403 protein-coding genes, 2 tRNA genes and 6 pseudogenes (1 of these 411 cut by a window edge) are annotated in these 416781 nt (G+C 59.6%); 218 read left to right on the top strand and 193 right to left on the bottom strand.

Features of this window, described 5'->3' with window-relative positions; all coding sequences use genetic code 11:
* Positions 1-233 precede the first annotated feature (233 nt).
* Positions 234-1298 (top strand): AI-2E family transporter, encoded by a 1065-nt coding sequence (locus ACCD02_RS04615; protein ID WP_413298834.1) that lies wholly within the window; start codon positions 234-236, stop codon positions 1296-1298.
* A gap of 59 nt (positions 1299-1357) precedes the next feature.
* On the opposite strand, the gene nuoN is transcribed toward ACCD02_RS04615, so the two are convergent.
* From nuoN to cspD, 23 genes are all read right to left on the bottom strand, one after another.
* Positions 1358-2815, bottom strand: a complete 1458-nt coding sequence (gene nuoN, locus ACCD02_RS04610; protein ID WP_413298832.1) for an NADH-quinone oxidoreductase subunit NuoN — start codon at positions 2813-2815, stop codon at positions 1358-1360.
* A 7-nt stretch (positions 2816-2822) separates the two neighbouring features.
* Complete coding sequence (gene nuoM, locus ACCD02_RS04605) at positions 2823-4355, bottom strand: NADH-quinone oxidoreductase subunit M (protein ID WP_413298830.1); 1533 nt, start codon at positions 4353-4355, stop codon at positions 2823-2825.
* Between the two features lie 39 nt (positions 4356-4394).
* Entirely contained in the window at positions 4395-6248 is a 1854-nt protein-coding gene (gene nuoL, locus ACCD02_RS04600; RefSeq protein WP_413298828.1) for an NADH-quinone oxidoreductase subunit L, read from the bottom strand.
* On the bottom strand, positions 6245-6553 hold the full coding sequence (nuoK, locus tag ACCD02_RS04595; protein ID WP_259106031.1) for an NADH-quinone oxidoreductase subunit NuoK: 309 nt from the start codon (positions 6551-6553) through the stop codon (positions 6245-6247). The genes nuoL and nuoK overlap by 4 nt, the downstream gene beginning before the upstream one ends.
* 3 nt (positions 6554-6556) lie before the next feature.
* Entirely contained in the window at positions 6557-7057 is a 501-nt protein-coding gene (gene nuoJ, locus ACCD02_RS04590) for an NADH-quinone oxidoreductase subunit J (RefSeq protein WP_413298826.1), read from the bottom strand.
* 9 nt (positions 7058-7066) lie between these two features.
* Entirely contained in the window at positions 7067-7615 is a 549-nt protein-coding gene (gene nuoI / locus ACCD02_RS04585; protein ID WP_413298824.1) for an NADH-quinone oxidoreductase subunit NuoI, read from the bottom strand.
* 10 nt (positions 7616-7625) lie between these two features.
* Complete coding sequence (gene nuoH, locus ACCD02_RS04580) at positions 7626-8633, bottom strand: NADH-quinone oxidoreductase subunit NuoH (RefSeq protein WP_413298822.1); 1008 nt, start codon at positions 8631-8633, stop codon at positions 7626-7628.
* Complete coding sequence (gene nuoG, locus ACCD02_RS04575; RefSeq protein ID WP_413298820.1) at positions 8630-11344, bottom strand: NADH-quinone oxidoreductase subunit NuoG; 2715 nt, start codon at positions 11342-11344, stop codon at positions 8630-8632. The genes nuoH and nuoG overlap by 4 nt, the downstream gene beginning before the upstream one ends.
* 135 nt (positions 11345-11479) lie before the next feature.
* Entirely contained in the window at positions 11480-12838 is a 1359-nt protein-coding gene (gene nuoF, locus ACCD02_RS04570; protein ID WP_413298818.1) for an NADH-quinone oxidoreductase subunit NuoF, read from the bottom strand.
* A complete protein-coding gene (gene nuoE, locus ACCD02_RS04565; RefSeq protein ID WP_413298816.1) occupies positions 12835-13332 on the bottom strand; it encodes an NADH-quinone oxidoreductase subunit NuoE in 498 nt (165 codons plus the stop codon). The genes nuoF and nuoE overlap by 4 nt, the downstream gene beginning before the upstream one ends.
* Before the next feature lie 2 nt (positions 13333-13334).
* Positions 13335-15116, bottom strand: coding sequence for an NADH-quinone oxidoreductase subunit C/D (gene nuoC, locus ACCD02_RS04560; RefSeq protein ID WP_413298814.1), 1782 nt, complete (start codon positions 15114-15116; stop codon positions 13335-13337).
* Between the two features lie 75 nt (positions 15117-15191).
* Positions 15192-15866, bottom strand: coding sequence for a NuoB/complex I 20 kDa subunit family protein (locus ACCD02_RS04555; RefSeq protein WP_259106039.1), 675 nt, complete (start codon positions 15864-15866; stop codon positions 15192-15194).
* 10 nt (positions 15867-15876) lie between these two features.
* Positions 15877-16290, bottom strand: a complete 414-nt coding sequence (locus ACCD02_RS04550) for an NADH-quinone oxidoreductase subunit A (protein WP_413298812.1) — start codon at positions 16288-16290, stop codon at positions 15877-15879.
* 449 nt (positions 16291-16739) lie between these two features.
* Positions 16740-18065 carry an isocitrate lyase gene (aceA, locus tag ACCD02_RS04545; RefSeq protein WP_259106041.1) on the bottom strand — a complete coding sequence of 442 codons (1326 nt, stop codon included), beginning with the start codon at positions 18063-18065 and terminating at the stop codon, positions 16740-16742.
* A 532-nt stretch (positions 18066-18597) separates the two neighbouring features.
* On the bottom strand, positions 18598-19344 hold the full coding sequence (locus tag ACCD02_RS04540; RefSeq protein WP_413298809.1) for a secretin N-terminal domain-containing protein: 747 nt from the start codon (positions 19342-19344) through the stop codon (positions 18598-18600).
* Between the two features lie 166 nt (positions 19345-19510).
* Positions 19511-19936: a GNAT family N-acetyltransferase gene (locus ACCD02_RS04535; protein ID WP_413298807.1), complete on the bottom strand. Its 426-nt coding sequence runs from the start codon at positions 19934-19936 to the stop codon at positions 19511-19513.
* Positions 19929-21098, bottom strand: a complete 1170-nt coding sequence (locus ACCD02_RS04530) for a JmjC domain-containing protein (protein WP_413298805.1) — start codon at positions 21096-21098, stop codon at positions 19929-19931. The genes ACCD02_RS04535 and ACCD02_RS04530 overlap by 8 nt, the downstream gene beginning before the upstream one ends.
* Positions 21099-21182: 84 nt before the next feature.
* Positions 21183-22553 (bottom strand): adenylosuccinate lyase, encoded by a 1371-nt coding sequence (purB, locus tag ACCD02_RS04525; RefSeq protein ID WP_413298803.1) that lies wholly within the window; start codon positions 22551-22553, stop codon positions 21183-21185.
* A gap of 130 nt (positions 22554-22683) precedes the next feature.
* Entirely contained in the window at positions 22684-23304 is a 621-nt protein-coding gene (gene hflD, locus ACCD02_RS04520; RefSeq protein WP_413298801.1) for a high frequency lysogenization protein HflD, read from the bottom strand.
* Positions 23304-24434 carry a tRNA 2-thiouridine(34) synthase MnmA gene (mnmA, locus tag ACCD02_RS04515; protein WP_413298799.1) on the bottom strand — a complete coding sequence of 377 codons (1131 nt, stop codon included), beginning with the start codon at positions 24432-24434 and terminating at the stop codon, positions 23304-23306. Before mnmA ends, hflD begins: the two co-directional genes overlap by 1 nt.
* A gap of 60 nt (positions 24435-24494) precedes the next feature.
* On the bottom strand, positions 24495-24941 hold the full coding sequence (locus ACCD02_RS04510) for an NUDIX hydrolase (RefSeq protein ID WP_413298797.1): 447 nt from the start codon (positions 24939-24941) through the stop codon (positions 24495-24497).
* A 204-nt stretch (positions 24942-25145) separates the two neighbouring features.
* A complete protein-coding gene (locus ACCD02_RS04505) occupies positions 25146-27374 on the bottom strand; it encodes an NADP-dependent isocitrate dehydrogenase (protein ID WP_413298795.1) in 2229 nt (742 codons plus the stop codon).
* Between the two features lie 469 nt (positions 27375-27843).
* The gene (gene cspD / locus ACCD02_RS04500; protein WP_413298793.1) at positions 27844-28131 is read right to left on the bottom strand and encodes a cold shock domain-containing protein CspD; all 288 of its coding nucleotides are present in this window, start codon (positions 28129-28131) and stop codon (positions 27844-27846) included.
* 216 nt (positions 28132-28347) lie between these two features.
* Between cspD and clpS the strand changes: the two genes are divergently transcribed.
* Together clpS and clpA are read left to right on the top strand one after the other, a co-directional pair.
* Positions 28348-28710: an ATP-dependent Clp protease adapter ClpS gene (gene clpS, locus ACCD02_RS04495; protein ID WP_413298791.1), complete on the top strand. Its 363-nt coding sequence runs from the start codon at positions 28348-28350 to the stop codon at positions 28708-28710.
* Positions 28711-28740: 30 nt separating this feature from the next.
* Positions 28741-31011, top strand: coding sequence for an ATP-dependent Clp protease ATP-binding subunit ClpA (clpA, locus tag ACCD02_RS04490; protein WP_259106051.1), 2271 nt, complete (start codon positions 28741-28743; stop codon positions 31009-31011).
* A 131-nt stretch (positions 31012-31142) separates the two neighbouring features.
* Here clpA and infA read toward each other — a convergent pair whose 3' ends face one another.
* The 3 genes from infA to aat all read right to left on the bottom strand — a co-directional run bounded on the left by infA (position 31143) and on the right by aat (position 32905).
* A complete protein-coding gene (gene infA / locus ACCD02_RS04485) occupies positions 31143-31361 on the bottom strand; it encodes a translation initiation factor IF-1 (protein WP_002553999.1) in 219 nt (72 codons plus the stop codon).
* A 100-nt stretch (positions 31362-31461) separates the two neighbouring features.
* Positions 31462-32169, bottom strand: coding sequence for an arginyltransferase (locus tag ACCD02_RS04480; RefSeq protein ID WP_413298779.1), 708 nt, complete (start codon positions 32167-32169; stop codon positions 31462-31464).
* 43 nt (positions 32170-32212) lie between these two features.
* Positions 32213-32905: a leucyl/phenylalanyl-tRNA--protein transferase gene (gene aat / locus ACCD02_RS04475; protein WP_413298777.1), complete on the bottom strand. Its 693-nt coding sequence runs from the start codon at positions 32903-32905 to the stop codon at positions 32213-32215.
* Between the two features lie 301 nt (positions 32906-33206).
* Here aat and ftsK point away from each other — a divergent pair, with 301 nt between their 5' ends.
* The 6 genes from ftsK to cysG all read left to right on the top strand — a co-directional run bounded on the left by ftsK (position 33207) and on the right by cysG (position 40717).
* Positions 33207-35609: a DNA translocase FtsK gene (ftsK, locus tag ACCD02_RS04470; protein WP_413298775.1), complete on the top strand. Its 2403-nt coding sequence runs from the start codon at positions 33207-33209 to the stop codon at positions 35607-35609.
* A 75-nt stretch (positions 35610-35684) separates the two neighbouring features.
* Entirely contained in the window at positions 35685-36308 is a 624-nt protein-coding gene (gene lolA / locus ACCD02_RS04465) for an outer membrane lipoprotein chaperone LolA (RefSeq protein WP_413298773.1), read from the top strand.
* A gap of 19 nt (positions 36309-36327) precedes the next feature.
* Positions 36328-37650 carry a replication-associated recombination protein A gene (locus tag ACCD02_RS04460; protein ID WP_413298771.1) on the top strand — a complete coding sequence of 441 codons (1323 nt, stop codon included), beginning with the start codon at positions 36328-36330 and terminating at the stop codon, positions 37648-37650.
* The gene (crcB, locus tag ACCD02_RS04455; RefSeq protein WP_413298769.1) at positions 37651-38025 is read left to right on the top strand and encodes a fluoride efflux transporter CrcB; all 375 of its coding nucleotides are present in this window, start codon (positions 37651-37653) and stop codon (positions 38023-38025) included.
* Positions 38026-38041: 16 nt separating this feature from the next.
* On the top strand, positions 38042-39322 hold the full coding sequence (gene serS, locus ACCD02_RS04450) for a serine--tRNA ligase (RefSeq protein ID WP_413298767.1): 1281 nt from the start codon (positions 38042-38044) through the stop codon (positions 39320-39322).
* Positions 39323-40717, top strand: coding sequence for a siroheme synthase CysG (gene cysG / locus ACCD02_RS04445; RefSeq protein ID WP_413298765.1), 1395 nt, complete (start codon positions 39323-39325; stop codon positions 40715-40717).
* Positions 40718-40853: 136 nt separating this feature from the next.
* Here cysG and ACCD02_RS04440 read toward each other — a convergent pair whose 3' ends face one another.
* The 7 genes from ACCD02_RS04440 to ACCD02_RS04410 all read right to left on the bottom strand — a co-directional run bounded on the left by ACCD02_RS04440 (position 40854) and on the right by ACCD02_RS04410 (position 45105).
* Complete coding sequence (locus tag ACCD02_RS04440) at positions 40854-41849, bottom strand: glutathione S-transferase family protein (RefSeq protein WP_413298763.1); 996 nt, start codon at positions 41847-41849, stop codon at positions 40854-40856.
* A 94-nt stretch (positions 41850-41943) separates the two neighbouring features.
* Positions 41944-42945 (bottom strand): glycosyl transferase family protein, encoded by a 1002-nt coding sequence (locus tag ACCD02_RS04435; RefSeq protein WP_413298761.1) that lies wholly within the window; start codon positions 42943-42945, stop codon positions 41944-41946.
* Positions 42942-43277 (bottom strand): TusE/DsrC/DsvC family sulfur relay protein, encoded by a 336-nt coding sequence (locus ACCD02_RS04430; protein WP_413298759.1) that lies wholly within the window; start codon positions 43275-43277, stop codon positions 42942-42944. The genes ACCD02_RS04435 and ACCD02_RS04430 overlap by 4 nt, the downstream gene beginning before the upstream one ends.
* Positions 43274-43573 carry a sulfurtransferase complex subunit TusB gene (tusB, locus tag ACCD02_RS04425; RefSeq protein WP_413298757.1) on the bottom strand — a complete coding sequence of 100 codons (300 nt, stop codon included), beginning with the start codon at positions 43571-43573 and terminating at the stop codon, positions 43274-43276. The genes ACCD02_RS04430 and tusB overlap by 4 nt, the downstream gene beginning before the upstream one ends.
* On the bottom strand, positions 43573-43935 hold the full coding sequence (tusC, locus tag ACCD02_RS04420) for a sulfurtransferase complex subunit TusC (RefSeq protein WP_413298755.1): 363 nt from the start codon (positions 43933-43935) through the stop codon (positions 43573-43575). Before tusC ends, tusB begins: the two co-directional genes overlap by 1 nt.
* Before the next feature lie 3 nt (positions 43936-43938).
* Entirely contained in the window at positions 43939-44331 is a 393-nt protein-coding gene (tusD, locus tag ACCD02_RS04415; RefSeq protein ID WP_413298754.1) for a sulfurtransferase complex subunit TusD, read from the bottom strand.
* A 102-nt stretch (positions 44332-44433) separates the two neighbouring features.
* Positions 44434-45105, bottom strand: a complete 672-nt coding sequence (locus tag ACCD02_RS04410; protein WP_413298753.1) for a Bax inhibitor-1/YccA family protein — start codon at positions 45103-45105, stop codon at positions 44434-44436.
* A gap of 122 nt (positions 45106-45227) precedes the next feature.
* Here ACCD02_RS04410 and ACCD02_RS04405 point away from each other — a divergent pair.
* A tRNA-Ser gene (locus ACCD02_RS04405) sits at positions 45228-45315 on the top strand.
* Between the two features lie 130 nt (positions 45316-45445).
* On the opposite strand, the pseudogene ACCD02_RS04400 reads toward ACCD02_RS04405, so the two are convergent.
* A pseudogene (locus ACCD02_RS04400) lies at positions 45446-45595 on the bottom strand (integrase); the annotation flags it as partial.
* A gap of 90 nt (positions 45596-45685) precedes the next feature.
* Between ACCD02_RS04400 and ACCD02_RS04395 the strand changes: the two are divergent.
* The 3 genes and pseudogenes from ACCD02_RS04395 to ACCD02_RS04385 form a co-directional block, all read left to right on the top strand.
* Positions 45686-46153 (top strand): annotated as a pseudogene (locus ACCD02_RS04395) (transposase); the annotation flags it as partial.
* 434 nt (positions 46154-46587) lie between these two features.
* Positions 46588-47865 (top strand): antiviral reverse transcriptase Drt2, encoded by a 1278-nt coding sequence (drt2, locus tag ACCD02_RS04390; protein WP_413298752.1) that lies wholly within the window; start codon positions 46588-46590, stop codon positions 47863-47865.
* A gap of 499 nt (positions 47866-48364) precedes the next feature.
* Positions 48365-49723, top strand: coding sequence for a GrpB family protein (locus ACCD02_RS04385; protein ID WP_413298751.1), 1359 nt, complete (start codon positions 48365-48367; stop codon positions 49721-49723).
* A gap of 471 nt (positions 49724-50194) precedes the next feature.
* Here the strand turns inward: ACCD02_RS04385 and ACCD02_RS04380 are convergent, their stop codons facing one another.
* Positions 50195-50470: a type II toxin-antitoxin system RelE/ParE family toxin gene (locus ACCD02_RS04380; RefSeq protein ID WP_413298749.1), complete on the bottom strand. Its 276-nt coding sequence runs from the start codon at positions 50468-50470 to the stop codon at positions 50195-50197.
* Positions 50471-50672: 202 nt separating this feature from the next.
* On the bottom strand, positions 50673-51599 hold the full coding sequence (locus ACCD02_RS04375) for a LysR family transcriptional regulator (RefSeq protein WP_413298748.1): 927 nt from the start codon (positions 51597-51599) through the stop codon (positions 50673-50675).
* A 112-nt stretch (positions 51600-51711) separates the two neighbouring features.
* Here ACCD02_RS04375 and ACCD02_RS04370 point away from each other — a divergent pair, with 112 nt between their 5' ends.
* From ACCD02_RS04370 to ACCD02_RS04350, 5 genes are read left to right on the top strand one after another with little or no spacing between them, the layout of a single operon-like run.
* A complete protein-coding gene (locus ACCD02_RS04370; RefSeq protein WP_413298747.1) occupies positions 51712-52902 on the top strand; it encodes a CaiB/BaiF CoA transferase family protein in 1191 nt (396 codons plus the stop codon).
* A gap of 16 nt (positions 52903-52918) precedes the next feature.
* Positions 52919-53884 carry a hydroxymethylglutaryl-CoA lyase gene (locus ACCD02_RS04365; RefSeq protein WP_413298746.1) on the top strand — a complete coding sequence of 322 codons (966 nt, stop codon included), beginning with the start codon at positions 52919-52921 and terminating at the stop codon, positions 53882-53884.
* The gene (locus ACCD02_RS04360) at positions 53881-54273 is read left to right on the top strand and encodes a VOC family protein (protein WP_413298745.1); all 393 of its coding nucleotides are present in this window, start codon (positions 53881-53883) and stop codon (positions 54271-54273) included. Before ACCD02_RS04365 ends, ACCD02_RS04360 begins: the two co-directional genes overlap by 4 nt.
* Before the next feature lie 13 nt (positions 54274-54286).
* Positions 54287-55228, top strand: a complete 942-nt coding sequence (locus ACCD02_RS04355) for a D-2-hydroxyacid dehydrogenase (RefSeq protein ID WP_413298744.1) — start codon at positions 54287-54289, stop codon at positions 55226-55228.
* 39 nt (positions 55229-55267) lie between these two features.
* On the top strand, positions 55268-56566 hold the full coding sequence (locus ACCD02_RS04350; protein ID WP_413298743.1) for a dicarboxylate/amino acid:cation symporter: 1299 nt from the start codon (positions 55268-55270) through the stop codon (positions 56564-56566).
* Positions 56567-56710: 144 nt separating this feature from the next.
* On the opposite strand, the gene ACCD02_RS04345 is transcribed toward ACCD02_RS04350, so the two are convergent.
* From ACCD02_RS04345 to ACCD02_RS04335, 3 genes are all read right to left on the bottom strand, one after another.
* Entirely contained in the window at positions 56711-57928 is a 1218-nt protein-coding gene (locus ACCD02_RS04345; RefSeq protein ID WP_413298742.1) for an MFS transporter, read from the bottom strand.
* Positions 57929-57966: 38 nt separating this feature from the next.
* Entirely contained in the window at positions 57967-59085 is a 1119-nt protein-coding gene (locus tag ACCD02_RS04340) for a sensor histidine kinase (protein ID WP_413298741.1), read from the bottom strand.
* A 62-nt stretch (positions 59086-59147) separates the two neighbouring features.
* The gene (locus tag ACCD02_RS04335; RefSeq protein WP_413298740.1) at positions 59148-59837 is read right to left on the bottom strand and encodes a response regulator transcription factor; all 690 of its coding nucleotides are present in this window, start codon (positions 59835-59837) and stop codon (positions 59148-59150) included.
* A gap of 96 nt (positions 59838-59933) precedes the next feature.
* Between ACCD02_RS04335 and ACCD02_RS04330 the strand changes: the two genes are divergently transcribed.
* Genes ACCD02_RS04330 through ACCD02_RS04315 form a run of 4 tightly spaced genes read left to right on the top strand, consistent with a single transcriptional unit; the run spans position 59934 to position 66462 of the window.
* Positions 59934-61418: an efflux transporter outer membrane subunit gene (locus ACCD02_RS04330; protein WP_413298739.1), complete on the top strand. Its 1485-nt coding sequence runs from the start codon at positions 59934-59936 to the stop codon at positions 61416-61418.
* On the top strand, positions 61415-62254 hold the full coding sequence (locus ACCD02_RS04325) for a MipA/OmpV family protein (RefSeq protein ID WP_413298738.1): 840 nt from the start codon (positions 61415-61417) through the stop codon (positions 62252-62254). The genes ACCD02_RS04330 and ACCD02_RS04325 overlap by 4 nt, the downstream gene beginning before the upstream one ends.
* A gap of 17 nt (positions 62255-62271) precedes the next feature.
* Positions 62272-63402, top strand: a complete 1131-nt coding sequence (locus ACCD02_RS04320) for an efflux RND transporter periplasmic adaptor subunit (RefSeq protein WP_413298737.1) — start codon at positions 62272-62274, stop codon at positions 63400-63402.
* 3 nt (positions 63403-63405) lie between these two features.
* Positions 63406-66462 carry an efflux RND transporter permease subunit gene (locus tag ACCD02_RS04315; protein ID WP_413298736.1) on the top strand — a complete coding sequence of 1019 codons (3057 nt, stop codon included), beginning with the start codon at positions 63406-63408 and terminating at the stop codon, positions 66460-66462.
* On the opposite strand, the gene ACCD02_RS04310 is transcribed toward ACCD02_RS04315, so the two are convergent.
* The 4 genes from ACCD02_RS04310 to ACCD02_RS04295 are packed head-to-tail and all read right to left on the bottom strand — an operon-like array spanning position 66438 to position 68642.
* A complete protein-coding gene (locus ACCD02_RS04310) occupies positions 66438-67199 on the bottom strand; it encodes a hypothetical protein (protein WP_413298735.1) in 762 nt (253 codons plus the stop codon). The genes ACCD02_RS04315 and ACCD02_RS04310 overlap by 25 nt on opposite strands.
* Positions 67200-67215: 16 nt before the next feature.
* The gene (locus tag ACCD02_RS04305) at positions 67216-67650 is read right to left on the bottom strand and encodes a hypothetical protein (RefSeq protein WP_413298733.1); all 435 of its coding nucleotides are present in this window, start codon (positions 67648-67650) and stop codon (positions 67216-67218) included.
* Positions 67647-68036 (bottom strand): hypothetical protein, encoded by a 390-nt coding sequence (locus ACCD02_RS04300; protein WP_413298732.1) that lies wholly within the window; start codon positions 68034-68036, stop codon positions 67647-67649. The genes ACCD02_RS04305 and ACCD02_RS04300 overlap by 4 nt, the downstream gene beginning before the upstream one ends.
* 33 nt (positions 68037-68069) lie before the next feature.
* Complete coding sequence (locus ACCD02_RS04295; protein WP_413298731.1) at positions 68070-68642, bottom strand: hypothetical protein; 573 nt, start codon at positions 68640-68642, stop codon at positions 68070-68072.
* A 237-nt stretch (positions 68643-68879) separates the two neighbouring features.
* On the opposite strand from ACCD02_RS04295, the gene ACCD02_RS04290 reads away from it, so the two are divergent.
* Positions 68880-69692 (top strand): lysozyme inhibitor LprI family protein, encoded by an 813-nt coding sequence (locus ACCD02_RS04290; protein WP_413298730.1) that lies wholly within the window; start codon positions 68880-68882, stop codon positions 69690-69692.
* 13 nt (positions 69693-69705) lie between these two features.
* Here ACCD02_RS04290 and ACCD02_RS04285 read toward each other — a convergent pair whose 3' ends face one another.
* From ACCD02_RS04285 to ACCD02_RS04230, 12 genes and pseudogenes are all read right to left on the bottom strand, one after another.
* Positions 69706-70029 carry a hypothetical protein gene (locus ACCD02_RS04285; protein ID WP_413298729.1) on the bottom strand — a complete coding sequence of 108 codons (324 nt, stop codon included), beginning with the start codon at positions 70027-70029 and terminating at the stop codon, positions 69706-69708.
* Between the two features lie 89 nt (positions 70030-70118).
* On the bottom strand, positions 70119-70724 hold the full coding sequence (locus tag ACCD02_RS04280; protein ID WP_413298728.1) for a hypothetical protein: 606 nt from the start codon (positions 70722-70724) through the stop codon (positions 70119-70121).
* Positions 70725-70754: 30 nt separating this feature from the next.
* Positions 70755-71363, bottom strand: a complete 609-nt coding sequence (locus tag ACCD02_RS04275; RefSeq protein ID WP_413298727.1) for a hypothetical protein — start codon at positions 71361-71363, stop codon at positions 70755-70757.
* A 17-nt stretch (positions 71364-71380) separates the two neighbouring features.
* Positions 71381-73228: a DUF4344 domain-containing metallopeptidase gene (locus ACCD02_RS04270; RefSeq protein WP_413298726.1), complete on the bottom strand. Its 1848-nt coding sequence runs from the start codon at positions 73226-73228 to the stop codon at positions 71381-71383.
* Between the two features lie 375 nt (positions 73229-73603).
* On the bottom strand, positions 73604-74119 hold the full coding sequence (locus ACCD02_RS04265; RefSeq protein ID WP_413298725.1) for an RNA polymerase factor sigma-70: 516 nt from the start codon (positions 74117-74119) through the stop codon (positions 73604-73606).
* A 324-nt stretch (positions 74120-74443) separates the two neighbouring features.
* A pseudogene (locus ACCD02_RS04260) lies at positions 74444-75016 on the bottom strand (GNAT family N-acetyltransferase); the annotation flags it as partial.
* Positions 75017-75090: 74 nt separating this feature from the next.
* A complete protein-coding gene (locus tag ACCD02_RS04255) occupies positions 75091-76434 on the bottom strand; it encodes a lysine N(6)-hydroxylase/L-ornithine N(5)-oxygenase family protein (protein WP_413298724.1) in 1344 nt (447 codons plus the stop codon).
* Between the two features lie 275 nt (positions 76435-76709).
* Positions 76710-78797 carry a TonB-dependent siderophore receptor gene (locus ACCD02_RS04250; RefSeq protein WP_413298723.1) on the bottom strand — a complete coding sequence of 696 codons (2088 nt, stop codon included), beginning with the start codon at positions 78795-78797 and terminating at the stop codon, positions 76710-76712.
* A 181-nt stretch (positions 78798-78978) separates the two neighbouring features.
* A complete protein-coding gene (locus ACCD02_RS04245) occupies positions 78979-81387 on the bottom strand; it encodes a TonB-dependent siderophore receptor (protein WP_413298722.1) in 2409 nt (802 codons plus the stop codon).
* 67 nt (positions 81388-81454) lie between these two features.
* Positions 81455-82465, bottom strand: coding sequence for a FecR family protein (locus ACCD02_RS04240; RefSeq protein ID WP_413298721.1), 1011 nt, complete (start codon positions 82463-82465; stop codon positions 81455-81457).
* Positions 82466-82467: 2 nt separating this feature from the next.
* Positions 82468-83025: an RNA polymerase sigma factor gene (locus tag ACCD02_RS04235; protein ID WP_413298720.1), complete on the bottom strand. Its 558-nt coding sequence runs from the start codon at positions 83023-83025 to the stop codon at positions 82468-82470.
* A gap of 197 nt (positions 83026-83222) precedes the next feature.
* Positions 83223-85034, bottom strand: a complete 1812-nt coding sequence (locus ACCD02_RS04230; RefSeq protein ID WP_413298719.1) for a monovalent cation:proton antiporter-2 (CPA2) family protein — start codon at positions 85032-85034, stop codon at positions 83223-83225.
* Between the two features lie 252 nt (positions 85035-85286).
* Between ACCD02_RS04230 and ACCD02_RS04225 the strand changes: the two genes are divergently transcribed.
* Positions 85287-85475, top strand: coding sequence for a hypothetical protein (locus ACCD02_RS04225; protein ID WP_413298718.1), 189 nt, complete (start codon positions 85287-85289; stop codon positions 85473-85475).
* A gap of 29 nt (positions 85476-85504) precedes the next feature.
* Here the strand turns inward: ACCD02_RS04225 and ACCD02_RS04220 are convergent, their stop codons facing one another.
* On the bottom strand, positions 85505-85855 hold the full coding sequence (locus ACCD02_RS04220) for a Fe2+/Zn2+ uptake regulation protein (protein WP_413298863.1): 351 nt from the start codon (positions 85853-85855) through the stop codon (positions 85505-85507).
* A gap of 282 nt (positions 85856-86137) precedes the next feature.
* On the opposite strand from ACCD02_RS04220, the gene ACCD02_RS04215 reads away from it, so the two are divergent.
* From ACCD02_RS04215 to map, 6 genes are all read left to right on the top strand, one after another.
* Entirely contained in the window at positions 86138-86566 is a 429-nt protein-coding gene (locus tag ACCD02_RS04215; protein WP_413298717.1) for a GNAT family N-acetyltransferase, read from the top strand.
* 247 nt (positions 86567-86813) lie between these two features.
* Entirely contained in the window at positions 86814-87845 is a 1032-nt protein-coding gene (locus tag ACCD02_RS04210) for an Ldh family oxidoreductase (RefSeq protein WP_413298716.1), read from the top strand.
* A gap of 116 nt (positions 87846-87961) precedes the next feature.
* On the top strand, positions 87962-88162 hold the full coding sequence (locus ACCD02_RS04205) for a hypothetical protein (protein WP_413298715.1): 201 nt from the start codon (positions 87962-87964) through the stop codon (positions 88160-88162).
* Between the two features lie 80 nt (positions 88163-88242).
* Positions 88243-88587: a helix-turn-helix domain-containing protein gene (locus tag ACCD02_RS04200; RefSeq protein WP_413298714.1), complete on the top strand. Its 345-nt coding sequence runs from the start codon at positions 88243-88245 to the stop codon at positions 88585-88587.
* A gap of 60 nt (positions 88588-88647) precedes the next feature.
* Positions 88648-88899 carry a ParD-like family protein gene (locus ACCD02_RS04195; RefSeq protein ID WP_413298713.1) on the top strand — a complete coding sequence of 84 codons (252 nt, stop codon included), beginning with the start codon at positions 88648-88650 and terminating at the stop codon, positions 88897-88899.
* Entirely contained in the window at positions 88899-89690 is a 792-nt protein-coding gene (gene map / locus ACCD02_RS04190) for a type I methionyl aminopeptidase (protein ID WP_413298712.1), read from the top strand. The genes ACCD02_RS04195 and map overlap by 1 nt, the downstream gene beginning before the upstream one ends.
* 37 nt (positions 89691-89727) lie before the next feature.
* Here the strand turns inward: map and ACCD02_RS04185 are convergent, their stop codons facing one another.
* From ACCD02_RS04185 to ACCD02_RS04175, 3 genes are all read right to left on the bottom strand, one after another.
* Positions 89728-89970: a DUF6555 family protein gene (locus ACCD02_RS04185; protein WP_413298711.1), complete on the bottom strand. Its 243-nt coding sequence runs from the start codon at positions 89968-89970 to the stop codon at positions 89728-89730.
* Positions 89971-90345: 375 nt separating this feature from the next.
* A complete protein-coding gene (locus tag ACCD02_RS04180; RefSeq protein ID WP_413298710.1) occupies positions 90346-91041 on the bottom strand; it encodes an endonuclease in 696 nt (231 codons plus the stop codon).
* Between the two features lie 4 nt (positions 91042-91045).
* Positions 91046-91294, bottom strand: a complete 249-nt coding sequence (locus tag ACCD02_RS04175; RefSeq protein ID WP_413298709.1) for a DUF1654 domain-containing protein — start codon at positions 91292-91294, stop codon at positions 91046-91048.
* A gap of 146 nt (positions 91295-91440) precedes the next feature.
* Here ACCD02_RS04175 and ACCD02_RS04170 point away from each other — a divergent pair, with 146 nt between their 5' ends.
* The 8 genes from ACCD02_RS04170 to ACCD02_RS04135 all read left to right on the top strand — a co-directional run bounded on the left by ACCD02_RS04170 (position 91441) and on the right by ACCD02_RS04135 (position 98929).
* The gene (locus tag ACCD02_RS04170; protein WP_413298708.1) at positions 91441-91665 is read left to right on the top strand and encodes a YgdI/YgdR family lipoprotein; all 225 of its coding nucleotides are present in this window, start codon (positions 91441-91443) and stop codon (positions 91663-91665) included.
* A 273-nt stretch (positions 91666-91938) separates the two neighbouring features.
* Complete coding sequence (locus ACCD02_RS04165) at positions 91939-92892, top strand: sugar ABC transporter substrate-binding protein (RefSeq protein ID WP_413298707.1); 954 nt, start codon at positions 91939-91941, stop codon at positions 92890-92892.
* Between the two features lie 54 nt (positions 92893-92946).
* Positions 92947-94500, top strand: a complete 1554-nt coding sequence (locus tag ACCD02_RS04160; protein ID WP_413298706.1) for a sugar ABC transporter ATP-binding protein — start codon at positions 92947-92949, stop codon at positions 94498-94500.
* Positions 94497-95492 carry an ABC transporter permease gene (locus ACCD02_RS04155; protein WP_413298705.1) on the top strand — a complete coding sequence of 332 codons (996 nt, stop codon included), beginning with the start codon at positions 94497-94499 and terminating at the stop codon, positions 95490-95492. The genes ACCD02_RS04160 and ACCD02_RS04155 overlap by 4 nt, the downstream gene beginning before the upstream one ends.
* A gap of 1 nt (position 95493) precedes the next feature.
* The gene (locus ACCD02_RS04150) at positions 95494-96519 is read left to right on the top strand and encodes a LacI family DNA-binding transcriptional regulator (RefSeq protein ID WP_413298704.1); all 1026 of its coding nucleotides are present in this window, start codon (positions 95494-95496) and stop codon (positions 96517-96519) included.
* A gap of 36 nt (positions 96520-96555) precedes the next feature.
* Positions 96556-97470, top strand: a complete 915-nt coding sequence (gene rbsK, locus ACCD02_RS04145; protein ID WP_413298703.1) for a ribokinase — start codon at positions 96556-96558, stop codon at positions 97468-97470.
* Between the two features lie 2 nt (positions 97471-97472).
* A complete protein-coding gene (gene rbsD / locus ACCD02_RS04140) occupies positions 97473-97877 on the top strand; it encodes a D-ribose pyranase (protein WP_413298702.1) in 405 nt (134 codons plus the stop codon).
* 35 nt (positions 97878-97912) lie between these two features.
* Positions 97913-98929, top strand: a complete 1017-nt coding sequence (locus tag ACCD02_RS04135; protein ID WP_413298701.1) for a nucleoside hydrolase — start codon at positions 97913-97915, stop codon at positions 98927-98929.
* A 4-nt stretch (positions 98930-98933) separates the two neighbouring features.
* Here ACCD02_RS04135 and ACCD02_RS04130 read toward each other — a convergent pair whose 3' ends face one another.
* The gene (locus tag ACCD02_RS04130; protein ID WP_413298700.1) at positions 98934-99134 is read right to left on the bottom strand and encodes a hypothetical protein; all 201 of its coding nucleotides are present in this window, start codon (positions 99132-99134) and stop codon (positions 98934-98936) included.
* Between the two features lie 261 nt (positions 99135-99395).
* Here ACCD02_RS04130 and ACCD02_RS04125 point away from each other — a divergent pair, with 261 nt between their 5' ends.
* Positions 99396-99725 (top strand): I78 family peptidase inhibitor, encoded by a 330-nt coding sequence (locus ACCD02_RS04125; protein ID WP_413298699.1) that lies wholly within the window; start codon positions 99396-99398, stop codon positions 99723-99725.
* 71 nt (positions 99726-99796) lie between these two features.
* On the opposite strand, the gene ACCD02_RS04120 is transcribed toward ACCD02_RS04125, so the two are convergent.
* Entirely contained in the window at positions 99797-100009 is a 213-nt protein-coding gene (locus ACCD02_RS04120; protein WP_259106108.1) for a cold-shock protein, read from the bottom strand.
* A 282-nt stretch (positions 100010-100291) separates the two neighbouring features.
* Positions 100292-100591 carry a hypothetical protein gene (locus ACCD02_RS04115; RefSeq protein WP_413298698.1) on the bottom strand — a complete coding sequence of 100 codons (300 nt, stop codon included), beginning with the start codon at positions 100589-100591 and terminating at the stop codon, positions 100292-100294.
* A gap of 355 nt (positions 100592-100946) precedes the next feature.
* On the opposite strand from ACCD02_RS04115, the gene thrS reads away from it, so the two are divergent.
* From thrS to ACCD02_RS04070, 9 genes are all read left to right on the top strand, one after another.
* Positions 100947-102869 carry a threonine--tRNA ligase gene (thrS, locus tag ACCD02_RS04110; RefSeq protein WP_413298696.1) on the top strand — a complete coding sequence of 641 codons (1923 nt, stop codon included), beginning with the start codon at positions 100947-100949 and terminating at the stop codon, positions 102867-102869.
* Positions 102869-103420, top strand: a complete 552-nt coding sequence (gene infC / locus ACCD02_RS04105) for a translation initiation factor IF-3 (RefSeq protein WP_259106282.1) — start codon at positions 102869-102871, stop codon at positions 103418-103420. The genes thrS and infC overlap by 1 nt, the downstream gene beginning before the upstream one ends.
* 60 nt (positions 103421-103480) lie before the next feature.
* The gene (gene rpmI / locus ACCD02_RS04100; RefSeq protein ID WP_002553160.1) at positions 103481-103675 is read left to right on the top strand and encodes a 50S ribosomal protein L35; all 195 of its coding nucleotides are present in this window, start codon (positions 103481-103483) and stop codon (positions 103673-103675) included.
* Between the two features lie 28 nt (positions 103676-103703).
* Entirely contained in the window at positions 103704-104060 is a 357-nt protein-coding gene (gene rplT, locus ACCD02_RS04095; RefSeq protein ID WP_007905879.1) for a 50S ribosomal protein L20, read from the top strand.
* Positions 104061-104162: 102 nt separating this feature from the next.
* Entirely contained in the window at positions 104163-105179 is a 1017-nt protein-coding gene (gene pheS, locus ACCD02_RS04090; RefSeq protein WP_413298695.1) for a phenylalanine--tRNA ligase subunit alpha, read from the top strand.
* Positions 105180-105215: 36 nt separating this feature from the next.
* On the top strand, positions 105216-107594 hold the full coding sequence (gene pheT / locus ACCD02_RS04085; RefSeq protein ID WP_413298694.1) for a phenylalanine--tRNA ligase subunit beta: 2379 nt from the start codon (positions 105216-105218) through the stop codon (positions 107592-107594).
* A 3-nt stretch (positions 107595-107597) separates the two neighbouring features.
* Positions 107598-107900, top strand: coding sequence for an integration host factor subunit alpha (gene ihfA / locus ACCD02_RS04080; RefSeq protein ID WP_002553164.1), 303 nt, complete (start codon positions 107598-107600; stop codon positions 107898-107900).
* Entirely contained in the window at positions 107881-108237 is a 357-nt protein-coding gene (locus ACCD02_RS04075; RefSeq protein ID WP_413298693.1) for a MerR family transcriptional regulator, read from the top strand. The genes ihfA and ACCD02_RS04075 overlap by 20 nt, the downstream gene beginning before the upstream one ends.
* A 91-nt stretch (positions 108238-108328) precedes the next feature.
* Positions 108329-108405: transfer RNA gene (locus ACCD02_RS04070), tRNA-Pro, on the top strand.
* 240 nt (positions 108406-108645) lie between these two features.
* On the opposite strand, the gene hpaI is transcribed toward ACCD02_RS04070, so the two are convergent.
* From hpaI to ACCD02_RS04050, 4 genes are all read right to left on the bottom strand, one after another.
* Complete coding sequence (gene hpaI / locus ACCD02_RS04065; protein ID WP_413298692.1) at positions 108646-109446, bottom strand: 4-hydroxy-2-oxoheptanedioate aldolase; 801 nt, start codon at positions 109444-109446, stop codon at positions 108646-108648.
* 34 nt (positions 109447-109480) lie between these two features.
* Complete coding sequence (locus ACCD02_RS04060) at positions 109481-110962, bottom strand: NAD-dependent succinate-semialdehyde dehydrogenase (protein WP_413298691.1); 1482 nt, start codon at positions 110960-110962, stop codon at positions 109481-109483.
* A 35-nt stretch (positions 110963-110997) separates the two neighbouring features.
* Positions 110998-112539, bottom strand: a complete 1542-nt coding sequence (locus ACCD02_RS04055; RefSeq protein ID WP_177091717.1) for a UxaA family hydrolase — start codon at positions 112537-112539, stop codon at positions 110998-111000.
* 78 nt (positions 112540-112617) lie between these two features.
* Positions 112618-114000 carry an MFS transporter gene (locus ACCD02_RS04050; protein ID WP_413298690.1) on the bottom strand — a complete coding sequence of 461 codons (1383 nt, stop codon included), beginning with the start codon at positions 113998-114000 and terminating at the stop codon, positions 112618-112620.
* A 127-nt stretch (positions 114001-114127) separates the two neighbouring features.
* Between ACCD02_RS04050 and ACCD02_RS04045 the strand changes: the two genes are divergently transcribed.
* Entirely contained in the window at positions 114128-115081 is a 954-nt protein-coding gene (locus tag ACCD02_RS04045; RefSeq protein WP_413298689.1) for a LysR substrate-binding domain-containing protein, read from the top strand.
* Between the two features lie 115 nt (positions 115082-115196).
* On the opposite strand, the gene ACCD02_RS04040 is transcribed toward ACCD02_RS04045, so the two are convergent.
* A complete protein-coding gene (locus ACCD02_RS04040; protein WP_413298688.1) occupies positions 115197-116276 on the bottom strand; it encodes a tartrate dehydrogenase in 1080 nt (359 codons plus the stop codon).
* Positions 116277-116384: 108 nt separating this feature from the next.
* Here ACCD02_RS04040 and ACCD02_RS04035 point away from each other — a divergent pair, with 108 nt between their 5' ends.
* Positions 116385-117296 carry a LysR substrate-binding domain-containing protein gene (locus ACCD02_RS04035; RefSeq protein WP_413298687.1) on the top strand — a complete coding sequence of 304 codons (912 nt, stop codon included), beginning with the start codon at positions 116385-116387 and terminating at the stop codon, positions 117294-117296.
* Positions 117297-117335: 39 nt separating this feature from the next.
* Here the strand turns inward: ACCD02_RS04035 and kdgR are convergent, their stop codons facing one another.
* Positions 117336-118118, bottom strand: a complete 783-nt coding sequence (kdgR, locus tag ACCD02_RS04030; protein ID WP_413298686.1) for a DNA-binding transcriptional regulator KdgR — start codon at positions 118116-118118, stop codon at positions 117336-117338.
* A 152-nt stretch (positions 118119-118270) separates the two neighbouring features.
* Between kdgR and ACCD02_RS04025 the strand changes: the two genes are divergently transcribed.
* The 6 genes from ACCD02_RS04025 (at position 118271) to uxuA (ending at position 125624) form a co-directional block, all read left to right on the top strand.
* Positions 118271-119272, top strand: coding sequence for a sugar kinase (locus ACCD02_RS04025; RefSeq protein WP_413298685.1), 1002 nt, complete (start codon positions 118271-118273; stop codon positions 119270-119272).
* 4 nt (positions 119273-119276) lie between these two features.
* Positions 119277-120488 carry a D-mannonate dehydratase ManD gene (gene manD, locus ACCD02_RS04020; RefSeq protein WP_413298684.1) on the top strand — a complete coding sequence of 404 codons (1212 nt, stop codon included), beginning with the start codon at positions 119277-119279 and terminating at the stop codon, positions 120486-120488.
* 66 nt (positions 120489-120554) lie between these two features.
* Positions 120555-121586: a Zn-dependent oxidoreductase gene (locus ACCD02_RS04015; RefSeq protein ID WP_413298683.1), complete on the top strand. Its 1032-nt coding sequence runs from the start codon at positions 120555-120557 to the stop codon at positions 121584-121586.
* A 67-nt stretch (positions 121587-121653) separates the two neighbouring features.
* Positions 121654-122946: an MFS transporter gene (locus ACCD02_RS04010; protein ID WP_413298682.1), complete on the top strand. Its 1293-nt coding sequence runs from the start codon at positions 121654-121656 to the stop codon at positions 122944-122946.
* Between the two features lie 27 nt (positions 122947-122973).
* On the top strand, positions 122974-124434 hold the full coding sequence (locus tag ACCD02_RS04005; protein WP_413298681.1) for a mannitol dehydrogenase family protein: 1461 nt from the start codon (positions 122974-122976) through the stop codon (positions 124432-124434).
* 14 nt (positions 124435-124448) lie between these two features.
* Positions 124449-125624 (top strand): mannonate dehydratase, encoded by a 1176-nt coding sequence (gene uxuA, locus ACCD02_RS04000; RefSeq protein ID WP_413298680.1) that lies wholly within the window; start codon positions 124449-124451, stop codon positions 125622-125624.
* A gap of 116 nt (positions 125625-125740) precedes the next feature.
* Here the strand turns inward: uxuA and ACCD02_RS03995 are convergent, their stop codons facing one another.
* From ACCD02_RS03995 to ACCD02_RS03985, 3 genes are all read right to left on the bottom strand, one after another.
* Positions 125741-126985 (bottom strand): M20/M25/M40 family metallo-hydrolase, encoded by a 1245-nt coding sequence (locus ACCD02_RS03995; protein ID WP_413298679.1) that lies wholly within the window; start codon positions 126983-126985, stop codon positions 125741-125743.
* Between the two features lie 122 nt (positions 126986-127107).
* Positions 127108-128175, bottom strand: coding sequence for an alpha/beta fold hydrolase (locus tag ACCD02_RS03990; protein WP_413298678.1), 1068 nt, complete (start codon positions 128173-128175; stop codon positions 127108-127110).
* Between the two features lie 481 nt (positions 128176-128656).
* Positions 128657-128905, bottom strand: coding sequence for an acyl carrier protein (locus tag ACCD02_RS03985; RefSeq protein WP_413298677.1), 249 nt, complete (start codon positions 128903-128905; stop codon positions 128657-128659).
* A 193-nt stretch (positions 128906-129098) separates the two neighbouring features.
* On the opposite strand from ACCD02_RS03985, the gene ACCD02_RS03980 reads away from it, so the two are divergent.
* The 9 genes from ACCD02_RS03980 (at position 129099) to ACCD02_RS03940 (ending at position 138576) form a co-directional block, all read left to right on the top strand.
* A complete protein-coding gene (locus ACCD02_RS03980; RefSeq protein WP_413298676.1) occupies positions 129099-129836 on the top strand; it encodes a hypothetical protein in 738 nt (245 codons plus the stop codon).
* Between the two features lie 108 nt (positions 129837-129944).
* Positions 129945-130961 (top strand): M10 family metallopeptidase C-terminal domain-containing protein, encoded by a 1017-nt coding sequence (locus ACCD02_RS03975; protein ID WP_413298675.1) that lies wholly within the window; start codon positions 129945-129947, stop codon positions 130959-130961.
* 439 nt (positions 130962-131400) lie between these two features.
* On the top strand, positions 131401-132756 hold the full coding sequence (locus ACCD02_RS03970) for an MFS transporter (protein ID WP_413298674.1): 1356 nt from the start codon (positions 131401-131403) through the stop codon (positions 132754-132756).
* A gap of 3 nt (positions 132757-132759) precedes the next feature.
* A complete protein-coding gene (locus ACCD02_RS03965) occupies positions 132760-134523 on the top strand; it encodes a dihydroxyacetone kinase family protein (protein WP_413298673.1) in 1764 nt (587 codons plus the stop codon).
* The gene (locus ACCD02_RS03960) at positions 134516-134986 is read left to right on the top strand and encodes a ribose-5-phosphate isomerase (protein WP_413298671.1); all 471 of its coding nucleotides are present in this window, start codon (positions 134516-134518) and stop codon (positions 134984-134986) included. Before ACCD02_RS03965 ends, ACCD02_RS03960 begins: the two co-directional genes overlap by 8 nt.
* Complete coding sequence (locus tag ACCD02_RS03955) at positions 134983-135786, top strand: triose-phosphate isomerase family protein (RefSeq protein ID WP_413298670.1); 804 nt, start codon at positions 134983-134985, stop codon at positions 135784-135786. Before ACCD02_RS03960 ends, ACCD02_RS03955 begins: the two co-directional genes overlap by 4 nt.
* A complete protein-coding gene (locus tag ACCD02_RS03950) occupies positions 135771-136577 on the top strand; it encodes a sugar phosphate isomerase/epimerase family protein (RefSeq protein ID WP_413298669.1) in 807 nt (268 codons plus the stop codon). Before ACCD02_RS03955 ends, ACCD02_RS03950 begins: the two co-directional genes overlap by 16 nt.
* A 4-nt stretch (positions 136578-136581) precedes the next feature.
* Entirely contained in the window at positions 136582-137451 is an 870-nt protein-coding gene (locus ACCD02_RS03945; RefSeq protein ID WP_413298668.1) for a phosphogluconate dehydrogenase C-terminal domain-containing protein, read from the top strand.
* A gap of 87 nt (positions 137452-137538) precedes the next feature.
* Positions 137539-138576: a Gfo/Idh/MocA family protein gene (locus ACCD02_RS03940; protein WP_413298667.1), complete on the top strand. Its 1038-nt coding sequence runs from the start codon at positions 137539-137541 to the stop codon at positions 138574-138576.
* A gap of 175 nt (positions 138577-138751) precedes the next feature.
* Here ACCD02_RS03940 and ACCD02_RS03935 read toward each other — a convergent pair whose 3' ends face one another.
* Genes ACCD02_RS03935 through ACCD02_RS03920 form a run of 4 tightly spaced genes read right to left on the bottom strand, consistent with a single transcriptional unit; the run spans position 138752 to position 143180 of the window.
* Positions 138752-139717 (bottom strand): D-ribose ABC transporter substrate-binding protein, encoded by a 966-nt coding sequence (locus ACCD02_RS03935; protein WP_413298666.1) that lies wholly within the window; start codon positions 139715-139717, stop codon positions 138752-138754.
* Positions 139718-139748: 31 nt separating this feature from the next.
* Positions 139749-140852, bottom strand: a complete 1104-nt coding sequence (locus tag ACCD02_RS03930) for an ABC transporter permease (protein WP_413298665.1) — start codon at positions 140850-140852, stop codon at positions 139749-139751.
* The gene (locus ACCD02_RS03925; RefSeq protein WP_413298664.1) at positions 140849-142429 is read right to left on the bottom strand and encodes a sugar ABC transporter ATP-binding protein; all 1581 of its coding nucleotides are present in this window, start codon (positions 142427-142429) and stop codon (positions 140849-140851) included. Before ACCD02_RS03925 ends, ACCD02_RS03930 begins: the two co-directional genes overlap by 4 nt.
* 4 nt (positions 142430-142433) lie before the next feature.
* The gene (locus ACCD02_RS03920; RefSeq protein ID WP_413298663.1) at positions 142434-143180 is read right to left on the bottom strand and encodes a DUF2291 family protein; all 747 of its coding nucleotides are present in this window, start codon (positions 143178-143180) and stop codon (positions 142434-142436) included.
* 161 nt (positions 143181-143341) lie between these two features.
* On the opposite strand from ACCD02_RS03920, the gene ACCD02_RS03915 reads away from it, so the two are divergent.
* From ACCD02_RS03915 to ACCD02_RS03895, 5 genes are all read left to right on the top strand, one after another.
* Complete coding sequence (locus ACCD02_RS03915; protein ID WP_413298662.1) at positions 143342-144070, top strand: hypothetical protein; 729 nt, start codon at positions 143342-143344, stop codon at positions 144068-144070.
* The gene (locus ACCD02_RS03910; protein ID WP_413298661.1) at positions 144067-145263 is read left to right on the top strand and encodes a hypothetical protein; all 1197 of its coding nucleotides are present in this window, start codon (positions 144067-144069) and stop codon (positions 145261-145263) included. Before ACCD02_RS03915 ends, ACCD02_RS03910 begins: the two co-directional genes overlap by 4 nt.
* A gap of 50 nt (positions 145264-145313) precedes the next feature.
* Entirely contained in the window at positions 145314-146006 is a 693-nt protein-coding gene (nanR, locus tag ACCD02_RS03905) for a transcriptional regulator NanR (RefSeq protein WP_413298660.1), read from the top strand.
* Positions 146007-146334: 328 nt separating this feature from the next.
* The gene (locus ACCD02_RS03900) at positions 146335-146799 is read left to right on the top strand and encodes a cell division protein (protein WP_413298659.1); all 465 of its coding nucleotides are present in this window, start codon (positions 146335-146337) and stop codon (positions 146797-146799) included.
* The gene (locus ACCD02_RS03895; protein ID WP_413298658.1) at positions 146796-149231 is read left to right on the top strand and encodes an alpha/beta hydrolase; all 2436 of its coding nucleotides are present in this window, start codon (positions 146796-146798) and stop codon (positions 149229-149231) included. Before ACCD02_RS03900 ends, ACCD02_RS03895 begins: the two co-directional genes overlap by 4 nt.
* 12 nt (positions 149232-149243) lie before the next feature.
* On the opposite strand, the gene rutR is transcribed toward ACCD02_RS03895, so the two are convergent.
* Positions 149244-149906 carry an HTH-type transcriptional regulator RutR gene (rutR, locus tag ACCD02_RS03890; protein WP_413298657.1) on the bottom strand — a complete coding sequence of 221 codons (663 nt, stop codon included), beginning with the start codon at positions 149904-149906 and terminating at the stop codon, positions 149244-149246.
* Positions 149907-150451: 545 nt separating this feature from the next.
* On the opposite strand from rutR, the gene rutA reads away from it, so the two are divergent.
* From rutA to ACCD02_RS03860, 6 genes are all read left to right on the top strand, one after another.
* On the top strand, positions 150452-151576 hold the full coding sequence (rutA, locus tag ACCD02_RS03885) for a pyrimidine utilization protein A (protein ID WP_413298656.1): 1125 nt from the start codon (positions 150452-150454) through the stop codon (positions 151574-151576).
* Positions 151573-152331 carry a pyrimidine utilization protein B gene (gene rutB, locus ACCD02_RS03880; RefSeq protein ID WP_413298655.1) on the top strand — a complete coding sequence of 253 codons (759 nt, stop codon included), beginning with the start codon at positions 151573-151575 and terminating at the stop codon, positions 152329-152331. Before rutA ends, rutB begins: the two co-directional genes overlap by 4 nt.
* A 107-nt stretch (positions 152332-152438) precedes the next feature.
* Positions 152439-152831, top strand: coding sequence for a pyrimidine utilization protein C (gene rutC / locus ACCD02_RS03875; protein ID WP_413298654.1), 393 nt, complete (start codon positions 152439-152441; stop codon positions 152829-152831).
* Between the two features lie 2 nt (positions 152832-152833).
* Positions 152834-153613: a pyrimidine utilization protein D gene (rutD, locus tag ACCD02_RS03870; RefSeq protein WP_413298653.1), complete on the top strand. Its 780-nt coding sequence runs from the start codon at positions 152834-152836 to the stop codon at positions 153611-153613.
* A 15-nt stretch (positions 153614-153628) separates the two neighbouring features.
* Positions 153629-154156 carry an NADH-dependent FMN reductase RutF gene (gene rutF, locus ACCD02_RS03865; protein ID WP_413298652.1) on the top strand — a complete coding sequence of 176 codons (528 nt, stop codon included), beginning with the start codon at positions 153629-153631 and terminating at the stop codon, positions 154154-154156.
* A gap of 57 nt (positions 154157-154213) precedes the next feature.
* Entirely contained in the window at positions 154214-155518 is a 1305-nt protein-coding gene (locus ACCD02_RS03860) for a solute carrier family 23 protein (RefSeq protein ID WP_413298651.1), read from the top strand.
* Positions 155519-155698: 180 nt separating this feature from the next.
* Here ACCD02_RS03860 and ACCD02_RS03855 read toward each other — a convergent pair whose 3' ends face one another.
* The 4 genes from ACCD02_RS03855 to ACCD02_RS03840 all read right to left on the bottom strand — a co-directional run bounded on the left by ACCD02_RS03855 (position 155699) and on the right by ACCD02_RS03840 (position 159022).
* Complete coding sequence (locus ACCD02_RS03855) at positions 155699-156670, bottom strand: methyltransferase (RefSeq protein WP_413298860.1); 972 nt, start codon at positions 156668-156670, stop codon at positions 155699-155701.
* Between the two features lie 11 nt (positions 156671-156681).
* Positions 156682-158046 carry an iron-containing redox enzyme family protein gene (locus ACCD02_RS03850; RefSeq protein ID WP_413298650.1) on the bottom strand — a complete coding sequence of 455 codons (1365 nt, stop codon included), beginning with the start codon at positions 158044-158046 and terminating at the stop codon, positions 156682-156684.
* A gap of 286 nt (positions 158047-158332) precedes the next feature.
* A complete protein-coding gene (locus tag ACCD02_RS03845) occupies positions 158333-158620 on the bottom strand; it encodes a hypothetical protein (protein ID WP_413298649.1) in 288 nt (95 codons plus the stop codon).
* Positions 158621-158749: 129 nt separating this feature from the next.
* On the bottom strand, positions 158750-159022 hold the full coding sequence (locus ACCD02_RS03840) for a hypothetical protein (protein ID WP_413298648.1): 273 nt from the start codon (positions 159020-159022) through the stop codon (positions 158750-158752).
* On the opposite strand from ACCD02_RS03840, the gene ACCD02_RS03835 reads away from it, so the two are divergent.
* From ACCD02_RS03835 to ACCD02_RS03805, 7 genes are all read left to right on the top strand, one after another.
* Positions 159021-159944, top strand: a complete 924-nt coding sequence (locus ACCD02_RS03835; RefSeq protein WP_413298647.1) for a substrate-binding domain-containing protein — start codon at positions 159021-159023, stop codon at positions 159942-159944. The genes ACCD02_RS03840 and ACCD02_RS03835 overlap by 2 nt on opposite strands.
* 73 nt (positions 159945-160017) lie before the next feature.
* Entirely contained in the window at positions 160018-161523 is a 1506-nt protein-coding gene (locus ACCD02_RS03830; protein ID WP_413298646.1) for a sugar ABC transporter ATP-binding protein, read from the top strand.
* Entirely contained in the window at positions 161489-162481 is a 993-nt protein-coding gene (locus ACCD02_RS03825) for an ABC transporter permease (protein ID WP_413298645.1), read from the top strand. Before ACCD02_RS03830 ends, ACCD02_RS03825 begins: the two co-directional genes overlap by 35 nt.
* 78 nt (positions 162482-162559) lie before the next feature.
* A complete protein-coding gene (locus ACCD02_RS03820) occupies positions 162560-163645 on the top strand; it encodes an alcohol dehydrogenase catalytic domain-containing protein (RefSeq protein WP_413298644.1) in 1086 nt (361 codons plus the stop codon).
* A gap of 14 nt (positions 163646-163659) precedes the next feature.
* Entirely contained in the window at positions 163660-165192 is a 1533-nt protein-coding gene (locus ACCD02_RS03815; RefSeq protein WP_413298643.1) for an FGGY-family carbohydrate kinase, read from the top strand.
* Positions 165193-165210: 18 nt separating this feature from the next.
* A complete protein-coding gene (locus ACCD02_RS03810; RefSeq protein ID WP_413298642.1) occupies positions 165211-165948 on the top strand; it encodes an SDR family oxidoreductase in 738 nt (245 codons plus the stop codon).
* A 101-nt stretch (positions 165949-166049) separates the two neighbouring features.
* Complete coding sequence (locus ACCD02_RS03805; protein WP_413298641.1) at positions 166050-167060, top strand: LacI family DNA-binding transcriptional regulator; 1011 nt, start codon at positions 166050-166052, stop codon at positions 167058-167060.
* A gap of 156 nt (positions 167061-167216) precedes the next feature.
* On the opposite strand, the gene ACCD02_RS03800 is transcribed toward ACCD02_RS03805, so the two are convergent.
* The 11 genes from ACCD02_RS03800 to antA all read right to left on the bottom strand — a co-directional run bounded on the left by ACCD02_RS03800 (position 167217) and on the right by antA (position 178707).
* Positions 167217-167990 carry an ABC transporter permease gene (locus ACCD02_RS03800; RefSeq protein ID WP_413298858.1) on the bottom strand — a complete coding sequence of 258 codons (774 nt, stop codon included), beginning with the start codon at positions 167988-167990 and terminating at the stop codon, positions 167217-167219.
* A 39-nt stretch (positions 167991-168029) separates the two neighbouring features.
* Positions 168030-169259, bottom strand: coding sequence for an ABC transporter permease (locus tag ACCD02_RS03795; protein ID WP_413298856.1), 1230 nt, complete (start codon positions 169257-169259; stop codon positions 168030-168032).
* Positions 169260-169344: 85 nt separating this feature from the next.
* Positions 169345-170373, bottom strand: coding sequence for an ABC transporter substrate-binding protein (locus tag ACCD02_RS03790; protein WP_413298640.1), 1029 nt, complete (start codon positions 170371-170373; stop codon positions 169345-169347).
* Between the two features lie 41 nt (positions 170374-170414).
* On the bottom strand, positions 170415-171515 hold the full coding sequence (locus tag ACCD02_RS03785; protein ID WP_413298639.1) for an ABC transporter ATP-binding protein: 1101 nt from the start codon (positions 171513-171515) through the stop codon (positions 170415-170417).
* Between the two features lie 203 nt (positions 171516-171718).
* On the bottom strand, positions 171719-172984 hold the full coding sequence (locus tag ACCD02_RS03780; RefSeq protein WP_413298638.1) for an aspartate aminotransferase family protein: 1266 nt from the start codon (positions 172982-172984) through the stop codon (positions 171719-171721).
* Complete coding sequence (locus ACCD02_RS03775; protein ID WP_413298637.1) at positions 172981-174045, bottom strand: phosphotransferase; 1065 nt, start codon at positions 174043-174045, stop codon at positions 172981-172983. The genes ACCD02_RS03780 and ACCD02_RS03775 overlap by 4 nt, the downstream gene beginning before the upstream one ends.
* Positions 174038-174772 carry an SDR family NAD(P)-dependent oxidoreductase gene (locus ACCD02_RS03770; protein ID WP_413298636.1) on the bottom strand — a complete coding sequence of 245 codons (735 nt, stop codon included), beginning with the start codon at positions 174770-174772 and terminating at the stop codon, positions 174038-174040. Before ACCD02_RS03770 ends, ACCD02_RS03775 begins: the two co-directional genes overlap by 8 nt.
* 80 nt (positions 174773-174852) lie before the next feature.
* Positions 174853-175533 carry a GntR family transcriptional regulator gene (locus ACCD02_RS03765; protein ID WP_413298635.1) on the bottom strand — a complete coding sequence of 227 codons (681 nt, stop codon included), beginning with the start codon at positions 175531-175533 and terminating at the stop codon, positions 174853-174855.
* Between the two features lie 226 nt (positions 175534-175759).
* Positions 175760-176791, bottom strand: coding sequence for an anthranilate 1,2-dioxygenase electron transfer component AntC (antC, locus tag ACCD02_RS03760; RefSeq protein WP_413298634.1), 1032 nt, complete (start codon positions 176789-176791; stop codon positions 175760-175762).
* A gap of 18 nt (positions 176792-176809) precedes the next feature.
* Complete coding sequence (antB, locus tag ACCD02_RS03755; protein ID WP_413298633.1) at positions 176810-177301, bottom strand: anthranilate 1,2-dioxygenase small subunit; 492 nt, start codon at positions 177299-177301, stop codon at positions 176810-176812.
* Between the two features lie 2 nt (positions 177302-177303).
* Positions 177304-178707 (bottom strand): anthranilate 1,2-dioxygenase large subunit, encoded by a 1404-nt coding sequence (gene antA, locus ACCD02_RS03750; RefSeq protein ID WP_413298632.1) that lies wholly within the window; start codon positions 178705-178707, stop codon positions 177304-177306.
* Positions 178708-178887: 180 nt separating this feature from the next.
* On the opposite strand from antA, the gene ACCD02_RS03745 reads away from it, so the two are divergent.
* Positions 178888-179886 (top strand): helix-turn-helix domain-containing protein, encoded by a 999-nt coding sequence (locus ACCD02_RS03745; RefSeq protein WP_413298631.1) that lies wholly within the window; start codon positions 178888-178890, stop codon positions 179884-179886.
* Positions 179887-179889: 3 nt separating this feature from the next.
* On the opposite strand, the gene ACCD02_RS03740 is transcribed toward ACCD02_RS03745, so the two are convergent.
* The gene (locus tag ACCD02_RS03740) at positions 179890-180699 is read right to left on the bottom strand and encodes a helix-turn-helix transcriptional regulator (RefSeq protein ID WP_413298630.1); all 810 of its coding nucleotides are present in this window, start codon (positions 180697-180699) and stop codon (positions 179890-179892) included.
* Between the two features lie 196 nt (positions 180700-180895).
* Here ACCD02_RS03740 and ACCD02_RS03735 point away from each other — a divergent pair, with 196 nt between their 5' ends.
* A complete protein-coding gene (locus ACCD02_RS03735; protein WP_413298629.1) occupies positions 180896-181852 on the top strand; it encodes a threonine dehydratase in 957 nt (318 codons plus the stop codon).
* 72 nt (positions 181853-181924) lie between these two features.
* Here the strand turns inward: ACCD02_RS03735 and ACCD02_RS03730 are convergent, their stop codons facing one another.
* Positions 181925-182866, bottom strand: a complete 942-nt coding sequence (locus ACCD02_RS03730) for a LysR substrate-binding domain-containing protein (RefSeq protein ID WP_413298628.1) — start codon at positions 182864-182866, stop codon at positions 181925-181927.
* A gap of 131 nt (positions 182867-182997) precedes the next feature.
* Here ACCD02_RS03730 and ACCD02_RS03725 point away from each other — a divergent pair, with 131 nt between their 5' ends.
* Positions 182998-184224: a cation:dicarboxylate symporter family transporter gene (locus ACCD02_RS03725; protein WP_413298627.1), complete on the top strand. Its 1227-nt coding sequence runs from the start codon at positions 182998-183000 to the stop codon at positions 184222-184224.
* Positions 184225-184371: 147 nt separating this feature from the next.
* On the opposite strand, the gene ACCD02_RS03720 is transcribed toward ACCD02_RS03725, so the two are convergent.
* The 3 genes from ACCD02_RS03720 to ACCD02_RS03710 all read right to left on the bottom strand — a co-directional run bounded on the left by ACCD02_RS03720 (position 184372) and on the right by ACCD02_RS03710 (position 188596).
* Positions 184372-185973 (bottom strand): argininosuccinate lyase, encoded by a 1602-nt coding sequence (locus tag ACCD02_RS03720; protein ID WP_413298626.1) that lies wholly within the window; start codon positions 185971-185973, stop codon positions 184372-184374.
* Positions 185974-186000: 27 nt separating this feature from the next.
* Complete coding sequence (locus ACCD02_RS03715) at positions 186001-187242, bottom strand: OprD family porin (RefSeq protein ID WP_413298625.1); 1242 nt, start codon at positions 187240-187242, stop codon at positions 186001-186003.
* Positions 187243-187591: 349 nt separating this feature from the next.
* Entirely contained in the window at positions 187592-188596 is a 1005-nt protein-coding gene (locus ACCD02_RS03710) for a FecR family protein (RefSeq protein WP_413298624.1), read from the bottom strand.
* 557 nt (positions 188597-189153) lie between these two features.
* On the opposite strand from ACCD02_RS03710, the gene ACCD02_RS03705 reads away from it, so the two are divergent.
* From ACCD02_RS03705 to ACCD02_RS03675, 7 genes are all read left to right on the top strand, one after another.
* On the top strand, positions 189154-190002 hold the full coding sequence (locus ACCD02_RS03705) for a transporter substrate-binding domain-containing protein (protein WP_413298623.1): 849 nt from the start codon (positions 189154-189156) through the stop codon (positions 190000-190002).
* An 11-nt stretch (positions 190003-190013) separates the two neighbouring features.
* A complete protein-coding gene (locus tag ACCD02_RS03700) occupies positions 190014-190670 on the top strand; it encodes an amino acid ABC transporter permease (protein ID WP_413298622.1) in 657 nt (218 codons plus the stop codon).
* Positions 190670-191317 (top strand): amino acid ABC transporter permease, encoded by a 648-nt coding sequence (locus ACCD02_RS03695; RefSeq protein ID WP_413298621.1) that lies wholly within the window; start codon positions 190670-190672, stop codon positions 191315-191317. Before ACCD02_RS03700 ends, ACCD02_RS03695 begins: the two co-directional genes overlap by 1 nt.
* Positions 191318-191321: 4 nt before the next feature.
* Entirely contained in the window at positions 191322-192128 is an 807-nt protein-coding gene (locus ACCD02_RS03690) for an amino acid ABC transporter ATP-binding protein (RefSeq protein WP_413298620.1), read from the top strand.
* On the top strand, positions 192125-193357 hold the full coding sequence (locus ACCD02_RS03685; protein ID WP_413298619.1) for a M20 family metallo-hydrolase: 1233 nt from the start codon (positions 192125-192127) through the stop codon (positions 193355-193357). The genes ACCD02_RS03690 and ACCD02_RS03685 overlap by 4 nt, the downstream gene beginning before the upstream one ends.
* A gap of 16 nt (positions 193358-193373) precedes the next feature.
* On the top strand, positions 193374-194084 hold the full coding sequence (locus ACCD02_RS03680) for a DUF1989 domain-containing protein (RefSeq protein ID WP_413298618.1): 711 nt from the start codon (positions 193374-193376) through the stop codon (positions 194082-194084).
* A gap of 175 nt (positions 194085-194259) precedes the next feature.
* The gene (locus ACCD02_RS03675) at positions 194260-194862 is read left to right on the top strand and encodes a cupin domain-containing protein (protein WP_413298617.1); all 603 of its coding nucleotides are present in this window, start codon (positions 194260-194262) and stop codon (positions 194860-194862) included.
* Positions 194863-195140: 278 nt separating this feature from the next.
* On the opposite strand, the gene ACCD02_RS03670 is transcribed toward ACCD02_RS03675, so the two are convergent.
* From ACCD02_RS03670 to ACCD02_RS03640, 7 genes are all read right to left on the bottom strand, one after another.
* On the bottom strand, positions 195141-195377 hold the full coding sequence (locus ACCD02_RS03670) for a hypothetical protein (RefSeq protein WP_413298616.1): 237 nt from the start codon (positions 195375-195377) through the stop codon (positions 195141-195143).
* 333 nt (positions 195378-195710) lie between these two features.
* Positions 195711-197129 carry an NAD(P)-binding domain-containing protein gene (locus tag ACCD02_RS03665; RefSeq protein ID WP_413298615.1) on the bottom strand — a complete coding sequence of 473 codons (1419 nt, stop codon included), beginning with the start codon at positions 197127-197129 and terminating at the stop codon, positions 195711-195713.
* Entirely contained in the window at positions 197126-197830 is a 705-nt protein-coding gene (locus ACCD02_RS03660; RefSeq protein ID WP_413298614.1) for an ABC transporter ATP-binding protein, read from the bottom strand. The genes ACCD02_RS03665 and ACCD02_RS03660 overlap by 4 nt, the downstream gene beginning before the upstream one ends.
* A complete protein-coding gene (locus ACCD02_RS03655; RefSeq protein WP_413298613.1) occupies positions 197827-198582 on the bottom strand; it encodes an ABC transporter ATP-binding protein in 756 nt (251 codons plus the stop codon). Before ACCD02_RS03655 ends, ACCD02_RS03660 begins: the two co-directional genes overlap by 4 nt.
* Positions 198579-199580, bottom strand: coding sequence for a branched-chain amino acid ABC transporter permease (locus ACCD02_RS03650; RefSeq protein WP_413298612.1), 1002 nt, complete (start codon positions 199578-199580; stop codon positions 198579-198581). The genes ACCD02_RS03655 and ACCD02_RS03650 overlap by 4 nt, the downstream gene beginning before the upstream one ends.
* Positions 199573-200484 carry a branched-chain amino acid ABC transporter permease gene (locus ACCD02_RS03645; protein ID WP_413298611.1) on the bottom strand — a complete coding sequence of 304 codons (912 nt, stop codon included), beginning with the start codon at positions 200482-200484 and terminating at the stop codon, positions 199573-199575. The genes ACCD02_RS03650 and ACCD02_RS03645 overlap by 8 nt, the downstream gene beginning before the upstream one ends.
* Before the next feature lie 114 nt (positions 200485-200598).
* The gene (locus tag ACCD02_RS03640) at positions 200599-201723 is read right to left on the bottom strand and encodes an ABC transporter substrate-binding protein (protein ID WP_413298610.1); all 1125 of its coding nucleotides are present in this window, start codon (positions 201721-201723) and stop codon (positions 200599-200601) included.
* 425 nt (positions 201724-202148) lie between these two features.
* On the opposite strand from ACCD02_RS03640, the gene ACCD02_RS03635 reads away from it, so the two are divergent.
* Together ACCD02_RS03635 and ACCD02_RS03630 are read left to right on the top strand one after the other, a co-directional pair.
* On the top strand, positions 202149-203357 hold the full coding sequence (locus ACCD02_RS03635; protein WP_413298609.1) for an MFS transporter: 1209 nt from the start codon (positions 202149-202151) through the stop codon (positions 203355-203357).
* Positions 203354-203476 (top strand): hypothetical protein, encoded by a 123-nt coding sequence (locus ACCD02_RS03630; RefSeq protein ID WP_413298608.1) that lies wholly within the window; start codon positions 203354-203356, stop codon positions 203474-203476. The genes ACCD02_RS03635 and ACCD02_RS03630 overlap by 4 nt, the downstream gene beginning before the upstream one ends.
* A 264-nt stretch (positions 203477-203740) precedes the next feature.
* On the opposite strand, the gene ACCD02_RS03625 is transcribed toward ACCD02_RS03630, so the two are convergent.
* Together ACCD02_RS03625 and ACCD02_RS03620 are read right to left on the bottom strand one after the other, a co-directional pair.
* The gene (locus ACCD02_RS03625; RefSeq protein WP_413298607.1) at positions 203741-204232 is read right to left on the bottom strand and encodes a GNAT family N-acetyltransferase; all 492 of its coding nucleotides are present in this window, start codon (positions 204230-204232) and stop codon (positions 203741-203743) included.
* A gap of 150 nt (positions 204233-204382) precedes the next feature.
* Positions 204383-205444: an alkene reductase gene (locus ACCD02_RS03620; protein WP_413298606.1), complete on the bottom strand. Its 1062-nt coding sequence runs from the start codon at positions 205442-205444 to the stop codon at positions 204383-204385.
* Between the two features lie 104 nt (positions 205445-205548).
* Here ACCD02_RS03620 and ACCD02_RS03615 point away from each other — a divergent pair, with 104 nt between their 5' ends.
* From ACCD02_RS03615 to ACCD02_RS03600, 4 genes are all read left to right on the top strand, one after another.
* Positions 205549-206418, top strand: a complete 870-nt coding sequence (locus ACCD02_RS03615; RefSeq protein WP_413298605.1) for a LysR substrate-binding domain-containing protein — start codon at positions 205549-205551, stop codon at positions 206416-206418.
* Between the two features lie 179 nt (positions 206419-206597).
* The gene (locus ACCD02_RS03610) at positions 206598-207107 is read left to right on the top strand and encodes a sigma-70 family RNA polymerase sigma factor (RefSeq protein ID WP_413298604.1); all 510 of its coding nucleotides are present in this window, start codon (positions 206598-206600) and stop codon (positions 207105-207107) included.
* Complete coding sequence (locus ACCD02_RS03605) at positions 207104-208066, top strand: FecR domain-containing protein (protein WP_413298603.1); 963 nt, start codon at positions 207104-207106, stop codon at positions 208064-208066. Before ACCD02_RS03610 ends, ACCD02_RS03605 begins: the two co-directional genes overlap by 4 nt.
* A 68-nt stretch (positions 208067-208134) precedes the next feature.
* Positions 208135-210537, top strand: coding sequence for a TonB-dependent siderophore receptor (locus ACCD02_RS03600; protein ID WP_413298602.1), 2403 nt, complete (start codon positions 208135-208137; stop codon positions 210535-210537).
* A gap of 163 nt (positions 210538-210700) precedes the next feature.
* On the opposite strand, the gene ACCD02_RS03595 is transcribed toward ACCD02_RS03600, so the two are convergent.
* The 3 genes from ACCD02_RS03595 to ACCD02_RS03585 form a co-directional block, all read right to left on the bottom strand.
* Positions 210701-210856 carry a hypothetical protein gene (locus tag ACCD02_RS03595; protein WP_413298865.1) on the bottom strand — a complete coding sequence of 52 codons (156 nt, stop codon included), beginning with the start codon at positions 210854-210856 and terminating at the stop codon, positions 210701-210703.
* A complete protein-coding gene (locus ACCD02_RS03590) occupies positions 210853-211041 on the bottom strand; it encodes a hypothetical protein (RefSeq protein ID WP_413298601.1) in 189 nt (62 codons plus the stop codon). Before ACCD02_RS03590 ends, ACCD02_RS03595 begins: the two co-directional genes overlap by 4 nt.
* Before the next feature lie 130 nt (positions 211042-211171).
* Positions 211172-211627, bottom strand: a complete 456-nt coding sequence (locus ACCD02_RS03585; RefSeq protein WP_413298600.1) for a GNAT family N-acetyltransferase — start codon at positions 211625-211627, stop codon at positions 211172-211174.
* 328 nt (positions 211628-211955) lie between these two features.
* On the opposite strand from ACCD02_RS03585, the gene ACCD02_RS03580 reads away from it, so the two are divergent.
* Positions 211956-212636, top strand: coding sequence for a GntR family transcriptional regulator (locus ACCD02_RS03580; RefSeq protein ID WP_413298599.1), 681 nt, complete (start codon positions 211956-211958; stop codon positions 212634-212636).
* Positions 212637-212760: 124 nt separating this feature from the next.
* Here ACCD02_RS03580 and ACCD02_RS03575 read toward each other — a convergent pair whose 3' ends face one another.
* Positions 212761-213087 (bottom strand): NIPSNAP family protein, encoded by a 327-nt coding sequence (locus ACCD02_RS03575; protein WP_413298598.1) that lies wholly within the window; start codon positions 213085-213087, stop codon positions 212761-212763.
* Between the two features lie 162 nt (positions 213088-213249).
* Between ACCD02_RS03575 and ACCD02_RS03570 the strand changes: the two genes are divergently transcribed.
* The 11 genes from ACCD02_RS03570 to ACCD02_RS03520 all read left to right on the top strand — a co-directional run bounded on the left by ACCD02_RS03570 (position 213250) and on the right by ACCD02_RS03520 (position 223835).
* On the top strand, positions 213250-214140 hold the full coding sequence (locus ACCD02_RS03570; protein ID WP_413298597.1) for an NAD(P)-dependent oxidoreductase: 891 nt from the start codon (positions 213250-213252) through the stop codon (positions 214138-214140).
* 40 nt (positions 214141-214180) lie between these two features.
* Entirely contained in the window at positions 214181-215608 is a 1428-nt protein-coding gene (locus ACCD02_RS03565; RefSeq protein WP_413298596.1) for an aldehyde dehydrogenase family protein, read from the top strand.
* A gap of 83 nt (positions 215609-215691) precedes the next feature.
* Positions 215692-216087: a carboxymuconolactone decarboxylase family protein gene (locus ACCD02_RS03560; RefSeq protein ID WP_413298595.1), complete on the top strand. Its 396-nt coding sequence runs from the start codon at positions 215692-215694 to the stop codon at positions 216085-216087.
* A 53-nt stretch (positions 216088-216140) separates the two neighbouring features.
* Positions 216141-217493 (top strand): MFS transporter, encoded by a 1353-nt coding sequence (locus ACCD02_RS03555; protein ID WP_413298594.1) that lies wholly within the window; start codon positions 216141-216143, stop codon positions 217491-217493.
* Positions 217494-217518: 25 nt separating this feature from the next.
* Positions 217519-218430 (top strand): NAD(P)-dependent oxidoreductase, encoded by a 912-nt coding sequence (locus tag ACCD02_RS03550; RefSeq protein WP_413298593.1) that lies wholly within the window; start codon positions 217519-217521, stop codon positions 218428-218430.
* Positions 218427-218816 (top strand): cupin domain-containing protein, encoded by a 390-nt coding sequence (locus tag ACCD02_RS03545; protein WP_413298592.1) that lies wholly within the window; start codon positions 218427-218429, stop codon positions 218814-218816. The genes ACCD02_RS03550 and ACCD02_RS03545 overlap by 4 nt, the downstream gene beginning before the upstream one ends.
* Before the next feature lie 115 nt (positions 218817-218931).
* Entirely contained in the window at positions 218932-219693 is a 762-nt protein-coding gene (locus tag ACCD02_RS03540) for a carboxymuconolactone decarboxylase family protein (RefSeq protein WP_413298591.1), read from the top strand.
* 38 nt (positions 219694-219731) lie between these two features.
* Entirely contained in the window at positions 219732-220556 is an 825-nt protein-coding gene (locus tag ACCD02_RS03535) for an N-acyl homoserine lactonase family protein (protein WP_413298590.1), read from the top strand.
* Positions 220553-221320: an SDR family NAD(P)-dependent oxidoreductase gene (locus ACCD02_RS03530; protein ID WP_413298589.1), complete on the top strand. Its 768-nt coding sequence runs from the start codon at positions 220553-220555 to the stop codon at positions 221318-221320. Before ACCD02_RS03535 ends, ACCD02_RS03530 begins: the two co-directional genes overlap by 4 nt.
* A gap of 266 nt (positions 221321-221586) precedes the next feature.
* Positions 221587-222930 carry an MmgE/PrpD family protein gene (locus tag ACCD02_RS03525; RefSeq protein WP_413298588.1) on the top strand — a complete coding sequence of 448 codons (1344 nt, stop codon included), beginning with the start codon at positions 221587-221589 and terminating at the stop codon, positions 222928-222930.
* A 23-nt stretch (positions 222931-222953) separates the two neighbouring features.
* Complete coding sequence (locus ACCD02_RS03520; RefSeq protein ID WP_413298587.1) at positions 222954-223835, top strand: NAD(P)-dependent oxidoreductase; 882 nt, start codon at positions 222954-222956, stop codon at positions 223833-223835.
* Positions 223836-223847: 12 nt separating this feature from the next.
* On the opposite strand, the gene ACCD02_RS03515 is transcribed toward ACCD02_RS03520, so the two are convergent.
* Both ACCD02_RS03515 and ACCD02_RS03510 read right to left on the bottom strand, forming a co-directional pair.
* Positions 223848-225020, bottom strand: a complete 1173-nt coding sequence (locus ACCD02_RS03515; RefSeq protein WP_413298586.1) for an HPP family protein — start codon at positions 225018-225020, stop codon at positions 223848-223850.
* 251 nt (positions 225021-225271) lie between these two features.
* Positions 225272-226474 carry a diguanylate cyclase gene (locus tag ACCD02_RS03510; protein WP_413298585.1) on the bottom strand — a complete coding sequence of 401 codons (1203 nt, stop codon included), beginning with the start codon at positions 226472-226474 and terminating at the stop codon, positions 225272-225274.
* Between the two features lie 198 nt (positions 226475-226672).
* Here ACCD02_RS03510 and ACCD02_RS03505 point away from each other — a divergent pair, with 198 nt between their 5' ends.
* The 6 genes from ACCD02_RS03505 to ACCD02_RS03480 all read left to right on the top strand — a co-directional run bounded on the left by ACCD02_RS03505 (position 226673) and on the right by ACCD02_RS03480 (position 231224).
* Entirely contained in the window at positions 226673-227029 is a 357-nt protein-coding gene (locus ACCD02_RS03505) for a metalloregulator ArsR/SmtB family transcription factor (RefSeq protein WP_413298584.1), read from the top strand.
* A 44-nt stretch (positions 227030-227073) separates the two neighbouring features.
* Positions 227074-227544, top strand: a complete 471-nt coding sequence (locus ACCD02_RS03500; RefSeq protein WP_413298583.1) for an arsenate reductase ArsC — start codon at positions 227074-227076, stop codon at positions 227542-227544.
* 19 nt (positions 227545-227563) lie between these two features.
* On the top strand, positions 227564-228277 hold the full coding sequence (gene arsH / locus ACCD02_RS03495; protein ID WP_413298582.1) for an arsenical resistance protein ArsH: 714 nt from the start codon (positions 227564-227566) through the stop codon (positions 228275-228277).
* A gap of 139 nt (positions 228278-228416) precedes the next feature.
* Entirely contained in the window at positions 228417-229574 is a 1158-nt protein-coding gene (locus ACCD02_RS03490; RefSeq protein WP_413298581.1) for a GGDEF domain-containing protein, read from the top strand.
* Between the two features lie 190 nt (positions 229575-229764).
* A complete protein-coding gene (locus ACCD02_RS03485; protein ID WP_413298580.1) occupies positions 229765-230535 on the top strand; it encodes an SDR family oxidoreductase in 771 nt (256 codons plus the stop codon).
* A gap of 146 nt (positions 230536-230681) precedes the next feature.
* The gene (locus ACCD02_RS03480; protein ID WP_413298579.1) at positions 230682-231224 is read left to right on the top strand and encodes a TetR/AcrR family transcriptional regulator; all 543 of its coding nucleotides are present in this window, start codon (positions 230682-230684) and stop codon (positions 231222-231224) included.
* Between the two features lie 171 nt (positions 231225-231395).
* Here the strand turns inward: ACCD02_RS03480 and ACCD02_RS03475 are convergent, their stop codons facing one another.
* The gene (locus ACCD02_RS03475; RefSeq protein ID WP_413298578.1) at positions 231396-231827 is read right to left on the bottom strand and encodes a GFA family protein; all 432 of its coding nucleotides are present in this window, start codon (positions 231825-231827) and stop codon (positions 231396-231398) included.
* Between the two features lie 170 nt (positions 231828-231997).
* On the opposite strand from ACCD02_RS03475, the gene ACCD02_RS03470 reads away from it, so the two are divergent.
* Positions 231998-232693 carry a DUF4214 domain-containing protein gene (locus ACCD02_RS03470; protein ID WP_413298577.1) on the top strand — a complete coding sequence of 232 codons (696 nt, stop codon included), beginning with the start codon at positions 231998-232000 and terminating at the stop codon, positions 232691-232693.
* A gap of 294 nt (positions 232694-232987) precedes the next feature.
* Here the strand turns inward: ACCD02_RS03470 and ACCD02_RS03465 are convergent, their stop codons facing one another.
* Both ACCD02_RS03465 and ACCD02_RS03460 read right to left on the bottom strand, forming a co-directional pair.
* The gene (locus ACCD02_RS03465; protein WP_413298576.1) at positions 232988-233701 is read right to left on the bottom strand and encodes a cupin domain-containing protein; all 714 of its coding nucleotides are present in this window, start codon (positions 233699-233701) and stop codon (positions 232988-232990) included.
* Between the two features lie 21 nt (positions 233702-233722).
* Positions 233723-234580 carry a GNAT family N-acetyltransferase gene (locus ACCD02_RS03460; protein ID WP_413298575.1) on the bottom strand — a complete coding sequence of 286 codons (858 nt, stop codon included), beginning with the start codon at positions 234578-234580 and terminating at the stop codon, positions 233723-233725.
* 228 nt (positions 234581-234808) lie between these two features.
* Here ACCD02_RS03460 and ACCD02_RS03455 point away from each other — a divergent pair, with 228 nt between their 5' ends.
* From ACCD02_RS03455 to ACCD02_RS03395, 13 genes and pseudogenes are all read left to right on the top strand, one after another.
* Positions 234809-236281, top strand: a complete 1473-nt coding sequence (locus ACCD02_RS03455) for an aldehyde dehydrogenase family protein (protein ID WP_413298574.1) — start codon at positions 234809-234811, stop codon at positions 236279-236281.
* Positions 236282-236723: 442 nt separating this feature from the next.
* Positions 236724-237392 carry a haloacid dehalogenase type II gene (locus tag ACCD02_RS03450; RefSeq protein WP_413298573.1) on the top strand — a complete coding sequence of 223 codons (669 nt, stop codon included), beginning with the start codon at positions 236724-236726 and terminating at the stop codon, positions 237390-237392.
* A 55-nt stretch (positions 237393-237447) separates the two neighbouring features.
* Positions 237448-238722: an NAD(P)/FAD-dependent oxidoreductase gene (locus ACCD02_RS03445; RefSeq protein ID WP_413298572.1), complete on the top strand. Its 1275-nt coding sequence runs from the start codon at positions 237448-237450 to the stop codon at positions 238720-238722.
* A gap of 82 nt (positions 238723-238804) precedes the next feature.
* Complete coding sequence (locus ACCD02_RS03440; RefSeq protein WP_259109137.1) at positions 238805-240442, top strand: ABC transporter substrate-binding protein; 1638 nt, start codon at positions 238805-238807, stop codon at positions 240440-240442.
* Between the two features lie 34 nt (positions 240443-240476).
* Positions 240477-241433 (top strand): ABC transporter permease, encoded by a 957-nt coding sequence (locus ACCD02_RS03435; RefSeq protein WP_413298571.1) that lies wholly within the window; start codon positions 240477-240479, stop codon positions 241431-241433.
* Positions 241430-242305, top strand: a complete 876-nt coding sequence (locus ACCD02_RS03430) for an ABC transporter permease (RefSeq protein ID WP_413298570.1) — start codon at positions 241430-241432, stop codon at positions 242303-242305. The genes ACCD02_RS03435 and ACCD02_RS03430 overlap by 4 nt, the downstream gene beginning before the upstream one ends.
* A 1-nt stretch (position 242306) precedes the next feature.
* Positions 242307-244148, top strand: coding sequence for an ABC transporter ATP-binding protein (locus ACCD02_RS03425; RefSeq protein WP_413298569.1), 1842 nt, complete (start codon positions 242307-242309; stop codon positions 244146-244148).
* Positions 244145-244453 carry a (2Fe-2S)-binding protein gene (locus ACCD02_RS03420; protein ID WP_413298568.1) on the top strand — a complete coding sequence of 103 codons (309 nt, stop codon included), beginning with the start codon at positions 244145-244147 and terminating at the stop codon, positions 244451-244453. Before ACCD02_RS03425 ends, ACCD02_RS03420 begins: the two co-directional genes overlap by 4 nt.
* On the top strand, positions 244435-245811 hold the full coding sequence (locus ACCD02_RS03415) for an FAD-dependent oxidoreductase (RefSeq protein ID WP_413298567.1): 1377 nt from the start codon (positions 244435-244437) through the stop codon (positions 245809-245811). Before ACCD02_RS03420 ends, ACCD02_RS03415 begins: the two co-directional genes overlap by 19 nt.
* Complete coding sequence (locus ACCD02_RS03410) at positions 245808-246992, top strand: NAD(P)/FAD-dependent oxidoreductase (RefSeq protein WP_413298566.1); 1185 nt, start codon at positions 245808-245810, stop codon at positions 246990-246992. Before ACCD02_RS03415 ends, ACCD02_RS03410 begins: the two co-directional genes overlap by 4 nt.
* Complete coding sequence (gene argE, locus ACCD02_RS03405; RefSeq protein WP_413298565.1) at positions 246989-248146, top strand: acetylornithine deacetylase; 1158 nt, start codon at positions 246989-246991, stop codon at positions 248144-248146. Before ACCD02_RS03410 ends, argE begins: the two co-directional genes overlap by 4 nt.
* A 121-nt stretch (positions 248147-248267) precedes the next feature.
* Positions 248268-249725 carry an NAD-dependent succinate-semialdehyde dehydrogenase gene (locus ACCD02_RS03400; RefSeq protein WP_413298564.1) on the top strand — a complete coding sequence of 486 codons (1458 nt, stop codon included), beginning with the start codon at positions 248268-248270 and terminating at the stop codon, positions 249723-249725.
* Between the two features lie 41 nt (positions 249726-249766).
* Positions 249767-249883, top strand: a pseudogene (locus ACCD02_RS03395) (tartrate dehydrogenase); the annotation flags it as partial.
* 154 nt (positions 249884-250037) lie between these two features.
* Here the strand turns inward: ACCD02_RS03395 and ACCD02_RS03390 are convergent.
* On the bottom strand, positions 250038-250964 hold the full coding sequence (locus ACCD02_RS03390) for a 2-hydroxyacid dehydrogenase (RefSeq protein ID WP_413298563.1): 927 nt from the start codon (positions 250962-250964) through the stop codon (positions 250038-250040).
* A 210-nt stretch (positions 250965-251174) separates the two neighbouring features.
* Between ACCD02_RS03390 and gabT the strand changes: the two genes are divergently transcribed.
* The 5 genes from gabT (at position 251175) to ACCD02_RS03365 (ending at position 255751) form a co-directional block, all read left to right on the top strand.
* The gene (gene gabT / locus ACCD02_RS03385) at positions 251175-252470 is read left to right on the top strand and encodes a 4-aminobutyrate--2-oxoglutarate transaminase (RefSeq protein ID WP_413298562.1); all 1296 of its coding nucleotides are present in this window, start codon (positions 251175-251177) and stop codon (positions 252468-252470) included.
* 75 nt (positions 252471-252545) lie between these two features.
* A complete protein-coding gene (locus tag ACCD02_RS03380; protein ID WP_413298561.1) occupies positions 252546-253202 on the top strand; it encodes an HAD family hydrolase in 657 nt (218 codons plus the stop codon).
* 52 nt (positions 253203-253254) lie between these two features.
* Positions 253255-253743, top strand: a complete 489-nt coding sequence (locus ACCD02_RS03375) for an Lrp/AsnC family transcriptional regulator (RefSeq protein WP_259109110.1) — start codon at positions 253255-253257, stop codon at positions 253741-253743.
* 184 nt (positions 253744-253927) lie between these two features.
* The gene (gene glsB / locus ACCD02_RS03370) at positions 253928-254836 is read left to right on the top strand and encodes a glutaminase B (protein WP_413298560.1); all 909 of its coding nucleotides are present in this window, start codon (positions 253928-253930) and stop codon (positions 254834-254836) included.
* Between the two features lie 63 nt (positions 254837-254899).
* Positions 254900-255751, top strand: coding sequence for a LysR family transcriptional regulator (locus ACCD02_RS03365; protein WP_413298559.1), 852 nt, complete (start codon positions 254900-254902; stop codon positions 255749-255751).
* 84 nt (positions 255752-255835) lie between these two features.
* Here ACCD02_RS03365 and ACCD02_RS03360 read toward each other — a convergent pair whose 3' ends face one another.
* Positions 255836-256402 carry a DUF4865 family protein gene (locus tag ACCD02_RS03360; protein ID WP_413298558.1) on the bottom strand — a complete coding sequence of 189 codons (567 nt, stop codon included), beginning with the start codon at positions 256400-256402 and terminating at the stop codon, positions 255836-255838.
* 274 nt (positions 256403-256676) lie between these two features.
* Here ACCD02_RS03360 and ACCD02_RS03355 point away from each other — a divergent pair, with 274 nt between their 5' ends.
* Positions 256677-257498: an alpha/beta fold hydrolase gene (locus ACCD02_RS03355; protein ID WP_413298557.1), complete on the top strand. Its 822-nt coding sequence runs from the start codon at positions 256677-256679 to the stop codon at positions 257496-257498.
* 134 nt (positions 257499-257632) lie between these two features.
* On the opposite strand, the gene ACCD02_RS03350 is transcribed toward ACCD02_RS03355, so the two are convergent.
* The 4 genes from ACCD02_RS03350 to ACCD02_RS03335 form a co-directional block, all read right to left on the bottom strand.
* Entirely contained in the window at positions 257633-259096 is a 1464-nt protein-coding gene (locus ACCD02_RS03350; protein WP_413298556.1) for an efflux transporter outer membrane subunit, read from the bottom strand.
* A gap of 107 nt (positions 259097-259203) precedes the next feature.
* Positions 259204-260808 carry a DHA2 family efflux MFS transporter permease subunit gene (locus ACCD02_RS03345; protein WP_413298555.1) on the bottom strand — a complete coding sequence of 535 codons (1605 nt, stop codon included), beginning with the start codon at positions 260806-260808 and terminating at the stop codon, positions 259204-259206.
* Positions 260805-261947 carry an HlyD family secretion protein gene (locus tag ACCD02_RS03340; protein WP_413298554.1) on the bottom strand — a complete coding sequence of 381 codons (1143 nt, stop codon included), beginning with the start codon at positions 261945-261947 and terminating at the stop codon, positions 260805-260807. Before ACCD02_RS03340 ends, ACCD02_RS03345 begins: the two co-directional genes overlap by 4 nt.
* Positions 261947-262495: a winged helix-turn-helix transcriptional regulator gene (locus ACCD02_RS03335; RefSeq protein ID WP_413298553.1), complete on the bottom strand. Its 549-nt coding sequence runs from the start codon at positions 262493-262495 to the stop codon at positions 261947-261949. The genes ACCD02_RS03340 and ACCD02_RS03335 overlap by 1 nt, the downstream gene beginning before the upstream one ends.
* A 146-nt stretch (positions 262496-262641) precedes the next feature.
* Here ACCD02_RS03335 and ACCD02_RS03330 point away from each other — a divergent pair, with 146 nt between their 5' ends.
* Positions 262642-262983, top strand: a complete 342-nt coding sequence (locus ACCD02_RS03330) for a thioredoxin family protein (protein ID WP_413298552.1) — start codon at positions 262642-262644, stop codon at positions 262981-262983.
* 117 nt (positions 262984-263100) lie between these two features.
* Here the strand turns inward: ACCD02_RS03330 and ACCD02_RS03325 are convergent, their stop codons facing one another.
* Entirely contained in the window at positions 263101-263766 is a 666-nt protein-coding gene (locus tag ACCD02_RS03325; protein ID WP_413298551.1) for a response regulator, read from the bottom strand.
* Positions 263767-263962: 196 nt separating this feature from the next.
* Here ACCD02_RS03325 and ercA point away from each other — a divergent pair, with 196 nt between their 5' ends.
* Together ercA and ACCD02_RS03315 are read left to right on the top strand one after the other, a co-directional pair.
* Positions 263963-265114 carry an alcohol dehydrogenase-like regulatory protein ErcA gene (gene ercA / locus ACCD02_RS03320; protein WP_413298550.1) on the top strand — a complete coding sequence of 384 codons (1152 nt, stop codon included), beginning with the start codon at positions 263963-263965 and terminating at the stop codon, positions 265112-265114.
* Positions 265098-266468 (top strand): hybrid sensor histidine kinase/response regulator, encoded by a 1371-nt coding sequence (locus tag ACCD02_RS03315; RefSeq protein WP_413298549.1) that lies wholly within the window; start codon positions 265098-265100, stop codon positions 266466-266468. The genes ercA and ACCD02_RS03315 overlap by 17 nt, the downstream gene beginning before the upstream one ends.
* 142 nt (positions 266469-266610) lie before the next feature.
* Here ACCD02_RS03315 and moaA read toward each other — a convergent pair whose 3' ends face one another.
* Both moaA and ACCD02_RS03305 read right to left on the bottom strand, forming a co-directional pair.
* Complete coding sequence (gene moaA / locus ACCD02_RS03310; protein ID WP_413298548.1) at positions 266611-267609, bottom strand: GTP 3',8-cyclase MoaA; 999 nt, start codon at positions 267607-267609, stop codon at positions 266611-266613.
* A 22-nt stretch (positions 267610-267631) separates the two neighbouring features.
* The gene (locus ACCD02_RS03305) at positions 267632-268444 is read right to left on the bottom strand and encodes a formate/nitrite transporter family protein (RefSeq protein ID WP_413298854.1); all 813 of its coding nucleotides are present in this window, start codon (positions 268442-268444) and stop codon (positions 267632-267634) included.
* Positions 268445-269031: 587 nt separating this feature from the next.
* Between ACCD02_RS03305 and ACCD02_RS03300 the strand changes: the two genes are divergently transcribed.
* The 6 genes from ACCD02_RS03300 to ACCD02_RS03275 all read left to right on the top strand — a co-directional run bounded on the left by ACCD02_RS03300 (position 269032) and on the right by ACCD02_RS03275 (position 276356).
* Positions 269032-270102, top strand: a complete 1071-nt coding sequence (locus ACCD02_RS03300) for a DUF1615 domain-containing protein (RefSeq protein ID WP_413298852.1) — start codon at positions 269032-269034, stop codon at positions 270100-270102.
* Between the two features lie 318 nt (positions 270103-270420).
* Positions 270421-272166 carry an ABC transporter permease gene (locus tag ACCD02_RS03295; protein ID WP_413298547.1) on the top strand — a complete coding sequence of 582 codons (1746 nt, stop codon included), beginning with the start codon at positions 270421-270423 and terminating at the stop codon, positions 272164-272166.
* A gap of 24 nt (positions 272167-272190) precedes the next feature.
* Positions 272191-273495, top strand: coding sequence for an AAA-associated domain-containing protein (locus tag ACCD02_RS03290; protein ID WP_413298546.1), 1305 nt, complete (start codon positions 272191-272193; stop codon positions 273493-273495).
* Between the two features lie 208 nt (positions 273496-273703).
* The gene (locus tag ACCD02_RS03285; protein ID WP_413298545.1) at positions 273704-274786 is read left to right on the top strand and encodes a sensor histidine kinase; all 1083 of its coding nucleotides are present in this window, start codon (positions 273704-273706) and stop codon (positions 274784-274786) included.
* The gene (locus tag ACCD02_RS03280) at positions 274783-275403 is read left to right on the top strand and encodes a response regulator transcription factor (protein WP_413298544.1); all 621 of its coding nucleotides are present in this window, start codon (positions 274783-274785) and stop codon (positions 275401-275403) included. The genes ACCD02_RS03285 and ACCD02_RS03280 overlap by 4 nt, the downstream gene beginning before the upstream one ends.
* A gap of 242 nt (positions 275404-275645) precedes the next feature.
* Entirely contained in the window at positions 275646-276356 is a 711-nt protein-coding gene (locus ACCD02_RS03275; protein ID WP_413298543.1) for an alpha/beta fold hydrolase, read from the top strand.
* Between the two features lie 150 nt (positions 276357-276506).
* Here the strand turns inward: ACCD02_RS03275 and ACCD02_RS03270 are convergent, their stop codons facing one another.
* Entirely contained in the window at positions 276507-276734 is a 228-nt protein-coding gene (locus tag ACCD02_RS03270) for a DUF6124 family protein (RefSeq protein WP_413298542.1), read from the bottom strand.
* 486 nt (positions 276735-277220) lie between these two features.
* Here ACCD02_RS03270 and ACCD02_RS03265 point away from each other — a divergent pair, with 486 nt between their 5' ends.
* Positions 277221-278135, top strand: a complete 915-nt coding sequence (locus tag ACCD02_RS03265; RefSeq protein WP_413298541.1) for a LysR family transcriptional regulator — start codon at positions 277221-277223, stop codon at positions 278133-278135.
* Positions 278136-278147: 12 nt separating this feature from the next.
* Here ACCD02_RS03265 and ACCD02_RS03260 read toward each other — a convergent pair whose 3' ends face one another.
* Complete coding sequence (locus ACCD02_RS03260) at positions 278148-279527, bottom strand: NAD-dependent succinate-semialdehyde dehydrogenase (RefSeq protein WP_413298540.1); 1380 nt, start codon at positions 279525-279527, stop codon at positions 278148-278150.
* 512 nt (positions 279528-280039) lie between these two features.
* Positions 280040-280768 (bottom strand): cysteine hydrolase family protein, encoded by a 729-nt coding sequence (locus ACCD02_RS03255; protein WP_413298539.1) that lies wholly within the window; start codon positions 280766-280768, stop codon positions 280040-280042.
* A gap of 124 nt (positions 280769-280892) precedes the next feature.
* Between ACCD02_RS03255 and ACCD02_RS03250 the strand changes: the two genes are divergently transcribed.
* Positions 280893-281714, top strand: a complete 822-nt coding sequence (locus tag ACCD02_RS03250) for a helix-turn-helix domain-containing protein (RefSeq protein WP_413298538.1) — start codon at positions 280893-280895, stop codon at positions 281712-281714.
* A gap of 112 nt (positions 281715-281826) precedes the next feature.
* Here the strand turns inward: ACCD02_RS03250 and ACCD02_RS03245 are convergent, their stop codons facing one another.
* A complete protein-coding gene (locus ACCD02_RS03245; protein ID WP_413298537.1) occupies positions 281827-283050 on the bottom strand; it encodes an MFS transporter in 1224 nt (407 codons plus the stop codon).
* A 108-nt stretch (positions 283051-283158) separates the two neighbouring features.
* On the opposite strand from ACCD02_RS03245, the gene ACCD02_RS03240 reads away from it, so the two are divergent.
* The gene (locus ACCD02_RS03240; protein WP_413298536.1) at positions 283159-283602 is read left to right on the top strand and encodes a winged helix-turn-helix transcriptional regulator; all 444 of its coding nucleotides are present in this window, start codon (positions 283159-283161) and stop codon (positions 283600-283602) included.
* Between the two features lie 91 nt (positions 283603-283693).
* Here the strand turns inward: ACCD02_RS03240 and ACCD02_RS03235 are convergent, their stop codons facing one another.
* On the bottom strand, positions 283694-283954 hold the full coding sequence (locus ACCD02_RS03235) for a hypothetical protein (protein ID WP_413298535.1): 261 nt from the start codon (positions 283952-283954) through the stop codon (positions 283694-283696).
* A 491-nt stretch (positions 283955-284445) separates the two neighbouring features.
* Here ACCD02_RS03235 and ACCD02_RS03230 point away from each other — a divergent pair, with 491 nt between their 5' ends.
* Entirely contained in the window at positions 284446-285867 is a 1422-nt protein-coding gene (locus ACCD02_RS03230; RefSeq protein WP_413298534.1) for an MFS transporter, read from the top strand.
* A gap of 109 nt (positions 285868-285976) precedes the next feature.
* On the opposite strand, the gene ACCD02_RS03225 is transcribed toward ACCD02_RS03230, so the two are convergent.
* Positions 285977-286303, bottom strand: coding sequence for an AzlD domain-containing protein (locus ACCD02_RS03225; protein WP_413298533.1), 327 nt, complete (start codon positions 286301-286303; stop codon positions 285977-285979).
* Positions 286300-287040, bottom strand: coding sequence for an AzlC family ABC transporter permease (locus tag ACCD02_RS03220; RefSeq protein WP_413298532.1), 741 nt, complete (start codon positions 287038-287040; stop codon positions 286300-286302). Before ACCD02_RS03220 ends, ACCD02_RS03225 begins: the two co-directional genes overlap by 4 nt.
* Positions 287041-287173: 133 nt before the next feature.
* Here ACCD02_RS03220 and ACCD02_RS03215 point away from each other — a divergent pair, with 133 nt between their 5' ends.
* The 4 genes from ACCD02_RS03215 (at position 287174) to ACCD02_RS03200 (ending at position 290032) form a co-directional block, all read left to right on the top strand.
* Positions 287174-288136, top strand: coding sequence for a LysR family transcriptional regulator (locus ACCD02_RS03215; protein ID WP_413298531.1), 963 nt, complete (start codon positions 287174-287176; stop codon positions 288134-288136).
* A gap of 64 nt (positions 288137-288200) precedes the next feature.
* The gene (locus tag ACCD02_RS03210; protein WP_413298530.1) at positions 288201-289262 is read left to right on the top strand and encodes a M4 family metallopeptidase; all 1062 of its coding nucleotides are present in this window, start codon (positions 288201-288203) and stop codon (positions 289260-289262) included.
* 27 nt (positions 289263-289289) lie between these two features.
* Positions 289290-289595: a protealysin inhibitor emfourin gene (locus ACCD02_RS03205; RefSeq protein ID WP_413298529.1), complete on the top strand. Its 306-nt coding sequence runs from the start codon at positions 289290-289292 to the stop codon at positions 289593-289595.
* Positions 289596-289627: 32 nt separating this feature from the next.
* Positions 289628-290032, top strand: coding sequence for a VOC family protein (locus tag ACCD02_RS03200; RefSeq protein WP_413298528.1), 405 nt, complete (start codon positions 289628-289630; stop codon positions 290030-290032).
* Between the two features lie 10 nt (positions 290033-290042).
* Here the strand turns inward: ACCD02_RS03200 and ACCD02_RS03195 are convergent, their stop codons facing one another.
* Positions 290043-290798 (bottom strand): SDR family NAD(P)-dependent oxidoreductase, encoded by a 756-nt coding sequence (locus tag ACCD02_RS03195; RefSeq protein ID WP_413298527.1) that lies wholly within the window; start codon positions 290796-290798, stop codon positions 290043-290045.
* A 163-nt stretch (positions 290799-290961) separates the two neighbouring features.
* On the opposite strand from ACCD02_RS03195, the gene ACCD02_RS03190 reads away from it, so the two are divergent.
* Positions 290962-291882: a helix-turn-helix domain-containing protein gene (locus tag ACCD02_RS03190; RefSeq protein ID WP_413298526.1), complete on the top strand. Its 921-nt coding sequence runs from the start codon at positions 290962-290964 to the stop codon at positions 291880-291882.
* Between the two features lie 93 nt (positions 291883-291975).
* Entirely contained in the window at positions 291976-292404 is a 429-nt protein-coding gene (locus ACCD02_RS03185) for a MarR family winged helix-turn-helix transcriptional regulator (RefSeq protein ID WP_413298525.1), read from the top strand.
* Here ACCD02_RS03185 and ACCD02_RS03180 read toward each other — a convergent pair.
* Both ACCD02_RS03180 and ACCD02_RS03175 read right to left on the bottom strand, forming a co-directional pair.
* Positions 292401-293414 (bottom strand): zinc-dependent alcohol dehydrogenase, encoded by a 1014-nt coding sequence (locus tag ACCD02_RS03180; RefSeq protein WP_413298524.1) that lies wholly within the window; start codon positions 293412-293414, stop codon positions 292401-292403. The genes ACCD02_RS03185 and ACCD02_RS03180 overlap by 4 nt on opposite strands.
* 184 nt (positions 293415-293598) lie before the next feature.
* Positions 293599-294918, bottom strand: coding sequence for an MFS transporter (locus tag ACCD02_RS03175; RefSeq protein WP_413298523.1), 1320 nt, complete (start codon positions 294916-294918; stop codon positions 293599-293601).
* Positions 294919-295289: 371 nt separating this feature from the next.
* On the opposite strand from ACCD02_RS03175, the gene ACCD02_RS03170 reads away from it, so the two are divergent.
* Positions 295290-295832, top strand: coding sequence for a cysteine hydrolase family protein (locus ACCD02_RS03170; RefSeq protein ID WP_413298522.1), 543 nt, complete (start codon positions 295290-295292; stop codon positions 295830-295832).
* A gap of 5 nt (positions 295833-295837) precedes the next feature.
* Complete coding sequence (locus ACCD02_RS03165) at positions 295838-296812, top strand: GlxA family transcriptional regulator (protein ID WP_413298521.1); 975 nt, start codon at positions 295838-295840, stop codon at positions 296810-296812.
* 2 nt (positions 296813-296814) lie between these two features.
* On the opposite strand, the gene ACCD02_RS03160 is transcribed toward ACCD02_RS03165, so the two are convergent.
* From ACCD02_RS03160 to ACCD02_RS03135, 6 genes are all read right to left on the bottom strand, one after another.
* Positions 296815-298092, bottom strand: coding sequence for a CynX/NimT family MFS transporter (locus tag ACCD02_RS03160; RefSeq protein WP_413298520.1), 1278 nt, complete (start codon positions 298090-298092; stop codon positions 296815-296817).
* Between the two features lie 195 nt (positions 298093-298287).
* Positions 298288-299028 carry an SDR family oxidoreductase gene (locus ACCD02_RS03155; RefSeq protein ID WP_413298519.1) on the bottom strand — a complete coding sequence of 247 codons (741 nt, stop codon included), beginning with the start codon at positions 299026-299028 and terminating at the stop codon, positions 298288-298290.
* Positions 299029-299111: 83 nt separating this feature from the next.
* On the bottom strand, positions 299112-299795 hold the full coding sequence (locus tag ACCD02_RS03150; protein WP_413298518.1) for a type 1 glutamine amidotransferase domain-containing protein: 684 nt from the start codon (positions 299793-299795) through the stop codon (positions 299112-299114).
* A 109-nt stretch (positions 299796-299904) separates the two neighbouring features.
* The gene (locus tag ACCD02_RS03145; protein ID WP_413298517.1) at positions 299905-300675 is read right to left on the bottom strand and encodes an alpha/beta fold hydrolase; all 771 of its coding nucleotides are present in this window, start codon (positions 300673-300675) and stop codon (positions 299905-299907) included.
* Between the two features lie 302 nt (positions 300676-300977).
* Positions 300978-301580 (bottom strand): TetR/AcrR family transcriptional regulator, encoded by a 603-nt coding sequence (locus tag ACCD02_RS03140; RefSeq protein WP_413298516.1) that lies wholly within the window; start codon positions 301578-301580, stop codon positions 300978-300980.
* Between the two features lie 62 nt (positions 301581-301642).
* The gene (locus ACCD02_RS03135; RefSeq protein ID WP_413298515.1) at positions 301643-302002 is read right to left on the bottom strand and encodes a hypothetical protein; all 360 of its coding nucleotides are present in this window, start codon (positions 302000-302002) and stop codon (positions 301643-301645) included.
* Between ACCD02_RS03135 and ACCD02_RS03130 the strand changes: the two are divergent.
* Positions 301960-302955 (top strand): annotated as a pseudogene (locus tag ACCD02_RS03130) (MCP four helix bundle domain-containing protein); the annotation flags it as partial. The gene ACCD02_RS03135 and the pseudogene ACCD02_RS03130 sit on opposite strands and share 43 nt — an antisense overlap.
* Positions 302950-303813, top strand: coding sequence for a methyl-accepting chemotaxis protein (locus tag ACCD02_RS03125; RefSeq protein WP_413298850.1), 864 nt, complete (start codon positions 302950-302952; stop codon positions 303811-303813). The pseudogene ACCD02_RS03130 and the gene ACCD02_RS03125, both read left to right, overlap by 6 nt.
* A 122-nt stretch (positions 303814-303935) precedes the next feature.
* Here ACCD02_RS03125 and ACCD02_RS03120 read toward each other — a convergent pair whose 3' ends face one another.
* Together ACCD02_RS03120 and ACCD02_RS03115 are read right to left on the bottom strand one after the other, a co-directional pair.
* The gene (locus ACCD02_RS03120; RefSeq protein WP_413298514.1) at positions 303936-304673 is read right to left on the bottom strand and encodes a substrate-binding periplasmic protein; all 738 of its coding nucleotides are present in this window, start codon (positions 304671-304673) and stop codon (positions 303936-303938) included.
* A 120-nt stretch (positions 304674-304793) separates the two neighbouring features.
* On the bottom strand, positions 304794-305171 hold the full coding sequence (locus ACCD02_RS03115; RefSeq protein ID WP_413298513.1) for a hypothetical protein: 378 nt from the start codon (positions 305169-305171) through the stop codon (positions 304794-304796).
* A gap of 193 nt (positions 305172-305364) precedes the next feature.
* Here ACCD02_RS03115 and ACCD02_RS03110 point away from each other — a divergent pair, with 193 nt between their 5' ends.
* Positions 305365-305991 (top strand): transcriptional regulator, encoded by a 627-nt coding sequence (locus tag ACCD02_RS03110; RefSeq protein WP_413298512.1) that lies wholly within the window; start codon positions 305365-305367, stop codon positions 305989-305991.
* Between the two features lie 191 nt (positions 305992-306182).
* Here the strand turns inward: ACCD02_RS03110 and ACCD02_RS03105 are convergent, their stop codons facing one another.
* Both ACCD02_RS03105 and ACCD02_RS03100 read right to left on the bottom strand, forming a co-directional pair.
* A complete protein-coding gene (locus ACCD02_RS03105; RefSeq protein ID WP_413298511.1) occupies positions 306183-306578 on the bottom strand; it encodes a nuclear transport factor 2 family protein in 396 nt (131 codons plus the stop codon).
* Between the two features lie 154 nt (positions 306579-306732).
* Positions 306733-307650: a LysR family transcriptional regulator gene (locus tag ACCD02_RS03100; RefSeq protein ID WP_413298510.1), complete on the bottom strand. Its 918-nt coding sequence runs from the start codon at positions 307648-307650 to the stop codon at positions 306733-306735.
* 110 nt (positions 307651-307760) lie between these two features.
* Here ACCD02_RS03100 and ACCD02_RS03095 point away from each other — a divergent pair, with 110 nt between their 5' ends.
* The 8 genes from ACCD02_RS03095 (at position 307761) to ACCD02_RS03060 (ending at position 315784) form a co-directional block, all read left to right on the top strand.
* Positions 307761-308513: an SDR family NAD(P)-dependent oxidoreductase gene (locus ACCD02_RS03095; RefSeq protein WP_413298509.1), complete on the top strand. Its 753-nt coding sequence runs from the start codon at positions 307761-307763 to the stop codon at positions 308511-308513.
* 57 nt (positions 308514-308570) lie between these two features.
* The gene (locus ACCD02_RS03090) at positions 308571-309116 is read left to right on the top strand and encodes a VOC family protein (protein WP_413298508.1); all 546 of its coding nucleotides are present in this window, start codon (positions 308571-308573) and stop codon (positions 309114-309116) included.
* 86 nt (positions 309117-309202) lie between these two features.
* Positions 309203-309727 (top strand): hypothetical protein, encoded by a 525-nt coding sequence (locus ACCD02_RS03085; RefSeq protein WP_413298507.1) that lies wholly within the window; start codon positions 309203-309205, stop codon positions 309725-309727.
* Between the two features lie 147 nt (positions 309728-309874).
* Positions 309875-310567, top strand: a complete 693-nt coding sequence (locus ACCD02_RS03080) for a GntR family transcriptional regulator (RefSeq protein WP_413298506.1) — start codon at positions 309875-309877, stop codon at positions 310565-310567.
* Between the two features lie 105 nt (positions 310568-310672).
* The gene (locus tag ACCD02_RS03075) at positions 310673-312067 is read left to right on the top strand and encodes an MFS transporter (RefSeq protein ID WP_413298505.1); all 1395 of its coding nucleotides are present in this window, start codon (positions 310673-310675) and stop codon (positions 312065-312067) included.
* Positions 312068-312081: 14 nt separating this feature from the next.
* On the top strand, positions 312082-312951 hold the full coding sequence (locus ACCD02_RS03070) for an isocitrate lyase/PEP mutase family protein (RefSeq protein ID WP_413298503.1): 870 nt from the start codon (positions 312082-312084) through the stop codon (positions 312949-312951).
* Between the two features lie 107 nt (positions 312952-313058).
* Complete coding sequence (locus ACCD02_RS03065) at positions 313059-314672, top strand: acyl-CoA synthetase (RefSeq protein WP_413298502.1); 1614 nt, start codon at positions 313059-313061, stop codon at positions 314670-314672.
* Between the two features lie 203 nt (positions 314673-314875).
* Positions 314876-315784: a LysR family transcriptional regulator gene (locus ACCD02_RS03060; protein ID WP_413298501.1), complete on the top strand. Its 909-nt coding sequence runs from the start codon at positions 314876-314878 to the stop codon at positions 315782-315784.
* Here ACCD02_RS03060 and ACCD02_RS03055 read toward each other — a convergent pair.
* The 6 genes from ACCD02_RS03055 to ACCD02_RS03030 form a co-directional block, all read right to left on the bottom strand.
* Positions 315770-316549: an extracellular solute-binding protein gene (locus ACCD02_RS03055; RefSeq protein WP_413298500.1), complete on the bottom strand. Its 780-nt coding sequence runs from the start codon at positions 316547-316549 to the stop codon at positions 315770-315772. The two genes, ACCD02_RS03060 and ACCD02_RS03055, sit on opposite strands and share 15 nt — an antisense overlap.
* Before the next feature lie 16 nt (positions 316550-316565).
* Positions 316566-317867, bottom strand: a complete 1302-nt coding sequence (locus tag ACCD02_RS03050) for an MFS transporter (protein WP_413298499.1) — start codon at positions 317865-317867, stop codon at positions 316566-316568.
* Positions 317868-318151: 284 nt separating this feature from the next.
* Positions 318152-319267 (bottom strand): alkene reductase, encoded by a 1116-nt coding sequence (locus tag ACCD02_RS03045; protein WP_413298498.1) that lies wholly within the window; start codon positions 319265-319267, stop codon positions 318152-318154.
* A gap of 18 nt (positions 319268-319285) precedes the next feature.
* The gene (locus ACCD02_RS03040; protein WP_413298497.1) at positions 319286-319924 is read right to left on the bottom strand and encodes a glutathione S-transferase family protein; all 639 of its coding nucleotides are present in this window, start codon (positions 319922-319924) and stop codon (positions 319286-319288) included.
* A 50-nt stretch (positions 319925-319974) separates the two neighbouring features.
* Positions 319975-320697: an SDR family oxidoreductase gene (locus ACCD02_RS03035; protein ID WP_413298496.1), complete on the bottom strand. Its 723-nt coding sequence runs from the start codon at positions 320695-320697 to the stop codon at positions 319975-319977.
* 60 nt (positions 320698-320757) lie between these two features.
* On the bottom strand, positions 320758-321312 hold the full coding sequence (locus tag ACCD02_RS03030) for a carboxymuconolactone decarboxylase family protein (RefSeq protein ID WP_413298495.1): 555 nt from the start codon (positions 321310-321312) through the stop codon (positions 320758-320760).
* 296 nt (positions 321313-321608) lie between these two features.
* On the opposite strand from ACCD02_RS03030, the gene ACCD02_RS03025 reads away from it, so the two are divergent.
* The gene (locus ACCD02_RS03025; RefSeq protein WP_413298494.1) at positions 321609-321848 is read left to right on the top strand and encodes a hypothetical protein; all 240 of its coding nucleotides are present in this window, start codon (positions 321609-321611) and stop codon (positions 321846-321848) included.
* A 241-nt stretch (positions 321849-322089) separates the two neighbouring features.
* Entirely contained in the window at positions 322090-323049 is a 960-nt protein-coding gene (locus ACCD02_RS03020) for a hypothetical protein (RefSeq protein WP_413298493.1), read from the top strand.
* 33 nt (positions 323050-323082) lie between these two features.
* On the opposite strand, the gene ACCD02_RS03015 is transcribed toward ACCD02_RS03020, so the two are convergent.
* Positions 323083-324048: an oxidoreductase gene (locus ACCD02_RS03015; RefSeq protein WP_413298492.1), complete on the bottom strand. Its 966-nt coding sequence runs from the start codon at positions 324046-324048 to the stop codon at positions 323083-323085.
* An 85-nt stretch (positions 324049-324133) separates the two neighbouring features.
* Between ACCD02_RS03015 and ACCD02_RS03010 the strand changes: the two genes are divergently transcribed.
* The 3 genes from ACCD02_RS03010 (at position 324134) to ACCD02_RS03000 (ending at position 325716) form a co-directional block, all read left to right on the top strand.
* Positions 324134-325054 (top strand): AraC family transcriptional regulator, encoded by a 921-nt coding sequence (locus ACCD02_RS03010; RefSeq protein WP_413298491.1) that lies wholly within the window; start codon positions 324134-324136, stop codon positions 325052-325054.
* Between the two features lie 111 nt (positions 325055-325165).
* Positions 325166-325519, top strand: a complete 354-nt coding sequence (locus tag ACCD02_RS03005; RefSeq protein ID WP_413298490.1) for a hypothetical protein — start codon at positions 325166-325168, stop codon at positions 325517-325519.
* Between the two features lie 5 nt (positions 325520-325524).
* A complete protein-coding gene (locus ACCD02_RS03000) occupies positions 325525-325716 on the top strand; it encodes a DUF1289 domain-containing protein (RefSeq protein ID WP_413298848.1) in 192 nt (63 codons plus the stop codon).
* 90 nt (positions 325717-325806) lie between these two features.
* Here the strand turns inward: ACCD02_RS03000 and ACCD02_RS02995 are convergent, their stop codons facing one another.
* From ACCD02_RS02995 to ACCD02_RS02975, 5 genes are all read right to left on the bottom strand, one after another.
* On the bottom strand, positions 325807-326820 hold the full coding sequence (locus tag ACCD02_RS02995; protein ID WP_413298489.1) for a membrane dipeptidase: 1014 nt from the start codon (positions 326818-326820) through the stop codon (positions 325807-325809).
* 80 nt (positions 326821-326900) lie between these two features.
* On the bottom strand, positions 326901-327662 hold the full coding sequence (locus ACCD02_RS02990; RefSeq protein ID WP_413298488.1) for an SDR family oxidoreductase: 762 nt from the start codon (positions 327660-327662) through the stop codon (positions 326901-326903).
* Positions 327663-327955: 293 nt separating this feature from the next.
* Positions 327956-328957, bottom strand: coding sequence for an NAD(P)H-quinone oxidoreductase (locus ACCD02_RS02985; RefSeq protein WP_413298487.1), 1002 nt, complete (start codon positions 328955-328957; stop codon positions 327956-327958).
* Positions 328958-328959: 2 nt separating this feature from the next.
* Positions 328960-329292, bottom strand: coding sequence for a carboxymuconolactone decarboxylase family protein (locus ACCD02_RS02980; RefSeq protein WP_413298486.1), 333 nt, complete (start codon positions 329290-329292; stop codon positions 328960-328962).
* Positions 329293-329302: 10 nt separating this feature from the next.
* Positions 329303-330739 carry an NAD-dependent succinate-semialdehyde dehydrogenase gene (locus ACCD02_RS02975; RefSeq protein WP_413298485.1) on the bottom strand — a complete coding sequence of 479 codons (1437 nt, stop codon included), beginning with the start codon at positions 330737-330739 and terminating at the stop codon, positions 329303-329305.
* 235 nt (positions 330740-330974) lie between these two features.
* On the opposite strand from ACCD02_RS02975, the gene ACCD02_RS02970 reads away from it, so the two are divergent.
* Positions 330975-331904, top strand: a complete 930-nt coding sequence (locus ACCD02_RS02970) for a LysR family transcriptional regulator (RefSeq protein ID WP_413298484.1) — start codon at positions 330975-330977, stop codon at positions 331902-331904.
* Positions 331905-331942: 38 nt separating this feature from the next.
* On the opposite strand, the gene ACCD02_RS02965 is transcribed toward ACCD02_RS02970, so the two are convergent.
* From ACCD02_RS02965 to ACCD02_RS02950, 4 genes are all read right to left on the bottom strand, one after another.
* Positions 331943-332104, bottom strand: coding sequence for a DUF2986 domain-containing protein (locus ACCD02_RS02965; RefSeq protein WP_413298846.1), 162 nt, complete (start codon positions 332102-332104; stop codon positions 331943-331945).
* A 211-nt stretch (positions 332105-332315) separates the two neighbouring features.
* Positions 332316-332468 carry a hypothetical protein gene (locus tag ACCD02_RS02960; RefSeq protein ID WP_413298483.1) on the bottom strand — a complete coding sequence of 51 codons (153 nt, stop codon included), beginning with the start codon at positions 332466-332468 and terminating at the stop codon, positions 332316-332318.
* Positions 332469-332528: 60 nt separating this feature from the next.
* Positions 332529-332822 carry a hypothetical protein gene (locus tag ACCD02_RS02955; protein ID WP_413298482.1) on the bottom strand — a complete coding sequence of 98 codons (294 nt, stop codon included), beginning with the start codon at positions 332820-332822 and terminating at the stop codon, positions 332529-332531.
* Positions 332815-334836 carry a DKNYY domain-containing protein gene (locus ACCD02_RS02950; RefSeq protein WP_413298481.1) on the bottom strand — a complete coding sequence of 674 codons (2022 nt, stop codon included), beginning with the start codon at positions 334834-334836 and terminating at the stop codon, positions 332815-332817. Before ACCD02_RS02950 ends, ACCD02_RS02955 begins: the two co-directional genes overlap by 8 nt.
* Before the next feature lie 142 nt (positions 334837-334978).
* Between ACCD02_RS02950 and ACCD02_RS02945 the strand changes: the two genes are divergently transcribed.
* Together ACCD02_RS02945 and ACCD02_RS02940 are read left to right on the top strand one after the other, a co-directional pair.
* Positions 334979-335620, top strand: a complete 642-nt coding sequence (locus ACCD02_RS02945; protein ID WP_413298480.1) for a TetR/AcrR family transcriptional regulator — start codon at positions 334979-334981, stop codon at positions 335618-335620.
* A gap of 46 nt (positions 335621-335666) precedes the next feature.
* The gene (locus ACCD02_RS02940; RefSeq protein WP_413298479.1) at positions 335667-336611 is read left to right on the top strand and encodes an alpha/beta fold hydrolase; all 945 of its coding nucleotides are present in this window, start codon (positions 335667-335669) and stop codon (positions 336609-336611) included.
* Positions 336612-336654: 43 nt separating this feature from the next.
* Here ACCD02_RS02940 and ACCD02_RS02935 read toward each other — a convergent pair whose 3' ends face one another.
* From ACCD02_RS02935 to ACCD02_RS02905, 7 genes are read right to left on the bottom strand one after another with little or no spacing between them, the layout of a single operon-like run.
* The gene (locus tag ACCD02_RS02935) at positions 336655-337734 is read right to left on the bottom strand and encodes an ABC transporter ATP-binding protein (RefSeq protein ID WP_413298478.1); all 1080 of its coding nucleotides are present in this window, start codon (positions 337732-337734) and stop codon (positions 336655-336657) included.
* A 33-nt stretch (positions 337735-337767) separates the two neighbouring features.
* Entirely contained in the window at positions 337768-338721 is a 954-nt protein-coding gene (locus ACCD02_RS02930; RefSeq protein WP_413298477.1) for an SIS domain-containing protein, read from the bottom strand.
* A gap of 19 nt (positions 338722-338740) precedes the next feature.
* Complete coding sequence (locus tag ACCD02_RS02925) at positions 338741-339616, bottom strand: carbohydrate ABC transporter permease (RefSeq protein WP_413298476.1); 876 nt, start codon at positions 339614-339616, stop codon at positions 338741-338743.
* Positions 339616-340521 carry a carbohydrate ABC transporter permease gene (locus tag ACCD02_RS02920; RefSeq protein WP_413298475.1) on the bottom strand — a complete coding sequence of 302 codons (906 nt, stop codon included), beginning with the start codon at positions 340519-340521 and terminating at the stop codon, positions 339616-339618. Before ACCD02_RS02920 ends, ACCD02_RS02925 begins: the two co-directional genes overlap by 1 nt.
* Positions 340521-341780 carry an extracellular solute-binding protein gene (locus tag ACCD02_RS02915; RefSeq protein WP_413298474.1) on the bottom strand — a complete coding sequence of 420 codons (1260 nt, stop codon included), beginning with the start codon at positions 341778-341780 and terminating at the stop codon, positions 340521-340523. Before ACCD02_RS02915 ends, ACCD02_RS02920 begins: the two co-directional genes overlap by 1 nt.
* A 10-nt stretch (positions 341781-341790) precedes the next feature.
* Positions 341791-342762, bottom strand: a complete 972-nt coding sequence (locus ACCD02_RS02910; protein WP_413298472.1) for an N-acetylglucosamine kinase — start codon at positions 342760-342762, stop codon at positions 341791-341793.
* On the bottom strand, positions 342759-343559 hold the full coding sequence (locus tag ACCD02_RS02905) for a DeoR/GlpR family DNA-binding transcription regulator (RefSeq protein ID WP_413298471.1): 801 nt from the start codon (positions 343557-343559) through the stop codon (positions 342759-342761). Before ACCD02_RS02905 ends, ACCD02_RS02910 begins: the two co-directional genes overlap by 4 nt.
* Positions 343560-343692: 133 nt before the next feature.
* Here ACCD02_RS02905 and ACCD02_RS02900 point away from each other — a divergent pair, with 133 nt between their 5' ends.
* The 3 genes from ACCD02_RS02900 to ACCD02_RS02890 all read left to right on the top strand — a co-directional run bounded on the left by ACCD02_RS02900 (position 343693) and on the right by ACCD02_RS02890 (position 347261).
* Positions 343693-344982 (top strand): D-tagatose-bisphosphate aldolase, class II, non-catalytic subunit, encoded by a 1290-nt coding sequence (locus ACCD02_RS02900; protein WP_413298469.1) that lies wholly within the window; start codon positions 343693-343695, stop codon positions 344980-344982.
* A 269-nt stretch (positions 344983-345251) separates the two neighbouring features.
* Positions 345252-346250: an NAD(P)H-quinone oxidoreductase gene (locus tag ACCD02_RS02895; protein ID WP_413298468.1), complete on the top strand. Its 999-nt coding sequence runs from the start codon at positions 345252-345254 to the stop codon at positions 346248-346250.
* 138 nt (positions 346251-346388) lie between these two features.
* Positions 346389-347261, top strand: a complete 873-nt coding sequence (locus ACCD02_RS02890) for an esterase/lipase family protein (protein WP_413298466.1) — start codon at positions 346389-346391, stop codon at positions 347259-347261.
* Between the two features lie 293 nt (positions 347262-347554).
* On the opposite strand, the gene ACCD02_RS02885 is transcribed toward ACCD02_RS02890, so the two are convergent.
* Positions 347555-349186 (bottom strand): methyl-accepting chemotaxis protein, encoded by a 1632-nt coding sequence (locus tag ACCD02_RS02885; RefSeq protein ID WP_413298465.1) that lies wholly within the window; start codon positions 349184-349186, stop codon positions 347555-347557.
* Between the two features lie 850 nt (positions 349187-350036).
* Between ACCD02_RS02885 and ACCD02_RS02880 the strand changes: the two genes are divergently transcribed.
* Entirely contained in the window at positions 350037-351242 is a 1206-nt protein-coding gene (locus ACCD02_RS02880; protein ID WP_413298464.1) for an HD-GYP domain-containing protein, read from the top strand.
* A gap of 114 nt (positions 351243-351356) precedes the next feature.
* A pseudogene (locus ACCD02_RS02875) lies at positions 351357-351662 on the top strand (PAS domain-containing protein); the annotation flags it as partial.
* A gap of 5 nt (positions 351663-351667) precedes the next feature.
* Here the strand turns inward: ACCD02_RS02875 and ACCD02_RS02870 are convergent.
* Entirely contained in the window at positions 351668-352564 is an 897-nt protein-coding gene (locus ACCD02_RS02870) for a LysR family transcriptional regulator (RefSeq protein ID WP_413298463.1), read from the bottom strand.
* A 232-nt stretch (positions 352565-352796) separates the two neighbouring features.
* On the opposite strand from ACCD02_RS02870, the gene ACCD02_RS02865 reads away from it, so the two are divergent.
* From ACCD02_RS02865 to ACCD02_RS02855, 3 genes are all read left to right on the top strand, one after another.
* Complete coding sequence (locus ACCD02_RS02865; RefSeq protein ID WP_413298462.1) at positions 352797-353423, top strand: hydrolase; 627 nt, start codon at positions 352797-352799, stop codon at positions 353421-353423.
* Between the two features lie 534 nt (positions 353424-353957).
* A complete protein-coding gene (locus ACCD02_RS02860; protein ID WP_413298461.1) occupies positions 353958-354773 on the top strand; it encodes a substrate-binding periplasmic protein in 816 nt (271 codons plus the stop codon).
* Positions 354766-355005: a helix-turn-helix domain-containing protein gene (locus ACCD02_RS02855; RefSeq protein ID WP_413298844.1), complete on the top strand. Its 240-nt coding sequence runs from the start codon at positions 354766-354768 to the stop codon at positions 355003-355005. Before ACCD02_RS02860 ends, ACCD02_RS02855 begins: the two co-directional genes overlap by 8 nt.
* Here ACCD02_RS02855 and ACCD02_RS02850 read toward each other — a convergent pair.
* Together ACCD02_RS02850 and ACCD02_RS02845 are read right to left on the bottom strand one after the other, a co-directional pair.
* On the bottom strand, positions 354987-355730 hold the full coding sequence (locus ACCD02_RS02850; RefSeq protein WP_413298460.1) for a hypothetical protein: 744 nt from the start codon (positions 355728-355730) through the stop codon (positions 354987-354989). The two genes, ACCD02_RS02855 and ACCD02_RS02850, sit on opposite strands and share 19 nt — an antisense overlap.
* A 126-nt stretch (positions 355731-355856) precedes the next feature.
* Positions 355857-356309 (bottom strand): thiol-disulfide oxidoreductase DCC family protein, encoded by a 453-nt coding sequence (locus ACCD02_RS02845; protein ID WP_413298458.1) that lies wholly within the window; start codon positions 356307-356309, stop codon positions 355857-355859.
* A gap of 303 nt (positions 356310-356612) precedes the next feature.
* On the opposite strand from ACCD02_RS02845, the gene ACCD02_RS02840 reads away from it, so the two are divergent.
* The 3 genes from ACCD02_RS02840 (at position 356613) to ACCD02_RS02830 (ending at position 358180) form a co-directional block, all read left to right on the top strand.
* Complete coding sequence (locus ACCD02_RS02840; RefSeq protein ID WP_413298456.1) at positions 356613-357077, top strand: hypothetical protein; 465 nt, start codon at positions 356613-356615, stop codon at positions 357075-357077.
* A gap of 120 nt (positions 357078-357197) precedes the next feature.
* Entirely contained in the window at positions 357198-357584 is a 387-nt protein-coding gene (locus ACCD02_RS02835) for a hypothetical protein (RefSeq protein WP_413298455.1), read from the top strand.
* Between the two features lie 200 nt (positions 357585-357784).
* Entirely contained in the window at positions 357785-358180 is a 396-nt protein-coding gene (locus tag ACCD02_RS02830; RefSeq protein ID WP_413298454.1) for a hypothetical protein, read from the top strand.
* Positions 358181-358283: 103 nt separating this feature from the next.
* Here the strand turns inward: ACCD02_RS02830 and ACCD02_RS02825 are convergent, their stop codons facing one another.
* A complete protein-coding gene (locus ACCD02_RS02825) occupies positions 358284-360137 on the bottom strand; it encodes an ABC transporter ATP-binding protein (RefSeq protein WP_413298453.1) in 1854 nt (617 codons plus the stop codon).
* A 419-nt stretch (positions 360138-360556) separates the two neighbouring features.
* Positions 360557-361177 carry an NADPH-dependent F420 reductase gene (locus ACCD02_RS02820; RefSeq protein ID WP_413298451.1) on the bottom strand — a complete coding sequence of 207 codons (621 nt, stop codon included), beginning with the start codon at positions 361175-361177 and terminating at the stop codon, positions 360557-360559.
* 151 nt (positions 361178-361328) lie between these two features.
* Here ACCD02_RS02820 and ACCD02_RS02815 point away from each other — a divergent pair, with 151 nt between their 5' ends.
* From ACCD02_RS02815 to ACCD02_RS02790, 6 genes are all read left to right on the top strand, one after another.
* Complete coding sequence (locus ACCD02_RS02815; protein ID WP_413298450.1) at positions 361329-361781, top strand: winged helix-turn-helix transcriptional regulator; 453 nt, start codon at positions 361329-361331, stop codon at positions 361779-361781.
* An 83-nt stretch (positions 361782-361864) separates the two neighbouring features.
* Positions 361865-362779 (top strand): LysR family transcriptional regulator, encoded by a 915-nt coding sequence (locus ACCD02_RS02810; RefSeq protein ID WP_413298449.1) that lies wholly within the window; start codon positions 361865-361867, stop codon positions 362777-362779.
* A 3-nt stretch (positions 362780-362782) separates the two neighbouring features.
* Complete coding sequence (locus ACCD02_RS02805; protein ID WP_413298448.1) at positions 362783-363685, top strand: LysR substrate-binding domain-containing protein; 903 nt, start codon at positions 362783-362785, stop codon at positions 363683-363685.
* A 174-nt stretch (positions 363686-363859) separates the two neighbouring features.
* Positions 363860-364489, top strand: a complete 630-nt coding sequence (locus tag ACCD02_RS02800) for a glutathione S-transferase family protein (protein WP_413298446.1) — start codon at positions 363860-363862, stop codon at positions 364487-364489.
* A 50-nt stretch (positions 364490-364539) separates the two neighbouring features.
* On the top strand, positions 364540-366600 hold the full coding sequence (locus ACCD02_RS02795) for a pyridoxamine 5'-phosphate oxidase family protein (RefSeq protein ID WP_413298444.1): 2061 nt from the start codon (positions 364540-364542) through the stop codon (positions 366598-366600).
* Positions 366601-366646: 46 nt separating this feature from the next.
* Positions 366647-367123 carry a DUF1348 family protein gene (locus ACCD02_RS02790; RefSeq protein ID WP_413298443.1) on the top strand — a complete coding sequence of 159 codons (477 nt, stop codon included), beginning with the start codon at positions 366647-366649 and terminating at the stop codon, positions 367121-367123.
* A gap of 113 nt (positions 367124-367236) precedes the next feature.
* On the opposite strand, the gene ACCD02_RS02785 is transcribed toward ACCD02_RS02790, so the two are convergent.
* Together ACCD02_RS02785 and ACCD02_RS02780 are read right to left on the bottom strand one after the other, a co-directional pair.
* A complete protein-coding gene (locus ACCD02_RS02785; protein WP_413298441.1) occupies positions 367237-368154 on the bottom strand; it encodes a GNAT family N-acetyltransferase in 918 nt (305 codons plus the stop codon).
* 145 nt (positions 368155-368299) lie between these two features.
* Positions 368300-368755 carry a VOC family protein gene (locus tag ACCD02_RS02780; RefSeq protein WP_413298439.1) on the bottom strand — a complete coding sequence of 152 codons (456 nt, stop codon included), beginning with the start codon at positions 368753-368755 and terminating at the stop codon, positions 368300-368302.
* Between the two features lie 183 nt (positions 368756-368938).
* Here ACCD02_RS02780 and ACCD02_RS02775 point away from each other — a divergent pair, with 183 nt between their 5' ends.
* Positions 368939-369373 carry a hypothetical protein gene (locus ACCD02_RS02775; protein WP_413298437.1) on the top strand — a complete coding sequence of 145 codons (435 nt, stop codon included), beginning with the start codon at positions 368939-368941 and terminating at the stop codon, positions 369371-369373.
* On the opposite strand, the gene ACCD02_RS02770 is transcribed toward ACCD02_RS02775, so the two are convergent.
* On the bottom strand, positions 369370-370263 hold the full coding sequence (locus tag ACCD02_RS02770) for an AraC family transcriptional regulator N-terminal domain-containing protein (protein WP_413298842.1): 894 nt from the start codon (positions 370261-370263) through the stop codon (positions 369370-369372). The two genes, ACCD02_RS02775 and ACCD02_RS02770, sit on opposite strands and share 4 nt — an antisense overlap.
* A gap of 139 nt (positions 370264-370402) precedes the next feature.
* Here ACCD02_RS02770 and ACCD02_RS02765 point away from each other — a divergent pair, with 139 nt between their 5' ends.
* Both ACCD02_RS02765 and ACCD02_RS02760 read left to right on the top strand, forming a co-directional pair.
* Positions 370403-371146: an SDR family NAD(P)-dependent oxidoreductase gene (locus ACCD02_RS02765; protein WP_413298436.1), complete on the top strand. Its 744-nt coding sequence runs from the start codon at positions 370403-370405 to the stop codon at positions 371144-371146.
* An 18-nt stretch (positions 371147-371164) separates the two neighbouring features.
* Entirely contained in the window at positions 371165-371566 is a 402-nt protein-coding gene (locus ACCD02_RS02760; RefSeq protein WP_413298435.1) for a VOC family protein, read from the top strand.
* 58 nt (positions 371567-371624) lie between these two features.
* Here ACCD02_RS02760 and ACCD02_RS02755 read toward each other — a convergent pair whose 3' ends face one another.
* Positions 371625-372518 carry an AraC family transcriptional regulator N-terminal domain-containing protein gene (locus ACCD02_RS02755; RefSeq protein ID WP_413298840.1) on the bottom strand — a complete coding sequence of 298 codons (894 nt, stop codon included), beginning with the start codon at positions 372516-372518 and terminating at the stop codon, positions 371625-371627.
* A 196-nt stretch (positions 372519-372714) separates the two neighbouring features.
* Between ACCD02_RS02755 and ACCD02_RS02750 the strand changes: the two genes are divergently transcribed.
* Complete coding sequence (locus tag ACCD02_RS02750; protein WP_413298434.1) at positions 372715-373464, top strand: SDR family NAD(P)-dependent oxidoreductase; 750 nt, start codon at positions 372715-372717, stop codon at positions 373462-373464.
* Positions 373465-373541: 77 nt separating this feature from the next.
* On the opposite strand, the gene ACCD02_RS02745 is transcribed toward ACCD02_RS02750, so the two are convergent.
* A complete protein-coding gene (locus tag ACCD02_RS02745; RefSeq protein WP_413298432.1) occupies positions 373542-374078 on the bottom strand; it encodes a cytochrome b in 537 nt (178 codons plus the stop codon).
* Positions 374079-374249: 171 nt separating this feature from the next.
* On the opposite strand from ACCD02_RS02745, the gene ACCD02_RS02740 reads away from it, so the two are divergent.
* Genes ACCD02_RS02740 through ACCD02_RS02710 form a run of 7 tightly spaced genes read left to right on the top strand, consistent with a single transcriptional unit; the run spans position 374250 to position 380552 of the window.
* Positions 374250-374927: a thermostable hemolysin gene (locus tag ACCD02_RS02740; RefSeq protein WP_413298431.1), complete on the top strand. Its 678-nt coding sequence runs from the start codon at positions 374250-374252 to the stop codon at positions 374925-374927.
* Positions 374917-376398, top strand: coding sequence for an AMP-binding protein (locus ACCD02_RS02735; RefSeq protein ID WP_413298429.1), 1482 nt, complete (start codon positions 374917-374919; stop codon positions 376396-376398). The genes ACCD02_RS02740 and ACCD02_RS02735 overlap by 11 nt, the downstream gene beginning before the upstream one ends.
* Positions 376395-377084: a TenA family transcriptional regulator gene (locus tag ACCD02_RS02730; RefSeq protein ID WP_413298428.1), complete on the top strand. Its 690-nt coding sequence runs from the start codon at positions 376395-376397 to the stop codon at positions 377082-377084. Before ACCD02_RS02735 ends, ACCD02_RS02730 begins: the two co-directional genes overlap by 4 nt.
* Complete coding sequence (locus tag ACCD02_RS02725; RefSeq protein WP_413298427.1) at positions 377071-377880, top strand: SDR family oxidoreductase; 810 nt, start codon at positions 377071-377073, stop codon at positions 377878-377880. The genes ACCD02_RS02730 and ACCD02_RS02725 overlap by 14 nt, the downstream gene beginning before the upstream one ends.
* Positions 377877-378518: a tetratricopeptide repeat protein gene (locus ACCD02_RS02720; RefSeq protein WP_413298425.1), complete on the top strand. Its 642-nt coding sequence runs from the start codon at positions 377877-377879 to the stop codon at positions 378516-378518. The genes ACCD02_RS02725 and ACCD02_RS02720 overlap by 4 nt, the downstream gene beginning before the upstream one ends.
* Before the next feature lie 10 nt (positions 378519-378528).
* Positions 378529-379191 (top strand): response regulator, encoded by a 663-nt coding sequence (locus ACCD02_RS02715; protein ID WP_413298424.1) that lies wholly within the window; start codon positions 378529-378531, stop codon positions 379189-379191.
* Complete coding sequence (locus tag ACCD02_RS02710; RefSeq protein ID WP_413298423.1) at positions 379188-380552, top strand: ATP-binding protein; 1365 nt, start codon at positions 379188-379190, stop codon at positions 380550-380552. Before ACCD02_RS02715 ends, ACCD02_RS02710 begins: the two co-directional genes overlap by 4 nt.
* 164 nt (positions 380553-380716) lie before the next feature.
* On the opposite strand, the gene ACCD02_RS02705 is transcribed toward ACCD02_RS02710, so the two are convergent.
* Both ACCD02_RS02705 and ACCD02_RS02700 read right to left on the bottom strand, forming a co-directional pair.
* Positions 380717-381607 carry a bestrophin family protein gene (locus tag ACCD02_RS02705; protein WP_413298422.1) on the bottom strand — a complete coding sequence of 297 codons (891 nt, stop codon included), beginning with the start codon at positions 381605-381607 and terminating at the stop codon, positions 380717-380719.
* Positions 381608-381717: 110 nt separating this feature from the next.
* Complete coding sequence (locus ACCD02_RS02700; protein WP_413298421.1) at positions 381718-383400, bottom strand: HAD-IIB family hydrolase; 1683 nt, start codon at positions 383398-383400, stop codon at positions 381718-381720.
* 442 nt (positions 383401-383842) lie between these two features.
* On the opposite strand from ACCD02_RS02700, the gene ACCD02_RS02695 reads away from it, so the two are divergent.
* The gene (locus ACCD02_RS02695; protein ID WP_413298419.1) at positions 383843-386641 is read left to right on the top strand and encodes a cation-translocating P-type ATPase; all 2799 of its coding nucleotides are present in this window, start codon (positions 383843-383845) and stop codon (positions 386639-386641) included.
* Between the two features lie 31 nt (positions 386642-386672).
* On the opposite strand, the gene ACCD02_RS02690 is transcribed toward ACCD02_RS02695, so the two are convergent.
* Complete coding sequence (locus ACCD02_RS02690; protein ID WP_413298418.1) at positions 386673-387596, bottom strand: universal stress protein; 924 nt, start codon at positions 387594-387596, stop codon at positions 386673-386675.
* Between the two features lie 254 nt (positions 387597-387850).
* Here ACCD02_RS02690 and ACCD02_RS02685 point away from each other — a divergent pair, with 254 nt between their 5' ends.
* Complete coding sequence (locus tag ACCD02_RS02685) at positions 387851-388924, top strand: NAD(P)-dependent alcohol dehydrogenase (RefSeq protein ID WP_413298417.1); 1074 nt, start codon at positions 387851-387853, stop codon at positions 388922-388924.
* 129 nt (positions 388925-389053) lie between these two features.
* Here ACCD02_RS02685 and ACCD02_RS02680 read toward each other — a convergent pair whose 3' ends face one another.
* The gene (locus ACCD02_RS02680) at positions 389054-389515 is read right to left on the bottom strand and encodes a potassium channel family protein (protein ID WP_413298415.1); all 462 of its coding nucleotides are present in this window, start codon (positions 389513-389515) and stop codon (positions 389054-389056) included.
* 212 nt (positions 389516-389727) lie between these two features.
* Here ACCD02_RS02680 and ACCD02_RS02675 point away from each other — a divergent pair, with 212 nt between their 5' ends.
* The 7 genes from ACCD02_RS02675 (at position 389728) to ACCD02_RS02645 (ending at position 398175) form a co-directional block, all read left to right on the top strand.
* Positions 389728-390726 carry a universal stress protein gene (locus ACCD02_RS02675; RefSeq protein WP_413298414.1) on the top strand — a complete coding sequence of 333 codons (999 nt, stop codon included), beginning with the start codon at positions 389728-389730 and terminating at the stop codon, positions 390724-390726.
* Position 390727: 1 nt separating this feature from the next.
* The gene (locus ACCD02_RS02670) at positions 390728-391645 is read left to right on the top strand and encodes a universal stress protein (RefSeq protein WP_413298412.1); all 918 of its coding nucleotides are present in this window, start codon (positions 390728-390730) and stop codon (positions 391643-391645) included.
* 282 nt (positions 391646-391927) lie between these two features.
* The gene (locus ACCD02_RS02665) at positions 391928-392974 is read left to right on the top strand and encodes a class I SAM-dependent methyltransferase (protein WP_413298411.1); all 1047 of its coding nucleotides are present in this window, start codon (positions 391928-391930) and stop codon (positions 392972-392974) included.
* Between the two features lie 210 nt (positions 392975-393184).
* On the top strand, positions 393185-393973 hold the full coding sequence (locus ACCD02_RS02660) for a hypothetical protein (protein WP_413298409.1): 789 nt from the start codon (positions 393185-393187) through the stop codon (positions 393971-393973).
* Positions 393974-394146: 173 nt separating this feature from the next.
* The gene (locus tag ACCD02_RS02655; protein ID WP_413298408.1) at positions 394147-394947 is read left to right on the top strand and encodes a glucose 1-dehydrogenase; all 801 of its coding nucleotides are present in this window, start codon (positions 394147-394149) and stop codon (positions 394945-394947) included.
* Positions 394940-396763, top strand: a complete 1824-nt coding sequence (locus tag ACCD02_RS02650) for a glycoside hydrolase family 15 protein (protein ID WP_413298407.1) — start codon at positions 394940-394942, stop codon at positions 396761-396763. The genes ACCD02_RS02655 and ACCD02_RS02650 overlap by 8 nt, the downstream gene beginning before the upstream one ends.
* Before the next feature lie 275 nt (positions 396764-397038).
* A complete protein-coding gene (locus tag ACCD02_RS02645) occupies positions 397039-398175 on the top strand; it encodes a saccharopine dehydrogenase family protein (RefSeq protein WP_413298405.1) in 1137 nt (378 codons plus the stop codon).
* A 5-nt stretch (positions 398176-398180) separates the two neighbouring features.
* On the opposite strand, the gene ACCD02_RS02640 is transcribed toward ACCD02_RS02645, so the two are convergent.
* The 4 genes from ACCD02_RS02640 to ACCD02_RS02625 form a co-directional block, all read right to left on the bottom strand.
* Positions 398181-398474: a metal-sensing transcriptional repressor gene (locus ACCD02_RS02640; RefSeq protein WP_413298404.1), complete on the bottom strand. Its 294-nt coding sequence runs from the start codon at positions 398472-398474 to the stop codon at positions 398181-398183.
* 84 nt (positions 398475-398558) lie between these two features.
* Positions 398559-399872 (bottom strand): MFS transporter, encoded by a 1314-nt coding sequence (locus tag ACCD02_RS02635; protein WP_413298402.1) that lies wholly within the window; start codon positions 399870-399872, stop codon positions 398559-398561.
* Between the two features lie 283 nt (positions 399873-400155).
* Positions 400156-401487, bottom strand: a complete 1332-nt coding sequence (locus tag ACCD02_RS02630; protein ID WP_413298401.1) for an MFS transporter — start codon at positions 401485-401487, stop codon at positions 400156-400158.
* A gap of 170 nt (positions 401488-401657) precedes the next feature.
* Positions 401658-402500 carry an EamA family transporter gene (locus ACCD02_RS02625; protein ID WP_413298399.1) on the bottom strand — a complete coding sequence of 281 codons (843 nt, stop codon included), beginning with the start codon at positions 402498-402500 and terminating at the stop codon, positions 401658-401660.
* A 100-nt stretch (positions 402501-402600) separates the two neighbouring features.
* On the opposite strand from ACCD02_RS02625, the gene gcvA reads away from it, so the two are divergent.
* Positions 402601-403527, top strand: coding sequence for a transcriptional regulator GcvA (gene gcvA, locus ACCD02_RS02620; RefSeq protein ID WP_413298397.1), 927 nt, complete (start codon positions 402601-402603; stop codon positions 403525-403527).
* 144 nt (positions 403528-403671) lie between these two features.
* Here gcvA and ACCD02_RS02615 read toward each other — a convergent pair whose 3' ends face one another.
* On the bottom strand, positions 403672-404628 hold the full coding sequence (locus ACCD02_RS02615; protein WP_413298396.1) for a LysR family transcriptional regulator: 957 nt from the start codon (positions 404626-404628) through the stop codon (positions 403672-403674).
* Positions 404629-404746: 118 nt separating this feature from the next.
* Between ACCD02_RS02615 and ACCD02_RS02610 the strand changes: the two genes are divergently transcribed.
* Positions 404747-405487, top strand: a complete 741-nt coding sequence (locus ACCD02_RS02610) for an SDR family oxidoreductase (protein WP_413298393.1) — start codon at positions 404747-404749, stop codon at positions 405485-405487.
* A 182-nt stretch (positions 405488-405669) separates the two neighbouring features.
* On the opposite strand, the gene ACCD02_RS02605 is transcribed toward ACCD02_RS02610, so the two are convergent.
* The 7 genes from ACCD02_RS02605 to ACCD02_RS02575 form a co-directional block, all read right to left on the bottom strand.
* Positions 405670-406899: an MFS transporter gene (locus tag ACCD02_RS02605; protein ID WP_413298392.1), complete on the bottom strand. Its 1230-nt coding sequence runs from the start codon at positions 406897-406899 to the stop codon at positions 405670-405672.
* 61 nt (positions 406900-406960) lie between these two features.
* Entirely contained in the window at positions 406961-407863 is a 903-nt protein-coding gene (locus ACCD02_RS02600; protein WP_413298390.1) for an amidohydrolase family protein, read from the bottom strand.
* Between the two features lie 87 nt (positions 407864-407950).
* Complete coding sequence (gene lhgO, locus ACCD02_RS02595) at positions 407951-409144, bottom strand: L-2-hydroxyglutarate oxidase (protein WP_413298389.1); 1194 nt, start codon at positions 409142-409144, stop codon at positions 407951-407953.
* 88 nt (positions 409145-409232) lie between these two features.
* Positions 409233-409952 carry a FadR/GntR family transcriptional regulator gene (locus ACCD02_RS02590; protein WP_413298388.1) on the bottom strand — a complete coding sequence of 240 codons (720 nt, stop codon included), beginning with the start codon at positions 409950-409952 and terminating at the stop codon, positions 409233-409235.
* Between the two features lie 234 nt (positions 409953-410186).
* The gene (locus tag ACCD02_RS02585) at positions 410187-412571 is read right to left on the bottom strand and encodes a response regulator (protein ID WP_413298387.1); all 2385 of its coding nucleotides are present in this window, start codon (positions 412569-412571) and stop codon (positions 410187-410189) included.
* 26 nt (positions 412572-412597) lie between these two features.
* Complete coding sequence (locus ACCD02_RS02580; RefSeq protein WP_413298386.1) at positions 412598-413059, bottom strand: response regulator; 462 nt, start codon at positions 413057-413059, stop codon at positions 412598-412600.
* The gene (locus ACCD02_RS02575) at positions 413028-415334 is read right to left on the bottom strand and encodes an ATP-binding protein (protein WP_413298385.1); all 2307 of its coding nucleotides are present in this window, start codon (positions 415332-415334) and stop codon (positions 413028-413030) included. The genes ACCD02_RS02580 and ACCD02_RS02575 overlap by 32 nt, the downstream gene beginning before the upstream one ends.
* Before the next feature lie 514 nt (positions 415335-415848).
* On the opposite strand from ACCD02_RS02575, the gene ACCD02_RS02570 reads away from it, so the two are divergent.
* On the top strand, positions 415849-416742 hold the full coding sequence (locus ACCD02_RS02570) for an amidohydrolase family protein (protein WP_413298384.1): 894 nt from the start codon (positions 415849-415851) through the stop codon (positions 416740-416742).
* Positions 416743-416777: 35 nt separating this feature from the next.
* A protein-coding gene (locus tag ACCD02_RS02565) for an alpha/beta hydrolase (RefSeq protein WP_413298383.1) crosses the window boundary here: on the top strand, positions 416778-416781 show its start. It continues 971 nt past the right edge of the window; only the first 4 of its 975 coding nucleotides appear in the window; it begins with the start codon at positions 416778-416780; its stop codon lies off the right edge, out of view.

The raw sequence follows: 416781 nt of genomic DNA, 5'->3' as shown, positions 1-416781 counted from the left end.
GGGCCGGGGTTTGGGCCTTTGTCCTGCCTTTTCTGGTTTTTTTTTTTTTTTACGGGTTTTTTGTGGGGCCCGGGTTTTCGCGGTAAATCCGCCTCCCCGCAAAACCCCGCTCCCATATTAATCCCGCGTTGCCATGCCACCGTAGCTCGTCTCTCATTCCTGCGGCACTCGTTCAACGCGCTGTGGACTAAGCATTAGGTCGTGCGCTCGGCACGCCTGCTCAGGGACTGGCCATGAACGAAAATCCGCTGCATTACAAAACCTTTATGATTCTGTTGGTACTGGTCACGCTCGCCTTTATCTGGATTCTGCTGCCGTTCTACGGCGCGATGTTCTGGGCGGTGATGCTCGGTATTGTCTTTATTCCGCTGCAACGGCGCTTGCTGTTGCGTTTCAGCGGGCGACGCAACCTGGCTGCGCTGTGCACGCTGATGGTCTGCCTGGTGGTGGCCATCTTGCCGGTGATCGTGATCAGTGCCTTGCTGGTCCAGGAGGGCGCTACGCTCTACAAGAACGTTGAGAGCGGTCAACTGGATATCGGCACCTATCTGGCCGAATTCAAACGCCTGCTGCCGCGTTATACGCAGCATTGGCTCGATCGCCTGGGCATGGGTGATCTAAATGGTCTGCGCGACAAGATTGCCAAGTGGGCCATGCAGGGCAGCCAGGTGCTGGCGACCCAGGCGTTCAGTGTCGGTCAGGTGACCTTCGACTTCGTGGTGAGCTTTTTCATCATGCTGTACCTGCTGTTCTTCTGCCTGCGCGATGGCCAGGAGCTGGTACGCAAGGTTCGTCTGGCCATTCCTCTGGCCGAGCCGCAGAAGCGGCGCCTGCAACTCAAGTTTAACCGGGTGGTGCGCGCGACCATCAAGGGCAATGTAGTGGTCGCTATCACTCAGGGCGCGCTGGGCGGCTTGATCTTCTGGGCCTTGAGCATTCCCAGCGCCTTGCTCTGGGCTGTGGTCATGGGTTTTCTGTCGCTGTTGCCGGCGGTAGGGGCGGGGATCGTCTGGGCGCCGGTGGCCCTGTACTTCCTGCTGAGCGGGATGATCTGGCAGGGCGTGGTGCTGTCGCTGTTCGGGGTATTTGTCATCGGCCTGGTGGATAACGTGCTGCGGCCAATCCTGGTCGGCAAGGATACCCAGATGCCGGACTACCTGATCCTGATTTCCACTTTGGGCGGCATGGCCGTGTTCGGCCTCAATGGCTTCGTCATCGGACCCATGGTGGCGGCGCTGTTCATGTCCACCTGGGGCCTGTTCAGCAGCGCGAAGAAGACGGTGCGCCTGCCGGGCTGACTTCGCATCAGGCAAAAAAAAGCCCTGCATATGCAGGGCTTTCCTTTGCCAGCTGACCTTTACAGGCCGGCGTGCATGACCAGGTTCAGCAACGGTTGCGGGTACACACCGATGACGAAGGTCAGGATCGCGATCGCCAGCAGCATCACGCCACCGGTACGCTGTGCCCAGTTGAAGGCAGCATCGTGGCGCGGCATCTTGTTGTCTACCAGGTACATGGTGACCATCACCCGCAGATAGTAGAAAACACCGATGGCGCTACCGATGATCAGCGAACCGATCAGCCACCACAGCTGCGACTCGACGCCCGTGGCGATCATGTAGAACTTGCCGATAAAGCCGGCCGTCAGCGGGATGCCCGCCAGGGACAGCATCATCAGGGTCATGACCGCAGTCAGGTACGGACGCCGCCAGAACAGGCCGCGGTACTCGAACATGGCGTCAGCGTCGCGGCCGCTGTACGGCGACGACATCATGGTGACCACACCGAAGCTGCCCAGGGTGGTCAGCACGTAGGTCACCAGGTACACGCCGATGGCTTCCACGGCCATGCCGTTGCTGGCAACCAGGGCAATCATCAGGTAGCCGAAGTGGGCGATGGACGAGTAACCGAGCAGACGCTTGAGGTTGTTCTGCACCAGTGCCAGCAGGTTACCGACCAGGATCGAAGCAACGGCAATCACCGCCAGGACGTTATGCAGCACGCCGCTGTTGGCCACCGGAGAGATCTGGAACAGGCGCACCAGCACGGCGAACACCGCCACCTTGCTCGCCGTTGCCAGGAACGCAGCAACCGGAGCCGGAGCGCCTTCGTAGACGTCCGGGGTCCACAGGTGGAAGGGTACCAGCGACAGTTTGAACGCCAGGCCAACCACCATCATTGCCAGACCGACCTGGGAGATCGGGCCGGGCAGACCAGTGGCCGCCAGGGCCTTGCCGATACCTTCGAAGCTCAGGCTGCCGGCTTCGGCGTAGAGCAGGGCCATACCGAACAGCAGGAACGCCGAGCCTGCGGCCGACAGCACCATGTACTTGATGCCACCTTCCAGAGAGCGCTTGTTGAAGAAGGCGTAGGCCACCAGACCATAGACCGGCACCGACAACAGCTCCAGACCAATGAACAGGCCCGCCAGATGTTGGGCGCTGACCAGTACCATGGCGCCTGCTGCTGCCAGCAGGATCAACAGGTACAACTCTTCGCGGTTGCCCGGGTAGCCGACCTTGCCATCGCCGAGGTAGGCGTGGGCCATGGTCACACAAGCCAGGGTCGAAGCGAGGATCAACGCCATGTACAGGCAGGCGAAGTTATCGATGTGCAGCAGTGGAGTGACTACCAATGGGGCGACTTTCAGCGCCGGGTAGACCGACAGCAGGGCCAGATTGAGCCCGGCTACGGTCAGAAGGAACGTTTGCGAGTGATTGCGGCGCCAGGCGATTGCCAGCATCACCACGACAATCGTGGCGCTGACAATCAGCAGTGGCGCAAGCGCAATAAAGTGTTGAGTCGTCAGGTCCATAGCGCTCTTACCGGGCCGAAGCGAGTTGAGTGAAGGCAGTGCCGAGCCATTGCTGCACGCCATGCATGGTAGCCGCCGAGGTATCGAGGACCGGCTGCGGGTAAACCCCGAGCAGGACCAGCAACACCGCCAGGCCGAGCACCATGATCAATTCACGACCATCCATGCCCTTGAGGACCGCGTCCGATTTGGACGGGCCAAAGTAGGCGCGGTGGATCATGATCAACGAGTAGACGGAGCCGAACACCAGACCGGAAGTCGCGATGGAGGTGATCCATGGCGAGCTGACGAAGGTGCCGAGCAGGATCAGGAACTCACCGACGAAGTTGCCGGTGCCCGGCAGACCCAGAGAGGCGGCTGCGAAGAACAGGCTGATCGCCGGCAGGTAAGCGATGCGCGACCACAGGCCACCCATCTCACGCATGTCACGGGTATGCAGACGCTCGTACAGCTGGCCGCTGAGGATAAACAGTGCCGCCGCCGACAGACCGTGGGCAATCATCTGCCCGACCACGCCTTGCAGCGCTTGCTGGCTGCCGGAGTAGATGCCGATCAGCACGAAACCCATGTGCGAGACGCTGGAGAAGGCGATCAGGCGCTTGATGTCGGTCTGGGCAAACGCCAGGAAGGCACCGTAGAAGATCCCGATCAGGCCGAGCACCATGGCGATCGGCGCGAACTCGGCCGAAGCGTTGGGGAACATCGGCAGGGCGAAGCGCAGCAGGCCATAGGCAGCGGTTTTCAACAGGATACCGGCCAGGTCCACCGAACCCGCTGTAGGCGCCTGGGCGTGGGCATCCGGCAGCCAGGAGTGGAATGGCACCACCGGCAGCTTGACCGCGAAGGCAATGAAGAAGCCCAGCATCAGGATGTATTCGGTGCCGTGGGACAGCTTGGTCTTCAGCAGGTGGGCATAATCGAAGGAGATTGTGCCGGTCTGGTTGAAGTTGACCAGCACGAGACCCAGGATCGCCACCAACATGATCAGGCCGCTGGCCTGAGTGAAGATGAAGAACTTGGTCGCTGCGTAGATTCGTGTCTTCTTGCCGTCCGCCGAGCTGTGACCCCAGAGCGCGATGAGGAAATACATCGGCACCAGCATCATTTCCCAGAAGAAGAAGAACATGAACAGGTCGATGGCCAGGAATACCCCGACCACGCCGCCCAGGATCCACATCAGGTTGAGGTGGAAGAACCCAACGTTACGCTGGATCTCTTTCCACGAACACAACACCGACAGCACGCCGAGCAGGCCGGTCAGCAGGATCATCAGCAGCGACAGACCATCCAGCGCCAGGTGCACGCTGATACCGAAGCGCTGAATCCACTGATGCTGGAATTCAACGACCCAGGTCGGATCCGCGCCAGGAGTCGGCGCATAGCTGTAGTTGCCGGTACCCCACAGCCACAGGCCCAGGGCCAGTTCGAGGGACATGGTCAGCAGCGCGATCCAGCGCGGCAGGGTGTGGCCGAAGCGCTCACCCTGCCAGCACAGCAGGCCACCGATAAAAGGGATCAGGATTAGCCAAGGCAGAATCATGACGGGCTCAATTCCTTTCGCAAATTCGCAAGGTTCATGTCAGACCGCAACCAGAACGACGGCACCGAGTACCAGAACGGCACCGGCGGCGATCGAGGCGGCATACCAACGCAGCTGGCCTGTCTCGCTACGGGCCATCAGGGAGTTGCCACCCTTGACCAGACGCGGGATCAGACCAATGGTGCGGTCGAGCGGGTCACTGCGCAGTACATGGCTGAGGGCCAGATAAGGCTTCACGAACAGCTTGTCGTAAATCCAATCGAAGCCCCAGGCCGCGAACCACCAGGCCGAGAGGAAACGGCCCGGACCGCTGTTGGCAATGGCGCTGACGAAGCGACGCTTGCCCAGGAACAGCACGGCTGCCAGCAGGATACCGGCCAGGGCAATGGCGCCCGAGGCGATTTCCAGACTGTGCTTGGCTTCGCCACCGGCATGACCTGCGCTTTGCGGCAATACACCAGCCAGTGGCGGGTGAATCCAGGCGCCGATGAAGGTCGACAGCACGATCAGTACGCTCAGCGGCAGCCAATGGGAAATCCCGTGGCCGGCGTGGGCTTCGGTCTTGGCTTCACCGTGGAAGGTGATGAAGATCAGGCGGAAGGTGTAGAGCGAGGTCATGAACGCACCGACCAGACCGGCGTACAGCAGACCGTTGTGACCGCTGGCGAAGGCTTCCCAGAGGATCTCGTCCTTGGAGTAGAAGCCGGCCGTGACCAGAGGCAGGGCGGCCAGTGCAGCGCCACCGACGATGAAGCTGGCGTAGGCCAGTGGCAGTTTCTTCCACAGACCGCCCATCTTGAAGATGTTCTGCTCGTGGTGGCAGGCAACGATCACCGCACCGGAAGCAAGGAACAGCAGGGCCTTGAAGAAGGCGTGGGTCATCAGGTGGAAGATCGCGCCTTCCCAGGCGCCAACGCCCAGGGCCAGGAACATGTAGCCGATCTGGCTCATGGTCGAGTAGGCGAGGATACGCTTGATGTCGGTCTGTACCAATGCGGCAAAACCGGCCAGCACCAGGGTCACGCCACCGACGATACCGACCAGATGCAGGATGTCCGGGGCCAGGGTGAACAGGCCGTGGGTCCGGGCAATCAGGTAGACACCGGCGGTCACCATGGTTGCGGCGTGGATCAGTGCCGAAACCGGGGTAGGACCGGCCATCGCATCCGCCAGCCAGGTTTGCAATGGCAACTGCGCGGATTTACCGACAGCGCCGCCCAGCAGCATCAGGGTCGCCAGCACGATCCACGGGTCACCGACCTGGAAGTGCTGAGGCGCACGCACCAGCAGTTCCTGGACGTTCAGCGTACCCAGTTGCTGGAACAGAATGAACAGGCCGATGGCCATGAACACGTCGCCGATGCGGGTAACGATGAAAGCCTTGAGTGCGGCGTTGCCGTTGGCGCGGTTGCTGAAGTAGAAACCGATCAACAGGTACGAGCACAGGCCCACGCCTTCCCAACCGAAGTACAGGAACAACAGGTTATCGCCCAGGACCAGGAACAGCATGCTGGCGATAAACAGGTTGGTGTAGGCGAAGAAACGCGAGTAGCCGTCTTCACCGCGCATGTACCAGGAGGCGAACAGGTGGATCAGGAAACCGACACCCACCACCACGCCCAGCATGGTGATGGACAGGCCGTCCAGATACAGCGCGAAGTTCGGCTCGAAGCCATCTACCGAGATCCAGCGCCACAGCACCAGGGTGTAGTGACCACCCTCGGGCGGTGCGACGTTAAACTGCCAGATAACCCAGGCGGCAACAATGGCCGACAGGCCGATGGAGCCGACGCCGATCAGGGCCGCGAGGTTTTCGGAGATTTTCCCGCGCGAGAACGACAGCAACAGGAAACCGATCAGGGGGAATACGAAAGTCAGAAAGATAAGGTTCATCCGCGCATCTCGCTGGCAGCATCGATATCGAGAGTGTGGAAGCGGCGATACAACTGCAGCAGGATCGCCAGGCCGATACTGGCCTCGGCGGCTGCCAGGCTGATCACCAGGATGAACATGATCTGTCCATCCGGCTGCGCCCAACGGCTGCCCGCCACGATGAACGCCAGGGCGGCGGAGTTCATCATGATTTCCAGGCTCATCAATACGAAGAGAATGTTACGGCGCGCAAGCAGGCCCGCGAGGCCAAGGCAGAACAGGATCCCGGCAACCGCCAGGCCATGTTCGAGAGGGATAGCATTCATGAGTTACTCCTTCGCCTCGTTGCGGCCGAGGTGGAAAGCGGTCACGACAGCTGCCAGCAGCAGCATCGAGGCCAGTTCCACCACCAGCAGGTAAGGACCGAACAGACTGATACCGACAGCCTTGGCGTCAACCGTGGTGTGGCCGATGCCGGCACCGTTCGAATAGGTGAACAGCACGTAGATCAGCTCGGCCAGCAGCAGGCCGCAGAGCAGGATCGGGCCAAGCCAGATACCGGGCTTGAGCCAGGTACGTTCCTGTTCGACCGAAGCCGGACCCAGGTTGAGCATCATCACCACGAACACGAACAGCACCATGATGGCGCCAGCGTAGGCGATCACTTCCAGGACACCGGCGAACGGTGCGCCGAGGCTGAAGAAAGTCATGGCCACGGCAATCAGCGAGATGATCAGGTAGAGCAGGGCGTGCACCGGGTTCTTGTTGGTGATCACCCGCAGGGTGGACACAACAGCGATACCGGATGCGAAATAGAAAGCGAATTCCATCTTTCTTCCTTAAGGCAGCAAGCTCTTGACGTTGATCGGTTCGGCTTCATTCTGCGCGGAGCCCTTAGGCTTACCGGCGATGGCCATACCGGCGACGCGATAGAAGTTGTAGTCGGGGTTCTTGCCAGGGCCGGAGATCAACAGATCTTCCTTCTCGTAGACCAGATCCTGACGCTTGAACTCGGCCATTTCGAAATCCGGTGTCAGCTGGATGGCGGTGGTCGGGCAGGCTTCTTCGCACAGGCCGCAGAAGATGCAGCGCGAGAAGTTGATGCGGAAGAACTCCGGGTACCAGCGACCGTCGTCGGTTTCGGCTTTCTGCAGCGAGATGCAGCCGACCGGGCAGGCCACGGCGCACAGGTTGCAGGCAACGCAACGCTCTTCGCCGTCAGGATCGCGGGTCAGGACAATACGACCACGGTAGCGCGGCGGCAGGTACACCGGCTCTTCCGGGTACTGCAAGGTGTCGCGCTTGCGGAATGCATGCGAGAACACCATCACCAGGCTGCGAAACTGGGTGTAGGTGCCATGCACGATATTGAAAATGTACTTGAGCATGGTTATGTCCTCACTGAGCCACGCCGGCGGGCGTGTTCAACAACACGATCGCGGCGGTTACCAGCAGATTGATCAGGGTCAGCGGCAGGCAGAATTTCCAGCTGAAATCCATCACCTGGTCATACCGTGGGCGCGGGATCGAAGCGCGCAGCAGGATGAACAGCATGATGAAGAACGCGGTCTTCAGGGCGAACCAGACGAAGGCCAGCTGCGGCAGGATATTGAACGGGCCATGCCAGCCGCCGAAGAACAGGGTCACCAGCAGTGCCGAGATCAACACGATGCCGATGTACTCGCCGACGAAGAACATGCCCCATTTCATACCGGCGTATTCAATATGGTAGCCGTCAGCCAGTTCCTGTTCCGCTTCCGGCTGGTCGAAGGGGTGACGGTGAGTCACGGCTACGCCCGCGATGAAGAAGGTCAGGAAACCGAAGATCTGCGGAATGATGAACCACAGGTGTTCGGCCTGGTACTTGACGATATCGCTCATGTTGAACGAACCGACCTGAACCACCACGCCCATAAGCGACAGGCCCATGAACACTTCGTACGACACGGTCTGGGCCGAAGCCCGCAGGCTGCCGAGCAGGGCGAACTTGTTGTTACTCGACCAGCCGGCGAACAACACCGCGTAGACCGACAGACCGGCCATGGCGAAGAAGAACAGCAGGCCGATGTTCAGGTCCGCCACCAGCCAGGTCTCGGTGACCGGGATGATACTGAAGGCGATCAGCAGGGCGCTCATGGCGACCACCGGGGCCAGGGTGAAAATCACCTTGTCGGCGAACGGTGGAGTCCAGTCTTCCTTGAAGAACATCTTCAGCATGTCGGCCGCAATCTGGAACGCACCGAACGGACCGACCCGGTTAGGGCCGTAACGGTCCTGCCAGAGGGCGAGCAAACGACGCTCGACCCAGCTGAGCAGCGCGCCGCAGATCACCACGGCGAGCAGGATCACTACCGCCTTGAGTACGGCGATGATCGAATCGATTACGACAGGAGTGAACCAGGTCATTGCGCTGCCTCCTGCAAGCCATCGACGGTTTTACCGAACACTGCAGGCGGGATACCGGCCAGACCGGCTGGCAGGGCCACCAGGCCAGCACCCAGCTCTTCGTTGATACGCAGCGGCAGACGCAGGGTCTGGCCAGCAACGTTCAGGCTGAGCAGGGCGCCATCGTTGACACCCAGGCGATCGGCTTCGGACTTGGCCAGGGCCACGTAGGCTTCTGGAATGCGTTCCTGTACCGGTGCGGCCTTGGACGAAGTCTCGTCGCTGCCGAACAGATGGTAGAACGGTACGACCTGCCAGGTGCCACGGGCCGGTGCGAAAGCACCCGGTACGTTGGCGAACCAGGACAGGTTGTCACCCTTGCTTTCAATCAGGCGGGTGCCCGGATCACCGGCACGCAAATGACCACCGACTTCGTCCTGGAACTTGTTCCAGGCCTGTGGCGAGTTCCATCCCGGCGACCAGGCGAACGGCACTTGCTGACGCGGTTCGGCCGAGCCCGAGTAGCCTTCCATGGAGAAGGAGAACGCGGTGTCCTGGTCTTGCGACGTACGTGGTTCATGCACGCTGATATTGGCGCGCATGGCGGTACGGCCGCTGTAACGCAGCGGTTCGCGAGCCAGTTTCAGACCCTTGATGCGGAACGCAGCGGACGGCGCGGCATCAATGATCCCGGCCAGTTGCGCGGAGCTTGCGGCGCAGGCTGCGGTGACGTGGTCGAGTTGGGTCCAGTCCACCGGCTTGTTCAGCAGGGTGGCGCGCAGGGCATGCAGCCAGCGCCAGCCTTCGTGAACCAGGATGCTGGCGTCCAGGTAGGTTGGGTCGAACACCTGGAAGAAGCGCTGGGCGCGGCCTTCCTGGCTGACCAGAGTACCGTCGCCTTCGGCGAAGCTGGCCGCTGGCAGAACCAGGTGAGCCTTGTCGCTGGTCGGGGTCTTCTGATGGTCGGCCACGATCACCACTTTCGCGGCGGCGAAAGCGGCATCGACAGTGGCGGCATCGACACGGCGATACAGATCGTTTTCCAGCACGACGATGGCGTCGGCCTTGCCCGAGATCACCGCTTGCAGGGCGGCGTCAACGGACTCACCACCGAACATCGCCAGACCCATGCTGTTGGCTTCCGGCACGATCAGGCTCAGGGAGCCTTGCTTGTCGCGCAGTTTCAGCGCCTTGGCGATGTTGGCCGCGGCTTCGATCAGCGCGGTCGAGCCCAGGGAACTGCCGGAGATGATCAGTGGACGCTTGGCCGCGAGCAGGGCGGCGGCGATGCGCTGGGCCAGCTCGAGGGCTTCGCTGTCCAGGCCTTCCACGGCAGGGGCGCTGGCGTCTATGGCGTGGGCCACGGCGAAACCGATGCGCGCCAGGTCGTCGGGAGCGGCGTGGACGCACTCTTCGGCGATATCGTCGAGACGGGTTTCAGCCAGGCTGGCAATGAACAGCGGGTTCAGCTCGTGCTGGCCGATGTTCTTCACTGCAGCATCAAGCCACGGCTGGACCTTCATCGCCGCCGCCATGTCTTCGGCTTTGTTCTTCACCAGCTGACGCAGGCCCAGGGCCATGCGCGCAGCAGTCTGGGTCAGGTCTTCGCCGAGGACGAACACGGCGTCGTGATCTTCGATGTCGCGCAGGGTCGGAACCGGCAACGGGCTGTCGTTCAGCACCTTGAGAATCAGGCGCAGACGCTCCAGTTCACCAGCTTCGATACCCGAGTAGAAGTGCTCGGCACCGACCAGCTCACGCAGGGCGTAGTTGCTTTCCAGGCTGGCGCGGGGCGAGCCGATACCGACGATGTTGCGGCCACGCAGCAGATCGGCGGCCTTGTCCAGTGCGCCGTCAAGGCTGAGCTTCTCGCCATTGGCCAGCAGTGGCTGGCGCGGGCGGTCTTCGCGGTTGACGTAGCCATAGCCGAAGCGACCACGGTCGCACAGGAAGTACTGGTTGACCGAACCGTTGAAGCGGTTCTCGATACGGCGGATTTCACCGTAGCGCTCACCGGGGCTGATGTTGCAACCGCTGGAGCAGCCGTGGCAGATGCTCGGCGAGAACTGCATGTCCCATTTGCGGTTGTAACGCTCGGAGTGAGTCTTGTCGGTGAATACACCGGTCGGGCAGACCTCGGTGAGGTTGCCGGAGAACTCGCTTTCCAGGGTGCCGCTTTCAACGCGACCGAAGTACACGTTGTCATGAGCGCCGAACACGCCCAGGTCAGTGCCACCGGCATAGTCTTTATAGAAGCGTACGCAGCGATAGCAGGCGATGCAGCGGTTCATCTCGTGAGCGATGAACGGGCCGAGTTCCTGGTTCTGGTGAGTACGCTTGGTGAAGCGATAACGGCGCTCGTTGTGGCCGGTCATCACGGTCATGTCTTGCAGGTGACAGTGGCCGCCTTCCTCACACACCGGGCAGTCGTGCGGGTGGTTGGTCATCAGCCATTCGACAACACTGGCGCGGAAGGCCTTGGATTCATCGTCATCGATGGAGATCCAGGTGTTGTCGGTGGCCGGGGTCATACAGGACATGACGATGCGACCACGGGTGTCGTTCTCGTCGTTGTACTGCTTGACCGCGCACTGGCGACAGGCGCCGACGCTACCAAGAGCGGGGTGCCAGCAGAAATAAGGGATGTCGAGTCCGAGGGACAGACAGGCCTGTAACAGGTTGTCTGCACCATCGACTTCGAGCGCTTTGCCGTCTACGTGGATAGTAGCCATGGTTCAAAGTTCTTCGTTGGCCCGGTGTCAGCGGGCGTGGCTAATGGAATCTCGGTGCTACCCGTATCAAACAGCCGTGAGGCGTCATCGGGTACGAGATCGGCAGCCTGTTGGCTGCCGATCCTTTCTGTCTTGTTATGCGCCAACCACAATCGGACGTTGGAAGGCCGCCGGGCTGGTATCGCTCACGGGGGCGATACCGGCTTCGAACTCCGACCTGAAGTATTTGATTGCGGCGCCCAGCGGCTCCACTGCGCCCGGTGCGTGGGCACAGAAAGTGCGGCCCGGGCCGAGGAAACCGACCAACCCTTGCAGGGTCTCGATGTCGCCCGGCTGGCCCTGGCCTTTTTCCAGGGCGCGCAGGATCTTCACGCTCCATGGCAGGCCGTCGCGGCAAGGCGTGCAGAAACCACACGACTCCTGGGCGAAGAACTCTTCCATGTTGCGCAGCAGGGAGACCATGTTGACGCTGTCGTCGACGGCCATTGCCAGGCCCGTACCCATCCGGGTGCCGACCTTGGCCACGCCACCGGCGTAGAACTGGCAGTCCAGGTGCTCAGGGAGCAGGAAGCCGGTACCGGCGCCGCCTGGCTGCCAGCACTTGAGCTTGAAGCCATCGCGCATGCCGCCGGCGTAGTCTTCGAACAATTCGCGGGCAGGCAGGCCGAATGGCAGCTCCCACAGGCCGGGGTTCTTGACCTTGCCGGAGAAGCCCATGAGCTTGGTGCCCATGTCTTCACTGCCCGGGCGGGCCAGGGATTTGTACCAGTCGTTGCCATTGGCGACGATGCCGGGCACGTTGCACAGGGTCTCGACGTTGTTCACGCAAGTCGGTTTGCCCCACACGCCCACGGCGGCAGGGAAGGGCGGCTTGGAGCGCGGGTTGGCGCGACGGCCTTCCAGGGAGTTGATCAGTGCCGTTTCTTCGCCGCAGATGTAACGCCCGGCACCAGTGTGGACAAACAGCTCGAAGTCGAAGCCGCTGCCCAGGATGTTCTTGCCCAACAGGCCTGCCGCTTCGGCTTCTTTCACCGCGCGACGCAGGTTCTTCGCCGCCGTGGTGTACTCGCCACGCAGGAAGATATAGCCACGGTAGGCTTTCAGTGCGCGGGCACTGATCAGCATGCCTTCGATCAGCAGATGGGGCTGCTGCTCCATCAGCATGCGGTCTTTCCAGGTGTTGGGTTCCATCTCATCCGCGTTGCACAGCAGGTAGCGGATGTTCATGGATTCGTCTTTGGGCATCAGGCCCCATTTGACGCCAGTGGGGAAGCCCGCACCGCCACGACCCTTGAGGCCGGAATCCTTGACGGCCTGGACGATGTCGTCAGCCGACATGTCGGCGAACGCTTTGCGCGCAGCGGCATAGCCGTTCTTCTGCTGGTATTCGTCGAGCCAGATCGGCTCGCCGTCGTCACGCAGGCGCCAGGTCAGCGGATGGGTTTCCGCAGCACGGGCGATGGTGTTGGCCGGACCGAAAGAAGTGATGGTCATGGGTAAGCCTCCAACATCTTGGCGACGCCACCTGGCTGCACATCGCCGAAGGTGTCGTCATCGACCATCACGGCCGGGGCCTTGTCGCAGTTGCCCAGGCAGCACACCGGCAGCAAGGTGAAGCGGTTGTCGGCAGTGGTCTGGCCCAGGCCGATACCCAGCGAGCGCTGGATTTCGCTGACCACGTTCTCGTGGCCGCCGATGTAGCAGACCATACTGTTGCAGACGCGAATGATGTGGCGCCCCACCGGCTGACGGAAGATCTGGCTATAGAACGTCGCCACCCCTTCTACGTCGCTGGCCGGTATGCCGAGGACTTCGCTGATGGCGTAGATGGCGCCGTCTGGCACCCACCCGCGCTCACCCTGAACGATCTTCAGGGCTTCGATAGACGCCGCGCGCGGGTCTTCGTAGTGATGCATCTCGTGCTCGATGGCCGAGCGCTCGGTTTCGCTCAGCGCGAAACGGTCTGTCTGGATAAGCGTGTTATTCATGCTTAGCGGTCCACGTCAGCCATAACGAAGTCGATACTACCCAGGTACGCGATCAAGTCCGCGACCATGCTGCCTCTGATCACCGAAGGGATCTGTTGCAGGTGCGGGTAACTTGGGGTGCGGATCCGGGTACGGTAGCTCATGGTGCCGCCGTCGCTCGTCAGGTAGTAACTGTTGATGCCCTTGGTCGCTTCGATCATCTGGAAGGACTCGTTGGCCGGCATGACCGGACCCCACGAAACCTGCAGGAAGTGCGTGATCAGGGTCTCGATGTGTTGCAGGGTGCGCTCTTTCGGCGGCGGCGTAGTCAGCGGGTGATCCGCCTTGTACGGGCCTTCCGGCATGTTGCGCATGCACTGCTCGATGATCTTGAGACTCTGGCGCATCTCTTCCACGCGGACGATGCAGCGGTCATAGGCGTCGCCGTTGGCAGCCAGCGGTACTTCGAACTCGAAATTCTCGTAACCCGAATAAGGACGGGCCTTGCGCAGGTCGAAATCGCAGCCGGTGGAACGCAGGCCGGCGCCGGTGACACCCCAGGACAACGCTTCCTTGGTGTTGTAGGCGGCGACACCGATGGTCCGGCCCTTGAGGATGCTGTTGTCCAGTGCGGCCTTCTGGTATTCGTCCAGACGCTTGGGCATCCACTCGATGAAGTCCTTGACCAGCTTTTCCCAGCCACGCGGCAGGTCGTGGGCGACGCCACCGATGCGGTACCAGGCCGGGTGCAGACGGAAACCGGTGATCGCTTCGATCACGGTGTAGGCGCGCTGACGATCGGTGAAGGTGAAGAACACCGGGGTCATGGCGCCGACGTCCTGGATGTAGGTACCCAGGAACAGCAGGTGGCTGGTGATACGGAAGAACTCGGCCATCATGATGCGGATGGTGTCGACCTTCTCCGGCACCTTGATACCGGCCAGCTTCTCGACCGAGAGCACGTACGGCAGGTTGTTCATCACCCCGCCGAGGTAGTCGATACGGTCGGTGTAGGGGATGAAGCTGTGCCAGGACTGGCGCTCGGCCATTTTTTCGGCACCACGGTGGTGGTAGCCGATGTCCGGGACGCAGTCGACGATTTCTTCGCCGTCCAGCTGCAGGATGATGCGGAACGCACCGTGAGCCGAAGGGTGGTTCGGGCCCAGGTTGAGGAACATGTAGTCCTCGTTGGTGCCCGAACGCTTCATGCCCCAGTCTTCCGGCCGGAAGCGCGCGGCTTCTTCTTCAAGCTGCTGCTTGGCCAGGGTCAGGCTGTACGGGTCGAACTCGGTGGCGCGTGCCGGGAAGTCCTTGCGCAGCGGGTGACCTTCCCAGGTCGGCGGCATCATGATGCGGCTCAGGTGCGGGTGACCCGGGAAGTCGATCCCGAACATGTCCCACACTTCACGCTCATACCAGTTGGCGTTCGGCCAGATGCTGGTCACGGTAGGCACGCTGAGGTCGCCTTCGGACAAGGCCACCTTGATCATTACGTCACTATTACGCTCTACCGACAGCAGGTGGTAGAACACCGTGAAGTCGGCGCCAGGCAGGCCGCGACGATGGGTGCGCAGGCGCTCGTCGACACCATGCAGGTCGTAGAGCATGGAGTAGGGCTTGGGCAGCTGGCGCAGGAACGACAGCACTTCGAACAGTCGGGCACGCTCGACCCACAGTACCGGCATGCCGGTACGGGTGGCCTGGGCGGTGAACGCCTCGGCGCCAAAGCGATTGTTCAGTTCAACGACGACGTCTTGGTCGTCAGCCTTGTAAGGCGGGATATACAGAGCGGTGCCTGTAGTCATAGGTCTCGATCACTATCGGTCAACGTACAGAATGAACCCGGTTTCTTGTCTTTTTTGTAAAAAGAGAGAGCTGGATCAGACTTCGTCGGGGCTGCGCAGGTTGGTGACCTGAATACGCTGTTCGCGGCGCTGTTCCTTTTGCGACGGCATCTCGGCGCGATATACGCCTTGTTCACCGACGACCCAGGACAGAGGGCGACGCTCCTGGCCGATGGATTCCTGCAGCAGCATCAAGCCTTGCAGGAACGCTTCGGGGCGGGGCGGGCAGCCAGGCACGTAGACATCCACGGGGAGGAACTTGTCCACGCCCTGGACTACGGAATAGATGTCGTACATGCCACCGGAGTTGGCACACGAACCCATGGAGATGACCCACTTGGGTTCGAGCATTTGCTCGTAGAGGCGCTGGATGATCGGCGCCATCTTGATGAAGCAGGTACCTGCAATGACCATGAAGTCGGCCTGGCGCGGTGATGCCCGGATGACTTCGGCGCCGAAGCGGGCGATGTCGTGGGGCGCCGTGAAGGCGGTGGTCATTTCCACATAGCAGCACGAAAGGCCGAAGTTGTACGGCCAAAGGGAGTTCTTGCGACCCCAGTTGACTGCACCACTCAGCACGTCTTCGAGCTTGCCCATGTAGATGTTTTTGTGGACTTGATCTTCTAACGGATCGGAAACGGTTTCCCGTTGGCCGATCGGGTACTGATCGTTAGGAGCATCCGGGTCGATCCTGGTGAGATTGTATTGCATCGCCAAAGCCTCATTGTTTTAGCTTCGCCTGCCGAGTACGACGACCTTCGGGAGCCCAGTCAAGGGCCCCGACGCGCCATAGGTAGACAAGACCTGCCAACAGAATTGCTATGAAAACGAGTGCTTCGACGAATCCGGTCCAGCCGCTTTCGCGGACGGACACAGACCAGGCAAAGAGAAAGAGGGCTTCGATGTCGAAGATCACGAAGAGCATCGCGACCAGATAGAATTTTGCCGAGAGGCGCAGGCGTGCACTGCCGGTAGGCAGCATGCCGGACTCGAACGGTTCGTTTTTGCTGCGACCCCAGGCTTTGCTGCCCAGGAGGCTTGAGAGACCGAGCATGAAGGCACAGAGGCCGACAACACCCAAGAGGAAAATGGCGAAGCCCCAGTTGTGGGCAATCAATCCTGTTGAATCTTGCATACTGGCAGTCCTTAACAGAGAGCAAAGGTCTCTGGGCTTGGTGAAGAGAATAGCTGAGTGACGATATGTCGCAGGGAATCAATCCATTGATTTTATGGCTAAACAGTTGGCAAGTAAATTTACTACATCAAAATTATTGAATGAATTAATCGTCGAGGTTCGGCGCTCCGGGCTGCAGGGCAGGCGGGGCGGGCATTACGTGGCATTTTGTTAATTATGTTTCTTGGTGGGCGCAACGAAATTTAACCGCTACATTAAATGATAATTAATATCATTTGGAGGCTCTTCCCATAGTGTAGTCCTGATATTGTCCGACTACCGCGCTTTATTAGCCGACGCACAGTTTTAACAATGAAATGAGAAGGCCGCCGCAAAACGCGATTCCGGCTGTCACGCAAACAAACAGGCCGCTTTGAGGGCGGCCTGTTTGCGTACGACGAGGGGGAGGATCAGTGGAACTGTTCTTCCTCGGTGGAACCGGTCAGCGCGGTCACCGAAGACGCGCCACCCTGGATCACGGTGGTCATGTCGTCGAAGTAGCCGGTGCCTACTTCCTGCTGGTGCGCCACAAAGGTGTACCCCTTGTTGGCGTCAGCGAATTCCTGTTCCTGCAGCTTCACGTAGGCGGTCATGTCGTTGCGGGCGTAGTCGTGCGCCAGGTTGAACATGCTGTGCCACATGTTGTGGATGCCTGCCAGGGTGATGAACTGGTGCTTGTAGCCCATGGCCGACAGTTCGCGCTGGAACTTGGCGATGGTCGCGTCGTCCAGGTTCTTCTTCCAGTTGAAGGAAGGCGAGCAGTTGTAGGACAGCAGCTGGTCCGGGTATTCCTTCTTGATCGCCTCGGCGAAGCGACGGGCTTCGTCCAGGTCTGGCTTGGCGGTTTCGCACCAGATCAGGTCGGCATATGGCGCGTAGGCCAGGCCACGGGAGATGGCCTGGTCGAGTCCGGCGCGGACCTTGTAGAAGCCTTCCGGCGTACGGGTACCGGTTACGAACGGCTGATCGTACGGGTCGCAGTCGGAGGTCAGCAGGTCGGCAGCGTTGGCGTCGGTACGGGCCAGGATGATGGTCGGTACACCGGCCACGTCAGCGGCCAGGCGGGCGGCGACCAGCTTCTGCACGGCTTCCTGGGTCGGCACCAGAACCTTGCCGCCCATGTGACCGCATTTCTTCACCGAGGCCAGTTGGTCTTCGAAGTGCACGCCGGCGGCGCCTGCTTCGATCATGTTCTTCATCAGTTCGTAGGCGTTGAGTACGCCGCCGAAACCGGCTTCGGCGTCAGCCACGATTGGCGCGAAGTAGTCGATATAGCCTTCATCGCCCGGGTTCTTGCCGGCTTTCCACTGGATCTGGTCGGCGCGACGGAACGAGTTGTTGATGCGCTTGACCACGGTTGGAACCGAGTCCACCGGGTACAGCGACTGGTCCGGGTACATCGACTCGGCCGAGTTATTGTCGGCGGCAACCTGCCAGCCGGACAGGTAGATGGCCTGGATACCGGCCTTGACCTGTTGTACTGCCTGGCCGCCGGTCAGGGCGCCCATGCAGTTGACGAAGTCCTTGTCGGGACGGAACGAAGGCTTGGCACCTTGGGTGACCAGGTTCCAGAGCTTCTCGGCGCCCAGCTTGGCAAACGTGTGTTCAGGTTGAACCGAGCCACGCAGGCGGACGACGTCAGCAGCGGAATAAGTACGGGTCACGTTTTTCCAGCGCGGATTTTCGGCCCAGTCTTTTTCGATAGCCGCTATTTGTTGTTCGCGTGTCAGTGCCATGGAGATAAACCTCGTCGCATATCTTGGTTGAAAGTCCCTGCTCCGCCAGGCTGCACCTTGAAGGCGCAGGAAAGGCTGCTCGCTGACCAGACGCTGGCTGCAAGGCCATTGTTCGGGCGAGGAAAACGACGGTTACGAATGTTGACACTGAGGGGTAGAAGGCCGGGCGACATGGGGTATCCGTAGTGGGCAAGTTGGCTCGTGGATGCCGTGTTGCGATCACTGCGGGAAAACCTGGCTGCGTACTGCGCTTCCGTCCCTCGGGACAACTTCGTTCCAGTCGCAACCTCGTCAAACTGCCTTGTGGGCGTACTAACACGAATCGACTCGATGGGGTGCTTTGAGTGGCGATCCGGAGGCTTTGCAGAGCCTCTGATTAGCGGGAGCGGGGTCATCATGCAACGGCATTTTTCACCCGTCAAACGTTTTGTAGTGTTTTTTTGGTGGCACTACATCTTTGGTCTAATACGACTAATCAGTCAGTTCAGGGCTGATTAGTATCGATTTTCCGGGGCGCTCCGGCAGTCATTGCTCAATCCAGGGTTTCCACCTTCACACGCAGGGTCATGTCGTCGCGACCCTGGGTGGCGTAGCGTTTGGCGACGCCCTGCTGATCGGCGGTGGACTGGTTGCTGACGCCCGCCAGAGTGATCCATTCGCCCAGGCGGCCGCTGACCTGGCTGTCGGTACTCTGCACCTTGATCGCATCGGCCTGTTCCTGGCTCATGCGGTCACGGTTGGTACTGATGTTCAGGTGCACGATATCGCCGGTGATGCTGGCGGTGACGTAGAAGCCCTGGGTAACGTTGCGGTACTGGGTATCGGTGCGCGAGTAGCCGTAGCTGTCGGTCTGGCTGGTGGTCAGGGGCACGCTCTGGCCGACCTGGATCAGAGCGGGCGTACCTTCGCTTGCCTGGACCTGCTGGCTGCCGCCTTCGCGGCTGGCGGTGCCGTAGCTGATGACCCGGCCCTGATTGTTGCCGGAGATGTTCTGGTTGGCGGTATCGCTGGTGTCGACGGTGATCAACAGGCGTTTGGGCGCGGTGTCCAGTTGCTTGAGCAAGCCACGTAACTCGTCGATCTTGCCGGGGTCGGCATTGACGATCAATTGGTTGCCGTAGGCGCTGACGGTGCCGTCCTTGCCGATGAAGGATTTGGCCACCGGTAGCAGGTCATCGCTGGTGCGATAGCTCAATGGCAGCACTTCGGTAGCGGCCATGGCGCAGACGCTACATGTGAGCAGCAGGGTGGTAAGCAGGGTGCGTAAAGACATGTCCATTTCTCCGCGAACGGCGCGTTAGAGCCTGATTGTTGCCAGTTTGCCAGTTTGTCGGCCCGCAGGGAGGCAAATTGAATCGGACATGGCAAAACGCCCCGGCATCTGCACTTCAGCATAGTCAGACTGAAGTGAGATGACAGGGCGTTCAGGGTGTTACAGATGTGGATCAGTTGCCGCTGCGCACCATGTCGACATGGGGCAGGCCGGCTTCGAGGAACTCGTCACTGACCACGGTAAAGCCGAAGCGCTCGTAGAATCCGGTGGCCTGGACCTGGGCACTGAGTTTCTGCCGTTGCAGCCCGCGACGTTCGGCTTCGCCGATCACCGTTTGCAGCAGTGCTTCGCCGACTTTCAGGCCGCGCCAATCCTTGAGTACCGACAGGCGACCTATTTCGCCATCAGGGAGCAGGCGGGCGGTGCCGATCGGGTAGTCACCCTCGAAGGCGAGGAAGTGAATCGCGTCGGCGTCTTCAGCGTCCCATTCCAGTTCTGGCGGCACCGACTGTTCGGCGATGAATACCGCTTCGCGGATACGGCGGATAGCGGCGTTGTCCTTGTGCCAGTCAGCAACACTTACGTGGAGTCTATTCATCGGCAAATCCCAGGCTTCCTTGTTTGACCAGCTCGCAGAGCAGGTTGCGTCCTTCTTCGTCGCTCAGCCACTGCTCGAGGTTTTCGCTGTGCAGGGCATCGGCCGCACACACCAGCTTGAGCAGCTCGCGCAGATGGCCTGGCAGCAGGCGGCTCTGGCCGCTGGCGAATAGTAGCAAATCGTCATCCACTTCAGACCAGGCCAGGCGCGCGCTCGGGTTACGAATGAGTACTGCGCCCTGTTCCAGGCTGGCGAGCAGGTCTTCTTCCTGCAGATCTTCGCTCCCTGCAACCAGTTCCGGGTAGCGCGGCTCAGTCATGAACTGGCCGAACCAGGTCAGCAGCAGACGTTCGTCGCTCATGTGCTCAGCGAGCAGGCTTTTGAGGCGGTCCAGAGCGTCGTGCTGGATCTGGTGCGGATCGCTGACCGGCTGTGCATCGGCATCGCTGTAACGGTCTTCATCCGGCAGGAACTGACTGAGGAAATCGGTGAAATGGGTTAATACTTCTGCGGCGCTCGGCGCGCGGAAACCCACCGAATAGGTCACGCACTCATCCACGGCCACACCCCAATGTGCCAGGCGCGGCGGCAGGTAGAGCATGTCGCCGGGTTCCAGAGTCCATTCTTCGCTGTCCTGGAATTCGGCGAGGATGCGCAGGTCCGCATGCTCGATCAGCGGGCTCTGGGAGTCGCACATCTGGCCGACTTTCCAGTGACGCTTGCCGTGGCCCTGCAGCAGGAACACGTCGTAGTTGTCGAAATGCGGACCGACGCTGCCGCCTGGTGCGGCGTAGCTGATCATGATGTCATCGATGCGCCAGCTCGGCAGGAAACGGAAGTTTTCCAGCAGCTCGCCGACTTCCGGGACGAACTGGTCGACGGACTGCACCAGCAGGGTCCAGTCGCGCTCCGGCAGCTCGCTGAAAGCGTCTTCGGCGAACGGGCCGCGACGCATTTCCCATGGACGGTCGCCGTTTTCGATCACCAGACGCGATTCGACTTCTTCTTCCAGGGCCAGACCAGCCAGTTCGTCCGGGTCGATCGGGCTCTGGAAGTCCGGGATTGCCTGACGGATCAGCAGGGGCTTTTTCTGCCAGTAGTCACGCAGGAAGACGCGTGCCGAGATGCCGCCAAGCAGCTGAAGAGGAATATCAGGATTCATGTGTAACCTATTGAAAAAACGAATTTTTACGACTGGAATAAAAACGCCCGGCTCAGCCGGGCGCTTAGAGCGTTTTGTTGCAGGTCAGATGCGCATGGCCTGGGCCACGGCATTGCCAATGTAGTTGCCTGGCGTGAGCTTTTTCAGCTCGGCACGGGCTTCGGCAGGCATGTCCAGACCGTCGATGAAAGTCTGCAATGCTTCAGGGCTGATGCCTTTGCCGCGAGTCAGCTCTTTGAGCTTTTCGTATGGGTTTTCGATGTTGTAGCGACGCATGACTGTCTGGATCGGCTCGGCCAGGACTTCCCAGCAGGCGTCCAGGTCGGCGGCGATCTTCTGTTCGTTCAGCTCCAGCTTGCCGATGCCTTTGAGGCTGGCTTCGTAGGCGATGACACTATGGGCAAAGCCCACGCCCAGGTTGCGCAGTACGGTGGAGTCGGTCAGGTCGCGCTGCCAGCGGGAGATCGGCAGTTTGCTCGCCAGGTGCTGGAACAGCGCGTTGGCGATACCCAGGTTGCCTTCGGAGTTTTCGAAGTCGATCGGGTTGACCTTGTGCGGCATGGTCGAGGAACCGATTTCGCCAGCGATGGTGCGCTGCTTGAAATAGCCCAGGGAGATATAGCCCCAGATATCGCGATCGAAGTCGATCAGGATGGTGTTGAAGCGGGCGATGGCGTCGAACAGCTCGGCGATATAGTCATGCGGCTCGATCTGGGTGGTGTAGGGGTTGAAGCCCAGGCCCAGTTCGTCTTCGATGAAGGCACGGGCGTTTTCTTCCCAGTCGACGTCCGGGTAGGCCGACAGGTGAGCGTTGTAGTTGCCCACCGCGCCGTTGATCTTGCCCAGCAGGGGTACGGCGGCGAATTGAGCGATCTGGCGCTCAAGACGGTAGACCACGTTGGCCAGTTCCTTGCCCAGGGTGGTCGGCGATGCCGGCTGACCGTGGGTGCGCGACAGCATTGGCACGTTGGCGAAGCGGATGGCCAGTTCACGGATGGAACCGGCGATTTCGCGCATCAGTGGCAGCAACACGTTGTCACGACCTTCGCGCAGCATCAGGGCGTGGGACAGGTTGTTGATGTCCTCGCTGGTGCAGGCGAAGTGGATGAACTCGCTGACTTTGTTCAGCTCAGGCAGCTTGGCAGCCTGTTCCTTGAGCAGGTACTCCACGGCTTTTACGTCGTGGTTGGTGGTGCGTTCGATCTCTTTGACGCGCTCGGCGTGGACCAGGGAGAAGTCCTCGGCCAGGGTGTCGAGAATGGCATTGGCTTCGGCGGAGAACGCCGGCACTTCGGTGATTGCCGGGTGAGCGGCCAGGCGCTGGAGCCAGCGTACTTCAACCATGACGCGGAAACGGATCAGACCGTATTCGCTGAAAATAGGGCGCAGGGCCTGGGTTTTGCCGGCGTAGCGGCCGTCAACAGGGGAAACCGCAGTGAGCGAAGAGAGCTGCATGGGGTGTTCTCGGACAGTCGGTCAACGAAATTGGGCGCATATCATACATGAAATCTCGGGTCTTACCGGTTCCGGCTGACCAACGTAGATCGCCCAGCGTGTGGAGCAAGCGTGTCGATGGCAGGCGGTGTCAGCCGTGCATCAACGGGTACAGTTCTTTCAACAACTTGCGTCGGCTGATTACCAGTTGCCAGCGGTGACCGCCAACTTGTCGCCAAAGGCGGGCGCAGCGGATACCGGCAAGGAGCAGGGCGCGGATCTTCGAGGCGTTGTTGGGTTGTTGCAGATTGCGCATGTCGCCATGCACCTGGATGCGTTGGCGCAAGGTGCTCAGGGTGTCCTGGTACAACGCGCCGGTCGCGGCAATGACGTTTTCGTGGGTCACGCCAAAATGTTCAACCTGGGACTTGATCTGCGGCAAACGCTTGCCGATGGTGTCCAGCATGTCGTCGCGCTTGGCCAGTTGACGTTCCAGGCCGAGCATCGACAGGGCATAGCGCAGCGGCTCGCGTTGCAAGGTCTGCGGATCCCGCTCCAGGGCGCTGGCCAGGGCGCGATAACCCTCGCGCAGATTCAGGTCGTCACCACCGAAGACGTCCAGGGTGTCCTTGGGGTCCAGGACCAGCAGGGTGCCGAGCATGCAGTTGAGCGCAGCGTCGTTGACCTGGCCGGTCTTGGCGATACGATCGACCAGCACGGCGGCCTGAAACACGGCCCCCAGGGCGGTGAGTTGCTCCTGAATCGGGCTCATCAACGTTTGTCCTTGCTGTACCAGGGTTCGGCGACTTCGATGACGCCGCCACCCAGGCAGATCTCACCGTCGTAAAACACTACGGATTGTCCAGGTGTCACGGCGCGCTGTGGCTCGTCGAACACGGCGCGGTAGCCATCGGCGGTCTGCTCCAGTGTGCAGGCCTGGTCGCCCTGGCGATAGCGGACCTTGGCGGTCAGGCGACGCGGGCTGCTCAGGTCCACCGGATTGACCCAGTAGATCTGCGAGGCAATCAGGGCCTGGGAAAACAGCCACGGATGGTCGTTACCCTGGCCGACGATCAGCTCGTTGTGCTCCAGGTCCTTGACCAGTACGTACCACGGCTCGTCACCGGCGTCCTTGAGGCCGCCGATGCCCAGGCCCTGGCGCTGGCCGATGGTGTGGTACATCAGGCCTGCGTGACGACCGATGACTTCGCCTTCAGTGGTCTTGATTATGCCCGGCTGGGCAGGCAGGTACTGGCGCAGGAAGTCCGTAAAACGGCGTTCGCCGATAAAACAGATGCCGGTGGAGTCTTTCTTCTTTGCCGTGGCCAGGCCATGTTTCTCGGCGATGGCGCGTACTTCCGGCTTTTCCAGCTCGCCAACCGGGAACAGGGTCTTGGCGATCTGTTCGCCGCCGACGGCATGCAGGAAGTAACTCTGGTCCTTGTTCGGGTCCAGGCCCTTGAGCAGTTCAGTGCGGCCGTCAACGTCACGGCGGCGCACGTAGTGGCCGGTAGCAATGAGGTCGGCACCCAGGCTCATGGCGTAGTCGAGGAACGCCTTGAACTTGATTTCGCGGTTACACAGGATGTCCGGGTTGGGCGTGCGCCCGGCCTTGTACTCTTCGAGGAAGTGCTCGAAGACATTGTCCCAGTATTCCGCAGCGAAGTTGGCGGTGTGCAGCTTGATGCCGATGCGGTCACAGACGGCCTGGGCGTCGGCGAGGTCTTCGCGGGCGGTGCAGTATTCCGTTCCATCGTCTTCTTCCCAGTTCTTCATGAACAGGCCTTCCACCTGATAACCCTGCTCCATGAGCAGGACGGCGGATACGGAAGAGTCTACGCCGCCGGACATGCCGACGATGACGCGCGTCTTTTCTGGTGAGGAAAGGGCTGGATCAGACATAGGAGTTCAACGGGCAGCTTTAAAAAAGACGCGATTCTAGCAGGCTCGCGTCCCTGAGTCTCATACCGTGTCGCGCAGCAGATTGAGGCTGAAGCGTTCGCCGCCCAGGTAGTCCTCGACACAGCGCATTACCAGCTCGCTGCGCCAGCGCTGCTGTTCGGCGGCCAGTTCATCGCGGCTCAGCCATAACGGGCCGATGATGCCATCATCCAGGTCCAGCTCGGGGTGGTGGCGCAATGGCTTGGCGGCGAAGCAGATGCGTTGGTAGGTCACGCCGTTGCTGGGCGCGGTGTAGAGATAGATGCCGACCACGCTGGTCAGTTCGACGTCCCAGCCGGTTTCTTCCAGGGTTTCGCGGAGGGCGGCCTGTTGCAGGGTTTCGTTGGCCTCCAGATGCCCGGCAGGCTGATTAAGTACGGCACGACCACCCTTGAGTTCTTCGACGAAGAGGAAGCGACCCTGATCTTCGACGATGGTGGCGACGGTGACGTGGGCAAGCCATTGCATATAAACGGATGCTCCGTGGTAGTGAGGGTTGTGTCGCAATCTTCGTGGGACCGGCTTTGGCCGGGAAGGCATTTGTGAAGATAAAGCAAATGTAGTGGATGTACCGGACCATTCCCGGCTAAAGCCAGACCCGCATGTTTCATTGATCGTGCGCAGAAACAACAACCCCGGCACATGGCCGGGGCTGTTGAATGCAGGACTGGCTTAGTTCAGCGCGGCGATAGCGGCGTTGAAGGTAGGGCTAGGACGCATGGCTTTGCTGGTCTGCTCGGCATTTGGGTGGTAGTAGCCACCGATGTCCACCGGCTTGCCTTGAACGGCGTTGAGCTCGGCAACGATAGTTGCTTCGTTGTCGGTCAAGGTCTTGGCCAGAGGTGCGAATTGCGCTTGCAGGGCGGCATCGTCGGTTTGCGCGGCCAGTGCCTGTGCCCAGTACAGGGCCAGGTAGAAGTGGCTGCCGCGGTTGTCGATGTTGCCGACTTTACGCGAAGGCGACTTGTTGCGGTCCAGGAACTCGCCAGTAGCCTGGTCGAGAGTCTTGGACAGAACCAGTGCTTTAGGGTTGTTGTAGGCGTGACCCAAGTGCTCCAGGGAAGCCGCCAGCGCGAGGAATTCGCCCAGGGAGTCCCAGCGCAGGAAGTTTTCTTCGACGAATTGCTGTACGTGTTTCGGGGCCGAACCACCGGCGCCGGTTTCGAACAGGCCGCCACCGCTCATCAGTGGCACGATGGACAGCATCTTGGCGCTGGTGCCCAGTTCCATGATCGGGAACAGGTCGGTCAGGTAGTCACGCAGTACGTTACCGGTCACCGAGATGGTGTCCTTGCCGGCACGGGTGCGGTCCAGGGTGAACTTCATTGCGTCGACCGGAGACATGATCTGGATGTCCAGGCCCGAAGTATCGTGGTCGCCCAGGTACTTCTGCACTTTGGCGATCATGGCGCTGTCGTGGGCGCGTGCCGGGTCCAGCCAGAAAACGGCCGGGGTGTTGCTGGCGCGGGCGCGGTTGACGGCAAGCTTGACCCAGTCCTGGATCGGTGCGTCCTTGGCCTGGCACATGCGCCAGATATCGCCGGCTTCGACGGTCTGTTCCATCAGGACCTTGCCCTGGCCGTCGGTCACGCGGACAACGCCAGGTGCCTTGATCTGGAAGGTCTTGTCGTGGGAGCCGTACTCTTCGGCTTTCTGTGCCATCAGGCCGACGTTTGGCACGCTGCCCATGGTCACAGGGTCGAAGGCGCCGTGTTTCTTGCAGTCTTCGATCACAGCCTGGTAGATGGTGGCGTAGCAGCGATCCGGGATCACTGCCTTGGTATCGTGCAGTTGACCGTCGGTGCCCCACATCTTGCCGGAATCACGGATCATTGCAGGCATCGAGGCGTCGACAATGACGTCGCTTGGTACGTGCAGGTTGGTGATGCCCTTGTCGGAGTTAACCATGGCCAGGGATGGGCGCACGGCGTAGACCGCTTCGATGTCAGCCTTGATTTCGGCTTGCTTGTCCGCCGGCAGTGCGCCGATGCGATCGTACAGGTCGCCGATACCGTTGTTCAGGTTGAAACCGATTTCCTTGAGGATGTCGGCGTGCTTGGTCAGCGCGTCGTTATAGAACTCGGCAACGATCAGGCCGAACATGATCGGATCGGAGATCTTCATCATGGTGGCTTTCAAGTGTACCGAGAACAGTACGCCCTTGGCCTTGGCGTCGGCGATCTCGGCAGCCACGAAGCTGCGCAGTGCCTTGGCACTCATTACCGAGCTGTCGATGATTTCGCCAGCCTTGACGGCGGTTTTCTCTTTCAGGACGGTGGTGCTGCCGTCCTGGGCGATCAGTTCAATCTTGACAGTGTCAGCGGCCGGAATCAGAGCGGCCTTTTCGCTGCCGTAGAAATCGCCATTGCTCATATAGGCAACGTGGGATTTCGAGTCGGCTGCCCAGGCGCCCATCTTGTGTGGGTGCTTGCGCGCGTAGTTCTTGACCGACAGCGGCGCGCGACGATCGGAGTTGCCTTCACGCAGAACCGGGTTCACGGCGCTGCCTTTGATCTTGTCATAGCGTGCGCGAGTTTCTTTCTCGGCGTCACTGGCAGGGGCTTCCGGGTAATCCGGGATCTTGAAGCCCTTGTCTTGCAGTTCTTTGATGGTGGCGACCAGCTGAGGAACGGAAGCGCTGATGTTCGGCAGCTTGATGATGTTGGCTTCAGGCGTGTTGGCCAGTTCGCCGAGCTCGGCCAGATGGTCAGCCACTTGTTGATCGGCACCAAGCGACTCTGGGAAGCTTGCGAGAACACGGCCTGCCAGGGAGATATCGCGGGTTTCGACGGCGATATCGGAAGAAGCGGTGTAAGCCTCGATGATAGGCAGCAACGAATAGGTGGCGAGGGCAGGGGCTTCGTCGGTGAAGGTATAGATGATCTTCGAGCGGTTAGACATTTGGTATGAACTCTCTGTTTTGCTGAGCATGCACAAAATCTCGATCTGCGCAGGGTATGCGCGCGTGCTCACAAGTCCCTTTTGAGCCGAAAGTCGAGCTTTATTCGCGGTGATGGTGGGTGCATCAGTCGAGCGAGCGCGTGCGCCGGGTCTGGCGCTACGTACCTTAAAGGCTGAAAGTCTCGTTCCAGACTGTTAAGCCCCTATGACTCATAAGTCACGGCGCGGAGTATATCAAACGATTGCGCTCTAGCATTAATGCTATGCGTACTATCGAATGAGAGATATTCGCCGTTGGTCGAGGTCACTGGTCAGAGAGGTGCAGGCAAGAGCTGGTGCGCCCGGGCTGGGTGCGGCGAGGCGTGGCGGCCTGGGGAGTTTTGTCGAGGTGCAGGCGAGCCTGCGCAACCGGCCTGTTCCAACTGCATGAGCGGACCGGTTTCTGAGCGGAGCTGTAAGGACGGCTGTCCTATTCGGCTGTGGCGTGCTCGGGCTTGTGAGCGGCAGCTAAAGAACCGGCATGTGCTGAAGGGGCGGTTTCGGGAGTCTTGAGGCTCTCGATCTTCACGGCATGCAGACCCTTGGGCCCCTGAATGATCTCGAAGCTGACCGGTTGGCCTGCCTTGAGGGTTTTATAACCTTCCATTTGGATGGCGGAGTAATGGACGAACAGGTCGTCATTCTTGCCGTCCTCAACAATGAAGCCATAGCCTTTAGCATTATTGAACCACTTGACCTTACCACTGAGCATAGTCATATCCCTCTGCAAAGGACTCCGTCTGGAGTATCATCCACCTCACTCCGCCTGACCGAAAAAAATTTTGGTTGACTACGCGGACCCTTTTTACCCAATGTGGGTTCTATTGTTTGTAACACCGTTTAGCCGATAGTCAAGGTCATGCGGCGGTCCATTTGAAAACCGGTCAGACTGCGACTAATTATTCAATCCGCCCCCCTACGAACCTTTCTTTCCATGCATGCAATCAGCAAGATTCGACTAACATTCAATCAGGATGGTCAGCAGCCCCACGAGGATGACGCGGCCGGGATCGCGGTACAGGACGCCAAGCCGGCATTGCAGGCGCCACCGATGTACAAGGTGGTTTTATTTAACGATGATTACACCCCGATGGATTTCGTCGTCGAAGTGCTCGAGGTGTTCTTTAACCTGAATCGTGAGCTGGCGACCAAGGTCATGCTGGCCGTCCATACAGAGGGACGGGCAGTCTGCGGATTGTTTACCCGCGACATCGCCGAGACCAAGGCAATGCAGGTCAACCAATACGCCAGGGAAAGCCAGCATCCGCTACTCTGTGAGATCGAGAAGGACGGTTAAACGCCGACCACTTGGGTATGAGGTGAAGCTATGTTAAACCGTGAGCTCGAAGTCACCCTCAATCTGGCCTTCAAGGAGGCACGTTCGAAGCGTCATGAGTTCATGACCGTCGAACATCTCCTGCTGGCTCTATTGGATAATGAGGCTGCCGCCACTGTTCTGCGTGCCTGCGGCGCAAACCTCGATAAACTCAAACATGATCTGCAAGAGTTCATCGATTCCACTACCCCCCTCATCCCCGTGCATGACGAGGATCGAGAAACCCAACCTACCCTTGGCTTCCAGCGCGTATTGCAGCGCGCGGTTTTCCATGTGCAGAGCTCCGGCAAGCGTGAAGTCACCGGCGCTAACGTACTGGTCGCGATTTTCAGCGAACAGGAAAGCCAGGCAGTGTTCCTGCTCAAGCAGCAGAGCGTTGCCCGCATCGATGTCGTCAACTATATCGCCCACGGTATCTCCAAGGTCCCTGGGCACGGCGATCATTCTGAAGGTGAGCAAGATATGCAGGACGACGAGGGCGGTGAGTCTTCTTCCTCAGGCAATCCTCTGGATGCCTATGCCAGCAACCTGAATGAATTGGCGCGCCAGGGTCGTATCGATCCGTTGGTCGGCCGTGAGGTTGAAGTCGAGCGCGTCGCCCAGATTCTGGCGCGTCGGCGCAAGAACAACCCATTGCTGGTAGGTGAGGCCGGCGTGGGCAAAACCGCCATCGCCGAAGGCCTGGCCAAGCGCATCGTCGACAATCAGGTGCCTGATCTGCTCGCCAGCAGTGTCGTCTACTCTCTCGACCTGGGCGCCTTGCTGGCCGGGACCAAATACCGCGGCGATTTCGAGAAGCGCTTCAAGGCGCTGCTCAATGAGCTGAAAAAACGTCCCCATGCCATTCTGTTCATCGATGAAATCCACACAATCATTGGTGCCGGTGCGGCGTCCGGTGGCGTCATGGATGCTTCCAATCTGCTCAAGCCGTTGCTCTCGTCCGGGGATATTCGGTGCATCGGTTCGACCACCTTCCAGGAATTCCGCGGGATTTTCGAGAAGGATCGGGCCCTGGCGCGGCGTTTCCAGAAGGTCGATGTGTCGGAGCCTTCGGTGGATGACACCATCGGCATCCTGCGCGGCCTGAAAGGGCGCTTCGAGCAGCATCACGGTATCGAATACAGTGATGAGGCCCTGCGTGCCGCCGCCGAGCTGGCTTCGCGCTACATCAACGATCGTCATATGCCCGACAAGGCCATCGACGTCATCGACGAAGCGGGTGCCTACCAGCGCCTGCAACCGGCCGACAAGCGTGTCAAACGCATTGAAGTGCCGCAGGTCGAGGACATCGTCGCCAAGATTGCGCGGATCCCGCCAAAACACGTCAACAGTTCCGACAAGGAACTGCTGCGTAACCTGGAGCGTGATCTCAAGCTCACCGTATTCGGTCAGGATGCGGCCATCGACTCGCTGTCGACGGCTATCAAGCTGTCCCGGGCCGGCCTGAAGTCGCCTGACAAGCCAGTCGGTTCCTTCCTGTTCGCCGGCCCTACCGGTGTCGGCAAGACCGAAGCCGCACGTCAGCTGGCCAAGGCGCTGGGTATCGAGCTGGTGCGCTTCGACATGTCCGAGTACATGGAACGGCATACCGTCTCGCGCCTGATCGGTGCTCCGCCGGGTTACGTCGGTTTTGACCAGGGCGGTCTGTTGACCGAAGCGATCACCAAGCAGCCGCATTGCGTGTTGTTGCTCGATGAAATCGAGAAGGCTCACCCGGAGGTCTTCAACCTGCTGCTGCAGGTCATGGACCACGGCACCCTGACCGATAACAACGGGCGCAAGGCGGACTTCCGCAATGTTATTGTCATCATGACTACCAACGCTGGTGCCGAAACTGCTGCGCGGGCTTCGATTGGCTTCACGCATCAGGACCATTCGTCAGATGCCATGGAAGTCATCAAGAAGAGCTTCACGCCGGAATTCCGCAACCGCCTGGACACCATCATCCAATTCGGTCGCCTCAGCCATGAGGTTATCAAGAGCGTGGTGGACAAGTTCCTTACCGAGCTGCAGGCGCAACTGGAAGACAAGCGTGTCCTGCTGGAAGTCTCGGACGCGGCCAGAAGCTGGCTGGCGCAGGGTGGCTACGATGCGGCGATGGGCGCGCGGCCGATGGCTCGCCTGATCCAGGACAAGATCAAGCGTCCGCTGGCCGAGGAAATTCTCTTCGGCGAGTTGTCCGAACATGGCGGCGTGGTACACGTCGACATCAAGGATGGCGAAATCACCTTCGAGTTCGAAACCACCGCTGAAATGGCTTAAGTCTCAAGCCTCAAAAAAGCCCCGCATCTCGAAAGAGGTGCGGGGCTTTTTTTGCGCGGCTGACAGTCAGGTCAAAATCCGGGCACACAAAAACGCCCGGCAGATGCCAGGCGTTTTCATTCAAGCTTGAGTTAGCGGGCGCGGTAGGTAATGCGCCCTTTGCTCAAGTCGTAGGGCGTCAGTTCAACACGCACCTTGTCACCGGTCAAAATACGGATGTAGTTCTTGCGCATCTTGCCGGAGATGTGCGCGGTTACGACGTGCCCGTTTTCCAACTCCACACGAAACATGGTGTTGGGCAGGGTGTCGACGACAGTGCCTTCCATTTCGAAGCTGTCTTCTTTCGACATGCAGTAAAGCCCTCGGAATCTGATGAGTGGCCCGGTGCAAGTGGCGCCAGGCAAAAGCGGCGTGCATTGTGCCCGAAAAATGCGCTTTTAGCCAAGGGCTTCAATAAAGAGTCACCCACCTCTGATTCGTCAGCAGCTCGATTGGTCGATATTGGGTCTTGTAGTTCATCTTTTTGCAGTTCTTTATCCAGTAGCCCAGGTACACCGCATGCAGCTGCAGGCGTGTCGCTTCGGCGATCTGCCAGAGAATCGCGTAGCGCCCCAGGCTGCGCCGTTCTTCATCCGGTTCGTAGAAGGTATAAACCGCCGAAAGGCCATTGGGCAGCAGGTCGGTGACGGCAACGGCGAGCAGACGCTCACCGGCGCGGAACTCGTAGAAGCGGGAAAATGGCAGGTCACGCACCAGAAAGGTGGAAAACTGATCGCGGCTGGGCGGAAACATGTCGCCGTCAGCGTGACGTTGCTCGATGTAGCGCTGGTAGAGATCGAAATATTCTTCGGTGAAGCGCGGCTTGGTGCTGTGCACCTGGATATCGGCATTGCGTTTGACGATGCGTTTCTGCTGGCGGTCCGGGACGAAAATGTCCACCGGGATACGTGCCGGTACGCAGGCGCTGCAATTCTGGCAGTGGGGGCGGTAGAGATGATCGCCGCTGCGACGAAAGCCCATGTCGGAAAGATCGGCATACACCTGCACATCCATCGGCTGACTGGGGTCGAGGAATAGCGTGGTCGCCTGTTCCTCCGGCAGGTAGCTGCAGGAATGGGGTTGAGTGGCATAAAACTTCAGCCGCGCCAGCTCTGTCATATCAGCCCCCTGAGAAAAAACACTAGTAAGAGTGTAAGCCAGCCTACCCGACTCGCCTAGGCAGCCAGTCGGCGTTATTTGCCAGATCCAGATGCCTGCTCAGGTAGTCGGCAAAGTCGCTTCGGGGAATTGGCCGGGCGCCGAAGCTGTGCAGGTGTTCGGTAGGCATCTGGCAGTCGATCAGCACAAAACCCCAGGCGTGCAGGCGTTCGACCAGCGTGGCGAAACCTACTTTGGAGGCGTTATCGGTGCGACTGAACATGGATTCGCCGAAAAACAGCTGGCCCATTGCCAGTCCGTAGAGCCCGCCAACCAATTGACCCTGTTCCCAGACTTCGACACTGTGGGCGTGTCCGCGCCGATGCAGCTCCAGATAGGCGGTCTGCATGGCGCCAGTGATCCAGGTGCCGTCAACGTAGTCCCGAGGTCCTGCGCAACCCTGGATGACTGCCGCGAAGTCGCGGTCGAAGGTCACCTCAAAGCGGCCCTGACGCATGACCTTGGCAAGGCTGCGGGAGATATGTATCTCTTCGGGGAAGAGCACGGTGCGCGGGTCCGGCGACCACCAGAGGATTGGTTGGCCTTCCATGAACCACGGAAAGCAGCCATGGCGATAGGCGCTGACCAATCGGTCCGGCGACAGATCGCCGCCTGCTGCCAGCAGGCCGTCAGGATCGCGCAAGGCCTTGGCCAGGGGCGGGAAGTCGAACGTGTTGCGTTGTAACCAGGTCAGCATAGATTCAGGGCTTGGCAGGGGAGGGGAGGGCGGCGGCCGGAGTGCAACTCCAGGCCCCAAGTGTGGTCACAGTTCGTCGCCATTTTGAAGTCTCCGTTTACACTTTTGTACCACGGGCTGTTCCCGGCTCGGGTCGATGGTCAGGAATACGACATAACCCTTTGTCACGCAAGGCAATGCATGCTCAAATTGAGCGTTGTGGCTGGGCCTTGAAGATATGCGTGGCGCACGCCAGACTAGATGTTTGCAAAATGAATGATCAACTACAGATGTTCGCGCCCGGCGCAGGAAAACAAGCGTTTTGAAGAAGTCCACCTTAGCACCCAGCCCTGTTCCACTCTGGCGGCAACAGTTGCACTACCGACTCAAGGAAGGTGCGCTGATTGCCTTCGGGGCGCTGTGTCTTTACCTGATGATGGCCTTGTTGAGCTACGACCCCAACGATCCGGGCTGGAGCCACACCAGCAGTGCCGTGCAGGTTCAGAACGCTGCGGGCCGTGCAGGGGCCTTCAGTGCCGATATCCTGTTCATGGTCCTGGGCTATTTCGCCTACATTTTCCCTCTGCTGCTGGCGGTCAAGGCCTGGCAGGTCTTTCGCCAGCGTCATGAGCCCTGGCAATGGAGCGGCTGGCTGTTCTCCTGGCGCCTGATCGGCCTGGTGTTCCTGGTCCTGGCGGGTGCCGCCCTGGCCCATATCCATTTCCATTACTCAGCCGGTTTCCCTGGCTCGGCGGGCGGTGTGCTGGGCGAAGTCCTCGGTGATCTCGCGCAGAAAGCCCTCAATGTCCAGGGCAGCACCTTGCTGTTCATTGCCCTGTTCCTGTTCGGCCTTACCGTATTCACCGATCTGTCCTGGTTCAAGGTCATGGACCTGACCGGCAAGATAACCCTTGATCTGCTCGAACTGTTCCAGGGTGCCGCCAATCGCTGGTGGATGGCCCGTAGCGATCGCAAGCAGATGGTCGCGCAATTGCGCGAAGTCGATGTCCGGATCAAGGACGTGGTGGCGCCAGTGGCGTCGGATCGTCGTGAGCAGGCCAAGGCCAAGGAGCGCCTGATCGAGCGCGAACAGTCCCTCAGTACTCACATGACTGAGCGCGAGAAGCACGTTCCGGCTGTTATCGCCCCTGCACCGGCCCGTCCGCCGGAGCCGAGCAAGCGTGTACAGAAGGAAAAACAGGTATCGTTGTTCGTCGACAGCGCCGTGGAAGGCACCTTGCCGCCGATCTCGATCCTTGATCCGGCCGAGAAGAAAAAGCTCAATTATTCTCCCGAATCCCTGGCGGCGGTGGGGCATCTGCTGGAAATCAAACTCAAGGAGTTCGGTGTCGAAGTGACGGTGGACTCGATCCACCCCGGCCCCGTCATCACCCGTTACGAAATTCAGCCGGCGGCAGGCGTGAAGGTCAGCCGCATCGCCAACCTGGCCAAGGACCTGGCGCGCTCCCTGGCGGTGACCAGTGTGCGCGTGGTCGAGGTGATTCCCGGCAAGACCACCGTAGGCATCGAGATTCCCAACGAAGACCGGCAGATCGTGCGCTTCTCCGAAGTACTGTCGTCGCCGGAATACGATGATGCCAAGTCGCCGGTCACCATGGCTCTGGGCCATGACATTGGCGGCAAGCCGATCATCGTTGACCTGGCGAAGATGCCGCACCTGCTGGTAGCTGGTACCACCGGTTCCGGTAAGTCGGTGGGGGTCAACGCGATGATCCTGTCGATACTGTTCAAGTCGGGGCCGGAAGATGCACGCCTGATCATGATCGACCCGAAAATGCTCGAGCTGTCGATCTACGAGGGTATTCCGCATCTGCTCTGCCCGGTAGTCACCGACATGAAGGATGCGGCCAACGCCCTGCGCTGGAGCGTCGCCGAGATGGAGCGTCGCTACAAGCTGATGGCGGCCATGGGCGTGCGAAACCTCGCTGGCTTCAACCGCAAGGTCAAGGACGCCGAGGAAGAGGGCACGCCGCTGTCCGATCCGACGTATCGCCGTGAAAGCATTCATGACGAAGCGCCGCTGCTCAAGACCCTGCCGACCATTGTGGTGGTGGTCGATGAATTCGCCGACATGATGATGATCGTCGGCAAGAAGGTCGAAGAACTCATCGCCCGTATCGCCCAGAAGGCCCGGGCAGCCGGTATCCACTTGATCCTGGCTACTCAACGTCCGTCCGTGGACGTGATCACCGGTCTGATCAAGGCCAACATCCCGACACGCATGGCGTTCCAGGTATCGAGTAAGATCGACTCCCGGACCATCATCGACCAGGGCGGTGCCGAACAACTGCTCGGCCACGGTGACATGCTGTACATGCCACCGGGCACCAGCTTGCCGATTCGCGTGCATGGCGCCTTCGTCTCGGACGATGAGGTCCATCGCGTGGTGGAAGCCTGGAAGCTGCGCGGCGTGCCGGACTACAACGAGGATATTCTCGCCGGCGTCGAAGAAGCGGGCAGCGGGTTCGATGGTGGCGGTGGCGAAGGCGCCGAGGACAGCGAGAGCGATGCGCTGTACGACGAAGCCGTCAAGTTCGTCCTGGAAAGCCGTCGCGCTTCGATTTCTGCTGTGCAGCGCAAGCTCAAGATCGGTTACAACCGCGCGGCGCGAATGATCGAAGCCATGGAAATGGCGGGCGTCGTGACGTCCATGAACACCAACGGCTCGCGCGAAGTGATTGCGCCGGGCCCGATGCGCGACTGACCCTTCAGCTGCTCTATTTACCCGGCCAGCGTAATGACACGCTGCCGGGAGCCCACTGCATTCAAGAGGACTCCCATGCGTCTGATCCGCCTGTTACTGGCTACTGCTCTGACCTTTTCCGTTGTCCCGGCCCATGCCGACAGCAAGGACGTGGCCCGTCTGACCCAGTTGCTGGAAAACTCCAAGACACTCAGCGCACGCTTCTCGCAGCTGAGCCTGGACGGTTCCGGCACGCAGCTGCAGGAAACCGCGGGTGAGATGGTCCTGCAGCGGCCCGGCCAGTTCTACTGGCACACCGACGCACCGCAGGAGCAGTTGATGGTTTCCGATGGCAAGAAGGTTTCCCTGTGGGACCCGGACTTGCAACAGGTCACCATCAAGACCCTGGATCAGCGTCTGACCCAGACCCCCGCGCTGCTGCTGTCCGGCGATGTGTCGAAGATCAGCGAGAGTTTTGATATCACCGCCAAGGAAGCTGGCAACGTGATCGACTTCGTGCTCAAGCCCAAGACCAAGGACACGTTGTTCGACAGCCTGCGCCTGTCCTTCCGTAACGGCATGATCAACGACATGCAGTTGATCGACAGCGTCGGCCAGCGCACCAATATCCTGTTTACCGGGGTCAAGGCTAACGAGACCGTAGCGGCGAGCAAGTTCCAGTTCCAGGTTCCGAAGGGCGCCGACGTCATTCAGGAATAAGAGGTTTCAAGCGCAGCCCATGGACTTGTTTCGTAGCGACCCGATAGCTCAGCCCCTGGCGGCGCGCCTGCGTGCCACCAATCTGGACGAGTACGTCGGTCAGGAGCACTTGCTCGCCCATGGCAAGCCGTTGCGCGAGGCTCTGGAGCAGGGTGCGCTGCACTCGATGATCTTCTGGGGGCCGCCAGGGGTGGGCAAGACGACCCTGGCACGGCTGCTGGCCAAGGTCTCCGACGCACATTTCGAAACGGTTTCAGCGGTGCTGGCCGGGGTCAAGGAAATCCGCCAGGCTGTCGAAGTCGCCAAGCAACAGGCCGGTCAGTACGGGCGTCGTACGATCCTGTTCGTCGATGAGGTGCATCGCTTCAACAAGTCGCAGCAGGATGCCTTCCTGCCCTATGTCGAAGACGGTACGCTCATCTTCATCGGCGCGACCACGGAAAATCCCTCTTTCGAGCTGAACAACGCGCTGTTGTCCCGGGCACGGGTCTATGTGCTCAAGAGCCTCGACGAGGCGGCGCTGCGCAAGCTGGTTCATCGCGCATTGACCGAAGAGCGCGGGCTGGGCAAACAGAACCTCAGTCTTGACGACGAAGGCTTTGCCATGTTGATGTCCGCTGCCGATGGCGATGGCCGACGGATGCTCAACCTGCTGGAAAACGCTGCCGACCTGGCCGATGACGGCAGCGTCATCGGCGTCGAGATGCTCCAGGGCCTGCTCGGCGATGGACGACGCCGTTTCGACAAGGGCGGCGAGGCCTTCTACGACCAGATATCGGCGTTGCATAAATCCATTCGCGGCTCCAATCCTGATGCGGCGCTGTACTGGTTCGCGCGGATGATCGACGGTGGTTGCGATCCGCTGTATCTGGCGCGCCGTGTGGTGCGCATGGCCAGCGAAGATATCGGCAATGCCGACCCGCGAGCGCTGCCACTGTGCATGTCGGCCTGGGACGTGCAGGAGCGTCTGGGCAGCCCGGAAGGCGAGCTGGCAGTGGCTCAGGCCATTGTCTATCTGGCCTGTGCGCCGAAGAGTAACGCGGTGTACATGGGCTTCAAGGCCGCCATGCGCGAAGCCACGGAGCATGGTTCGCTCGAAGTGCCGCTGCACCTGCGTAATGCTCCGACCAAGCTGATGAAACAATTGGGCTATGGCGAAGAGTACCGTTACGCACATGATGAGCCCGATGCCTATGCGGCAGGCGAGGACTACTTCCCCGAAGAGCTGGAGCCGCGTCACTACTACCAGCCGGTGCCCCGTGGTCTTGAATTGAAAATAGGCGAAAAACTCAAACATTTGGCTGCCCTGGACCGGGCCAGCCCTCGTCAGCGGAGAAAGTAGGTGTTTCAGACCATTCTTGCGGTGTCCCTGGCCGGTATCGCTGGTACATTATTGCGCTTTGCGACGGGTACTTGGGTCACGGCCAACTGGCCTAAACATTTCTACGGCGCTACGTTGGCGGTGAACCTGGTCGGTTGCCTGATCATCGGCGTGTTGTACGGCTTGTTCCTGCTGCGCCCGGAAGTGCCCATTGAGATTCGTGCCGGCCTGATTGTCGGCTTTGTAGGCGGTCTGACGACCTTTTCATCCTTTTCACTGGATACATTGCGCCTGCTGGAAAGCGGGCAAGTGCCACTGGCCCTGGGCTATGCGGGTATCAGTGTATTCGGCGGGCTGCTTGCCACCTGGCTCGGCCTGACCTTGACCAGACTTTGATAGACGAGAGAACACCATGCTCGATTCCAAACTGTTACGTACTCAACTTCAGGACGTAGCGGATCGCCTGACTTCCCGTGGTTTCACCCTGGATGTGGCCCGCATTGAAGCGCTGGAAAACCAGCGCAAGACCGTTCAGACCCGCACCGAGCAGTTGCAGGCCGAGCGCAATGCCCGTTCCAAATCCATCGGCCAGGCCAAGCAGCGTGGCGAAGATATCGCCCCGCTGATGGCTGATGTCGAGCGCATGGGCAGCGAATTGAGCAGCGGCAAGGTCGAGCTGGATGCGATCCAGGCTGAACTGGACGCCATGCTGCTGAGCATGCCGAACCTGCCCCATGAGTCGGTGCCGGTGGGTGCCGATGAAGACGACAACGTCGAAGTGCGTCGCTGGGGCACCCCGACTGCCTTCGATTTCACGGTACAGGATCACGTTGCCCTGGGCGAGAAGTTCGGCTGGCTGGACTTCGAAACTGCGGCCAAGCTGTCCGGCGCTCGCTTTGCCCTGCTGCGCGGCCCGATTGCCCGCCTGCATCGCGCCTTGGCGCAGTTCATGATCAATCTGCATGTCACCGAGCACGGCTATGAAGAGGCGTACACACCTTATCTGGTCCAGGCTCCGGCCCTGCAAGGTACTGGTCAGTTGCCGAAGTTCGAGGAAGATCTGTTCAAGATCTCCCGCGAAGGTGAGGCCGACCTGTACCTGATCCCGACCGCCGAAGTGTCCCTGACCAATATTGTTGCCGGGGAAATCGTCGACGCCAGGCAGATGCCGTTGAAGTTCGTTGCCCACACCCCATGCTTCCGCAGCGAAGCCGGTGCGTCGGGTCGCGATACCCGCGGCATGATCCGCCAGCACCAGTTCGACAAGGTCGAGATGGTGCAGATCGTCGAGCCTGAAAAGTCGATGGAAGCTCTCGAAGGCCTGACCGCCAACGCCGAACGCGTCCTGCAGCTGCTGGAGTTGCCTTACCGCGTACTGGCCCTGTGCACCGGCGATATGGGCTTCAGCGCCGTCAAGACCTACGACCTGGAGGTGTGGATTCCGAGCCAGGACAAGTACCGCGAAATTTCGTCGTGCTCCAACTGCGGCGACTTCCAGGCGCGCCGCATGCAGGCTCGCTGGCGCAACCCAGAAACCGGCAAGCCGGAGCTGGTGCACACCCTGAACGGCTCCGGTCTGGCTGTTGGCCGTACCCTGGTCGCGGTGCTGGAAAACTATCAGCAGGCTGACGGTTCGATCCGCATCCCTGAAGTGCTCAAGCCGTACATGGGCGGCCTTGAGGTCATCGGCTAAATGGAATTTCTGCCGCTGTTCCATAATCTGCGCGGCAGCTGGGTGTTGGTGGTCGGCGGCGGCGAGATTGCCTTGCGTAAATCCCGCCTGCTGGCCGATGCCGGTGCGTTGTTGCGGGTGGTTGCACCCCAGGTCGAAACGCAACTGGCTGAACTGGTCACAGCCGCTGGTGGCCTGGTGCTGTCGCGCGGCTATCTTGAAAGTGATCTGGATGGTTGTGTGCTGGTTATCGCTGCCACTGACGACGAGCCGCTCAATGCCCAGGTATCCCAGGATGCCCACAAGCGTTGCGTGCCGGTCAATGTGGTCGACGCTCCCGCGCTGTGCAGTGTGATTTTCCCTGCCATTGTCGACCGTTCGCCCTTGGTGATCGCGGTCTCCAGTGGCGGTGATGCGCCGGTGCTGGCACGGTTGATCCGGGCCAAGCTGGAAACCTGGATTCCTTCCACCTACGGGCAACTGGCCGGTCTGGCTGCGCGTTTTCGCAATCAGGTCAAAGGGCTGTTTCCCGATGTGCAGCAACGCCGCGCATTCTGGGAAGACGTGTTCCAGGGCCCGATCGCTGATCGACAGCTGGCCGGGCAGGGCGCCGAAGCCGAACGTCTGTTGCTGGCGAAAATCGCTGGCGAAGCGCCTTCAGGCAAGGGCGAAGTCTATCTGGTGGGAGCGGGACCTGGTGATCCGGATCTACTGACCTTCCGTGCCCTGCGCTTGATGCAACAGGCCGACGTGGTGCTCTATGACCGTCTGGTGGCGCCGGCGATCCTTGAGCTGTGCCGTCGTGACGCCGAACGCATCTATGTCGGCAAGCGCCGCGCGGATCATGCCTTGCCCCAGGAGCAGATCAACCAGCAACTGGTGGCGTTGGCTCAGCAAGGCAAGCGAGTGGTGCGGCTCAAGGGGGGCGACCCATTTATCTTCGGCCGTGGCGGCGAGGAAATCGAAGAGCTGGCGGCTCATGGCATTCCATTTCAAGTGGTGCCGGGCATTACGGCCGCCAGCGGTTGCGCCGCTTACGCCGGTATTCCCCTGACGCATCGCGACTATGCCCAGTCGGTGCGCTTTGTGACGGGCCATCTCAAGGACGGCAGCACTGATCTGCCTTGGGCTGATTTGGTGGCTCCGGCCCAGACCCTGGTGTTCTACATGGGGCTGGTCGGTTTGCCGATGATCTGCGAAGGCCTGATCAGGCATGGTCGAGCCGCTGATACTCCTGCGGCGCTGATCCAGCAGGGCACCACGCAGAATCAGCGGGTCTTTACCGGAACACTGGCCAACTTGCCGCAACTGGTGGCTGAGCACGAGGTGCATGCACCCACGTTGGTCATAGTCGGCGAAGTGGTTCAGCTACGCGAGAAACTGGCCTGGTTCGAAGGTGCGCAAGGCAATATGTAACGCGGCAAATACAGCATCAATAAATGTGGGACCGGCGTTAGCCGGGAAGGCTCAGGCAGGATCGATACATTTCTATCGCCTGAGGTAGAGCTTTCCCGGCTGAAGCCGATCCCACAAATGTCACGTCCCAAGGCTTTCAGGCCCAGACACCACTGCCGCTCAGGCGCGCACGATCATGATCCGCATCGAAGCTCAGGGTCGGCCCCTTGGGCACGATGCCGGTCGGATTGATGGTGCGGTGGCTGGCGTAGTAATGGCCCTTGATGTGCTCCAGGTCTACGGTTTCTGCGACGCCGGGCCACTGGTAGAGCTCGCGCAGCCAGTTTTGCAGGTTCGGGTAGTCGCTGATCCGGCGCAGGTTGCATTTGAAGTGACCGTAATACACCGCATCGAAGCGCACGATGGTGGTAAATAGCCGGATATCGGCTTCGGTCAGGTGTTCGCCCGTCAGGTAGCGCTTCTTGCTCAACCGTTCTTCCAACACATCCAGCTCGGCAAACAAGCCATCATAGGCCTGCTCATAGGCGCCCTGTGCGGTAGCAAAACCTGCGCGATATACGCCGTTATTCACTGCGGGATAAATACGCTCGTTCAGCTCGTCGATCTCTGCCCGCAGTGGCGCAGGGTAGAAGTCCAGATGATTACCGGTCAGCCCGTTGAAGGCTGAGTTGAACATGCGGATGATTTCCGACGACTCGTTGCTGACGATACGGTTGAGCTTCTTGTCCCACAGCACAGGTACGGTGACGCGGCCGGTGTAGTAGCGATCGTCGGTAGTGTAACGCTGATGGAGAAATTCCAGACCGTCGAGTTTGTCGCCGGTCGAGCCTTTGTCCTGATCGAAGGTCCAGCCGTTTTCCAGCATCAGCCAACTGACCACCGAGACATCAATCAGACTTTCCAGGCCCTTGAGCTTGCGCATGATCAGGGTGCGATGGGCCCAGGGGCACGCCAGCGAGACATACAAATGGTAGCGCCCGGCTTCGGCAACAAAGCCACCTTCACCGGTCGGGCCGGGTTTTCCATCGGCGGTCACCCAATTGCGACGCTGGGCGTTTTCCCGTTGGAACGCGCCATCTTTGCTGCTTTCGTACCACTGGTCATGCCAGCGTCCTTCGACGAGAAGGCCCATGTCTGACTCCAATCTATAAGTGTTAAAGGATTGGAGAACAGTTTAATTAGAATGGTTCGAACGAATGGCGCAAATTGTACGGGGTTAACATCGATTAAATAGATAGATCCCGTTTGTTCCAGTAAACCCGGGCCTGAGTGAACGCCTGCTCACGGGGCATGCCAAGGCCACGCAAGGCCAGAGCGATCGTCGAGATCAGCGCCAGTTGTGGATAGCTGTCTTCGATTTCGCCACGCCACAGTGCGGTCAACTGCTGCGGATCGAGGGTCGCAGGTTTGACGTGGCGACGCTCTGACAGTGCGGGCCATTCCTCATCCCATGGCTGCCCGCCGCTGGTGCCATAGAGGTGACTGATAGTGTCGGGGTTGACCTCGATTTCACCGCCGTCGCCCTTGATCACGATAGCGTTATCGCCCAGCAGGCTGCTGGCATCGCGGTGCACGCTCTGATAGCCGGGGTGAAAGATGCTTTGCAGGCCGCAGCGTGCGCCCAGTGGGTTGATGATACGTGCCAGTGAGTGGATGGGTGAGCGCAGGCCCAGGGTGTTGCGCAGATCGATCATGCGTTGCAGCTGTGGCGCCCAGTCGCCCAAGGGCATGAACGCCAGATTGTGCTGTGCCAGTGCCAATTCCACGGATTGCCAGTTGCGACACAAGGGAATGCCGAGCAGGCCGAGCAGCTGTTCGCTATAGAGACGCCCGGCGGTATGGGCGCCGCCGCCATGCATGAAAATCTTCACGCCGTTCTGGGCCAGGCATTTGGCGGCCAGCAGATACCAGGGCAGGTGGCGCTTCTTGCCCGCGTAAGTCGGCCAGTCGATATCCACCGCCAGGGCCGGGGCCTGCAGGCGCGCGCGGATGGCTTCGGTAAAGCCTGCCAGTTCTTCCGCGCTTTCTTCCTTGTGCCGCAGCAGCATCAGGAAGGCGCCGAGCTGGGTGTCCTCGACTTTTTCTTCGATCAACATGGCCATGGCTTCACGCGCTTCCTCGCGAGTGAGGTTGCGGGCGCCTTGCTTGCCCTTGCCAAGGATGCGTACAAATTGCGCAAACGGATGTTCGGCGGGGGTTACGGTGACGAGCGGGGCGTATTCGGTCATATGCAATTGGTCGGCTTGGGCAGGCCCGCCAGCTTGGCGGCGAGTTTGGCGGGAGTGCCGTTGAACAGGCGATTGAGGTGCATGCTGTTGCCTTTTTCGACGCCCAGTTTCAAGGCGGTGTACTTGATCAGCGGCCGGGTTGCGGGCGACAGTTGGAACTCGGTATAGAAGCCACGCAACAGTTCCAGTATTTCAATATGTTCCGGGCTCAGGTCGATACCTTCCCGGAGGGCCAGGGCCCGAGCCACGTCCATGGACCAGTCGTTCAGGTCCTCCAGGAAGCCATCCTTGTCCAGGGCAATCTGCCGGGTATCAAGCGTCAGGACATTCATAGCCAGCTATTGACCTTGTCGAAGCGAATCGTCAAATCGACGAAGCCAGGGTAGTCGACCTGATTGGCCCAGGCGGGCGCCGGAATGTTGCGCGCCTGCACGTCTTCCTCGAGGGCGAACAGCTTGAGGCTGTCGAGCCTGCCTTCCAGGACTTGCAGTGGTGCGCTGGCAGGCGTCAGGGCATAAGTCGCATCGCCGCAGAGCAGGATGGCGTCGTGTTCCCCGAGCAGGCGCAGGCAGCTGTCCAGGCGACTGTCGCTGAACGGGGAATGGGAAAGAACATGTAAGGTCGCCATCAGATCGTGATCACCTGGTCGTAACGGTCAATGAGCGCAGAAATGTCGGCAGGCGATAGCCGCTGCAAGGAGTCTGCATCCAGGTTCGTCGCCGCAATACCACGCTCTGTCAGGCTATGCTCGCAAGCATAAAGCTCTTCCACTCCAAACATCGTCAGGGCCTGCAGATTGGCCGTCAGGTCTTTCTGTTGAATGGCGACGGACTTTTGCGCCGCCAGCAGTTGAAGAACACCATCGTCCAGAAACAACAAACCTATCGGCAGATCGAAGGCCCCACCCGCCAGCGCGATATCCAGGGTTTCACGGGCACTTGGGCCGGACCAGGGCGATTGGCGGCTGATAATCAACAGGGATTTGGCCATTGCTCAAGGCCCTCCGAAGCAGACTAATCGGTCGGCGCTTTGCACCGCGTCATGCAACTGACCCAGGCCGGATAATTCCCAGGGGGCCGCTAGATTGGCGGCGGGGCGCTGATAACGTTGAGCCTCTTCGTCATTCAGCACGCCCCGGCGTAAAGCCGCCGCGATGCATACCACGCCATCCAGTTGATGGCTGCTGACGAATTCACGCCACTGTAAAGGCAGGTCCTGCTCATCCTGTGGGGCTACGACATTGGCCGAGGCACTATGGACGCCGTCCTGATAGAAGAACAGGCGGACGATCTCATGGCCCTGGGCCAGCGCCGCCTGGGCGAACAGCAGGGCGCGACGGGAAGAGGGCACATGGGCCGCGGAAAAAAGGGCGATGGCGAACTTCATGGGCAGCTCTGTGTGTGAAACGTGCTTCATGATAAAGAATTCACGCCCGTGAGACAGCAAAAAGCCCGCAATGCGGGCTTTTTGTTGACGCCAGGCGTGGGCTTAGTCGTCGCGACTCATGATGCCGAAGATCTGCAACAGGCTGATGAACAGGTTGTAGATCGATACATACAGGCTGATGGTCGCCATGATGTAGTTACGCTCGCCGCCATGGATGATGGCGCTGGTCTGGAACAGGATCGCGGCCGACGAGAACAGCACGAAGCCGGCGCTGATCGCCAGTTGCAGGCCGCTGATGTTGAAGAACAGGCTGGCCAGGGTAGCGCCCAGCAGGACGAAGAAACCGACGGTGATGAAGCCGCTGAGGAAACTCATGTCCTTGCGGCTGATCAGCACATAGGCCGACAGACCGCCGAATACCAGCGCCGTCATGGCGAAGGCCGAACTGACGACCTCGGCACCGCCCTGCATACCCAGGTAACGGTTGAGGATAGGGCCCAGCAGGTAACCCATGAAGCCGGTCAGGGCAAAGGCCGAAACCAGGCCCCAGCCCGAGTCGCGCAATTTATTGGTGAGGAAGAACAGACCGTAGAAACCGATCAGCACCACGAAAATGTTCGGGTAGCCCACATGCATCTGCTGGGCGACATAAGCCATCACGCCGCTGAACGCCAAGGTCAGCGCCAGCAGGCTGTACGTGTTGCGCAGGACGCGGCTAACCTCTAGCTGATCGGCCTGCACGCCGTTATTAACTGCGTAATCCTGTTCGCGCATGGCGAAACTCCTGGTGGTTGAAATGTTGAGTTGCAAAGATCATAACAGAGGCGCTGCCAGCCGCCAGCAGCAGAGTTTGACAGCTTGTTTCATTCGGGTATTATGGCGCCCGCAGCAAAAGTGGAGATATGGCCGAGTGGTTTAAGGCAGCAGTCTTGAAAACTGCCGACTGTAACAGGTCCTAGAGTTCGAATCTCTATGTCTCCGCCATCTTCTACAGCGCAAAGCCCTGATTTTTCAGGGCTATGTCGTTTCTGGGGTTTGCTAGCGCAATGCTATCAAAGGGGATGAAAGCGTCCGCAATTTTGGCTGGCGTCCGCAACTATGCGTGAAAAATGTTTCATCGGGTCGGTTTCACTATTTCTCCTACGCGCCTATATACCATCTCGGTAATGCGCTTATCTGTGTGTCCAAGCAGCTTGCTGGCCTCCCCAAGGTCATCAATTTCACTCGCTGCCTTCGGGCGGATATCCCTGAATTGAAAATTTCTGTAGTGGTCTAATGAAAACGGACACCTGTAGTGGTCTACTAACCCCGGACACCTTTTTAGGCGAAAATGATCGCCCCATAGAGGTGTTCGATGAGCAGACAACGACGTACCTTCACCCCGAATTCATGCGCGAAGCTGCCAGCTTGGTGCTTGACCAGGACTACAGCCACGCTGATGCAGCCGTTGGTAGAGTCGGTCTTGCGCCGGTGGGTCAATCAGCTCCAGCAGGAACGAGGCGGTGCCACACCGACCAGCAAAGCGCTGACACCCAAGCAGCAGAAAATCCAGGCACTGGAAGCCCGTATCAACCGCCTGGAACGAGAGAAATCGATTTTAAAAAAGGCCACCGCGCTCTTGATGGCCGAGGAATACGAGCGCTTGCGTTAGTCGATCAATTTCGCTCGGAGGAGCCGGTTGAATTTTTTGTGCTCGGTCTTTGAAGTCACTCGATCCTGCTATTACGCGTACTGCCGCAGACGTCGATCTCCGGACGCTGAACGGGTGTTTTTGCACAGCCGTGTGAACGAGTTGTTTACGCAAAGCCGAAGCGCTGCGGGTAAAAGCCAGCGCAGCTTCGGTACCTAGTGGAGGGAAGCGGCCTGGGACTTGAAAATGAGGCTTTGGCGGTCTTTGAGATGAGCATTATCTGCGGTGTTGAAATCAATTTGGAACCGGCTTCCATGTGTGCTAATGTCTAGTTGCTTATGGCATTTGGCCATAAGGTGAATCACAGATTGTCAAGTTCGCAATGGTTCGCCGCGAAAGCGACCAGCAGACTGAACAACGATGCGCGGAATCTCTTCATTGAGCACCTCCAAGCATTACGCAAACAGTGATACTGACATTATACGTCATCCCTAGCAGTTGCGGCCTAGTTCATATAGCTTAGATACCTGTATGAGTGGATAGTGTGGGGAACATTTAAGATTAGCCGGTGAGGCGCTCAGGATTGCCGCCATCCGAGTCTCACCGGTTGGCTTGATAGGGAAATCATGGAAGAGAATAGCTGGTATAAAGCTCGGCACTATTTGCATTTCGACCGTCCTGTTGGTTTGCGAGTTGCCTTAGAGTACGTATCCAACCCGGCGAAGGTGTGCGTGCATTCGTTCTATCCGTTTATTCGCAACGCCACCATAACGAAGAAGACAAAATATCATCCTCTGCCTCGGGTTTTTGAGGTTGTGGAAAAAGTCCGACCCATATCCTATGCAGCTCACATGGATTCCAATATCTATGCGTACTACTCCTCCATCTTGTCATCGAAGTATGAGGAAAAGCTCAAGACGCATGGCCTCCACACATCTGTACTCGCTTTTCGATCTTTAGATGGGCAGAACAATATTCACCATGCGCACAATGCCTTCCAAGAAATAAAAGCTCGTGAAGAGAGCAGTGTTTTATGCTTTGATATTGAAAAGTTCTTCGATAGGCTGAATCACGAATATCTTAAAAAGGTATGGAAGGAAGTACTAGACGTCTCTAGTCTGCCTCATGATCACTATGCCGTATTCAAAGCTATTACAAGATATTCTTCCGTAAACAGATCAGATGCTTTTAAGGCTTTAGATATTTCTTTACATAATCCCAAGGTCGACAACAAAAGGCTCTGTAGCCCAGCTGAGTTTAGAGCGCTGATTAGAGGTCGCGAGTTGATCACAGCTAATCACGAAAAATATGGCATCCCACAAGGATCACCCATCAGTGCGATTCTTTCCAATATTTATATGCTTAACTTTGACAGAGCGATGCTCCTGTTTCTCTCCAAAACAGAGTCCGTATACTACCGGTATTGTGACGACATAATGATTATTTGCCCCATACAGGCCCAGGATGAAATCCAAGAGTGCGTTGAAAAAGAGATTAGAAAAATGCTTCTTGATGTTCAGCACAAAAAAACTGACGTACAGCAGTTTACTCGGGATGCCTCTGGTAAACTTAGGACTGAAAGACCGATTCAGTATCTAGGTTTTATATTTGACGGTGATCGCGTTTTTATTCGGCCTGCATCTCTCACCCGCTACTATAAAAAGATGAAGTCCAGGGTGGGGTTGGCGAAAAAAACAAAGGATCGAATTAACGGTTTTCGACGTGAGCGAGGAGAGGAAGATAAGGGGCTTTTTTTACGTGCTATATATAAAGGATATACCCATCTAGGGCGTAGGAACTTCATCACTTATGGCTACCGCGCGGCCAAAATTATGGATTCTAAAACTATAAGGCAGCAGTTGCGCGCCCATTGGCGGAAGGTTCAGCAAGAAATAGCTTTTTAAAACTAGAGATTTTGTTGCGAGGTAGTTTTTCTCCTAGTCTCGCGGATGTATGAGAGTATTTCAGATGTCCGATGAGAGTCGAATCACTAAGGCTGTTGATTTTAGTTTTGTAGCCGTTTTGCTTCGCACTCGGGACTCCATAGCCGCTCAATCGTCCATATGGCTGGACTCCCGAAAGCCGAAACGTAGGCTCGGTTAACGACAACCTTTACCTGCCCTGAGGAAATCCAGTGAAAGTTGGGTATCGGTAGCATTAAGGGTGGCCTACTCAGCGAGAATTATGGCATATGGCTACTTTGACGGATCAGCCTGTAGGTCAAGGATGATTTGTGGAGGACAACTGCTCCCTTTCTACTCTCAAGCAAGCGGTTATGCGGGAGCGTAAAAATACGGCCGAATAGGGCTGTCTTGAGGGGGGGCTAACGCCCATCGCAAGGTATGCAAATGCACCAGTTAGCCCCATTGTGATGGGTTGTGGTCAGATGGAGGTGAGGGCAAGGTGAATACAGTAAACATCTGTGATTATAGTGAAACTTGGGCTCAGAATTTTTCTGATGAGTCTAGGCTGATTAAGTCGACCATCAGCTTTACAAAAATTTATATTGATCATGTGGGCTCAACATCAGTCAAAGGTTTGTCCAGTAAACCTATCGTGGATATGCTGATATCAATTAGTGACTGGACTGTGATCGAGAAGCTTTTGAGTGAGTTAATCGCTCTGGGGTATCATATTCGCGAAAAATGCAATGATACCCCAAGGATATTTCTGGCGAAGTATGCTTCCGATGACTCGGGCTCGTATCATGTTCACGTCTGCAAGCCGAATAGCCGCTGGGGGAGAAATATGCTCATTTTTAAAAATGAGCTCGTGACTGATAAAGAATTTGCTAAAACGTATGTTGATTTGAAGAGGCGGCTCGCCATTGCTTATCATAATAACGTTCAAGGCTATGGGGAGGGTAAAAAGAATTTTATTGATGGGAGGTTGAGAGAAATTGACGGGGAGTTTAGCGTAGATCGTTTGCTAAGTCATCAGCGTGCTGAGTCTAATAGAGCGGAACGATTGCAAATATTGATGATCATGGCTCAGCTATCGATAGCAGTAATTGCCGCCTTTTCGGTTTATTCGAATGATAATAAATATCTATTCGTATACGCTATTGCAGGCTTTGTTCTCATGCTTGTTTGGTTTTATTTAAGCCAGTGGCAATTATCACACCGATCCGCTGGCGATCAGGCTCGTAGAGCAGTCCTACTCATGAGTGGACTAGAAATGGTACCGTCCGCAGGGCAACAACTCAGGATCAGCGATGGATTCAAGGTAGACGTTCCTCCAAAGAGTCATCGGCGTGAAGAGGATCATTTTGCCACCCGAGAAACACCTGGCGATAAACGCTTAGCCGAGATGATTGAAGAATCATCGTACTGGACTCGAGATCTTCAGAGAACAAGCTCTAAAGTAATGGCAGCTTTGCTTTTTGCTTTTGTGGCTACGGTGCTGGGAGTAAGCGGTGCTGCTGTAGCTTCGTTTGAGTCGGATAACCTGATATCACTATCTCGAGTGATGATTGCGATAATGGTTTTTGTGATCTCGTCTGACGCCCTAGGTCTGTTGCTTTCCTACAAAAACTCCGCGTCGACGATTGATGAGGTGTTTAAACGGGTTGAAGCGGTGGCTTCAAGGGGGTATGAAAAATCTGATGTTCTACTACTTATGTCGGACTATAACGCAGCAATTGAAAGAGCACCCGCCACGTTGCCTTGGGTGTATAGGTGGAGTCACACAGCGCTGAATAGACGATGGCAGGCGTATATGGAGGCAAAATTAGTTGGCGGCTTGGAAGAAAATGCTGATTAGGAAATTAAGTTTCGCAGAGCACAGGTTTTGCGGGCGAAGGAGCGTTTGGCATACTGTCCTGCGTTTCCTAGCACATGGTCTAACAGGTGCCTTTTTCCGGCTTTTGCTTATCGCCGCTGGTGATGGCCAGTGGCGAATAAATAGCCGCAGCGGGCCAGTCGTTAATCATAGCTGGTGCAGAGGGTAAGTGTGATTGAAGGGAGGCAAACGACTAGCCCATTTCGTAGATTCTACCATTTCGTGGTGCGGCCTAGATCTTGAGCTGAGCGATGATTTCTCCACGTCGGGGCGTGTCTCGGCTTGTGGCCAGCCGTAAGCGAGATGTGAAGATTTCCTCGCCAGTTCCCTATTGGCGTTCGCTCAATCGCTTAAAAATGGTGCCACCCGAGGGCAACCGCCGACGGTCTAAAATCATTCTACGAGGAAGCACCATGAGCACCAAACGCGGTGATGACAACTGCGCCAACCAGCTTAACGACAACATTCATGGAGTATTCGAGCGATGTAGACGATTTTTCTTTTTACGATGTAACTGACAGCAAACGGGTAGCGATCCAGCACCAGCTCTCGAACGTCAGGGTTTTGCGCTGAGCACCCCATACCTGGAAAGGTTTCCAGTTGCTCAATCGAGGCGAAAATTTCGGCCAGCACCGCATCGGCCCGTTGGAAGCCCACAAGAGGGGCGTAATACTCATGAATCGCATCCAGATCGCTTTCAGCTTTTTCACTCAGCTCGATTTGTAGCACGCGCTACCCACTTTGCTTTAACGGTTTCCAATGCGGTTGTTTTCCCTGCTTCAATGTCGGCCAGTCCTTCGGCAACGGCTTTGACGTGCCAGGATTCTGCTTCTACATACCGAGCCAATTTGTCCTGCGTTGCCGCGTTCTTTTCTGGTAGCTGATAGTTTCGACTCGCATGAGCCGGCGCTTCTGATCATTCGTCATTAAGTCAGGCCGACTCTTTCATGAAGGGGGCGGTCTCAAGGCTACTCAAGTAGCTATACAAGTTAGCGGCCTCGGGCGAGAGCCTGGCGGCATCTGCCACACCGACATACAAGGTGCGGGATGCCCATGGACCATCCAGCGGGATGGCCCTGAGTTTGGACTCGAGCAGTTCAGGGTGAACCGAGCCGATAGGCAATATGCCGATGCCCAGGCCTGCATTGATCATGCGGCAGATGCCATCGAAACTGCTTACCTGAATACGAACCTTTAATATTTTTCCCGTGCTGGCGGCCGCATCGCCGATGCGCTTGAGCAGGGAGCTGCCCTGGTTGAGGGCGACGTAGTCGTAATCCAGGGTCTCTGCGAGGGTAACGCTGTGCATTTGGGCAAGCGGGTGGCTTTGCGGGGCGAGTACGACCAGTCGGTCCCGGCGATAAGGTTTGATTTCCAGGCGTGGGGCAGGGACGTTGTCGGCAAAAATGCCGATCTCTGCTCGCCCATCTTCTACCGCCTGGATGGTCATGTCGCTGAGCGCTTCCTCCATGCCAATCCGGACATGAGGGTTCGCGGCCAGAAATATCGCCAGGTCTTCGGGCAGAAATTGAATGACTGCTGATGTATTGGCGAACAGCCTGACATGCCCGCGCACGCCACTGGCGTAGTCGCTGGCATCGTGCGCCATGCGCTGGGCGCCCTCGAGGATATTACGCGCATGTTCTGCCAGCCCTCGTCCAGCCGGTGTCAGTTGCAGCCCCCGGGGGAGGCGGATGAACAGGGTGCAATTTGTGACTCGCTCCAGTTCGGCAAGGCGTTTGCTCGCGGCAGAGACGGTCATGTGGGCGTGTTCGGCTGCCTTGGTCAGATTTTCGCTGTCCGCCGTCAGCACCAACAGCCGCAATGAAACCAGATCCAGCTGAAGCAAATTGAGCATGACGGCCTCCACGTTTCCATTTTGGAAAGAGTAGTGGAAATCTTTGAAATTCTCAGCCGTTCATTTTGAGGGGAATATTCCAGCGTCGCCCCAAACAAGAACGGAAAACGTCATGAGCCTGCCTCTGGAAGGTATCAAGGTGGTCGAAATGGGACAGCTCATTGCTGGTCCATTCGCCGCAAAAATTTTGGCCGAGTTCGGTGCCGAAGTGATCAAGATCGAGCCGCCGGTTACCGGCGATCCTCTGCGCAAATGGCGTCTGCTGCACGACGGTACGTCGGTCTGGTGGGCAGCCCAATCCCGTAACAAGCAATCGGTGACGCTGGACCTTCGTCAGGCCCAAGCCCATGACGTGGTCAAGAGTCTGATCAAAGATGCAGACATTCTGATCGAAAACTTTCGCCCCGGGACCCTGGAAAAATGGGGCTTGGGGTGGGATGAGCTGTCGGCGATCAACCCCGGGCTGGTCATGTTGCGTGTTTCCGGCTACGGCCAGACAGGCCCGTATCGCGACCTTCCGGGTTTCGGCGTCATTGGTGAGGCCATGGGCGGTTTGCGCCACTTGTCGGGAGAGCCCGGGCGCACTCCGGTGAGGGTGGGCGTATCGATCGGCGACTCGCTTTCGGCACTCCACGGGGTCATCGGCGTGCTGCTTGCCTTGCGTCACAGGGAGCAAAACGCTGGAGCAGGGCAGCAGGTCGACGTGGCGCTGTACGAGTCTGTCTTCAATATGATGGAGAGTCTGATTCCCGAATATTCGGTTTTCGGCACTGTGCGCGAACCTGCCGGCAGTAGCCTGCCAGGCATTGCGCCCACCAATGCCTACCGTTGCCAGGATGGAAAGTACGCGTTGATCGCCGGCAATGGCGACAGTATCTACCGGCGGCTCATGGAAAAGATTGGCCGCCTTGATTTGGCCGATGACCCGGAACTTGCTCAAAACGATGGCCGGGTCCGCCACGTGGCTCGTATAGATGCCGCGATTTCTACCTGGACGGCCGAGCGATCGCTGGACGATGTGTTGGCGGCCCTGAAAGAGGCCAATATCCCGTCCGGAAAAATCTACGACGCCGCCGATATCGCCACGGACCCTCATTACCTGGCTCGTGAAATGCTGCTACCCGGCACGCTGGACGACGGCACTCCGGTCACGCTCCCCGGCATTGTGCCCAAGCTCTCGGCCACCCCCGGTCGTATTCAATCTCGCGCCCCTGCGTTGGGGCAGCACACCGATTCAGTCCTTGAAGGGCTGGGCATCGACGCGAGCACCCGCGAGTCGTGGCGCAGCCGCGGCCTGATCTGATAACGGAGTAGCCCGAATGAAACGCTTGTTCATGCAGGAAGTCGCGACCCGTGACGGCTTCCAGAACGAAAAGACCTTTATTGAAACCGAGCGCAAGATCGCCCTCATCGATGAGCTGAGCCAGTGTGGTTACGCCAAGATCGAAGTGACGTCTTTTACCTCGCCCAAGGCCATTCCCGCACTTCGCGACGCCGAGGCCGTAATGGCCGGGATCAAGCGTCAGCAAGGGGTCGAGTACACCGTCCTGGTGCCGAACGTTCGCGGCGCCGAGCGTGCTCTGGGATGTGGCATCGACGAGGCCAATCTGGTGATGTCGGTGAGCGAGCCGCATAACCGCTCGAATCTGCGCATGACCCGCGAGCAGTCCTTTGTTGAGCTCAAGGATGTCGTCGGCGTCATCGGTAATGGCCCCGTCGCGATCAATGTATCGCTCTCGACGGTGTTCGGCTGCCCCATGCAGGGCGATGTACCCGCCAGCGATGTGCTGGGCTGGGTCGAGCGGTTTGCCGGGCTCGGGGTGCGCGGCATTACCCTGTGCGACACCACGGGCATGGCCTTCCCATCTCAAGTCGAGTCCCTGTCCCGCGACGTGCGCGAACGCTTTCCTGATCTGCAACTGACCCTGCATTTCCATAACACCCGCGGCATGGCGCTGGCCAATACCCTCGCTGCGCTTGAGGCCGGTATCGATCGCTTCGACGCGTCGCTGGGAGGCCTCGGTGGTTGCCCTTACGCGCCGGGCGCCAGTGGCAACGTGTGCATGGAAGACCTGGTGCACATGCTCGACCTGATGGGCTACGACACCGCAATGGATCTTGATCGGGTGCTGGCCGCTTCGGCACAGCTTCCCGGCCTGATCGGGCACGACACGCCAAGCCAGATTCTCAAGGCCGGACGCCGGCTGGATCTGCATCCGATACCGCAACACGTTCATACCTTGAGCAAGCAGGTGGCCAACCCCGATATGGAGCGCGCTCAATGATCGATCATCTTGACCACCTCGTCCTGACAACCATCGATCCGGTCGCCTGCAAGGACTTCTACGTGCGTGTTCTGGGGATGCGTGAAGAGACCTTTGGCAATGGGCGAAGCGCCTTGCGTTTCGGCAACCAGAAAATCAACGTGCATGTGCGCGGCCATGAGTTCGAACCCAAGGCTCACCTGCCTGTTTCAGGGGCTCTGGATCTTTGCTTCATTGCCAGCATCCGCCTTGACGACGTCATCGCGCACCTCCAGGCCCAGGCCTGGCCGATCATTGAAGGCCCTGTGCAGCGCACCGGTGCAACCGGTCCCATCCGCTCGGTCTATGTGCGCGACCCCGATCTGAACCTGATCGAGATTTCCGAGCACCTCGACCAATCATCACAATGAAAGGGTGATCCCTATGAACGTCGTTTTTCTCGATGGCGCAAGTTTGCCATCCCCGATGCCGCGTCCTGATGACGCCGTGATCTGGACGTTTCGCGAAAAAACTGCGCTGGAGCAGGTCGCCGAAGCCCTGGCCGATGCCGATGTGGCGATCACCAATAAAGTGCGGATCGACCGGGTGACACTGGAAAAACTGCCTCGCCTGAAGCTCATCTGCGTTGCTGCGACCGGCTATGACTGCGTGGACGTTGCGGCGTGTCGGGACCTAGGCGTGACGGTGTCTAACGTGCCGGCCTACAGCGCCGTGAGTGTCGCGGAATCTGTGATCGGGTCACTCTTCGCCATGCGGCGGCACTTACTCGCATACAGGGCGTCGTCAGCTACCGCGTGGCCGCAATCCTCGCACTTTTGCGTGCATGGCGCGCCTATTGAGGATCTGCAGGGTTCCACGTTAGGCATCGTTGGCCGTGGTGATATCGGTAGTCGTGTCGCTCGCCTGGCCAGGGCCCTGGAAATCAATGTGCTGTTCGCCGAGCACCGCGGTGCCGCGCGAGTCCGGGAAGGTTACACGGCCTTCGACGAGGTGCTCGCCAAGGCCGACGCCCTGACGCTGCATTGCCCGCTTACGCCGCAAACACGTTACCTGATTGGCGCAGCCGAAATCAGCCGTATGAAGCCTGGCGCGCTGCTCATCAACACGGCTCGCGGTCCGCTGGTTGATGAAAACGCCATCCTCAATGGACTGGCATCGGGTCAGTTGGGCGGCGCTGCATTGGATGTGCTTTACGCCGAGCCGCCGCAGGCCGATCACCCGTTGCTGCATTGCGAGCATCCCAACCTGCTGATTACCCCGCATGTCGCCTGGGCCAGCCAGAGCAGTGTGGTGCGTCTCAAAGCGGTTCTGGCCGCCAACATCCGCGCTTTCAACGTCGGCCAACCGATCAACGAAGTGAGCTGAGCCGTAGCCATCCAATAACAACATCAAGAAGGCAGAGCCATGACAAAAATAATCAGCTCTTCAGTCGATGCCATTGAAGACGCGTCACCCCACCGCAAACCGTTCTATCAGCATCTGTATGTCCAGGTACTCGCGGCGATCATTTGCGGTGTGATCCTGGGGCATTACAGCCCTGGCCTGGGCGAGCAGATGAAGCCTTTGGGCGACACGTTCATCAAACTGATCAAAATGCTTATTGCGCCCATCATTTTCTGCACGGTGGTCAGCGGGATCGCCAGCATGCAGGACCTCAAGCGCATTGGCCGGATCGGCTTCAAGTCTCTCGTGTATTTTGAGGTGCTGACCACCCTTGCACTGATCATCGGGTTGATCGGTGTCAACCTGCTCAAGCCTGGCGTGGGTATGCATATCAACCCTGCGACGCTGGACCCTTCGGCGATTGCCGGTTACGCCAAGGCGGCTCACGAGCAGAGCGTGGTCGGCTTCCTTACCCATATTGTCCCGGGCACGGTGTTCGCTGCGTTTACTGAGGGCGATATTCTTCAGGTGTTGTTCATTTCGGTGCTGTTCGCCTTCGGTCTGCAACTGCTTGGCGACGTTGGCAAGCCGCTTTTGACTACGATCGACCTGATAGCCAAAGCATTTTTCCGGATGCTCAAGATCGTGATGTATCTGGCGCCGCTCGGGGCTTTCGGTGGCATGGCGTTCACGGTGGGCAAGTACGGCATTCAGTCGCTGGGTGCCTATGTAAACCTGCTCATTTGTTACTACGTTACGGGTCTGGTCTTCGTGTTTGTCGTCTTGAACATCGTCGCAAGACTGGCAGGTTTCAGCCTGTGGAAATTTCTCAAATACATACGCGAGGAGTTGGTGCTCGTGCTGGGGACTTCATCGTCCGAATCGGCACTGCCGCGACTCATGGGCAAACTGGAAAAGCTTGGCTGTGAGAAGTCTACCGTGGGGCTGGTCGTACCTTCCGGTTACTGCTTCAACCTCGATGGAAGTTGCATCAACATGACGGTGCTGGCGATCTTCATTGCTCAGGCACTGGACATTGATGTGTCGCTTTATCACCAGGTGACGTTGTTGTTGATTCTATTGCTCACCTCCAAGGGCGCAGCGAGCGTCACGGGTGGTGCTTTCATCACTCTCGCGGCAACGCTGGGGTCGATCGATGTGATACCTGCGGCAGGACTGGTTCTGGTCCTCGGCGTCTACCGTTTTATCTCTGAGGGCGGAGCGTTGATCAACGTCATTGGTAACGGCGTCGCGACGCTGTTTGTCGCGCGTTGGGACGGTGCTCTGGATCGCGAGCAGCTCAAGCGCGAATTGGGATAGTTTCCACGCTGATGGCATGTGTTCCGGGCCACCACGCATGGCCCTTGGCAGGTGTCATCGGCGTTTTTATCGGGCAATTTCACCTGCTTGTAGTGGCACGGGTAACACCTGCGGCCTTGCACCGCCCACGTTTCAGGGCCCTGGCTATCGGGCCTCGGGCTGGGTGCCCAGACCGAGCAGATAGGTCAGTACGATTGCCGCAACCAGCAGAACGGTCACCCCGGCCCATTCGAAGTGCGCCCAGGCGAATCCTCCGGCCCAACCCATTACAGCGCCACCGACGTAAAAGGATATGAAGTAGAGCGTTGACGCCTGAGACTTGCCGGTGGTGGCCTGGCGAGACACTGAGCCATTGGCGACAGCGTGCGTGGCGAAGTAGCCGACCGTGAAAAATACCAGTCCCACGACAATCACTGTTAGATGTGGCACCGCCATCATGATCGCGCCAATCGCACACAACGCGAGCGAGCCGATGGTGACGGGTTTGGGGCCATGCCGGTCGGCGAGTTTGCCGGCGCGCGTAGAGGCGTAAATACCTGCCAGATAGGTCATGAACAGCGATCCGGCGAGGGTCTGACTCAATCCGAACGGCGCCTGCGTCAAGCGGAAACCCAGGAAGTTGTAGACCATCACCAGGCTGCCCATCATGAAGAAGCCGGTAACATATGCACGTTGCAGCGCCCGGTTCCTCAGATGTTGCCGGTAGTTCGAAAGCAACAGTGTCCAACTTGTACGTTGGGTAACGAAGTGGCGCGAGCGGGGCAATAGATAGCTGAACAACGCCGCTGAGGTGACGCCTACGACCCCGATGGCCACCAGGCTTGCCCGCCAGCCCCAGGCGTCTGCGACGAAGCCCGCAAGTACGCGTCCGGCCATTCCGCCGATGGCGGCTCCGCTTACGTAAACCCCCGCCGCGTAGCCGGAGTCGGACGATGCGATCTCTTCAGCGATATAGGCCATGGCAATCGCCGGGACTCCGCTGAACGCGGCACCCTGTAGTGCACGGTAGAACAAAAAGGTGTTCCAGCTATCTGCGGTCGCCGACGCAACGCACATCAGCCCTGAGGTCACCAGCGACGCCACCAATACTTGCTTGCGACCCAGCCGCTCCGAAACCACGCTGGCAAAAGGCATTAGCAGTGCCAGTACGCCAATATTGATAGACAGCGAGAGACTGGCCTGAGCCGGAGTGATCGAGAATGCGTGGGTAAAAAGAGGCATCAATGGCTGGACGCAGTTCATCAGCGCGAACGTCGACAGCCCGGCCAGGACCATGCAAATGGCTATCGCCCGGAAGGCAGACGTACCACGCTTGATCTTGTCGGTATCCGGGCGCGGGAGAGGGGATGGCTCTGAAGTCATGCTGATAGCGTTTCCAGTGGTCGTTCAATGGCGAGCGTTTATAACGCAAGTTTTACGTTAATTGATGCCCCGCCTCCTGTTCTGTTAATGACGGCAATGCTTCCACCATGGGCATGGCAGATGGCACTGGCGATCGACAGGCCTAAACCGCTCCCGCCCGAATGTCTGGCACGAGAGCGTTCTGCGCGCCAGAAGCGCTCGAATACTTTTTCACAATCTTCAGCTGCAATGCCTGGACCCCGGTCAGCGAAGCTGAGTACGACCGTCTGATCGACAGGAGAGGCGGTAATTTCAAGGACTTTCCCCTGGGCGGCATAGCTTAAAAAATTATCGATCATGATGCTTACGACCTGGCCAATCCGGTCTCTGTCTGCGTTCAGCCGCAGGGTGTCAGGTAGTTGCACTATCGGGACGACCCCTGCGGCTTCAAGTGGCGCACTGAACCATGCCAGACGCTCCTGGATCAGGTTTTTCAGGTTGAACTCGGTTTTTTTCAGCACCAGTTGCCCTGCCCGGGCAAGTGAGAGCAGGTGCAGGTCGTCCACCAGCTTGTTCAACTGATTAAGTTGACGCCTGACCATTTCCAGTTGATTGATGTCGCAGGGGAAAACATCGTCAATCATCCCCTGGACGCGTCCCATGGCCGCATTCAATGGCGTTCGCAATTCATGGGCAATCACAGCACTCGACTCACGCACTTCCTGCTCATATCGCTCCAGTTGAGTCGTCATACTGTTGAAGTCGATGATCAGGCATTGAAGCTCTTCCGGTGCTTTAGGGTTCAACGGCAGCCGTGTCTTGAAGTTTCCTTGTGCGACCTGACGTGCCACTTGAGCAATGGCAGAGAACTGGCTGGATAAAGAGCGTGAAAATAGAAAGCCGCACAACAGAATGAGCGGAATGGCGGCGATGACCAGACTTGCCAGCAGCAGCCAGTCGTTATCGGCAACACCGGGCAAAAAGTTTTCAATCGGCGAGTATTGAATAAACAGCTGCCAAAGCCGGGCTTCATTGAGATGTGGGTTGCTCTGTAAATGTTCGAATTCTGTCCGAGCATCGGGAGGGATCTGTGCCAGCGCTGCCCATTCCACCAGCGAGAAATGCACCCACATGCCGAATGCGATCGCTACCACTGCGCCGATGGCCAGCATGCTCATGCGCAGGCCAACCCAGTGCCAGAGGGGCGTAGGTTTGCGTTTGGCTGGAGGTCGTGTGGCGTTCATCTGAAGCGATATCCGATGGAGCGTACGGTCACCAGTACCCCTTCAATCTGATGGGCTTCCAGCTTGCGACGCAAGTTGTGGATGTGAGCATCGATGACCCTCGCCAGCGCTTCACTTTCCGGCATGCAGGCTTCCAGTAGTTCCTCGCGGGTGAAGGCCTTGGCGGGGGTGCTCAACAGCGTCGTCAATAGCTTGAATTCGGTGGGCGTGAGATCAAGTGGTAACAATACGCCGTTGGCTTGTTCAATATTCGCGGTGTAAGCGTCTGTATCCACCCGTAGATGCTGGTGGCGAAGATATTTCTCGGCGACAGGTGTCTGGTTCGATCGGCGCAATACCGCGTGTACCCGTGCAACAACTTCCTTGGGGTTGTAAGGTTTGACTACATAGTCGTCGGCACCATAACGCAAAGCCCCCAGTTTTTCGGGCTCATCACCCATGGCCGTGACCATGATCACTGCCGTGTCACTGCAACGCCTCACCGTTGCCAGCACATCGGTGCCGCTGATCCTGGGGAGCATGATATCAAGCAATATCAGGTCGGGTTGCCATTGTCGATGCAGTTCTATTGCTCGTTGTCCATCTTCGGCCAGTGCAACCTCAAACCCATCCCGGCGCAAATAAGCCTCAAGAATACTAGCGCTGTCAGCATCGTCTTCGACGATCAAAATGCGTTTTCCCGACACGTTAGTTGCCTCTTGATCAAGTCTTGATATTTCGTAAACCGTTTATTGAAACTGCGGGCATAGGCTTCACCCCGACCACAATGTCGCGAAGATCCTATGCCTACTTACACATCACTGTCCAAGCTAATCCGAACGCTTCATTTGGCGATGATGGCTCTGCTCGTCACGGCATGTTCGCTGGCACCGACTTATCAGAGACCTGCGCTGCCAGTCCCCGCTGACCAGTCCTCGAGTGTGCCGGAGTTGAAGCCGGCAGAGTACGGGGCGCAAACCGAGCTCTCTCAAGAGGAGCAGGCGCTGGTCAAGGATTTAACACCCAATGGTGAGCTCCGAAACTGGGTTCGGCTGGCTTTGAATTACAACCGTGACCTGCGTTTGACAGCGTTGAGGGTCAAAGAAGCTCAGGCCACGTACCACATTTCCCGGACTGAACGCATACCCACCCTGGGCGGGAGCGTTGAACGCGATCATCAGCACTTTGACGACGCCGCTGCGCAAGAGCGTTACGGTCAGGACATCGCGATTGCTTCGGTCGGCGTTTCCGATTTTGAGCTGGATTTTTTCGGTCGCGTGCTCAGCTTGTCGGAGGCCGCACGCCACGATTATCTGGCCACACGTTACGGCCAGCAGGCGGCCAGAAGTGCCCTGGTGGCCGAAGTGGCCCGTGTTTATCTTTCCGAGCAGCTGTCAGCAGCGCTGCAAGTCGATGCCCAGCGTATCGACGAGGCCCGGCAAGGCATGCTGCACAGGGTTGAGGATCAGCAGCGCCTTGGCGCCGCGTCCCTTGATGATGTAGCGGTGCAGCGTGTCGAGACCGAACGCTCGCATCAGCAGTTGGCAGACGCGGTGGCGACTCATGCCAGAGCCTCCCAGGCGCTGATACTGCTTGCCGGATATTCCGCACCCTTGCCCCAGACAAGCACGGCGGTGGAGCTTGCGAGCAGCGATGTCGTCGTTCCGGCCTGGCTTGTCGATATGCCCTCGCAACGCTTGCTGGAACGCTTCGATGTACGCCAGAGCGAGGAGTCACTCAAGGCTGCCAACGCGAACATTGGTGCGGCAAGGGCAGCGTTCTTTCCTTCGATCAAATTGAGTACCGGCATCGGCGTGCAGAGCGACAGTTTGCGCACGCTTTTTAGCAGCGGCAGCGGTACCTGGTTGTTTAGCCCGCAATTGAATCTGCCGCTGTTCGATGGCGGACGCAATCGTTCGAACCTGAGTCTGGCGAAGGTGCGCAAACAGATAGCGGTTGCCGAGTACGAGAAAACTGTCCAGCTCGCATTTCGTGAAATGGCCGATGTGTTGATCGAGCGGCAGCAGGTGCTTGATCGCCTGCGCAGTGCAACGGAACTGAGTCGTCTGGCTCAGGAAAAAGCCCGGCGCACCTTGCTTGTATTTGCAACTGGTGACGCTGATCGCGCGAGTGTTCTGGCGTCCACCGTCAGCATCGCTCAGGTCGATATGGCGTGGCGCGAGTCACGTCAGGCGCTGTTGCTCAATCGACTGAACATTTATCGCGTGCTTTGCGGAGCAAGTGCCGCACCAGCCCAACCCCAACCTGAAACTGGAACCTCACTATGAATGGTCTGACCAAGCACATCCAACCGTCCCATCAATGGGCAAAACTACTCTCGGCGTCATTGGCTCTGCTCTGCAGTGTTGGCAGTCACGCAGATGATTCTTCTACCCATCCAGACCAAAGTATTTTCGGTGACAAGACCAGCTTCACATTGGGATTGGGCGCCGCCGTTTTGCCGCGTTATATGGGTTCGGATAAATACCGGAGTCAGATACTGCCGGTTGTGACGGTGCAGCGAGGTATTTTTTTTGCGGACTCCGTCCATGGCCTGGGTCTGCAACTTGAAACCGCGTCAGGATTCAGCGCAAGTGCTGCCCTTAATTACGACTATGGCCGCAGTGAAAAAAACAGCAATGGTCGACCTGGTTCCACTGAGTTGAAGGGCATGGGCACTGTGGGTGGTGCAACAGTGGCTGACTTTAATGTGGGCCAACAGATTCTTCCGTGGCTATCGGCGAGTGCTGAAGCGGAATTGCGTGTGGCGGGTGAGCGACGTGGCAATCGCTATCGTCTGGGCGTCGAAGGCATTGCCTTTCACAGTGATCGAGACTCGCTCACCCTTGATCTGGATGCCCACGCGGGTGACGGGCGTTACAACCAGACCTATTTCGGTGTGACACGACTGCAAAGCCGACTCTCCGGGTTTTCCTCGTTTAGTGCGGACAGTGGCATTTATGCCTATTCCGCTGCCCTTAACTGGCTGCACACGTTCGATCCGCACTGGTCAACTCTGGCCAGCCTGGGTGTAACGCATTACACCGATCAGACACGCGGCAGTCCGCTGGTGAAAACCGATGCCGAAGGCACCGGGTTGTTTGCGCTGAACTACACATTTTGATGGCGCGGGAGCCAGTCATGCCACGCCATCTCAATGCGTTCTACCGTGTGGGCAGGGTGCTACGGTCAAGTTGTTGTTATCTGGGCTTCACTGTTGTAGTGCTCAGTGGCTGCTCCCGTGAACAGCCTGAGTCCCCACAGACGGTTCGTGCGGTCAAGGTCGAGAGGGTCAAGGATGCTGTGGATGACGGCCTGCCTTTCACTGGCATTGTCCGACAGCGACAGAGTGCGGCTTTGGCTTTTGAGTCGGGAGGGCGATTGTCAGAGTTGCATGTTGATGTCGGTGATTCGTTCGCGGCTGGGCAAGTCCTTGCCTCACTTGATCGGCAGCCTGCGCGGCTGCGTTTGCAACAGGCGCAGGCTACTGCTCGATTTGCTCAGGCACGCGCCAACGAGCGTAAAAGTAATTATCAGCGTCAACAGCAACTGTTTGCCGCCGGCAATGCTGCTCAAGCCGTTGTTCAGGAATCCGAAGTGGCGTATCAGCAGGCGCTCGCCGAGCAAAGCCGGGCGCAGTCGGACCTCTCATTGGCTAACCGTGAGTTTGAGCGCGGCCAAATGATTGCGCCGTTCGCCGGCCGCGTGGTTGCCCGGCGAGCGGAGCGATTTGCCGAGTTGACGTCTGGTCAGATAGTCCTTGAAGTCGAAGGGCGCGATGACTTGCAGATCGTGGCTGCCGTCCCTGTCGATCAAGTCGAGCGTTTCAAGGTCGGTGACAGCGCCACCGCGTACAAGACGGCAAACCCTTCTGACGGGGTTGAGTTGGTCCTTGAGGGGATATCGCCGCGGGCCGATAACGGTCTGCTTCAGCCCTGTATTTTCCGTCTGCGTGATCCAGTCGCAGCACTCTCAAGTGGCTTGACCGTTCTGATAAAAGTGAATGCCAAGGCACCTCTTCGGCTCAGCGTGCCAGTGCAGTCATTGATGCCCGGGGCAGACAGTTCCAGCGCTCAGCTATTTGTTTTTCAGCCAGATACCGGGCGTGTCGCGCTTCGCACTGTATCGATTTCGCAGATCGATAACGGACAGGCCTTGATCAGCACGGGGGTGGCCAGCGGAGAGTCTGTGGTGACGGTCGGTACCGCTTTTCTCTCCGACGGACAGGCAGTGAGCCTGTTCCAGTCGACTTCCAGTCTGTCCCGGAACTGACCCATGAACCTTACTCGCAGTGCAATGGGGGCCAGCCGCCTGACCCTTTTCATCTCAATTCTGATCATCGTTGCCGGGGTCTTTACCTTTGTGACGTTTCCCTCCCAGGAGGAGCCATCCGTCACGGTTCGCGATGCCATGGTCAGTCTTGCCTACACAGGGATGTCGGCTGAGCGGGCAGAAGAGCTATTGGCCAGGCCAACCGAGGAAAAGCTGCGTGAGTTGCCTGAAGTCAAAAGATTAACCACCACTGTACGGCCCGGCAGCGTGATTATTCAGCTGACGGCTTACGATGACGTCAAACATCTGGATATGTTGTGGCAGCGCGTAAGGGCCAAGCTGGGTGAGTTGAGCCCTGGTCTGCCGCAAGGCACTCAAGGCCCTTATGTGGATGATGACTTTGGGCGAGTGGCGGTGGCGTCTGTTGCCGTAACGGCGCCGGGTTACAGCATGAGTGACGTGCGTGGAGTGATCAAACGTCTGCGTGACCGGCTTTACGCGTTGCCGGGTGTCGATCAAGTCGGCATCTACGGCTTGCAGGATGAGCAGCTATATCTGGAGTTCAACCGACAACGCCTCGGTGCCAGTGGGCTCTCTGTGCAGCAATTGGTGCAGCAGCTGCAAAGCCAGAACGTCATCGCGCCGGGCGGTACGCCGGTTATTGGCGAGCAGAGCACCACGCTGACTGTGAGTGGCGAGGTGTTTGGCCCGGCACAACTGCGTGGCTTGCCGATTAAACTCGGCAGTGGTGAAAGTGTGCCGCTTGAAAGTCTCGCGAACGTTTTTGTAGCCCTCAAGGATCAGCCGGACACCGCAGCGGTGTATCAGGCTCAGGATGCGGTGGTGCTGGCTGTGTCCATGCAATCGGGACTGAATATCGAGGCGTTCGGCAAATCCCTGCGTGTACGACTCTCTGAGCTCGAACAACAACTGCCCTTGGGCTTTTCCCTGCATGTGGTGACTTTCCAGCCTGATGTCGTCCATCACCAGATGCAAAAAATGCAGCATGTCATGATGGAAACCATCGCAATTGTGATGTGCGTGGTGATGTTGTTCCTGGGGTGGCGCACCGGTCTTGTCGTCGGTGCAATTGTGCCGCTGACGATCCTGGGCACCTTGTTAGTCATGCGCGCGCTGGCAGTTGAACTGCAAACCGTGTCCATCGCAGCGATCATTCTTGCGCTGGGTTTACTGGTTGATAACGGCATCGTGATTGCCGAGGATATCGAGCGTCGCTTGCATGCGGGCGAGGATCGTCGCCAGGCATGCGAGGAGGCCGGCCGAACGCTGATGATGCCGCTGCTCACTTCGTCGTTGGTGATTGTTCTTGCCTTTTCACCGTTCTTTTTAGGCCATACCAGCACTAACGAATACTTGCGTTCATTGGCCGTTGTACTCGCTATCAGCCTGCTCGGTTCATGGCTGCTGAGCGTGACGGTAACGCCCCTGTTGTGTTTTTTCTTCGCCTCGGGCGCGGCTCAAACCGGGCACGCCAACCATTATGACTCCAGGTTTTATCGGGGGTATCGCCGAATTATCGGAGCGCTGCTGAACCATCCTCTTCTGTTTACGGGCAGCATGTCAGGATTGTTGGTCGTTGCGATCATTGTCCTGACCCTCGTGCCTTATGATTTTCTGCCGAAATCGGATCGCATGCAGTTTCAGATCCCTGTCACTCTGCAGCCTGGAAGCAGTTCCCGAGACACATTGCAGGCGGTGCGAGACATCAGTCGATGGCTGAGCACTGACGGGGACGTGGTCAACAGCATCGGGTATGTCGCTGACGGGGGTCCGCGGATCGTTCTGGGGCTTAATCCGCCATTGTCCGCGCCGGACGCTGCTTACTTCACGGTCACTGTTCGGGAAGGGGCAGATATCGACAGCGTCATGCAGAGAACCAGGCAGTACCTGCTTTCCCGCCACCCAGAAGTTCAGGCGCAGCCGATGCGTTTCTCGATGGGCAGCACTGAGGCAGGCGTTGCCATTTATCGCGTACTCGGTCCCGATGAGTTCGTACTTCGGGATATTGCGGCAAAGATCGAAAGCGACCTCAAGGCATTGCCTGGAACTCTTGATGTGCGCGCCGATTGGGGCACGCGCCTGGTGCGCTATACCGTTGCGGTTGACCAGTACAAGGCCAGGCTCGCCGGATTGACCAGCAAGGATATCGCGCAGGCATTGGAGATGCGCAACGGCGGTATGCAGGTCTCATCGATACAGGATGGCGATACCCGAATTCCAATTATTATCGGGGAACCGCCAACGTCGTTGAGCCCTGCCAGTGACCTATGCAGTACGCTGGTTTACCCATCCGGCGGTGGTCAGGCCATAGCGCTCTGCGCTGTCGCGACAATCAAGGCCGAGACCGAGTCTTCGATCATACGGCGTCGCAACATGGAGCGGGTCATCACCGTGGTTGGGCACAACCCGACGCTCACGGCCACCTCCATCATCGAGCGCTTGAGCCCCCGGATCAGCGCATTGAATCTGCCGAGTGGATACCGGATTGAATTGGGTGGCGAGATTGAAGACTCGGCAGAAGCCAATCAGGCCCTGCTGCAGTATTTACCCCATGCTCTTGTCGCGATGCTGCTGCTGTTTATCTGGCAGTTCAACTCATTCAGGAAGCTGCTCATCCTCGTCGCCAGCGTCCCCTTCGTGCTGATCGGTGTCGCAGTCGCGTTGCTGCTGACAGGCGTTCCCTTTGGTTTTATGGCGACCTTCGGCCTGCTTTCTTTGGCCGGAATTATTGTAAACAACGCCGTATTGCTGCTTGAGCGTATTGACGTGGAGCTTGCTCAAGCACTGCCGTTGCATGAGGCTGTGGTCAGTGCTGCCGTTAAACGCCTGCGCCCGATCGTCATGACCAAGTTGACGTGCATCATCGGCCTGGTACCGCTGATGCTGTTCGCGGGGCCGCTGTGGAAAGGTATGGCCATTACCATTATGGGAGGGTTGGCGTTGGGCACGCTGGTGACCCTGGGTTTGATCCCGGTTCTTTATTGGGTCTTGTTTAAAGATAGACCACCTGCGCATCAACCCGCTGTCGGCAATGCGTAAACCGCCTTGTCTGGATCAAAGGGAACATCGAACTCGTCGATTTTCTGGTCGGATTCGAGCTTGATCACATGCAGCGGGAACAGGCCCTTGGCGGCCGGGTCGGCCTTGACGCTGATCTGGTAGGTCACGCCGGGATTTTCTTCGCCCTGGGCCTGGGGAATTCTGCTCAGGTTCTTGAAATCGCTTTTTACCGGCATGAGGATGCTGAAACTGGCATTGGTCACCCCTTGCCAGGTGCCTCCTGTGGTGAACAGCCATGCGTGCTCCCCGGCATTGTTGAGCTGCACCAGCTGGATATCGCTGCAACCGCATTGCCCGGCAAAGCCCAGGGCCATCTCGCTGTCGAACGCCTTGTAGGTCCAGCCCTGGGTGCCTCCCAGGCTGACCTTGAACACGCCCATCAGGCCCGAGTCGGCCTGGCTATAGCTGTAGTCCGGGTTGTCGGCAATGTCTGTGGCATTGACGGCAATCAGGTAAAGCATGCTGACGCCTTTTTCTTCCACGACCTGGGACTTGAGCGGGCGCATGCAGTATTGCGTCAATTCGGCGTTATCGCTTCTGAACGAGTACGCCCAGCAGCTATGCTGGGCGTCATAGGCGCCGTGGTATTGGTCGGCCATTATCTCCCGGATGATGCTCTCGGTATCCGGAGCGGCGGTCGCTGCGGCGCTCACTGGGTTGCAGACGGCGGCGAGTGCGGCCATCAGCGCGGCGGCTATGAATGAGGTGATTTTCACTGTCTGTCTCCGGCGATCACAACGAATCATCCTTTATACGGTACAGCATCCAGCAATCCTGATGACGGAAGAACAACGACAGTTGGTAGTCGGTGTCGGCCTTGGTCAGCTTGATGGTGACTTGATCCGCGCTGCTCGCTGTTTTGCTCAGGCTCAGACCCTGTTTGCGTTGTTGCTGCTCGTTGGGCATCAACGGGAATTGGATCTGCGCCTTGTCCAGTTGCCGTGACACCGGAGCCGGTTCCGGCTCGGCTTCGGGGTCGATGGAGTCGCTTTGCAGGGGGACGCTGACAAAGGCCTTCTGCACCGCGATGTCGTTGGCAAAGTGCTTGAGGAAGCTATCGAAGTCCTGAGCGGGGCAGGCCACCGTCGCAGCGCTTGCAGGCGTCAGTGGCAGGGCGATCAGCGCGGCGAGTACTATTTGGGCGGCGATTGCTCCGGACGTCTTCATTGCAGGGCTTCTGCCCATTTCTTCTGGATCTGCGCGGTGCGTGCCTTGTAGGCCTTGGACAGGCAGGCGGCGTCACTGCACTTGCCTGCCAGGGCGGTGCGCCATTGGTTCTGCTCCTTGCCCATGGGGTCGATCCGCTCGCCGGTATCGCCATCCGTGCCAGTGGTTTCGTCTCTGACTGCCTGAACCAGGTCGAGCATGGTCTGTTCCTGGTTCTTGAGGTCTGCGCTGGCGCAGGCGATGGTTTCCAGTTTGCTCAGCTTGGCACTCTGTTCGTCGCAGCGTTGGGCAAAACCAAAGCCGGGTACGCCGCCTTCTGCATGGGCCAGCGGCGTCAGGGTCGTGGCAGCGAGTAGTAGGGCGTAAAGCGCAGATCGGTGGGTCATTTGCTGTCCTTTTTGAGTTATTGCGCCAGTGGCTCAATGGGCGGGCAGGCCATGTTGGGCGATGCCTTGATCGGCAGGCCACTGGCGGGTAATGCGAAACAGTTCGTCGTCTTCCGATTCGAATACAGTGCCAGCCACGCATTTACTCTGCTTGACCGGTTTTTCCTGGCCATCCTTCTGCACGATCAGGCCCTGATCTTCCAGGCCATAGGAACCAGAGATGGAGTACAGCAGGTATTTGAAGCCACCGTTGTTGAAACCATAGGCAAAGCCGCCGGTATTGCCGGCAAACCCCAGGCTGGTACGAGTGAAGTTGGCCGCACTGGCGTCGCTGGCGGGGTAGCGCAGCTCAGCAGGCTTACCCTGTTTGCCGTAGGCATAATAAAAGCTCGGGGCCTCCGGCCGGGTATTCCCGGTTGCGCAGATCGACACCTGTTTTGTGCCCGAGGCCAGGGTGCAACTGAACAGCACTCGCTCCGCCGCTGCGCACATGGAGGTCGTGCCAGGCTTATCGGCTGCTGACGCCAGGGATGAAAAGATCACCGCGAGGGCGGCTGACACTGCACCGAGCATGATGTGCGCAAGAGCGGGGTTGCGGGCGGTCATAACGAATCCATTCGGGTCGAGAGTGCTGGCAAGTTATTGGCCAGAAGCATCCTGGATGCTGTTTTAGTTATGTTACAAATCCTCTATCTTTGTCGGCAACTGGCAAATCAGGCCAACCGCAAGAGTGTGAACAGCTTTGCGAATTTGCAACTAATTCAATTCATCGCTAAGTGGCTATTTGATATCTAAAGGGCGTATTCGATGAGACATCAGGTTCTTGCAGGAATATTGGCGGGTATGGCGCTATTGCCTGCTTTGGCCCAGGCCATGGATTGCAAAAAAGCCACCAGCAAGATTGAACAGCTGATTTGCGCAGACCCGCGCCTGGTGAGCGCGGATGCGGCCATGGGCAAGGCCTACTCGACGCTGCTCAAGGCTACCGATGATGCAGAAATCCGCGCCATGCTGGTCGCCAGCCAGCGTCGTTGGGTCGCGACACGGGACAGCAGTTTCGGCGATCTGGATAACAGCACCGACGGCCAGACCGGCGAGGGCTACAGCAAGCAAGACCAGCGCGATATCGTGCTCAAGGCGATGCAGGATCGTACCCAGCGCCTCGGCGAAATGTCTTCCACCACGCCCAGACAGCCGCGGCTGATTCAGGTCGCCCTGCAGCAGCGTGCCTTTGCCGCGCGCTTCAGTGGTGGCCCGTTTGCCGGGTTCTCGGCGTCCTGTGATTTCCTGCCGCAATCGGGCGAGTATTACTATGCCTGCTTCGGCACGCACTTCTATCAGCACAACAATAGGGTCTGCAGCGTCACCCAGGACTGGGCCAGCGGCAGCGTCTATGAGACCCGCACCGTGGCCGATGTCATCGGTGGCAAGCTGAAACCGGTGGCCACTTGCAACCCCGGCGAGAGTGACTGTTCGCCACAGGACTGGAGCGTCGAGCCGGAAAGCCTGGACACCGACGCCCAACGCACTGTCGAGCAACAGGGCGCGACGGCGCTGGCCAGACTGGACGCCGAGGTGGAAGAAGATGATGACACCCAGTGGCTGCAAAGCTGCCTGACCGATCCGGACTATCCGGCCAAGGCTGGCGCTAAATGATCGACCGGCGGGGTTATTCCGGCATCGCCGGTTCGGCGCCGCCGGACGGTCGGCTATGCAGCGTCGATTTGACGCAGGACATGTCCCGGGTCTCGTAGGTGTAGTTGGCTTCCATGTGATCGCCGACCTTCATGCGCGTTCGCCAACCCACGGTGGCCTGGTACTCGGCGCTTTCCTTGCCGGTACGGCGCAGGCCCGGGCCCTGCAGGTTGGTTTCGACAATCGCGCCGTTGTCCAGGTGTTTGGGACTGCTGTTCAGGTCTTGCCGATCATCACGATCCTGCTTTTCCAGCACCGCCAGGCAGGCGCTGAAACTGATGAATCTCTCTGGCGGCATATTCACGGGCCAGTTATGCGCGCTGGCCTGGACGTTACCCACAAGCGACTCGCCCAGGAGCAGGCACAAGGCCCCATAGCCTAATGACCTCACGGGATTTTCACCGCTGTCATGGTGGTCGAGAACGTCTTGTCCGGCTCCTTGAATTGCTCGCGATTGGCGCTGCCTGTTTGGGCGTAAGGGGTATCGAAGGGCTTGAGATAAAGCTGGTTGGCGAAATAACTCACGTCGGAAAGCCTGCCCTCGAGCATGTCCTTATGCCAGAGCGACCCGCTGAAGATATTGCCCTTGACCGTCGGGCCAAAACTCACCGCCACCATCGCCCAGTGACAGACGCCCTCGTGGTAGTAGTCCTCATCCAGATACATGTCCGCGTAGAAATCCGCTTTCCAGGTATTCGGCCCGACCTGGGTCAGTGGCAATGGCAGGCGCTTATAGGGAGCCAGGGCCGCGCCGCTGATCGGCGTCAGCGGCACGCAATGGCTGTTGCTCACCGAGTAATCGACGGTTGCGTCGATACTGTCATATGGGCCCGGCACATCGCGCAGGGTCATGGTCAGTTGATAGTGCTCGTGCCGCGCCGGGTTTTCCTTGATATCCGGCGGCGGGATCTGCCGGAAGCAGCCCGACACGGTCAGCAGGGCCAGGGTCGCAGGCAGGGCTAGCAAACGAAAATGTGATGGTGCGCAGCTCATCGAGTGGTCCTTTTCCTGGTCATCCAGCCGTTACCAATGTGCCGGCCCCGGTTTGCATTCCATGTCATCCATGAGTTTGAGTTCGGTTTCCAATCCATCGTCCGGATTGAAGACGTAATACAACGCATTCGGGCGATTGTGTTTATCCCGGTCCCACAGGGCGGTGACAAACACCTTTTCGCCACTGGCCAGCGTCACTTTCAGGAAGGTGTCCTTGTCGACACTATCGCCCATCAGGCCTCCATTCCAGTTGCAGCGGTCCGCCAGCAGCTCGACTCTGGCCGTGGCACCCAGCTCCTGTTGCAGCAGGCCCTGGAAGTCGGCGGAGGGCGGTTGTTTACCCAGTGCCGGTACTGTGACCGTTAACGCGTTGATCGCATCCGTCGGGCGATTGGGTCCGGAGTAACCATGCAGGACGGCAGTGCTGCCAACACGGCCAGGGCTGGTCAATTGGACCGTGCCAACCGCCCCGTCACCGTAGCCACTCTGCAGGTTGCCCACTTGCAGCGTCACGCCAGGCATGTGGGCGTAGGTCGCCCCCGGCACCTGCTGACCCACGGCGGTAATCAGCGTCAACATCGGCGACTGATCCGCATTGGCCCAAAGCGGTATGCCCGCCAGCGCGACCACAATGGTCATTGCCCTGAACCGCCTCATCACGCACCTCCCTGGCGAATGCGCTCGGCAGCATCGCGCTCATTCAGACGCTTGACGGTTTCGTCACGCACCTTCTGATAACGCGGGGCGAAGTGCGGCAGCAACAGGCGCGACCAGGAGGTGATGATCTTGCTGGCTTCCTGAGGGCAGCGCGCGGCGCGGTTCTTCGGCAGCAAGCCATTTTCGACGATGGAGGAGTAGTAGTCCGGATCGCGCCCGTAAATCATGCACAGCAGGTTGTAGTAGCGTTGTTCGTTCAATGAGTGCTCATCCGAGAACGCAGTGTTATCTACAGCGCCGTTCTCCAGTGATGCGTTGGTCTTGAACCACAGAGCGGTCATCGACAATACGCGAGTGAGCTGCTCGGCGGTCTCGCTGTCGCTGAAGTGCAGCAGGATCATGCTCGCCGCCATCTGATCGACGGCGTCTTCCTCGCGTCCTGTCGCAGGCAGGTCCAGCAGGTCGATGAAGGCATGGCCGGTTTCGTGCAGCAGGATGAAGCGCAGGTTGTCCTTCACATATTCGGCGACGAATTTCGGGTCATTGTTGGTGTTGAGCTTGTCGGCCTGTTGCAGCAGGTAGTCCACCAGTTCGTAACACAGGTAAATGGCCGAATCCTTGGGCTTATAGAAGGCATTGACCATGCCGCACTCGGTCCCCACGTAATGCAGGGTGCGAGGCATCACGAACAGGCCATCCATTGCATCGATTTCCAGGTTGCCGACCAGCAGGTCAGCGCCCCGGGTAAAGCGGTAAGCGTCTTCCAGCCTGGCACTTTGCGGCGCCACATAGGTGTAGGAAAAGCGCGTGCCTTTGCCTTCGGAAGGGTCATTGTCTGGTTGTTGAGCGTCGCGCTGGGCCTGGCGGGTGGGTATCTGCGTCGGTTGTTGTGCGGTCTGTTGCGCTGGCGCGGCCCGTTGCCCGGATTGTCCGCCACCATTGCCTTGAGAGGCCGTGCCTTCGGATTGGCGTTGAGCCGCCTGGGCCAGCGCCGACAGGTTGGAGTAATTCGGCTCCAGATTGGGCCGCGGTATATCGAAAGGCTCGAAACTGTTGGAGATCAGCACTGCCATCGGCTGCATGTCCGCATCCAGGTCGTTGTTCCAGACCAGGTCAAAACCACGAATCTGATCGCCACGCTGTTCATAACGGCTGTAATACTTGTTGTTGCCCCGGTCACCGGCCGTGATAAACAGATCGCCCTTGCGGAATTTGTAAGTGACGTGGGACTGACTGTCGTTGTTCAAATCTTCGTAGAGGGTGTCGATGCGCCGAGGTTCTGCGCCTGGGACTACCACCAGTTCCAGGGAAATTCTTTTGTCCGCCGAATCAAGGTCCACCATATTGGTGTCCTTGGGGCTGGTGATGACGGTCAGGACCTTCGACGGGTAGCCCAGGGTGATGCCGGTCTTGGGATCGCGGATGGTCTTCCAGCCGGCCTTTTCTCGGGTATTGAGGGCCGAGCCGCCCAGATGCACCGCCAGATCGGCATCCAACTGACCGGTGGCGGGTTGGTTGAACTTGCGCTGAATGACGGCAATGGCGTCACGGGTGCCTTTGCCGAAGTTACCGTCGATCCAGCCGTTATAGACGCCGAACCAGACCAGGCTTTCCTGGATCAGCTTGCGCTCGTCGAGATTCAACAGATCTTCGAGACTGGCGCTGCCCTGATTGGCATACGCACTGGTACTGGTACTGGCAGGGGCGTAGGGGTTGACGGCGTAAGGATTGGTGGACGGCGTAGTGGCGGCCAGGGCGGGCAGCGATAGCCCGCAGAACGCGGAAGCCGTAGTAAATAATGCTGCTCGCAGCGCGCGACTTTTCCAGCTACTTGCGCAGCCGGACACAACCGTCCATGTCGTCAATGGAATAGCCCCCAAGGCATGTTTAATTATGTTACAAATCTTCTAATGCTTTGGCAGGAGCTGTCAAACCAGCGAGATACCCAAGTGTGGAATTCAACACACTAATAAACGGGGTATTGGCAACTTGCCATCATATGAAAAGGCGATAAACGGTCGCCCTGGGGTCGTTACAACCAACTTTCATGGCGCGCGACAACTAAGCAAATGTCGCCGCTTCAGGTTTGGGTGAGCGGTGAAGGGCGGCAAGTTGTTCAGATGAACGGTGCGATAAGTCCGCGGTATTTGCAAAACATCCCATGTTAAGTCGCCTTGGAAGTCGGTGCTGGCCATCTGGCTTTCGCTTTTTAAGCGCGCGGCTCAGAAGGCTATTTTTCTGCAGTGCAGCAAGGCTTCGCTGATCATTGCGTGAACCAGGGATGGAGAGACCCCCAGTATCCTGGCGATGTCCTTTTGCTTCATGCCGTGGATGCGGCACATCTCGAACGCGTAGCGCGTGCGCTCGGGCAGATTGGCCAGGGCGCTGGAAACCCGTTCCAGTACTTGTTGATCCGATACCAGTGATTCTGGCGATTCAGCAAGGTGTGCGGGCGCATCATTGCTGACGGCGTCATGGCTGATCAGCCGGTCTTCGAATTGGCGGCGACGGTAATAGTCAATCGACAAGTTTCGGACCACGCGCGTGAGGTAGGAGGCCTGGGACCGGATCTGTTCATTGTGGTCAGCATCACCCACTTTCATGAAGGCTTCGTGAACAATATCTTCGGCATGACTTCGGCAGCCGGTAATGCGCGCGGCGAGGTCAATCAGGCGCTGTCGCTGGTCATGGAACACTTCAAGCAACGGGGAACGGCTTGCAGCCATAGGCTTTTGCATGAGGCACCTGATCTGTTTTTGCAGTCTGTCAGCGAGATCGAGATGCTAGTGTTGTTAGGAATTATTTGCAACAACTCCCCTTGCTCTCGCTTTACGGTGGAGAGCGATACTCACGGTGGCCCGAATACAAGCCGTGCCTGCTGGCCGGAAAGAGGCCAGCCAGGCGATGCAGATGTGTCGGGATGCGCTACCGCCTCTGTGGGCAAGCCTCGCTCCAACGGATCACATCAGCCTGTAGGAGCCGGCTTGCTGGCGATGGCGTCAGGTCAGTCAACGAGGATGTTGCTTTCCATACTGCTATCGCCGACAAGGCAGCTCCCACGATCAACCGGCGAGGGGCGGGCCGAATTGATTGCGCTCCAGCAGCATCAGTGCGGCGCGCTTGTGGGGGAAGTCGAACTCCTTTTCCTTGGCAAATCCCACCGAGGTCATGTAGTCGATCATCTTGTCGTTGTCGGCACGAGGTTCTGCCACTACCCGCTGAGTGCGGGGTTCGTCCAGCAGCAGCCAGCTCACCAGTGAACGCAGCCAGCAGTCCACTTTAAGCGGTCCACGATGGTGCTCTTCACCGACCAGCATGTGAATGCCGCGATCGAATTCGCCGACCGGGTAGAAGGGCGCTATGCGGTCATCGCGCGCCCAATACACTTCGTAGTAGGCGAAGGGTTCGTCATCGAAGCAGCCGATCACGCTGAAAATATGCGGGTCATCGGCGACTTTCTGCAGGTACTGGCGGTGCTCGTCCGGGCTGCCCTGTTCCTGCCAGAAATGGGCGACCCGGGCGCTGTTCTGCCAACGACTGAAGCGCTCCAGATCAGCCTCGATGTCCAGGGTGCGCAGGGAAAACCAGAGTCCCAGGCGCTCGTCGAAGCGTCGATACAATTCGCCTTCGGGTTTGCGCCACGCTGGCAATGCCGACGTGACATCAGTGGGCATCCGCTCGCTCGTCAACTTCATTGGCGGTACTCCGGTCAGGCCGATGCCGACAGGGCGGCGTCGTACAGGTTGATATGGCTGTGCTCGCCGGGCTCTACCAGCGCCAGCAGGGCTTCGGAGATTTCCCAGGCACGCATGGGCAGGACCGACAACAGGGTATCGCTCAAGCCGTGGCTGGACTGTGAGAAGCCCTGGACGAAGACGCCGGCCTTGAGCGCTGGCTTGGCCCGCACGCGATAGCTGCGCTCCACTTCAAAGTTACCCAGATAGTCCGCCAGTGGCGCCAGCAGGGTTTTGTGCGACTTGCGCTCATAGCCGGTGGCGAGGATCACCGCGTCGTAGTGTTGCACCTCGGTGTGGCCAGTGGCGATGTCGCGCAGGGCCAGGCGCACGCCTTGTTCTTCGGCGCTGGCCTCATCGACCTGGGTCCGGCAGCGGAAGGCATGGCGTTGGCGACCGGAGACTTTCTGTCGGTAGAAAATGCCGTAGATCTGCTCGATCAGGTTCAGGTCCACCACCGAGTAATTGGTGTTGTGGAACTCGTTGATCAGGCGCTCACGTTCGTTTTCGGGCTGATTGAAGAACAGGTTGGTGTTCTCCGGCGCGAAAATCTGGTTGACGAAGGGGCTGTCATCGGCTGGCTTGAGCACTTCATTACGCAGAATCAGATCGACCTGTACCGACGGGTAGCTGTCGTTGAGATCGATGAACGCTTCCGCCGCGCTCTGCCCACCGCCGACGATGGCCACGCGCATGGGTTCGTTGCGGGCGCAACGGTGCTGGGCGATACGGCTGAGGTACTGGGCGTGATGGAACACCCGGGCGTCTTCACGCAAGCCCTGGAACACGGCAGGAATACGCGGCGTGCCGCCAGTGCCGACGACCACCGAACGAGTGCAACGGCGATGTTCGCGGCCCTGATCGTCAAGGGAAACTACGTCCAGCAGCTCGATGCCGTCCTTGCCCATTACCGGCTCAATTCGCTCCACGCGGTCGCCGTAGGCGCATTGCTCGGTGAAGTGCGCGGCCACCCAGCGCAGGTAGTCGCTGTACTCCAAGCGGCAGGGGTAGAAGGTGCCAAGGTTGATGAAGTCGATCAGGCGACCCTGACTGTGCAGGTAGTTGACGAAGCTGTAACGGCTGGTCGGATTGCGCAGGGAGACCAGATCCTTGAGAAAGGAAATCTGCAATTCACTCTGGCTGACCAAAGTGTCGCCATGCCAGCGGTAGTCGGCCTGGCGGTCGATGAACAGGCTGTGAAATGTGCGCCCGCACGCTTGACCCTGTTCTTCGAGGGCAATGGCCAGGGCCAGGTTGGAGGGACCGAAGCCGACGCCAATCACGTCGAAAGGCTTGTGGGGGGGCAGTCGCTGAGACATTCGCAAATCCTCTCTGGAAGGTTGTGTACCCTCGAATTGTCCGATGTTCAGTCGAACGATCTCAGGGGCAGTCATAAGCGTTAACGAATGAGCCGCGAGGTTCTTCAGCAACGATTTCCAGCTTTCTGTGTGATATCACTCGGCCACTAACCTGTTCGACGAAAAATAGGTCGCCGGTTGCTTCAGTACCCTCAGCTACCACGGGCAAGCCAGGGTGAGCGCTTCGTGAAAAAGCAAAAAGCCCCGAAACCGGGGCTTTTTGCTGTCTGGCGTTTTCAGAAAGACAGTGTTGCCTTGGCGAGCAGTTGACGAGGTTCGCCGATGACCAGGGCAGGCGAGCCGGTGCCGCTGGCAGAGACGTAGTAGGTTTCGTCGAACATGTTCTTCAGGTTCAACTGCAGGGTCAGGTCCTTCTGGTCGACTTTCATTTTGTAGGCGACGAAGGCATCGGCGACTTTCGCCGAAGGCAGCCAGTACTCGGTGCCGGTGCCGTCATTGACACCCCAGCTGCTCATGTAGCGGCCGCCGACGCCTGCACGCAGGTCGCCGATGCCGACATGGCCGAGGTCCTTGGTGAAGTAGAGGGCGAAGGTATTCTTCGATACGCCGTCCAGGGGCTTACCCTGCAGGATCGGGTCCTTGGTCCATTCGGTATCGGTGTAGGCGTAGCTGGCCGTGGCGCTCCAGTGGGCACCCAGTTCGCCGGTCACGTCCATCTCCACGCCACGGGAGCGCGCTTCGCCACCCAGTCGTGTGCAGGTTTCAGTGCCGCAGGTGGCGCTGGTCTGCACGTTTTTCTTGGTGATGTCGAACACCGCCAGGGTCGCGGTCAAAGAATCGCTCTGGTACTTGGTGCCGATCTCATAGGCCTTGGCTTCTTCCGGCTCCAGGTCGCCGATGACCGTGGCGATGGAGGTGTTGGGGCGGAAGGATTCGGTGTAGCTGCCATATACCGACCAGTCCGGCTGGATCAGGTAAACCAGGCCCAGGCGCGGCACCACTTTGCTGCGATCCACGTCAGCACCGACGACGAAGGGGCGGCCCTTGCCGGTGTACTCGGTGAAGGTTTCGTAGCGCAGGCCGCCTTGCAGGATCCATTTATCGGTGAGGTGGATCGAGTCCTGAATGAAGGCGGCACGTTCATGCAGCAGGTCGGTCTGGTCGCTGTTGGGAGCGCTGACCCGCGACGGTACGGGTACCTGACCGTAGATCGGGTTGTTGTAGTTGAACGCGGTGTCGTTGACGTTGCGAATCAGGTCGCCCAGGGTGCGCTCGTTCTCCATGTAATCCACGCCCACCAGCATCTCGTGCTGCATGCCCAGCAGGTCGAAATGCCCCAGGGCGTTGACGGTCGCGGTGTGGGCGAACTGCACGGCATCACGGGTGGCATCACCGCGACGGGTGACCTTGCCGGTGGTGAAGTTGGCCGAGATGTAGCGTGACTGGTGGTCGTTGTAGTAGTTGCGGCTGTAGCCGTAGGCGGCCTTGAGCGACCAGTCGTCATTGAGGCGGTGTTCACCGGTCAGGGTGAAGGAGTCAGAGCGACCGGTGGTGATGTTGAAATGCTCGTCCAGACGGCGGGAGCGGGGGATATCCAGAGGCTTGCCGGTGGTGGTGTTGATCTGCGTGCCCCGGTCGAACGGCACCGAGTATTCCATGTGCTCGTAGGCGGTGGTGATGGTGGTGTCTTCACCGAACCAGGTCAGCGACGGTGCGATCACTTCCTGATCGTAACTGCCGAAATTTCGCCAGTAGTCGTACTGCTGCTTGTCGTAAATCAGCCGGTAAGCCAGGTTGCTGTCGCCGACTTGGCCTGTGCTATCGAACTGACCGCCGCCGCCACCGAAACTGGTGCCCCAGCCGGACATTGAGGTAGCTTGCTGCAGCTGTGGCTTTTTCGTCACCACGTTGATCAGGCCGCCCGGATCCTGCACGCCGTAGAGCATGGACGCCGGGCCTTTGAGCACTTCCACCCGTTCGGTGGTGGGGGTGAAGTTGCGCGCATTCACCGACTGCATGCCGTCGCGCATGATGGAGTTGTCGCGGTTGGTGCCGAAGCCGCGCTTGACGATGGCGTCCTGTGTGCCGCCCAGCGTGTTCCCCTGTTTCAGGCCGCTCACAGCGTTGACTGCTTCGTCCAGACTCTGCGGCGCACGATCTTCGATGACGCGGTGGGTGACCACGTTGACCGACGCGGGCACCTCGACCAGTGGCGCTTCGGTGCGCGTACCCACGGTCGCGGCCCTGGCCTGGTAGCTGGTCTGGCTCTTCTCGGTCGTGGTCTTGTCACTGTTGCTGTCGATATTGATGGCATCCAGTTGCACGCTGTCGGCAGCCCAGAGCGGCTGGGCCAGGCTCAGCATCAGGACGCCATGGGCGCAGGCGCTGCGGTATCTGCGGATGGGAAGGAGCGGGAGCTTGTGCGGGTTGGGAATCATTGAAATGCTCGGCGTGTTGATAGCGAATGAGAAGAGTTTTTATTACCTTTAAGAACTCTTCACGTTTGGCCGGTCAAACCCCTCACATTTATTTTCAACGCGCCTGTTAAAACCGCAGCGTGGTGGACAGCATCAGTTGTCGGGGATCTCCAACGGAGACCATGTTGCTGTTCACGCTGGACGGGTAGTAATGCGTGTCGAACAGGTTGTTGACGTTCAATTGCAGTTGCAGCGGATAGCTGGCCACACGCAAGTCGTAGCGGGCAAAGGCGTCCATCACCGTGTAGGCAGGCAGGTCGAAAGTGTTGGCCGGGTCGCCGGGCCGCTCACTGACATAACGTGGCCCGCCGCCGATATGCAGTCGGCCATCCCCCAGCCATTGCCCGAGGTCGTGGCTCAGATAGAGCGAAGCGCTTTGCCGGGGCACGTTCTGCAGGCGATTGCCCTTGAGCGTGGGATCCCTGGTGACCAGGGCATCGGTAAACGCATAGGCGGCGATGATTTCCCAGGTCTCGCTCAGCCGCCCGCCGAGTTCGAGCTCTACACCCCTTGAGTGCGCTTCACCGGCATTACGGCTGACCGGCAGGTCGTTTACGGTTTCACTGACGAGAATGTTGCGCTTGCGAATGTCGTAGACCGCGATGCTCGCCGACAGACCATTTTGCTGTTCGAACTTAATGCCGCTTTCCCACGCCTTGGCGCGCTCGGGTTGTATCGCCGAATCGATGATCTGCGCGGAGGAGGCATTGAGCGGCGCGATGCTTGAGTTGGGCTTGAGGGATTCGCTGTAACTGACATAGGTCGACCACTCAGGCGCCCAATGGTAGACCAGCCCGGCGCTGGGGACGAAGGCACTGCCGTTGATATCGGTATTGGCATGGAAGGGCCGGCCCCGGCCAGCATATTGGTCGTAGGTCAGCAAGCGCCCACCGACGATGGCGATCCATTGCTCGTTGAGGTGAATAGAATCCCGGGCATAGACCGCCTCTGTACGCAGTCGGTCGCTCTGGTCACTGTCGCTCGCTGAAACCCTGGTCGGCACGGCATCCTGTCCATAAACCGGGTTCAGGTAACTGAAACCGGTGGAACTGGATTGGCGGATCAGGTCGCTGCGAAAGTACAGTCGGTGTTCGTCGGCGACACCGAGCAAAAGGTCATGCTTCATGTCGAGAAAGTCGTGCTCACCGGACAGCTCGGTAAAGATCTGCCGGTCGTTGCTGTCGGAGTCCAGGGTGCCGTCGAGGCTGCGGGTGAGGGTGCCCTTGTCCGCATTCACGCTGGTAGTACGGACCTGATAGGCGTCGTAGCTTTCCTGGTTGTAGCTGGCGGACATGCGCAGCCGCCATGTGTCATCGAGCCGGTATTCATAGTCTAGCCTGGCCAGTTGCGAACGCCCGCGCATGTCATTGAAGGGTTCGTCCAGGCGCCGATCGTAGGGAATGTCGAGTACATGTCCCGTGACAGGGTTGATCGCCGTGCCACGGTCGAACGGGGTCACGTATTCCCGACTTTCGATGGCCAGGCGAACTTCGCTCTGCTCGCCGTACCAGGCCAGTGACGGCGCGACCAGATCCTCCCTGTGCACACCGTAGTTGCGCCAGTAGGTTTCGTCCTGATGGTCGAGGATCAATCGATAAGCCAAACCTGACTGACCAAGGGGACCGGTACTGTCCAGGCTCACGGTGGAGCCGTCACGGTCATGGGCGAACGAGGAGAACTTCGTCTGCAACTCGTTGCGGGCTCTCAGGTCGGGGATCTTGGACACCACATTGATCATCCCGCCCGGGTCCTGAATCCCGTAGAGCAGGGCGCTCGGGCCTTTGAGTACCTCGATGTGATCGGTGGTGGCGTTGAAATTGCGGCCCTGGATACTGGTCATGCCATCGCGCAGGATCGAGCCGTCGCGGTTGTCACCGAAGCCGCGCTTCATCAGTGTGTCCTGGGTGCTGCCGAGGGTATTGCCCTGGGTCACGCCACTGACATTGCGCAGGGCGTCGTCCAGATTGCGCGGTTTCTGGTCCTGAAGCACGGCGCTGGGCACCCGGCTGATAGCCTGGGGTTGCTCGATCCAGGGGGCAGACGTATGGCTGACCTGAACCGTAGGCTCGGGTTGATAGCCTTCCCGGCCCTGGCTACGGATATCCAGGTCTTGTAACTGGATCACCTGACCCTTTTCCGTCGTTGCGCGAATGGCGATGGTCTGTGCGTCGAGGCGCTGCCAGGCAAAACCGGAGGAGGCCAGAAGTCGGGACAGCGCTTGCATCGGCGTCATGCGGCCTTTGAGGGCGGGGGCTTGATATGCGGCGATGTTGCCGTTGCTGTAGGCGATGTTTAGCCGGGTCAAGCGGCTTAACTGCGACAGGCTGTCGGCAAGGGACTGGGGCGGTATATCGAAGTCATGGGTGCTGCCGGACTCGGGTGACGGTGCTGTGGCTGGCAGGGCTGCGCCCACACTCGTGCAGCTCCAGCCGTTGAGAGTCGACGCCAGCAAGAATGTCAGTAACCGGCGTCGCATCAAGACTGGCTCTTCTATATCATAAAGATGCGAATATATCTCATTAGCGCGTCGCCGTGAATGCCCGTTACCAGATGACGACCGTGCCGCCCGGCAAGCGCCTGAGAGAGAAACCCAGCAGGGATTGCATCGCGGTGAGAATCGCTTGGGGGTCCTGGGTGTTGAAGTCACCGCTGACCGGTCGCCCGGCAATTTCCGGGTTGAGCAGGACGATGCGTCCCGGGTAGTAACGCTGGACCACCTCCAGAGCGTCCTCGAGTGACTGCTGACGCAGGCTCACCCGACCTTCACGCCAGCCCAGGGCCTGTTGCGTGTTGACCGTCTCCAAGGCACCGAGTCCTTTTGAACCAAAGCCGACGCGCTGTCCGGCAGTCAGCTGCTCCTGCGTATGGCCGAAGGCATCGACCCCTACGCGGCCCTGTTCGACCGTGACCTGGGTGTTTTCCGTGCCCAGGCGTACCTCGAACCGAGTGCCAAGGACCCGTACATCGCCGTCACCGGTACGGACAATGAATGGCTCGCCATTGTGGAACACGTGGAAATACGCCGCCCCGCGGGTAAGGCGGATATCTCGATAGCCCGCGCCCAGGGAGACGGAAACCGCGCTGTCGCCATCCAGCATCATTTCGCTGCCATCGGCCAGTACCAACGATTGCACCTGGCCTGGAAGGGTGTGGTAGTCGGCCAGGGCGTTCTCCAGCCAGCGCCCGGGGCGGGTGGTAATGCTCAGGGCAGTAGCGAGGACGACGGTCGCGGCGATAGCGGTGGCCGCTGTCGTCAGGCGCCGCCGACGCTTGCGCCAGGCATGTTGCTGCAAGTAACCGTCAAGAGCCGTGGCGTCTTCCCTGGCGATGCGGGCCGCCGGTTCGGCCGTCAGTTGCCAGACTGCGCGGGCCTCGTCGAAGGCCAGGGCGTTGGCCGGGTCATCAGCCAGCCATTGTTGGAGTTCCCGCTGTTGGGCCGCAGATAACACACGGAAGTCCAGTTCCTGATTGGCAGGGCGGGAGGCCAGGCGCGAGAGCCACAGCAGGGCGGCGTCCTCGCGCTGCCGGGATGAGGTTTGGCTGACCAGTTTCATCGTTATGCCTGAGGCCCCTGTTGCCGGCGTTTGCACGCCTGGAGCGCGCGCATCATGTGCTTTTCGACAGCGCTGACCGACAGGTCGAGGGTGCTGGCGATTTCCGTATAGCTCAGCCCATGAATTCTGTTGAGAAGAAAGATATGGCGGGTTCGCTCGGGCAGTTTACGCAAAATATCTTCGATTTTGTCCAGCTCACGGCTGGCGTCCTCAGCGTCCTCCAGCATCGACTGACGTGTCTCGATGTCCTCGTTCACCAGATAGGGTTCGGCCTTGAACTGGGTGTTCTGATTGCGCAGGTGATCGATCGCCAGGTTACGGGCGCTGCGCATCATGTATTGATCGAGGTTTTCCACCTGTACATCGCGGCGCCGCCAGAGCCGGATGAACAGCTCCTGACAGAGGTCGGCGGCAATCGACCGGCACGATACCCAACGCTTGAGGCGCTTTTCCAGCTGCGGTTTCTGCCGCAGGAAAGTGTCGAGCACGTCTTGCGAGCCCGCGCTGCCTTGGCGTGGCAGTTCGGTTCCGCTGTCGTTGGATGGAGAGGGCGTGCGCATGGGGGCTCGGAGGCAGGACAAGGCCGTACGCGAATGTTACAGGTTCTCGTTATCATTTGGAAATGTGGTGTTGCCGCAGGCACATGTGGGACCGGCTTTAGCCGGGAAGGCGTCCTGGCTGCTTGAGAGAAAGCGGTGAATGTACCGGCCTCTTCCCGGCTAAAGCCGGTCCCACAGATATCATTGTGACTAGCTACTTAATTGAGTGTTGCTTCCTCTTCCAATCGGTCGGCTTCGAACAATTGCGCCAGTTCTGCACGGGCCTCAACTGCCGTCTGCATGACCTTGGCCTCATCGTCGTAGACCAGATGCTGAGCCTGCAGTACCTGTTCGTCGTGGCGCTTGAAGCGGTCAATGCGGGCCTTGGCCTGTTCTTCGCTCAGGCCCAGGCCTATCAGGGTGCGGCGGCTCATTTCCAGGCTTGAATAGAACGTCTCACGAACAGCCTGGGCATCCAGGTCCATCAGGCGGTGCACGTGTTGCCGGTTACGGGCGCGGGCGATGATCTTCATGTGCGGGTAGAGCTTGCGCACCAATTCCGCCGTCTTGATATTGGTGTCCGGATCGTCGGTGGCAATGACAAAGTATTCTGCCTGGTCGACCTTGGCCGCACGGAGGATTTCCGGGCGCAACGGGTCGCCGTAGAACACCGGGACATTGCCGAAACTGCGGGTGAACTCGATGGTTTCCACCGAGGTGTCGAGGGCGATGAAGGGGATATTCTGGGCGCGCAATATCCGCGAAACGATCTGGCCCATGCGGCCCATTCCGGCAATCACTACGCGCGGGGTATCGCCGTCGATTTTGCGGTATTCGTCTGGTACGTCGCGGGCGGGCACCGGCTTGGGCTTGATCAGGCGCGAGATGGCCAGCAACAGCAGCGGTGTCATGGCCATGGACAGGGTGATGGTCAGCACCAGGGTGTCATACAGGCTGGCATCGAACAGGCCCTGATCGCGGCCGATCTGGAACACTACGAAGGCAAACTCACCGCCCGCAGCCAGGACCAGGCCCAGGCGTAGGGCGCTCTGCCGACCCAGGCCGCCCGCCAGGCGCCCGATAAAGAACAGCAGCGGCAATTTGATTGCAATCAATAGCAGGGTCAGGCCGATCACGGTTACCGGGGTATTGATCAGCAGGCTGAGATTGGCGCCCATGCCGACGCTGATGAAGAATAGCCCCAGCAGCAGGCCTTTGAAGGGTTCGATCTGGGCTTCCAGTTCATGACGGTATTCCGAGTCGGCCAGCAGCAGACCGGCAAGAAAGGCGCCCAGGGCCATGGATACCCCGACCAGGTCCATTAGCCAGGCGGTGCCGATAACCACCAGCAGGGCCGTGGCAGTGGAGACTTCCTGCAACTTGGTCTTGGCGACGGCGCGAAACACCGGGCGCAGCAAGTAGCGTCCGCCGACCACGACAATGGCGATACTGCCCAGTACCCGCAGACCATGAGTCAGCCCGTCGGACGTGCCGGGCTCATGGGTGGCACCGGCCAGCAGCGGAACCATGGCGATCAGGGGGATGGCCGCGATGTCCTGAAACAACAGAATGGCGAAGGCCAGACGGCCATGGGGCGCGTTCAGTTCCTTGCGTTCGGCCAGGCTTTGCAGGCCGAATGCGGTGGAAGACAGCGCCAGCCCAAGGCCGAGGACGACGGCGCTGTTGAGTGGCTGGCCAAAGGCGAGCAGGGCAACCGTGCCGATCACCAGGCCGGTCAACAGCACCTGGGCCAGGCCAACACCAAACACGGCCTTGCGCATGACCCACAGACGTTTGGGCGATAGCTCTAGGCCAATGATGAATAACAGCAGTACTACGCCCAGTTCGGAAATATGGCTGACGCTTTGCGGATTGCCGATCAGGCCCAATACCGACGGGCCGATAAGCACGCCGGCGAATAAGTAGCCGAGTACGGCGCCCAGTTGCAGGCGTTTGGCCAATGGGACGATCAGAACAGCGGCAAGCAAAAATACAACAGCGGCCCCCAGCAGGCTCTCTTCATGGGGCATTGTGAACTCCTTGGTCTAGCGGATAACGGGTACGTGGATCGAGCAAGGCGGCATTAAACCATGTGAACCTTGCAGATCTGCGTGCCAGACGGGCTGCTGTCGGTCAATTGCTCAGGCTTTTTCCAGTTTTTTTGTCGGAATGTGCGCAAATCTGCGCAAGGAGAGATCAGGCGGGAGGCTGTGCCAAGTGCTGCTCATGGCTTGGCTCATCGCGTAATATGGGCGCATCCACGATTTCAGGAAATGTCCGCAATGACCAACAAGCAACGTTTGATGTACTCGATTCTGATCGCCCTTGGTGTACTGGCGATCATGCTTGGCCTGTCCCATCTGCAGAACACCGGTGTGATTACCGAAGAGACCTTCAAGTACATCGCCGTGTCCGTCGCGGTGCTGGTCGTCGTGATCAACGGTGTCATGCGACGCAAGGTCAAGCCCTGAGCGCATCGCAGTACATGCGGGTTCGACGGTTATTGCGCCGTCGGGCCGTGCAGTGACTGCCAGGCCAGTGGATGCAGGCTATAGCTTTTGTCCGCGTTCATGTGGATTACGCCCTCGTCACACAGACGCTTGAGCACCTCGCGCACACTGAGAAACGACATGGGAATATCCAGTTTCAAAAGCTGATTGTGCACGCCGCGCACACCCAATGGTTGGCCTGCTTCACTGGCATTGACCAGAGCATCCAGCACTTTCAGGCGCACCAGGCTGGTACGCAGGCCAAAGCGTTTGAGCAACTGACGGATATGGTCATTGCCCGGGCGATCCGTGCCCTGTGTTGGCGGCAGGGGCCTGGCCTCTGTCGTGGCTTTGCGGTGCATCAAGGTGCGATTCATTAACTGCCAACTCCTTATAACTCGACTCGATTCAAACGGCCTCCTTTCAATGAACGAATGAGGGCCGCAGTCCTTCAGTAGTTATTGGAAAATAAAGGCTAATGCGAACTATATTTTCATGCGTCTCATTCTCATTAAATCCGGGTTGTCTTTTTTGTTCAAGCCCGACATTGGGATGAGACTTATGGCTTGCAATCGAGGGAGCGTCTTTACGGGGCTTGCAGACCTCACTAGGCTCTGATTTTCCTGAATGATGAGAGTGATCAAATGAGTGTGCGGATCGAGCTGACGAGCCAGCCGACGGAAGAAGATTATCTGGCTATTCTGACCCCCCTGCGTGCCTACAACGTATCCCAGGCCGGGGATGCAGGTGCGGAGAAATTCGCCCTGCTGGTGCGCGATGAACACACCCATGAGGTGCTGGGTGGGCTGTATGGCAAGTTGCTGTATCGCTGGATGTTCATTGAATTGCTGGCGGTACCTGAACAAACCCGCAGCCAGGGCACTGGCTCACGTCTGATGGGCATGGCCGAGGAGCTGGCGCGGGAGAAAAACTGCGTGGGGATATGGCTCGATACTTTCGACTTTCAGGCGCCGGATTTTTACCGCAAGCACGGTTTCACTGAATTCGGTCAGTTGCAGGACTATCCGCCCGGCCATCAGCGCCTGTTTTTCCAGAAGCGCCTGGATCAATAGATATCAGCGACGCAATGTGCCCGGCGCTGCCACCGAGCGTGCCCGAGCGGCCACTGTGTCGGTATGGAGCGTGGTGTTGGCTCTGATGTCCCGAAGCGGCATGCAGGGCCTTTGATGGGCGGGTGGCGATAGCGGCTGGCAGTTTACCTGTTTGTCGGTGGGCAGTACTCTGCGTGCTGGTTTTTACCTGACTTATTCCTGTGCTGCGCAACGCTGCCATTTCCCGATCATGACCCTGGAGCTTCAGATGTCTGCACCCCGCGACAATGCCGAGACCCACAGCCTGTCTTTCGATGAACTGGCTGAACTGCTACGTCAGGTTTTCCTGCGTCACGGCACCTCGTCGGAGGTTGCCCGGGTCTTGTCGCAGAACTGCGCCAGTGCCCAGCGCGACGGCTCTCACAGTCATGGCATTTTTCGTATTCCGGGCTATCTGTCATCCCTGGCCAGCGGTTGGGTCAGTGGTACGGCAGAGCCCCAGGTCGAGGATGTCGGCGCAGGGTTCATTCGGGTTGATGCGCAAGGCGGTTTTGCCCAGCCTGCACTTATGGCGGCCAAGTCGTTATTGATCGATAAGGCCCGCAGTGCCGGCATCGCCATTCTGGCCATCCGCAACTCCCATCATTTTGCCGCCCTGTGGCCGGATGTCGAACCCTTTGCCGAGCAAGGCCTGGTGGCGCTTAGCGTGGTCAACAGCATGACGTGCGTCGTGCCTCACGGCGCGCAAAAGCCGCTGTTCGGCACCAACCCGATTGCTTTCGCCGCGCCCCGGGCTGGTGGCGAACCGATCGTTTTCGACCTGGCTACCAGTGCCATTGCCAACGGCGATGTTCAGATTGCCGCGCGGGCGGGGCGCATGTTGCCAGCCGGCATGGGCGTGGATCGCGATGGGCAGCCGACCGAAGATCCCAAGGCCATTCTCGACGGCGGCGCACTGTTGCCTTTCGGCGGTTACAAGGGGTCGGCGCTGTCGATGATGGTGGAGCTCTTGGCTGCGGGGCTCACGGGGGGGAATTTCTCCTTTGAGTTCGACTGGTCCGGACACCCCGGTGCGCAAACGCCCTGGACCGGGCAGTTGCTCATCGTCATCGACCCGAACAAGGGCGGCGGCCAGAGTTTTGCCGAGCGCAGTGAAGAGTTGGTGCGGCAGATGCACGGGGTCGGTCAGGAACGCCTGCCGGGTGATCGTCGATATGTGCAGCGCGCCCGTTCCCTGGCTGAAGGCATCGAGATCAGCAAGACCGAATGGCTGCAATTGCGTGAGCTCGCTGGCGCCTGATTGGCGTCAGACGAAGCTGTCCCGCCAAGACTGACCGCTCGTCGTCTGAGCTCTTGCGCTGGCTCCTTCTTCAAAATACTGTATGCATACACAGTATATTGAAGAAGGAGTTTCCCATGTCCCTCAATCAGCTCCAGACCCCGCCGAATCGTGTCTCCCGCACCCACGAAATGCAGCGTGAGGACTTTCTCGCACTGGCTTGCGCGATCCAGCGTTTCCAGGCTGCCGAAGCCCAGGCAACCCTGGCTATTGTCGGTGCTAAATACGGTTATGAGCGGCCGCCAAGCCCGACGAGTGATCATTTCAACGATTCCTGATAACCGGTCGCGATATCGCAACGCGGGGTCCAAATGGAGCGTATCGTTGATGATGAACATTCAGCTTCAGGGACACCCCAATGAAAAACCTCGGTGCTCGCTTGAAAGAGGAGCGCAAATCCATGGGGCTTTCACAGCAGCAATTCGCGCAGCTGGGTGGAGTCGAGGCCAACGCCCAGGGTAAGTACGAAAGTGGAGCCCGCGCCCCACGTTCGGATTACCTGGTAGCTCTTGGTTTCAAGGGCGTGGATGTGCTCTACCTCCTCACGGGGTCTCGCATGCCGGTGTCGCTGAATACGCTCGATGATGTCGAAAAAAACATGCTTCTGAATTATCGGGTGCTGACCAAGCCGGATCAGAACGCTATTGGTCAACTGACATGGTCATTGGCCTCCTGTCTGCCCCATTCCGCTCCGGATGGTTGAGAGGGTTGCTCGGGAATATACGAAACGTATATGCTTCGTATATTCAATTCGAGGTGACTCATGGGGCTGGTCAAGATTTCCGAACAAATGCACGCCAATATCCGCGCTGCCAGTGCTGCGCTCAGTCGCTCCATAAACGCTCAGGCCGAACACTGGATGCGCGTCGGCATGCTTGCCGAGCTTCATCCTTCCCTGGATTACAGCGAGATCTGCCAGATGCTGATTCGTGCCGAGGCGGCAGGCGGTACGTTGCTTAGCGCCCAGGCCGGCGATATTGCCTCGATTACCGCGTCGGCGCGGGAGGCTTGCTGATGAGTGGGCCAATCACCTTCAAGACTGAAGAAGACCTGGTGCATCTGCGGGTGGCCGGGCGTCTGGCTGCCCAAGTGCTGGAAATGATCAAGCCCCATGTCAAGGCAGGGGTCAGTACCGAGGCACTGGACGATATCTGCAATGATTTCATCGTCAAGGAGCTCAAGGTCATCCCGGCCAATGTCGGCTATCACGGATTTACCAAGACCACCTGCACATCACCCAACGCCGTGGTATGCCATGGCATTCCGTCTCCCCGGGACATCCTCAAGGATGGCGACATCCTCAATATCGATGTGGCGGTGATCAAGGATGGCTGGTATGGCGATACCAGTCGTATGTATCTGGTCGGTGAGGTCAGCCCGTTGGCGCGACGCCTGGTGCATACCACTTATGAGGCGACCCGGGCGGGTATTCATGCAGTGCGCCCCGGTGCGACCCTGGGGGATATCGGCCATGCGATCCAGACAGTGGCGCATCGTGAAGGATTCAGTGTGGTTCGCGAGTATTGCGGCCATGGCATCGGTCGCAATTACCACGAAGAACCTCAGGTGCTGCATTACGGCACGCCGGGCAAAGGCCTCAAACTCAAGCCGGGCATGGTTTTCACCATTGAGCCGATGATCAACGCGGGTAAAGCCGGGACCAAGACTCTGGCCGATGGCTGGACGGTTCTGACCCGTGATCTGTCCCTTTCAGCCCAGTGGGAGCATATGGTCGCGGTGACCGACAAGGGTTTCGAGTTGCTGACGCCATGGCCCGAGGGGACAGGCGAATATCCGGCGATCTGAAGCATCAGCCCCGACACGGTGGTCGGGGCTGATAATTTCAATTGCCGATGCTGTTGTGGTTCTTTTTCCAGTGCACCTGGGTAACGCCAAACCCTTCGGCCTGAAGAATCGCCAGCATGACCGGCCCGGCGGCGACATTGCCACTCACCGTCCCGACACCTGCGTGCAGGGTCGCGAAGTGCAGGGCGTCGCTTTCACAGAGATGAGCTGCCTGATGGCGAAAATGCCGTTGTTCGCCACGAAACCTATAGTGAATCTCAAAATCCTTCTGATTATTCATTATTGCTCTCGCCTGTGAGACGTATTCGTTACGTCGCTCTAAATGTGTACTTCCGGTGTACATAACCGCACCTGACAGAAGGTGGGTTACTTCATTTCGAGATCGAAACAGGCATGCAAAAACTTCAAGCGGCCATGAATCGGACTGCTTTCTCTGAGGGGATAAGGAGCATTCCGGAGAAGTCCGGAATCTAGGAATTTACATCCTTTTACATTATTTTGAACCGTCACCGGATGAGCGGCGGTAGCTACCCTCAATTTGACGAAGTGGCAGGCCTCGAGGTCCCCAAAACACTAGGGTTTTTAGTGTTTTTGTATGGCCCCGAGGCATGTTGGAACAAGCGCAAAATTGGCGTCAGCCAGTACTCGTCCAACCCTATCGACAGGCTTTCATATTGACCGGGCCGACGAACTCATTGCCATGCCCCATGACGCAAGCGACCCGCTGATTGCGTTGCAGCTCCCAGTTTTCTACAGGATAGGTCTTGTTCCAGGCCTGATAAAGCTGAGTGTCCTGCCGGGACAGCGGCAAGTTGTAATGCTTGCTCATATAGAAGTAGGTCCGGGCAATCATTCCGCGAATCGAGGGTCGGGGCATGACTTTCCTGGCCTTGAAGTCGACCTGGGTCAGGCAGGCGCCGTATTGGCCTTTCTGCACCGGCAGCCAGCCGAAACTGAAGTTATTACGGTCGCCATTAACCTCACCGATACTGGGCACCAGATTGTGCAGGTCGGCTTCGGCGCGTTGGTAGACCGCATCATTTTTTGTGCAGTTCTTACGTCCGCCCCTCTGCCAGCATTGGCGCAGGTGGCCGATTTGCCAGGCCGGAACAATGTGCTCCCATTCAATACGGCTGGCCCGCTTGGCGTTTTTGCGCGGGACATAGCCGCAGGCGGCCAGATCGACGCGGTTGCCCGTGTACTTGCAGCCGCAGTAGAACTCCGTCGACTGCGGTGCATACAGGCCCCAGGCGAGTTTCTTGGCCTCGCTGAAGGTGCGCGGTGCTTCTGCGTGGGCGACGGCCATAAAGGCAAGGGTGGTGCAAAGCAAGGTAAAAAAGCGAACCATCATGCCGTCAGTCTTCCTTCGGCACTGTCCAGAAAATCTGCACGCCGCCATCATCGCGATAGGCAAGGGTCACGTTGTCGTTCTCGGCAATTTCTTCGAGCAGTTGCGCCCAGTCATCCTCCAGCTCGTCGGGTTGGCGGAAGATCAAGGCGGCCTTGGCCTTCTGCGCGCTGGTGGAGTTGATGATCTTTTGTACCCGGGTGCCCAGGCGTTGATAGGCGGTCAAGGAAGGCGCGGCGGCCGCAGATGTTGTCACGAAGTAATCCTTAAATTTTCTGTATGTATATACAGTATTTCAATGCTGCATGTTTCGCAACATCAGCGTGAATCGACGGATTGCAGAACCAATCTGCGCGGGATTGATCTCAAGTCCATACAGGCAACTTTCAGAACGGAGTCCTCATGAAACGCAGATACTGGCTTATGCCCGCAGTGGCAGGGATTTTTACTGTACTGGCTGGTTGTTCCACCCCAACGGTTGTCACCTTGCAGAACGGTACGCAGTACATCACCCGTGACGCTCCGAAAACGAAAACCGCAGACGGTTTTTATGAGTTCGAGGATATTTCCGGCAAGACCGTGAAAGTGCGGGCTGATGAAGTGGCAACTGTCAAACCGCAGGATTGACCGTTTTTCGCCCTTTGGGTTCAGTTACCCATTATCATCGATGTACAGCCACGTACCAATTTGGTGCTGAATTGTTTCATCAGTACGCTTTTGTGACACTCTCTTGCAAAGCAAATGCTCGGGTGGTTTTTCGCGATTGACAAAGCCCTTCGCGGTTGTTCATAGTTGATGTACGCAAACGTTTGCGCGGGCGGCTACACTTTGTGCCGTTCGTGCAAGATCGCTGCAATCATCGAAGTCCTTAAAATAATCATAAGACTGGAGTGAACACCCATGAAGCTGCCATTCGCTGGACGTCTTCTCGCTGTCGCCATGCTCACCGCCGCTACCGCAGTCATGCCTTTCTCAGCCGCTTATGCGGATACCGCCAAGCCCAAAGTCGCCCTGGTCATGAAATCCCTGGCCAACGAATTCTTCCTGACCATGGAAGACGGCGCCAAGGCTTACCAGAAAGACCACAGCAGCGAGTTTGACCTGATCTCCAACGGTATCAAGGACGAGTCCGACACTGCTGCGCAGATCAAGATTGTCGAGCAGATGATCGTGTCCAAGGTCGATGCTCTGGTCATTGCTCCGGCCGATTCCAAGGCACTGGTACCGGTTATCAAAAAGGCCATGGACGCCGGAATCAAGGTGGTCAATATCGACAACCAGCTCGATGGCGATGTGCTCAAGAGCAAGAACATCGAAGTGCCTTTCGTAGGCCCCAACAACCGCAAGGGTTCGAAATTGGTGGGTGACTACCTGGCCAAGCAACTGAAGGCGGGTGACGAGGTCGGCATCATCGAGGGCGTACCGACCACCACCAACGCTCAGCAGCGCACCGCCGGTTTCAAGGACGCCATGGAGGCCGCGCAGATCAAGGTTGTTTCGACGCAGTCGGGTAACTGGGAAATTGACCAGGGCAACAAGGTTGCCTCGGCCATGTTGACGCAATACCCGAATATCAAAGCTCTGCTTGCGGGTAACGACAGTATGGCAATAGGCGTGGTTTCAGCTGTCCGTGCCGCTGGCAAGGTCGGCAAGGTTCAGGTCGTCGGCTACGACAATATCAATGCCATCAAGCCAATGCTCAAGGACGGTCGTATCCTGGCCACCGCCGACCAGTTTGCCGCCAAACAGGCAGTGTTCGGTATCGACACAGCCTTGAAGATGGTCAAGGGCAAGCCGCTCGATATCAAGGATGGCGTGATCGAAACGCCGGTTGAGCTCGTCACCAACAAATAATTGCGCCTGAACAACAGCGCCTGCCCATCCTGCGGCAGGCGCGTGGAGAGCTTTATGTCAGCGTCTGCCCAGGCCGCTGTGCTGTCTGTCAGCGGTATCGGTAAAACCTACGCCCAACCTGTCCTCGGCGACATCGACCTGACCTTGATGCGCGGCGAAGTGCTGGCCTTGACCGGGGAAAACGGTGCGGGCAAAAGCACCTTGTCCAAGATCATCGGCGGCCTGGTCGTCCCTACCACCGGGAACATGCAGTTTCAGGGCAAACCCTATGAGCCGGCCAGTCGCACCCAGGCTGAACGCCTGGGCGTGCGCATGGTGATGCAGGAGCTGAACTTGCTGCCCACGCTGTCGGTGGCGGAAAACCTGTTTCTCGATAATCTGCCCAGTCGCGGTGGCTGGATCAATCGCAAGCGCTTGCGTGAAGATGCGATCCAGGCCATGGCCCAGGTCGGTCTCGATGCCATTGACCCGGATACCCCGGTCGGCGAGCTGGGTATTGGCCATCAGCAGATGGTCGAGATCGCCCGCAACCTGATCGGCGATTGCCATGTGCTGATTCTCGACGAGCCGACGGCGATGCTGACCGCCCGTGAAGTCGAGATGCTGTTCGAACAGATTACTCGACTGCAGGCCCGGGGCGTGTCGATCATCTATATCTCTCATCGCCTCGAAGAACTGGCCAGGGTCGCCCAGCGTATTGCTGTATTGCGTGATGGCCGACTGGTCTGCGTCGAGCCGATCGCCAACTACAACAGTGAGCAACTGGTGACCTTGATGGTCGGTCGCGAGCTGGGCGAGCACATTGACCTTGGTCAGCGAACCATTGGCGACGTGGCTCTATCCGTCAAAGGGCTGGGGCGCGCTGGCAAGGTCAAGGACGTTTCCTTTGAGGTGCGCAGTGGCGAGATCTTCGGCATTTCCGGCCTTATCGGCGCCGGGCGTACCGAGTTGCTGCGGCTGATTTATGGCGCCGACCTGGCTGATAGCGGACATATTGAAGTCGGCAGCCCGTTGCGCGTAGCCAGCATTCGCTCGCCGGTGGATGCCGTGGCCCATGGCATCGCCCTGATCACCGAGGATCGTAAAGGTGAGGGGCTGCTGTTGAGCCAGTCCATCAGCGCCAATATTGCCTTGGGCAACATGGATGTCATTTCCAGCAAGGGTATCGTCAATACCGGCAATGAAACACGTCTGGCGCAGCGTCAGGTCGATGCCATGCGCATTCGTAGCTCCAGTCCGGGACAACTGGTCTCCGAGCTGTCGGGGGGCAACCAGCAGAAGGTGGTGATCGGCCGCTGGCTGGAGCGGGACTGCCCGGTGATGCTGTTCGATGAGCCAACCCGGGGCATTGATGTCGGTGCCAAGTTCGATATTTACACGTTGCTCGGCGAATTGACTCGCCAGGGCAGGGCGCTGGTGGTGGTTTCCAGCGACCTGCGCGAGCTGATGCTGATCTGTGACCGCATCGGCGTCTTGTCGGATGGTCGGCTGATCGACACCTTCGAGCGCGACAACTGGACCCAGGATGAACTGCTGGCCGCCGCTTTTGCCGGCTATCAAAAACGCGATGCGCTGCTCAATGAAGCGGCGCCCGGGAATGTCTCATGAAAACTTCCACTTCGACTCAAGCGCTGCCTGCATCGGGTAAACGCAGCGGCACCTATTTCGGCCTTGGCACTTATCTGGGCCTGGCCGGTGCCTTGCTGGCGATGATCGTGCTGTTCTCGCTGCTCAGCGATCACTTCCTGTCCTATGAGACCTTCAGCACCCTGGCCAATCAGATTCCCGACCTGATGGTCCTGTCAGTGGGCATGACCTTCATCCTGATTATCGGCGGCATCGACCTGTCGGTGGGCTCGGTGCTGGCGTTGGCCGCTTCGGCGGTGAGCGTGGCCATGCTCGGGTGGGGCTGGAGCGTGTTTCCGGCGGCACTGCTGGGTATCGCCTGTGCGACGCTGGCGGGGACCATTACAGGTTCCATTACCGTGGCCTGGCGCATTCCGTCTTTTATCGTGTCGCTGGGTGTGCTGGAAATGGCGCGTGGTGTCGCCTATCAGATGACCAACTCACGCACGGCTTATATTGGCGACTCCTTCGCCTGGCTGTCCGACCCGCTGGCTTTCGGCATTTCGCCGTCGTTCATCATTGCCCTGTTGATTATTCTGCTGGCTCAGGCGGTGTTGACCCGTACGGTGTTCGGTCGTTACCTGATCGGCATCGGCACCAATGAAGAAGCCGTGCGTCTGGCCGGTATCAATCCCAAGCCTTACAAGATCCTGGTGTTTTCCCTGATGGGCTTGTTGGCAGGCGTGGCGGCGCTGTTCCAGATCTCGCGTCTGGAAGCGGCCGATCCTAATGCTGGCTCCGGTCTGGAGCTGCAAGTCATCGCCGCAGTGGTCATTGGTGGTACCAGTCTGATGGGCGGACGTGGTTCGGTCATCAGCACTTTTTTCGGCGTATTGATTATTTCGGTGCTGGCGGCCGGGTTGGCTCAGATCGGTGCCAGCGAGCCGACCAAACGCATCATTACCGGTGCGGTGATCGTCATCGCGGTGGTCCTGGATACCTATCGCAGCAATCGCGCACGGCGGCAGAGCTGACATGGCTACCATCAAAGACGTCGCGGCAATGGCAGGGATTTCCTACACGACGGTGTCCCATGTGCTCAACAAGACACGGCCGGTCAGCGATGAGGTGCGGATCAAGGTGGAGGCGGCGATTGCCCAGCTCGATTACGTACCCAGCGCCGTCGCTCGTTCCCTCAAGGCAAAGGCCACGTCGACCATCGGCCTGTTGATTCCCAACGGCATCAACCCGTACTTCGCCGAACTGGCTCGGGGCATTGAGGACTACTGCGAACGCAATGGCTTTTGCGTCATCCTCTGCAACTCCGATGACAATCCCGAGAAGCAACGCAGCTATCTGCGAGTGTTGTTGGAAAAGCGCGTGGATGGCCTGATCGTTTCGTCAGTGGGCGGGGATACTGAGCTGGCCGCCGGTGGCTTGGCGGCCGTGCGCACGCCCATGGTTATCGTCGACCGTGAGCTGGACGGTATTGCCGCTGATCTGGTGCGTATCGATCATGAATTGGGCGCCTATCTGGCCACCCGGCATCTGTTGGAGCTGGGGCACCGCCGTATCGCCTGCATTTGCGGCCCGGCCCGGACCAGCGTCGCCGCCTTGCGCCTTGCCGGCTATCAGCGTGCCATGAGCGAGGCCGCGATCAAGGTGCCGCAGAGCTGGATCGCAGAAAGCGACTTCACCAGCCCCGGCGGTTATGCCGCAGCGGTTGGTTTGCTGCAGGCAGACCCGCCCACGGCGATTTTTGCCGGCAACGACATGATCGGTATCGGCGTGTTGCGGGCAGCTGCCGAGCGTAATGTGCGCGTACCTGCCGATCTGTCAGTGATCGGCTTCGACGATATCGAAATGAGTCGTTATGTGTACCCGGCCCTGACCACGGTGGGGCAGTCGATCCTGCAACTGGGCGAGACTGCGGCCGAGGTGCTGTTGCGGCGCATCGCGACCCAGGCGGCCCTGCCCGCAGAAAAGCGCATTGTCGCCCCGAGCATTGTGTTGCGCGAATCAACGGCGCCGCCTGGCAATGCGTTCAGCGAATTTCGTTGAGGCACTGTAATGACTGGATTGAAGAGTGTGGATGTCATGCAAGCAAAAGTAGTGGTGGTGGGCAGCCTGAACATGGACCTGGTCATCCGTTCGCCGCGCCTGCCGCGAGCCGGTGAGACCCTGGCCGGCGAGTCGTTCGCTACCGTGCCGGGTGGCAAGGGCGCCAACCAGGCCGTCGCGGCAGCGCGTCTGGGGGCCAGCGTGGCGATGATCGGCTGCGTGGGCAACGACGCCTATGGCGAGCAGTTGCGTGGCGCGTTGCTGGCCGAACAGATCGACTGCCAGGCGGTGACGAGCCTGGACGATGTACCTACCGGCATTGCCTCGATTGTCGTCGATGACAGTAGCCAGAATGCGATCATCATTGTCGCCGGGGGAAATGGCCAATTGACTCCTGAGCGGGTCGCAGATTTTGACAATCTGCTGGCGGCGGCCGAAGTGGTCATTTGCCAGCTCGAGGTGCCGGTGTCGACCGTCGCCCATACCCTCAAGCGTGCCCGTGCACTGGGCAAGACCGTGATCCTCAATCCCGCCCCGGCGGTCGCGGCATTGCCCGCCGAGTGGTACGCCCTGATCGACTACCTGATCCCCAACGAGACGGAAGCCGCGCTCCTCACCGGCCTGCCGGTGGACTCCCTGGCTTCTGCCCAGGTTGCGGCCGGGGCGCTGATCGCAAATGGCGCTGGCAAGGTGCTGATTACGCTGGGCGAGCAGGGTGTGGTGTTCGCCAATGGTCAGGGCTTCGAGCATTTTCCTGCCCGCAAGGTCCAGGCCGTGGATACCACGGCGGCGGGGGATACTTTTGTCGGTGGCTTCGCGGCAGCATTGTCTCGGGGTCTGAGCGAGGCCGAGGCGATTCGCTTTGGCCAGGCGGCCGCGGCGCTGTCAGTCACCCGCTCCGGTGCTCAGCCATCGATCCCGTCCCTTAATGAAGTCCAGGCGAGCCTCTGAGCATGAAAAAGACCCCTTTGCTTAACATTGCCCTGTCCCGGGTGATCGCTTCCCTGGGCCATGGCGATATCGTCATGATTGTCGATGCCGGTATGCCGGTGCCGCCGGGTGTGGAGCTGATAGACCTGGCCCTGACCCACGGCGTCCCGGACTTCGTCAGTGTGCTGAATATCGTGCTCACCGAAATGCAGGTCGAAAGCCATGTGCTGGCCGAGGAAATGCTGCTCAGGCAACCGCCCGCGCTGACCGTGGTGCAAAGCCTCGGCGAGGCGGGCGCCTTGGGCGAGCAGCGCTTGCTCAGTCATGAGGCGCTCAAGGACCTGAGCCAGCGTGCCAAGGCGATCGTGCGTACTGGCGAGTGCCAGCCCTATACCAATATCGCTCTGGTGGCGGGCGTCGTTTTTTAAAACCACGGTTTTCAATCCAGGAACAGGGAGTTCCCATGTCATATCTGAAATGTTTGATCAGGAGTGCAGTACTGGTGTCGATGTTAGCCGCGACCACTGTTTATGGGGCGCAACAGCGCGACCTGATCATCGACACTGACCCCGGCGCCGACGACGTCGTGGCGTTGCTGTTGGCGCTGGCATCGCCCGAAGAGCTGAATGTACTGGCTATCACCACGGTGGCGGGCAATGTGCGGTTGGACAAGACCTCGCGCAATGCCCGCCTGGCCCGGGAGTGGGCCGGGCGCGAGGACGTGCCGGTGTATGCCGGCGCACCGAAGCCACTGGTGCGCACGCCGATCTATGCCGAGAACATTCACGGCCAGGAAGGTTTGCCGGGAGTGGCCGTGCATGAGCCGGCCAAGGGGCTTGCCGAAGGCAGCGCGATCGACTATCTGATCAATACCTTGCGCAAGGCCAGCCCCCACAGCGTCACCATTGCCATGCTCGGACCCCAGACCAATCTGGCCCTGGCCTTGATCCAGGCTCCGGATATTACCGAGGGGATCAGGGAGGTGGTGGTGATGGGCGGGGCGCATTTCAACGGCGGCAATATCACCCCGGCAGCGGAGTTCAATCTATTCGCCGATCCCCATGCCGCTCAGGTGGTGCTGGCCAGCGGCGTCAAACTGACTTATGTACCCCTCGATGTCACCCACAAGATCCTCACCAGCGAGGAGCGCCTCAAGCAGATCGAAGCGTTGAACAACGGCGCGGGCAAGCTGGTGAAGGGCATTCTTGATGAGTATGTCAAAGCCGACATGGAGCATTACGGTTTGCCCGGCGGGCCGGTGCATGACGCCAGCGTGATTGCCTGGCTGCTCAAGCCCGAGCTGTTTTCGGGGCGCAAGGTCAATCTGGTGATCGACAGTCGCGAAGGGCCTGGATTTGGCCAGACCATCGCCGACTGGTATGACACCCTGGGGCACGACAAGAATGTGTTCTGGGTCGAGAACGGTGACGCCCAAGGCTTCTTTGATCTATTGAGTCAGCGTCTGGCCCATCTCAAATAGGCGATCAGGCCGAAGTGGCGCCGGACTCTGACGGATAGCGCGCGAGGATCTGGCCGATAAATGCCTGGGCGCCGCCGGTGCCCAGTTCCTTGACCAGCAGGTCAATGGCGATGATGGTGAGTTCCTCCGGACTCGAAGGGCTGTGGGAGCACTGTCCTTGCGGCCATTTGGCCTTGATGTCCGCATCAATGGATACAACTGCCATTGTGTGTCTCGTCTCTGGTCTGGGTGAAAAAGCCCCCTGGAGCGGGTGCCGGATAGCGACAGTAAATCATTGTTGCCGCCGTTTTGGCACTGCGACTTATGCATTATTGAGCGCCTCGGAAGCGTTTTGTGACGATTTTACCGACGTTGCGGCTACTTCAATCGTGCAGACTTGCGCTCCTTGATTTGCCCGACCTGTGCAACCATCGCGTTTATTCACGGTCGCAAGGTTCTGAGTTTGTTTATCTATCAAGGAGGCTGTATGCCCTGGAAAGTCACATCGCTTGGTTTTATCGTCGCCACCTTGATGCTGGGCGGGTGCAGCACTTCTGAGTCCACGTCGGGGACAACGCCCGGCGCTGCAACCAGCGCCACCACCAGGGAAGACACCCGTTGTGATGCCAGCGGCGCCCAGTTCGCCGTTGGCAAGCCCGCCTCGGCAGCCTTGCTCGAGCAGGCGCGCAGCAAGTCCGGCGCGCAGACTGCGCGTGTGCTGGGTCCCAATGACATGATCACCCTGGAATATCGCTCTGACCGCCTGAACCTGAACACCGACAGCAGCGCCAATGTCGTGCGGGTCAACTGCGGCTGAACACCGAATACTGATTGCCGCCCATAAAAAAACCCCGTCAATAACGGGGTTTTTTTCAAGCATCTGAGTGATCAGACTACTTTGACTTCCTCAGCCTGCATGCCTTTCTGGCCTTTAGCAGCTACGAAAGAAACAGTCTGGCCTTCTTTCAGGCTTTTGAAACCGTCGCTCTGGATAGCCTTGAAGTGTACGAACAGGTCGTCACCGCCACCCTGTGGAGTGATAAAGCCGAAGCCTTTTTCATCGTTGAACCATTTTACGGTGCCGGTTTGGCGATTAGACATGGTGTATCTCCAAAAACATAATTTTTCAGTAGTGCGTGCTGCTCAGGCCGATGGGCACACCGGGCTATCATAGTCCAAATGTGTCGAAGTAGAGCCATTTCGCTGAGCTGTTTACGCACTTATGGGTAATATTGCGAAATTATCGCTGTTTATTTTCGGATTGATACGCTATTCGCGCGACCGGCATAGTCGCTGAGCCTCAAGTAAATCAAGGCCTGCAGCCACTTTGAAGGGGTAGGTGAGGGCGCCGGCGATCGTCGCCCGGCGCCGAAAAATATTTTGTTACTTTCCTTTGGCGCAGTCTTGGGTCACTGCCACTTGTAAACGGGTGGTCAATGCATCCGGCGGTGTGGCCGAGGTGCTGAGGGTCTTGATCTCGGCATCCGAGAAATGTTTGTTCACTGAATTGGCGCCGCAGGTGCAATAAGCTTGGGCTGCCTTGGCATCGAGCTTCTGGCCGGCAGTTTTCATGCAGTTCTGGGTGAAATTTTCCTGGGTCGCCTTGTCCATGGCTGCGTTGGCGCTCAATGGCAGGGCCAGTGCAACAGGGGCGAGCAGGGCGAGAAGACGGAATGTGTTCATGCGTTCTCCTTGTTCAAATGTGCCCTTGCAGGGCTGGATTCTCACAAGGTCTGACGGCCAATAGCCGCGACGGTTCACTCGCGGCATGAAATGCCGGTGTATTGATTGATTTATGTATGCATGTGTAGCGGTAGAGCTGTGCTAGGATGCGCGTCCTTGATTTTACTCGTGGCGCCTGGCTGCATATCCGCCGGCCCCGCGTAGTGAAGTTTCGTTGAATTCCAGTCATCTGGTTCGGTTCAAGGTTGGCCGCAAGGCTCCTGCCACTGTGAGGCGGGTATACCACCGGATCAATACTGGCTCATCCCAACCCATGTGACCTTTGGTAGGGGTCACCACTAGGAGAGGAGGCGCCATGCCAACTATTACTCTTCCCGACGGCAGTCAGCGTTCATTCGATCATCCGGTATCCGTAGCCGAAGTTGCGCTTTCCATTGGCGCAGGCCTGGCCAAGGCAACCATCGCCGGCAAGGTCAACGGCCAACTGGTCGACGCCAGCGACATGATCGATGGCGACGCAACCCTGCAAATCATCACCTCCAAGGATCAGGAAGGACTGGAAATCATCCGTCACTCCTGCGCTCACCTGGTAGGTCACGCCGTCAAGCAGCTGTACCCGACTGCGAAAATGGTCATCGGTCCGGTGATCGACGAAGGTTTCTACTACGACATCGCCTATGAGCGTCCTTTTACGCCGGACGACCTGGCTGCGATCGAACAGCGCATGCAGCAGCTGATCGAGAAAGATTACGACGTGATCAAAAAAGTCACGCCTCGCGCCGAAGTGATCGAGGTGTTCACCGCCCGTCACGAGGACTACAAGCTGCGCCTCGTCGAAGACATGCCCGATCAGCAGACCATGGGCCTGTACTATCACGAAGAATACGTCGACATGTGCCGCGGTCCGCACGTGCCGAATACCCGTTTCCTGAAATCGTTCAAGCTGACCAAGCTGTCCGGCGCCTACTGGCGTGGCGATGCGAAGAACGAACAGCTGCAGCGTGTCTACGGCACCGCCTGGGCTGACAAGAAACAACTGGCTGCCTACATCCAGCGTATCGAAGAAGCCGAAAAGCGCGACCATCGCAAGATCGGCAAGCGCCTGGGCCTGTTCCATACCCAGGAAGAAGCGCCGGGCATGGTGTTCTGGCATCCACAGGGCTGGACCCTGTACCAGGTGCTCGAGCAGTACATGCGCAAGGTTCAGCGCGACAACGGCTATCTGGAAATCAAGACGCCGCAAGTGGTTGACCGCTCACTCTGGGAGAAATCCGGGCACTGGGCCAACTACGCCGAGAACATGTTCACCACGCAGTCCGAGAGCCGCGACTACGCCATCAAGCCAATGAACTGCCCTTGCCACGTGCAGGTGTTCAACCAGGGTCTGAAGAGCTACCGCGAGCTGCCGATGCGCCTGGCCGAATTCGGTGCCTGCCACCGTAACGAACCGTCGGGTGCCTTGCATGGCATCATGCGTGTACGCGGCTTTACCCAGGACGACGCGCACATCTTCTGCACCGAAGAGCAGATGCAGAGCGAGTCGGCAGCCTTTATCAAGCTGACCCTGGATGTCTACGCAGATTTCGGCTTCAAGGATATCGAGCTCAAGCTGTCGACCCGTCCTGAAAAGCGCGTCGGTTCCGACGAGCTGTGGGATCGTGCCGAAGCCGCTTTGGCATCCGCCCTGGACAGCGCCGGCCTGCCGTATCAGCTGCAACCGGGTGAGGGCGCCTTCTACGGCCCGAAAATCGAGTTCTCGCTGAAGGATTGCCTGGGTCGTGTCTGGCAGTGCGGTACCCTGCAGCTCGATTTCAACCTGCCGATCCGCCTGAGCGCCGAGTACGTCTCGGAAGACAACGGTCGCAAGCATCCGGTCATGCTGCACCGTGCAATTCTCGGTTCCTTCGAGCGTTTCATCGGTATTCTGATCGAGCACTACGAAGGTGCATTCCCGGCCTGGCTGGCGCCTACCCAGGCAGTGATCATGAATATCACTGATAAACAGGCAGATTTTGCCCTTGACGTAGAAAAAACTCTGTCGGAAAGCGGATTTCGTGCCAAGTCCGACTTGAGAAATGAAAAGATCGGCTTTAAAATCCGCGAGCATACTTTGCTCAAGGTTCCTTATCTCCTCGTTATCGGAGATCGGGAGGTTGAAACGCAAACTGTCGCTGTGCGTACTCGTGAAGGCGCTGACCTTGGCTCTATGCCGGTCGCCCAATTCGCTGAGTTCCTCGCTCAAGCGGTTTCCCGGCGTGGTCGCCAAGATTCGGAGTAATTATTATTAAGCGTGAAATGAGACAAGATAAACGAGCTGCACCGAAGGCCCCGATCAACGAGAATATCTCGGCACGCGAGGTTCGGTTAATTGGCGCTGACGGCGAGCAGATTGGCATCGTCTCGATTGATGAAGCGCTTCGTATAGCTGAAGAAGCCAAGCTCGACCTGGTAGAAATCTCTGCCGATGCAATCCCGCCAGTCTGTCGTGTGATGGACTACGGTAAATCGATCTTCGAGAAGAAGAAGCAGATTGCTGCGGCAAAGAAGAACCAGAAGCAGATTCAGGTTAAAGAAATCAAGTTTCGTCCAGGGACGGAGGAAGGGGATTACCAGGTAAAACTACGCAACCTGGTACGTTTCCTGAGTGACGGGGACAGGGCCAAGATCTCGTTGAGATTTCGCGGTCGTGAGATGGCCCACCAGGAGCTGGGTATGGAACTGTTGAAGCGGGTTGAAGGTGACCTGCTCGAATACGGGACCGTCGAACAGCATCCTAAGATGGAAGGACGCCAGCTGATCATGGTCATCGCCCCGAAAAAGAAGAAATAACCACCAGGGCACGGCAGGCCTTGCGGTTATGTTTATCAACTGAATGCGGAGTATCCGAACATGCCAAAGATGAAGACTAAAAGTGGTGCAGCTAAGCGGTTTCTGAAAACCGCCAACGGCATCAAGCACAAGCACGCTTTCAAGAGCCACATCCTGACCAAAATGTCGACCAAGCGTAAGCGTCAACTGCGCGGTAGCAGCTTGCTGCATCCGTCTGACGTGGCAAAAGTCGAGCGCATGCTGCGCCTTCGTTAATTTTGATCAAGAATAGAGGAAGTAACTCATGGCTCGTGTAAAGCGTGGCGTCATTGCCCGTAAGCGTCACAAAAAAATTCTGAAACTTGCTAAAGGCTACTACGGCGCGCGTTCACGCGTATTCCGTGTTGCCAAGCAAGCGGTAATCAAGGCAGGCCAATACGCCTACCGTGACCGTCGTCAGAAAAAACGTCAGTTCCGCGCTCTGTGGATCGCTCGTATCAACGCTGGTGCGCGTATCAACGGTCTGTCCTACAGCCGTTTCATCGCTGGCCTGAAAAAAGCGTCGATCGAAATCGACCGTAAGGTTCTGGCTGATCTGGCAGTGAACGAAAAAGCGGCGTTTGCTGCGATTGTCGAGAAAGCTAAAGCCACCTTGGCTTAAGTCCCCGACAATCATCGCTCCCTTCGGGGAGCGGTGCTAAACGTCATAAATAGGGGAAGAGCCTTTTAAGCTCTTCCCCTATTTCGTATCTGGAGTCTGTACATGGAAAACCTGGACGCGCTGGTCTCTCAAGCACTTGAGGCTGTGCAAAGCGCCGAAGACATCAATGCCCTGGAGCAAATCCGGGTTCACTATCTCGGCAAGAAAGGCGAGTTGACTCAGGTGATGAAGACCCTGGGCAATCTGCCAGCTGAAGAGCGTCCGCAAGTCGGTGCGCTGATCAACGTCGCCAAGGAGCGTGTCACAGAGGTTCTCAATACGCGTAAAGCGGCTTTCGAAGAGGCAGAACTGACTGCAAAACTCTCGGCCGAGCGCATTGACGTGACCCTGCCGGGACGTGGCCAGGCCTCTGGCGGTCTGCATCCGATTACCCGGACTCTGGAGCGTATCGAACAATTCTTCACCCACATCGGCTACGGCATCGCCGAAGGCCCTGAGGTCGAAGACGATTACCACAACTTCGAGGCGCTCAACATCCCGGGCCACCACCCAGCCCGCTCGATGCATGACACCTTCTATTTCAACGCGAACATGTTGCTGCGCACCCATACCTCGCCGGTACAGGTCCGCACCATGGAAGCGAACAAGCCGCCGATCCGCATCGTCTGCCCAGGCCGTGTGTACCGTAGCGACTCGGATATCACCCACTCGCCGATGTTCCACCAGATCGAAGGCCTGCTGGTCGACCGCGATATCAACTTCGCCGACCTCAAAGGCACCATCGAAGAATTCCTGCGGGTGTTCTTCGAGAAAGAACTGGCCGTGCGTTTCCGTCCTTCGTACTTCCCTTTCACCGAGCCATCCGCCGAAGTCGATATGGAATGCGTGATGTGCAGCGGCAAAGGCTGCCGGGTCTGCAAGCAGACCGGCTGGCTGGAAGTCATGGGCTGCGGCATGGTGCACCCGAACGTACTGCGCATGTCCGGCATCGACCCTGAAGAGTTCCAGGGCTTTGCATTCGGCATGGGTGTGGAGCGTCTGGCCATGCTGCGTTACGGCGTCAATGACTTGCGCCTGTTCTTCGACAACGACTTGCGGTTCCTCGCGCAATTTCGCTAGGTCGCCCGTCGATAACGAAACTTTCAGGAGAGCAGGATGAAATTCAGTGAACAATGGCTGCGTGGCTGGGTAAGCCCGCAGGTTTCCCGTGACGAGCTGGTTGCTCGTCTGTCGATGGCCGGTCTTGAGGTTGACAGCGTGACGCTGGCCGCCGGCGTCTTCAGTGGTGTGGTTGTGGGCGAAGTGTTGAGCACCGAACAGCACCCTGATGCTGACAAGCTGCGCGTTTGCCAGGTCAGCAATGGTAGCGAGACCTTCCAGGTCGTCTGTGGTGCGCCAAACGTGCGCCCTGGCCTGAAGATTCCATTCGCCATGATCGGCGCCGAGCTGCCGGGCGACTTCAAGATCAAGAAAGCCAAGCTGCGGGGCGTCGAGTCCAACGGCATGCTGTGCTCCCAGTCCGAACTGCAAGTGGGCGAGGGCAACGACGGCCTGATGGAGCTGCCGGCTGACGCGCCGGTAGGCCAGGATTTCCGGGTTTACCTGGAGCTGGACGATGCCAGTATCGAAGTCGATCTGACACCGAACCGTGGCGACTGCCTGTCGGTGGCCGGTCTGGCCCGTGAAGTCGGTGCGCTGTATGACGCCAAGGTCACCCGCCCGCAGATCGCCGCAGTACCCGTGGTACACGATGAAGTGCGCCCGGTTGAAGTGCTGGCGCCAAAGGCCTGCCCGCGCTACCTGGGTCGTGTGATCCGTAACGTCGACCTGTCGCGGCCGACACCGCTGTGGATGGTCGAGCGTCTGCGCCGCTCCGAAGTGCGCAGTATCGACGCTGCGGTGGATATCACCAACTACGTCATGCTCGAACTGGGTCAGCCGCTGCACGCGTTCGACCTGGCCGAGATCAATGGCGGCATTCGTGTGCGCATGGCGGAAGAAGGTGAGAAGCTGGTTCTGCTGGACGGCCAGGAAGTCAGCCTGCGCGCCGATACCCTGGTGATCGCAGACCACCAACGTGCCCTGGCCATCGCTGGTGTCATGGGTGGCGAGCACAGCGGTGTCTCCAGCACCACGCGTGACATTTTCCTGGAAAGCGCCTTCTTCGATCAGATCGCTGTCGCTGGCAAGGCTCGCTCCTACGGCCTGCACACCGATGCCTCGCACCGCTACGAGCGTGGTGTGGACTGGCAACTGGCTCGCGAAGCGATGGAGCGCGCTACCGGCCTGTTGCTGGAAATCACCGGTGGTGAAGCTGGTCCAGTGATCGAAACCGTCAGCGAGCAAGACCTGCCCACCATTGCGCCAGTGGTCCTGCGCGCCGAGCGTATCGAGCAAATGCTCGGCATGCAGATGGACGCCGCCGAAATCGAGCGCCTGCTGTCCGCCCTCGGCCTGACCATCACCAGCGAAACGGCCGGGCAATGGCGCGTCGAAGTGCCAAGCCATCGCTTCGACATTTCTCTGGAAGTCGACCTGATCGAAGAGCTCGCCCGTCTGTACGGCTACAACCGCCTGCCGGTTCGTTACCCGCAAGCGCGCCTGGCACCACAGGCCAACGCCGAGTCCAGGGCTGGCCTGCCTGCGCTGCGTCGCCTGTTGGTCGCCCGCGGCTATCAGGAAGCTATCACCTACAGCTTCATCGATCCGAAGTGGTTCGAGCTGTTCAACCCAGGTGTCGCGCCGCTGCTGTTGGCCAATCCGATCTCCAACGATATGGCCGCCATGCGTTCTTCGCTGTGGCCGGGTCTGGTCAAGGCGCTGCAACACAACCTCAACCGTCAGCAGGATCGTATTCGCCTGTTCGAAAGCGGCCTGCGTTTCGTCGGCCAACTGGATGGTTTGAAGCAGGAGCCGATGCTGGCGGGTGTCATCTGCGGCAGCCGCCTGCCGGAAGGCTGGGCGCAAGGTCGCGACGCGGTCGATTTTTTCGATATCAAGGCTGACGTCGAAGCGGTATTGGGCTTCTCCGGCGCACTGGATGAGTACACCTTCACTCCAGGCCAGCATCCGGCCCTGCATCCGGGCCAGACCGCGCGCATCGAGCGCGATGGTCGCGAAGTCGGCTACCTCGGTGCGCTGCATCCTGAACTGGTGAAGAGCCTCGGCCTTGATCGTCCGGTTTTCGTTTTCGAGCTGATCCTGGGCGAAGTGGCTACCGGCCGTCTGCCGAAATTCCAAGAGCTGTCGCGTTTCCCTGAAGTGCGTCGCGACCTGGCATTACTGGCTGATCTGGACGTTCCGGCGAGTTCGGTTCTTGACGTTATTCGCGAAAATGCAGGGGAATGGCTGACAGACCTCAGGTTATTTGACGTTTATCAGGGTAAAGGCATTGATCCGCATAGAAAAAGCCTCGCAGTTGGCTTGACCTGGCAACATCCTTCGCGCACTCTTAATGACGATGAGGTCAATGCGACTACGCATGCGATCCTCACCTCACTCGAGGAAAGATTAAACGCCACGTTAAGGAAGTAGCGTATGGGGGCTCTGACGAAAGCTGAGATGGCCGAACGTCTGTACGAAGAGCTGGGCCTGAATAAACGAGAAGCCAAGGAATTGGTAGAGCTGTTCTTTGAAGAGATCAGGCATGCTCTGGAGGATAACGAGCAGGTCAAATTGTCCGGTTTCGGCAATTTCGATCTGCGCGATAAACGCCAGCGGCCTGGTCGTAATCCAAAGACGGGGGAAGAAATTCCCATCACCGCTCGCCGTGTGGTCACCTTTCGCCCAGGGCAGAAATTGAAAGCCCGAGTTGAGGCTTATGCTGGAACCAAGTCATAACGACGAGCTACCGCCCATTCCCGGTAAACGCTACTTCACCATTGGTGAAGTCAGCGAGCTGTGTGCCGTAAAGCCACACGTGCTGCGTTACTGGGAGCAGGAGTTCCCCCAGCTCAACCCGGTCAAGCGCCGCGGAAACCGCCGGTATTATCAGCGCCAGGATGTGCTGATGATCCGGCAGATCCGTACCTTGCTGTACGACCAGGGCTTCACCATTGGCGGCGCACGGTTGCGCTTGTCCAGTGACGAAGTCAAGGACGATACCCTGCAATACAAGCAACTGATCCGGCAGATGATTGCCGAGCTGGAAGACGTGCTGGTGCTGCTGCGTAAATAACGCAACTGAAATCAGATACTTCCAAAATTCAAAAGCTTAGGGTATATTCCTGATCGTTTTCGCAGCAAGCGTCAACAGATTCACGCCTAGTCGGGGCGTAGCGCAGTCCGGTAGCGCACTAGCATGGGGTGCTAGGGGTCGAGTGTTCGAATCACTCCGTCCCGACCATATTTTTCAGTGACTTAGCCACCTTTTTGGTGGCTTTGTTGTTTCTGCCCTGGCGACCTTTCCGTGTAAGTTCGCGCAAGATCTGGCAGCACTTTGCAGGACATTTGCGTCGCCCCCAGCTTAATTCCATCCGTTTTGTAACGCGATCTTTGGCACCACGCCGTGCCGCCTCTCATCCTTTATTTTTGGTAGACGGCGCAGCGCATGGTATCCAACCCTTGCCGCGGTTTGATGGAGTTGCTAGTAGGGTGAGGCACCGCTTGCGGGGGATGCCGATAAGGCGCCGAGACCGAAGTCGTTTGCCAATCCGCGGGTCGCCCGTGCCAGCAGGGTGAGATCCAGCCCCACTGCGACGAAGCTGGCGCCCAGTTCGAGATAGTGCCGGGCGAGTTTGGCATCGCCTGTCAGCGTGCCAGCGGCTTTGCCACTGGCAACAATTGTGCGTATGGCTTTTTCTATCGCTTGCTGCACTTCAGGGTGCTCAGGATGGCCACGATGCCCCATTGATGCGGCTAGATCAGCCGGCCCGATGAAAATTCCATGCACGCCGTCGACGGCGCAGATGGCTTCAAGGTTCTCGAGTGCAACCCTGGATTCAGCCTGCACCAATAAGCATACATCGTCATTGGCCGTCTCCAGGTAGTCCGTGTGGGCTCCCCAACGCGAGGCACGCGCTGCCGCTGCACCGACGCCTCTTGTCCCTTGCGGTGGGTATTGGGTCGCGGCCGCTAGAGCGATGGCTTGCTCGGCGGTATCGACCATGGGCACCAGCAACGTTTGAACGCCGATGTCGAGCATCTGTTTGATCATTGCCGGATTGCCATCGACAGTGCGGGCCACGGGATGGGCCGGGTAAGGTGCAACGGCCTGCAACTGTGCAAGTGTGCTACGCACGTCGTTTGGCGCGTGTTCACCGTCGATCAGCAGCCACTGGAAGCCTGCTGTGGCGCAAATTTCGGCGCTGTAGGCATTGGCAAGTGAAAGCCAGAGGCCGATGACCTTTTCGCCTCGCGAAAGCGCGGTCTTGAACGGATTTCCCATGATTGCCTGTACTCCTCTGTTGTAGTTGTCGGAACTAGTTCAGGCCGCCCTGACACAGGTATTTGATGTGCATGTAGTCCTCCAGGCCGTAGCGTGAACCTTCACGGCCATACCCCGACTCTTTGACACCGCCGAACGGGGCGGCCTCTGCGGCGAGAGCACCTTCGTTGATGCCCACGATGCCCGACTCCAGCGCTTCGGCCACGCGCCAGACGCGTTTGACGTCCTGGGTGTAAAAGTAGGCCGCCAACCCGAAGGGAGTATCGTTGGCCAGTTCGATCACTTGCGCTTCGGTTGTGAAGCGGAAAATGGGTGCCACGGGGCCGAATGTCTCTTCATTGCAGAGTTCCATGTGCGAGGCCGCATTGATCAACACGGTCGGCGCGTAGTAGTTCGGGCCGTCTGCGACAGCGTCGCGGATACGTCGACCGCCGGTGGCGATTTCTGCGCCTTTTGCAACAGCGTCATCCACGTGGCGGGCGATCTTGTCGATGGCGCGCGCGTTGATCATCGGGCCAATCTGAGAATCGCCGTGGGAGGCCGGCCCAACCTTCAGCGCGCTGACTCGTGCCACCAGCTTTTGAACGAATTGATCGTGAACAGCGCTCTGCACATAGATCCGATTGGGGCACACGCAGGTCTGACCGCCATTACGAAATTTGGAGACCATGAGGCCGTCCACTGCCGCGTCGAGGTCCGCATCGTCAAAAACAATGAATGGGGCATTACCGCCCAGTTCAAGCGAGCACTTTTTCAAGGTGTCGGCTGACACACGTGCCAGGTGTTTGCCCACTGGCGTCGACCCTGTAAAGGTGATCTTGCGCACCCGTGAATCAGCCAGCCAAGCGTTTACCACTTCGGGTGTACGCTCCCGCGAAGCGGTGACGATGTTCAGTATTCCTGCCGGAAAGCCTGCTTCCTCAGCCAGGCGCACAAGCGCAAGGGACGTCAGTGGCGTGTCTTCGGCGGGCTTGCAGACGACGGTGCAACCGGCTGCCAGTGCTGGCGCGATCTTGCGGGCAATCATCGCCGCCGGAAAATTCCAGGGCGTGATCGCTGCGACCACGCCAACGGGTTCCTTGATTGCAGTCATGCGGCGACCCGAGACTGGCGCCGGGATCACATCGCCATACGAGCGCGTTGCTTCCTCGGCAAACCACTCAACATAACTGGCGGCGTAGACCACTTCGCCCCGGCCCTCTGCCAGTGGTTTTCCCTGCTCCAGCGATATGAGTCTGCCCAGATCTTCCTGGTGCTCCAGAATCAGATCGTTCCAGCGTTTGATCAATTGCGCGCGCTGCTTGGCAGGGGTGCTTCGCCAGGCGGCAAAAGCCGAATGAGCGGCATCGACGGCTTCACGGGCATCAATGGCGTTGCTGTCAGGCACTTGGGCGATATGGCTGTCGTCGGCTGGGTTGACGACCGACAGCAGCGCCTGCGGATCTCTGGTGGCCCAGCGGCCACCGATGAAATTCTGCGTTCGAATCAGGTCGGTGCGGGTCAGTTTCAAGTTCATGTCGAGGTTCCTTAAATGTGTGCAAACGAGTTGGATCAGCTGACGATGCCCAGATGCCAGGGCACGAACTCGTGATCCCCAAGGCCCAACAGTTCGCTTTTGGTCGACGCGCCTGAAGCGGCCTCCAGGATGTACTCAAAGATGCGCTCACCCATCTGCTCAACCGACAGCTCACCGTCCAGAATGAGGCCGCAATTAATGTCCATGTCTTCTTCCAGGCGGGTGAACATCGGGGTATTGCTGGCGAGTTTGATGGTTGGCGCCGGCTTGCTCCCGAACATCGAGCCTCGGCCCGTGGTGAAGCAAATGAGGTTGGCACCGCTGGCGATTTGACCGGTTGCGGCGACAGGGTCGTAGCCCGGTGAGTCCATGAACACGAACCCCGCCTTGTCAATCGGCTCGGCGTATTCGTACACCGCCTGCAACGGTGTCGTGCCGCCTTTCATGGCAGACCCCAGGGATTTTTCGAAGATATTGGCCAGACCTCCGGCCTGATTACCTGGGCCTACGACGCCATTGAACTGCCCATTCTGACCTCGCGTGTATTCTTCCCACCAGGCCAGGCGGTCCAGTAGCTTCTGGCCCACTTCGGCACTGATCGCACGTCGCGTCAGCATGAACTCCACACCGTGGATCTCGGGTGTCTCAGACAGAATGGCCGTGCCGCCATGACGCACGAGAATATCCATCGCAGCCCCCAATGCCGGGTTGGCGGTGATACCTGAAAAGCCATCGGAACCGCCGCATTCCAGTCCGATCTTCAGATGCGCCGCACTGACCGGGACACGCTTGACAGCGTTGGCTTCGGGCAGCATCGCTTCGATCGCCGCAATGCCTTGAGCGATGGTTGCGCGCGTGCCGCCGGTATCCTGCATCACGAACGTGCGCAGATTGCGATCGGGCGCCAGGTGCTGAGAATCGACGAGGCTGGTCACCTGGTTTCGCTCGCAACCCAGTCCGACGATCAGTACCGCCGCCAAATTGGGGTGGCGCGCGTACCCGGCGATGGTGCGCTGCAGCACCTCGAAATGATGACTGGGGGATGACATGCCGCACCCGCTTGTCTGAGCGAAGGCGACGACGCCATCGACATTCGGGTAGGCGGCGAGCCGCTCGGGCGTGAAGTGTTCGGCGATCTTCTTGATCACGGTCGACGAGCAGTTCACCGACGACAGGAGCCCGATGAAGTTGCGCGTGGCAACGCGGCCGTCTGCTCGCACGATACCCATAAAGGTCGCGCGTTTATCGGGTGCTACGTAGTCCACCGGGCGCACATCCTCACAGAAGCCCGGGTCCCGGTCGAAATCGATGAGTGCGATGTTGTGGGAGTGAACGTGCTCGCCCTTGATGATATTGCGCGAAGCGACACCGATGATGGTGTCGTACTTGCGTATGGGTTCACCGGACATGATGTCCTGTGCTGCGATCTTGTGCCCGGCCGGCACTTGCGCCCGGATGCGTACGCCCAGTTCAGGCAGCTCGTCTCCAAGGCCGATCAATTGGCGAGCGACGAGGACGTTGTCATTGGCATGCAGACGTATCAGTCTGTGAGTGGCATGGGTCGTGGTAGTCGTCATAAAACAATCCTGGCATCCAGATTACGGCGTCGAAGAAGTTCAAGCGCAGGTGTCATCCCGGCGTCGGCGCTTTAGGCTTTAGCGGCTATAGGGTTCATTCGACACCAGCGAGGAGGCGGGGGCGTGCTGAGGCCCGGTCGGCATGGACGCTACGATGGGTTCGACCTTCTTCAGCAGCAGGGCGTAGTTCAAGATGCCCAACATTCCGAGCACCGCCGAGACGACCAAAGCCATTTTGAACGACCCGGTCGAGGCAACGATGAATCCGGTAATCACCGGCCCCAGTACGCCGCCGAAGTTCGCAACCATGTTCTGCAATCCGGCTACGGTGGAGGTCATGTTCTTCGGCGCGACGTCACCCGGCAGAGCCCAGACTTGCGACGCCGCGACGGTGGTTCCCGCCTTTGCGATGCACAGCAGGAGGACGGTGAGTCCGACCGAAGTGGTCAACGGGGCCAGACCGATACACAACGCCATCGAAAGACCCACAATGAGAAACAGTTTGCGTGTCGCGGTCAGCGACAGGCGTCCACTGTGGACCACCCGGTCGGAAAGCCATCCGGCAGCGATCTCGGCGAAGAGGCCGCAAATCAGCGGAAGCGAAGCAACCAAGCCCATCTTCAGCAGGCCCATCCCCTGTTCCTTTACAAGGTAGGTGGGCAGCCAGGTGATGAAGAAGTACGAGATGTAGTTGATGGTGAAGAAGCCCAGGCACATCGCCCAGATATTGCGGTGCTTGAGCAGTTCGTACCATTTCATCGGAATCGTGGTATCGACACCGTGCTGCTGCGTCTGCCCACCCCGGATGTATTCCACCTCGGCGGTGTTGGCGCTTCTGTGTTTCTCTGGCGTGTCCGAGAAATACCACCACCAGATCAGGCTCCAGACCAGGCCGGTCAGGCCCACGATCACAAATGTCATGCGCCAGTCGAAGGTCATCATCAATGTCACAATGAGCGGCATCGCCACGGCACCGCCGAATTTCGAGGCGCTGTCAAAAAGCCCGGAAATAGTTGCCCGTTCCTTGTCCGGGAACCATTTGGACGCTATCCCGGCGTTGGCCGGATAAGCGCCGGCTTCACCGACCCCGAGTGCCACTCGCAGGCCGACCAAGGATGCAAAACCTGTCGCGAGTCCTGTCGCCGCCGTCGCAAGCGACCATGAGCCTACGGCAATCCCAAGCCCCATTTTTTGCCCGAATTTGTCTGCCACCCAGCCAGCAGGGATTTGTAGCAGCGCGTAGGACCAGAAAAACGCGGACAAGACGATACCCATCATCTCGGGAGTCAGGCTGAACTCTTTGATGAGCTCGGGGGCTGCGACTGAGAGAACGGTGCGATCGATATAGTTGATGGCGATGGCAAACCACATCAGACCTGCCACAACCCAACGAGCGTTGGATTTCTTGCCTTGATTCACCACGGCGTCATTTAACGGTTTTGCGGTCATTGGAGTGCGCATTGCTTGTCTCCGGTCATTGTTTTTGTTCTTCGATACTGACTGGCGGCTACATTGCTGAACAATGAATAAGCGGACATACTTCATAGCATTTTTGACATATAAGCTCCTTCTGCCGGGATTAAAGCCAGTGAGCGACATCGATAGAGTTTTGCGCTCAAACCTCAAACTCAAGCATCTGCAGCTCGTCGTTGCGCTGGATGAATTCCGTCATCTAGGGCGGTCAGCGGAATTCCTGTCGCTCACCCAGCCGGCAGTCAGCAAGTCGCTGGCGGAAATCGAAAAGATGTTCGGGCTTGAGTTATTCATCCGCTCAACGCGAGGAACCCGGCCTACGGCCTACGGCGAGCAGGTTGTCCGATTTGCGCGTTCGGTGCTGGTGGATTTTGACCGTACCTGTGACGACATCGCTTCAGTGGCCAGCGGCGGAGCCGGCCGTATCCGTGTCGGCGCAATGGTCGTCGCCACGCCTGGATTGCTGGCAGGAGCCGTCGACCGCCTCAAGCTCAGCTCGCCACACACGACGGTGTCTATCGAGGAGGGTGATCTCACGCGCCTGTTGCCGAGGCTGCGCACAGGCGAGCTCGATTTCATCGTGGGGCGGCTGGAGCCGGGCTACAGCTCTCCGGACCTTGAAACGGAGGCGTTATACACCGACTCCATGCGAGTCGTCGTCGCCACCGATCATCCACTGGCCACAGTGGCCCGGCCCACTTGGCATCATCTGGCGACGCTTCCCTGGGTCGTTCCCCCGGCGTGGGCATCCTCGCGGGTCAAGCTGAATCAGATGTTCTACAAGCACAAACTGCAACCCCCGGCTGACATCATCGAAACCTCGTCCTTTTTGGTGACGATGACGTTTATGAGGAAAAGAAGCTGCGTCTGTTTCGTCGCCAGTAAAGTCGCGCATTACCTCGAATCCATTGGCCTGGGTTACACCTTGCCGCTGGAGGTGCCGATCGAATTACCGTCGGTGGGCATCATTCTGCTAGGTAACGGGCTGAGAACCCCCGTTGCAAGCACGCTCATCAACGCTCTGCACGAACAGGCGATGGACATTACAGGAGAGAACGCGCCTGAGTGAATGCGCATGGGAGGGCTCGCAAGCGTTGGGGGGATGCCCGCACGATGCCAGACCTGCGCGCAGCAATCTCCCGGATCATCTTGAGGGAATGGGAGATTGCACGCTATTGCCGACTTCAGACCGCAGCCGCGATGGCCTTGCCCAGCGATTCAGTGCTGCCGGTGCCACCGATGTCGGCGGTCAAGGGCGCATTCTCCGGGCCCATCGCAAGCACGGTTTCGATCGCGGTCAGCACTGCGGCGCCTGCTTCGGGATGGCCCAGGTGCTCGAGCATCATCGCGCCGCACCAGATCTGCCCGATCGGGTTGGCGATGCCTTTTCCGGCGATGTCGGGCGCCGAACCATGCACTGGCTCGAACAGACTCGGGAAGTTGCGCTCCGGGTTGATGTTGGCCGAGGGGGCGATGCCGATCGTGCCGGTGCACGCAGGGCCCAGGTCGGAAAGGATGTCGCCGAACAGGTTGCTTGCCACCACCACGTCGAACCAGTCCGGGTGCAGGACGAAGTTCGCAGTAAGAATATCGATGTGGTACTTGTCGACGTTGACGTCGGGATACTTGTTGCCCATTTGCGCGACGCGCTCATCCCAGTAGGGCATGGTGATCGCGATGCCGTTGGATTTGGTGGCCGAGGTCAGGTGCTTCTTCGGACGGCTTTGTGCCAGGTCGTAGGCGAACTTGAGGATACGGTCGACGCCGATGCGGGTCATCACAGTTTCCTGCAGCACGATCTCGCGCTCGGTTCCGGGGAACATCTTGCCGCCGACACTGGAGTACTCGCCTTCGGTGTTCTCGCGCACCACCCAGAAATCGATGTCGCCGGGCTTGCGGTTCGCCAGTGGGGCCTTCACACCGGGCATGAGGCGGCAGGGGCGCAGATTGACGTATTGGTCGAATTCACGACGGAACTGCAGCAGCGAATCCCACAAGGAAATATGGTCAGGCACCACGTCCGGCCAGCCCACGGCACCGAAGTAGATCGCGTCGTAGCCCTTGAGGGTGTCGAACCAGTCGTCCGGCATCATCTTGCCGTGAGCCAGGTAGTAATCGGCGCTGGCGAAGTCGAACCAGTCCCATTGCAGTTCCAGATTGAACCGGGCAGCCACAGCGTCGAGCACACGCACGCCTTCGGGCATCACTTCCTTGCCAATGCCGTCGCCGGGGATCACTGCAATTTTGTACTGGGTTTTGCTCATGGATTCGACTCCTGGGTTGATTGGGGCATGGATCTCAGTGTATGCAGTGTTTCTGGATTAATAATTAGTCTTGCTGGAAAGCCATTCTTAGTTTCAAGGAAAGAATCCATGAGCATGATTGATGACCTGAGTTTCTTTCAGCAGGTGGCTACGCGCAGCAGCCTTACGGAAGTGGCACGCCATCTGGGGCTGTCGCTGCCTGCCGTGAGCAAACGGCTCAGCCAACTGGAGGCCAGGCTCGGGGTGCAGTTGTTACAGCGCACCACACGCCGATTGTCGCTGACCCCCGAAGGGGTGCTGTACCTGGAGGGAAGCCGCCCGATTCTGCGCCAGCTCGAGGAACTGGAAAGCGCGCTCAGCAGCCGTCAGCCTACCTTGCAAGGCCGCTTGCGGATCAATGGCACGTTGGGTTTCGGGCGGCAGCACCTCGCACCAGTGGTATCGAGCTTTGCCAGGCTGCACCCGGAACTTGAGATTTCTCTCGAGCTGAGCAGCCAGCCACTGAGCATGCTGGACGATCAATTCGATATCGGCGTGTGCATGGGCGAGCCGCCGGACTCACGGTTGATCGGCATTCGTCTGCTGGAGAATCCACGCATTCTCTGCGCCTCTGCGGGATACCTTGAAGCTATGCCTGAACTGACCCGTGTGGCGGATCTGGCGCAGCATAACTGCATTGTTCTGAGACAGTTCGGCAGTGACTATGCGATCTGGCGCTTCAGCAAGGATGGCCAGGATTACTCGCACAAGGTCAGCGGGACGCTGTCGAGTAATGATGGTGAGGTTGCGTTGAGCCTGGCCCTGGACGGGCATGGATTGATCCTGCGGTCGCGCTGGAATGTTCAGCAACATCTTGAAAGTGGCCGCCTGCAGGCGGTACTGACTGATCATCAGGCACCGAAGGCCGACATTTTTGCGGTGTATCAGCACCGGCGGCATATTCCCCGGCGCATCTCGGTCTTCGTCCGTTACCTTGCACAGGCACTGGCGGAGCGTTTGCCGTTCGCGGTCCTCAAGTAAGCGACGACAGTGCGGCGCCCGCAGGTTGGATTACATGAGCTACTTTGCCTGCCAGCCCAATTGCCTGGAAACCTGCTGAGAGGCCTCCATCAGCCGATTGACGTAGTCCTGCTTGAGTTCTTCGCGAAATCGAAAGCAGGGGAATGACACGCTCATGCCACCAATCACATGGCCAAAACGGTCGCGGATCGGTGCGGCGAGGCAGCGCATATTGTCTTCGAATTCTTCATGGTCTTCGGCATAACCCTGCGCGCGAACCACCTCCATTTCTTGCAGGTACGCCTCAATACTGGTCAAAGTATTTGCGGTACGGCGCTCGAAACTTTCTTCCCGCAGATGCGCGATCAGATCGGGCTGCTCCAGCCACGCCATCAATACCTTGCCAATACCGGTGCAGTACAGCGGCGCGCGTCGGCCTATGCGCGAATACATGCGCAGGTTGTATTTGGAGTCGATCTTGTGCACGTAGACGATGCTGCCTTCGTCAAGAATGCCCAAGTGCACAGTCTCGCCAGTCAATTCATTGATGCGCCGCATGCCCGGTTCCGCCTCGCGGACAATATCCAGGTGGGGCAGGGCCTGGGCGCCGAGTTCAAACAGCCTGACGCTGAGCCTGTAGCGATCCTCTGCACCCTGAACCACATAGCCTCGAGCCTTGAGCGACTGCAAAAACCGATAAACCGTGCTTTTGGACATATCGAGTTTCTGCGCGATTTCCGACAAGCCGCTTTCCTCCGGATGCCCGGCCAGCGCTTCAAGGATGGCCATGGTTCGGCCTACGGCGGAGACCAGTTCGTTGTTCTGGATGGTGCTGTCGTTCATGAAGGCTCCGACGGGAACGAAAAACTCAAGCATATACGCTGGTAAGTCAAAACGCTGTTTCATTTTTCTTGACGGTACAGGAAATCAGATTAAACTCGACCATAGTCATTAAAAATGAACCGCCGTTTTAAAAATAACAAAGGCGTGCAGTGATGAAGGTAAATCCAGGGCAAGGCCCGCAAACCGCTTCATCTCGCCCCCTCAAAGTGGCGCTGGTGGGCGAGTGCATGATCGAGATGCGCGGCGATACCGTCTCAGGTATCAACCAGACCTTCGGCGGCGACACACTTAATGCCGCGGTCTACCTGACCCGACTGAACCCTGCCGCCCGGATTGCCGTGGACTACGTCACGGCCATCGGCGCTGATAGCTTCAGCGACGCCATGCGCCAGTCCTGGTGCGACGAAGGCGTCGGAGATGAGCAGGTGCGCGTGATCAACGATGCGCTACCCGGGTTGTACTTCATCCAGACCGACACACGTGGCGAACGACGCTTTCTTTATTGGCGTGGCGAAGCCGCGGCGCGGCGCATGTTCGACGGCCCTGAAGCAGACGCTGTATTGCAGGCCCTAGCGGACTACGACTACATCTACCTGAGTGGCATCAGCCTGGCGATTCTCACGGTCAGTGGCCGGACGCGCCTGATGCACGCCTTGCGTCTGGCCCGTGAATCCGGCACGTGCATCGTCTTCGACAACAACTACCGTCCCCATTTGTGGCCCGATGCCCAGGCTGCACGCCAGGCCTATGGCGACATGCTGCGCCTGACTGACCTGGCGCTGATTACCTGGGAGGACGACGCCGTACTATTCGGTTACGCCGATGTCGAGACGTTGTTTCACGCTTATGTAGATTTTGGCGTGTGTGAAGTCGCTGTTAAGCGTGGCGCGGCCTCGTGCTTGATCCAGTGCGCTTCGGGTCGTTTCGAAGTCCCTGCCGAGCAGGTGCGGCAAGTCGTCGATACCACGGCGGCAGGCGACTCTTTCAGTGCGGCCTATCTTTCGTGTCGCCTCCAGGGCGGCAATCCACAACTGGCTGCGCGTTGGGGGCATCGCCTGGCGGCCCAAGTCGTCCAGCATCCCGGCGCGCTGATCCCTGTCGCTGCCATGCCGAGCCTGAAAATGCTTTCAGTTTCTTCCGCCGTAGAGGCCTGACTTTATGAAAATTATTGAAGCCCGCGTCATTGTGACCTGCCCGGGTCGCAACCTGATCACCCTGAAAATCGTTACCGACTCCGGCATCTACGGCATTGGCGATGCGACCTTGAACGGTCGGGAAATGGCGGTAGTCGCCTACCTTGAAGAACACGTGCTGCCAGCATTGATCGGTCGCGATGCCCAGCGCATCGAAGATATCTGGCAGTACCTGTATCGCGGGGCCTACTGGCGCCGTGGCCCGGTAACCATGACCGCGATTGCCGCCGTGGACATTGCCCTGTGGGACATCAAGGCCAAGGCCGCGCAGATGCCGTTGTATCAGTTGCTTGGTGGCAAAAGCCGCGAGCGGGTAATGGTCTACGGGCACGCCACGGGCAAGGACATCCAGGGTTGCCTGGACGAAGTCGCCCGGCATGTGGAGTTGGGTTATAAGGCGGTGCGGGTGCAGTGCGGGATTCCCGGTATTGCTACCACCTATGGCGTGGCCAAACGCAGCGGTGAACGGTATGAACCCGCCGACAGCGACCTGCCTGCCGAACATGTGTGGGACACCGCCAAATACCTGAACCATGTGCCCAAGCTGTTCGCCGCCGTTCGCGAGCGTTTCGGTGATGACTTGCACATCCTGCATGACGTGCACCATCGCCTTACACCCATTGAAGCGGGGCGCCTGGGCAAGGCCGTTGAGCCATTCAATCTGTTCTGGCTCGAAGACTGCACCCCGGCCGAAAACCAGGAAGCCTTCCGCCTGATCCGCCAGCACACCACTACGCCGCTGGCGGTGGGTGAAGTGTTCAACTCCATTCATGACTGCCGGGAGCTTATCCAGGAACAGTTGATCGACTACATTCGCGCCACCCTGGTGCATGCCGGTGGCATCACCCATGTGCGCCGTATTGCCGACTTTGCCGCGCTTTATCAGGTGCGCACCGGCTTTCATGGCGCCACCGACCTGTCGCCGGTGTGTATGGGCGCGGCGCTGCATTTCGATACCTGGGTGCCCAATTTCGGCATCCAGGAACACATGCCCCACGACGAGCGTATCGACGAAGTTTTTCCCCACGCCTATCGCTTTGAGGATGGCCACTTCACGCCTGGTGAAACTCCGGGGCATGGCGTCGATATCGACGAGAGCCTCGCAGTTAAATACCCCTACAAGCGCGCCAGCCTGCCGGTCAATCGCCTGGAAGATGGCACGCTCTGGCATTGGTAAGCGCTGCTTCGACTTATTCATAACCACAGAGCACAGCGTCTCGCCCGCCCTGTCAGGAGTTACCCGATGAAAGCGTTTCAAGTAAGAGCACCTTTTGAATATGGCCTGGCGCAAGTCGAGATGCCCCAGGTCGCGCCTGGAGAAGTCAAGGTTGACGTCGCCTACGCCGGTATTTGCGGCTCGGACATGCACATCATTCACGGGCAAAACGCCTTTGTGCGTTTTCCGCGGGTAACCGGCCATGAATTCTCCGGCGTGGTGCGTGAAGTGGGCGAGGGGGTCGAGAACCTCAAGGTCGGCGACCGGGTGTGCATTGATCCTGTCATCAGCTGTGGCACCTGCTACCCGTGCAGGATCAACCGGCCGAACGTCTGTACTCGGCTGCAAGTGATTGGCGTCCATCGCGATGGCGGTTTTAGCGAGCAAGTCTGTGTACCTGCGGACAATGCCCATCGCTTGCCTGACTCGATGTCCCTGAGCCATGCGGCGCTGGTGGAACCTTACAGCATTGCCCTGAACGTGCTTGATCGCATGCAGCCGCAGCCGGGCGACAGCCTGTTGATTTACGGCGCGGGTGTGATTGGTCTGACACTGGTGCAAATGGCCCGGGCGCTGGGGCTGACCGATATCACCGTGACCGACGTTCTGGATACACGCCTGGAGACTGCCAAGGCACTCGGTGCCAGCCGCACGTTCAACGGCAAGGATCTCGACGTCGAGGCAACCATGCGTGAATTGACCCAGGGCGAAGGTGTGCCGCTGATCGTCGACGCGGCCTGCATTCCGGCATTGATGCCGCAAATGGTGCGCCTGGCCTCGCCCGCAGGGCGTATCGGCCTGTTGGGTTTCAACGCGGTGCCGAGTGACCTCGTGCAGCTGGAAATGATCAAGAAAGAACTGACGCTGGTGGGTTCGCGCCTGAACAATCGCAAGTTTCCAAAGGTGATCGAACTGATCGCCAGCGGCAAATTGAACGTCCAGGAGATGATCAGTCACCGCGTCAGCTTCGACGAAATGCCGGGGGCAATCGATTTGATCGAAAGCCATCCCGAACAAACCCGCAAGGTTCTCGTGGAACTGAGCGGCGCTCATCCATAGCCGTCTTTAGATACTCGTGCCCGTATGGGCACCCTCACCGAATAAACACAAGAAGCGGGAGGTTCCAATGTTTGGTCAAGGTCGCACGTTAATCATCATCATGCTGTTCCTGGCAGGCGTCATCAACTACCTGGATCGCTCGGCATTGTCCGTTGCGGCCCCGTTCATCCAGAAAGACTATGGTCTTTCGACGGGTGAGATCGGCATGATCTTCAGTAGTTTTTTTGTCGGTTATGCAGTGTTCAACTTTGTCGGTGGCTGGGCTGCCGACCGCTACGGCGCGAAAACCACGCTGTTGCTGGCGATGGTGCTGTGGTCGATGTTCAGCGGGCTCACGGTGCTGACGGTTGGCTTCGCCTCGCTAGTGCTCATACGCATCCTGTTCGGAATGGGTGAGGGGCCATTGAGCGTCACTACGAGCAAGATGATCAATAACTGGTACACCCCCAAGCGCAGGGCGCGGGCGATCGGCACGTCGATGTCCGGTACACCGTTGGGCGGGGCGATTTCCGGGCCGGTGGTCGGCTTCATCGCCGTCACCTACGGCTGGAAGATGTCGTTCATTATCATCATGGTGATCGGCTTGGTCTGGGCGGCGGTGTGGTACAAGTTCGTCAAGGAACGGCCTGAAGGCGAGGGTGCCGATGATATTGTGCAGGCCGAGGGCCAAAGCGAGCTGGCGGCGCAGCCGGTGTTCCCGCTACGGTTCTACCTCAAGCAGCCCACGGTGCTGTTCACGTCCCTGGCGTTCTTCTCCTATAACTACACACTGTTCTTCTTCCTGACCTGGTTCCCCAGTTACCTGACCATGGCTCACGGTCTTAACGTAAAGGACATGAGCATCGTCACGGTCATCCCCTGGGTTTTGGGTTTCCTCGGCCTGGCCCTGGGCGGTTTCATTTCCGACTTCGTGTTCAAGAAAACCGGGCGGATGATGTTCTCCCGCAAGGTGGTGTTGGTGACGTGCCTGTTGTTCTGCGCCGCGTGTATCGCCTGTGCGGGGATGGTAAAAACCCTGTATCCGGCGGTCATCCTCGTCGCCTTGGCCGTGTTCTTCCTTTACCTCACCGGTGCCATCTACTGGGCGATCATCCAGGACACCGTACCTGCCGCGCGGGTGGGTGGCGTCAGTGGCTTCATGCATTTTCTGGCTAACACCTCCGGCATCATTGGCCCGACCTTGACTGGCTTTCTGGTGCAATACACCGGTTCGTTCACCAGTGCATTTTTGCTGGCGGGACTGTTGACCGTGATTGGCGCCGTGTGTGTGGCGCGCTATGTCAAACCGCTGTCGGTGGCGGATACCGGTAACGGGCAGGCGAAAAGCCCGCAGCCCGTTTCGGCCTTGAGCCAGCCCTAACCACTCACGAAAAAAAGGAGCGTATCGATGCCTGTTGTGAAACGTGTGCCCTCGACCCGTCCCGCGTCTGAGATCGGTATCGTGCATCTTGGCCTGGGGGCATTTCATCGCGCCCACCAGGCGGTCTACCTGCAACGCCATCTCAACCGTCATGGGGAAAGTGACTGGGGCTTGTGCAGCGCCAACCTGCGCTCGAATCGCACATTGGTGGATCGATTGCGCGCTCAGGATGGTCGCTACCACGTGGCCGAGTACCGTGACCGCGAACAGGTGACGCTGCGTGAGATCGCTGTAGTGCGCGAGGCCCTGTACGTGGGCGAGGGTGGCCATGATCTGGAATTGCTGTTGCAGCGCATGGCCGCGCCGCAGACGCGGATTGTCACCCTTACCGTCACCGAAAAAGGTTACTGCCTGAGCCCGGCATCCGGACAGTTGCGTGTGGAGGACCCGGCGATCGCCCATGACATCGCCCATCCGCAAACGCCGCGTACGGCGCCCGGCATTGTGCTCGAAGCCTTGCGCCGCCGTCGCGCTGCCGGCATGGCGCCGTTCACTGTGTTGTGCTGCGACAACATGCCCGACAACGGCCTGCGCACGCGCCAGGCCGTGAGTGCCTTGGCCGCGTTGCAGGACGAAGGATTGATGCAGTGGGTCAACGAGCACGTGGCATTCCCTGGCTGCATGGTTGACCGGATCGTCCCCGCCATGGATGACGAGTCCTTCACGCGGCTGGAGCAGCAACTGGACTGCCACGACCGTGCGGCCGTGGTCTGTGAACGTTTCAGCCAGTGGGTGATTGAGGATCACTTTCCCCTTGGGCGTCCGGACTGGGAGGTGGAGGGCGTGCAGATGGTGGACGACGTCCGCCCGTTTGAAACAATGAAACTGCGCATGCTCAACGGCAGCCACTCGTTGTTGGCCTATGTGGGATTGTTGGCCGGCCACGCATCGGTGTGCGAGGCCATCAACGATGCGGATCTGGCTCGGGTCATCGAGCGCTACATGCTCCAGGAAGCGGCGCCGACCCTGAACATGCCGGCGGGTGCCGATCTGGTGCGCTATGCCCACGATCTCAAGGTGCGCTTTGCCAATGACAGCCTTCACCACCGCTTGCGCCAGATCGCCATGGATGGCTCGCAGAAATTGCCCCAGCGCCTGTTGCTTGGCGCGCAGCAGTTGCTCGACGACGGACGCGGCATCGCCTGCACGGCATTGGCTATCGCGGCGTGGATTCGCTATTGCACGCAGCCGCTGCCCAGCGGGTCGGCGCAGGCAATTGACGATCCCTTGAGCGCAACCTTTGCCGACCTCGCGGGACGATTCGAAGGCGCATCGTTGGTAGATGCCTTTCTTGATCTGGACGAAGTATTCCCGACAGCATTGTCCACTCACGCGGCCTTTCGCGATGCCGTGCACGATGCCTATGGCGCTCTGGTTCGCGACGGCATCCGCCGTCTCTTGCATAACCTTGCAGTACCCCCCCAATAAGAACGGAGAACAGCATGGAACAGACATGGCGCTGGTTTGGCCCCCAAGACCCGATCTCCCTGGCGGACATCCGTCAAACCGGTGCGACCGGTATCGTCACCGCCCTGCACGACATCCCCAATGGCGACGTCTGGCCGGTGGACGCCATCGCGGCGCGCAAACGGATGATCGAAGCCGCAGGGTTGAGTTGGTCTGTGGTGGAAAGCATTCCTGTGCATGAGGACATAAAGCGCGGCTGCGGACGGCGTGACGAGTACATCGCCAACTACCAGCAAAGTGTGCGCAACCTGGCGAGCTGTGGCATCGATATCGTGTGCTACAACTTCATGCCCGTGTTGGACTGGACCCGTACTGACCTGGCCTGGGAGTTGGCGGACGGCGGTTGGGCGCTGCGTTTTGATCACACCGCGTTTGCGGCATTCGACCTGTTCATCCTCAAGCGCCCGGAGGCACACGCCGAATACAGCGTCGAGGACATCCAGCAGGCCAAGGCATATTTCGAGCAACTGACGCCCGCCCAGACCGACACCCTGGTTAATACCTTGATCGCCGGTTTGCCCGGCGCCGAAGAACACTACAGCCTGGATGATTTCCGGGCGTTGCTGCGCACCTACTCGCACATCGACGAAGCCAGACTGCGTGAACACCTGGGGTATTTTTTGCGCGCGGTGGTGCCGGTTGCAGAGGCCGTGGGCGTGCGCATGGCGATTCACCCGGACGACCCGCCCCGGGCGTTGCTCGGCTTGCCGCGCATCCTGTCCACGGCCGAAGATGCCCAGTGGTTGCTGGACGCCGCACCAAGCCCGGCGAATGGCCTTACGTTCTGCACCGGTTCCTATGGCGTACGTGAAGACAACGATCTGGTGGCGATGGCCAAGCACTTTGCGCCGTTCATCTATTTCACCCACCTGCGTTCAACCCGCCGCGAGGCCGACCCACGCAGCTTCCATGAAGCTCACCACCTGGACGGCGATGTCGACATGGTTGGGGTCATCGCTGCGCTGGTGGCAGAAGAGCGCAGGCGTGAGCGCGAAGGTGGTCCGCGCCTGCCGTTGCGTCCGGACCATGGCCATCAACTGCTTGACGATCAACAGCGTAAAAGCAACCCCGGCTATTCGCTGATCGGTCGCCTCAAGGGCCTGGCAGAAATCCGCGGTGTGGAATTGGCGGTACGCCAGCAGTTGGGCTGATGGCTTGAAAACGGAGCCTGTCGTCAAGCAATCGCAGGCAAACCCCCTCCCACAGAAACCATGCACGTTGGTAATTCATGCATTGTTCAAGAAGAGAGGGGCTTGCCCCGATGCGGCTATTTGCGCTCTGCCAACTCCATGATCATCCGCGACAGCAGATAGATGCGTGGAGTAACGCTTTCGACTTCGGCATATTCTTCCGGCGTATGGATGTTGCCGCCTACGATGCCGAAACCATCCAGGGTCGGTGTGCCCACTCCGGCCGAGAGGCTGGCGTCTGCCGCGCCGCCGCTGCCTTCGATCGTCAGCTTGCGGCCCAACTCACCATAAATCCCTTGGGCGATGTCGACCAACGCATCCGACTGGGCCGTTTGCGGCATCGGTGGCAGGCCACGAATCAGGCTGGTGGTGACTTGGGTGTCTGAAATCAGCTTGTTCGCCGAAACTCTGGCCAGGTCCTTCTCGATCCGGTCAAACTCCTCCGGTAATGCTGCGCGGACATCGGCCTTGGCAGTGGCCTGATCCGGGATCACATTGACCCGGTCACCGGCCTTGAGCACGGTGAAGTTGATCGTGGTTTTTTTCTCGGCATCCCCCAGCTGGCCCAGTTGCAGAATCTGATGTGCCATTTCCATCGCGGCATTGCGCCCCAATTCCGGTGCTACACCGGCATGCGCTGCCTTGCCCTTGACCTCGACCACCGCAGTGGCGCTACCTTTGCGCCATACCACCAAGCCATCGGCAGGCCGGCCAGGTTCCAGATTGAGAGTGACATCGTGTTCTTTCGCCGTTTTCTTGATCAGCGCGGTCGCGACGTCAGAGCCGCTTTCTTCGCTGGCATCCAGCAAGAAGGTGATCTGCGCGTAGTTCTTGAAGTTCAGGTTGTTGAGGATTTTCAGCGCGTAAATACCGGCGACGATGCCGCCTTTATCATCCATTACACCGGGGCCGTAGGCGCGACCATCCTTGATATGGAACGGCCGCTCTGCCGCCGAACCTTCCTTGAATACCGTGTCCATGTGTGCCATCAGCAGGATCTTGGCTTTTCCGGTGCCTTTGAGTGTTGCGATCACATGGCTGCTGGTGTCCGGGGTATTGGGCACGGTCTCGATGGTCGCGCCGAGTTTTTTCAGTTCATCGACGGCAATGTCGCGAACCTGGGTCAGGCCGGGCTCATAGCCTGAGCCCGAATCGATGTTGACCATGCGCTCCAGCAGTTTGAGAGCTTCGCCCTTGTACTGCTCGGAATCGGCCAGGATCTGTTTGTGCGGCTCTGCGAATGCAGTGGGGGCTGCGATGCCAAGGGCCAGGGACAGGCCCAGGGTGGCGGCCAATGTGGAGCGGGAGAAGGCGAATACCATAAAGCGATCCTTGTTTTTTTAATTCGTCAGGACACCCTAGCGCTTTGTTGAGGATTCAGCACGCATTCATAGTCTGAGACAGAGCGAGCAGCAACTCGCTCTGGCTCACTGCAAAACCACAGTCAAAAACGATCCACATCAACAATCGCTTGGGCAAACGCCTGCGGTGCTTCTTGCGGCAGGTTGTGGCCAATGCCGCCACTGATCAGACGGAATTGGTATTTGCCGGTAAAGCGCTTGGCATAGTCTTCAGGCGCCGGATGTGGTGCGCCGTTGGCGTCGCCTTCGAGAGTGATGGTTGGCACCCTGATGGAGGGTGCGGTTGCCAGTTTCTGCTCCAGGGTATCGTAGCGAGATTCGCCCTGGATCAACCCCAGGCGCCAGCGGTAGTTGAATACGGTGATGGCAACGTGATCCGGGTTTTCCAGCGCCTTGGCACTGCGGTCATAAGTGGCGTCATCGAACGCCCATTTTGGCGACGCGATTTGCCAGATCAGTTTGGCGAAGTCGTGAGTGTTTTTCTCATAGCCTGCCTGACCGCGGTCGGTGGCGAAGTAGAATTGGTACCACCACTGCAGTTCGGCCTTGGGTGGCAGCGGGTTCTTGCCAACGGCCTGGTTGCCGATCAGGTAACCGCTGACCGACACCAATGCCTTGACCCGCTCTGGCCACAGTGCCGAGACGATGTCGGCTGAGCGCGCGCCCCAGTCGTAGCCACCGAGCACGGCCTGCTTGATCTTCAGGGCATCCATGAAATCGATGACATCGCTGGCCAGGGCTGCCGGCTGGCCATTTCGCAGGGTGTTGTCGGAAAGGAAACGGGTATCGCCATAGCCGCGAGCGTAGGGCATCAATACGCGATAGCCCTTTGCGGTGAGTAACGGTGCGACCTCGTCATAACTGTGAATGTCGTATGGCCAGCCATGCAGAAGAATTACCACTTGGCCATCGGCAGGGCCGGTTTCGGCGTAGGCGACGTTCAGCAGGCCGGCTTTGACATGCTTGAGCGGGCCAAAGGGCGAGGGCGCTGCGTGGCTGATATCACCTGCCGCCGTGATAGCGCCCGCAGAATCGGTTTCCTGGGCATGAGCCGCGCCAAATACAGCGGCCAGGCTGATCGCCAGGAATGATGCAGGGAGCAGGCGGTTGCGAGATTTGCCTGGGCGATGGTGCGGCGTTGTCCTGTTCATGACGATGTCTCCGTGCGCATTGATGGCCAGGGGATCCGTCTGATCCCCTGCAAACCTTTAGCGCATTTCAACGGGACAACGTGTCTTGAGTGTGTCCAATCAGCCCTTGAATGAAAGCCTGTGTATCTCAATTTGATAGGGATACGCAGTGATACAAAACAGCGGGTATCGCACTTTCTTCCAGGCCTCTGTGGATCGTATGGCGACCCTGCGCGTGCGCAACAAAGTCAGGCTGCTGCGGTAATTGCGTTGAAGCAGACCATCGTCGTTGACTTGGGTTGGTTTTTGAACCGCTGCCTATTTCATCCCGTATAGGGTAACTAGTGTTCTGTCTCGCAAATAAGCTGTTCAATCTGGACGGCGTCTGATTTCGCCAGGCTACGTTGCCGCTCCTCCCCATAGCCCTGCTATGACTCGTCGCGGCGCCTTGCCTGACAAAACCAGCCCCCGACCAGAGTGAACCTATCTGCGAGACAGGGCACTAGGATTGCGCGTTTTTTTTAATAATCAGATCAAATGCCTGTCCCACTGTCTTGATTTTCTCAGCTTCATCATCAGCCATCTGAATGACGAATTCATCTTCGATCGCCATTATGAGTTCAACCTGATCAAGTGAGTTTGCGCCCAGGTCTTCGGAGAAACTCGCTTCCTTGGTAACTTCTGAATTCTCAACATCCAGCTTATCGACGATAATTGATTTGAGTCTTTCAAACACATCTGCCTGTGCCATGGTGCACCTCGCCTTGCTTCATAAATACACGACGCGCCATGTTCCCCCTGGTGTCCAACCGTCGACAACTGTCAGAAATACTAGGTTTGCCCCTTAAATCGGCCCCCCATCGCACTTTCCCTCATTTCCCTGATCTATCTCTGTCACAAGCACGCCGCTCCTGGCGTGAACGCAAGAGCCAGAATTCCTGCCGATGGATCGCACATCACCTGTTCATCTAATCCGACGACTGCTGCTGGTGATGGTCTTCATACTGTGTGCCGCAGCCTGCACCCAACAAGACGGCCGCGATATCGCCAGACAGTTCAGCAACGGCAAGCCTGATGAGTTTTTCCAGACCACGGTCGATCGCGTGGCGACTCTGGGCATGCGCGACAATCTGCAAAGTCTGTATTTGCTGATGAACAAGCTTTATCTGCGCAACCCGAATCAGTGGCGGCTATCGGGTTATACCGATGCGGTGACGGCTGCCCGGGAGATCCGTCGGGCGATTGAGCAGGGGCAGTCGCTGCCCGCTCTCGGAAATCGGCGAGATCTTGCGGCCTTGAGTTATTCCCTGAGCCCGGAGTTTCGCGGTGATCGCGTAGGCGCCTTTATCTATGCGATTGGCAGCATGCTGGTGACTGCCCATGGCGGGCGTACGCAGTTCTATATGACCGACTCGATCAATCCGCAGTTTGTCAGTAATGCCGCGCGCAATATCGAGAAGGCCACCTGGCTGCTCAGCCAGCGGCAGGACGCCAATGGCTCGTTAATGCTTTTTTCCAACGAGATATCGGAGCAGGGCAGTAATCTCAGTTTCGCGGTGGAGTTTGGCAAGATCGTCGCGCGTCTCGATCTGTTGGCGCAAATTCTCGATGAGCGTTACAGACGCATTGGTCTCAATTACGCCCAGAGCCTGTTGCTGATGAACTTCCTGCCAGTGCAATAACATTGCGCATTGAGGAAAAGGGCCACTCATCCATTACCTCTGGCCATATCCGGGTGCTGTTCTAGCCTTGTTTCCCTTCAATCATCATCGAATAGAGAAGGGGGCAGTATGCCATCGCTCACCCAACGGACCGACTGGTACGGCACGACTAAAAGCGATGTCATCGACGGTACAGATGGCAACAACATGCTCTACGGAAACGCCGGTAATGACGTGCTCACGGCGGGCGAGGGCGAGGGTGTCAGCGTGCTGATCGGCGGTGCAGGCGATGATCGGCTGATCGCCGGCAGCCAGAGCGATACCTTTCGTTTTACCGCTGAAAGCGACAGTTATGTGGACAGTACCGGCGGCCATAGCGATTTGATCGTCGGGTTCGACCCGACCCATGACTGGCTAGATCTCACGGCCCTGGGACTTGACGGGATCGGCTATGGTTATGGCGGAAAGATTGATCTGGTCTACAACGAGTCGCTGGACCGTACCTACCTGCGCAGCTATGAGCACGACTACATTCCGGGCGAGGACCTGAAGTATTTCCAGGTCGCCCTGCAGGGGGATTACCGCACCACCCTCACAAACGCGAACTTCTGGAATCTCGATGAGCGCGATCGCTTCGACGATGTCGTGATTGGCACAGACAAGGGGCAGGAAACCCTGTCGGGCGACATGGGGCGTGATGTTGTCAATGGGGCAGGGGGCGATGACCGCATCGACGGCGGCCTGGATGGCGACACTCTCTCGGGCGGCAGTGGCGCGGACACCTTCTTCTTCGCTGCGGTGGCCGACAGCTTTCGGGCTGATACCACCGATGTGACCCATCGCGACCTGATCACTGACTTCCATGCTGCCGAGGGCGACCTGGTGGACCTGTCGATTCTGGGTTTCACCGGTTTGGGTGACGGCCACAATGGCACGCTTAAGCTAAGCGTCAACGCAGCCGGTACGCAAACCTCCCTCAAGTCACTGGACCCCGATGCCGAGGGGCATAGTTTTGAAATTCTCTTCACTGGCGATGTGCGCAAGGAGCTCAGTGAGGGCAGTGTGATTTTTGATAACAACCCGACTGCTACTGTCATCGAGAACGAGATCGATCTTGTTGGAGTGGCTCCGACAACCGTCGGTTAAGGGCCGCCGCGATAGCTCTGGCCCCCGGTACTCATAGGAGCCAGCTTGCTGGCAATGGCGTAAGGTCAGTCACTGACCTATTGCGAGCGCTTCGCAGCTTATCGCCAGCAAGCAGGCTCCCAAGAAACCTCGATTCAATCAAAGCACACGCGTGATCCCCACCACAGCAACAATATCGATATACGGTCAGGGATTCGCCCGGATGCTCTAGATAGGGCGTCCCGGGATTGGAGCTTGCCTTGGTTGCGAATAATATAAGAGATCATACCATCATCCCAGTATACAAATGAAAAACCCCATGCTAGAACTTACCCAAGCTTAACGCCTGCACAGTGACGCCGAGCCCAGGTCTGGATCGCTGCCTTTCAGTGGCCCCAATAAGAACATCATCTCATCACACCAGCTCTGTCGGAGCCTGTAGATGAGTCGGAGAAACGCCATGCATGACAGCTCCGCTTCCCGGGTCGAGCAATCGGCCATTCGCAGTATTTCCCTACGCCTTGTGCCATTCGTGGCGCTCATGTTTTTCATCAATTTCCTCGACCGTACGGCGATTTCGTTCGCCGGGCCCAATGGCATGACCCAGGACCTGGGCCTGACCATCGCGCAATTCGGGCTGGCCTCGGGGATCTTCTTCATCGGTTATATCCTGCTTGAGGTGCCGAGCAATCTGGCGCTGCACAAGTTCGGCGCCCGCAAATGGCTGGCGCGGATCATGGTGTCCTGGGGCATCGTTTCGCTGCTCTTCACCTGGGTCAGCAGCGTCGAAGGTCTGTATACCCTGCGCCTGCTGCTGGGCATCGCCGAAGCGGGTTTCTTCCCGGGGGCGATCCTGTTTCTCAGCCTGTGGGTGCCGGCGCGTTATCGCAGCAAGATCCTTGCGCTGTTCTATCTCGCGCAACCGCTGACCATTGTGATCGGTGCGCCGCTGGCAGCCTGGTTGATTGGCCATGACGGCCTCTTCGGGCTGTCCGGCTGGCGCGTGATGTTTCTCGGCGTGTCATTGCCCGCCATTGCCGTAGGCCTGATCGCCTGGTTCTATCTGGTCGATCATCCTTCCCAGGCCAAGTGGCTGAGCAGCAAAGAAAAAACCTGGCTGATCGGCGAGCTGGAACGCGAACACAGCGAATCAGCCAACAGCAAGCACCATATCGGTGTCGGCGCGGCGATGCTCAATGGCCGGGTATGGATGCTGTGCCTGATCTACTTCGGTTTCATCTATGGGCTGTATGCGCTGTCGTTCTTCCTGCCCACCATCATCGGCGGCTTCCAGGCGCAGTTCGGTACGACGTTCAGCGTCTTCGAGAAGGGCCTGATCACTGCGATCCCTTACCTGCCAGCGGCTGTGGCGCTGTATCTGTGGTCCCGCGATGCAACCCGGCGTGGCTGCCGTACCTGGCACATCGCGCTGCCGGCCCTGACTGGCGCGGTGAGCATCCCCCTGGCGCTGTACATGGGTTCGCCGACCGCTACCGTCGCCGTGATCACTGTCACCGCCTGTTCGATCTTCGCCGCACTGCCCAATTTCTGGACGCTGCCCACCCAGTTCCTGACCGGAGCCTCTGCGGCCGCCGCCGTGGCGCTGATCAATACAGTCGGCAACGTCGCCGGTTTTTCCGCGGGCTTCGTCACCGGTGCACTCAAGGATTACACCGGCAGTTACTCGGTTCCGATGATGGTGGTCGGTGGCCTGATGCTGATGTCTGCGCTGTTGATGGTTGCTCTTGGCGCCCGGCGGCCACAGCTCGACGCCAAACCCATGAGCGTACCGCCCCAGGCCTTCCAGGGAGAATAAGAAATGACCCGTTTGTTCAATCAACCCTCTGCCTTTGCCAGTGAGCTACTCGAAGGATTCGTCGCCGCTCACCGTGACAAGGTGCGCCAGGTGCCCGGCGGCGTAATGCGCAGCACCCAGTACAAGAGCGGCGAAGTGGCGGTGGTGATAGGCGGCGGCTCCGGGCACTATCCCGCGTTCGCCGGCCTGGTCGGCCAGGGTCTGGCCCATGCGGCGGTCATGGGTAATCTGTTCGCTTCACCCTCCGCGCAGCAGATCTACGGGATCGCTCGCACGGCGCACAAGGGCGGCGGGGTATTGTTGGGTTATGGCAACTATGCCGGTGATGTGCTGCATTTCGGCCTGGCCAAGGACCGGCTCAATGCCGAAGGCATCCCCTGTGAAGTAATCGCGGTCACCGACGATATTTCCAGCGCATCCATTGACGAGCAGCACAAGCGGCGGGGCATTGCCGGTGACCTGGTGGTGTTCAAGGTCGCGGCGGCATCCAGCGAAGCCGGATATGAGTTCGCCGAGGTGGTGCGGGTGGCCCGTCATGCCAATGCCCGGACCCGCTCGTTGGGTGTGGCGTTCTCTGGGTGCACGTTGCCGGGTGCCGAGCATCCGCTGTTCGATGTGCCAAAAGGCCGGATGGCCCTGGGCATGGGCATCCATGGTGAGCCCGGTATCAGTGAAGGCGCGGTGCCGAGCGCTGATGAACTGGCGCAGACCCTTGTTTCGTCCCTGCTCAACGAACTGCCGGACGGCATCGCGCAGCCGGCAGGCCAACGTGTCGCGGTCATTCTCAATGGTTTGGGCAGCATCAAATACGAAGAGCTGTTTGTGCTCTATCGGCGTGTCGCACAGTTGCTCGATGCTGCCGGGCTGACGGTGGTCGAGCCTGAGGTCGGCGAGCTGGTTACCAGCTTTGACATGGCCGGGTTGTCTCTGACCCTGTGCTGGCTGGATGCCGAACTGGAAGCTTTCTGGCGTGCGCCGACCTTGACGCCGGCCTATCGCAAGGGCGCACTGCAGATTGCCCAACAACAGATCGATGACCCGACTCAAGTGGTTGAACAGCAGGTGATACCGCCCGCCAGCGCCAAGTCCCGGCGCTCCGCCCACTGCGTGATGCAGGCCCTGGAGGCGGCACAACGCATCGTCGTGGAGCAAGCGGGTGAACTGGGCCGCATCGATGCGGTGGCCGGTGATGGCGATCATGGCATCGGTATGCAACGCGGAATTATCGCCGCTGTGGCCAAGGCCCGTGAGGTCCTGACACTGAACGCCGGGGTCGGCACCTTGCTGCGCTGTGCCGCTGACGCCTGGGCCGATGAGGCGGGCGGCACGTCCGGCGCGATCTGGGGCGTACTGCTTACCGCATTGGGAACTTCACTGGGTGATCGTCAGGAGCCGGATGCGACGTCGGTGGCCGATGGTATCCGCCGGGCCAGCGACGGTATCCAGCATTTCGGCAAGGCCCAGGTTGGCGACAAGACCATGGTCGACGTGCTGGTGCCGTTCAGCGCAGCGCTGAGCGAAGCCGCCGGGCAGGGGCTGGAGTTGCATCAGGCCTGGCGCGTTGCCGCACAGGTCGCCACTGACGCGGCTACCGCCACTGCCCAATTGCGTCCGCGCATCGGCCGCGCGCGGCCCCTGGCAGAGAAAAGTCTCGGCACCCCGGATGCAGGCGCGGTATCGCTTGCCCTGATCATCAATGCCATCGAGCCCGTCCTGTGGACCGGCACCCTGGCTCCCCGCCGCATTGAGGAGACTGTTCATGAGTGACATTTTGCGCATCGTCATAGGCTCGGATGACGCCGGTTATGAATACAAGGAAGCGCTCAAGCGCGACCTGCTGGGCTATCCGGATGTCGAGCTGATTGAAGACGTCGGCGTCGACAGCCAGAGCCATACGGCCTATCCATTGGTGGCCATTGCTGCGGCGGAAAGGGTCGCCTCGGGGGCGGCGGACCGGGCGCTGCTGATCTGCGGCACCGGCCTGGGCATGGCGATTTCAGCCAACAAGGTACCGGGCATACGCGCCGTCACCGCCCACGACAGCTTTTCCGTGGAGCGGGCGGTGCTCAGCAATAACTCCCAGGTCCTGACATTCGGCCAGCGGGTCATCGGCATCGAGCTGGCCCGGCGCCTGCTCAAGGAGTGGCTGACCTATCGTTTCGATGAGCACTCGGCCTCGGCGCAAAAGGTGCAGACCCTGACCGATTACGAGCGGGTCAGCGCGCGATGAGCAGGCCCTTGGTGACGCTGGGCGTCAGCCTGAAGATGTATTTCGGCTACCGTCGTACCCTCGACTGGTGCCGGGCCATTGCCGCGCAACTCGCGGCCAATGCCGATGTGCGCAGCGGCGCCATCGAGGTGTTCATCATCCCCAGCTATCCGACCCTGGCGCCGGTACTGGATATCTTCGGCGGCCTGGCCCGGGTGGGCGCACAGAATCTGTTCTGGGAAGACGAAGGCGCCTACACCGGCGAGGTCAGCCCCAGGATGCTGCGCGAGATGGGCTGTGGCGTTGTCGAAATCGGCCATGCCGAACGTCGTCGGCATTTCGCCGAGACCGACCAGCAGATCGCCGACAAGACGGCCGCAGCCTGGCGCAACGGCCTGACACCGGTGCTGTGCCTGGGGGAGGAGCACTCGCTCGGAGTGAGCGAGGCGGTGCAGGTCTGTCGCCAGCAGCTGGATTCATCACTGGCAACGGCGCGTCGCAGCGGGCTGAGTGGCGAGCTGATCCTGGCCTATGAACCGCAATGGGCGATCGGTGCGGCGCAACCTGCTGACGCACAGTTTATCGGTCAGGTTTGCCAGGGGCTGCGCGACGCACTGGATGACCCGGGCATCCGGGTGATTTACGGCGGCAGTGCCGGGCCTGGTCTGCTGAGCCAGCTGAGGGGGCAGGTCGATGGCCTGTTCCTGGGACGCTTCGCCCATGATCCGGCTGCGTTTCAATCGATTCTCGAAGAGACGGGCCGCTTGTGCGCCGTGTCCTCGGACCGCTACGAGGAGAGCGCGCAATGGCAATCGGCCTGAGTACCTATTCGTTCTTTTGGCGCGCCAGTGAGCGAGTGCCGCATCCGCTGGATCTGCCGCAGATGCTGCAACAGACCGCGGAACAGGGCGCCGGGGTCTTCCAGATCTGCGACTTCAAGGCCATTGAGGCATTCAGCGTCAGTGATCTGCTTGACCTCAAGCGCCAGGCCGATGACCTCGGGCTGGTGCTGGAGTTGGGTACTCGAGGCCTGGAAACCGAGCATCTGCGCAAATACCTCGGGTTCGCCGAGATTCTCGGGGTGCGGCTGATTCGCAGCATGTTCAACAGCAATAGCCTGAAACCGACGCCGGACCAGGCTCTTGCCCTGTTGCAAACAGTGATGCCGCAGTTCGTCGAGCAGGACGTGAAGCTGGCCCTGGAAACCTACGAGCAAGTACCGACCCGCATGGTAATGGGCGTAATCGAGCGCATCGACAGTCCCTGGCTGGGCATCTGTCTGGACCCTGGCAACTGTGTCGCGGCGCTGGAGAACCCTACGGATGTCATCGACCAGACCGCCGAACGGGTGCTCAACCTGCACGTCAAGGACTTCGCCTTCTCCCGCCGCGACGGCTGGGTTGGTTTCACCTTCGCTGGCTGCCCCATGGGCGAAGGCCTTTTGGACTACGCGTATATGCGCGACAAGGTCCGCCCCAACACTCGGCACATCAACCAGATCATCGAGCATTGGCTGCCCTGGCAGCTCGACGCGGCGACCACCTGCGCTCTAGAAGACCAGTGGACTCGCCATAACCTGAATTACCTCACTACAAGACAAACCGAGGAGTGACCCCATGACATATGAACTGAAGAAAATTGCGATTGTGGGTGCCGGCGGCAAGATGGGCATGCGCATTTCCAACAACCTGCAGGGCAGCCACTACAGCGTGACGTACTGCGAGAACTCGCCCAAGGCCCAGGAGCAGATTCTCGCCACCGGGCGCAGTCTGTCGGCCACCAATGATGTGGTGCCTCAGGCTGACGTGGTGATCCTGGCGGTACCGGATGTGGCGCTGGAAACAGTGTCTGCCCAGGTGGTGCCGCAGATGAAGAATGGCGCCATCCTGCTGACCCTGGACCCCGCTGCATCCTATGCCGGGCTGCTGGCTCAGCGTGACGGCATCCATCAGGCCGTGGCCCACCCCTGCCACCCTTCGGTGTTCCTGGAGCGCTACACCAAGGAAGAACATGCCGACGCCTTTGGCGGCAATGCCGCCGTGCAGGATGTCTGCGCGGCGTTCGAGAGCGGTAACGACAAGCAGCGTTCGGAACTGGCCAATATCATCGCCGTGATGTACGGCCCGGTCGGGGTGGTGCATTGGGTCACGGTCAAGCAGTTGGCCTACCTCGAGCCTACCCTGGTCGAAACCGTGGCCTGCATGGTTGGCAGTTTCATGAAGGAAGCGCTGGATGAGACCATCAACCGGATCGGCGTGCCCGAGGCTGCGGCCAAGGCCATGCTTTACGGGCACATTCAGATTGCCCTGGCGGTGTCGTTCCGCAGCACCAACCCGTTCTCCGATGCCTGCATGATCGCCATGGAGTATGGACGTGAGCAGATCATCAAGCCCGACTGGAAGAAGATCTTCGATGAGAAAGAACTCGACCTGATCATTGCCCGCATGCTGAAGATCGACGCGGTGCGCAAAGCCGACGCGGCTTGATAGGTACGCAAAATCGACTACTTTTTGGCGTCCGGGGTGGCAGCACCTGCGGGCGTCTTTTTATATGGGCAGCCAGGGAGATTGATCATGGAGAGTAAACCGCTGCGGGGCGCGCTGATAGGTTGCGGTTTTTTCGCCCTCAACCAACTGCGTGCCTGGCAGGATCTGGACGGTGTGGAAATCGTCGCTCTGTGCGACAGCGACCCGCAGCGTCTTGCTGAATTTGCCGACCACGCGCCTGACGCCGCGACCTTCAGTGATGCGCAGATCATGTTGCGCGAGCTGCAGTTGGACTTCATCGACATCGCCACACCCACCTCGGCGCATAAGCCGCTGGTGCTGATGGGCGCCGAGGCCGGTGTCGATATCATCTGCCAGAAGCCCTTCGCGGCGACCCTGGACGATGCCCGGCTGATGATCGAGACCTGTGAGAAGCTCGGCGTCGGGCTGACCGTGCACGAAAACTTCCGCTGGCAGGCGCCGGTGCGCGCCACGATCGAGCACTTGCGCAGCGGGGTGATCGGCACGCCGTTTTTTGGCCGGGTGAGTTTTCGCAGCGGCTTCGATGTCTACCGTTTGCAGCCTTACCTGGCCAGGACGCCGCGTTTCATCATCGAAGACCTCGGCGTGCATGTACTGGATATTGCCCGTGCGTTATTCGGTGACGTCGCCCGGCTGACCTGCGAGACCCGTCGAATCAATCCGGCCATTGCCGCAGAGGATGTCGCCACGGTCATGCTGGCCCATGAACAGGGCGTCACCAGTGTAGTGGATTTCAGCTACGCCACACGACTGGCCAACGATCCCTTCCCGCAAAGCCTGATCGAGGTGGATGGTGATCGCGGCTCGTTGCGCCTGCTGGCCGATTTTCGTTTGCAGATCCATGACGCCTACGGTCATGTCGAAACCCTCGACGTTGCCCCCGTTGCACCGGCCTGGAGCGATGCGCCGTGGTTTCCGATACAGGAAAGCGTGCTGCGCCTGCAGCGCGAATGGTTGGCCGATCGGCTTCGCGGGCAAAGGTCCGAGACCTGCGGGGCGGACAACTTCAATACCCAGGCGTTGGTGGAGGCGGCCTATGAATCGGCGGTCCATGGCATGACTGTGATACCTGCCAGGCGCTGATGGACCGGCCTTGGGCAACAGTGATGTGGCTTTATGAGTGGGACCGGCTTTAGTCGGGAAAGCGGCGGGTCTGAGCATGCACATGCTGAGTCTATAATGGCCCTTTCCCGGCTGAAGCCGGTCCCACATACGGGTTATCTCCTCTTATCATTTCAATCACTGAAGGCTTTCGGCCCTAGCGCATGCCAAAGCCGCCTTCGCGTACCTGCTTGCTGTTGTCCTTGGAGATCATCACGCAGTCCACCGACTGTTTTTCCGGCTTGTCGGACTTGCCGGTGCGCAGGAAGTGGTCGGCCTGTTCCATCGCCATGGCGGCCATCTGGGTTGCCTGCTGCAAGCCGGTGGCGATGATCGGGCCGTCGCCGGCGATCTGCCGAACGACATCGGGATTGCCATCGATACCCACCACTTTGACGTCGCTCTTGCCAGCGTTTTTCAGTGCCGCCGCTGCACCCAGAGCCATGGTGTCGTTGCCGGCCAGCACCCCGACGATATTCGGATTGGCCTGAATGATCGATTGCATGACGTTGTAGCCCTGAGTCTGGTCCCAGTTGGCCGATTGCTGGGAGACCATCCTCAGGTCCGGAATCTGGTCGAGTACCCGGTGAAAGCCTTCCGAACGCACATGGGCGTTGACGTCCGAGCTGCGCCCGATCAATTCCACATACTCACCCTTGAAGCCGACCTGATCAGCGAAGTACTCGGCGACCGAGGTTGCGCATTGCGAGTTGTTGGACACGATCTGCGCTGTGGCGATGCCGTTGGCGTTGACTTCGCGGTCGATGAGAAATACCGGGATCTTCGCTTCCTGGGCTCGCTTGACCGCAGCGATGGAGGAGTCGGAGCCGGCGTTATCGAGAATGATCGCCGAAGCGTTGTCGCCGATGGCGGTCTGTACCAGGCGCAACTGGATATCCGGATCGTCCTGATGGACCAGGGCGTTGGTCTTGTAGCCGAGCTTTTTCGCGGCAGCTTCGGCGGTGTCGGATTCGGCCTTGTAGAACGCATTGCTATGGGACGGCGTGATAATCACGATCAGGTGATCGGCCGGCTTGAACTCCGCTGCCGAGGCAGTCAGCGGCAGCAGTGAAGCAGACAGTACGGCCAGGGAAAGCAGCTTGCAGGAGAAGAGTCTTTTCATTGTTTTAGTCATCCCTCTATGGAGTAATAAATCACGCGGCAGTCGTCGGTTTGCCCCGGTCTTCCTGAGCCTTGGCCTGGCGCTCCGCACTGGATTTCTCGACACGGCGTTGCAACTGATCGACCACCACCGCCAGCACAATCACCGCGCCGGTGATGACGGTCTGCCAGAAGTCTGAAATGCCCACCAGCACCATGCCGTTGCTCAGTACACCGAGCACGAAGGCGCCGATCAGTGTTCCGCCGATGGTGCCGACGCCGCCGAACAGCGAGGCGCCGCCCAGGACCACCACGGCAATGGCATTGAGTTCGTAGGAGGTGGCAATGGCCGGGTTGGCGGCGCCCAGGCGCGAGGCGATGATCAGCCCCGCCAGGGCGGCGCAGAATCCGGAGATGGCGTAGGTGCCCATCTTCACCCGGCTGACTCGTACCCCTGACAGCTCGGCAGCACGCTCGTTGCCGCCGATAGCGAACACCTGGCGGCCAAACACGGTCTTGCGGCTGATGTACACCGCCACCAGGGTGAGGATCAGCATCAGCCAGATCGACACCGGCACCGACAATACTCGCGCGGTGCCGAGCAGGAGGAAGCCGCCATTGTGCAATTCGGCCTGCCCGGTCAGATCGCCGTAAGTCGCGCCGCCCGAGACCAACTGAGCCGCGCCGCGGGCCATATACAGCATGCCCAGGGTCATGATGAACGGCGTGACCTTGAGCCGGGTGATGAACCAGCCGTTGATCGCACCCACCACTGTGCCCAGTGCAAGGCTGAGGATACACACCACGGGAATACTGAAGAATGCCGACACCCCCAGCCACGGCAGGCGCAAGCCTTCGCTGATCAGATAGCCGGCGACCATGGCCGCCAGCCCGGCCACAGCGCCAACGGAGAGGTCGATCCCCGCCGCGAGAATCACAAAGGTCATGCCAATGCCCAGGATCGCGAACACCGCCACTTGCTCGGCAACGATCACCAGATTGCGTGCCGACAGGAACGAGGGGGCTATTGACGAAAACAGGATAATCAGCAGCACCAGCGCCAGATAGGCGCGCAGGCGCAATAGCAGCAGCGGCAGCGAGCGCATGCTCAGTGACGGGGATTTGCGGGCGGGCAGGGACATTGATTCGGCCATCATGCGGTTTCCTTCTGAATAGGCGCCGGGGTCATCGGCTCCTTGCGCGAGACTTGCGACCAGCTCACCAGCGTCGGTTCGTCCAGTTGCTCGCGGGTGAGGCTGGCGGTGATACGGCCCTGGCACATCACCAGCGCACGATCGGCGCCACCGATGATTTCGCCCAGGTCGCTGGAGGCATAGAGAATGGTCAAGCCGCTCTTTGCCAAACCATCCAGCACCTCGAACAGCTCGCGACGGGCCTTGATATCGATGCCCCGGGTCGGCTCGTCGAGCAACAGGACATGGGGTTCGGTGAGCAGGTTCTTGCCCACCACAACTTTCTGCTGGTTGCCGCCGGACAGCGACGAAATGGCGATGCCGGCGTGCTCAGTCTTGATGTGCAGCTCGCGGATCATCCGCGCGACGTCATCGTCCATGGGCTGGCGGGCCAGGCCGTCGGCACGTCGATAGCGAATCAGGTTGGCCAGCAGCAGGTTGTCGCGCACACTCGCGCTGGTGACCAGACCCAGCTTTTGCCGGTCTTCGGGGACCAGGGCAATACCGGCGCGGATACGTCCGGCGATGTCCTGACGCAGCGGCAGCACCTGGCCATTGAGTTCGATACGGCCGCCGATGGCCTGACGCAGGCCGATCAGGGTTTCGAACAGTTCGGTGCGACCGGCACCCATCAGCCCGTAGAAGGCGACAATTTCACCCCGTCGTACGCTGAACGAAACCTTGTTCAATAGCAGTGAACCGCGTTCGCTGGCGACCTCCAGATCGGTCACTCGTAGCACTTGCGGTGCATCGCTGTGCAAGCGCGGATCGCTTGCCGCGCGCAGTTCGGTGCTCATCTGGCTGCCGATCATGCGCTCCACCAGCCAGTCGATGGTCACGGCGCCGCGCACGCCGGTACCGACCAGATTGCCGTCGCGCAGTACGGTGAAGTGGTCGCCGATCTCGATCAGTTCTTCCAGACGGTGGGAAATGTAGATGATAGAGACGCCCTGGCGCTTGAGATCGGCAATCAGGGAGAACAGGATGCCGACCTCTGCCTCGCTGAGTGAGGAGGTCGGCTCGTCCAGAATCAGCACCTGTACATCACTGACCAGCACCTTGGCGATCTCGATGATCTGTCGTTTGCCGATGCTCAGGTCCTGCACCAGCGCGTCGACGTCGATATCCTGGCCCATGCGCTGGAGGGTGGCCCGGGCCAGCTTGCGCTGCTCGCCCAACAACAGCCTGCCGAAGCGGCTACGCCGTTCCTTGCCGATGAACATGTTCTCGGCAACGCTGAGGTTGGGGCACAGATTCAGCTCCTGATGGACGATACCGATGCCCAACGCCATGGCCTGTCGGGGATTATCCAGGGTCAGGGCTTCATCACCGGCAAACAGCTGTCCTGAGGTCGGCTGCTCGATACCGGCGAGGATTTTCATCAGCGTTGACTTGCCGGCACCGTTCTCGCCGATCAGTACATTGACTTTGCCATGCACTACATCGAAATCAACGCCCTTGAGCGCGGTAGTGCCCTGGTACACCTTGCGGATCTGTCGGGCACGCATCGCCAGAGGCGTGCCAGGGGAAAAAGCATTCATCCAGCTACTCCTTCACCGTCAGGCTGACGGGCACGATGCGGATCGATGCGGGGGATTGGAGGTTGAACACACCGACGAAACTGATGGTCTTGCCGAGCAGGCTGGCCGCGGGCGTCTTGCCGTAGGTACGCGCCAGGGCCTGCTTGTTCAGAGCGGCGGCAACATCGGCGTACTGGGTCTGGTTGGTAAAGGCGTTCAGCGACATATTGCTGGCCACGTCGCGCAGTACCGTGCTGATCACCAGCGGCCCGGTCAGCAGCTGAATCTTCTGCTGAGCCAGCTCGGGGTGATCGGGGAACTCCAGGGTCAGCAGGCCCATGGGTGACTTGAGATTGGCCTCGGCGACCCGTGCTATACCACTGACGACGAAATTTTTGCTGTTGCCATCATGATTGACGGCATAGCGGTTGGCCGCGTCGGCGGGGTTCGCCGCAATGGCGGCAAGGAGGGGCATCAGGTCGACCATCTGTTTGTCCAGCACTGGTTGCACGTCGCTGGCCCACTGTTGTTCGACGTACTGCTCGGCGCTGAAGCTGTTGATGGCGAACTTCTGGTTTTGCCCCTGGGCGTTGGCGCTTTGTGCGGTATTGAAGACGACCCGGCCGGTTGCCGGATCCAGCGGTCGCAGGGTGACGAGCGGGGCGCCAATCAGGGTCGCTGCTGCCCATACCGCAGCGGCGACGCCGACGATGGCGATTACAGGCAGGCCGCGGAATAAAACCGACGGTCTGCCGGATACAGTCAAGCTCATGCAGATTCTCCTCGCCTTGTGGCGTTTTTTTGTACTTGTCAGGAGGTTCAGTCATCACTATATATCATCATCATACCAGTTCAAGATAGCGTCTTTTTTGGCGCTGAATGCCGGTCCGATTTAGTTTGCTTTCATCCATAACAACAACAGGAGCGTCCTTGATGACCCCGCCCCAAGCCCTGGATTACCGTCTCTACGGCACGTTGCAGCCACGCCCCGAGGAACAGCTCACCCATGTAGGTGCCCTGGATTTTCTTGCCCAGGGCGCTCAGTTGCGCCGTCTGCGTGCCGACGGACGGGAAATTCTGCGCGGTGTCGGGCTGGTGATTCGCGACGGCTTCTGGGGCACACACACGTTACTGGAGTGCCATCGCGAGACCAGGGTCCAAGCCCATCACTGGTGGCGAAAGGTGCAGGGTGTCGTGACATCGAGCGGCGAAGAGTCGGCGCTGCAATGGCAGGTGGAAATGGACGTTCGCGACGAAAAGCTATCCATCAGGGCGCAGCTGCGCGCGCGTCGTGATTTCTCCACCTGTCGCGCCGGACTGATGTTGTTGCATCCGCTGCAGGGCGTGGTTGGCGCGCCTGTTACGGTGATTCACGGTGATGGTCAGTCCGAAACAGGAGCCTTCCCTGACCTGATCAGCCCCAGCCAGCCATTTTTCGATATCCAGGGCCTGGTTCACTCACCGACGCCGGGGCTGACCCTGGACTGGCGCATGAGCGGCGATGTGTTTGAAATGGAAGATCAGCGCAATTGGTCCGATGCCTCGTTCAAGACCTATAACCGCCCGCTGGCATGGCCATGCCCCTATGTCATCGAGGCCGGTGAATGCATTGAGCAGTGCATCGAGCTGCATGTGCTGCGTCAGCAGGAGGGGCGGCCATGAGCGCGGCAAGCATCATTATCGGCGAACAAGGTACGCGCCCATTACCAGTCCTGGGGCACGGGTTATGGGTCGATCACCTCGAAGACAACGCGGCCGCCGAGGCCCTGATCCGCCAACTGGGCGGCGCGCACCTCGATCTCTTGGTGGATCTGCGCCGGGACGGGGCCTTGAAGCGCCTGCAGAATGCCTTATTGCTATGCCAGCGGACCCGCACCGATGCCTGGTTGCTGGTGATCGTCAGCGACGACGCTGTTCAGGCGCAGTTGCAGGATCTGGCTGCGTTTCTCGACACTGCTGCCTGGCGACCCAAGGGGATCCTGACGACCCCGGCAGCTTACTTGAACAGCTACCAGCCCGATGGCAAATGGCCGAGCGGGCCGACGCCCCAGGATGTGGCGACATTGGCGCGCGAGTACCTGCCGCATTATTTGATCGGCGGCGGAGTGCCGACCTACTTTACTGAGCTGAACCGCTGCCGACCCGCCGCTGCAAGCTTCGATTACCTGACCCATGCCACTTCACCCATCGTTCATGCCGCCGACGACCATTCGGTCATGGAGTCATTGCAGTCGCTGGGCGATATCGTTCGCTCGGCGCGTCGTCTGGCCCATGGCAGACCCTATCGTATAACCACCTCGGCCATCGGCGCATGGTGCAACCCCTATGGCGGTCAGCTCACCTCCAATGCCGAGGGTGAGCGCCTGACCCTCAGCAACAGTGACCCGCGCCAGCACAGTCAGTTCGCCGCCGCCTGGACCCTCGGCCACTATGTCGCCTTGCAGCAAGCGGGAGTAGACGCAGTAGCGCTCTGGGCGGTGAACGAGCCGTTTGCCGTCGCTGCGGCGAGCGAATACTGGCCGACGTTTCACCTCTTGTGTGGTCTGAGCCAGGGGCGCGGTAAGACCGCAGTCGATGTCAGGGTTGGCAGCGCAGAAATCGCCGTGCTGGCCTGGGTCGAGGAACAGGGACTGCAGGTCTGGCTGGCTAATCTGAGCGACAGTGACCAGGCGTTCGAGCTGAGCGGGGCAAGCATCACCGGTGTCACGCAGCTGGACGCCGATCACTACGATCTGGCACTGCATGACCCTGGCTTCATTCACCGACGAACGTCTACAGGCCTTGATCAATCTGTCCTCGGACCTTACGCCGTACTGAAGCTGGACTGCCGACGCGACGTTGAGTGTGGCTTATAATCGCGCTACCGTTGCCGCCATTTACGCTTTTACGAAAGAGATGTCGATTAATGTCAGAGATCAAGAAACGCACCATTCAACGCAAAAAGCTCTCTGACGTCGTCTTCGAGCAATTGATCGGCCTGATTGAAGAGGAAAACCTGAAACCGGGCGATCAGATGCCAGCCGAGCGCGAGCTGATGGAGAGCTTCGGTGTCGGTCGTCCTGTCGTGCGCGAAGCCATGCAGCGCCTGGCGGGTATGGGCATGATCACCATTCAGCATGGTGAGCGGGCCAAGGTCGGTCGCGTCGATATGCATTCCATGATCGGTCAGATCGACCTGGCGGCACGGCATCTGCTGTCCAGTTCGGCCAAGAATGTCGACCATCTGCGCCAGGCGCGGGAATTCTTCGAAACGGGCCTGGTGAAAATCGCTGCGCAGAAAGCCACGCCAGCGGATGTGGTGCGGCTGGAAACCGCCTTGGCCAAGATGCACAAATACCGCGAGACCGATGAGTTCATTCCGGCAGACATGGAGTTCCACGCCGAAATAGCGCGCATATCCGGCAACCCTATCTACGTGGCTATTTCCCACGCGATCCTGCAGTGGATGGCCGATTATCGTGAAGACATGCTGCGCTTCAAGGGACGAGAGATGACGCTCAAGGAGCACGCGATCATCCTGGGCTTTATCAAAGCCAATGACCCGGTGGGTGCGGAAAAGGCGATGCATCACCATCTGGTCGAACGAGGCGAAGAGTAGTTTTTCAGGACGCCTGCCCACGGGAAACGCTGCGACGCCTTTAGTATTGCCAGCTCACCGACGCTGTCAGGTTGCGCGGTGCGCCATAACTGGCGGTGGTAGCGCTGTTGTACAACGACAGCTCACGCCGGCTGACGGGGGGTATTGGCAATTTTCACATTTGCTCGGACTGGTGATTGAAAGACCCTATATTGGCCGCTGGAGTCGGTGCTGCCTGGCGGGGGTGTTCCGCGAGTGGTGGAGCCGGGTGACAGGTGTACACAGAGTTTGATCCTGGCAACCCTGCAATCGCTATACTCGCCTTCCTCAAAGACACCAAGGACCCGGAATGTCGCTCCCTCCCCATACCCTTCGGCGGACACTGGTCCTTTGGCTGTACGCCGTGGCAGCCGCGCATCTGCTGTTTGGTTTGCTGCTCTCATGGGCAGGCTCGTCAGGCCTGTTCGAGGGCTATCTGACGTCCCTTGAACAGTCTTTCTGGACCGGCGCAGTACCGCCTGCCGCCCGCTCGCAGCAGGTCTGGTGGATGGCGCTGTTCGGCGCGACGTTGCAGAGTTATGCGCTGTACATGCTGGCGCTATTGCATATCGGTAATCGTCTGAGGGCTCCCATGGCCTGGGGGTGGCTGATAGCGGGCCTTGCGCTGTGGGCGCCGCAGGATATGTGGATTTCCGCCCAGGTGGGGATGTGGTCGCATCTGTGGGTCGACACGGTAGCGCTGCTGATGCTGCTGCCGCCTTTGTTCTGGTTGTATCGCCATGACCGTCGCGCCCGGACTGGGGAGCGCACATGAGCAAGCCTCTTCTGTACCTGCTGGCGGGTAACGGCAGCAGCGCCGAGTGGTGGGACGATGCCGTGCCGCATTTCACCCGCTATCAGGTGGTGCCGCTGGAATTGCCCGGTTTCGGCAGCAATCCCAAGCCGCCCTGTGCCGACCTTGCGGCATATGCCCAAGCGTTGCTGGCCGCGACTGTACGCGGCAGCGCCATAGTGGCAGTGGGGGTTAACGCCTTGCTGGTCCTGCATGCTTTGCAGCGCGCCCCCGGCCACTTCTGCCGAAGCGTGCTGCTGGCGCCGGTTGGGGCGTTTCTCTGGCAGCGACGCTTGCCTGCGCTGATGTCGCCAATGCCTATTCGCAAGACCATCCACTGGCTGCTGGCCAATAAGCCCGCGCTGTTCGCCCATAAGTTTTCCCGGCAGACCTGGCCTGCGGCGCACTATGCGCGCATGGGCGCCGGTTATGCCCGTTGTCGCGCCTTCGTGCCGTATTGGGATCTGTTGCGCGCCGATACGGCGTTGCCCTTGCTGGAATGGATCGAGGATCCGGTCGAATTGGTCTGGGGTGATCAGGATAAGGTCTTGGGCATTGAGCAGGCGGCGGCCTGGTCGGCGATCCTGGCCCGGGCTGACCTGAGTATCAGTCTGAAGCCAGGCTGGGGGCATTATCCCTGGATCGATGCGCCGGTCGAGTTCGTGCAGTGGCTTGAGTCAGGCGAGCGCGGATTTGTTGCTCATACCAAGGGTGGCCGCTTGCGTCTGGCAGCCAGCGCGGGGCAGCCGGTGCCAGCGGCGCTGTCCCTCATGCAGGGTGAAGACGTGGGGCTTTCGGCGTTTCTCGCCAGTCAGCCGGAGGCCATCTGGGCGGTTCGCTCGTCCAGTTTTGGCGAAGATCAGGCCGACGCCGCCAACGCCGGGCTGAGTACCACCTACCTGCGCGAACCTGCGGATAACGTACCTGCGCGCATTGCCGAGCTGCATGCGGCGGGTGTTGAAGAAGTCATTGTGCAACGCTTTATTACGCCAGTGCTCTCCGGGATTGCTTTCGTCCGCCATCTGGCCGTGGAGCTGGAGTGGGTAGAAGGCCATCTGGAATCCCTGGCCGACGGCCAGGCCAGCCCGGAGCGTGCGGTCATTTCCCGCCTCGGTGCTTCCTGGAACAGTGGCGAGTTCAAGTCCGCCCATGGCTTGACCCAGGAATCACTCTGGGATTTCCTGCAAGGCGTGCTGAGAGTCTTTCACTATGTGCCAGGGGACGTCGAATGGGCCTGGGACGGCAGCCAGTTATGGCTATTGCAGTATCGACCGATCAGCGATTACGGCTGGCGTCGGCACCTGACTGCGGCCAATATCGCCGAGATCCTGCCGCCACAACCGAGTCGCCTGGTGGAGTACGCGCAACGACGTGCGGCGGCGAGTATTCCGGCGATCATGGCCCGTTGGGACGCACGTATCCTGCAGGACAACGAACCCTTTACTGCGTTGTTCGGCGACGCTTCCTATATCAATAATGACCTGTTTCTCGCGCGGCTGTCGGACTGGGGGATCGCCTCCAGCAACTACGCGGGTGAAGTGGGCGGCGCGACCCCGGACCTGCCATGGCGGCCCCTGCGCCTGTTGCGCTCGCTGCCGTTGTTCATTCGTATGCAGCGCATTGCCCGCAGTCATCTGTTGAGCCTGGACGCCCAGTTGCATCGCTACGACCGCGAGCTTGCGGCGTTGAAAGAGCAGGGTGCCGACGGCAGGCAACTGGCTGACTGGTTTACCCGTTTCTACGTCTTCGTCGTGCAGGGCAACCTGTGCATCGCCACGGCCCTGGCCAGCAGTGGTGGCGACCTGTTCGGGCGCCCGCCAACGGCCTACGAGAACGTCGAAGACTGCCCCCATCGATTGCCTTGGGAAACCGATCCGGCCACCCCGCGCCCGGAGATGTCGGACCTGCCGTTGCAGGCTTTTCCGACTTGGTCGAAGGCGATTCACTTCGCCAGTCGCGTCGGCTTACCGGGTTTGCGCGGCTATTTCCTGCAGGTGCGCGAGTGGTATCGGGATAACCTGATGCGTATTTTCTTCCGCTTGCACCACGCCATGCCGACAGCCGATCGCGAACACTGGTTTGCAGCGCATCCGCATATCCGCAGCCGGCATGGCAGCTTCTGGCAGGACGGTCGCGAGGGAAGCGAACAGGCCAGTGGCTTCATGATTTATCCGGGGCAGGTTCGGGGTGTACTGGGTGAAGATATCCTGCTGGAAGATACTCTGGACCCCGGACGCCATGCTGTTTATCAAAACGCTCGCGCCGTGATTGCGCGCATGGGTGGGCGCCTTTCCCACGGCTCGACCCTGCTGCGTGAGCTGCGCAAACCTTCAGCGGTCATGCCCCATGTCGATCTGGCGTGGCGAGGGCGGGAGGTGCTGTATGCCGACGGCGAGTTAAAGCTGGTTGATTGAATGTCGGGCCGCTCAGGCTCGTGGCTCGATGCCTCTAAGTATCAGCGCTTGCAGATTGGCCAGGACTTCCTCGAAGAACAACGGGTCTGCCAGGGTTTTCCCGCTGACCGCCCGGACCTGGGTGCTGAAATCGGCGTAATGCTGGGTGGTGCTCCACAGCGAAAAAATCAGGTGCAAAGGATCGATCCTGGCCAGCTTGCCCGCATCGATCCAGCCCTGAATGACCTGCACCTTATTGGCGACCAGATCGCGCAACGGGCCTTCGAGCTGATTCATGATCAATGGCGCGCCTTGCATGACTTCCATGCAGAACAGCCTTGATTCTGCGGGATGATCCCGGGACAGCTCGAGCTTGACCCGGATATAGCCGCCGATGGCTTCCAAAGGGTCCTGCTCGGGATTGAATCCCCGCAGCGGCGAAAGCCAGATATCCAGCAAGTACCCCATGACGTTGGCGTACAGGTCTTCCTTGCTGGCGAAATAGTAGAGCAGGTTGGTCTTGGAGACGTTTGCCGAACTGGCAACCTGGTCCAGGCTCGTGCCATGCAGGCCGAATTGGGAAAACAGTTGCAATGCGGCCTGGATAATCCCATTGCGCTTGCCCTCGACCAGCAGCAGGCGACGGCTTTGCGCCTTGGGACTTATGGTCCGGGGAGTCTTGGCCTTGGTATTCACGGCAGGCTTTTCAGCCTTTTTCCGGGCCTTTGCTGGCGATGCTTTTTTTGCCTGCGGCTTGGCCGGTACCTTGTCGGCGGGGAGGGATTCACTGTTCACAGCTTGGACCGTATGTCGAATCGTCGGGGCAGTGTATCAGGCGCATTCGTCATCCCCCTCACCCCGCGTCATTGCATAGCAAACTTTAAACCCACGTGGGACCGGCTTTGGCCGGGAAGGGGCATGGATGGTCGATACATCGCCATCGCCTGGACTATTGTCTTCCCGCCTAAAGCCGGTCCCACAAGACGTCATTTCAATTTGCAGTATCGTTGATTCAAATCAATAAAACGCCCTCAAATGTCACGTTTCAGGCCGCAGCTGCATCAGTCTCGTGCATGGCAAATTCACCAAATGGTCTTAATCGGACCATTTGGTCCGATCTAAAATTACAGGATCACTTAACTGTTTGATTAAATTAGATAAAAATTAATTGGCATGACGTCTGCAACCACTTCCGTCGAGAGCGCAGCCGTATTGGCTGCCGACGCGAATCGGTGACGATTATGAAAGTCGGTGTCTTTATCCCAATTGGCAACAACGGTTGGTTGATTTCGGAGAATGCCCCTCAGTACCAGCCTACTTTCGAATTGAATAAGCAGATCGCTCAGTCGGCAGAGCATTACGGTCTGGATTTCGTGCTGTCCATGATCAAGCTACGTGGCTTTGGCGGTAAAACTGAGTTCTGGGACCATAACCTGGAGTCCTTCACTCTCATGGCCGGCCTTGCTGCCGTGACCAGCCGAATCAAGTTGTTTGCCACCGCCGCATCCCTGGTCATGCCGCCGGCCATCGTGGCGCGGATGGCATCGACCATCGACTCGATTTCCAATGGACGCTTTGGCGTCAACCTGGTAACCGGTTGGCAGCGCCCGGAGTATTCGCAGATGGGCATGTGGCCCGGCGATGAGTTCTTCAGCAATCGCTACGAATACCTGTCCGAATATATTCAGGTGCTGCGCGATCTTTGGGGCAAGGGCCAGTCCGACTTCAAGGGCGCGCATTTCCAGATGGACGACTGCCGTCTGAGTCCCCGGCCCCAGGCCGAGATGAAAGTTATCTGTGCCGGCCAGAGTGATGCAGGCATGGAGTTTTCCGCCAAATACGCGGATTACAACTTCTGTTTCGGCAAGGGGGTCAACACACCCAGGGCCTTCGCCCCGGCGGCCGACAAATTGATCGAAGCCACTCGGGTGACCGGCCGCGAAGTCAGCACCTACGTGCTCATGATGATCATTGCAGACGAGACCGACGAAGCCGCGCGAGCGAAATGGGACCACTACAAGGCCGGTGTCGATCAGGAGGCCGTGGCCTGGCTGGGTGTGCAGGGCGCGGCTGACAAGAAGTCCGGCGCCGATACCAACGTGCGGCAGATGGCCGACCCGACCTCGGCAGTGAATATCAATATGGGCACCCTGGTGGGCTCCTATGCCAGCATCGCCCGGATGCTCGACGAGGTGGCCCAGGTCGAGGGCACTGAAGGGGTGTTGCTGACCTTCGATAATTTCGTTGAGGGGGTTGAAAACTTCGGCACACGTATTCAGCCGTTGATGAAAAGTCGTATCGACGCGATGAGTCCAGTGCCAACTCAGGTACGTAGCACCCCGGTCAGTGTGGAGGCGGTGTCATGAGTGGTGCCAAGAACCAGACCCTTTCCTCGTCCCTCCCTGTCGGGATCGGCGAAGTTGTCGGGGGCGCAGCGCCACTGGTGCTGCCCGCGCGCCCGGAGCCGCTTTACCTGCATCCGTCCACTACCGCGTTGATCGTGGTGGATATGCAGAATGCCTACGCTTCGGTCGGCGGCTATGTCGATTCCGCCGGGTTCGATATCTCCGGTGCCCAGGGCGTGATTGCCAGGGTCGGCCAGGCGATAGCGGCCGCGCGGGCGGCGGCAATCCTGGTGGTCTATCTGCAGAACGGTTGGGATGGCAAGTATGTAGAAGCCGGCGGGCCTGCTTCGCCGAATTACTACAAATCCAACGCCCTGAAGACCATGCGCAAATATCCGGAGCTGGAGGGGAAGTTTCTCGCCAAGGGTGGCTGGGACTACCAGATTGTCGCCGAATTGAGCCCGCAGCCAGGGGATATCCTGGTGCCCAAGACCCGCTATAGCGGTTTCTTCAACAGCTCGCTGGACAGCACGTTACGAGCGCGTGGCATCAGGAACCTGGTCTTTACCGGGATAGCCACCAACGTCTGCGTCGAGTCGACCCTGCGCGATGCGTTTCACCTTGAATATTTCGGCGTGATGCTTGAGGACGCGACCCATGAGCTGGGCGGCGAGGCCATCCAGGCCGGTGCGGTGTACAACATCGAAACGTTTTTTGGTTGGGTTTCAAGCGTCGGTGATTTTGTCCGGATGCTGGAAGACAAAGAGTTGGAATGAGAACCCTGTAGGAGCTGCCGAAGGCTGCGAAAGCGGTGTATCGGATAGCCCCATTCGCAGCCTTCGGCAGCTCCTGCAACCATTATTTTTTAATCGAGGGATTGTCCATGCCTAAAAAAGTCATTATTCCTGCTGGTACCGGCACGCCAATCGGCCCGTTCGTTCCAGGCACGACAGCCGACGGGATCGTCTATGTCTCCGGGACCTTGCCCTTCGACAGCGACAACAACGTCGTCCACGTCGGCGATGCCGCCGCCCAGACACGCCATGTGCTGAACATCATCAAAGGGGTCATCGAGAGTGCGGGCGGGACCATGGCTGATGTCACTTTCAACCATGTGTTTCTCAAGAACTGGGAAGATTACGCGGCCATCAACGCGGTCTATGCCGAGTACTTCCCCGGTGAAAAACCGGCTCGCTACTGCATCCAGTGTGGCCTGGTAAAACCCGATGCGCTGATCGAAATCGCCAGTGTGGCGCATATTGGCAAAGGGTCCTGACGATGGATCTCTATACCGAGGTTCATGGGCCCGCTGACGGTGAAGTGGTGCTGTTGTCTTCCGGTCTTGGTGGTTCGGCCAACTATTGGTCGCTGCAGATTCCCAGGCTGGTCGAGGCCGGCTACAGGGTAATTGCCTACGACCAGCACGGTACAGGACGCAGCCGCGGTGTTTTGCCGGCGGACTACACCATTGAGCATATGGCGCGGGACGTCGGTCGTATTCTCGACGCTACACAATCGTCCCAATGCCATTTTGTCGGGCATGCCCTCGGTGGCCTGGTCGGCCTGCAGTTGGCTTTGGACTTTCCCGAGCGTGTCCGCAGCCTGAGCCTGGTCAATGCCTGGGCGGAACCCAACCCGCATTCCGCGCGTTGCTTCGACGCCCGTCTGACACTGCTGGCCGATTCCGGCCCCCGTGCCTATGTCGAGGCCCAACCGATTTTCCTTTACCCGGCCAGTTGGTGCGCGGCCAATGCCGAGCGGGTTCAGGCGGAAGTGGATCATGCCTTCGAGCATTTCCCCGGTGCTGATACCATGCGCGCCAGAATCGGCGCGTTGCGCCGCTTCGACGTGACTGGGCGGCTCGGCGAGATCGGCGTTGCGGTGCTGATTTCGGTGGCCAGAGACGACGTACTGGTGCCCTGGACCTGCTCCGAACATTTGGCCAGGCATCTACCCGATTCGGTCTGGCATTGCGTCGAACAGGGTGCCCATGCCCACAACATCACGGCGGCCAGCGAATTCAACGATTCGTTGTTGTCCTTCGTCAAAAACAACTGAATCCGGTCATTCATCATGCAGATATCCCCGCTAGCGATCCAGGCCGATCCCGGCGCTGTCAGCCAGGGCGTTCCTGGCAAGGTCGAGTTCCGCAATGCCATGGCCCGCCTGGGTGCTGCGGTGAGCATCATCACTACCGATGGCCCTGGCGGTCGCGCAGGTTTCACGGCCTCCGCCGTGTGCAGTGTGAGCGATGAACCGCCCAGTCTTCTGGTGTGCCTGAACCGCAGTGCCTCGGTCTACGAGACATTCAAGCGTAATGGGGTGCTGTGCGTGAATGTGCTGGGCGCCGGGCATCAGGAGCTGTCGAATCTGTTTGGCGGCAAGACCGCCATGACCGAGCGCTTTGCCGCGGCCTCATGGTCCCGGGGACCGTCCGGATCGCCGATCCTGCAGGATGCCAGCGTGTCTTTTGATTGCCGCTTGAGTCATATCACTGAAGTTGGGACTCACGATGTATTGATTTGTGAAGTAATCTCCCTCTCCACCGGTGAGCAGGCGCAAAGCCTTATCTATTTCAACCGCCAGTATCACGAGTTGTAAGTGCCGGGTAGGCAAGTTGTTTTTTGAGATCCTCCAAGTTGATCGGGTGAGCGCATTATGAAGAATCTATTTTCCTGGCGAGTAAAGGCCGATGAAGGCGGCGTAGTTGCGCCTGACGAGCGATTGCCCTGGCCGCAGACCATCGCCATGGGTATCCAGCATGTCTTCGCCATGTTTGGCGCGACGCTCCTTGCCCCACTGCTCATGGGCATGGACTCCAATGTCGCGGTATTGATGAGCGGCATCGGTACGTTGATATTTTTTCTGATTACCAAAGGCAAGGTACCGAGCTACCTGGGTTCCAGCTTTGCCTTTATCGGCGTGGTTATCGCCGCCACCGCTTACACTGGCAGCGGTGCCAACCCGAATGTCGCGGTGGCACTGGGCGGGATCATTCTCTGCGGCCTGGTTTACGTCGTGGTGGGCGTGGTCGTGCAAATGGCCGGGACCGCCTGGATCGAAACCGTCATGCCTCCGGTGGTCACGGGCACTGTGGTGGCGGTGATCGGTTTGAACCTGGCCAGCGTGCCGATCAAGTCCATGGCCTCGTCGAACTTCGAGTCCTGGGTGCAATTGCTGACGTTCGTCTGCGTGGCCCTGATCGCCGTTTACTCCAAGGGCATGATGCAACGCATGTTGCTGCTGGCAGGCTTGATCATTTCCACGCTGATCTATCTGGTTTTGACCAACGTGCTGGGTTTCGGCAAGCCGGTGGATTTCAGCGCCATCGCCAATGCCGACTGGTTCGGGATGCCGGGCTTTCAGTCGCCTGCTTTCACCTTGAATGCCGCGATGTTGATCATTCCGGTGGTGGTTATTCTTATCGCGGAGAACCTTGGACACATCAAGGCGATTTCGGCGATCACCAAGCAGAATCTCGATGGCTCGATTGGCCGTGCCTTTATCGGTGACGGTGTGGCGACAGCGGTAAGCGCCGGCGTCGGCGGTCCGGGTGTCACGACTTACGCAGAAAATATCGGCGTCATGGCTGCCACCAAGGTTTATTCGACCGCGATGTTCGTCGTTGCCGCCCTGGTTTCGATCGTCCTGGGCTTTTCTCCCAAGTTCGGTGCGATCATCCATGCCATCCCGGTACCGGTCATGGGCGGTGTGTCCATTGTGGTGTTTGGCCTGATCACGGTGTCCGGCGCCAAGATCTGGGTCGATAACAAGGTCGACTTTTCCGACAACCGCAATCTGATGGTGGCGGCAATTCCCCTGGTACTGGGGACTGGTGATTTCACGCTGCATTTCGGCAGCTTCGCCCTTAACGGCCTGGGCACCGCGACCTTCGGCGCGATTCTGTTGAATCAACTGTTGAAGGGAAGAGGGCAGGCTGTTCGTTCGACGTCGATCAAGTAGGGGGGGCCGCTCCTGAACGGGTGGCGCTATTGAAGATGTGAACGCGGTTTTGCAGGAGCCGGCTTGCTGGCGATGGCGGTATGGCAGACAACAACTCGATTGTCCGACCCGACCCCATCGCCAGCAAGCCGGCTTCTGCGCTTCTGTCTTTGCAACGTGCCAGCGGTCTAAAGGTGCAGTTCACCGGCTTTTGGTGACGGTCAACACCACCGCGGCGATTCTCTCGGCCTCTCTGTAGGTGTCTGTTTCAAGTTCTTCACCAAACACATCGGGGTCCATCTCGCGATAGGTCCAGGCCAGGTCAGGCGTATCGATCAAGGGCCGGGCCTGCTCGAGGAACAGGTCGACGCCATCGACTGAGGGGGCGCCGGTGTAGAGCACCAGGCTACCGCCAGGCGCCAGGCGCTCGATCGCCTGTTCAAGGATGCACACTGACAGTTCCGAACCCAATTGTTCGCCGCCATGACGGTAGGCGCGCTGCTGAATGTCTTGCATGTAGGGCGGATTGGCGACGATCAGGTCGAAATTGCCGGTGACGCCGGCGAGAATGTCGCTGTAATAGACCGACACGTTGTCCGTACCGGCCAGTGAGGCATTGACCGCCGTGAAGCGCAGGGCAGTGGGGTTGATATCCACTGCAAGCACGTCCGCATCCCGGCGCGCCCTGGCGATGAGGATGGCGCCGACCCCGCTGCCACAGCCGATGTCTACGGCGCTGCGAATGGGCTGGGTGGTGGTACGCAAATGCTCTTCGATGGCTTGAGCGAAACGATAGGTATCCGGGCCAAAGAACACCGCATCGTGAGCCACGGTGGGGAAGCTCGAATGGACGAACAGCAGGTTGTCCAGGCTCGACCATCGCACATCGCTGACCCACATTCCCGCATGGACGCGCAGAACGCCGCTGGCAAGCAGTGTCTGCAGTTCTTGTTCCGCAAGCAGGCCGTTGTCGAATGGACGACTCCAGCCGAAAAAGTCCCTCAAGGTGCGCGCAGTGCGATTTTCTTCCCGGGCATTGACCCGTTGATGAGTCAGCGGCGTCACCGTCACGAATCGGTATTGCTCGGCCAGAAGATACTCACCCAGCTGTAGCAGGGCCAGATCATGGGTTTCCTCCGCCAGGTCGGTATCGGGCACTGCCGGGTCAATCATATTGGGCTGGTTCATCGGGTCAGGCCTCCTTGAGTGAGTTGCTGTGCATAGGCACGCGTGGCGGCCAGACCTTCAGGCGTGTCATGCGAGTGCGGGCCGATCAGCTCGATCAACTTATCCATGGGTAGCGAAAGCACCGGGAGGGATTTCTTGTCCGTCGCAGCAGTGCTGGTGCGCCTGCGAAAGCGTGGGCGAAACGGATTGGCCTGCTGACCGGGTTCATCTCCCCGCCATTCACCGGCTATCCAATCCTTGAGCAGTTGGAGCTCGTAGCCGCTGAACACGCCGAACATCACTGCGCCAGGGCCGTCGACAAGCTGCCAGAAGCGACTGTCTTGCGGGTCCTGATGCCGCTTGATCCAACCCTTGTGTTCCAGCGCTCCGAGCAGTTGCCTGCTTTGTCCCGGGGTGGCGAGCCAGTCATTGATGGTGCGATCTTCCAGCCGACAGTAGTCGGAATGCATATGCTGGCCGAAGGTACTTTTGGCTTCGAGCATGGCGACCACTTCCTGTTCGAGATCAAATGACCTGATCACGTCGGTGGAGTTGGTTCCCAGATCATTGAGCAGATAGCCGTTGCGCAATCGGGTCAGGAACTCATCGCGCCCGGAGTCGTTCGGCAGCAGGTCCATGACCGCTTGAACTGCCTTGTGCGCATGGCCCGAGCTGGCATTGTCGATGGTCACGTGCAGGGTGAAATAGTAAGGATCAATGCCCAGTTCGCTGAGCTCGAATGAGGTGATCAGCAGATGCAGGGGCAATTGTTCGTAGCCCAGGTTGTAGCCCAGTACCTCGGGCAGGAATTCGTCGGACAGATGCCCCAACGCCAGCTGGATCGTGCCCTGCAGATACAAGGCATCATCGAGCGCGTCGATGGGGGCGCAGTCATGCTCGCTGAGCAGGTTGCGATAAAGCAGCACATGATTCAGCGCGGCCTCGCCGTCGCCCAGTTCTTCCAGGTAGGTGCGGATCAGACCGTGATAGCGCCAGTCCTGAGCATGCTTCACTGTGCCGTACAACCATGCGCCATCGACCAGTTTGCTGGGGGCAACATGCTGAAGAAAATGAAGGGCATGGGCCTTGGTGGAGAAGAACGTGCGTTCGCCACCCGTACGCCGCATTTCCAGATAGGCCGCGTAACGCTCGGCCACGGACTGGCTATTGGCGCCAACCCACTGTGACAAATCATTCAGATCCTGCGGAAGGTTGCAGGGAAGGTTTTTGGCAACCTTCAACTGTTCTTCAAGGAAGTCGCGGGCTGCACTCAGGTCCGCCTTGGCAGGCGAGCGAAGCAGGCTGGAATAAAGCGAAGATATAGCGCTCGAAGGCAATTGCCCGGCGGTGGAGCGTTCGGCAAGAAGCTGTAACGACGTCATGGCGGACCTACTACTTTTCTTGATATATAGGTCAGAGATGGCGTTATCGGGATAATTCAAAAGAGTTGAAAATCTGCCGATGAGCGACCTTCGTACGGCCATGGAATGAATGGATGACGTGATCCGTTGCGCCGAGTCAGCGCGCAGTAAACCCAGGTCAGGGGAGCAAATTCATTCGCGAAGGGTGACGTACGGTCGATGGCATAACCCTCGTCCGAAAAGTCACGTTGGCGAATGAATCGGCCCCACAAAAATCATTCACGACCACACGGGTTTTCAAACATCGTTAGTGAATGGTTCTGCCACGCAAGGCGGAGTGTCCCGCTTTTGCATCAATGGAATTGAGGATCTTTGTGACCCGAAGCCATTGCCTGCGCGCATCGGCACGGCGCTTCTGCGCGGCTTTGCGGGCATCCTTGAACCGGATCCACAGGTCCGGGTCGATCTTGTTCGCACCCAGCAGGCGATAGGCCTGTTCATCGAGTTTATTGGCTTCCAGCAACAGCTGATTGCATTGTGTTGCCGCCTCCTCCCAGGTGATGCCGGTCAGAGATTTGAACTTTTCATTGAACATCTTGAGCTCCATGTAGCGATCCAACTGCTTGCTCCAGGTCAACTGCATTCATGACGGTTAATCAGAACGGGATCTTTCCTTAATCAAGACGACAGCTCGCTCAAGGCGACGTCCGGTGAACACATATTTTTACATTGTATTGAACGGTTTGACGATTTTGGCGATGGGCGGTTTCGGCGGCTCTAGTCCGGGGATCTGATAGTGGTAGGCGGAACAAGCGGTGATTTGAAGGCGATTCAGGATTGGAAACACCGCCAGGCGAGTCGTTTCGTGGCCACTGTTTTCCTCTACCAATTCGCCCAACGGCGCTTGCGGGCGTCTGAATTCTTTGTTAGCTTCGTTAAAAATGTTATCGATAACATTTTGCTCCAAAACAATAAAAACAACAGAGAATCTCCCCATGAAAACGCTTCCAAAAACCCTGTGTTTGTTGGCTTTGAGTGTTGGATTCAGCGCCGGTGCCGTTCATGCGGACACCCCGAGCAAACCGATGCGAATCGGTGCGTCCTTTCAGGAAATCAATAACCCCTATTTCGTCACGATGAAGAATGCCCTGCAGGACGCTGGCAGCAGCATTGGTGCGCAGTTGCAGATCACCGACGCCCGCCACGATGTGTCCAAGCAGGTCAGCGACATCGAAGACATGCTGCAAAAGGGCATCGACATCCTGATCATCAACCCGACCGATTCGGTCGGCGTGCAGTCGGCAGTCAAGTCGGCACATGCGGCGGGGGTGGTTGTGGTGGCGGTGGATGCCCAGGCTGACGGTCCGTTGGACTCTTTCGTCGGTTCGAAAAACTTCGACGCCGGTTTCCAGGCCTGTGAATACCTGGCCAAGAGCATCGGTAACAAGGGCGATATCGGCATTCTCGACGGCATCGCCGTAGTGCCGATCCTCGAACGCGTGCGCGGCTGCAAGGAAGCCATCGGCAAGCATCCGGACATCAAGATCGTCAGCATCCAGAACGGCAAGCAGGAACGTGATCAGGCCCTGACCGTGACCGAGAACATGCTCCAGGCCCAGCCGGGGCTAAAGGGCCTCTTCAGCGTGAATGACAACGGCTCCCTCGGTGCCTTGTCGGCCATCGAAGCCAGCGGCCTGGACGTCAAGCTGGTCAGCGTTGATGGCGCCCCGGAGGCGATCAAGGCCATCCAGAAACCGGGCAGCAAGTTCATCGCCACCTCGGCCCAGTATCCCCGCGACCAGATCCGTCTCGCATTGGGCCTGGCCCTGGCCAAGAAATGGGGGGCTCAGGTTCCCGCCACCATTCCGGTGGATATCGCGTTGATCGACCAGGCCAAGGCCAAAGACTTCAGTTGGTAAATGCCCCTGCGTCCGGCGCATATCGCCGGGCGCAGTCACTGGTGTGAATCAATCGATGGATGAGGTTGGCAGCATGAACAGTCTTTTGAAGCTGGAAAATATCTGCAAGTCCTACCCAGGCGTGCAGGCGCTCAAGGGCATCGACCTGGAAGTGCAGCGCGGCGAAATTCACGCCTTGCTTGGCGAGAACGGCGCGGGCAAGTCGACGCTGATGAAAATCCTCGTAGGGGTCGAGCATCAAGACCAAGGGCAGATCCTGATCGATGGCCAGGCGCAGAAATTCGCTACTTATCACGATGCAATCGCCGCCGGCATCGGTATCGTGTTTCAGGAATTCAGCCTGATCCCCTATCTCAATGCCGTGGAAAACATCTTTCTTGGCCACGAGCTGGTCAATGGCCTGGGCCTGTTGCGCAAGCGCGAGATGCACGACAAGGCTGCCGCGCTGTTCCAGCGTCTGGGGGTCGGCATCGATCTGCAATGCTCGGTCCGGCACCTGAGCGTGGCCGAACAACAGTTCGTCGAAATCGCCAAGGCCCTGGCCCTGGACGCACGTTTGCTGGTGCTGGATGAACCCACTGCGACCTTGACGCCCACCGAGGCCGAGCTGCTGTTCGACATCATGCGTGAACTCAAGCGCCAGGGCGTGGCGGTGATTTTTATCTCTCACCACCTGGAGGAAATCTTCCAGGTCTGCGACCGCATCAGCGTACTGCGTGACGGCAGCAATGTCGGTGTCACAGATGTGGCCGACAGCGACATCGACCGCCTGGTGGAAATGATGGTCGGACGACGCCTGGAAACCAGTTTCCCGCCCAAGACCCAACAGGCACTCGGCCCGCTGTTGCTGGAGGTCAAGGATATTCAACTGACCCGCAATGGCCCGCACAACCATTTCGACCTGCACCAGGGCGAAATCCTCGGCTTTGCCGGGCTGGTCGGTTCCGGTCGCACGGAACTGGCCCTGGCGGTGATCGGCGCCATGCCGTCGGTGAGCAAGGACGTGCACCTGCGCGGCCATAGCGTGGCCCTGCGTGATCCGGCCCAGGCTTTGGCGCAAGGTATCGGCCTGCTGCCGGAGAGCCGTAAGAGCGAGGGGCTGATTACCGATTTCAGCATTCGCGAAAATATCTCCCTGAATAATCTCGGCAAGTACGAGCACTACCACCTGATCGACCATGGCCGCGAGAGCAGTACCACCGAGGCCCTGATGAAACAGCTGTCGATCAAGGCGCCGAGCGGCGAGAGTCGGGTGTTCAACCTCAGTGGCGGCAACCAGCAGAAGGTGGTGATCGCGCGCTGGATCAATCACAACTGCAAGATCCTGATCTTCGACGAGCCGACCCGCGGTATCGATGTCGGCGCCAAGGCCGAGATCTACACGCTGATGCGCGCCCTGACCGAACAAGGCTACGCAATCATCATGATTTCATCGGAACTGCCGGAAATCATCGGCATGTGCGACCGCGTGGCGGTGTTCAACAAAGGCGCCATCGTCAAGGTGCTGGAAGCCTCTGCCGTCAACCCGCAGGAAGTCATGCGTCATGCCACCGGGAGCCACAATGAATACCTCCATTAATACCCTCATGCCAGCCAAACTGAGCTTCAATCTGGCCCGCCTGACCCGTTCACCGGCGTTCTTTCCCTTTGTCGGGCTGCTGGTGGTGACTTTGTTCATGATCTTCGCCAGTGACAAGTTCCTCACCTCGGCCAATCTGGAAAACATCGCCCGCCAGGTGTCGATCAACGCAATCATTGCCGTGGGCATGACCTGCGTGATTCTTACCGGCGGCATCGACCTGTCGGTGGGGCCGGTCATGGCTCTGTCTGGCACCCTCACGGCCGGGCTGATGGTGGCCGGTGTGCCGCCGGGCCTGGCCATTGGCGCCGGGATCCTCACCGGCGTGGCGTTCGGTATCGGTAATGGCCTGTTCGTCGCCTACCTGCAAATGCCGCCGATCATCGTCACCCTGGCGACCATGGGCATCGCCCGCGGCCTGGGCCTGATGTACACCGACGGCTACCCGATATCCGGGCTGCCGGAGTGGTTCGGCTTCTTCGGCCGCGAGAGCCTGTTCGGCGTGCAGGTGCCGATTCTGATCATGCTGCTGACTTACCTGATTGCTTATGTGCTGCTGCAACACACGCGCATCGGTCGTTATATCTATGCGATTGGCGGCAACGAAGAAGCAGTGCGCCTGTCCGGTGTGCGGGCGCCGCGGTTCAAGCTGCTGGTGTACGGCATCAGCGGCCTGACGGCGGCCATTGCCGGGCTGGTGCTGAGCTCGCGGCTGATGAGCGGCCAGCCCAATGCCGGCGTGTCCTTCGAACTGGACGCCATTGCCGCAGTGGTACTGGGCGGCGCGTCGATTGCCGGTGGCCGAGGGGTGATCCTCGGCACCCTGGTCGGGGCGATGCTGCTCGGCGTCCTCAATAACGGTCTGAACATGTTGGGCGTATCGCCTTATGTGCAGAGCGTCATCAAGGGCGGGATCATTTTGCTGGCGATCTTCATCAGCCGCCAACGACACAGATAAGCCATTAATCCACCCCCTGTTTGCCCCATGGCGCCCCGGCGCCGTGACGGGCCGACTCATGCTCGAAAGGTTGAAATCATGGACAAGAATATCCAAGACCAGATGCAAGCCGTTGTCTGCCACGGCCCCAAAGACTACCGCCTGGAGCGTATCGGCAAGCCCGTGGCGCGGCCCAATGAACTGGTGATCCGGATCGCCGCCTGCGGCATCTGCGCCAGTGATTGCAAGTGCCATTCGGGCGCGGCGATGTTCTGGGGTGGCGACAATCCCTGGGTCAAGGCGCCGGTGGTGCCGGGGCACGAATTCTTCGGCTATGTCGCCGAGGTGGGCGAGGGCGCCGAGGAACACTTTGACGTGAAGGTCGGCGACAAGGTCATCGCCGAGCAGATCGTACCGTGCGACAAGTGCCGCTTCTGCAGGTCCGGCAAGTACTGGATGTGCGAAGTGCACAATATCTTCGGCTTCCAGCGTGAAGTTGCCGAAGGAGGCATGGCCCAGTACATGCGCATCCCCAAGACCGCGATCGTGCACAGGATTCCCGAGTCGGTATCCCTTGAGGATTCGGCGCTCATCGAACCCATGTCCTGCGCAATCCACACGGTCAATCGCGGTGATATTCAGCTCGACGACGTGTTGGTGATTGCCGGTGCCGGCACCCTCGGTTTGTGCATGGTGCAAGTCGCTGCGCTGAAGACCCCGAAAAAACTGGTGGTGATCGACATGGTCGACGAGCGCCTGGAGCTGGCGAAAAAGTTCGGCGCCGACGTGGTGATCAATCCGTCCCGTGACGACGCCCGCGCCATTATCAACGGCCTCACCGATAACTACGGCTGCGACGTGTACATCGAAACCACTGGCGTGCCCGCAGGAGTCACCCAGGGCCTGGAACTGATCCGCAAGCTGGGTCGTTTCGTCGAGTTCAGCGTATTCGGTGCCGAAACCAGCGCCGACTGGTCGATCATTGGCGACCGCAAGGAGCTCGACGTACGCGGCGCACACCTGGGGCCTTACTGCTACCCGGTGGCCATCGACCTGTTCGAGCGCGGCCTGATCACTTCCAAAGGCATCGTCACCCACGATTTCCCACTGGATGACTGGGAAGAAGCCTTTGCCCTGGCCAACTCGGTGAAGTCGATCAAGGTCCTGTTGAAGCCGGGTCAGTGAGGCTGGGAGTGGTCATGAACTACGTCATTGGCGTGGACATCGGTACGCAAAGTACCAAGGCGCTGCTGGTCGATGGGCAAGGACAGATCATCGCCCAGCATAGCCAGGGGTACCGGGTCGATACCCCCAAGGTACGCTGGGCCGAGCAATGGCCCCAGGTCTGGCTGGACGCCGTCGAGGCCTGTGTGGTCGGCTGTCTGCGGACGGCAAGCGTGCCTCGGGAGCAGATCAAGGCCCTGTGCATCAGCAGCCTTTACGGCGGTTCGGGAATTGCGGTAGATGCCGACCTGCAACCGCTGCACCCGTGCCTGATCTGGATGGACCGGCGTGCCGGAGAGCAGGTGCAGTGGGTGCGGGACAATGTCGATATGGAGCGTTTGTACGCTGTCACCGGTAACTCCGTGGACAGCTACTACGGTTTCACCAAGATGCTCTGGCTCAAGCAGTACCAGCCGGATATCTGGAATCGCACCCGCTATCTGCTGCCGCCCAACAGCTATATCAATCACTGCCTGACCGGTGAGCTGGCGGTGGACCATAGCTCGGCGGGCAATATCGGCGGTATCTACGATGTCGTCGGACGCTGCTGGTCGTTGGAAATGCTCGACGCCCTGGGCATCGATTCGTCCCTGATGCCCAAGCGTTTGCTGTATTCCGGTGAAACGGTTGGTGGCCTGTTGCCGGAATGGGCCGAGCGTCTTGGCCTGCCGGTGGGCATGCCGATTCTGGCCGGGGGCGTCGATGCAGCCATGGCGACCCTGGCCGCAGGTGTCACCCAACCGGGCAATCATGTGGCGATGATCGGCACCAGCATGTGCTGGGGTTATCTCAACCAGCAGGTTGATGCGCGGCATGGCCTGGTCAGCATGCCCCATGTCTACAACGGCCATAAGGACTTGTACATCTTTGGCGGGACCATTACCGCCGGGGCGTCGGTCAGTTGGTTCCGCGAGCAGTTCTGTCAGGCCGAGGAGTTGCAGGCCCGGGACAGCCTGGAGAACAGCCTGTGGTTGCTCGAGCAGCAGGCTGCGAAAATCCCGCCGGGCAGTGAAGGGGTGCTGTTCCTGCCTTACCTGATGGGCGAGCGCAGCCCGGTCTGGGATGACCGCGCCAGCGGCAGTTTTGTCGGCCTCAACCTGTTCCACAGCCGTTTTCATTTATATCGCGCCGTGCTCGAAGGGGTGAGTTTTGCCCTGCGCCACAATATCGAAGCCGGGACCCGTGGCGCCCATTCCCTCGATCCGCGACTGATAGTGGTCGGTGGCGCCAGCCATTCGGACCTGTGGATGCAGATCATCGCCGACGTTACCCGCTTGCCGGTCTACACCATTGTTCAGGAGGTGGAAGCAGCGCTCGGTGCGGCCTTGCTCGCCGCCCATGGCGTCGGTCTGGTGGATGACCGGCAGATGGAGCAGGGCTGGGTTGAACTGGAGCAACGCGCCCAGCCAGTCGCCAGCAGCGTGGCCTCTTATGACCGCGCCTTTGTCGATTACCTGCGCCTGTATCCGGCGCTCAAACCCATCATGCACAGCCTGCAACAGGCCTGAGTCACGGAGATCGATGCAATGAACCGGATCAACTTTGATTTCAGCGGCCAGCGCATTCTGGTAACGGGTGCCAGCAGCGGCATCGGCCTGGAAATCGCCTCGCAATTGATGGCCTTCGGCGCCCAGGTCTATGCCATGGGGCGTAACCGCAAGATGTTGCAGCAACTGCATGCCGATGGCGCTCAGGTGCTGGCGGTGGATGTGGCCGACAGTGCGGCGCTGGAGCAGGCTCTGAGTGGGCTGCCCCTGCTGCACGGGCTGGTCAACTGTGCCGGGGTTTCGGTATTGGAAGCGGCCAACGCTATCAGCGCCGAGGGTTTCGATCGGGTCATGGCGGTCAATGCCCGGGCTGCCGCCCTGGTAGCCAGCCGTGTCGCGGCGGCGATGATTGCCGGTGGCGTGCACGGCAGCATTGTCAATGTGTCGAGCCAGGCTTCGCTGGTGGCTCTGGATGACCATCTGGCCTATTGCGCCTCGAAAGCCGCGCTGGATGCCATGACCCGGGTGCAGTGTGCCGAATGGGGCCGCCACGGCATTCGCGTCAACAGCGTCAACCCTACCGTCACCCTGACACCCATGGCCGCCGAAGCCTGGGCGGCGCCGGCCAAGCGCGATCCGGCTTTGGCGGCCATTCCTCTGGGGCGCTTTGCCGAGTCTGCAGAAGTCGCCGGGCCGGTGCTGTTTTTGCTGAGCAACGCCGCCAGCATGATCAGCGGCGTCAGCCTGCCCATTGATGGCGGCTATACCGCGCGCTGAGCCATTCAGGCTGCATCGGCGCGCTTTGCAGTAAACGATCGAGACCCAGCCATGGTAGCCTTTGGCTTTGGATTTCGATGCCAGGCAGTCAAAGCGTTTCGATGAGCAAGCAGAAAAGCGTCACCATCAGTGACATCGCCAAACGGGTCAACATGACCACGATCACGGTGTCCCGCGCCTTCAGCAGCCCGCATCAGGTCAAACCTGCGACCCTTGAGCGCATCCTCGAAGTGGCACGTGAGCTCGATTACGTGCCCAATGCCTTCGCCCGTAGCCTCAAGCGCAACGAAAGCCAGATCATCGGCCTGATCACCGCGTCGGTGGACAACCCGTTCTACAGCGAAATGATCAAGGCCATTTCCCGGGAGGCCAAGCGCCACGGCTACACCATCATGCTGGTGGACACCGACAAACTGCCGGAGCTGGAAAGCAAGGCGGTGGATACGCTGCTGGGCTATCGCGTAGCGGGGATCATTCTGTCGCCGGTCTCGGACGAGCCGGAGTATCAGCCCGATTACCTGGAGCGTCTGGCCAACGGCAAGACCCCGGTGGTATTGCTGGACCGTACCATCCACGACAGCAGTTTCAGCCGCGTGGTGCTGGACAACTACCACAGTGGCTACAAGGCCGCGCAGTATCTGCTGCAGCAGAACCCGGCTATCGAACACTTGCTGGTGCTGACCGGTCCGGCCCATTCGCGAATCACCGAAGAGCGCCTCAAGGGCCTACGCGCGGTGTTCGAGGCTCATCCGAAGCTGCAGATGCACATCTACCCTGGCGACTACACCCTCGATCCGGCCTATGACGGCGCCATGGCCTATTTGCAGGATCAGCCGCCGCCGGATGCGATCATGGGTTTCAACCAGTTGATCACCATGGGCGCGCTCAAGGCCCTGCGCGCCCACGGTATACCGCACCAGGACATCGTTATCTGCGGCATCGACCGCCTGCCATTCGCCGATATTTTCGGCGTGCCCATCGCCTGCATCGCCCACGACGCCACCGAGGCCGGGCGCCGCGCGGTGCAAGTGCTGCTGGAACGCCTGCACAACCCGCTCAGGGCCATGGACAAAGTGGTGATTCCAGGCGAGCTGGAGCAGAGCAGCGGTTGACGGTAGGGCGTGGGGGCAAGATCTCATGTGGGACCGGCTTCAGCCGGGAAAGGGCCTGTACATCCAAAGTACCTTCTGACCGCCAACAATGTCTTTCCGGCTAAAGCCGGTCCCACCAACGGTCATTCCCGGCTGAGATTTTGCCCATTCAGCCCGCTACCGCTCATTCCTGCGCCGCAACGCCTCCATCGCCAGCAACAGCAGCAACGCCCCCAGTACCATCATGGTCGCGGCGGCGGCGATGGTCGGGTTGAGGTTCTCCTTGATGCCGGCAAACATCTGCATCGGCAAGGTACGTTGTGACGGGCTGGCGAGGAACAGTGTGACCACCACTTCATCGAATGAAGTGGCGAAGGCGAACAGCGCGCCGCTCAGCACCCCCGGCGCAATCAGTGGCAGAGTCACCCGGCGGAAGCCGTACCAGGGCGTGGCGCCAAGGCTGGCGGCGGCGCGGCTGAAGTTGCGGTCATAGCCTTGCAGCGTCGCATTGACGGTAATCACGACGAACGGCACGCCCAGCACGGCGTGGGCGATGACCAGTCCCAGGTAGCTGTTGAGCAGCCCCCAGCTGGCGAAGAAGAAATACAGCCCCACCGCGACTATCACCACCGGCGCCACCATGGGTGAAATCAGGATCGCCATAATCAGCGCCTTGCCGCGGAATTCACCCCGGGACAGGCCGACCGACGCCAGTGTGCCCAAAACCGTGGCCAGTACCGTCGCGGCCGGGGCGATCTTCAGGCTGTTTCCCAAGGCCTGCATCCAGTCGCCGGAATTGAAGAACTCGCGATACCAGCGCAGCGACAGGCCGCTCAACGGATAACTGAGAAACGAGCCTTCGTTGAACGATAGCGGCACGATGATCAGAATCGGGATGATCAGGAACATCAGCAGTGCCAGGCTGTAAAAGCTCAGCAGCGGGCGCAGCAGGCGAATTTCCACGGGTTCGACATGCTTCATGGCGGCTCCTCAGGCAGTCTGGTTGGCGGGGCGCGAGACCTTCGCGTAGACCCAATAGAGCAACAGCACGATGATCAACAGCTGGCTGCCCAGGGCGGTGGCCATGCCCCAGTTGATGGTGGTGTTGGTGTAGTAGGCGACGAAGTAGCTGATCATCTGGTCCCCTGGCCCGCCCAGCAGGGCCGGGGTGATGTAGTACCCGATGGCCATGATGAACACCAACAGTGCCCCTGCGGTGACCCCGGCGTAGGTCTGCGGCAGGTACACCCGGCGAAAGGCATACAGCGGATGAGCACCGAGGGAGATCGCTGCCCGTTCATAGCGCGCGTCGATGCCCTTCATCACGGCATACAGCGGCAGGATCAGGAACGGCAGGAGAATATGGGTCATGGAAATCAGCACGCCGGTGCGGTTGAACACCAGTTGCAGCGGTTTTTCCAGAAGGCCCAGGTCAATCAGGCTGTTATTGATCAGCCCGCCCGATTGCAGCAGGACGATCCAGCTGGCGGTGCGTACGATCAGCGAGGTCCAGAACGGCAGCAGCACGAAGATCAGCAGCAGGTTGGCCCGCCGTGGCGGTTGCCGGGACAGCCAATAGGCCAGCGGATAGCCGAGCACTACGCAGAGCAGGGTGACCAGCCCGGCGATCAGTAGCGAGCGCTTGAGCACATCGATATATAAGGCTTTATCCGGCTCGACGGCAGTGATCTGACCGTTGTCCAGTTTTAGGTCGAACGCCGCCAGCCAGTAGAAGCTGGTGTAGGGCTGGCCCAATTGCTTGAGGGTGGCCCAGGTCTTGATATCGGCCAGGGCCGGGACGCTTTTGCTCAGGCGTTCACGCACCGGCTCGCCGCTGGCAGGCAAACGGCTCAGCACGGCGGTAGACAGACTGCGCAGGCTGGCGGTTTCATAACCCAGGCGACGGTTGAGGGCGAACAACTGACCATTGCCACGAGCGCTGCGCAGGTCCTCACCCAGGGCATTGAATACCGACTCCCCCGGCAGCGCCTGGCCGTCCCACTGTTCCAGCAATGCCAGAGTCTTGGGCAGGGCATTGGCGACTTCCGGGTTTTCCACGCTCTTGGTCAGCAATGAGCCGATGGGCGTGAGAAAGCCAAACAGCAGCAGCGCCAGCAGCGGCAGGATCAACAACAGCGAACGGCGTTTGTAGCTGCGCTGGGTCAGCTGCAATTTCTGGCGCAGGCGTTGGGTCTGGTTGGCCGGTGTCTGCGCTTGCAGGGTCAGGGCTTCGGACATGGAATTCTCCTTATGACAACCGACCCGGACGCCAGGCGACCGGGCCGTGGACGCAGGCGCGGGCGGATCAGCGCGCTGCCCAGGCGTTGAAGCGCTGTTCAAGCTCTTCGCCATGGTCGATCCAGAAGTCGGTGTTCACCTGCAACGCGTGCTCAAGGTTGGCGGGCGCAGTCGGCAGTTGCTCACGGGTCTTGGCGTCGATCAGGGGCAGGGTGTCCTTGTTGGTCGGGCCATACGGGATATTTTCCGCGAAGACCTTCTGGTGCTGGGCCTCGTTGGCAAAGGCGATGAACTGCTCACCCAGGGCCTTGTTCGGTGAGCCCTTGACGATGGCCCAGCTGTCGATGTCATACATGCTCTCGTTCCATACCATCTTGAACGGATGGCCTTCGGCCTGGGCGGCGGATACCCGGCCGTTATAGGCCGACGTCATCACCACATCACCCGCTACCAGCCATTGCAACGGCTGGGCTCCGGCTTCCCACCACTGGATATCGCCCTTGATCTTGTCGAGTTTCTTGAAGGCCCGGTCGACCCCTTCAGGGGTGCCCAGTACCTGGTACAGATCGGCCGGTTTCACGCCGTCGGCCAGCAGGGCGATTTCCAGAGTGAACTTGGCGCTCTTGCGCAGGCCGCGTTTGCCGGGATAGGTCTTGGTGTCCCAGAACGATTCCCAGCCTTTGGGGGCGGTCTTGAGCTTGTCGCTGTTGTAGGTCAGGTTGGTCGACCAGAGGAAGATCCCCGCGCCGCACTCATTGACCGCGCCTTTGACGAACTTGTTGGCGTCGCCCAGCTTGCTCCAGTCCAGGGGTTCGAAGAGACCTTCGGCACAGCCGCGCACCAGGTCCGGGCTTTCCACCTCGACCACGTCCCAGCCCACCTGTCTGGTCTCGACCATGGCGCGGATCTTGGCCATTTCGCCGTTGTATTCCCCGGCCTGTACCGTGCCTTTGCCGGTGGCGGCGAACGGTTGATAGAACGCTTTGTCCTGGGCGTCTTTATTGAGGCCGCCGAACGACACGACGGTCAGTGATTGCGCGTTTACCTGGCCAGCAACGGCAGCCAGAACAGTCAGTGCAGCAAAACGCTTGAGCATGGCAAATATCCTGAAGTCATCAACGTTGGGAGGGAGTCGGTTCAAGCGGGCAGGGCATCCAGCGCCGAAGCGTCGGCGCTGTGCCAACAGACACGAAGGCTGTGGCCTTCGCGCCAGTCCGGTTGCATCTGGGCAATGGGCACCTTGACGTTGAAGTCGCGGTTGCCGGCGACGTCGAGGCGGATGCGCACGTGGTCGCCCAGATAGATGCATTCTTCGATACGTCCGGCCAGGCGGCTGTCGTAGCGGGCGTCGCCGTCGAGGATCACTCGCTCGGAACGGATCGACAGTGTGGTCCGGCTGCCGCTGACCAGGCCGGGTGTACTGCGGGCGAACAATTCCTCGCCCTGATCGAGGCGAACCTGGCAGCGGTCGGCGTTGAAGGTGCCCAGTACGCCCGACAGCACGTTGGTATCGCCCATGAACGTGGCAACAAAGGTATTGGCCGGTCGCTCGTACAGGGCTTGCGGGGTATCGACCTGCTGGATGACGCCGTCGTTGAAGATCGCTACGCGGTCGGACAGGGTCAGGGCTTCCGCCTGATCGTGGGTGACGAACACTACGGTCAGCCCGAGTTCGCGGTGCAGGCGACGGATTTCCAGCTGCATCTGCTCGCGCAACTGCTTGTCCAGAGCGCCGAGGGGTTCGTCCATCAGCACCAGCTTGGGCTCGAACACCAGGGCCCGGGCCAGGGCAATGCGCTGCTGCTGACCGCCGGAGAGCTGGCTTGGATAACGGTTGGCCAGGTCGCCCAGGCGCACCATGTCCAGAGCCTTGATCACCTTGTCTTCAATCTCGTGGCGCTTCAAGCCGCGAACTTGCAGGGGGAAGGCCATGTTCTCGGCCACGGTCATGTGCGGGAACAGTGCGTAGTTCTGGAACACCATGCCGATCCCGCGCTTGTGCGCCGGGACGCTTTCGATAGCTTTGCCTTCCAGGAATATCTGCCCTTCGGTGGGCGTCTCAAAGCCTGCCAGCATCATCAGGCTGGTGGTCTTGCCGGAGCCGGAAGGGCCGAGAAGGGTCAGAAATTCGCCTCGGGCCACGTCCAGGTCAAGGCGTTTGACCACTGTTTTCAGGCCGTCGTAACTTTTTTCCACGCCTTTGAAGCGCACGAAGGCGGCGGCATCGTTACTGGTCATCTCAAACCCTCCACTTGTGCAGTCTTATTTAAAATATGATGCATCATGTTTTTATTGAAGCAGATTTTGTGCCAATCACCCTGGATCACCAGGTTACGGCGGCCTCAGGCACAGGCACTGACCCTGGCGCACCAGGGCTGTGCCAAAGCGTATGAATCGAACAAGCAATGCCCCAGACGGGGGAGTTGAGGAACTGTGAAGCCTCAGCGCAGCGCGAGCAGGGTGGCGTCCAGGCGTTCCAGCAGCAGGTCGGCGTGTTCCCGGGCAAAGACCAGGGGCGGGCGGATCTTGAGGATATTGGCCCTGGGGCCGGTGGCGCTTATCAGCACCTGACGCCGACGCATGCCATTGACGACAGCGGCTGTGGCCTGTGTCGCCGGTGCCTGGGTGTGACGATCGGTAACCAGCTCGACGCCGATAAACAGCCCTTCGCCGCGGACGTTGCCGATCACCTCATGGCGTTCGGCGAGGTTGAGCAGGCCTTCGCGCAGATAAGCGCCGACGTCCCGGGCATTGCCTTGCAGGTCCTGTTCGCGCAGCACGTTAAGCACCGCCTGGGCGGCCCTGCACGACACCGGGTTGCCGCCGTAGGTATTGAAGTAGCGTTGCTGGCGGCCGAACTGATCGAACAGCGCCGAACGGCCGACTACACCTGCCACCGGATGACCGTTGCCCATCGGCTTGCCCAGGGTGACCAGGTCCGGGATCACCGCGTCGCGCTGAAATCCCCAGCGCTGTCCGCCAGTACGACCGAAACCCGGTTGCACCTCGTCGGCGATATACAGGCCACCGGCCTCGCGCACGCATTGCGCAGCGGCGGCCAGTTCGCCATTGGCCGGGCTGAACACGCCGTCACTGGAGAAAATGCTGTCTACCAGCAGCGCCGCAGGTTTGATGCCCTGGGCCTGCATATCGGCCAGGGCGGCCTTTACGCTGCCGACGAAATCATTTTCCTTGCGATAGGAGTCCGGTGCATCCACCAGCCGCACATGAGCCGCAGTCGGCAAACCGGTGGCCAGGGAGGGCGAGACTTCGGCCAAGGCACTGGTCACGCCGTGATAGGCCCAGCGGGTTACCAGGATGCCGGTGCCGCCGCTATGGCAACGGGCTATGCGCAGGGCCAGGTCATTGGCCTCGCTGCCGGTGCAGGTCATGGTCAGGTTGTTCAATTGCTCGGGGAATTCACTGAGCAGGTCTTCGGCGTAATCGACAATGGACGGGTGCAGGTAGCGGGTATGGGTATTGAGCTGAGCGCTCTGCTCGGCGATGGCCCGGACCACCGCCGGATGGCAATGGCCGATGGAGGCGACGTTGTTATAGGCATCCAGGTATGGCGTGTTGTCCTTGTCATACAGCCACACACCCTCGCCACGCACCGGCGCGAAGGGTTCTTCATAGAACAGGCGATAGCTGGCGCCCAGTGCCTGTTGGCGGCGGGCGAGCAACTGCGCGGCAATGGGCGAACTCATAAGGCCTCCGGCGTGCAGGCGTTGATCAGGCTGTCAGTGAGCATGCCGGGAGGCATGGCGGTCAGGCATTGCAGATTGCGCCAGGTGGTACTCAAATTGCGCAGCACGTAGTCGCGGTTTTCCGGGTACAGGCTGGCGCGCCACTGGGCGATGGTGATGGCCATGGCCATGCGCATGGCGATCAGGTCGCCCAGTACCGCCAATTCCTCGGTTTGCAGCGGTATGCGGGCGTTATAGGCGTCAACGAAGGCTTTGATCAGCCATAGCGGATCGTTGGCCTCGGCATCGACTTGATAGGACAGCGCCGTGCCCAGCTCATTGATCAGCGGCGCATAAAGGGCATCACCAAAATCGATGATCGCCGCGACCCGGCTGCCGGTGGCGCAATCGAGCATGACGTTGTAAGGGTTTAGATCGTTATGAATGACTTGGGCGCGCAATCTGGCCAGGCGCGGTTTCACTTGCTGTTCATGGTGATCCAGCAGGGCGGAGACCAGCGGCAATTGCTCGGCATCCAGGCAATGCAAATAGGGCCTGACCCGTTCGGCATGGCCGACATCCCACAGCAGGTCGCGCTTGGCGGCAGGGTGATGGAAGTCCTGCAGTGCCAGGTTTACTTCGGCCAGGGTGCTGCCCAGTTCGTGCATCAAGGCCAGGCTCGGTGTACCGAGATTTTGCGAAATCCCGTCCAGGTAAGTGACGGTGCGCAGAGTCAGGGTCTGGCCATGCACCACGACTTTAGGCTCAAACTCACCATCGCGCGCTGCCAGCATCCGCGGAACTGGCAGATGCGCGCCGTGACGCTCGATATGCAACAGGGCTTGGGTCTGAAAGCTGATGACGCTGGGGTCTTCGGCCGGGTTGATGAACTTCAGCACGTAGGCTTCCTGCGCAGTGCGTACCAGAAAGTTCGCGTCGCGCTCGCCATTGAGCAGTTTCAGCGTGCCTTCCAGCCCGTAGGTTTGCCGGGCGATGTCCAGCGCCTTGAGATGATCAATCTGCGGCGCCTGAGTGGTCATCAGATCGGCGCAGTTCGCAGCGGCCAATGCAGTTTCAGACATGCTGCCCACCGTTGACATGGATCTCGGCGCCATTCACGTAGGATGCACCACTGGTACACAGGAAGTAGACCAGAGAAGCCACTTCTTCGGGCTTGCCCAGGCGGTGCATGGGCACCGAGCGCTCGACGATGTCAGCGGTGCCGGGGGACAGGATCGAGGTGTCGATCTCGCCCGGGGCGATGGCATTGACCCGCACACCATGGGGGCCGAAGTCGTAGGCCATTTCCCGGGTCAAGGCGGAAAGGGCGGCCTTGGAGGTGGAATAAGCGACCCCGGCAAAGGGATGGACCTTGGAACCGGCGATGGACGTAACGTTGATGATGCTGCCCTTGGCGGCTTTCAGCTCATCGAACAGGCCCCGGGCCAATAGTGCGGTGGAAAACAGATTGACGTTGAACACCTTGATCCAGGTGGCGTAGTCGCTCTCCAGCACTCCCATGCGGCTGCCATCCGGACCTTTGGGGGAAATGCCGGCGTTATTCACCAAGGCATCAAGACGGCCACCCAGCTTGTCCTTGATCGCCGCCATACTGTCGCTGACGCTGTCGATATCTTCCAGATCCAGGTGGATGTGGTTGAGCAAACCCTCGGCCCAAGGGCATTCGGCTACCCAGTTCTGCCGCGACGCGGTAAAGACTTCCCAGCCCGCGGCGTTGAAATGTTTGACGGTTGCATGACCGATGCCCCGGCTGGCGCCGGTCAATAACAGCTTTTTCTTATCGCCCATGATCGATCTCCATTCTTTTGAAGTTTGATGCATCATGTTTTTTAGCGACAAGCCTGTCAATAGGCCAACCGCCAATCTGCTTATTCGGTGAGGGTTTCCTGGCTCACGGCAATAAACTCCAGCATTTTCTGATTGCCGTCGAGGATATCGGTCTGAATGGCGTGTTTGGCCGCTGGCGCGTCTTTGTGCCGCAGGGCATCAAGGATCTCCTGATGGTGCTCGATGGCCATAGTCAGGGAGAAATGTGCATAGGCCTGGGCGATCAACGGTCCGGCGCGCATCCACAGGCTGTCCAGGTAACCGCGCAGCAGCGGCATCCGCGCGGCTTCGGCGATGAGAAAGTGGAACTCGCTGTTCAGGCGCAGGGCCAGGGGCAGGTCATGCTTATCGATGGCCTCCAGGTTGAGCTGGATATTGGTTTCAATACGTTTGAGATCGGCGGACGTGGCGACCCGCGCTGCGGTCTCCGCGCCCAGGCCTTCCAGATTCAGGCGCAGGGTGCGGATTTCCAGATACGCGGCGCTGTCCAGCACCGGCACGCGAATGTCCTTGGGCGTCTTCAGCACCAGGGCTTTTTCCTTGGCCAGTTGCAGGATGGCATCCCGCACCGGGGTGACGCTGGTGCCCAGTTGCGCGGCCAGTTCCCGGATGCGCAGGCGGTCATCAGGCTTGAGCCCTCCGGTGATCAGCGCATTGCGCAACTGCGCGTAGACATTGCTGCCCAGGTAGGTGTGGTTAATGGCGTCGAGGGGGTAGGACATGAATCACCGAGTGCATGGAGCCGTTTTGCCGGTGACTATACAACATGATGCATTGAGTTCTTTGGCGAAAATCAGTGAAGCGTCTGGATGAGCACGGCGCACCTGTTTCTTGCGCGGCCCGAAGCGCAGGGTTGCCCGTGAATCAGGCGACGCGGTATGGCGCAAACTGCGCGTCGTCTGGTTCGCGGGCAAGCTTCGCTCCATCGGATCCGTGTTGGTGTTGCGATCAGCGCCCGGCGTGACTGTCGACGAACTTCTCGTAGTACAGATGCGCGCCGGCAATGCTCTGTTCATTGATCCAGTCCTTGATCGCTTCGACCATTGGTGGCGGACCGCAGACATAGAGATCGAACGGTCGGGCGGCCAAGGTCGAGACGTCGAAGTGTTCGGGGATCCAGCCGCGCTTGCCAGGCCATTCGGCGGAGGGGCGGCTGACGACAATGTGCAGGCTGAAATCGGCAATCTGCTGGCGATAGCGCTCCAGACGTTCGAGTTCACATAGATCGGCTTCCTGTGTTACGCCGTAATACAGGCTGATGGGCTGTCCGCAGCTGCCGCTCATTGCCATTTCATCAAGCATGCCGAGGAAGGCCGAGAGCCCGGTGCCACCTGCCACCAGCACAAGCGGTCGACTGACCTGGCGCAGGTAAAAGCTGCCCAAGGGGGCTTCAAACTGCAGTTCCTGCCCTGGGGCGCAGCGTTCGCGCATGTAGTCGCTCATCACTCCCTGCGGCAATAGCCGTACGAGAAACTGCAACTGGTTGGCCGCTGTTGGACGACTGGCAAACGAGTAGGAGCGCCACTCTTCGGTGCCGGGCACCCGCAGGCGGGCGTACTGGCCGGGCAAGTAATCCAGTTGCCGTGGGTACTGGCTGGCATCCACATGCAATATCGCCGTGGTCCCGGAGACCTGTTCCACGTGACTGATCACACCAGCGATACGTTCAGGGCCGGCGTTGTGGCACAGGCTGGAGTCGAAGTCGAAATAGAATGCCGCATCCGACTGCACCCTGGTCTGGCAGGTCAGTACTTTGCGCTGGGCCAGATCGGCGGCGGACAAGGCTTCGTCATCAACGTAGTCTTGGGTGTATTGCCCTGATTCACAGCGGCCCTGGCAGGTTGCACAGACACCTTCGCGGCAGTCCAGAGGAATCTTGATGCCCGCGCGCAGGGCGGCATCGAGAAGGATTTCATTGCCCTGCACTGGGCAAAACAGCGTCTTGCCATCGGCAAAACTGAAGCCGACCTTGTATGTCATGGTCTGTTACCCGCCAGATCAGAGGTGATAGAAATCCAGCACCGAGTTAATGGTGTCGTTGAGCAGTACCGCGTGTTTGCGGGTGATCTTCCAGCTCTCGCCGTGTGGCCTGAGGGTGTAGGTCGCGTAGCCGAAAAACTGCTCGCTGACTTGCAGACGATGGAACAGCGTGTGCCAGTTGACCCGGGCTTGCAGGTCGCCATTGACCAGCGCCTGCAAGCGCAGATTGCTGATCAGGTGGACGGTACGCGGCATCGGAATGGTCGATGCCGCCTTGCCGGTACGCAGGCGGAACACCCGATCCTCAAGGCCACCACGGTTTGAGTAGTAGATCAGCGACATACCCGTCTTGGGGTCGCTGGTGTAGACATGTTCCGAGTCCCATTGCGGCAGGTGGAATTCGCTGTCTTCGCTGAACAGGTCAAGATAGGCATCCCAATCCTGGGCATCACACAGCTCGGCCATGCGGTAGAGAAACTGTTCGATTTTATGGTGCAGTTGCGCAGTCATGATCACACCTCGTGCAGTTTCAGGGATTGTTGTTCGGCGGCCTTGCGCGCCAGCCCCTCAAGCAGGAAGCGTTGCCAGTTGCCGTGCTGGTTCACATACAGGCCTTCATGGGTGAACTCGGTACCGGTCAACACGGGTGAGATGCCGATGGCCTGGCTATTGGGCGTGGCGCCCGCGACCCATTTGTCCAGGCCACGGGAAATGTCGCTCCAGCGCTCCAGGCGGGCCTGGAAGCCGCGCTGGGCTTCACGAAATTCCACCAGATCATCGGGCGTGCCCAGGCCTGAGACGTTGAAAAAGTCCTCGAACTGGCGAATGCGGTTCTCACGGTCAGCGGCTGATTCGCCTTTGACGCCGAGGCAGAAACTGTGGATCTCGGTCTTGTTCCAGGCCACGGGGCGAATGATGCGCAGCTGCGAGCTGATCTGGTCGAGGAAGAACATGCTGGGATATATGTTCAGGTTGCGCAGGCGGTGCATCATCCATTGCGCTTTGCCCTGACCATATTCATCGACCAGGCGCGGCATGATGCTGGCGTAGCCGGGACGCACTGCGGGGTTGGGCATGTCGCTGAACAGCAGGCTGTGGCCGTTGTGGAAAGAGAACCAGCCATCGTCGGTTTCGGCATCACCGGCGCCCAGCTTGCTGTAGTCCAGGGTGTCACTAGCGGCCAGGCCTTTTTCTGCGTTGACATGCTGACGGTGCTGCACGGTCGCCACGTAGTTGTAGTGCACGGTGCTGACGTGATAACCGTCCAGACCGTTCTCGTTCTGCAGCTTCCAGTTACCTTCGTAGGTATAGGCTGACTTGCCTGGCAGTATTTCCAGCTCACCGCTTGGCGACTGCGCCACCATCATGTCGAAAAACACTGTGGCGTCGCCCAGATAGTCCTGCAGGCTGTCGTTGCCCGCGACGTCGAGGCTGATGAAGACAAAACCCTTGTAGCTGTCGATGCGGGCCTTCTTCAATCCACGGGTGGCTTTGTCGAAGCCCTCGGAATATTCCCCCGGTGCCTTGACCTTGACCAGGCGACCATCGCTTTTGTAGCACCAGGCGTGGAACGGGCAGGTGAAGGTCGACTGATTGCCCTTGCCGAGCCGGGTCAGAGTGGTGCCGCGGTGCTGGCAGGCATTGATCAGGGCATTGAGCCGGCCTTCGCCATCACGGGTGATAATCATGCGCTGGCGCCCGGCGCGCATGGTCATGAAGTCATGGTTATGGGCGATTTCGCTTTCGTGACAGGCATAGATCCAGTTCTTCTCGAAGATCAGCTCCATCTCCAGATCGAACAGATCCGGTTCGGTGAACATGTCACGGGCGATACGGTAGATGCCCTGGTCCGGGCGAAAATCCAGGCAGCCTTCGACGAAGTGCTGCCATTGGGCGATGCTTCTGTTTGTGCTCATCAGGGAGTACCTTTTTTATGAAGTGGTCGGACTCCCCTCGATTAAATCCCCCGGTGTCAGGACCATCTATCCGCTTTGCCGGGGATAAATAGCCGTTTTCCGTTTATTTGCAGAAAACGGATAGCGCCGATCTCCCTGATCGCTTTATTTTCGTTGTGTCGATGAACAGAGGACATCGCCATGACGCTTTCCCGTTGCAATAACCCGGCGCTCAAGGCTACCCACCGGGATATCGCCAGTGCACGTGCCTGGATGGCCGATATATGCGGGCCCCACAGCCTTCAGGCCAGTGCATCGCGGCAACTGCAGTTCGAGCACTCGGCCAACCGTCTGGGCTCACTGGCCACCGTGGTGGGGCGCATTCAGTACGGCACCGATGTGGTGATTGGTGTCGACGCCGGTTGCGGCCTGAAGAGCTACAGCATCAGCCTGCCCCTGGACGGTGAGCAGGAGATTCAGCACGGACGCAAGGTGGCGCGTTCCGACGCACGGGTCGGTTTGATCGTCTCGCCGTTCGAGCATCAGCAACTGAGCATTGCCGGGAATTGTCGCAAGCTGCAGGTGGTCATTACCTGTGCCTCGATGAATCAGGTGCTGGAGCAGCTGTTAGAGCATCCGGTACAGACGCCCATCGCCTTCCAGACCTGCATCGATGCGCAGCAGGGGGCGAGCGCGGGGTGGTGGCGCATGGTGCGGTATCTGGTTGACGAAATGGACCACGAGCAACCGCTCTTCGGCCAGCAGTCTGTGGCCCGGGATCTGGAACGGACCCTGATCAAGGGGCTGATCCTGTCCCAGCCCAACAACTACTCCAAGGCCCTGGCCCGGCGCAGTGAAAGCCGTTGCCCGGCCTACGTGCTCAAGGCTCGGCGTTTTATCGAGGAGCAGGCTGAAAGCGATCTCCTGTTGGCGGATATCCAGCAGGTGGCAGGGGTGTCAGCGCAGCGCTTGCATGATGGTTTCAAACAGCATTTCGGCTTGTCGCCCCTGGCTTACCTGAAGCGCTTTCGTCTGGAGGCGGTGCGTTGCAGCCTGTTGGAAGAACGTGGCAACTACAACATCGCCGCTACCGCCTCGCGTTGGGGCTTTGCCCACCTGGGCCGTTTTGCCAGTGACTATCAGCGTGCATTTGGCGAGCGTCCGTCGCAGACGCTGGCTCGGGCCCGTACGTGGAAATAGCTCCTAGCGTCTGCGCAGCTCACCGGGGCTGATCCCCAACCGCTGCTTGAAGACTGTCGCCATATGCGCCTGGCTGGCAAAGCCACAGGCCAGGGCAATATCGCTGAGGCTGCGAGCCGGTTCGCGCAGCAGGTCACGGGCGCGACCGAGGCGGCGGTCGATCAGGTAGCTGTGGGGGCTTTTACCCAGCGTTTGCTTGCAGGCCCGGGTGAAAAAGCCTTCGGACAGGGCCAGTAACTGCGCCATGTCCTGCACGCTCAAGGGCCCGCTCAGTCCGGCATCAATGAATTCATCGAGCAGGCGCAGGCGTCTGTCGGTCAGGGCGTCGGCGGATGATGCCCCGGACAACTGATCCGCGTGTACCCGGCCCGCCAGCGCCTGGGCCCAATCCTGCCAATCATCCGTTGCCGAAGGTCGTAACAGGGCTGCACGCATGCGTTGCGCCAGGGCCATGGCCTGGGGATCGACGCGGTTATTGAACGGCTGATCGCCGATCAGCACTTCGCCGTCGCTGCGTATCAAACGCAGGTACTCTCCGCCCTTGCCTGAAGCGGAAAACACGTCGCACCCCATGGGCACGAAGGCGAGGCCATTGGGCGTGGCATCGAAAGGACGAATACGGTCGCTGCCAATGGCATGCACGCCGTGCTGACTGTCGAAGGCAAAGCCGATGGCGGCCTGATTGGCGATATAGCGAGCCTCGTAGGCGGCACCGGGCAGTAATTCGATGACCCACGGCCCGGCCTCGGCGCGGCGCACCGGTTCGCAGGGGGGCTGTTGAGAGGATCGGTTTTGCGCAGTCATAAGTGCCATCTTACTCAACAGCATTCGTTGGAGCGAGGCTTGCCCGCGAATAGGCCGGTACATCCGCCGTATCTTTTCAACCCGGGAAATCCTGTTCGCGGGCAAGCCTCGTTCCCACAAACGCGTTTGGAGATCAGGTCAGTTTTTTGAAAGCCAGCACCACCGCTGCCTGCCTAGACTCGACAAAACCCCAGAGAACACTGTCATGCACGGATTGACCCGCGAAGATATCGAAGACGCTGCCCGCCAGGTTTACCAGGTGATGCCTGCCACCCCCCAATATGCCTGGCCCTTGCTGGCCCGGCGTCTGGGTTGCACGGTGTGGGTCAAGCATGAAAACCATACGCCGACCGGCGCCTTCAAGGTGCGCGGCGGCATTACCTTTCTGCACTGGCTCAAGCGTACTCAGCCGCAGATTACCGGCATCGTCAGCGCCACTCGGGGCAATCACGGCCAGAGCCTGGCGCTGGCGTCCAAGGCTCTGGGCCTGCGGGCAATGATTGTGGTGCCGCAGAACAACTCCCTGGAAAAGAACAGCGCCATGCGCGCCTTTGGTGCCGAGGTCATCGAGTATGGGCGCGACTTCGACGAAGCCCGGGAAGAGGCCGCCCGCCTGGCCGAGGCTCACTCGCTCTACCTGGTACCGCCGTATCACCGGGAACTGGTCAGGGGCGTGGCCACTTATGGGCTGGAATTGTTCACGGCGGTGCCGGACCTGGACACCGTCTATGTGCCCATCGGCTGCGGCTCGGGTATCTGTGCGGTCATTGCTGCCCGTGATGCCCTGGGCCTGACCACCCAGGTGGTGGGTGTGGTCTCTACCGAAGCCGATGCCGCCAAGCGTTCATTCGAGAGTGGCATCCTGCAGGAAACCCCATCGGCCAATACTTTTGCCGATGGCATGGCGGTACGCAAACCTGTCCCTGAAGCACTGGCAGTCTATACAGCAGGGGCGCAACGGATAGTCGCGGTCAGTGACGAACAGGTCGCCGAGGCCATGCGCGTCTACTACACCGACACTCATAACCTGGCCGAAGGCGCAGGCGCGGCGGCACTGGCAGCGTTGATGCAGGAGCGTGAGGCGATGGCGGGGAAGAAGGTCGGGGTGATTCTGTCCGGGGGCAATATCGATATGCCGGTGTATGCGCGGGTGATTGGCTAGGCACCACGATCAGCTGAATTGCAATGGGATTTTCATGTGGCTGGCTCCGACACCGCGCAAGCTGATTCATATTCAAGAATCCAGCGCATGCCGCCTGTTATGCCCGGTCAGTTCCCGCGACAGGGCGATGAAATTCTGTAAAGGTGGCAGCGGGTTGAAGCTGCGGCAAACCAGGGTAATCGGCGCATGCAGGCGCGGGCGGGCATCGCGGATCGGACAGTAGACGACACTTTGCCGGTGCACGTCGCGCATAGAGGCCGGGACGATGGAAATGCCTACGCCTGCGGCCACCAGGCTGATATTGGTCAGCATGCGCTCGACCTCGAAGGCAATCTTCGGGTTGAACCCGGCGTTCTGGCAGGCCTTGATCAGGTTGGCGTACATGCCCGGCGCGCCGGGGCGGCGGACCAGGATAAACGGCTCGTCGGCCAGCTCGCCAAGGGCAATGGCCGGTGGTTCGCCGGACATATCGTGCCCGGCCAGCACCCGATGCCCGGTGGGCAGGGTCAGCAGCATTTCTTCGTTCAACAGACGATGAAATTGCAGGCTCAGGTGATCGCCGACCGGTGCCCGAAGAATGCCCACATCGACGCGTCCCTCGATGGCATCATGGGTCAGTTGTTCCGCGCTGCCCTCCTTGAGCGATACCGCTACGGCGGGGTAGCGCTCGCGATAGGAGCGGATGATTTGCGGAATCAGCGGGTGGGTCGAGGCAGAGCTGGTAAAACCGATGCTCAACTGGCCCTCGATACCGTGGGCGGCACGGGAGGCCTTGAGCGCGCCTTCGGCGACGCGGGCGAGGACTTCCCGGGCTTCCTCAAGGAACACCAGGCCACCTGCGGTCAAGTCCACGCCCTTGGGATGACGCTTGAACAGGTCGAACCCCAGTTCCTGCTCCAACATGCGAATCTGTTGGCTGAGGGGCGGTTGCTGGATATTCAGGCGGGCGGCGGCGCGGGTGAAATGTCGTTCTTCGGCCACCATGACAAAATAGCGTAAGTGACGAAGTTCCATGGTGGTCTGTCCCGCTGTGAAGTTTTATTATTGGCGCCCGCTCAAGCCGGCTTTGACCGGCCAGCGTGCCCAATCAGGCAGTCCCTGACAAGGCGCGCCCATAACAATAAATAGATGGACTCGGAGCGTCGATGCCTCTCAGGCTTTTCAACAGCGCCACTTTGCAAATTGTCCTGGCCATCGTCTGCGGTGTCCTGCTGGGTGTGCTCGACCCCCATCTCGCCATCGATATGAAACCCCTGAGCGACGGCTTCATTCGCGTCATTGGCTGGCTTATGCCGCTGATGATGTTTTTGCTGGTGTCGTCCGGTGTAGCAGGGCTGCAAACCAGGCGCCGGGGGTTGGTGGGCAAGGTATTCGTTTACTTCCAGGCCATGGGCCTGCTGTCGTTGTGCCTGGGCTGCATAGTGACGCTGACCTTCAATCCCGGTGCCCATACGGCTTTGAACCATGGCGCTGCTGTCGCTCATTCGGAGCCCTTCAATGCCGGGTTTTCCTGGGCATCGGTAGGCGCGGTGGTGACTCACGCCTTCACCCAAAGCCTGGTCATGCAGGTGATGCTCGCCGGGTTGGTCTTCGGCGTGCTGGTAGGGCGCGCTGGCGGCACCGGGCGGGGGGATGCGCTGCGGGCATTTCTGGAGAAAGCCGTTGCCCTGTTGTTCAGGATTCTGCGGGTCATTCTGCGCTTTGCGCCGTTGGCGGCCTTTGGCGCCATGGCTTTCAGTATCGGCAGGTTCGGCCCGGCTGCGGCGCTGCCGCTGTTCAAGTTTGTTGCGGTGATGTATCTGGCCTGCGGGCTGTTCATGGTGTTGGTATTGGCAACCATTGCCAGGCTGGCCGGGGCACGGTTGTGGCGATTGGTGCTGTACATCAAGGACGAGTTGCTGCTGGTTACCTTCACCGGATCCTCGGTGGCGGCGTTGCCGGGGTTAATCGACAAGATGCAGAAGCTGGGCTGCGATCAGCAACTGGTACGGCTGATCCTGACCACGGGCTACACCTTCAATCTTAGCGGCTCGAACATTTACCTGACCACCGCCGTGCTGTTTCTGGCGCAGATGGCGGGTATCGAACTGAGTGCTGCCGAGTTGTTGACCTTGCTGCTGATTTCCCTGCTGACCTCGCTGGGCTCGACCAGCATGGCGGGCTCGGCGTTCCTGACCCTGATTGCCACGCTGAATCTGCTGCATCTGGTGCCGCTGGAGAGTGTCGGCCTGCTGCTCGGGGTCGAGCGTCTGATGAAATGCCGCTCGTTGACCAATGTGCTGGGCAATTGTGTGGCCTGCCTGGCCATTGCCCGTTGGCAGAATGCGCTGGATCGACCCGTTATGAGCAGGGCGTTGAATCCACTGGCTTGATAAGGGCGTTCGATACGAAGGTGGGGCCGGCTTTAGCCGGGAAGGCGCCTGATCTGATCATGCAACGCAACAGATACACTGGCTCTTTCCCGGCTAAAGCCGGTCCCACAGATATCATTTCACCCCGTTGCCCAGTGTTCTCAGTCGTTATCCCTTGGCAGGCGCCAGCTTGTCGAAGGCCCGATTGAGGTTGCCCTCGGCCTGATTCAGCTTGTCACGACGTTCACGCAGCCAGGTCTGGTCGGCTTCCAGGGTCTTGTGTGCCTCGGTGAGCATGCGTTGCACCTCCTGAGGTTGCGGGCCGCCGGTACCCTTGCGGGTCTTGACCATGTTTTCCGGCGACAGCGCGGCGCGGAAAGTAGCCTCGTCCAGCGGCAGGGTGTTGGGCTTCCATTCGTACTTGTCGGCGGCCTTGGTGTAGAGCTTCTGCGCGTCGGCGTAGGGGAAGGTCTTGGGCGTCATGCCTTCGCTGCGCGCCTCGGTGACAATCAGCGACGCGAAGCTGTGGCCAATGCGGAACGGCACTTTCTGCGTGCGTTCCAGGGTGTCAGCCAGCTCCATGGAGGTGGTCCATTCGTTTTCCAGCTCTTCGCGGGCGCGCTGTGGGTTGACCTGCAGGGCATCAAGCACCGCGTTCATGGCGCTGAACATCTCCTTGGTGGAGTCGAAGACGCCCAGGGAGTCGAAGGCGAATTTGTAGTCGGTCATGCCGGTGGTGACGTTATGTGCGCGCAAGGTCACGGTCTGGGCCAGGCCGACCACATCGGAAGCCGTTTCGCGAGCGCGCATCAGCAAGCCGGGATTACGCTTTTGCGGCATGGCGCTGCTGGTGTAGGTGGACTCCTCATCAAGGAGCAGCCAGGGGCGGATCTGATGATATTGCGTGTGGATATCGCCGATCAGCGCACCGATGCGAATGGCCGATGAGGCCGCCGCATTTGCCGCTTCGATGGGAATGTCATAGGTCGACACCTGGCTGGAGTCCAGGGAGTTCTCCCGAACCGAGTCGAAGCCCAGCAGCTCGGCCATGCGCTCGCGGTTCAACGGGTAGGCTGAGTTGGCCAGTACGGCGGTACCCATGGGGCTCTGGTTCAGGCGCTGATACAGCTCGCGGATACGCTGGCCGTCGCGGTCGAAGGCGGCTTCGTACGCCAGCAGATAGTGGGCGTAGGTGATCGGCATGGCCTGTACACCGTTGGTGTAAGCCGGGATCAGGGTGTCGATGTTCTTGTCGGCCAGATCCAGCAGGCGCTTGCGCGTGGCGTTCAGGGCTTCGCTGTAGGCCAGGACGTCCGAGCGCAGTTTGGCCAGGCGATAGGTGGCGAGCATGTCCTGGCGACTGCGCCCGGAGTGGATCAGCGAGGCTTCCGGGCCGATCTTGTCAGTCATGATCTGTTCGAGTTGCAGCACATCACTGGGCCGCTTGCCGTCGGGTTTGTCGCCCTGTTCGATGGCATAGCGTACGCCGCCGGCGATCTTCTGGCCCATCTCCGGCTTGACGATGCCTTCCTCGGTAAGCATGACGATGGACGCCTTGTTGATGCGATTGAGCCAGGCAAACTGGCTCTCGGCCTTGTCGTCCTTGCCCTTGGCTTTGACCACCGAGGCGCCGATCTTCGCCGCTTGGGCCGCGCACTGTTCAGTTGTGGCGCAGGGCAGGTCGGCGGTGTTGGCGGCATAGGCGCCATAGCTGGCAGTCAGGGCGAGGGCGACGGCCAGGTGAATCAGGGTCTTTGTTGTTGTGGGCATTTCAGGACTCCGGCATAGGGCATGTTTTTACAGCAGGGGCAGGGTGTAGCTGACAATGACGCGGTTCTGGTCGATGTTGTTGCCGCCATTACTGCGGTAACTGCCGTTGCGCCATTTCAGTTCGAGGTTCTTCAACGGGCCGCTCTGGAAGGCGTAGCCGATATCGGTATTGCGTTCCCACTCGGTGCCTTCCTTGTTGCCACGGGCAAAGTTGTCGCCCTTGAGGTAGCGGGTCATAAAGGTCAGGCCTGGCAGGCCGAGGGTGGCGAAGTCATAGTCGTAGCGGGCCTGCCAGGAGCGTTCTTCGGGGTTGGCGAAGTCCGGGGAAATCATCACGTAGTTGACCAGGTACGAGTCGGTACCGGCCAGGTGCGGAAAGCCGGTAGTACCGTCCATGCGCTGGTAGGCCAGGCCAAAAGCGTGGCCGCTGATGCCGTAGGTGAAGCGTGCGCCCAGCGCGGTGTTGTCGACGTTGCTGGCGCCGTCGGCCAGGGAGCGGGCGTAGCGCAGGTCACTTTTGAATGACTGCGAGGTGCCGAAGGCAAAGGTGTGGGTCAGGGTGGCGATATGTTGTTTGTAGTTGTCCTCCAGACCGCCGTAGTTATAGGAGGTGGTCAGGGTCTTGGTCCAGGCATAACTGGCGCTGGCGAAGTCGAACTTGTCACTGGGCTTGCCGCCCTTGATGCCCTTGGCTTCGGCGATGATGTCTGCGTGGCCGCTGTCATTGCGCTCGGTATTGCTGGTCAGGCGGCCGAGGTTGACGGTGAGGTTGTCGATGTCTTTGGAGGTCAACTGGCCGCCGCGAAAGGTCTGGGGCAGCAGGCGACCGTCGTTGGGCAGTACGGTGGGCAGCTTGGGCATCAGGGTGCCGATACGCAGCACGCTCTTGGCGATGCGCGCCTTGGCGGTAACGCCCGCGCGGCTGTAGTCATCGGGGGCTTTTTCGCTGCCGACCGGGAGCAGGCCGGTATTACGGCGGTCCGGGCCGGAATCCAGTTTCAGGCCGAGTAGCCCGATGGCATCAATACCGAAGCCGACGGTGCCCTCGGTAAATCCGGATTCATAGTTGAGCAGCAGACCCTGGGCCCATTCATCGCGCTTGGATTGGGCCGCGCCGTCCTGGCGGTAGTCGCTGTTGAAGTAGAAGTTGCGAAATTCCAGATCCGCCTTGCTGTCTTCGAAGAAGTCAGCTTCCGCGAAGCCTGGCATGGCGAGGCTCAGGCCGAGAGCGGCCGAGGTGAGGCCGAGAGAGACAGGGCTCTTATGCATTTTTATTCCCTTATGGCACAGCTGGTTTTTATTGGTTTTGTTTTGCCGTGAAGCGAGAAAACTGCGGTTTCCGTTCACGGCGAAAATCCTAGCGCCATAAAATGTGGATTAAAAATATATAGTTAGTGTTGATTCGATATTTTTTGTGTATGGATATGGCCGAGCCCAATCGATCAAGATCAAACAGGGAAAGGCGGGAACGAATCTGTGGGCGCGAATTCATTCGCGAAGGGGGAGTACAGACGAGGCATTTCCGCCGACCGAAATACCTCTTTCGCGAATGAGTTCAATCCCGACAAAGGTCTTTTGATTCAGTATGTTATGCGGGCTTTGAGAGGGCGGGAGTGGATCAGGGCGCCGAGCTGCGCTTGTTGCGCACCACTGTCTCGCCTTTCTCATTGCTGCTCAGGTAAACCGGCAGCACCTTGGGCAGGGTCTGTACCAGAGCGTCGATGTCATTGGTGTTGTAGATGCCGCCAATACGCAGGTTGCCTGTAGCCCTGTCGCCGAGGTGAATGGGGGCGGGGAGATAACGGTTGATCTGTGGCAGGGCATCGTCCAGCGAGAGGTCACGCAATATGAGTTTGCCGCCACGCCAGGCCAGTGCTTCTTCTGGCGATGCGGCGCGTACTTCGGGGCTGATCATCTGCGGTGTGTAGTGTGCCTGCATGCCCGGCGACAGATAGGCAAGTTGATCGGCCCTGTCCCTGTCCGCGATCACTTGTACTGAGCCTTGGGTAAGGGTGACGACCACTTCATCCTGATAAGTCCAGACATTGAATTTGGTCCCGGTTACCCGCACCTGCCCTTGACCGGCGTCGACATGAAACGGATGGCTGGCATCGTGCTTCACCTCGAAATACGCTTCGCCCTTGCTCAGGTTCACGCTGCGGCGATCCCTGAAGTTGGCGAACGACAATTTGCTGCCCAGGTTCATCTGCACGCGCGAGCCGTCGGCGAGCACTATGTCGCGAAGTGTCGAGCTGCTTTCGAAACGCTGATAGCTGTCGGGGATCACATTCAGATGCCAGCCTGCAAGCCCGGCGATGGGCAGAGCCAGCAACAGCACGGCCGCTGCCATCAATGGGCGTCGGAGGCCGCGCCGAGGCACTGTCTGCGGTTTGCCTTGAGCAACAGTGTCGACCGGAAGGGTGGCCGGGAGGAATTCGCTGACGGTCCAGATTTTCATCATGGCGTCGAATTCGCGGCGGTGCAGTGGATCGAGGTCGAGCCACTGGTTGAGCTGCTCACGTTCCTGTTCGGTGAAGTCGTCTTCATTGACGCGCATGCACCAATGCGCCGCTTCAACGCTTACCGCGTCATGGGTGGGATCTGAAGCGGGAGGGGTGGGCATGGAAAATTACCGACTGGCTGATCTGATCACGTAAAACTGCGCCATTCTCTTAAAGCGTATCCAGATAACTATACAGTTTAATAATGTTCAGGCTAACGGCATATAGCCATAGTTGCACAAGATATAACCATACGGCCAGCCCGGTCGTCGTACGGCGAGAGTACCAGGCGTGGCCGGGCAACGGGCTGTGGGTGCTTAGCCGATCTGACGGGCTTTGACGAAGCAGCGCTGCTCCGGCGTCTGCTGCGGTAGTGGTCGATGGCCAGATTGCGCATGATGCTCAAGGTATGGCTGAGCCGTGCATCGAAGGGGAAAGTGTTGCTGGCCATTGCGCATTCCCCATTGAATCACTTCAAGCCCGGGACAGAGCGGATTTGATGCACCGATCTGAACCGGAAACTGCACTTCTTGCACGCTATTGAAGCAAATTCCTTTTTGTGATGATCATTCAAGTGACTTGAATAAACGACTTCGTTCGCTGGCACGGTTCATGCTCTTGTATTTTTATTCAAGTAACTTGAATAAAAATCCTGTCCATTCAAGTGGAGCCTGCACCGATGAAACGCCACGCACTCAAAGCACTGTCCCTGTCACTGATTACCCTGCTCGCCGCGTCCATGGCCCACGCCGATGACTTGTTGCAGCGGATCAAGGACAGAAAGGAAATCGTCGTCGCCACCGAAGCGCGCTTTGCACCTTTCGAGTCGGTGGAGAATGGCAAGATCGTCGGATACGGCGCCGACCTCATGCACTACGTGCTCGATGCCGATTTGCCCGGAGTCAAGGTGCGTCAGCTGGACCTGCCGTTTCAGGGCATTCTGCCGGGCCTGGACAGCGCCAAGTTCGACTTTGTGGTGACTTCTGTTACGGTGAACAAGGCTCGCTTCGAGCAGTTCGCCTTTACCTTGCCGATTGCCGAATCCACCGTAGCCCTGCTCAAGCGCGGTGATGACAACACCCTCAAATCGGTAAGCGACCTCAACGGCAAAATCATCGGCTCCCAGGCCGGTTCCGGTCAGTTGGCTGTGTTGCAGGCCTTTGATGCCAAGCTCAAGGCCGCAGGCCAACCTGGCCTGGCACGGATCAAGGAATATGTCAGCTTCGATGAAGCCTATGCCGATCTGGCCAACGGCCGTCTCGATGGCGTGGCGCAGTCGCTGTCCAACCTCGGTCCGCTGATGAAGGCGCGTCCCGGCGTATTCAGCACGTTGCCGGAAATGGTCGGGCCGACCACTTACTTTGGCTGGGTAGGGCGCAAGGGTGCGGACAGCGCGACCCTGGTCAAACTGTTCAGTGATGGTATCGCTCGCGCCAGCGCCGATGGCACCCTGAAGAAGCTCCAGGACAAATGGTTCGGCTTCGGCATGACGTTACCGACCGACGCCATGCCGGTTCCGAGCATCTGAGTGGCGTGGGCATGAACGATTTCACCACACGCCTGGCGCTGTACTGGCCCGCCTTGCTCGACGGGGCATTGACCACCCTGTGGTTGTGCGCCGCGAGCATGGTCCTGGGGTTTGTCATTGGCGTGCTGATCCATCTGATTGGCACCGGTCGCAGCCGCAGTGGGGCGGTATTCGCCAGGGTGTACGTGAGCTTCTTTCGCGGCACGCCGATGCTGGCGCAGCTGTTATTGCTGTTCTACCTGCCGTCGGCGCTGAACATCGATGTGCCGCCGCTGATGGCTGCCGGTCTGGCCTTGGCGCTGAACACGGCGGCCTACCAGTCGCAGATTCTGCGCAGCGGTTTTGCCGCGATCCCCAAAGGACAACTGGAAGCGGCGAGGGTGTTCTCCATCGGTAAATGGCAGGCCCTGACCCGCATCCAGCTGCCCCAGGTGCTGCGTCTGACCTCACCAGCGTTGATCAGTGAGCTGATCGATGTGATCAAGGTTTCGGCGGTGGTCTCGGTGATTTCCATTACCGACCTGATGCGGGTCAGCCAACAACTGGTATCGCAGACCTATCGCCCGCTGGAGGTCTATCTGGTGGCAGCGGTGTTTTATCTGGCCCTGACCAGCCTGCTGAGTGTGCTTGGCCGGTTGCTTGAACGCCGTTGGCAGGAGCGCGCCTGATGCATGAGTTATTGAGTTATCTGCCCGACTTCGGCGAAGCCCTGCTGGTGACCCTGGGCATCAGCCTGGCGGCCGCTGCGGCGGGGCTGGTGCTGGGCTTCGGCCTCAACGCTCTGCGTCTGGCGGTACCGATGCTGGCCGGTATTTATGGACTGTATGTGTGGCTGATCCGCGGCACGCCGTTTCTCGCACAGCTGACGGTGATCTATTTCGGTCTGCCGGTGCTGGGCCTGCGTCTGGAAGCGATCGAGGCCAGTATCTTCGCCCTGGCGCTGTACAGCGCCGCTTATTTCGCCGAGCTGTTTCGTTCGGCCTGGGCCAGCGTACCTGGCGGCCAGGTCGAAGCGGCGCGGGTCCACGGTTTGTCCCGGCGCCAGGCCTTCTGGCATATCCAGGCGCCCCAGGCTCTGGGCTTCGCCCTGCCGTTGCTGGGCAATCAGGTGATTCTGACCATCAAGGAAAGTGCCGTGACCTCGATCATCACCGTGCCCGAACTGACCCTGACCGCCGGGCGCATCGTTTCCACCACTTTTTCCTACGTCGTTCCTTACGCCTTGTTGGTGCTGAGCTACTGGCTGTTGACCACGTCGGTCGCGGCCCTGGCTGAGTACCTGGGGCGGCGGGCGACGCGTCATCTGCGAGGTTGATGCGATGAGCAATTTACCCCTTCTGCAATTACGCGGTGTCGGCAAGTCCTACGGCGACAACCGGGTGCTCCAGGGCTTTGAGCTGTCGGTCCAGGCGGGCGAGATCGTTTCGTTGATCGGCCCGTCCGGCTCGGGCAAGACCACCGCCTTGCGTTGCATGAACTTCCTTGAAACCTATGACGAAGGCGAAATCTGGATCGATGGCCAGTTGCTCGGCTACAGCGGCCCGGGCCGCGCCGCCAGGGACCGTGACAGTGACCGCCAGATCGACGAGGTGCGCAAACCGCTGTCCATGGTCTTTCAGCAGTTCAACCTGTGGCCGCACATGAGCGTGCGGGAAAACGTCATGGCGCCATTGGTATTGGGCAAGCGCATGAGCAAGTCCGAGGCCCGCACCCTTGCCGATGCCGCCTTGCAACGGGTCGGCCTGGCGCCCAAGGCTGATGCCTATCCGGCGCGGCTGTCCGGTGGTCAGCAACAGCGGGTCGGCATCGCCCGCGCCCTGGCGGTCAAGCCGCGCCTGATGCTGCTCGACGAGCCGACCTCGGCCCTTGATCCGGAGCTGGTCGAGGAGGTCCTGCAAGTGATCCGCAGCCTGGCCGACGATGGCATGACCATGGTCATGGTCACCCACGAAATGAGTTTCGCTGCGCAGATTTCCAGTCAGGTGGTGTTCATGGAAGCCGGGCAGATCGTCGAGACCGGCGAGCCTGGGGCGATGTTCCAGTCGCCCGAGACCGAGCGTCTGCAACGCTTTCTCAAACCCTGGTTCAACCGCAGCCTGACGCCGCGAGTGGAGGTGTTGTCATGAGTGCGCAACAGGTACTGGACGCTGTTTCGGGAGAGCATCTGCAAGGTCTGCTCGATACCCTGGCCACTTTCGGGCCGGGACAGCAGGGCGGCATGAATCGCCAGGCCCTTTCCGAGGAAGATTTTCAGGCCCGGGCCTGGTTGATCGAGCAGGCGCGCCAGCTCGGCTGCCGGATCTGGACTGACGGCTGCGCCAACCTGTTTATCCGCCGTGAGGGCAGGGAGTATCTGCCACCGGTGATGACCGGCAGCCATATCGACACCCAGCCCACCGGTGGCACCCTCGACGGTTGCTACGGCGTAATGGCTGGACTGGAATGCCTGTATGCGCTGGAGGCTACCGGGGTTCGCACGCGCAGGCCGATTGAAGTGGTGGTCTGGACCAACGAAGAAGGCAGCCGTTTCAGCCCCGGGGCCATGGGCTCCAGTGCTTGGGGCGAACCCGAGCGCCTGGCGCTGTACCGCAGTAATCGTGATGCCTCAGGGATCTCGGTAGGCGAGGCGCTGGATGCCCATGCCGCACGTTTCGCTGATCTGCCATTGCGGGACAGGATCGACGCCCATGCCTTTGTCGAGCTGCATATCGAACAGGGGCCGGTCCTGGAGCAGGCCGATATCCCCTTGGGCGTGGTGACCGGCATTCAAGGTGTGCACTGGTATCAGGTGCGCTGCAAGGGCGCTTCGGCCCATGCCGGAACTACGCCCATGCATATGCGCCGCGACGCCATGCTACTGGCGATGGACGCCGCACGGGGCATCGATGCCTTGGCCGACCAATTGGCCACCGAGGACAAGCGCCTGACCTTCGGCCGTTGGAACGTCCTGCCCAACGCGATCAATACCATCGCCAATGAAGTCACCTTCAGCATTGATTTTCGCCATGCCGACCCGGCCGTGCTGGCGGACTTCGATGCGCAACTGCCGGGCTGCCTGCCCGGTGATACCGAACTGAGCAGCCTGTTCAACCATGCACCCACAGCCTTCGATCCGGCCGTGGTCGGGGTGCTGGAGCAGGCCTGTACAGCCACCGGGCTGGCCCATCAGGCCATTCGCTCCGGCGCCTTTCATGACGCCATGTACCTGGCCGGGCACTGTCCGACCGGCATGCTGTTTGTCCCCAGCCGCGCGGGCATCAGCCACAACCCGCTGGAATTCACTGAACCTGCGCAATTGCTTGCCGGCACCCGGGCGCTCGCCTGGGGCCTGGTGACACTTGCCGAACAACCGTAAACCAAGGAGTCCTCCAATGACCAGCATCACTCACGCTCATGACTACCCGGCCTGCTGCCATAGCGACAACGGCAGTTCCCTGGGCATCAACGCCACCCTCAGCGAGCCGATTTCCCTCGACGGCACCCCGGTGCTCGGCGAGCTTTACACCGTCCCGGCGCGCTGCGGCCGCGCGGTGCTGCTCAAGGCCGGCCAGGTGATCAAGATCGTCAACACCCACGGCACCCAGGTCTGCGACACCTGGTTGTTCAACCTCGAAGACATGAGCGAATTCCTCTCCATGGAACACGCCCGTGCGCACTGCAACAGCATCATCCCCAAGCCCGGCGATGCCCTGTTCAGCAACCGCCGCCGTGCCATCGGCACCTTGCTCAGCGATACCTCGCCGGGCATCCATGACACCCTGATGGCCGCCTGCGACCTGCATCGCTACACCAACCTGGGCGTGGTCGGTTATCACGACAGTTGTGCCGACAATATGCGCCTGGCCCTGCAAGCCATCGGCCTGCGCGCCCGTGAAGTGCCGCAGCCTTTCAACCTGTGGATGAACATTCCGGTCAAGCCGGACCACAGCGTCGAGTGGCTGCCGCCGGTGTCCAAGGCTGGCGATTCTGTCGAGATCCGTGCCGAGATGGACGTAGTGGTGGTAATGTCCGCCTGCCCGCAGGATATCGTGCCGATCAATGACCTGAATCCGCTGGAAGTGCACTTCTCGGTGCAGGCTTGAGCAACGGGCAAGGCCACCGGGAACCGTAGCAGCCGGCTTGCTGGCGATAGTGCAATAACGGGCAATATATTCATCGACTGATACAGTGCCATCGCCAGCAAGCCGTCTCCTGCAAGGGTAAGGTTTGCCGGGCGATCGCGCCGTTTCAGGGATATCGTTTTTACATGAGGAATGCATGACCAAACCCAGCAAGACACCCGCCAAGGCCCTGCACACCGATGGCTTGCCCAGCCTGGGAGTGCGCCTGCGCCATGCACGCAAGGTGGCGGGCCTGACCCTCAAACAGGTGGCCGAAGTCGCCAACTGCTCGGAAAGCCTGATCTCCAAACTGGAAAACGATGCTGCCTCGCCGTCCCTGGCCATGCTGCACCGTCTGGCCCAGGCCCTGGGCAGCAACGTGTCCGAACTGACTTCCGAAGACTGGGTCTCTGACGAACCGGTGCTGCGCGCCGGGGCGCGTCAGGTCAGTCGCTTCGCCAAGGGCGGCAAGTCCGGCTATATCGATCTGGAGCGGGTGACCCATCCGCAAAAGGGCGGCCTGCTGCAAGGCGATATCCATATCATCGCTCCAGGCATGGTCAGCGAAATGATCGAGCATGCCGGTGAGGAAATGGGCTACGTCATCGAAGGCACTCTTGAACTGACGTTGGGCGAAACCACTTACACCCTCAATCCCGGTGACTCGTTTCACTTTCCCAGCAACGTCGCCCACGGCTATCGCAATGTGAGCCGCGAGATTGTGCGGATTCTCTGGGTGAATACCCCGGCCACGTTTTGAAGAACCGAGCCTTTTGGTTCGCGGGCAAGGCGGAACATCGTCCGCTGCGATCAAACAACGCAACATCCATGGAATTACCGAAACTCTGTGGGAGATTCTATGTTTGCTGTAAAGCTCCGACTATATGCACGCGCTACTGTGGGAGCGAATTCATTCGCGAAGGCGGTATTTCAGGCGATAAAAATGTGTCTGATGTACTGGCCCATTCGCGAATGAATTCGCTCCCACAGGATTTTCGCCCTGAGTCAGGCAAGCGTTTGTAGAGCGATAGCGTGGGGTCAGGCTGTTTGCGGCTTGACTGCCAGTCTCGCCAGCAACGCTTCAATCACCGCCCGCCCAAGATTGAGCTGCTGCAACCCCGAGCGGGCCAGTGGACGGTATTCGGGGGTGCTGTTATCGGCGGTTTCATAGACGATGGCGGCGGCGCCATCGAGGTATTCTGCGGCGAAGAGCAGGGCGTCTTCGGTTGTTGTATCAGGGGCGAGGATAAACGGGTGGGCACTCGTTTGATTCATTAGGTTTTCTCGATGAAGTGGATCATCACCCTTTGCGACTAAACGAAGGGTGGCGGCTGTGCACGGGTTAGTCGACCGTCATCAAGAACCGGCGCACCCGAAGGTGCCCCATACACAGCCGCCATAAACATCTCGCCTGTGCGAACACAGGCGAGAGCCATGACGAGCTTCGATCAAGATGTCTGGGCGACTAAACCCTGCCGTTGGTTTCAACGACAGGCAGCAAATTAGTCACCTGTTCAGGCATCTACAAGCGGTCCGAGAGCATATCGGTAAACTTCAGAAGCGTCCTACATTAGCGGCGCTTTAAGGCCTACGTGTGTTGCCATTTGTTTACTTGCCCTTATGCAAATAGGGCGTCTTCTCCAGTTCCCACTCCACTTCCCAGTCCTCAAGATATTGTCGGTGAGTATCGAACGACTCGATAAACAGTTGCGACACGATTTTCCCGGCCAGGCGCTCTGCGGCGGCAGAAATGGCTGGAATATCCGAGGCGATTGAGCCAAAGCTGAGGCTGGCGGCGTGGTTGAGCAGGTGGACGCGGTTAAGTTCGGAATCACCATCGTCCCTGCTGCGCTCCTGCAACTCGAAACCGCTGCCAAGCCACGGGAACAGGCCCAGATGGCGCCGGGTCTGCCGAGCCGGTTCGAAGCGATCCCGCCACAGCGCCACACGTTCGGCCACTTGGGCGAATAACGGGTCACGAGACAGGTCGACTTGGAAACCGGTGCCGACGATCAGGAAATCCGCCTGATCGATGCGATCGGCGAGCTGCACCTGCACGCGGCCGTTGGACTCGCCAATCGCCTCGATCCGCGAGTTGAAATGCAGCTGGAAACGTTCGCCACCTGCTGCCAGGGTGCGCAGTACGGTCTCGTGGGGCGGCGGTGGCGGGGTGTCGTCCAGATACGAGGCTACGGCCCATTTCTGCTGCGTCGGCAGGTCGTGCCAGCCAGCGATAAAACCGGGGTAGACATAGCCCCTGGCCTTGTTGATCTGCGGCAGATGGCTGCGCCGGGCATACAGGGTGACCTGAGCCGCGCCCTGTTCCAGCGCGGTGGCGGCGTTGTCCCAGGCCGAAGAACCGGCACCCAGGACTGCGACATGGCGACCGGCCAGGGCATCGAAGTCGATGGCATCGCAGGTATGGGCGGCGAGCCGAGGGAACAGCCCCGGCTCGATGAAGGAGGGGATGCTCACACCGCCCGCACCGGCCCGACCGCTGGCAATCACCAGGCGCCGGGCAATCACGCGGCTGCCATCGTCCCGTTCCAGGGTGACGCTGTGCGGTCCCGGCGTGAATGAGCGAATGGCCGTGTTGTACTCAATGGGCAGTTCGAAGGCCGTTGCTATCCAGTCAACATATTGCTGCCAGACCGCATTGGGGATCTTGTACAACGAATCCCAAGCCTCGACGCTGTAGGTCGCTTCATACCACGCGCGGAAAGTCAGGGCGCGAATACCCAGTGACAACCCCGGCAAATCCTTGGGCGAGCGCAGGGTGGGCATCCTGGCATAGGTGGTCCAGGGGCCGCTGCGGCCTTTTTCGCTGCTATCGAACAGGCGGATATTGCTGACGCCTTTGAGCAACAGAGCCACGGCGGCGGCGATACCGAACATGCCTGCGCCGATAATGGCGACATCAAGGCCGGTGTTCGGTGCAGGCCAGCTCGCGGCGGGCAATTTCAGGTAGTCCAGTTCCTCGCGCAGGCGCTCGGTAGCCAGGGCGGTGGATGGGGTGTAAGTGGTCAATGGGTGTGCCCTCCAAGATAAGCTTCGACAATGCGCGGGTCGGCGGCGATTTCTGCGGCCGGCCCTTCAAGGGTGATATGCCCGCCATCGATCACGGCGGCATAGTCGGCAATGCGCAAGGCTGCCCGGGCATTTTGTTCGACCAGAAGTACGGTCAGGCCCTGGGCGCGGATGGTTTCGATAAGGCGGAAAATCTCGGCGACGACCTTGGGTGCAAGCCCCAGGGAAGGCTCGTCCATCAGCAGAATACGTGGCTTGCGCATCAGGGCGCGGCCGATGCAGAGCATCTGTTGCTCGCCCCCGGACAACGAGCCTGCCAACTGGTGGTAGCGCTGGCCCATGACCGGGAACAGGTCCAGTACCTGGTCGACGTCGGCCAGCCCGTAGGGGCCTGCGCCGACCAGCAGGTTCTCGCGCACGGTCATGTTGGAAAAAATCTGTCGTCCTTCCGGCGTTTGCAGGATGCCGTGCTCGACCACTTGATGGCTGGGCAGGCCGCCGATGTTTTGGCCGGCGAAGATAATGCGGCCGCCGCTGGGTTTGTAGATGCCGGAAATGGCCCGCATCAGGGTGGTTTTGCCCGCCCCGTTGGCGCCCAACACGGCGATGATGCTGCGCTCGGGCACGGCCAGGCTGATGCCATGGAGGATATCGTGGGTGCCGAGATTGATCTTCAGATCCTGTACTTCGAGGATATTCATGGCTCGTCGGTCCCCAGATAGGATTCCAGCACGGCGGCATTGCCGCGTACTTCCAGCGGCGAGGCGTCGGCGATCTTCTTGCCTGAGGCCAGCACGATGATGCGTTCACAGATCGACATGACCAGGTTCATGTCGTGCTCCACCAGCATGATGCTCAACCCGTCGCCATGCAGGCGGCGTATGCACGCGGCCAGTTCGGCGGTTTCCGTGTCGTTGAGCCCGGCGGCCGGTTCATCGAGGATCAGCAGCTCGGGCGCCATGGCCAGGGCGCGGGCGATCTCCAGGTATTTGCGCTGGCCGTAGGACAGATTGGCCGCCAGGTCGTCGGCCAGGTGTTGCAGACCTACCTGTTCCAGGGCCTGCCAGGTGCGTTCGGATATCTGCCTGGCCCGGTTGCGCCTGCCCAGGAGGGTATCGAACAGGCCCTGACCGATCACTCCGGTGGCGGCGACCGAGGTGTTGTCGAACACGGTCATGTTGGGAAAGATGCGCAGGTTCTGAAAAGTGCGCGACAGCCCCTGGCGGGCGATCACGTGGGGTGCGCGCCCGGTGATGTCCCTCCCGTTCAGATGTACGCTGCCGGAGCTGACCGGGACGAAGCCGGTAATCAGGTTGAACAGGGTGGTCTTGCCCGCGCCGTTGGGGCCGATCAGACCGACCAGTTCGCCTTTGGCCACATGGCCGGAAACATTATCGATGGCGCTGAGCCCGCCAAAGCGGCGGATCAGGTTGTTGAATTCGAGCAGCATCATTTCCAGCCCACCTTTTTCCCGCCGTCCTTTTTCCATGCCGCGCCCAATACGCCCCGTGCCAGGGAAATGGCCGGAACTTCGCCGAACAGGCCTTTGGGCAGGAACAGGATGGAGAGGAACATGACGATCCCGACGATGATATTGCGCACATCGCCGAAGCCCCGCAGTGCTTCTGGCAACAGAATCAGCAGCACGGCGCCGATGATTGCGCCCGGCAGGCTGCCGAGGCCGCCGACCACCACCATGGCCAGGATCAGGATGGTTTCCGGAAACCTGAAGTCATTGGGCGAGACATAGCCCGTGGTGTAGGCCCAGAGCGCCCCGGCAATACCGGCAAAGAACGCCGCCACGGTGAACACTTCGACCTTGAGGCGCACCGTATCGATGGCCATGGCTGCGGCGCATTGATCGTCCTCGCGCAGGGCGCGCAGGGCGTTGCCGTAATAGGAGTAACTGAGCCGGTAGATAGCCCAGATCGACAGGCTTACCGTCACCGCGACCGTGTAGTAGATGCCGGTGTTGCTGGTGATCTCGACGCCGAACAGGTTTATCGGCGAGAACAGGGTGATGCCGTTGGGGCCGCCGGTGAGGTCGACCCAGTTCAGCGTCAGCAGGTAAATCAGCTGACCGATGGCCAGGGTCGCTACGGCGAAGTAAATACTGACCAGGCGCATGGTGGGCAGGGCGACGATAAAAGCGATCAGCGCCGAACCCAATCCTGCCAGGGGCAGGGCCAGCCAGAACGGCACCTGCAAGGCATTGCCGGCCAGCGCGGCGATATAGGCGCCGAGGCCGTAGAAGGCGGCCTGCCCCAGATGCAGCAGGCCGGCGACACCGGACACCAGGTGCAGTGATGAGGCGAGCAGGGCGAAGATCAATACCAGGCAGGCCAGTTGATAGGCGTAGCCGCCACTCTGGAGGTGCAGCGCCAGGGGGATCGCCAGAAAAATCAGCGCCAGGGTGGCGATGACAGCGGGAGAAAAACGACGATCAGACACGTTCGCGCCCTCCACCAAACAGTCCGCGAGGGAAGAAAATCAGGGTCAGGATCAAAAACAGATACGGCACCATGTCGGCCCACACCGAGGGCATGAAGGTGGTTGCCATGCTTTCCGATACACCCAGGATCAAGGCGCAGATCACTGCGCCCGGTATCGACACCAGGCCGCCCATGACCATGGCGACAAAAGCCTTGATGCCGGGGGCAAAGCCCATGGCCGGGAATACCGAACCGTAGTAGAGACTGACCAGCAGCCCGGCGACGGCACCGAGAATCGAACCCAGGACAAAGGTCGAGATAATCGTGCGGTCGACGTTGATCCCGCTGTACTTGGCGCCCAGTGGGTTATTCGACACGGCGCGGATGGCCAGGCCGATACGGGTTTTCTTCAGCAGCAATTGCAGGCCTATCAGCAGGCTGGCCGACACCGCGAAGATGACGATATCGCCGCTGACAATGGTGACTCCACCTACGGCAATGGGGGTGTTGAGCATGTAGCTCACGGGCACCGGCTGCATCTGCGAGCCCATGCCCAGTTCCAGGCCTTCGCGAACGATGATCGACACGGCCAGCGACGACATCAGGGTCGACTCGCGCATGGCCCGGGACTTCAACGATGCTTCATCGGAAAAGCGCCGAAACGGCTTGAAGGCGAGCCGTTCCAGGCCCAGCCCGGCCAGGGCACCGACCACCACGACAAACAGAATGATTACCGCCAGGGGCGCTGCGCTGGCGCCGATCAGAAACAGCCCGGCCACTGCGCCGAGGGTATAGACCTCGGAGTGGGCGAAGTTGACGGCGTTGAGCACCCCGAAAATCAGGGTGAAGCCTATCGCCACCAGCGCATAGGTCATGCCTTGGGACAGGCCGATGACCAATTGCTGAACGTAATATAAATCCATCGGCGCAAGAGCCTTAAACAGAGTGATGGGTAGGGCGGGTGAGAGCCGCTGTGGGAGCGAATTCGCTCCCACATACAGTTTTTATTTCAAGTGCTCAGGTGACTGCTGCGCGGATCAGTTGGCCTGGGCCTTGAACTGACCATCGACGATTTCAACCTTGACCAGCGTTTTCTGTGGCTCGCGGTTGGCGTCGAAGGTGGTGATACCGGTCACGCCGGGGAAATCCTTGGTGCTGGCCAGTGCTTCACGCACCTTTTCCCGGGTCGGAGCCGGATATGCGCGAGCCACGGCATCGAGCATGATCAGGGTGGCGTCATAGGCCTGGGCGGGGAACTGGCCGGGCACTTCACCATTGCGCACCTGTTTCCAGGCCTCGACGAAGTGATGCACCACCGGCGTGTCGAAGGTCGGGACAAAGGTCGAGCTGACGTGGAAGCCCTCGGCATCCTTGTCGGCCAGCTTGATCAGTTGCTCGTTATACGCTGCGGAGCTTGAGTACACCGGGATCTTGACCCCCAGTTGATGGAGTTGCTTGAGGAACTGGGCGGCGTCCTCATAGAACACGGCGCCGTAGATGACATCCGGATGGGCCCGTTCAATCTTGGTGATCAGGGAGCGAAAGTCCGGCGTGCCGCGATTGAAGTACTCGGAAAAGATCACCTGGGTGCCGTTTTCCTTGGCTTTTTTCTCGAATGCCTGGACCGCAGACTGGCCCCAGTCGGTTTGCTCACCAATCACCGCGACCGTTTTAAATCCTTTGGAGGCAATCCAGTCGGCGTTGAATGGGCCTTCCTGATCCTGGGTGGTGATATTGCGGAATTGCCATTGGGAAATCTTGGTGTAATCGGGGTGTGAAGCAGTCTGGGAAAGTTGCGACAATCCGGCGCGTTTATATACTTGCGCCGACGCCATGGATACCGTCGAAGTAAAGTCGCCCAATACACCGAGAATGGCCGGATCATCGGCAAACTTGCGGGCAATGGATACCGCTTCCTTGGCGTCAGAACGGGAATCTTCGAATTCAATCTCTACCGGAACCGGAAGTTTTCCGGAGGCGTTGAATTCTTTAAGGGCTATTTGTGCCGCCGCCTTGAAGTCCTGGCCATATTGCGCGGTATTGCCGGTCAGCGGCAGCTGATAGCCGATCTTGAGCGGTTGCTCGGCGGCCACGGTCGAGCCAACATTGGCCAGCGTCAATACCAGACCGGCCACGCCCCATACTGCCTTTTTATTGATCACTTTAAGATCCTTGAATACGTGGGTAACGAATAACGAATGAATGAAAATTTATTTGAATAAGGACGACCAAACACGTTGATCCACTTCCAAGGGCGTACGACTAAAGTACTGGTTTTGGAAAAATGACCAGATAAGTTCGTCCTGAAGTAGCAGGCGCTTATAAGGTCATTCGCAGTTTCAACAACGAAGTTCAGCGGATCGAAGAGTACGCATTCTATTTATGCTGTCCAAATATCGTTTTATTGCTTTATATTCCTTTTCGCTATAAAAAACGCTTCTCGTGCTGGGGGATGGCTGCTCGTAGGGCTGTGCAATGTCGGAAACGCCAAACGCGCTGTCGCCAATCGATGGGCGTGCCGTACCGCGCTCAGGCATCATGCCCTCACGGGGCACAACCCTGACCATTTGGATAAGGAAAACCAGCCATGACCTCGATCTGGCGCACCAGCGGTTGGGTGCTTGTCGGCAGCGCATTGATTCTTGCGCTGTCATTGGGGATACGCCACGGCTTCGGCCTGTTCCTGTCGCCCATGAGCGCCCAGTTCGGCTGGGGGCGGGAGGTGTTTGCCTTCGCCATCGCCTTGCAGAACCTGCTGTGGGGCCTGGCCCAGCCGTTTGCCGGTGGCCTGGCCGATCGCTATGGCGCGGGCAGGGTGGTGCTGGTCGGCGGCGCACTGTATGCGGCCGGGCTTATCTGCATGAGCATGGCCGACTCACCGTCGACCCTGCTCATGAGTGCGGGCGTGCTGATCGGTATCGGCCTGTCCGGGACTACCTTCTCGATCATCCTCGGCGTGGTCGGCCGGGCCTTGCCTGCCGAGAAGCGCAGCATGGGCATGGGCCTGGCCAGTGCTGCGGGCTCCTTCGGCCAGTTCATCATGTTGCCCGGCTCACTGGGCCTGATCGATGGGCTGGGCTGGTCCAAGGCGTTATTCGTACTGGGTATCCTGGTGGCGCTGATCCTGCCCCTGGTGCCGATGCTCAAGGACAAACCCTTGGCCAGCAGTGGCCCGCAGCAGACCCTGGGCGAAGCCTTGCATGAGGCCTGCACCCATTCGGGCTTCTGGCTGTTGGCCTTCGGTTTCTTTGTCTGCGGTTTTCAGGTGGTATTTATCGGCGTGCACCTGCCGGCCTATCTGCTCGACCAGCATCTGGCGGCGACCACCGGCACCACGGTGCTGGCGCTGATCGGCCTGTTCAATATCTTTGGCACCTACACCGCCGGCTGGCTGGGCGGACGCATGTCCAAGCCGCGTCTGCTGACGGCGCTGTATCTGTTGCGGGCGGTAGTGATCGCGCTGTTTCTGTGGTGGCCGGTCAGCACTACCAGCGCCTACCTGTTCGGTATCGCCATGGGCCTGCTCTGGCTGTCCACCGTACCCTTGACCAATGGCACCGTCGCCACGCTGTTCGGCGTGCGCAACCTGTCGATGCTCGGCGGCATCGTCTTCCTGTTCCATCAATTGGGGGCGTTTCTCGGCGGCTGGCTGGGCGGGGTGGTGTATGACCGCATGGGCAGCTACGACCTGATCTGGCAAGTCTCCATCGGCCTCAGCCTGCTGGCCGCGGCCCTCAACTGGCCGGTACGTGAACGGCCGGTGGCACGGTTGCAGGCCCAGGGTGTCGCGCTGTGAACCGGTTGCTGCCGCGAATCCTGCTGTCGGCATTGTTGCTGGCGGTGTTGCTGCTGGGCTGGTGGGGCTGGCAGCATGTCGGGTTGCGGGCTTTGCAGTTGGGGTCGAGCGTTTGTTGAAAGGTTCTGCCTCGTCCCCCCGGTAGGAGCGAACCTGTTCGCGAGACGGCATTACCGACCCTGAAGATACGCCGAGTGTACGGGCCGCTCGCGAACAAGTTCGCTCCTACCCCGGCTGTTGCCGCGTTGCAGCCCAACAGATCAACGACCCCGCGGTAACCAGCAATGCGCCTTGCCAGAATTGGGCGGTCAATGCTGCACCCAGCCATAGTGCGGCAAAGGCCGAGGCCACAGGCGGTTGCCCGGCCTTGACTGATATTCGGCTCACAGCTCCATGAGCATTTCGTGCCAGGCCATACCGCCGTGGTCCGACTCCGACGGCTTGATATAGCGATAGCCCATGCGTCGGTACAGCTCGACGTGGCGTTCCTTGCACATCAGGTGAATGGTCAGCTTGTGCATCTGCCGCTGTTGCGCGACGAAGGCCTGCATCAGGTGTGTCGCATAGCCCTTGCCTTGTTCCGCCGGGTCGATCACCACCGACATGATCACCACATTGGGCGCGGCGGGGTCATGGCCGATCAGTTCCTTGAACGGCTCGTCCGACATCTCCACGACATGGGCGCAGCCGCTGTTGATAAAGCCGATGATCCGGCCTTCCTGCTCCAGGATCAGAAAACCTTCGGGGTACTGGGCAATACGTGTGGCGATCTTTGCCTCGGTGGCGGCTTCATCGCCTTCGTAGGCGGTTATTTCGATCTGATAGCAACGGGCAACGTCCGCCGGGGCGGCGTTGCGCAAGGTGAGGGTGGTCATGACGATGAGTTCTGTTCCTGACGTCGACGGATGCCGATGAATGTCGGGGCAGGATACTGGCTCATCTGGCCAAAGCAAGGCCGAGATGTTGCGTTCGATCGTGAACTTGTGAGAGCCAGCAGGCGGCTCCCACTCCCGGCAGGAAGTCGCTCAGACGTTAAGCGTCTGGTAATCGATATAGCCCTTGCGATCACCACCAAAGAACGTCGCAGGGTCCGCCGGGCTCATCGGCGCGCCGGTCTTCAAGCGCTCAACGAAGTCCGGGTTGGCCAGGACCATCTGGCCATAGGCTTCAAGGTCAGCAAGCCCCGAGGCCAGGTCGCTGCCGATCTGATCACGGGCACGGCCGGGACGGTTGAGGATCAGCGTACTGTTCCACAGGGCGCGGATATCGCCCAGCAACGATTCGCTGCCCTGATGCATTAGGTGCAGGTAAGCCAGGCCCAGTTTGTCCAGTTCCGCCACCAGATAGCGATACAGCGCCGGACCTTGCTCGCCCTCATCGATGCCCCACAGGGTAATGCCGGGCGACAGGCGGATGGCGGTGCGGTCGGCGCCGATTTCGTCGGCGATGGCAGTGGCGACTTCGATGGCGAAACGCGCGCGGTTCTCGATGGAACCGCCGTACTCGTCCGTGCGGGTATTGGCGCTGGGGGCGATGAACTGTTGGACCAGATAGGCATTGGCACCGTGGATTTCCACACCGTCGGCTCCGGCTTCGATGGCGCGGCGCGCGGCATGGCGAAAGTCCGCTACGGTCTGGCGGATTTCGGCGCTGCTCAGGGCGCGCGGTACGGGAATATCCTGCATGCCGGTGGCAGTGAACATCGGTGTGTTCGGTGCGATGGCCGAAGGCGCAACGCCCTGGCGATGGTGAGGCGTGTTGTCGGGATGGGACATGCGCCCGGCATGCATCAACTGGATGAACAACCGACCGCCCTTGGCGTGTACGGCATCGGTAATGGTTTTCCAGCCGGCGACATGGGCGTCGCTGTAGATCCCTGGCGTCGTGAGATAGCCCTGGCCGTCGTCGGACGGCTGGGTGCCTTCGGAAACGATCAAGCCGACGCTGGCGCGCTGGGCATAGTATTCGGCGGCCAGTTCGCCCGGCGTGCCGTCGAACTGCGCACGGCTGCGGGTCATGGGGGCCATGACCAGGCGGTTGGACAGCTGAATGTGGCCAAGGGTGAGGGGGGTGAAAGTCTGATTCATGATGATTGCCCAGAGTGAATAGCGAGGGGTTCATCATCCCCACTATTGTTTTTGGGATAAATATGGCTTTATGGATATGACTGATCCATTTATGGAGCAATAAGGTGGAACTGCTGAACGATATGGCGCTATTCGTCGAGGTCGCCAAGGCCAAGGGGTTTCGTGGGGCGGCTGAAATACTGGGCATGCCCAACTCCACCTTGTCCCGGCGCATCAGCGCGCTGGAAAAAGCCATCGGTTTGCGCCTGTTGCACCGCACCACGCGCAAGGTCGAGTTGACGGAAGCCGGGCAGATCTACTTCGAACGCTGCAAGCGAATCGTCGATGAAGCCCGGTTGGCCCATGAGCAATTGGGCGAGATGCTGGCGCAACCCAGCGGCGTGCTGCGGGTTTCGCTGCCGGTGGACTTCGCCATTACTTATCTGGCGCCATTGATAGCCGAGTTTGCCGACCTGTATCCGGGCATTACCTTCGATCTAGACCTGACTTCCCGGCGCGTCGATCTGGTTAGCGAACCCTTCGATGTGGCCATTCGCATGGGCGAGTCCGAAGACTCACAACTGATTGCCCGGCCATTGGCTGCGCTGACCTCCCATTTATATGCCTCGCCGCGTTATCTAAAGGCTTCAGGGATGCCGCTGGCTCCCGGCGATCTTGAACGACACCAGTGTCTTGGCATCCTGAAACCCGGCGCGTGGACCCTCAATGACGGTACGCAGACCCTTTCGGTCAAGGTCGGAGGGCGCTTTATCGCCAATAACGTCGGTCTGCTCCGACGCCTGGCGGCCTGTGATCAGGGCATCGTGCTGTTGCCTGAGGAAATCGTCGCCGATGAGGTGGCGGCGCAGCAGCTTTGTCGGGTCCTGCCGCAGTGGAACGGCACGCCAATGACCATCTATGCCATTACCGAAACCCGGTTGCTGCCGGCCAAGACGCAGCGTTTTATCGAGTTTTTGCGCAAGCGGTTGGCGTGAGGCTGATTGGCTGCCTGTGGGACCTGCTTTAGTCGGCAAAGCGCCTTCCCGGCTGAAGCCGGTCCCACAGGTCATTTATTCCAATCCGTGCCTTTGCGGAAAAAGAACTTGGTTTCCCGGCACAACACTAATTAGAATCAGTCTCATTTGCGACAGCCTTCGCCACGGGGACTCTATATATGACTGACGCCGTAATGCCGACGGAGGCGACCGTGCATGCCTTGTATCGCGACCACCACGGCTGGCTGGAAAGCTGGCTGCGGCGGCGGATGGGCAATGCCTGGGATGCGGCGGATTTGAGTCATGACACCTTTGTGCGAGTGCTTTCCAGTTCCCGGCAGATCGCCGATATGCACGAACCCCGGGCGTATCTGCTGACCGTGGGCAAGCGCCTGTTGAGCAATTTCTACAACCGCCGCAGTCTGGAAACCGCCTATCTTGAAGCTCTGGCGCAGCTGCCCGAAGAGTGTGTGCCGTCCCCCGAGCAGCGCTGGCTGTTGCTGGAAACCCTGCAAGCCCTGGACGAACTGCTCGACGGTCTGCAGCCTCTGGTGCGCAGGGCGTTTCTGTTGAGTCAACTCGAAGGCCTGGGTTATCGCGAGATTGCCGAGCGCCTGGACGTCTCTGAGCGCACTATCAAGCGCTATATGGCCCAGGCCTATGAACACTGCCTGTTGGTGGACTGGTGATTCGTCAGGTCTCCAGCGCCGATCGCGAGGTGGCGCGACGGGCAGCGCAATGGCTGGCGCTGCTGGAATCCGGCGACGCCAGCGCTGACGATCAGCGCAGGTTGCAGCACTGGCGCGACAGCTGTAGCAGCCACGAGCACGCCTGGCAAAAGGTTCAGCAGCTGCGCCAACGCTTCAGCGGCCTGCCGACCCACCTGGCCCTGGCCACCCTGGATCGACCGGATCAGGACCGCCGGGCCGTGCTCAAGCGGGCATTGGGCCTGGCGGCGCTTGTTCCGGCGGCCTGGCTGATCAGCCGACAGTTGCCTGTGGATGTCTGGCGCGCCGACCTGCATACCGCCACCGGCGAACAACGACGTCTGACCCTGGCCGACGGCAGTACCTTGCAGCTCGATACCGACAGTGCTGTCAATGTCGACCTGGGCAAGCGCCGTCTGACCCTGTTGCGCGGCGAGATTTCTCTCAAGGTGCCCGGCAGCGCCGCCCTGACCATCGATGGGCCGTACGGGCGTATCGTGGTCAGCCAGAGCGAAGTCTGTGTGCGCCTGAATGCCGATGATTGTCGGGTTTCGGTGGTCAGCGGCACGGTGCAATTGCTGCCATTGCACGGGCCGAGCCTGGGTCTGCGGGCCGGGCAACAGGTCAGTCTGCTGCGCAGCGGAGCCGGGCCGGTCAGCAGCTTCGATACGTTGCTGCCCGGCTGGCGCGACGGCGTGCTGATGGCGCAGAACCAGGCATTGGGCGACTTCCTGCGCGAGCTTGGCCGCTACCGTACCGGTTTGTTGCGCTGGGAACCGGAGCTGGAAACCTTGCGGGTCACCGGCAGTTTCCGCCTGGACAATACTGACCGGGTGCTCTCGCTGCTGGCGGCCAGTCTGCCCCTGGACGTGCAGATGCGCACCCGCTTTTGGGTCACCCTGGTGCCGAAAAAAAACAACGTACAAAAAAATACTGCATGAAGCCTGTCCCTTTTTTTCGCCTCACCGGTCATTTCAGGTAAGTGAACAAAATACGAGAGCTTCCCTCCATGTCCGCAGTATCGTCCTACCGTTTGCGTCCGTTGTTGAATTTCAGTTTGTTGCTGACCCTCAGTTCCAGTCCGTTGTTCGTCCCGCTCAGTTGGGCCGAGACCGCAGGGCGTCGCACCTACGAGGTGCCAGCCGGTAGCCTCGGTGCCGCGCTGACCCGCTTTGCCGGGCTGGCCGGGGTGAATCTGTCGGTGGACCCGGCGTTGGTGAGCGGGCGCAACAGTGCCGGGCTGTCGGGCAACTATGCCGTGGAAGAGGGTTTCGCCCGTCTGCTGCAGGGCTCCGGCCTGCAACTGCTGTCGGTGGGCGAACAGGCCTACACCCTGACTCCGGCGCCGGAAGGCGGCAGCCTGCAACTGGCGCCGACTTCGATCATCGGTGCCAATGACAGCACTGACGGCCAGGCCTATGCGGGTGGTCAAGTGGCGCGCAAGGGTTCCCAGGGCCTGCTCGGCGCCAAAGACTTCATGGAAACGCCGTTCAGCCAGACCACCTACACCAGCGAGGCCGTGAAGAACCTGCAGGCGCGGACCCTGGGCGACCTGATCAACAGCGATCCGTCAGTGCGCGCGACCAACCCGGCGGGAGGGCGCTACGAGCAGTTCACCATTCGCGGTTTCAGCCTGTTCAATAGCGACGTTGCCTACAACGGCCTGTACGGTGTGCTGCCGACCTACACCATCGACATGGAAATGGCCGAGCGGGTGGACATTCTCAAAGGCCCGAGCCAGTTGATCAACGGCATCTCGCCGCGGGGCAGCGTCGGCGGCGGCATCAACGTGGTGCCCAAGCGCGCCACCGACAAGCCCATCACCGAGTTCACCGGCAGCTACGCCTCCAATAATCAGGTCGGCGGGGCCGTGGATGTGGGGCGGCGTTTCGGGGACGAAAACCAGTTCGGCCTGCGCTTCAACGGCGTCAAGCAGTCCGGTGACACCGAGTGGGATCACCAGAGCGTCGACCGCGAGATGGCCGTGCTGGGCCTGGATTTTCGCGGCGACCGCCTGCGTCTTTCCACCGATATCGGGCATACCGAGCGCAATACCGATGCACCCCAGGAGCGCGTGCAGATCGGCGCCAACGCCAAGGTGCCCAACCCCAACGATGTGCGTGACAACTACGCCGAGGGTTGGAGCAAGGCCCGTACCAATGACACCTTTGGCACGGTCAATGCCGAATACGACGTCAGTGATTCGGTGATGGTCTACGGCGGTGTCGGTGCGCGTAAAAGCAACCATGACTTCCTCCGCCATGCCGTGGCGATCACCAATTCGGCGGGGGACTTCAGCGTACAGCCACGGGACTTCACCCGTGACGAAAACGTGCGCACCGGCACGGCGGGCGTGCGCAACTGGTTCCATACCGGCCCGGTGAGCCACGAGGTCAATCTGGCGGCCAGCTACTTCTACATGGACTTCGAAAACGGCGGCGCGCGTTATGCCGCAGCGCCCAGCAATCTGTTCAATCCGGTGCAGACGCCGACACCGAGCACACCGACGCGCTACGACCCCAAGGTCTACACCGAGAACCGCTTCAGCGGCGTGGCGTTGTCCGACACCCTGGGCTTTTTCGATGACCGCCTGTTGCTGACCCTGGGCGGCCGCTGGCAGCGGGTGAAGGTCGACGACTGGAGCGACGGCGTCAAAGGCGACACGGCCTATGACGAAGAAAAGGTTTCGCCTTCCGGTGGCGTGCTGTTCAAGGCCACCGAGCGCTTGTCGCTGTACGCCAACTACATGGAAGGCCTGAGCCAGGGCAAGATCGCGCCGTCGACCTCGATCAACGAGGACGAGATATTCCCGCCGTTCATCAGTCGTCAGGTCGAGGTCGGCGCCAAATATGACTTCGGCCCTGTTGCAGTCACTGCCAGCGTGTTTCGCATCAAGCAGCCGGCCTACGAGACCAACGCCACCACGCGAACCTTCGGGCCCAACGGCAAGCGTGAAAACAGCGGGGCGGAGCTGAGCGTGTTTGGCGAACCGCTCAAGGGTTTCCGTGTGCTGGGCGGGGTCATGTATATCGACAGCAAGCTCAAAGGCACCACCAACGGCACCTTCGACGGTAACCGAGCGCCAGCTACGCCTGAATACAACGTCAATCTTGGCGCCGAATGGGATGTGCCGGGCCTGCAGGGCGTGACCCTGACCGGGCGCAGCATTTACTCCAGCTCGCAATATCTGGATCAAGCCAACAGCAAGGAAATCGACGCCTGGGAGCGCTTCGACGTGGGTATGCGCTACGCCTTCAAGGTCGACGACAAGGCCGTCACCCTGCGCGCCAATATCGAGAACGTGGCGGACAAACGCTACTGGAGCTCGGCCGGTGCCTCGGATGACAGCGAGCCTGGCCTGACCCTGGCGACGCCCCGGACCTATCTGTTCTCGGCGACGGTCGGGTTTTGAGGGGAGGGTGTGCTGCTGCCCGGTGAGCGCGGACTTGTGGGATCGGCTTTAGCCGGGAAGGCATTATTCCAGATGAAGGAAATGTCGTGGATGTCCCGGCCTCTTCCCGGCTGAAGCCGGTCCCACCATTAGCATTCCAGGGCAGATGTTGTGATATGAGCGCCTACTGCCTGAAGGTGCGCCCCAACGCATCCAGCCGCACGGCAATCGGCGGCAGGCGCTGACTGCTCAGAGCCAGGGTCTCGACGTCGTCGGCGGTGCTGCGGGCAATGGACTGCACCGACGCCAGTTGCGCAATTTCATTATGTGCACGATTCACGCAGTCCTGACCGCAGGTGATCTGCGCGCTGGCCTGATCAGCATGCTCGGCGATGATAACGCCTGGATAAATGTGTCGTGCCAGAACGCCAGACCCACCGAGAAGAAGAACATCAGCCAGACCACGCCCAGCATGATGCGGTCGGCCTTGCGGTAGTGCTCAAGAAAGCGAGTGGGTAAGGGCATGCACGCGGACTCCATGTTATTGCGCAAAAAAACATGATGGGACTAGGGGAAATCTGATGCAGAAGTACAGGTACCAACTGTCGTTCACGCTAGCAATGAAGGTGCCATGAGTGGGTCGGCGTCAGGCCCGCTAACCAATGGCCTTGCTCATGAATACCCGGCGCAGGCCTTTCTCTTCAGCCCGGTGGCTTTCCACATACCCAAGGCGCTGATAGATAGCCAGGTTCTCGACCATGGCTTCATTGGTGTAAAGCCTGATCGAGGTGTAACCCTTCTGCAGCGCGGTCTGCTCGGCAATCGCCAACAGCTTGCGGCCCAGGCCCAAACCCTGCGCACTGGGTGAGACCGCCACATTGTCCAGCAGCAGGGCATCCTCCTCGGGGATCAATACCAGCAGGCCATCGATAGCACCATCGCGTTCCAGCACCTGGACCTGCTGTGCCTGAATCAGCGCGACATAGTCGTCAGTCATCGGCCCGGGTTCACGGCCGATACGCGGGATGTAGGGCGAATAGGCGTCCCGGACGATGCGCAGGATGGCCGGGATATCGAGAGGAGTTGCCAGGCGCAGGTTGGGTGAGGTCATGGGGTGTCCGGATGGAAGAGTCTGGTTCTGGGAATGCGCTTCTGTGGGACCGGCTTCAGCCGGGAAAACCCGATGACTGACGATACAAATGTATCGGTCATGCGTATGTCTTCCCGGCTAAAGCCGGTCCCGCATGAGGCCAGTGTTGGCTGCACAATAGTGTGGTGCAGCCGCCCTCCGGGCAAACTAGTGGAATCTGCCATCCTTGAAAAGCATTTGTAATACAATATGATTTTGCCCGGCCGATCCACAGCGTCGGCTATGGTTTGATTCACGCACCGCCATCGAGCAGTGCGGCAATGAATGACAGGGTCTCAGGGATTACCACATGAAAGTACAGCGTCAGGCCTCGTCCTTGCGGCATCAGGTGCAGGATGCACTACGCAATGAAATCATCTCCGGTCGTTTCAAACCCGGTGATCGGTTGGTCGAGCAGCAGCTCTATACCGCGATGGATGTCAGTCGCACGTCGTTGCGTGAAGCGCTGCGGCAGTTGGAGGCCGAAGGCCTGGTGGAGCAGGTTCCCCATCGCGGCGCCTACGTGGCCTCCGTGGACGCCAAGGATGCCATTCAGATCTACGACGTGCGTGGTGCCCTGGAAGTGCTGGCCGTGCGTAACTTTGTGCGTTACGCCACTGATGAGGACATCACGGAGCTGGCCGAGGTATTCGATGAGTTCGTCGCGCAATCTCATACCGCGTCCCTGGACGGCGCGGCACTGCTGGATATCAAGCGCCGTTTCTACCATGTGCTGCTGGATATCGAGCAGAGCAACGTGGTCGGCGGCATGCTGGAGCAATTGAATAATCGCGTCAGCCTGCTGCGGGCCTTGTCCCTCGGTCGTGAGGGGCGAATGGTGCATACCCTGGCTGAGCTTAAAGAGATCGTGCGCATGATCCAGCTGCGCGACGAAGCCGGAGCCTGTGCGGCGGCCTTGCTGCACGTGGAGAATGCGTCGAAGAACGTGCTGGAACTGCTGGTGCAGAATGACGTTCACGCGATTAAGTAACGTGGGACCGGCTTTAGCCGGGAAAGCAATATGACCGGCGATAGAGAAATGTCGATCATGCCTTCCCGGCTGAAGCCGGTCCCACAGGTGTTATGTGTTGCCGCACGACCGGGCGGTCAGGCCCTCAGCGCAACGCTGAATAAGCCGTCGGCGTCAGGAACTGGTTCTCGATCCGCTGCACGATAATCGCTTGCGCCTCGGTTTCCGCGCGCTTGGCCTGCCATTGCGGATCAGCCTGGAAGGCGTTCCACTTGGTTTCGCGGTCCGCCAGGCTGTCCCATTTCAGCAGATAAGTCAGGGTCTGGTTGCTGTCACCGGTCAGGGACGTCCAGAAACCGATCTGCTCGATTCCGAACTTTTCAAAAAAACCCAAGGTGATCTTGCTGAAGCGCTCGTGCAGGGCTGGCAAGCGGCCGGGTGCGCAGTGGTAGATGCGTAATTCAACAATCATTTCCAGCTCCTCAAGTAAGTACCGGTCAAGAAATAGGCAAAGTAGCCTATTGACCGATTGTATGACAGTCATATAGTTTTGTCGCAACTGTTGACGTGCAGCGGGCAAACAATATCCTGCTGCCGCCGCGAATCCCTCTACAAAAACAATAGGGCGCAAGCAATGAATCAACCGCAACGGATTGGCTTCATCGGCCTCGGCATGATGGGCCTGCCGATGACTTCCTGCCTCAGCAAAGCCGGTTTTCAGCTGTTTCTCGCCGACGCCGATGCCGGGCGCCTGCAAGAAGTGCAGACCGCCCTCGGCGCCAGTGCGCTGAACGCCGACAATGCCGGATCCCTCGATGCCCTGATCACTATGCTGCCCAACTCGAGCATTGTCGAAAACGTGCTCTTGGGCGCGGATGGCAAATCGGGCTGGGCCGCTTCACTGGCTGCCGGTACGGTGGTGATCGACATGAGTTCTTCGGAACCTGCGCGCTCCCGTGAACTGGGGCAAAAACTCGCAGCGCTCGGTCTGAATTATCTGGATGCGCCGGTCTCCGGCGGAGTCAAGCGTGCGGTGGACGGCAGCCTGGCGATACTTGTCGGTGGCGACGTACAAGTGATGCAGCACTGCCAGCCGCTGCTTGATGCCATGGGCAAAAACATCCTGCATATCGGTGAAGCGGGCGCGGGCCATGCGGCCAAGGCGCTGAACAATTTCGTCTCGGCGTCCGGTCTGCTGGCGACGGTCGAGGCCCTGCATGTGGCCAAGCGTTTCGGTATTGACCCAGGTGTGATGGTTGATGTGCTCAACGCCTCCAGCGGCGGCAGCAATACCTCTCTGAACAAAGCCAGGCAGTTCATGCTCAGTGGCAGCTTCGGTTCCGGCTTCTCGATGCAGCTGATGAACAAGGACCTGAAGATCGCCAAGGGCCTGTCTGATGCCCTGGATTACCCGCTGACGTTCGGGCAGCGCACGGTCAAGGTCTGGGACGAAGTGACGCAGGACTCGACGCCCGCCACCGACCACACCGAGATGTACCGGATGCTGGCCAAAGAAGGCCAGTGATCGCCCGCACCTTTGCAGGCTCAGCAACGGAGCACATCGAATGTCTCGTGCCGCCAGTTTTTACATCGATGGACAGTGGGTCGAGCCAGATGCGCCGACCTGGTTCGACGTCATCGACCCTGCCACTGAGCAGGTTATCGAACGCCTGGCCCTGGGTAATGCCAAGGATGTCGAGCATGCCGTGGCCGCTGCGCGCAGGGCCTTGCCGGGTTATTCGCAAACCAGCGTCGGCGAACGCGTCGAGCTGCTCAAGCGCATCGTCGCGATCTACGAGCGCCGTCAGGAGGAGTTCGCCCAGGCCATGCGCGTGGAAATGGGCTCGCCTATCAGCGCCTCACGCAATGCCCAGGTGCCCCGTGGCTGGCTGCATCTGAACCAGTTGATCGAAGTGCTCAAAGGCTTCGAGTTCGAGCAGCGTCAGGGCAACACGGTGCTGCGTTACGAACCTGTAGGCGTCTGCGGGCTGATCACGCCGTGGAACTGGCCGATCAACCAGATCGTGGTCAAGGTCGGCCCGGCCCTGGCTGCCGGCTGCACCATGGTGCTCAAACCCAGCGAGTATTCGCCCCTGAGCAGCTTGCTGTTTGCCGAAGTGCTGGACGAAGCGGGCGTGCCTGCGGGGGTGTTCAACCTGGTCAATGGCGACGGGCCCGGTGTCGGCGCGGCGCTGTCTGCTCATCCGGATATCGACATGCTGTCCTTCACCGGTTCGACCCGGGCCGGGGTGCAGGTGGCAAAGTCCGCCGCCGATACGGTCAAGCGGGTGGCCCAGGAACTGGGCGGCAAGTCGGCCAACATCCTCCTCGATGACGTCGATCTGCAACACGCCGTCACCCGTGGCGTCGCCGCCTGCTTTACCAATAGCGGCCAGTCCTGCTCGATTCCGACGCGGATGCTCGTTCCCCGGACGCTGATGGACGACGCCATACAGATCGCCCGGCAGGCCGCCGAAGCGTTCAAGGTCGGGCCGACGGGCGATGAAGCGACCCAGCTCGGGCCGCTGGTCAACCGCGCGCAATGGCAACGTGTACAGGCATTGGTCCAGGCTGGTATCGACGAAGGTGCACACCTGGTGACCGGCGGCGTGGGCAAGCCTGAGGGGCTCGAAATCGGCTATTTCGTCAAGCCTACAGTGTTCGCCAATGTCACTGCGCAGATGAGCATTGCTCAGGAAGAAATCTTCGGGCCGGTGCTGTCGATGATTGCCTACGACAGCGAAGCCGAAGCCATTCAGATCGCCAACGGTACGCCTTATGGTCTGGCGGCTTATGTGCAGTCCGCCGATCAGCAGCGCGCCCGGCAAGTTGCCCGGGCCCTGCAGGCGGGCAGCGTGCACCTGAACTACCCGCCTGCGGATTTCGCCGCGCCCTTTGGCGGCTACAAGCGTTCCGGCAATGGCCGCGAGTGGGGCGAGTTCGGCTTGCGCGAATACCTGGAAGTGAAAGCCATGGTGGGTTACGGCGACTGAGAGTCGCCGGGCCGTGCGCAAAAAAATTTGCCTTTTATAACTGTATGACAATCGGTCGATAGTACGGAAAACGGGAGATCAGCATGAGTGATAACGAACGCTTCAATCAGGGTTTCAACAATCGCAAGGAAGTGCTGGGCGACCAGCATGTGGAGAAATCCTGGGCTGCGGCAGATGACTTCAATCGGCCAATGCAAAAGCTGGTGACCGAAGTCTGCTGGGGCGAGGTCTGGGGCGATGAAACCTTGCCCTTCAAGACCCGCAGCATCGTCAATCTGGCCATGCTCACTGCCATGAGCCAGCACCACGAACTGGGCGTGCATGTACGCGGCGCCCTGCGTAACGGCGTGACCAAGGATGAGATCCGCGCAGTGCTGATGCAGGCGGCCATCTACTGCGGCGTGCCCCTGGGTTTGGCTGCGTTCCGCGTTGCCTCCGAGGCGATCAAGGCCTACGAGGCCGAAACCAAAGGCGCCTGAATCGCGGCCGCGCACACACGCTTGTCGTTCAACAATAATTATAAGGAAACGTCATGAGTATCTCCGCCCCGGTCCCAGCCCCGGCCAAAGCGCTGGCCGAAACCGATCAATCGATCGAGAAGAAAAGAAGGAACGCGATCAAAGGCGCATTCTTCTCCGAATACATCGACATGTTCGACATCTACCTGCCGGTGGTCGTGCTGTCCCCGGTGTTGTTCTTCTTTCAGCCGGCCCAGCTGTCGCCGGGCATGGCGGCGATTCTGGCCTCCCTGGTATTTATCACCACGCTGCTGGGACGGCCCATCGGTGCGCTGTTGTTCGGCATGATCGCCGACAAGACCGGGCGCCGCATGGCCTCGATCTATTCGGTATCCGGTTTTGGTGTGGTGACACTATTGATCGCTTTGCTGCCCGGTTACGAGACCATCGGCATCGCCTCCTATTGGGCCTTGGTGCTGCTGCGTTTCGTTGACGGCATCTTCCTCGGCGGCGGCTACACCGGGGCCATGCCACTGGCCATCGAGTATTCGAAAAAGCATCAACGCGGCTTTGTTGGCGGGTTGATCATCGCCGGCTTCCCTCTGGCCTACGTCAGCATCAACCTGGTGGCGATGCTGATGTTCATGCTGTATCCACTGGACGGCCCCGGTTCGCCCTACGTGCAATGGGGCTGGCGTATTCCGTTTGTAATCGGTGCCGTATTGGCCGGGGTGCTGGCGCTGTACTACATCTACGCGGTGTCGGAGTCGGAAATCTGGGAAGAAGATGCCGGGAAGAAACCCCGGGAAAAACTCCCCCTGACCGACCTGCTCAAGGGCAAGAGTGGCCGCAATCTGCTGCAAGTGCTGCTGATGATGACCGGCTTCTGGCTGACGCAGAACATTATCACCATCTTCCTGCCAACCGGGCTGTTGGTGAACACCCTGCACCTGTCCGGCATGCAGGTGACCGGCACGCTCTTGATCGCTTACTCGGTACTGTTCTTCAGCTATATCGCCTCGGGGATGATCGGCCAGAAGATCGGTCGGCGGCGTTTCTTTCTCATCCTGGGCCCGATCATCGCCACGGCCGGTGCCGGGATCATGTATGTGCTGGCCAATGTGCCGGGGCTGTCGCTGCCGGTAATCATGACCCTGGTGTGCCTGCTGTCGGTACTGGTGACCGCGCCCTGGGGCGTGATCGTGACCTATATCAACGAGCGCTTTGTCACCGACGTGCGGGCCACCGGTTTCGGCGTCGGCTTCAGTCTGTCGGTGATCATCCCGTCGTTCTACGCCTTCTATATGGCCTGGCTGGGCCAGATCATGCCTTTCACCCTGACACCGTCAGTATTGCTCTGCGTGGGCGGCGTGATTGCCACCATCGGCGCGTACATGGGCCCGGAAACCAAGGACGTCGATTTCTGACGCCCGGCTGAACAGGAGAGTACTCGTGAACAACACAACCATAGGCTTTATCGGCCTGGGCAACATGGGCGGGCGCATGACTCGCTGCCTGGTCGATGCAGGCCTCACTGTCTTGGGCTATGACACTGATACCCAGCGAGTGAAGGCCGCAGGCGCCCAAGTGGCAGATTCCATTGCCAGTGTCGCGGCAGAGGCAGGGGTGGTGCTGTTGTCTCTGCCCGACAGCAAGGTGGTCGAGGCCGTCGTCGAAGGCGCTGACGGCCTGCTGCACCACTGTCGTGAAGGGCAGATCGTCGTTGACCTGAGCACTGCTGCCGCCAGTTCCACCGTGCGTTTGCACGGTCTGTTTGCCACCCGTGGTGTGCAGTACATCGACGCCGGAATCTCCGGCGGTGCGGCGGCGGCAGAGAAGGGCGCACTGACGCTGATGGTCGGTGGCGATGCCGCCAGTGTCGCGGCACTGGACTGGGTCTTTGCGCCCATCGCCAGCAAGGTCTTTCGCATGGGCGAGAGCGGCGCCGGGCATACCACCAAGCTGCTCAATAACTTTCTCAATGCGGTGAGCCTGGCCGCCACCGCCGAGGTGATGGTGGCGGGCAAGAAGGCCGGCCTGGACCTGCACCAGTTGTTGGATGTGCTCAACAGCAGCAGCGGAGTCAATTTCGCCACTCAGAAGCGCTTCCCCTACATCGTCGACGGCAACTACCTGGAAGGCGGCCTGACCGGCAAGTTGATGAGCAAGGACGTGGTCCTCTACATCGACCGCATCCGTGAGCTGGGCGTCGCTTCGCTCAATGCCTCTGGGCCGTTGGCGAGTTTTGGCTTGCAGGTGGCGCTGGGCTACGGCGATCAGATCAGTAACAGGGTCGTGGACGCCATCGGCGATATGTCCGGTGGTGTGCGGCTTCATCAAACCTGGAAAGAGGACAAGGCATGAAGGTTATTCACGGCAGCGTAGAAGGTGCCATTTCCGAACAGCGTGGTGCGACCTTTACCGGTGTGGTCTGGGCCGACCCGGTGATGCCGACCACGGACGGCGTGACCATCAATAACGTGTCGTTCAACCCCGGCGCCCGGACTTTCTGGCACTTCCATGAGCTCGGCCAGGTGCTCTACGTCACTGCGGGCAGTGGCTGGATCTGTCTGGAGGGCGAGAATCCGCAGGTGATTCGCCAGGGCGACACCGTATGGATCGGCCCCGGCGAACGGCACTGGCACGGCGCCAATACCGAGAACTTCATGGTCCATACCGCTACCTCCATCGGCAAGACCGTGTGGCAGGAAGCGGTAAGCGACCCTGATTACCTGCGCTCGGCGCGCTGAGACCCATGAAACACATGACATATGTGGGACCGGCTTTAGCCGGAAATGTGTCTTCCCGGCTAAAGCCGGTCCCACAGAAAGAACGCAACTTTTCAGTGATGGAGGAGGCCGTGATATGGCACTGACAGAACCACAGAAGAAAGCCAAGGCCGCCTTCGAAAACGGTGCAGGAAGCTGGAGCCCGGCGTGGGACAGCCTCCTGCGCCTGGACCCCGGCTTTGTCGAAGCCTACGCCGGTTTCGCCGCCGTGCCGTGGCAGAAGAATCATCTGGAAAACAAGGTCAAGGCTTTCATTGGCATCGCCGCCAGCGCTGCTGCGACCCATCTCTATCGCCCCGGCATTCATGAGCACCTGCGGGTGGCCCTGGCTCATGGTGCAACTCGCGAAGAGCTGACGGAAGTATTGGAGTTGATCAGCACCGTCGGCATCCATGCTTCCAATGTCGGCGTGCCGGTGCTGCTGCAAGTGCTGGAAGAGGAGGGCCTGCGCAACGGCCCTGAGCCACTGGATGCCCGGCGCGAGGCACTGAAGAGCCGCTTTGTCGAGAACCGTGGCTATTGGCATCCGTCGTGGGAAGGGTTGCTGGAGCTGGACCCCGAACTGTTCGAGGCCTACGTCGAGTTCTCGTCGGTGCCGTGGCGCACCGGGGTGCTGTCGCCGCTGGTCAAGGAACTGATGTATTGCGCCTTCGATGCTGCCGCCACTCACCTCTATGTGCCGGGGCTCAAGCTGCATATGCGCAACGCCCTGCGCTACGGCGCGAGCAAGGAACAGCTCATGGAAATGCTCGAGATCGTCAGCGTTATCGGCATTCACGGTGCCCTCGAAGCTGCGCCGATGCTGGAGCATGCGCTGGGTGAGTCCCGGCAAGCCTGATAGCCCGAACCGTCTTTTAGCCCGAACCCGGAGTCGATATGAACAACAATAATCCGACGAATTGGAACAACCCCGAAGTGATCGTGGTGCGCTACGGCACCCGGCAGACCACCAAGAGTGAGTGCTATTACAACTTCCGCGCTTACCGTGAGCCGGATGCGGAAATCACCATGGATTACTTCTTCTGGATCTTCCGCAACGACGAACAGACGATCGTCATCGACACCGGTTTCAGTCCGGAAGCGGCCCTGGCCCGCAAGCGCCAGCCCCTGGTCAGTCCGGCCGATGCCCTGGCGCGCCTGGGGATCGATCCGGCCGAAGTGAAGCTGCTGGTACTGACCCACGCCCACTACGACCACGCCGGCAACCTTGGCCTGTATCCCAACGCGAAGATCGTCATGTCCCGGCGTGAATTCGAGTTCTGGGGCACCGACATGGGCCAGCGCCCGCAATATCACCACCATATTGACTCGCTGGATATCGAGCGTCTGCAGGCACTGGAGCAGGCCGGGCGCATTACCCTGCTGGATGAGCCGCGCAATACCCTGATTCCAGGTATCGAGCTGCACGAACTGGGCGGGCATACGCCGGGGCAACTGGCGGTGGTCATCGAAATGCCGGAAGGGCCGGTGATTTTGGCTTCCGATGCCATCCATTATTACGAGGAGCTGGACGCAGACCGGCCGTTCGCCGTGCTCGACAGCCTGGCCGACATGTACCAGGGCTATGCACAGATCCGTGAATGGCTGCTGCGCCCCGGGGCGGTGGTGATTCCCGGGCATGATCCGGATGTAATGAACCGCTTTGCTCCGGTAGACCCGGCCACGCCGTCGTTTGCCGTACGCATCGGAGCCAGTGCATGAAGGGCAAGCGAGCCTTGATTACCGGCTCGTCCAACGGTCTCGGCCTGGCCATGGCGACGGGGTTGGCGGTGGCGGGTTTCGATGTGGTGTTGCACGGGCTTGAGCCCGAGGCCGAGATGCGCGCCACCTGTGATGAATTGGCTCGGCAGCACGACGTTGCAGTCAGTTATGTGCAGGTCGATCTGTCCAGCGCTGCGGGTGTCGAGGCGATGATGGCGGCAGCAGGGGCGGTGGATGTGCTGGTCAATAATGCTGTGGTGCGGCATTTTTCGCCCCTCGAAGATTTTCCCGTCGAGCGTTGGCAGCAGGCCCTGGCGGTGAACCTGACTGCGGCCTTTCGCGCCGTGCAGCTGAGCCTGCCGGGCATGCGTGCGAGGGGCTGGGGGAGGATCTTCAACATGTCCTCGGCCTACGGCTCCCGGGCGATTGCCAATCGTATTGATTACGTCACCACCAAGACTGCGCTGCTGGGCTTTACCCGTGCCGTGGCCGTGGAAACCCTGGGTCAGGGCATTACCTGCAATGCGGTGTGTCCTGGGTCAGTGCTGACGCCGAATATCGAAGGGCGGCTGACCGATCTGATGGCCGACAAACAGCTTGATCGTGAGCTCGCAACCCGGGAGTTCCTGCGCGGCAAGCAAGGCACCGGACGGTTTGTCGACGCGGCCCATGTGGCGGATCTGATCGTGTTCCTGTGCAGTGAAAGCGGCGCATCGATCACCGGCGCGACCTTGCCGGTGGATGATGGGTGGTTGGCGGGGTGAGGCCGTACCATGTCTACGACAGCCGCGTTGTCACGCAGCAAACACCAACCGGGGCAGGGGGCAAATCTTGTGGGAGCGAATTCATTCGCGAAGAGGCCGGTACATTCGACGCATTTTCGTCGCCTGGAACACTGCTTTCGCGAATGAATTCGCTCCCACAGATTCGTACCCACTCCCGGCCAATGTTTGTTGCGCTGCCCCTGCGAGGGGGCGACCTCCAAAAGGTCTCGCGTTTACCGGATATCTACCAAACCAACGGAGGCACCATGCAGGTTCCTGCTGTCACGCGGCTGCTCAGCGAATTTGTCACCCGCACCACCTGGGCCGATATACCGCCTCTGGTGCGCCATGAGGCCAAGCGCGCCCTGATCAATTACTTTGCGGTGGCGCTAGCCGGTTGCAACGATCCGGATATTGTCACGGCGGTCAGACTGTTTGGCGGCTTTAGCGCAGGCGAGCAGGCCGGGATCATTGGTCGCAGCGAGTCCATGGATATCCTCAACGCCGCCTCGCTCAACGCCATGAGCGCCAATGTCTTCGACTTCGACGACACCCATATCCCGACCATCATCCACCCGACGGCCCCGGTCGCCGCAGCATTGTTTGCCCTGGCGCAGCGCCAGGTGTTCAGCGGTGAACAACTGCTGTTGGCCTTCGTCCTTGGGGTGGAGGTGGAGTGCCGTCTGGGTATGGCGATCTCTCCCGAACACTATCGCCGCGGCTGGCATATCACATCGACCTGCGGCGTATTCGGCGCGGCCATGGCGGTGGGCAAACTGCTCGGCCTGGATGCCCGGCAACAGGCCTGGGCGGTGGGCTCGGCCAGCGCCCAATCCGGCGGGCTGGTGGAGACTCTGGGCAGTGCGGCAAAAAGCATAGGCGTCGGCAACGCAGCGCGTAATGGCCTGTTATCGGCGTTGCTGGCCGGGCAAGGTTTCAACGGTCCCGAGTTTCCCCTTGAGGGCGAGCGCGGTTTTCTCCGGGTGATGGGTGAGAACCCGGACTACGGGCAGATTACCCAGGGTCTCGGCGAGCGTTGGGCCTTGAATGCCAACACCTACAAGCCTTACCCCTGCGGCGTGGTATTGAACCCGGTGATCGAAGCCTGTCTGGAGTTGTCGCGCAATCCTCAATGTGTGCTGGCGGACCTGACGTGTATCGAGCTGACCGGTCACCCGCTGCTGCGCCAGCGCACCGATCGTCCGGCCGTCCGCAGCGGTCGTGAGTCCCAGGTCAGCGCCCAGCATGCCTGCGCCGTTGCTCTGTGCACGGGGCGCGCCGGGTTGGCTGAATTCAGCGATGCGGCGGTCGCCGACCCTGGCCTGCGCGCCCTATATCCGCTGCTGCACTTTATCGACGACGCAGGCTATGCGGTGGAAGCCGCGCGGGTGCGGCTGTTGTTTGGCTCCGGCGCCAGCCTGAGCTGCGCCATCGAGGTGGCTCGAGGCAGTCTCGGCGCGCCCCTGAGCGATCAGGCCCTGGCGGACAAACTGTGTGAACTGGCCGCCTATGGCGGTTCGACCTGTACGCCACAGCCTCTGATCGAGCGGCTGTGGTCATTGGAGCAGGCCAACGATGCTGGCGCTGTAATGCGCCTGGCGCGGGGCTGATCGTCTTTGCATCAGGAGTGGTTATGACTGACAAACAACTGGGTTTCATTGGCGTGGGCGTGATGGGGCGGCCCATGGCCCGACGCCTGCTGGAACAGGGCCATGCCCTGGTGATCTTCGACAAGGATCAGGCCGCCCTGGCCGAACTTGGCGGCTTGGGCGCGCGGGTTGCCGACAGCGTGCGGGAAGTGGCCGACAGCGCCGAAATCATCTTCACCAGCCTGCCCAGCCCGGCGATTTTCAAGGCTGTGGCACTGGGGCAGGATGGCATCGTCGAAGGTAAGGCGGTGCGGATTCTCGTCGACCTGTCCACGGTGGGCTCAAGGGCCGAGCAGGAAGTTGCGGCAGGGTTGCTCAAGGCCGGCATCGAAACCGTCGACGCGCCAGTCAGTGGCGGGGCGGCGGGTGCCGCTCGGGGAGCGCTGGCAATCATGGTCGCGGGCAATCCTCAAGCCGTGGCCCGGGTCAGAGCGCTGTTCGATGTGTTCGGCAAGGTCTTTATCGTCGGCGAACAGGCCGGCCAGGGCCAGTTGCTCAAGCTGCTGAACAACATGCTTTCGACCACGGCCTTCGCCATCACGTCGGAAGCCTACGCCGCTGGCATCAAGGGCGGTCTCGACCCGCAGGTGATGATGGATGTGATCAATGCGGGCAGCGGCAAGAACGGGGCAACGTTGGACAAGTTTCCCAAACATGTCCTGCCGGGCACATTCGATTTCGGCTTTCCCGTATCCAGCGTCTGCAAGGATATCGGTCTGGCGGTCGAGGAGTGCCAGGCCCTGGGCGTGCCGATGTGGCTGGGCAATGCTGCGCGCCAGTTGTGGAACGTTGCGGCGCAGCAGGACGGCGGCGGGCGTGATCTGACCGAGCTGGTGCGGACCATCGAAGGTTGGTCGAACCGGTAAAAGGACTGCTCGTCACGCGCGCACGGCGGTATATAGCGCCTTGATCAGATCCGACTGGGTGACGATGCCGACCAGACGCCGATCGGCATCGATGATCGGAATATGCCGGTGGCCGTTCTCGGAGAACACCGGCACCAGGTCAATCAACAGGCGATCGGCACTGGCGACTCGCACGGTGCGGCTCATGATCTGGCCGACGATAGTCACGGGGCGAACTTTGTGCTTTTGCCGCAGCAGAGCACGCAGGTGCCAGCCGACGCCTTCATGGGCGTCGAGATCCAGCTGTTTCATGAAGTCGGCAACGGTGACGATACCGAGCAGATGACTTTGCCGGTCGACGACCGGGAGGGCCTTGATCTTGTGCTTGCGCATCAGTGCCCAGGCATCTTTTAGGGGCATTTCCTGACGGGTGACGATCAGTTCCCTGCTCATGATATCGGCACACTGGATTTCGCCCATCTTGCGCTGATAGGCCGCGGCTTCTGCTTGCTCAAGCAGGTTTTGCAGGTCATCGCGGCTAACGTCCAGCACCTGGTTGTAATGCGCCAGCGCCGCGTCCAGGTCTGCGCTGCTGAAACGGCTATGGGTCGATGGTGGTTTTGCAGGGGCTACGTGGGGCCACGGGCGTCGGGTCAGGTTGTTGTAGATCAGCCCGGCGGCGACCAGCAGCAGTGAGTCGGTGAGGACCGGGCTCAAGGCATAGGCAAATCGATCACATCCCACCAGCACCATCAACAGCGCCGATGCGCCGCCGGGTGGATGCAGGCTGCGGGTGGCGATCATCACGGCAATGGCCAGGCTGACGGCGAGTGCTGCAGCGATTGAGGCGTCGGGAATCCATTTGGCGCAGGCGATACCGACCAATGCCGACAGGGTGTTGCCGCCCACCACCGACCAGGGTTGCGCCAGGGGGCTCGAGGGTACGGCAAACACCAGCACAGCGCTGGCACCGATCGGCGCGACGAGGGCCAGAGCAAGCATGCCGTGATCGGTGGCCATCGTCCCTCGCAGCCAGAGCATGCCCGCAGCCGCGACGAGCAGGATGCCCAGGGCGGCGCCACAGCTGGCACGCAGTTTTTCCCGGGTGTTGATGGTCTGGGGAGCTGGCCACAGGGATTTGAGCCAGTTCAGCAGTGGCGGCGCGGCTTTTTCGGCTTCAGGAACGGGGTCGGGCAGGACTGGCATGGTTACTTCGGCAATGGGCAGGTCGAGTAGTGGGCGGATTGTAGCGCCCGCCGGATGCCCGGCACAGCCCGATCGGTTGGCGGGCTATCTCGTAGGAGCGAGGCTTGCCCGAGTCGTCTGATTCGCGGGCAAGCCTGGCTCCAACGAGGTTGGCAGTTGACTTTTTCGCGGTTCAGCTGTGCCAGCGCCAGCAACGCATCCATCGTTCGTTGATACGGCCCCAGCGCGGCGCCAAGTGATGCAGCCGCCGATCACAGGTCGGCCGCCTCCATCACTTCCACCCGGCCGCGTTGCTGCTTGGCGCGGTACAGGGCCTTGTCCACACCTCGCAACAGGCCTTCGAAGTCATGGCGCTTGCCGACGCTTTCCAGATCGGCCAGGCCAGCGCTGAAGCTGACTTTGAACGGCAGCTCCGGCTCTGGCTGCTGCGTATGCAGGGCCTCGCGCAGACAGCGCATGAAGGCCTGGGCCTGTTCCAGGTCGGTGCGCGGGAGCACCAGCAGAAACTCCTCGCCGCCCCAGCGCACGAACACGTCGGACTGGCGCTTGAGCTTCTCGACCGTTGTGGCAAAGGCTTGCAGCGCTGAATCACCCAGGGCATGGCCGAACTGGTCGTTGATGGACTTGAAGTGGTCGAGGTCGATCATCGCCACCGCCATCGGGTAACGCTCGCTGGTGGCCCGTGCCCATTCGCGCAACAGGATCGGCGCTGCGCCGCGACGGTTGAGGGCGCCGGTCAGGGTGTCGGTGATGCTCAGCTGGGTAATCTGCTGGCGCAGTTGCTCCTGCAGGCACAGGGCGAAGCTCAGGGTAAACAGGAACGACACCAGGAAGTCGATGCACAGGGCTGGCAGCGAGAACATATCCGGTTCATCGAACGCCAACGGCGGGATCGGGTTCAGGCTCAGGCTGCTTGCGTTCCAGCCATGGAACAGCACAATCACCGCCTGCCCGAAGATCAGCCCCCAGGCGCCGCGAAAACGGGTGCGCAGCGGCCAGGTAAATTGCAACTGGCGGGCCACGCTCAATGCCAGCATCAGGAAGAACCACGGCAGCAACCAGCTGCTGTGCAGTAACAACAGGCAACCGACGGTTTGCAGCACCGGCATGCCAAGCAGCTCGCGCAGTGGCTGATAACGCCCGATCGGCGCCTGCCACAGCGAAGCCAGGGCGCGGGTGTGGGCGGTGATCGCCAGTTGCAGCAACAGGCCATTGAGCAGGAATGTCAGGGTAGGGGACAGCAGCCACAGCGCGGAAAAACGCTCATCCAGTACCCCTGTCTGCAACAGCGGCACGGCGCGATACGCCGCCAGAAACAGATCCCCCGCGACCCACCAGTGCAGCGGCGCGTTGCTTTTGCTGATCCCGGCATAGGACAGGCACAGCATGACCAGAGTCATCAGGCCGAAGGGAATCAGCACCAGCAGCAGGGTGACCGGGTCGTTCAGCAACATCAGCAGGCTACCGGGGGCGAAAGTAAAAGCATGGTGTGAGTTGGGGACGTGGTCTTAAAAGTGGCCTCATTATGGCAGAGCTTCGCCCTCCCGGCAGTTACGGGTCGGTTGCCGGGTTGTATATATGCTTTACTGGATATATGGAATTTCGTATATTTGTTTTTTTCGTCTGCTTTGCTACCGATCGCAGAGGCTGCCGTGACCTTACTCCTGACACCCACTGACGTCTTCAAATGCCTGGCGGATGAAACGCGCGCGCGAATCACCTTGCTGATCGTTGGCGAAGGCGAGCTCTGCGTCTGCGAGCTGACCAGCGCGCTCGAGCAAAGCCAGCCCAAGATATCCCGACACCTGGCGCTCCTGCGCGCGACCGGCTTGCTCATGGATCGGCGCAAAGGCCAATGGGTTTATTACCGCCTGCATCCCGAACTGCCGGCGTGGGTCACTGATTTGCTGCGCACTGTCGCCGCTGCCAATCAAGACTGGCTGGACATTGACGCCCGCAGGCTCTGTGCGATGAATATCCCTTCGCTCGACCGGGGGCTTTGCGACTGATCAAGCCTTGCGACCTTCCTGAACTATTCATTTGCGAGCCCTCCATGAAAGTCCTGTTCATGTGCACCCATAACAGTTGCCGCAGCATCTTGTCCGAAGCGCTGTTCAATCACCTGGCATCCGCAGGATTCGAGGCAGTGAGCTGCGGCAGTTTTCCCAGCGGCCGGGTCAATCCGCGAGCCTTGCAAACCCTGGAAGCTGCAGGCATCGCCACGGACGGACTGAGCAGCAAGGCCTCTGATGCCTTTGCACACTCTGCCCCCGACATTGTGATCACTGTCTGTGACCGGGCTGCGGGCGAGGCTTGCCCGATCTTCTTCGGCCCCTCTATGAAGACGCACTGGGGGCTGGCCGATCCGTCCGAAGTCTCTGGCAGCGAAGCGCAGATCACTGCTGCCTTCCAGATGACGCTGGGCAAGATCCAGGAGCGAGCCAACGCTTTCTTTGCATTGCCGTTCGCCAGCTTGAGTCGTGAACAATTGCAATCCGAATTGGCCCGTATTGGCAGCTTGTAAGACGAAACCAGGACCTCTCATGAACGAAACATTGCCTAACGTAGCCGCCGAACTCATCAGTCTCCCGACATTGGAAGCGTTGGAGCCACGGGAACCCGCTGAGCATAAGCCGCGCATTCTGCTGCTGTACGGTTCGACCCGTGAGCGTTCGTTCAGCCGCCTGGTGACCGAAGAGGCCGCACGCCTGCTCGAGCAGTTCGGCGCTGAAACGCGCATCTTCAATCCTTCAGGCTTGCCGCTTCCCGACGACGCTCCCGATACCCATCCCAAGGTCATTGAGCTGCGCCAGTTGATGCAATGGTCCGAGGGGCAGGTCTGGTGCTCGCCGGAACGCCACGGTGCGATGAGCGCGGTGTTCAAGGCGCAGATCGACTGGGTCCCCCTGGCCATGGGAGCGGTACGCCCGACGCAAGGTAAAACCCTGGCGGTGATGCAGGTCTGTGGTGGCTCGCAATCTTTTAATGTGGTTAACCAATTGCGGGTACTGGGTCGCTGGATGCGGATGTTCACCATCCCCAATCAATCTTCGGTAGCCAAGGCTTTCACCGAGTTCGATGACGCAGGGCGGATGAAACCATCCTCCTACTATGATCGCCTGGTCGATGTCATGGAGGAGTTGATGAAGTTCACCTTGCTACTGCGCGACCGCAAGGACCATCTGGTCGATCGCTATTCCGAGCGCAAGGAGTCCGCCGAAGAGCTTTCGAAACGGGTCAATCAGCGTTCGATCTGACTATTCGGGTGGCGACAGCGAACGCGTTCGCGAGACGTCACGCCTGATGCCCCGACAACCGATGTAATGCCCGGCGAAAACCGCATCGAGCGCTTACAATTGTGCCTTTTTACTTAAAAGCACACAGGCTGTTGAAGATATGGCGCTCGACCCTCCCACGATGTTGACCCTTTCCATCGCTCTTGCGGCGGCTGCCGCACTGTATCTGGCGGTGGAATGGCGCAGCATTAATGAACCTTCGCTGCTGTTCTGGAGCGCTGGCTTTGCAACCATCACCGTGGGTTCGACCCTGGCCTTGCTGCGCAGCAGCGGAATTCTGCTGATCGGTATCTGGTTTGCCAACGGGCTGTTGGTGACCGCCCACTGGCTGTTCCTGTTGGGGGTTGCGCGCTTTACTCAGGTACGCCTGTCCCGGGTCTGGAACCTGATCTTCGTCGTCTGGCTGGCGCTTTTGTTACTGCCCGGTGAGCAGCCCTGGTCCAAGGTCATGCTGCTGGTCAACTCGGTGCTGGTCGCCTTGTTGATGCTGCGGGCCAGCTTCCTGCTGCGCCCCCACGGCCGGTCGCTCGGCGTAGGGGCGGTGCAGCTGCGTTATGTCCTGCTGGTTCATGGGCTGTTCTATGGCGCCAAGGCGGTAACAGCATTGATCCCGGGGACCTTGATCGACCTTGCTGCTTTTCGCGGCGAGATCATTCAGGTTTCCCTCGTCGAAGGCGCAATGGCGATCATGCTGATTGCGCTGTCCATGACCGGCACCGAGCGTTATCGGCGAGAGAAGCGCATCACGCACCTCGCCGAACGTGATCCACTGACCGCCCTGTACAACCGCCGCGCCTTGGAAATCCGGGCGCCGAGGCTGTTGGCAGAGGTTTCCAATACCCGACCGGGCGCCTTGCTGCTGATCGATATCGACCACTTCAAGCAGGTCAATGACCTGTATGGCCATGGCGCGGGCGATCGCCTGCTTGTCACCCTGAGCGAAATCGTTCGCGGGCTGCTGCCACAGGGTTCGCTGGCGGGGCGGTTGGGCGGCGATGAGTTCGTTATCCTGATCAATGATGCTTCGAACGATATCGTCACGCATCTGGGTAATGCACTGCGCGAGCAATTCAACCAGGCTGCCGTCCAGGCATTTACCACGCCCCAGGCGGTGACCCTGAGTATCGGCGCCGACCTGTTCAACCAGCCCCCGATCAGCTTGGCAGCGTTGATTGAACGGGGCGATGCCACGCTGTATCAGTCCAAGCGTGATGGACGCGATGTTATTCGGGTGGAAGATCGGACTCAGACATGCTGATCAATTGAATTGTGGAGCTTTTGCGTGGGACCGGCGTTAGCCCGGAGGGCATCGGTACGAGTGATACATCTCTATCGTCTGCCGTATCGTCTTCCCGGCTAAAGCCGGTCCCACAGTCACCTTTCACTGTTAGCGAGCCCTCCGCCAGGCGTAAGGTGACCGTCGATTGTCCACTCAAGGAAACCGGGTCATGAAAAGCTTTGATGCAAAGGTTGTGCTGGTTACTGGCGGTTCCAAAGGCATTGGCCTGGCCTGTGCCCGGCAATTTGCCGCAGAAGGTGCGCGCGTGGTGATCAGTTCGCGCTCCCAGGCCAATATCGATGAAGCGCTGACACAGTTGCCCGGCGCGCTCGGCTTTGCCGCTGACCTTTGTGACGAGGCTTCGGCTGCGGCCCTGGTGCAGCGCGTCGAGCAGGAAGTCGGTCCGATCGAGGTGTTGGTCAACTCGGCGGGCGCGGCCAAGCGCTCGGCGCCGGAAGACCTTACCCCGGCGTTCTGGCGTGCAGCCATGGATGCCAAGTTCTTTTCCACCATCAACGTCGCCGACCCGGTAGTCAAGCTGATGGCCGGGCGCGGGCGGGGGGTGATCGTCAATATCATCGGTGCCGGGGGCAAGGTGGCCAAACCTATTCATCTGGCGGGCGGTGCGGCCAATGCGGCGCTGATGCTGGCTACGGCCGGGTTGGGCAATGCTTATGCCGCCTCCGGGGTGCGGGTGGTGGGGATCAATCCGGGCCTGACTGAAACCGGTCGGGTTGCCGAAGGCATGGCGGCCGAAGCGCGACATGCCGGTGGCACTGTGGAAGAAGCGATCCAGCGCAGCGTGCAAAAGATCCCCATGGGTCGCATGGCCAAGCCTGAGGAAATTGCCGATGTCGTGCTGTTTCTGGCGTCGGCCAAGGCCAGCTATATCACCGGTACCGTCATCACGATGGATGGGGCGGAGCATCCGATGGTGTAACTGTACGCAGCTTACTGTTCGGTCGGTCATGCGGCCATCAACGTGTTGGCAGTCCTGCCCGTCCTTGACCGGGCAGGTCTGCTTCAATACATTCAACCCTTTTGGGGGATACGACCGTGGCCACTGGCGACACAAAGCAGGCTGTGATGATGGCAGCTCGTTCGATGGTGCAGGCGCGGGGCTATAACTCCCTGAGCTTTCGCGACCTGGCTACGGCGGTCGGGGTAAAAAGTTCGAGCATCCATTACCACTTTCCCACAAAAGGTGATCTGGGCGCCGCCCTGGCCCATCAATACACTGACGAATTCCTCGAATACCTGAACCAGGTCTTCGATACCTCCAAAGACCGCAGAACCTGCATCAAGAGCTATGTAGACGTTTTTCGCGCCACCCTGGTCCGGGAAAACCGCATGTGCCTGGGCGGCATCATGGCCGCCGAATACACCGACCTCGCCGCACAGGTGCAAGTACAGGTCCACCGCTTTACCAACCTGCTGACCGACTGGTTGGTGCGGGTCCTCGACCTGGAACCCCATGACCGCGACCCGGCAGAGCTACGCAAGTGGGCAATGGCGATTTTCGCCGCAGTCGAGGGCGCGCAACTGGTGGCGCGAGGCTGCGATGATGTGCAGGTCTATGACCATATTCTTGAAGCTTACTGGGTGGCCGGGCCTTTTCCTGCGGTGTGATTCAATGTGCGGCTATAAAACACGACGCAGCGATTTGAATTGGAATGAGATCCCGTAGGAGCCGGCTTGCTGGCGACGACGTCACGTCAGTCACTGACGCCGTGACAGCTCCCACGGAGCTACGGTAATTCGGTAGCGTTTGTACCGATTGAAAAGACCCGGCTCCTACTGTCACTCGCGCGGCACAAACTTCAACACCCCAATCACCCCATCCCCCTTGCGCTCAGGATGGTCAGAAGGATGCACTGTCCCGTCATTCACCGGTACTTCGGCAAAATCAAATGGGCTGACGCCTTCCAGGCAAGCTGCATTGATCCCGTATAGCAGTGGATCAGAGCGACGTTGATGGTGGGTGTAGATCCCGCATCTTGAGCAGAAGTAGTGTTTGGCCGTGCGGGTATGGAATTCATACAGGGTCAGCAGCTCGGCCCCTGCGGTGATCTGAAAGTCTTCGAGTCGCGCACTCACCACGACCGCTCCGCGCATGCGACAGTAGGAGCAGTCGCAACGGCGCGCGCTGTGCAGACCGTTGGCAAGGCGCACGTGAAAGCGTACGCCACCGCAGTGGCAACTGCCGTCGATTTCGTTGATGTCTTTGTTCATTTCTGGCCTCTTGATCGGTTCAGTCCCAATGCTTTTATGAACAGCCTTTCCGTTCGGCGTTCCGCGCTTGGGCCGGATGGGCGGTGTGTTAATCTGCCATTGCTAGCCTGTTGCCAGCGGGTCGGCGCTTTTATTCAAGCAATTCGTCAGTAGAATGGAGTGTTCAACCGATGGCGGCTTCGACGTATTTCGATCAGGTCCAGCAACTCTATATTGCTTATTTCGGTCGTCCGGCCGACCCGGTGGGCCTGGCATATTGGGCGGCGAATATCGACGCCTCCGGCGGCAGCGTGGCCGGGATCGTTGCCGGGTTTTCCGCGTCTACCGAATCTCAGGTGCTGTTTGCCGGTACCACCACGGCGCAGAAAGTGTCGTCGATTTATCTGTCACTGTTCAACCGCAACCCGGAGTCCGCCGGGTTGGCGTACTGGGTGGCGCAAATTGATGCTGGCGCGGTGACCCAGGCTCAGGCGGCTTATCAGATCCAGAGTTCGGCCGGTGCTGGCGATGCCACGGCAGTGGCCAACAAGCTGGCAGCGGCCAAGGCTTTTACGGCACAACTGGATACCAGCGCCGAGATCGCCGGTTACTCCGGCGCGACAGCGGCGGCTGCCGCGCGCACTTTCCTCAGTAGCGTGGATGCCACCGCTACGTCCCTGGCCACTGCTACCGCGACGGCGGCCCTGGCCAATACCGTCGCTGCAGTCACCCATACCACTACTGCACCTGGCCAGACCTTCGTCCTGACGGACGCTATCCTCGACGCTGGCAGCACTTTTACCGCCGTTGACGATTCGGCAGTGCAAGTGGTGGGGACGCAGGATCTGTCGACGGCCACAGCGACGAATGGCGGCTTGATTTTGTAAGCGACTGATCCCGCGAAGTCTGTGGGAGAGGAATGTGGGCGGCTTTAGCCGGGAAGAGGCCGGTACATCCGACGCCTACCATTACCCGCAATATTGGCTTCGCGGCTGAAGCCGGTCCGCGAGGGGGAGAGCATGTGTTCACCATTGCCATGCTGCCCCTTAAACCACATTAATTCAGTAAGTTATCACCTCAGGTTGTCCACGAAATACGTGGACATGTCTGTGGATAACTTTATGCAAAGCACAGTGGGCATGGTCTGGGCGGGGGTGATTGTTTTCTGATCACCCCGGCGCTCAATTGACTACGTAGTATTTGCGCACGTAGACCTTGCTGGTCCAGGCGCAGGGCGTGCCCTGGGGTACGAACACCGTATCGCCGGGCTTGACCAGCAGGCTCGGGCCGTTATCCAGGCTCAATTCAACTTCCCCTTCGAGCAGGTGCATCAATTCGTGGACCTTGTGCGCCCGGGCGTAGCGAGCATAGGGGGTAGAGTCCCAGACGCCGATGCGCAGCGGGCTGGCGGTGTCTTCGAAAATATTATTGGCACGGCACTGTGGCGTCGGGCCGATCAGGATCGCGGCTTCCGGTGCGGCCGAGGGCGCCAGCACGGCACGATGATCGATCAGGGCGACCGCAGACTTGTCGGGACCGGTGGCCTGTGTTGCGGCGCAGAACGCCCACAGGCTGTCGTGCCGGGCGTTCAATTGCACGGCGGTACCACGGCCGATCACCGCGCTCTGGCCGGGTTCGAGACTGATAGTGCGCTCGGCGGTGGTCAGGGTGACCAGACCCCGATGCACCACCAGCATCTCGGTGTAGGGGTAATCCTTCAGGGTCAATGTGCCGCTGGCATGGACGATCCCGGCAGCGATGCCCTGATCGTCGATAAAGGCGGTTTGACGCTGTGCGGCAAACGGATCACTGACGCTCAGGCGACCCTGGCTGAACGAGGTATCTACGGCCAGGTTATCGGCACGGGCCAACAGCAGGACGGTGGGTTGGGACATGGGGAACTCTCCAAAAAAAGATCAGCCGATGGCCTGGGTGACCAGGGCAAACTGCTGCATGCCATCTTTGGCCGTGGGCACTTTGCCAAGGCTCATCGGGGTGACACTGTCGACGCGCTTGAGGCCGATTTCTTCCAGCCAGTGCGCCAGCCCGCAGTCAGCGGGAATATCGATACGGACAAAGGCATAAGGCACCTTGCTCAGCAGTTCTTCGATCATGTGTCGGGCCTGATCGGCGTTTTCGGCCAGCAGCGGGCCGATGCACAGGCCGCGACCGAACGGACGCAGCAGGGCGAAGGCGCGTAGCAGGCCATCGCGCTCGATGCCGATGCCGCGTTCGATGTCTGGCAACAGGTCGGCGAGAACGTCGCTGCGGTCGAGGCCGCTGCCGGCATTGGCCAGTTCGATGAGGCGGGTGGTGTCGGCATCGGTCAGATTGCGACAATGGTTGCCTGCCTTCAGTGGCGTGGGCAGCAGAGAAGGGGCCTGGCCCTGGTGCTGCTGAATCTCACCGAAGGCCTTGAAGCCCATCTTCTCGTAGAGTGGTGCTCCGGCCTGGGTGGCGTTGAGGATGGCGGTGCGCGGCGCAACGGTAGCCAGGGCCAGCTCCATCAACCGCCGGCCGATACCCTTGCCCTGGTACTCATCGCTGACGATCACCAGGCCGATGGTGGAAAAGTCGCCTTGATGACACGCAAAAGAGCTGCCGATCAGCCTGCCGTTGTCTTCAGCGATGAAACCCTGGGCGACCCGTTGCAACATGGCCCAGTCTTCCAGGCGATGCGGCCATTTCAGGGCGACCGAGAGCGCGTGAGCGTTGCCGACGTCATCAGCGGTCATCGGGCGATAGACATAAGCGGGAGGTTGCGAAACCGACATGGCGGGTCTCCATTCAAAGGCATGCACAGGCATTAAGGTTCTTGCACTGGAGTGCTGTATCCCACCTGGTGAAAAGGCTGGCAAGGGGGCGGCAGCGATTCGGTAGATTCGCCAATTCACCGCTGCCGCGACCACAGTAACTGCTTAATTGCCCGGCAAGGTCGGCAGCAAATGCTTGGGAATTTTTTCTAGCATGGAGACCTCGCTTTTCACTGGCTGGAGTCCTTCATGGATAGCTTTGATCCTCGTCTTGTCGCGGTGCGCGGCGCTCATTTCATTGCCGGACAATATCGCGATGCCCAGGCTGGCATGGAGGTTTCGCGACCTTCCGATGGTCAGGTCTATGCCGGGTTGCCGATCGCCGATGCGGATCTGGTGGACGAGGCCGTGAGCAACGCCTGGCAGGCTTTCAAGACCAGCGACTGGGCCAGTCGACCGCCCCGGGAGCGCGCTCGGGTGATGCGCCGCTGGGCAGATCTTATCGAAGCTGACGGCCAGGTCCTGGCGCCGCTGGAAGCCGTGGGCTCGACCCGACCGCACAAGGATGTGCTGGCCTGGGACATTCCTTATGTCGCCGAAGGCATTCGCTTTTTCGCCGAGCTGGCGGACAAGCATGGCGGTGAAGTGGCCGCGACCCAGAGCGACCGCCTGGGCATGCAGATAGCCGAACCCTATGGTGTTATCGCCGCCATCGCTCCGTGGAATTTCCCTCTGAGCATGGCCTCGTGGAAAGTCGCCCCGGCCCTGGCGGCCGGCAATGCGGTGGTGCTCAAGCCTTCCGAGCTGACGCCATTTTCCAGCCTGCGCTTTGCCGAACTGGCGTTGCAGGCGGGCATCCCTGCGGGGATTTTCAATGTGGTGCAGGGCGATGGCCGGGTTACTGGCGATGCCCTGTGCCGCCATCCCCGCGTGGCGAAAGTGACCTTTACCGGCTCCACTGCTACCGGCTCGAGCATCATGTCCACTTGTGCCCTCATCGGACCCAAGCCGGTGACTCTGGAGTTGGGCGGCAAGAGTCCGCAACTGGTGTTCGCCGACGTCCCGGACCTGGCCAAGACCGCCCGCACGGTGGCCCTGGCCATTACCGGCAATGCCGGGCAGGTCTGCGTATCGGGATCGCGGCTGATTATCCAGCGCTCGATCATGGCGCCGTTCATCGAGCATTTGCAGGGCTTCTTCAATGCCCTCAGGCCCGGTCCGACCTGGGCGCCGGACAGCACCCTGGCGCCAATCATTTCCCGGCTGCAGGCCAGTCGTATCGACGGCATTGTTCAGCGCTCACGCCAGGCCGGTGCCGAAGTGCTGGCCGGTGGCGGGCTGTTTGAGGGCCTGGGAGGCGCTTATTACCAACCGACCCTGTTGACGCGCGTGGACAGTCAGAACCCGGCAGTACGGGAGGAAATCTTCGGTCCGGTGCTGACCATCCAGGCCTTCGATGACGAAGAGCAAGCCCTGGATCTGGCCGGACACGACACCTATGGCCTGGCCGCCGGTGTGCATACTGCCGACCTTAACCGCGCCCTGCGCCTGATCCGCCGGCTGGAAGCGGGCACAGTGTGGGTCAACCGCTATGGCCGCAGCAACGACTACATTCTGCCCACCGGTGGTTACAAGCGCTCGGGCATCGGTAAGGATCTGGGCCGTGAAGCGTTCGAAGCCAATCTGCGCTTCAAGAGTGTGCTGATCGATATCGGTGCCTGACAGCAGCGTATTTGTGGGAGCGAGGCTTGCTCGCGTAAGGGCAGGTACTGGCGGTATGTTTTCAGACGCTTGGACTATGGCTTTCGCGGGCAAGCCTCGCTCCAGCGGCAGTCTTTTGAATATAACGGGCGCCTTCTCGGGAAGGCGCCCGTTTTTCATGGAGCGCCGGAGCAGGTTCTGCGGCGAAAACCCCGTCCTTGAGCGTGAAGCCGGCAAAAGGATCCATAAAAGCGCATGAATATGGGCTTTGCCCAAGGCTGGAGCGCCCCGCAAAGTCTGCTGAGGGCGGGCCGCAAAACGGCTGTTTCTACCAACCAGCCCGCACTTTTAACGCCATCTGCTGATTTCACGGTGTTGTAATGAAGGTGTGTTGCAGCGTTGCAATCACGGCTCTGGCGACCCGCTGGACCATGACCCAAACATACTTTCAGGACCGCACAAAATGAGCTTTCTTCGACCTAAATTCATTACGTTCGACTGCTACGGTACGCTGACTAATTTCCATATGGGTACCATGACCCGCGAACTGTTCGCCGACCGCGTGCCTGCCGAACAGATGGACCAGTTCGTCAAGGATTTCTCGGCGTATCGTCTGGATCAGGTCATGGGTGACTGGATGCCTTATGACGAGATCCTCAAGACAGCCCTGGCCCGCACCTGCAAGCGCTGGGGCGTCGAGTACCGCGAAGAAGGCCAGCTCTACTATGACGCCGTGCCGACCTGGGGGCCCCATGCCGACGTACCGGCAGGCCTGTCGAAAATCGCTGACAAGATTCCCCTGGTGATTTTCTCCAACGCCAGTGACAGCCAGATCATGTCTAACGTCGACAAGCTCGGCGCGCCCTTCCACAAGGTCTTCACCGCCGAACAGGCGCAGGCCTACAAGCCACGCCTGGCGGCATTTGAGTTCATGCTCGACAACCTTGGCTGCGGTCCGGAAGACATCCTGCATGTCTCGTCGAGCTTCCGCTACGACCTGTTCCCGGCCCATGACATGAAGATCAAGAACAAGGCCTTCGTCGCCCGTGGTCATGAAGTGCCGGCCAACGAGTTCTACGGCTACCGGCAGATCCCGGACATCGGCGGCCTGGCGGCTCTGGTCGGCCTGTAAGCAACCCACCCGGCATTTTTCCAGCCTGCACAACTGAGCAACGAAGGGGAACGAGATGCGCAATGAATCCTACTGGCTCGATACCGCACCGGTATTTACCGGCGCCCGGATGGGCGCGGTAGCCGGGCAGGTGGACGTCGTGATCGTCGGTGGTGGCTTTACCGGGCTCGCGGCGGCGCGGGCGTTGGTCCTCAAGGGTGCCAGTGTGGCGGTGCTGGAAGCCGGGCGGGTAATAGGTGAAGCCTCCGGACGCAATGGCGGCCAGTGCAACACCGGGGTCGCCCAGGATTATTCGGCACTCAGTGCCAGCCTGGGGCCGGACAAGGCCCGGGCATTTTATCGGGCCTATGAAAGTGCGGTGCAGAGTGTGGTCAGCCTGGTGGAGGAAGAAGGCATTGCCTGCGACCTCAAGCGTAACGGCAAGCTCAAGCTGGCGGCCAAGCCCATGCATTACGAGGGCATGGCCCGAACTTGTGAGTTGATTCGCCGGGAAGTGGATGCCGACGTCGAGTTGCTGACGGCGGCCCAGGCCCGTGCAGAAGTCGATTCCAGTGAATTTCATGGCGGCCTGCTGCAACGCAACGGGGTACAGATCCATGTCGGTCGCTTCGGCGTCGGCCTGGCTGAAGCCGCTGTACGGCACGGCGCGGTGATCTATGAGAACGCGGCGGTAAAAGACTGGAAAGCCAACAGCGGTGGTTATCAGGTCAACACCGCCAGGGGCTCGATCCAGGCGAAGCAGATTCTGCTGGCCACCGGTGCCTGCCAGCACGGCGGGCCCGGCTGGTATCGCCGTCGCATCGTGCCGGTGGGCAGTTTCGTGGTGGCCACCGAGGTATTGCCCCAGGCACTGACCGAGCAGTTGTTCACACAGCAACGCTCCTATGTCACCAGTCGCCTGATCGGCAACTACTTCCGCCTGACCCCGGACAATCGTCTGCTGTTCGGCGGCCGGGCACGTTTCGCCATGTCTGGTGGCAGCTCCGATGCCAAGAGTGGCGCGGTGTTGCAGGCGGCCATGAGTCAGATGTTTCCGCAACTGAGCAATACCCGTATCGATTACTGCTGGGGCGGCCTGGTGGATATGACCTCCGATCGCCTGCCGCGCGCCGGTGAGCACGACGGGGTTTTCTATTCGATGGGCTACAGCGGCCATGGTGTGCAGATGTCGGTACACATGGGCAAGGTCATGGCCGATGTCATGGACGGCAACACCAGCGCCAATCCCTGGCGCGAGCTGGACTGGCCTGCGGTCCCTGGTCATTTTGGCACGCCGTGGTTCTTGCCTCTGGTCGGGGCCTACTATCGCTATCAGGACAGCCGTTACTGATTTTTTGCTTCACCGTTGTCGTTTGCGCTTCAAGGACACTCCGGTCAACCGGGCATCTCCATTTTCGACAGGTAGAACTGATATGGCTGACAAGAAAGTCGAACCCCAACTGATTTCAGGCGAAGAAAGCCTGCGCGTTTTTGAAGGACTCAATCGTGGCCTGTCACGCCGCGATGCGTTGCGTATGTTGGGGGTGGCCGGGGTCGCCGCGGCGGGCGCGGGCAGTCTGTTCGGGGCGGCCGGCAAAGTCTTTGCCGATGACGCGGCCACACCTCTCAAGGGCAAGCCGGGCGGACGTATCCGGGTAGCGGGCATGTCCAGCTCCACCGCCGACACCCTGGACCCGGCCAAGGGCGCGTTGTCCACCGACTACGTGCGTCACTTCATGTTTTATAACGGCCTGACCCGCTTCGACAGCCACCTGGTACCGCAGCTGGAGCTGGCCGAGCGCATCGACAACGACAAGGCCACGGTCTGGACGATCACCCTGCGCAAGGACATCACTTTCCACAACGGCAAAGGTCTCAGTGCTGCCGACGTGGTGTTCTCCCTCAACCGCCACAAAGACCCGGCCACCGGCTCGAAAGTCATGCCGCTGATGGCCCAGTTCGCTGAAGTCAAGGCCACCGGTCCGCTGGAAGTGCAGATCACCCTGACTGCGCCTAACGCCGAGCTGCCTTCGATCCTCGCCGTATCGCACCTGTTGATCGTTCCTGAAGGCACCACTGACTTCAACCTGGGTGTGGGCACCGGGCCGTTCAAGGTCAAGGAGTTCAAGCCGGGCGTGCGCTCGGTCAGCGTGCGCAACCCAGGCTACTGGAAGCCGGGTCTGCCATATCTGGACGAGATCGAATTCATCGCCATCGGGGACGAGCCGTCCCGGGTCAACGCCTTGCTGTCCGGCGACGTACACATGATCAACGAGGTCAATCCGCGTTCGACCCAGCGCATTTCCGCCAGTGCCGGGCACCGGGTCGTGGATGCACCGTCGGGCAACTACACTGACCTGATCATCCGCCAGGACCAGATGCCGGGTCAGAACGCTGACTTCACCCAGGCCATGAAGTACCTGCTGGACCGGGAACAGGTCAAGTCAGCGGTGTTTCGTGGCTACGCGGTGGTCGGTAACGATCATCCGATCGCCCCGGGCTCGCGCTATCACAACGCCGACCTGCCACAACGTGCCTACGACCCGGAAAAAGCCAAATTCCTGCTCAAGAAAGCGGGCATGGAAAAGATCAGCATGCCAGTGGTCTGTTCGCCGGCCGCCACCGGTTCGGTGGATATCGCCGTGCTGTTGCAGCAATCGGCCAAGTCTGTGGGCCTGAACCTCAATGTCAATCGCGTGCCCAGCGACGGCTACTGGTCCAACCACTGGATGAAGCACCCGCTGAGCTTCGGCAACATCAATCCGCGCCCCAATGCTGATGTGATCTTCTCGCAGTTCTTCCAGTCCACCGCACCGTGGAACGAGTCGGGCTGGAAGAACGAGCAGTTCGACCAGTTGCTGATGTTGGCCCGTGGCGAAACCGACGACGCCAAGCGCGCAAAGATGTACGCCGACATGCAGACCCTGGTCAGCGACAACTGTGGCATCGGCATCCCGGTCTTTATCAGCAACATCGACGGTGTAGACCAGCGTATCAAGGGCTACAGCAGCAACCCCCTGGGCGGTTTCATGGGTTACATGTTCAGCGAGCAGGTCTGGCTGGACGCGTGATTGCGGTACGAACCGATTGATGCGGAGCAGGATTATGAATAGCAACACGCTGTGGCTGATCGGCAGGCGCTCCGGCGCTGCGATCTTGACGTTGTTGATCGTGTCGATGGTGGTCTTCGCCATCACTGCCGTGCTCCCCGGAGACGCGGCACAGCAGGCCCTCGGACAGTTCTCGACCCCTGAACAGGTCGCGGCGCTGCGCGTGAAAATGGGTCTGGATCAGCCGGGCGTGGTGCGTTACCTGCATTGGTTGCTGGGGCTGCTCAGCGGCGATCTGGGCACTTCGGTGTCCAGTGATATGCCGGTCAGCGAGCTGATGGCAGGCCGCGTCCCCAACACCATGATGCTGGCTGCGGTCACCGCGCTGGTCTCGGTGCCGGTGGCCCTGACCGTGGGTATAGGTTCGGCCATGGGCCGGGGCGGGCGCATCGACAGTATCCTGAGCTTCATCACCCTGGCTCTGGTAGCGGTTCCGGAATTTTTGGTAGCGACCCTGGCGGTGCTGGTGTTCGCCGTCAATCTGGGCTGGTTGTCAGCCTTATCCTACGCCGCCGACATTCATTCGCCGTGGCAATTCCTGCGCACCTACGCATTGCCGGTGATGACCCTATGTTTCGTCATCGTCGCGCAGATGGCGCGCATGACCCGCGCCGCAGTGATCGACCAACTGGACAGCCCGTACGTGGAAATGGCCCGGCTCAAGGGTGTCAGCCCCGTGCGGATTGTCCTGCGCCACGCCTTGCCCAATGCTATCGGGCCGATTGCCAACGCCGTGGCGTTGAGCCTGTCGTACCTGCTGGGCGGGGTGGTGATCGTCGAAACCATCTTCAACTATCCCGGCATCGCCAGCCTGATGGTCGATGCCGTGACCAACCGCGACATCGCTCTGGTCCAGGCCTGCACCATGCTGTTTTGCACGGCCTACCTGGGGCTGGTGCTGCTGGCCGACCTGTGCGCCATTCTTTCCAATCCGAGGCTGCGAACCCAATGAACAAACTCATTGTGACATCGACGCCAGCGACCCCCGACCTGGCCCTTGGCAAGATCTCCCACGGCTCTTCATGGCTCGGCCTGCTGGGTGCCGTGATGTGCTTCTTCTGGCTTCTGGTGGCGTTGTTCGGCCCGTCCCTGGCCCCTCATCCGGTGGGCGAAGTGGTGTCGGACAACGTCTTCGACGTGCTCAGCCTGGCCCATCCATTCGGCACCGATTACCTGGGCCGCGACATGCTCAGCCGGGTGCTGGTCGGCGCCCGATTCACTGTTGGCCTGGCGCTGATTTCCGCCGTCCTGGCCAGCGGCCTGGGCACCACCTGCGCACTGCTGTCGGTAATGGCGCCGAAATGGCTGGATGAAATCATCAGCCGTTTCATGGATGCCTTTATCTCCATTCCGAGCAAGATGCTCGCATTGATCATGGTCTCGGCCTTCGGCTCCTCTGTGCTCCTGTTGATCTGTACGGCGGTGCTGAGTTTCATGCCCGGCGCGTTCCGTATTGCCCGCAGCCTGGCGGTCAATATCGAGGCCCTGGAGTACGTGCAGGTCGCCCGTACCCGTGGCGAGCGGCGCCTGTATATCGCCTGCGTGGAGATCCTGCCGAACATGATCAACCCGGTACTGACCGACCTGGGCCTGCGTTTCGGTTTCATTGTTCTGCTGCTCAGCGGCATGAGTTTCCTCGGCCTGGGCGTCCAGCCACCGGATGCCGACCTCGGTTCGCTGGTGCGGGAAAATATCGGCGGTCTCAATCAGGGCGCTCCAGCCCTGGTGATCCCGGCCCTGGCCATCGGCACCCTGACCATTGGCGTGAACCTGTTTATCGACCGGATTTCCTCACGTCGCAGCCGCCGTTCGGGAGGGCATTGAGATGACGCAGTTGATTCGGGTCCAAGACCTGCGCGTAGTTGCCTCGGGCGAGCGTGGCGAGACCGAAATCGTCAAAGGCGTGAGCTTTTCCCTGGAAAAAGGTGAAGTGCTGGCGTTGATCGGCGAGTCCGGGTCCGGCAAGACCACCATTGCCCTGGCGCTGCTGGGCTACGCCCGGCGTGGCTGCCGTCTGGCCAGCGGCGTGGTGCAGGTCGGCGAGCATAATATGCTTGGCCTGGATGAAGGCCAGCTACAGCGTTTGCGTGGCAATCGTGTGTCCTATATTGCCCAGAGCGCCGCAGCGGCGTTCAACCCGGCGAAGAAGCTGATCGACCAGGTGATCGAAGGCGCTCTGATCCACGGTCTTGGCACCCGCAGCGCCCTGACCGCCAAGGCCATCGGCCTGTTCCGTGACCTGTCCCTGCCAGACCCGGACAGGATCGGCGAGCGCTATCCTCATCAGGTTTCCGGCGGCCAGTTGCAGCGTGTCATGGCAGCCATGGCCCTGATCAGCGATCCCCTGCTGGTAGTGCTGGACGAACCGACCACGGCCCTGGACGTCACCACTCAGATCGATGTGCTGCGTGCCTTCAAGCGCGTGGTGCAGGATCGCGGCGCCACGGCGGTGTATGTTTCCCACGATCTGGCGGTGGTGGCGCAGATGGCCGACCAGATCGTCGTACTCAATGGCGGCCAGGTCATCGAGCAGAGTGGTACCGCTGCCTTGTTGCGTGGCCCGGCCGAGGAGTACACCCGCAGCCTGCTGGCTGCGGCTCGCCCTGACGCCAAACTGTCCCCGGCCAGTGAAGTGGCTCAGGACGTGACGCTGCTGACCATCAAGGGCATGACCGCTGGCTACGGCAAGAAGAACCTGCAGGGCATGCCGATGATTCGTGTGCTCGAAGACATCGACCTGACCGTGCGCCGGGGTCAGGCCATCGGCGTGATCGGTGAGTCAGGCTCGGGCAAGTCGACCCTGGCCCGGGTGGTTGCTGGTCTGCTTGATCCCGCCAAGGGCGAGCTGCTATTCGATGGCAAGCCGCTGTCCGGCACTCTTTCCGGGCGCACTGCGGATCAGTTCCGCCGTATCCAGATGGTCTTTCAGAACGCCGACACCGCGCTGAACCCGATGCACAGCGTCAGCACTATTCTGTCGCGGCCATTGAAAATGTACTTCGGCCTCAAGGGCGCGGCCCTGCGCCAGCGCATCGACGAGTTGATGGACCTGGTGCGCCTGCCGCGCAACCTGGCCGAACGTCGGCCCAACGAACTGTCCGGCGGTCAGAAGCAACGGATCAACCTGGCCCGGGCCCTGGCGGCCAAGCCCGACCTGATCCTCTGCGATGAGGTGACGTCTGCCCTGGACACCGTGGTTGGCGCGGCGATTCTCGAACTGTTACGCGACCTGCGTCGAGAACTGGGCGTGTCCTACCTGTTTATCAGCCACGACATTTCCACGGTGCGCGCCCTGTGCGACGACATCGTCGTCATGTACAGCGGTCACAAGGTCGAGGAGGGCACCCGGGAAGCTTTCAGCCGTGCACCATTCCATCCTTACACCGACCTGCTGGTCAACTCGGTGCCGGAGCTGCGCCAGGGCTGGCTGGAAAGCTGCGGCAGTACCAGCGGCAAGCTGCCGCCGATCAGTTCACTGACCAACACCGGGGAACTGTGCACCTTCCTCAATCGCTGCCCGGTGCGGGTCGACGGTCTATGCAACAAGACCGCGCCGGGACGCCGGGTCATCAGCGGTAACAGTGAAGTCCTCTGCCACCTGGACAGCTCCGAACTTGAGGGCAGCCAGATCAATTCGAACAACATGATTGTGGGGGCCTACGCATGAAAGGGCGTTTCGTAAGACTGGGCGAGCGCGAGCGGCCGACGGTCAGCCTGTTGGTTGACGGCGCACCGATCAGCGCCTTGCAGGGCGACACCCTGATGGTTGCGCTGCTGACCCATGGCGCCGCGCTGCGTCAGTCGGAGTTCGATTCCGGGCGCCGGGCCGGCTTCTGCCTGATGGGGGCATGCCAGGACTGCTGGGTCTGGACTCGCAGTGGTGAACGCCTGCGTGCCTGCTCCAATGAAGTCCGTGAGGGGCTGGACATAGTCACTACACAACCGGAGGCAAAATGGCCACTCCACGGGTAGTCATAGTCGGTGCCGGGCCTGCGGGCACACGCTGCGCCGAAACCCTGCTTGCTGCGGGTATCAAGCCGATCCTGATCGACGAAAACCGTCGCGATGGCGGGCAGATCTACCGCCGCCAGCCGGAAGGCTTCACGCGCGATTACGCCACGCTGTACGGCACCGAGGCGGACAAGGCCAAGGCTTTGCACCAAACCTTTGACCGCCTGCGCAGTCAGCTCGATTACCGCCCTGACACTCTGGTGTGGAATATCGCCGAGGGCCAGTTGTTCTGTGTCAGCCAGGGCCGACACTCGACCATTGATTACGACGCGCTGATCCTTTGCACCGGCGCCACCGACCGGCTCATGCCACTCAAGGGCTGGCAACTGGCGGGGACCTACAGCCTCGGCGGCTCGCAGATTGCTCTCAAGGCGCAGTCGGTGTCCATCGGCCACAGCGTGGTGTTCATGGGCAGCGGGCCGCTGCTGTATCTGGTCGCCAGCCAATATGTGAAGGCCGGGGCCAGGGTGGCTGCCGTCCTCGACACCTCGCCGCTGCGCAAACGCATTGCCGCACTGCCCAAGTTGCTGGCACGCCCGGCGTTGCTGTGGACCGGCATGAAGCTGCTGGCGCGGTTGTACCTGGCCGGGGTCAAGGTGCATCTCGGGGTGCAGCCGCTACAGGTGTTGGGCGATGAATATAACGGCGTCAGCGGCGTGAGCTTCAAGACCGGCAGCGGCAGTGTGATGCAGATCGAGGCCGATGCCGTGGCCCTGGGATATCACCTGCGCCCGGAGACCCAACTGGCCGATCTGGCAGGTTGCCAGTTGCAGTTCGACGATGTGTCCGGACAGTGGTTGCTGGCCGTTGACGATGAAGGCCGCACCTCGATACGCGGCGTTTATGCGGCAGGGGACGGCGCTCGAATTCGTGGCGCCGATGCTGCTGAGCAGGCCGGGCGCCTGGCTGCCATGGCGCTGTTGGCTGATCAGCAGTTGCCCGTGGATGCCGCTGTCCGCCAGCAACATAAAGAATCCCTGGCGGTGATGGAGCGCTTTCGTGTCGGCCTGTCCGAAGCCTTTCCGTGGCCTGCGGCGCAGGCCAGGGCATTGCCCGATGAAGCGATCGTCTGTCGTTGCGAAATGATCACGGCCGGTGAACTGCGTGGTGCAGTTCGGCAAAAGGGCGCCTGCGAGGTCAACCGCGCCAAGGCCTTCAGCCGGGTAGGCATGGGCCGTTGCCAGGGACGATATTGTGCTCAGGGCGGTGCCGAGGTGATTGCTGCCGAAGTCGGTATACCGGTGATGGAAGTCGGCCGCCAGCGCGGCCAGGCGCCGGTCAAACCGCTGTCGATGCAGATGGAAGAGGTGATTTCATGACCGTGCAAAAAAGCGATGTGCTGATTGTCGGTGGCGGCTTCATGGGCACCGCTTCGGCATTTTTCCTGCGTCAGCGCGGCCACTCGGTGACTTTGCTGGAGCGCGACCAGGTCGGCCAGTACGCCAGTGGCGTGAACTTCGGCAATGTCCGCCGCCAGGGCCGCCATCTCGCCCAGCTGGACCTGGCCAACCGCTCCTGGGCCTTGTGGAAACGCCTGCCGCAGTTGATTGGCGAGGACCTGGAGTTCCTCCCCAGCGGGCATATGCGGGTGTGCTACGACGAAGCCCATATCGATGAGCTGCGTGCTTATGCCGCCGCCCCCGAGGCCCGTGAGCTGGATCTGGAAGTAATCGCGGGCAAGGCGTTGCACGAACGGTTTCCTTTCCTCGGGCCTGAGGTCAAGGGTGGTTCCTATGCCCCCCACGACGGTCACGCCAACCCGCGTCTGGCCGCGCCGGCCTTTGCCCGTGCGGCGACTCGCGCCGGGGCCAGGGTCGAGGAGGGAGTTGAGGTATTGGATGTGCAGAAGGTCGGTGACGAGTTCCAGGTCACTACGGCCGATGGCCGACTGTTCGCCGCTGCCAAGCTGTTGATTACCGCCGGCGCCTGGGGCTCGAAACTGTCCGAGCAGTTCGGCGAGCCGGTGCCTCTGGAAACCCATGGCCCGCAGATGGCTGTCACCGAACCGGTGCCGTATTCCCTGCCGACGGTAATCGGCGTCTACACCAGAATCCCGGAAGAAGTGATCTATTTCCGTCAGATCGAGCGCGGCAACATCGTCATTGGCGGTGGTTACCGCAGCCGTCCGGACATGCTCAATCGCCGCGCTCACGTCGAACCGCGCAGCACCCTCAATCAGATCCAGCAGATGCGCCGTCTGCTGCCGGCTGCGGTCAACCTGAACATCATCCGGGTCTGGAGTGGCATCGAAAGCTATACCCCTGACTCCCTGCCAGTGATCGGCGCCAGCGGCAAGGTCGACGGTTTGTTCTATGCCTTCGGCTTCTGCGGTCATGGCTTTCAGCTCGGCCCCGGGGTAGGCGACGTGATGGCGCAATTGATCAGCACCGGCCAGACCAACACCCATATCGAACCCTTTGATATCCGCCGCTTCAGCCCGGCGCCGACCCTGTCATCGGCTGAATCGCCGAGCCTTCAACTGACGAGCAAAGTCTTATGAAACCCCGTGTACTGGACATCCTCAAGCGCCTGATCGGCTTCGACACGGTGTCATCGGAATCGAACCTGGCGTTGATTGAATACGTGCGTGAACTGCTGGCGGGCAAGGGCATCGAGTCGCTGATCGTCAAGGACGAGACCGGACATAAGGCCAACCTGTTCGCCAGCACCGGGCCAAAGGAACAGCAGGGCATCCTGCTCTCCGGCCACACCGACGTCGTGCCGGTGGCGGGGCAGGCCTGGACCGTACCGCCGTTCGAAGCCACGGTGAAGAATGGTCGGGTCTATGGCCGTGGCACCTGCGACATGAAGGGTTTTATCGCCCTGGCCATCGACGCCATGCTTGATGCCGCCGAGCTGAATTTGACCCGTCCGCTGCAACTGGCGCTGTCCTATGACGAAGAAATCGGTTGCGTCGGCGTACGACGCCTGATCGACGTGCTGGACATGGCCACCCTGCGGCCGTTTCTGTGCGTGATAGGTGAGCCGACCCAGATGCAGTTCGCCGTCGGCCACAAAGGCAAGAGTTCCTACCGCACCTATTGCCGTGGCCAGGAAGCGCATTCGTCCCTGGCGCCACGGGCGATCAACGCGGTCCATCTGGCCAGCGATTTCATCTCGGTACTGCGTGACAGCCAGAAGCGCGTAGAACAACAGGGCCAGCGTGACGAGGGTTACGACATTCCCTACAGCACCGTGCATATCGGCAGAATCGACGGCGGCAAGGCGCTGAATATCGTGCCCAACCTCTGCACCCTGGAATTCGAATTCCGCAACTTGCCCCAGGACGATCCGGATCTGCTTTTGAACGAACTGCGCGAGCGTGCCGAAGCCCTGGTGCGCGAGGCACGTCAGGTGTCAGGCGTGGCTGATATCGAGATCGAAGTGATGAACGAATACCCGGCGCTGGATACTCACCCCAGCGTCCAAGCCGTGCGTCTGCTGCACAACTTTGCCGCCGCCGGTACGGAACATATCAAGGTGTCCTTCGGTACCGAAGGCGGGTTGTTTGCCAACCGCCTGAATGTGCCGGTGGTGGTCTGCGGGCCCGGCTCCATCGAGCAGGCGCACAAGCCCGACGAGTTTATCGATGACAGCCAGATGCTCGCTGGCGAGCGTTTCCTGCACAGCCTGCTTGGTTCGCTGAAGCAGTAGAGCCTGCCGTAGGACCGGGAAATTCAGCAGTCGACGCTGCTGCTGCGGCGCTTTCAGCATCCTGCTCCGGGACGCCTGCTTAGACTGGCGACTGACACACATCCCGGATCAGGACTCGACCATGCTCAAGCATCATTTGCAGGACCCCAGCCTTTTAGTCGAACTCGCTTATATCGATGGCCAGTGGCTGGCTGCCGACGACGGCGCCACCCTCGATGTGACCAACCCGGCGACGGGTGAGATTCTGGCCCGGGTTCCAGCCCTGCAAGGCGGGGAAACCCGTCGGGCCATCGAGGCAGCCGAGCGGGCCTGGCCGGCCTGGCGAGCGCGCCCGGCGGCTGAACGCGCGGCACTGTTGGAGCGCTGGTATCAGGCCATGCTCGATAACCTCGACGACCTCGGCCTGATCATGACCCTGGAGCAGGGCAAACCGCTCAACGAAGCCAAGGGCGAGATTCGCTATGGCGCCAGCTTCGTCAAATGGTTTGCCGAAGAAGCGCGCCGCTCTTACGGTGAGACGATCCCGGCACCCAGCGCTGACCGCCGGCTGATGACCCTCAAGCAGCCGGTGGGTGTGTGTGCGGCTATCACCCCGTGGAATTTCCCCAATGCAATGATCACTCGCAAATGTGCGCCGGCCCTGGCGGCGGGTTGCCCGATCATCGTCAAGCCTTCGGACCTGACCCCGCTGTCGGCCCTGGCCCTGGCCGTGCTGGCTGAGCGCGTCGGTATTCCGGCCGGGGTCTTCAACGTCGTGACCGGCATGCCCGTAGGCATCGGTGAGGAGCTGACCGGCAACCCGGCGGTACGCAAGATCTCCTTTACCGGTTCCACCGCCGTGGGCCGTCTGCTGATGCGCCAGAGCGCCGAGCACATCAAGCGCCTGAGCCTGGAACTGGGCGGCAATGCACCGTTTATTGTCTTCGATGATGCCGACCTGGAGCAGGCCATCGCCGGCATTATGCTGAGCAAGTTCCGCAATGCCGGGCAGACCTGCGTCTGCGCCAACCGCATCCTGGTGCAGGACGGCATCTATGAACGCTTCGCCCAACGCCTGGTGGAGGAGGTAGGCAAGCTCAAGGTTGGCGATGGTATGGACGAAGGTGTGACCATCGGCCCGCTGATCAACCCGGCGGCAGTGAGCAAGGTCGCACGACATATCGACGATGCCCTGAGCCAGGGCGCTACGCTGCTGTGCGGCGGCATCCCGGACGGAGATAGCCAGTTCGTCCAGCCCACGGTACTGGGCGATACCCACGCCGGCATGTTACTGGCCAACGAAGAGACCTTCGGCCCCGTTGCCCCGCTGATGCGCTTTACTGATGAAGCCCAGGCGCTGGCGCTGGCCAATGCCACACCCTATGGCCTGGGCGCTTACTACTTCACCCAGGACCTGCGTCGCTCATGGCGTTTCGGCGAAGCACTGGAGTTCGGCATGGTCGGCCTCAATACCGGGATCATTTCCATGGAAGTGGCACCGTTCGGTGGCGTCAAACAGTCGGGCCTGGGCCGCGAAGGCTCCAGCTACGGTCTGGATGAATACCTGGAAGTGAAGGCATTTCATGTCGGCGGCCTTTAATCATCGATTGCACAGCCGGTGACGGCATCGGTCAGGAAATCATGCCTGAGGGCCTGCGCGCACTGGAAAAGGTCGCGCAGAAATGGCAGCTCGAACTTGAGGTGAAAGTCTTCGGGTGGGCGGCCAACTGCGACTATTACCTGGAGCGCGGCAAGATGGAGGGTGAACGACTGTAGTAGTGAACTGTGGGAGCGAACTCATTCGCGAAGACGGTATTACAGACAATACAAATACGTCGGATGTACTGGCCTCTTCGCGAATGAATTCGCTCCCACATCATTCGCTCCCGCCGTTGGCCCTAAAGCGTAAGGTTCAGTAACCCTGCCCGCGATCTACCTGCCCGAGCATCTTTTCCCCACGCTCAAAGCGGCGAATATTCTCCAGCAACCCGGCAAAGGCACTTTCCGGTTGGGTCATGGCGGCGATATGAGGGGTCAGCATGATCTGCGGATGCTTCCAGAATGGATGATCCGGTGCTGCCGGTTCCTGTTGCAGCACATCCAGAATTGCCGCGCTCAATTGGCCGCTGTCCAGCGCTTCGAGCAAGTCGTTTTCACGCAGATGCCCGCCACGACCCATATTGATCAGCGCTGCGCCTTTGGGCAGTTGCGCGAACAGCGCTTTGTCGAGGATACCCTCGGTCTGTTCGGTCAGGGGTAACACGCACAGGAGAATGTCGCACCGGGACAGAAAGGCCGGCAGTTGCTCCGCTCCGGCATGACACTCGACGCCGTCAATCTCATGCTGGCTGCGAGCCCAGCCGGACAGGGCAAAACCGAACGGTTTCAGGCTTGCCAGAATATGCTGCGCCTGCAGGCCCAACCCCATGACACCCACCCGGCGCCTGCTCGCGGGCACCAACCGATGAGCCTGCCATTGTCCGGCCACCTGTTGTTGGCGATAGCACAGCATGTCGCGATGCAGGCTGAGCACGGCCCAGTTGGCGTACTCGCACATGCCGCGACTGATGCCCGGATCGAGCAAGCGAACCACTGGCAGGCTCGGCGGTATGCGGCTCAGATCCAGTTGATCGACCCCCGCCGACAAGGCGAACAATACTTTGAGATTGGGCAGCACGGTTGCCAGGTCGTCCGGCGCCTGCCAGGCGGCCAGATATTCGACTTCTGCACCGTCGCCGATGTCCGGCCAGGCGCGCCATTGGATATCCGGGGCGTGTTCGGCAAACAACGCCTGCCACTGTTCGCCGCGCGCAGGGTCAGCTTTGTAGAGCAGCGCCATGGGCATTTCCTGGTTAAAGAAGAGGGGCGTCCATGATGCCGCAACGGCGGAGCATGATCTGTTGAAAGTACAGGGCAAAACAGTGGATCCGGGTTTCTGAGCGGGCAAGTTCGGCGTAGATCATTTCGCCGAACGATTAACCTGAACAGCATCGCAGCCACTTGCCGGTTGCCGGGCTCACTACGCGGCTCACTACCTACAGGAACAATCATGAACAGCAAAGTCGACGAAGCACACCATTTACTGCGCCAGCGTGAACAGTTTGTACCGCGCGGAATTGTCAATGCGCACCCACTGGTCATCGACCGCGCCCAGGGCTCGGAGCTGTGGGATGTGGATGGCAAGCGCTATCTGGATTTCGTTGGCGGCATCGGCGTGCTCAACATCGGTCATAACCACCCCAATGTGGTCAAGGCGGTGCAGGGCCAGTTGAGCAAGATTACCCATGCCTGTTTCCAGGTCGCGGCTTATCAGCCTTATATCGAACTGGCCAAGCGCCTGTCACAAATGGTCGGCGGAGAAGTGGCACACAAAGCCGTGCTCTTCACCTCGGGCGCCGAGGCGGTGGAAAACGCCATCAAGATTGCTCGCGCCCATACCAATCGTTCTGCAGTCATTGCCTTCCGCGGCGGCTTCCACGGCCGTACCTTGCTGGGCACTACCTTGACCGGCATGAGCCAGCCCTACAAACAGAATTTCGGTCCGTTTGCCCCGGAGATCTTCCATACCCCGTACCCGAACGAGTACCGCGGTTTCAGCAGCGACATGGCTCTGGCTGCGCTGAATGAACTGCTGGCGACTCAGGTCGCGGCGGATCGCGTCGCCGCCATTATTATTGAGCCGGTACAGGGCGACGGTGGTTTCCTCGCCGCGCCAGTGGAGTTCCTCAAGGCACTGCGCAAGCTCACCGAGCAACACGGCATTGTACTGATCCTTGATGAGATCCAGACCGGCTTCGGTCGTACCGGCAAGATGTTCGGCTTTCAGCACGCTGGCATTCAGCCGGACCTGGTCACGGTGGCCAAGAGCCTGGCCGGCGGTTTCCCGCTGTCGGGCGTGGTCGGTCGTGCCGAGATCATGGACGCACCCTTGCCCGGCGGCCTTGGCGGCACCTACGGCGGTAATGCCCTGGCCTGTGCTGCAGCGCTGGCGGTGATCGACACCTACGCCGAGGAGAAACTGGTGGAACGCGGCCAGGTGCTGGGTGATCGTCTGCGCGATGGCCTGCTCGCGTTGCAAGCGCGCTACCCGCGTATCGGCGACGTACGCGCTACCGGTTTCATGGTAGCCATCGAGCTGATCAAGGGCGATGCAGAGCGCAGCCCGGATGCCGACCTGACTCAGCAACTGATTGATCAGGCTCGGGTCGGCGGTCTGTTGGTCATCAAGTGCGGGGTGTATCGCAACGTCATGCGTTTCCTCGCGCCGCTGGTGACCACCGAAGCGCAGATCGACGAAGCCCTGGGCATTCTCGACGGTGCTCTGGCACGTATCTTGATCGCCTGACCACTGGCATCGCGGGTCGGTTCGACAAGGATCGGCCAGCGGGCATACCGGGATGAACTGGAGGTTGTACCTGCCATGGGGCTGACTGAATACCGCGCATTGCTGATCGACTGCGACGAAGTACTGGTGGATCGGGATTCGGGCGTCTGGGCGGCCTTGCAGCCGCTGCTGGAAAACCGCCTTGAGGCGCCGGACAAGGGGCAGATTCTGGCCGAATACAAGGACGTGATTCGCTCGCTGTATCCGCGCTACGCGGAACTTGGCTTCAGCGGCATGCTGTGCTTTGCCCATCGGCAGATGGCCGAGCGCCTGGCGATCAAGTCCAGCTGGGAAGAGGGCATGAGCTTCGCCCGCTCGGTACCGGGCTGGACCTTGTTCGAGGATGTACCGGGTGCGATGCTGTACTTGCGCAAGTTTTATCACCTGCGGGTATACGCCGACCGTGATGTGGAGGATCGTGGTGTCTTGTGCGAGCGCCTGGGCCTTTTGCCTGAGCATCTGCTGTCTTTGGCCGACAATCCGCTGGACGGCAGCGACTGGCTGGGGGAACTGGACATTGACCCTGCGGACACGCTGTTGCTGTCGCGGCCACCGGCCCAGGCGCTGGGAGACGGTGGCCTGTGCCTGATCCGCCGTGGTGCCGCCGAACATCGTAAAGCTTGCCCGGCAGACTTCTGTATCAGCAGCATGGCCGACCTCGTGCGACAGCATCAGTTGTCTTTAAGGTGCTGATTTTGTTAGAAGGTAGGCCTGTATCGAATAGTTACCAAGCAAGAGGCGTGTGATGGAAGGGTTGGTCAAACTGGACCGGATCGATATCAATATCCTGGTCGAACTGCAAAAAGACGGCCGCATGACCAACGTCAGCCTGGCGGATGCTGTAGGTCTGTCGGCAAGCCCTTGTCTGCAACGTGTCAAGCGCCTGGAGTCAGCGGGCTACATTTCCAGCTACAAGGCCCATCTCAACCTGGCGAAGATTACCGATTCGGTAACGGTCTTCACCGAGGTCTCTCTGAGCGATCACAAGCGCGAAGACTTCGCCAAGTTCGAGGCCAATATCCGTCTGGTTGACGAAGTGCTCGAGTGCCACCTGATCAGCGGTGGCTACGACTACCTGGTGCGCTTCATGACCCGCAGCATCCAGCACTATCAGGAGGTGGTAGAGGAGCTGCTGGACAAGAATATCGGTATCTCCAAGTACTTCAGCTACATCGTCATCAAGTCGCCGGTGATGAAGGATGGCGTGCCGTTGCGCAAGTTGTTGCGGCATTGACAGCTGACGGGACAGCCCGGTTTTGTCACCTTGTTGGAGCGAGGCTTGCCCGCGAAGGGGCCAGCGCTTCCCATACGGTTTCTGAGTCTGGAGTATCGATTTCGCGGGTAAGCCTCGCTCCAACGGGCTTGTGCTGGCGTGCACAATAGGGTCTGATGCTGCCCCAAAAACACCGGGGTCATCCATGCAGTCGCTGTTGAACGAAATCCTCGACGAAGTACGTCCTCTGATCGGCCAGGGCAAGGTCGCCAACTACATTCCGGCCCTGGGTGGCGTCAATCCGAATCAACTGGGTATTGCCGTGTACAGCAACGATGGTGAGCTGTATCACGCTGGCGATGCCGGCACGCTGTTCTCGATCCAGAGTATTTCCAAGGTGTTCAGCCTGGTCCAGGCCATTGGTCACACCGGGGAGGACATCTGGCAGCGACTGGGCCATGAGCCTTCCGGGCAGCCGTTCAACTCTCTGGTGCAGCTGGAATTCGAGCGCGGGCGGCCACGCAATCCGTTCATCAACGCCGGGGCTTTGGTGATCTGCGACATCAACCAGTCACGCTTTGCCGCGCCGTCGCTGTCGATGCGCGATTTCGTCCGGCGCCTGTGCAGTAATCCGAAGATCGTCTCCGATGCCGTGGTGGCCGAGTCGGAGTATCAGCACCGCTCGCGCAACGCGGCGGCGGCCTATCTGATGAAGTCCTTTGATAACTTCCACGGCGATGTCGAGGCGGTACTGCGCAGCTATTTCCATCACTGTGCCCTGAGCATGAGTTGTATCGACCTGGCCAAGGCCTTCAGTTTCCTGGCCCATGAAGGCTTTTGTGTCCATAGCGGCGAGCAGATTCTCACGCCGCGCCAGACCACCCAGCTCAACTCCATCATGGCCACCAGCGGGCTGTACGACGAGGCCGGCAACTTCGCTTATCGCGTCGGCCTGCCGGGCAAGAGCGGGGTGGGCGGCGGGATCGTTGCGGTAGTGCCGGGGCAGTTCTCGGTATGCGTCTGGTCGCCGGAGCTGAACGCGGCAGGCAACTCCCTGGTGGGTATGGCCGCCCTGGAAAAACTCAGTGCCCGGATCAACTGGTCGGTGTTCTGATTCGCTCAGTCATGGCAGAATCATATCTTTGGATGGCTTAGCCATTTCCAGGGGTTATCAATCATGGCGCTGGATATCGATGCGGTGCAGGCCTTTGTACTGGTGGCCGATCTCAAGAGTTTTACCCGGGCGGCGGAGATCATCGACACCACGCAGTCGGCGGTCAGCCTGAAAATCAAGCGTCTTGAAGACACCCTCGGCCGTCGCCTGCTGGAGCGCACACCGCGCAAGGTCAGGCTGTCCGCCGAGGGCAGCACCTTCCTCGCCGCTGCCCGTAACCTGCTGGTAGCCCATCAGGGCGCCATCGGTTCCTTCGAGCAACCGCAGCAACGACTGGTAGTGGGCATCAGCCATCACATCATCGGCGCGGAACTGCCATTGCTGCTCAAGCACCTCAAGGCCGTGCAGCCCAATCTGCAGATCGAACTGCATATCGGTACTTCCCGGGATATCCGCGATGCCTTCGACCGTGGCCTGCTTGGCGGTGCCCTGGTGCTGGGCTATGACAACCGGCGCCGGGATGGCGAAGTGGTGTTCAAGGAGCAGTTTGCCTGGATGGCCGCCGAGGACTTCGAACATCGTCCCGGCGAGCCTCTGCGCCTGGCCACCCAGCCGGCGCCCTGCAGCATGCGCGCGATGGCGACGTCGCTGCTGGACGAGGCGGGGGTTGCCTGGACCGAGGTGTTTGTCGGTGGCGGCATGAGCACCATCGGTGCGGCGGTCAGCGCCGGGCTGGCTGTGGCGGCACTGGCCCGGCGTGTGGCCCCTGCCGGACTGGTGGATGTCGGTGCGAAACTGGGCCTGCCGATACTGCCGAGCCGCGAAGTGATCCTTTATTCCAGCGCCTCGACACCTCAGGTGCGCGGTGTCCTGCAGACTCTGGCGTCGGCGGTTCGCTCGACGGCTAATGCCTGATCAGCAACACGATCAGCAGGGTCAGGCCGATGATCAGCGCCGCACCCGCCAGCAAGCCCCATAGATGAGCACGCAACTCTGCGTTCATCTCAGTTGTTCCAGCTCGGGCCGGGCGAGATAGAGCACTTCATAGACGCTCTGGCCTTCAACCGTTTGCGCCGATGCCGCAGACAACCGGAAACGCAGCAGTTGCCAGGCATCGGCATCCAGTGCGGTCCAGGCGACCAGGGTATCGCTGCTGTCGGCCAACAGTTGGTTGCGTTGGATTTCATGCTTCAGCACTTGCTCGCGATCTGCCGAGGCAGCCAGGGGAACAACTTCCTTGTAGAGGGCCAAGGCGTTGCGTGCCGGCCCTAGCCGGGCATCAAGGGTCAGCCAGGTATGCACGTGCGGGCGACCAAACGAATCAATCACGCCCTGAAAACTCTCGCCGGTCAGGAAGGCCGTCGCGGCGGATGTGTCGCGCCACAGATAGATCGATGCATACAGGTTGCCATTGGCGCCGTGGCGATTTTTCTCTGTGGCGACGAAGGCCTTGCAGGCGAGGCCCTGACGATCGTCCCACAACGGCCCGCGATCGGCTGCGCGCTGGCGGATCAGTTGCAGGTCGTAGTCGGCGGGGAGGCGATGAGAATACTGCATGGTCAACATGGCGAAGCTCCTGTGAATGGAAGACAGGAACCAGAGTGCGACGTGGTCGCCCCGAGTAACAGACCGCTGCGGGCATAGGTGTGATGGGTTTTGGAAATCATTCGAGAGGCCGGCACCGTCAGTGCAGCAGCCCGATGGTTGGCGATGGGGGGCCTGAGTCAGGCGCTCTGCTTCCAACCTCCGGTCTTAAACAGCACAACCATTCAAGGCGTTCTCCCGGAGCAGGTCTAGTCTTCATCACCTTACCCCGCTCAACCACATAGAGGACGCACCCATGGCTACGCTGAAGGTCAAAGATGGTACCGAGATCTACTACAAGGACTGGGGCACCGGGCAGCCGATCGTGTTTTCCCATGGCTGGCCGCTGGACGGCGATGCCTGGGATGCGCAGATGGTATTCCTCGGCCAGAAGGGTTATCGGGTCATCGCCCACGACCGTCGTGGCCATGGCCGTTCGGGCCAGTCGTGGGAAGGTAACGAAATGGACACCTACGCCGATGACCTGGCTGAGCTGTTCGAAGCACTGGATCTGAAAGACGCGATCATGATCGGCCACTCCACCGGTGGTGGCGAAGTGGCGCGTTATATCGGTCGCCATGGCACTTCCCGAGTGGCCAAGGCTGTGCTGATCGGCGCCGTGCCGCCGGTCATGCTCAAGAGCGCGAGCAATCCTGAAGGTTTGCCAATCGACGTGTTCGATGGCATTCGCGCTGGCGTTACCGCCGACCGCTCGCAGTTCTTCAAGGACCTGCCAGTTCCGTTCTATGGCTATAACCGCGAGGGAGCGAAGGCTTCCCAGGGTGTGATCGATGATTTCTGGCGCATGGGCATGCTCGGTTCGATCAAGGGCGAGCTGGACTGCATCAAGGCGTTCTCGGAAACCGACTTCACCGAAGACCTGAAGAAAATCGACGTGCCGACCCTGGTCCTGCACGGTGATGACGACCAGATCGTGCCGATCGATGCTTCCGGGAAGAAATCCGCCAAGCTGATCAGCGGTTCGACCCTGAAGATCATTGCCGGTGGTTCCCACGGTATGTGCACCGTGATGGCCGACGAGATCAACGAGATTCTGTTGGGCTTCATCAAGGGCTGATTGCCTTTGTCTGCCTAATATGTGGGACCGGCTTGAACCGGGAAGATGCAGGCATGTGAATACATTTCTATCGCCTGTCATATTGCCTTCCCGCTCAAGCCGGTCCCACAATAATGGCTCTGCGGCTCCCGCGATTATTCTCGGTCAGCAGTCTGCACAGCCTGCGGCCAACCCCCTCCCAATGCCCTGAACGTCGACACTGCCGCCCTGGCATCGTTGGCGTGCAGTTGCGCCAGTTGATCCCGTGAGGTGAGCAACAGGCGGTCTTCGTCGAGGACTTCCACCAGGCTGATGGCCCCGCCTTTGTAAGCATCTTCGGCGGCTGCGCGAGCCACCTTGTGGGCTTCGACTTCCTGATTCACATCCAGACGCTGGGCTTCCAGTTCGGTCAGGGTGACGATGGCGTTTTCCACGTCTTCGGCAGCCTTGAGCATGGCCTGGCGGTACTCGGCCAGGGCCTCGGCGTTGGCGCCTATGGCCTGGGCGACTTCAGCGTCGACGCGACCGAAATCGAACAGCCGCCAATGCAGGCCGATCGCTGCCTGTGGCTGGAAAGACGAAGAGCCGATCAACGAACCACTGTGCAGACTTTCGAAGCCCAGCAGGCCGGATAGCGACACCTTCGGGTAGTACTCGGCGATGGACTCGCCGATGCGCGCATTGCTGGCGGCCAGGCGACGTTCGGCGGCGATCACGTCGGGGCGGCGGCGCAGGAGGCTGGCGGGACCTTCGCTGTCGTTGATGGTCGGCACCTTGTAGGTCTGCGCCGTGGTCAGCAGTTCCTTGGCATAGGTGCCGGGTTGGGCAGCCATCAGCACGTCCAGGCGATTGAGTTGCAAAGCCTGTTCGGTGCGCAACGGTGGCAGCGTGGCGCGGGCCTGGGACACCAATGCCTGGGCCTGAGCTTGCTCGCGTTGAGTGGCCAGGCCACTGCGCAAACGATCATTGACCAGGGCCAGCAGGCCGGATTCGGTCTTCACCTGTTCCTCTGCCAGAGCGATGCGCTGCTGTGCGCCACGAATGCGAAAATAGGCATCGGCAGCTTCGGCGGCAACGGAAATGCGCACCCCGGCATGGCTGGCTTCGGCGGCCTCGGCTTCGGCGCTGGCGGCTTCTTCGCCACGTTTTAGCCCGCCGGCCAGATCGGCCTCCCAACTGGCGCCGGCACCGAGATTTTCCAGGGTCTGGTTGCGCTTGTAGCCGGGGAAGGCGCTGCCGATTTCACCCAGCGGACTGTTCAGCGACTGACGTTGGCGTACGGCCTGAGCGTCCAGCGCGCCCTGGGGCAGGCGCTCGGCACCGGCATGACGGGCCACGGCGCGGGCTTGTTCGATCCGGGCCAGGGACACTTGCAGATCGAGATTCTGTGCAAGTACCCGGTCAATGATGCGGCTCAGTTCCGGATCGGCGAAACCGTTCCACCAGGTATCCAGGGCCGGAGCCGGGGCTTCACCGACGCGCTGTTGCAAGCGGGCCTGGTTGGTGTATTGCGCGGTCAGGGTATTGCCAGGGGCCTGATAATCCGGGCCGACGGTGCAACCAGTGATGGCGAGGAACAGGGCACTCAGGGCGAAGCGTTGAAAGCTGGACAGGAACATGGCGGCACTCTCGTCAACAAAACAAAACTCTCTGATCGTGGAACCGGCTTTAGCCGGGAATGCGTAATCCCGGCTAAAGCCGGTCCCACAGGAACGCTCTGCAGTCTTCAATGGGCATCAGCCGAAGGCGCAGCAGGCGGGGCCACCTTGTGCATCAGCGGCACCATCAGCGTGGCGACGATGAAGCAGACCATGATTGCCAGGAACGCGTCGGAGTAGGTCTGGGTCTGGGCTTCGCGCAGGGTCAGCAACCACAGTTGATGCAGGGCGGCGGTGTTGCCTTCGCTGCCGGTCTGACCCATTGCCGCGAGGTTGCTGCCAACCTGGCTCAGCCACTGGTTCATGGCCTCGTTGCTGCTGTTCAGGTGTTCGGCCATGCGGGTGAAGTGCAGGTTGGTGCGGTCGTTGAGGATGGTGGCACAGGCGGCGATACCGATGGCGCCGCCGAGGTTACGCATCAGGTTAAACAACCCCGAGGCCTGCTTGAGCCGGGACATGGCCAGGCCACCCAGGGTCAGGGTCACCGCCGGCGGCACCGCCATCTGCTGAGCGATGCCGCGCAGGGCCTGGGGTAGCATCAGTTCCTTGCCGCCCCAGTCGTGGGTGATCGGTGAAAAGTCCCACATCGACAGGGCAAACAACGCAAGACCAAGCATCATGATCCAGCGCAGGTCGACGCGGTTGGCGAGGAACGCATAGACCGGTATCGACGCCAGCTGGAACACCCCGGTGGAGAATACGGCCAGGCCAATGTCCAGAGCGCTGTAGCCGCGAACCCGGCCAAGGAACAGCGGGGTCAGGTAGATGGTGGCGAACAGGCCGATACCGGTGACGAAAGAGAAGAAACAGCCGAGCGCAAAGTTGCGCTCGCCCAGGGCACGCAGGTCGACGATGGGATTCTTGACCATCAGGGTGCGGCTGATAAAGGCCAGGGCCGAGATCCCGGAAATCCAGGCGGTGGTGAGGATGACCTGATCGCTGAACCAGTTCCAGCGTGGGCCTTCTTCCAGGGTGTATTCCAGGCAACCGAGGAACAGCGCCATGAAGATCATGCTCAGGTAATCGGCACCCTTGAGCAGAGACAGGTCCGGCTCGTCGATTCGCACCAGGATCGGCACGACAATGGCGACGAACACGCCTGGCACCAGGTTGATATAGAACAGCCAGTGCCAGGACGAGACTTCAGTAATCCAGCCACCGATCACCGGGCCCAGGGTCGGCGCCAGGGAGGCGATGGCGCCGATGGTTGCCGCAGCTATAACCTTCTGTTTACCGGTGAAGAACATAAAGGCCGAGGTGAACACCATGGGGATCATCGAGCCGCCGAGGAAACCTTGCAGGGCACGAAAGGCGATCATGCTCTGGATATTCCAGGCCGCGCCGCAGAGCATGCTGGTCAGGGTGAAACCCACGGCGGACATGCAGAATAGCCAGCGGGTGGAGAACACCCGGGACAACCAGCCCGACAGGGGGATGACGACGATTTCGGCGATCAGGTAACTGGTCTGCACCCAGGCGGTTTCGTCAGCGCCGGCCGACAAGCCGCCGCCGATGTCCCGCAACGACGCGGAGACGATCTGGATATCCAGCAGGGCGATGAACATGCCGATACACATGGTGGCGAAGGCAAACACTTTCTGCGCGGTAGGCATCGAGGCCGCATCGAAATGTGCCGGGGCAGGGCGGGCCGGACTGGCACTGACGGTACTCATTGCACTTTGCTGCCGTTGGCGGCGGCGACTGCGGGTTCGTCGACGGAACCGGCCTTGGTATCAACTTCAGCCGTCACCGACAGGCCCGGACGTAATTTGCCCAGGGTATTGTCGGCCGCATCGAGGCGTACCCGCACCGGCACCCGCTGGACGATCTTGGTGAAGTTGCCGGTGGCGTTCTCCGGCGGCAGTACGCTGAATTGCGCGCCCGTCGCCGGTGCCAGGCTGTCCAGGTGACCGTGGAAGACCCGGCCCGGCAGCACATCGGCATGGATGCTCACCGGCTGGCCAGGCAACATATCGGCCAACTGATCCTCCTTGAAGTTGGCATCGACCCACAGGCCACTGGCCGGAACCACCGCCAGCAACTGAGTGCCCGCTGCGGCAAAGGCGCCGACCCGGGCGCGGCGATTGCCGATCACGCCATCGATGGGCGCGCGCAATTCGGTGTAGCCGACATTCAACTGCGCCAGGTCACGTTCGGCCCTGGCCTGCATCAGAGCAGCGCGGGCCTGTTGTTTCTGGGTGGCGATCACATCCAGCTGACGTTGTGCGGCGAGCAGACTGGCCTGGGCCTTGGCACCGTTGGCCTGGGCGGTCTTGAAGGTAGCGTCTGCGCGCTGGGCACTTTCCAGGGACACCGCCGAACGGCTGGCCAGTTCCTTGTAACGTACGTTGTCATCGCGCGAGCGCACGGTTTCTGCTGATGTGGCGTCGATTCCGGCCTTGGCCTGGCCGATCACCGCCTGTTGCAGTTGCTCGGTGGCCTGCAGATTGGCCAGCAAGGCTTCTTCGGCGGCGATGGCGCCCTCGGCCTTGTGCAGAGTGGCGAGGTAATCGCGATCGTCGATCTTCACCAACAGGTCGCCGGCATGCACGAACTGGTTGTCGATGACTTTCAGCTCGGTGATATAGCCCGAGACTTTCGGCCCGATTACCGTGACATCGCCGCCGATATAGGCATCGTCGGTGGATTCGATAAAGCGCCCGGTAGTCCACCAGTGCAGGCCATAGAGCACGGCGGCAACCAGGGCGGCAATGACGAGCAGTGCCAGTGCCAGGCGTTTGAGCAGCGTCGGTTTGGGCTTTTCCAACGTGCTGGCGGCGGCCGTATCGCTGGCCGGGAGAGAACTGTTCATCACGGTTTACCTGTCGAAGGCGAAGTGGAGGCTTTAAGGAGGGCGTTGCGATAGGCCTGGCGACGTTCCCGGCCGGTTTCCATGCGCCAGCGGTTCTGTGCGCTGGCATGAGGCAGGGAGCGCAGGCTGTGGGTGGTGAAGCTGATCGGCTTACCGGTGCGGGCGTCGGTGAGGATCAGTTCCACCGGCTCGCCGCTTTGGTCGTCGACCAACTGGATCGCCGGCTGGCCATTGGAGAAATGCTTGCCGCCCCAGGCCATCATCATCAGCACCACCGGACGGAACTCACGACCACGAGGGGTCAGCAGGTAGTCATGGCGCGGCGGCTTTTCGCTATAAATATGGCGTTCCAGAACACCGGCTTCGACCAACTCGTTGAGGCGGCGGGTCAGGGTGTTGGGGGCAATGCCCAAGCTGTTCTGGAATTCGTCGAAGCGGCTGAGGCCGTAGAAGGCGTCACGCAGGATCAGGATATTCCACCACTCACCGACGTGCTCCAGGCTCAAGGCCACCGGGCAATTCATGTGTTCAAAGCTTTTGTGCTTCATGAACGGGGCCCTCGCAGGTCCTGCCGTGATTAAATTATGGTCATAATTTAATAGAGTGACTTCCATCATGCAAGTCACTTTGTTACCCGTCGGTCGTGGGGCGAAAAATGGCATGATGTTCGTCACATCAAAACGGAGAGCCATCCATGAGTCTGATGCCCTATGTCGAAGCGGCCCCCAGCCGGGAAGAAGTCGATGCCTTGTCCGGACCCACCCTGATCGAGTTCGGCACGAATTGGTGCGGCCACTGCAAGGCCGCGCAGCCTTTACTGGAACAGGTGATCAGCGGTTTTCCCGGCGTGCGGCATATCCGCATCGAGGATGGCAGCGGTCGGCGACTGGGGCGCAGCTATGGGGTCAAGCTGTGGCCGACGATGATCTTTCTGACTGACGGGCAGGAGGTGGATCGACTGATCAGGCCAACCGAGAGTGGGCAGATCGCCGAGGTTTTCGACAAGTGGTTGGGGCAGGAAAAAAAAGGGTTGTAAGCACAGGACTTGTAGGAGCCGGGCTTGCCCGCGAAGGCGGTTTATCTGGCCAAGACTATTCAGTGGATGTACCGGCCTCTTCGCGGGCAAGCCTCGCTTGGCGTTTGCCAAGGGTTTTCAGCGCCGTAGATACGCCGAAAAATCGATATCCCCGGCGCTGAGAATCGCCTGCACGCGGTTATGCACGTTGAGCTTGCGCAGGATCGCCGAAACATGGGCCTTGACCGTGGTCTCGGCAATTTCCAGGGTGTAGGCGATCTGTTTGTTCGAATCACCCTTGGTCATGCGTTCCAGCACCAGCAATTGCTTGCGGGTCAGGGCCTGCAGCAGCTCCGGGGCCAGGCTCGCCGGTTCACTGAGGGTGCGGCGTACACTGGTTTTCTGCGAACGGATGATGTCCGAGGGCAGATAGACGTTGCCTTTGAGGATCTGCTCGATGGCCTGGGTCATCTGCAGGCGCGGCGAGGACTTGGTGATAAAGCCGACAGCGCCGTAAGTGATGGCTTGCAGCACCACGTGCTTGTCCTGCTCGGCGGAGACAATCACCACCGGGATGGTCGGGGCTTCGTTGCGCAGGTTGATCAGGCCGTTGAGGCCGTGCATGCCGGGCATGTTAAGGTCGAGCAGGATCAGGTCCAGGTCGTCGTGCTGGCGGGTCATCAGCACGGCGCTGTCGAGGTCTTCGGTCTCCATCACCTCACTGCCAGGGAAGCCGTCGCTGATAACGCTGTGTATCGCCTCGCGAAACAGCGGATGGTCGTCGGCAATCAGGATCTTGTACATGGGAGCATTACCTGTTTCTTGTTATGGCGTGCATTACAGGCCATGGCTGATTCTTTGGGAATAGGACATTAGCAAGGAAAACCAGTACCAAAGTAGTAGACATGTAACGTTGCATCCCGCGTCGGATGCTCTAGGCTGGCGCCCATTAGCCGCCTGCCGTGCGTAATTCAGCCACCCATAAAAAGACAGCCTCCACATGAGCCAGCTGCGCAAGTTCGTTTCCCCGGAAATCATTTTCGGCGCCGGTAGCCGCCACAGCGTCGGCAATTACGCGAAAACCTTCGGTGCCCGCAAGGTGCTGCTGGTCACCGATCCCGGCGTGATCGCCTGTGGCTGGGTCGCCGATATCGAGGCCAGCCTGCGGGCTCTTGATATCGATTACTGCATTTACAGCGCAGTGTCGCCCAACCCCCGGGTCGAGGAGGTGATGCGCGGCGCCGAGGTCTACCGCGAGCAGCACTGCGACGTCATAGTCGCCGTCGGCGGTGGCAGCCCGATGGACTGCGGCAAGGCCATCGGCATCGTCGTCGCCCATGGCCGCAGCATCCTCGAATTCGAGGGTGTGGACATGATCCGCGTGCCCAGCCCGCCGCTGATTCTGATCCCGACCACGGCCGGCACTTCGGCGGACGTGTCGCAGTTCGTGATCATCTCCAACCAGCAGGAGCGCATGAAGTTTTCCATCGTCAGCAAGGCGGCGGTGCCGGATGTGGCCCTGATCGACCCTGAGACGACTCTGAGCATGGACCCTTTCCTGGCCGCCTGCACGGGTATCGACGCCCTGGTGCATGCCATTGAGGCGTTCGTTTCCACCGGTCACGGTCCGCTGACCGATCCCCACGCCCTGGAAGCCATGCGTCTGATCAACGGCAATCTGGTGCAGATGATCCACAACCCCACGGACCTGGCCCTGCGCGAGAAGATCATGCTCGGCAGCATGCAGGCCGGGCTGGCGTTCTCCAATGCCATTCTCGGCGCGGTACATGCCATGTCCCACAGCCTGGGTGGCTTTCTCGATCTGCCCCATGGGCTGTGTAATGCGGTCCTGATCGAGCATGTGGTGGCGTTCAATTACCAATCGGCACCGGAGCGCTTCAAGGTCATCGCCGAGACCCTGGGCATCGACTGCCGCGGCCTGAACCAGGTGCAGATCGCCAAACGCCTGATCGAGCACCTGACCGCCTTCAAGCAGGCCGTGGGTTTTCATGAAACCCTCGGCGGGCATGGCGTGCGCATGGCCGACATCCCGTTCCTGTCGCGCCATGCCATGGGTGACCCATGCATCCTCACCAATCCGCGCGAGTCCAATCAGCGTGATGTCGAGGTTGTCTATGGCGAGGCCCTCTGACGAGCGCAAACGGGCACTGGATGCCTTGTTGGGGCTGGGCAACCACTCGACGCGCAAGAGTCACTACCCGGAACTGACCATGCGTCTCGAAGAACTGGAGCTGGCGCAACAACGCCTGCAACAGCTCAACGATGAACTGGAGCAGCGGGTCGCCGCGCGCACCGACGAATTGCTCGAGGCCAATCACAATCTGCAACAGCAGATCATCCAGCGCGAACGTATCGAGCAGGACCTGCGCGACGCCCGGGATGCTGCCCAGGCCGCCAATCGCAGCAAGGACAAGTACCTGGCCGCCGCCAGCCACGACTTGCTGCAACCGCTCAACGCCGCGCGCCTGCTGATCTCTACGCTGCGTGAGCGCAGTTTGCCCGAGAGCGAGCACATGCTGGTGGAACGCAGCCATCTGGCCCTGGAAAGCGCCGAAGACCTGCTCAACGATCTATTGGATATCTCTCGCCTCGATCAGGCGGCGGTCAAGCCGGATATCGGCCTGTACCGCCTTGATGAACTGCTCACGCCCCTGGCTTCGGAGTTCCAGTCGGTGGCCGAGGCGACAGGCCTTGCCTTGCGGGTGCGCATGGGGCATTTCGCCGTGCGTACCGACTCGCGTTTGCTCAGTCGAATTTTGCGCAATTTTCTCAGCAACGCCTGCCGCTACACTGACAACGGCCGCATTTTGCTGGGCGCGCGGCGGCGTGGCGATTGTCTGCGGCTGGAGGTCTGGGACACCGGTCGGGGCATTGCCGAAGACAGCCTGGAAGCGATCTTCCTTGAATTCAATCAACTGGATGTCGGCCGCGCCGCCGATCGCAAGGGCGTCGGTCTGGGCCTGGCGATTGTCGAGCGTATCGCGCGGATTCTTGATTATCCGGTGCGGGTCCGTTCTCAGCCTGGGCGCGGCTCGTGTTTCAGCATTGATGTGCCGCTGTCCAATGAGGTGCCTGCGCCGGTCAGCCTCTTGCTGCAGCAGCCCGGCACCGGTAATCCGCTGCCGGGGCGGCGCCTGCTGGTGCTGGACAATGAGCAAAGCATCCGCGAGAGCATGGCCGCGCTGCTTGGCCAGTGGGGGTGCGAGGTACTGACCGCCAGCGACTTGAGCAGCGCGTGCAGCGTGTTACAGGGTTCGGCGCCGGAGCTGATACTCGCCGACTTTCACCTTGACCATGGCGTGACGGGCTGTGAAGTGGTCAACGACCTGCGTCGGCATTTCAACCTGCGTATTCCGGCAGTGATGATCACCGCCGACCGCAGTGAACAATGCCGACACGCCCTGCGCAAGCTCGGTGCGCCGTTGCTGAACAAGCCGGTGAGGCCGGGCAAGTTACGGGCGGTGCTGAGTCAGTTGTTGGGGTAGGGGCCGGATTGATTTGTAGAGAGGCGAATTGTGGGAGCGGATTCATCCGCGAAGGGGCTACTCTGGCTTTACAGCAAACATAGAATCTCCCACAGATCCCATCTGTCCCATATCAAAAATAGAAACTGTGAGGATTGGCTGCTCAACCCCCCGTCATATTCATGAACCGCACCACCTGCACCTCGTCGTTGAGCTGGAAATCATGGCGATAGGGCTTGAGCTTCATCGCTTCGATAATGGCCTTTTCCAGTTTCTCCGGTTGACCGGGGTTGGCCCGCAGGACGCTCTTGAGGTCGGCGGAATGCTCGTTGCCCAGGCATAGCAGCAAGCGGCCCTCGACGGTCAGGCGCACTCGGTTGCAGGTGCCGCAGAAGTTATGGCTGTGGGGCGAGATAAAGCCGACACGAATATCCGGCGCTTCGGCCAGGCGCCAATAGCGCGACGGCCCCTGGGTCGAATCGGTGGACGGCAGCAGGGTGTAGCGCTCGGCAATGCGTTCGCGCACCTGTTCGCTGGAGAAGAATGACTCGGCACGGCTGTGCTCGCTGATGATGCCAAGGGGCATTTCTTCGATAAAACTGATATCCAGGCCGCGCTCAATGGCGAAGGCGATCAGGTCGTTGATCTCATGATCGTTGCGCCCCTGCATCACCACGCAATTGAGCTTGGTGTGGACAAAGCCGGCAGCGTTGGCAGCGTCGATTCCGGCAATCACCTGGTCGAGATCGCCGGTGCGGGTCAGTTCGCGAAAACGTTGCGCATCCAGGCTGTCGAGGCTGATATTCAGGCGCTTGACCCCGGCGTCGAACAATGGCCGGGCCAGCTTGCCCAGTTGCGAACCATTGGTGGTCATGCACAGCTCGCGCAGACCGGGCAGGGCGGCGATCTTCTCGCACAGGCCGACAATCCCGGCCCGCACCAGCGGCTCGCCACCGGTCAGGCGAATCTTGCGGGTGCCCAGGGCGACGAAGCGTTCGGCGATCTGATGGATTTCCTCCAGCGACAGAATCTGCTGGCGCGGCAGGAAGGTCATGTCCTCGGCCATGCAGTACACGCAGCGAAAATCGCAGCGGTCCGTCACCGACATCCGCAGGTAATCGACCTTGCGGGCATAACCATCCATCAGCACACGATCAGACATCTTGGCTTCTCACCCGGGTTATTCAGGCCTTTTGCACCGCAACTGCTTCAGCGGGCTGGGGCTGGACAGTGGCTGTCCGGTTATAAGACACGTAGTAAGCCAGACCGACGAACACCGCGCCACCTACCGCGTTACCAAGGAACACGGCGACGAAGTTATCGACATACTGGGACCAGCTCAAGGCGCCGGCAAAAATCGCCGCCGGGATCAGGAACATATTGGCGACCACGTGCTGGAAACCGATGGCGACGAATGACATCACCGGGAACCAGATACCGGCGATCTTGCCGACCACATCCTTGCTCGCATAAGACAGCCACACACCCAGGCAGACCAGCCAGTTGCAGCCGATTCCGGAGATAAATGCATGGGCAAAGTCGGCGCTGACCTTGGCATTGGCAATCGCCAGGGTCTTGGCCAGGAACGGCCCTTCGGTCATACCCAGCAGGTGGCCGAAGAAATAGGCGACGAACAGACCGCCAAGCAGGTTGGCGAGGGTCACCAGCACCCAGTTGCGTACCAAGGCGAATACGCCGATGCGCCCGGCGAACAGAGCCATGGGCAGGCTCATCATATTACCGGTCAGCAGCTCACCGCCAGCCAGGATCACCAGGATCAGGCCGATAGGGAACACCGCCGCGCCGAGCAGGTTGCCCAGCGAAGCCCAGGCCGGCGGGATCATGGTGCTGACATGGATATCCAGCAAAAAGCCCAGGGAGATGAATGCCCCGGCCAGGAAGCCCAGGACCAGAATCGACCGCAATGGCAGATGAGCCTTCTTCGCGCCCGCTTCGATGGCGATTTCGGCGATTTGTTGAGGGGTATTGATGGACATTGGCAAGGCACTCACACATGGTTCCAGCCGTTTTCAGCGCACACGGGCACATGACCCCGACTGGGGCACCTGGAAAAAATGGGTTTCAAGAATCCGGTCTTGAGGCGCGACTCATGTCATGCATGAATCAGCGATTCCCTTCACAGCGGCAGGAGACAAAGGCCCCAGGCAACAGGGGCGGTAAACGATCAGCTCATTGACTGAATTAGTAAGCAAGCTACTGAGTCGAAATGTCGCAGTCCAATCGCTTGTTCTGATGGGTTGATCGACGGGCTCAATGATGGCACCAGGGGCCAGTATTGGCGCGGGCTACATGGATGTCGGTTTTGGGTAACTGCACTGCAAATATTTTTGTTAGCTGATGCGCTCCAATCTGTGTTCGGTGAATCTGAATTTGTATGAATGTCTGTAAGAGCTGCCGACGGCTGCGAATGAGGCTGCCTGATACGCCGCTTTCGCAGCCTTCGGCAGCTCCTACAGATCCGTGCCCGAAGCGTGGACGTTATTTGAGTCTTTACCGATAAACACAGGTCTACTGATCGCCGATCACAAGGAAGACGCGCGTGCATTCATCTTTTCGCTCCATCCTGACCCTCGCGGTAATCCTGTTGAGCGGCTGCGCCCAACACACGCCGCAGGCGCCTGAGCTGACTCCGGCACAAATCCAGGCGCAGATCGTGCGCCTGATCCCGGCCAAGGTAACGGACCGCGAGGGCTGGGCGCGGGATATTCAGGGCGCCTTCACCGCACAGAGGCTGGCGGCCACCACGGAAAATCTCTGCGCGGTCATGGCGGTGATCGAGCAGGAATCCACCTTTCAAAGCGACCCCGGCGTGCCGGGCCTGGGCCGTATTGCCCGGGACGAGATCAATCGCCGGGCCAGCAAACTGTATATCCCCGATGCCTTGATCAATACCGCGCTGAAACTGCCTTCCAGCACCGGCAAGAGCTACGGTCAGCGCCTGGACAGCGCGCGCAGTGAAAAGGAGCTGAGTGCGATCTTCGATGATTTCATTGACCGCGTGCCCTTGGGTCAGACCCTGTTCGGCCGCTTCAACCCGGTGCATACCGCAGGCCCCATGCAGGTCAGCGTGGAGTTCGCGCAACAGCAGGCCAAGGATTACCCGTATCCGCTGGCAGGCAGCCTGCGTAACGAAGTGTTCAGCCGCCGTGGCGGGGTGTATTTCGGCACCCTGCACCTGCTCGGTTACCCGGCCAATTATCCGCAGACGCTATACCGCTTTGCCGATTTCAATGCAGGTTGGTACGCCAGCCGCAACGCTGCATTCCAGAGTGCGGTCAATTTGCTTACCGGCAGCCAACTGGCGCTGGATGGTGACCTGATCCTCTATGACTCGACCTCACCGGGCGCTACGGAACTGGCTGTGCGTTCCCTGGGGCCGAAACTGGGGCTGAATAACTCGGCGATCTGGAATCAGCTGAAACAGGGTGAAACGTTGGCGTTCGAAGAGGGCGATCTCTACAAAAAGATCTTCGCCATGGCCGATCAGAAGGCCGGCAAACCGCTGCCCCGGGCGATCCTGCCGGGCATCACCCTGCAAAGTCCGAAAATCACTCGCAAACTGACGACCGCCTGGTTTGCCGAGCGAGTGGATGAGCGCCGCGCGCGATGTGTGCAGCGGGGAGGGGGAGATTGAAGTACAGGGCGCTATGGTTGGGGAGCGCGAGAACCAACGGGAGCGAATTTATCCGCGAAGGCGATATTTCAGACAATCAAAATGCATTGAATTTACCGGCCTCTTCGCGAATGAATTCGCTCCCACGGAGTCTGTACCCAACCGGGGTATTCTGCGCAATTTTCAGATAGCCCGACCCGCAGATATACCTTGGTATAGCCAACCGTCCTTTATATCCATGGCCCCGCAACACCGCGCCGCTTAACCTTTACCGCATATTTCAAGCCCTTCGCCACGCCCTGGACAGTCAGTGCGGTGCGACGTTATGCGAGGTGAGCCATGCGTTCCTCCTTCGATACCTTCATCGGCAAAACCCTGGTCCCGCAAGTGGCTCCCGGGCGTGGCTCGCGCTATGGCGCCGATATCGTGTTTTTCCTGCTGCTGGCGGTGACTGCCGTGTTGGTCATTCATGGCGCCGAGCAGATGAGCCAATCCCTCACCGTGCTTGATGCCCAGCCGGTGGTGCTGTCGCCGTGGCGCCTGCCGGAATATGCCCTGCGTACCACCTTGCGCATGTTCGTTGCTCTCGGCGCATCGCTGCTGTTCACTCTGGTCGTGGCCACGCTGGCCGCCAAGAGCCGCAAGGCAGAAATGGTCATAGTCCCGGCCCTGGATATCCTGCAGTCGGTGCCGGTACTGGGCTTTCTGACCTTCACCGTGACCTTTTTCATGGGGCTGTTTCCCGGTCGTCAACTGGGGGTTGAGTGCGCGGCTATCTTCGCGATCTTTACCAGCCAGGCCTGGAACATGACCTTCAGCTTCTATCAGTCGCTGCGCACTGTCCCCAAGGACCTGAATGATGTCTGCCAGCAGTTCGGACTTTCACCTTGGCGCCGTTTCGTACGCCTGGAACTGCCGTTCGCCACGCCAGGCCTGGTGTGGAACATGATGATGTCGATGTCCGGCGGCTGGTTCTTTGTCGTCGCTTCGGAAGCCATCACCGTGGGCAATACCACCATTGATCTGCCCGGTATTGGCTCCTGGCTGGCCCTCGCTATTGCGCAGAAGAATCTTCCGGCGATTGCCTGGGCGGTGTTGGCCATGGCGGTGGTGATTCTGCTCTACGATCAACTGTTGTTCCGTCCGGTGGTGGCTTGGGCCGACAAGTTTCGTTTCGAACAGACCGCCTCGCAGAAACGCCCGCGTTCCTGGGTCTATGACCTGGTACGCAATACCCGTCTGGTGCCGGGCCTGTTGGCTTTGCTGGCGTGGCCCGGTGAGCTGCTGACCATGGTCCGCTGGCCGAAAGTCCGGGCGCTGCGGCCACGCCCACGCCTGAGTCGAACCCTTGATCACCTTTGGCTGGGAGCGGTGCTGCTGGCCTGTGTCCTGGCTACGGTCTGGCTGGTGCGCTTCATCGGCGAAACCCTGGCCCTGAGCGATGTACTGCACACCTTTGGTCTGGGCCTGGCGACGCTGTTGCGGGTGCTGATCCTGATTGCCATTGCCAGCCTCATCTGGGTGCCTGTCGGCGTATGGATTGGTCTGCGCCCGGCCTGGACCGAGCGTCTGCAACCGGTGGCGCAACTGCTGGCGGCATTCCCGGCCAATATCCTGTTCCCGTTTGCGGTGATCGCCATTGTCGGGCTGCACCTGAATCCGGATATCTGGCTGTCGCCGCTGATGGTGCTGGGTACCCAGTGGTACATCCTGTTCAACGTCATCGCCGGGGCCTCGGCCTTGCCCACCGACCTGCGCGAGGCGGCGCAGATGTTCCATATCCGCGGCTGGCAATGGTGGCGGCGGGTGGCTTTGCCGGGGATTTTCCCCTACTACGTGACCGGCGCCCTGACTGCCGCCGGTGGTTCGTGGAACGCCAGTATCGTCGCCGAGGCGGTGTCATGGGGCGACGAGCATCTGCAAGCCACCGGTCTGGGGTCGTATATCGCCACTGCCACCGAAGCCGGTGACTACCATCAGGTCGCCTTGGGCATCGCTGTCATGTCGATCTTCGTCATGGCCTTCAACCGCCTGCTCTGGCGCCCGCTGTACGTATTCGCCGAACGACGCCTGCGTCTTGATTGAACGTCTTTATTGAGGACAGTAGCCATGATCACTCTCGAAAAACGTTGCCTGGTTGACGTCCGTCAGGTCCAGCATGTCTATGGCACGCCCGGCGGCAGTGAACGTCTGGTGCTGGATAACGTCGGCCTGAGCCTTTACGACAACGAAATCGTCGGCCTGCTGGGACGTTCCGGTTCCGGCAAGTCGACCCTGCTGCGCTCCATTGCCGGGTTGGTCCAGCCCACCAGTGGCGTGGTGGATTTTCCACCGGGCGCGGACGGCCTGCCCAGCCATGTCAGCATGGTGTTCCAGAGCTTCGCCCTGTTTCCCTGGCTGACCGTGCTGGAGAACGTCGAGATCGGCCTGGAAGCGCGCAATGTGCCGGCCGAAATCCGCCGCAAGCGTGCCCTGGCGGCCATCGACCTGATCGGCCTCGACGGCTTTGAAAGCGCCTATCCCAAGGAGCTGTCCGGCGGCATGCGCCAGCGCGTGGGGCTGGCCCGTGCCCTGGTAGTGGACCCGGACGTGCTGTTGATGGACGAGCCATTCTCGGCCCTTGATGTGCTGACCGCCGAAACCCTGCGTACCGATTTGCTCGACCTGTGGGGCGAAGGGCGCATGCCGATCAAGTCGATCCTGATGGTCACCCACAACATCGCCGAAGCCGTGCTGATGTGCGATCGCATCATGCTGTTCTCGGCCAATCCCGGGCGGGTAATCAGCGAGATCAAGGTCGACCTGCCGCAGCCGCGCAACCGTCACGACCCGGCCTTCCGTGCCCTGGTGGAAGAGATCTACGTGAAAATGACCGGCGATGATGCGGTCGGTGTCACGCGTCCGGGTGCGTTTCCCGGCACCGGTCTGGGCATGGTCCTGCCTCAGGTGTCGACCAATACCCTGGCCGGGCTGATCGAAGCCATTCATGCCCCGGCCTACGGCGGCAAGGCCGATCTGCCGGAGCTGGCCAGTGAACTGCAATACACTGCGGATGAGCTGTTCCCGATTGCCGAGGTGTTGCAACTGCTGCGTCTGGCCGAACTCAAGGGCGGCGATATTCGTCTGCTGCCGGCGGCCGAGCGTTATGCGCTGTCCGATGTCGATGAGCGCAAACAGCTGTTCGCCCAGCAGTTGATGAACTTCGTACCACTGGTGGCTCATGTGCGCCGGGTCCTCGACGAGCGCTCCAGCCGCAGCGCCCCGGCCCGGCGTTTCCGGGATGAGCTGGAAGACTCCATGTCGGAAAGCGATGCCGCCCAGACCCTGGACGTGGTGACCCAATGGGGGCGCTACGCCGAGCTGTTTGCCTATGATGAAGTGACGGATCTGTTCAGTCTGGATAATCCATCCTGAATTAATGACATATGTGGGAAGTGCCTGGGCTTGATAAGGTGGAGGGAGTTTGTAGTGGCGAATGTGTGGGAGCGAATTCATTCGCGAAGACGGTATTTCGGACGATGCAAATATGTTGGATGTGCCGGCCCCTTCGCGAATGAATTCGCTCCCACAGAACGCACTCCCTACAGCTACCACATTTCGCATCGTCGAGAGAATCTGCGCCATGGGCGAGAAGGAAAACTACAGCAGGGCGCGCGGGGCACTTCGCTTGAGTGCTTTGCTGGCGCTGGCGTTCGGCATTGCCGTGGTCGATACGTTGACGGACATGGAAATCGCAGTAGGGGTGTTTCATGTCGCCGTAGTCCTGCTGGCCATGAGTTTCCTGTCGCCCAGAGGCGTGGCGCGGATAGCCGTGCTGTGCCTGATGCTCACGGTCATCAGCTTCCTGGCCACCAAATCCGGCGATCACGGGTCGGGCCTGATCAATTGCCTGATCAGCCTGGCGGCAATCATTGCCGCCACCTACCTGAGCCTGCGCATGACCATGGCCACCCGTGCCGAGCACGAGGCCAGGGCCCATCTGGCGCAGATCGGTCGGGTCAATATGCTCGGCGAACTGACGGCCTCCATTGCCCATGAAGTGAATCAGCCCCTGGCGGCCATCGCTACCAGTGGCAACGCCTGCCTGCGCTGGCTGGCAGTGGAACCGGCCAACCTGCCCAAGGCGCGCCAGGCTGTGGAGCGCATCATCAGCGACGCCCATCGCGCCAGCGAAGTGATCGCCCGGGTTCGCGCCCTGGCCAAACGCGCGCCGCCACACAAGGAGTGGCTGAACATCGCCGATACCATAAGCGGTATCCTCGCCCTGGTGCATAGCGAGCTTGAGCAGCAACAGATCAAGCTCACGTTGCAGATTCCTGAAGGGTTGCCGCCGTTGCTGGCCGACCGCGTGCAGGTCCAGCAAGTGCTGTTGAACCTGATTCTCAACGCCAGCGAAGCCATCAATGCCGCCAGAGGCGAGCGTCGTGAGCTGGAAATTCGCGTCGATCAGCAACAGTCCGGGCAACTCGGCTTTGCAGTCTGTGACACGGGCATCGGCCTCGATGCAGATTCTGCCGGGCGGCTGTTCGAGGCCTTCTACACCACCAAGGCCGAGGGCATGGGCATTGGCCTGGCGGTGAGTCGTTCGATCATCGAAGCCCATGGCGGACGCATCTGGGCCGGCGCCAACCCGGGCGGCGGGGCGATCTTTCATTTCACCCTGCCAGGCAGTGCCATGGCGCCAAATACCGTGGAGCCAACATGATCGCCGATGCCGAACCTATCGTTTATGTGGTCGATGACGACGCCTCGATCCGTGCCTCGCTGGAAGATCTATTGGCTTCCATCGGCCTGAACGCCCGGCTGTTTGCCTCGGTTCAGGAATTCCTCGCGGCTGAGCGGGCGGATGCGCCGGGCTGTCTGATCCTTGATGTACGCATGCCGGGCATGAGCGGCCTGGATTTTATCGACCGCATGGCCAGCGACGGCATTCTCCTGCCGGTGATCTTTATCACTGCCCATGGCGATATCCCCATGTCGGTTCGGGCCATGAAGGCGGGTGCGCTGGAGTTCCTGACCAAACCGTTTCGCGAACAGGACCTGCTTGACGCCATCCATCAGGGCTTGGAGCGGGACCGTGCACGTCGGGCGACTGCCTCGGTGCACAGTGAACTGCTCAGGCGCCACGCCAGCCTCACCGAGGGCGAGCGCCAGGTGATGGAACTGGTAGTGACCGGCCTGCTGAATAAACAGGTGGCTGCGCGTCTGGACGTCAGCGAAGTCACCGTCAAGGTGCGACGTGGTGCGCTGATGCGCAAGATGAACGCCGACTCCCTGGCCGAGCTGGTGAAGATTTCCGAGCGGTTGAGGGCGGGTGGTTAAACCGGACCCACGCGGGCGAAAGGGGGGGAGAGTACCTGCGTCAGGATTCCTCTGGGAACGAATCTGTGGGGCCGAACTTGTGGGAGCGAATTCATTCGCGAAGAGGCCAGTACATTCGACGTATAGATAGCGCCTGAAACACCGCTTTCGCGAATGAATTCGCTCCCACAAGTTCGGCCCCACAGTATTCACTCTGGTATACGATGCCATCCTGTCGAACGCATCCGCCTGGAGACCCGCTTTTGCCTGCCACCCCCATCCCACTTGTCCTGCTCCCCGGTCTGCTCAATGACCATCGCCTATGGCAACACCAGCAACCTGCCCTGGCAGCATCGCGGTCGGTATTGATCCCCGACCTGACCCAGGATCTCAGCATCGAAGCCATGGCCCGTCGGGTTCTCGATCAGGCACCTGAGCAGTTCGCCCTTGCGGCGCTGTCCATGGGCGGTTATGTCGCCATGGAAATCCTCCGTCTGGCGCCGCAGCGGGTGCTCAAGCTGGCTCTGTTCGACACCATGGCCCGGCCCGACAGTGAAGCCCGCGCCAGGGTGCGGCGGGGCATGCTGGAGCTGGCTGCACTGGGCAAATTCAAGGGCGTCACCCCGCAATTGCTGCCACGCCTGATGCATGCCCGCAGCCTGGGCACGACTGCCGCACAGATTGTTCTGGATATGGCCGAGACCATTGGCAAGGACGGTTTTATCCGCCAGCAGCAAGCCATTATCGACCGTCCGGATTATATGCCGGTGTTGCAACAGGTGCAGGTGCCGACCCTGATTGTGGTCGGGGCCGAGGATGCGGTGACGCCGCGGGAAGAGTCCGAACTGATGCACCTCAGCATTGCCGGCTCCACCCTGGTAGTGATTGCGCAATGCGGGCATTTACCGCCTTTGGAGCATCCTGAGCGGACTCTGGAATTGCTCCAGAACTGGCTGGGCGACGAGGGCCTGTAGGAGCTGCCGAAGGCTGCGAAACGGAATTCCAACAATGGTGTCGGATCTACCGGCCTCTTCGCGGGCAAGCCACGCTCCCACAGGATTAAGCGAAACCGTTGGAGCGAGGCTTGTCTGATCGCCACACCGCCGCGAAGGCTATAGATCGACTTATTGTTGCCCCTGCACCCTCACCGCCACCGCATCGAACATCGTCCGCAGCACATTCATCTGATGCACTGCGGCACGGGCCAAAGACCGATACTCGGGTGTGCTGTTATCGGCGGTTTCGTAGACGATGGCGGAGGTGCTGTCGAGGTATTCGCTGGCGAATATCAGCAGCTCTGCGGTGGGGATATCGGGGTTGAGGATGAAGAGATTGGGTATCGGTGTGTTCATGGCAAATCCTTACTTGAGATAACCTGGCCCCCACACATCACGACTAAATGAAGGTGGCAGCTGCATACGGGTTAGTCGACCGGTCTCAAGTACCCGGCGCACCCTGAGGTGCCCCGTACACAGCCGCCATAAAGCACTGCCGGAATCGGAGATCCCGGCAATGGCTGAAGCGCTATGCAACTTAAGAAATGGGCGACTAAACCCCGTCGCTGCATTCAACGACAGGCGGCAAATTAGTCGCCTCTTCAGGCATCTTCAAGCGGTTGCGCAGCATAGCCAAAAACTTCAGAAGAGTCCTACAGCAGAGCGGTTTAACGCCTGACAAGTATTGCCAGTTGTGTGTACGACGCCTCGCGAACAAGTTCGCTCCTACGCCGCAGTGTTAGCCGCACGGTATCGCCGCGCAGCAGGAGGAAAAGCCTGGGCGAGGCTGATCCTCGCCACCCATTTCGCTATAGTACCCAGCCTCACATCGCCTCCCCGGATATGAAGCCCATGAATATCGCCAACACCGACCTCAATCTGCTCAAGGTCTTCGAGGCGTTGCACGATGAGGGCAGCGCCAGTCGAGCGGCGATTCTACTGGGGGTGACGCAGTCGGCGGTGAGTGCGGCGCTGGCGCGGTTGCGGGTGTTGTATGACGATCAGTTGTTCCTGCGCACCGGTCGTGGCCTGACCCCGACCTTGCTGGCCAATCAGCTCAAGCCGGTAATCTCCGAAGCCCTGGACAAGTGCCGACAGACCCTGAGCATGGCCTCGCCCATGCCCGCCAGTTTCCACGGGCGTTCGGTGACCATCGGCCTGTCGGATGATTTTGAAATTGCCATCGGCCGCCGCCTGCTAGACGCCATCGCCCGGCGTGCGCCGCAACTGCGGGTGATTTTTCGCCAGAGCCATAGCCAGATCATCGGTGAGGCGCTGTTGAGCCGCAGCATCGACCTGGCGGTGTCTTCCGGTGGCCTTTCCAGCCGTACCCTCAGTCGCGAGTTATTGGGGGAGGGCGGCTACAGTTGCCTGGTCGATCCCGAGCAATTGCGATTGGATCCGGCGACGTTCGACGTGACCCAATTCGTCGAGCACGATCAGATACTGGTCTCTTCCGGCGGCTTTATCGGCATGGTCGATGAGGCTCTGGCGCCTTTGGGCCTCAAGCGCAAAGTGGTGGCTTCGACCACTCACTTTGCCGCGTTGCCGTATCTGCTCAAGGGCACCCGGGCCATTGCCACCATTCCCGATCATGCCGCGCAGGCTATTGCCCGGATCAGCGGCTTGCAGGTGCTGGCCTGCCCGCTGCAGATGCGCCGTTACCCCATCGAACTGGGCTGGCGCACCCAGGAGCTGACCGAGGCGCCAGTGATCGAGGCCAAGGCGGCGATTGAGGAGTGCTTCCAGCAGGGCTGAAAACAGCCCGCGCTACAACTGCGCTCCTGCCAGCAGCACGTATTTCACATGCACATACTCCTCGATGCCGTAGTAGCTGCCTTCGCGGCCGTAGCCGGACTGCTTGATGCCGCCAAATGGAATCGACACGGTGCCGACCGAGCCTGAGTTGAGAATCACCATGCCTGCTTCCAGCTGCCTGGACAGGCGCAATGAGCGTCCCAGGGCACTGGTATAGGCATAGGCGACAAGGCCGAACTCGGTCTGGTTGGCGCGTGCGATGGCCTCCTCTTCGCTGGTGAAGGGGTAGATGGCGAACACCGGGCCGAAGATTTCGTTCTGCGCCAAGGGCGAATCGTCGCTCAGGCCAGTCAGAATCGTCGGCTCGTAGAACAGCCCGCCCTTGGCGTGGGGCTTGCCGCCCAGCAGCACTTTGGCCCCGGCCACCTTGGCTTGTTCCACCAGGCTGACGACCTTGTCGAAGCCCATCTGGTTGACCATCGGCCCGACCACGAAATCGGCGCGCAGGCCCTGATCGACGTCGATGGCTTCGACGGCGGCCTTCACCCTGGCGAGGAAAGGTTCGAGGATGCCCTGCTGCACAAAAATGCGATTCGGCGAGATGCAGACCTGCCCGGAGTTGCGCAGTTTGGCGCCGACCAGACCCTTGGCCGCTTCATCCAGATTGGCGTCGTCGAACACGATAAAGGGCGCGTTGCCGCCCAGTTCCATGGTCATCTTCTTGATGGTCCGGGCGCACTGGGCGGCCAGCAACTTGCCGACGTTGGTCGAGCCGGTGAAGGAGATTTTGCGGATGCGCGGCTCGGCGGTGAGGATCGCGCCGATCTCCTTCGGGTCGCCCACCACCATCTCCAGTACGCCTTCGGGGATACCGGCATTGCGCGCATGTTCCAGCAGTTTGAAGGCGGTCAGCGGTGTGTCTTCGGCAGGCTTGATGATCATGGTGCAGCCTGCCGCCAGGGCCGTGGCGACCTTGCGGGTGATCATCATGAACGGGAAATTCCACGGCGTGATCGCCGCCACCGGGCCGATGGGCTCCTTGGTGACCATGACCTGGGCATTCTTGTCGTGGGTCGGAATGGTGTCGCCGTAGACGCGCTTGGCCTCTTCGGCGTACCACTCGATAAAGCCCAGGCCGTAATCGATTTCGCCACGGGCTTCGGTCAGGCACTTGCCGTTTTCCTTGACCATGAGTTCGGCGAAGGCTTCCTTGTCGGCTTTGACGCTGTCGTGCCAGCGCCGCAGGATGTCACTGCGTTCCTTGGCCAGTTTTCCTGACCATTCAGGGAAGGCGGCACAGGTGCGTTCCACAGCGCTGCGTACGGCGTCGGCATCGCTTTGCGCAACACGACCCACTTCGCTGCCATCGGCGGGGTTATAGACAATGAGCATGGCGTTATCTCCAGAGGATGAACCTGGCGCGAAGGGCTCGCGCCGTGTGCATTCAAGGTAAGGCCGATGGTCATTGCGGCGAATGCCGGTTTATCTGCGGGGCTTGCCTAATCCGATGAGGTTGCAGAATTGACCTGGATGCAGCTGCGAACAACGCGTCGCAACTCGAAGATCTGGGGCTTTTTTGGTGGTTATGGGAGCCAATTCTGTGGGAGATTCTATGTTTGCTGTAAAGCCAGAGCAGCCCCTTCGCGGATGAATCCCACAGATCCGACGATATGCAGGCGCTACTGTGGGAGCGAATTCATTCGCGAAAGCTTTATTCCGGACGCCGCCAATGTGTTGGATGCACTGGCCCCTTCGCGGATGAATCCGCTCCCACAGATTCGATGATATTCAGGCACTACTGTGTGGGAATTCATTCGCGAAGGCGGTGTTGAATATGATGAAAATGCGTCGGATGTACTGGCCTTTTCGCGAATGAATTCGTTCCCGCGATTTGCGTGTCTGATTCAGCCTTTGAGCTTCTCAATCACCTGCTCGGTGGTCCACAGCGCATTGGCAATAAAGCGGTAGTTGATAAGCGCCGCCAGGTAGCCATCGCCTTCTGGGATACGTGGTGCGGCGGTGGCGTCGCGCACGACGATGACTTCAAAACCCTGTTCCACCAGATCGCGCAGGTGCGACTCGACGCAGAGGTTGGCGGCCATGCCGGCGAGGATCACCTGGGACACGCCTTTCTTGCGCAACTGCAGGGTCAGGTCGTTGGTCTGCGGGCCGTAGACCTTGTGCGGCGAGCAGATGATGGTCTTGCCGTCGAGAATGAACGGCTTGTACTGTGGCATGAAGTCGGCGCCGGAGTTCTCGAAGCCCTCAAGGCTCAGGGATGATTTGCGGTCGAACATGCCGATTTCGTGCATGGTCTTTTCCAGCGGTCCTCCATGTTCCCATTGGTGATCGCAGGGGTAGTAATAGTGCGGTGAAACGGCGACGGTGATCCCGGCTTTTTTCGCCGCTTCGAACAACTGGCCCAGGTGGCCGACCACGCCGTTTTCGGTGACGCTGTCGCCAACCAGGGGCCAGGTCACGCCTTCGGGGCTGAGGAAGTCGATCTGCGGGTCGATCACCACCAGGGCGGCGCGGGACAGGTCCAATTGCAGACCGGTGGCACCCAGGGCAGGGTTGGTCGGGTCTTCGTAGTAGGGCGATGCAGGGCGCGGGTTGCTCGATTCAGTGCTCATTGTGAGGCTCCTCGGATTGGCATAACCTCTTGCCGGCGCGACTGCCTGCAAGTGGGTTTATCCTGCCCCTTCGCGCCGCACGGGTTTTGACCCGACGTCCGCCTTTTTTACCTGAAGTGACTCAATGGACGCGCTCTCCGAATTTTTCGACCGAATCCAGATGACCGGGCGGCTGTTCTACGCCGGTACAGTGTTCGACACTCTGGATATCAACAAGCCCGATGGCACGGCGTTTATTCACATCGTCGAACGTGGCGGTCTTGATCTGGTGCGCAAGGGCCATCCCCCCATCGCCCTGGACGGCCCCACCGTGCTGCTTTGCCCGAGCACCTGCCGCTACAAGCTGGAACCCAATCGCGAGGAAGGTGCCGAGATCATCTGCGCGACCTTTGAGTTCGGGGTCAGCATGGCCCGTTCCTTTCCGTTGGGCGTGACCGATACCCTGGTCTTCCCGCTGCTCGACGGCGACGCATTGCTGCCGGTGATCAATGCCCTGCTGGCGGAGTACCGCGGCAAGGACGCCGGGCATCGCAAGGGCCTTGGCGTGCTGTTCGAGTACATCCTCATCGTGTTGGTAAGACGTGCGCTCAGCGAGGGCATGATCGCCAAAGGTGGCCTGAGTGCGGTTGTCGATCCGCAACTGGGCAAGGCCATCAACGCCATTCACCTGAGCCCCGAGCAGGACTGGAGCCTCAGGCAACTGGCGGAACTGGCCTGTATGTCGCGTACCAAATTCTCGGCGCAGTTTCTCAAGGTGGTGGGGGTGTCGCCGATTGCCTACCTGACCGCCTGGCGCATGAAACTGGCCCGGGACCTGATGAAGCAGGGCGTGAAGCTGAAGATAGTAGCCGCTTCGGTGGGCTATGGCTCTCAGGCGGCGCTGAGCCGGGCCTTCACCCAGGAAATGGGCCTGCCACCGGGGGAGTGGCTCAAGCGGCAGGGCTGAGCCAAAACCCTGTGGGAGCGAATTCATTCGCGAATAGGCCGGTACATCCTATGCACTTGTATCGTCGGAAACACCGCTTTCGCGAATGAATTCGCTTCCGCAAACGCGTTCTTTATCTCAGATGGTTACAGTGTGTCTGGTATCGCAAAGTTGCAACCCAAAACAGCAGGGCAACCAGGCTGACACTCATCCCCAGCAAACATACCCCCGACCAGCCAAACGCAGCATAAGTCGCCGTGGACGCAACCGCCCCCAATCCGCTGCCCACGGCATAGAACAGCATGTAGCAGCCAATCACCCGGCTGTGGGCATCGGGCCGGGCGCGGAAAATCATGCTCTGGTTGGTGACATGAATAGCCTGTCCGGCCAGGTCCAGGGCGATGACGCCCAGCACCAGCCAGGCAATCGATGAGGGGGTGAACCACAGGGGCAGCCAGGACAATGTCAGCAGGAGCAGAGCCACGCCGGTGACCCATTGCCCCAGCCCGCGATCCGCCCAGTACCCGGCCCGAGCCGCCGCCAGCGCACCGACCATGCCGACCAGGCCAAAGGCGCCAATGGCGGTATGGGACAGTTCACAAAGCGGTGCGCTCAATGGAAAGACCAAAGCACTCCAGAAAATGTTGAACACCGCAAACATCAATAGCGCAAGCATGCCGCGCACCTGCAGTACGCCGTCTTTGCGCAGCAGGCTGAACATCGACAGGATCAGTTGCGGGTAGGGCAAGGGCCGCGCCGCTGGCCGCTGATCGGGCAACACTCTCCAGAGCATGACGGCCAACACTGCCATCATCAGCGCTGAAGTCAGGTACACCCCGCGCCAACCCGCCAGATCGCTGATAAATCCGGCGAACATCCGTGCCAGCAACAACCCCATGAAGACACCACCCTGTACCGTGCCGACTACCTGACCACGCTCCTCGGGCGAAGCGCAGGTCGCGGCATAGGCAATCAGGCCCTGAGTCATGGCTGTGCCGAGCAGGCCCACGACGAGCATGCCTATCAGCAAAGTGACAGTGCCTTGAGCCAGGCAGACCCAGAGCAGGCTGGCGATCAGCGCGGCTGTTTGCATCAGGGTCAGCCACCGTCGATTCAATTGATCGCCCAGCGGCACCAGCAGCAACAACGCCAAGGCGCTGCCGAGTTGTGTAGCGGTGATGATTGCGCCGGCAGCGCCAGGGCCAATGGCGAAATCCACCGCCAGAGCATCCAGCAAGGGTTGCGCGTAGTACACGTTGGCCACGCTCAGGCCGCAGGCACAGGCGAATAATGCGACCAGGGTCCGAGGCAGACGCACATTGTTGCTGGCGGCGGTCAGAGTTCTGTCGAGCTGCATGGGCAACGCTCCCTAAGGTGGTTTCAAATAAAGACTGGTTTGATTCTAGGGTAACCAGTCTTGAATTGAAACTGGATGTACACTGTGCCCACAGCAAAAGGAGTCCATATGGCCAAACATCGACCCCCCCGGCACGAAACCTGCCCGGTGGCCCGTTCCCTCGATCTGATTGGTGATCGTTGGTCGCTATTGATTGTGCGCAATGCCTTTGATGGCACCCGGCGCTTCGGTGATTTTCAGCACGACCTGGGTGTGGCCCGCAGTGTCCTGGCTGACCGCCTCAAGCGCCTGGTGGAAGCCGGTATTCTTACGGTCGCGCCAGCCTCGGACGGCACGGCCTATCAGGAGTACCAGCTCACCTCACAGGGTGAGAGCCTGTTCCCGCTGGTCGTGGCGCTGCGGCAATGGGGGGAGCGCTACCTGTTCCAGCCCGACGAAGCGCGCTCGCAACTGGTTGATACGCGCAGCGGTCAACCGTTGGGCCTGATGCAGCCGGTGACAGCAGAGGGCAGGGTGGTTGCGGCGGGGGAGACGCAGGTGCTGAAACCATAAGGGCCTATGGCAGGCATTGAGGAGCCTTGCACATAACGGCATCCCGGTCAGGGCAGCTTGCCCAGGGGTTGCAACTCCCGGATCAGTTCGATCAGCAGGCCCAGGCCCACAGGCACCTGGCGGAAGCTGGCGTATTGGATGTGAAAACCGGGATCGTGCTGGCCCGGTCTGTCAGCACTGCCTGCAAGGTGCCGTCAGCGATCGGTTGTGTCACGACGGGTTCTGGCACATACATCAGGCCCGCGCCCCGGCAGACCAATTCCAGGCCGATGCGGCTTTCGTCGATGGTGATGGCGCCAGGGACGGCAATCTCCAGTTGCTCACCGTCTTTCTCGAACTCCCAGTCATACACCCACGCAACAAAAACGAACGCATTGCTAAACCACCCGTTGATATGCGTTGTCGTACAACACAGCGGCGCGTTTATTTCTCGCTAACCACCCTTTAACACCAATGCCCAGCGAACGCGTTTAGCTCAGCTATGTTTGCGCAATCACCCTTTCAGCCGGAAATTTCGCCCTGACCTGCTACCATTTTCTAGATTGACAGCCAGCCATATCGCTAGCTATAAGGAAGACTGTTGTACGACGACAGATGATGTGTCGATCGGTCAAACCTAAAAATAAAAAATGAGTGTCGACCCATGATGAACTCGACTTGCTTACCCCCCTCGCTGAACGCCGCTCTCGCCTGTCTTTGCGCATTGTCAGGCCCGTTGCCGCTAGCCGTCCCAAAAAACAGTCTTAAGGTCTGACTCCAGCCGCTGCGTCTGGAGTACGTACACCTGCGCTCTCACATCGTTGTCGAGAGATGATCAGCATAATCCAATAATAAAGTGATGCTATGAATCTGAACGAATCCACCCATCCGCAAGCGGTCAGCGCTACGCAGAGCGTCAGCAAGACGGTAGGCAAATATCGCTGGACCATCTGTGCGCTGTTGTTTTTCGCCACCACGGTCAACTATCTCGACCGACAGGTCCTGAGCCTGTTGGCGCCGGATCTGTCGACGCAATTTGGCTGGAGCAATACCGACTACGCCAACATCGCCTCGGTCTTCCAGTTCGTCTACGCGATTTCGATGATTTTCGCCGGACGTTTCGTCGACAAGATCGGTACCAAGACGGCCTTTATCCTGGCTATCGGTATCTGGTCCACCGGCGCGGTCATGCACGCGCTGGCAGTGCCGCTGGGCGAGGGTATCGCTGCCATCTGCGGCGCCCTGGGCGTTGCCGTTATACCGGTCTCGATCGCCGGCTTCATGCTGGCACGGGCGGTGTTGGCTGTAGGTGAGTCGGGTAACTTCCCGATTGCGATCAAGGCCACTGCCGAGTATTTCCCGAAGAAAGAACGCTCCCTGGCCACCGGTATTTTCAACTCCGGTGCCAACGTGGGCGCGATCACAGCGCCCATCTGCGTGCCGTTGATTGCCGCCATGTGGGGCTGGGAGGCAGCGTTCATCGTGATCGGCATGCTGGGTTTTGTCTGGGTCGCCGTGTGGATTGCCCTGTACGAGAAACCTGAGCAGCAGAAACGCCTGACCGCGCAGGAGCTGGAGTACATCCGCAGCGATCGGAGCGAGCAGGAAATCTCCAATGCGCTGCCGGGTGCGGTCGACAAGAAAGTCTCCTGGTTCAAGCTGCTGACCTATCGCCAGACCTGGGCCTTTGCCTTCGGCAAATTCATGACCGACGGCGTGTGGTGGTTCTTCCTGTTCTGGCTGCCGACCTACCTGTCGGCGCAATACGGCATGAAAGGCGCGGCCATCGTGCTGCCGCTGTTCGTGCTCTACAGCATGACCATGGTCGGCAGTATTGGCGGTGGCTGGTTCCCGGCTTACTTCATGGCCAAAGGCGACAAACCCTATGACGGCCGCATGAAAGCCATGCTGGTCATCGCGCTGTTCCCACTGGTGGTGCTGCTTGCGCAGCCGTTCGGTTACATCAGCTTCTGGGTGCCGGTACTGCTGATCGGTGTTGGTGCCTCGGCGCACCAGGCGTGGTCGTGCAATATCTTTACGACCGTGTCCGACATGTTCCCGCAAAAGACCGTGGCGTCCGTGGTCGGTATCGGCGGCATGGCCGGCGGCCTGGGTGGTGTGGTAATGACCAAGATCGGCGGTTGGGTGTTCGACTACTACAAGTCCATCAACGATATTCACACCGGCTACATGATCATGTTCGCCATCTGCGCCCTGGCCTATCTGGTGGCCTGGACCGTCATGAAGCTGCTGGTGCCGCGTCACAAGGAAATCACTGACCTGTAAGCCGGCGTAGTCAGTCGCCGTTGCAACAAAACGTGTTGCGAAAAAGGTGTCAGATCCATTCTCGGTGAGAATGGACTGCCACCTTTTTTCGTTCCAGCCCTCGTCAATATCAGAGTCCCAGCAGCTGGAACCCCCACAGCGCGACCATGCCCAGCCCCAGGGTCAGCAGGGTATTGCGGGTTTTCCAGGCCACCAGGGCCGCGACCAGCGCGGCGGGGATCTGCGGGTTCTTCAGGACCAGTTCGGTTTGCCCTGGGGCAAACACCACCGCAGGCAATACCAGGGCTGCCAGCACACTGGCCGGGACATACAGCAAGGCGCGGTTCAACAGCTGCGGCATGCGAAACCGACCGTGCAGCTCGACAAAGCAAAGGCGCAGCGCAAAGGTGCCGACGCCTGCTGCCAGGAACAGTCCCCACAGGGCCAGATCGCTCATTGCGCTTCTCCCTCTGCGCCATCCACCGACTCTTCCTGCACCTGGCGTTTGCGCAGGTTTTCGATAACCAGACCGGCAATTACGCCACCAACGGATGCCGTGACCAGGCCAAGGTTGTAGGGCAGCTTGATCGCCAGCACAGCGAGCACGCCACCGACCGCCGCAGCGCCCAGACTGGCTATGCTGCGCAGGCCGGGAATCAGCAGGGCCAGGAACGACAGAGGAATGGCAAAGCCCAGGGACCAGCTTTGCGGGATGCTGGCGCCCAGATAAATCCCGGCCACCACCGAGAGCTGCCAGGCCAGCCACATGCTGATCGCTGTGCCGGCATAGTAGTGATGGGCGAAGCGACCCAGTTCACCGGAGGCAAATTTCAGTACACACAGGGCGTAGGATTGATCCGACAGCAGATAGGCCATGGGCCAGGTCCAGCGCCGGGGCAGATGGTGCAGATAGGGCGCAAGCGAAGCGCTGTACATGATGAAACGCAAGTTGATGATCAGGGCCGTGACCACAATGGTGATCGGCAGGGCGCCGGTATGCAGCAGTTGCAGGGCCACCATCTGCGCCGACCCCGAGTAGAACAACAGGGTCATACCGATGCTGGTACCCGCAGACATGCCGATCTGTACCGCCATATAGCCTGTTACCAGGCCAAATGGAATGACGCCGGGGGTCAATGGAAGCAGCGTTCGCACCCCATGCATGAACGCTTCCCGGCCACTTCTGTACGACATTTTCCTTCCTTTTTATAGGTTTACTGCCGCCCGATGGAGCTGGCGCGGCGCCGGGCATCATGGGATAAATTGTAGGCGTGGATGCCTGCGGGCTGAACCGACTTTTTCTCCGGGCAAACAGGCATATTTTGTTATGACGAAAAGCTCCCAGCCTGATCAGGCGCTGATGAAAATGCCTTCGTTCAAGGCCATGCGGGCGTTTGTCGCGGCAGCCAAGTACCGCAACTTCAGCCGGGCTGCCGATGCCTTGTGCGTGACTCAGGCGGCCATCAGCCGACAGATTCGCGATCTCGAGCTGTATCTGGGCACCGAGCTGTTCATTCGTACGGGGAGGGAAGTCAGGCTGACTGCGCCCGGAACAGCGCTTTTCGATGCCGCGCAACTGTCGCTGCTGAATATTTTCCAGGCCACCGAGCGTATACGCCGCGAGACGAACGACAAGCACAGCCTGACGCTTTGCTGCTCCCCGGCGCTGTCAGGACTGTGGTTGACCCATCGGCTCAGTCACTTCTTCAGCGCTAACCCCGATGTCGACCTGAATATCATCACCACCCAGCACTTTCTGGCCATTGAGCCGGGCATTCATCCCGATATCTTCATCACCAAGACCACGGAGCTGCGCCCCGGCTACCTGCGCATTCCGCTGTTTTATGAAGTGGTCTACCCGGTGTGTACGCCTGAGTATCTGCACGCTCATCCAGAGCTGCGTACCTTGGAGGGCATGCGCCAGAGTACGCTGCTGGACCTCAATCCCTATGGCCGCTCCCAGCTCACCGAGCAGGTCGACTGGGATATCTGGTTCGCCTTTCAGTCCCATGATCTGCAGATTTCGGCTGCGGACAGCCCCCATTACTTCAGTAGCAATGACTACGGCCTGCTGATGCAGATGGCCCTGGATGGTCAGGGCCTGGCGCTTGGCTGGGATCATCTGGTCGGGCATCTCATCGAACAGGGGCGGCTGGTCCGACCGGTTGCAGAAGAACTGGTTTTAAAAGGGTCTCTTCAATACCTGATGATCAACGAGAAGATGCAGGACGATCCGGCGTGCGTACGCCTGAAGGATTGGTTGCTCGTGCAGTTTGGTGTTCAGGTCTAAAACAAGTCAGCCCAATGCGGGACGCATCTGGCCTGGCTATCCTTGCATTGAATGGAGCCAGTCGATGTGTGATCAACATGAGCGTCTGCCGATTTTTTGCCTGATTCCGCCGTATTTGCTCGACCAGATCGCCCGCCATGGGAGTAAGTCGCAACGGGATGCCGCGTTGCGCACCAGGGCCAAGGACAGTACCTTTCGTGCCTTGCGCATGCTCACCCACCCCTCCAGAGGCCCCGCGCAACTGGTCGCTACGTCAGTTGCGGGCAAGCGCCGGTCGATCTACAGCGCCGAAAGCAGCGACACCCTGCCAGGACGGCTGATCAGGGGCGAAGGCCAGCCTGCCAGTGGTGACCCGGCGGTCGATGAGGCCTACACAGCACTGGGGGCAACTTACGATTTCTTCGCCGAGGTGTTCGATCGCAATTCCATCGACGACGCGGGCATGGCCCTGGACGCGACTGTGCATTTTGGTCGTGACTACAACAATGCGTTCTGGAATTCTGCGCAAATGGTCTTCGGCGACGGCGATCAATTGCTATTCAACCGCTTTACCATTGCCCTTGATGTCATTGGCCATGAGTTGTCCCATGGTGTTACCGAGGACGAAGCCCGGCTGCTTTATTTCAATCAGCCCGGCGCTTTGAACGAGTCCCTGTCGGATGTATTTGGCTCGCTCATCAAGCAGTACGCCTTAAAGCAGACGGCACAGGACGCGGACTGGCTGATCGGCAAGGGTTTGTTCACGAAGAAAGTCAAAGGCACGGCCCTGCGCTCGATGAAAGCGCCCGGCACCGCGTTCGACGATCCGGTACTGGGCAAGGACCCCCAACCTGGGCACATGGACGACTTTGTCCACACTTATGACGATAATGGTGGCGTACATATCAATTCCGGCATTCCCAATCATGCGTTCTATCAGGTTGCAACGGCCATTGGCGGCTATGCCTGGGAAGCTGCCGGCCGCATCTGGTATGACGCGCTGCGTGATTCACGACTGCGCCCCAATGCCGGGTTTTCGCTGTTTGCCCGTATTACCCATGACGTGGCCGGCCGGTTATATGGCGCGGGCAAGCGCCAGCACAAAGCGGTCAAGGCCGGATGGGCGGCGGTGGGGATCAAGGTTTGAAGCACTGGGCGCTGATCAGGAGGCACCATGCAAATTTCTATTTTCCAGAGTGGGGGAGTTGCTTACTTCCCCGGCCTGAGCAAGCCACGAACTCTTGATGTTGAGAGTTTGTCTGACGCTGATCAGCAGGAGTTGCGCCAATTGGTGGAGGCATCGGGTTTTTTCCATTTGTCCGGTGATAGCCCGTCCGGGCACTTGGCACCGAATTGCCTGAGTTACACCTTGTCGATCAGTGAAGAGGGTCGTCAGCACACAGTCTGCCTTACAGAACCCGGCAAGGCTGGGCCTCTGGAGAATCTGTTGCATTGTGTGCGAAGGCACGTGGATCAATAGCGGTCGGCCTCAACCATTCAGGGAGAACATCCATGTTCAGCCATATCCAGCTGGGCGCTCGAGATCTGACGTCCATGATCGCATTCTACGAGGCCGTCCTTGCCCCGTTAGGGTTGGAGCGCATGCCCGATGAGGACGACGGTGGACCGGCCGGGGCCGGTTGGCAGCGTCCGGGCAAACCCTGGCCGCAGTTTTTTGTGCAGAAGCCTTTTAATGGCCTGCCTGCGACCTGGGGCAATGGCGTGCAGGTCAGTTTCGCTGCAGCCTCCCGGGAACAAGTGCGGGCGGCCTGGGAAGCGGCCATGGCACGGGGCGCGGCGGATGAGGGCGCGCCGGGACTGCGGCCGCAGTACTCAGCGGATTACTTCGGCGCCTATTGCCGCGATCCCGAGGGCAACAAGCTGTGCTTTGTGCATGCTGATGGCGTGTCGGGCTGACGAATCGTGGCTAACCTGCGGTAACACTCATCCCTCCATCCGCCATTACCACCGACCCGACCAGATAGGATGCCCGCTGCGAAGCCAGAAACGCCACCACCTCGGCGATTTCTTCCGGCTGCGCCGCGCGCTGGATCGGCGTGGTCTGGCCATGTTGGGCGAGGAATGCCGGGCCGTCGTCAACCACGTCATTGAGGATATTGGTCACTACATCCCCCGAGCCGACGGCATTGACCCGGATGCCTTCGCCAATTACTTCCAGGGCCAGGGTGCGGGTCAGTTGTGCCAGAGCGCCCTTGGAGGCCGAGTAGGCGCTGATGGTCGGGAAGCTCTGGAATGCGGCATAGGAAGCGATATTGACGATCGCCCCGCTGCGATTGGGGATCATCGCCTTGACCGATTCCCGTGCATGCAGGAATGCCGCCGTGACGTTGACTCGCTGGATGCGCTCCCAGTCCTCGCGGGTCATATCGATCAGCAGCTTATTGATGATGATCCCGGCGTTGTTCACGAGGATATCCAGGCGCCCGAAATGCTTGATCGCTGTGGCCACCGCCGTTTCGGCTGCCCCGTCCGCGCTGATATCGGCGACCAGAGGTACCAGGCCCGGGCGGGCCAGATCATGGACTGTCGCATTTATGTCTTCGGCCACCACCTGGGCACCACGTTGATGCAGCAGCAAGGCCACTGCGCGACCTATGCCGCTGGCTGCTCCGGTCACCAGGGCGACCTGGCCTGCAAATTCTCCATGGGTATCGATTGTCATGCTGTTCTCCGGCTAAAAGGGCCAACGGCAGAGGTGCCGCTGGACTACGCCGTTACTCTCGCTGATCCGCCGATCTGCTTCTGACGTGCTCTTGCCGGACTATCGGGATCTTGCTTTTTAATCGGCTAAGATGACGAATTAAACATTTACCGGCTGCATCGCCATGGCTATCCGTAAATCCTCGAAGTCGCGAATCCCGGCGCAACAGATGCCCGACCATCTGCCCGCTGGCGATCATCAGGCGGGCGGTCTGTTCCGCGATCCGGATGTACAACTTCAGCTGTATACCCACCACAACACCCAGCGGCCCTTGCTGGTCCCGGCAGTCGCGGAGCCGCTGCTGGTACTGGTGCTTGCGGGCGGCGCCAAGGTGGAGGAGCGGGAGATTGGCGGGGATTGGCTGCAAAGCTCTGTCAGCGCTAATGATTTCTTTCTGACCATGTCTCCCGAGCCTTATGAGATGCGTTGGCACACCCATGGCGAGGAAGGCTTTCAGGTAGCACATATCTATCTGAGCCAGCGTCTGTTGGACCTTGCGGCGAAGGAGCTGCTGACGGGGCAGACCGATACCTTGTATCTACGCGATGTTTCCGGGGCCAGGGATGCTCAGTTGTCACGTCTGATCAGGTTTGTGTACGACGAAATGACGGGGCCGGGGGAGGCGAGCCCGTTGTATATCCACGGTATCGCCCAGGCCTTGGCGGTACATCTGGTGCGCCATTATCGGGATGAACAGGCTGGTGTGCGCCCGGCCAGCGCGCTGCCTGCCTACAAGCTACAGCGGGTGATCAAGCGGATGGCGGCGGGAATCGCCACTGACTTCAGCCTCGCCGCACTGGCCCGGGAAGCGGGTATGAGCGACTTCCACTTCAGCCGTCTGTTTCGCAAGGCCACTGGCCAGGCACCATCGCAGTATTTCATTCAACTACGGATGGAGGAGGCGCGGCGGTTGCTTTTGCACTCGGCTATGAGTGTCATCGAGATCGCCCTTGAGGTGGGCTATAGCAGCCCCAGCCACTTCGCCCACTTGTTCAAGCGCCATGTGGGGATGACGCCGGGGGAGTATCGGCGAGGGGGAGGTTGATGTGGCTGGCTGCAACCGCTTAGGCTTCACCTCTTTTCACCGGATGCGGGCGTCATGGTCATAGACAGGAAAATAAACACAGCTTCGGTGCAGATGAAGTCGCTGGACCCCCTCGACCATGCCCTGGAGCTGTTGCATTTCGGCTTTCGCGGCCTGACGGTGCAGGCCGACAGTTTTCTTGCCACCCACGGCCTTTCTCGCGTCCATCACCGCATCCTCTATGTCATTGCCCGTGCCGCCGAGATTAATGTTGGCGAGTTGGCGATGACCTTGGGGGTGAGCAAGCAGGCATTGCACCGGCCGTTGACCCATCTGTTTGAGCAGGAGTTGGTCTGTTACAGCCGTGCGCCGGAGCGTCACCGCTTCAAGCTGTTGGCCCTGACCGGACAAGGGCAGGCGCTGGAGCAGAATGCTTCCGAACTGGAGCGCCAGGCCCTGCGCCAGGCGTTCTCCCGTACCGATGACCAGGGGCAGGAGGCCTGGACCAAGGTCATGCTGTCCCTGGCGGAAAACCTTAATTAAGTGATGCGTTCGCGGACCATGATGCACTTGGCCAAGGGGTGCAGCAGGGCGTCGGTGGCTTCTTCGGGGGAAATGATCACCGGGCTCACCAGGAGGGGGTCGCATCGTCCGCTGCCGACCAGGTCGAACACCTTGGGGATGTGCGGCCGCACGTTGCAGGCACCCACCGACAGGGTGACGTCGCGCAAATACATGCCGAACAGGGGGATTTTCGGGTCTTCGAAGATGATGCCGATACACGAGCAATGCCCGCCAGGCGCCAGTGCCAGCAGCCCGCGATGGAGGGCCTGTGGGTCGCGGGTGGCCGAGACGACCACGTCGTAGCCTTCGTCGAGGGTTGGCTGCAGTTCGACATTGGCGCCGCTGCGCAGGGCCAGGTCCCGGCGGTAATCATTGTCATCCAGGTAGTCGACGCTGTCCGCTCCTGCGGCAACGGCCATCTGTACTGCCAGCACGCCAAGGCTTTCCGTGCCGCCGACTACCAATACCCGAGCCTTTTCCCGTGCCATGATCGGCCGACTGGCGGCGACCCAGGCATCGGTGAGGTTGTCGCTGGCACTGGCTACCGCCAGAGGATTCAGTCTGGGCGGCAGGGGGACGAGCATGGCGTCAGCGAAGGGTACGTGAACCCTCTCCGAGAACAGCCCGCCCCAATTGCCGCCCGCAGGCACGCCATAGGCGGCATGGCGCGGCACTGTTGTGCAGGCGGTGGCGCGCCCTGCCAGGCATTGTGGGCAGGTACCGCAGGCAATCTTCCAGGGCACCGATACCAGGTCACCACGGCGTACGCTGCTGACCTGCTCACCCACTTCCAACACCTCGGCAACGCATTCATGACCGAGGGGGAAGGGCGGTTTGAAGGGAGTAACCCCGGCGATCAGGCGCCGGTCCAGATCACAGGACGCCGATGCGATGGGTCGAACCAGCGCGCCGTGAGCGCTGGACAACACCGGCTCGGCAGTCTCGACCCAGGCCAGTTGCCCGGGCGCTTGCACGATCAATGCTTTCATCGCGCAAGCCTCCGGTTACCAAGAGGGATGCAGACGCCAGGGGGGACCGGTACTGGGTAATCGACCATATAAACCTCGCAGGTAAGCGGCGCGGTGGCGACGAATACCAACAAGCTATACGGGCCGGATATCTCAAGTCAATATTGTTGACTTGATGGGCGGCGAACCGACCGGCAGCTGACAATCAGTTACCGCTGGTGAGCTGGACGCCCTTGGTTTCCTGCAGGGTGAACACCATGAAGGCGGCAATCGCGTAGGAAACCGAAGCCAGGGAAATGGTCGCAGTAAAGCCGACCAGGGGAATCAAGACCGGTACCAGCTTGATACCGGCGATGGCACCGACGCGGCCGAAGTTGAAGCAGAAGCCCGAGGCGGTGGAGCGGATACTGGTGGGGAACAGCTCGGAATACCAGGCACCGAAACCGCTGAAGTATCCCGTGAAGAAGCCCAGCAGTGCGGCCAGCGATCCCAGGGTAATCACGTTCTGTGTGGTGAACAGCAGCTTGCCGTCAGTCAGTGGCATCAGGGTCGCAGAGTAGGCGAACACCGGCACCATGATCGCCATGCCGCCAAAGAAAATCGCGAAGGACAGGCGACGACCGAGGATTTCCGCCAGATAGCCGTAGGCCAGGTAACCGATGGTGGCGCCAATGCCGATCCAGATGACGAACACCGGGGCCTGATCGATACGCACATTGAGAATGTTCTGCAGATAGGCGGGCATGAAGGTGGTGATGATCCAGTAACCGTACATGCCCAGCACGGAAATGCTCAGGCCCAGCAGGGTCACCTTCAGGTATTGCGGGCTGAAGATTTCCAGCAGCCGGCCTTTGCTGGTGTTGTTGCGCATGAACTCGCGATTGGCCAGCCAGACCGGCGATTCCTTGACGAACAGCCAGATGAACACCAGGGTGAAATAGGCCGGGATCGAGGCATAGATGAACAGCGTGCGCCAGGATTGCGGGTTGCCGCTGTCCAGAAAGCTCCAGGCAAAAATTGCTGCCAGCAAGCCACCGCCCGACCAGCCGGTCTGCATTACGGCGAAGGCTTTGGCGCGCCCCTCGGAGGGCCAGATTTCCGAGACCAGTGCCGCAGCGGCAGACCACAGCCCGCCCACCGCGATGCCTACGCAGAAACGGAACAGGTTGAGTTGCCACAGGCTGTCGGCAAAGCCGCACAGCAGGGTGCCGGTGCCGTAGACGAATACCGACAGCATCATGGTTTTCTTGCGCCCGATCCGGTCGGAGATATTGCCAAGAAAGAAGCCGCCGATACCGGTCGCCAGGAGAAACCAGGCCACCGTGGAGACCACATCTCCCAGCCCGACCGAGAAAGTCTTGGCAATGGCCAGCAGGACAAAGCCGAATACGGTGGCGTCCAGTGCATCGAACAACCACGCAGCCCAGGAGCCGCCCAAGGTGACATAGCGTTGGCCGACGCTCAATTGCGCGTTGCCGTCCACGGACGCGATACCGGACGCCTGCCCGGAAGTCAGGGTTTTCATGGATGAACCTCGTGGGACTCGATTTATTATTGTTGGCAATTCGTGCACCTGCCGGCGCGCGAATGATCAGTCGTGACCGATAGTAGGAGTCTGGAGCGCAGGGTGTATATCAGGCATTGGCGAGCCTGCCATCGCGAACGGCGATGGCGGACACGGCACGGTGTTCGTTCTGTTAAAAAATCAGAGCGAATACCACTCTTAGGTTGCTTGAGAGGTTTCCAACAATCATAGAATCTCCCACAGGTGCTGTCGGTTAAGAAACATGTCCGAAACCGTCCTTCGCTGGTCCTGCCAGGGTCTATTGGCCTCTGCGGCCCATCCTTAACATGGCAACCATCACTCACAGCACAACACGCCAGAAAGGACCCATCATGAGCCGCAAAGCCCTTATCGTCGTTGATGTTCAGCACTCCTTCCGTCATTCTACCTACTGGTCCGAAACTGACCTGCCGGCGTACCTGGAAAAACAACAGGCGCTGATCGATGGTTGTGTTCAGCAGGGCATCCCGGTGGTACAAGTCTTTCACGTCGAAGATCAGGGGCATTTCTCCCTGGCATCGGGCAATGTCCGTGCCCTGGACGAGTTGTCGATCAATCCTGACTTTGTCGTTCACAAGCATTACCACAGTGCCCTGGCTGGTACGCGACTGGCGGCCTGGTTGACGCAGAAGCATATCGACACCCTGATCGTCAGCGGCATCCGCACCGAACAGTGCTGCGAGACCACCACAAGGCACGCTTCCGACAGCGGTTTCAATGTTGACTATGTCAGTGAGGCGACCTTGACCTTCCCCATGACCCACGCCCGCAGCGGCCGCACCTACAGTCCGGCAGAAATCCGTGAGCGTACCGAGCTGGTGCTGGAAGGCCGCTTTGCCCGCATCGTCACGGTCGCCCAGGCTTTGGAGGGCTGATAACCATGGCGATCCCCGTGCTGTTCGTGCTGCTGCCGAATGCGCTGATGCTCGACCTTGCCGGGCCCGCCGAAGTGCTGCGCCTTGCTTCTCAAGTCGAGGACGAGGGCGCAGTGGAATTCGACCTGCAGTACGTCAGCCCGGTGGCCGCTCTGCAGACTTCCATCAGCCTGCCGTTGACGGGCCTGGCACCGCTGCCGGACGCCTTGCTACCCGGCACGCTGGTGGTGCTGGTCGGTTCTACGTCGAAGGTAACGGCGGCACGCCAGCGCGATTTCGAAACCGCCAGTGCGACCTTGACCGACTGGTTACAGCGCGTTTTTGCGCCTTCGAAGGAGCGGCTGATCTGTGTCTGTGCCGGAGCCTTGAGTGCCGCCAGGGCAGGGTTGCTCGACGGTCGCCAATGCACCACCCACCATTCCCTGTGTGCCGCGCTGCAGGCCATGGCGCCCAGGGCGCGGGTGCTGGAGAACCGCCTGTATGTCACCGATGACCGGATCAGTTGCAGCGCCGGGGTCACCGCCGGTATCGACTTGATGCTGCACCTGGTCGCGGAGCTGGCCGGGCCGCGTCTGGCCTGCGCCGTGGCTCGGGAAATGGTGGTGTACATGCGTCGCGGCGGTGCGGATCCGCAATTGTCGCCCTGGGTTTCCGGGCGCAATCACTTGCATCCGGCCCTGCATCGGGTGCAGGACGCGGTTGTCGCTGCACCCTGCGATGACTGGAGCGTTACGCGCATGGCCAGTCTGGCCTGCACCAGCAGTCGACATCTGGCGCGGCTGTTCCATGAGCACGCCGGCATTAGCCCACTGGATTACCTGCACCGGCTGCGGGTCACCGTTGCCCGCGAATTGCTGATGCAGTCGAGCCTGGACATGGAAGCCGTCGCGCAACGCTCAGGCTTCGGCTCGGCGCGGCAGCTGCGGCGTATCTGGGGTAAATACGAAGCGGCACCGCCTTCCGAGAGTCGCCATCTATAGCCTTATTTGTGCAGATAAGGTTTTAGAAACGGGGTCAGGATGACCATGGTCAGACTCACTCCAGCCATCAGCCAGAGCGAGGGTTGGAAACTGCCGGTGGCATCACGTAGATACCCCATCAACAGCGGCCCCGCTGCCGCAACGACATAGGCGAACAACAGGACCATGGCGTTCCAGGCGTTGGCCTCGGCGGATGATCGAGCGTTGTCCAGAGGCAAGGTCATGCCCAGAGTAAAGGCGCCACCGGTGCCGAAGGCGATCACCGGGACCATCACGAAGGGCACGGCCTGGGGCGCGATGGCTGTGGCCAGGATGCCGACAAAGGCGATCCCCGAACTGACCGCCAGAGCGATGCGGCGATCTTCGTTGCGGCTCAGCAGACCGAATACCGGGTTGGCAATCATGAAGGCCAGGGTGAAGCTTGCCAGGATCAACCCGGCCGAGGTGGGGGTGCGGCCGAAGTCCACATACATCGGGGCAATCCACGAAATGTAAGCGTAGAAAATCATGTTGTTGCACGCGAAGAACAGCGCGATCAGCCATGCCGTAGGGTTGCGCAGCGGCATGGGTTGGGCGGCGCCAGCAGCCTTGCTCCGTTCGTGGCTGCGACCCTGGCGTTCGATATACAGCCAGGCCATGAATGCGATGACCACCGGCAGCGCCCAGAAGCCGGCACTGATCCGCCAACTGGCGGCCTCGATCGTCAGTGGCCCGGTGAGCGCTGCGGCAACGGTGCTGCCCAGCGCCAAAGCGGTGGCGTACACGCCCATCAGGAGCGCTGCCTGTTCCGGGTAGCTGGCTTTGACAAAACCGGCGATCAGCGCCCCCGCTACGGCGATACCGGCGCCGACCCCGGCAGTGCTAAGGAACAGCAGGCCGATGGAGTCGGCGAAGGCGCGCAGGGCCGTGGCGATGCAGAGCACCGCCAAGGCAACCAGAATCACCCGGTCACGGCCAAAACGACGGGCCAGCCACGGCGTGGGCAGGGCCAGCAGGCCCATGAGCAACGTCGGGATGGCCGTCAGCAGCGAAGCCTGGGTATGGGACAGGGCGAACGCCTGCTGCATGCCGGGCAGCAGCGGGCCGATGGAAACGATGGCCGGACGCAGGGTCAGGGCCACCAGCACGATGCACAGGATGGCCAGGGCGATCGACAGGGCCTGGGGGTTCTCGGCGAAATCTGCCTGGTTGCCGGGGGCAGGGAAGTGGCTACGTTGGGTGATTGCCAGGCCCGGAGCACGGTGCGGCTCGGCAGGCAGGGCGGTGCATATGCTTTGCATGTCTCGATGCTCCAGTGAGAAAAATGAAAGAACTCAAATCGGTAAGGGCGAACCTGTGAGAGCGCATTCATTCGCGAAAGTGGTATTCCAGGCGATGCAGATGTATTGGATGCACCGACCTCATTCGCGAATGAATTCGCTCCCACAATCCGCCTCCACAAGCCGCTCCTGCCCCGGGATCAGGTCTATGGCGCCCTAAAACGCTTGCCGCGTCGGCCGAATAACGATTTCGTTGATGTCCACATCGTCAGGCTGTTCGATGGCAAAGGCGATTGCCCTGGCGACCGAGGCGGCGGGGATGGCTTGTTTGTAGAAATCCAGCACGTTGTCTTTGGCGGTGCCGGACGTGCTGTGCTTCAGATCGCTGTCCACCGCGCCGGGCTCGATGGAGGTCACGCGGATCTTGTCACCGACTTCCTGGCGCAAGCCTTCGGAAATGGCGCTGACGGCGAATTTGGTCCCTGAATAAACCGTTCCGCCGGGTGCGAAGACCTTGATCCCGGCCACCGAGCTCAGGTTAATGATGTGGCCGCTTTCCTGGGCGATGAAACGTGGCAGCGCTGCGGCAATACCGTAGAGCGTACCTTTGAGGTTGACGTCGATCATGGCGTCCCACTCGTCGGTATTGACCTCCGACATGGGCCGGATCGGCATCAGGCCGGCGTTATTGATCAGTACATCAAGCTTGCCGAAGTCCGCGACCACGGCGGCAACCACGTCTTCGACCTGATGCTTGTTGGTGACATCCAGGGCGTAGCCCTTTGCCGCGCCGCCTTGGGCGGTGATCTCGGCGACAACCTCGTCGAGTTTGTCTTTACGACGCGCCGCCACTGCGACGCTGGCGCCACGACTGGCCAGCAGCCTGGCGACTTCGGCACCGATACCGGTGCTACCGCCAGTGATCAGTACAACCTTTCCTGCAATACCTTTGCTCATGACACTACCTTTTTGCGTAATTTCGAATGGGGTCAGTCGAGCGGATCCGGCGGGAGAGAAAGCCTCTCCCGCCGGGCACTCACTCAAGCCTTGTTCAGGCTGGCGATCAGCACCTTCGCCGCTTCGCTGGACGAAGCCGGATTCTGGCCGGTGATCAGCAGGCCATCAGTGACGACGTAGGAACCCCAATCTTCGCCCTTGGAGTACAGGCCACCATTGGCCTTGAGCACGTCCTCGACCAGGAAGGGCACGACGTTGGTCAGGCCTACGGCTTCTTCTTCGGTATTGGTGAAACCGGTGACTTTCTTGCCGTCTACCAGCGGCGTGCCATCAGGCTTTTTCACATGACGCAGTACCCCGGGGGCGTGGCAGACCAGGGCGGCAGGCTTGCCCGCAGCGAGAAAACCCTCGATCAACTGGATCGAGTTCTTGTCTTCGGCCAGGTCCCACAGCGGACCGTGACCGCCCGGGTAGAACACGGCATCGAAGTCGGCGGGCGAAACGCTGTCCAGGCGCACTGTGGCAGCCAGTTGCGCGGTGGCCTTTGGGTCGGCTTCGAAGCGACGGGTCAGATCGGTCTGGAACGATGGCTCGTTGCTTTTTGGATCAAGAGGGGGCTGGCCGCCTTTTGGCGAGGCCAGGACGATTTCGGCCTTGGCGTCGAGAAAGGCGTAGTAGGGTGCCGCCAGCTCTTCGAGCCAGAAGCCGGTTTTACGGCCGGTGTTGCCGAGGGTGTCGTGTGAGGTCAGGACCATGAGAACTTTCATTTTGCCATTCCTTGTTTCAGTTGGATGTAAGGGCGGGTTCGGTAAGAACCCTTGGGTATAATTAGACTGGTCGTCTAGTTTGCGGACAAATTTTAGATCGCTTTTTATATTACTGCGCGGCCTTGATGATCAGGTCCGCGACGACTTGCGGGTAAGACAGCATGGCGACGTGGCTCGACGGGACTTCCACCGAAACCGCATGCATGCGCTTGGCCTGATCCAGTTGCTGTTGCGGCGAAATGATCGCGTCGTTGCGCGCCACTACCACATAAGAGGGGACGCTGTGCCATGCCGCATGGGTGACCGGCTGGCTCAGTGCACGGCTGTTCAGCGCGCCCTGGGTGGCAGCGACAAGTTCCTGTTCCGGCCGTGGCAGGTCCTGGGCAAAGTATTTGAAGACGCCTTCGTCGCTGACTTTGACGTAGCCATCCGCATCCTTGATGAACGAGACGCGGCCCGGCGTCGGCGCATAGTCCTTGGCGGTGTCCAGTACTGACTGGCCGTTGTCCGGCGCATAAGCGGCAACGTAAACCAGTGAATGAACCTTCTCGTTTACACCCGCATCAGTGATGACCGCGCCGCCCCAGGAGTGACCCACCAAAACCACCGGCCCTTCGGCATTGACGATAGCGCGGTTGGTGTAGGCGACATCGCCTGCCAGGGAATCCAGCGGGTTCTGTACGGCGACGACTTTCAGGCCGGCCTTTTCCAGAATCGGGATCACCTTGTTCCAGGACGAGCCGTCGGCGAAAGCACCGTGTACCAGCACAACGGTCTTGGCCGGGGCCTTGGCGCTTTGTTCCTGGGCGGCGGCCAGACCGGCATGGCCCAACAAAGCTAATGAGGTTACGAGTGCGGCGAGTGCGGTTCGGGCTTTCATCACGGTGTTCCTTGGCTGAGGCTGTTGAGTGAATGTGTGGCTACTGTAATAACAATTAGACCAGTCGTATAGTGTTTTTTTAAATCTTTTTTGCGATCGTCAATTTGCGGAAAAAAAGAGGTTGGATCAGATGTCAGGAGTGCGGTGCCAGAGCGTGGCCAGGCATATATATGGCGGGGCATGACGCAGACGCCCGTGGGACCGGCTTTAGCCGGGAAGACCCTATTGCGGGCGATGGAGATGTATCGCTCATGCCTGCGTCTTCCCGGCTAAAGCCGGTCCCACAAGGGGTTGCTGTTTATTCAGGAGAGGTGAAGGATTTGCCGGGTCGTAGCCATTGCCGTGGCAAAGGGCTCGGTGCTGCGTGAGATCTTCACCATGACGCTGGCGCCGACCCACAGCTGATAGAGGCTCTGGGCAACGGCATCAGGATCATCGTTGACCTGCAAAGAGCCTTCCGAGACACCGGTTTCGATAGCCCGCGCCAGACGCGAGGTGATGCCCGAGGTGCCGCGCTTGAGTACTGCGCGCATGGCCTCCGAGAGGTCGGCGACTTCCACGCCCAGCTTCACGGCCAGGCACTTGCCCTGGCAATCGAGGAAGGATTGGGTGTCCTGCCAGATCTGCCAATAGTTCAGCAGTCGCTGGGCCATGCTGAGGCCGGGCTGGCTGAGGGTCTGGTCGAGGTCGCTCAGGTAGTCGTGGAAATAGCTTTCCAGGATCGCTTCGCCAAACGCATCCTTGGAGCCGAAGTAATGATAGAACGACCCCTTGGGGACGCCCGCTTCGGCGAGGATCTCGTTGAGGCCCACTGCAGAGTAGCCTTTGGCAGCCATGATGCGCTGGCCGACATCCAGGATGCCTTGGCGCACATCAGAGGTTTCGCGTTTCTTTGGACTGTTCATGGCTGGCATAATATCTTACTAGTTGATCGGTCTACTAGCTGTTTTTGCGAGCACTGTCGACTTCATTGATTCTCAGGCATGGGCGGCGGCAGTCGCAGGGCCACGCGGCCCCAGCAGCGGCTGATCTCTTTGGCAATGTCGTTATTGCCCGGCCTGGCTGTTGAGGTTTCACGCATCTTGAGATGCTCAATCAGCCAGTCGTCCGTCCATCCCGCCCATTCGCCGGCAACCGACCTGAGGTTGGCCTCCAATACCGGGAATACCTCGTGCCAGAGGATGCTCTGTACTTCGAAAGGCGAATAACCGGTTTCCAGGACTACCCTCGCGACATAGTCAAAGGTTGCGTCATCGATCTCGGTATCGAGGAAAAACTCTGAAAATGCCCGCCAGATCTTCAGACGGTTTGCGTCGACAGTTTGCATGTCTCTTCCTCCATACTCAGGCAGTTGTTGGATCACGTGTACCAACATCGCTTCGTAGCCCGAAGCGGCTAAAGATATTAGTTTTTCTGTCGAATGTAGAGAGTAGTGCCAGGATGTGTTCGCCGGGCGAGAAGCCCGATACCCTGATCGGATACTGCCAACACTTTTCCAGCGGGAGCGAAAAAAACATGGGTTTGAGAAATATAAGAATCGCTGCCAGAGCTTTTATCGGTTTCGCTGCGATAGCGTTGCTCAGTGTGCTTCTCGGTCTGTTCGCGTTGAAGCAGATCCAAGAGGTGCAATTTCAGGCTTCTGATATCCAGAACAACTGGATGCAGCGCGTCAGGATTCTTGCCCTGGCCAATGCTTCGCTGGATCGTTTTCGCCTTGGAGAAATGGCGCACATTCTGTCGGGCACCGATGCTGAAATGCAGACATACGAAGACAAATCAGCGGGACGCCTGAAAAGCGTCAAGGAGCAGATGGGTCAATACGCCGCACTGTTAAGCACCACCGAGGAGAAGAGTCGTCTCGCTGCGTTCAACCAGAGCCTCGATGCCTACGCGAATAACCATACCAATATGCTCAAGCTGTCGCGGTCCGGCGATAAAGACGGAGCGCGGGCATTCCTCAACAGTATTCGCGAAACCTATGAGCAGATGACCAAGAACTTCGATCAACTGATCGATCTGGCCAACAAGGGCGCGGAGCAGGCTGGCCAGCGCTCGGTGGACGCTTATGAGCATGCAGTGAGCGGGATTGTTATCGTTATCCTGTTGGTGGGTGCAGGCACCATCCTCGTCGCCTGGCTGCTCACCCGCAGTATTACTGTCCCGATCATCGAAGCGGTGCAGGTGGCCGAAACCATTGCCAAGGGCGATCTGACGCAACCGATCAACCCGACAGGCAACGATGAGGCCACGCGTTTGCTCAAGGCGCAGGAAATCATGCGTGACAACCTTGTGCAGACTTTGCAGAAAATCACCGGATCCTCCAATCAACTGGCCGCTGCGGCGGAGGAACTCAATGCGGTGACCGCCGAGGGGAGTCGGGGTCTGCAGCAGCAACATGGCGAGATCGAACAGGCTGCCACGGCCGTCACCGAAATGACCACGGCCATTGAAGAAGTGGCGAGAAACGCTGCGTCGACTTCCGAACTGTCCCAGGAGTCGCGCAACATTGCGGTGAAAGGCCAGCAACGCATGGTCGAGGCACTGAACTCCATTCATTCGCTGACCCGCGGCGTTGAAGTCAGCTCCGGGCAAGTCAGCAGCCTGGCCGATCAAGCCAAGGGTATTGGCAAGGTGCTCGATGTCATCCGCGCGATTGCCGAACAGACCAACCTGTTGGCGTTGAACGCAGCCATCGAAGCGGCTCGGGCCGGTGAAGCGGGCAGGGGGTTTGCGGTGGTTGCCGACGAAGTGCGCGCCTTGGCCCATCGCACCGCTCAGTCGACCCAGGAAATCGAACAGATGATCGGCAGTATCCAGGCCGGTACTACCAATGCGGTCAGCACCATGCTCAGCAGCAGCAATATGACGCAACAGACTCTGGAACTGGCCGAACTGGCGCAACAGGCGCTGGCGGATATCGTCGCGGCCAATGACGAAATCAACGACCGCAATATGGTGATTACCTCGTCAGCCGATGAGCAGGCTCATGTCGCCCGCGCGGTCGACCAGAACCTGCTGAACATCCAGCAGTTGTCGGTGCAGTCCTCGGAAGGCTCGAGCCAGACGACGATCGCCTCGCAATCCCTGGCGAGTCTGGCGTATGAGCTGAATACCTTGGTCAAGCATTTCCAGATTTGATCTGGGTTTAGTATTGGCTGCTGCCTTTCTGAGGGACCGGTTTTAGCCGGGAATACGATGTGACAGGCGATAGGATGTATCGATCCTGACTGAGTCTTCCCGGCTAAAGCCGGTCCCACATTTCAGGGCTGCTCATACCGCCGTTGAATACGCTCCAACTCACCCGATTGGCGCAGCTGTTCCAGCGCACTGGCCCAGGTAGCAACCACTTTGTCGTCACTGTCACGGCTGAAGGCAATGTAGAGCGAGGAGCGATAGACCTCGACAGGAATCTGCCGCAGGGTGCCGGGAGGAATTTTCAACTGACGGCTGTAGTAGATCACTCCGGCATCGGTATCGCCGACGATGACATGGGTGCGCCCGGCCAGCAACATGCGGTAGAGCTGCAGGTTTTCGGTGGCGCTTTTGTCGAGGTTGGTGAAGCCCTGGGACTCCAGCACCTGAGGCAGCAGACCGGCATGTCGCGTGGTGATCTGCGGGGCGTGCAGCAGTTGTTCCCGTGACTTAAGCGGCGGTGCACTGGCCAGTTGGTAGGGATGTATCGCCTCTTCGACTATCGGTCCGACCCATTTGTAAAGCGGCTCGCGCGCTACGGTGCGGAACATGGAGTACATAATGGTCTTGGGCCGGGTCTGCAGGATGTGGGAAGCACGCATGCTCGGCAGCAGCATCACTTCGAAGTCATCTCCGGTCAGCGCCATGATGGCCCGGACGATCTCTGTGGTCATGCCTTTGAGCTGGCCGTTCTCCTGATAATTGTACGGCGCCCACTCTTCGGTCACGACCTGATACTCCTCGGCCCTGACAGCAGCGCCGGAAAGCAGACAGAGCAGTACAGCGGGGAGGATTGAAAGTTTCACATGATCTGCCTGTTGGACTGCCTGGCACTGGAGACGTATGTGCCAACTCTAACGAGATAAGCATAGACCCTGACAATTGCATGGTGCTGCCCCGGATCAAGGATTGGCAACGGATATCCGCTAGCGTCCTACTAAAGAGTAATGCTTGATACGGCACGGATGCTCATGACCATCGCCTTTGCAAATGCCGTCCAGATAGCGGTATTCAACCCGCACCGATTGCCCTTTGGCTGGCCATTGCCGACGCGGCAGCATCGTTTGATAGTTCGGTGTTTCCGGAACGAAGGTGATGGTGGTGTTTTGCTCCGGGCATTCGGCCGTGGCTGGTTGCGGACTCACTTTCAGGACCTGGGCCTGAAGTTGTGCGGACGGTTGTTTCAGCACGTCGGTGATGCGCAAGTCCATGCGGCAGATCTGCCACGTTGCCGCTTGTGCCGATGTGCACAGCATTGCAAGCCCCGCAGTGAACACGAGAAAAAAAGCGGCCTGGTTTTTCATTATTGCCCTTGTCTTTAAGGAGGGACGTTCGCGGCATCGGCAGTGATGGCTTTATCAAAGCATAGTCGGGGCAGGGTGATCCCCGGTCGGGTGTCGAAATTTCCTGAGTTGTCTGCGCGAGTCCAGGCATTTTGATTATTTCTGGATAGTTTGTCATCGTGGCGCCAATTACCAGCCGTATGAGTCAGCCCCCATGAGCGCGAATAAAGACGAACGCAGCAACCTTCTGGAACAGCTGGACCAGATTGCCAAGGGGCTGGGTGAGACGTTCGCACCTTTTTGCGAGGTGGTGGTGCACGACTTGCAGGATCCTGCCCACGCCATTCACGCCATCCACAACAATCTGTCAGGCCGCAAGATTGGTGATCCAGCCACTGAACTGGGCCTTGCACGGATTGCCGATCCACACTACCCGGAAGTACTCGCCAACTACGCCAATCGTTTCCCGGACGGTCGACAGGCCAAGAGCACCTCCATCGGTATCAAGGATTCCAGCGGACGCTATGTGGCGGCCCTGTGCATGAACCTCGACCTGAGCCTGTTCCAGAGCCTGCAAAGTGCCGTGGGGCAATTCACCGCAATCGCCAGGGACGGTGTCACAGAGAGCCTGGACACCAGCAACGCCGATATCATCCGCCAACGAATCGACGAATTCGCCGCGCGCCAGGCTTCCACGCCGCGGGCGCTCAAGGCTGAAGACCGACGCGCGCTGCTGCGCGAACTGAAAGACAGCGGGCACCTGCAAGTGCGCAAATCCATGGAGGTCATTGCGCAACATCTGGGTGTATCCCGGGCAGCTGTCTATAGCTATGTCAAATAGCTTCGGCAGGTTTTGATGAGGGCGGGTAATGCTGAACGTGCTGTTTATCTGCAGCAAGAATCGCTTGCGCCGCCCGACTGCAGAGCAAATATTTGCAGACTGGCCGGGCATAACGACTTCCTTGGCAGGTATCAGTAACGACGCCGACACCGACGTCGTGGCAGGGCGTTACAGGGCGTCGATCTTCCTCGTTAGTGCGCAGCAAAGGCGTTGGCTGCGGCAATGGTGTCCAGCGATTCACGCAGCAACTGGATCTTGCCATCGTGCGCCACCAGTCGGCCTGCGTACGACTGTCGATAAATACGGCCTGTGGCAGGTACCAGGGCTTCCACATCATATTCGGCAAATACCTGGTCGGGCGTATCGATGAGGAAGCGCACTCGCTTGAATTTGAAACCGGGCACCTTCGCCAGCAATGAGCTGATGAAGGCTTCAATTTCTTGCGGTCCCTGAACCCGGGAAGTAATGCCAAGGGATTGCAGGTAAGGGATTTCCAGCGCGCCGTTCTCGGCGAACAAGGCTGCGGCGTCGCGCGGGTTCTGAATGGATTCAAGATACATCTGCAGGAGTTGGACGGCATTTTTCATCACGTATTTCCTTTGACCTGGCGAGGGAGGTGGTCGCCCGTGGGACGAGCTGGCCAGGTAAAACTACGGGAAGTGCGTGATTTCAAAAATAGAAGATATAGAAAGTTATCGTTTCATTTTTGAAAGGAAACAGCTCTCGGGCAGGCCATATCGCTTAACGAGGCCATCGCCATTCAGGTGTGGACAGATGTTGCGCGAAGAAATCCGAGAGTGCCTTGATCTTTGTCTGGCGGCTGCGAGCCGAAGGCGTCACGAAGTAAAGCCCGCCCCGGGTCATGCTCCATTGCGGCAGCAGCACTTGCAGTCTGCCGTCAGCCAGATATTCGCTGGCGATGAATTCCGGCAGTTCGGCGATAGCCAATCCTTCCAGGAGCACCGGCAATAACGCATCCGAATTGGTGACCCGTAATGGCCCGTTCGGTACTACGTCTTCCTCGGTACCGTCCTCATGGGTGAAGCGCCAAACCTGACTACGGGCGCGGTAGGCGTAGCTCATGCAGGGCAGGTTCGTCAGTTCACGGGGGTGGGCAGGGCGCCCGTGGGTTTGCAGGAAGGCGGGGGAGGCCACAGCAAACTGCGTCACCGCACACAGTCGCCGGGCCACCAGGGAAGAGTCCGGCATGACGGCGATACGCAGCGCGGCATCGAAACCTTCAGCGATCAGATCGACCGAAGCATCTGACAGATGCAGATCCACATGCAGCTCCGGGTACAGGCGCATCAGCTTGGGCAACAGCGGAGTCACCCAGCGCAAGCCGAACGACATAGGCACGGCCAGGCGTACCTGGCCGCGCGGCAGCACTGACAAGTCCTGGGCCTCGCTTTCGACTTCTTCAGCCTGGCGGTAAATCTCGCCGGCCTTGGCCGCCATGCTTGAACCGAACTCGGTCAGCGCCAGCTGGCGCGAGGTGCGATTGAACAGCCGCCCGCCAAGGCGCTCTTCCAGCCTGGCCACCGCCCGGGACACCGTCGGCACCGATACGCCCATAAGTCGTGCGGCGGCTGCGAACGAACCTTCTTCTGCCACTTTGGCAAACATGGCCAGACCTTCGAAATCAGGGAGTTTACTCATTTCATTTCTGCAACGATGGATTGCAGACAATTCTATTTTGAAAATCAGAGCCCGTCGATAAGCTTCTCCCACACCAACTTACTGACTACCAACGAAACAGGAGAAACATCATGGCTCGCAAACTCGAAGGCAAAATCGCACTGGTCACCGGCGGCACCACAGGCATTGGCCTGGCAACTGCCAAACGCTTCGCTGACGAAGGCGCTCATGTCTACATCACCGGCCGCCGCCAGGCAGAACTCGACGCCGCCGTCGCCCTGGTGGGCAACGCGACGGGGGTTCAGGTCGACTCCACCCGCCTGGAGCAACTGGATGCACTGTACGAGCAGATCGCTACGCAAAAAGGCCATATCGATGTGCTGTTCGCCAACGCCGGTGGCGGCTCGATGCTGGCGCTGGGCGAAATCAGCGAAGCGCACTACGACGAGACCTTCGACCGCAACGTCAAGGGCGTGCTGTTCACCGTACAGAAGGCGTTGCCACTACTGGCCAAAAACGCCTCGGTCATCCTCACTGGTTCCACCGCCGGCAGCTCCGGTACTGCGGCTTTCAGCGTGTACTCGGCTTCCAAGGCTGCGGTCAGGGCGTTTGCCCGCAGTTGGATCCTTGATCTGAAAGACCGCAACGTGCGCGTCAATACCCTCAGTCCTGGTGCGACTCGTACCCCTGGCCTGGTCGACCTGGCAGGCCCGGACGCCGCCCAGCAGCAGGGCCTGCTCGATTACCTGGCGTCCCAGGTGCCAATGGGCCGGGTCGGCGAGCCAGAGGAAATTGCCAGTGCGGCGCTGTTCCTCGCTTCCGATGATGCGAGCTTCGTCAACGGTATCGAACTGTTCGTCGACGGTGGTCAGGCACAGATCTGAATCCATTTGCGGGGCGGCCTGTATCACCGTCCCGCTCATTTCCATAGAGGCCCCATCATGAAAGCAGCACCACTGACGACCCTGGCCTTGAGCCTGGCATTGGCCCTGGGCGCACAGGCAGCGACTCCCTCATCTCAAAGCACAAGCCAACCCGCACTGCAGGCATCGGCCATCGATCATATCGGCATCAACGTTCCCGACATCGATGCAGCCACGGCTTTCTTCAACGATCTGCTTGGCGCCACGACAATTTCAGATGTCCGCCCTGGCGTTATCCCTGAGCAATGGAAAGCCAATTTCAGATGGCGCCAATCCAGCGAGCTGCAACGGTTCGTCATGCTGCAGCTCAATGGCGGCTCAAAAATCGAGTTGTTCCAGTATCAAGGGGCGCAGATCAACCATCAGCAGCCCTTTGAGGATGACATCGGCGCGACCCACATTGCTCTGCGCACGGCTGATATCGATCGCAGCCTCGCGGTGGTCAAGGCCAAGGGGCTCAAGGTGCTTAACGAACCCGTCACCAACCCCGACGGCGTGCGTTGGTTTTATGTGCTGACGCCCTGGGGCTCGCAACTGGAACTTGTATCCCTGCCTGCGGCGTGAGTTTTCACCGCTGGCGTGGAATAGAAACCGCGCCTGGACGTCTTGCACGACAATATTCAGAAGTCAGGCGACGAGGAAAACAGATCATGGTCCGCGCAACGAATACAGGTCTGCGTAACGCTGAAATGGTTGATATCGCCCTGCGCGCGGGCGTGGTCGCGATCCTGGTCAATAGCGCGATGCTGATGGTGGCTGATCGATCCGGCTTGATCACGGCCCGGGGAGGTTTACTGAAATTGCTGACAGGCTGGGTGATCCTCGCGATTGACCAATCTGGCCATGCCCCATGGGCTTTGTGGATTGGTGCAGTTGCCCGGACCTACGCCTTTCAGAGCGGGTTCCATATCGTCGTTGGACTGTTCATGGCATGCCTGTTTGTAAAGCTCGCAGCGGGCCGCCTGGAAAACGATGCCTGGCGGACCGCGCTGGCTGCCGCCGTGGTCGTGTGGTTGGTAAACGCACTCATCATCCTGCCCGCGCTCGGAGAAGGTGTTGCCGGTCAACGGACTCTGACGCTCATTGGCATCCTTTACTTCGCTGTCGCGCATACGGCATTTTTTCTGACTTTGGCACTGGATGCACGCCGTCGAATGCGACGGCTGCCACGCTAGCAGACCTTTCTGGCAGACCGAAGACCATTGGTTTATCGATTGGGCTTTGTCATCGTGTTCAGCACTTGACTTGAGATTGCATACAATTTAAGGTTTTTATCGCGGAGTTAAGCAAAATAATTAGATGATTATGGGTGGTTGTATACGATGTCGATTTCTCACCTCAGTCTGGTCCCGGTAGACGACGCCTATTCAATGATCAAGAAAGCCATCAGCGACGCGCGATATGCGCCCGGTGATTTTCTCCGCGAGTCCCGTATTGCCGAGGACCTTGGCGTCAGCCGCACGCCTGTGCGCGAAGCGATTCGGCGCCTGGAAGCCGAGGGCTGGCTGGAAGTGCTGCCCAATCGTGGCGCCCGGGTCAGGCGCTGGTCGGCTCGGGATGTCGAGGAGATCTTCGAGGCCCGTCTGCTGATTGAGCCCTACCTGGTCGGCCAGGCCGTGCCGCTGATCACTGCCGAACAACTGCTCGAACTCGATGCCCTGGCCGAACGCACGCGAGTGATCGCCAGCCTTGATCAGGACGCGGAGCCCGCCGACGCCTGGTTCGAGACCAACAAGCGCTTTCACGAAATCCTCACCGCAGCCGCAGGCAATCGCCGCCTTTTGCAGTCGCTGCAATCGATGAAGGAAGTGCCGCTGATCAAGTGGACCTACGCCAGCTACCGCGATGCTGACCGCGCGCGCAGCGCGCGCCAGCACATCGAAATCGTGCAGGCAGTACGGGCCAGGAATCCTGCGTGGGCGGAGGCGGCCATGCGTTGCCATATTCTTGCCGCGCAAACTTCGCTCATGGCCAGGCTCAACCACAGCCTGCTGGAGGAGGACACCGAGCAATAAACGCAGTGGTATTGCCACGATGACAACGCTGTACCCGAAGTTGATGCCCGCGTAAGCAGCTGCCCCACCGGGGACACAACAATAAAAATGGCAGGAGACGCAACGATGGTAAGCACAGTAAATGCAGGTGCGAGGCTGGACCGTTTACCTACGTCGACATTTCATCGGCGTATCCTCTGGTTGATCGGTGGCGGGATGTTTCTCGACTCCTTCGATCTGTACCTGGCCGGTGGCGTGCTCGGCGAGTTGGGGCGCAGCGGCTGGTCGTCGCTGATACTCAATGCCGCATTCCTCTCTTCGACCTTCATCGGCATGCTGATCGGTGCCATCGCCGCAGGCGTGCTGGGCGATGCCAAAGGACGCAAGTTCACGTATCAATTCAACCTGGCGATTTTTGGCCTGGCCTCCCTGGCCGGAGCCTTCGCGCCGAACATGGAATGGCTGATAGCCTGCCGCTTCATCATGGGCCTTGGCCTGGGAGCGGAAATCGTCGTCGGCTATGGCTCCATTGGCGAGTTCATCCCGCCGGCCGTGCGGGGCAAATGGTCGGCGTACTTGTCGTTCATAACCAATGCCGGGCTATTTTTCTCGACCTTCATCGGCTACCTGCTGATTCCCACCGTGGGCTGGCGCTCCATGTTTGCTCTGGTCGGTATTGGCGCCCTGGTGATATGGGTGCTGCGTAAGAAAATGCCCGAGTCACCGCGCTGGTTGGAGTCCAAAGGGCGTTTCAGCGAAGCCAACGCCATCCTCGAACAGATCGAAGCTGAAACCGCGCAGGGCCGCGCCTTGCCGCCGATTACCGAAACCTACGCCGCGCCGGTCAGGCAGACACGCATGCTTGAGTTGTTCGGCCGTGCGCTGCGGCGGCGGACCTGGGTCGCCATCTGTGTGCAGGTTGCGATCAACGTGGTGATCTACGGCTTTATTGTCTGGGTGCCGACTTTTCTGCTGCATCAGGGCATCGACCTGAAGGCCTCTCTGGGCTACACCGCGCTCATGTCCCTGGGCGGTCCGGCGGGTGCTCTGGTCGGCGCCGTGCTGGCTGACCGTATCGGACGCAAGAACGGCATCATTGTTATTTCCATTGCCGCCGCCGTGGTCGGCTGGTTCTACGGCCAGTCCAGCAGCATCGAAATGGCCGTAGGCCTGGGGTTCGTGCTCTTCACCCTGACTTATCTGCTGGTTGCCCTGGGCATCGCCACCTATATACCGGAATTGTTCGCCACCGAAAACCGCATGCGCGGCAGTGGTGTCGCAGGGGCGGCCGGGCGTATCGCCGGGATAGCTGCGCCGCAGATAGTGGTGGCCGTGTATGCCTTGGGAAATATCGAAAATGTGCTGCTGGTGATCATCAGCGCCTTGCTGATCATGGCCGCCGTGCTGTTTTTCTTCGGCATCGAAACCAACCGCCGCTCCCTTGAAGACATTGCGGAGCAGGCCCCCGAATCGCCGCGCGCCGAGCATCGCCTGGGCGCCACCAAAGACCTTCATCATTGAGTGAGAGAGCTGTCATGACTGCATCCTTGAGAAAGCAACTCAAAGCAAAACTGTCTGGCAAAGAACTGGTCGTCGCGCCGGGTGTGTTCGACATGATCTCCGTGCGCGTGGCCGACAGCATGGGTTTCGACTGCCTGTACATGACCGGCTTCGGCACCGTCGCCTCGTATCTGGGCGAAGCCGATGCGGGCCTGGCCACCTATACCGATATGCTCAACCGGGTCGCGGCGTTCTGCGCCGCCAGCCGCACGCCAATCATCTGCGATGCTGATACCGGTTACGGCGGCCTGCTCAACGTGGCCCATACCGTGCGCGGCTATGAGCGGGCAGGAGCGGCGGGTATTCAATTGGAGGATCAGGAGTTTCCGAAGAAATGCGGTCACACCCCTGGTCGCCGGGTCATAGCCCGGCAGGACATGGTGCAGAAGATACGCGTCGCCGCTGAAGCCCGGCAAGATCCGGACATGCTGATCATTGCCCGTACCGACGCCCGTACCTCACTGGGCCTGGACGAGGCCATGCGCCGCTGCGACGCTTATCTGGAAGCGGGCGCCGACGTGTTGTTCCTTGAATCGCCGGAATCCGAAGAAGAACTGGAAGCCATCGGCAAGCGCTTCGACGCGCCGTTGATCATCAACGTGGTCGAAGGCGGACGTACGCCACAATTGTCACCGACAGAACTGCAACGCCTCGGTTTCTCCCTGGCCATCTATCCGGCCTCGGGATTCCTCGCCGTGACCCAGGCGCTGCATCAGGTATACGGCCAGCTCAAGGCACGCAAAGGTACGCTGGAGAGTCAGGAACAGCTGTATTCATTCGAGAAAATGTGTGACCTGATGGGCTTTCCGGCGGTGTGGGAGTTTGATCGCAGGCATGCGCAGTAAAGATTGGGAGCCACTATCCCGTTGGAGCGATGCTGGGTTCGCCGTGCACGAACACCTGCTATCGTCGTACCAACCACAAGAGCTAACAATCAGCCAAGGGTACCCCTATGTCGATCTTTCTCGAAGGCCTGGCCAAAGGCCCCGCCAACCATATCGCCCTGACGCCGCTGAGCTTTATCGAACGTACGGCCAGTACATTTGCGGACTATCCGGCGGTCATTCATGGCTCCATTCGTCGTACCTGGGGCCAGACCTATAAGCGCTGCCGCCAGTTGGCCTCGGCCTTGAGCAGGCAGGGCGTCAAGCAGGGCGATACCGTCGCGGTGATGCTGCCCAATATTCCGGCGATGCTCGAAGTGCATTTTGCCGTGCCGATGCTCGGTGCGGTGCTCAATACTCTCAACGTGCGCCTGGATGCTCCGGCCATTGCCTATATGCTCAGGCATGGCGAGGCCAAAGTGCTGATCGCCGATCGCGAGTTTCACGGGGTGATCCGCGCGGCCCTGGCGCTGCTGGAAAAACCACCGCTGCTGATCGATGTCGACGACCCGGAATACGCCGCAGGAGAGCAACTCAGCAAGCTGGATTACGAGCAATTGCTGGTCAGCGGCGATGCCGAGTTCGACTGGCAGTGGCCCGAAGACGAGTGGTCGGCGATTTCCCTCAACTACACCTCGGGCACCACCGGTGACCCCAAAGGCGTGGTCTATCACCATCGCGGTGCCTTCCTCAATGCCATCGGCAACCAGATGGCCTGGGGCATGGGCCTGCATCCGATTTATCTGTGGACGCTGCCCATGTTCCATTGCAACGGCTGGTGCTACCCCTGGACCATCACCGCCCAGGCCGGCACCCATGTGTTCCTGCGCCGGGTGGACCCGCAGAGAATCATCAGTCTGATCAATGAACACAAGGTCAGCCACCTGTGCGGTGCGCCCATCGTGCTCAATGGCCTGGCCAATGTGGCCGACGTGGTGCCATTCGAACATCCGGTGCGGGCCATGACCGCAGGTGCTGCACCTCCCGCCCAGGTTATCGCCTCGGTCCAGGCCATGGGCATCGAAATCACTCACGCTTATGGCCTGACGGAAACCTACGGGCCGGTCACCGTGTGTGCCTGGAAGGAGGAGTGGGATGAGTTGTCCGCCGACGAGCGAGCCACGGTCAAGGCCCGGCAGGGGGTGCGCTATCCGACTCTGGAAGGGGTGACTGTGCTCGATCAGGAAACCGGCCTGCCGGTGCCCAAGGACGGCCAGACCATCGGCGAAGTCTGCCTGCGCGGCAATACCGTGATGAAGGGCTATCTGGGCAATCCCACGGCCACCGATGAGGCCTTCAGCGATGGCTGGTTTCACTCCGGCGACCTGGCGGTCTGGCACCCTGACGGCTATCTGGAAATCCGTGACCGCCTCAAGGACATCATCATTTCAGGCGGCGAAAATATCTCCACCATCGAAGTCGAAGGGGTTCTCTATCGTCATCCGGCCGTGCTTGAGGCTGCCGTGGTCGCCAAGCCCGACGATAAGTGGGGCGAAACGCCCTGTGCCTTCATAGCCCTGAAACCGGGCCATGAACAGGTTGGTCAAGCTGAAATCATCGACTTCTGCCGCGAGCGGCTGGCCGGTTTCAAGGTGCCGAAAACCGTGATTTTCGGGCCGCTGCCCAAGACCTCCACCGGCAAGGTGCAGAAGTTTCTATTGCGCGAGAGGGTCAGGGAATGATCAATCGCTCGCGCCCAGCTTTGCCGACCGACCAATAGAACCTACATCAGTGACGAGCTGTCCGGCGGGCCGCCGCAAATCACGCAATCGACGTTGTCGCCAATAGAGTCCTGCCCGTCAGGTGTCATGAGCCGAGTGGAAGTGGCGGTGGTTTGATACGATTGGATTAATGTCCGATTCCTATCAATTGCCATGGTCCAGCAATGTCCATCAACTTCGATCTCAACGACCTGCAGGCTTTTCGCGCCGTGGTGGAAAACGGCAGCTTTCGCAAAGCCGCAGACGCGGTCCGTATCACGCAGCCTGCCCTCAGTCGGCGAATCGAAAAACTTGAGTCGGCACTCAACGTCAAGCTGTTCGAGCGCACCACCCGCAAGGTCAGTCTGACCACGGTCGGCCGTGCTTTTTTGCCTCAGGTCGAGCGATTGTTGGACGATCTGGATATCGCATTGATGACGATCGGGGATGTCGGCTCAACCCGCATGGGCAGTGTCACGATTGCCTGCGTACCCTCAGCGGCGTATTACTTCATGCCGCAAGTCATCAGTGCGTTCCACCAGCAGTATCCGAAGATCAAAGTGAAATTGCTGGATGCCAGTGCCAATGAGGTCAACAGCGCGGTGGCGTTGGGCGAGGCAGATTTCGGCGTGAGTTTCAGTGGGAATCTTGCACCCGATGTCGACTTTGATCTGTTGTTGCAGGAGCGCTATGTCGTGGCATGCCGTCGCGATCATCCACTCGCTACCCGCCATCAAGTGAGCTGGGAGGAGATGCACGAGCACGATTACATCAGTCTGGACAAGACTTCGGGCAACCGGCTCGTGCTGGATCAGGCGTTGACGCGGCTGTACCCGGACAATCCCAGTATTTGTGAAACCCGGCACGTCACTACGATGATTGGTCTGGTGGAGGCAGGACTTGGCGTTGCGGCGGTGCCTTCAATTGCCATGCCCGTGAACGCTCATCCCGTCCTGGTGAGCGTGCCGCTGGTAGACCCCGAGGTGATCCGCAATGTCGGGCTGCTCAAACGCCGGGGTAGAACCCTCACCCCGGCGGCACTCGAACTGGAACGATTGGTCAGAGAAATGCCTTCGCGTTCAACGAGGGACTGAATCCAGCCCCGTCGACTGTACCGTGGTTTGTGCCTTGGATGATGCCAGGTAATCGAGAAGCGCTTTGGCCTGCTCAGGATGTTCGGCGTTCACCGGAATGCCTGCGGCATAGCGAGTCACCGACTGGACGTCTTCCGGGATCTTGGCGACGAATGCTGCACCTGCTACCGGCAGCAGTTCAGCCACCTGTTGGAAGCCCAGTTCGTAGTCCCCCTTGGCTATTGCCGAAGCGACGGGAATGCGCTCGATCATTTTGCTTTTAGGAGCAAGCTGCTCCTCGATCCCCAGCTTCTTGAACAATTGCTTCTCGATATAGACGCCGCTGGCGCTGTCCGAATACGCGACGGATTTCGCGTTCAGAAGAACCTGTTTCAGCTCGGCATCGGTGCTGATGGACGGCTTCGGTGCTCCCGCCTTTACTGACATCCCGATACGCGAATCAGCCAGCTCCACGCGCGAGGAGGGGATGACTTTACCCTGTTTGATCAGCTCATCCAGAGCGTATCCAACCATGATGACCACATCGGCATGCTCGCCACGCGCCAGCCGGTTAGGAATGGCTTCGGGTGCCTTGCCCATCGAAGGGCCGAGAATCGTCTTCAGCGTGTCACCGCTGGAGGCTGCATATTGCGGGCCCAGCAGGGTGTAGGCCGCAGTGAACCCACCCGAGGTCATTACCTTGAGTTCTTCGGCCTGAACGGCAGTGCACAGCGCAACGCACGCTGCGAACAGAGTGCTCAGTTGAAGGATTTTCAGTGATTTCATCTTGCAGTTTCCTCGATTACACAGCCAATTGCGGGCGAGCTGAAATGTGGCGGTACAGCACTAACGTTGCACACAACGCACATACGGCGGCGAAGGTCATCCAGTACGCGGGAGCCGCCTTGTCGCCGGTGAGATGGATCAGCCAGGTGGAAATAGCCGGGGTGAAACCACCAAAGACTGCTGTCGCCAGGCTATATGCCAGAGAAAAGCCTGCGACTCGTACTTCTACCGGCATGATCTCAGTCAGCGCGGGAATCATCGCGCCGTTGTAGAGCCCGTAAAGAAACGAGAACCACAGCAACACTTCCAGCATGTGGCCGAAGCTTGGGGCCTGTGCAAGAAAGGACAGCGCGGGGTAGGCAGTGATAATGGTCAGCAGGGTCATCGTTACCAGCAAGGGCTTGCGACCGAAGCGATCGCTCAGTGCGCCGCCAATCGGCAGCCAGATGAAGTTCGATACGCCGACCAGCAGGGTTACGAGCAAGGCGTCGGCGGTGCTCAGGTTCAACACCGTCTTGCCGAATGTCGGTGCATACACGGTGATCAGGTAAAACGCGGTCGTGGTCATTGCCACCATAAGCATGCCGGCAACCACGACGCCCCAGTTCTGCATCAAGGATGCAACGACCTGCTTCATGGTGGGGCGATGAATACGAGCGGCGAACTCTTCGGTTTCCTGAAGGCTGCGCCGCAGCAGAAAGATGAACGGGATGATCAGGCAACCCACTGCGAAAGGAATCCGCCAGCCCCAATCCGCGACAGCGGCGGGCGCCATCCACTGATTGAGTGCGTAGCCCAGGGCGGCCGCGACCACGATTGCTACCTGCTGACTTGCGGATTGCCAGCTGGTGTAAAAACCCTTGCGGCCGGGCGTCGCCATCTCTGCCAGATAGACCGAAACACCGCCCAGCTCCGCACCGGCGGAAAAACCTTGCAGCAATCTGCCAATCAGTACCAATGCCGGCGCCCAGAGGCCAATGCTGGCGTACCCAGGCACGAGCACAATCAGCAAGGTGCCACTGGCCATGATCGAAAGAGTGACAATCAGCCCTTTGCGTCGACCCACATCGTCTATGTAGGCACCCAGGATGACAGCGCCTAGTGGGCGCATCAGGAAGCCTGCGCCAAACACAGCGAAGGTCATCATCAATGACGCAAACTCACTGGATGCAGGGAAGAAGGCCGCAGCAATCTGGGTGGCATAGAAGCCGAACAGGAAAAAATCAAACTGTTCGAGGAAGTTGCCCGAAGTGACGCGGAATACGGTACCGGCCTTGGACTTGGCGCGGGTTGCCCGCAGATGGGGTGAGTCGTGCATGAGGGTTCTCCAGCGATCTTATTAGGGGCTTATCAGCGCTTAGGTCGTGGAGTTTGCTGGACACACTTTGAAACGATAAGTGTTATGTTTGCATCCATTGATGTTTAAATCTTATCAATTGAGCGTCGCGAGCCTTTGTTCAGAGATTGCGGAGCACCTGCCGCCGAGCCCGTTTCCAAGCGATGGTGATTGCTCATCACGGGCAGCGTAACGGCACCGGTGCTCATTCAAAACATTAAATGTCGTCACTGCCTGTCAGTTATATTGATGAATCAAAGGCTTTTTTATCGTTGGTGGGTTACCTGTTCATCCGCAAACGGGTAATCGGTGTACCCCCCTGCATCGCCGCCATAGAAAGTGTCCCGCTCATAGCCATTGAGCGGCAGGTTTTCCCGCAGTCGTTTTGCCAGGTCCGGGTTGGAGATGAACGCGCGACCAAATGCCACCATATCCGCATCGCCCTGGGACAGCAGCTCTTCGGCGCTTTCCCGGTTAAATCCGCCCGCAGCAATGATCGGCCCGCTGAACAAGTGGCGCAGGTAGCGAACGGCGACCGGCGCGGCGTTTTCGTCGATGGTTTCATTGCCCTTGATGCGAGGCTCCACGACGTGAAGATAGGCCAGACTCAGCGCGTCAAGCGCCTTGGTGGCATAACCGAAGGTTGCCTCTGGATTGCTGTCGTACATAGAGCCATAGCTGCTGGACGGGCTCAGTCTTACCCCGACTCGCCCCTGACCCCAGACTGAAATCGCCGCCGAGGTGATTTCCAGCAACAAGCGCGCACGGTTTTCGATCGAACCGCCATAGGCGTCGGTACGTTTGTTGGTGCCGTCCTGCAGGAACTGGTCAGGCAGGTAGCCGTTGGCGCCATGGATTTCCACACCGTCAAAGCCTGCGCTTTTAGCCAGTTCCGCACCGTGACGAAACTCTTCGACAATGCCGGGGATTTCTTCGAGCCTCAGTGCCCTGGGCATGCTGAACGGCACCGCTCCGCTTTGCGCGTAGGCATCGCCCTCTGCCTGGATTGCCGATGGCGCCACCGGATCGATGCCGCCCGGCTGCAGCAACGGATGGGATTGACGGCCTACGTGCCATAGTTGCAGGAATATTACGCCGCCCTTGGCGTGTACGGCGTCCACCACCTTGCGCCAGCCGTCGACCTGGGCCTGGGTAAAGATTCCGGGCGCGCCCGCATAGCCGAAGCCGTAGGGCGAAACCGGCGTGGCCTCGGCAATGATCAAGCCGCCGGGTGTGGTGCGTTGGGCGTAGTACTGCGCCATCAGCTCGTTCGGCACGTTGCCTGCGCTGGCGCGCATGCGCGTCAAGGGCGCCATTACGACGCGGTGTTCAAGGGGGAACGGGCCGACCGAAGTCGGGGTGAACAGCAATTGTGTGCTCATGATGTGCGGTCCTTGGTGTCAGGCTTGAGGGAGGAGAGCGTTGGTGCGTTCGATACCGCGAATCACCCCGTGCCGCTGGCTGACAGCGCTGTACCAACGCTCGACATTAGGGCTGGCGCTGAAGTTGACCCCGGCAAATTCTCGACGCCACAGCCAGCCGAAATGAGCGATGTCCGCGATTGAAAACTGCTTGCCAGCGACGAACTCGTTGTTCGCCAGCAGGCCTTCAAGAACAGCCAGGGTGCGTTTGGCTTCGCCATGGAAGCGGGCTATTGCCGCCGGGTAGGGCTCACTCGCCAGCTTTTGAAAAAAGCCGGATTGGCCAAAAGCAGGGCTCAGTGCACTGGCATGGAAAAACAATTGTTCGAACACCCGGGCACGATCAACGCCCGCTGCCGGGAGAAGCTGCCCGTAACGTTCGGCCAGGTAAACCAGAATGGCGGCCGACTCGCTCAGCACCATGCCTTGGCCGTCGTTGGCTTCGCTATCGACCAATACCGGCACCTTGGCATTGGCATTCAGCGAAATGAAGGCTGCAAGCTTTTGTTCGCCCTGGCGAATGTTCACTGGCAGCAGTTGGTATTCGAGCCCCAGTTCTTCCAGGGCAATGGGCACCTTGACGCTATTGGGAGTAGCGAAAGCGTGGACGATCAACATATTCAAAGACTCTTATTGCAAGCAGGGGGAGCTGGCCGCTGTCGCCGTCGTTAGAAGGCCGCCTTGCCGATTGACGCGCCGCCATCGACAAACAGGGTCTGGCCGGTAATGAAACCGCTGTGGTCGGACAGCAGAAAGGCAATGGCCGCCGCTATTTCTTCGGGCTTGCCGAAGCGGCCCAAGGGGACGCCTGAGAGGTAGCGGGCCTCGCCTTCGCTGCCAGGGGGATTGTTGGCACGGAACAGTTCGGTCTCGGTCGGACCTGGCGCAACGGCATTGACGGTAATGCCCGTGGTAGCCAGCTCCAGCGCCCACGACCGGGTAAAGCTGACCATCGCCGCCTTGGCTGCGGCGTACGCCGTGCGGTGTGTAATGCCCAGCACCGTCAGGCTGGAGATATTGATGATGCGTCCCCATCCGCGCTCCCGCATGCCAGGCAGGAGTGCCTGAGTAGCCTGGAGGGCGGCGTGCAGGTTCACCCGCATCACCGCGTCGAAATCATCCAGGTCCACCTCGCCCAACAGTTGCGGACGCACCAGGCCAACGTTGTTCACCAGTCCATCGAAGTTGTATTGCCTGGCCAGCTCATCAAGGGCTTGCTGCGCTAGATGGCGGTCGCTCAAGTCAACCGGAATCAGGATACCGGGGAAATTCTTATCGTCGGCATGGCGGGCAATGCCGACAACGCTGTGACCGGCATCCGCCAGGGACTGGGCCAGGGCCCGGCCGATACCTTTGCTGGCACCGGTAATCAGGAAAGTGCGCGTGTTCATGGGGGTTCCTTCAAGAACAGCCCGTAGCACGGGCTGAGGTAAGCAAGGGTAGAGGCGCAGTCAGACCGGTTTGGTCCACTCGTTGCCTTTCATGAACGGGTCCAGCTGGGTATGCACGAGGTGATTGGTGTAGTTGCTCATCACCTTGGTAGCGACGCCGAGCACGACCTCAAGGACATTGCGCCGGGTGAAGCCGGCCGCCAGAAAGGCCTCGACGCCCGCGTCGCTGACGAACCCGCGTTCACGTACCACGGCTGTGGTGAACACATGCAAGGCTTCGAGCCGGGTGTCGGCAATCACGCCGCCAGCCCGCAGTGCGTCGATGACCTCGGCAGGCATCTCGATCATCTTGGCCAGAGTGGTGTGTCCCGCCATGCAGTAGTGGCAGTTGTTTTCGAAGTTGGAGGTCAGGTAGACCACCTGTTGCTCATGGGCGGTGAGGGTGCTTTTGCCGAACAGGTCCCAGAGCTGGCTGTAACCGGCGAGCAGTTCCGGTGACTCGGCCATGTGGCCCTGCAGATTCGGCACAAAGCCAAAGGCGCCTTTGACGGCTTCCAGAATGGGTTTGGATTCGGCTGGCGCGGTGTCGAGGGTGTGACGGGTAAAAGTGGTCATCGCAGTGTCCTTGAATGGGTTAGCAAGAGTGCTGGCGCTATCTTGCTGTCCCCGGACGGACTGCGGAACGCAGGGCAGGGGCATATGAGTCATGCTTGCAGGGAATAACTGGCCGTTTGCGGCTGGCACTCAGGCGCTTCAGGCAGCAGCCATGGTCTCCTGCAAATCTTTGCTGATGCGCCAATGGCTTTTCCATTAATGCAGCCCCGCTCGTCGGGCCTGAGGCACTTCCCCCTTGAGCTGTCCCTCCCATTCATATGCGCAGATGTCCTGCGCTCCAGATAGGAGAGTCAATCATGGCGATCGAAAATAATGGACCAGAGGCTGCATATCCGGGCCCCGATGAAAAAGCACCGGATACGGGGGAGGGCCATGATTCAGGTCTTGAGCGAGCCAACTCCGAGCCGCAGCAGGGAACTGGCGAGCGACCAGAAGACTGGAATCCGCCGCCCGGTAATCCGGGGTCTGATCAGGACGCCCAGACCCAACGTGATAACGGTGGAGCGAAGACGGACAGTCTGATCGACGCGGAATAGCGTGCTGATAAATCCACCCAAGCCCAGGCATATACCTGGGCTTTTCGTTTGTGCAGGTAGAACGGTAAGGCAGTAACTCCGCTCGTCAGTAAGCATTCGACCCACACACCTGCCCGATCAGGCAATTAACACTCGGCATAAGGTATTCTGCGCTGCGTGAAACAGGATCCCGGCCCGGGGGCGTGCAACGATGCGTCACGGCCTTCGTACGGTCTTGAAGTCGGTTATATCAGGAGGTTGCATGTTGATTGGACATCGGTTCGAGCGCACCGCGCAGGATGACCTGCACGTCCACTCACGCAATCTGGTGCAAAGCGCGTTCGTGCTGCTGACCGGCGCGATCGCCTTCGTCGCGCCGGTGGTGTTCGTTGTGTTTGTGATCACCAGCGCAGGCTCACCGTTGGCTGACCTGGACCCTCTGTCTTCACTCCTGATAGTTCTCGGGCTGCTGTTGATTCCTGCCCTGGGCCTTCTCCTGATGGTTTACACAGGCGTGCGCGAGACATTGTCGCTATCGCGGCGCGACGGCGAAGGCAGGCGGCGCACTCGAAACTTTTTTGGACGCCGCGAGCGGGTGCATTCGGTATTTGGCATTGATGCTCCCAAATACCTTGAACTGCGCCGCTCCCCGCAGGCCGAGCCGGCCTATACCCAGTTGTGGCTGGTGATGCGCGATGGCAGCGAGCACCGCCTGACGACTGACAACGTGCCGGTAGTACCGGGAAGCAAACACACCGACTTATGGCTGTGTGAGCTGGCTGACTACCTGCAAGTGCCGGTGCCCACTGAGGTCGTAACTGATACGGGGGCCAGGGCGGCGGCAAGCTATCGGCCTGCTGGCGCCACAACCCGCAGGGGCACGGACAAGGGCGCCGGGCTGCGCAAAGACAAGGAGCTCACAGCTTCACCTGAATCGAGCGATAAACTGGGCATTCCCACCCGCGCGTTGCTCACCCTGTTGGGCGTCTTCCTGGGGGTGCTGGAACTGACGAATGTCATCGCATTGGTCCCTGCTCTGTTTACCGGGCGGCTGCGCGTCAGTGGCTTGCGAACGGGCTCGACAGTCTTTTACTGGGCCGAGCAACCGATCACTTTTTCGTTCAACCTGCTGATCGGCGTAGCCGAAGTACTGATCGTCGGGTTCATCGCCTGGAGTAGCCTGCGCACGGCAATCCAGGGCCGGATGAAATCCACTTTCTGAAAGAGGGCTATCAGTCACTCTCCACCCCAATCATCAAACCGTCAGCCCTGTCCATTGCTCCGAAATGGCCCAAAGGCGCTCAGCCCCTTCGGGGTCTACAGCCCATTTCGCCACGCCCTTGCGTCCGCTCCGCGGGTCATTGAAAGCGGCGATATTGCAGTCTTCGCAATAAACACCGCCCAAAGACGCAAGCGCGTCACTGGTCGCACACCACAGGCCGGTTGCAGCGCCTTGCTCCAGAGTCTTGAGGCCGTTCTCCGGGTCCAGGCGTTGCTGACCCTGCTCATCCAGCACGTCAAAGGCGGCTACTTCGGCGCTGCTCAGATGGCGTCCCAGGTCGGTGAGGATTTGTCCGGGATGCAGGGAAAAGGCGCGTATACCGCGATCACGTCCGCGTCTGTCGAGTGCCGTGGCAAACAGTGCGTTGGCGGTCTTTGACTGGCCGTACGCTAGCCACTTGTCGTAAGGGCGGCGCAGAAAATCGATATCGTCGAAATCCACACCCGCGATCTGATGCCCGCGCGATGACACTGCAATCACCCGGGCCGAGCCCGCCGCGACGAGTGCCGGCCACAGCCCGCAGGTAAGGCGGTAATGACCGAGATGGTTGGTGGCGAACTGGCTTTCGTGGCCGTCGGCGTCGCGGGTCAGCGGCGCGGCCATGACCCCGGCGCAGTTGATCAGCAGCGAGATGGCCTGGCCGCGTTTGACCATGCTTTGGCTGAAGGCTTTAACCGAGGCGGGGTGCAGCAGATCCATCTCCAGTACTTCGACCCCTTCAATTGCGCCCAAGGCGTCGCACGCCCGTGCCCGATCTCTGGCCGGCACGATGACCCTCGCACCCGCATCGGCCAGGCTTTTTGCGGTGACCAGACCAATGCCCGAATAACCGCCGGTGACGATGGCAATTTTCCCGCTCAGGTCAACACCAGTCATGACCTGGGCAGCGGTGCTGGCGGCATTGAAGCGGGACTGGATGTGTGTTTGCGGTGCAGTCATGAGAGGTCTCCGGGCAGGTATCGAAGCACCGAATTCTTCTCTATTATGTCTGGACGAACCAGTCTGATAAATCCGGTTTTCTGTCGTGATCATCCAAAACCCAGCTGCTGATCCCTTATCCGATGTACTGGCGCTGTCCGGGCTGCGGGCGGCCTGTTCCGTCCGCTTGCAGGCGGGAGGCGTATGGGCATTACGATTCCGCCCCATCGAATTGAAGTTCAATGTGGTACGCCGGGGCGAGTGCTGGTTGCGCCTGCACGCAATGTCGCCTCGTCGTCTGAAGGCCGGAGACTGCTTTGTGGTTTCGCGTACGCCCTTCATATTGGCCAGCGGGCCGGATGTAGAGGCGGTGAATGCCTCCGAGGTCTTTTCCCACGGGGGAGCGTCGGCGATCTTTGGCGTAGGTGAGGATGTCGAGCTATTGGGCGGCAGCGTTTCCCTGGTCGGCCCCGGCGCTGTGGAATTGCTCGATGTGCTGCCTCCCGCACTCATCATCAGCGGCGAGTCCACAGGGGCGTCGTCGTTTGGCTGGCTGCTTGATGAACTGGATTGCGAATGGCAGTCTAATCAGCCTGGCGCTCATTCGATGTGCAACGATCTGCTGCGGTTGATCTTCGTGCATGCGCTGCGCCACCACATCACAACTGCCGACGCTGCCGATCTGAATTGGCTGGCAGGATTGCGCGATCCGGCTATCGCTGGCGTCTTGCGTGTCATTCACGGCGCCCCCGAAAAACCTTTGCGTCTGGCTGAGATGGCGGATATCGCCTGTATGTCTCGATCCGCTTTCGCCGCCCTGTTCAAGGCGCGGACAGGGCAGGCCCCCGTCGAATACGCCACGCGCTGGCGCATGCGCGTGGCGGCATCGCGGTTGCGCAATGGCCTGGATAGCGTTGCCGCCGTGGCGGCTTCATTGGGCTATCTGTCGGACGCGGCCTTTGGTGTGGCGTTTCGTCGTGTTCACGGGATGTCGCCAGGGCAGTATCGACGGGATAAGGACAACTGATGCTGGTTGCTGAACTCAAGCTCGAAGACGGCGTTTTCGCGAAGCCTGCGGCCAGTCGAGTGTCGGCGAATTTGAAACCGTAGTCCTCCATTGTCTGTAAAGGAAGCCGAAATGCCCCCAGGGAAACGTGAACTGGCAAGGATTGAACGCCGGTTGATCGCGACGCTCACCGAAGCATGCGAAACCGCGAAGGGTGAAATTCCAGGGTTTACCTGGCTTACTCACACTGCGGAACTGGCCTCACTGGTCGAGACCTTGAAAGTAATCTGGGTGTTCGAAACCCAGGCCGAGAAAAAGCTCGCTCAGGCTAACGCCAAGGCCCGTATCTTTGAACTGACGGCTACAGCATTGAACGAGGCCAACATCAATCTGACCCTGTCAGAGCGTAATGTTTGCTTCGACTCCGAGGAAGAGTGTCAACGCACTCACGGTGGTGATTGGCAAAAGCGTCTGGCACAAGGTTAATCATGATGGCGAAAGAAATAGCAAACCCCTGCATCTCGCTTTGCCAATTGAGTGGCGATCTGTGTTTGAGCTGTGGGCGCAGCAAGGAAGACATCAGGAAGTGGAAGCGCATGAAACGGCCTGAGAAAATGGCGGCTGTTCAGCGGGCGACGATGCGGTTGAAAGGGCTGAAGAAAAACCACGGCCGGTTCCAGTGATCGGAGCGAATGATGGACTTTATCTCAGCAGGCTGTTCGCGGTGAAAGACGCGGAGCCCTCTCGTGTGTCGCCACCTGAGAGTCTCGGGGTCAAATCGAATCCCCGACTTTCAACGCTGGCCAGGTTGCGTTGGCAACCCGCATAAAGTTTTCACCGAATATCGCGTCAATATCCGACTGCGCGTAACCCAGTTGCCTCAACTGTTGAGCGACCGCGCTGAGTGCCTCCGGCTGCAACTGAGTATGTCCATTCATCTGCCCATAATGTTCATGAGGCCACCACTGGTCCTCATCCACGCCTTCCGGCAGGTCCTTGTGATCCGGGTATAACTCTGTGTCCAGACCTATACCAATATGGCTGGTTCCGACGCGCTCGGCCAAATAGTCGATTTGGCGGACGTAGGCGGCCACCGATGCGGATGGATCGCCCAGAAAAATGCCCAGACCTGTAAGGCCGATGACTCCGCCCTGGGCTGCGCACGCAGAAATCAGCTCGTCGTCAATCGTACGAGGATGGTCAAAAAGCGCTTTAACGTTGGTATGAGAGAAAATCACCGGTCGCTGCGAAACTTCCATGGTCTCAAGACTTGAACGTTTGCTCGCATGTGAACAGTCGATGACAATCCCGGCTGTATTGACCGCGCTCACCACCTTGCGACCCAGGGCGGTCAGGCCACCCCCTGCTCCGTGGCACCCACCTGCGCAGCTGTTGTCCCGGTTGTAGGCCAGTAATAACTGGCGAACTCCCAGGTGGGCGAAAAGTTCGACCATGGCGGGATCCTGGCGCAGCATATTTGATCCTTCCAGATCGAACGAGATCGCGAGCTTTTGATGTTTACGGACACGGTAGATGTCGTCCGTGGTGGCCACGAGGACATAGTCTTCCTGGTGGTGAGCCAGCCAGCTTCTAAAGCCGGCGATCATCCGTACGACCGTGTCGAATGGGGTCATGTCCATGCCCACATTGATCGACACATGGTGGAATCCTGCGTCCCGGTACCTCACTAGGCTCGACATGTTCTGGCCCGGAATCAACGGCAGACAGGCGTGTGCCTCCCACTGAATCAATGGGGCAGTAGCGCTTTCAGACTCTTTGATCGTCATCTGTTGCATCTTCTCCGATATGTGCTGGCCAGCCTTATCAACGCTCGACAGACTATCTGGCGCCACTGATTCCGGTTTGTCTACATGATCTGTGAAAGCCCCCCGTCGACCATCAGTTCCACGCCGTTGACGTACCTTGCATCGGCGGATGCCAGGAAAAGCGCGGATGTCGCTATTTCTTCAGGTTCTGCCATATAGCCCAGAGGCACGATTTGTTCTACGTAATTCTTGAGTGCTTCGATCTGGCTCTCGTCCATTTTCAGGCCGTTATCCATCAGCGGGGTCCGGGTGAAACCAGGGCTGAGTACATTGGCGCGGATTTTTCGGCCTTTGAGTTCGTTGGCCCAGGTTCGTGCAAATGAGCGCACAGCAGCCTTGGAAGCGTTGTACAGGCTCAGGCCTTCCATGCCGTTACTGGAACAAATGGAGGCGGTCAGGACAATCGATGCGCCATCCTTCATGAGTGGCAAGAGCGTTTGAACCGTAAAAAATACCCCTTTGACATTGATGTCGAACATCTTGAAGTAGGCGGCTTCAGTGGTTTCGCCAACGGGGTTTTTCTCGCATATACCGGCATTGGCAAATACCGCATCCAGTTGTTCGCCCCGTTGTTCAATCAATGCTTTGAGTGCATCGAGGTCGGCCTGACTGGCAACATCAGACACCACTGCCACGGCTTTGTCGCCTAGTCTGGCAACTGCAGCCTCCAACGTTGCCGCCGAGCGTCCAGTAATATAGACGCGCTTGGCGCCCTCGGTAATCAGGCCTTGCGCAATCGCGAAGCCTATTCCGGTGGACGCGCCCGTGACGACCGCTACCTGATTGTTGAATTTATCCGACATGCCATGGCTCCTGATTAATGTGGTTACCATCGGTTGATGGGCTCATTGTGGGAGCCAGTGGGGGGTAGCGGTACTGACAGAGATGCAGGTTCGCCGTGCATCTTTGTAAGGGGGGCAACTCGTGCACGTCGCCTGCGTTGCTTGGGGCATGCCCATTTGCGGATGTTTTATCCAGAGGGAATAGCTGGCGCCAGACAATGCCAGGTTTGCTGTCTGCAGAAGCCATATAAAAACGGCCCCCTTGACTCAGGGGGCCTGTTTTTTTTTGGCCAATGCCAGGACCCGTCCGTTACTTAAATCAGATCGCCGGGCTGCATGGTCAAAATGATTTTCCCGACATTTTCCGATGATTCCATCCGCCGGTGGGCATCGGCCGCTCGGGAAAGCGCAAAGGTGCTGTCGACAACCGGCTCCAGGCTGCCTGCTCCTGCGAACCGCTCCAGCCAGTGCTCGCGGAAACGCTTGATCATGGCGTGCTTCTCCGGCTGGGTTCGCGATTTCATGACGGTGCCGATAATCTGCAGGTGGCGGTAGAGGATATGCTCAAGTTGCAGATTGACCTCGCCGCCACCGCCGAGGATGCCGACCTGGATCAGTCGGCCGCCGTTGGCCAGTGAGGCAATGTTACGGGCAAAGTAGGGCGCGCCGACGAAGTCGATGATGACGTCAACGCCTCGATTGTCGGTCCTGCTGGCGACGACTTCGGCGAAGTCACTGGTCTTGTAGTCAATGGCGACATCGGCGCCCAGATGCTCGACCCGCGCCAGCTTGCTGCCCTCGGTAGTCGCATACACGGTTGCCCCTGTGGCGTAGGCCAGTTGCACGGCAGCGGAGCCCACGCCGCCGGCTGCGGCGTGGATCAACACCGAGTCGCCACGCTTGAGTCGAGCCAGGTGCATCATTGCCTCATGGGCCGTGACGAAGACTTCGGGAATTGCCGCAGCATGCACGTAATCCAGCTGGGCCGGGATCGGCATGGCCATGCGGTAGTCGATGCGCGCCAGCTCGGCGTAGGCGCCGCCGCCGACAACGCCCATCACCCGGTCTCCGACTTCATAACCGATAACCTCGCTACCTTTGGCGATCACTTCACCGGCGATCTCGAGCCCGATAGTCGTCGAATCACCGAAGTTCGGTCGGCCATAGCCACCGGTGCGATGGGTCAGGTCGGCGCGATTGACGCCAGCGGCATAGACTCGCACCAGCAGATCGGCAGGGCGTACTTCGGGATTGGGAGCGTCCTTGAGTTGCAGGACATCGGCGTCGCCGAATGCTACGATGGCAATGGCTTTCATGGTTATTTGCTCTCTGGCTGATCAAGGGTGGCGTTGGCAATGGCGGAGGCAGTAATTGCGGCAGGAAAGCCTGCGTAGAACGCCAGGTGAGTGATCGCGGCAGCAATTTCCTCATGGGTAAGGCCATTGCCCACCCCGCGGCGCAAGTGCGCTGGCAGTTCTTCCGAGTGGCCTGCGGCAATCAGCGCCGCGAGGGTAATCAGGCTGCGGTCACGGGGTGACAGCGCCGGATCGCTCCAGATCTGCGGGTAAAGTGTCGAGTCAACAAACTCTGCCAATTTCGGCGTAAAGGCTCTGGCGGCCTCTCGCGGGCTTTTGAAGTCGAGGTTTGACATGGAGATATCCTCAGATCTGGCTGATGAATTTATGGGTCAGGTAGTGTTCGATGCCTTCGATGCCACCTTCGGAGCCGTGGCCACTTTCCTTCATGCCGCCGAAGGGCAGTTCGGTCGCTACGATCCGGTACTGATTGATGCCAATCATGCCGGCCTCCAGGCCGTCGGCGACGTCAATGGCCGTCCGGGCGTTGGAGGTGAAGGCGTAGGCTGACAGCCCGTATGGCAGGCGATTGGCTTCGGCGAGTCCGTCTGCGAGGGCGTCGAATGGCATGAGTATGGCGATCGGGCCGAAGGGCTCCTCGTGCATGACCCGGGCATTCATCGGCACGTCGGCGAGCACTGTAGGTTCGAAGAAGAAGCCTTCGCCAGGCAGGCGCCTGCCACCGGCGAGCACCCGTGCGCCTTTGGCGACGGCGTCCGCGATGAGTTCTTCCATCTTGGCCAGCTGCCGTGGATTGGCGAGTGGCCCGACCTGAGTATCGGCAAGCAGGCCATTGCCGATTCTCAAGGCGCTGGTGGCAGCGACAAAGTAATTGACGAACTCTGAATAGACACCGCGCTGGATCAGGAAGCGGGTGGACGAGATGCAGACCTGGCCAGTCCCGCGAAACCGGTTCGCAACGCCTTCTGTCGCCGCTTTTGCAACATCGGCATCATCGAAGACCAGCACCGGTCCGTGGCCACCCAGCTCCAATGTGATCGGCTTGACGCCTTCGGCTGCTCGCGCTGACAGCAGTCGGCCGATCGGTACTGAACCGGTAAAGGTGACTTTGCGCACAATGGGGGATGCGATCAGGTGACGTGAGACTTGATCCGGCACACCGAAAACAATTTGCAGGACACCTTTTGGCAGGCCCGCGTCGTCGAGTGCCCGGGCAAGTGCCAACGCCGTGGAAGGGCTTTCTTCACCTGGCTTGAGAATGACGCTGCATCCTGCCGCCAAAGCGGCCGAGAGCTTGCGCGCCGGAGTAATCGCCGGGAAGTTCCAGGGCGTGAATGCGGCTACCGGACCGATGGCCTGGCGCTTGACCATTTGCAGGACGCCGGGGCGGTTGGCCGGTACGACCCGGCCGTCGATGCGCCGGGCGCTTTCGGCAAACCATTCGAAATATTCGGCGGCACGGGTGACTTCGTCCAGGCTTTCGGCGAGCGGTTTGCCTTCTTCCAGCGTCATCTGTGTTGCGATGTGCTGTGCCCGTTCCAGGATCAGATCGGCGGCGCGCTTGAGGACCTTCGCCCGTTCGGCTGGAACGGTCTGGCGCCATGTCTGGAAGCCCTGTTGCGCGACCTGCAGGGCGTGATCCAGGTCGTTTTCGGTGGCCAGTGGTACCCGGCCTATTTCACGTTCGGTCGCCGGGTTGATGACGGCAGCGGTGTCGCGCTCTTCGGTACTGATCCATTCACCACCGATGAACAGATAAAGCGGGTCGTAGGAGGTATTCATAGTGTTGGCCTTCAATGGGTTGTCAGGAGTCTGGTAACAGCAACCATGGGCGCTGCCTGTGGAGCCCAGTCTAGGGAGAAGGCGGGTGGGGATTTAGCCGTGGGGGAGGGAATCATTGTTGTGCCCAAAGGAAATATCCCTTGGTCAACCGGGTTGCAGTCAACTTGCGTCAACCGCCATCATGAGGGGCCATGTTCGACAAACGACGTGGAAAACTGCCTCAAGGACGCTGTTGATGGACAAGCTTGCGAATATGTCGGTGTACATAAAAGTCGTCGAGATGGGCAGTTTCACTGCCGTGGCAAACCATCTGGATTCGACCGTCGGCAATGTATCGAGGGCGGTTTCCGCGCTTGAAGAGGTGCTGAACACTCGCCTCCTGCAGCGGTCTACCCGGCGCCTTTCAGTGACCGATGCCGGTCGGCGATTTTATGAGCGCTGCACGTCGATTCTGGCGGATCTCGAGAATGCCGAAGCCGAGGCCCGCAATGCCTTGCTGGAGCCAAGAGGAACCCTTCGCGTGCATTGCGTGCCAGGCCTGGCACGTCATCTGGTGACCTGCGCTGTCCTCGAATACCGCAGGGCTTTTCCGGACGTCACTGTGGACCTGCGCCTGTCCCAGCGCATGCCGAACCTGCTGGAAGACCAGTTGGATGTCTCGCTCCTGATCGCCAGGGCGCTTCCGGATTCGACCTACGTGAGTCAAAAGATCGGAGTCAGTCACTGTGTGCTGGTCGCATCACCTGATTACCTGGCCCGACATGCTGCGCCCCTGCAGCCGGAGGATCTTGGCGATCACCAGTGTCTGTTGCTCAGCACGGTGGATTACCTGCGAGATGAGTGGCAGCTGAAAAGCAGGACGGGCAGCAGCACGTTCATCCCGACGGGGCCCAGCTTCAGTGTCAACGACATGGACGCGATGGCCGTGGCAGTGCGGGAAGGTGCAGGGATCGGGTTGTTGGCGGGGTTCTCGGCCATCGACGATTTGCGTTCGGGAAAGCTTGTCCGGGTGCTGCCCGATTACCATACGCACGAGCGCAACGTCTATGCCGTCTACACCTCGCGCCAGTTCGTAGACGCAAAAATCACCCGCTTTATCGATACGATGAAAGAGCGCGTGGGCGGGCAACTGGCAGCGATTGCGCAAGAACTTATTGGGACTTGAGCGACGCACGCAGGTGCCGCGATGAAGAGGTGGATAGATCAGCTCTCGGCGACAGTGATCGAGTCGGGAGCGGCTTCAGCGTCAAGCTTCAATCGGTCAGCCTTGCTGATGTATTTGGGTTTGCTTTTCGGTGCCAGCTTGGCACTGGCCTTCTTGGCGTTGGCCTTTAATAACTGGTTTATTTTTTTGCGGCGATTCATGTTTTCGACCCGGTTTGAACATGCGTCGATGATATCAGCTTGAAAATATTGAATCAGACGAATTGCTTCACGCAATTATTTGATCAGCTCAGGGGGCTTGAAAAAAACATTGACCTGCTGCCATCCGGAGGTGTCAGCATTTGGCAGCAGTGTTTCGCGTTGTATAGTGGGTTGCAAACCTGTCCAGGGTCGGTGCCATGAGAGTCTGTAATCAATGCGGGTCCACGGTTTTCATCGACAACATGCCTTGCCCGCGCTGCGCCGAAGGGCTGGAAGCCTTGAAGTTCTCTACACCAAAGCCCCGACCGCCGATGTTGTCCAGGACGGTGAAGTGGGTGCTGGCCATCCTTGCCGTGTTGGTCATTGCGGCGGTGCTGACGGCCAGGTCGATTCTGCATTCGTTGGGGGCGATGAATGCTTTTGGTTAAGCGCGCTCTATACAAACCCGATACCTGATACTCCGGTCAAACTCGTCTTCCGGGTTCTCGTAAGTGTCGAGGCGTTGCAGGAATCCGGCCTGCTCGAGACTGGTCAGGTCCGCGAGCGTCCATCCGGCGGGCACGGCATTGGAAAGGTCCTGGCCCAGGTATTCGAGCCAGTGATAAACGCCGAAGGGAAGGTAGCCGAGCCATTCTGACTTATAGGTAATTTCGTCAGAGCCGCCTGACGCCACCGCGTCGCAGATCTGGTCTCTGAATGAAGCCAGGCGTTCATCCATGTTGTTTGCCATCCTTGCGCTCGCATGCTTGCAGGTAGTGCGCTTCGTCCACTTCGGTTAGCGCTGAGTAGCCGTCGTAGTAGTAGATTCGATGCTTGTCACGGGCATGGCGGTCGCTGAGAAACTCCAGAGTGGCAAGGTCGATGCGTTTGGCACTCAGGGGGCGGCGGCCGCAGAACAGTTTGCGTGTACCCAGTTGCAGAAAGTCGGGGTGCGGTACGCGGATCTCATCCGGGCTGAACGCCACATCCAATGGCTTGCCTTGCGACAGAATAAGCGCAGGACCAACGGCGTAAGTTCCGAGGATGCGGGTATCAGAGGGGGATAGACGTTTTTTCGCCTCCCCGTAGTAATAGATCGCATGTTGATCCCTGGCCCAGCCATGGCCGCAAGACTCAAAGGTGGCAGCATCAGCTTTACGGATCGGTTCGGGTGGATGGTAGAAAATCCGGTGACAGAACACGCGCTTGCCGTCAGTCAGGTAGGGGGCGCCCAGTGAGCGGTAATGCGTCGCTGGCTCGGGAGAGAACTGTTCAGGCACGTCGGTTTCGGCGTTATGAAACGGGATCAGATACAAGCCATTGGCATCGCCGCACAGGTGAGTGTCGAGCAATGTAAAACTTGCTGCGTCCAGCCCGTTGATCGGGCGGCCATGGAAATGCACCCGGCGGCCCAGTTCGAAACCGAAGCCAATGGAGCGCAACGGCGGCGTTTCTTCCGGAATTTGCGGCTCTTCGTTCAGCCCTTGCAGCCGATGCCACCAGTAGTCGTGCAGATGCGGGTGCGCCTCAAAGAACGGCGCCCAGTCCCGGTGCATCGCCGCATCGACAATCCCGGCAGAGCCTGTCGGGCCATGCCTGTCACCTGCCAACACCGGCGAATAGCCCTGCTCGTGCTGATAGAGCTGGGTGACGACGAAACTCTCTACGTCCACATCCAGACGCTTGTTATGCCGATAGACATGCTGCTGGTCGCGGTAATAACCGAAGCCCAGATGGCGGAAACTCGGGCCATGGGCACCGCGCAAACGGGTCCCGGCGACATAGACGAACCTGTCGTCCACGGCAATGAACTCATCCTCGTATTCACGGCTGCCGACCACCCGGCCGCACGCGTCGAACTCGGGCTGACGGCACGTGAGCAGATGAAAATCGCCCACATAACGAATGCTTTTGCCGGTCAGGTAAAAGGCCCGCTGCCGGTCTTTGGCGTAGCGCTGGTTGAGCACGGTGAAGGTGGCGAGGTCGGCGTCGTCGATGCGATAGAAGTATTCATAGGCAACGCTCGAGCCTTGCTGCGCCTGCACAATGATGGATTGTCCATCCGTTCCCCAGCGCTGCGCGAGCATCTGGAAACCCTGCGCATTGGCGATGGCCAGCGGTGTGCCGTCTTTCTGATGCAGCGGCTGGAATCCTCGATAGACCTGATTATCTATCACTCGATAAGCCGGGTGATTGCAATAGCGGACCTGGGTCGTCGCACGGGCGATGAATTGCCCATGCAGGTAGATATTCACACCGTCACTGAACAGTGCTGATTCGGCAGTTACCGCAGCTGATGGAGACCCCAGCAGAGCCAGGCTGCCTTGCCTGGCGTGCGCTATTGTCGTGATCGAGTAGTCGCCGAACCAGTAGGCATTCGCTTCATCGCGCCAGTACTGATAACCCAGGCCTTCCAGCTCTTTATTGAAACGCAGCGGCAAACGATCGAGAGCGTGGTAGCCATGACGCTCCAGGTAGCCCGGGAGCAGGTAGTAATCCTGCCGCGCGTCGCGCAACAGCTGCGGGTTGGCTCGATGCCGCCAGACCGTTTGCCCGGCCTGCAAGGGGGAAGGGGGATAGTGTCCGTCACTGGCGCGTTGAGCTATCTCCCGGGGCGACAACCCCGATGGGTTGAGAATGATGTAGACATCACGTGCATGGCCATCGCCCAGCAATGCGCCTTCGAGAAACGCGAAGCCCTGGTGCCACTCAAGATTGAGCAGTTCCCAGTCGGCATTATCGATTTCTTGCATGTCACGGGACCTGAGCGGGGATGGGTGGCTTGAACATCATCCCGGTCATTACGCAGCCTGGAACAGGCTTGTGCAAGTCAGAATGCTGTTTTGACCGGCAAAGGTTAGCGGTGATTGGGGATTTTCAGGAAAGACGCTTTATTTGGAAACGTTTATTTCCTATACTGTGACCATGACTAAAAAATCAGACCTTTACGTCCGCCCCGGTCGGCCCCGCGAGTTTGATACCGATGCGGCACTGGACAGGGCGATTACACGCTTCAGTGAATATGGCTACCACGGTACCTCGATCTCGGACCTGAACGCTTGCCTGGGCTTGACCTCGGGCAGCATCTACAAGGCATGGGGTGACAAGCGCGGCCTGTTCCTGGCTGCACTTGACCGCTACATGATGCTGCGTGGGCAGGCGATTGCCGCTTGCCTGGCTGCGAAGCATACAGGGCGAGACAAAATCGAAGCCCTGCTCAAACACTATGCGCAGCTCAGCGGCGAGGCTGCCGGACGCACAGGGTGCCTGGTCATCGAAACTGCCGTCGAACTGTCCCTGGCTGACACTGAAGTGGCCGGCTTGATCGCGGCTCAGCAACTCAGGCGTGAAGCACAGCTCTGTCGCCTGATTGAAGAGGGACAGCGAGACGGCTCGGTGCGCAGTGACCTGAACGCGGCCATGCTCGCGAAAATGCTCCTGGCCCTTCAGCAGGGTATGAGGGTGTTGGGGAAAACCGGATCAAGGGATGACGACATGCAAGGCATGGTGACCGAGTTGATGCGGCTGCTTGAGTAATATTTTATCCAATTAGGAAATGATCAATTCCATATGAGGGGTCATTATGAACGTTCGCTCGGAACAACCCGGCCGTGTCGGTGCCGATTTCATGTCGCATACGAATTTCTGGCAGCGGTTTCGCCATGCCAGTGTGCAGATCGATGAGGTCACTATTCACTACGTCGAGGGCGGCGATGGCCCGCCTGTCGTGCTGATTCCCGGTTGGCCGCAGAGCTGGTATGCGTGGCGCTACGTGATGCCGCAACTGGTGGACGCCGGTCACCGGGTCATTGCGATAGACCCTCGCGGGATGGGCGAAAGTGATGCACCTCCTGGAGGTTATGACCTGGCCAGTGTTGCCGCCGAACTGCATCACTTTGCACAGGTCATCGGCTTGCTGGAGAACGGGCCGATCGATGTCGCAGGGCATGACGTAGGCAGCTGGATTGCCTATGCATGGGCGGCAGACTGGCGCTCGGACGTGCGTCGTGTTGCGCTGCTCGATGCCCTGATACCGGGGCTTTCGGTGCCACGCACCGACCTGTCAGTGGACGAAACCAATCGGCGCAGTTGGCATTTCGCTTTCAACCAGCTCGATGATCTCTCCGAACTGCTGATATCAGGACGGGAAGAGCCGTTTCTCACCTGGTTGTTTCGCGCCAAGTCGCTGCAACCCTGGACCATCACCGCCGAAGACATCGCCCTTTATGCCCGCCAGTTGGCGGCCCCTGGCGCGTTGCGGGCCGTAACCGGCTATTACCAGTCGGCATTTTCCCTGGACGGTATTGCCGCCAATCGCCTGCGCGCTGAAACACGGCTCGACATTCCCCTGCTGGCGCTGGGGGCCGAGCGCGGGGTAGGGGAGTACATGGTCAGCGCATTGCAGAAACTGGCGACAGATGTGCGCGGTGACGTGGTCCGCAATGCTGGCCATTATCTGCCGGAGGAGGCCGCGAATCGCATAGCCGACGAGTTGGTGGATTTCCTCGGTGAGTCGCAAGGGGAATAACGAGACCTCTGTTCTGCTTTCCCCTGTTCGGATCACTGAAGGTTCAAGCCATCCGCGCCCCGCTGGCCTTGTCGAACACATGGATATGCTCACAGCTGCCGCGTAACTGGACGTCCTGTCCCAGTTGCAGATCGTCCCGGCGCGACAGTGAAGCCACCATCGGCGTATCCCCGGTGCGCCCGTAAACGTGACTTTCTGCGCCGGTCGGCTCAATCAGGTCGACCGTAAAGGGAAGCGAGAAGCCTGCGCCCGGCACGGCAGACAGCGTCAAGTGCTCAGGGCGGATACCCATGACTACCGGGCTTGAAGCTGCCAGGTCGATACGCCGCTCCAGGGCGATCCGCTGACTGCCCACTTTAATGAATGATGTGCGCTCGTCTTGCTCCAGCACGCCTTCGATCAGGTTCATCGCCGGCGAGCCGATGAACGTGGCGACGAACAGATTGGCAGGGCGGTCATAGACGTCGATGGGCGCGCCGACCTGCTCAATACGACCGGCGTTCATGACCACAATCAGGTCGGACATGGTCATGGCCTCCATCTGATCGTGGGTCACGTAGATGGCCGTCGTGCCCAGTTTGCGCTGCAGGGTGCGGATTTCAATACGCATCTGCACCCGCAGCTTGGCATCCAGATTCGACAACGGTTCGTCGAACAGAAAGACCTGGGGATGGCGCACGATGGCGCGGCCCATGGCAACCCGTTGCCGCTGACCGCCAGACAGCGCCTTGGGATAACGATCGAGGTAGTTCGACAGGCCGAGCATCGCCGCCGTTTCCTTCACGGCCGCGTCGATACGCGCGGGCGACTCCTTGCGCAGATGCAGGCTGAAGCCCATGTTCTGCGCGACTGTCATGTGCGGGTACAGCGCGTAGTTCTGGAACACCATAGCGATGTCCCGGTCCTTGGGCGAGATATCGTTGATGACCCGCCCATTGAGTTCTATCGCGCCGGATGTCACTGACTCCAGGCCCGCGATCATGCGCAGCAGGGTTGATTTTCCGCAGCCCGAAGCGCCGACCAGAGAAACGAACTGACCGTCGGCAATGTTCAGGTCAATGCCGTGCAATACCGGTATTGCGCCGTAGTTCTTGCGCAGTTGCTGAATGTTTACGGTTGCCATATCGAAGGAACTACCTATGCCGGACCCACTGATTCAGGAAAGACGCACGACCTTGGTGAGGTGGCGCGGAGCGGTGCTGTCCAGGTTTTTGTACTGGGCCAGACGTTCGCCGAACAACTGCAAGGCCGGGAGGATTTCCAGGCTGCGGTCCAGGCCGGTGCGGGTGACGCCGATGGAAATATCGCCCGGTCCGCCGAAGCCGATCACCAACGCGCCTTTTTCCTTGAGTTCGTCATAGAGCCTGGCTTCTTCATCAGAGGTCTGGGGGCTGTAGATCAGCACCACGCAGGTTTTCGCGTCCACCAGGCTGACAGGGCCATGGCGGTATTCCATGGGATGAAACACCTGGGTGTAGGTCAGGCTCATCTCTTGCAGCTTCAAGGCGCCTTCGCTGGCCAGCCCGTAATAGGCGCCACCGCCCAGGTAAACGAAGTGCGAGCGCGACAGCACGCTATTGCTCAACTGACGGTCAAGCGCCTGCATGGCCTGTTCGGCGAGAGCCGGGATTGCTGCATCGACTTCGACACCTGCCAGGCGCAAGCCCAACAACAGCATCAGGCTGGCCGAGCTGCTCATGACGATGCCTTCCAGGGCGTGGGTAGGGGCGAACAGCACTTCATCGCTGCACTTTGCCAGGCTGCTGGCGCTCTCGCAGGTTATGCCCAGGGTCTTCAGGCCACGCACACGGCTGGCCTGTACTGCCTGCACGGTCTCGGTGGATTCGCCGCTGCGCGACAGGGCGATCACCTGTGCATCCTGATAGTCGGCCAGATAAGCCTCGGGACGCCGCGCCCACTCAGCACCCGGTACCGCGATGGCCCGCTTGCCGTTGAGGTTCAACGCGCTGGCGACCACCTGGGCCAGGTAGTACGAGGTCCCGCAGCCGACTACGACTATGGTCGATGCATTGAGGATGGGAAGGGTCTGGGTCAGGGCAGGCACCCAGAACGGAAATTGTTCGACGATGACGTGTTCAGTGACGTTCATGAATAGAGTCCTTGAGGCGTTATTTGGTCGCGCCGGCAATCAGCCCGCGCACGAGGAAACGGTTGAGGAAGATCACCAGCAGCACGGGTGGCAACATGGCGACAACACCGGCGGCGTTCATCAGGCCGTAGTCGACGTAGTTGCGGGTGACGAATTCCGGAATCAGCACCGTCAGTGACTTGGTCGCCAGCGACGGGGAGAACACCAGCGGCACCATGAATTGGCCCCAGGCGCTGAGAAACGTGAGGATGGCCGTGGCGATCAGGCCGGGCGCGGCCAGCGGCAAGACGATCCGTATCAGGGTGTAGGTGCGACTTGCGCCGTCCAGCCAGGCAGCTTCTTCCAACGACACTGGCAACGACTGATACACGCTGCGCATCAACCATAGCGCCAGAGGCAGGAACGCTGACACATAGATCAGTGTCACGCCCAGGTAGGTGTCGATCAGGTGCAGGGAAATCATCAGGCGATACAGCGGAATCATTACGGTATAGGCCGGTACCGCCATGCTCGCGACGACCAGGCCGAACAGCAGATTGCGCCCGGGAAAGCGCAGCCTCACAAAGGCGTAGCCACCAAAGGCGGCGGCGACCAGGGTCACCAGTGTCGCGGCGACGGAGGTCACCAGGCTGTTGATGAACGCCCGGGAGAACTGCGGCCACACCGACTGCACTTCATTACCCTGGGAGGTACTGCTGGCGCCAAACAGCTTGGCGAAGTGTTCCAGGGTCGGATGCTGAGGCCACAGGCTCAGATGGTCGCTGAGCATGTCCTTCGGGTCGGTGAAACTGGTGATCACCGCCCAATAGACCGGCCCCAGCGACCACAACAAGAGGATGAGCACGGCCAGGGCGAATCCGGCCTTGCCGAGCAGTTGCAAGGTGAGTTTGCGCATCAGTCGAACCTCGTTTCGCGGTAGACCTTGAGCACGTAGACCATCGAGACCACCAGCGAGGCGATCATGGCCAGTACCGACAGCGCCATGCCGTAGGAGAACTTCAGATTCTGAAACGCCGACATGTACACCTGGATGATCAGGCTGCGGGTATCCAGGCTTGAGCCGTTGAGGATCCAGGCTTCGTCGAACAGGTTGAAGGCAAAGACCGTCGACTGACTGAGGGCGATGGCCAGGCCTCCGGCGATCAGGGGCAGGGTGATCATGCGGAAGCACTTGATCCGCCCGGCACCATCGAGCTTCGCCGCTTCATAGAGATCTGCGGGAATGGCTTGCAGGGCCGCCAACAGAATGATCGCGGTGAGGGGCAACATGCGCCAGACATGGACCAGTGCCACCAGCAGCAATGCGGTGTTGTGATCGTTGAACCACACCACATTCTCGTCGAGCAGCCCCACAGCCTTGAGCAGGTTGTTCAGCAGGCCGTAACTGGGGTTATAGATCCACAGCCAGACCAGGGCATTGACCACGGGGGGCAGGCACCAGGGCAGTACCAGTACCGCCAGCAGCCATTGCCGACCTCGACGCACCTTGTTGAGCAACAGCGCGGCGCCCAGGCCGCCGGCAGTTTCCAGCACCACGGCCAGCACCACGTAGACCAAGGTGTTCCAGGTGGCGTGCTGAACGTTGCTATCTGAGGTCAGGTTCTGGTAGTTGAGCAGGCCGACGAAGGGCGTGCCCGGGCGCATCGGGTCAATCCGGTAAAGGCTGTCGAGCACCGTGGTCACCAGCGGCACGAAGACCAGGCTGGCCATCACCAGGATGATCGGCAGTACATACGCCAGCCCTAGCCAGGTCTCGCCGGGCACGGGACGCAAACGTTCCCTGATCGAGGCTAGAGTCATCACGGCTGCATCGCACTCTGGGCTTGTTCGGCGATCTGGGCGACCGCCTGGGCAACGGTCAATTGGCCCTTGGCCGCCTGATTCAGCGCGCTGGACACGGCGCTGGTGAATTGCGGATACCAGACGGGCGTGCCTTGTTTGAACAACGGGTCGACCAGCCCGGCCTGCTGCAGAATCACGTCACCGCTCTTGAGCTTGCCTTCGCTGTTGAGCTGCTTGAGCACGCTGGTGCGGGTCGGCAGGTTGCCCAGGGTTTCGTAGCTTTCGATCTGGTTCTGCGGTTTGATGAACCAGTTGATGAACGTCTTGGCGCCATCCTTGTTTTTTGCCGTGGCAGGGATACCCACGGCCTCGGGCAGGCCGATGGTGCGTGCCGTACCGGTGGTGGTCAGCATCAATGCTGCCGATACGTGGTCGGCCACCTGGGATTTGGCCGGGTCACTGTACACGGCGATATTGCCGGCCCAGCCAGCCAGGTCGAACGAGGCATCACCCTTCTTGAACAGTTCCTGGACTTCGACGTCTTTCAGCCCGGTGGCGGCCGGGCTGATGAGGCCGGCCTTTAGGGCTTCGACTTCAAAGGCCAGGGCCTTGTAACCAGCCGAATCAGGCTTGATGAATTGCGGCTCGAATTTGTCGTTGAACAGCTCGCCGCCGAATACCTTGGTCAGCAGATACCAGGCCGTGGCGCTGCCTTCGGTGGCGGACAGCGGCAGGGCGATGGGGTACTGGGCAATGTTCCTGGCCTTGATCGCCTTGGCGTCGGCCAACAGTTGTTCTGGTGTGGTCGGTGCTGCAGCGATGCCCGCACGCTTGAGGTGGTCGCTGTTATAGATCAGCACCCGGAAGTCGTTGGCATAGGGCACGGCCAGCAACTGACCATTGAACACGAACAGCTTGGCCGAAGGGATGTCGGCAATGGTCGCAGCGTCCACCACGCCTTCGAGGGGTTGATACCAATGGGCGGCGCCGAACTGCCCGACCCACGACCAATCCACTTCAGTGGCATCGCCTGGCGGGCTGCCAGCGATCATTGAGGTGGCAATCTTGGTCAGGATCTGGTCCCAGCCCAGGGTCTGGGTTTCCAGGGTCGTCCCGGTTTCGGCGGTCAAGCGGTCGGTCATGGCCTTGGGCAAGGTGCCCCACGGCGGCAACAGGACTTCAGTGGCGCTGGCTGCGCTGGCCATGGGCGCGAACGCCGGAACGGCGAACGACAGGGGCAGCATGACGAGCGAGGCGATCAGATGGCGTCGGAGCATGGCAAAACCTCTACATCGGAAAAGGGGAGGTTGATGGCAGTGCAAGGGTGTTGTGCAGGCTTGAAGACAGGTGTTCTATCCAGCGGTTGTCGGGGTTCCATCCCGCGTTATGTGCTGCGCGCCAGAGGGCACCGCCCACCGGCGGCAGGCGCGGTGGGGTGGGGGCTATGCGCAGAAGAAGCTCAAGTCGTTCACTGATGATCGGGTCGGCAAATACTCCTCCGGCATAGCTCCAGACCGGCGCCCCGGATTGACCGATTGCGCGCCAGGCGGCAGTGACATGTTCGGCCAGGTGCTCGGCAGCGGCCTCCAGTACGGCGATGGCTGCGCTGTCACCTGCGGTGGCCCAGGCCGAAACCTGCTGCGCCAGGGCTGCAACGCTGGCGCGACGGTTATCCTGTTCGTAGACCCAGCCCGCCAATTGTTCCGGGGCCAGATTCAGATGGTCGAGCAATGCCTGGGTCAATTGCGCTTGCCTGCCTCGCCCATCAAGGGTGTGACTGGCAATGACCAGTGCCTGCAAACCGATCCAGTAAGCACTGCCTTCGTCGCCGAAAACGTCGCCCCAGCCGCCGACCCGCACGTGGGGCGCCTGCGGCTCATTGCGACTGGCCCAGGCCATGGAGCCTGTCCCCGCCAGTATCAGCACGCCTGCCGAGCCTGCGGTGAACGCGCCATCGAAGGCGATGCGTACGTCATTCTCCACCGTCACCGGGCAACGCAGGGTTTGCCGGGCAATGTCCTGCTGAACCAGCGAGCACTCGGCCAACTCGCCGTGCAGAGGCAGGCCCAATACAGCCGCCGCGAGGGGCAGCTCGGCGACGGATCCTAACAATGCTTTGAGCTGCCGTTGCCAGTCAGCATTGGCGACAGGGTCGAGCCCGTCTGCCATTTCCAGCTTGAGCACCTGGCCCTGGCGGTCGGCGATTGCCAAAAGGGTTTTGGAGCCTCCGCTATCCAGCCCCAGGATGCATGGGTTCATGCTTTGAGGTCCTCGGCGGCAAGGGCCTGAGTCGAGGCCTTCAGCAGTGGGGCGCCCAACTCTTGCAACCTCGATTGCCATTTTGCCGACAGCTGTTCATCGCTGATGACCGTGAGAGCCGGGCTCAGCGGGGCGACGCGATACGTCAGGCGTTGATCGAATTTGCTGGAATCGGCCAGCAACAGGGTACTGCCCGCCCGCGCCAGCATCTTCTGATTGAGCTGCGCTTCACTGGCGTCGAGGCTGTAGATGCAGGCATCCGGAGCAATGGCACCGGCGCCGAGGAACAACTGGTCGAACCAGAGGTTCTCGATCATCGCCTCGGCCAGGGCCCCGACCATCGAGGCGTTCTCGGCGCGCAATTGCCCGCCCAGCAGCACGATGCTGATGCCGGGGGTATTCATCAGGACCTGGGCGACGTTCAGGCAGTTGGTGAATACCGACAGGGGCAGCGGGTCCAGGCGCAGGCGTCGGGCCAATTGCAGGACGGTGGTACCGGCGTCGAGAAAGATCGACGAACCGGGGACGATCTGCTCGTAGGCCACTTCGGCAATGGCGCGCTTGGCGAACAGATTCTGGTTTTCCCGCAGGTCGAAAGCGACTTCGACGCCGGCACTTTTGGCAATGCGGGCGCCGCCGTGGGTGCGGTGGATGGTGCCGTCCGCTTCGAGGCTCAACAGATCCCGGCGCACGGTCGCCAGGGAGGCATCGGCAATGTCGGCAATGGTCTGGATGGTGCTCTCGCCATGACTGTAGAGGTGCTGGCAGATGAGCGAAAGGCGTTCGTCTTTGGTCACTGTGAATGCTCGTTAGTGATTCATTGAATGGAAATATAGAGATTAAAAAATCACTTTCAATCAAATTTATGATTGATTTTGATCGTTTGGCTCTCGTAAGGTGACCTCCCAATGTTATCGAGAGGCACTGGTCATGCAGGCTCATTATCTTCAAAAACTGGTGGATGCTCATGCACACGGCAGGCCGACAGGAATTACCTCCGTGTGCTCGGCCCATGCTCTGGTGATCGAAGCGGCTTTGCGCGAGGCGCTGGGCGACGCGGGGCCGGTGCTGATCGAGGCCACCTGTAATCAGGTCAACCATGAAGGTGGCTACACCGGCATGACCCCGGCGGACTTTCGCCAGTTTGTCCTGGGCATCGTCAAGCGTGTGGGTTTCGATCCCCGGCGCTTGATACTGGGGGGGGATCACCTGGGGCCGAACCCGTGGAAAGACTTGCCGGCAGAGCAGGCGATGGCCCGAGCTGAGCTGATGCTAGAGGCTTACGCACGGGCCGGTTTTTCCAAGATTCATCTGGACGCCAGCATGGCCTGTGCAGATGAAAGCGACCCGCTGCCAGGGGCAGTGATTGCTGAACGCGCGGCCCGGTTGGCCGCTGTGGTCGAGCGTACGATCAGCAGCGCCGGCATGCCGTTGCCGGTGTATGTGATCGGCACCGAAGTGCCAGTGCCGGGCGGGGCGTTGGAAAAGGTCGAAGACCTCGCTGTGACTACGCCCGAAGATGCCCGTGAAACTCTGGTGCTGCACCGCAGGGCATTCGAAGCCCTTGGTCTACAAAGCGCCTATGCGCGGGTAGTCGGCCTGGTGGTGCAGCCTGGCGTCGAATTTGGCAATGAAAACGTCGTGGTCTATCAGGCCGACAAGGCCCGTGAGCTTAGCGCCGTCTTGCAGCAGGAACCCCAAGTGGTATTTGAAGCGCACTCTACCGACTATCAGCCCGTCTCTGCACTGAGCAGTCTGGTCCATGACGGCTTCGCCATTCTCAAGGTCGGCCCGGGCCTGACATTCGCCTTGCGCGAAGCGCTGTACGCACTCGATCAGATTGCCGCGACGCTACAGTTGCTGCCTGAGGACAAGCGGTTGTATCGGGTGATGGAAGCGCTGATGCAGGACGATCCCCATCACTGGAACAAGTATTACCACGGTGACGAGGCCGCGCTGCGGCTGCAGCGCCATTTCAGCTACAGCGATCGCATCCGCTACTACTGGCCGTTCGAAACCGCGAGCGAGGCGGTTGATCAGCTTTTCGCGGCCCTGGGTGATCGGCCGATACCGGAAACCCTGGTGAGCCAGTACCTGCCGCAGATCTACCCGCAGGTCGCCAATGGGGCTGGGGATACCTCGGCGACGGGGCTCGTTCTGGCGGTCATTGGCCGGGTGTTGCGCCAGTATCGCGAAGCCTGTGATGGCCAGGCCGGTTAATGAGGGGGATGTTCTGGTTGTCAGGTGCACGCGCAGCGATCATGGATGATCGCTTTGGACTTGCGCGAGCAGCGCCTCTGAGTGTCGACACCCGCGCCAGGGCGAAAAAAAACCGGTGTCATCCCCATTTATGTTCACTCGGGACGTTTTATTCATGCGTCGTTGGTGTGCTTAAAGGCTGCATTATCCGTGCGAGCAAGTGCATAGGCTGAATGCCTGCAGCGGGCTGGTGTCACAGCCTGTACCGACTTTCTCAATGAGGTGCATCCATGAATTTGCCCGATCGCATGAACTACGTCGAAATTACCCAGCCCGGTGGGCCGCAGGTATTGCAGTTGGCGCAGGCCGCCGTGCCGCAGCCTGCCGAACACGAGCTGCTGATCAAGGTTCATGCCGCTGGTATCAACCGTCCCGATGTCATCCAGCGTGCTGGCAAGTACCCGATGAAACCCGGCATGAGTCCGGTACCCGGTCTGGAAGTAGCGGGTGAGGTCGTGGGGCTGGGTTCGGCAGTGTCCGGCTTCACAATGGGTGATAAGGTCTGCGCACTGACCAATGGCGGTGGATACGCTGAATATTGTGTCGTGGCTGCAACTCAGGCGCTGCCGATTCCCGCCGGCATTGACATGATCCACGCCGCTGCCATTCCTGAAACCTTCTTCACCGTGTGGGCCAATCTGTTCGAACTGGGCCAGGCCCGTGAAGGCGCCACCGTATTGATCCATGGTGGGACGAGCGGCATCGGCACCACCGCGCTGATGCTGTGCAAGGCGCTGGGTATCAAGGCATTTGCAACAGCGGGCAGCGAGGGAAAATGTGAACAGATCCGAGCTCTGGGGGGCGAAGCGATCAACTATCGCGAAGCCGATTTTGCCCAGGTCATCGCCAGGCAAACTGACGGCAAGGGTGTGGACGTCATTCTCGACATCATGGGCGCCAGCTACTTCGACGGTAACGTCGCTTCCCTGGCGCGCCGCGGACGCCTGGTGATCATCGGTTTTCTGGGCGGCAGTTCCGTAAAAGACTTCAGCTTGCCAGCACTGATCGACAAACAGGCTTCGGTGACAGGATCAATGATGCGTTCGCGCAGCACCGAGGAAAAGGCCCAGATAGCCCGTGCGGTGCAAGCCACGGTCTGGCCATTGCTCAGCCATGGACAATGCCTGCCCATCATTGATCGTGTTTTTCCGCTGGCTGAAGCTGCCAGCGCCCATCAACGGATGGAGGAGGGCGAGCACATCGGCAAGATAGTGCTAAAGGTGGTGTGATCCTGGCGTATTACTGTTCGTCCGCATCCCGGCTGTGCGCTTTGCGTCCATCCGCTTTGTAAGCTACGGTCAGGCCGCGACAGATCAAGCAGTCGACAGCATTTTCTTCGCTAACTTGCGCTATCAGCAGGTATCACTATGGACACGGATGCGTCTACGAAATACCCGATCGTGTTGGTTCACGGTCTTTTCGGTTTTGACAGGATCGCAGGCTACCCGTATTTCTTCGAAATCAAGGAGGTTTTGGAGCGAGCCGGTGCCATTGTATTTGCTGTCAATATTCCAGCCGTCAACGGTAATGAAGAGCGCGGTGAAAAACTGCTCGAACACGTTGACCGCATTCTGCTGGAAACGGGCGCCGCCAAGGTCAACCTGATCGGCCACAGCCAAGGCCCCCTGGCCGCGCGTTATGTAGCAGCCCTGCACCCGGAAAAAGTCGCGTCGGTCACCTCGGTCAGTTGCCCCAACCACGGCTCTGAGATCGCCGACCAACTGCACAGGGCGCTGACCCCCGGGAAATTGCCCGAAACATTGATACTGGCGTTGTTGGGTGCGGTCGGCACCCTGATTTCCTTTATCAGCGGCCATCCGCAAAACCCGGTCAATCCCCAGGCGGCTTTCGAGTCCCTGACCAGTGCCGGCCTGGCCGACTTCAATCGCAAGTACCCACAGGGCGTGCCAAAGGTGTGGGGCGGGGAGGGCGATGAGATGGATAACGGTGTGTATTACTACTCATGGAGCGGGATCGTGCAGAACTTTCAGAGTCTGCAGCCACTCGATCCGACTCACTTGAATTGCATCGCGCTATCGAAGTTGTTTTATAAAGAGAAGGACGCCAACGACGGTCTGGTAGGGCGTTACAGCTCGCATCTGGGCAAGGTGATTCGCTCGGACTATCCCATGGACCATTTCGATGCGGTCAATCAGATAGCCGGAATTACCAGTTGGAACGTGAGCCCGGTGAGGCTTTACCTTGAGCACGCCGCCCGGCTCAAAAGCCAGGGGCTGTAAGTTCATGAAAATGGCCCGCCTGGATAAGAGGCCATTTCGAGTCTTGCCGTCTAGCGGTCAGGCAGATTAAAACGTCATCCGTGTTGTGGTCGCATGTGCCCGCTCGCAAGAACGTCACGATCAGTTGGGGCTCGCCCTGCAGACCGGCCCTGTGCTAACCCTTCCAATCCCTGTCATCACCCTTGGCGCCCTGGCCGTCCGCCTGAGCATCTGAGGCTGAAAGTCCTGTCAACTGCCAAGGCGTCCTGTGCGCAGCGGTGTTCAACTACGGGCGATACGCAGTCGTAAACCGCCTAAAACGAAAACCGGGCGACCACATGGTTCAGGCCGACCGCCAGCTTGGATAGCTCCTGGCTGGCAATGGCGGTCTGGTTGGCGGCGGTTGAGCTCTGCATCGACAGGTTACGAATACTGATCAGGTTCTGATCCACTGAACGGGCGACTTGCGCCTGTTGTTCCGAGGCCGTGGCAATCAGCAGGTTCCGCTCGTTGATATCACTGACGGATGTGGCAATCTCCTGAATGGCGGTGCCGGTTTCATGAGCAATCGACAGTGTATCGTTGGCTTCTTCGTTACTCTGTTTCATCGACAGAACCGCTTTGCTCGAGTCTTTCTGGATAGTTTGCATCATCTGCTCGATTTCCTGGGTCGAGATCTGAGTACGGTGCGCGAGGGCCCTTACTTCGTCGGCCACCACAGCAAAACCTCGACCTTGCTCACCCGCCCGTGCCGCTTCGATGGCAGCATTGAGTGCCAGCAGATTGGTCTGTTCGGCAATCGAGCCGATCACATCCAGTACCTTGCCGATACTTTGGGCCTGATCGGCCAGGCCCTGGACTTCAGTACTGGTCTGCGCGACGGTGGCGCTGAGTTTTTCGATGGACGCAATGGTCCGGCCCACGCGTTCCTGGCCGGTCCTGGCAGAGCGTTCCGAGGCCTGAGTGGACTGTGAGGCCGAAACGGCATTGCGGGCGACTTCTTCCACGGCAGCCGTCATTTGATTTACTGCGGTGGCGGCCTGATCAGTTTCCAGGCTTTGCTTCTGAATACCGGATGTGGACTCCTGGGTGATGGCGCTCATTTCTTCCGCCGCAGCAGCCAGTTGGCTGGATGAGTCGGCAATATGAGTAATGGTCGACTTGAGGCTTGCACGCATGGCTGCTGTTGCCGTTTGCAGCTCAGTCAGTTCATCGGCACCGCTGATTTCCACGTCGCTTTTCAAGTCACCTTCAGCGATTTTTTTCGTGGCACTCAATAAAGCATTGATCGGTTGCGTAATGCTGCGGGTGAACAGGAAGGCAACGATGATGGTCAGCGCAATCGCCAGGATCATCAGCAAAATCGTAATCATGAAGCCGCTGTTGAAATTGTTGCTGGCCTCTTTTTCGGACGCATCAGCCCCCTGCTCATTGATAGCGACCAACGCTTCCAGTGAGGTTTGCAATATTAAGGCTTGTGAGCGGGTGACGGTTTCGATGAAAGTAACCAGTTCAGCGTCCGACTGGGTCCGGCTTCGCTCAATCAGTTCATCCACTTTATTGATATAGGCCAATACGTCGCTGCGAGCCTTGGTATAAAGCGCTTCTTCTTCCGGGCTGGAAACCATACTGGCGTAGTCTGACGTTGCGTTGCTCAATGCTGCTTTAAGGTCGTTGATTTTTGTAAGGGATGCGTTCCCCAGCCGATCAGGGTCCATTACGAAACGCCTGGTATCCAGACGATACATAAGACCTGCCAGTTGAATTTTGCTGGCTTTGCGCACGCTGGGGAGCCAGTTGCTGCCGATTTCCTGGGCGGCAACATTGATCTGGTTCATCTTGAAAAGCACGGTCGAACCCAGACCGATGAGTAGCGCGCAGATAATGCCGAAACTGAGCATGGCCCGACTCGTCAGTTTGATACTTCTAATAGTGACTGCATTCATATTATTAGATTCCTGGAGCATGGAGCTGTTGAAGCCGGCCTTGGCCGATCGTGTCGCGGTTGATATGACTCTAGCCTTTGAGTTGTAAAAAAAACGTTATTGGCGCGCGTGGTTAATCCTGGATCCATAAATTAGATAGTCGCCTGATCGAAAGCGTCAATGTTTTTGAGCCGCCAGATACATTGTAAAGCAAGTTATGTGTATGCAGGCAATGGTGAGTTGTAAGACGTTGTCTGAATTGAGAGCTGTCAATAGACTATTTGTCTAAAAAATTGATCAGGATCTTTATTAAGCTCAACGGCAGGCTACAGGGCAGAGCAACGCCACGACTGTGCATTAGACTTTAGTCGAATACCCGACTATTGAGGTGTGGTATTTGCGGGGCGGTTTCTGTTGGGATGAAAAGTAATTGGTAATTATTTCTAGCTGCAATAATTTGTAACATATTTTCGGTTGCATTGGGACTAGTTGGATTGGATCCAGGTTGTATTAATTCATTAGCTCGCTTTGTAAATAAAAAAGACAGCCGCTTGGCCAGCTACTATCCTGTTTGACGAGGGCTTTTTTACGCCTCCGATAAAGCGCGATGGTATGCCGTTGAACCACGCTCGCCGGCCGCGACTTCATATGGCTTGTTTATTTTTATGTATTTTTCACATTCCATAGTTACAATGATGTCCATGTGCCATCACTGGTGGCGTGATAGTAGCGCGAGGCTTGCAGTACTTTGCTAACGAGAATAATTTGCATTTTTACTCGGGCGAGCCTGGATTGAATTATCCTGGATGTAGTGACACGGACGTCAGGAAACGGACGGTATCGTGATATGTATAATAATAAGGTGGTCGGCATGCTTAGACATATTTCGATCGATGAACTACGTTTGGGCATGTATATTCATGAGTTCTGTGGTTCTGGTATCGATAACCATCTTTGGAAAAACGGATTCTTGCTGCAGAGTGATCAGGATCTGAAGCGTATTCGTGATGTCGGCATTGCGCAGCTCTGGATAAATGTCTGTAAGGGCGTAGATGCAGGGATAAAGCCCTGCGAAGGCGTGACGCAGTCGGTTTCTGCCCCTACTGCAGAATTGGAGTTCAGGGAGGAGATCGGTAATGCGGTCCGGCTTTGTGCTCGTTCCAAGGCTGCCGTGATGGCCATGTTCAGCGACTTACGTATGGGCAAGGTCGTCCAGACTGCGCAGGTCGTCGAACTTGTTGGCGAAATTTCGGAGTCTCTCATACGTAACCCGGATGCTCTCATTAGCCTGGCCCGCCTGAAAACAGCTGACGAGTACACTTATATGCATTCGGTCGCCGTGTGCGCGCTCATGATTGCGCTTGCCCGGCGATTGGGGTTGTCATCAGACAGGGTCCATCAGGCTGGCATAGCCGGCCTGATGCATGACATAGGCAAGGCCGCAATTCCCATTGCTATTCTCAATAAGCCTGGGAAATTATGTGAGGGAGAATTTGAGACCATGCGCGGCCATCCCGAGGCAGGTGCGCATATGCTCAGTGGTAATCCGATTTTCACCCCTGACGTGATCGATGTCTGCCTGCATCACCATGAGAAGGTGGACGGTAGTGGCTACCCTCACCGATTAGTCGGTAAACATATTAGTTTATTTGCGAAAATGGGCGCGGTATGCGACGTCTATGACGCTGTCACGTCTGACAGACCTTATAAAAAAGCCTGGGAACCGGCATATTCGATTCGTCAGATGGCTGAATGGGAAGGTCACTTTGACGACAGGGTTTTTCAAGCGTTCGTCAAGTGTGTCGGAATTTACCCGGTGGGGGCTCTGGTCCGCCTTCAGAGCGGCATGATAGGGGTCGTCATCGAACAAAGCGGGCATTCTTTATTAATGCCTAAAGTAAAGGTATTTTATTGCGCTACTGCACGAAAGGAGATTCCTCACGTCATTATCGATCTCTCTCTATCACCTCAGGCAGATCGTATCGTCAGTCGTGAAGCCGCGCAAAGCTGGGGGTTCACTAACATAGACTCATTATGGTCTGGACTTTCTGCCAAGGAAGGGACCTTGTTCGAGTAAATGGTTGTTTGTTATGTCGCTCTTATAATCGCTGGTGCCGTTTAGCCAGAGGGTTGTTGTCATGAACAGACGGTTGTAAATAATAAAGAGTAGCTTTTTCCAGCTGAACAACACTTGATTTTGCCTCGGATACACGAGGCCTCATTACTTATTGTAAAGACGAGTTCGCCAGCATCAGTGGTTACTCCCAGGCAAAATTGGCGGCCAGCTCGGCCTTCGGTTGATTTGGGTATTTAAAGGCAGGCAAGAACTGGATGGGCGTCGAAGAATCGCTGCAAAAATGGCGATTATTATTGGGTGAGTGCTTATGTGACGCCCATTCTTGATGATGGCCGCGTTACAGGGTATGAGTCGGTCAGGGTCAGGCCGACGCCTGAACAGGTCAGTCGGGCGGAGCAACTGTACGCCCGAACGTCTCTATCAAATCAGATCCGCACAGGTCCCGCAAAATACGGCGACTGGCCAAAGGATTCGATCAGAAATTCCGTCAGGACTCGTATCTTGCGTGCGGGATGAGGGCCTGGCGGGCGGACGACATAGGCACCTGCCGGGGGCGGTGGGTAACCGGTCATGATCGGCACGAGCGCGCCCGAGGCCACATGTTCATGGGTGAGACAATCAGGCAAGTACGCGACTCCCAGCCCTGCTTTTGCGGCTGCGACCAGGGCCGCGCCGTTGTCGGCTTTGAACCGTCCCTGCGGACGAACCGAGATAGTCTTGTCGCCATCCATGAATTGCCAGGCTTCGGTGCCTTGCATGACTGCCTCATGGGCGACTAGCTGTTCTGGTTTTTCGGGCGACCCATGGGCGTTCAGATAGTCCGGGCTCGCGACCAGCCTGGTATAGATCGGGCCGATGCACCTTGCGATCAGATTAGAGTCCTGAAGGTAGCCGACCCGTATCGCACAATCGAAACCCTCCGCAATGAGATCAACGAAGCGATCGCTGTAGCAGGTCTGGATATGCAGCTGCGGGTGGCGTCGTGCCATTTCCGCGAGCATGGGGGCGAAATGAGTCGGTCCGAAAGACGGCGACACGGCAACCCGCAAACGGCCGCGCAGGGGGCCTGAAGGCAAGAGCGTTTCCTTGGCGGTGTCGATCTCGGCGCAGACCCTGGCAGCGTAGTCGCGGAACGTGGTTCCGGCTTCAGTCAGCGCTGCCCCGCGCGTTGTGCGGGCCAGCAGTTGGATGCCAAGTTCTGCTTCAAGCCTGGCGAGCCTGCGACTGACGATCGATTTGGACACTCCCAATCGCAGCGCCGCAGGCGAAACTCCTCCGGCATCAGCCACTTCAACAAATGTCTGCAGCTCTTCGATATCCACGTCGGTGTTCCCCTTTTTGCAACACAGCTAGTCGCGCGATGCTACTACTGCGTCGAATACGGGAACAGCACAATCCTGCTTCCTGGCAACGTCGCCCCTGGCGGATGTTTCCCGGAAAACCAAACCCGCTAACAACATCAGTAGAAGTGTCGTCATCGCCATACCCGTCCATTCGGGTAGGCCTTGAGCCTTCCAGATGCGTGCATCACAACTGAGAAAAGGATCTGAAAAAATGGCAAGCGAGACTATCCGCAACCCCCATACCGACCAACTCTTGTCACCTGAGAATTCGGCACTCATCATCATCGACTATCAGCCGATCCAGGTTTCCTCGATCCGCTCGATGCCCCGCGACGAGCTGGTTTTCAACATCACCAGCGTGGCCAAGGCGGCGCTCAACTACAAGCTTCCTATCATTCATTCGACCGTCAACGTCGCGACCGGCCGCAATAAACCGCCGATTCGTGAACTGCAGAACGTGCTCGGTCATCTGCCTACCTATGACCGCACCTCGATCAACAGCTGGGAGGACACCGAGTTCAAGCAGGCAGTCAAGGCGCTCGGCCGACGCAAACTGATCATGACTGCGCTCTGGACCGAAGCCTGCCTGACTTTCCCGGTGCTTGACGCGATCCAGGAAGGCTACGAGGTCTATGTGCCGATCGATGCGGTCGGCGGCACGTCCCTCGCTGCACACAAGGCGGCGCTAAGCCGAATCGAGCAGGCGGGCGCGAAGCTCATCAGCCGCGTGCAAATGTATTGCGAACTCCAGCGCGACTGGGCGCGCGAATCCACTGTTGCGGGCTTCATGGGCGTGTTTGAGAACGCCGATGGTTTTAATGCCGAAAAAGCCGTTTAGGGAGCGCTCAGGCAGGCTTTGGGCTGAAGGTTGGGCCTGTGGTTTCATGTCTGCTTTTGGCCCAGAGTGCGTAAGTACGCGCTGATGCAATGTCAGCGCGCAACGCCGACGGCGTTGTTGCACTGTTTCAATATCGCTTCATGTTCCTGTCGCTGGATCCTCGGCTCTGTACTCAGAGTACACTGGATTCCCAAGGCACAACCCTGACTGCTGACAGGGCACAACGAACCAGGCATGACGTCTCGTTCCTTGGCCTTCGTTACGTCAACGCGGGCGCAAGGGGCGTCAATGCTCTGGTTGTGCCTGAGCTAAGCTGACAGGCGCGGTAATCAAACTCAAACTGCGACGACCGGGCGTTTTGCAGGAAAGCAACTCTGCAGGAGAGGCGGTCCAGGAGAGGCGGTATGGATGGCAAATGTGACGGTTCCAGAAGATATCGATAGTGTCCCTGTCTGATGCATCTTTAATCACCGGGTTTAGTCGGTCGGCCATGGGCATACCGCTTGCGCACGGGATTTCCCTCAGAGGTTCTATATGGTCGGGCGTCATTTATGCGGGTTGATGTCTATAACAGCCATGCTGCTGAGCCCTGGCATAGCGAAGAGTGACAATGCTTGTGATCATCTGACGGCAACCGGCAATGCCGAATACCCTCCCTACCTGTGGCGGGATCCGCACAACCCTCATCAACTCATCGGTGCCAATGCCGATCTGATCAAACACCTGGGCACGCTATTGGGGCTGGAGATCGAAGTCGTGTATGGAGGGCCATGGTCCCGGGCGCAGGAAGAGGTGAGATCGGGCCGGGTTGATATGCTGGCCGGATATTTTCTCACCACCGATCGTGAGCGGACGCTGGACTTTGTGCGCCCCGCGTTTCTGTTCACTTCCAGCATGATTTGGGTGAGGCAAAACGAAGCATTCCCCTATCACGGGTGGTCTGACCTTATTGGACGCAGTGGCGGAACACTGGTCAACAACAGCTACGGTCAGGCGTTCGATGATTACGCGAAAGCCAACCTGTCGCTTGAGGCGGTGCCTACGGCCAGTCAGGCCTTCCAAAAGCTCATACTCAAACGCAACGACTTTGTGATATTCGAGCAATTTCCTGGACGGGCCCTGGCTAAAAAGTTGGGCATGGATACCGCCGTAGAACCTCTGGAGCCGCCGATCAGCAGCGAAGGGCTTTATCTGGCGCTTTCACGCAACGCTCAGTGCATCCATCCCGCGTTACGAAACCGGATAAACGATGAAATGCAAAAAATAGTATCCAGTCCTTTGCCTCAAGCGCTTGTGCAGTCGAATCTGGAGCGGTGGAGCGAACAGCAACGAGAGGGATTGAATCCGTGAGCTGGTTAGTTTCTGTGACTGGTTCAGCAAACTGGTCGGCCGCTCACCGCTGCGTTATCAGAATGAATGGCGGCTGACGCTGGCGAAAACGATGCTGTGCAAACGCAACAGCCGCATCGGCGAGGTGGGTTTCGCGGTTGGCTACGAGTCCGAGGCTTCGTTCAGCCGCGCCTATAAAGCGTATTTCGGCCGCTCGCCACGGGACGACAACAGTCAGGGTGTGGGCGGGTAGCAGGGGGGATGATTTCTGAATTCCACCGTTGCACCTAATGCTTCAAGTTGTTCGCTCAGTCGGCGCAGGTGCAGTCTCACGCCGCTGCCAGCCAAGAGTTCTGGCGCCTCTGCAAGTGCCAGGGTGTCCTTCAGCGACAGTCCGCGACATTTGCTGATTATCTGCACGACCTTGAGCTTATGTCGGCCCAGATTGTTCACGATCAAGTCGCCACTTTCAAAATCGGCCGGATTGTAGCCGCTGACAGCAGGCGGCGCTTGCTCCGAAACTGCCGCACGCTGACGTTCTTCGAGCACCTCATGCCAGAATGCATTCGGGGGGCCGGTCTCGGCGATGATCAAGTTTTTAAACCGGACGAAATCCTCTGTCGTCTCGGTCAAGGCCGCCAGCAAACGGCTAAAAGCCGCGAGGCTCGGTGCTATCTGCGTCGCATCCCAGCGTCCGGCGCCATGGGCTGCGGTATAGACGGGATAACCGCTTTCGGCTTCGCGTGTGGCAATAAAAATGGGGTCATCCAGCCCCGTCATTGCGAGGACATACCAGTCGGGGTTCCAACCGCCATCAGTGTCTGAAACCAGGCTTTCGCCGCTATGGCCATGCGTGCGAAAACCAACTTGAAAATCATCAAGGCGTTCGAATCTGGCATAGCGCGCGGGCAACAGAAGATCACCTACGATAATGCTGTTGGCCAGGAAATCTTGAATGTCTTGGTAAAACGCGTTCATTCCCGATCGGTTCTCGCAGGTTGCCTTAACGGTTGAAACGTCGATCCTGCATGGTCACTATGGGCCGCGGTAAGCAAGCATGAATGCGAGGCTGCCGCGTGTCAGCCAGTGAGCAGCGCGCGCCGTTCACAACCCGGCCTTGAGGAACCGCCGCTGATGATCCGGAGTCGGCAACAGGCAAACCTCGTGTCTGCCAAACAGGCGGTAGCGGTTAAGGGCGACGCGGTCGTACAACCAGTCCCGCAGCCACTGCGGAAAAACACGCAACAGCCGCAACATCGGCCATGCGGCCGGCAACTGTGCTACCACTTCGAAGAACGCCTCCGACCGCACCCAGTAATGCCGGTCGCGAATAACCGCCATGGTGTCGAAGGCATCCACGGGCAAACCTGCCCAGGCCAGCAAAGCCTGCCCTTCGGGCGACTGCACGGTAGCCAGTCGGACGCGATGATGATGGTCATGCCGGATCAGAAACTTCGCCCAACCGTTACACAGCTTGCAGACACCGTCGAACAGCACCACGGTTTCACCGGGTGCCAGCAGCGGCGCGGGAGTTGGTTGGGTCAGAGAGTCAGGCATTGCAGGGCTCTGCGGGGCGGCGATTGGAGGCAGTGTAGGGCGGGGGGCGTTGTGTTTCCAGTCAAGGCCCGAGTTGCTGGCTCAGTGCGCGGCAATCGACTGATCGATGCCTTTATCAGAGGATCTGCGCTATTACCTCATCGACGCAGCGAGAGAATGAAATCAGAGAATTGTGGTCGCATTGTTGGCAACTTGCGTAGTTGCGCAAGACGAGGTTCCCGACGCTTACATTCATTGGATACACAAACGTTGGCATACCCGTCTGACCTGCTCACCAATCAAGATGATGGAGTAGCCTCTGTGATGTCGATATTGACCCAAACAAACCGACACGCCCTGAAGCTCGGTGTGCTCGCCATGGCGCTACAGCTCTGTGGTTGTGTTGGCCTTTTGACTAAAGACCCGCACGAAACCGCGCAGTCCTGGGTTGGCTATAACGTCAACTCATTGTTGCAACAATGGGGGACGCCCCGCACGGCGCCTTTCCAGAACGGCAATGAAACCGGGTATTACTGGGACTTCGGTACCAACGGCGGCTATGTCAATACCACTCATCAAGAGGCTATGGGCCAGGACGGTAATGGCCAGATGGTCATGGGTGAAGTCGCTGGCGGCTATTACCAGCAACCGGTCAGTTTTTGCGAGCTGACCTTTTACACCAACAGCGTGGGGACCATCACGCGATACGTTCTAAAAGAGTATGACCACAACAAATGCGCGCGATATGTGAACAGTTGGGGCGCCTCGACCAAGAGCAGTCTTTTTTAAGGCACTTGGCGCTTGATTATCATCGATGGGTCTATCCCATAGCCTGGCGCCTACGGGGTTTGCGTTGTCGCAGATCCTTGGTAGGAGCGAACTCCCTCTAACCATACGGAATCAGCGTCCATGCGTCTGCGTTTAACCCTGTCGTGTCTGTGCCTGTTCAGCGGACTGAGCCAGGCCGCTGTTGACTGTTCTGCCCTTGCGGAAAAAGTCTCGGGTACGGTGCCTGAGTTTCATCCGGCCTTGCAAGACCTGGTCATTGGTACTGTCCGTGTGCACTTCCATATGGCGCCTGATGAAGCCTGTGCCAACAAGAACATCTTCGTGGTTCCCGGTGACTCTCTTACCCTGTATTCCATTCTGCAAGACGAGTCATGGCTGGAAGTGAACTTCGTCGCCAAGGATGGCGAAGACTATACCGGTTGGGTAAAGGCAGATCGGGTCAAGATGGGTGTGCCTTATGGAGCGCCGCCTGAAGGGGGGGATGCGTCGGTGGGGCATGATCAATGACCGCTCGGGGCGCTGTGCAGCCGTCGTTCAATCGATAGAGGCCCAGGCTGCGATTGGTCTGGCGTTGCGGCGTCATCGAAAGGCGTCCATCAACGTCGGCGCTTCAGTCGTCCGTGTAATGGGTAGTCGCGCTGGACTGGATTACCCCTCTGTCGTAGGGTTGCATGCCATTGGGCGAAGGCTGTGAATGGAGAAACTGCATGAGCACCACAAGAAAATTCGTGATGGTTTTATCTGCGTTGAGCATTCTGGGTGGATGCGCCATCAACAATTCTGACATGCCCGCTCGCCAACCCATGAGTACGATGGAGCTGGATCAGAAGTTGGTCGCCCAGGGGATTCTTCCGCCGTCTGTTTTGGCAATTGACGCCGAACTGGAAAAGGTTCCGCCTGACAGCCCCAGGGCTCTCCAGCTATTGAAACAGAAGCTCGCGGCTACCCAGGAGCAGGGCAGGAGAATTCAGGAGCAGGAGGACAGGGTTCAAGCAGAACGAGCCTTGTACCCGTCCACTACGGCGCCTTCTCAACAGCAAGAGCAAGAGCAGCGTATGTGTTCTGTGAATAATGGGTCCGCAATCTATTTAGTGCCTTGCTAAAAGCAGTTCTGTGCAACCTTTCGGCGGCCAGGCGGCCTGCTACTGTCGTTTCGCCTTGCCGCCACGCTCGCCCTCAATCAGGTGATTCGTCGAATAAGCGAAGCTATTCCATGGCTTCAGCCACGCCCTGATCCTCACCCAGGAATCCGCCGCTTTGGTGATGCCACAGCCGCGCATAGATACCGTTCCTGGCGAGCAATTCGCTGTGGGTACCCTGTTCGATAATGCGTCCGTCATCCATGACGATGAGCCTGTCCATGGCCGCAATCGTGGACAGACGATGGGCGATGGCAATCACCGTCTTGCCCTTCATCATTTCATCAAGGCTTTCCTGAATGGCTACTTCGACTTCTGAATCCAGCGCGCTGGTGGCCTCGTCGAGCAGCAGGATCGGTGCATTCTTGAGCATCACCCGGGCAATGGCGATGCGTTGGCGCTGGCCGCCGGAAAGCTTGATACCACGCTCGCCCACCAGGGTGTCGTAACCCGAGTGGCCTTGCTTGTCGCTCAGTTGGCTGATGAACCCGTCGGCCTGGGCGTTGGCTGCGGCACTTTGGATTTGTGTATCGGTGGCATCGGGTCGGCCATAGGCGATGTTGTCGCGAATGGACCGATGCAGCAGGGAAGTGTCCTGAGTAACCATGCCGATGGCGCTGCGCAGACTGTCTTGGGTGACGTGGGCGATGTTTTGCCCGTCGATGCGAATTTCGCCTTTGTCGACGTCATAGAAACGCAGCAGAAGGTTGATGAGGGTGGATTTTCCGGCGCCGGAGCGACCCACCAGGCCGATTTTTTCGCCTGGGCGAATGGTCAGGCTCAGGCTATCGAGCACCTGGCGTTCGCCGTTATAGTTGAAGCTCACGTTGTCGAAGGTCACCGCGCCGCCGGAGGTGACCAGCACGCCCGCGTCAGGCGCATCCTGCACCTTGGGGCCTCGAGTCAGTGTCTCCATGCCATCCTGTACCGTGCCGATGTTCTCGAACAGCGATGTCATCTGCCACATGATCCAGTGCGACATGCCGTTGATGCGCAAGGCCATGGCCGTAATGGCCGCCACCGCTCCTGTTCCGACTTCGCCCTGGTGCCACAGCCACAAGGCATAACCGCCTGCGCTCATGATCAGGACCACCACCAGTGCCTGGTTGACGATCTCGAATTGGCTGACCAGGCGCATCTGGCGAAAGCCGGTGTGTTTGAAATCCTCCATCGCAGCCCGCGCAAAGTGGGCTTCACGTTTGGAATGGGAGAATAGCTTCACTGTGGTTATGTTGGTGTAGGCATCCGAGATGCGACCGGTCATTGACGACCGCGCATTGGCCTGTTCCTGCCCGACTTTTCCCAGGCGAGGCACGAAATACAGCATGGCCAGACCGAACAACGCCACCCACGCAATGAACGGCAGCATCAGCTTCAGATCGAAGCCGCCCGCCAGTGCGATGATCGCGATGAAGTACACCCCGATCCCGGGTGCGATCTCGATAATGGTGAACAGCACCTCGCGCACGGACAGCGCCGTCTGCATCACCTTGGTGGTGACCCGCCCGGAGAACTCATCGGAGAAGAACGAAAGGCTCTGGCGCAGCATCAGCCGATGGAAGTCCCAACGCAGCCGTAACGGCAGGTTAATCGCCAGTACCTGGTGCTGCACCATGGTGCGCAACGCGACCAGCCCAATGCTTGTCAGCAATACGATGCCGATGCCCCACAGCACGCGACCTTCCTGCGCGGCCCCATCACCGCCGGCCTGCCAGGTCGATAGCAGATCCACGACCTGCCCGAGAAAAGAAAACAGCCAGGCTTCGTAAATCGACACACCGGCACTGAGCAGCGCGAGCGCGAGGATATAACCGCGGGCGCCCCGTGTGCAGGCCCAGAGAAATCGCGCCAAGCCAACGGGCGGCGGCGGTACTTCGTCAGGCGGGAAGGGGTCGAGCCATTGTTCAAACAGGCGAAGCATAGTGATCTCCAAACGATCCAGTGAGGAGATTTTGACACTTAAAGAGTGCTTGAAGGGTTTTTCAGGCGTTGAATGTCACTCGCCAGGACTTTTCCATGATGTTTTGTGCGTTGTGCGTTGTGCGTTGTGCCTTGGCACTCATCCCCAGCGTTCAGGAAAACCGGAGGAAGGTGAAAGCTTTCTGCCGTGATTGAAGTGGGGAGACGCAACCGTTTCTCTCCGCGCTGCGGGGCGACTGACTCATTTGTTGCCGGTTTGCGTGTGGCCCATTAAAGCTCCTGGTCCAGTTGGATCGGGCCCGATCCAATAGGGAACAATTGAAATGCTCTGCGCCCGTTGGTGACCCAGGTGCGATCACAGCCTTGTAGCAAGGGCCGTGTCCGCTCCCTGGTCTGGGGGATGTCGTTGACGCCGGTTAATCAACCCATATCGACGTTGAAGGCGATGTTGAAAGTACCGGCTCCGTTTCGAGCCACTCCCATGAGCAACAGTCCCAGAGCTTCCAGCGTTTGCGCCATCTGCAAGCTCCCGACATCGAGCGGCCGCAACCCCAGACGCTTGATGAAGGTCGAGACGCGCTGTTTGATGTGCACATCGTCGGCGGCGAAAAACGCGTCAAGCTGTTCACCCCGCGCAAGCACATGGCCGAAGATTGAGTTGAACGCTTTCACCACATGCGCGCCGCTCGGCAGACCCTTGGCAATTTCCTGCGCCCCCGAACTTCCGTACGGTGTGACTACTCCCATGGCGTCAGTGGTAAACGGATTGGTGATGTCGATGATCACTTTACCGTCGAGCATGTCGCCGTAATCGGCGACCACCCCAGCCGCGCTGGCATACGGCACCGCGAGGATGACGATGTTACCCGCTGGCGCAGCGCCGTAAGTTCCGCTGAACGCCTGGCTTTTGAGTTGCGTGGCCAGCGCCTGTGCCTTGGCGGGGTCGCGGCTGATGACCTCGACCTGGTATCCCGCCGCGGCGCTACGACCACCGATCGCTGCGGCCATGCCGCCTGAGCCAATGATGCTGATCGTGCTCATAGGTTGAATCCTCATGGGTGGGGCGTCGCTCGACTCGCAAACGATTCGACGATCGCGTATGGTGTGAAATCAGCCGGGCTTTTCACTTGTAAAAAGCAAGTAATAGTCTGAAATTTTACTTGCGCCATACAAGCGATGTTAAGATCCGGTCATGAAGACAACGGCTAAAAAAGACATTCGCTCCCATTGCGCGGTGAACTATGGCGTGGAAATTTTCGGTGACCGCTGGTCGCTGTTGATCATTCGCGACATCGTTTTTGTCGGCAAGAAGGCCTACGGCGAGTTCCTGAAATCGGAAGAGGGCATCGCGACCAATGTCCTGGCGTCGCGCCTGGCTTTCCTTGAAGAACAAGGCATTCTCTCGAAAGCGCCGAGCCCCGACGACGGGCGCAAGGACTTCTACACCCTGACCGAAAAGGGGCTGGACCTTATTCCCATCGTGCTCAACGTCGTCCTTTGGAGCGCGAAGTACGATTCGCAATCCTACGTGCGGCGCAGCGGCGAATTCTTTGCTCGATTGAGTCAAAACCCCATGCAAGTGAGCGAAGAGGTGAGGGCGCTGGTGCGCGATGGCGGCTGTATTTTTCCTGAGACCAAGGGATGATCAAGATTGCAGGCGCGCCCTGAAGCGGAACTTGAGCGCTACGCTGTTTGCCACTTGATGAGTTATTGAGCCGGACGGGGATCATGGACAGGTTTCAGGAGATGAAAGTGCTGCTGGCCGTCGCCGAGGCGGACAGCTTTGTCGCCGGTGCCAAGCTGCTGGGCATGTCGGCGCCCAGCGTGACGCGGGTCATTGCAGGCCTGGAAAATCGCCTGGGGACTCTGCTCCTGGCACGCAGTACCCGAAGTTTGCGCTTGACCGAGGCGGGCCGGCGTTATGTGGAGGATTGCAAGCGCATCCTGCAGGATCTGGAAGAGGCTGAAGAGCTGGCCACTGGCAGCAGCATTCGAGCGCGGGGTCACCTGGCGGTCACGGCATCGGTGATGTTCGGCGAGCTGTTTCTGATTCCGCTGATTACCGAATACCTTGCGCTGCATCCCGAGGTGGCTATCAATGCGCTTCTGGTGGATCGTGTGGTGAACATGGTCGAGGAGGGGCTGGACGTCGCCATCCGCATCGGTCAATTACCCGACAACGGCCTGCAAGCCCTCAGGGTCGGGCAAATCCGCCCGGTAGTCTGTGCCGCGCCTGCGTTTCTCGATCAGGTCGGTCGGCCGACTGTGCCCGATGAGGTCCTGGCGGCACCTATCGTGATGTCCTCTGCCAGTGGCCTGCTGACTGACTGGCAGTTCGAGGTAGCGGGAAACGCGATCACCCTGCACCCAAAGCCACGCCTGGTAGTCAGTTCCAATCAGGCTGCCATCAATGCTGCACGCATGGGCTGGGGGTTCACGCGGGTGCTGTCCTATCAGGTGGCCGAGCTCGTTTCAAAGGGCGAACTGGAGATTGTCCTGAGTGCATTTGAAACAACCCCGTTGCCCGTGCATGTGGTTTATCAGGGGGGCAAGCGGGTATCTGCCAAGGTACGCACCTTCGTTGACCATTGCGCCAGCCGGCTCCTTAACGACCCGGCACTGCACAGGGTCGCGGTGGTCTAGTTCATGATTCGTTATCGTGAAATGCTCATCTTCGAGGCCGTGGCGCAGGCGGGCAGCCTCGCTGCCGCAGCCCGGCAACTGGCGCTGTCACCGGCGACCATCATGCGTACCATCGCGTCACTGGAAACACGCCTGAGCAACACGCTGCTGATTCGCGGGCCGCGCGGTGTCCAACTGAGTCAGGCAGGTGAGCAATTCGCAGTGAGTTGCCGCCATATCCTGGAGCAGATCGACACCGCTGAACGCTACGCAGCGGGCATTCATACGTGCCCGGCCGGGCAACTGACCGTGTCGTTGCCGCTGCTGATGGATCAGTCTGTATTCACATCCCTCGCCCTGGCCTACCTGGCCGAATTTCCGGATGTACAGGTGGTCACCAGAACTTGCGTCGGCATACCGAAACTCCTGGAGGAAGGCATTGATATAGCCCTCGTGGTCGGGCATTTGCCAAACTCGTCGGGTTTTGCCGTGCCGCTGGGCATGGTGAAACCGGTTGTGTGTGGTTCTCCAGCCTATCTGGCCGCGTGGGGACGCCCGCAGACACCCGATGACCTCAACAACCACCGCACGGTGGTGACCACTGCCACGGGTCTTGAAAATGAATGGCGCTTTTGCCACGAAGGATCCACGCGGGTCATCAAGCCTGTACCGGTACTGACCTGCACCACCACGCGCGCCGCTATCCATGCTGCCACCCTGGGGCTGGGGTTGATCCGCTGCATGAGTTTTGAGGCACATCATGAATTACAGGGTGGAGTGCTCGAGCCGGTATTGAGCGGTTTTGCCGGCCAGGCCTTGCCGGCTCAATTGATCTACCGCGATGGTCGCCGGGCCGATGCCCGGGTAAGGACCTTCATCGCCTTCGCCACGCCAAGGCTGCGCAGCCATCCGGCGTTCCTCGGCTAGCGCGCAAGGCTGACAGGTAATGCAGAAGGCAATCTTTTGCAAAACGAAATTATCCATTGTTCGAGGTGGTGATTCTGCCCGGCGGCTGGCAGGTGCAGCATCACCCTCCAGCGCAAGGAGGCCTACAGGGTTTGATTTCTGCGCTTTCCCTTAGTCAGAGCAGGAGCCAGGACCATGACGCAGCCAGTGATCAAACTTTATCGCCACACACTTTCAGGCCACTCCCATCGCGTCGAGCTGATGCTTGCCCTGTTGAAGCTGCCCACTGAACCGGTCTTTGTCGATCTGGCCAAGGGTGCCCACAAACAGCCTGAGTTCCTGGCCATCAACCCCTTCGGTCAGGTGCCGGTGATCGATGACGGGGGCACCATTCTCAGTGACTCCAACGCTATCCTCGTCTATCTGGCGAAGAAGTATGGTGACGGTAGCTGGTTGCCTGATGATCCCCTTACCGCTGCCCATATCCAGCGCTGGCTCTCGGTCGCTGCAGGCGAGATCGCCAGCGGCCCTGCGGCGGCTCGGCTGATCACGGTGTTCGGCGCTGCCTTGAATGCCGACAACGTGATCGCCCGCGCTCACGCCTTGCTCAAAGTAATGGACAAGGAACTTGCGCAAACGGCATTCCTGGCGGGTGATACGCCTACGGTGGCTGACGTCTCCTGCTACACCTATATCGCTCATGCCCCGGAAGGCAACGTGTCGCTGGAGGCCTATCCGAACGTGCGTGCCTGGCTGGAAAGGGTGCAAGCACTGCCAGGCTTCGTGCCCATGCAACGTACCGCCGCAGGCCTGCAGGCCAACTGAACCGGCAATCCGCCGCCGGGCTTACCTGCAGACTTCTCAAGGAGCGCTTCATGGACACTTTGCCCAAGCACCGTCGCTCGCCCTGGCACGCCGGGGAACGAATACTTCAGCAACTCCACAGCGTATCCGAGCGGATGGAGGTTATCGGGCAAAAAGTGATCCGCAACTATATGCCCGACCAGCATAGGGAGTTTTACCAGCAGTTGCCCTTCATGATCGTTGGCACTGTAGACCCGCAACAGCGACCCTGGGCCACCTTGCTCGAAGGGCCGGAAGGCTTCGTCACCTCACCGGATCCGCAGCAGTTGCTGCTTGCTGCCCATGCCGACGACCAGGACCCGGCCATGCCCGGGCTGCAAGCGGGTCAGGCCATCGGTATGCTCGGCATCGAGCTGCATACCCGTCGGCGCAATCGTATCAATGGCGTGATTCAGCAGGACTCTGTCGATGGCCTTTCGGTCATGGTCGAGCATTCCTATGGCAACTGCCCCAAATACATTCAGGCAAGGACCTGCCAACGTTTTGCGAACCTGGTGCAGGACCGGGCACCGCGTCAGGACTTCGATGCCCTGAATGACCGAACTGCCGAACTGATACGTGGGGCCGATACTTTTTTTGTGGCCAGTTACTTTGACCATGACCCGCAACATCGCTCGGTGGACGTATCCCATCGGGGAGGCCGGGCCGGATTTGTCAAAGTCGAAGGCAACCGTCTGACCATTCCTGACTACGCCGGTAATCTGTTTTTCAACACCTTGGGTAACCTCCAGATCAATGCCCTGGCCGGACTGCTGTTTGTCGATTTCAGCAACGGCGACGTGCTGCAACTTTGCGGACGTACCGAGCTGATTCTGGACAGCCCGATGATCAAGGCTTTCGAAGGTGCCGAGCGTCTCTGGACTTTCGAGGTCGAGCAGGTGGTGCTGCGCCCGGCGGCGGTGTCGCTGCGCTGGGAGTTCCATGACTACGCGCCCACCAGCCTGGCTACTGGCACCTGGGCCGAGGCGGACGCACTGCTGCGTGAGAGAGAGCAGCGTCGGCAGTGGCATCCGTGGCAGGTGACGCGTATAGAACAGGAGAGCAAGGACATACGCTCGTTCTATATCCAGCCGCTGGACAACTCCGCCGTAGCCTTTGTCCCCGGGCAGCACCTGCCGATACGTCTTTTGCGCGGCGGCGACGAGGCAGCACTGATCAGGACCTACAGCCTGTCCAGCGCTCCGTCGGATGGACACATCCGCATCAGCGTCAAGGCGCAGGGGCCTGCGTCACATCATCTGCATGACAATGTGCGGGTGGGGGACATACTGGAGGTCCGTCCGCCGTTGGGCAGTTTTACCCTGGCCGAAGAAACCGAACGTCCGGTGGTGCTGATTGGCGCGGGCGTTGGCATCACGCCGCTGATCTCGATGTTCAGGGAACTGATTGCACAAAACGTTCAGCATCGGCGGCATCGCCCTATCCATCTATTCCAGAGCGCCAGGACCCTGGAAGACCTGCCGTTTCAGGCCGAGCTCGTCGAGCTGCAACGGCGTGACGCTGCGTCGGTTCATATCCATCGAGCCTTGAGCAGCCCTGGCGCCGAGGCCATGGCTGGTCGGGACTTTGACATCATCGGACGGCTCGACTTTTCCCAGGTCAAGGCTCGATTGCCCCTGGATGATTACGACTTTTACCTGTGCGGGCCAGCGGGTTTCCTGCAGGCGATGTATGACGGGTTGCGTGGGCTGAACATTACCGATGAGCGCATTCATGCCGAAGCCTTCGGCCCGTCGACGTTGCAGCGGCTGACGGTCGCGCAGGAAACCCCGACCATTCAGCCACCTGCTGCCACGACGCCCGTGCCGGTGTATTTCTCGGCATCGGCCAAGGATGCACGCTGGACGCCGGGCAGTGGCAGCCTGTTGGAGTTGGCGGAAAGTCGTGGCCTGAACCCGGACTTCAGTTGCCGGGGAGGTTCTTGCGGCACCTGCAAGACGCGCCTGGTCAGCGGCAATGTCCATTACCCGAATCCGCCAGCGCAAATGCCGGATGCCGATACGGTGCTGATCTGCTGCGCCGTCCCGGCAGCGCATGAGGACGGTGTGCAACCTCTGGTCCTTGATCTCTAGTAAGAATTTTTGCATGGACGTCTTTCACACACCGGGAGCAAACAACATGTCGACCACCGAAATACGCCAACCTGTGCCGCCCTTTACCCGTGAGTCAGCCATCCTGAAAGTCCGCCTTGCCGAAGATGGCTGGAACAGCCGCGATGCGGCGAAAGTGGCCCTGGCCTATACCCCCGATACCCGATGGCGCAACCGCGCGGAGTTTGCGACCAGTCGGGATCAGGCCCAGGCATTTCTGCAGCGCAAGTGGAACAAGGAGCTCGAGTACCGCCTGATAAAGGAGCTCTGGGCATTTACTGACAACCGGATTGCCGTGCGTTACGCCTACGAATGGCATGACGACTCGGGCAACTGGTTTCGCTCATATGGCAACGAGAACTGGGAATTTGCCGAAAACGGCCTGATGGCTCACCGATTTGCCTGCATCAACGACCTGCCCATTCATGAGTCCGAACGCAAGTTCCTCTGGCCGCTGGGTCGTCGCCCCGATGACCATCCGGGGCTTTCGGAATTGGGTCTGTAGATCAACCGACCGAGGCTGTCCGATCAGATTCGGGCCGCCTCCCCAAGGCGGGTTACACACCCTGCACAAATGCCTGGCTCGCCGACGACGCTTCAGCGTTATTGCGAAGATATCTACAAGTCCAGCGCCCAGGTCTGGCTGACCAGGTCCTTGCCAAAGCTGTGAACCGGTTCTTCTTCGACCAGATGAAATCCTGCCCCTTGATACAGCTTTCGGGCGTCCGTGAGTATGCTGGTGGTCCAGAGGATTATCCGTTTGTAACCGGCCTGCCGGGCAAACCGTAAAGTCTCTTCGACCAACCGCTTGCCGATGCCCAGGCCCCTGGCACTGGCGTCCACGTAAAGCATGCGCAGTTTGGCGGTGGTTTCGTCGTGCCTGACGACGAAGACTGAACCGATGACCTTGCCATCCTTTTCCGCGATCCAGCAGCGCTCGCTAGATTGATCGAATTCACGCAGGAACCTGGCGACGATCTCTGCCACCAGAGCTTCGAATTCCGAGTTCCAGCCGTATTCGCGCGTATAGATTTCAGCCTGCTGCTGAATGACTATGCCCATATCACCGGCTCTCGGGTCTCTCAGCAGGTAGGAAGAGTCACTGTCACTCAATAGTGATTGGACCTGCCGCATGGCTTGGATCAATTGTTCCTGGCGGGACTCGGGCATGCCCCGCAGCATCGCCATGACCTCATCGCGCGCGGCCTGTTCAAGGGAGGCAAGGACGGTTTTTCCCTTTTCGGTAAGTTGTATGAGCATTGCACGGGCGTCGCTGGGTGAGCGGGTTTTGCCGATCAGCCCTTTTTTCTCGAATCCACCGATAATCCGGCTCAGGTAGCCCGCGTCCAGACCCAGCATCTGACAGAGTTCAGCACTGGTCAGGCCGGCACCGGCACCCAGCTCATAGAGGATGCGGCTTTCACTCAGGGAAAACTCGGCCTTTAGCAAGTGCTCGCGCAGGGCGCCGATCTGCCGAGTGTAGAAGCGGTTGAAGCGCCGAACTGTTTCGGCGCGGGCCGTGAGGATGGCGGTCATGTCAGATACCAAATGGTTGCCTTAGGCAAGTATATGCTTGCCTTTAGCAATCATGTCAACGCTAATGTGCTATGCGCGCCAATGTCAGAAGATACCGAAGGCTGCGAATGGATGTTCCATCATCAGCCCGACGCCACCATTTCGCTTAAGCAAACGCCGCGTTGATAAATGCTTGCAGGGCATTTTCTTCCAGGATCTCGATAGAGAAGTGCCCGAAGCGCTTGGGCAGCCAGATAATGCGTGTCCCGGATGGGGACTGCAGGTTCTCCCGTGCCAGCGGTTTGCCGTTTTCATCTTCAGGCTGCACACCGCCGGCAATCAGTTGGTCATAGGTTTGCTCAATGTCCGGCGTTGAGTAGCAATGACGGTAAATCATTCCTTCGCCTGTAGTGTCCAGCAAATCCTTGAGATTACCCGCCAACGGCTGGACCAGCATGAAGCGTTCCAGGCCGATCATCGCGATCGCATAGCGCACATGCAGCCCACCGCGCTCCCAGACCAGTGTCCTGGAAATACGGGCGTTGAGAATTTGTGCGTAATAGGTGCAGGCTTCTTCGAGGTTGTTGACCAGTACATCGACGTGACTGAATTTCAGCTCCATCACTTATCTCCCGGGTGCCAGCGCCTATCTAAACATGGCTTGCGCTGCGCTCGAAGGCTTGTGTGGAGACATTTGCCCATTTTCCGGTTCGTTGGAGGATGAAGCGGTTGGCCAGAGTCGGGCAGTTATCAGACCTGGCCAGAGGATGGAGGCGGTATTTACGAACCGCTGCCAGAGCCTTTGTTGCCTTGCGAACTCGACCCTGCTCCCGAAGGCGTTTCATTACCGGGGCTTGAGTTGCCGCCACTGCCTGCCTCGCCGCCGGAACCGGGCAGGGCCGTGCCTTTGGTATTGGCGCCGTTGGTGCCGCTTGGTTTGGAAGACTGCCCGGAGCTGGACGAACTGCTCCCTGAGGACGTTGACGGGGCGCTGGTATCGGTGGCGCTGGTGGCTGCCATCAGTGGGGTCGACAGTACACAGGTCAAACCGGCCATGGCCAATGCAGAAATTATTGTTTTTTTCATCAGGAAAAGCCTCTTGGTAGAGATGAACAAAGGGTGCAAGTGCTGGCGTCTTTGCCAATCGCTCTACGGTTGTGACTCACCTGTGCAGGGAAAAAGTTTGAAAATTTGCAGAATGGGCGATGAACGGTTGAGCCAGGCGGCTGATGCGTTCTAGGCCTTGGCGCCTCGACTCTCCCCAAGAATCCGCGCCGTATCCCGCGCCGGGGACTGGCCAAACACCCGCGTATAGTCCCGGCTGAATTGGGTCGCGCTTTCATAACCGACCTCAAATGCTGCAGCCGTGACGCTCCTGGCGCTGGCGACCATAAGGGTTCGTGCCTGGAGCAGACGCACACGCTTCTGATACTGCAGCGGGCTCAAGCTGGTGATGGCCTTGAAGTGGCGATGAAACGCCGAGACGCTCATGGCCGCTTTTTGCGCCAGGCTCTCGACCCTGATGGGCTCGGCAAAATCCCGGCGGATCCATTGAATGGCCATGTTTACCCGGGCCATGGCGGTGTCGGGCGCGGCGATTTCACGCAGCATCCAGCCGTGGGGGCCTTGTAGCACGCGATAGAGGATTTCCCGCTCGTAAACCGGTGCGAGGGCCGCGATGGCTTCAGGGTTGTCCATCAGGCGCAGCATGCGTACCCAGGCATCCATCAATTCCGGGGTGACGGCAGCCACCGAAAAACCGGGGTTATTCTCATAGCCTCCTGTTGGTCTCGGCACGTCGGCTAGCAGTGTCGTCAAAACTGCGGGATCCAGGGTCAGGCTGACTGCCAGATAGGGCTCGCCGGTCGTGGCCGGGTGCACGGATCCAACGGCGGGCAGCTCGATCGACATCACGAAATAGGTCGCCGGGTCGTAACGCAAGGTACGATCGCCGACCGTCATGGCTTTGCTGCCTTGCAGGATCAGATTGATCATCGGATCGTAGACGGCCGCCAGCATATGCTCGGGAATCTTGCCCTGAACCATGGCCACGCGAGGGATGCCCGTCTCGGTGCGGCGGTTTTCGGCCCTTGCGGCCAATGACCTGAGTTCGCTCAATTGATCATTCATGAGCGCCATGCTGAGTGACTCCGGGTACGCCATGCAAGCGAAAAGCAGAAACAGGCAGGTTTCGAGCAGGAACGGCTGAGTCTGGTGCTTCTGCGACGACTACTGTGATGGCTCCTTTTCATCGACAGTGGAGTACGTCATGGGCGTTATCGTAATTACCGGAGGCAGCCGTGGTATCGGTGCCAGTGCAGCCGAATACAGTGCCCGACGTGGCATGGGCGTCATCCTTACCTACAACGCCAATCCGGCGGCGGCCCGGGCGGTCGTGCAGCGTATCGAGCAGGGCGGTGGCAAGGCCGTTGCCCTCAAGCTCGACGTTGCTGATATCGCCAGCTTCGCCGCTTTTCGTGAGTCTGTAGTCGATGCTCTCGCTCAAACCTGGGGCGTGAGCACTCTGGCCGGCCTGGTCAACAACGCGGGCTATGGCTTGTTCAACCCCATGGAATCGGTCAGCGAGGCACAGTTCGACGGGCTGTTCGGGGTCCATCTCAAGGGGCCGTTTTTTCTGACCCAGACACTGCTGCCGTTGCTGGGCAACGGCGCAAGTATCGTCAATCTCAGCAGTGCAACGACCCGGGTGGCAACCGCTGGCGTGGCGCCGTATGCCGCGTTCAAGGGCGCTCTGGAAGTGCTGACTCGCTACATGGCCAAGGAATTCGGTGAGCGGCGCATTCGCGCCAATGCGGTCTCTCCCGGGGCGATTCGTACTGAACTGGGCGGTGGCTTGAACGATGAGTTCGAGGCATTGCTGGCGTCGCAAACGGCTTTGGGCCGGGTTGGTGAGCCGCAGGACGTGGCACGGGTCGTCGCCATGCTGCTGAGCGAAGAGGGCGCCTGGATCAATGCCCAGACGATTGAAGTCGCGGGCGGCTACATTATCTGAATCTCTGAGGGCTTAATCATGCTCGACCATATTTTCCTTTCTGTAAGCGATATCGAACGTTCCATCCGTTTCTACGAAGCAGTCCTGCCACCACTGGGGATTACCACGCGTCACGACTACGACGGCAAGGACGGCCCGCCCGGGCACCCGGATCTCAAGGGCTTTGGCGCCAATGGCCGGATGTTCTTCTGGTTGCGTGAGGGCGTAGTGGAGGGGCGGGCGGCGCACGTGGGCTTCGTCGCGAGCAGCAAGGCTGAAGTAAATGCCGCCTACGCCGCTGCCATGGCACAAGGTGCGACGGACAATGGCCCTCCGGGCGCACGCATGCATTATCACCCGGACTATTACGCCGCCAATGTCCTGGACCCGGACGGTTATAGCCTCGAATTCGTCTACAAGAATTGGCAGCACCGTCAATGAGCGATTGGATGATCTACGGCGCGACTGGTTATCCGGCTCGGTAACCTCAGGATGTCAGCTATTGACCGCCGACGCTGTTGTCCGAGGCCGCGGGCGTTCTGAAACGGGCTGCATCGCGCGCCGGTGGCAGACCGAACAGGCGGGCATAGTCACGACTGAATTGCGATGCGCTTTCATAACCCACCGTAAACGCGATGGAAGCTGCATCGCGAGGATCGAACAGCAGTAGCCATCGTGCCCGGAGCAGACGCAGACGCTTCTGATACTGAATGGGGGTCATGCCTGTGATGGCTTTGAAATGCCGATAGAACGCCGCGACGCTCATATCGGTCATCGTCGCCAGCGGCTCGACACGAAAGGGTTCGGTGTAGTGTTCGCCAATCCATCGGGTGGCGCGGCGGATCCTTGCCAGATGGCCATCCGGGCGGGCAATCTCACGCAGCTCCGACCCTAGCGGCCCCTGCAGGACGCGAAACAGAATCTCCCTCTCAATCATCGGTGCCAATACCGCCGCTTCGCTCGGGCGATCCATCAGCCGCATCATGCGCAACCACGCATCAATCATTTCAGCCTGGGCTGCTACGGCACCGAAGCGCTGCCCGGCCGGCTGCCCGGCGTTTAGGGTCTCTCCCTCCAGCAGGGTGGCGATAACCGTCGGCTCCAGGGCCAGACTGATCGCAAGATAGGGCCGATCATGCTCGCTTGAGTGAATCTCGCCGGTTGCGGGCACGTCCACAGGCACGACGAAATAGCTGACGGGTTCGTACCGCACTACCTGCTCACCGATGGACAGGGTCTTGGTGCCCTGAAGCACGAGATGCAGCATCGGCTGATAGACCTGACTCGCACACGCCTCGGCCTGGACCATCGCGACACGGGCAAGACCGGTGTCCGTCCATTTGTCTTCTGCGCGCATCACGAGGCTGCGCAATTCATCGATAGCTCTGTTCATGGGCTTGACCATGAGCCAGCGCCTAAGGCAAAGCAAGTCGTGTGAGAAGAATAGGCAAGCATCCGATAACAACTGGCAAGCGTCTGGCGGCCTGGTCCGCGAATACTGTGGGCAAGCGGCATGCCGAGCTCAGGGCATTAACACCTGACGGCCAATGCCTTTCAGAGATATCACGCTATTCATAAAGGTCGGCACCATGAAGCTTGAAGGGAAAATCGCAGTTGTCACGGGCGCGTCGAAAGGCATCGGCGCAGGTATTGCCAAGGCATTCGGTGCACAGGGCGCTACCGTGGTTGTGAACTATGTGTCGAGTAAAGCTGACGCGGATGCGGTCGTTGCCCAGATCCGGCATCAGGGCGGCAAGGCGGTGGGTATTCAGGCTGACATGAGCCGCATCAAGGACGTAGTGCGTTTGTTCGACACCGTCCGGGCTGACTACGGAACCCTGGATATTCTGGTCAACAATGCGGGGGTTGCAATATTCCAGATGATTGAAGATTTGACTGAGGAGGCATTCCATCAGCAATTCAACGTCAATGTGCTCGGCTATCTCCTGGCGGTGCGGGAGGCGATGAAACTGCTGAGCCCGTCGGCCAGCATCATCAATATCAGCTCTATCCTCAGCACCGATCCCTATTTGGCATCGAGTGTCTACTCGGCAACCAAGGGCGCGGTGGATACGTTGACACTTGCATTGGCCAGAGAGTTGGGACCGCGGGGTATCCGGGTCAATTCGATTCTGCCCGGCCATACCAATACTCCGGCGACTGCAGACAATTTCGCCGGTGAGTTTGGCGAAAAACTCATCGCCGGTACGCCATTGGGTCGCTTTGGCGAGCCGGAAGACATTGCACCTCTCGCTGTATTCCTGGCGTCTGCGGATTCGCATTGGGTCACCGGCGAATCCATTAGGGCTTCCGGGGGTGTGCGCGGCGTCGGTTACTGATTGAGCGGCAGGTATCACCGCCTGGAAAGTGCGGTGGTTCCGCCGTTGCGATCCGCCGCAACACCCGCATAAATCGTTTAGCGAGGCAACATGCGTCGCAGGGTGTTATCCCGCACATAGTAATGATGGAAGAGGCCGGCTGCGGCGTGCAATGCGATCAGCCAGTACCCAAGACTCCCCAGCCATTCATGCCATTCCTTGATTTGCTTGGCCAAGGCCGGATCAAGCGCTATGGGCGCAGGCATGAAGAATTCGAAATAAGGCATCGGTTTGCCCCCTGCAGCCAGCATCAGCCACGCCAGAATGGGCGTTGCAATCATCAGCCCATACAGCGATGCATGCATCAGGTGCGAGAGCCCGATCTGCCAGCCCGGCGGGGTGGGGGTGATGGCTGGCGCCTTGTACATCAATCTGCCCAGCAGACGAATCCAGACCAGCGCGAATATGGAAAGGCCAAATATTCCGTGCATGCCCAGAATGGCCGAGCGCAACGTGCTGCCGCGAGGTGCCAGGCCTTTGAGTTCAATACAGGCATAAACGGCGACAAACAACGCGAGCATCAGCCAGTGCAAGTAAATCGAGAGTTTGGCGTAGCGGTTTGTGGGTGAAGACATGTTGGAGCTCGCTGTATGGGGGATAGGTTGTTCGAAGGCGTCTGGACTGTGCCGCAACTGGCTTAAGGAAGTCTGAAGATACCTTCCTGATCGATTTTCTTCACCTTCAGACTCGGTTAAGAATCCGCGCTGATACTCCTGTCCATTCGCCACTGGGGAGGAGCCTCACCCATGCAGGGTCTGGACTGGAACATCTGTTTACCCTTGAGTTTCGGCAACACCGCAACACCCGCACTTTCACTCGACCGCGCCCTGGTTCAAGAACCGTTGCGCAGCGAGTACGAAGCCTTTATTCAGCATCGCTTTCGCAAAGCCCATAACGCCGAGATTCGTCAGTTCATGCCTGAACTGTTCGGCCTGCATGACGGTACAGGCACGCTCTGTGCGGTAGCGGGTGTTCGCCTGGGCACATCAGGCCCTCTGTTTCTGGAAAACTATCTGGATGAGCCGATCGAGCATGCCATTGAAGCTGTTGCATGCCGACCGGTAGACCGCCAGGGTATCGTCGAGGTGGGCAATCTGGCGGCCAGTAATATTGGCAGCGCACGCCTGAGTATCATCACCATCACCTGGTTGCTCGCCATGGGCGGCCTGGAGTGGGTGGCGTTCACGGGGAATGCCAGCCTGGTCAATAGTTTCAATCGCCTGGGCCTGCGGCCAGTCACGCTGTGCGCTGCCGACTCCATGCGTCTGGGCGAGGAGCGCCACGCCTGGGGCACCTATTACGACAGCCAGCCCAGCGTGCATGTCGGCGACATCCGTTCAGGCTTCCTGCATTTGAGCAGCAGCGGCCTGTTCGAGCGCTTCGGTTTGCCTTTGACACTGGAGCAGACCTGCCATGTCGCCTGAACTGTCTGATTTTCGCCAACGCATTGCCGACCTTGCCATTGAGCAGCCCCATGCCTGGGCGCTCTGGGGTGACGAGCTGAAGCTGGACTATGCAGAGCTCGATGCCGAAATCCGCCTGCGTCAGCAGGTCCTCAAAAGTCTCGATGTCCAGGTCGTTGCCCTGGCGCTTGAGAATGGTCCCGACATGCTGATCTGGGACCTGGCGATTTTATTCGCAGGCCTGACCTGCCTCGCGCTGCCGCCGTTCTTCAGCCCGGCCCAGCGCTTGCATTGCCTGGATCAGAGTCGGGCGGGCCTGGTTATCGCGGCGCCGGAATATGCTGCGGAGCTGGAACAGGCCGGTTTCCAGCTGAATGACGGATTCTGGGTTCGCAGTATTGAGCAGCCCTCTGTGCTCCCCGCAGGAACCGCCAAACTGACCTTTACCTCGGGGACCACCGGGACCCCGAAGGGTGTGTGCCTGAGCGCCGAAAGTGTGTTGTCGGTGGCTCGTGAGCTGTATCGCGCCAGCGAATCGCAACGGCTGGAGCACCATCTCTCGTTGCTGCCCCTGGCCATTTTGCTGGAGAACGTCGGCTGCTATGCGGCGCTTTACGCGGGCGCCATGTTGAGCCTGCCCACTCAACGTACCCTGGGTATCCAGGGCGCCAGTGGCGTGGATATGCCACGGCTGCTTTCCACTCTGGGGACGCGCCGACCACAGAGCATGATTCTGGTGCCGCAGTTGCTGCTGGTGTTGGTCAGCGCCTGTGAGCTCGGGGCATTCGACTCTGCCCAGTTGCGATTCGTCGCAGTGGGCGGCGCCAAAGTCTCCCGCGACCTGCTGCGGCGTGCCGAGGCCGCGGGGATTGCGGTCTACGAGGGCTATGGCCTTTCCGAGTGTGCGTCGGTCGTGGCGCTGAACCGCCCCGGCGCTAACCGTCCGGGCAGCGTTGGCAAGCCGTTGCCCCATGTGCAGATAAGGCTGGCGGATGACGGCGAAGTGCTGATAGCCGGCGCCGGGATGCTCGGTTATCTGGGCGACGATAATGCCGTCCCTGAATGGTGGCCGAGTGGCGATCTGGGTGAGTTCGATGCTGATGGTTATCTGTACCTCAACGGACGCAAAAAGCACCAGTTTGTCACCAGCTACGGTCGCAACGTAAACCCCGAATGGGTCGAGGCCGAGTTGACCCAGCGCGGCCAGATCGGCCAGGCGTTCGTCTACGGCGAAGCCCGGGCGCACAACCACGCGCTGCTCTGGCCGCTGCGTGCAGAAACCACCGATTCGCAAATCGCCGACGCCATCAATCAGGCCAATCAGGCCTTGCCCGACTATGCCCAGGTGCATGGCTGGACACGGCTTGAGGAGCCTTTCAGCACCCATAACGGCATGGCCACGGCGAACGGCCGCCCCAAGCGTGAAGCCATTCTGGCTCACTACCGACATCACTTCATTGAGCCCAAGCAAGCCGAGGATCTTCAATCATGAGCTTTTTCCAGACGTTGCAAGATGCTACCCGTACAGAGCGCGAAACCCTGTTCAACCTGCCCGTCATTCGTCAGGCGCTGGCAGGTCAGGTCACCCTGGGCAGTTATCGCGCGTTTCTGACCCAGGCCTATTACCACGTTCGGCATACAGTGCCGTTAATGATGGCGTGCGGCGCTCGACTGCCCGCTCGCCTTGAATGGCTGCGTGGCGCTGTCTGCGAATACATCGAAGACGAGTATGGGCATGAACAATGGATTCTCAACGACCTGCGTGCCTGCGATGCCGACGCCGATGCCGTACGCGACGGTGCGCCAGGCTTGCCCATCGAGCTGATGGTCGCCTACCTCTATGACCTGATTGCCCGGGGCAACCCGGTGGGTTTGTTCGGCATGGTGAACGTCCTGGAAGGTACCAGCATCGCCCTGGCAACTCATGCCGCTGGCAGTATCCAGCAACGCCTTGGTCTTCCGGCAGAGGCGTTCAGTTACCTGAGTTCCCATGGCAGCCTGGATATCGGCCATATGGAAACCTACCGCAAGCTCATGGATCGTCTCGATGATCCCGATGACCAGGCGGCGGTGATCAAGGCGTCAAAGGTGGTGTACGGGCTATACACTGAAATGTTTCGCCAACTGCCCGTCGCCGATGCCCTGCCCGAGATGGAGGCCGCTCATGCGTCTCTCTGAAGCCCGGGTGGTCTTGACCGGCGCCAGCGGCGGCATTGGTATGGCTATTGCCGAGGCGTTGTGCAGCCATGGCGCGCAGGTGCTCGCGGTGTCCCGGCATCAGGAGCCGCTGCTGCCCTTGCAGGCACAGTTCCCCCATTTGTTGCATTGGGTGAAAGCGGACCTGACTACACACGAAGGTCGCCAGCATGTATTGACGACGGCCCAGGCCATGGGCGGCGTCAACCTGTTGATCAATGCAGCGGGCGTCAACCACTTCGCCATGCTCGAGCAATTGCCCGATCGTGAGATCGACTCAATGCTGAGCATCAACCTGAGTGCGCCCATACAGCTCACCAGCATCATGCTTCCGTTGCTACGCCAGGCAAGCGTTGCCATGGTCGTCAACGTCGGTTCGACCTATGGCTCGATTGGTTACGCCGGCTACGCGACCTACTGCGCCAGCAAGTTTGCCTTGCGCGGTTTTTCCGAGGCCCTGCGCCGAGAGTTGGCTGACACCCGCATCGGTGTGCTCTATGTCGCACCACGTGCCACGCGTACGACGATGAACAGCCCGGCCGCCCGTGCGCTCAACACCGCGCTCAAGAGCAACGAGGACGATCCGCAGACCGTCGCCGCAGCTGTTGTCAGCGCGATTGTCGGTAATCAACGTGAACTGTACCTCGGATGGCCAGAGCGGTTTTTCGTACGCCTCAACGGCCTGCTGCCCGCCGTCGTCGATCGCGGACTGCGCAAACACCTGCCACTCATACGCCGACTGAGCAGCACGCACCTCGAAGAGAAACCAAAACCATGAAAAAAACACTGACAGCGCTACTTGCTATCCTCAGCCTGCCCGTATGGGCGCTGGATGCCCCTGACCAACAGCGTCTGGCCTCCATCCAGCAAGAATGGGCGCACATCCAATATCAACTGCCAGAAGAACAGCGCGTCGGCGCGTTCGAAAAACTCGCGTCACAGTCTTCGGCCTTTACTCAGGAGCGGCCAAATGTCGCTGAAGCCTGGATCTGGTCAGGCATTGTCACCAGCAGTTGGGCTGGCGCTCAAGGTGGACTCGGTGCGCTGGGCAAGGTGAAACAGGCCAAGACTGATCTGGAAAAGGCGCTGGCTCTGGATTCCGGAGCCTTGCAAGGCTCCGCCTACGCCAGCCTTGCCGCGCTCTACGATCGAGTTCCCGGTTGGCCCATAGGGTTTGGCGATGCGGATAAAGCCCAGGGGCTGTTGGAGCAAGCGCTGAAGATTAATCCGGACGGCATTGACCCGCTGTATTTCTGGGGTGACCACTTGTTCCGACAAGGGCACTATGCTCAAGCCAGGCAAGCACTGGAAAAAGCCTTGCAGGCACAGCCCCGCCCTGGCCGGGAAGTGGCCGACACGGGACGCCGCAAGGACATCCAGTTGCTGCTGATCGACGTTAACAAGAAACTTAAATGACGGAGCGTTCATGCGTTTGCTGCTGATCGAAGATGATGTCGCGTTGGGCGAAGGGATTCACCAGGCGTTGATTCGTGAGGGTTACACCGTCGACTGGGTCAAAGACGGGGCCGGCGCCTTGCATGCGTTGTTGAGTGAAGTGTTCGATCTGGCCATTCTCGACCTCGGTCTGCCAAAAGTGGATGGGCTGACAGTGCTGCGCCGACTGCGCGAAAGCGGCTCGGCCTTGCCCATCCTGATTCTTACCGCTCGCGACGCGACCGAGGACCGGATTGCCGGACTGGATGCCGGTGCGGACGACTACCTGATCAAACCTTTCGACCTGTCCGAACTCAAGGCCCGGCTGCGCGCCTTGTTGCGGCGCAGCGCCGGCCGTGCACGGGTGATGATCGAACACGCGGGCATCCGCCTGGACCCCACGACCCAGCAGGTGACCTACAATAACGATCCGGTTCCCCTGACGCCCAAGGAATATCAACTGCTCTACGAACTGCTGTCGCCGCCGGGACGCGTGATGACACGTGAGCGTCTGATCCAGTTGCTGTACGGCTGGAATGAAGAAGCCGAGAGCAACACGCTGGAGGTGCATATCCATCATCTGCGCAAGAAGTTTTCCAGTGACCTGATTCGTACCATTCGCGGCGTCGGCTATCTGGTGGAGGAACGTTCTTGACCTCGATCCGTCGACGTACCCTGACCCTGATCATCGGACTGGTACTCATCGGTTTGCTGATTCTGACGTTGTTCAACGTTCATGACAGCAATCACGAAATCGCAGAAGTCTATGACGCCCAACTCGCAACCAACGCCAGGCTACTGCAGGGAGTCATGCGCATGCCTCTGGCCCGCCAGGAACATGCGCAGTTGTATCAAGCCTTCAATGAGGCGTTGGGGCAGGCCGAACCCCGGGTCGACGGACACCCCTACGAGAGCAAGATCGCTTTCCAGGTATGGGATATGCAGAACAATCTGCTGGTACATACCCCGAGCGCACCGAGCCTGACCCATGCCCCCCGATACTCCGGATTCAGCGACATCGATGACCTGAAAAAGCACCAGTGGCGCACGTTCGTGCTCAAGGACGAGCAACACAATCTGCTGATCTGGGTGGGCGAGCGCGACGACGTTCGCTCGGACCTGGTCAACCGGATCGTACGCCATACCGTGCTGCCCAATCTGATCGGCAGCCTGCTGTTAGTGGCCGCCATCTGGGTGGCTATCGGTTGGGGGCTCAAGCCTCTGGCTGACCTGGCGGCCATCTTGCGAGGTCGTCATCCAGGCTCTCTGGAGCCGCTGCAACTGGCCCCATTGCCCAGCGAACTTGAGCCGATGCAGGCGGCGCTGAACAGACTCCTGGGGCAGATTCAGGAGATATTGAGTCGTGAGCGCCGCTTCATCGCCGATGCGGCCCATGAAATGCGTACGCCGCTCGCTGTCCTTCGGGTACACGCGCAGAACGTATTGGAAGCGCGGAATGAAGAACAACGGCGCCAGTCTTTGAACTACCTGATCGTCGGTGTTGACCGCACCACCCGGTTGGTCAACCAGTTGCTGACCATTGCGCGTCTGGAACCCAACGCCGGAGCAGTGAAGACTACCAGGGCCGATCTGGTCACGGCCGTGCGCGAGAGCCTGGTGCAGATGACCCCCTGGGTCTTGAGCCGAGGGATGGAGTTGTCGTTCGACTGCAATGAACCGTCTCATGCGGTCGAGACCGACTTTCCCGCTATCGACATCGCGCTGCAAAACCTGGTGACCAACGCGGTGAACTTTTCACCTTCCTGCGGGCAGATCAGCGTGGCGTTGCAGTTCACTGAGCACAGTTTTCGCCTCACCGTCGCTGATCAAGGACCGGGGATCGACGAAGCAGAGCGCGAGCGGCTGTTCGAGCGTTTCTACAGCTGTGGAAATGATCAGGGTGTCGGGCTGGGTTTGACCATCGTGCAAACGGTCGCGACGCGGCTGGGAGGGGAAATCAGGTTGGAAAACTCGCCTTCGGGAGGGTTGGTCGCTGCGCTGATAGTGCCAACGTGACTCCCCAAAGAGTCTCATTTCAATTCATCGGCTTGCACTGAGTTTGATGAGTGCGAACCGCCCTGGAGTACCTTGGCCGCTACGGTTTCGAGGCACGGGTCCACGAACGTAGCGGTGATCAAGGATGCTGAGCATGATTTGCTCCGGGGCGATCGGCCAGTCTTTCACCCCATGCGCCCGCCCCCCAGTGCATCCCGTTGCATCGATTGCAGGTTCTTCTCGATGGTTTCGCAGATGCTCTCCATCTGGATCTGGTGTTCACTGGAGTGAAACGGACTTTGCAAGTCGGTGCCAATGCGTTCGATGGCCAGCAGCATGAAGCCGACCACGGTGGAGGCGAGCGGGGTGAACCAGCCCAGGGATTCTACAAGGCCCACCGGCACGATCAGGCAGAACAGGGAAATGAACAGTCGCGGAAAGTACACGTAGGGGTAGGGCAGCGGTGTATTGGCGATCCGCTCCATGCCACCCTGAGCGTTGGACAGCTCGACCATGGTCGACTCCAGCCGCGCCAGGCGGATGCTGTCCAGGCTGCCGGCCTTGTATTGCTGGGCCAGCAGGGCGGCTGAGCCGTTAAGAATATCGTTGGCGAAGTTATTGGTTGCGCCGTTGCGCGCGAACTCGTCGGAGGGAATGAATGCCCGGATTTCCTCCGGGCAAGGCTGGCCTTTGAGATGTGCCGCCAGGCAATTGATATAGGCCACATGGCGACGCAGCAACGTGGACTTCACCGGATTCACTTCAGTGCCGTGATCATCCAGCAGGGTCAACACCTGGCGGGCAAAACTGCGCGAGTTATTGACCATCGCCCCCCATAGCGTCCGCGCCTCCCACCAGCGGTTGTAGGCGCTGCTGTTGCGAAAACTGATCAGCACCACCAGCGCCGAACCCAGCAGGGTCAGGGGCATCAGCGGCAGGTTGATCTTGGTGTTGAGCACCAGCATGAAATCCACGGTGACGGCGATATCCCAGAGCAAGAGCCAGAATAGCGCCCAGCCGACGTAGCCCATGGTCTTGATGATCAGCCGGTATTTTTTGACGATGGCAGCTTTCAAACGGAAACCTCTCGATGAGCAAAAGCACAGATGCTCTGGATCGGACGCCGTTTGTCGGCGAAAGGTTCGCTGTGAGCTGCAATTGCGCCGTTGATCCCAGGGAGTGCGGGCTATTGAAGGTGGTAGCGCGACTGCACCAGGCGCACGATCCGCTGCAGGGCGTCCTGCGGCAGCAGCGTTTTATCTGCTTCAACGAGGCGGGTTCTGTTGGCGAGTACATCATCCCGAATGACCAGGCGGAACCAGTTGGAGAAATCTCCGGCATTCATGTGCTCGCGCAGGGCGTGTTCGTTGAGCCGGGTCGCCGCAGATACAAACTCAGTGAGGTTGCAGGCGTGTTGCTCAAGCGCGGGAAAATAGAAGGCGTGCCATGCGCCCACATCCCCTGAGACGTATTTGCCGCTATGCCGGTGATGTTGCTGATGGGGTTGTACCTGCTCAAGCAGCACAACCCCTTCGGTATCCCGCACGTTCCACAGGCAGGCATATTCGCGGCTGGGCAAGCGGCCGGGAAACTCTGGGCATTCGCGTTGCCTGTTCCGGGCAAACCGCTCGATCAGCTCCCTGGCCGTGCTGCCGAGCGTCACCAGTACATCGACGTCGTCCAGCAATGCAGGGCAAACCTGATCAAAATCCAGTGCAACAATGATGGCGCCTATGTTGCCGAGAAACCCCGGCGGCCAGACAGCACAGTGGGGGAGCATATAGTGGGCTTCGTCCACCACCAACCAGTAGGGGCGTCCCGAGGAGTGACGAAGCCTCTGGATAAACGGCAGCAAATCGCCGAACAATTGCACCCGGGCCGGGGGATCCAGTGCAAGAGAGCTGACCACTACATTCAGTTGCGCCTGTAAAAGATGGTGCACCGATTCTTCCGTCGTCGGAGGAACAGTCAGCCCTCCAATGGTCACTGCATCTTCCAGGGTCAGGTAGTCCCCCTCGGGATCGATGACACAGAACCCCTGGCGCGCTTCAACCATGCGTTCTGTCAGCCAGGTGACGTAGCTGGATTTTCCGGCACCCGAGTTACCCACTACCAGCAATACGGACTCCGGGGGCAACCACATCTTGCGCGCATTGCTGGTCTGGCCCAGGCACATGCCGATCCGCTCGACGGGAACCAGCGCGGCGTCCTTGAGCAACAACAGGTCCACCAACTCACAGACGCCTCGGCCATGATCAAGGCTCAGGAGCACGTCGGCACTGGCTTTGATGGACTCGATGGCATTGTTTACTGGGGCTGAGCAGCCGCAGATCGATAGAAAGGAATGATCGTTTTCTGCATCACCCACACCGACCACGTTCAACTCGCTGATACCCAGTTTGCGCAAACCCGCGCTGAGGCCGGATGCCTTGTTCACGCCGGGCGGCAAGACCATGATCGCGTCCTTGTTGAACGTGATCTGAAGTTCAAAACCCAGCTCCCGAATAGTGTTGACTACGGCCTCTTCGAATGGATGCCAAGTGGCGATTACGGAGCGACCGACTGACAGGGGCGAGACCCCCTTATCGCGCAGGCGGCTGACCAGGTCGATCGACGCCGCGTCGGCAATGAGTTCTTCGCAGTTCTCCTGAGGGTCGTACAGGAGCGCGCCATTTTCTGCGACCACCACATCGAACAGATCAAGTTGCGGAAAATGATGTTTAAGCGCCTGTAACTCCCTGCCGGTCACCAAGAGCAACTTGCGGCCACTTTTTTTAAGGGCGGTGAGTGCCGCGTGGACTTGTGGCGGAACGCTGCCGTTTTCGGCAATGGTCCCGTCGTAGTCCACCGCCAGGGCTAAGAAGTGCATGCTCGCTCCATTACAGGCTCAGTTGAGTCCTGCTGTCGTGCAGGAAAATGGATTGTTGTCGTCACACAGATCCGCCGCTGCCCTCACGCGGTATTCATGCCGTGGAGGTGGGCCAGAGGCCAGCAGTGGCCCGGATGGCGGTGGGCAGCGCCATTGAATAAGTGTTTAAGCCAGAATACGTTGAGATTTATCAGAGTTCCTGGAAGCACGGGGTTAACGCTGTTGCCGTTGGCTCATCCGCTCTTTAATGCCTGGCGTGTTTGGGTGATGTTGATGTAGGTCAGACGACTGGAAACAAGCAGGGGGATTATTGGGCCCTGCGGATGCAGAATGCCGGGCGGTTCGGATCTTTCACCAGGCTACTTCATCATCGCCCGTTGCACTCATCTTCACGATCCACCCCTCCTATCGACCAGCCTGGTCTGCTCAAGGGTATTTGCTCATGGTCATCCGTTTTACCCCAAAGGTTAACGCCCCAAGTGACAACTGCCCAGGCAATCCTCCACTGGATCATACCCCGCAAAACTGGTCGGTCCTGTCGATTGAACAGGCCGCTCGACTGTTGAAATCAGATCTCGCGCTCGGCCTTACGGGAAGTGAATCGGACCAACGCCTGCGGTGCTGGGGTATTAACCATCTCAGGCGTCACCCGGGCCGACCGGTGCTCACGATCGCTCTGGATCAATTCAGGAGCCTTATCGTGGTGTTGCTGCTGGTTGCCACGATATTGGCTTATTACATGGATGGCGTCCTGGAAGCCATGATGATTTTGGTCGTGATCCTGCTCAACGCGGCGATCGGCTTTTTCACTGAATGGCAGGCTCAAAGAGCGTTAATCAGTCTTGAACAGCAGGATATTCGTTTGTGTCGAGTTATCCGCAATGGCACGCAGCAGCGAATTGCCACCGTCCATTTGGTGTCGGGCGATCTGGTCATACTTGAAGCGGGTGATCGTATACCCGCTGACGGCCGGATCCTGGAGAGCCATGGTCTGCAGGTCGATGAGTCTGCGTTGACCGGGGAATCAATTGGCGTCGAAAAGGTATCTGAACCACTGCCGCAGTCTACGACTTCCCTTGGGGACCTCATCAATATGGGGTTCATGGGAACGCTTATCGACCGCGGGCATGGCCGTATGCTGGTGACGGCAACCGGTGCCCGGACCGAGCTCGGCAAAATTGGCGGGCTTATCAATGAAGCCAGCAAACGCGAGAGTCCACTGGAAGGGCGGCTGCAGCGCCTGGGCGCCAACCTGGCGGGTATCGTGGTAGTGCTGTGCGCGGTGATGGTCGTCGCCGGAATGCTCCGCGCAATGCCGTTCTTGCAGATGTTACAGATCGCCTTGTCACTCGCGATCGCGGCTGTACCCGAAGGTTTGCTGGCGGTTTCTACCATGACGTTGGCCATCGGTATGCAGCGCATGGCCAGGCAGGGAGTTCTGATCCGCAATCTGGCGGCGGTGGAAACACTGGGAGCTGCCACAGTCATTTGCACCGACAAGACCGGCACGCTGACGCGCAACGAAATGACAGTCGAAAAGCTCGTGGTGGATGATCGAACCCTGAGCGTCAGCGGCAATGGCTACAAGGTGCAGGGCAGCTTTTCAGAATCTGCAGGTGTCGTGGATGTGCACGCAGACGAGTCGGTGATCAAGCTCTTGCAGATCGGCGCATTGTGTAACGACGCCAGAGTCACGCATACAACCGAGAAGGACGTCATATTGGGCGATCCGACCGAGGCCGCATTAATCGTATTGGCGGAAAAAGCGGGGATTGACCTGCCGACGCTCAACAACCGATATCCACGAGTTTGCGAAATCCCGTTTTCCACCGAAAAAAAATGGATGATGACGGAACATGGCCTGCAGGGCCTGCCACCTGTCGGTTTCGCCAAAGGGGCGCCATTACGTATCCTGGGACTTTGCAAGGAAGAGGCCTGGCAAGGCGGTATCAGGCCCTTGACTGCCGAGCGCAGGCATTGGTGGGAGGATGCAAATACACGTCTGGCAAACGAGTCATTGCGCGTCCTTGGCTTTTGCTGTCGCGAGGGGCGCCCGCAAGCGCTGTGTGGTGATGTGGAAACCCATTGGGTATTTGCCGGGCTGGTCGGCATGATTGATCCACTGCGCAGCGAAGCGCACTCGGCAATCACTCGCTGTCGCGAAGCCGGAATCGCAACGATCATGATTACAGGTGATCAGGTGGCAACCGCACGGGGCATCGCCCGCCGGCTCGGGATTGATCGCGCCACCGATGGTTCTACCCTGGAAACCGTTCATGCCCAGGCGCTCGCGCAGTCGGATCCAGATCTATTCAACACTCGTCTGGCCCGCATCGCAGTGTTTGCCCGCGCAGAACCCAGGCACAAGCTTGAAATCGTCAGAGGCTTGCAGCAATCAGGGCATGTGGTCGCTATGACCGGCGACGGTGTCAACGACGCCCCAGCGTTGAGGCAGGCCGATATCGGTATCGCCATGGGCAGCAGCGGTACTGACGTTGCCCGACAAAGTGCCGATATGGTCATAACGGACGATAACTTTGTCAGCATCGTTCATGCCGTAGAACAGGGGAGGGTGCTTTACGCCAACATCATCCATTTTGTTCACTATTTATTGTCGTGCAATTTTGCTGAGCTGCTGACGGTATTTCTGGCAATCATGTTTGGCTGGCCGCTGCCATTGGCGCCACTGCAGATTCTCTGGCTGAACATGGTTACTGATATCTTTCCGGCGTTGGGCCTGGCATTGGAGCCTCGGGCACCCGGAATCATGAAATGCCGCCCTCGATCGCCGGATTCGGCGCTTCTGACGCCCATGTTGATGCTGGTTATCGCGTGGCAGGGGTTGTTGCTTGCGATCACCACGCTGGTGGCTTTTTACATCGGTCTGCAATGGTACCCGGAACATGTCGAACATGCGGCCACCATGGCGTTTATGACCCTGGCATTCGTCCAGATCTTCCATGCCCTGAACGTACGCTCAAGGCGCCGATCGGCATTGACCCGCAGCTTTGCCACCAACAAGTGGTTGTGGAGCGCAATGGCAGCGTGCATGGGACTGCAACTGCTGACCGTGAGTGTGCCTGCTCTGCGTGTGGTGCTGGGAACGACAGCACTGCAAATCGAGGACTGGGCGGTGATACTCGGCTGTTCAGTAGTGCCCGTTGCTGTTGTCGAGCTGACCAAGCTGACCTGTGCATGGACACGCAGGAAGGCTGGCGCCACGACAGGCAGGCAGCCATGAACTGGCATGATTTGCTGCATTAGCGCAAGTCTCAGGCCATCGGTTCCGGCGCCAGTACCCAAAGGCTGCAAGGCATTTCGTACAGCAGACTCTCCACTGTGCTGCCGACCAGATGGTCTTGATCACCGTGCCCGACACGCCCCATGACGATGACGTCAATATCGTAGGCCGATGCATAACTGCTTAACACCTTGGTCGGCGTGCCCATGATCATGTGGCGTTGCTCCGGGGGGATGCCATTGCGGTCGGCCAGTTCGTTGAATGCATCACTCTGAGCCTCAAACAGTGTCCTGGCTGTTTTTGAGGAAAAGAACGGCGAGCCATTGTCGAAGCCGAACTCCATTGCACTGATCGAGGAGAGGTCATGGGCGTAAATTACATGGATCGTGGCGTTGCAGGCGCTTGCCAGTTTCACCGCCTCATGCAGGATCCGGTCATTCAAATCCTGATAACGCCCATCGCGATGGAAGGGGTCGACGGCTGCCATTATCCGGCGTGGCAAGGCATGCTTGGCATCACCGACGAAATGCAGCGGAGTGGGACATTTGCGTAATAGTTGAATATCCAGAGGGGTAAAGATCAGACGCGACAGTTGCGAGTGGTACTCGATCGACTTGAGCAACCCCGTCATGGGTTGTTCTTGCAGGTGGATCAGGATCTCATCCAGCGGGTTATCGACCCAGACCACTTCAGTGGTCACGCTCAGGCCTTGTTCGCGAAGCAGGCTGGCGCGCTGTTCCAGCCATTGACGATGGCGCTCGACATAGTTCTTCCCGAGCACTTCCCGGATCTGCTCGTTGACCAGGTCAGCGGTGACCAAGCCTTCAAGGTAATCGAACGCAACGATATGCAGCGCAGCGTCATGGGCTTTTGCCAGGGCGGCGGCTCTATCGAATATCGCGTTGTCTTGCATTCGCGATGGGGTGATGAGCATGAAGCGGGGTTGCTCGGACATGACAGGAATCCCCTCAGGGTGGCGTGGCATTGTTGTTGGCGGTATCGGCTCGCCATGGACTTGATGCTGCGGCTTTTGCCTGCCATTAACTTGATTTGAATCAGATCCGGGCCACGACCGACTGCCGCTCCGACGTGCGGTGAGGATTGCGGCGACCAATGCACGAATCCTTGACAAGGATCAAGCGAGTCAGCCCGGCCCAGGTCAGGCTGAAGGCTGATCGGAATGTTCCGGCGTACCTGTCGAGGACCATCATGGCCAGCATGAAAGCGGCGATCTTCGTCGAAAAAAATCGCATTGTTCTGGAAGACAAACCCATCCCCGAAATTGGCCCGCAAGATGCCCTGGTGCGCATCACCACGACCACCATCTGCGGGACAGACGTTCACATATTGCGAGGTGAATACCCGGTTGCCAGGGGCCTGACCGTAGGTCATGAACCGGTCGGCGTGATTGAGCGGCTCGGTTCGCAGGTACAGGGCTTCTATGAAGGGCAGCGAGTGATTGCTGGCGCCATCACGCCCAGCGGCCACAGTTATGCCTGCCTGTGCGGTTGCGGGTCCCAGGATGGACCGGACACTGCCCACGGCTTTCGTGCCATCGGCGGCTGGAAGTTCGGCAATACCATCGATGGTTGTCAGGCCGAGTTCGTCCGGGTGCCGGATGCGATGGCCAATCTGTGTCCGATTCCTGCTGGTCTCAGCGACGAGCAAGTGCTGATGTGTCCCGACATCATGTCCACCGGGTTTTCCGGTGCCGAGCGCGGCGGCGTGCAGATCGGTGACACGGTGGCGGTGTTCGCGTTGGGCCCTATCGGCTTGTGCGCGGTGGCTGGCGCTCGTCTGAAAGGCGCCTCATGCATCATTGGCGTGGATACGGTGGCGAGCCGCATGACTGTCGCCCGGCGTTTGGGCGCAACCCATGTCGTCGACTTCAAGAACGGCGATGTGGTGGAGCAAATCCTGGCGCTGACCGATGGGCGTGGCGTCGACGTCGCCATCGAAGCGCTGGGTACCCAAGCCACGTTCGAGTCGGCGTTGCGGGTTTTACGCCCCGGCGGCCGACTGTCCAGCCTTGGCGTGTACTCCACGGACCTGCACATTCCATTGCAAGCATTCGCGGCAGGCTTGGGCGACGTCAGCATCGTCACGACGCTGTGCCCCGGCGGCAAGGAGCGGATGCGGCGGTTAATGGCGGTTGTCGGCGGCGGTGCCGTCGATTTGTCAGCGCTGGTGACCCATCGTTTCAGGCTTGACGATATCGAGGCGGCATACGACCTGTTCGCTCATCAGCGAGATGGCGTGATGAAGGTCGCCATTACACCTTGATGGCAATCGGTGGTGACGTGCTCGTGCCGGGCGCGGCCAGACGTTCCAGCTGGCAGAAATGGGCAGGGCAGACTTCTCCGTCTTTCAGGGCGGCATGACGCTATGCGCAGGGAGATCAGGTCAAGGGATCTACGGCTTTTTGTGGCCGGGGGCGGGGGTATTGGATTCCTGGAAGCTCCAGTACTTCTGCATCTCGATGAACAGGAAAGAGGCTGTCCAGGTAATTAACACCAGGCCGGTCAGGGCTTCTAGCCCGGTGAGGAACTTGAGTGGGCCAATGGGTGAGATGTCGCCAAAGCCTATGGTGGTGTAGGTGGTAAAGGAGAAATACACCGAATCCAGGAAGCTGCCGTCAAAATTGCCGGTCAGGCTGCCCAGCGTATTGCTGCGGGTCATCAAGTAGTAGCCCAGCGCGAATACCCAGACCTCAATGGCATGGGCCGCCAGCGCGCCCAGCACGCCGAAGACAATTCTGAACCGATGCCAGATCCTGAGCCTGGGCAAGAGCAGGTTCAGGCGCATCAGGCATTCATAGTGAATGATCACAACGGTGATGATGATCAGCGTATTGATCAGGGTAACAAGGACCATGGACAAGGCTCCGCTTGGCGGCTATTGACAGATGTTGAGGCGGCTCAGGGCTGATTATGACCCCAATCCTGGTGGCCGCCCTGACCAGACGCAGTTTTCTGATTTAGATCAGATTCGTCTGCCGCGATCCATTCACACTGCTGACAGTCCCTTATCTGCGCTATGGCACTCAGTGCCTGCGACGGCCATCCGGGGTGGTGAGCGAGGTCGCCATGAACGAGTCATCGGAATTTTTGTTGATCGCTTCATCAATGATGCAGCGTACTCCGGCTTTTGATCGCGCTGTTGCGTTGGCCAAGGCCTACGGTGCGCCGCTACGGATTGTCGCGCTGGACTATTTCCAGGCCTTGGAGGTCATGGGCATTTTCGACCACTCGGCCCTGAGCCTGTTGCGTGACGGCTATTTACAAGCCCATGGTCAATGGTTGGAGCAGCAGGTCGCGCAAGAACGTGCCAAGGGTCTTGAGTGCAAGGTAGAGGTGTTGTGGACGGACAGTTGCTTCGAGGCAATCATTGCCTGTGTCCGGGCGGCTCGCCCGCAAATGCTGATCAAGGATGTACATCATGAGCCGCTCTTTGCCCGGCTATTTTCTACGCCCCTGGACTGGCATTTACTGCGTGATTGCCTGTGTCCGGTGCAGCTTGTCACCGGAGGCCATTCGCCTTTGCCGCGCAAGGTACTGGTGGCCGTCAACCTTTATCGTTATGAAGACGCTGACCTCAAGTTTAACGACAGGTTGATCGAGACGGCGTCGCGCATTGCGAGGCAATGCGGTGGCAGCGTTCATGTGTTGTACAGCTATGACTGGTCAGTGTTCTACGCCACCAATGTGACTCTGCTCGGCGCCTTGCCGGTCGAGACGGGCTTTCATGAGGCGCTGGGCGAGGCCCATGCCGAGGCTTTTGCATCTCTATGCGATCGTCATGCGATCCCGGCCGAATGCTGCCATTTCCTGGTCGGCACGCCACAACCGACCATCAGTGCCTTTGCTCGTGAGCAAGACATCGACTTGCTCGTCATGGGCAGTCTGCCAAGGACCCGCCTGGAAAAAGTCATCGGCAATACTGCCGAATCGTTGCTGATTCACTCGCCTTGCAGTGTGTTGATCATCAAGCCCGGCGACGACCCGGACGAGTCCTGCGCCCTGTCTTCCGCCAATCTACAGCCACGCGCAGCTCAGGTCTGCGCACATAGCCCCAAGGAGGTGTGAAATGCCCGAAGCTGAACGTTTGATGCTGATCGCGTCGCCGTTGCTGGAAAGAACTGCGGCGTTCGACCGCGCCCTGGCGTTGGCCAAGGCACAGGGCGTTGCCTTGCACGTCGTCGCGTTTGACTATGTGGAAGCGCTGGCTACGGCCGGGCTTGTCAACGAGCAGGCACTGCGTGAAATCAAGGATGGGTATCTGGACCGTCATCGCGAGTGGCTGGAACAGCAGGCCGTAGCAATGCGTCACTCCGGTGTTCAGGTAACCCAGGAAGTGATTTGGGTGAGGCGTCCGCTTGACGAAATCATGGAGCACATCCGTGAAATGAAGCCCTCACTGGTCATCAAGGATCTTGAGCATCAATCGTGGCTGTCCCGTGCGATGTTCACCTCGCTCGATGAGCACCTGCTGCGCGATTGCCCGATATCCCTGCATCTGGTCGCCCGAATGACCCACGCCATTCCGCGCAAGATCCTGGCAGCGGTCGACCCTTTTCGCCTTGAAGAGCAACATGACGGCCTGAACGACAGAATTATCGCCACGGCGGAAAAACTGGCACAGCAGTGCAACGCAGACCTGCACCTGCTGTACGCCTATGACCTGTCCGGTGTTTTCGGCTGGGACAGTGACATGGCATTTTCCTCTGAAGCCCATGCGCAGATCTACGATCTGGACAAGGATGCTTTTGATCGGCTCGCAGCCCGTTTCGGAGTGCCTGCCGATCGCAAACATTTGTTGATGGGCAATCCGGCCAAGGTGATCGAAGCCTTCTCCCGTGCCCACGGTTTTGACGTGATCGTGATGGGCACTGTGCACCGCAGTGCGATGAGCAAATGGCTGGGCAGCACCACTGAGCAGGTGGCTCATCATCTGCAAACCAGCCTGCTGACGGTCAGCCCTCGTGCTGACAGGCCCAAAGAGTAGACGGGCGAAACGCCGGATTTCTTGACCAGGCCGGCGCGGCAATGGTTTTTCCCGTCGGCTGCACGCTTTATGCATTACGCAAACGACTGTGTGGTGAGCGGACTGAGTGTATCGCCCGACCAAGGACTAGACTCAATCAAGTCCCGCCTATGGGGTGGGAACGGGTTTGCCTGCGCGCTGCTGCGTCGGGCATCAACGTGGTTTATTCACCCGACCACCGCCAACAGTTGTCAGGTTCTCTACGCCCGTGCCGACGGTGGCCTTCTCAAAGGAGGTTATACAATGGACGAGGCGAAACTTCATGAGTTCATGGGCAGGCTGGTGTCCGATATGGGTGCCGCAGGCATGCTGGCCAATATCATGCTTGGCGATGAACTGGGGCTGTACAAGGCCATGGCTGACAGCCAGCCCGTCACCCCCGAAGCCCTGGCTCGCAAGACCGGCTGCAATGCCCGACTGCTTCGCGAATGGCTCAGCGCCCATGTGGCATCAGGCTATATGGAGCATCGCGAGGGGCAGTTCGTGTTGCCCGAGGAGCAGGCCCTGGCTCTGGGCATCGAGGATTCACCGGTCTATGCCGCCGGTGGTGTCATGGTGGTGGCATCGATGTTTCACGACAAGGACAAGCTGGTTACGGCCATGCGCGGTGATGGCGCTCTGGCCTGGGGCGATCACCATCCCTGCATGTTCAGCGGTACCGAGCGCTTTTTTCGGCCGGGGTACAAAGCCTATCTGGTGGACCAATGGCTACCGGCGCTGGACGGGGTCGTCGACAAGCTCAAGGCCGGTGCGAAGGTGGCCGATATCGGCTGCGGACACGGGGCTTCAACCATCGTGATGGCCAAGGCTTTTCCTGCGTCGAATTTTGTCGGTATCGACTATCACGCACCGTCCATCGTCACCGCCACTCAGCGTGCCAAAGAAGGCGGCGTCAGTGAGCGAGTCCGTTTTGTCGAAGGCACCGCCAAGAACTTCCCCGACAAGGATTACGATCTGATCTGCTACTTCGACTGTCTGCACGATATGGGCGACCCGGTTGGCGCGGCGAAACATGCTTATCAGGCACTGAAGGCCGATGGCACGGTTTTGCTGGTGGAGCCTTTTGCCAGCGACACCCTCGACGCCAACATCAACCCGGTGGGACGGCTGTTCTATGCCGCATCGACCTTTATCTGCACACCCAATTCGCTGTCGCAGGAAGTAGGACTGGGATTGGGAGCGCAGGCTGGGGAGGCGCGGCTGAGAAATGTCTTTGCCGAGGCGGGCTTCAAACACTTTCGGCGGGCCACCGAGACCCCCTTCAATCTGATTCTGGAGGCGCGTAAATAATCTTGTGATTGCATGACTGGCCCGGTGCAGTGCAGGTGTGTTGCCTGTCCTGTCCGGGCTTGAAGGGTCATGATTCAACTCTTCTACCTCTCAATCTTCTGGTGTACACCGTCTGCTCGCAAGGAGCCGAATGAATTTGAGTGGGTGGGTCTGGGTCATTAAGATGCAGGGTTCAAGCTTGCTATATCACCGCAGTCAAGGACGTCTCCAATGCTACGAAGCTTCGTTGTTGCTCTCTGTACGTGCCTGTCTTTTTCCGTATTTGCTGCGCTGCCGGCGGCACCGATGAATGACGCCACAGTGGCTAAGATCAATGCCGCTTTCGCGCCAGTAGAAAGTCAGTTCAATCGAGAGCTGAACGCCGTTAAAGGCGATCCCGAAAAATCCGCCGAAGTCATTGGACGCTATTCAAACCGGGTTTTCAGCCAGATCGGCTACAGCCATGATGAGACGGTTTATAAATACCTGACTGATCCAGGTATTGACCCGTTTCAGAAGAATTTTTTTGCCCGGGAAGCCGGTCTTGGCAACGTGATTGCGCAAGTCGCGAGCCAAATTCCAGGCTATGCACAGGGGTATCTGAAAAGTGGAGCACTGACTCAGCGCACCATCGATAGCATAACCAAGGGCAGTACACCCGCGACCGATGCCAAGGAAGTCACTCTCTCTCCCATTGCCGGCTGGCAGTACCCTGCCGATAAATTCGTCAGGGAGTCGCGCATCCGCATGCCGCTTTCTCCCTACAAGGGGGAAGGTCAGTGGGCCGGTTACGTGATGTTCAGAACGTACAGCCCGGATGATTACTATGTCGTGGGTGAGCGCAGCTCCTTCGATACTCAGACACTGGCATTGCTCGACAAGATTATGGCTGCAAAGGGCAATGTCACCGTCGACGGTGCCTATCGCGCTTATCAGGGCAGTAACTACAAGATTTGCATGCTGGACCGGTCCAAGGCGGTGAAGCTCATATTGGCGAAACCGGTAGACACCTACCGTTAGGAAAATTTGGATTTTTTTACGAAAGCCAATGTCGCCAAGATCGCATGCCCTAAACCAACGAGCCTTCCTGCGCCGAATATTCGCTCGTTGATGTTGCGCCGCTGTTAGCTTTTACTGAACTTCGCCCGAATCTCGTCAGTCAGCTCTGTATGACGATCATAAGGCGATAACCCATGCATATCTCGTTGCAGCAACAAGTCGCGCTGGTCACCGGTGCCAGTTCCGGATTGGGTGAAGGTGCTGCCAAGGCCCTGGCGGCTGCCGGCGCGGCAGTGGTGGTGAACTACAACGCCCATGCCGAGCCTGCGGAAAAACTGGTCGAACAGATTCGGGCTGCGGGCGGCCAGGCAGTGGCCATTGGTGCCGATGTGTCCCAGGAAGAGCAAGTCGAGAAGCTGTTCGCCCAAACCCTGGAACACTTCGGCCATCTCGATATTCTGGTGGCCAATTCCGGTCTGCAAAAAGACGCGCCTCTTGTCGACATGAGCCTGGCGGATTGGAATTCCGTGATCAACGTCAACCTGACCGGGCAATTTCTCTGCGCCCGGGCTGCCTTGCGTCAGTTCATCCATCAGGGTATGCGTCCCGGGGTGTCCCGCGCCATGGGCAAGATCATTCACATGAGCTCGGTGCACCAGTTGATTCCCTGGGCCGGACACGCCAATTACGCCGCGTCCAAGGGCGGCGTCGATTTGCTGATGCGCAGCATCGCTCAGGAGGTTGGCGAGCAGCGCATCCGGGTCAACAGCATCGCCCCCGGCGCTATCCGCACCGCCATCAACCAGCAGGAGATGCAAGGCGATGGCGAGGCCAAAATGTTGAAACTGATCCCCTATGGCCGGGTCGGTGAAGCTGAGGATGTCGCCAACGCGGTGGTCTGGCTGGCGTCGGATTTGTCTGACTACGTTCATGGCACGACGTTGTTTGTCGATGGCGGCATGAGCCTGTATCCGGAGTTCCGCAACAATGGCTGATCATGGTGAAGAGGCGCAAAACTCTATCGAGAATCACGGCATCATCGGCGATATGCGCAGCGCAGCGTTGGTGGCCGATACCGGCAGTATCGATTTCTGTTGCTGGCCGGATTTTGACAGTCCGTCGATCTTCAGTGCGTTGCTCGACACCACTGAAGCGGGGATCTTTCAGTTGGCGCCGGATCTGCCCGATGCCCGTCGCCAGCAGATTTATCTGCCGGACACCAATGTGCTGCAGACCCGCTGGATCGCTCAGGACGCGGTGGTGGAGGTCACTGACTTGATGCCCATTGGCCACAACGAGGATGATTTACCACGTCTGGTGCGGCGCATCGAGGTGCGCTACGGCAAGGCCAATGTGCGTATGCGCTGTCGGGTGCGCATGGACTACAGCCGCGCGCGGATGGAGGCGTACATGGACGGTGAGGATGTCTGCTTCGCCGCCGAGGGGCAGCCGGGTATGCGCCTGTCGACCACCACTGCCCTGCGTCTTGAGCAGCAGACCGCGGTTGCCGAATTTTCCATGGAACAGGGGCAGATCATCGAGTTTGTTCTCGGCGGTATCGACGATCCGCAGGTGGTGGCCGGGCAGTGCAGCCGCTATTTCACCGACACCCTGGCGTTCTGGCGGCGCTGGAGCAGCCAGTCTGAGTACCGCGGCCGCTGGCGGGAGATGGTCAATCGTTCGGCGCTGGCGCTGAAGCTGCTGACCTCGCGCAAACACGGCGGCATTGTTGCTGCGGCCACCTACGGCCTGCCGGAAACCCGTGGTGGCGAGCGCAACTGGGATTATCGCTACAGCTGGATCCGTGATGCTTCGTTCACCGTGTATGCCTTCATGCGCCTGGGTTACGCCGATGAAGCCAATGCCTTTATGAGTTGGGTGCGTGAACGCATGGGCGACTGCTGTGCGGATTCGACCAGACTGGGCATTCTCTATGCTCTGGACGGTCGTGAAGAGCTACCCGAAGAACACCTCGCCCATTTTGTCGGTCATGGCGGCGCTGCGCCGGTACGCATAGGCAACGAGGCCTATCGGCAGACGCAACTGGATATCTACGGCGAGTTGATGGATGCGGTGTACCTGGCTAATAAATATGGCGAAGCCATTTCCTACGAAGGCTGGAAACACGCAACGCAGCTGGTGGATCACGTCTGTGAGCACTGGCAGGACAAGGACGTCGGCATCTGGGAAATGCGCGGTCAGGATCAGCATTTCCTGCACTCGCGCTTGATGTGCTGGGTGGCTCTGGATCGTGCCTTGCGTCTGGCTTTCAAGCGTTCCCTGCCGGCACCTTTCGACCGTTGGGATGCGCAACGTCAGGCGATTCACGATGACATCTGGAAGAACTTCTGGAACGCCGACCTGGGCCATTTCGTGCAGCACAAGGGCAGTCGCAATCTTGATGCGTCGATGCTGCTGATGCCATTGGTGCGCTTCGTCGGTGCCAGTGACCCGCGCTGGCTGGCGACCCTGGACGCCATCGAAGGCGCTCTGGTGCGGGACGGCCTGGTTTATCGTTATCGTAACGATGACCACGACGATGGTCTGACCGGTGAGGAGGGAGCATTCACTGCCTGTTCGTTCTGGTATGTCGAATGCCTGGCCCGGGCGGGACGGGTTGAACAGGCGCACCTGGAGTTCGAGCAGTTGCTGCGTTATGCCAATCCCCTGGGCTTGTATGCGGAGGAGTTTGACGTGCATGGCTGCCATCTGGGCAATACGCCTCAGGCCCTCAGCCATCTGGCGCTGATCAGTGCCGCAAGTTTTCTGGATCGCAAACTGGATGGCAGCAAGACCTTGTGGCAGCCCTGAAACTGGTGTCCGCAGCGGCTCCGTTGAAGCAAATGCGGGACCTGATTGTGGGAGTGAATTGTGGGAGCGAATTCATTCGCGAAGGGGCCGGCGAGGTCGATATATCTATATCGTCTGTAATATTCTTTTCGCGAATGCATTCGCTCCCACAAGATTGGCTTCTACCTTCAGCCAAAGGTTTGCTGCGCCGCAGGCACTCTTGAAAAACGCATTGATTCAACCGCCCTGTTCAAGGACAGTTACCCGCTTGGTTGAATCACTCAGGGAAGCGTTACATGGCGTTCAGGGTATTGGTGGTCGGCGGCTACGGGAATTTTGGCAGTATCGTTTGCAGGCATCTGATTGCGATGTCCGGTATCGAACTGGTGATCTCGGGCCGCGATCCGCGCAAGTTGCAGGCCAAGCTCGATGAGTTGCAGGCGTCGTCGGGCAAGGTCTGCGAGGGTTGGTGCGGCAATGCCATGGGCGCCGAATTCAAGTCCGCCCTGGGTACCCTGGATATCCAGTTGGTCATCCATACCGGCGGCCCGTTTCAGGGGCAGTCCTATGCCGTCGCCGAGAACTCCATCGATGCCGGGGTGAATTACTGCGACCTCGCCGATTGTCGGACTTTCGTCAACGGCATCACCGTTCTTGACGCCCGTGCCCGGCAGGCGGGTGTGGCAATTCTCAGTGGCTGCAGCTCGGTGCCGACGCTGTCGTCAGCCCTTATTGATCAGCAGCGCCATCGCTTCCAGCGCATCGACTCCATCGAGCATGGCATTTCCTCATCGGCAAAGATGCCGGGCCTGTCGACCATCGAAGGCGTGCTGGCCTATGCCGGTAAATCTATTCGGCAGCTCAAAGATGGCCAAGTCCATGAGGTCTCAGGTTGGCAAGGCTTGAAACTGCGCAGGATGCCGGATCTGGGCACGCGCCTTCTCGCCAATGTTGACGTGCCGGACCTGGATATTTTCGCCGCCCGCTACGGCGCCCACACTCTGAGCTTTCAGGCCGGGGCCGGGCTGAAGCTCGCCGGTATCGCCAATTTCCTGCTTGCCCAGGCAGTCAAGACAGGCCTGGTCCGTGATCACGCGCCCTGGGCTGCGCGGCTGCATCGCTGCGGGGTGTTGTTTGAAGGCCTGGATGACGGCAAAAGCGCGATGTTCATCGACGTGCACGGCGTCGGCACTGACGGCAAACCCCTGTCCATGACCGTGCAACTCACGGCAAAAAATGGCAAGGGCCCGCAAATCCCCAGTTGTGCCGCCGTGGCTCTGGCCACGAAGCTCGCCGCAGGTTATCTGCCCGAACCCGGTGCCCGGCCGTGCGTCGGGGAAATCAGTGTCGATGAATACATGGCGGCGATCAATGAGCCACAGAGCTTGAGCGTCAGCGTTGAATTTTCTGACGGGCAGGTTTTGCGTCCATAGGCGTATCAGAGGTATTTGGTGATCTGCTTGAAAGCTTCCAGCGGTGCGTGTTCGCCATTGGCCAGGGAATCGACAGTGTCCTCCAGGCAGTGGTCGATATGGTCATGGATCAAGGTGCGCTTGGCCTGGCACACGGCTTTTTCCACAGCATGCAGTTGCTGGGCGATGTCAACGCAGTCACGGCCATCTTCAATCATGGTGATGATGCTGCGCAGGTGGCCATCGGCGCGCTTGAGTCGCTTGATAATGGCTTCATGGGACTGGTGGATATGCCCATGAGGATGTTCATGCTCACTCACGATGTGCGCCTCTTGCCTGGATGATTCAGCCAGGCATCCTATATACCGTGGGGGGAGAGGGTCAAACCGGTGCAACGGGATGACTCAATGGTTCAGGTCTTTTGGCCACCGCGGATGCCGGTCATCGATAATGTAAGGATGACGATGAGTGGGCGCGCCCGCCTCACCGTGATCCGCATCGCCGTCGCCGTCATGGCTATGTTCGATGTACTCCAGGTCATGGGCCGGGCGCCATATAGCCATGCTGCACAGCAGCGCAGCGCCGGCTACCGTAGCCAGGGCCATGAACGAAGTGTTCAAGCCGATTTTTGCCCCGAGCCAGCCCGCCAGTGGATAGGTGATAAGCCAGCATGCGTGAGACAAGGCGAACTGCGCTGCGAACAAGGCCGGGCGGTCTTCCGGGTGGGCAGAGCGGCGCAGCAGCCTGCCGCCGGGCGTCTGGGCCAGGGAATAGCCGATGCCGAGGAAAAACCACAATGGCAGCAGAGCGGCATAGCTGTGCAGCGTCATACCAGCCCCCAGGCCCGCTACCAGGATAGCGCCACCGCCGAGCATGGCGCTGCGGTCGCTGATGCCCTTGAGCATGCGCGGAAGGACCAGGGCCGCGAGCATCGAGCCGCCACCAAACGCCGCCAGGGCGAGGGCCGTCGAGCTTTGCGCCAGACCGAAGCCGGATTGCACCAGCACCACGGTATTGACGATCACCATGGCGCTGGCCGCCGCCACGGTCAGATTCAGCGCAAGCAGGCCGCGCAGGCGCGGCGTCGCCAGAAAAATGCGCAACCCCCGGGTCGTCCGCTCATAGACACTGCGCCGCTGCACGACCTTGGCCTTGGGCAGTACCGTCGTGCAGACCAACGCCGCTGACGCCAGGAAGCCCACGACTGTGCCGGCGAACAGGTTGTGGAAACTCATGACAGTCAGAAGTGCGGCGGCGAGCATCGGGCTGGCGACACTTTCCAGGTCATAGGCCAGACGGGAGAGCGACAGAGCCTTGGTGTAGTCGTCCTCATCCACAAGAATATCGGGGATGGACGCCTGGAACGTCGGCGTGAACGCGGCGGATGCCGATTGCAGGACGAAAATCAGTACGTAGACCTGCCAGACCTCATGAACAAATGGCAACGCCAGGGCGACCAGAGCCCTGATCAGATCAAGGGAAACCAGCAGGGTGCGGCGCGGCAGGCGCTCGGCAAATGCTGCGGCAACCGGGGCGACGCCGATATAAGCGGTCATCTTGATCGCCAGCGCGGTGCCCAGCACGGCACCGGCTTCAGCGCCCGCGAGGTCGTAGGCGAGCAGTCCCAATGCGATGGTTGCCAACCCGGTGCCCACCAGTGCAATGACCTGCGCCAGAAAGAGATGCCGGTAGGTGCGGTGGGTGAGGATCTTGAGCATGATCGGTCTCGGTTTTACCAGGTGGACTTATCCCCCCTGGGAGGATATGAGCGAATGCTAGCCGATGACCTTGGTGGGCTCAAGCAGTACCCACTCAGGTGTCATTTGAAACCGATCAGTGAAGTTTTTCTTTCGTTAAAATTGTCGAACAACAGTACCTGAGCGAGACCCAGGCCTACGAACTGATGCGGACACGGGCGACCAAACTGCATGTAACGGTCGCCGAGGTGTCCGGCATGATCATCGAAGCCCACGAGGCCATGGAGCGGCTTGGCTTGAAACTCTAGCCGGCGTGCCGGACCTTCAGGTCGACTGTTTCGGGCGGCGCCGAACGCGGTACGCGAGCCAGATACAGCCCCAGTACGCCCCCCAGCAGCAGCGCTGCAGATACCATCAGCAGGGCATAGTCGTAGCTCTGCGTGGCGTCCTTGATCCAGCCCATTACTGGCGGCAAGCCAAGGCCGGCGATATTGGCGATGGAGTTGATCAGGGCAATCGACGCGGCTGCCGCAGCGCCGGACAGGTACTCGGTGGTGGTCGCCCAGAACACCGGAGTTGCCGCCCAGTTCAAGCCCACCGCCACCACCAGCAAGGCATAGGCCAGCCACGGATTGCTGGTGGCCACCGCGAGGGCCAGCAATGCCCCGGCCAGCATCAAGGGCACGCCCAGGTGCCAGCTGCGTTCGCGTTTGCGGTCCGAGTGAGTGCCGTTGAGGTACATGAAGATGCAGGCAAACAGAAAGGGCAGGGCCGATAGCACGCTGACGGTAAACGACGCCTGTCCGGACACCGACTTGACGATCAGCGGCAGGAACAGGGTGATGCCGATGGTGCCGAACGCCTGCAATAGCCAGAACAGACTCAGCAACCAGACCTGGCGGCTGCGAAAGGAGGTCTGCCAGGCCGCGTGATGGCTGATGGGCGACGTTGCCTGTTCGGCAGCAATGGTGCGGCTCAGCCACTCTTTTTGTTCGGGTTGCAGCCAGTGGGTGCTTTGCGGAGTTTCCGGCAGATAGCGCAATACGACGATACCCAGTACTACTGCCGGTATCCCTTCGAGCAGGAACAGCCAGCGCCAGCCGCTGACGCCAAAATACCCGTCCAGATGCAGGAAGGCCCCGGACAGCGGCAGACCGATGACCGAGGCCAGGGCAGCGCCTATGTAGAAGAACGACATGGCTTTGGCCCGGTCACTGCGCGGGTACCACTGGGACAGGTAATAAATGATCCCCGGGGTGAATCCGGCCTCGGCGGCCCCCAGCAGCAGGCGCATGCCGTACAGCTGATTGGCGCTCTGCACCAGGCTCATGCTGGCGGCGACGATGCCCCAGGTGATCATGATCCGCGCAATCCAGCGCCGCGCGCCGACCCGGGTGAGGATCACGCTGCTGGGCACTTCCAGCAGTATATAGGTGAGGAAGAACAGGCCCACGCCGATGCCATACATGCGGGCGGTAAGGCCCAGCTCGGCATTCATCTGCAGCGCGGCAACGGAGATATTGGATTTGTCGATGTACGCGACCATGTACAGCAACATCAGGAAGGGGATCAACTTAAGGTTGAGGCGCTTCATGGTGCTGGCGTGCAGGCCCGAGTCGGCGAATGGCTGATGCATGAGACCCCCTGTTATTTTTATGAGAGTGGTAGCGGTGCATCGTTCACCTTAGACGAGGTTGTCGGATGACTCAATATATGATTTAAAGTCCCATATAGTGGGATATCAACTGTGTTGCTTTTTACTGATAGTGTGACCTCCGGATATCCATTTCAGATTCAGTTGGGGGGCTACAGCCCCAGACAAATCGCTCCGACCGCCACCACCACGCACACTGCCCAACGCTTGGCACTCACCGCTTCACGCAGAAACACCCGGCCAATCAGCACCACCATCACCACGCTGGTCTCGCGCAACGCCGAGACCATGCCCATGGCCCCCGATTGCAGCGCCCAGATCACAATGCCGTAGGCACCAATGGACACCAGGCCGCCGACAAAGGACGATGTGACGGCCGCAGGGTTGCTCCGGATCGGCCCCAGCAGCCCGGCCACCCCGCGCCTGGCCACGAACACCAGCACTGTCCCCCAGTAAAACGTGAACATCCACAGGGTATAGGCCAGGGCCTGTCCATCGGACTGACGCACGCCAATGCCGTCGATCACGGTATACAGGGCAATGATCGCGCCGGTGGTCAACGCCGTCAGGGCTGCCGCCCGGGAGACGTGGCGGTCGAGCAGGGCCAGGGTCAGGATGCCCCCCGAGATCAGCGCGATGCCCAGCGCATGGATCGGTGTAATGGCTTCATGGGCGAACAGCGCGGCGCCAAGGGCCACCAGCAAGGGCGAAGAACCCCGGGCAATGGGGTAGGCCACCGCCAGGTCGCTGTTGCTGTAAGAGCGCACCAGATTGATGTTGTAGAAGATATGCACCAACCCGGACGCCACGATATATGGCCACGCCGCTGCGGGTGGTAACGGCAGCATCAGGGCCGCCACCGTGGAGATCAGGGCAATGGCAATGCTCATCCAGGCCATGGACAGGTAGCGATCGCGATTGCCATGCAGCATCGCATTCCAGCTGGCATGGAGCAGGGCGGCCAGGAGGACGAGGCCGCCGGTATAACTGAGCATGGTGTTTTCCAGATCGAAAAGATTGTCAGCAAAATATCTATCTTGGTGTTGGCTGACAAACCAGATAAATTGTCTTTTCACTTCAATAAAACTATTGCGAATGACTCGGCCAATCCCTCCGCTCAACGCGTTGAAAGTCTTCGAGGCCGCAGGTCGACTCGGTAGCTTCAAGGAAGCCGCTATTGAACTGCATGTCACTCAGGGCGCAGTGAGCCAGAGTGTGCGCCTGCTTGAAGACTGGTTCGGCGCGCCACTGTTCGAGCGTCACAACCGGCGTGTGCTGTTGACCCCGCCAGCCAAGGCCTATCTGGAAGCGATCGGACCGCTGTTCGAGCAACTGGCCCAGGCCACTGCAAGGTTTGGTTCGCTGGCCAATGCACCGCGTGTTCTGCGGGTGAATGCCCTGGCGTCTTTTACGTTACGCTGGCTGGTGCCACGGCTGGAGAGATTCCGCACTGAGCATCCCGGCATTGATGTCCGGATAGAGACGTCGAGCAAATCGGTCGAGAGCCTGAAAGACAGCTGCGACATTACCATTCGTGGCGGGCCGGATACGCTCTACGGTTATTCGACCCGGACCTTTCTTTATGAGGAACGGCTGCCGGTCTGTAGCCCCGCGCTCCTGCAACGCCTGCCGTTGCGAACGCCTGACGATCTACAGCAACACACCCTGTTGCATACCTCCAGCCTGCCACGGCTCTGGCCCGACTGGCTGGCAAGCGTAGCCATACCCCGCCTCAAGCCTTCGGCCGAGCTGGTTTTCGATCATTTCTACCTGACCCTGCAGGCGGCCATCGACGGTCTTGGCATCGCCATGGGGCCTATGGCGCTGGTCGCCGACGATCTCAAAAGCGGGCGGTTGGTGACCCCCTTCGAAGGGCCGCGTCTGCCGTCGCGAAGTTATTGCGCTTATGTGCCGGTGGAGAGGCTGGAGGATGAGGCGGTAAAGGTGTTCTGCGCTTGGCTGGAGTGGGAGGGCATGGGGTTGCCGGTATCAGGCACGACGCCAATGTCTGAATTGAAATGACACTTCTGCAGGAGTTGTCACGGCGTCCCTGACACTGCGCTGTCGCGCAGCAGATACAGGACCTGTAGGAGTCGGCTTGCTGGCGATGGTGTAGGGTCAGGCACTGAAGTCGTCGTCTGCTCTATCGTAATCGCCAGCCGGCTCCTACAGAACCGTGTTTTCTGTGCGACAACCTATGATCGCCTTGCTCACCGTCTCATCCCACGGCGTTATCGCCGGAAACAACTCGCCCAGGAACCCGACGAACGCTTTCACATTGGGGCTCCCCCGGCGGCTTTCCGGCCACAGGGCAGTGATGGTGAAGCGTTCTACCGTGAATTGCGGCATGACGGGTACCAGTTCACCGCGTCGGACATAGGGCGCAGCCACGTAGTGGGGGGAGATGCCGATACCGCCGCCAGCGGCAAGCACGGCCGCGACCGCGTCACTGAAATCGACAGTGATCGCTGCCTGTGGGCTGGCCTCCAATGGCCTCCCAGCGACCAGATAAGGCCATCGCAGGCTTTGCCCCGAACTCTGATAACGAAAGTTGATGCATTCGTGGTCTGCCAGATCCTCGGCGGTCACGGGGGTGCCTTTGCGCCGCAGGTAGTCGGGGGAGGCAAAGGCACCGATGCGATGGGGTCCCAAAGGCCGCGAAACCAGGCGCGAATCCGCCAGGTTGCCCACCCGGATCGCTACGTCGATACCTTGCTCGATGATGTCCGTCACCTGATCGCTCAATCTCAGGTCGATCATAAGTTTGGGATAACGCTCGCGAAAGCGGGGCAAGGCTGGTGCCAGGATATTCAGGCCGATGGGCGGGGGTGCGGTGATTTTCAGGGTGCCGGACGGCTCGGCCCGTGACGCGACCGCTGCCTGATCGATCTCTTCCACTTCCTGAAGAATCCGTAACGCCCGCTCGTAAAGGTCCCTGCCTTCCGGCGTCAGGGTCAGTGAGCGGGTCGTGCGGGTAAAGAGCTTGAGGCCGAAATGCTCCTCGAGGCGCTGCACGCTTTTACTGACAGCTGACGGCGATACCGACAACGCTCGTGCGGCGGCTGTATAACTGCCCAATGAGGCTGCGCGGGCAAATGCGATGAGCCCGGTCAGCCGATCCAATCCTATTTGTTCCTTCATAGCACTAGTAAAGCGACTTCTGCCCCAATTATCAATCTTCTCTCCAAACCTTAGTCTTGCTCCATCGAACGCCATTCAGGGGTTCCACAGGAGATTCAACATGACTATCACGCAAACACTGCCCTCCACGCTCAACGACCGCACCGTGGTTATCTTCGGCGGCACATCCGGCATCGGTCTGGCTGCGGCCATACAAGCGAAGGCGGCAGGGGCCAGAGTCATCGTGATCGGCTCCAACGCCGACCGCGCCCGGCAAGCTGCGCTGGATAACGGCCTTGATGGCTGGCGCGCCGCCGATGTGACGCGCAGTGAAGCAATCGACGCAGCACTGGCCGATATTCCCACGGTCGATCATCTGGTGCTGCTGGCCGGTACTTTTGTCGTCGGCACCGTGCTCGTCGCTGAAATCGACCATCTGCGCCGGGCGTTCGAAGAGCGCATCTGGGCTGCCCTGCACGCGATTCGTGCCCTGGGCGACAGGCTGGCAAAAGATGGCTCGGTGACGTTTATTTCCGGCGCGCTGGCCGACCGGCCCAATGCCTACGGCACCGCGGTAATAGCCGCGGCATCGGCGGCCATGGAGGCACTGGCGCGGGGCCTGGCGCTGGAGCTGGCACCAATTCGTGTTAACACCCTGTCCCCCGGCCCGATCAATACGCCGATCTTCAGCAAGGCGTTGGGCGAGGGGCGTGATACCTACGTGGCTGCGCTTGAGCAGACTCTGCCATTGCGTCGGCTTGGTACTGCGCAGGAAGCGGGCTCGGCAGCGGTGTTTCTGATGGCCAATGCTTACATGAATGGCGCCGTGCTCAATATCGATGGTGGCGCACGGCTGGTCTGATCCGGGCCTTTACTGACGGGATGTTGAGGCCAGGAATGAATGTGGGACCGGCGTTCGCCGGGAAGCCGGCAGTTCATTCGATATATTGGTATCGTCTGAGACCGTCTTCCCAGCTGAAGCCGGTTTCGCGATCAGCCAGTGCGTAGGCTGAGTCGACTACCGGCAAACCATGCCAATCCGCCTCAATCCAGTTGTTTGCCTTTGGTTTCAGGCAACAGCATTGTCACCACCAGCACGACAAGATACGCGCCCCCGGCAAACATGCCGATCGCCGCGGCCAGGCTGCTGGTCTGGCTCAGGTAGCCCACCAGGCCTGGAAACAGAGCGCCGATGCCGCGGCCGAAGTTGTAGGCAAAACCCTGACCGGTAGCGCGCACCGCCGACGGGTAGAGCTCGGTGAGGAATGCGCCCATGCCACTGAATATTCCCGAAGCGGAAAAACCCAGGGGGAAGCCGAGGAACAGCATCTGGGTGTTGGTCAGTTCCAGCTGGGTGTAGGCAAAGATGGTGATGCTCGACAGCAGGGCGAAGATGATCAGGTTGGCCCGGCGTCCCAGTTTGTCGGTGAGGTAGGCGCCGCAGATGTAGCCGACAAAGGAGCCGAGAATAATCACCAGCAGATAGCCACCGGTGCCGACCACGGACAGGTGGCGCTCGGTCTTGAGGAACGTCGGCAGCCAGGTGGTAATGGCGTAGTAGCCGCCTTGCACTCCGGTGCATAGCAACGAGGCCAGCAGCGTGGTCTTGAGCAACGCCGGGGAAAAGATCAGCCATGGCGAAACCCGTTGCGCGCTGGCTTGTTGCTGGCGTTGTGCGCGCTGGAATACTTCGGGCTCGGGAACATGTTTGCGGATATACAGGACCAGCAGTGCCGGGATCACGCCGATCCAGAACAGCGTCCGCCATGCCCAGTCTTCCGGCAGCACGGAAAAGGCCAGGGTGTAGAGCAGCGCGGCCGCGCCCCAACCTATGGCCCAGCCGCTCTGCACCGTGCCGACCGCTTTGCCACGATGCTCGGAGCGAACGATTTCTCCCATCAGCACCGAGCCCACCGCCCATTCGCCGCCAAAGCCAAGACCCTGCAAGGCGCGCAGAACGAAGATCTGCTCGAAGTTCTGGGCGAAACCGATCAGCACCGTACACACGGAAAACCACAGGATGGTGATTTGCAGGATGCGCACTCGGCCGTAGCGGTCAGCAAGAATACCGGCACCCCATCCGCCGACTGCGGAAAACAGCAGGGTCACGGTGCTGAGCATTCCGGCCTGTCCCTTGTCGATGTGCCACAGGCTCATAAGGGTGGCGATGACGAAGGTAAAGACCATGAAGTCCAGGGCATCCAGTGCCCAGCCGCCGAAGGCGGAGATAAAGGTGCTTTTTTCTGTTTTGTTGAGATCGCTGAACCAGCTCATGGATAACTCCTGTTGTGCCTGGGCATCACGTCCGCAGGGGGACCTGGGGCAGGGCACCTTCTTATTGTTGTGATTGGAAACCGTAAAGACGTGCAGGGTTGTCGACCAGTATCCGCTTGCGCGTCTGTTCATCCGGGGCCCAGGTCGCCAGCAGGTTGCGCAGCCGTCCCGTATCGGGCATGCGCGACAACGAGACGTGTGGCCAGTCGCTGCCCCAGACCATGCGATCGGGCGCGGTCTCGATCAGTTTCTGCGCCAGGGGCACGACGTCGGCGTAGTCGTCCTGCCAGGACTCACTGATGCGATAGGCGCCCGACAGCTTGGTCCACCAGCCGTACTCTCCTACCATGTGCAATAGCGCCTGGAAGCCTGGGTGATCGAGACCCAGGCTGACCGGCATATGCCCCATATGGTCGACGATGCACGGGCATGGCAGTTTTTTCATACGCGGCATCAGCTCCGGCAATTGCCGCACGTCCATCAAAAACTGCATGTGCCAGCCCATGGGGGCAATGCGCGCGGCCAGGCGTTCCATGGCCTCGAAACCGGTACCGCCGCCGAACAGCACGTTGATCCGCAGGCCCCTGACACCGGCAGCGTGCATCTCGGCCAACTGCTGGTCCGTGACATCCTCCGTGACCACGGCGACGCCGCGCAGTTGCCCGGGATGACGCTTGAGCACTTCGAGCATGTAGCGGTTATCCGTACCGTACACACTGATTTGCACCAGCACGCCACGGCTCATGCCATTGGCGGCGAGCATGGCCAGATATTTGTCCTCGGGTGCAGGCGGTGGCGTATAGCTGCGGCTTTCGACCATCGGATAACCGGCATCGGCAGCGACCACGTGGGCATGGGTATCACAGGCACCAGGCGGGACACTGAAGGTTGCCGGTTCCAATTGATCCAACGGGGCCAGGCACTGTGCGGTCGAACGGGGTATGTCAGGGGTGAAATGGTCCATGTGCGCCTCTTGTTGTTGTACGGAATCCCGCTGCGAGCGCGGATATTCCATTGATTTAAAGGGTGAGTGAAACAAGCGATAAAGCGTTCATCCCGTGCTCAGTACCTTTTGGCAGATCATTTCGCCGATGGGGATCGCCGATGTCGCCGCAGGGGAAGGAGCGTTACAGACGTGGAGCATGCGTGGAGTCTCGAGAAACAGAAAATCATGCACCAGGGTGCCGTCGCGCATGACCGCCTGGGCACGAATCCCAGCTTCGACAGGCTGCAGGTCGTCTAGGGTCAGGGACGGGCAATACTTCTGGCACTGTTGCAGGTAGCCCTGTTTGAAAATCGAGTTCTTGGCCTCGACCAGGCCCGACCGCAAGTTGCTGGCGATGGTCCGCCAGAACCCCGGAAACCGGGCGAACTCGAGCACGTCCCCGGCGGTGGCGGCGAACTTGCGATAATTTTCCCGGGACAGGCTCAACACGGCGTTGGGACCGACCGTGACACTGCCGTCGATCATGCGGGTGAGGTGAATGCCGAGGAACGGCAGTTCCGGGTCGGGTACCGGATAGATCAGATGTTTGACGATCTCGTTCATGGACGGCGGCAGACGGAAGTATTCACCGCGAAACGGCACGATCTGATGGTCGATCTCGAGGCCGGCCAACCGGGCCAGGCGATCTGATTGCAAGCCGCCGCAGACCACCAGTTTTCTGGCTTGCCAGGTCTGCTCTTCGCCGCCGATGAGGACCAGGTCAGTGCTCTCCCTGATGCGGGTCACCCGTTGACCGAGATGGATTTCGCCGCCTGCGTTGCGGATCACGGCGGCCATGGCCGTACAGACTTCAAGGTAATCGACTATTCCGGTGCTTTCCACGAACAGGCCACCCAAGCCGACAATATTCGGTTCACGATTGCGCAGCTCACCGGCATCCACGCGTTCGACCTTGAGGCCGTTTTCTACCGCGCGCGCATGCAACGCCTGCATCCTGTGCAATTCGGCGGCGGTAGAGGCGACCAGCATCTTGCCGCAGACCTCGAAGCGCACGCCCTGCTCGGCGCAGAATGCCTTGGTGGCCTGGGCGCCGCGCTTGCACAGATCGGCCTTGAGGCTGCCGGGTGCGTAATAAACACCTGCATGAATCACACCGCTGTTATGGCCGGTCTGGTGCATCCCCAATTGCGTTTCTTTTTCCAGTAATAGCAGTGAGGCGCCTGGCTGCAGCCGTAGCAGTTGCATTGCCGTGGACAAGCCGACAATACCGCCACCAATTACACAAAAATCATGGATCACAAGCTCCCCCTCGGCAGATACCCGTGACATAAAGTCAGGTTGTCAGACATATAGCGCCAAAAAAGCCCGCTGCCAAGCAGCGGGATGGTTATTTTTTGATTAAGGAACTCTCCGGCAGCACAATCTGCAGTCGCCGCGCGGATGCTTCCAGGTGATCGGTAGCAGCCTTGGCGGCCGCTTGTGCATCGCCTGCTGAAATGGCTTCGAATACCCGTACGTGTTCTTCCTGCGCAGGGTCGGAGCCGACGTTCAGGCGTGCCGAATTCTCCCAGGCACTGCGTCGCGCTTGTGCCAGTTGGCGGCCCAGGAAGTCCAGAAAGGCGACGAAATACTCGTTCTTGCACGCTGCAGCGATGGCGCGATGGAACTCCACATCCGCAGCGGCGGATTTCATCAGGTCATGGGGGTTGGTGGCCATGATCTCCAAGGCATTGCCCATGCGCTTGAGGTCGGCATTGGTGCGCCTGATGGCCGCAACACCGGCTGATTGCGATTCGACCCACAGGCGCATTTCAAACAGCTGCTCCAGGTCGGATCGCTTGCCGCTGAGTTCAGGCAAGCGGAAGACGGTGCCGGTGGGTTTGTCGGAAATGAACGAACCGGAACCGCGTCGGCTGATCAGCACGCCATCGGCCTTGAGCTGTGAAACAGCCTCACGGATTACCGAGCGGCTGACGTTCAGCGTCTCGGCCAGTTCGAATTCCGTGGGCAGGCGGGATTGCGGTGCGAGTCGGCCTGAGTCGATCTCCTGGCGAAGGGAATTGACGACGCGTGCGACAAGGGAATCAGGGCGGTCAAGCTGGAGCATAAAAGGGATCATTTAGTCAGGATGTCAGACATATTTATAGGGTCAGCAGTGTCCGCCGTCAAGGCTCTGAACCGGGTCCCGGATGCGCTGCGGGCCTTGTTGTCTCTGGCTTTGCCAACTGTTGTTCTTGATAGATCACGGATTTCCGGCTCGCCCTTAAGTTCATCTCCTGAACGATCAAGCAGGGGGTGACCGTTGGCTCCGACCTTGTCCGGGCACCCTTTGCTATTTCGACTACGCCGGCCCGCGCTGCGCCATGGCCAGCCAGACCTTTTCCTGCAATTGCTGTTCGGTGAAAGGCTTCTGTACCACAGTGGAATTGTCCAGGCCCAGGACATCGGTGTCGGCATAGCCGGTGATGAAGACGATGGGAATTCCCGGCTGTGCCTTGCTCACCAGGGCGGCCAATTCGCCGCCGGTCATGTTGGGCATGGCGTAGTCGGTGATCAGCAGGTCAACGGCGGGGGACAGTTTGCTCAGGGCGTCGATGCCGCTGCTGGCCTGAAGCACCGTCAGGCCGAAGGACTCGAGCATGGTCGTGGTCAGATCCCGTACGACAGGGTCGTCATCGACCAGCAATACGGTTCGGGTACCCATATGCCGGGTGTCGCGGGCAGGGCTGGCGGTCGGGTTCAGGGGGGTGGCCAGGCCATCGATCTTTGGCAGGTACACGCTGACCGTGGTGCCGACGTTCAGCTCTGTCTCGATGCGCACGCCGCCGCCCGATTGTTTGGCGAAACCGAATACCTGGGCCAGGCCAAGGCCAGCTCCCTGGCCAACCGCCTTGGTGGTGAAAAACGGTTCGTAGGCCTTCTTCAGGGTTTCTTCGTCCATGCCGCAGCCGGTGTCGGAAATGGTAAACACGACATACCGGCCCGGTTCCGGGTCTTCAGGGCGCACGGCAGGGGTCTTGACGGTTTCGTTATGGGTCCGCAGTTTGAGCGAGCCGGCGGTGGACGCCATGGCGTCCCGGGCGTTAATGGCGAGGTTAAGGATGATCATTTCGGTCTGGGTCGGGTCTGCCGAGGCAGTCCACAGGCCGGGAGACAGCGACAGGTCAACCCAGATATTGGCACCCAGGGCCTTGCTCAACAGACCCTGCATCTCCTGGATAGTGGCGTTGAGATCCACCGGGCAGGGTTGCAGGCGCTGGCGGCGGGAGAACGACAGCAACTGGGCGGTGAGCCGCGCGCCGCGTTCCCCGGCTTCGCTGATGTGCTTGAGGCGCGTGGGGATCTTGTCCAGCTTGCCGCGCTCGATATCGCGGCTGGCAAAGGTTGCGCTGGTGAGGATCACCGTCAACAGGTTATTGAAGTCGTGGGCCACGCCCGCCGTCAGTTGCCCGACGACTTCCAGGCGTTGCATCTGTTGCAGCGTGGCTTCGACCCGCTCGCGTTCCCTGATCTGTTCCTGCAGATGCCTGTTGGCCGCTGCCAGCTCTTCGATGACCGCGCGCTCTTCGGTGATATCGCGCACTGCCGCGTACATCAGCCCGTTTTCCGGCACTATGGTCCATGACAGCCAGCGATAGTCACCGTTGCTGTGGCGCATGCGATTGACGAAGCGGGTCGAGACATTGCCGCAGGCGATGCTTTGGGTTTCCTTGATCGTCGCATCCAGATCAAGGGGGTGAATCAACTCCCACAGGCGCAGGCTGTTGATCTGCTCCCGGGACCAACCCAGAGCGGACTCCCACGCCGGGTTGAAGGCGATGGGGCTCATGTCAAAGCGCAGCACTGCCAGCAGTTCCCGTGACAGTTCCCAGGTGCGGTCGCGTTCGCGGGTGCGCTGCTCGACCCGCTGCCCCAGGGTCTCGTTCAGTTGCACCAGTTCCTGGGTGGCGACGCGGCGCTCGCTGATGTCCTGAATGACGCCGGTGAATTGCACGCAACGGCCGTTGCGGAAGGTCGAACGACCGTTGGAAAGCAGCCAACGGATCCTGTTGCCTGGCAGGACTATTCGATACTCGGCGTTGAAGGCCGAGTCCTGACTGAGGGCCAGGTCGATCTTTGCCTGCAATGCATCGCGATCATCCGGGTGGCTGAGTGCAATCATCGCGTCCAGGTTGAAATTGCCGATGGGCGGCAACTCATACAGCGCCCGGCAGCGCTCGTCCCACATGACCTCGCGGGTCTCGAGATTGACGTCCCAGACGCCCATTTCCGCCGCTTCTATGGCAATCCGTGCACGGGCTTCGACGTCTTCCAGGGCTGACTCGGCAGCCTGGCGTTTCTCCCGCTCGCGCACTTCCAGCACGGCACGGCGGATCGCCTTGGGCAAGACCTTGAGGTTCTGCTTGAGCACGTAATCCACAGCGCCCAGGCGCATGGTCTCGATGGCTTGCTGTTCGCCAAACATGCCCGAAAGAAAAATGAAGGGTGTTTGCGGGACGATCTGCTTGGCGACTTCCAGCACCTGCGTGCCGGAGGAGGAGGGAAGCAGCACATCGCAGACGATGACGTCGAATTTTTCCCGGCCCAGGGTTTCTGCGGCGCTGAGATGATCATGCACGACCACAGGGTCGACACGCAGGCCGTTTGCCTCAAGCGTGAGCAAAGTCAGCTCGACATCGTAGACGCTGTCCTCGACGAGTAGCAGCTTCACTTTTTCCAAGGGCATGATCGTACCGGTCTCACGCTTCAACGTCAGGATTTCGGGCGTCGCACGACGCGGGTCGAGCCGGGCGGCGGTTCATTGAGCACGGCCCAGAAGATTCCCAGGTCAGAAATGGCGCCGACGAATTCCTTGAAGTCCACCGGCTTCACCACGTAGGCGTTCACGCCCAGTTGGTAGGCACGGTCCAGGTCCGGCTCTTCCCGTGAGGAGGTCAGCATGACCACCGGGATGCTGCGCAGGCTGTCGGTGCTGCGGATATTCATCAGCACTTCAAGACCATCGATCTTGGGCAATTTCAGGTCGAGCAACAGCACGGCCGGATTGCCTTCGCTGCGGTCGGCGTATTCATTTCTCCTGAACAGATAATCGAGCGCATCCGCGCCGTCACGAACCACCACCACCTCGTTGGCCAGCTGACTGCGCTCAAGCGCCACCAGGGTCAGTTCGAGGTCGTGGGGATTATCTTCTACCAGGAGTATCGGTTTGAGCATGTATGGCCTCATGACCAGCAGTAATAGGGGGAACAAGTGTTTTTCTGGGCAGGGAAAAATAGAACGTTGCGCCGTTGTCCGGCAGCCCTTCAGCCCAGACGGTACCTCCATGGCGTTCGACGATGCGCCGGACATTGGCCAGGCCGATGCCGGTGCCTTCGAATTCTTCCATTCGATGCAGACGCTGAAAAACCCCAAAGAGTTTCCCGGCGTACTGCATATCAAAGCCGACACCGTTGTCCCGGACACTGACGACGATATCGTTTGCGCGCTCAAGTACTTCGACCTTGATGGTCGCGACGGCGCGAAGGCGAGTGTACTTGATGGCGTTGGAAATCAGGTTGCGCATGGCCAGGTGGAGGAAAGCCGGGTCGGCGACGACGACAGGCAATGCACTGAACGACCATTCGATAGTGCGGCCCTCATAGTCCGGCCGCATCTCCAGCTGGATCGAGGCGATCATGGCCGAGAGATTGACGTCGGACAGGTGCATGGCCGCCCGGCCCATCTGGGAGAAACTGAGCAGGTTGTCCACCAGCGTCCCGGCAAATTTGGCCGAGTCGCCGATGGTGCCGAGGAAACGCAGGCCGCGCTCCGAGAGATTGGAGCCTTCGATATCTTCCAGCAATTCTGCATAACCGGCGATATGTCGCAGCGGCGCGCGCAAGTCATGGGAAACGCTGTAGGAGAACGATTCGAGTTCTTTGTTCGAGCGTTTCAGGTCTTCCGACATCTGCGCCAGTTCCTCGGCCTTGCGTAGCACGATACCCAGCACCGCCAGGCGCAGTTCCTGTACACCTTCGATTTCACTGACGTCCCATGGGGTGGAGAAACCTTCGACGATCTGCTGCCATTGCTCGAAGCTCTGGCGGGGATTGAGCGAGCCGCTGTCGGCGATGGTCTTTTCCGGGCGCCCGGCCCAATGCACGACCTGGGATTGTTCCGGCTTGAACCAGATGAGGTAGTGCGGATGAATCTCGGAAATCGACACGGCGAGAATGCCGCTGGCCGATGCGCTCAGCCCGATAATCGCCGGTATGTCTCGACCGACGTTGTCGGTATGGAAAACCTCGGCTGTGCTCTGCTCGGCCAGCCATGCAGCCAGCTCACGGACCTGGGCCTTGGAGGGTGTGCGGCCATAGACATCACAACCGGACCCGGAAACCACCGCAGCCCCGGCGGCGCCGACAAAGTTGACGAAGATGTCCGGCAGGGAGCGCAGACCCAGCAGCACGCTATCGTGATCGGCGATGGCGCCAAGCATCTGAACGATACGCTGGCGAATGTCCAGCATCCGCTCATTGCGGATATGGGCTTCGCGCGTCTCGACCTGTAGCGACAGAACCCGGCCCAACAGCTCGCAGGCGGTACGGACCTGGAAGCTCACCGAATGGGGAGAACTGTGATGGCAGGACACCAGTCCCCACAGTTTGCCGTCCACGACTATGGAAATCGACATCGACGCCAGAGTCTTCATATTGCGCATGTATTGCAGATGCACCGGCGACACGCTGCGCAGGGTTGAAAAGCTCAGGTCCAACGGCTGTCCTGTCAACGGATTATCGGCGGGCAGGAGCCGGGAGGGCTGGTAATCGGCGTCTTCGATCACCCGGATACGATTGGAGCAATAAAGCTGCCGAGCCTGGGTGGGAATATCGGAGGCGGGGAAACTCAGCCCCAGGTAGCTTGGATAACCTTCGTCGAGCAACTCGGCGTTGACCTGGCCATTGCCGTCTTCGTCAAATCGATAGGATTTGACCCGGCCAAAGCCGGTGAGGCGCTTGATGACACGCACTGCCCGCTCACACAGGGCATCAATCGTTTCGAAGTCCGACACACCGCTGATGAATGAGCGTACCAGCGGGTTCAAACGCGAACTGCTCCCGGATTCGGCGCCGGTACGCTGAAACTCAGCGATCAGCACGCCGTCATGGCGGTGGAGCATCATCGGCACATGCCGTTGGCGCTCGCCTATCAGGAAGCTGACGTCGCCCACGTGATAGGGCTGGGACTCTTCATCATCCAGTTCGCCGAGCAGTTCAACGAAAGTGACAGCATTTTCCACGACTTCGTCGAATCGGGCAGCGAGCAGCTCGGCATTGCTGATGTTCAGCCATTGCGGGAGGTTTTCGCTGATTTGACGGATCGCCAGGCCCGGTTCCTCAATCACCATCATGAAGCCCTGGGGTTGAATACTGCCGGGAGTGCGGATCTGTTCTCGGGCGCAATTGGCCACTGCGATCTGAAATGAGTCAGTCGTTTCAGGGCTAGTCAAGATGTCCCTCCGTTGGGCGGCGCGGCAGTGGGCGGGGGGGGCGATGGGCTGACCAAGGCCGCTCACATGTAAAAAAACCGGTGACAAAGTAACAAATCCGACAGCCTTGAGATTGAAAAATTTTCTGCGCCAGCATTACAAAGCGGCGGCCCATCCTGGTCCAAGGACAAACTTGTGCATGGGGCGTTTGACTCATATCAGCCTCTAGACAGCGAGGGTTATCGATACGTTCACTGGCTTCTGAAGTTTGTTTGCCATCATCGTGGCCATTACCGAAAAAATTTGCATCAAGCCTTAAAAGGCATGCGGCGCGGACAGCAAAATTTCGCCATCCAGCCCCTTTACGCCCGCAGTTATTTTCCACGATGCCGCGAGGTACGCCTGCTACGGATCTCTGCCGTGAACATCGTGTGATAGTGCATGGCGAAATTTTGATACGACACGTCGGATTGGCGGGAGCGCCGGGCGGCGGCTCAAGCTTATTGTTTTCCTACAAAAGCAGGAAACAACCATCATGCTGCCGCCCATCAGAAGAATTGATAGCCACGTTCATTTTTACACTGCTCGAGACCTCCAGCGTGTGGCGGACTCATTGCCTTATGCCTTGCCAGCGCCACACTCACTGACCCGCTATCTGGATCGGCTGATCGACGGCGCAGTCATGCCGACGCTCATCAATAACGTTCATCTGAGTATTCTGCCGGATTCGGGAAATGTCTTCGCCTCGTTCACCGAGTTGGACGGTCTGCAGGCCGAAAACCCGTCGCGTTACGCCAATATCCGTCTGGTAGGGACGATCAAGGCCGATCCTGCATACGCTACCCGGGAACGGCTTGCCCATCCGCAGATCGTCGGCGCGCGAATTGTCCTGCATGACGCCAGGCCCGAGACAGTGTCCGCTGCACGCTTTAGCGACCGGCAATGGCAAGAGTTATATGCGCGCCTGCTGCCGCACCAGCACCTGCATATCTATGCAAAGGAAGCCGAGACCAACCTGCGGGTATTGCGCCAGATTCCCGAGAGTATTCGGGTCTTTATCGATCATCTGGGCAGTTGTCACTGCGAACGCGGTGCCAGTGAGCCTGCCTACCTGGCGCTGCTGGCAGAAGCGCGACGGCGCGGCAATGTGTGGTTCAAGGGGCCGGGCTATCGCACGGCTGTGCAGTCCGAAGACGTGGCGCGCTTCGTCATCCAGATCATCGATGGCGTTGGTGCCGATCGTATTCTGCTGGAAGCCAGCGATGCCCCCCACGTCGGCACCTCCAATGATGGCGTGCCTTATTCCAGTCAGTTCGATTTAGCCAAGACTTTCGATTTCGTCGACGCAGTCGCCCAACGCGTTGCTGCGCACACCCGTATTCCTGTTGGCCAGCTTCTTCGTGATGCAGTTGGCCCGTTGGCAGGTTGATCCAAGCCCATGTTCTAACTTCGAGATATCAAGCAATGA

It is taken from the genome of Pseudomonas sp. Pseusp88 (assembly GCF_047303955.1).
GTDB lineage: Bacteria > Pseudomonadota > Gammaproteobacteria > Pseudomonadales > Pseudomonadaceae > Aquipseudomonas.
Note: the sequence above shows the minus strand (reverse complement) of the source record. Positions and strands in the feature narration are given on the sequence as shown.

Bases quoted from the DNA above. Each gene is read 5' to 3' on its own strand.
- ACCD02_RS04615 (WP_413298834.1), top strand. From the start codon at position 234: ATGAACGAAAATCCGCTGCATTACAAAACCTTTATGATTCTGTTGGTA.
- nuoN (WP_413298832.1), bottom strand. From the start codon at position 2,815: ATGGACCTGACGACTCAACACTTTATTGCGCTTGCGCCACTGCTGATT.
- nuoM (WP_413298830.1), bottom strand. From the start codon at position 4,355: ATGATTCTGCCTTGGCTAATCCTGATCCCTTTTATCGGTGGCCTGCTG.
- nuoL (WP_413298828.1), bottom strand. From the start codon at position 6,248: ATGAACCTTATCTTTCTGACTTTCGTATTCCCCCTGATCGGTTTCCTG.
- nuoK (WP_259106031.1), bottom strand. From the start codon at position 6,553: ATGAATGCTATCCCTCTCGAACATGGCCTGGCGGTTGCCGGGATCCTG.
- nuoJ (WP_413298826.1), bottom strand. From the start codon at position 7,057: ATGGAATTCGCTTTCTATTTCGCATCCGGTATCGCTGTTGTGTCCACC.
- nuoI (WP_413298824.1), bottom strand. From the start codon at position 7,615: ATGCTCAAGTACATTTTCAATATCGTGCATGGCACCTACACCCAGTTT.
- nuoH (WP_413298822.1), bottom strand. From the start codon at position 8,633: ATGACCTGGTTCACTCCTGTCGTAATCGATTCGATCATCGCCGTACTC.
- nuoG (WP_413298820.1), bottom strand. From the start codon at position 11,344: ATGGCTACTATCCACGTAGACGGCAAAGCGCTCGAAGTCGATGGTGCA.
- nuoF (WP_413298818.1), bottom strand. From the start codon at position 12,838: ATGACCATCACTTCTTTCGGTCCGGCCAACACCATCGCCCGTGCTGCG.
- nuoE (WP_413298816.1), bottom strand. From the start codon at position 13,332: ATGAATAACACGCTTATCCAGACAGACCGTTTCGCGCTGAGCGAAACC.
- nuoC (WP_413298814.1), bottom strand. From the start codon at position 15,116: ATGACTACAGGCACCGCTCTGTATATCCCGCCTTACAAGGCTGACGAC.
- ACCD02_RS04555 (WP_259106039.1), bottom strand. From the start codon at position 15,866: ATGCAATACAATCTCACCAGGATCGACCCGGATGCTCCTAACGATCAG.
- ACCD02_RS04550 (WP_413298812.1), bottom strand. From the start codon at position 16,290: ATGCAAGATTCAACAGGATTGATTGCCCACAACTGGGGCTTCGCCATT.
- aceA (WP_259106041.1), bottom strand. From the start codon at position 18,065: ATGGCACTGACACGCGAACAACAAATAGCGGCTATCGAAAAAGACTGG.
- ACCD02_RS04540 (WP_413298809.1), bottom strand. From the start codon at position 19,344: ATGGACATGTCTTTACGCACCCTGCTTACCACCCTGCTGCTCACATGT.
- ACCD02_RS04535 (WP_413298807.1), bottom strand. From the start codon at position 19,936: ATGAATAGACTCCACGTAAGTGTTGCTGACTGGCACAAGGACAACGCC.
- ACCD02_RS04530 (WP_413298805.1), bottom strand. From the start codon at position 21,098: ATGAATCCTGATATTCCTCTTCAGCTGCTTGGCGGCATCTCGGCACGC.
- purB (WP_413298803.1), bottom strand. From the start codon at position 22,553: ATGCAGCTCTCTTCGCTCACTGCGGTTTCCCCTGTTGACGGCCGCTAC.
- hflD (WP_413298801.1), bottom strand. From the start codon at position 23,304: ATGAGCCCGATTCAGGAGCAACTCACCGCCCTGGGGGCCGTGTTTCAG.
- mnmA (WP_413298799.1), bottom strand. From the start codon at position 24,434: ATGTCTGATCCAGCCCTTTCCTCACCAGAAAAGACGCGCGTCATCGTC.
- ACCD02_RS04510 (WP_413298797.1), bottom strand. From the start codon at position 24,941: ATGCAATGGCTTGCCCACGTCACCGTCGCCACCATCGTCGAAGATCAG.
- ACCD02_RS04505 (WP_413298795.1), bottom strand. From the start codon at position 27,374: ATGTCTAACCGCTCGAAGATCATCTATACCTTCACCGACGAAGCCCCT.
- cspD (WP_413298793.1), bottom strand. From the start codon at position 28,131: ATGACTATGCTCAGTGGTAAGGTCAAGTGGTTCAATAATGCTAAAGGC.
- clpS (WP_413298791.1), top strand. From the start codon at position 28,348: ATGCATGCAATCAGCAAGATTCGACTAACATTCAATCAGGATGGTCAG.
- clpA (WP_259106051.1), top strand. From the start codon at position 28,741: ATGTTAAACCGTGAGCTCGAAGTCACCCTCAATCTGGCCTTCAAGGAG.
- infA (WP_002553999.1), bottom strand. From the start codon at position 31,361: ATGTCGAAAGAAGACAGCTTCGAAATGGAAGGCACTGTCGTCGACACC.
- ACCD02_RS04480 (WP_413298779.1), bottom strand. From the start codon at position 32,169: ATGACAGAGCTGGCGCGGCTGAAGTTTTATGCCACTCAACCCCATTCC.
- aat (WP_413298777.1), bottom strand. From the start codon at position 32,905: ATGCTGACCTGGTTACAACGCAACACGTTCGACTTCCCGCCCCTGGCC.
- lolA (WP_413298773.1), top strand. From the start codon at position 35,685: ATGCGTCTGATCCGCCTGTTACTGGCTACTGCTCTGACCTTTTCCGTT.
- ACCD02_RS04460 (WP_413298771.1), top strand. From the start codon at position 36,328: ATGGACTTGTTTCGTAGCGACCCGATAGCTCAGCCCCTGGCGGCGCGC.
- serS (WP_413298767.1), top strand. From the start codon at position 38,042: ATGCTCGATTCCAAACTGTTACGTACTCAACTTCAGGACGTAGCGGAT.
- cysG (WP_413298765.1), top strand. From the start codon at position 39,323: ATGGAATTTCTGCCGCTGTTCCATAATCTGCGCGGCAGCTGGGTGTTG.
- ACCD02_RS04440 (WP_413298763.1), bottom strand. From the start codon at position 41,849: ATGGGCCTTCTCGTCGAAGGACGCTGGCATGACCAGTGGTACGAAAGC.
- ACCD02_RS04435 (WP_413298761.1), bottom strand. From the start codon at position 42,945: ATGACCGAATACGCCCCGCTCGTCACCGTAACCCCCGCCGAACATCCG.
- ACCD02_RS04430 (WP_413298759.1), bottom strand. From the start codon at position 43,277: ATGAATGTCCTGACGCTTGATACCCGGCAGATTGCCCTGGACAAGGAT.
- tusB (WP_413298757.1), bottom strand. From the start codon at position 43,573: ATGGCGACCTTACATGTTCTTTCCCATTCCCCGTTCAGCGACAGTCGC.
- tusC (WP_413298755.1), bottom strand. From the start codon at position 43,935: ATGGCCAAATCCCTGTTGATTATCAGCCGCCAATCGCCCTGGTCCGGC.
- tusD (WP_413298754.1), bottom strand. From the start codon at position 44,331: ATGAAGTTCGCCATCGCCCTTTTTTCCGCGGCCCATGTGCCCTCTTCC.
- ACCD02_RS04410 (WP_413298753.1), bottom strand. From the start codon at position 45,105: ATGCGCGAACAGGATTACGCAGTTAATAACGGCGTGCAGGCCGATCAG.
- drt2 (WP_413298752.1), top strand. From the start codon at position 46,588: ATGGAAGAGAATAGCTGGTATAAAGCTCGGCACTATTTGCATTTCGAC.
- ACCD02_RS04375 (WP_413298748.1), bottom strand. From the start codon at position 51,599: ATGCTCAATTTGCTTCAGCTGGATCTGGTTTCATTGCGGCTGTTGGTG.
- ACCD02_RS04370 (WP_413298747.1), top strand. From the start codon at position 51,712: ATGAGCCTGCCTCTGGAAGGTATCAAGGTGGTCGAAATGGGACAGCTC.
- ACCD02_RS04365 (WP_413298746.1), top strand. From the start codon at position 52,919: ATGAAACGCTTGTTCATGCAGGAAGTCGCGACCCGTGACGGCTTCCAG.
- ACCD02_RS04360 (WP_413298745.1), top strand. From the start codon at position 53,881: ATGATCGATCATCTTGACCACCTCGTCCTGACAACCATCGATCCGGTC.
- ACCD02_RS04355 (WP_413298744.1), top strand. From the start codon at position 54,287: ATGAACGTCGTTTTTCTCGATGGCGCAAGTTTGCCATCCCCGATGCCG.
- ACCD02_RS04350 (WP_413298743.1), top strand. From the start codon at position 55,268: ATGACAAAAATAATCAGCTCTTCAGTCGATGCCATTGAAGACGCGTCA.
- ACCD02_RS04345 (WP_413298742.1), bottom strand. From the start codon at position 57,928: ATGACTTCAGAGCCATCCCCTCTCCCGCGCCCGGATACCGACAAGATC.
- ACCD02_RS04340 (WP_413298741.1), bottom strand. From the start codon at position 59,085: ATGAGCATGCTGGCCATCGGCGCAGTGGTAGCGATCGCATTCGGCATG.
- ACCD02_RS04330 (WP_413298739.1), top strand. From the start codon at position 59,934: ATGCCTACTTACACATCACTGTCCAAGCTAATCCGAACGCTTCATTTG.
- ACCD02_RS04325 (WP_413298738.1), top strand. From the start codon at position 61,415: ATGAATGGTCTGACCAAGCACATCCAACCGTCCCATCAATGGGCAAAA.
- ACCD02_RS04320 (WP_413298737.1), top strand. From the start codon at position 62,272: ATGCCACGCCATCTCAATGCGTTCTACCGTGTGGGCAGGGTGCTACGG.
- ACCD02_RS04315 (WP_413298736.1), top strand. From the start codon at position 63,406: ATGAACCTTACTCGCAGTGCAATGGGGGCCAGCCGCCTGACCCTTTTC.
- ACCD02_RS04305 (WP_413298733.1), bottom strand. From the start codon at position 67,650: ATGAAGACGTCCGGAGCAATCGCCGCCCAAATAGTACTCGCCGCGCTG.
- ACCD02_RS04300 (WP_413298732.1), bottom strand. From the start codon at position 68,036: ATGACCCACCGATCTGCGCTTTACGCCCTACTACTCGCTGCCACGACC.
- ACCD02_RS04295 (WP_413298731.1), bottom strand. From the start codon at position 68,642: ATGACCGCCCGCAACCCCGCTCTTGCGCACATCATGCTCGGTGCAGTG.
- ACCD02_RS04290 (WP_413298730.1), top strand. From the start codon at position 68,880: ATGGCGCTATTGCCTGCTTTGGCCCAGGCCATGGATTGCAAAAAAGCC.
- ACCD02_RS04285 (WP_413298729.1), bottom strand. From the start codon at position 70,029: ATGCCGCCAGAGAGATTCATCAGTTTCAGCGCCTGCCTGGCGGTGCTG.
- ACCD02_RS04280 (WP_413298728.1), bottom strand. From the start codon at position 70,724: ATGAGCTGCGCACCATCACATTTTCGTTTGCTAGCCCTGCCTGCGACC.
- ACCD02_RS04275 (WP_413298727.1), bottom strand. From the start codon at position 71,363: ATGACCATTGTGGTCGCGCTGGCGGGCATACCGCTTTGGGCCAATGCG.
- ACCD02_RS04265 (WP_413298725.1), bottom strand. From the start codon at position 74,119: ATGCAAAAGCCTATGGCTGCAAGCCGTTCCCCGTTGCTTGAAGTGTTC.
- ACCD02_RS04255 (WP_413298724.1), bottom strand. From the start codon at position 76,434: ATGTCTCAGCGACTGCCCCCCCACAAGCCTTTCGACGTGATTGGCGTC.
- ACCD02_RS04250 (WP_413298723.1), bottom strand. From the start codon at position 78,797: ATGCTGAGCCTGGCCCAGCCGCTCTGGGCTGCCGACAGCGTGCAACTG.
- ACCD02_RS04245 (WP_413298722.1), bottom strand. From the start codon at position 81,387: ATGCGACGCCGGTTACTGACATTCTTGCTGGCGTCGACTCTCAACGGC.
- ACCD02_RS04240 (WP_413298721.1), bottom strand. From the start codon at position 82,465: ATGAAACTGGTCAGCCAAACCTCATCCCGGCAGCGCGAGGACGCCGCC.
- ACCD02_RS04235 (WP_413298720.1), bottom strand. From the start codon at position 83,025: ATGCGCACGCCCTCTCCATCCAACGACAGCGGAACCGAACTGCCACGC.
- ACCD02_RS04230 (WP_413298719.1), bottom strand. From the start codon at position 85,034: ATGCCCCATGAAGAGAGCCTGCTGGGGGCCGCTGTTGTATTTTTGCTT.
- ACCD02_RS04225 (WP_413298718.1), top strand. From the start codon at position 85,287: ATGACCAACAAGCAACGTTTGATGTACTCGATTCTGATCGCCCTTGGT.
- ACCD02_RS04220 (WP_413298863.1), bottom strand. From the start codon at position 85,855: ATGCACCGCAAAGCCACGACAGAGGCCAGGCCCCTGCCGCCAACACAG.
- ACCD02_RS04215 (WP_413298717.1), top strand. From the start codon at position 86,138: ATGAGTGTGCGGATCGAGCTGACGAGCCAGCCGACGGAAGAAGATTAT.
- ACCD02_RS04210 (WP_413298716.1), top strand. From the start codon at position 86,814: ATGTCTGCACCCCGCGACAATGCCGAGACCCACAGCCTGTCTTTCGAT.
- ACCD02_RS04205 (WP_413298715.1), top strand. From the start codon at position 87,962: ATGTCCCTCAATCAGCTCCAGACCCCGCCGAATCGTGTCTCCCGCACC.
- ACCD02_RS04200 (WP_413298714.1), top strand. From the start codon at position 88,243: ATGAAAAACCTCGGTGCTCGCTTGAAAGAGGAGCGCAAATCCATGGGG.
- ACCD02_RS04195 (WP_413298713.1), top strand. From the start codon at position 88,648: ATGGGGCTGGTCAAGATTTCCGAACAAATGCACGCCAATATCCGCGCT.
- map (WP_413298712.1), top strand. From the start codon at position 88,899: ATGAGTGGGCCAATCACCTTCAAGACTGAAGAAGACCTGGTGCATCTG.
- ACCD02_RS04185 (WP_413298711.1), bottom strand. From the start codon at position 89,970: ATGAATAATCAGAAGGATTTTGAGATTCACTATAGGTTTCGTGGCGAA.
- ACCD02_RS04180 (WP_413298710.1), bottom strand. From the start codon at position 91,041: ATGATGGTTCGCTTTTTTACCTTGCTTTGCACCACCCTTGCCTTTATG.
- ACCD02_RS04170 (WP_413298708.1), top strand. From the start codon at position 91,441: ATGAAACGCAGATACTGGCTTATGCCCGCAGTGGCAGGGATTTTTACT.
- ACCD02_RS04165 (WP_413298707.1), top strand. From the start codon at position 91,939: ATGAAGCTGCCATTCGCTGGACGTCTTCTCGCTGTCGCCATGCTCACC.
- ACCD02_RS04160 (WP_413298706.1), top strand. From the start codon at position 92,947: ATGTCAGCGTCTGCCCAGGCCGCTGTGCTGTCTGTCAGCGGTATCGGT.
- ACCD02_RS04155 (WP_413298705.1), top strand. From the start codon at position 94,497: ATGAAAACTTCCACTTCGACTCAAGCGCTGCCTGCATCGGGTAAACGC.
- ACCD02_RS04150 (WP_413298704.1), top strand. From the start codon at position 95,494: ATGGCTACCATCAAAGACGTCGCGGCAATGGCAGGGATTTCCTACACG.
- rbsK (WP_413298703.1), top strand. From the start codon at position 96,556: ATGCAAGCAAAAGTAGTGGTGGTGGGCAGCCTGAACATGGACCTGGTC.
- rbsD (WP_413298702.1), top strand. From the start codon at position 97,473: ATGAAAAAGACCCCTTTGCTTAACATTGCCCTGTCCCGGGTGATCGCT.
- ACCD02_RS04135 (WP_413298701.1), top strand. From the start codon at position 97,913: ATGTCATATCTGAAATGTTTGATCAGGAGTGCAGTACTGGTGTCGATG.
- ACCD02_RS04130 (WP_413298700.1), bottom strand. From the start codon at position 99,134: ATGGCAGTTGTATCCATTGATGCGGACATCAAGGCCAAATGGCCGCAA.
- ACCD02_RS04125 (WP_413298699.1), top strand. From the start codon at position 99,396: ATGCCCTGGAAAGTCACATCGCTTGGTTTTATCGTCGCCACCTTGATG.
- ACCD02_RS04120 (WP_259106108.1), bottom strand. From the start codon at position 100,009: ATGTCTAATCGCCAAACCGGCACCGTAAAATGGTTCAACGATGAAAAA.
- ACCD02_RS04115 (WP_413298698.1), bottom strand. From the start codon at position 100,591: ATGAACACATTCCGTCTTCTCGCCCTGCTCGCCCCTGTTGCACTGGCC.
- thrS (WP_413298696.1), top strand. From the start codon at position 100,947: ATGCCAACTATTACTCTTCCCGACGGCAGTCAGCGTTCATTCGATCAT.
- rpmI (WP_002553160.1), top strand. From the start codon at position 103,481: ATGCCAAAGATGAAGACTAAAAGTGGTGCAGCTAAGCGGTTTCTGAAA.
- rplT (WP_007905879.1), top strand. From the start codon at position 103,704: ATGGCTCGTGTAAAGCGTGGCGTCATTGCCCGTAAGCGTCACAAAAAA.
- pheS (WP_413298695.1), top strand. From the start codon at position 104,163: ATGGAAAACCTGGACGCGCTGGTCTCTCAAGCACTTGAGGCTGTGCAA.
- pheT (WP_413298694.1), top strand. From the start codon at position 105,216: ATGAAATTCAGTGAACAATGGCTGCGTGGCTGGGTAAGCCCGCAGGTT.
- ihfA (WP_002553164.1), top strand. From the start codon at position 107,598: ATGGGGGCTCTGACGAAAGCTGAGATGGCCGAACGTCTGTACGAAGAG.
- ACCD02_RS04075 (WP_413298693.1), top strand. From the start codon at position 107,881: ATGCTGGAACCAAGTCATAACGACGAGCTACCGCCCATTCCCGGTAAA.
- hpaI (WP_413298692.1), bottom strand. From the start codon at position 109,446: ATGGGAAATCCGTTCAAGACCGCGCTTTCGCGAGGCGAAAAGGTCATC.
- ACCD02_RS04060 (WP_413298691.1), bottom strand. From the start codon at position 110,962: ATGAACTTGAAACTGACCCGCACCGACCTGATTCGAACGCAGAATTTC.
- ACCD02_RS04055 (WP_177091717.1), bottom strand. From the start codon at position 112,539: ATGACGACTACCACGACCCATGCCACTCACAGACTGATACGTCTGCAT.
- ACCD02_RS04050 (WP_413298690.1), bottom strand. From the start codon at position 114,000: ATGCGCACTCCAATGACCGCAAAACCGTTAAATGACGCCGTGGTGAAT.
- ACCD02_RS04040 (WP_413298688.1), bottom strand. From the start codon at position 116,276: ATGAGCAAAACCCAGTACAAAATTGCAGTGATCCCCGGCGACGGCATT.
- ACCD02_RS04035 (WP_413298687.1), top strand. From the start codon at position 116,385: ATGAGCATGATTGATGACCTGAGTTTCTTTCAGCAGGTGGCTACGCGC.
- kdgR (WP_413298686.1), bottom strand. From the start codon at position 118,118: ATGAACGACAGCACCATCCAGAACAACGAACTGGTCTCCGCCGTAGGC.
- ACCD02_RS04025 (WP_413298685.1), top strand. From the start codon at position 118,271: ATGAAGGTAAATCCAGGGCAAGGCCCGCAAACCGCTTCATCTCGCCCC.
- manD (WP_413298684.1), top strand. From the start codon at position 119,277: ATGAAAATTATTGAAGCCCGCGTCATTGTGACCTGCCCGGGTCGCAAC.
- ACCD02_RS04015 (WP_413298683.1), top strand. From the start codon at position 120,555: ATGAAAGCGTTTCAAGTAAGAGCACCTTTTGAATATGGCCTGGCGCAA.
- ACCD02_RS04010 (WP_413298682.1), top strand. From the start codon at position 121,654: ATGTTTGGTCAAGGTCGCACGTTAATCATCATCATGCTGTTCCTGGCA.
- ACCD02_RS04005 (WP_413298681.1), top strand. From the start codon at position 122,974: ATGCCTGTTGTGAAACGTGTGCCCTCGACCCGTCCCGCGTCTGAGATC.
- uxuA (WP_413298680.1), top strand. From the start codon at position 124,449: ATGGAACAGACATGGCGCTGGTTTGGCCCCCAAGACCCGATCTCCCTG.
- ACCD02_RS03995 (WP_413298679.1), bottom strand. From the start codon at position 126,985: ATGGTATTCGCCTTCTCCCGCTCCACATTGGCCGCCACCCTGGGCCTG.
- ACCD02_RS03990 (WP_413298678.1), bottom strand. From the start codon at position 128,175: ATGAACAGGACAACGCCGCACCATCGCCCAGGCAAATCTCGCAACCGC.
- ACCD02_RS03985 (WP_413298677.1), bottom strand. From the start codon at position 128,905: ATGGCACAGGCAGATGTGTTTGAAAGACTCAAATCAATTATCGTCGAT.
- ACCD02_RS03980 (WP_413298676.1), top strand. From the start codon at position 129,099: ATGGATCGCACATCACCTGTTCATCTAATCCGACGACTGCTGCTGGTG.
- ACCD02_RS03975 (WP_413298675.1), top strand. From the start codon at position 129,945: ATGCCATCGCTCACCCAACGGACCGACTGGTACGGCACGACTAAAAGC.
- ACCD02_RS03970 (WP_413298674.1), top strand. From the start codon at position 131,401: ATGCATGACAGCTCCGCTTCCCGGGTCGAGCAATCGGCCATTCGCAGT.
- ACCD02_RS03965 (WP_413298673.1), top strand. From the start codon at position 132,760: ATGACCCGTTTGTTCAATCAACCCTCTGCCTTTGCCAGTGAGCTACTC.
- ACCD02_RS03960 (WP_413298671.1), top strand. From the start codon at position 134,516: ATGAGTGACATTTTGCGCATCGTCATAGGCTCGGATGACGCCGGTTAT.
- ACCD02_RS03955 (WP_413298670.1), top strand. From the start codon at position 134,983: ATGAGCAGGCCCTTGGTGACGCTGGGCGTCAGCCTGAAGATGTATTTC.
- ACCD02_RS03950 (WP_413298669.1), top strand. From the start codon at position 135,771: ATGGCAATCGGCCTGAGTACCTATTCGTTCTTTTGGCGCGCCAGTGAG.
- ACCD02_RS03945 (WP_413298668.1), top strand. From the start codon at position 136,582: ATGACATATGAACTGAAGAAAATTGCGATTGTGGGTGCCGGCGGCAAG.
- ACCD02_RS03940 (WP_413298667.1), top strand. From the start codon at position 137,539: ATGGAGAGTAAACCGCTGCGGGGCGCGCTGATAGGTTGCGGTTTTTTC.
- ACCD02_RS03935 (WP_413298666.1), bottom strand. From the start codon at position 139,717: ATGAAAAGACTCTTCTCCTGCAAGCTGCTTTCCCTGGCCGTACTGTCT.
- ACCD02_RS03930 (WP_413298665.1), bottom strand. From the start codon at position 140,852: ATGATGGCCGAATCAATGTCCCTGCCCGCCCGCAAATCCCCGTCACTG.
- ACCD02_RS03925 (WP_413298664.1), bottom strand. From the start codon at position 142,429: ATGAATGCTTTTTCCCCTGGCACGCCTCTGGCGATGCGTGCCCGACAG.
- ACCD02_RS03920 (WP_413298663.1), bottom strand. From the start codon at position 143,180: ATGAGCTTGACTGTATCCGGCAGACCGTCGGTTTTATTCCGCGGCCTG.
- ACCD02_RS03915 (WP_413298662.1), top strand. From the start codon at position 143,342: ATGACCCCGCCCCAAGCCCTGGATTACCGTCTCTACGGCACGTTGCAG.
- ACCD02_RS03910 (WP_413298661.1), top strand. From the start codon at position 144,067: ATGAGCGCGGCAAGCATCATTATCGGCGAACAAGGTACGCGCCCATTA.
- nanR (WP_413298660.1), top strand. From the start codon at position 145,314: ATGTCAGAGATCAAGAAACGCACCATTCAACGCAAAAAGCTCTCTGAC.
- ACCD02_RS03900 (WP_413298659.1), top strand. From the start codon at position 146,335: ATGTCGCTCCCTCCCCATACCCTTCGGCGGACACTGGTCCTTTGGCTG.
- ACCD02_RS03895 (WP_413298658.1), top strand. From the start codon at position 146,796: ATGAGCAAGCCTCTTCTGTACCTGCTGGCGGGTAACGGCAGCAGCGCC.
- rutA (WP_413298656.1), top strand. From the start codon at position 150,452: ATGAAAGTCGGTGTCTTTATCCCAATTGGCAACAACGGTTGGTTGATT.
- rutB (WP_413298655.1), top strand. From the start codon at position 151,573: ATGAGTGGTGCCAAGAACCAGACCCTTTCCTCGTCCCTCCCTGTCGGG.
- rutC (WP_413298654.1), top strand. From the start codon at position 152,439: ATGCCTAAAAAAGTCATTATTCCTGCTGGTACCGGCACGCCAATCGGC.
- rutD (WP_413298653.1), top strand. From the start codon at position 152,834: ATGGATCTCTATACCGAGGTTCATGGGCCCGCTGACGGTGAAGTGGTG.
- rutF (WP_413298652.1), top strand. From the start codon at position 153,629: ATGCAGATATCCCCGCTAGCGATCCAGGCCGATCCCGGCGCTGTCAGC.
- ACCD02_RS03860 (WP_413298651.1), top strand. From the start codon at position 154,214: ATGAAGAATCTATTTTCCTGGCGAGTAAAGGCCGATGAAGGCGGCGTA.
- ACCD02_RS03855 (WP_413298860.1), bottom strand. From the start codon at position 156,670: ATGATTGACCCGGCAGTGCCCGATACCGACCTGGCGGAGGAAACCCAT.
- ACCD02_RS03850 (WP_413298650.1), bottom strand. From the start codon at position 158,046: ATGACGTCGTTACAGCTTCTTGCCGAACGCTCCACCGCCGGGCAATTG.
- ACCD02_RS03845 (WP_413298649.1), bottom strand. From the start codon at position 158,620: ATGTTCAATGAAAAGTTCAAATCTCTGACCGGCATCACCTGGGAGGAG.
- ACCD02_RS03835 (WP_413298647.1), top strand. From the start codon at position 159,021: ATGAAAACGCTTCCAAAAACCCTGTGTTTGTTGGCTTTGAGTGTTGGA.
- ACCD02_RS03840 (WP_413298648.1), bottom strand. From the start codon at position 159,022: ATGGGGAGATTCTCTGTTGTTTTTATTGTTTTGGAGCAAAATGTTATC.
- ACCD02_RS03830 (WP_413298646.1), top strand. From the start codon at position 160,018: ATGAACAGTCTTTTGAAGCTGGAAAATATCTGCAAGTCCTACCCAGGC.
- ACCD02_RS03825 (WP_413298645.1), top strand. From the start codon at position 161,489: ATGCCACCGGGAGCCACAATGAATACCTCCATTAATACCCTCATGCCA.
- ACCD02_RS03820 (WP_413298644.1), top strand. From the start codon at position 162,560: ATGGACAAGAATATCCAAGACCAGATGCAAGCCGTTGTCTGCCACGGC.
- ACCD02_RS03815 (WP_413298643.1), top strand. From the start codon at position 163,660: ATGAACTACGTCATTGGCGTGGACATCGGTACGCAAAGTACCAAGGCG.
- ACCD02_RS03810 (WP_413298642.1), top strand. From the start codon at position 165,211: ATGAACCGGATCAACTTTGATTTCAGCGGCCAGCGCATTCTGGTAACG.
- ACCD02_RS03805 (WP_413298641.1), top strand. From the start codon at position 166,050: ATGAGCAAGCAGAAAAGCGTCACCATCAGTGACATCGCCAAACGGGTC.
- ACCD02_RS03790 (WP_413298640.1), bottom strand. From the start codon at position 170,373: ATGCTCAAGCGTTTTGCTGCACTGACTGTTCTGGCTGCCGTTGCTGGC.
- ACCD02_RS03785 (WP_413298639.1), bottom strand. From the start codon at position 171,515: ATGACCAGTAACGATGCCGCCGCCTTCGTGCGCTTCAAAGGCGTGGAA.
- ACCD02_RS03780 (WP_413298638.1), bottom strand. From the start codon at position 172,984: ATGAGTTCGCCCATTGCCGCGCAGTTGCTCGCCCGCCGCCAACAGGCA.
- ACCD02_RS03775 (WP_413298637.1), bottom strand. From the start codon at position 174,045: ATGTCTGAAACTGCATTGGCCGCTGCGAACTGCGCCGATCTGATGACC.
- ACCD02_RS03770 (WP_413298636.1), bottom strand. From the start codon at position 174,772: ATGGGCGATAAGAAAAAGCTGTTATTGACCGGCGCCAGCCGGGGCATC.
- ACCD02_RS03765 (WP_413298635.1), bottom strand. From the start codon at position 175,533: ATGTCCTACCCCCTCGACGCCATTAACCACACCTACCTGGGCAGCAAT.
- antC (WP_413298634.1), bottom strand. From the start codon at position 176,791: ATGACATACAAGGTCGGCTTCAGTTTTGCCGATGGCAAGACGCTGTTT.
- antB (WP_413298633.1), bottom strand. From the start codon at position 177,301: ATGACTGCGCAACTGCACCATAAAATCGAACAGTTTCTCTACCGCATG.
- antA (WP_413298632.1), bottom strand. From the start codon at position 178,707: ATGAGCACAAACAGAAGCATCGCCCAATGGCAGCACTTCGTCGAAGGC.
- ACCD02_RS03745 (WP_413298631.1), top strand. From the start codon at position 178,888: ATGACGCTTTCCCGTTGCAATAACCCGGCGCTCAAGGCTACCCACCGG.
- ACCD02_RS03740 (WP_413298630.1), bottom strand. From the start codon at position 180,699: ATGGCACTTATGACTGCGCAAAACCGATCCTCTCAACAGCCCCCCTGC.
- ACCD02_RS03735 (WP_413298629.1), top strand. From the start codon at position 180,896: ATGCACGGATTGACCCGCGAAGATATCGAAGACGCTGCCCGCCAGGTT.
- ACCD02_RS03730 (WP_413298628.1), bottom strand. From the start codon at position 182,866: ATGGAACTTCGTCACTTACGCTATTTTGTCATGGTGGCCGAAGAACGA.
- ACCD02_RS03725 (WP_413298627.1), top strand. From the start codon at position 182,998: ATGCCTCTCAGGCTTTTCAACAGCGCCACTTTGCAAATTGTCCTGGCC.
- ACCD02_RS03720 (WP_413298626.1), bottom strand. From the start codon at position 185,973: ATGCCCACAACAACAAAGACCCTGATTCACCTGGCCGTCGCCCTCGCC.
- ACCD02_RS03715 (WP_413298625.1), bottom strand. From the start codon at position 187,242: ATGCATAAGAGCCCTGTCTCTCTCGGCCTCACCTCGGCCGCTCTCGGC.
- ACCD02_RS03710 (WP_413298624.1), bottom strand. From the start codon at position 188,596: ATGCCCACCCCTCCCGCTTCAGATCCCACCCATGACGCGGTAAGCGTT.
- ACCD02_RS03705 (WP_413298623.1), top strand. From the start codon at position 189,154: ATGAAACGCCACGCACTCAAAGCACTGTCCCTGTCACTGATTACCCTG.
- ACCD02_RS03700 (WP_413298622.1), top strand. From the start codon at position 190,014: ATGAACGATTTCACCACACGCCTGGCGCTGTACTGGCCCGCCTTGCTC.
- ACCD02_RS03695 (WP_413298621.1), top strand. From the start codon at position 190,670: ATGCATGAGTTATTGAGTTATCTGCCCGACTTCGGCGAAGCCCTGCTG.
- ACCD02_RS03690 (WP_413298620.1), top strand. From the start codon at position 191,322: ATGAGCAATTTACCCCTTCTGCAATTACGCGGTGTCGGCAAGTCCTAC.
- ACCD02_RS03685 (WP_413298619.1), top strand. From the start codon at position 192,125: ATGAGTGCGCAACAGGTACTGGACGCTGTTTCGGGAGAGCATCTGCAA.
- ACCD02_RS03680 (WP_413298618.1), top strand. From the start codon at position 193,374: ATGACCAGCATCACTCACGCTCATGACTACCCGGCCTGCTGCCATAGC.
- ACCD02_RS03675 (WP_413298617.1), top strand. From the start codon at position 194,260: ATGACCAAACCCAGCAAGACACCCGCCAAGGCCCTGCACACCGATGGC.
- ACCD02_RS03670 (WP_413298616.1), bottom strand. From the start codon at position 195,377: ATGAATCAAACGAGTGCCCACCCGTTTATCCTCGCCCCTGATACAACA.
- ACCD02_RS03660 (WP_413298614.1), bottom strand. From the start codon at position 197,830: ATGAATATCCTCGAAGTACAGGATCTGAAGATCAATCTCGGCACCCAC.
- ACCD02_RS03655 (WP_413298613.1), bottom strand. From the start codon at position 198,582: ATGATGCTGCTCGAATTCAACAACCTGATCCGCCGCTTTGGCGGGCTC.
- ACCD02_RS03645 (WP_413298611.1), bottom strand. From the start codon at position 200,484: ATGGATTTATATTACGTTCAGCAATTGGTCATCGGCCTGTCCCAAGGC.
- ACCD02_RS03635 (WP_413298609.1), top strand. From the start codon at position 202,149: ATGACCTCGATCTGGCGCACCAGCGGTTGGGTGCTTGTCGGCAGCGCA.
- ACCD02_RS03625 (WP_413298607.1), bottom strand. From the start codon at position 204,232: ATGACCACCCTCACCTTGCGCAACGCCGCCCCGGCGGACGTTGCCCGT.
- ACCD02_RS03620 (WP_413298606.1), bottom strand. From the start codon at position 205,444: ATGAATCAGACTTTCACCCCCCTCACCCTTGGCCACATTCAGCTGTCC.
- ACCD02_RS03610 (WP_413298604.1), top strand. From the start codon at position 206,598: ATGACTGACGCCGTAATGCCGACGGAGGCGACCGTGCATGCCTTGTAT.
- ACCD02_RS03600 (WP_413298602.1), top strand. From the start codon at position 208,135: ATGTCCGCAGTATCGTCCTACCGTTTGCGTCCGTTGTTGAATTTCAGT.
- ACCD02_RS03590 (WP_413298601.1), bottom strand. From the start codon at position 211,041: ATGCCCTTACCCACTCGCTTTCTTGAGCACTACCGCAAGGCCGACCGC.
- ACCD02_RS03585 (WP_413298600.1), bottom strand. From the start codon at position 211,627: ATGACCTCACCCAACCTGCGCCTGGCAACTCCTCTCGATATCCCGGCC.
- ACCD02_RS03580 (WP_413298599.1), top strand. From the start codon at position 211,956: ATGAAAGTACAGCGTCAGGCCTCGTCCTTGCGGCATCAGGTGCAGGAT.
- ACCD02_RS03575 (WP_413298598.1), bottom strand. From the start codon at position 213,087: ATGATTGTTGAATTACGCATCTACCACTGCGCACCCGGCCGCTTGCCA.
- ACCD02_RS03570 (WP_413298597.1), top strand. From the start codon at position 213,250: ATGAATCAACCGCAACGGATTGGCTTCATCGGCCTCGGCATGATGGGC.
- ACCD02_RS03565 (WP_413298596.1), top strand. From the start codon at position 214,181: ATGTCTCGTGCCGCCAGTTTTTACATCGATGGACAGTGGGTCGAGCCA.
- ACCD02_RS03560 (WP_413298595.1), top strand. From the start codon at position 215,692: ATGAGTGATAACGAACGCTTCAATCAGGGTTTCAACAATCGCAAGGAA.
- ACCD02_RS03555 (WP_413298594.1), top strand. From the start codon at position 216,141: ATGAGTATCTCCGCCCCGGTCCCAGCCCCGGCCAAAGCGCTGGCCGAA.
- ACCD02_RS03545 (WP_413298592.1), top strand. From the start codon at position 218,427: ATGAAGGTTATTCACGGCAGCGTAGAAGGTGCCATTTCCGAACAGCGT.
- ACCD02_RS03540 (WP_413298591.1), top strand. From the start codon at position 218,932: ATGGCACTGACAGAACCACAGAAGAAAGCCAAGGCCGCCTTCGAAAAC.
- ACCD02_RS03535 (WP_413298590.1), top strand. From the start codon at position 219,732: ATGAACAACAATAATCCGACGAATTGGAACAACCCCGAAGTGATCGTG.
- ACCD02_RS03530 (WP_413298589.1), top strand. From the start codon at position 220,553: ATGAAGGGCAAGCGAGCCTTGATTACCGGCTCGTCCAACGGTCTCGGC.
- ACCD02_RS03525 (WP_413298588.1), top strand. From the start codon at position 221,587: ATGCAGGTTCCTGCTGTCACGCGGCTGCTCAGCGAATTTGTCACCCGC.
- ACCD02_RS03520 (WP_413298587.1), top strand. From the start codon at position 222,954: ATGACTGACAAACAACTGGGTTTCATTGGCGTGGGCGTGATGGGGCGG.
- ACCD02_RS03515 (WP_413298586.1), bottom strand. From the start codon at position 225,020: ATGCCAGTCCTGCCCGACCCCGTTCCTGAAGCCGAAAAAGCCGCGCCG.
- ACCD02_RS03510 (WP_413298585.1), bottom strand. From the start codon at position 226,474: ATGTTGCTGAACGACCCGGTCACCCTGCTGCTGGTGCTGATTCCCTTC.
- ACCD02_RS03500 (WP_413298583.1), top strand. From the start codon at position 227,074: ATGAAAGTCCTGTTCATGTGCACCCATAACAGTTGCCGCAGCATCTTG.
- arsH (WP_413298582.1), top strand. From the start codon at position 227,564: ATGAACGAAACATTGCCTAACGTAGCCGCCGAACTCATCAGTCTCCCG.
- ACCD02_RS03490 (WP_413298581.1), top strand. From the start codon at position 228,417: ATGGCGCTCGACCCTCCCACGATGTTGACCCTTTCCATCGCTCTTGCG.
- ACCD02_RS03485 (WP_413298580.1), top strand. From the start codon at position 229,765: ATGAAAAGCTTTGATGCAAAGGTTGTGCTGGTTACTGGCGGTTCCAAA.
- ACCD02_RS03480 (WP_413298579.1), top strand. From the start codon at position 230,682: ATGATGGCAGCTCGTTCGATGGTGCAGGCGCGGGGCTATAACTCCCTG.
- ACCD02_RS03475 (WP_413298578.1), bottom strand. From the start codon at position 231,827: ATGAACAAAGACATCAACGAAATCGACGGCAGTTGCCACTGCGGTGGC.
- ACCD02_RS03470 (WP_413298577.1), top strand. From the start codon at position 231,998: ATGGCGGCTTCGACGTATTTCGATCAGGTCCAGCAACTCTATATTGCT.
- ACCD02_RS03465 (WP_413298576.1), bottom strand. From the start codon at position 233,701: ATGTCCCAACCCACCGTCCTGCTGTTGGCCCGTGCCGATAACCTGGCC.
- ACCD02_RS03460 (WP_413298575.1), bottom strand. From the start codon at position 234,580: ATGTCGGTTTCGCAACCTCCCGCTTATGTCTATCGCCCGATGACCGCT.
- ACCD02_RS03455 (WP_413298574.1), top strand. From the start codon at position 234,809: ATGGATAGCTTTGATCCTCGTCTTGTCGCGGTGCGCGGCGCTCATTTC.
- ACCD02_RS03450 (WP_413298573.1), top strand. From the start codon at position 236,724: ATGAGCTTTCTTCGACCTAAATTCATTACGTTCGACTGCTACGGTACG.
- ACCD02_RS03445 (WP_413298572.1), top strand. From the start codon at position 237,448: ATGCGCAATGAATCCTACTGGCTCGATACCGCACCGGTATTTACCGGC.
- ACCD02_RS03440 (WP_259109137.1), top strand. From the start codon at position 238,805: ATGGCTGACAAGAAAGTCGAACCCCAACTGATTTCAGGCGAAGAAAGC.
- ACCD02_RS03435 (WP_413298571.1), top strand. From the start codon at position 240,477: ATGAATAGCAACACGCTGTGGCTGATCGGCAGGCGCTCCGGCGCTGCG.
- ACCD02_RS03430 (WP_413298570.1), top strand. From the start codon at position 241,430: ATGAACAAACTCATTGTGACATCGACGCCAGCGACCCCCGACCTGGCC.
- ACCD02_RS03425 (WP_413298569.1), top strand. From the start codon at position 242,307: ATGACGCAGTTGATTCGGGTCCAAGACCTGCGCGTAGTTGCCTCGGGC.
- ACCD02_RS03420 (WP_413298568.1), top strand. From the start codon at position 244,145: ATGAAAGGGCGTTTCGTAAGACTGGGCGAGCGCGAGCGGCCGACGGTC.
- ACCD02_RS03415 (WP_413298567.1), top strand. From the start codon at position 244,435: ATGGCCACTCCACGGGTAGTCATAGTCGGTGCCGGGCCTGCGGGCACA.
- ACCD02_RS03410 (WP_413298566.1), top strand. From the start codon at position 245,808: ATGACCGTGCAAAAAAGCGATGTGCTGATTGTCGGTGGCGGCTTCATG.
- argE (WP_413298565.1), top strand. From the start codon at position 246,989: ATGAAACCCCGTGTACTGGACATCCTCAAGCGCCTGATCGGCTTCGAC.
- ACCD02_RS03400 (WP_413298564.1), top strand. From the start codon at position 248,268: ATGCTCAAGCATCATTTGCAGGACCCCAGCCTTTTAGTCGAACTCGCT.
- ACCD02_RS03390 (WP_413298563.1), bottom strand. From the start codon at position 250,964: ATGGCGCTGCTCTACAAAGCTGACCCTGCGCGCGGCGAACAGTGGCAG.
- gabT (WP_413298562.1), top strand. From the start codon at position 251,175: ATGAACAGCAAAGTCGACGAAGCACACCATTTACTGCGCCAGCGTGAA.
- ACCD02_RS03380 (WP_413298561.1), top strand. From the start codon at position 252,546: ATGGGGCTGACTGAATACCGCGCATTGCTGATCGACTGCGACGAAGTA.
- ACCD02_RS03375 (WP_259109110.1), top strand. From the start codon at position 253,255: ATGGAAGGGTTGGTCAAACTGGACCGGATCGATATCAATATCCTGGTC.
- glsB (WP_413298560.1), top strand. From the start codon at position 253,928: ATGCAGTCGCTGTTGAACGAAATCCTCGACGAAGTACGTCCTCTGATC.
- ACCD02_RS03365 (WP_413298559.1), top strand. From the start codon at position 254,900: ATGGCGCTGGATATCGATGCGGTGCAGGCCTTTGTACTGGTGGCCGAT.
- ACCD02_RS03360 (WP_413298558.1), bottom strand. From the start codon at position 256,402: ATGTTGACCATGCAGTATTCTCATCGCCTCCCCGCCGACTACGACCTG.
- ACCD02_RS03355 (WP_413298557.1), top strand. From the start codon at position 256,677: ATGGCTACGCTGAAGGTCAAAGATGGTACCGAGATCTACTACAAGGAC.
- ACCD02_RS03350 (WP_413298556.1), bottom strand. From the start codon at position 259,096: ATGTTCCTGTCCAGCTTTCAACGCTTCGCCCTGAGTGCCCTGTTCCTC.
- ACCD02_RS03345 (WP_413298555.1), bottom strand. From the start codon at position 260,808: ATGAGTACCGTCAGTGCCAGTCCGGCCCGCCCTGCCCCGGCACATTTC.
- ACCD02_RS03340 (WP_413298554.1), bottom strand. From the start codon at position 261,947: ATGAACAGTTCTCTCCCGGCCAGCGATACGGCCGCCGCCAGCACGTTG.
- ACCD02_RS03335 (WP_413298553.1), bottom strand. From the start codon at position 262,495: ATGAAGCACAAAAGCTTTGAACACATGAATTGCCCGGTGGCCTTGAGC.
- ACCD02_RS03330 (WP_413298552.1), top strand. From the start codon at position 262,642: ATGAGTCTGATGCCCTATGTCGAAGCGGCCCCCAGCCGGGAAGAAGTC.
- ACCD02_RS03325 (WP_413298551.1), bottom strand. From the start codon at position 263,766: ATGTACAAGATCCTGATTGCCGACGACCATCCGCTGTTTCGCGAGGCG.
- ercA (WP_413298550.1), top strand. From the start codon at position 263,963: ATGAGCCAGCTGCGCAAGTTCGTTTCCCCGGAAATCATTTTCGGCGCC.
- ACCD02_RS03315 (WP_413298549.1), top strand. From the start codon at position 265,098: ATGGCGAGGCCCTCTGACGAGCGCAAACGGGCACTGGATGCCTTGTTG.
- moaA (WP_413298548.1), bottom strand. From the start codon at position 267,609: ATGTCTGATCGTGTGCTGATGGATGGTTATGCCCGCAAGGTCGATTAC.
- ACCD02_RS03305 (WP_413298854.1), bottom strand. From the start codon at position 268,444: ATGTCCATCAATACCCCTCAACAAATCGCCGAAATCGCCATCGAAGCG.
- ACCD02_RS03295 (WP_413298547.1), top strand. From the start codon at position 270,421: ATGCGTTCCTCCTTCGATACCTTCATCGGCAAAACCCTGGTCCCGCAA.
- ACCD02_RS03290 (WP_413298546.1), top strand. From the start codon at position 272,191: ATGATCACTCTCGAAAAACGTTGCCTGGTTGACGTCCGTCAGGTCCAG.
- ACCD02_RS03285 (WP_413298545.1), top strand. From the start codon at position 273,704: ATGGGCGAGAAGGAAAACTACAGCAGGGCGCGCGGGGCACTTCGCTTG.
- ACCD02_RS03280 (WP_413298544.1), top strand. From the start codon at position 274,783: ATGATCGCCGATGCCGAACCTATCGTTTATGTGGTCGATGACGACGCC.
- ACCD02_RS03270 (WP_413298542.1), bottom strand. From the start codon at position 276,734: ATGAACACACCGATACCCAATCTCTTCATCCTCAACCCCGATATCCCC.
- ACCD02_RS03265 (WP_413298541.1), top strand. From the start codon at position 277,221: ATGAAGCCCATGAATATCGCCAACACCGACCTCAATCTGCTCAAGGTC.
- ACCD02_RS03260 (WP_413298540.1), bottom strand. From the start codon at position 279,527: ATGCTCATTGTCTATAACCCCGCCGATGGCAGCGAAGTGGGTCGTGTT.
- ACCD02_RS03255 (WP_413298539.1), bottom strand. From the start codon at position 280,768: ATGAGCACTGAATCGAGCAACCCGCGCCCTGCATCGCCCTACTACGAA.
- ACCD02_RS03250 (WP_413298538.1), top strand. From the start codon at position 280,893: ATGGACGCGCTCTCCGAATTTTTCGACCGAATCCAGATGACCGGGCGG.
- ACCD02_RS03245 (WP_413298537.1), bottom strand. From the start codon at position 283,050: ATGCAGCTCGACAGAACTCTGACCGCCGCCAGCAACAATGTGCGTCTG.
- ACCD02_RS03240 (WP_413298536.1), top strand. From the start codon at position 283,159: ATGGCCAAACATCGACCCCCCCGGCACGAAACCTGCCCGGTGGCCCGT.
- ACCD02_RS03230 (WP_413298534.1), top strand. From the start codon at position 284,446: ATGAATCTGAACGAATCCACCCATCCGCAAGCGGTCAGCGCTACGCAG.
- ACCD02_RS03225 (WP_413298533.1), bottom strand. From the start codon at position 286,303: ATGAGCGATCTGGCCCTGTGGGGACTGTTCCTGGCAGCAGGCGTCGGC.
- ACCD02_RS03220 (WP_413298532.1), bottom strand. From the start codon at position 287,040: ATGTCGTACAGAAGTGGCCGGGAAGCGTTCATGCATGGGGTGCGAACG.
- ACCD02_RS03215 (WP_413298531.1), top strand. From the start codon at position 287,174: ATGACGAAAAGCTCCCAGCCTGATCAGGCGCTGATGAAAATGCCTTCG.
- ACCD02_RS03210 (WP_413298530.1), top strand. From the start codon at position 288,201: ATGTGTGATCAACATGAGCGTCTGCCGATTTTTTGCCTGATTCCGCCG.
- ACCD02_RS03205 (WP_413298529.1), top strand. From the start codon at position 289,290: ATGCAAATTTCTATTTTCCAGAGTGGGGGAGTTGCTTACTTCCCCGGC.
- ACCD02_RS03200 (WP_413298528.1), top strand. From the start codon at position 289,628: ATGTTCAGCCATATCCAGCTGGGCGCTCGAGATCTGACGTCCATGATC.
- ACCD02_RS03195 (WP_413298527.1), bottom strand. From the start codon at position 290,798: ATGACAATCGATACCCATGGAGAATTTGCAGGCCAGGTCGCCCTGGTG.
- ACCD02_RS03190 (WP_413298526.1), top strand. From the start codon at position 290,962: ATGGCTATCCGTAAATCCTCGAAGTCGCGAATCCCGGCGCAACAGATG.
- ACCD02_RS03185 (WP_413298525.1), top strand. From the start codon at position 291,976: ATGAAGTCGCTGGACCCCCTCGACCATGCCCTGGAGCTGTTGCATTTC.
- ACCD02_RS03180 (WP_413298524.1), bottom strand. From the start codon at position 293,414: ATGAAAGCATTGATCGTGCAAGCGCCCGGGCAACTGGCCTGGGTCGAG.
- ACCD02_RS03175 (WP_413298523.1), bottom strand. From the start codon at position 294,918: ATGAAAACCCTGACTTCCGGGCAGGCGTCCGGTATCGCGTCCGTGGAC.
- ACCD02_RS03170 (WP_413298522.1), top strand. From the start codon at position 295,290: ATGAGCCGCAAAGCCCTTATCGTCGTTGATGTTCAGCACTCCTTCCGT.
- ACCD02_RS03165 (WP_413298521.1), top strand. From the start codon at position 295,838: ATGGCGATCCCCGTGCTGTTCGTGCTGCTGCCGAATGCGCTGATGCTC.
- ACCD02_RS03160 (WP_413298520.1), bottom strand. From the start codon at position 298,092: ATGCAAAGCATATGCACCGCCCTGCCTGCCGAGCCGCACCGTGCTCCG.
- ACCD02_RS03155 (WP_413298519.1), bottom strand. From the start codon at position 299,028: ATGAGCAAAGGTATTGCAGGAAAGGTTGTACTGATCACTGGCGGTAGC.
- ACCD02_RS03150 (WP_413298518.1), bottom strand. From the start codon at position 299,795: ATGAAAGTTCTCATGGTCCTGACCTCACACGACACCCTCGGCAACACC.
- ACCD02_RS03145 (WP_413298517.1), bottom strand. From the start codon at position 300,675: ATGAAAGCCCGAACCGCACTCGCCGCACTCGTAACCTCATTAGCTTTG.
- ACCD02_RS03140 (WP_413298516.1), bottom strand. From the start codon at position 301,580: ATGAACAGTCCAAAGAAACGCGAAACCTCTGATGTGCGCCAAGGCATC.
- ACCD02_RS03135 (WP_413298515.1), bottom strand. From the start codon at position 302,002: ATGCAAACTGTCGACGCAAACCGTCTGAAGATCTGGCGGGCATTTTCA.
- ACCD02_RS03125 (WP_413298850.1), top strand. From the start codon at position 302,950: ATGCGTGACAACCTTGTGCAGACTTTGCAGAAAATCACCGGATCCTCC.
- ACCD02_RS03115 (WP_413298513.1), bottom strand. From the start codon at position 305,171: ATGAAAAACCAGGCCGCTTTTTTTCTCGTGTTCACTGCGGGGCTTGCA.
- ACCD02_RS03110 (WP_413298512.1), top strand. From the start codon at position 305,365: ATGAGCGCGAATAAAGACGAACGCAGCAACCTTCTGGAACAGCTGGAC.
- ACCD02_RS03105 (WP_413298511.1), bottom strand. From the start codon at position 306,578: ATGAAAAATGCCGTCCAACTCCTGCAGATGTATCTTGAATCCATTCAG.
- ACCD02_RS03100 (WP_413298510.1), bottom strand. From the start codon at position 307,650: ATGAGTAAACTCCCTGATTTCGAAGGTCTGGCCATGTTTGCCAAAGTG.
- ACCD02_RS03095 (WP_413298509.1), top strand. From the start codon at position 307,761: ATGGCTCGCAAACTCGAAGGCAAAATCGCACTGGTCACCGGCGGCACC.
- ACCD02_RS03090 (WP_413298508.1), top strand. From the start codon at position 308,571: ATGAAAGCAGCACCACTGACGACCCTGGCCTTGAGCCTGGCATTGGCC.
- ACCD02_RS03085 (WP_413298507.1), top strand. From the start codon at position 309,203: ATGGTCCGCGCAACGAATACAGGTCTGCGTAACGCTGAAATGGTTGAT.
- ACCD02_RS03080 (WP_413298506.1), top strand. From the start codon at position 309,875: ATGTCGATTTCTCACCTCAGTCTGGTCCCGGTAGACGACGCCTATTCA.
- ACCD02_RS03075 (WP_413298505.1), top strand. From the start codon at position 310,673: ATGGTAAGCACAGTAAATGCAGGTGCGAGGCTGGACCGTTTACCTACG.
- ACCD02_RS03070 (WP_413298503.1), top strand. From the start codon at position 312,082: ATGACTGCATCCTTGAGAAAGCAACTCAAAGCAAAACTGTCTGGCAAA.
- ACCD02_RS03065 (WP_413298502.1), top strand. From the start codon at position 313,059: ATGTCGATCTTTCTCGAAGGCCTGGCCAAAGGCCCCGCCAACCATATC.
- ACCD02_RS03060 (WP_413298501.1), top strand. From the start codon at position 314,876: ATGTCCATCAACTTCGATCTCAACGACCTGCAGGCTTTTCGCGCCGTG.
- ACCD02_RS03055 (WP_413298500.1), bottom strand. From the start codon at position 316,549: ATGAAATCACTGAAAATCCTTCAACTGAGCACTCTGTTCGCAGCGTGC.
- ACCD02_RS03050 (WP_413298499.1), bottom strand. From the start codon at position 317,867: ATGCACGACTCACCCCATCTGCGGGCAACCCGCGCCAAGTCCAAGGCC.
- ACCD02_RS03045 (WP_413298498.1), bottom strand. From the start codon at position 319,267: ATGAGCACACAATTGCTGTTCACCCCGACTTCGGTCGGCCCGTTCCCC.
- ACCD02_RS03040 (WP_413298497.1), bottom strand. From the start codon at position 319,924: ATGTTGATCGTCCACGCTTTCGCTACTCCCAATAGCGTCAAGGTGCCC.
- ACCD02_RS03035 (WP_413298496.1), bottom strand. From the start codon at position 320,697: ATGAACACGCGCACTTTCCTGATTACCGGTGCCAGCAAAGGTATCGGC.
- ACCD02_RS03030 (WP_413298495.1), bottom strand. From the start codon at position 321,312: ATGACCACTTTTACCCGTCACACCCTCGACACCGCGCCAGCCGAATCC.
- ACCD02_RS03025 (WP_413298494.1), top strand. From the start codon at position 321,609: ATGGCGATCGAAAATAATGGACCAGAGGCTGCATATCCGGGCCCCGAT.
- ACCD02_RS03020 (WP_413298493.1), top strand. From the start codon at position 322,090: ATGTTGATTGGACATCGGTTCGAGCGCACCGCGCAGGATGACCTGCAC.
- ACCD02_RS03015 (WP_413298492.1), bottom strand. From the start codon at position 324,048: ATGACTGCACCGCAAACACACATCCAGTCCCGCTTCAATGCCGCCAGC.
- ACCD02_RS03005 (WP_413298490.1), top strand. From the start codon at position 325,166: ATGCCCCCAGGGAAACGTGAACTGGCAAGGATTGAACGCCGGTTGATC.
- ACCD02_RS03000 (WP_413298848.1), top strand. From the start codon at position 325,525: ATGGCGAAAGAAATAGCAAACCCCTGCATCTCGCTTTGCCAATTGAGT.
- ACCD02_RS02995 (WP_413298489.1), bottom strand. From the start codon at position 326,820: ATGACGATCAAAGAGTCTGAAAGCGCTACTGCCCCATTGATTCAGTGG.
- ACCD02_RS02990 (WP_413298488.1), bottom strand. From the start codon at position 327,662: ATGTCGGATAAATTCAACAATCAGGTAGCGGTCGTCACGGGCGCGTCC.
- ACCD02_RS02985 (WP_413298487.1), bottom strand. From the start codon at position 328,957: ATGAAAGCCATTGCCATCGTAGCATTCGGCGACGCCGATGTCCTGCAA.
- ACCD02_RS02980 (WP_413298486.1), bottom strand. From the start codon at position 329,292: ATGTCAAACCTCGACTTCAAAAGCCCGCGAGAGGCCGCCAGAGCCTTT.
- ACCD02_RS02975 (WP_413298485.1), bottom strand. From the start codon at position 330,739: ATGAATACCTCCTACGACCCGCTTTATCTGTTCATCGGTGGTGAATGG.
- ACCD02_RS02970 (WP_413298484.1), top strand. From the start codon at position 330,975: ATGGACAAGCTTGCGAATATGTCGGTGTACATAAAAGTCGTCGAGATG.
- ACCD02_RS02965 (WP_413298846.1), bottom strand. From the start codon at position 332,104: ATGAATCGCCGCAAAAAAATAAACCAGTTATTAAAGGCCAACGCCAAG.
- ACCD02_RS02960 (WP_413298483.1), bottom strand. From the start codon at position 332,468: ATGACCAACACGGCAAGGATGGCCAGCACCCACTTCACCGTCCTGGAC.
- ACCD02_RS02955 (WP_413298482.1), bottom strand. From the start codon at position 332,822: ATGGATGAACGCCTGGCTTCATTCAGAGACCAGATCTGCGACGCGGTG.
- ACCD02_RS02950 (WP_413298481.1), bottom strand. From the start codon at position 334,836: ATGCAAGAAATCGATAATGCCGACTGGGAACTGCTCAATCTTGAGTGG.
- ACCD02_RS02940 (WP_413298479.1), top strand. From the start codon at position 335,667: ATGAACGTTCGCTCGGAACAACCCGGCCGTGTCGGTGCCGATTTCATG.
- ACCD02_RS02935 (WP_413298478.1), bottom strand. From the start codon at position 337,734: ATGGCAACCGTAAACATTCAGCAACTGCGCAAGAACTACGGCGCAATA.
- ACCD02_RS02930 (WP_413298477.1), bottom strand. From the start codon at position 338,721: ATGAACGTCACTGAACACGTCATCGTCGAACAATTTCCGTTCTGGGTG.
- ACCD02_RS02925 (WP_413298476.1), bottom strand. From the start codon at position 339,616: ATGCGCAAACTCACCTTGCAACTGCTCGGCAAGGCCGGATTCGCCCTG.
- ACCD02_RS02920 (WP_413298475.1), bottom strand. From the start codon at position 340,521: ATGACTCTAGCCTCGATCAGGGAACGTTTGCGTCCCGTGCCCGGCGAG.
- ACCD02_RS02915 (WP_413298474.1), bottom strand. From the start codon at position 341,780: ATGCTCCGACGCCATCTGATCGCCTCGCTCGTCATGCTGCCCCTGTCG.
- ACCD02_RS02910 (WP_413298472.1), bottom strand. From the start codon at position 342,762: ATGAACCCATGCATCCTGGGGCTGGATAGCGGAGGCTCCAAAACCCTT.
- ACCD02_RS02900 (WP_413298469.1), top strand. From the start codon at position 343,693: ATGCAGGCTCATTATCTTCAAAAACTGGTGGATGCTCATGCACACGGC.
- ACCD02_RS02895 (WP_413298468.1), top strand. From the start codon at position 345,252: ATGAATTTGCCCGATCGCATGAACTACGTCGAAATTACCCAGCCCGGT.
- ACCD02_RS02890 (WP_413298466.1), top strand. From the start codon at position 346,389: ATGGACACGGATGCGTCTACGAAATACCCGATCGTGTTGGTTCACGGT.
- ACCD02_RS02885 (WP_413298465.1), bottom strand. From the start codon at position 349,186: ATGAATGCAGTCACTATTAGAAGTATCAAACTGACGAGTCGGGCCATG.
- ACCD02_RS02880 (WP_413298464.1), top strand. From the start codon at position 350,037: ATGCTTAGACATATTTCGATCGATGAACTACGTTTGGGCATGTATATT.
- ACCD02_RS02865 (WP_413298462.1), top strand. From the start codon at position 352,797: ATGGCAAGCGAGACTATCCGCAACCCCCATACCGACCAACTCTTGTCA.
- ACCD02_RS02860 (WP_413298461.1), top strand. From the start codon at position 353,958: ATGGTCGGGCGTCATTTATGCGGGTTGATGTCTATAACAGCCATGCTG.
- ACCD02_RS02850 (WP_413298460.1), bottom strand. From the start codon at position 355,730: ATGAACGCGTTTTACCAAGACATTCAAGATTTCCTGGCCAACAGCATT.
- ACCD02_RS02845 (WP_413298458.1), bottom strand. From the start codon at position 356,309: ATGCCTGACTCTCTGACCCAACCAACTCCCGCGCCGCTGCTGGCACCC.
- ACCD02_RS02840 (WP_413298456.1), top strand. From the start codon at position 356,613: ATGTCGATATTGACCCAAACAAACCGACACGCCCTGAAGCTCGGTGTG.
- ACCD02_RS02835 (WP_413298455.1), top strand. From the start codon at position 357,198: ATGCGTCTGCGTTTAACCCTGTCGTGTCTGTGCCTGTTCAGCGGACTG.
- ACCD02_RS02830 (WP_413298454.1), top strand. From the start codon at position 357,785: ATGAGCACCACAAGAAAATTCGTGATGGTTTTATCTGCGTTGAGCATT.
- ACCD02_RS02825 (WP_413298453.1), bottom strand. From the start codon at position 360,137: ATGCTTCGCCTGTTTGAACAATGGCTCGACCCCTTCCCGCCTGACGAA.
- ACCD02_RS02820 (WP_413298451.1), bottom strand. From the start codon at position 361,177: ATGAGCACGATCAGCATCATTGGCTCAGGCGGCATGGCCGCAGCGATC.
- ACCD02_RS02815 (WP_413298450.1), top strand. From the start codon at position 361,329: ATGAAGACAACGGCTAAAAAAGACATTCGCTCCCATTGCGCGGTGAAC.
- ACCD02_RS02810 (WP_413298449.1), top strand. From the start codon at position 361,865: ATGGACAGGTTTCAGGAGATGAAAGTGCTGCTGGCCGTCGCCGAGGCG.
- ACCD02_RS02805 (WP_413298448.1), top strand. From the start codon at position 362,783: ATGATTCGTTATCGTGAAATGCTCATCTTCGAGGCCGTGGCGCAGGCG.
- ACCD02_RS02800 (WP_413298446.1), top strand. From the start codon at position 363,860: ATGACGCAGCCAGTGATCAAACTTTATCGCCACACACTTTCAGGCCAC.
- ACCD02_RS02795 (WP_413298444.1), top strand. From the start codon at position 364,540: ATGGACACTTTGCCCAAGCACCGTCGCTCGCCCTGGCACGCCGGGGAA.
- ACCD02_RS02790 (WP_413298443.1), top strand. From the start codon at position 366,647: ATGTCGACCACCGAAATACGCCAACCTGTGCCGCCCTTTACCCGTGAG.
- ACCD02_RS02785 (WP_413298441.1), bottom strand. From the start codon at position 368,154: ATGACCGCCATCCTCACGGCCCGCGCCGAAACAGTTCGGCGCTTCAAC.
- ACCD02_RS02780 (WP_413298439.1), bottom strand. From the start codon at position 368,755: ATGGAGCTGAAATTCAGTCACGTCGATGTACTGGTCAACAACCTCGAA.
- ACCD02_RS02770 (WP_413298842.1), bottom strand. From the start codon at position 370,263: ATGAATGATCAATTGAGCGAACTCAGGTCATTGGCCGCAAGGGCCGAA.
- ACCD02_RS02765 (WP_413298436.1), top strand. From the start codon at position 370,403: ATGGGCGTTATCGTAATTACCGGAGGCAGCCGTGGTATCGGTGCCAGT.
- ACCD02_RS02760 (WP_413298435.1), top strand. From the start codon at position 371,165: ATGCTCGACCATATTTTCCTTTCTGTAAGCGATATCGAACGTTCCATC.
- ACCD02_RS02755 (WP_413298840.1), bottom strand. From the start codon at position 372,518: ATGAACAGAGCTATCGATGAATTGCGCAGCCTCGTGATGCGCGCAGAA.
- ACCD02_RS02750 (WP_413298434.1), top strand. From the start codon at position 372,715: ATGAAGCTTGAAGGGAAAATCGCAGTTGTCACGGGCGCGTCGAAAGGC.
- ACCD02_RS02745 (WP_413298432.1), bottom strand. From the start codon at position 374,078: ATGTCTTCACCCACAAACCGCTACGCCAAACTCTCGATTTACTTGCAC.
- ACCD02_RS02740 (WP_413298431.1), top strand. From the start codon at position 374,250: ATGCAGGGTCTGGACTGGAACATCTGTTTACCCTTGAGTTTCGGCAAC.
- ACCD02_RS02735 (WP_413298429.1), top strand. From the start codon at position 374,917: ATGTCGCCTGAACTGTCTGATTTTCGCCAACGCATTGCCGACCTTGCC.
- ACCD02_RS02730 (WP_413298428.1), top strand. From the start codon at position 376,395: ATGAGCTTTTTCCAGACGTTGCAAGATGCTACCCGTACAGAGCGCGAA.
- ACCD02_RS02725 (WP_413298427.1), top strand. From the start codon at position 377,071: ATGCGTCTCTCTGAAGCCCGGGTGGTCTTGACCGGCGCCAGCGGCGGC.
- ACCD02_RS02720 (WP_413298425.1), top strand. From the start codon at position 377,877: ATGAAAAAAACACTGACAGCGCTACTTGCTATCCTCAGCCTGCCCGTA.
- ACCD02_RS02715 (WP_413298424.1), top strand. From the start codon at position 378,529: ATGCGTTTGCTGCTGATCGAAGATGATGTCGCGTTGGGCGAAGGGATT.
- ACCD02_RS02700 (WP_413298421.1), bottom strand. From the start codon at position 383,400: ATGCACTTCTTAGCCCTGGCGGTGGACTACGACGGGACCATTGCCGAA.
- ACCD02_RS02695 (WP_413298419.1), top strand. From the start codon at position 383,843: ATGGTCATCCGTTTTACCCCAAAGGTTAACGCCCCAAGTGACAACTGC.
- ACCD02_RS02690 (WP_413298418.1), bottom strand. From the start codon at position 387,596: ATGTCCGAGCAACCCCGCTTCATGCTCATCACCCCATCGCGAATGCAA.
- ACCD02_RS02685 (WP_413298417.1), top strand. From the start codon at position 387,851: ATGGCCAGCATGAAAGCGGCGATCTTCGTCGAAAAAAATCGCATTGTT.
- ACCD02_RS02680 (WP_413298415.1), bottom strand. From the start codon at position 389,515: ATGGTCCTTGTTACCCTGATCAATACGCTGATCATCATCACCGTTGTG.
- ACCD02_RS02675 (WP_413298414.1), top strand. From the start codon at position 389,728: ATGAACGAGTCATCGGAATTTTTGTTGATCGCTTCATCAATGATGCAG.
- ACCD02_RS02670 (WP_413298412.1), top strand. From the start codon at position 390,728: ATGCCCGAAGCTGAACGTTTGATGCTGATCGCGTCGCCGTTGCTGGAA.
- ACCD02_RS02665 (WP_413298411.1), top strand. From the start codon at position 391,928: ATGGACGAGGCGAAACTTCATGAGTTCATGGGCAGGCTGGTGTCCGAT.
- ACCD02_RS02660 (WP_413298409.1), top strand. From the start codon at position 393,185: ATGCTACGAAGCTTCGTTGTTGCTCTCTGTACGTGCCTGTCTTTTTCC.
- ACCD02_RS02655 (WP_413298408.1), top strand. From the start codon at position 394,147: ATGCATATCTCGTTGCAGCAACAAGTCGCGCTGGTCACCGGTGCCAGT.
- ACCD02_RS02650 (WP_413298407.1), top strand. From the start codon at position 394,940: ATGGCTGATCATGGTGAAGAGGCGCAAAACTCTATCGAGAATCACGGC.
- ACCD02_RS02645 (WP_413298405.1), top strand. From the start codon at position 397,039: ATGGCGTTCAGGGTATTGGTGGTCGGCGGCTACGGGAATTTTGGCAGT.
- ACCD02_RS02635 (WP_413298402.1), bottom strand. From the start codon at position 399,872: ATGCTCAAGATCCTCACCCACCGCACCTACCGGCATCTCTTTCTGGCG.
- ACCD02_RS02630 (WP_413298401.1), bottom strand. From the start codon at position 401,487: ATGCATCAGCCATTCGCCGACTCGGGCCTGCACGCCAGCACCATGAAG.
- ACCD02_RS02625 (WP_413298399.1), bottom strand. From the start codon at position 402,500: ATGCTCAGTTATACCGGCGGCCTCGTCCTCCTGGCCGCCCTGCTCCAT.
- gcvA (WP_413298397.1), top strand. From the start codon at position 402,601: ATGACTCGGCCAATCCCTCCGCTCAACGCGTTGAAAGTCTTCGAGGCC.
- ACCD02_RS02610 (WP_413298393.1), top strand. From the start codon at position 404,747: ATGACTATCACGCAAACACTGCCCTCCACGCTCAACGACCGCACCGTG.
- ACCD02_RS02605 (WP_413298392.1), bottom strand. From the start codon at position 406,899: ATGAGCTGGTTCAGCGATCTCAACAAAACAGAAAAAAGCACCTTTATC.
- ACCD02_RS02600 (WP_413298390.1), bottom strand. From the start codon at position 407,863: ATGGACCATTTCACCCCTGACATACCCCGTTCGACCGCACAGTGCCTG.
- ACCD02_RS02590 (WP_413298388.1), bottom strand. From the start codon at position 409,952: ATGCTCCAGCTTGACCGCCCTGATTCCCTTGTCGCACGCGTCGTCAAT.
- ACCD02_RS02585 (WP_413298387.1), bottom strand. From the start codon at position 412,571: ATGCCCTTGGAAAAAGTGAAGCTGCTACTCGTCGAGGACAGCGTCTAC.
- ACCD02_RS02580 (WP_413298386.1), bottom strand. From the start codon at position 413,059: ATGCTCAAACCGATACTCCTGGTAGAAGATAATCCCCACGACCTCGAA.
- ACCD02_RS02570 (WP_413298384.1), top strand. From the start codon at position 415,849: ATGCTGCCGCCCATCAGAAGAATTGATAGCCACGTTCATTTTTACACT.